Source organism: Leucobacter sp. UT-8R-CII-1-4 (assembly GCF_030010235.1).
In the GTDB taxonomy this organism is placed as follows: Bacteria; Actinomycetota; Actinomycetes; order Actinomycetales; family Microbacteriaceae; genus Leucobacter.
On sequence record NZ_JASCRS010000002.1, the window covers coordinates 1 to 461,373 of the forward strand.

The window sequence follows — 461,373 nt, forward strand, 5'->3', positions numbered from 1 at the left end:
CCCCCGACACAAACCGTACATCGGCCTGACGTGTCACCACCACCGGAGCCAAACACGACGCCTCAAGTTTCGACTTCACAAGGTTCGCGAGGGCCACGTTATACGTCAACTCAGACGCCGGGCCGGGAGTTTCTGCCCAGCCATAATCATCATCTGGATCGAGCACGATACGCGGCCCAGGAGGCGGCACATATTTGATACCAATCACAATGAACTCAGAGAGGTGGTCTGATTCGGCACGCACCTTGCCGGTTGCTTCGTCGTAGTACGAGGGCAGCTCGACCCAGTCTTCTGCCGAGGACTCCCGGGTATACAGCTTCAGCGAAGTGAGTTCGATACCCGCGGCCGTCACTTCGTCTTCGTCGACGGCGAAACCGAGCGTGATACCCGGCGTCACCGAGGCCGCCTTTTCGACACCGTGTGGGTCTTTCTCGGTGACCACCTCGGCGGGGAATGCCGTCACTTCATTGCCGTCGGATGCCTGCGCGTCGATACTTATCGCGTCGCTGAAGGCGATGCCGTCAAGCTGAGCCTCGGCAGATACCGCAGCGTCAGGTGTCGCTTCGCTCAACGTCAGCTGCAACTCGTCGCTGATCTTGTAGCCAGAGAACTCGGCACTGACGCCAACACTTCCGGCCTCGATCTGGCCCCCGGTCACTGGCGTCAGTGTGGCTTCGGCAAACGTTTCAGGGGTGTCTGGCTGCTCGGTCTCACGCGCGTGTTCAGCAAGGGCACGCCCCTGGCCGTTTGCCAACGCCAAGACGAGCGACCGCGTTGACCGTCGCGCCGATGCCGTGTGCTGGCGCTGTTCCACCCGCCTCGGTTTCGCAGCGGCCTGCCTCGCCTCACGCACCACCCTCGCGGAACGACTCTGCGATGTTGCCTCCTGCAACGCCTGAGCATTCGGCGGGGCTGCCGTCACTGCCACAGCCGTCACAATGAGCAGGGTGAGCACTCTTGCGGCACACCCTGTAGCCACGACCGTACGCGACCTCACGAGACCGGCGTCGCAGACGTTGCGGTGGTCGCTTGCGGTGCTACCTGTTCGGGTGTTCCCGCCGCTGCTTCAGTTGCTGGGCTTGCTGCGGCAAGCTCAGAGATCCCGCGTCGCCACAACAACCAGCCACCCGTGCCAAGACCCGCTAACCCGAGCAGCAGCATGAGCCAAAACCACGGCTGACCCGTGAGTGCAAGCAGCGACGGATCAATCCGTTTCACACACGCCGCGAGCTGCGCCGCATCAGAAACCCCGCCACCGTCATAATCTTCAAACCCCGTCGCACAGCTACGCGTGCCACAGACCACAAACTCGACCCAATCAGCGACACCGTCACCATCAGCGTCTTCAAGACTGTTCGAACAAGCATCCGTGCCACACACCAGACGCTCGGCATAATCGGGAATCCCGTCACCATCACGGTCCTTTGTCGCGCTCGCACAACTGCGACTGCCACAAGACAGAATCTCAACCCAGTCGGCGATGCCATCGTTGTCGGCATCTTCAAGCCCCGTCGCGCAGGTCTTGCTACCGCAGATCGCAAGCTCAACGTCGTCGGGAATAGCATCGCCATCGGCGTCGGTAATATTGCCCGCTTGAGATGGTGAAGCAAGCGGCAGCAGTGCAGCTGGTGCCGCAGAGACAACCGAAATATTGTTCATAGGAACAACTTCGGCCTCAGATGCAGCAGAAGCAGAAGGAACAGCAATCAACGCCGCACCGCAGAACACTGCAACACAAAGCAGCACACCAAGCAGCATTTGGGCGCGCGCGGGCACAGCGAATCGACGTTGATACACGTGTCTGGTTCCTCGGTGGTGATGTGCATGGACGTGAAGACGTCCCCTTGCACTTCACAAAGCCAGATCCCACTGCGCTTCTATGCCGCCATCAGAAGCGACTGTAAACACTGCCCCAGACAAATTCAAAGCGCCGGAAACCAGACGTTATTTAGCTGTTACAAAGCGCAACTTTTTCAACCAATTAACCACTTCTGAACAGGAGTTTTATTCACCGCAAACACGCCAATTATGAGCCACTTCACCCACAGAAAACCAAAACATTTTGGATTCGCACAACAGTAAGCAAAAGCCATCCTTGGCAAAGCCCACGACCAGCCAACACGAACCGCGCACCAAACAAAACCGCACTCCGAACCAGGCCATTTGATCCAGCGTAAAAACAAAAGAGGGGCGGTGCATTCGCACCACCCCTCCTTTACGCGAGAACAGTATTACTGCGCAGCACGCTCGAGCACGAGCTCGCGCACGCGGGCGGCATCAGCCTGTCCGCGCATGGCCTTCATCACGGCACCGATCACCGCGCCGGCTGCTTGCACCTTACCGTCGCGAATCTTCTCAAGCACGTCTGGCTGCTGCGCGAGCGCAGCGTCAATCGCCTCGATCAGCGGGCCGTCGTCTGAAACGATCGCAAGGCCGCGGGCCTCAACAATCTCAGCGGCAGTACCCTCACCATCGATGACGCCCTGGAGCACCTGACGCGCGAGCTTGTCGTTCAGCGTGCCAGCGTCGACCAGCTCAACCACAGAGAGAATCTGCGCGGGAGTGATCAGCTCAGCAGGAACCGCATCGCGCTCGTTAGCGATACGGGCGATTTCACCGGTCCACCACTTACGGGCAGCCTGCGGCGCTACGCCAGCGGCAACGGTGGTCTCGATCTCGTTCACGAGACCAGCGTTCACCACGTCGCGGAACTCAAGCGGCGAGAAGCCCCACTCGCTCATCAGGCGACGACGACGAAGCGTAGGGTGCTCTGGCAGACCAGCGCGCAGCTCTTCAACCAGTTCACGCGAAGGTGTGAGCGGAGCCAAATCTGGCTCTGGGAAGTAACGGTAATCGTCAGCGTCGCTCTTCGGACGGCCCGGTGAAGTCTCACCGGTGTCTTCGTGCCAGTGACGAGTCTCCTGAGTAATCGAGCCGCCCTCAGCCAAGATCGCAGCCTGACGCTGAATCTCGAAACGAACCGCACGCTCAATAGAACGCAGCGAGTTCACGTTCTTCGTCTCAGTACGAGTGCCGAGCACGCTCATGCCGGCATCTTCGTTGCCGCGTGGGCGCAGCGAAACGTTCGCGTCACAGCGCAGGTTACCGCGCTCCATGCGTGCGTCAGAGATACCGAGCGCGGTGACAATCTCACGAATCGTCGCAACGTATGCCGCAGCGATTTCAGGAGTGTCGGCCTCGCCACCAAAGATTGGTCGGGTCACGATTTCAACGAGTGGCACACCCGCACGGTTGTAATCAACAAGCGAGTATTCAGCACCCTGAATACGACCAGTCGAGCCACCAACGTGGTTCAGCTTGCCAGCGTCTTCTTCCATGTGCGCGCGCTCGATTGGCACGTGCACCACACGACCTGACTCGAGCTCAATCTCGACCGATCCATCGTGCGCGATCGGATCATCAAACTGTGAGATCTGGTAGTTCTTCGCCATGTCTGGGTAGAAGTAGTTCTTGCGCGCGAAGCCAGAAACCTCTGCGATTTCGCAACCCAGCGCGAGACCAAGGCGAATCGAGTAACGCACTGCCTGATCGTTTACGACCGGAAGCGCTCCGGGCAACCCGAGGCAAACCGGAGTGAGGTTCGTGTTTGGCTCGCTACCGAACACGTTCGGCGCTGAGCTGAACATCTTGGTTTTGGTGTTGAGTTCAACGTGCACCTCAAGACCGATCACCGGTTCAAAAAGTTCGAGTGCTTTCTCAAACGACATCAACTTGGTTTTCGCCATTAGTTCGCCGCCTTTCGTGCGAGAGCATCTGCAAAGGAGGGCACCTGCGACCAGAACGGCTTGCCGTCACGCTCGGTGATCAGCTGTTCAATAGCTGCGCCAGCCTGGTAGAGGCGTGCGTCCTCGTATGCAGGCGCGAGCAGCTGCAAGCCAACTGGCAGGCCGTCTTCTGCTGCGGTGCCGATTGGCAAGCTGAGGCCAGGAATACCAGCGAGGTTCGCCGGAATTGTGGTGGCATCGTTCAGATAGTCCTGCATCGGGTCACTGCCATGAGTGCCGAGCTGCCAGGCCGTGGTTGGCGCGGTTGGCGAAGCGATCACGTCAACTTGAGCAAACGCTGCCGAGAAGTCACGCTGGATCAGCGTACGCACCTTCTGCGCGCTGCCGTAGTAGGCGTCATAGTAGCCAGCCGAAAGAGCGTAAGTGCCGAGAATAATACGACGCTTTACTTCTGCACCAAAACCAACCTCACGGGTCTGGCTCATCACGTTCTCGACCGTGCCGTTACCCTCTGGGGTGACACGCAGGCCGAAACGCACCGAGTCATATTTTGCGAGGTTACTCGATGCTTCTGCAGGCAGAATCAGGTAGTAAGCAGCAACAGCGTACTCAAAGTGCGGTGCGTCGATCTCAACGATTTCGGCGCCCTGCGCGGTAAGCAGCGCGAGCGACTCTTCGAAGCGGGCCTTGACCCCTGGCTGCACACCCTCAAGCATGAGCTGTTTCACGACGCCAACGCGCAGACCTTTGAGGCTGCCACCGGCAGCACCCGCACGGGCAGCAGCGGCCATTGACGGCCACTCGTGGCGCAGAGAGGTGGAGTCGTGATGGTCGTGACCTGCGATGACATCGTGCAGCAGCGCGGTATCGAGCACGGTACGAGCGACGGGGCCGACTTGGTCGAGCGAAGATGCGAGCGCAATCGCACCGTAGCGGCTCACACCACCGTACGTGGGCTTTGCACCGACGGTGCCGGTGAGGGCTGCTGGCTGTCGGATCGAGCCGCCGGTGTCGCTGCCGAGCGCGAGTGGCGCTTCGAATGCGGCCACAGCGGTTGCCGAGCCACCGCCCGAACCGCCCGGCACACGGTCGAGCGCCCAGGGGTTCAGGGTTGGGCCGTAGGCCGAATTCTCGGTCGAAGAGCCCATTGCGAACTCATCCATATTGGTCTTGCCAATGTTTACGAGTCCGGCTGCGCGCGCCTTGGCAACTACTGTCGCATCAAACGGCGACATGTAGCCCTCAAGAATCTTCGAACCCGAAGTCGACGGCATGTCGGTGGTAACCAGCACGTCTTTGACGGCGAGCGGCACACCGGCGAGCTCGCCGAGGTTCTCACCAGCCGCACGACGCTCGTCAATCTTGCGTGCTGCGTCGAGTGAGGCTTCAGCGTTTGTTACGAGGAAGGCGTTCAGTTCGCCGTCGACCTCGCTGATGCGATCAAGCTGGGCCTTGGCGGCGTCAACAGCCGAAACTTCGCCTGAGATGAGGGCCGCCGAGAGTTCGGCGGCGGTGAGCGTAATCAAGTCGTTGTTCGCGGTCATTACTGCTCCTCTCCAAGGATCGAAGAAACACGGAACATACCGTCGGCTACCTCTGGCGCGTTTTCAAGCGCCTGATCGAGGGTGAGCACGTCGGCAATCTCGTCGGGACGAGTGACGTTGTTGATCGGAAGGGGGTGGCTAGTGGCCGGGACGTCGTCGCTTGCCACCTCGCTGACCTTCGCAATATTGTGCAGGATCGAGTCGAGGTCACGACTCAGGGTCGTAATCTCGTCTGCGGTGAGGGCAATTCGGGCCAGATCGGCAAGATGTTCTACGGTTTCAACCGTGATCTCGCCGTTCGCTCCACTGGTTTCAGACATGCTGCTCCATCAAGAGTGATCGGATGAACCTGTCCATCTTATCGGGGCTGGCTCTGCCGCAGCTCCGCATTCACTGGTGCGAGCGGCCAAGCAACCCGGCAACACCAGCCCGCGCAGCGACCGAGACGCGCTCCCCTTCGTCAGTGCGCTCACCGTTTGCCTGCCAAAGCCCAGAGCAGGCACGGCGGTGGCTGCTGACAAGATGCACATCGGCGATACCAATGGCGGTCATCAGCGCGTAGGCAGTGGTCGGCCCCACAAAGGCGAAACCCTGTTTCTTCAGCGCTTTTGCGAGGGCAATTGATTCTGCCGAAGTCGCTGGAACCTCACCGTCGTGTGTGGGCGACGGCGAATGTTCAGGCATATACGACCAGACCAGATCGGCCACGTTGAAGCCGCGCTTGTGAAGATTCAAGATTGCATTCGCGTTGTTGATGGTTGCGATGATCTTCGCCCGATTTCGAATAATTCCTGCATCCGCGAGCAACCGTGCCACATCACTCTCGTCAAACGCTGCAACAGCGGCGATGTCAAAACCGGCGAAGGCCACTCGAAAGTTTTCTCGCTTACGCAGGATCGTGAGCCAAGACAAACCCGATTGAAAGGCTTCAAGGCTGAGCCTCTCAAAGACGCCGTTTTCGTCAAAAACCGGCATGCCCCACTCAGTGTCGTAGTAGTGCTTCAGATCGTCATGATCATTCGCCCAGTTTGAGCGAACCAGTTCGGCCTCGCTCATAGCGCGTCGGGGCCCTCGGTCACGAGCACGGCAAACTGGGCGGCGTCGAGCACAGGAATCCCGAGCTCTTCAGCCTTTGCGAGTTTTGACCCGGCACCAGGCCCAGCCGCCACAAAGTCGGTCTTTTTTGAGACGCTTGAGGCTGCCTTGCCACCTGCCTGAATAATCGCTTCTTTCGCACCGTCACGGGTAAACCCGTCAAGCGCGCCAGTAGCGACAATCGTGAGCCCCTCAAGCACGCCCCCCTCGACTGCAGCGGCCCCGGGGCCCGCGTGACCAGGAGTGGACCACTGCACACCAGCTGCGGCCCAGCGCTCAACAATTTCAAGGTGCCAATCAACCTCGAACCACTCGCTCAGCGCGCTCGCGATGGTAGGCCCAACGCCCTCAACAGCAGCGAGTTCTTCGGCGCTTGCCGCTCGAATGGCGTCGAGCGAACCGAACCAGTCGGCGAGCGCTCGGGCGGCAACGGGGCCAACATGGCGAATGTTTAGCGACACCAGCAGACGCCACAGCGGTTTCGTTTTCGCCTTCTCGAGTTCAGCGAGCAGCGTCTCGGCGTCTTTCGACGGTGACAACACCGGAACTTTGCTTATCTTCGCTTTGCGACGCTCGGCAGGGGTCATGCCTTCGGCCTCTGCCGGGTAGACGTGATCAATCTTCTGGAAGGGCGCACGGCGCACCAGCTCACCGGTGACCTGGTCAGTTTTTTGCTCGCCAGTCTCGGCGTCTCGCACAATCACCTTGATCGGCACGAGCTGTTCGAGGCTCAGTTCAAAGAGCCCAGCTTCGGTAGTCAGCGGTGGTTCTGCGGGATGTTCTGGCTGCGTTAGCGCAGCGGCCGTAATCTCGCCGAGGGCTTCCACGTCAAGGGCTCCGCGCGAGCCAATGTGTTCAACGCGGCCGCGAAGCTGAGCCGGGCATGAGCGCGCATTTGGGCAACGCAGATCAATGTCGCCCTCTTTCATCGAGCGCAGGATCGAGCCGCACTCTGGGCAGGCCTCAGGCATCTGCCATTCGTATTCGCTGCCGTCGCGCATCTCTGCGACTGCGCCCAGCACCTCGGGAATCACATCGCCAGCTTTTCGCAGCACGACAGTATCGCCGATCAGTACGCCCTTTGCCTTCACTACCTGCTGGTTGTGAAGTGTTGCCTGGCTCACTGTCGAACCAGCCACCTTGACCGGCTCCATAACCGCATAGGGAGTTGCCCGGCCAGTGCGGCCAATGCCGATACGAATATCGATCAGCTTGGTGTGTACTTCTTCTGGCGGGTACTTATAGGCGATCGCCCAGCGAGGGGCACGGCTAGTCTCACCCAGTTCGGCATGCAGATCGAGCTCGTCAATCTTGATCACAATGCCGTCGATTTCGTGTTCAAAGCTGTGTCGCTTTTCGCCGCTCTTCTGCACAAACTGCGCGACCTCTTCAGGAGTGTCGAGCACTCGCGCGTGCGGCGAAACAGGCAATCCCCACTCGCCAAGCAGGCTATAGGCATCACTCTGGTTCGTAAATGCCGGATGCTGCCAGGCGCCGATGCCATGCACATACACAGCGAGACGGCCGAGTCGCTCTGACATGAGTTCAAGCTCACGCTCGTTCTTTTTGTCTGCACGCTGCCTGAGGCTGCCTGCAGCGGTGTTTCGAGCATTCGCGAACTCTGGATAGCGCACAGTGATCTTGTCTGCGGCAATACCCTTTGCCAACTGTTCTGCTTCGTATTCGCGCTGCAGTTCGTGCTGGCGTTCGTTCAGCCAGGCAAAGTCCTCGCCGCCTAAGAAGACTTCTCCCCTGGCCTCAAAGAATTCAGGGATGCCCTCGCCGCTTAGTGTGCGCGGAATCGCGGGAATGAAGCGCAGATTCTCAGTGATATCTTCGCCAACGCGACCGTCGCCACGAGTAGTAGCGGTTTCAAGCACGCCGTTGCGATACGCAAGGCTAATCGCAAGACCATCAATTTTCAGTTCACTCAGCCAGTGCACTTCACGGCCAGCAGCGGCACGAGTTTTTGCCATCCACTCGTCAAGCTCTTCGAGGCTGAACACGTTGTCGAGGCTGAGCATACGTTCAGCGTGCTCGTGCTCTGGGAAACCAGCCGACACCACGGCAGCGCCAACCTCACGGGTTGGGCTATCTTGACCCGCAAGTTCTGGATACTCTCGCTCAATAGCTTCGAGGCGTCGAAAACGTTCGTCGTACTCAGCGTCAGAGACCAGGCTTACGCCCTCGGAGTGATAGGCCAGGCGAAATCGCTCGATTTCTTCGGCAAGGCGAGCCGCCTCGGCGCGGGCCGCGTCGAAATCATGAGTGGTGTGCGTCTCGTTTTCGTTCACACCACTGATTCTAGAACTTCACCACCGACATTCACGGAGGCGTCGCCTGAAAACGGCACAGCACGATCAATTGTGAACTGGCCAAGCACACGAGTTCCGATGTAGAGTACGGCGCTTTGCCCCGGCGCCACACCGATCAATGGCTCGGCGTGTTCAAGATCAATGTCAACCACAATCTCATGGGTAGCCTCTGCGCGGTGCAGCTCGGTGCGTTCTTCATCAAGAATTGGTCGCAACGTCGCGGTTGCCGGCACTGGATCAGCGTGCGCGCGGATCTGCACTTCACAGGCAAAGGTCTCAGCAAGATCAAATCCTGGCTCACCGGTCAGGCTGTAACGGCCACCTGCGATGCGTGAAATGGCCAGTTGATCCTTCGGACCAACAACTACCTGGTTCGAGACAGGACGAATCGAGAGCACGTAACGTGGCTTTCCGTCATCTGCCGGGTGGCCAATAGCAAGGCCGCGGCGCTGCCCAACAGTGTAGCCAAGCGCACCATCATGCTCGCCGAGCACCTTACCCGATTCGTCGACAATCTCGCCCGGCACCCGGTCGAGGCGCTCGTCGAGCCAGCCACGGGTATCGCCGTCAGGAATAAAGCAGATGTCATGGCTGTCGGGCTTCTGCGCGACCTGAATACCGCGCTCCGCTGCCTCGGCGCGAATCAGATCTTTCGACGGAGTATCGCCAAGCGGGAAGTAGCAGTGAGCCAGCTGCTCCGCGGTGAGCACACCGAGCACATATGACTGATCTTTTGCCCAAGCGCTTGCGCGATGCATCTCGCGCCCGTTTGGTCCGTCCACAACGGTGGCGTAGTGCCCGGTTGCGACGGCATCAAAACCAAGCGCAATCGCTTTATCAAGCAGGGCCGCAAATTTGATCTTCTCGTTGCATCGCAAGCACGGGTTGGGCGTGCGACCAGCCGCGTACTCGGAGATGAAGTCATCGACCACATCTTCTTTAAACCGCTCGCTGAAATCCCAAACGTAAAACGGAATATCCAGCAAACCGGCAACTCGGCGGGCGTCCATCGAATCTTCAATCGTGCAGCATCCGCGCGATCCAGTGCGAAGCGTGCCCGGCATGCGACTCAGCGCGAGGTGCACACCGACAACTTCGTGTCCAGCTTCGACGGCACGCGCTGCAGCCACGGCGCTATCCACGCCTCCGCTCATCGCGGCCAAAATCTTCATCCCGGTAGTCTACGACAGTCCGGCTGCACGAGCACGGTGTACCGCATCAGGAAGAGTTTCGAGCAGCGCATCAATCTCTGACTCATCAGTGTCTGCCGAAAGCGTGAACCTCAGCGAACCAATCGCTTCATCTTCGGGCACACCCATCGCGAGCAATACGTGCGAGACTTCCGCGACACCGGCTCGGCAGGCAGAGCCTACTGAGGCAGAGACCCCGGCAGCATCAAGCAAAAAGACCAATGAGTCGCCCTGGCAACCCGGAAAAGTGAAGTGTGCACTCCCGGCGAGTCGTGGGTCTTCATCAGCGATGCCGGGCTCGGCACCCCGCAACACGGCTTCGGGCACGCTGGATCGCACACCCGCAATAAGTTTGTCGCGCAGCGCGCGAAGCCGCGTGATCCTTCGCTGAAACTCTTCTGTCGAATCGCCATATGCGTGCCGCAAAGCCGCAGCAAAAGCGACCGCACCGGCAACATTCTGCGTGCCCGAACGTGAGCGCTGCTGACTTCCACCGTGCAAAATCGGGTCGATGGTGGCATTGCGCGCGATGAGCAATGCCCCTACGCCAACAGGCCCGCCAATTTTGTGGGCAGAGACCGAGAGCGCGGCGACACCGAGTTCACGAAAGTCGATCGACAATTGGCCAAGCGACGAGACCGCATCGATGTGCACGGGAACCCCCGCGGCTTTTGCGATGGCGGCCAGTTCGCGAGCGGGCTGCACCGAGCCAACCTCATTGTTTGCCAGCAAGAATGAGAGCAGCGCGATGTTCTCGGGCCCGAATTCTTCGAGAGCTTCGCTCAAGGTCGACGGTTGCAGCACCCCCTCGTGGTCGAGGGGCAACACCTGCAATTGGGCGCCCTGCGCGTCACGCAGCCATTCGGCCGCTTCGATCGTGGCGTGATGCTCCCCCGCAGCAATCAGCACTACTGGCTTTGGCACCGAGAGGCCAGAGCTGCCAGAGTTACCAGCACCGGCAGCCGATTTGGCAGCACGCTGAGCCGCCCAAAACAGGCCTTTGAGCGCCAGGTTGATCGACTCGGTGCCACCACCGGTCAGCGTCACCATTGCCGGGTCAGCGCCGAGAACCGCACCAATCGACTGGCGGGCAGCTTCTAGTTGCTCACTTGCTATCTGCCCATGAGCGTGCGTCGAAGCGGGGTTGCCAAGCTGCCGAAGCGCTTCGGTGTACGCCGAAAGCACGGCCTCCGGCATGGGTGAGGTCGCTGCGTGATCGAGGTAGGCTCTTGGCACGTGCTTTTTGCGTTGGATCGACTCAGTAGAGCATATTCGCGAGACGGGTGCGGGCAGCCGCCACCCGTGGATCGCTCTGGCCGACAACTTCGAAGAGCTCAAGTAGGCGCTCACGAATTTGGGTGCGATCTTCATCAATATCGCTTGCCGCGAAAAGCTCAAGCAGCCGCAAGAAAGCGTCTTCGATGTGACCGCCAGAGACGTCAAGGTCGGCAACCAGCATCTGCTCCGCAACACCCTGCGGTGCTGCCGCTGCCGCATCGCGAATCTCGCCAGCGCTCACGCCCTGCAATCGTTCAAGCAAACGCACCTGCACCAGAGCGGCGCGAGCTTCGTGATCGGCTGGGGCTTTCACCAGCACCTGCTCGTACGCCTGCACTGCTGCGCTGAAATCACCACGGTCAAGGGCTTCAAGAGCCTCTGCGTGTGCCGGATTCACCGGTGGCTCGACTGGGCCTTCGCTCACTGCACCAAGGTCTGGAGCGCTCACGCGACCGCTCACACCCTGCTGCTCTGCGAGCTGCAAAAGCTGCACAAAAAGCTCACGAATCTGCTCGTCGGCGGCTGGGCCTTGGAACAGTGGCACGGGACGCCCGCCAACAAGCGCAACAACGGTGGGCACGGCTTGGGCCTGGAACGCCTGCGCGAGACCCGGGTTGGCCGATACGTCGACAAAACCGAGCACCACTTTTCCGTCAAGACCGCGCACAGCGTTTTCAAGCACCGGTGCCAGCGCGTCACACGCGGCGTCTCCGTCGATGCGCAGCATCAGCACCACAGGTACTACGCCAGAGAGCTGGGCTGCCTGCTCGAAACTCTGATCGGTGACGTCAAAGACCGCAGCCGGCACATCGACAGTCTGACCGCCTGCCTGCGCGCCCGGCTGACCTACGGCTGTGTGACCTGCGGCCGACCCGCCTGCCTGCTGGGTACCGCGAGCGGCAAGGTGGCTGAGGTCTACGGCGCCGCCGCCCAAACGTGGAGGAATCTGTTGTGACATATTGGGCTCTCCCCTTAGCTATTGCTTGCGCTCACCAGGTCGCTCGTGTATCCGAGCAACTGAATCTTTTCACCCGAGCTTGCGGTTGGCACGAAGAACAACAGCTGATGGGCGACAACGCTCACAAGCTTGTCCTGCTGTCCTTCAAGACCACTCAGCGCCGTGAGGCTCTTCGGCACGGTTGGCCGCCAGCGGGTTCCCTCTGGTGGCGCTTCGACGCGGGTCTCAAGTACCGAAGTTGTCACGAGCGCGCCGCCGGTGCCGGTTGAGAGGCTGAGGATCGATCCCTCCTGCTGGGCTGCTGAGACAGAATAGTTGATCTGTTCACCGTTTGCTGCGGCCTTTTCAGCTGACTGTGCAGCCCAGGAGGCTCCGCTTCGCTCGATCAGGCTGTCACCCTCAAGGTTGAACTTTTCTGCCTCAGCCACACCGGCACCGCCAGCGAGCACTGCCGAATAGTCGACGCCCGTCTGTGCAGGGGTCAGTGCGAGGGTTGCGAGGTCATCTGCAAGCAGCGCGGCACCCTCTTCAGCAGGTGCGGCTTCTGGCATGGTGATTCCGCCGCGAAGAGCGATGGTGCGCGAAACAAGGAAGTTCTCATATTGATTCTCTTGAGTCATCACCAGTGCAAGTGACGGTGATTCTTTGCTCTCCGCGTCATTCTTTGCATCGTCGGTTGCAGCATCGTCCGCAGCCGCTTCGTCACCGCTAGTCGCAGTCTCAGAAGCAACCACTACGAAAATGGTGCGAGGCCAGCCCTCTGTACTCTGCACGATCTGGTAGCCAAGCTCCTGATCGGTGATACGTGGCACTACAACTTCGTAGTCAGGCACGGCCTTACGAATCGTGTAGTTGGCTTCACGCTCAGTTAGCGCCTCATCAGTAAATCGAGCCTCGAGCGGGCCAGCATCAAGGCTGTCATCGGCTTCGCCCGAAAGCGCTGCAATGTCTCCGAGGATCCGCGTGATCTGTGTCTGCGAAACAGGCACCGGCGCGCGCATTGACTTTGCGTCAGATTCAACCGGCGCATCAGCGACCTCTTCGCTTGCCGAGAAGTCTGGCCAGTAGTTCGCTGTACAACCGCTCAAGCCGAGCGCCGCAGTGACCACCAGAGCCGGAACTGCAAATGCGCGCTTCACGATTTTGCCCTTCTTTGGTGCCGCTACCCGCTTCATCGTGTTCTCGTCAGTTGCGGAGCCACTCTTAGGCTCACCGTGCTCGGTTGCACCCTCGGCAGAGGTTGCGCCCGCGTCAGGGGCGACTGCTTCGTCGCTCTCTGACGATTCAATACCCTTTGGCGTCGCATCGCCCTTCGAAGGCTTCACGTTCTTCGCTGCCGGCTGCTCGCCAGCCTTACTACCCGACTTTGAGAACACATTTCGAATGCCCTGCAACGGCCCCTTGCGGCCACGACGCGGGCCAAGCCCACGGCGGTCGTGATCCACCGCAAGCAGGTAAAGCACTGCGCCGAGCAGCGCAAACACGCCACCACCGACAAGCAGCGGACCAGCCCAAGGGGTGCGGCGATCCTGCACCCATTCAATCGAAACCTTTGGAGACTTTGAAGTTTCGGCAACCGAAACAATCACTGCCTGATCCGGGTCAAGCGACACCGGCATACGCACGGTCTGGGTCTTTGACTCAGAGTTCTCAGACTGCGAACCACGCTGATCCAGCCACAGGTCACTACCGAACGGCGAAGGAACCTCGATCTTCTCTTGGTCGTCGGCCTTGCTCAGCTCAGCGAATTCTGCGGCAGCCTCTGAGTTCGCAGGAATCTTCGTTGACTCAAGCGACTTCGACTTCGCGTTTGCGGTGACCTCAGCGTGTGGGAACGCTGCCGTCCAAGCTTCAATGTCACGCACATGGCCGGTCGCGACGAAAGGTTCGTCTCCCTCAACCACAACGTTTGCCTGACCCGTCAAAGTATCGAACTGATCCGCGTTAAACACGGCCAATCCATTCGGCGCATCAAACGTAGTTGAATAGGTCACCTTGTGAGGCCCAGCCAAAAAAGTGACCTGACCAATACCTAATACGAGCATGATGCCCGAAAGCACAAGCGCCGAAAATGCAAGCACAAACCGCACGGCAGCTTCCCCTCTGCTTTCAAAGTTTCAGCAGCCTCAAGAGATAAGACTGCACATTTCAGACCTCAACGCTACCGGAGCGCGCCGAACTTCGCCTGAAAAACCCGGATCAACTAGGATTACAACATCGGGAATCGTATTCAGCCCGCAGCTTTAAGAGCTGGGCTCGAAACCTACCAGGAGCATCGGTGTCAGAAGCAAATTCGCAGTTCTCACAAGCCATTCGTGGCTACAACCGTGCAGAAGTTGACGCTCGCGTGGCGGCACTGAGCGGCCACATTGATTCGCTACAAGCGCACATTCAGTCATTGCAGTCGGCGCATCAAACCGCCGTTGGCGATGTTGATTCCCAGCGCGCCCTCATCGAAGACCTGCAAGCACAGGTCGCTGAACTCGGTGCAAGTGGCTACACCGGCCTGGGTTTGCGTGTCGAAAAGAGCCTGCACCAAGCCGAACAAACAGCACAGACATTGATGGCGCAGGCAGATCTCGACGCCGAGAAGCTTCGCCGCAACACCGAAGCTGAAGCAGAACGACTACTCCGCCAGGCTCAAACTCGTGCAGATGAGCTGGTCACATCAGCCACCGAACAGGCAGAGACACTCGTCACTGAGGCACGAAACGAAGCCGAAACGCGCGAAGCTCACGCAAAAGAGCAGGTAGAACTACTCACCACCGAAGCACAGCAGCGCGCCGCTTCGCTCACCGCCGACAGCGAACTCGACGCTAGCTCCGCCATTGAGACTGCCAAGGCTGAGGCCAGGGCGATCCTCGCTGAAGCAAAGGGCGAAGCAGAACGACTCGGCAATGCTGCGCGAGCAGAGGCCGGAACGCTTCGCGAAGAAACCGAACGCGCCGCTGAAGAGTTTGCGCGCCTTCGCGAAAGCCACGAGCGCGAAGCAGAGCTCGAGCGAAGCCGACTCACCACCGAAGGTGAACGCGCCCGCGCAGAATTCGCCGAGCGTATTCAACGCGAAGAAGCAGATCTCGCCGCACGATTCGCCGAGCGTGAGAAAACACTCAGCTTCGAGATGAACGCGCTCCGTCTCACACTCACCGACGAGATCGAGACGCTTCGCAATAAGATCGCTCAGGAACGCGCCGAGCACGAACAGAGCATCGCGGCAGAGCTTTCGACCCATCAGGCACGCATCGAGGCAGAGTCGCAAAGCCACAGCGAGAAGCTGGCCGCCGCTCAGTCCGAGCACGAAGCCACCCAAGAGCGCAACACTGCCGCGCAAGCAGCCCAACTCGCCTCGCTCGCAGCTCAGGCAGAGCGAGAGCGCGAGCGCGCGAAAGAGGTTGCCGAAGCTGAACTCAGCGAAGCAGCGTCGGCGCAGGCAACAGCCCTTGCCGAAGAGCTTGAGCAGCACGACTTCACGCTGACCGCAGAGATCACCGAGCACGAAGCTGCCCTCGCCAAAGAGCGCAGCGCGCACGAGTCAGAAATCGAGCGCGGGCGCGAAGAGCTGCGCAGCGCAATCACCGCGACCGAAGCAAAAATCGCGAAGGATCGCTCTACGCACCAAGCGAGCCTCGAAAAAGAGCGCACGCTGCACCTTGAGCGCATCGCCACCGAGCGTATTGAGCATGACAACACGCTTGCCGACGAGCGCGAAGCGCACGACGCCGCAATCGCAGAAGAGCGCGAAGCCCACGAGAGCTCAATCGCTGAAGAACGCGAGAACCACGAGGCCACTCTGGCAAACGAGCGAGAGAACCACGACGAAACTCTGGCAACAGAACGTGAAGCGCACGACCAGCAGCTCGCCCAAGAACGCGAAGAACAAGAAGCTCACCTATTGAGCGAGCGCGCAGCACACGACAAGAAGATCGCAAAAGAACGCGCAGCTCATGAGAAGAGCATTGCCAAAGAGCTCGCCGCGCATCAGGCTTCACTCAGCGACACCCAGACCATGCACGAAGAGCGTATTGCTTCTGAAAGCACAGCGCACAGCGAAGAACTCGCCGCTCTTGCAGCGAGTACCGCAGAGGCGCTGCGGATCCAACGCGAAGAAGCGGCAACCGCACTCGGCATTGACCGCGAGCAGTTCGAGCTTCAAGCAGATCGCGACCGAGTAAGCCTGGCCGACGACATTGCACGCGAACGCGCCGATCATGAGCGTCGTGTGACAGCAGAGTATGCAGCACACCAAGAACAGCTGCGCAGCGAACGAGCCGATGCCATCGCCGCGACCGAACGTGACGTGGAAAGCATGCGCACCAAGGTCACCGCGGAGCTTGACACCCTGCGAGCAAACACGGTCGAAGAGTTGGCAGAGTACCGCTCAACGATTGAGACCGAGCTGGCTACAGCCAAAGCTTCGACGGAAGACTTCGTGCGTGATGAGCGACAGCGCATCACCACCGAAGCCGAAGAATTTGCACAGACCGCAGCCGAGCGCCGAGAGACCCTTGAGCGTGAGGTCTCAGATCGTCAGGCTGAGGCCGCGGCCACCGCAAGCGAACAGCTCACGGCAGCACGCGCTTCACTTGCCGAAATTCAAGAACAGCTGGCAACCGCTCGTGGCGAGTACGAGCGTGTGCTTGGCGGTGCAGCAGCAGATGCCCGCGAAACCCGCCTCGCGGCAGAACGCCAAGCTGCAGAAATCGTGCAAGAAGCTGAGCAGCGCGCAAACCACACATTCACTGAGGCTGAGAACCGCGCACAAAAGGTGCTCGCAGCCGCCGAAGATCGTATGGTTCAGCTCAAGGTAGAACGAGTGGCCGTTGCGCGCTACTTCGAAAGCCTCGGCGAAGTTGTCTTGAACGCGAAAAAGCTTGAAGAAAGCGTAAAGCCTTCTACTGAGGCTGAGATTACGAGCGAGAACAACGCCGACGTGTCTACCTCTGCAGACGACGCATGACCATCACAGCAGCAGCCGACGGATCGGCACTAGGGAACCCCGGTCCGGCCGGTTGGGCTTGGTACATTGACGACGCTCAGTGGCGTGCCGGCGGTTGGCCGCGCGCCACCAATAACCAGGGCGAACTCATGGCAGTGATCGACCTCCTGCACGCCACCGCTCATCGCGCCGACGAGCAGCTTCACGTGCTCTGCGACAGCCAATACGTAATCAACTCGGTCACCCAGTGGATGCCAGGCTGGAAACGCCGCGGCTGGCGCAAAGCCGACGGCAAACCAGTGCTTAACCGCGAGCTACTTGAAACACTTGACCAAGCAATGCAGGGTCGACAGGTTCGATTCGAGTGGGTGAAGGGGCACGCCGGCCACCCACTCAACGAGGCAGCAGACGACAAAGCGCGAGCGGCGGCCACTGCCTACCAGCGCGGACAAGAACCCGAAGCAGGCCCAGGTATTGCTGCCGCGGCGCCGAGCCCAAAAGTTCCGCTAGCTGCTCCCCCGCAACAAGACACACTTTTTTAGAGCGCTGGATCGCCGATCCCCCAAGCGAGTAATTGTTTAGGGCAGTCGCCAGCAGTGCGAATGATAGTGACGGCGCTGTTGCACAGCAGCGGCGTCGCCAAATAGGTGTTCGGCGCTCCACGCGACGATGTGTGCCTGACCTGCGGGCACATCGGTACCGCAGTCGGGGCAACGGTACGCCTTCTCAGCGCGATGCGCAGGGATTTCGCGCACGAACCATTCGGTTCCGCGACGGTACTGCTTCTGCGCTCCCCCGTAGGCAAGCCGAGTCACATCACGCGGTGGATCTTGTGCGGCTCGCTGATACTTGCTGGGGCCGCGTCTACGCGCCATGAGCGCGAACTCGTTCGATTACCACCAGCTATTTGAGACCCAGAAGTCATAGGCGCCAGCCCAGCTGCCGTAACGACCGACAGCGTAACCATTAGCCCAGCGCAGGTTATCTACTGGATCATAGCCATTGCCTGGCACCTTGCTGCAAGGCAATGCCTGAACAAGGCCGCAAGCGCCGCTACCTGAGTTAGTAGCATTCGGGTTCCAGCCACTTTCGCGACTCACAACGTAATCCACGTAGCCCCAGTCGCTTGGATCGATGCCAGCGGCAGCCATCCATTCAGCGGGCGCGCCGCCACCGGTGTAGAAGATCGGGCCGGAGCCGCCAGCAGAGCTCTTAGTTTCTGCGACAGGAGGTGGCTCGGGCGCCATTTCTTCAGCGGGAGCCGTTGCAAGTGGAATGATTGGTGCATCGACCAGGGTCGGCACAAACTCCTGATTGATCCGCTCATAAAATGCTTCGTCGGCAAGAGCCGGCTTCGACTGCGAGAGCGGTGCGATGATCGCGGTGCCGGCGATACCCGCGACCGCGAAGGCGGCGAGGTATCCCCGCAGGCGCTTCATGCGGTGAGGTGCGGTGGGGGTATTCGTAGCAAGAGTCACAATGTAACGATCTTATCTCAGTTTAATGGAGCGGTCGAGTCTGAGCTCTCAGCTCTCAGCGGGTGGCCAGCAAAAGCTCGATCACGGCGTCGAGCAGCGCGTCGACCTGATCCTCGTTATAGCCGCGCCATTCCGAATGAAACACGACACTGCGCACCTCTGCTGTAGAGAGCTGGGCTTCACCAGCAAAGAGCGCAGAAACGCGATCAAGAAAAGCATCGACCTGTGAGCGACGGTATCCACTTGCGAAGAAGCCACGGCGCGAAAAACGTTTGCCGCGAGGGCGATCAAGACGACCGCGCACATCGCGCAACAGCTGGCCAACCTCAGCCCACCAAGCCTCGTCACCAATCTCAGCCATGCGCGTGCGCCGCTCGCGCTCATAAAATACTTCTTCGAGCCGATCCATCGCAGCGTCGACAAATCGCGCCGAGTAGCCGCGACGCTTCAGCGGAAACGCAGCACGTCGAATCTCCGCCGAGGTGACCGGGTTCTTTGTCGGCTGATCCTGATCATAGGTCTGCCGCGCACGCTCAAGAAACGCATCTACCTGATCAAATTGGTAGCCAAGCTGGCTGCCCTCGGCCAACGGGAACGCACTGTGTTCTCGTGACGATGAATCTGTGGATTTTTTGCTCATGCAAATACTCCCAAGCTGAGCGCCACACCATAAACGGCAACAGCCGAAGGCAATAGCGAATCAAGTCGATCAAGGAACCCACCGTGTCCGGGGATCCAAGAACTCATGTCTTTCACACCGAGATTGCGCTTGATCAGCGACTCGGTCAAATCGCCGCCCGTCGCCGTAATCAGAACAACAACACCAAGCAATACGCCAACCCACCAAGGCTGTTCAAGTGCAAGCAACGAAATCGCAACACCCGCAGCAATAGCGGCGACAGCAGCCCCAGCAAAACCCTCCCAGGTCTTGTTCGGGCTGATCCTCGGTGTCATCTTGTGTTTGCCGAGCGTAACGCCCGCAGCGTATGCGCCAACATCGACCGACACCACAATCAACACGAGCGCAAACACCCACCACTCACCGCGATCCGGCGCCTGCACAAGCAGAATAGCCATCGACGCGAGAAACGGCACGTAGACAAGCGTGAACAAACCCGAAAAGACGTCGCGCAGCAGCGTTTTCGGCGGCACTTCCCAGGCAGGCACAAGTCCCTCAAGCAGTCGCCAGATCACCAGCAACGCTGAAGCGATGAACAGCCCAAAAAGTGCACCGCGCGCGCCATAGAAAGCAGTGCCGCCGACGATAATCAAACCGCCAATAGCTACGCCCAGACGGGGCACCCTTCGGCCTGAAACCCGAAAGGCCGCGGCAAGCTCAATCAGCGCAACGGTCACAATCGCTGCAACCAGCGCGATAAATGCCCACTGCACGGTGAACAGGGTCACCAAGAAAATGGCAGCAAAAATGAGCCCGCTCAGAATGGCAAGAAACAGATTCCTGCCAGCCTTCTCTTCGATTTTTGCGTTTGTAGCCTCGAACTGGGCTTTTGCGTCGCCAATTTGGGCGCGCAGCTCTTCCCGCAGTTCGTCTCGGCGATCCTGCCCGGACATGGTCGTTAGACCTCCAGCAGCTCTGCTTCTTTGTGCTTCAGCGACTCATCAATCTGATCGATGAACTGCTTGGTCACGGAGTCCAGCTCTTTCTCGGCCCGGTTGATCTCGTCTTCGCCAACTTCGCTCTTGAGCGCGTCAAGCGAATCCTTACCGTGACGACGTACGTTGCGAATAGCAACACGTGCGTCTTCAGCGCGGCCCTTAACGATCTTGACGAACTCCTTGCGACGCTCTTCGGTGAGCTCTGGAAGAGTCACGCGAATCACATTGCCGTCGTTTGATGGGTTCGCGCCAAGGTTTGGCATGTCGCGAATCGCCTGCTCGATGTCTTTCATCGCGCCCTTGTCGTAAGGGGTGATCAGGAGGCTGCGTGCGTCCTGGTTCGCGACCGATGCGAGCTGCGAGAGCGGAGTCGGGGTGCCGTAGTAGTCGACCTGTACATTCTGCAGGAGCGACGGGTTCGCACGGCCGGTACGCACAGTTGCGAATCCCTCACGTGCGGCTTCGACGGCTTTGGTCATACGTTCTTTGACGTCTACGAAGACCTCATCGATCACGGTAGCTCCTTCAGAGTGGGTTGAATGTTGAAAGTCTATCTGCGCGCACCCAGTGAGGTGCGCAAGCAAAGGGGGTGTTAGCTGTGCACCAGGGTGCCGAGGCGCTCGCCACGGATCGCGGCGGTGACGTTGCCCGATGGCTCCATACCAAAGACGCGCATTGGCATGCCGTTGTCCATACACAGGCTGAACGAGGTCGAATCAACAACCTTGAGGCCCTTCACTAGAGCATCGCTGTAAGTGATCTCATTGATCAGGGTGGCGGTTGGGTCCTTGTGCGGATCTGCGGTGTACACACCGTCTACACCGTTCTTCGCGACCAGCACTTCATCGGCTTCAATCTCAAGCGCGCGTTGCGCAGCAACGGTGTCTGTTGAGAAGTAGGGCAAGCCTGCGCCGGCACCAAAGATCACAACGCGACCCTTTTCCAGGTGACGAACCGCACGCAGCGGAATGTAGGTTTCAGCTACCTGGGTCATTGTGATTGCGGACTGAACGCGAGTTTCAACGCCGGCCTGCTCAAGGAAGTCCTGCAGAGCAAGCGAGTTCATGACAGTACCGAGCATGCCCATGTAGTCAGCGCGTGCGCGGTCCATGCCGCGCTGCGAAAGCTCCGCTCCCCGGAAGAAGTTGCCACCGCCAACCACAATCGCGACCTCGGCCGAGTCCATTGCCGCAGCAATCTCACGAGCGATCTGGCTCACAACATCAGGATTCACACCGAGGGTTCCCCCACCGAATGCCTCACCCGAGAGCTTGAGCAGTACGCGACGCTTGCGGGGTGTGGACATAAGATTTGCTCCTTCATACGAGGGTATTAAGATCCAGCCTAGCGCTGAGCGCGTAACGACTGCCAGTGGGGTGTGCCTTAACCTCGTGGCATCTGACCACGGGCAAGGAAAGAGCCCGGGTCAAACGCTGATGCGTGACCCGGGCTCTTTAGAGCGTGTTAGGCGCCAACCTTGCTACGAGCAAAGCCCTTAACGGTGATGCCAGCAGCCTCGGCTACCTTTGCAACCTCGCGCTTTTCAGCGTCGAGTGCGTGCACCTGCTCGTTCAGAACAACCTGCTTGAAGAATGCGTTGAGGCGACCCTCAACGATCTTTGGCAGTGCTGCCTCTGGCTTGCCCTCGTTGAGCGAGATTTCGGTAACGAGCGCGCGCTCCTTCTCGACATCTGCCTCAGGAACCTCTTCGCGAACCACGAACAGTGGATCAGCGAACGAGATGTGCTGAGCGATGCTGAGAGCAGCCTTGTCGTCTGCACCTTCGTAACCAACAACAACACCGATCTGCGGTGGCAGATCCTTCGAGGTGCGGTGCAGGTAAACAGCGGTTGCAGGTGCCTCGATGCGAGTTACCTTACGCAGCACGATGCGCTCGCCGATGATCGCCGACTCGTCGGTGATCAGATCGCCGACGGTCTTGCCATCAGCAGGAGCCGCGAGTGCAGCCTCTACATCAGCAGCGCCAGCGGCCGAGATTGCGTCGAGAACCTGCTCGCCGAGTGCAAGGAACTTCTCGTTCTTTGCAACAAAGTCGGTCTCGCAGACGAGCTCGATCATGGTTGCGGCGCCCTCGCTCTGACGAACGCCAACCATACCCTCGCTAGCCTCGCGGCCCTCGCGCTTTGCAACACCCTTCAGGCCCTTGAGACGCAGGATCTCAATCGCCTTCTCGATATCGCCTTCAGCTTCTACGAGAGCGTTCTTGCTGTCGAGCATGCCAGCACCGAGGCGCTCGCGAAGCTCCTTCACAGCGGCCATGCTTACTGCAGCCATGTGTGACTCCTTTTAGGAAAGTGTTGAAAGTTTATGAACCAGTTAGCCGAAATTACTCAGCTGCGGGTGCTTCAGCTGCAGCATCGGCAGCAGGTGCCTCAGCAGCAGGTGCCTCAGCGGCGTCAGCACCGAGGAGCTCGACCTCCCACTCAGCGAGCGGCTCTGCAGCAGCTTCGCTTTCGCCTTCAGCTGGCTTCTGGTGGCGCTCCATGAGGCCCTCAGCAGCAGCGTCAGCGATCACGCGGGTGAGCAGCGCAACCGAACGGATTGCGTCGTCGTTGCCCGGGATCGGGTAGGTGACCTCATCAGGGTCGCAGTTGGTGTCGAGGATGGCGATCACAGGGATGCCAAGCTTCTTCGCCTCGTCAATAGCGAGGTGCTCTTTCTTGGTGTCTACTACCCAGAGAGCCGAAGGGGTCTTCGTCATGTGGCGGATGCCGCCAAGCGACTTCTGCAGCTTCTCGAGCTCGCGCTTCTTGAGCAGCAGTTCCTTCTTGGTGAAGCCACTGGTGGTGCCTTCGAAGTCGAGCTGCTCGAGCTCCTTCATCTTCTCAAGACGACCGGTAACGGTGTTGAAGTTGGTCAGCAGACCACCCAGCCAGCGCTGGTTTACGTATGGCTGGTTCACGCGGTCAGCCTGCTCAGCGATTGCTTCCTGAGCCTGCTTCTTGGTGCCAACGAAGAGGATGTTGCCGCCACGTGCAACGGTGTTCTTCACGAACTCGTAAGCCTCATCGATGTAACCCAGCGACTGCTGCAGGTCAATGATGTAGATGCCCGAACGCTCGGTGAAGATGAAACGCTTCATCTTTGGGTTCCAGCGGCGGGTCTGGTGTCCGAAGTGAACACCGCTGTCGAGCAGCTGGCGAATGGTTACGACGGCCATGGCCGGTCTCCTATTCTGCACGCCAAAATGGCGCACTATTGCGGTTAATATTCGATACCGTCGGTATCAAATCCTGGTGCCCAGGAACCACCACTGATGTCAGCTCAGCTTTCACAGAGAAGAAACCAGACCGTTGGTGGCCAAACACAGAACTTAAAGCTCAGCGCGGGCACGCGAAGTCACCCCTTTCGAGGTGCTCGTCTAGCTTAGCATCTTCATTGTCATCAAGATGCGCGCTCCACGCCGATTTTCAGCTCACATCCCGTGTTTTTTCGTTTCGGCCCAGTCGGCTGTGCAAAGCCGAGTATTTTGCGGTGGATCGTGAGAGTGTCACCCCCATGAACCTCATAACACTCATCTCTGCTCTTGCGCTCATTCCCTTCGGCTCCGCGCACCTGCCCACCTCGCACACGCCACCGAACCTGTGGTTGCCACCAACCTCGGCTCCACTCACCGTGTCATCGTTCTACGATCTGCCGCACGGAAAATACCAGGCGGGCCATCGCGGAATTGATCTCCCCAGCAATCCCGGCACACTCGTACGAGCACCAACGGCGGGCATCGTGAGCTTTGTAGGCACCGTCGTAGACAGGCCAACCATCTCAATTCGAGTGGCAAGTAATACCGTCCTATCAATCGAACCCGTGCAAAGCGAACTGAAAGAGGGCGAAACAATCAGCAAAGGGCAAAGTCTTGGCACAGTTGCCGAAGGCGGCCACTGCTCCCTGAGCTGCACTCATCTGGGTGTCCGAGTGAACGACGAATACGTAAACCCGCTCAGATTCTTTCGAGGCAAAGCGGAGCTGATCGCTTGGTGAGCGCGAAAGGGCCGAAACGGTGCAGCGCTTCGACACAAGTGCGAGATTCAGCGGCGCTGCGAAAAGGCGGTCGTGTATAGGCACACGCTCGCAGCTGTGGCAAGATTCAGCGATTCGGCGCTGCCATAAATAGGCAGGCGCATGGCACGGTCGGCAAGCAAACGATCCTGCTCGGTGAGCCCTCGGGCTTCGTTTCCAAATACCCAGGCGGTCGGCGCCGCGAGGCGCTCGTCGTCGATGCCGAGTTCTTCGCCATTCACATCTGCTGCAATCACCTGTAAGCCAGCGGCCCGCGCGACGCCAATAGCCTCCTCAAGGCTGCCTGCGATTGCGACGGGAAGGTGAAAGAGCGAGCCCGTGGTTGAGCGTACAACCTTCGGGTTCCAGGGATCGATGCTCTCCCCCGCGAAGATCACCGCGTCGGCGCCCGCGGCGTCTGCCGCCCGCAACACAGTTCCCGCGTTACCGGGATCACGAACCTCGTGCAGCACAGCGACAAGCTTGGCGTCAGCGAGCGCTTCAACAAGCGATACCTCAACGATGCGAGCCACGGCAACAACACCCTGAGGCTGCACCGTCTGCGCCATCGCAGCGAGCACCTCATCAGTAACACGAACAATTTCAACATCCGCAGCATCGGCCAGTCGATCAATCTCAAACTGCCACGATTCGCCACCCATCGTGGCGTAGACGGTGACCGCGCGATCCGCCGCGTAAGTCAGAAGCTCCCGAACCGCAAGTGGACCCTCAACCAAAAACTGCCCCAGCGCGAGACGATCTTTTTTGCGGGCAAGTGCTGCAATACGACGGACTCGTGGTGCTTTTGGGTTCTCAATCACCTCACAAATCTACCAGCCACGAAGCATTTGCAAGTCGGTCGCATCCTGACGAACTGCCGCGCGCAGACTGCCAAGGAGACCCTACAAAAGCAGCCCACACACCACGCGCAAACCCGCTGCGAACCGCGCACGACCCGAACAAAACAAAAAGGATCGCCCACCGAAACGGTGAGCGATCCTTTTAAAAGAGTCAGAGACTTACGCTGCGGTCTTCGCTGCGTTGACGTCTTCTGGGAGAGCCTTCTTGGCAACCTCGACGAGTGCTGCGAACGATGCTGGCTCGTTGGTAGCAAGCTCGCTGAGCATACGACGGTCAACCTCAACGCCTGCAAGACCGAGGCCCTGGATGAAGCGGTTGTAGGTCAGGCCGTTAGCGCGTGCGCCAGCGTTGATGCGCTGGATCCAAAGGCGACGGAAGTCACCCTTCTTCTTGCGACGGTCGTTGTACGAGTAGACCAGCGAGTGGGTAACCTGCTCCTTGGCCTTACGGTACAGGCGTGAACGCTGTCCGCGGTAGCCCTCGGCGCGCTCAAGGATAACGCGACGCTTCTTGTGGGCGTTAACGGCCCGCTTTACTCTTGCCATTTCAGTTCTTCCTTAAAAATTCTCGTAAGCGATGGGGGTGCTTAGCGCACCAGCAGCTTCTTGGCCTGCTTGACGTCACCAGCCGAAAGCACCTGGTCTGCGTTCAGACGGCGCTTACGCTTTGAGGCCTTCACCTCGAGGTTGTGGCGCATGCCAGCCTGCTGCTTCATCAGCTTGCCGCTGCCGGTTACCTTGAACCGCTTCTTGGCCCCCGAGTGGGTCTTCTGCTTAGGCATCTCTATCTCCTTGTTCCTAAAACTAAAAGTCTGGGTCGAGTTCAGACTGAACCCGTGGCATCAAGCGCTGCAATTACTTCAGCGCGTGCGCCCTATTCGGCTGAATCGCCCGAGTCGGCTTCGTCTGCCGGCTTGTCAGCGCGGCGAGTTGCCTTTTCCTCGGCACGGCGAGCGTTCTGCTCAGCCTTTGCTTCGCTCTTGTTCTTGAGCGGCGCGATCACCATAACCATGTTGCGGCCGTCAATGCGCGGTGCGCTTTCAACAGTGCCGAACTCGGCAATGTCTTCTGCGAACTGCTGAAGCAAACGGACACCCATCTCTGGACGTGACTGCTCACGACCGCGGAAGAGGATCATTGCCTTGACCTTGTCGCCCTGGGTAAGGAACCCAATTGCGCGCTTAGCCTTGGTCTCATAATCGTGCTTATCGATCTTCAGACGGAAGCGGACCTCTTTGAGCACGGTGTTCGCCTGGTTTCGGCGAGCTTCCTTTGCCTTCTGAGCAGCTTCGTACTTGAACTTGCCGAAGTCCATGATCTTGGCCACGGGTGGCTTCGAGTTTGGGGCTACCTCGACCAGGTCGAGATCGGCATCCTGTGCGAGGCGCAGAGCGGTGTGGATCGGGACCACGCCGACCTGTTCGCCGCTGGGACCGACCAAACGCACTTCCTTGGCGTTGATTCGTTCGTTTGTACGGGGATCGCTGATCGCCGGCTCCTTAGATCTTGTGCTGCACACCCGAGGGCGTTGCTAGCTCAGTTCATTGCAAGCACAGATCCGAAACACCGCATGCGCTGTTCCACACCCTTCGTAAGCTGTTTCATTCGAAACGGGGTGTCAACTACCCGGTAGCCTGTATATCGGCGTCGGGTGGGAGGTTCTCCACTTGCAAGTTCTCGGCAGATGACCGTGAACCTTTAGAATCTTAGCAAGACTCAGACGAGCATGCAACATAACCAACACAAGGGGAATTACCGAATGAGTGACCAGCAGTTCTCAGAGCCGACAGACGCCCAGAACGCGGCGCGCGATATTGCGGAGGTACCCGCAGTTGAGATCATCACCGCTGCGGCAGTGAACCTCCTCAGCGCAGCGGCGATCAAGTGCGGCCTGTCTGATGACCCAGAGAACGAAACTGACCTCGATGAGGCACGCAAGCTGATCAATGCCCTGGCCGGTCTCATCACCGCTGGCGCACCCGAAATTAGTGACTCGCACGCTCGCCCACTGCGCGATGGCCTTCGCTCGGTACAGCTCGCTTTCCGCGAGGCTTCGGCGATTCCTGACGCTCCAGGCAAGGGACCAGGCGAGAAGTACACCGGTTCGGTGATCTAAACGACCTGGCTTCGGCTGCACTCGGAGCCAATTGCCCACATCGCGCTGCGCACTCTCCCCTAGCGGGAACTGCGCGGCGCGATGTGCGTTCCGGGCACAATGTCCTTCATCGCAAAGTGCGAACTTGCCGTACCGAGCCCCGGGATAGACATGATCTTTTGGGTGAGAAATACCTCATAGGCAACAAGATCCGCTACTGCCACTCGCAAGAAATAGTCGGGTCGACCAAAGAGCCGCTTAAACTCGACAACTTCATCAAGAGCTGCAACCGTAGCTTCGAAGGTCTGCACAATACGCGCGTCTTGGCTGGTGAGATCAACATCAATCAGCACCTCGAAGCCTCTACCTACCCGGCTCGGGTCGACCACCGCTCGGTAGCCGAGAATCACTCCATCGCTTTCAAGCCGCTGCACCCGACGCAGGCAAGGACCTGGGGTGAGCCCAATCCGAGCAGCCAGCTCCACGTTGCTCAACCGACCATCCGCTTGCAGTTCAGCAATAATTGCTCGATCTAGCGCATCCATGCACTGATCATTGCACGAATGTTACATTCAGGGGTCGTTTCGGCATGCACATTGCAGAAACTTTGCGGCATCATTGTGGGATGCCACGCAATACCACTGAGCCCGCAGCACACAACGCTGTAGCCGCCAGCAAAGCAGAACTTCGCAAGGGCGCGGTCGACTCACTCGGTGTCGGCATCGGCATTTTCCCACTCGGCCTCGCCCTCGGCGTGCTTGTTGTGCAAGCCGGGCTGCCCTGGTGGTTGGCGCCCGCGCTGTCCATAGGTATTTTCGCTGGATCAGTCGAACTCTTGCTGGTAAGCATGATCGCGGCTTCCACCCCACTGCTCACCATCGCTGCCACCGTGTTCGCCCTTAACTTTCGGCACGTGTTCTATCCACTCAGCTTTCCCATTCAAGCGGTGAAACCCGGCCTCGGTCGCGCCTACTCCGTCTACGCAATGATCGACGAGGCGTATGCGACGTATGTGCTGATGCCCGCCGAGAAGCTCAGCTCCGCTCGAATGCTCACCGGTCAGCTCCTCATGCAGCTGTACTGGGTGAGCGGAGGCCTTGCCGGGGTTCTACTTGCGAGCCTGATGCCAGAACCGCTTGAGGGGTTTGAATTCGCGCTCGTTGCGCTCTTCATTGTGATGGCCCTCGACGCTGTGCGATCCAAGCGTGAAATACCCTCTGTTGTGCTGGCAGGACTTTCAGTAGCGCTCGCGACAGTTACTTTCCCAGAAGCGCAATTGTTGGCAGCTCTCGGCATCTTCACGCTCACCCTCATTGCACGATATTTCTGGCCGAATAACCGCGGTGAGCAGGAGGCAAACAATGCCTAGCACCTGGTACATGATCTCGGTGGTGCTCGTCGCAGGTGGCATCACGCTGCTATTGCGAGCCCTGCCGTTTGCGATCTTGAAGCCCCTGCGCAAATCAAAATTTGTGCAGTCGCTTGGCCGCTGGATGCCAGCAGGAATTCTCGTAATTCTCGCTGTCGTCATGCTCGGAAATGAAATTGCGGCCAGGCCCGGCAAAATCTGGATCGTCGCTGTCGCTTCGGGTGCGACCGTGCTCACTCATCTGCTCGGAAGGCGGCGAGCGCTGCTCAGCATCTTCGTAGGCACCGCCGTCTACATTGTGCTGCTGAATATGTTCTAGCCAGGGGCAAGCAGCTTCAGCTACATCACGCGCAAGCGCAATGAGTCGACACCCGCGGCAATAACCGGGCTAGCAGCCCAGCGCTGCTGCACCAGCGCGATCACCTCAGCGAGCGAAGCCTGGTCAAGCCCCGATTGAAGAGTGAGCACCACGTCAAGTTCCGGTGCCAGCAACCGAGCCTGCGGATCAGCCGGGACCAGCGCGATCGAATCGACCCGAGGCTCCCCCGAGACGCTCTCCGCAAACGCTGCAAGGACCGCTTGATCGTGCCACGCGATTGGAGCCTCCTGCAGAAGCGCGACGGCCTCTAGCTGGGTGCGCCGCACTCCAAGCTCGGCCTCTGGCGTTCCCGGGTCAACGATGATCAAGTCAGTCTGCTCTTGGGCTGCTGCAACCGCAGCCTGTGGCATTGGCACGGGGATCGGCCGTGCCTCTGGATTCCAGGCACGCATGGTCTCAACCGAGCTGAAGACAGGCAACACTTTTCGTCCGTCGGGCCCGCCGATTGTCACAATCGACAATTCTTGAGTCTTTTCGACCACTTTCCCCTCGGGCGTGAGACCAAGATCACCCGCCTCGGCAAGAAGCGGAATCAGCACTCGCGATCCGCCGAGGGCCAGCAAAGCTGCCGTGTGCGCAGCGGCAAGCTCGTCCAGAGCCTCCTCGATCGAGCGTTCCCCACGGCCGAGAGATGCTGCCGTCTCACGAAGTTTTGCAACAGCAACTCGAAGCGCTTCGGGAGTCGCGCCGTCATCACCGGCAAAGGCCGTTTCGTGATGATCAAAGGTTCGCCCCGCCCACGGAAACCCCGCAGAATCGGCTGCGCCACCGGGTACCAGACTTGCTGGTACTCCGGTCGAGCGCGGCACGTCACCCGTTGAGGGAAGCTTTTCGATTGCCATTACGAATTACGCGGAGAACTATCGTCCGGCGACGTCGAGAGCAGCTGGCAGCGTGAACGCGTCTGCGTAGAGCGCCTTGCCAACAATGGCGCCCTCGACTCCGATCGAGACCAGTTCGCGCAGTGCGGCGATGTCATCAAGGTTTGAGACGCCACCCGAAGCCACCACCGGCCGATCGGTGCGCTCACACACCTGACGCAGCAGATCAACGTTTGGACCGCGCAGGGTGCCATCCTTCGTCACATCGGTGACGACGTAGCGTGGGCAACCGGCATCCTCAAGACGTTCAAGGACCTCCCAAAGGTTGCCGCCGTCTTTGGTCCAGCCGCGTGCGGCGAGGGTTTCGCCGCGAACGTCGAGTCCCACAGCGATCTGTTCGCCGTAGCGGGCGATCGCAGCGCGGGTCCACTCTGGATTCTCCAGGGCAGCGGTGCCGAGGTTCACACGGGTCGCACCCAACTCAAGTGCTGCTTCGAGGCTCGCGTCGTCGCGAATGCCGCCAGAGAGCTCAATCTTTACGTGCTTTGACTGCTTCACAACCTTGCGCAGCAGTGCAGCATTGTTCCCGCGACCGAACGCCGCGTCTAGGTCAACGAGATGAATCCACTCTGCGCCCTGCTCGATCCAGTCGAGGGCAGCATCAACTGGGCTGCCGTAGTTGGTCTCGGTGCCTGCTTCGCCCTGAGTCAGGCGAACAGCTTTTCCATCGGCAACGTCGACGGCGGGCAGCAGTTCAAGCTTTGGCTGAGTATTCAGTTCAGTCATCAGGCGATGTTTCCTTTAGTTTTCGTGTGGTGACTCAAAAATTTCGACGAGGATCGCTACTACAGCGACTCAACCCAGTTGCGAAGCAAACGAATGCCTGCCTCACCCGACTTCTCGGGATGAAACTGAGTTGCGGTGAGCGGTCCGTTCTCGACAGCAGCAATAAATCGCTCGCCGTGTTCGGCCCAAGTCACAAGCGGCTTAGTGCCGGCGGTGCGACCCTCAATGCTCCACTCTGTTGCCGCGTAGCTGTGCACGAAGTAAAAGCGCTCCTGCTCAATACCGTTGAAGAGCACCGAGCCCGGTGCCGCCTCAACCGTGTTCCAGCCCATATGCGGCAGGCGATCCGCTTCAAGCTGCCGAACAGTACCAGGCCACTGCCCGAGACCTTCAGCCTCAATGCCGTGCTCGATCCCACGCTCAAACATGACCTGTTCACCAACACAAATGCCAAGCACGGGCATTCCGCCAGCAAGACGGCGGTCGATCAATTCGTCACCGCGCACGGCGCGAAGCTGCTTCATCACTGCGTCAAAAGCACCGACTCCTGGCACGAGCAAGCCGTCAGCGCGCATCACAGTCTCGGCATCGCTAGTCAGCACTACCTTTGCACCAGCAACCTCAAGTGCTTTCACGACAGAATGCACATTGCCCGAGCCGTAGTCCAGTACGGCAACGAGCTTTTGTGTGGTCACAGTGTGCCCTTGGTGCTTGGCACACCGACGGTGAGCGGATCGTAAGCCTTTGCCTGGCGGAACGCACGAGCGAAAGCCTTAAACTCTGCCTCAGCGATGTGGTGCGGGTCGCGGCCCTCAACCAAACGCAGGTGCACAGTGAGGCGCGCGTTCAGCACGAGTGCCTCAAAGAAGTGACGGATCATGCTGCCAGTGAAGTGCCCACCGATCAGGTGAAACTCAAGACCAGCTGGCTCGCCGCTGTGCACGAGGTACGGACGGCCCGAGATATCGACGACGGCCTGAGCGAGCGCTTCGTCGAGTGGAACGAGGGCATCACCGTATCGGAAGATACCGCTCTTGTCGCCGAGCGCTTCAAGCAGGGCCTGGCCCAGCAGAATTCCGGTGTCTTCAACCGTGTGATGCACGTCGATGTGCACGTCTCCGGTTGCGCGAACAGTGAGATCGGTCAACGAGTGACGAGCAAAAGCGGTGAGCATGTGGTCGAAAAACGGAACACCGGTGGCAACATCTGCTTCACCGGTGCCGTCAAGGTTCACGCTGATGGAAATCTGTGACTCGCTCGTTGCTCGTTCGAGCGTGGCGATGCGGGGCGCTTGAGACATACTTTCATCCTAGTCGTTTGCAGGCGTCCGCTTTTTTCGAGTCAGCACAATCAGGGTGATCACCGCGGCAAGCACCAGAAGGCCCACGATGAAGACCCAATCGGGCACACCGGCAGTCCAGTTCATCACACTTGATTCAAGTCGAGCTTGGTCGGTAGCGCCAAGCACACCGCCAAGCGAGGTCGTGCCGTGCGTCACCAACAGCAACACACCGATCGCCACAGTGAGCGCACCGCCGATGATGTTTGTCCAGGTGTTGCGCCAGCGGCCAATAACAACCTCGCGTGGGCGCACAAGCTTTCGCACCGCCGGGAGGCGATCCCAAAGCAGGGCCAGCAAAAAGAGCGGCACCACCATTCCCGCTGCGAACACCATCAGCACCAAACCGCCAAAGAGCGGGCTTGCCCCAAACGCAGCGAAGGTGAGTGCAGCACCGAGCATGGGGCCAGCGCACACACCGGCCAAACCGTAGACAGTACCGAGCGCAAACACCGAGAGAATCGAGGCGCTCTTCGCGCCGCGCTGCCGAACAACACCGGGCAATTGCACACCAAGCATCATTATCGCGCCGAGCACAATCACGATAATTGCTGAGACGGTGACAAGTTCAAATCGATATCGGTTCACCCACGCACCGAGCGTGCCAGCGAGCACACCAAGCGGCACAAGAGTTACGCACAAACCTGCGAAAAACACTGCGGTCCGCGCAAAGAGCGCTCCTGGGCTGGTGAACGCGTAAGCGAAAAACGCCGGGAGCAGCATCACCGAACACGGGCTCAGCAGAGTAAGAATGCCGCCAAGAAACGCACCGAGCAGGCTAAGATCCACTAGCTTGCAAGCTCCAGCTGCTGATCAATGAACTGACGGAACGCCTCAATCGGCTGTGCGCCGCTGAGCGCCTGATCACCAATCGCAAAGAACGGCACACCGGTTACACCAAGTGACTGCGCCTGAGCGGTGCTCGCGTGCACGGCGTCAATGAGATCCTGTCGCTCCATATCAGCCTCAAACTTCTTAAGGTCTGGCACGCCGGCAACCTTCGCGAAGGCGATGAGCTCTTCGGTTGGCAATTCGGGGTGACCGCTCTCGGGAGCCGCGTCATAGACGGCCTTCACGAACTCGAAGTACCTGCCCTGCTCGCCTGCGGCACGCGCCGCAGTTGCCGCCCGCACAGATTCTTCACCGAAGAATGCGACGTCATGCATCTCAATGCGCACCTTGCCCGCATCAACGTATTCCTTCACTACCTGAGGCAGAGTGTCGCGTGACACCACTGCGCAGAACGGGCAACGGAAGTCGACCCACTCGCTCAGCACTACCGGCGCATCAATATCGCCGATCGCCATCGGATCGCCCTCGATCTGTCGAATATGCGAAACCGCTGCAGATCCAGCGTTATCGCCTGCCGCTGAGTCGCCAGTCGAGGCAGTGCCTGCAGCGCCGCTCTGCGCAGCATTCCACTGAATTCCGCCAAAGAGCAGACCACCAACCGCGACGACGCCGAGCACAATATTGAGCACACGTGAGCGGCGAAGCTTTCGTTCGAGTTCGAATCTAGGCATGGCTTCAGGAGGAAGTGTCATACCTCCCAGGGTATGTCACGGGCCAGGCGAGACTTTCCGCGTTCACTCAGGAATGACTGACATATGAAGTTCAAAAGGGTTGCCTCACCTTGCTTGTCACGGCAGCGATTGCGCGTGAAGATATGACCATGAGTGAAAAACAAGCGGATCTTGAGTCGGCGCTTGACCACCTGCATGCAGCCCACGACGAGGGTCGCATTGGTCAGCGGCTGAACTGGCTACGCGCCGGAGTGCTCGGCGCGAATGACGGCATTGTGTCGGTCGCGGGCGTGGTCGTCGGTGTCGCTGCGGCTACGCCGGGAAACACGGCAGCTATCGCCACTGCCGGCATTGCCGCGCTGGTGGCGGGTGCGTTCTCGATGGCCGGCGGTGAGTACGTCTCGGTAAGCACTCAGCGCGACACCGAAAAAGCATTGATCGCTCGCGAGATTCAAGAACTCGAAGAGCAGCCCGCCGCAGAATTGGCAGAACTCACAGGCCTCTATCGCAAGCGTGGGCTTTCTGCCGATCTCGCTAGACAGGTTGCCGAAGAGCTCACCAAACACGACGCACTCGCGGCTCACGCAGAGGTTGAGCTGGGCATTGATCCTGAAGAATTTACAAGCCCCTGGGCAGCCGCAGTTTCTTCATTTGTGGCATTCACCATTGGAGCGCTGATTCCGCTTCTGATGATTCTGCTCCCAATCGGCAACGCCACGATTGTCACGGCGGTTTCCGTGGTGGTCGGCTTGTTGCTGACCGGCTGGATCAGCGCTCGCCTGGGCAAGGCACCCGTATTACCAGCGATATTGCGAAATGTGCTGATGGGATCGGCGACCATGGCCGCCACCTACTTCATCGGCCTCGCCTTTGGTGTGGTGGTCGGTTAAACCCAAGCTGCACGAAGACGCGCGCAAACATTAATAGCGGGACCCGATGCAAGCTGTGCATTGGACCCCGCTATTAACGTTTGCGCGGAGCGACCATCGACCGAACAATCTCGGGCGGTGGAGCTTTGGCGCTAAGCTTTGGCGCCGCCTGGCCCAAGCGCGCGAATAGCTTCGATGAGCTGGGTTGTCTCGTCTGCAGTTCCTGCGGTCAAACGCAAATGGCCATCGATGCTGAGGTTACGAATCAGAATTCCCTCAGCTCGGAGCGCTTCAAAAGTGGCCTCAGGGCTTGCAAAGCCACCAACCAGAATGAAGTTGGCTCCCGAGGGATGCACGAGGTAGCCCATGCCTTCAAGCTCAGCAGCAAGACGATCGCGCTGCAAACGAATATCGTCGACCGCGCGAAGCATTTCTGCTGAGTGGCGCAGTGCCGCAGAGGCTGCAGCTTGTGTGAGTGCCGACAGATGGTAAGGCAAGCGAACGAGACGCAGCGCGTCTACAACGGCGGCATCTGCAGCGAGGTAACCCAGACGCACACCGGCGAACGCGAATGCCTTGCTCATGGTGCGTGACACCAGCAGACGAGGACGACCGGGCAACAAGGAAAGCGCACTCTCGTGGGAACTGTCGAACTCATGGTAGGCCTCATCAACCACGAGGATGCCGTCGAAGGCGTCGTAGGCAGCCTTCACGACATCAAGATCAAGCGAGGTGCCCGTGGGATTGTTTGGCCCACACAGGATCGCGATGCTCGGCTTGTGCTCTTCAAGCGCCTCGACCACAAGCTCAGCGGTGAGCGCGTAATCGTTCGGGCGCGCAACTGGAATCCACTCGGTATCAGTACCACCTGCGAGCAGTGGATACATCGAATAGGTGGGGGTAAAGCTCAAGAGGCTGCGTCCCGGGCCACCAAAAGCCTGAAGCACCTGCTGCAGCACCTCGTTTGAACCGTTTGCTGCCCAGAGCTGTTCAGCAGTCAGCCCGTGACCGAGATAGCGCGCCAGATCTTCGCGCAGACCCATGAACTCACGGTCCGGGTAACGATTCACACCACGCACTGCGTCTCCGAGCGAAGCGATGATGTCTTCAATGACATCTTCTGGCAACGGATGCGTGTTCTCGTTTACGTTCAGGCTTACGGGAACCGGATCTTGTGGAGCACCGTAGGGTTCTTTGCCAACAAGGTTTGCGCGGAGGGGCAGATCGCTGAGACTGGTCACAATTGCAAGTCTATGGCTTGCAGCACTACCCCGAACGCCAAGCTTATTAAATGCCAAGCTCGGAAGCGCTCGCGACACCGGGGGCCTCTGCATAACGCAGCGGAACAGCAATCGGCTGGCCGGCCTGCACACCCGAACCATCAAGCTTGTTCAACTGAACAATTTCGGCAACCAGGTCGCGTGGATCAACGTTTGGATCAAGCGCGCTTGCGACGCTCCACAGCGATTCACCGGGCAGTACGACAACATAACCAAAATCAGTGTTGCCGCTCTCGGCAGTAGCCACCGCTTGCGAACCACCAAACACCGCAGCAATCGCAAGCGCACCGATCACGAGCAGGGTGGCGAGGGCGCCGAAGACAGCACGGCCGCGACGGGTGAGACGCAAACGCGTACGAGCGGCCTGCGAAGCGAGCGGAGCGGCCTGAGCTGCAGCGTCAACAGCAGCGACTGCGCGTGCGATTGGGCTGGTCATCGGGCTGGAAATGGTGGCGATCGATGCGGTCATGATCTGTTCCTCCTCGGCTTGCGATGTTCGCACTTTCTAGTGCTATTCGAACATCTCTTTCGAATGTATCTTCGAATCAAAGAAACCGCAAGCTCTCATTCGAACATTTACGCGAAGAAATTCACGCGACACTCGAACAAACCTTTGCCTTCATTCGAACACAACAGCTAGGGTTTCGATTACGAGGCAACTGAACCACCAACCTCCGACATTCATGGTTTTGCCCTGAATATCCGCGAAATTACCTAGTTGCATCGACGCACAAGCGAAGGACAGAGACCATGACTGCAGACACCAGCAGCCGGCCCCCAAAGCCACTCACCGAGAAGCAGCAGGCGATCCTCGAATTTATTTCTCGGTCTGTTGAGAGCCGTGGTTACCCGCCAAGCATGCGCGAAATCGGCGACGCAGTTGGCCTTTCTTCCCTATCAAGCGTCACGCATCAGCTCAGTCGGCTAGAACTCGCCGGTCACATTCGCCGCGACCCCAACCGTCCGCGCGCGCTCGAGGTACTCACCGAGCTGGCAAGCACTGCTCAGTCAATCGCCGACTCCCCCTCAGTTCAGCCCGAAGAAACGGCATACGTGCCTCTCGTCGGCAGAATCGCGGCGGGTGTGCCGATCACAGCTGAGCAACAGGTTGAAGAACTCGTGCCGCTGCCCCGCCAACTCGTTGGCGACGGTCAGCTATTTATGCTCAAGGTGTACGGCGAATCCATGATTGACGCTGCCATCTGTGACGGCGACTTCGTTGTGGTGCGTCAACAGCGCGACGCAGAAAACGGCGACATCGTCGCCGCCATGCTCGACGGAGAAGCAACCGTGAAAGTGTTCCGCCGCCGCGACGGCCACACCTGGCTGCTCCCCCGAAACAGCGCCTTCGAGCCGATTCTTGGTGACCATGCCGAAGTTCTCGGCAAGGTAGTTGCAGTCTTCCGCTCGGTTTAGTTCGCTGATATCAGCTGCGCTGAATCAAGCAATTCAAGTTCGCGCAGCACGGCAAGCACCTGTTCATGCCTGTTAAAGGTGTAGAGGTGGATCGACGGCGCTCCACCTGCCAAAAGCTCCCGGCTCAGCTCAATCACATGCTCAACACCTAGCTCTGGCGCAAAGCCTCCAGACGCGTCCATAGCGCGCACAAGAGACTCCGGGGCTGGGCGGCCAGCGAGCGAAGCGACCTTACGCAATTGTGCGCTCGTCGAGACCGGCATCAGACCTGGCAACACCGGAATCGAGAGGCCACGTTCAGCAGCATCTGCGACAAATTGCAGATACTCATCGGCCTGAAAAAACAGCTGAGTGATCGCGAGCTGTGCCCCCGCCTCCTGCTTCGCCACCAACCAATCAATATCGGCATTTCGCGAACGGCTGAGCGCGTGTCCATTGGGATAGGCAGCAACGGCGAGGCGACCAACACTGGTGAACTGAGGGCGCTCTGCGCGGGCCTCGCCAATCAAACGCAGCAACTCAAGCGAGCTGAGCGATCCAGCGACCTCTGAATCGTTTTCACTGAGGCCCTTTGGCGGGTCTCCGCGAAGCGCCAGAAAGTCGTGCACACCACTATCCATCAATTTGTGGATCACAGCTTTCACTGCACCGCGATCCTCGCCCACCGTGGTGAGGTGGGCCAGAGGCAGCGCGTCGCTGTGATCACGCAAGTACCTCAAAAGATCGACCGAAGCGTCTCGATTCGAACCATTCGCACCATAGGTGACCGAAAGAAAGTCGGGTTGCACCGCAGCCAGGTGCTGCACCGCATTACCAAGCGCGAGGGCTGCAGCTCCACTGCGCGCAGGAAACACCTCGAACGAGAATCTTGCCTTAGTCGGCGCGCTCCCTCTCAGCAGAATCGCATTCATGCTGCCGCCCCGTTCAACTCAGCGGCAGCAAGCCGGGTGCCACGCACCCGCGCAGCGATCTTCGCGAAAGCAACGTCACGGGCAAAGTCAGGTGAACCATGCCGAGGCTTTTCGTCAATAAGGTACGGAGAGAAACCACAGTCATCAGTCGAACCAAGGAGTTCTGCGGGAATGAACCGTGCAGCCTTCACCAGTTGCTCACTCACCTGCTCTGCGGTCTCTAACTTTGGATTTGTTGGGTTTGTGACTCCGAGAAGCACCCGCGGAGCCCCGCCCGCCCTCGAGGCGCGCTTCGAAAGCTGGCGACCCACCAATTTCGCGACACGGTCAGGATCCTGCTCACCAGCGGCCTGCACCAAAAAATAGCCAGCTTCGATCTGAAATAGCTCGGGCAATAGTTCGGCATAGTCAACATCGGCGCTGTGATCAGAATCGTTATCGTTGCCCGGACAAGTGTGCACGCCCACCGCTGTGCGCAGTTCAGATGAAAGCTCACCCAGCACCCGATTAATGAGGTCGATAAACCCAGCTAGCGCTTCAGGCCCAGCCCAAGGAGCACGCAGATCGTCTCGCAACGCGAGCCTGCCCTCCGTAAAGTCGATAGTGACACGCGCTGCTCCGGCTGCGAAACATCGACGAATGTCCTCGGCGCAGCCGCTCACCACATCATCAAGAAAGTCTTCACGCGAGTAATCGCCAAGACCCTGCTGCGGCACCATCAGCGAGAGCATCGATGGTGAAATCACGGCCTGTTTGAGCGGCAGATCAGTCAATTCCCTTGCCGCCACAACATCGTCTGCCGCCCAGCCTCGATAGCGGAACGGACCTCGCGCAAGGCTCGGAATCACTCGGTGGTGGCCATCGGCAAAGACCGCAAAGACTGGACCCTCAGCGATGGATCCATCATTCAACGACGTGCCAAGCGGGTAGCTTGAAAAGCTCTGCCTGCGCTGCTCGCCGTCGCTCAATAGGGGCGATTCGGTTGCCGCGAAGCGATCCAGCGTATCTTCTACTGCGTGCTGCTGCGCAGCGGCAAGCTCTGCCTGCGTGATTAAGCCAGTTTCGGCGTCGAGCACTGCACGCTGCAGCGCGCTCGGCCGCGGCAGCGAGCCAACCGGTTCGGTCGGAAGCTCGCTGCCGCTCGGCCAGCGCTCGGTCATGCCTGCTCGGCGCGAACCGTTCGCGCGGCCTCAACGAGACCCCGAAGGCTCGCCACGGTCTCTTCGTAACCGCGAGTTTTCAGGCCGCAGTCCGGATTCACCCAGAGCTGTTCGCCCGGGATACTCGCGGCGGCAATACGAATCAGATCAGTCTGCTCCTCAGCGGAAGGCACACGAGTGGTGTGAATGTCGTACACGCCAGGGCCAATACCTCGTGAGTATCCGTGCTCACCAAGCGGCTGCACAACGTCCATGCGGCTTCGCGCTGCTTCGATGCTTGTCACATCGGCATCAAGTCCGTCAATCGCACCGATAATCTCGCCAAACTCTGAGTAACAGAGATGGGTGTGGATCTGCACCTCAGGTGCAACACCAGAGGTCGCAAGGCGGAACGAATCGACCGACCAGCCAAGATACGCCTCTTTACGATCCGCGTCGAGCGGCAGCAATTCGCGCAGTGCCGGCTCGTCAACCTGCACGATGTTGATGCCCGCAGCAACCAGATCGTCAATTTCGTCGCGCAGCGCGAGCGCGACCTGCTGCGCAGTGTCACCAAGCGGCTGATCATCACGCACAAACGACCACGCAAGAATCGTGACTGGGCCCGTCAGCATGCCCTTCACTGGGCGCTCGGTGAGCGACTGCGCAAATGCAGACCACGCCACAGTAATCGGCGCAGGTCGCGAAACATCGCCCCAAAGAATCGAGGGTCGAGTTGCACGAGTGCCGTAACTTTGCACCCAACCGTTCTCAGTCACCGCAAAACCATCAAGGTTCTCGGCGAAGTACTGCACCATATCGTTGCGCTCAGCCTCACCGTGCACAAGCACGTCAAGCCCAATCTCTTCTTGCAGTCGAATGACACTTTCGATTTCTGCTCGCAAAAACTGGTCGTAGGCGGCCTGATCGATTTCGCCTCGACCAAAAGCAGCACGGGCTTTTCGAATCTCGATCGTTTGCGGGAACGAACCGATTGTGGTCGTCGCAAACTTTGGAATGTTCAGCTGCTGCTGCGCGTCACGGCGCTCCTCTTCGGTTACGCGGTTCAGATCAGCCTCAGTGACATTATTCGCACGCGCCCGAATAGCCTCGATGTTCACACCAGGCGCGGTTGCGCGGTCTCGCAACGCAGTCTCGGTGTCGGCGAGCTCTGTTTCGATTGCCGCAGCTCCGTCTTCAAGTCCGCGGGCGAGGACCGCCACCTGCTCGACCTTTTGGTCTGCGAAGGCAAGCCAAGACTTCAGACGCTCGTCAAGTTTCGTTTCGTCATTCACGTCATGTGGCACGTGCTGCAGGCTGTTCGACGTGCCGATCACGACGTCAATGCCGGCGAGCTTCAGGTCTTGAGCGATCGCCGACGCAACACGAAGATCGGTGCGCCAAATGTTTCGACCGTCGACGAGACCGGCGACGAACTGCTTCTGGTAAAACGCACTGACCAACTCGCCAGAGCTGAACGCACCCGCTGGCAACGTGCCTCGCACGAGGTCGGCATGCACTGCTTCGATTGGCAGCGCGGCGAGGCGCAGGAGAGCGTACGAGGAGTCGCCGTACGGCGCCGTCAGCAACACCGCACCCCGGTTATTGGAATTTCCAATAACCGAGTAGGCGCGCTCAATCAGCTGGAGTACCTGCTCGCGCGGCAACGAAAGCGAATCAGAAACGAGAGCCGGCTCGTCAAGCTGCACCCAGTCTGCACCGGCCTGATCCAACTCGCTCAGCAACTCAAGGTAAGCCTCAAGCGCATCATCAAGGCGGTCGATTGGCGAGAACCCGTCGGCAGCAGTGTCGCTCGCCTTCGCGAGCAACAGGTATGTGACCGGGCCGACGATCACGGGGCGAGACTCGATGCCCTGAGTTTTCGCCTCAAGAATCTGTGCGACCAGAGCGCTTGCGTTTGCTTTGAACGGGGTGCGTTCGTCAATTTCTGGAACGCTGTAGTGGTAGTTGGTGTCGAACCACTTTGTCATTTCAAGCGGCTGCAGCTCGCTGGTTCCGCGGGCCAGCGCGAAGTAAAGGTCAATGTCGTTGTTCTGCTCGCGCGCCGCAAACTCGGCAAAACGCTCGGGCGTCGCGCCAAGCGCAAGCGTCGCATCGAGCACCTGATCGTAAAAGCTGAAGCTTTCGGGAATTGCTCCACCCTTGGCAGGCAGACCAAGCGAGACCAGACGCGCACGAGTGGCGGCGCGCAACTCTGCGGCGGTTTCACTCAGCTGTTCTTGAGTCAGATCGCCCTTCCAGTAGCTTTCGACCGCGCGCTTGAGCTCGCGGCGCGGTCCGATTCGTGGATATCCGAGGATCGTTGCGGATGGCAGGGTACGGCGGTGCGACATGGGTCTACTTTCGAAGGAGTCTCGGGGAACTCTTTCGACAGTAATGAGGCGAACCGGGTTCGCGCCCGTTAGTGTCGCGCAGTTACTTTTCGTTACGTTGCATGAAGTAATTGTTGAGAAAGTGCTTGCGTTCCGGCTATTCAGGGCGCTGGATCGAGCTCAGACCAAGTACGGCTCGATCTTTGCGAGCGTCTCGCCGCTCACAAAGGCGTGCACCCTCGTGCCAGTCTCAACGTATTCGGTGTCGAGCACGCGATTGCGCTCGTGCAGCTCAGCCACCAATTCACCGCGATCGTAAGGCACCACAGCGGTCACCTCGGTGTCGGGAACGGGCAGCGCAGCAGTGATTTTCTGCTGCAACTCGTCGATTCCCTCGCCAGTGCGAGCCGACACGAACACTGCGTCTGGCGCCATGCCATGCAGCACGAGACGCTGACTCTCGTCGATCAGGTCGCTCTTGTTGAAGGCAACAATCTCGGGCAGCCCAAGCGCGTCAACCTCGGCGATCACCTCACGAACCGTGCGCAGCTGTGCGGCAGGGTCTGGGTGCGAACCGTCCACAACGTGCACGATCACGTCAGCTTCGGCGACTTCTTCAAAAGTCGATCGGAATGCCTCAACCAATTGGTGTGGCAGGTTTCGCACGAAACCGACGGTGTCTACGTAGGTGAACTGGCGTCCGTCGTCTGTTTCTGCATGACGCACAGTGGTATCAAGCGTCGCAAAAAGCTGGTTCTGCACAAAAGCTTCGGCTCCGGTGAGCTGGTTCATCAGGCTCGACTTGCCCGCGTTCGTGTAGCCTGCGATCGCGACAGAGGGCACTTCGCCGCGTTTGCGGTTTGCGCGTTTTGCCTCGCGGGCAGGCGCGAATCCCTTGATCTGCTGGCGAAGTTTTGCCATGCGAGTGTTGATTCGGCGTCGATCGAGCTCAATCTTCGTCTCGCCTGGGCCACGCGAGCCCATGCCCGCTCCTGCCGCACCAACCTGACCACCGGCCTGACGCGACATCGAATCGCCCCAGCCGCGAAGTCGTGGCAGAAGGTACTGTAGTTGCGCCAGCTCGACCTGCGCCTTGCCCTCACGGCTCTTCGCGTGCTGGCTAAAGATGTCAAGGATCACCGCAGTGCGGTCGATCACCTTCACCTTCACCACGTCTTCGAGCGCGCGGCGCTGCGAAGGCGAAAGCTCACTGTCTGCCACCACCGTGTCGGCACCGACTGCTGCGACAAGTTCGGCCAGTTCTTGGGCCTTTCCCTTGCCAAAATAGGTTGCCGGGTCGGGATTGGCACGACGCTGCAATAGGCCGTCGAGCACCTCGGCGCCTGCGGTTTCGGCGAGGGCTGCGAGCTCTCGAAGTGAGTTCTCGGCCTCTTCGGTACCCTCGGCAGTGCTTTTCGAATAGACACCGATCAACACGGCTCGTTCGAGACGCAGCTGCCGGTATTCAACCTCGGTAACGTCTTCAAGCTCTGTTGACAGGCTGGCGACGCGCTTGAGCGAAGCACGTTCTTCGCGTTCCAAGCGGATCGCATCAAAATCATCGGCGACAAGTTCGTGGGCTTCGTCGCCGAGAGCTTGCGCACCACTCAGATCACGAATCACCGTCGCGGTGCCGGTTTTTTCGGCGCGTTGAAGTAGGCGATCAAAAGAATCGCTGTTGGAGCCTTCGCTCTCGCTTGGGTCGAAATCTTGCGTGGTTTCGTCGTTTTGCATAGTCATCTGTTGACTAGTCTAGGTCGCGCGAGCCGCGCAATAAAGCCTGTTCACTGCAGGCGCAGCATCAGATTTGGAGCGCTCAAGGCAAAAGCGAAGCTCAAGACTCACTCGCGAAACTTGAGGCCCCGCTCGCCTGCGATACTTGATAGGTGAGCGACCACTATTTCAGCGAAACCCCTTCAAGCGATTTCACTCCGCGAGAGATTGAGGCGATCCTTGCCGGCGATTCGTACAAACTGCTCACGGCGGGCGGGGTGTTTAGCCCCGAACACCTCGATCGCGGCACAGAGATTCTATTGCGCACACTCGAAGTTCGTGAGCCTGCTGAGAACGAGGCGGCCAAGCTCCCCGTGCTTGACCTTGGTTGCGGTTGGGGCCCGATCGCGCTCAGCGCCGCCCTTCACGAATCAGATCGCGAGGTCTGGGCCGTCGACGTGAATGCGCGTTCGCGCGAACTGACCGCTCTCAACGCTGAGCGACTTGGCCTTAAGAATGTGCGCGTTGGATCGCCCGAAGAAGTACCAAGCGATATTGTTTTTGGCGCAATTCACTCGAATCCACCGATTCGTGTGGGCAAGCAGGTGTTGCATGAGATGCTGCAGTTGTGGTTGCCGCGGCTTGCTCACGGCGGTGAGGCGCTTCTGGTTGTCGCCAAGCATCTCGGCGCAGATTCACTGCAAAAGTGGATCGACACTGAGTTTGCCGAGCTAGAAGTAAACCGTATCGCTCGCGACAAGGGTTTCCACGTGATTGAGGCGTACCGAGCCTAAGTACGGTTCGACCGAACGATGCGGCTCATACGAGCCACTCCTTGATCGTTTGAGGACCGTCTCAGTGCGGTCACAGGCCAATGTGGACTGGGCGATCCAACGCGTTAAAACCTCAGGATTACGCGAGTTCGACTGTGCCCGAGTAGACGAGCGCTGCGGGGCCGCTAAGCGACACATGCTCGCCTTCTTCGGTGGGGAACATACGTACACCGAGTCTGCCGCCTGGAACCTCGACGCTCCAACTATTTGGCATCTGGTCGCCGCCCCAGTGGCGAAACGCGAGCGCGGCCGCGGCCGCCCCGGTGCCGCATGAAAGAGTTTCGCCCGCTCCGCGCTCGTGCACACGCATCCGAATACGGGCAACGCCGTCTTTCAAAAGCGGTTCTTCTGGCACCACGAATTCGACGTTCGCGCCGTGTTCCGGAAGGGGGCCAAGTTCTGGTTCTTGGCTGAGGTCAAGCCCATCGAGTTTTGCGTCGCCTGAAAGCACGGTTACCACGTGCGGGTTTCCGAGGTTGATGCCCAGGCCTGGACGTGAGACTCGAAGCCCGCGTGCGTTCACCAGGTACTCGCCGCCGGGCCGCCAGCGGCCGAGGTCAACCGTGTAGCCAGAAACTCCGGGCAGCACATCTTTCACCCCAGCGCGTGTGCCGATTGGGATCGTGTCGCGCCGCTCCGGGGTGATGAAACCTTGCTCGATCAGATAGTGCACATACACCCGAATGCCGTTACCGCACATTTCAGACGGCGAACCATCGGCGTTCCAGTAATCCATGAACCACTCGGCGGCTGGCTCTTCAGCGAGGATCGCCGCGCCCTCGACGATTGATTTGGATCGCACGGCGCGAATCACACCGTCTGCGCCAACACCAAAATGCCGGTCGCAAAGCTGCCTGATCTGTGCTGGTGTCAGGTCGATCTGCCCGTCGGGGTCGCTGAACAGCACAAAATCGTTGCCGGTGCCGTGGCCCTTGGTGAAGCTAAGTGTGGTCACGAATTAAGTCTATTGTCGGTCGAGCCCGCGTGCCTGTGCATATGCGGATTGCTGCCCAATTAGTCGTCTTCGATCAATCGTTTACCGAGCACCAGCACATCATTCACTTCGTAACCTAATGCCTGATAAAAACCGACGGCTTGGGTGTTCGTGCCGCGCACCATGAGTTGAGCTTTAGGGCAGCCGAGCGATTCAAAGCGTCTTTCTGCCTCGGCGACGAGCGCCTTTGCGATCCCCTGCCCTCGCATCTTTGGGTGGCTTGCCAAGTAGTACATCCAGCCGCGGTGCCCGTCATATCCGAGCATCACGGTGCCAACTACCTCGGTCGCTGGGTGTTCTGGGCTGTCGCCGACTGCAGCTTCGGCAACAAGAGAGAGGCCCGGCTGCGCGGTAAGGTTTCGTTCGATATCGAGTAGCGGATCGTTCCACGGCCGGGTCAGATCACATTGCTGCCAAAGCGCGATCGCCTGCTCAGCGTCGGCCAGGGTAAAGTCACGGATCAACATGGTCGCCTCTGTTCGCTTGGCGGTATCTGAATCTCATCGATGTTTGGTGCGTCGAGCCACTGCGCATCGTGGTAGCGCTTGAACCAACTCACCTGTCGGCGCGCGTATCGCCTCGTGAGCATCTGCGTTTCGGCGATGGCTTCTTCTTCGCTGTATTCGCCTGCGAGCTGCGCGAGCGCCTGCTGGTAGCCGATTGCCCTGCTGGCGGTCTTGCCCTCAGCGATTCCGTGCGGAATCAATTCACGAACTTCTTCGAGGAGACCGTCCTGCCACATTCGTCGCACGCGTTCGTCGAGTCGAGCGACGAGGGTGGCGCGTTCGCAGGAAACAGCAATCACCTGCGTCTTGTCGCACCAGAGTTTCGGCGCCTGCGGCAGTGTGACTTGGGCGTCGCCACCGAGTAATGCGACTTCTAGTGCACGCACTACCCGCCTGGGGTTTCTAGCGTCGACCGCGTTCGCAGTCGACGGGTCGAGAGCCGACAATCGTTCGAGCAGTGGGGCTACACCAGCCCGTTCGAGCTCACGTTCGAGTTCTGCACGCAGCGCTTCGTCACGCGGTGGAAACTGGAAGTCGTAGATCACACTAGAAACGTAGAGGCCCGATCCACCGATCAAAATCGCGTCGTTTCCTCTGGCGTGGATTTTTTCGATGATTGCGCGCGCGGCTGGTTGGTACCAGGCAACCGTTGCCTCTTCGGTGACGTCTAGGTCGTGAAAAAGGTGGTGCGGCACTCCCCTGCGTTCAGCTTCGGGCAGTTTCGCGGTGCCAATGTTCATGCCGCGATAAAACTGCATGGCATCAGCGTTCACGATCTCCGCTGCGCGCCCGCTCTCGGCCAACCGCTCGGCAAGGTCAAGTGAAAGTGCGGTCTTGCCGGTGCCTGTGGCGCCGACAACTACCCAAAGCCTCGGCGTGGTCACAGCGTGCGAATTGTCGGCATGCCGAGGCCCACCGACTTTGGCGCACCGCTGGCGACTGCACCGGAAGGGGCAGGCACGCCGCAGCTTTCTGCCTGACGGCGATCCCAGGCGTCGCCGGCACGAGTGCGGCGCAACTGGTAAGCCTCAGTAGCATCGGCGACGATAAAGAATGGAGCGGCAGAGGTAACCTGCACGGTGACAACGTCGCCCGGGCGAGGCTCTTCGCCGCCTTCTGGGATCGCGAAGTGCACCAGACGGTTGTCTTCTGCGCGGCCACTGAGTCGCCTCGTTGCGGCGTCTTTACGACCCTCGCCCGAGACGAGTACCTGCACTGTGCGACCGATCTGAGCCTGGTTCTCTTCGAGTGAGATGCGCTCTTGAAGTTCCATCAAACGCTCGTAGCGTTTTTGCACCACGGCCTTTGGAATCTGGTCTTCCATCGTCGCGGCTGGTGTGCCTGGGCGAATCGAGTATTGGAAGGTAAACGCACTTTGAAAGCGAGACTGTTCAACCACGCGCATGGTGTCTTCAAAGTCTTCTTCGGTCTCACCTGGGAACCCAACAATTATGTCCGTCGTAATCGCAGCGTGCGGAATGCGCTCGCGAACCTGGTCAAGAATGCCGAGGTACTTCTTGCTTCGGTATGAGCGGCGCATTGCTTTCAGCACAGTGTCTGAGCCTGACTGCAGCGGCATGTGCAGGGTCGGCATTACGTTTGGTGTCTCAGCCATCGCGTCAATAACGTCCTGAGTGAAGGCTGCGGGGTGCGGGCTGGTGAAACGCACGCGTTCTAGCCCCTCAATCTCGCCCATTGCACGGAGCAGCTTGCCAAACGCAAGCTTGTCACCAAACTCGACACCATAGGTGTTGACGTTCTGACCGAGCAGTGTGACCTCTACCGCGCCGTCGTCAACGAGAGCTTGAACTTCGGCAAGCACATCACCTGGGCGGCGGTCTTTTTCTTTGCCACGCAACGAGGGAACGATGCAGAAGGTGCAGGTGTTGTTGCAGCCCACCGAGATCGAAACCCAACCACTGGCAGCAGAGTCGCGTTTGGTTGGCAGCGTCGAAGGGAATACCTCAAGCGATTCAAGAATCTCAACCTGAGCTTCTGCATTGTGCCTGGCCCGCTCAAGCAGCGTCGGCAAAGAACCCATGTTGTGCGTACCGAAAACTACGTCAACCCAAGGAGCTTTCTCAACGATTACACCCTGGTCTTTTTGAGCGAGACAACCGCCAACAGCAATCTGCATGCCCTCGTGCACGCGCTTCTTCGCGGCAAGAGCCCCGAGGTTACCGTAAAGCTTCTGAGCAGCATTCTCACGCACAGCGCAGGTGTTGATCACAACAACATCGGCTGCCTCCGGCGTCTCGGCAGCTACGTAGCCAGCAGCTTCGAGCGACCCTGAAAGTCGCTCAGAGTCGTGCACATTCATCTGGCATCCGAGGGTACGCACTGTGTAGCTGCGAGGTGTTCCATCAGCCCGGAGTGCGGCAGGTGACGGATCAATCAGTGTTGCTTCGGATGATGGCATGTTCAAATTCTACCGAGCTTCTGAGCGGCTTACTGAAAGCGCACGCTGCTGTTGCCAGACTTTGGCTTCGGCACCGCTGAAAGCGTGTTTGCACGACGTTCGCCAATCGACGAACCCGGACGCTGTTCGTTACGATCGAGAGCCTCGCGGGCGATTCTCACGGCCCGCTCACCTGACCAGCCCCGTCGAGCGAGGAACCCGATAAGTCGACGCTCGGCAGTCTGCCGATCAAGTCCGCCCATCTTACGAGCACGCTCAGAAGCGGCCTCACGAAGAATCTCGTTTTCTTCGTCTTGGTCAAGCTCACCGATTGCCTCTTCTATCACGCCGTCTGGCAGCAGTCGCTCCCGCAGCTTGATGCGAATTTGACTTCGGCTCGCCCGCTTTCGCGTGCGCAGATTTTCAGTAACCACTCGCGCAAGACCAAGATCATCTAGGTAGAGTCTGCTCTCGCACTCAAGCACAACCTCATCAACCTCTGCATGGTCGTGCCCCTTGGCTACAAGCTCACGCCGAAGTTCACCGCTCGAACGTGCACGGCGAGCGAGCATACGAACCGCGTCGTCCATCGCTGTTCGAGTGTTCTCGAGTTCGTGCACAAGTTCGTCAAGTCCACTCTCGCTGCGGTCGGTGACGGCGGTATCGCAGTCGCCGTTGAAGCCGCTTTCGCCAAACCCAGCTTCGATGGGTGCGCCCGCGGAACCCGCGTCAGCTGCCAGACGCAACTGACGCGGTTCACGTACGTTCTGTGCCTCACGAGAATCTGATGCTGATACATCTCGCAACTTGCTGCGAAACTCTATAACCTCGGCAAGGTTCTCACGATCAACACCTAGCTTTTCGCTTGACTCGTCGCTTGGTGGGGGAAGAAAACGAACAGCCACTTCGAGCCCCGCTATGCGCCGATTCGCGCAGCTTCGCCCGCTTCAGCTTCAGCTTCAGGCACTGCCGCGCCGTCTTTCACACCGAGCTTCACGAGAATCTTTTCTTCAATCTCAGCAGCGATGTCTGGATTGTTGATCAAGAAGCGGCGAGAATTCTCCATACCCTGGCCGAGCTGATCGCCCTCATAGGTGTACCAAGCGCCACTCTTCTTCACCAGACCGTGCTCGACACCAAAGTCGATCAACGAGCCCTCTCGTGAAATACCAACACCGTAAAGGATGTCGAACTCCGCCTGCTTGAACGGAGGTGCCATCTTATTCTTGACGACCTTCACTCGAGTGCGGTTGCCGACAGCGTCTGTGCCATCTTTCAAAGTCTGAATACGACGAATATCAAGGCGAACCGAAGCGTAGAACTTCAGAGCTTTACCACCCGAGGTCGTCTCTGGGCTACCGAAGAAGACACCAACCTTCTCGCGAAGCTGGTTGATGAAGATACAGGTGGTTTTGGTCTGGTTCAGACCACCAGTGATCTTACGCAGCGCCTGCGACATCAGTCGCGCCTGCAGACCAACATGGCTATCGCCCATGTCACCCTCGATTTCAGCACGAGGCACGAGGGCTGCGACCGAGTCGATAACAACCAGGTCAACCGAGCCGGAGCGGATGAGCATGTCGGCAATCTCAAGCGCCTGCTCACCGGTGTCGGGCTGCGAGACAAGCAGAGCGTCAATGTCGACGCCGAGCTTCTGTGCGTACTCGGGGTCAAGAGCGTGCTCCGCGTCGATGAATGCCGCGATGCCGCCCGAGCGCTGGGCGTTCGCAATAGCGTGCAGGGTCAGCGTGGTCTTACCCGATGACTCTGGACCGTAGATCTCGACGATACGACCGCGTGGCAGGCCGCCAATGCCAAGCGCGACATCAAGTGCGATCGAACCCGTTGGAATCACCTCGACCGGAGGACGCTCGGTGCTGCCAAGGCGCATGATTGCGCCCTTGCCAAACTGCTTATCGATATTCGCGAGCGCTGCTTCAAGTGCCTTCTCGCGATCCTTGCTAGCTGCCATCAGTGGCTCCTCTGTTCGGGCGATATTCGCCGGGTTGCTGGCCTACCTACTGTCGTGCCGGGGTTCCGTCGACAAGGCCGGGTGGCCGATGCTTCGAACTCTAGATTGCACCTCTGACATTTACCGCCTGAGGCACGAATCTGCGAGAAACTTCAGCTCGGATTCACCTGTGGACGACAATACGCCGATTCGAACACATCTTCGAACGACACGCCGAACGCCTCTGCGATTCAGCAGAACTAGCGCTAGTTATTTGGCAACGAAGTGAGCTTTTTTCGTCCGCGAGGGGCAGTCACTTCACCAGCCTCGACGAGCCAAGGTCACCAATACTCAAATACGCCCCAACCGCAGAGCGCCCAAAAAGTGATCTACTCGCGGGGATCGATCAAGCCGCGACCATGCCTGCGCGAAAGTGGTACCTGCAGGTCTTCACAGAGCGCATTCCACACGTCACGGGCAGGGACCCCGCGGTCGAGCGCGTCTTGTGCAGTGCCGCCGAGCACAGACAACCAGTGGTCGCGCACAAGTACGCCCGAGTACACGTCGCCAAACTCTTCGCGCATGGCCCGTCGAAACTCGCTAATTCTCACCGATTGCTCCCAAAATCACGGAAAGCGCCAGGCCAGTGGCCTAGCGCTTTCGTGAATACTATTTGATTTAGCCGCGCGCGAGCAGCTCTGGGCGATATCCCGAGACCAGATCGGCGGGAACCGTGTCTGGCACGTGACTGCCGAGCGGCACGCTCAGGCCTTCAACGATGGCGAGGCGATCGCTCACCTCACCCATAATCACCGACAGTGGAGTATCGAGGGCGTCAGCGACAGCGGCGAGAATTTCACTCGACGCCTCTTTCTGCCCACGCTCAACCTCACTGAGGTATCCGAGCGCAACGCTTGCCTCACCGGCTACCTGGCGCAGGGTGCGACCCTTTTGCAGCCGGAAGTCACGCAGCACGTCGCCGATCTCTTGACGAACCAGTACCATCGCGTCCTCCTTCTCTCACGCAACCGGGGTTGCGTTATGTTTAAGCCGCCTGTTGCAATCCAGACTACCTGGAATTATTCTGCTTGGCGTCACTGAGAATAACCGCCACTTTCGCCTGGTTATTCCTGAGCGTTTCCTGAAATTGAGCCGAGAAGACTCAACTTTACCAACTTTTCGCTATTTCTCGCCTAAGTTTCGCAGTTCTGCTGCAAATTCTTGTAGTGCAGCACGAACTGCCGCGGCCCGAATTTCTGCGCGATTCCCCGTAGCATTGAGCAATATTGCTCTCTCGCCAAGGGATGAGCTGACCCCTATCCAGACCGTACCGACTGCTTGACCCGTTGCCGGGTCGCGGTCGGGCCCGGCAACACCGGTAGTTGCGAGGCCAATGTCAGCGGGCACCAACTCGGCTTGCGACAAATGTGGCACCGCGCAGGCACGGCGCACGCCAAGTGCCATTTCTTTCGCGACCGTTGGATCGACGGGCCCATTCGCTTGCAACAGCCCCTGGTCCACGCCGAGCAGAGAATGCTTCAGCGCGGTGTCGTAGGCCACAACTCCACCAGAAAACACCCGCGAAGCGCCCGGCACAGAGACCACCGCGTCTGCCAGCAGGCCCCCAGTCAGCGACTCAGCGACCGCGAGACGCAGCCCTAGCGAGGCCGCACGGTCTAACTCCTCGCCAAAGGCAGAGACAGCAAGCACTGTTATGCAGATTTCTCGGTTGTATTGCCGCGCAACTTCATCACGTTGATCACGTAGTCAATGCCACTTGCAATGGTGAGCGCGACCGCAATCGACATGGTCACCACGTTTATCCAGTACATGATGTCGGCAAACACGGTGCCGCTAGCGAGCGAGGCGAACGGAAAAAGCGCCAGCGCAATCGCGACCGACTGCGCGACAGTCTTAAGCTTGCCCATCCAGGCGGCGGCAAGCACCACGGTACGGGCTTCAAAGAGACGGTGAACCGTAATACCGATCTCGCGAATCAGCACGACGATAGTTACCCACCAGGGCAGCTCACCAAGAATCGAGAGCCCGACAAGTGCTCCACCGGTCAAGAACTTGTCGGCGATCGGGTCGAGAAGTTTGCCAAGATCGGTGATCAGCCCTCGCGAGCGGGCGATATGGCCGTCCCATGCGTCTGTCGCAATCGCAACGACGAAGAAGACCGCGGCGACCCAACGAAGTGCCCCCATCTGCCCATGGTCGGCGAGCAACATCCAGATAAAAAACGGAGTCGCCACGATTCGGGCGCCGGTAATAATGTTCGGCGCATTCCAATTGCTTGGTTTCACTGGCGTCTCAGTCATGTGTGGCTAGTCCCGTCCGGTTAGTTGCCAAGCATCTTCGTCATCGTCGCCCTCGACCTCTTCAAGACCGGCTTGGTGCGCGGCGATCGGATCGTCGTAGCGTGAATCAAAAATATCGTCTTGTGAGCCAAGCGGATCAAGCACCGATGTCTCGGCAGATTCAAGGCCCTGCTGCGAGTTTTGCTCTTGCTGCGCTGCGTTTTGCGCTGCAACAATCGCAGCCACCGCCGCTGCAGTTGCAGGCGCGGCCGGCGCAGCAGGTGGCACAGCAGGTTCAGCCACTGGTAGTGCAGCGACCTGCATCGGGGCCGGAGCGGTTGGGGCCGCCGGAGCTGCCGGAGCTACGGGAACTGCAGGAGCCGCCGGGGCTGCAAAGCTTGGCTGCGGTGCGGGCGATCCCCCGCCCTGAATCGAGGCGATTACCTCAGCTAGCTGCTCTGGAGCCACCAAAACATCGCGCGCCTTTGACCCCTCTGAAGGGCCAACAATTTCGCGAGATTCCATGAGGTCCATCAGTCGGCCCGCCTTCGCGAATCCGACTCGGAGCTTACGCTGAAGCATCGAAGTTGACCCAAATTGCGAAGTGACCACAAGCTCAACGGCCTGCAGCAGCACGTCAAGATCGTCGCCGATATCAGCGTCAATCTCTTTCTTCTCAGCCACCTGGGCCACGTCTGCACGATACTCGGGCGTGGCCTGTTGCTTCACATGCGAAACCACACGCGCAATTTCGCTCTCGTTCACCCATGCACCCTGCACACGCATCGGCGAAGAATCACCGTTCACAAGTAGCAGGCCGTCACCCTGACCGATCAAACGCTCAGCGCCTACCTCGTCAAGAATGACTCGTGAATCGGTGCCGGAGGCAACCGCGAAGGCGTATCGGCTCGGCACATTCGACTTGATCACACCGGTAACAACGTTGACCGACGGGCGCTGCGTTGCGAGCACTAGGTGAATACCGGCCGCACGGGCGAGCTGAGTGATTCGCTGAATCGAATCTTCAACGTCGCGTGGGGCGACCAACATGAGGTCTGCCAACTCGTCTACGACGACAAGCAGGTATGGGTAGGGCTTCAGCTTTCGCTCGCTACCCGCCGGCAGCACGATTGTGCCCTGGCGAACAGCCTCATTGAAATCATCAATGTGCCTAAAGCCGAAACTCGCCAGGTCGTCGTATCGCATGTCCATCTCTTTCACGACCCACTGCAGCGCTTCGGCTGCCTTTTTCGGGTTCGTGATGATGGGCGTAATGAGGTGCGGTACACCCTGGTAGACCGTGAGCTCAACTCGCTTCGGGTCGACGAGCACCATTCGCACTTCGGCAGGTGTTGCGCGCATCAACACGCTCGTGATCATGGAGTTGATGAAGCTTGACTTACCGGAGCCTGTCGCACCAGCGACCAAGAGGTGAGGCATCTTGGCAAGGTTCGCAACAACAAAGTCGCCCTTGACGTCTTTGCCGATACCGATAGTCATCGGATGCTTGCTGCGCTGAGCCTTCGCCGAGCGAAGCACATCGCCGAGCGCGACGTTCTCGCGGTCTTTATTCGGAATCTCGATACCGATGGCACTCTTACCGGGAATCGGCGAGAGAATTCGTACCTCATTCGAAGCGACGGCATACGAGAGGTTTTTCTGCAGCGCGGTAACTCGCTCAACTCGCACGCCGGGGCCGACCTCAACCTCATACTGCGTGACCGTTGGGCCACGCGAGAAGCCAGTTACCTTCGCGTCAACGCCAAATTGCTTCAGCACGGCATCGATCGCGGCCATCGTCTCATCGTTAGCTTGGGTACGTGCCTTCGGTGGATCACCGGCAGAAAGCGCAGCTTGGTCAGGCAGGGTGTACGGTCGCACTGCCTCGGAATAAGCTGGCGCGACCTGGAACGGCACTGCCTCAACTGGCGCCTGTGGTTCTTCGAGCTCAAGATCGTCAAATGCCTGCGTGATCGAATCATCGCCGAGGCCAGAGCCACGGCTGGTGCCTGCAGCTGCGACCGCTGCTTCAGCCATGTCGAACTCGGCAAGCAGGTCGTCTTCAAATTTCTCGGTGACAGGCTCGGCTTGCAGCGCAGACTCGAAGCCGCGATCACTACCCTTTGCGCTGTCGCTCTCGTCGTCGCCCTTGAGCAATTCGGTCATGGCATCGTCATCGACCAGGAACGATGGATCTTGCTCTCGGCCAGACGAATTGCGACGCCACCACGGCAGCTCGCTGCGGCTCGCCTGCTCGACGAGGTCGCCTTCTTCGACGGGCTCTGTAGCTGTTTCAACGCGCTCAGCTTGCTCGCCGAAGAGGTAGCGGTAACCCTCGCGAATACGCGCGAAAATTCGACCCGGTGGGGTTTTTGTGGTGATCAAGATCGAGAAGGCCAAGAGCAGTGAAAGCACTGGCACGGCCACCCAGATCGTGAGGTACATCAGTGGCGCACCGATCAGCCATCCGAAAAGACCGCCAGCATCGGCCAGGTTGCCTGTTTTGTCCCACGGGTTTGGTTGACCGCCGTAGACGTGGGCAAGCCCCGATGCACTTAACAGCGCTAGGCTCAGGCCAATCGCGATTCGGCGGTTATCGTGCACACTCGATGGGTGATTAAACAGCCAGAGCGCGAAGCCCACCATCACAATCGGCAGACCGAAGGCGATTCGCCCAAAGAGGCCACCAAAACTGAAAGCGCTCACTCCCCCAGCGATTTCATTGCCGATCAAGAACCACTCAATCACTGCACCAACTATGGCGAGCAGCACAAGCAAAAACGGCACGCCGTCACGGCGATCCTCGGGAGCTACCGGCTCGGTGCGAAAGACGCGAGCCGCGCCACCAACCGCGTGGGCAATGCCCCGCCAGGCGCGCACGAAGCCATTCTCCGTCGGCACTGGCTCGAGCACTTTTGTTTTCGCGGTCGAGGCAGCGCGGGAGTTCTTCCCGGAACCCGCCGAATTTGAGCGGGCAGAAGTCTTGCTGGCCATAGGAAGAGCCTACGAACTGCCACCGACATTCTGCGTTTGGCTATCCGGCGCGCCTCAAAATCCGCTTAGACACGCCGATGTAGCTTCGCGCTTTCGGCAAACTAGCGGCGACGTACCCGCGCGATCACAGCAGAGAGTTCTGGGGTGCGCAGGATCAGCAACCCGCCAAGGTAGAAGATGGCCATAATGCCTGCGATCACAATCGACACCAAAATCGCATAAAGCGGGCTGAAATCCGGCTGCCACGAGCGTGCCAGCGAAGTGCAAATCAGGCCAACACCGAGCGCGAGCGCACCAGAAACCGTGTATCGGGCGAGGCTCAGGAGAATACGTTTACCGTCGATCGCACCGAGTTTTTTGCGCAGCAGCAAGGTTGCGAGCACAGTCTCTACGATTGCAGCAATTGAGATGATCAGTGCAACAGCGGTGCCGAGCAGCGCTTTTGGCACAAATGTAAGCGCGATCAGTGAGAGCGTGATCGACACCGCGATGCGCGCACAGGCATAGAAAAACGGAGTGCGTGTGTCTGAGGTCGCGTAGAACGCGCGTTGCACTACGAACAGGAAGCTGAAGGCCGGCAAACTCACGAGATAGGCTCGCAGCACGAGCGAGAACTGATCCACCTGGTCGATGCTTGCACCCAGGTTCACAACACGGCTCACGAACGGCGCTAGCGCGAAGACCACAACGGCTGCGAGCATCAGGATCAGCATGACTTGGCGAACAGCTGAAGAGAAGTCACGAATGAAGCCCTGCATGTCGCCGGCGTGGCTTGATTCTGAGAGTCTCGTGAAATAGGCGGTGGCGATCGAAATGGTGATCACCGAGTGCGGCATGATGTAGATGGTCCAGGCGGTGTCGAGGGCGATAGCCGCGGGGCCTTCACCTGATGCACCGTTGAGCACGTTCTGCGTCACGATCGCACCGAGGTTCGTTATGAGCAGTGCGCCTAGGGTCCAGCCCGCAATTTTGCCGGTGTCGGCGAGCCCCATGCCACGCCATTTGAAGTCTGGTTTGAAGTGGATGCCGGCTTTACGCCAAAACGCCAAGAGAATAAAGGCTTGGCTCGCGATACCGAGTGTGGCGCTACCTGCGAGCACCGCTATTGAGGTCGAGTTCCAGTCCCCGACACTTCGTTGGCCAAGCGGATCGGCCCCGAACATGAAGATGAACACACCAAAACCGGCGATCGCCACAATGTTGTTGAGCACGGGCGCCCAAGTTGAGGGCCCGAATACACTCTTTGCGTTGAGCACTTCGCCAAGCACTGCGTAGATGCCAAAGAACACAATCTGTGGCATACACCAGTATGCGAACGCAATTGCGAGCCCGCGTTGGTCTGCATCCCATTTCAGGGTGTAGAGCGTGACGAGCCACGGGGTGATCAGCATCACCACCACCGTGAGCGCGGTCAGCGAGACTGCGACAAAGGTGACCAGTTTATTGATGTAGCCGGCTCCGCCGTCGGCTTTTTTCGCTGCTTTAACAATTTGCGGCACGAGTACTGCGTTCAGCATTCCGCCGAGCAGCATTGTGTACAACAAATTCGGCAGCATGTTGCCGTTTGCGTAGGCATCACCAGAGACTGACCCAACCTGGCCGATTGCGTAGGCCAGAATGATGACTTTGATGATGCCGAGCAACCGTGAAACCACGGTGCCCGAAGCCATGATCGCGCTGGCGCGCGCGATCGCGGAGCCTGCCACCTTGGTTACACCACCACGACGACTGGCACGATCATTGCCTTGCGGCGCAGTTTCGTGCCTACCCAGCGGCCAATCGTGCGGCGCACAATCTGCTGCAGCTGGTGGTGATCGGTCACGCCGTCTTTCATCGCCTGTTCGAGTGCGTCGGCGATCTGTGGCTTGATCTTGTCAAATACGTGCGCGTCTTCTGCGACACCCTTTGCATGAATTTCTGGCCCTGAGACGATCTGGCCAAGGCTTGTTTCGACGACGGTGATCACCGAGATGAAACCTTCTTCTGCGAGCACGCGGCGGTCACGCAGGTCGTCGTCTGTCACGCGGCCTACCGATGAGCCGTCAACGTAGATGAAGTCGATTTCAAGCTGACCTACGGTGCGTGCCACGCCGTCGACGAGGTCTACGACGGTGCCATTTTCAGCGATGATTGTGCGGTTCTGTGGCACGCCGGTTTCGATTGCGAGCGCCGCGTTCGCCACCAGGTGACGGTATTCGCCGTGAATCGGCATGACGTTTTTTGGCCGCACAATGTTGTAGCAGTAGAGCAATTCGCCTGCTGCAGCGTGACCTGAAACGTGCACCTTGGCGTTGCCCTTGTGCACCACGTTTGCGCCGAGTTTCATCAGGCCGTTGATGACGCGGTAGACCGAGTTTTCGTTGCCTGGGATCAGGCTCGATGCGAGGATCACCGTGTCACCAGAGCCGATTTCGATCTGGTGTTCGCGATTCGCCATTCGGCTAAGCACTGCCATTGGCTCGCCCTGCGAACCGGTCGACATGTAGACGATGCGGTGGTCGGGAATATCGCCGCTCTTCTTCAGATCGACGAGTACACCCTCTGGCACGTCGAGATAGCCAAGGTCTGAGGCGATCTTCATGTTGCGCACCATTGAGCGACCAAGCAGCACGACGCGGCGGCCATTGGCCTGAGCCGCGTCAAGCACCTGCTGCACGCGGTGCACATGGCTTGAGAAGCTGGCAACCACAACCTTGCCGGTCGAGCTCGCGATTACGCGCTCAAGCACCGGCCCGATGTCTTTTTCCAGCGGCGTGAAGCCCGGCACATCGGCGTTCGTCGAGTCGGTCATGAAGAGGTCTACGCCCTCTTCGCCGAGCCGTGCGAACGCGCGAAGATCGGTGATGCGCCCGTCGAGGGGAAGCTGATCCATCTTGAAGTCGCCCGTGCCGATCACCATGCCCGCGTCGGTACGAATCGCGACCGCAAGCGCGTCAGGGATCGAGTGGTTCACGGCGACAAACTCGAGGTCGAATGGGCCGCGGTGAATTCGATCACCCTCGGCAACCTCTTGCAGCTCTGGGCGAATGCGGTGCTCCTTGAGCTTCGCCGAGACGAAAGCAAGAGTGAGCTTCGAGCCGATCAGTGGAATGTCGTTGCGACGCTTCAACAGGTACGGCACACCGCCGATGTGATCCTCGTGACCGTGGGTGAGCACGATACCGACGATGTCTTTGAGCCTGTCGTCGATCTTTGAGATGTCTGGCAGGATCAGGTCAACACCCGGCTGTGTCTCTTCGGGGAAGAGCACGCCACAGTCGACCACCAGCAGCTTGCCGTCGATTTCGTAGACGGTCATGTTTCGGCCAACTTCGCCCAGTCCGCCGAGCGGAATGATGCGAAGCGTGCCTGATTCAAGCTCCGGTGGTGCGTAGTGCGGTGTGGTCAAGAGGATGGACTCCTTGTTTTAGCGGGTAGTGCCGGCGATCTTGGGCAGCGCGCCACCTGCGGCTGCGTTTCGATCTGGGCGGAAGTTCGAGAAGTCGGCGCCTGCGATTTCGCTAACGAGAGCAATCTCGTCTTCAATCAGGGCTGCTTCCCACTCTTCTGGTCCGACAAGTGGCAGTCGAACTCGGGGGCTGTTGATTCGGCCAAGTCCGTGCAGCACGTACTTCGCTGCAACGGTGCCTGGCACGTGGGTCATAATGGCGCGCACGAGAGGTTCGAGGCGCTGGTGTTCTGCCTGCGCGGTGTGCAGATCGCCGCGGTTTACGGCGTCAACGATTGTGCGGTACGGCGCGGCAGTGATGTTTGCGGTGACACCAATCAGGCCGGTTGCTCCGATTGCGAGGTGCGGCAGCACGTTTGCGTCGTCGCCCGAGAAATACATCAGGTCGGTTTGGTTGAGCACTCGGCTCACCTCACTGAAGTCGCCCTTCGCGTCTTTAACGGCAAGCACGTTTGGGTGCTTCGCCAGGCGCAGGATCGTCTCGTACTTGATGGGTACACCCGTGCGACCGGGAATATCGTAAAGAATTACGGGCAGGTCGGTGGCGTCGGCAACCATGCGGAAGTGCGTGAGCAGCCCCGCCTGGGTTGGCTTGTTGTAGTAGGGAGTCACGATCATGACACCGTCTGCGCCGGCCTTCTCGCTGGCCTTGTAGAGTTCGATGGCGTGCGCGGTCTCGTTCGATCCGCCACCCGTGATGATCTTGGCACGGCCGGAAGAGACCGATTTCGCGACCTCAACCAGCTTGAGCTTCTCAGGGTCGGTGAGCGTCGAGGTTTCACCGGTGGTACCGGTCACCACGATGCCGTCAGCACCGCTCTGAATGCAGTTCTCGATGTGCTGCTCTGTCGCCGCCCAATCAACCTCACCATCTGCGTCGAAGGGGGTGATGAGCGCGACCAGCACCTGGCCAAATGGATTCTCTTGAGTGGTCACTTATCTAGGGTATCTGACTCGGCAGCGTCTCGGTTCACTTGAGCCAATAGATATCTGCCCATCACTTTGCTGAAACTGTCGAAGTGCGCTGAGGACACCACGGCTGACGGCTCAGTTGCACGGGTGGCGACACTCAGACCAAAGCAGTCGACGTCACAGTCGCCTATCTTGACTAAGCCAACAAATACATCACCGTCGCCAAAACTCATCTTTGGGTCTTCGGCAGCGCAGCGCACTGCCTCGTTCCCGAGCCCTAGCCAAATACCATTAAGCCCGGCGACGGTACCGCTCAAAACGATAGCCAAGGCCGTTCGCGGCAGTCAGCGGCTCCCCCGCATCAACGCACTGCCACTCAGCGCCAATCTCAGGCGCAAAAGTATCAGCACCATCAACGCCGGTATCAATGCGGGTCACAACCAACTCAGTCGCAAAGGACATGGCCTCGCGGTAGATCTGACCGCCACCAATAATGCTCACTCTGGCCTCGCCCGCAGCGCGACCCAGCGCGGCTTCAAGCGATCCAACGAGCGTCGCGCCCTCGGCCACAAACGCAGCATCTCGAGACACGACGATATTCTCGCGGCCAGGCAGCGGGCGAAATCGCTCAGGCAGCGACTGCCAGGTGCGACGCCCCATAATCACTGGCCCGCCAAGCGTCGCCTTCTTAAAATGAGCGAGGTCTTCAGGCAGATGCCAGGGCATCACACCGTCTTTACCAATGGCATGACCGTTTGCTTCGGCCCAGACCAGCACAATCTCCATGACTACACCGCTACCGGAGCTTTGATGCCCGGGTGGTATTGGTAATCGACAACCTCAAAGTCTTCAAACTCGTAATCAAAAAGACTGTCTCGTTTGTTGATTCTGATGCTCGGATACGGCAGCGCCTCACGCGAGAGCTGAGTTTGCACCTGCTCGACGTGGTTGTCATAGATGTGGCAATCGCCACCGGTCCAGATGAACTCACCAGGTTCAAGGCCAGTCTGCTGCGCCACCATCAAAGTGAGCAACGCATAGCTAGCGATATTGAACGGCACCCCGAGAAACATGTCAGCCGAGCGCTGATACAGCTGGCAGCTGAGCTTGCCATCAGCTACGTAGAACTGAAAAAACGCGTGGCAGGGCATCAACGCCATCTGATCAAGCTCTGCAACGTTCCACGCAGAAACGATGTGACGACGCGAATCAGGGTTCGACTTCAGCTGTTCGACGACCTCAGAGATCTGGTCGATATGACCACCGTCAGGTGTCGGCCACGAGCGCCACTGCACACCGTAGACCGGGCCAAGACTGCCATTCTCGTCTTCCCACTCGTCCCAGATAGAGACGCCATGCTCTTTCAGATAGGCGGTGTTGCCCTCACCCCGAAGAAACCAAAGCAACTCGTACGCGATTGACTTGAAGTGCACCCGCTTCGTGGTAATCAGCGGAAACGACTCAGCAAGATCAAAGCGGATCTGCTTGCCAAACAGGCTTCGCGTGCCGGTGCCGGTTCGATCGCCCTTCGGCGTGCCATGCTCGAACACCTCTCGCAGAAGATCCTCGTACGGGGTCGGAATCGGTGCGCTGCTCATGCGTGCAATCTTAGCCGAATGCAGATCACCCCGGCCTCGTGTCCATTTCGAAAAACTCGATGAACGTGAGACCGGGGTGATCTGTGCAGGCGGAGTCGAATCGAACGCGGAGCGCGTTCAAGACCCAGACAGCGCGAAAGGACGCTTCGCTATTTAACCTTTGATGCCATCATCAAAAAGCTCCATGTTCGAAGTATCGGTGGTTGCGTCAGCAACGCTCAGCACCTTGCCCTTAAAGAACGCAGGCGAGAAGCGCGACTGCACGAACATCAGCACAACGCCGAGGCCAAGTACAACCACACCAATAATGCCGACGAGGCCAACGCCGCCGATGCTGCTACCCGAACCAAAGTCTGGGTTCATGCTGTCGATAGTGGTCTGCACGAAAACAACCAGCAGCAGAACGCCACCAAGTCCCGGCAGAACCATCTTCGACATCACCGAACGGAAGCCCTCCTTCGGGGCAGCCTTGCGGAAGTACCAGGTGCTCGCAAGAGCGGTAATTCCGTAGTAGAAACACACCATCATGCCGAGGGCGGTAATGGTGTCCCAAAGCACATCTTCGCTCAAGAAGCGCATGATCGCGTAGAACACCGATGCCACGATCGACGACCACATCAGCGCCACGTAAGGCGACTTGTACTTAGGGTGGATCTTCTTAATTGGCTTTGGCAGCGCACCGTAGTGGGCCATAGCGAGCAGTGTGCGTGCTGGCGAAATAGCGGTCGAGTTAATCGACGCCATTGCCGAGACAAGGATCGCGAGCGAAAGCAGAATCGCGGCAGGCCCCATCACTGGGTGCGCGAGGGCTGCGAACACGTTCTCAGCGATCTTCGAGTTGCCAAGGCCGGTTGGTCCATCACCAATACCTGCGAACGCGACAGTCGCAGCTGCGGTGCCAACGTACATAACCACAAGCAGCACAACCAAAATCATGGCTGCCTTGCTTTCGGTCGACATACGACCCTTCGAAGGCTTGGTCTCTTCGCCCATCGTAAGCACAGTGTCCCAGCCCCAGTAGACAAAGATAGACACAGCGATACCAGCGGCGAACGCGCTGAAGCTTGACACCTCAAGCGGGTTGAACCAAGACAGCTCAGGCATGCGGCCCTCGGTGTTCGCTGAATCAGCTGCCCCGATGAACATCGCAATGATGAACCAGATGAGCACTGCGACCTGGAAGGTCACGGTAATGTACTGGAAAACCTTCGTCGAAGTCATACCGCGATACGAGATCACGGTTGCCATGGTCATAAAGCCTAGGCAGACCAAGATGTTGATAAAGCGGTTTCCGGCGATATCGGCAATCGATGGGTCATTCGCAATGATCGCAATCGACTGGAACAAGAACTCGACGGCAATACCGGCCAGGTTCGAAAGCACCAGCACGGTTGCAGCGATAAGGCCCCAACCTGCCATCCAGCCCACCCAAGGGCCGAAGGCACGTGAGGCCCAAGTGAATGAAGTACCAGAGTCGGGCATCGCCGAGTTCAGTGAACGGTAACCAATAGCGACAAGCAACATCGGCAGGAAGCCTGCAAGGAAGATTGCTGGAGTCTGGTAGCCGACTTCACTGGCTGCTGGTCCGACTGCCGAAGTAAGAGTGTATGCGGGTGCACACACCGAGAGACCGATCACAATGGCGCCTAGCACGCCTACGGTTCCCTGCGGCAGGCCCTTCCGACTAATACCTGTAACCGAATCAAGGGCCCGGGTAGGGGGGTCCGTCGTTGCTGCCATAGCATCTGCTCCGTTTCTCAGACTGTGTAACCTGCCCGATTGTAGTCGCGGAAGATGAAAACGTCTAATGAACGGAATATTACCTACGAATTTAGTCGCGTTTTAGCGAAATTGCTGACCGAATCGCCCTTCTAGCCCGCGAACGGTCGCCACATGCGTCGTAGACCAGACCGAGGCGTGCCCAGGCCCGCCAGCTCTCTGGATCTGCCTCAGTTTCGGCGCGATAGTGATCAAACACCGAGTCAGCAACCTCACGGTCTGGCTTGCCCGTTGGCCCCGCCAAACCAAGATCATCTGGCAGTAAACCTTCGGCATCAAGCTGATCAACAATCGCCGTAGAACGAAACCCGAACATCAGCTCGCGAGCAAGCGCCCACGCGCCAATGAGTGGCAGCACAATCAGCGCCACGCCCATCGCAATCGCGATCGGCGTGCCAGAGCCGAGCAGCGCAAATGCGCGCACGCCAGCAAACACAAAGTAGAGCACGAGCAGCACGCTCATGATCGATACGCCAATAATGGCCCGGGTTCTTGCACTCATGCGCGATCCACCGTCCCTAAACCAAGCACATGCTCAAGCCCAACCACGAGCCCCTCAAGAGTGCCAATAGCTTCAAGCGCAGCGCGAATACCCGCCTGATAGGAGTCTTTCGAATGGGTCACGTGCGTCACCACCAGCTCCTCGCCGGCTCCCCCAAAACGTACCTCTTGGCGAGCAATCACACCCTGCATGCGCAGGCTGTGCACCGGCACCCCTGCAACCAGCTGGCCGCGTGCCGCCTGATCAGCAAACGGAGCCTCAACACCAGCACCGCCCTTGGCAGCCGCAATCAGTTCAGCCGTGCGAACAGCCGTGCCGCTCGGCGAATCAATCTTGCCCGCGTGATGGGCTTCAATGATCTCAATACTGTCGAAGTGTTTCGCCGCGATAGTTGCAAGCATTGTGCCTAGCACCGAGCCAAGCGAGAAATTCGGCACAACGAGAGCAGCAGCTCCGGGCTTGGCCGCAACGAAGTCTTGCAGCTCGTCAAGCTTTTCAGCTGACCAGCCACTCGTTCCGACGATCACTCGCTGCCCACGATCGAGCGCGCGCCGCACAATCTCTGGCGACACCTGCGGGTGGGTAACGTCGAAAAGCACTTGTGCCTGAGCGCCCTCGTTCTCGCCAGAGGCGCTTGTCAGGCGAGCTACCAGCTGAAAGTCTGGGTGTGCCTCGATAACGTCACAGACGAAAGACCCGAGTCGGCCAGTTGCCCCGGTTACGGCAACCGTTGTAGGGCTTGTTGCGGTGTCACTCATGCGTTTAGCGTACCCCTGCCGTATTTGCGAAGGCGCTGCGCGAAACATCGCCAACAGCAACCACACTCTGCTCGCCAGCAGCCACGAACGCGGCGATCTTGCGAATATCGTCGCTCGTTACCGCGTCGAATCGGGCCAGTGAAGTATCAAGCGTGAACAGCTCGCCGTTACCGAGCTCTGCACGGGCAAGACGCCCCATACGGGTGTCACTGTCTTCAAGCGCAAGCGCCGATGATCCAGCGATCTGACCGAGGGCGCGGTCGCGCTCGTCTTCGGTAATGCCATCGGCGGCAACCTTCTGCAGTTCTTCGCGCGCCAGTTCGAGCACCTGCCCTGCCTTTTCAGGCATGGTGCCTGCGTAAATGCCGAAGACTCCCCCGTCGCTGTAGCTCGCGCCAAACGAATACGCCGTGTAGGCCAGCCCACGCTTCTCACGAATTTCTTGGAAGAGTCGGCTCGACATGCCGCCGCCAAGCACCGAGTTCATCATGCCAAACGCGAAACGTCGTGGATCGCCAGCGCGAAGCGCACTCGTGCCGACCATCAGATTGATCTGCTCGCTTTCGCGCTCGATGAGGTGAATTGAAGCCTGGTCAAAGGCGCTGCTGCTGCCGGCGCTGCTGTCGTCTACGCTGCTGCCTGCCGCACTGCCGTCAACTGTCGTTTCGTCGACCGACGCAACTGCCCTGCGCTTCGGTGCCCGGTTCTCGTTTGTGTTCCAACGACCCCCGGCCAGATTCAGGGCAGCGACAACCTGGTCTACGAGGCGGTCGTGATCCACCGCGCCCGCGGCAGCGATAACAAGCGTCGACGGGTCATACTGAGCGAAGTAGTGCGCCATCACATCGTCGCGGCGTGCCGCACGAATCGTGTCTGGGTTGCCGCCGATGGGTCGGCCCAGCGGGTGAGCGCCGAGTACTGCCTCAAAAAAGCGCTCGTTCGCAACATCGGAGAGGTCGTCAGCTGCCATTGCGAGCTCTTCGAGAATGACGCCGCGTTCGGTCTCGAACTCGCCCTCGTCGATCACCGAGTTGGTGACCATATCGGCGAGAGTTTCTACCGCACCATCAAGATCAACATCGCGTACCTTCGCGTAGTAGCACGTGTATTCTTTCGCGGTCAGCGCGTTATTTTCGGCGCCAATTCGATCGAAACTGGTCGCAATTTCGTAGGCGTTGCGCGTGGGAGTGCCCTTGAACAGTAGGTGCTCAAGAAAGTGGGTGCTGCCGAGACTGCCGGGCGCATCGCCGCGTTCAGCCTGCTCGTCGCGCGAGCCGATGCCCACCCAGAAACCAATCGTCGCCGAGCGCGAACCCGGCATGTGTTCGGTGAGCACACGAAGCCCGCTCGGGTGTACGGTGCGCCGCATCAGCGCTCCGCCAAGATCGGCTTCGAGTTCGGGCTGGTCAAGGGGAAGAATCAACGGTTCTGGCACGCCTCTACCCTACTGGCTCGCCCATGCGAGATACCTCCGTCGAGATCGCCTCCTCTCACCGAAACACACTGGTTTTTACGGGAAATAGGGGTGTATCTCGGTGAAAGCACGCGATCTCGGTGAAGCAGCGCGCGGTGGATCGCATCGCCAGAACAGAAAACACCCCCGCACGCGGCGTGGCGTGCAGGGGTGTTTTTCTTGCGAGAGTTACTCGGCGGCTGCCTCTTCGGCTGGTGCCTCAGTTGCCTCTGCAGCAGCCTCTTCGAGCACTGGCTCGAGCGAGAGCTTGCCACGATCGTCAACCTTCGTGATCTTCACGAGGATCTTCTGACCGATCGAGAGCACATCGTCAACCGACTCGATACGCTTGCCACCGGCGAGCTTACGAACCTCGCTGATGTGCAGCAGGCCGTCCTTGCCTGGAAGCAGCGACACGAATGCGCCAAACGCTGCGTTCTTCACAACCGTGCCAAGGTACTGCTCGCCAACCTCAGGGTTCTGTGGGTTTGCGATTGCGTTGACCTGTGCACGTGCAGCCTCAGCCGATGGGCCGTCGGTAGCGCCGATGTAGACGGTGCCGTCGTCATCGATCGAGATCTCTGCGCCGGTCTCGTCCTGAATACCGTTGATGGTCTTGCCCTTAGGACCGATCAGCTCACCGATCTTGTCAACAGGAATGTTGACGGTGATCACGCGAGGAGCGGTTGGAGCCATCTCATCTGGGGTATCAATAGCGCGAGCCATGAAGTCGAGGATCTCGGTACGAGCCTGCTTCGCCTGTGCGAGTGCACCGGTCAGCACGTCTGAAGGGATGCCGTCGAGCTTGGTGTCGAGCTGCAGTGCAGTCACAAACTCCGAGGTACCAGCGACCTTGAAGTCCATGTCGCCGAGCGCGTCCTCAGCACCGAGGATATCGGTGAGAGCCTTGTAGCGACGCTCGCCGTTGACCTCGTCAGAAACGAGACCCATTGCGATACCGGCAACTGCGGCACGCAGTGGCACACCAGCGTTCAGCAGCGACAGAGTCGAAGCACAAACCGAACCCATCGAGGTCGAGCCGTTCGAACCCAGAGCCTCACTGACCTGGCGGATAGCGTATGGGAACTCCTCGCGGCTTGGCAGCACTGGCACGAGTGCACGCTCTGCCAAGAAGCCGTGGCCGATTTCGCGACGCTTCGGGCTACCAACACGGCCGGTCTCACCGGTCGAGTATGGCGGGAAGTTGTAGTGGTGCATGTAGCGCTTGCTGGTCGTTGGCGACAGCGAGTCGATCTGCTGCTCCATCTTCAGCATGTTCAGCGTGGTGACACCCATGATCTGGGTCTCGCCGCGCTGGAAGATAGCCGAGCCGTGCACGCGAGGAATAACCTGAACCTCTGCGTCGAGCGCGCGAACCTTGTCGAGCGGACGACCGTCGATACGTGCACCCTCGGTCAGTACGCGACCGCGCACAACCTTTTTGGTCACCGACTTGTATGCAGCCGAAACCTGGTCGCCGGCTTCAGCAGGCAGTTCGCCAGCCTCGACCTTTGCAGCGATAGCTTCCTTGACGCGAGCCTTGAGTGCATCGTCTGCATCCTGGCGCTCGATCTTGTCAGCGATCTGGTAGATGATGCCAAGCTCGGTCTCTGCAAGAGCCTCAACTGCTGCGTAAACCTCATCGGTGTAAGGCATGAAGACTGGGTAGTCTGCAATTTCCTTAGCCGACTGAGCAGCGAGCTGCTCCTGAGCCTTGACCAGCTGCGAGATGAAAGGCTTCGAAGCTTCGAGGCCCTGAGCCACAACAGCCTCGTCAGGCTTCGTAGCGCCAGCCTTGATCAGGTTCCAAGAACCCTCGGTAGCTTCAGCCTCAACCATCATGATTGCGACATCTTCGCTGCCGTCAGCGTTCTTCACAACGCGGCCAGCAACCATCAGGTCGAAGACAGCTTCGCCAACCTGCTCAACGTTCGGGAATGCAACCCACTGGTCCGCAGCGCCTGCGATACCAGGGATCAGCGCGAGGCGAACGCCTGCGATTGGGCCCGAGAATGGCAGACCCGAGATCTGAGTCGAAGCCGAAGCCGCGTTGATTGCAAGAGCGTCGTAGTACTCGCCTGGTGCGATCGAGAGCACGGTGACAACGATCTGCACCTCGTTGCGGAGGCCATCAACGAACGACGGGCGCAGTGGGCGGTCGATCAGACGGCAAACCAGGATCGCCTCGGTCGATGGGCGACCTTCGCGACGGAAGAACGAACCGGGAATCTTGCCGGCAGCGTATGAGCGCTCTTCAACGTCAACGGTCAGTGGGAAGAAGTCGAAGTGCTCCTTCGGCTGCTTCGAGGCGCTGGTAGCGCTAAGCAGCATGGTTTCTTCGTCGAGGTATGCAGCAACAGCACCCTGTGCCTGCTGTGCAAGACGGCCAGTTTCGAAGCGAACGGTGCGCTTTCCGTACTTACCGTTGTCGAGGACAGCCTCGGCGAACTTGATTTCAGGACCCTCCACGGGATCTCCTTTACTCACGTGAGCACTCGGCAGTCCCGACCGCGAAGCGAATGCTGCGCTCGGTCGTGGATGCTGATGTTCAGTAGAAGACTGCTCTGCGTGCGTCACAATTGCGGCTCAGAGAAACCCACCACCGAAGACCAGCCCGCCAGCGTGCTCGGTTCATCGTTGATGCAGACACGGCTGCAAAAGCACACGTCCACACCACAAGGCTACCAGTCCAGGCCCAGAAACGCCCGTGTCTTTGTGTCACCGCGCGGCACGTACACTCGAATCATGCGCCGTCTCTCCCCCGCACTCGGCAACGTCGCGACAATCGCCTTGATCGCTTTGCCTATTGCGCTCGCCGCGGTACTCAATCAAACACTTCGTCCGTACCTCGCTGAGCGTCTCGGTGGAACCCCGCACGCATCTGGTGGCTGGAGTCGCGGCAGTTACCTGGCTTCAAATCGGTGGTGGGAGTTCGACGCTGCAACGCAGCTCAAACACCCGCTACTCACCACCTATCTTGAGCAGTGGGATGGCCTTTACCTCGCTGCTGGTGGGATTCTTTCGGTAATCATCGCCAGCATTGTCTTTTATCTGGCAGCACGCACAAAAACCAAACGATCCGAGTGAGGCAACATTGCGCCTCACTCGGATCGTTAGATTGAGTTCGTTCAATCAGAACTTATAGCTCTACGACGTCTACTGTGCGCAGCACGTCAGCACCGATTGCTGCACCAAGCTGCTCGATCACGTCTGCTGGTACAGCAGAGTCAACCGAGAGCACTGAGAGCGCAGTGCCCTTCTTAGCGTCACGAGCGATCTGCAGACCGGCGATGTTCACACCGGCGTCACCAAGCAGCCCACCGTAGGCGGCGACGATGCCTGGGCGATCCTCGTAGCTGAAGATAACGAGGTGCTCGCTGATTGGCAGCTCAAGGTCGTAACCGTTGATCTCGATAATCTTTTCAACCTGCTTTGGCCCGGTCAGAGTGCCCGACACCGAAAGCTGGTGGCCCTCTGCAGTGGTGCCGCGCAGCGTGATCACGTTGCGGTAGCTCTCTGAAGCGGCGTCGACGCTGAAACGAACCTCAACCCCGCGCTGCTCTGCGATAAGCGGAGCGTTCACGTACGAAACCGGCTCGCTAACAACCTGCGAGAACAGGCCCTTGAGCGCAGCTAGACGCAATACCTGCACATTGTGCTCGCTCAGTTCGCCGTGCACCTCAACGTCGAGTGAAGTGATTGGGCCAGCAGCGAGACCCGCAAAAATCTGGCCGAGCTTTTCGGTGAGCGGCAGGCCGGGCTTCACGTACTCGTTGATGGTGCCACCGGCAACGTTCACGGCATCTGGCACCAGCTCGCCCGCGAGCGCGAGGCGAACCGACTTTGCAACCGAGATACCGGCCTTCTCCTGAGCTTCTTCGGTCGAAGCGCCAAGGTGCGGTGTGACGTTAATCTTCGGGTGCGCGGTGAGCACAGTGTCTTTCGGCGGCTCCTGCACGAACACGTCGAGTGCAGCGCCAGCAATCTCACCAGCGTCAAGAGCAGCAACCAGGGCTTCTTCGTCAATCAGACCGCCGCGGGCAACGTTCACCACGTATGCGGTTGGCTTCATCGCCTTGAGCTGAGCTTCACCGATCATGCCGAGCGTCTCCGGGGTGCGTGGCATGTGAATGGTGAGGAAGTCGGCGCGTGCAACCAGCTCGTCGAGTTCGACCAGCTCGGCACCGAGCTGTGCGGCACGAGCGGCCGGAATGTATGGGTCGTACGCGATGATGTCAACGCCGAAGCCGCGCAGACGCTCCGCGACAAGGGCACCGATGCGGCCGAGTCCGACGATACCGATCGTCTTTTCGTACAGCTCGGTTCCGGTGAACGAGGATCGCTTCCACTCACCCGCGCTGAGCGAGCCGTGGGCACGCTGCAAGTGACGGGCGAGGCCAAGGATGTGCGAGACAGTAAGCTCTGCCGCACTGATGATGTTCGAGGTTGGTGCGTTAACGACCATGACACCGGCCTGCGTTGCAGCCTTGATGTCAACGTTGTCAAGGCCCACTCCAGCGCGGGCGATGACCTTGAGCTGAGGAGCCCAGCTCAGCGCTTCTTCGTCAATCTGAGTTGCCGAGCGCACGAGCACAGCATCGGCGTTGGCAAGCGCGTCACGGAGCGCCGCACGATCCGTGCCATCGACGTTGCGCACGTCGAAGTCCGGGCCAAGAGCGGCGATCGTAGCGGGTGAAAGTTCTTCTGCGAGTAGCACGACCGGCGCGGGCATTAGGAAATATTCCTCCGAGAACGAGTGGTGGGGTGCACGGATTCGCGCACCCCACCACTCTACTAGTGCTCGCTTACTGCAAGCCTCACATGAAGAACGAAGTCGGCGGAATGATCAGCGAGACTTCAAGCTGAATCGCTGCGACAACAGAGAGACCGGTTGCAAGCAACAGCAGTCTTGCGCTGCCCTTGCGTTTGATGCCCGCAAGCAGCGCGACCAAGAAACCTACGGGAGGTAGGCACACACCAAACCACAGCCAGAACCAGCCAGCGGGATTCAGTTCAAGTCCGAGCTGGCTCGCCATTTCTGGCAGCTGCGTCATATTTCCGATTGCGGCGATCACCATAAAAACGTAGAGTCCGGTGATCACGGCAAACAGCACCCATCCGGTGATTGTTTTCGCCATTAGAACATTCCCCCGAACATCGGCAGCGGTACCAGCAGCACGAGGCCGATCAGCAGCCAGATCAGCATGCGCGAGACCTTGGCGCCACGGCACAGCACAAGAACCGTAATAAACCAGAAAGCTGGCGCAAATGGAGCGAGGTAGTAAATAACTTGCTGCAACGCGCCGCCAAGCGAGCCACTGGTGTCAACAACTGCCGCGTTGGTCGCGGCAACCGCGCCTGCCCAGCTAAACCAAACGTACATGAACAGCAGATAGAGACCGCCAAGCAGCCCGAGCAGCACGAGCGCCACATTCGACAGCTGCGCGCGCCCCTCACCTGCTACGGCCTCACCGTTTGCGGCATCAACCGCATCGCCTACAGAATCTTCAACGGGAACGGCAGAGGCTTTGGCCGCTTCGGCCTGCCCTTCGACCGTCCAACCACTCGCTATCGAGCTTTCGCGAGCGGATTGCTCGTTGTCTTTGACCATAAGTACAAGACTATTCCAGCCTGCCTGAGACGACGATCCGAGCTACACTTACCAACAGAATTTCCGACACTTATGCGCCATAGAAGGAGCACCATGTCTGACGATGCAACACCCAAGAAGAAAGTCGTCAGGGTCGAGCCTGCTGCCTCGCAGCCAGACGGATCCCCCGATACCCCTGTCTGGAAACCCAACGAAGAAGCCAAAGGCCAGGCGAACAAACTGCGCATCTTCGCTTGGATCGGCTGGCTGCTAGCGATCGCAACAGAAGCGGTGCTCATTTTCTGGGTACTGCGTCAGTGGGCTGAGCGCAGTGACACTGCCAATATGTGGCTACTTATCGGCGGCATCGTACTCACCGGTATTTTCGCGAGCGTAGGCTCCGTGTTCTGGAAGAAAGCAAACCGTCTCGATCCAGCGTCGAAAAAAGACACTGTTCGATTTTTCGTGCAGAACCAACTCGGCGCAATCATGTCAGTCGTAGCGTTTTTGCCATTGATCATTCTGATCTTCATGAACAAAGACATGGACGGCAAGCAGAAAGCTATTGCCGGATCAATCGGCGTAGTGGTTGCCGCTATCGCAGTATTCGCGTTCGGCGCAGACTACAGCCCACCGTCGCAAGAGCAGTACGCCGAAGAAGAAAACATCATGGTGCAGCTCACCGGCAAAGATGAAGTTGTCTGGGTCAAGGGCGGCAAGGTGTTTCACGTCTGCGATGCTGTGCCAGACGTGAACAAGGAGTCGAAAGACGGCCAAATCTACGTTGGCACTGTCGCTGACGCGCACGCTGCAGGTAAAGACCGACTCACTCAGCGCTGGGAAAGCGAAGCAGTGAAATACTGCGGTTACACCCAGGAGCAGGTTGACGCGGTAAACCTCGGTCTCACTCAGCCAGTCAACGAAGAGACCGAAGCAACGACAAGCGAAGAGAACGAAACCGAAGCCGAAACCGCCGAGTAATAGCTCATGCGTCATTGTGTGGCGCCCGGGCAAAACCGGCGCCACACAATCTCAGAAACTATTCGACCCGCTGCACTCGCTCGCGATACGAACTGACGTTGTTGCCATCGATCTTCTTGCGCTTGGTGCCGTGCACCTCGTCAACTTTGTTGTCGTTCCCGGTGACCGGTTGCGACTCAATCACGGTCTCGCGCTCGAAATTGTGCGACTTATCGGTATTGCGGTAATACCGAAACAGCATTCCGTAGAGCGCAACACCAGCGGCGGGGCCGGCAAGCAGCAGCCAACCTCCACCGTCTTCATCTTGCGCGTTCGATTCGGCCAGAAATGTGTTCACCAGCGTCACCGCTTGCATTAGCCAGATCATGCTCACGCCGTCACCACCAAAAATGCAATCACAATCGCCTCAATAATCGTGCCCGTGGTCAGTGCAGCAGCCAAGAGTCGTGCACGCGAAACCGGCACACTGCCCATGGTTTCACCGGTGCGACCATTCACCGCGATGTAGTGGACCATGCCTTTGCCGCCTTCTTCGTGATAGTACGAATACAGCCACACGGGGAGATACATTGAGACCCATCGGGTGCCGTGAACCTCAAGCTTCTCGTAGTCCCAGCGCACGCCTCGGTCATATCCCGCCACCGACTTATGCACTTCTGACCGCGCAATCGAGAGCATCTGACTCTCGAGTTCTGGGCGCACGGTCTCCACATTCTGATCGCGTTTTTCAGAGGTGAAACCCGTGAGATAGCTCGCATTGAACTCAACCGCATTTTTCGTATCAAACGGCAGAATCGCGTTAATCACGTTATTCGTGTTCACGAACACGTCCATGTTCGCACGCTCGGCAGAAGACTCGATTGTCAGGTCGTCAACCGTGAAATCAACGTGCCTGCTCACCTGATAAACATCGGCGTTGTAGAACGTCTCTTGGTCGTTGCCACTGCCCCGCGTATAACTGCCAGTTTGCACCTCGCCGTGCCCCCAAACATCGGCGCTTGCGTTGCCGTCAACCACGAGGTACGGCAGATACACACCCACCACGTTTTCAGGACTGAACTCGCGCACGAACCTGCGGTGGGCGAAGGTCTTGCGTTTGCCTGCGAAGGCGCGAATCGCTTCGACAGCCTGCTCGTGGGTAAGCGAGAAAGGCAAGACTGCGTCTGGTACCGCACCGTTTGGCACCTGATTGTTTACGGTCAGCAGATTGCGGCACCAGTGGCAGCGCGCAGACATCGCACTTGCGATGTTCAGTACTACTTCTGAACCGCAAGCTCCACACTTGAGTGTGAGCAGATCACCCAGGTCGGCATTGATCTGCGACGCACCGCTGCCGACTGTCGTGCCGCGCAGCTCAGAAAGCGGGGTCTCGTCAAAGATCTTGCCCTCAACGGTCTGCTCAGACCATTCGTAGCGGCAAAACAGACAGATCAGCATGCCGGTCGAAGGGCGAAGCTGAATCTCAGTCGAACCGCACCTTGGGCAGCGGTTAATGCCGTCTCCAAGTCGCTGGTTTTGGGTACGAACCTCGCCGTTCTCGTCATTTAGCGTTGGATCGCCCAGCGTCGCGGCAGAACCGTCCGGTTCCGCTGGCTGCGCATGCGCCGCAGTGGGTGCTGCACCGTCAGCGGGTGCTGTCCCCTGCGAGGGAGCCGCAGGCGTTGCGGATGCTGCCGCGGTGGCTGCGGTCTCGGCAGAGTCCGCAACCACCGGCTCGTGCTGCCCTTCGGGGCCACCAAACGGCGGTTGCGCGCTCATCGTTGCACGCTCATCTCCGTGTGCCCTCTCGGTTACAGGCCAAGTGCCTTAGCTTTAGCCGCGTCGTAGTCTTCCTGTGTGATCAGGCCCGCATCAAGCATTTCCTTGAACTTGGCAAGCTTTGCCAGTGGGTCTTCTGCGGCAGGCTCAGCAGGCGCTGCCGGAGCGGCAGGAGCCGCCGGGGTGCCCTGCGCGCCCACACCGGGCACCGGCTGCTGCAATCCACCGAGTCCGGTCGAGTTCGCAGCCATGCCCATTCCGAAGAGCCCACCTGCACCGGCGTTGTCGCCAGCTGCCTCAAAACCTGCCGCCACAGAAGCCTGCAGGTTCGAGTTGCCACGAGCACCCGAGAGTGCATCGGCACGCTGCACGTTCTTCAGCAGTTCGCGGGTTGGCTCATCGTATTCGATGGCCATAATCGCGGTGCTAACAATGCTCAGGCCACGGTTTGTTGACCACTGGTAGTTCTGCTCAACTGCAGCCGAAAGGCTCTGCGCAAAACCGACGGAGTCCTGCTGAATCTTGGTGATTCGGTTGCCCTTCGCAGGATCGTTTGTGTAGAGCGAGAACGCGGGCGCGAGCGATCCAACGACCTCGTTGAACAGCTGTGATGCAGCATCATTTTCAATATCAGTGAAATCAAACACACGGCCCGGCTCAAGATACGCCGCTGGCAGGTAGTTCTTCACAAACAGAATCGGATCAATGATCTTGAGCGTGTAGGTGCCTCGGGTTACCGCGCCAACCTGGGCGTTCATGTAGGCGTCGTCCCAGTAGATTTCTGACTGGGTGCCGAAACGGTTGTTTGGCAGCTCCTTGAGCGTCACGAAGTAGGCGCGCTGCTGCGAGCTTGGGCGCCCGCCAAACTTGAAACGCTCCCACGAAGTGGTGATCAACGGGCTCACAAAACCATTGCCCGCGAAGATTGACTGCGAATCCTGCGCCTCAGAGTTCCACTCGTAGGCACCGGCTTCTGCCGCAAAACCGGTGACTGCACCGTCCTGCAACAGAATCAGTCCATAGCCCTCAGGCACCAGGATCTTGCTGCCGTTCGAGATTACGCCGTCTGATCCGCGCGTATTCGAACCTCGACCGGCGTTCTGCCCCTGCTGCACTGCCGCAAACACGGCAGCCGTAGGTGCAAGACCGCTCGGCACGGTGTAAAAGTCTTTCCACTGATCCGCAAGCGTGCCGCCGAGAGCGCCGATTGCTGCCTGAATGAGTCCCATGTGTGCATCCTCACAGAATTGCCGAATGGCAGGTGATCAAAATGTTGCTCTCAGCCTAGCGAGCAGAAACGCTGCAAACTAGGGATTTTGCCGAGGAAAAGCTGCCAGTCAGTATTTCGGCCGCGTGATTCACGTACTTATACAGAATTCGCTTCAGGGCAACGCTGGATCCCCCAGCCAACAACAAACCCCCGAGGCGCTGCCCCGGGGGTTTGTAAATACGCTAGTGCGCGGAACGAGCCTTAGCGTGCTGCCGAACCGTCAACGTAGTCAGCATCTTCCTGCTTCCATGCGAAAAGCTGGCGCAGCTCGCGACCGGTGGTCTCGATTGGGTGCTGCTCGGCCTTTGCACGGAGCTCCAGGAACTCCTTGCCGCCATTGTCCTGATCGTCGATGAAGCGCTTTGCGAATGCACCGGTCTGAATGTCAGACAGCACAGCCTGCATGTTCTCCTTGACACTCGGATCGATAACGCGTGGGCCCGAAACGTAGTCGCCGTACTCAGCGGTGTCCGAAACGCTCCAACGCTGCTTGGCGATGCCGCCCTCCCACATCAGGTCAACAATGAGCTTCAGCTCGTGCAGAACCTCGAAGTAAGCGATCTCTGGCTGGTAGCCAGCTTCAGTCAGGGTCTCGAAACCGTACTGAACGAGCTGAGCGGTGCCGCCACAAAGAACTGCCTGCTCGCCGAAGAGGTCGGTCTCGGTCTCTTCGGTGAAGGTGGTCTTGATAACGCCAGCGCGGGTGCCGCCGATTGCCTTTGCGTACGACTTTGCGGTGTCCCAAGCGGTGCCCGAAGCATCAACCTCAACAGCAATGATGTCAGGAATACCGCGGCCAGCAACAAACTCGCGACGCACAGTGTGGCCTGGAGCCTTTGGAGCAACGAGGATCACGTCAACGCCCTCTGGCGCCTCAATGTAGCCGAAGCGAATGTTGAAGCCGTGAGCGAAAGCAAGGGTCTTACCTGGCTTCATGTGCTGCTTGATCTGGTCGTTGTAGATGCTGCGCTGGTGCTGATCCGGAGCGAGGATCATGATCAGGTCGGCCCACTCAGCAGCTGCGTCAACGGTGAGCACCTTGAAGCCGGCCTCTTCAGCCTTTGCAGCCGACTTCGAGCCCTCCTTGAGCGCGATGACAACCTCAACGCCCGAATCGCGAAGGTTCATCGCGTGTGCGTGACCCTGCGAGCCGTAGCCAACAACGGCTACCTTCTTGCCCTGAATGATCGACAGATCTGCGTCAGCGTCGTAGTACATCTCAGCCACGGGTGGCCTCCTTAGTAATTATTTCTTGGTTTGTGTAAATCTTTGATCTGGTTGTCGCACTTGCGGCGAGAAACCGACCACCGTATTCAGTATGGCGCTGAATTTGGCTATTCAGTTGTTGATCCTGCGACTCGCTGCGCTCGCGCAGGAGGACGGGTGTAGCGGGTCGCAGGCGACGGGTTTCGCCCGTCAGTTCTTGTAAACGCGTTCGGTCATGCTCTTCGAGCCACGACCAACCGCGATCAGACCAGACTGAGCAATTTCCTTAATGCCGTACTGCTCAAGCACGCGCAGGAACGCCTGAATCTTGCCGGAGTCACCGGTGACCTCGATAACGAGCGCATCAGTAACCACGTCAACAACGCGGGCACGGAACAGATTCACTGCCTCGAGCACGTGAGAACGGGTCTGGTGATCCACGCGAACCTTGATCAGCATGTGCTCGCGCTGCACCGACTGAGCTTCTTCAAGCTCAACAATCTTGATGACGTTCACGAGCTTGTTGAGCTGCTTGGTAACCTGCTCGATCTGCACATCATCTTCGTCAACGACGACGGTGATGCGAGAAAGGCCCGCAACCTCGGTTGGACCCACCGCGAGCGATTCAATATTGAAACCGCGGCGAGCGAACAGGCCCGCAACGCGGGTGAGCAGGCCTGGCTTGTCTTCTACTAGCAGACTGAGAACGTGACGGCTCATGGCTTACTCCTCCTCCCACTGTGGGGCGTGTTCGAGTGCGTACTGAATATCGCTGTTGCTGGTGCCCTGGCGAACCATCGGCCACACCATCGAGTCCGAGCTCACGACGAACTCGATCACCACTGGGCGATCGTTGGTCTCAAGCGCGAGCTTGATCGCATCGTCGATCTGGTCTTCGCGCTCAACACGAATCGAGAGGCAACCGTAGGCTTCGCCGAGCTTCACAAAATCGGGAATACGCGCGGTGCCATGACCGGTGTTCAGCTCTGAGTTCGAGTAGCGACCATCGTAGATCAGGGTCTGCCACTGGCGAATCATGCCGAGCGACGAGTTGTTGATCACAGCAACCTTGATCGGAATGTTGTTCACCGTGCAGGTGGCAAGCTCCTGATTGGTCATCTGGAAGCAACCGTCACCGTCGATAGCCCAAACCACACGGTCCGGCTCGGCAACCTTCGCACCCATGGCAGCCGGAACCGCGTAGCCCATGGTGCCCGCACCGCCCGAGTTCAACCAAGAGTTGGGCCGCTCGTACTTAATGAACTGCGCAGCCCACATCTGGTGCTGGCCAACACCTGCAACATAGATGCCTTCAGGCCCGGTAAGTTCACCAATACGCTGGATCACCTGCTGTGGTGCAAGCAGTCCATCGCTCGTAGGCGCGTAGCCGAGCGGGAACTTCTCCTGCAGATCATGCAGGTGCTCCCACCATGCACTGATGTCGGCAAAATCACGGCCAATCTTCGAGGTGGAGATAGCAGCGATCAGGTCGCTGATTACCTCGCCCGCGTCGCCAACAATTGGCACATCTGCCGCACGAATCTTGCCGATCTCTGCGGGATCAATGTCGGCATGGATTACCTTGGCGTCGGGCGCAAAGAGTGCAGCCTTGCCGGTCACGCGGTCATCGAAACGAGCACCGATTGTGATCAGCAGATCAGACTCCTGCAGGGCGAGAACTGCAGGCACGGTGCCGTGCATTCCTGGCATGCCGAGATGTTGAGGATGCGAGTCGGGGAAGACACCGCGAGCCATCAGCGTCGTCACCACAGGGGCACCAACGAGTTCTGCCAGTTGCAACATCTCTTCTGACGCACCGGCGCGGCCAACGCCACCACCGATGTAGAAGACCGGGCGTTCAGACTCAGCAATCAGTTCGGCTGCTGCCTGAATCTGCTTGCTATTTGCCTTGGTGATCGGGCGGTAGCCGGAAAGCTCTACGCGTGGATCCCAAACAAAGTCGAACTCTGCCTCTTGCGCGTCCTTCGTGATGTCAACAAGCACTGGGCCTGGGCGGCCAGTGTTTGCGATCTCGTAGGCTGCAGCAATTGCCTTTGGAATATCTTCAGCCTTCTTCACCAAGAACGAGTGCTTGGTGATTGGCATGGTGATGCCAACAATGTCGACCTCTTGGAAAGCGTCAGACCCCATCAAATGCGAGAACACCTGGCCGGTGATCGCAAGCAGCGGCACAGAGTCCATGTAAGCGTCGCCAATGGCGGTGACCAGGTTGGTGGCGCCAGGGCCTGAGGTAGCGATGCAGACACCAACCTTGCCGCTTGCCGCGGCAAAGCCCTCGGCGGCATGGCCGCCGCCCTGCTCGTGACGCACCAAGATGTGTCGCAGGTCATTGTCTTCGTTCAGCGCATCGTACAGCGGAAGCACGGCTCCGCCGGGAAGTCCAAAGACATCACTGACACCGAGCAATTCAAGGCTGCGCAGAACAGCCTGTGCTCCTGTCATACGATCGCTTCGAGGTTTGTCTTGGTACCCAGTACTCGTATCCGAGTTCATTTCATACTTTCTGTGCTGGATTTCTGGAACGCGTAGCTATCAGGCGTGGCGTAAATGATTCCCGCATCGCGGGTAAAACGAAACGCGCACCTATCCGGTGATTGCGCCTTCAGAGGCGCTGCGAACGAGTTTGGCGTACTTAGCCAGTACACCACGCGTGTAGCGAGGAGGAAGCGGAGCCCATGCTGCTCGGCGGGCTTCAAGCTCGGCGGGATCAACCAGAATGTCGAGCGTCTTCGCGGCGATATCGACCCGAATCAGGTCACCGTCGCGCACCAGAGCAATCGGACCTCCGTCTGAAGCCTCTGGTGCAATGTGTCCGATACACAGTCCGGTTGTGCCGCCTGAGAATCGTCCGTCGGTCAATAGTAGTACATCTTTGCCGAGCCCCGCGCCTTTAATCGCCGCAGTGATCGCAAGCATCTCACGCATACCGGGGCCACCCTTAGGGCCCTCGTAGCGAATGACGACAATATCGCCCTTGCCGATCTTGCCCTCGGTGAGCGCATCCATTGCGGCCCGCTCCCGGTCAAACACCCGCGCAGGGCCCTCAAACAGCTCAGCGTCAAAGCCAGCAGTCTTCACCACTGCGCCTTCAACGGCGAGGCTACCGTGCAGAATCGTGAGGCCGCCGTTTGCGTGCAGCGGATCATCAAGCTTACGAATCACCTTGCCATCGAGCGGAGTGTCGACATCGGCGAGGTTCTCAGCAACTGTCTTGCCAGTCACAGTGAGCGCGTCACCATGCAGCAAACCAGCATCGAGCATGGCCTTCATGATCACGGGCATGCCACCGACGCGATCAAAGTCCTGGGCGACGTACTGGCCGAATGGCTTCATGTCTGCCAGGTGCGGGGTTTTTGCACCGATTCGCGTGAAGTCGTCAAGCGTCAACTCGACCTCTGCTTCGCGAGCGATTGCGAGCAGGTGAAGCACGGCGTTCGTGGATCCACCGAGCACCATAGCCACAGCAATCGCGTTTTCGAATGCCTTGCGGGTCAGAATGTCGCGAGCGGTGATGCCGAGACGCAGCATGTTCACTACCGCCTCGCCCGAACGGTGCGCAAAATAGTCGCGTCGACGGTCGGCACTTGGTGGGGCCGCCGATCCCGGCAGGCTCATGCCGAGCGCTTCTGCAACACAGGCCATCGTGTTTGCGGTGTACATGCCACCGCAAGCGCCCTCGCCTGGCGCGATAGCGCACTCGACCCGCTTCAGGTCTTCTTCGCTCATTGTGCCGGCCTTGCACGCACCGACCGCTTCAAAAGCGTCGATGATGGTGACCTGCTTCTCAGTGCCGTCGCTGAGCTTCACCCAGCCGGGCGCGATGGATCCAGCGTAGAGAAATACCGAGGCAAGATCGAGACGAGCTGCCGCCATCAACATGCCAGGCAGTGACTTATCGCAACCGGCGAGCACCACCGTGCCGTCGAGCCGCTCTGCCATGACCACTGTTTCGACGGAGTCTGCAATGACCTCGCGTGAGACCAGCGAGTAATGCATACCCTCGTGGCCCATTGAAATGCCATCGCTGACCGAAATCGTGCCAAATTGCAGCGGGTATCCCCCGCCTGCGTGCACGCCCTCTTTGGCCCCCTGGGCAAGCCGGTCAAGGCTCAGGTTGCAGGGAGTGATTTCGTTCCATGAGCTGGCAATACCGATCTGGGGTTTATCCCAGTCCTCATCACCCATGCCGACTGCACGCAGCATGCCGCGTGCTGCGGCCTTTTCGATGCCGTCCGTGACGTCGCGACTGCGAGGCTTCATATCAATCTCTGACATGAGGATTAGTCTAGCCTCGTCACACATTCTGATGGCGTATACCGCTTACAGCTGCGCTAGGCGCGGATCGCAGCGGCGCAATCGGCCGCTGCGATCCGCGAACAAGCCTTAGCCGTTACCCCGGGCCTTGCGACGCGCGTTGCCTGCGACTATCGAGGCACCCAGCAGTGCGAGAAGTGCCCCTGTTCCAGCGAGCCAGGCAAGATCTGGGCCGCCAGTATTTGACAGATTGTCTCGCCCGTCCTGATTGGTTTCGTTTCCGTCTCCGCTCGCCACGGTCACCGTAAACAACTGTGAAACAGTGATGGCATTTGCGTCGGTCCAGCTCACGGTGAACTGATAGGTGCCTGCTCCAAGACCGGTGCTGTCAAAAATGATGCCGCTTGGAGTCACAGTGACAGCTGATTCGATCCCGTCGGGTGAAGTCACCACCGGCTCATCTGTAATTTCGGCATCGCCTTCGGTTACCGTGACTGCGAAGGTATGGCTTTCACCTGGTGCGATTGTGACCTCAGTTGCGCCACCGATGGTGATCTGCGGGCCTTCAGGAGGCACATCAGTGTACAAAAACCCATTCTGATAGGTCACGGGTGTCATCGCGAACCCGTTGAGGGTCCAACCAACGGAGACATCAACCTGCCCAGCCACATGCGCTGGTGTGACCGCCGTAAACCGTCCAGGAACGGTGTTTGTTACTGAAGTTGCTGCGACGCCATCAAAATCTGCCGAGACCGCAGCATGTTGCAAAAGCACTTTTGTAGGCGCACGCAACAGAAAATAATCTCCAGTTCCGATGCCTGCTTGGCCATTGATATTGAGACCCCAGCTGTAGAGCAGCCCATCTGAACCGAGCGCGTAGGCGGTGAAACCGCCACCAATCACTTGAATGAAGTCAACACCGTTCGGCGTCGGCACCAGGCCCGGAACACTGCGGTTCGTACCACTTTGGTCGAGCTGAAAATACTGGTTGAATCCCCAGGAGTACCACTGCAAGTCGTCGCCGAGCACATACACCGATGCGACCGAAGTTGAGATTGCGCTGTAGGAGTTGACCCCAGGCGGCAAGAGTGTGGCTTGCGGAGTACTCACCGTGGTCGTCTGAGAAGCATCTGATTGCCCACCAGTACCGAGGGCACCAGCCGCGTCCGAGCCCCATGAATACAGCACACCCTGCTCGTCAAGCGCGAATCCGTTGTTGTAGGCGGCCGCAATCTTCGAAACCACAGTACCGCCTGGTAACGCGACTGGAACGGGCGTTGTCACTAAAAGTTGCGCATCATACGTCGTGCCAGCGCCAAGTTGATGGGAAGTGTTCAGTCCCCAGGAATACAGCACACCATCGTCGCCAAGGGCATAGGCTGTACTTCCACCAGCGGCAAACTGCGTAAAAGCGGTCACGCCTAGCGGCAAGGTAACAGCGACCGGGGCACCCCTGTTGGTGGTGCTGCCGTCACCAAGCTGGCCTCCGAGGTTTTTCCCCCAGCTGTATAGCGCACCGTCATCGCCCATAGCGAGCACGAAACTATCGCCAAGCGAGAACTCGGTGAACCCGGTCACGCCGGGTGGCATCTGCACTGTAGTGAGCGTCTGCGCCGCGAAAGTTCCGTCACCAAGCTCCCCGAATGTGCCCTGACCAGTGGCATAAATGTTTCCGTCGTCGCCAAGCACCATTGCAAAGCTGCCGCTGCTGCCGTAGTGGATAACATTCACGCCGACCGGTTCGCTCATCGGCATCGGGGACTCGATATCTACGGACGAGTTGAGCTGCGAGACGCTCGCACCCCAGCTGAACGCTTCACCGGTACTTGCTCTAAAAAAGGCACCCGAGGAGCCAGCTTCAAAGGTGTCAACTACTACCTGCGGCGTCACAATAGTGACACTGCTACCGCCTGCGGTCGGCCCAAAACTCGGAGTCACGGGCGCGACCGCTTGTGCTGGCCCGGCAAGGGTGAGTGTGAACGAAAGCGCGACCGCGAGTCCAGCTGCACTGATCCACCGTGTACGAGAAGTGAAAGTTGCTGTCATGCTCACCAAGTTACGAAGGCACGCTCAACCTCCACAATGGAACCACGCAAACATAAGTAGTGCCACTCAAAAATTGAGTGGCACTACAAAAAGTTGTTCGATTATCGCCTCAGACTTGCAAGCAAAACGCTCACGTCAGAGAGATTCGCGAAAGTTACTTGCCGATCGCTGGCAGCCAAGCAAATGGCAGCATCAGACCAACAAACATCGCAGCGAGGCCGCCGCTGAAGAACCAAAGGTCAGCCGCCTCCGCTTCGAAGGCGCAACCCAGCAGGTACATGCCACCGAAGACCAGAATGGCCGAGACAACAAATACCAGCGCTGTAACCGCGCTGACCGAGCCCTGTGAGCTCTCTTCAAACAGTGCTTCGTTCTGCTTCGCCATTGCTGACCTTTCTTGACACCCAAAAGTTTTGCGGGCTTTCGCCCAAAACATCCTCAAGCAGCCTACCTCACATTACGGGCGTTGAAGAGCTAGGCTGAATTCATGTCTATCGGCAAGTACCTCACGAACATGGGCGTCATCGGTGCACTGATCGGTGCGATTGGTACCGCACGCCAAACACAACAGATGCCCAAAGACTGGCGCCGCTACATTGTCTGGGTTATCTGGGCAGCCGGATTGGCACTCGCAATCGCTGGGGTGGCGAAGCAGGCCGACGACGAGCGCCACGAAGAAGAGCTTCAAGAGTTGGATCGTCAGCAGCGCGAGGCAGCAAAGGCGTTGAAGGCGCAACGCAAGGGTTAAGCCGCAGCACCGGCACTTAAGGCTTGAGGCTTGACATCAGCACTTCAGCGCGTTTGTTGGGACGCAGGCGTTAAACGTACTGCACCAAACTTCGCTCGACTCACGGCCGAATGCAGGCGAAATACCTTGAGAAATTCGGCCGACGCGCCGGTGAACACCTGCCGATTTTTCACCGCCGCAAAAGTCGTGCTAAGTTATAACCCGTTGCCAAGCACGGCAGCAGGCGCCTTTAGCTCAGTTGGTAGAGCAGCTGACTCTTAATCAGCGGGTCCACGGTTCGAGCCCGTGAGGGCGCACAGATTGCCCCGGAATCATTGATTCCGGGGTTTTTGCTGTTTCCGGGGCCCTCCTCACTCTCGCAATCTTCCCGGTATGCCCGGAGCTATGCCGGAAATGCTCACCCCCGACTCATCTGTCTTCGCCGAAATCGCCTGACTTTACCGGGATCGCCCGGTATTTACTGGGAGAAGGAGTCGATTTCGGTAAATCCAGGCGATCTCAGCGTTGTGCGGGTGGGCTGGCGAGCGGGCACAGTTCGAGCGGGCACAGTTCGAGCGAGCACAGAACACTGTTCGGGCGAGAGCGGACGGGCGGGTTTGCACGAGCGATAGGATTCGATAGTCGGGCGCGAGACTGGCATTGCGCCCCGCAGACAGCCATGAAAGGCAAACGATGACCTCCGAGGCCACCTCCTTCTCCCCCGATCTTGCATTCGCGCTTGAGCTTGCAGATCTCGCTGACTCAATCTCGCTGCCGAGATTCCGTTCGGCAGACCTGCGCATCGACACCAAGCCCGATCGCAGCTACGTCACCGACGCCGATCTTGCAGTAGAACGGGCCCTGCGCGAGCAAATCGAAGCTCAGCGCCCAGGCGATGGTTTCTTTGGCGAAGAGTCAGGGCGGGCCGAAGGCGGCGAAAGACGCTGGATCCTCGACCCGATCGATGGCACCTCAAACTTTTTGCGTGGAGTGCCCAACTGGGCAACCCTCATCGCACTTGAAGTGAGTGGTGTGCCCACAATTGGCGTGGTTTCGGCACCAGCATTTGGAATGCGCTGGTATGCAGAACTCGGAAGCGGCGCTTGGCGCCTCGACCAGGGTGCCGCCCCGCGGCAGATGCGAGTCTCTGGCGTACAAGATCTTGAGCACGCTTCGCTCAGTTTTCAGAGTATTGAGCAGTGGCGACTGGCCGGTTATCTGGATTCACTTCTCGAACTTGAGAAGCAGACTTGGCGCGATCGCGCCTACGGCGATATGTGGTCATACATGTTGCTCGCCGAGGGCCTTATCGACATTGTGGCAGAGTTCGACGTGAAGCCTTACGACCTCGCCGCCCTTGCGCCGATTGTGCGCGAGGCAGGTGGGCGTTTTAGCGATATCGATGGCAATGACACCGTTTGGGGTGGCAGTTCACTCGCAAGCAATGGTCTGGTGCACGAGGCCAGCCTCAAGGTTATTCACTCGGTTCGCTAGCGAACGCCTACCGGCACGGCAAGAGCGCGCAGCAAGCTCAGAGCAAGCTTCGTGGGCTCAATCTTTGTCGATGATCTGTTCGGGCGCGGCAAGGCAACTGCCGTTTGGCGCTGCAAGGTTGCCGGGATCTAGCTGTGCGAGCACGCGCCCCAGCGCCTCAGACATAGCTGCGACCTGGGCCGGCTCAAGCACGTCGAACACCTGTTTGCGTACCTCTTCAACGTGAGCTGGGGCTTGTTTCGCAAGGTGGGCAAGTCCCGCCTCGGTGAGCACGGCATTGGTTGCGCGCCCATCATTCGGGCAGGCTTCACGGCGCACCCAGCCCTGCTTTTCAAGGCGGGTGACTACGTGGGAGAGGCGCGAGAGTGAGGAGTTTGACCAGCGCGCCAGGTCACTCATGAGGCGCGTGTGGTTATCAGCTTCAGAAAGCATCGCGAGTACGTGGTACTCAAAGAACGAGAGACCCGCGTCGCGCTTGAGTTGAGATTCGAGTACGCCGGGCATCAAGAAGGTGACACCAACGAGTCGCATCCACATTTCGCGCTCTTGCTGACTCAGCCAACGTGGCTCTTCGTTCGCGCTCATCTCAAACCTCAAATTCCAAGAATTACTTTACGCTTCAACTATACATCGCTCTACGCGTCCAATACAGCACAATAGACTCGTGACCACAAGTTCGAACGATCAGCCACGCGTTGCTGGCTCACAAACCCTCGATCGCGGCCTACGCGCCCTCGAGCTTCTCTCCGAAGCAGCAGAGCCGCTCTCAATTGCCAGCCTCGCGCAACAGCTCGGCGTGCACCGATCCAGCGCATACCGGGTGCTACGCACCCTCGAAGAGCACCGTTTCGTGGTGCGCGACGAAGCCGGCATGATCAGACTTGGCCCCCGTCTCGCCGCACTCGGCCGAGGCGCAGCAGAGTCGTTGCAGCAGGCCGCCCTGCCAGAACTCAGCGAAATCGCAAACGCGTTCGGCTTCACAAGTTTCATCGCCATGCTCGATCACGATGAGGCAGTCACGCTACTCAGTGTCGAACCAACCCACGGCCACGCCACCGTCGCTCAACGCCCCGGCGTAAAACACCCGCTCACCCGCGGCGCACCAGGCTATGCCATTGAATCTTCACTAAACCCCGCCGAACACCGCACAGTCTTCGCAGGCGAACCACTCAGCGAAGCCGCCGCACAGGTTCGCGGCCGCGGGTTTGCAATCAGTCAAGACGAGGTGATTCCGGGCCTCACCTCGGTTGCGGTGCCCTTGCGAGTCATCAACGAGCCGCCATCGGCACTCGCCATCGTTTGCATCGGCCTGCCCGACAATATTGAGTCACTGGCGAGTGCGCTGCGCGAGGCGGCGCTGCGCATCGAACGCGCAGCGCACTAAACAGAAAGCACCCCGAGCGCTGGGCGATCCAACGCGAAAAGCGCACACGATCGCGAGCTGCAATTTTTGACCCCGAACGAGTGATAAGCTGCTTCCGTCCAGCGTGGTGCACCTCCAGGTGGCCGCTCAAGGCGCTCGAAAAAGGGGTGCTGCTGCCGGGTCACGGCGAGACATATACGGTTCCCCCAATTCGTATATTTCACCGCAAGGATCGTTATGACCACGCTCGCTGAAGCTGTTGCTTCAATTCTCGTTCGCCACGCAGACCACGCTTTTGGCCTGATGGGCAACGGAAACGCGCATCTCATGGACGCACTCACTAAGCGCGGCATGCCCATAAGCGTGGTGCGCCACGAGGTTGCTACGGTTGCCTCGGCCGACGCATACGGCCGCGTCACTGGCAAGCTGGCCATCGCCACCGCAACCTATGGCGCTGGCTATACCAATACCATGACCGGTCTTGCTGAGGCCGCGCAGGCACGCACTCCACTCTTGCTCGTGGTTGGCGACGCGCCACAGGCAGGTCTTCGCCCGTGGGATATTGACCAGGAAATGGCTGCGGCTGCCGTCGGCGTGCGCACCTATATTGTGCAGCCGGACAGCGTTGCCGAAACCGTGGAGCGCGCAGTTGCGGCAGCGATTCGCCGTCGCAGCCCGGTAGTGATCGCACTCCCCTACGATCTGGTGAGCACTGTGGTCGACCAGACACCTGCCGAGGCAGCAGCCCCGACGGGTATCGACCTTAATGATCCGAGCACTATGCAATCGCTCGCCGCAGCAACACTGCCGAGCGCAAACGCGAACACAGAAGCGAACGCAAACGCCGTAAGCGATGCCGGTTCAAGCGGCCACTCGCGCTACCTCTTCCCCACCGCAGCTTCAAGCGCAGAGATTGACAGCGCGGTAGCAACACTTGCCGCCGCTGCACGTCCCGTGGTTCTCGCCGGTCACGGAGCCTGGGTTGCTGGTGCCGATGCAGAGCTTGATTTGATTGCCGACCGCCTCGGTGCGCTCACCGCCTCGACGGCGCTCGGCCAAGGTATTTTCGCGAAGCCCGAGTTTCACCTTGGCATTACCGGCGGCTTTGGCCAAGAAGCGGCCATGCAGGTGATCGAAGAGGCAGATGTTGTGCTTGTTGTCGGCGCGAGCCTGAACCAGTTCACCATGCGTTTTGGTGATCTTTTTGGTGCCGGGACCAAGGTGATCCGAATCGACCGTGACCCAGTAAACGCCCCGAAGACTGCGCACGAAATCGAACACTTGCTGCTGCGTGGTGATGCTCGCGAACTGCTGGGATCGCTGCTCTCACGACTGGGTGCCGCTCCCGCGGGTCAGCCGGGTTGGCGCGGCAGCATCACCGGCCTCGAGTCAGGTGGCGCATTGCGTGTGCGCGATCGCGGCGAGAGCGGTGCCGATGGGCTGTGTGCCGATGGTCGCCTCGATCCGCGGGCGGTCGCTGCGCGCCTGGCCGAATTGCTCCCGGAAGACCGTCACGTCACCTCAGATGGCGGCCACTTCATCGGCTGGGCGAACATGTTCTGGCCAGTCGCATCGCCTGAGCGCATGATCATGGTGGGCACCGCTTTCCAGAGCATTGGCCTCGGCTTTTCAACGGTCGCTGGCGTGGCAGCTGCTGCGCCCGAGAGCACCGTTGTCGTGACCACCGGCGACGGCGGCGGTCTCATGGCAATTGCCGATCTCGAAACCACCATTCGCACCACAAAGAGCTGTGCCATCGTGGTCTGGAACGACGGAGCCTATGGTGCCGAAATTCACCTCTATGGGGCGATGGGTCTCGATGAGACTCCGATGCGAATTCCTGGCGTTAACTTCGCGGGCATGGCTGCCGCGCTCGGCGCGACCGGAGTCTCAGTGAACACGCTCTCAGATCTTGACGCATTGAGTGATTGGCGCGAAGCGGGGGCGACGGGCACTATTCTGCTCGACTGCCGTGTTTCGAGCACCGTGGTTGCGCCCTACCAGCGCGAGATTCAAAAGGTCAACGGCCTCGACGTCGAGTAAAAAGTGAAGTTTTGTGTGCGTTGGATCGCATTCGCGCCAGCGCACACAACACTCCGAGGGCGTCTAGTAGTCGATGCGTTCGGTGTTTTGTTGCCACGCTTGGAACGGGTGCAGACGCGCGTCGCTCGCGAGGTGATGGTATTCGAACGGCGTGCTTTCGCTGCGAATGTGTTCGTAGAATGCACGGTCGTCGAAGCCTGCCTCGGCGGCTTCTTCGGCGCTCGCCGCGTAGACCAGACGGTCGACTCTGGCCCACATGCTCGCGCTCAGGCACATCGGGCATGGCTCGCATGATGAGTACAGGGTTGCACCGGTGAGGTCATGCGTGCCGAGCGCTTGGCCGGCGTTGCGCAGTGCCATCACTTCAGCGTGGGCGCTTGGGTCGTGGTTGAGGGTTACCGCGTTGGTGCCCTCGAAGATTTGCCCGTCTGCGGTGACCAGCACTGCTCCGAATGGGCCGCCGCCGCTCACGGCACTTTTGGCTGCGATTTCGATGGCACGCTGAAGGTACTCGGTCATTGCACTCCCTCTGAGCAGTATTTGCTCCGACTGAGTGTAATGTCATCTGCTCGAAATATACCGAGTATGCGGCACCATTCGCGCCTAACGCGCAGATTCATTGCCACCCTGATTTGGCCTCGCATCAGCTTCTCCCTTACGTGGCCAATACGACAGCGCGCGCTCAGCCATTGCCGTAATTGTGAGTGAGGGGTTCACACCCGGATTTGCCGGCACCGCGGCACCATCAACGACGTGCAAACCCGGGTAATTCCATACCCGGTGGTACTCGTCAACAACTCCCTGCTCGACAGAAGCCGAAACCACTGCCCCACCGAGAAAGTGTGCAGTGAGCGGAATACCGAACACCTCTGGCCAAGAACCACGAGCTTCGGCGCGCACCCCCGAAGCCTGCTGCAGGCGGGCTGCAATCGCCTTCACTGCCGTATGCGCGCCGGGAAGATAGCTCGGGTTTGGCTCGCCCTCGCCCTGAGCGCTCGTAAGGCCAGGCTTGATCAGCCCGCCGAGACGTCGTTTCAGCGAAAGCGTCAAAGAGTTGTCGGCGTTCTGCATCACGAGCGCAATCACACCACGCTCGCTCCAACGCCTGAGCGAAGACAACCGCAACGCAGTGAGCGGAGCTCGCACAAGCTGCCGCACAAGCGACCCCAGCCGTGCAGCAAGACCGCGGTCACCGGGCACCAGCACAGTAGCAAGCATGCCCATAAGATTCGAGCCAGGCCCATAGCGCACGTTTTCAACGTGAGTGCGTTCATCAATATGAAACGAAGTGGTGATCGCCACGCCACTGGCAAGCCCCATCGTTTCGGGCACATCAACCGCCACTGCACCGTCGAGGGCCTCAGAATTTGTTCGGGTAAGCGAGCCTAGAGTCGAGGACAGTTTCGGCAGCGCTCCCGAGCCCTTCATGCGGTGCAACAATTGCTGCGTACCCCAAGTGCCTCCGGCAAAGATCACCTGCTCCGCGCTCACCCGCTTCACCCGCCTATTGACGAGCGAACCGCTCTGCGCAGTAGTCACGTTAAAGCCGCCACCGCGTCTTGGCACAACCTCGGTCACAGTCCGCAGGGGCTCAATTGTCACCCCCCGCCGCTCCGCGAGCGCCAAGTAATTCTTCATAAGCGTATTCTTCGCCCCCACACGACAACCCACCATGCAGTTGCCGCAGAACGTGCAGCCAGTACGATCTGGGCCGTCACCGCCAAAAAACGGATCTGGCACGCTCACCCCAGGCGCACCATAAAACACTCCGGTTGGCGCGAGACGAAACGAGGCTTCAACACCAAGATCTTCGGCAGCACCACGCATCATCTCTTCTACCGGGCCAGCTGCCGGGTACTTATCGACAACGCCGAGCATGCGAGACGCAGTGCGGTAGTGCGGCGCAAGCTCAGCTTGCCAGTCGCCCGAAGGCCACTGTCGATCCGCAAAAAATTCACTGCCCGGCTGGTACAGCGTGTTCGCATAGTTAAGCGATCCACCGCCAACCCCAGCACCGGCCAAAATCATGACGTGCGGCAGCCGATGAATTCTCTGCACCCCAAAACAGCCGAGATTTGGTGCCCAGAGATAGCGCCGAACATCCCAGTTCGTTTTCGCAAAATCGTTGTCCTCAAAACGACGGCCAGCCTCATACACATGCACTCGGTAACCCTTTTCAGCCAGCCGCAACGCTGCGACCGAACCGCCAAACCCCGACCCGACAATTACCACATCGTGATCAAAACTCATTGCTGCTCCCTTGCCGCCATTACCGCGAGTGCACCCGGCACCGCCTCGACTAGAACTGTTTCGGTACCGATGCGCTCGCCGTCAGCGTAGACGATCAGACCGGGAGCACTGATTTCGACCCGCTCACAGCGAGCAGTGAACACCTCCGGCCGCTTGGTGTGTGTGCCCGCAAGCAGCATCGGGAAAAAGCGCAGCAAACGCAAGCGTCCGATCGCAGCAACGTGACTGAGGTCAAGTTTTCCGTCTTGGGGGTCAGCGTCTGGGCAGATCGGCATGCCGCCGCCATAGCTGCGCGTGTTCCCAACGGCCAGCAGAATTCCGGGGCGTTGGATCGCCGGGCCCCCATCGATTGACACCGTGAAACGCAACGACTGAAGCCGCAACAGTTCAATCACGAGCGCGAGGTAATAGCGGGCCGCTCCACGCGGCCAACGCAATTGGTTGGTGCGCTCACTCACTCGAGCATCGAACCCAAGCGCGGCGACAGTGAGTACGTGGGTGCTGCGTTCAGGGCAGTGCACCTTTGCCACATCGATACGCGCTGGCGTGCCGCGTAGGGCAAGTTCTGCGGCCTGAGCCGCTGCTGCTGGGCTGCCGTAAGGAATACCGAGCGCACGCACAAAGTCATTGCCAGTACCAGCCGGCACCATCACCACCGGCACGCTCGAATGCACGAGCTCATCAAGCACAGCAGTCAGTGTGCCGTCGCCGCCAACCACCACAAGCGCCGCCGGCCCTTCGGCGAGCGCTTCAGCGGCCAGGCGTCGTGATTCTTCGGCAGAGCTCCCGCTGCGCACGCTCACGTCTGCACCGAGTTCACGCAATCGTGTCTCTGCTGCGCGGGCAGCCGCCCCACCACGGCCTTTACCTGAGGTGGGGTTCACCAGCATGATTAGCCGCGGGGCGGCCTGGTCAGCCAATCACGGCTCCCGGGTTCATAATGCCGCTCGGGTCAAGTTCAGCCTTCACTGCCCGCAGAATTCGCACCCCAGCCTCACCGATTTCCTGTTTGATCCACGGCGCATGATCACGACCGACTCCGTGGTGGTGGCTGAGTGTGCCGCCATTGGCAACAATAGTGTCGTTCACGCTGGCTTTCACCTTTGCCCACACTTCGAGGTCATCGCCCGGAATACCCGCCGCAATTGTGAAGTAGAGCGCAGCACCGCTCGGGTAAATGTGCGAAACGTGGCAGAGCACCATCGCTTTTGCGCCGTGTTCGGCGAAGCCGTCCTGCAATGCAGCGGTCACTCGTTCTTTTAGGGTGTGCAGGCCCGTCCAGGTGGTGGCGGTTTCGAGTGTCTCGCAGAAGACGCCGTGGTCGAGCAGTGAATCACGAAGGTACGGTGCGCCAAAGCGCCCGTTGATCCATGATTCAGCTGGCGCCGAGCCTTCAGAGCTTGCGCCGACCCGCTTCAGAATCTCAGCCGTTGCAGCGTGCCTTGCCGCAACGTCAGCCGGATCCCCCTCGAATACCGTTACGGCGCTGCATCCCTTGCTGAGGGCTTTACCGATTTTGCCGTGCTGCGCGAGGCTCACGCTCGTCTCGGCTTCATCTGAGAGGCGAATCACGGTGGGCCTCGTGCGCAACTGAGCTACCTGGCGCAGTGCTTCAGCACCGGTCTCAAAGTCGGGGAAGCTCCAGGCCTCGAAACTGCGGGTCGCGGGCTGTGGGTGCACTCGCAAGACCAATTCGGTGATGATGCCGAAGATGCCCTCTGACCCGAGGAAGAGTTTTGTGAGGTCGGGCCCAACTGAGCTGCCGGGTGAGACGCCAAAGGTAAATTCACCGCTTGGCGTAGCGACGCGCATTCCGAGCACCATGTCGTCGAAGCGGCCGTTGCCTGACGAGTTTTGGCCTGATGAGCGTGCGGCAGCGAACCCGCCGAGGGTTGCGTACAGGAAGCTTTGCGGAAAATGCCCCAGTTCGTATCCGTGTTGGCCAAGCAGCCGTTCAGCCTCTGGGCCAGTGGTTCCAGCGAACATTCGCGCTTGGCCACTTACCTCGTCGAGTGAGATGAGCCCGCTCATTCGTGTCAGGTCGATTGCGACCACTGCACGGTGCGAACCGCGTTCTGGGTCGAGCGCGCCTACAACGCTCGTGCCGCCGCCAAACGGGATCACCGCGATATCGCGTTCGGCCGCTGCCCTGAGGAGTGCGAGCACTTCTTCGTGTGTTGCTGGGGACAGCACACCATCTGGGGTGTCTTGCGCTGAGGCGCGCTTGCGCAACAGGTCTGGGGTCGAGCGTCCGCCAGCGTGCCGCAGCCGAGATTCGTTGTCGACACCGAGGTGAGTTTCGCCGATGACCGTCGCAAATGCTGCCCGGTCTTCGGCGCTGAGTGCGCTCGCCGCAACGGCAACTTTGTCGATCGCTGTCGCTGGTGCGGGCTTTTGAATTCGGCCGAGTTTTAGCGGCAGCAGTGTGCGCAGGGCAAGTGGTAGCTGCTTTGCAAGCGCTGGATCGCCCCACCCATTCCATCGAAGTGGTGCCGTGGGCGGCTGGTTAATTGGCGCTCCGACCGTGTTCGCGGTCGCGGTTGAATCTTTCGATGCATCTTTGGCACTCATGCGTTACAGTGTGACACATTATGGAAAACCGTCAAGCAGCAATTCTTGCAGAGCCCACTGAAACGTCGGCACTTGAGCTACCCGCCGGCTTCGCACCTCCTGCCTGGGACGAGATCGAACTGCACGTTCTCGAAACCACGGCAGCCATGATTGCTGCCCGGGGCATTGACGGCGTCACCCTCACCGCGCTCTCGCGAGAGTCAAAAGTGAGTCGCCCCACCATCTACCGCCGCTGGAGCGGAATCGATGAAATTGTTCGCGCCGCACTCCTGCGCACCACAATCACCATCTTCGAACGCCTCGGCAAGCTCCCAGGCAACCGCCAAGAACTCAGTGACGCCGTAGTGCGCTACTCAATGCTCTTCCGCGAAGACCCGCTCTTTAGTCGACTACTCGAACGCGAACCAGAAGTCTTCACCAGATACAGCCTGCAACGCATCGGCTCAAGTCAGCGCTACATGCTGCGCTGGATCGAGGCCGCAGTTGCCGCCGGTCAAGCTGACGGCTCGGTTCGCCCAGGTAGCGCCGCCGACATCGCCGTAATGCTGCTGCTCATTGCGCAATCAGCAACACTCTCGCATCGCACCGTTGCCCCGCTGATTGGCGAGGCAGATCTTGATAGGCAGCTCGGTGCTGCCGTGGACGGATACCTCAGGCCATGACTCACCCGGCAGCCCCAAGCCCCCAGCACTCCTCACTCCTCAACGCACAGCGGCGATCCAGCGAGTTACATGAACTCGCCAGCGGCGAGCGCGAAGTAGACATGCTCGTGATCGGCGGTGGAGTCACAGGTGCGGGAGTTGCCCTTGATGCTGCGAGCCGAGGATTCAGTGTGGTGCTCGCCGAAGCCCACGATCTAGCCTTCGGTACAAGTCGCTGGAGTTCAAAGCTGGTGCACGGCGGGCTGCGCTATCTCGCTTCGGGTGATGTCGCGGTAGCGCGTGAAAGCGCCCGAGAGCGTCACCTACTCATGACAAAGATCGCGCCTCATCTCAGTCACGCGCTCCCCCAGTTACTGCCCCACCTGCCAGGAGTAACTCCCACTCAACGCGCGCTCACACGGGTCGGTTTCATGCTTGGCGACGGGTTGCGGCGCTGGGCAGGCACACCTTCGACACTGCTTCCAGGACCCAAACGGGTTACCGCGGCCGAGGCGCTTCGTTTGGCTCCTGCATTGCGCCAAGAAGGCCTCCGCGGTGGTGTCGTCAGCGCAGACGGCCAGCTTGAAGACGACGCCAAGCTCGTAACCGCAATCGCGCGCACGGCCGCGAGCTATGGCGCACACATTCTCACCGGCATGTCAGCGAGCGACGCAACTGGCGCTGGCGCTCTCCTCACCGACCAGCAGAGCGGTGAGTCATTTCGACTGCGAGCGCGCTCGGTAGTGAATGCGACCGGAGTTTGGGCCGCCGAAATTGACCCAGATATTCAACTTCGCCCGAGTCGCGGCACCCATCTGGTGGTTTCTGCCGAGAGCCTCGGCAACCCGAGCGCAGCGCTCACGGTGCCGCATCCCGGTTCTGTGAGCCGATTTGTCTTTGCCCTACCGCAGCGACTTGGCAGGGTATTTATCGGCCTGACCGACGAAGATGCGCCCGGCCCAGTGCCCGACGTGCCCACAGCGAGCGAGACTGAGATCGACTTTCTGCTCAGCACCGTCTCAACAGTGCTTGAACGGCCGCTGGGCCGAGCTGACGTACTCGGCACATTTGCTGGCCTTCGGCCGCTCATCTCTACCGGTGCAAGCGAGTCAACCGCCGACATCTCACGCCGCCACCACGTAGCCGTCTCGTCACGGGGTGTAGTCAATGTGTTGGGCGGCAAGCTCACCACCTACCGGGCAATGGCAGAAGACGCGGTAGATCTTGCCTGCCGCACGGCGGGCCTGAGTGACCCCGGATGTGTCACCACCCAGATTGCACTGGTCGGCGCACCCGGATCATCCCTGCCACCAGCCGAAGAACGAGCGCTTCTGGCCAAGGCCTGCACTCGCCCCGAAGAACAGATTGCTCCGGGCATCGCGGTAACACGCGCAGAAATCGCATACGCGGTGCGTGCAGAGGGCGCGCTCACTGCGGCAGATGTGCTTGATCGGCGCACCAGAATCGGGCTCGTCGCAGCCGACCGCGAAGCCGCGTTTGCCGAAGCTTCTGAGCTTGTCGCAGAGTCGCTTCGCTAACTCATACACGCGCCTTCGCCCACACCGCCGCTGCGCACAGAAAGCTGATCGAGCGTCGAACTTTTCGGCATACCATTTTCTTCACGATCTGATAGCTTGGGCGCAGTCATGTTTGCTGAGCCTCTAGGAATCGGCTAGCATGCCTGACATAACCGAACAATTGTTCAGTTAGCCGCTCAACGAAGCCCGGCCTTGCCACGAGGTGATAATCATGCAGCACTCGCTCGACGTTGCGCCAAGTGTGACGCACGCTGAAAGTCTTGATTCGTTCAGGTCAGCAGTGAACTCTTCGTTCGTGCCGCTCCAGGTTGAAAGCGAAGCGGGCGGCCCGTTTCAGGCAACCCTCTCGGCAGCTGGCGCTGACGGCGTGGTGTTCACCGAAGTACGCGCGAAGCCGCAGCTAGTACGACGCACCGAAGAGACGATTGAGAGTGGTGGTAGTGGCTACTACAAGGTGAGCCTGCTACTTTCCGGCTCGGGCATCCTGATCCAAGATGGTCGCGAAATCATCATGAATCCGGGCGATATGTCCTTCTACGACACGTCACGGCCCTACTCGCTACTGTTCAACGAGACCTTTCGAAACCTCATCATGATGTTCCCGAAGGATCGCCTGGAGTTTCCAACGATCCTCACCGATTCGCTGACCGCTGTCTCCCTCGGTGAACAGCACCACCTTGCAAAGGTGATTGCGCCCTTCATCGCGCAAGCCTCACCGCAACTGCCTATGCTGCCCTCGCTCGCAAGAACAAAACTCGCACACACCAGTCTTGATCTCATCAACACCATGCTGTCTGCGATTCTCGACGTCGAAAACAGCCCCCGCAGCCCACACGAAGTACTGCTGCAAAAGATTTACGGTCACATCAACACAAATCTCGGTTCGCCAACACTCTCACCCGGCAGCATCGCCGCAGCACACTACATCTCAGTGCGACACCTGCACGCACTGTTTGCCGAACACGACACCACCGTCTCAACCGTCATCAAACAGCGTCGCCTCGAGCACGCACGGGCAGACCTCACCGACCCAGCATTCTCAACAAAAACCGTGGCAGCCATTGCCGCACGCTGGGGATTCGTTGACGCCGCACACTTTAGCCGGGTCTTCAAACAGCACTATGGCGTGTCGCCGAGCGAGCTGCGTGCGCTCTAAGGCAATTTCGCCCGCACGATAGGCGATCCAACGCCCTGAATCTGCTGCGCCCCAGGCGCACACTTGTGCGCCAAAACGCGGCAAAACAGGCTCGACCGGGCCGCCAGCGCCCGACCCTTGTCTACGCGTGCACGACCGGTCACGGAATCCCCCGCAGCGAACCCCGCTCCGAAATACTGGAGTCACTGGCAGCCCCAGTTTCGCTAAGTGAGGAATTCAATGACGCATACTCCCGACACCACGCATACCCGCGGAAAGCGCGTGAGCACCCCGCTCGAAGCGCAGCATCCGCTCGACCCGCTGAACGCAGGCGAAATCGCAACCGTGCGCAAGACACTCGAGGCCGCCGGCCTGATGACCGAGCACGTGCGCATGGCAATGCTGCTCGCGGTCGACCCAAGCAAGGCGACACTTGCCAAATGGAAGCCAGGAAAGGCGTTCGAACGCCGCGCCCTCGCCACCCTGCTCGATCGCTCAGACGCCACACACACCGAGGTACTGGTATCGATCACCAAGCAGAGCGTTGTATCGCAGAAAGTACTGCCGAACACCCCTGAGCGTGGCCAAGCCGCCGTGCTCATGGAAGAGTTCTTCGAGGTTGGCGACATCGTCAAGGCAAACCCCGAATGGCGTGCCTCAATGGAACGCCGCGGTTACGGCGAATACATCGACACCGCGTTCTGCTCACCGCTCGCCCCCGGCTACTTCGAAGAAGAGACCGAAGATGCGGGCCGCCGCTACCTGCGCTCACTCACCTACCTGATTCCGAACGAGGGCGACAGCCCGTGGGCCCACCCAGTCGAAGGCCTGATCGTGAAGGTCGACATGACCGAACGCAAGGTGTTCAAGGTCTACGACGACCCGAACGCCGCCGCCACCCCAATGGCACACGGCAACTACGACATCGAAACCCAGGGCCCAGCACGCACAAGCCTCAAGCCGATCGACATCACCATGCCTGAGGGGCCAAGCTTCTCAGTCGACGGCAACAATGTGCAGTGGGAAAACTGGAAGATGCACATCGGCTTCAACTCACGTGAAGGCCTCGTGCTCAACAACGTGTCCTGGCGCGATGGCGACGAGGATCGCCCAGTGCTCACCCGCGCCAGCGTGCCAGAGATGGTGGTGCCCTACGGCGATGTTGACGAAACCCGCTACTGGGTCAGTTACTTCGACGCTGGCGAATACCTGCTCGGCCGCAACGCAAACCCGCTATCGCTGGGTTGCGATTGCCTCGGCGTGATCCACTACTTCGATGGATTCGTGAACGACGATCACGGCAACCCGGTCAAGCTCGACCAGGTCATCTGCATGCACGAGGAAGACTACGGCATTCAGTGGAAGCACACCGATCTTGACGGAAAACCCGACACCCGTCGAAGCCGCCGCCTCGTGGTGAGCTACTTCGCGACCGTTGGCAACTACGACTACGGATTCTTCTGGTACTTCTACCTCGATGGTTCGATCCAGGTCGAAGCCAAGGCAACCGGCGTGGTCTTCGCCGGCTCGGGCATTCCCGGAGCCGCGAACGCGCACAACACTGAGATGGCACCCGGCCTGCTCGCCCCCGTGCACCAGCACATCTTCTCGGCACGTCTTGACGTTGCCATCGACGGCGAAGACAACACCCTGCACGAAATCGAGGCAGTGCCGATCCCGCGTGGCCCACTGAACCCACGCGGAAACGCCTTCACCTGGTCAAACACCCAGCTGAAAGACGAGCAATCAGCGCAGCGCATGGCGAACGGGCTTGCCAGCCGTGTTTGGGAGGTGCGCAGCGCGCATCGCACCAACCACACCGGAAAGCCGACCGCATACTGGCTCATTCCAGAAGGCAAGTCGGTGCTGCTCGCACAGCCAGATTCATCGGTATACGCCCGCGCGAACTTCGCTACGAAGCACCTCTGGGGTACCCAATACCATGCCGAAGAACTCTACCCAGCAGGCACCTTCCCGAGCCAAAGCTCGGGCTGGCAGGGGCTCCCAACCTGGACCAAAAAGAATCGCAGCCTCGACGGTGAAGACATCGTGCTCTGGCACCAGTTCGGGCCAACACACTTCCCGCGCACCGAAGACTGGCCGGTAATGCCGGTTGACTACTCGGGCTTCTGGTTCAAACCACACGGTTTCCTCGACCACAACCCGACGATGGATCTGCCCCTCGACGCACGCTCATCATGCGAAATGACCGAATCAGGCTGCTGCTCTAGCGGTGGTTGCGGTTGCTGCGCAGACGACTGCAAGTGCGGTGGCAACCCCTGCGGCTGCGGCAAGTAACGCTGATTTCACTTTTCACAAATTCATCTCTTTAAGGAGAACCCAGATGTACACCTACGAAACCCTGCTCGCTGCCATCACTGTTGAGGGCGGCCGCGAAGTACACAACCCAGCGACCGGCGAACTGATTGGCCGCGTGCCAACACACACCGCTGCCGACGTAGACGCAGCAATCGACCGTGCCGAAGCCGCTCAGCCTGCCTGGGCTGCCCTCAGCGACGAAGAACGCGTTGGATACATGAACAAGATCGCCGACGCGATTGAGGCAAACGCCGAAGCTCTCGCCGAGCTGCTCTCGCGTGAGCAGGGCAAACCGCTCAACGGCCCGAACGCTCGCTTCGAGGTCGGCGGCTGTGTTGCGTGGACCCGTGTGCCAGCAGGCACCCCGCTGCCGGTTGAGGTCGTCGTCGACGATGGCGAGACCTATGCAGAAATGCACTACCGCCCGCTCGGAGTTGTCGGCGCAATCACCCCGTGGAACTGGCCGATGATGATCGCCATCTGGCAGATCATTCCATCGTTGCGCATGGGCAACACCGTGGTATCGAAGCCTTCCGAGTACACCACCCTCTCGGGCCTCGCACTCAACCACATTCTCAACACTGTGCTGCCTGCTGGCGTGCTCGAGACCGTGGCCGGTGCCGGCGACCTTGGCGCGCGCCTCGTCGAAAGCGACAAGATCGCAAAGATCATGTTCACCGGTTCGACCCGTACCGGCAAGAAGATCATCGAAGCAAGCTCGGGCAATGTGAAGCGACTCACCCTCGAACTCGGTGGCAACGATGCCGGTATCGTGCTCGACGATGTCGATCCGAAGGCAATTGCTGAGGGCCTTTTCTGGGGTGCATTCATCAACACCGGCCAGACCTGCGCGGCGCTCAAGCGTCTCTACGTGCCAGACTCGATCTACGACGAAGTGGTGAACGAGCTCGCTGCCTTCGCTGCACAGATGCCAATGGGCCAGGGCCTCGACGAGCAGAACGTGCTCGGACCGCTGCAGAACGAAATGCAGTTCAATGTGGTGGATCGCCTGGTCGAGTCTGCAAAGGCGTCTGGCGCTCGCGTCGTCATGGGCGGCAACCCCGACCGCGATGCAACGGGCTACTTCTACCCAACGACGCTGATCGCGGACATCGATCCAGCGAACGAACTCGTCACCGAAGAGCAGTTCGGCCCAGCTCTGCCAATTATTCGCTACAGCGATCTCGACGAAGCGATTCGTATGGCAAACGAGCTCGAGGTTGGCCTCGGCGGTTCAGTATGGTCGTCGGATCGCGACCGCGCTCGCGCAGTCGCAGCTCGTGTGCAGGCCGGCACTGTGTGGATCAACTCACACGGCACCATCAACCCGTTCGTGCCATTTGGTGGCGCGAAGCAGTCGGGCTATGGTCAGGAGTTCGGCGTCGCCGGTCTCAAGGCCGTCGCACAGCCGCAGGTGATCCAGGGCTAACCCATACCGCCGAGTCGCCCCGTTCGCCAAGCTTGACTTGGTGGGCGGGGCGCTCTGCTATCTACGACCGCTGCCAGCCGTCTTGGGTTCGCAGTTTTACACCCGTCCTCCCGGCGCTGCAGACTGACGTGGGCACAACAAAAGCACCCGCCCCTCGAAGTGAGTGGCGGGTGCTTTTAAGTTAGTTCGACCGGCTAGTTACCAGCGCGGCTTACGCTTGCCATCGGCGCGGTTCGATCCACCGTCGCGACGATCGTAGCCACCGTCACGGCCGCCCCGATCGTTGCGGTCGTAACCACCACGGTCTCCGCCGTAGCCGCCACGGTCACCGCCACGATCATTGCGACCGTAACCACCGTCACGACCGCCACCGTAGCCACCACGGTCGCCGCCGCGATCGTTGCGGCCATAGCCACCATCACGACCACCGCGGTCGCCACCGTATCCACCGCGATCTCCACGGTCGCCACGGTCGCGGCCGTAACCACCGCGATCGCCGCCACGATCATTGCGACCGTAACCACCGTCGCGTCCACCACGGTCGTAGCCTCCACGGTCACCGCCGCGACCGCCGCGATCGCCACCGCGGTCGTAACCGCCCTTTGGTCCACGATCTTCCTTGAGGCCGATCAGCTGGCCACTGATGCGCACATCAGCAAGGCGTTCCTTAGCTTCAGCGCTCAGGTTCTTTGGCAGCTCGACAAGCGAGAAGTCATCACGAATCTGAATACGACCGAAATCGTCACGCGAAAGGCCACCCTCGTTAGCAATTGCGCCAACAATCTGACCCGGCTTCACACGCTGACGGTGGCCCACATCGATGCGGTACATCTGCAGGTCGTCGCGACGCTCACGAGGCTCACGGTCTTCGCGATCACGACGCTCGAAACGGTCGCCACGATCACGGCCGCCACGACCGTCTTCGTCGTCCAGGAAGCGCTTTGCCTGGGCGCGGTCACGAGCAAACTTCTCGTCGTCAGCTTCGTTGAGCAGCAGCGGGGTCTTGCCCTGCGCAACCACAGCAAGCGCCGAAGCAACATCAGTTTCAGGCACATCATGGTGACGCACATAGTGCGCGATGATGTCGCGGAACGCTTCGATACGGCTCGTCTCATCAAGTGCTGCAGTGATCGCATCGTCAAAGCGTGACAGACGTGTCGCGTTCACCTCGGCAACGCCTGGCAGCTGCATCTGAGTGAGTGGCTGCTTGGTGGCCTTCTCAATCGACTTCAGCATGCGGCGCTCGCGTGGGGTGACGAAGCTGATCGCGTCGCCGGTACGGCCAGCGCGGCCGGTACGGCCAATACGGTGCACGTAGCTTTCGGTGTCGATCGGCAGGTCGTAGTTGATGACGTGGCTGATCCGCTCAACATCGAGACCGCGAGCGGCGACGTCGGTTGCTACCAGCACGTCGAGTTTGCCGTCCTTGAGTGACTGCACGGTGCGTTCACGCACATTCTGCGGAATGTCACCGTTGATGGCTGCTGCCGAGTAGCCGCGGGCACGCAGCTTCTCAGCCACTTGCTCGCTGTCACCACGGGTACGGGTGAACACGATCAGGCCGTCGAAGTCTTCGACCTCGAGTACGCGGGTGAGCGCATCAAGCTTCTGCATGTACGAGACCACGATGTAGCGCTGGGTAATGTTTGCGCTGGTCTGGGTCTTGCCTGCGATCTTCACTTCTTGAGGATCGTTCAGGTACTGCTGCGAGATGCGACGGATCTGCGCTGGCATGGTTGCAGAGAAGAGCGCGACCTGCTTGCTGTCTGGGGTGTCAGCAAGGATTGTCTCTACGTCTTCGGCGAAGCCCATCTTGAGCATCTCGTCGGCCTCGTCAAGCACGAGGTACTTGATCTGAGTGAGGTCGAGCGAACCACGCTTGAGGTGGTCCATGATGCGGCCTGGCGTGCCGACGACGATATCAACGCCGCGGCGCAGCGCGCTCAGCTGCTGGCCGTATGCCTGGCCACCGTAGACGGGCAGCAGGTGCACGTTTGGCAGCTGGGTGGCGTAGCTCTCGAATGCTTCGCACACCTGGAGCGCGAGCTCACGGGTTGGCGCAAGCACGAGTGCCTGCGGCACTCCCTGGCCTGGCTCGATACGGCTCAGAATCGGCAGCGCGAACGCTGCGGTCTTGCCGGTACCGGTCTGGGCGAGGCCGACAACGTCGCGGCCCTGCAGCAGCACAGGAATAGTTGCTTCCTGGATTGCCGATGGGGTCTCGTAACCGACCTTCTTGATTGCGCTCAGCACGCGCTCGTCAAGGCCGAGCTTATCGAAGCCGTTGCGAGGCGCTTCTTCAGCTGCCGGCTCAGCAGCTTCTTCGGCAGCTTCTGGGGCCTCTTCTGCAGCGGCAGCGATCTGCTCAGCTGCGGCTTCTGGTTCAGCGGCCGATTCAGTTTCAGCTGCTTCTGGAGTCTTAGTCGTGGTCGTGGGTTCCGCGTCGCTATCGGTGTGTACCGGCGCCTGCGAAAGCTCCGCTTCCGAAATATCGGAGTGGTTCTGGTCAGCCGCGCGGTCGTCGCCTGCGGCGGCTTCGTTATTCTGCATCATTCGATTCTACTCCCTTATAAGAAACACCGGTTGACCGCCAGCTTTCTTCACAGTTTCAGCCGCGCATTTTGGCAGGGAGGTCCCCCGCGACACCCATAGCCACGACACCCTAAATCGTATACGATCGTGTCAGAACGCCGATATCCAATGGAGGCCACGTGCTCGATCAGACGACAAGAGAAACCATCGCCGAAGAGCTCGTGCGTGCAGACCGGGAACGAGCTGTGCTCCCCCGACTGACCGCACGCTACCCCGAGATGCAAATCGAGGATTCTTACGCGATTCAAAAGATCTGGAGCGATCGACGCATCGCCGCAGGCGCTCGCCTAGTAGGCCACAAGATTGGCCTCACCTCAAAAGTGATGCAGGTTGCAACCGGCATCACCGAGCCAGACTACGGCGTCATTCACGACGATATGGTCTTCGAATCTGGTTCGGTACTTGAATTCGATCGCTTCTCGAATGTGCGCATCGAGGTCGAACTCGCTTTTGTCCTCTCAAAGCCGCTCTCTGGCCCAAACACCACCATTTTTGATGTGCTCGACGCCACCGCCTATGTTGTGCCAGCGCTTGAGGTACTGAATTCACACCTCGAACTTGAGGGCCGCACCATTGTCGACACCATCAGTGACAATGCCGCGATGGGCGCGATGGTGATCGGCGGGCGACCTGTGAAGGTCGACGAAACTGATCTTCGCTGGGTTTCTTCGCTGCTCTACCGCAACGAAACCATTGAAGATTCGGGTGTCGCGGGCGCGATTCTTGGTCACCCAGCGATGGGTGTCGCCTGGCTCGCGAACAAGTTGGCACAGCATGGTCAGTCACTTGATGCTGGCGAAATCATTCTCGCTGGATCATTCACCAAGCCAATGTGGGTGGAACGTGGCGACACCGTGCACGCCGAGTACAGCGGTCTGGGGTCGGTGACATGCCGATTCGTCTAGAGCTCCCACCGACATTTGTTCAACGTATGGCCACGGTGGATCGCCCACTGATTGGCCTGTGGGCCTGTGCGGGCAGCGCCGTCACTGCCGAGATCGTGGCCGGCAGTGGCTGCGACTGGGTGCTGATTGACGCCGAGCACTCACCAAACACACTCGAGACGCTGCTTGCTCAGCTGCATGCAGTTTCGGCTTACCCGGTCGCTCCGCTCGTGCGGGTGCCATTCGGGGAGACAGTGATCATTAAGCAGGTGCTTGACCTTGGCGCACAGAACTTGCTGGTGCCGATGGTTGACACCCCTGAGCACGCGGCCGAGGTCGTGCGCGCGGTGCACTACCCCGGACGTGGAGTGCGCGGGGTAGGTTCAGCGCTGGCCCGCTCGTCGCGATGGAACCGGGTAGAGCAGTATCTCGCCCGGGCAAGCGAGACCATCAGTCTCACTGTGCAGATCGAATCGGCAGAGGCGGTCGCGAATGTTGAGGCGATTGCTGCCACCGAGGGTGTTGACGCGCTTTTTGTCGGCCCGTCAGACTTGGCCGCTTCAATGGGCTATCTCGGGCAGCAGAGCCATCCGGAGGTGATTGACGCCGTGTTGCGCTCGATTGCCGCCGGTGTCGCTGCAGGAAAGCCGGTTGGCGTGAATGCCTTTGTGTCTGCCGACGCCGATCGCTATATCGCTGCCGGTGCGTCGTTTGTTGCCGTTGGCGCGGATGTGGCGATCCTCGCCCGCCAAAGCGAAGCGCTCGTTGATCGCTTCGCCGTGGACGCAACCGCCTCTGGCGCCACCCCAAGCGCCACCCAAACTCCACCGCGAGCTTCGTACTGATGCCGCCGAGACGCACTGGTTTTGCCGAGATCGCCTTGTATTTGCGGTAAAAACCAGTGTGTTTCGGTACAACCAGTGCGTTTCGACGCAATAGGGCGGCCCGCCCACAGCAGTGCAGCAGCACACCCTTCACAAAGCCAGACAGATCGTATATCATTTCAGATATAACGACGAAGTAGATGAGAGCGCATAGGCAAAACATGAGCAATCAGCAGAGCAACCTGGGTATCAACACCCCCGGCAAGATCATCGCCGTGCACCTGAATTACCCCTCGCGCATCGCACAGCGCGGTCGCACCCCCGAGTTTCCGAGCTACTTCTTCAAACCAGCCAGCTCACTCGCAGCCACAGGCGGCACCGTCGAACGGCCACTCGGCACCGAACTTCTCGCATTCGAGGGTGAAGTCGCACTCGTAATTGGCAAACCAGCGCGCTGGGTCTCCCCCGAAGACGGTTGGCAGCATGTGGCGCAGATCACCGCGGCCAACGACCTCGGCCTCTACGATCTGCGCGCAGCAGACAAAGGCTCAAACGTGCGCAACAAGGGCGGCGACGGCTACACACCGATCGGGCCAGTAGCGTTGAGCACAGACGGCATCGGCCAAGATCAGTGGCGCGTGCGCACCTGGGTCAACGGTGAACTCGTGCAGAACGACACGAGCGACACCCTCAAATTCTCATTCGGGCAGCTCGTTGCCGACCTCTCACAGCACATGACGCTCGAGACCGGCGACGTCATTCTCACCGGCACTCCAGCCGGCAGCTCGGTGCTCGTACCAGGCGATGTCGTCGAAGTTGAGGTTGACGCACCAACAGCGCCCGGCGCGCCAAGCACCGGCCGCCTCGTCACAACCGTCACCCAGGGCACACACGCTTTCGGCGACTTCGGCAACACACCAAAGGTTGATGATCTACAGCGCATCGAAGCCTGGGGTTCCGAAGCAGAGCACACGGCAGCGGTTGCAGCCGGCCGCGCCACCCCGCTCGAAAGCGCCGCAGACAGCACAAGCAACCCCGCAAGCAGCCCGCTCACCACAGAGATTCGTGAGCTACTCAGCGGCGTCGCAGTTGCCACGGTCTCGGCAGCACTGCGCAAGCGCGGCTACGTCGACATCTTCATTGATGGCGTGCACCCAAACCACGAGGGCGATCAGATCCTTGGCACCGCAAAGACCCTGCGTTTCATTCCGTTCCGCCCAGACCTGTTTAAGGCACACGGCGGCGGATTCAATGCCCAAAAGCGCGCCTTCGACACGGTAAACGAGGGTGAAGTGCTCGTTGTTGAAGCTCGCGGTGAACGCGGCACCGGCACCGTAGGTGACGTGCTCGCACTGCGCGCTCAGGTGCGCGGCGCAGCAGGCATCGTCACCGACGGCGGCGTGCGCGACTACGCAGCCGTACAAGAATTCGACATTCCTGTCTTCTCACAGGGCGCACACCCGAGCGTGCTCGGTCGACGCCACGTGCCGTGGGAGACCGACGTCACAATCGCATGCGGCGGCGCAGCCGTGCAGCCGGGCGACATCATCATGGGTGACCGCGACGGTGTCATTGTGATCCCTCCGTTCCTACTCGACGAGGTAGCTCGCGAATCAGCCGCGCAAGAAACAGCAGATGCTTGGGTAGCGGAACAGGTAGCCAAGGGCGCAGCAGTCGACGGCCTCTTTCCAATGAACGCCGAGTGGAAGGCCCGCTACGAGGCCGAAACCGGCAAAGCCTAGGCGAGAGATAGAGCACAAGGCACAGCACATGAGCAGCGAATCAAAAAGTGAGCAGGCATACCGCCTGGTACGCAGCCGCATCGATAGCGGCCAGTACGTACCAGGCTACCGCCTGGTGCTCGCGCCCATCGCCGCGGAGCTTGGCATGTCAGTGGTACCGGTACGCGAAGCGATCCGGCGCCTCGAGGCCGAGCAACTGGTGACGTTCGAGCGCAACGTCGGCGCGCAAGTCTCGCTCGTGAAAGAGACCGAGTATCTGCACACCATGCAGACCCTCGCACTCGTGGAAGGGGCCGCCACCGCGCTCGCGGCGCCCAACATCTCGGCAGATCAGATCCGCAGAGCTCGCGCCATCAACAACACGATGATCGAGTCGCTCAGTGCGTTTGATCCAGCGCGATTTACCGAACTGAACCTCGAATTTCACAGTGTGCTCTTCGAAAGCTGCCCGAACCCGCACATTCTTGACCTCGTGCATCGCGGCTGGAACCGCATGAAGGTGCTGCGAAATTCTTCGTTCAGCTTCGTGCCCGGCCGCGCGCAGCAGTCAGTTGAAGAACATGAGCGGATCTTGCAACTGATCGAGCAGCGGGCTGACCCCGCTGAAATCGAAGCGGTAGCACGCGCGCACCGCACCGCGACCCTCGACGCAGTACTCGCTTACTCGGACGAGCAGCACCGAGCAAACGAACGCGTGCCGGCGAGCGCCTAATTCTGCACCACCAACACTTTTCTAAAACGTAATTCATCCAACTATCTGACTGGAGAAATAATGACCCACATTAAGCCCACCGGGCTCCCCGAGAAGATCCAGCACTTTATCGACGGCAAGTTCGTTGATTCAATCGGTGGCGAGGAGTTTGACGTAATCGAACCCGTCACCAACGAGGTCTACATCAAGTCGGCATCGGCTCAGCCCGCCGATGTAGAGCTCGCTGTCGCCGCAGCGAAGCGCGCGTTCAAAGAGGGTCCATGGCCGACCATGCTGCCACGCGAGCGCTCGCGCATTCTGCACAAGATCGCCGACATTATCGAGACCCGCGACGACCAGCTCGCACTCATCGAAAGCTGGGACTCAGGCCTGCCAATCACTCAGGCAAAGGGCCAGGCGCGACGCGCTGCTGAGAACTTCCGTTTCTTTGCAGACCTCATCGTTTCGCAGCACGACAACGTCACGAAGGTTCCCGGCCGCCAGATCAACTACGTAAACCGCAAGCCAATCGGCGTCGCCGGCTTGATCACCCCCTGGAACGTTCCGTTCATGCAGGAGTCGTGGAAGCTCGCGCCCGCGATTGCAACCGGCAACACTGTTGTGCTCAAACCAGCAAGCTACACCCCACTTTCGGCAGCACTCTGGCCAGAGATCTTCCGCGAGGCCGGTCTGCCAGACGGTGTCTTCAACCTGATCCTTGGCTCGGGTGGCGTCGCCGGCGACGCGCTCGTGAAGCACCCAGATGTGCCACTGATCTCCTTCACAGGTGACAGCTCAACTGGTGCGATGCTCTCGACCAACGCGGCTCCTTTCCTGAAGGGTCTCTCACTCGAACTTGGCGGCAAGAGCCCCTCGATCGTGTTCGCAGACGCAGACCTCGAAGAGGCACTCGACGCCACCGTGTTCAGCGTGTTCAGCCTGAACGGTGAGCGCTGCACCGCAGGTTCGCGCGTGCTCGTTGAGCGCTCGATCTACGACGATTTCGTGGCACGCTACGCAGAGCGTGCGAAGAACATTGTGGTCGGCTTGCCTTCTGATCCAGCGACCGAAGTTGGTGCACTTGTACACCCAAGCCACTTCGAAAAGGTGATGAGCTACGTCGAGATCGGCAAGTCCGAGGGCCGCCTTGTTGCCGGTGGCGGTCGCCCAGAGGGCTTCCCCGAGGGCAACTACGTGGCGCCAACGGTGTTCGCTGATGTGGCGCCAGACGCACGTATCTTCCAGGAAGAAATCTTCGGCCCGGTCGTCGCGATCACCCCGTTCGACACCGACGAAGAAGCTCTTGAGCTCGCAAACGACACCAAGTACGGCCTCGCAGCCTACGTCTGGACCTCGAACCTGAAGCGCGCACACAACTTTGCGCACGGCATCGAGTCGGGCATGGTGTGGCTGAACTCGAACAACGTTCGCGACCTGCGCACCCCGTTCGGCGGCGTGAAGGCATCGGGCCTTGGCCGTGAGGGCGGCTACCGCTCGATCGACTTCTACACCACGCAGCAGTCGATTCAGGTCACCCTGAATGAGGCGCACTCGCCTCGCTTCGGCGCGGGCGGCAAGTAAGCCCTAGCGGGCCCGGCAAGGAGCCGGCGGCAGCCGTGTCCAAATTCCATCGCGATCTTTCGGTTTCGGGATGTGCACAATCGCATATCCCGAAACCGCGAGAACACAGGATCTGAACACCGGCACCACCTCCGCACACAGACATCCACACGATTTACACACCATTACGCAAGGAAGCAGATCATGGCAAAGCTCAATCAGAGTGACAAAACCTCATCGGGTTTCTGGGTCACCAAAGAGGCACCCATTGAAACCAACAACCCAGTAGCGACCCCTACTTCGCCAGCACCAGATATTCTGCGCTGCGCCTACATGGAGCTCGTGGTCACTGACCTCGCCGCTTCGCGCCACTTCTACGTCGACGTGCTCGGCCTGTATGTGACCGAAGAGGACGATGAGACCATCTACCTTCGCTCGACCGAAGAGTTCATTCACCACAACCTCGTGCTGCGCAAGGGCCCAGTCGCGGCAGTAGCAGTGTTCTCGTACCGCGTGCGTTCGGCCGAAGATCTCGACAAGGCAGTCGCGTTCTATACTGAGCTCGGTTGCGATGTACGCCGCAAGACCGAGGGCTTCGTCAAGGGAATCGGCGATTCGGTTCGTGTCGTTGATCCGCTCGGTTTCCCGTACGAGTTCTTCTTCCAGACCGAGCACGTTGAGCGCCTGTCGTGGCGTTACGATCTGCACACTCCGGGTGAGCTTGTGCGTCTTGACCACTTCAACCAGGTTACCCCTGACGTGCCTCGCGCCGTGCGCCACTACCAGGATCTCGGCTTCCGCGTTACCGAGGACATTCAGGACGAAGAGGGCACCGTCTACGCGGCTTGGCTTCGCCGCAAGCCAACCGTGCACGACACCGCTGCCACCGGTGGCGACGGTCCGCGAATGCACCACGTTGCGTTCGCGACCCACGAGAAGCACAACATTCTCGCAATCTGCGACAAGCTTGGCGCACTGCGTATGTCTGACCGTATCGAACGCGGCCCAGGCCGCCACGGCGTCTCGAACGCGTTCTACCTGTACATCCTCGATCCAGACGGTCACCGCGTCGAGATCTACACCCAGGATTACTACACCGGCGACCCGGACAACCCTGTTGTCACCTGGGATGTGCATGACAACCAGCGTCGCGACTGGTGGGGCAACCCGGTTGTTCCTTCGTGGTACACCGAGGCTTCGCTTGTGCTCGACCTCGACGGCAAGCCACAGCCAGTGATCGCCCGTACCGACAACAGCGAAATGGCTGTCACCATCGGCGCCGACGGTTTCTCGTACACCCGTGAGGGCGACGAGGTGAAGGGCTTCAAGCTCGGCGAAACGCTCTAGGCAATCACCGAATTTGGCCGGGTGTGCTGTTCCCCCACGGAGCGGTGCACCCGGCTTTTGCGTTGGATCGCCGGGCCCGGCTGCGTGACGCAGAGTCTAGTGCGACATCAGCAACATGGCGATGAGCATGGCAGCCATCGCACCCATCTCGACCGCCATGAGACGCTGACGACCGGCAATAGCGCGCACAAGAAACCAGAGCAATACCGCGCTCAAGAGCCAGGCCAACACAATCGGCACCGCGAGAAAAGCGGATCCACCGTGCCCAGTGTGCCCTGAAGCCGCGGCGTTCGTTCCCGAGTGCCCGAGCACGAGCCAGCCCATCACAGGGTAGGCCAGGGCTGCCGCGATCATGGCACCCGAGGCGCTGTGCCGCGCCGAGGCTGCCGGCGGTGCGGCCTCGAGCTTGGCGAGCTGGCGTGGCTCAAGTCTCATTTGCAGCCCGATCAGCATGCCACTCACCATGAGCGCGATTGCCCAAAGCATTGGCGGCACAAGTGACAGTGCGGCCAGGTCGATCATTGCGATGAGCATGAGTGCTGCCGCAGAAATGGCGATCCACCGCCGAGAATATAGGGCACCACCGAGACACGCGGCACCCGACGCTACCATTACGGCGCTCGCGAGAGGAATCATGGTGGTACCTCCCCCTCGCGGCCCCGCGGTGCATCGTTGCCGAGCACACGCGCGCTCGTTGTTTTCTATCTTGGCGTGAGAACTGCTGCGGCAGCGTGGTTCTCGCTTGGCGTGCGCGCTGAGCACAGCACTGCGCCCGCTTGGTCAAGTGGTCATGCGGTCAAGAGGCCGAGCGGTCGGGCGGTCGGGCGGTCAAGCGACCGGGTGGTCAAGCTCCAGCCGAACCGCGGGTCGCGCTAGTGCGTGGCGTCTGCACCAGGCCAACGCACCCCTAGCGCGAGTTCGGCGTAGCTGCGCACCGCAGCTCGGCACTCTTCGCGCGGGGTCGGATCGCCAGCGAGCGGGTAAAGGTCGTAGGCATCTTCGAGCGCAACAAGATTTCGCGCGATCATGCCCGCCGGTGAGGCAAGGGTGAACTCGCCTGTGCCCGCACCAATCTCGATCAATGCACGGTAGAGCATTATCTGCCGTTCGGTGAGCGCACGGTGCACTGGTCGATACTCGGGATACTCACCGAGCAATGCGACACTCTCATAGACCTGGCGCAACTCATCACTGATCTGGTCAGGTACACCCGCCTCAATCATTGCGAACACGCGCTCAGTGGCGCTTACTGGGCGGTCGAGAATGGCTTGCCGTTGCTCGGCGAACTGATTCATCGCGCCGGCGATTGCCGTCATCTGCAATTCGTTCAGCGTCGCAAAGTAGTGCAGCACATTTGCGGGACTCATCTCAGCTTCTGCCGCGACTGCTCGTACATTGATCGCACGGCGAGGATTCGCTCGAGCGACGCGCCAGAACGCCTGGATGATTTCATCCCGGCGTTCTAGGCGTCTGCGCGCTGTTGCGTTCACGGCACCAGCTTATTCGTTTGCTTCGGCTGCTTGCACTGTGACGCTCTCGGTGAGTCCGGCGTAGTAGTTGGGCTTGCGCTTTTTCAGCACGAGGCCAACCACGATGCCGCCGATAAACAGGATTGGAGTTGGCAAAAGCAGCACCTGGTTGATTGGCCCCTCAAGGCCGGTCACAATTTCGAAGTTTGTCACGATCAGGAAGTAACCGATAATCAAGCCGATGGCTCCAATTGCGGGGGCGATGGTGACTCGCCAAACGCTGTGTCCGCGGCGATCCTTAATGAAGTACCAGAACACTGCAACCGCAGCACAGGCTTGCGCAAAGACAAGCCCCTGTACGCCCGTCGCGTAGGTCCATAGCGCGAGTCCGAGAAAAGGATCAGCGTTGAGCGCGATAGCAATGACAACTGCGACTAGCGAGATTGCGGAGAGGGTGAGACTTGAAACGGCTGGGGCGCCGGTGCGCGGTGAGGTGCGGCTGAGGGCGCGTGGGAGCAGTCCTTCACGTCCGAGCGAGAAGAAGTAGCGAGTGCAGGCGTTGTGGAAGGAAAGCACGCAGGCGAAAAAGCTGGTCACGATCAGAATTTTCATCACGAATGCTGCCCAGGCTCCTGCGAGGTCACCGGTACCGGCAATCACCATGGTTTCGAACGCGTCACTGCGTGCGAGTTCGACCACGCCGTCGGCTCCGAAGGCGACGGTGAGAATCCAGAAGGTGAAGGCGTAGAAAAGCGCTAGAAACGCGACTGCGATGATCGTGGCCCGTGGCACCGTGCGCTCGGGGCGTTTTGCTTCTTCAGCGTAGATCGCGGTGCTCTCAAAGCCGAGGTATGCACCAAAGCCCATCACAAACAGAGCTCCTGCACCGGTTGCGAAGAAGACATTCTGCGGGTCGAATGAGGCAAAGCTCCATTGCTCTGGGCCACCGTTTGCGAGCGCTGCGAAGGCGAGCACGAGCAAGATGCCCACTTCGAGGGTGAGCAGCACCGCGAGCACTTTCGCGCCTACATCGATTTTGTTGTAGCCAAGAATGGCGACGATGATGACCGCCGCAATCGAGTAGAAGCCCCAGGGCAGGTCGAGGCCGAAGAGCTCTAAGAATGTGAACTGCGCGAAGAATCCGATAAAGCCGTAGAAGCAGATCACCAATGCGATGTAGGCGAAAACGGTCACCGATGAAACGGCTAGGCCAACCGGTTTGCCGAGCCCTTTAGAAACATAGGCGTAAAAAGCGCCAGCATTTCGAACGCTTTTTGACATGGCGGTAAAGCCCAGCGCGAAGCAAATGAGCACTGCTCCGGCGAACAGAATCGCTCCTGGAGCCCCGATGCCACCCATACGAAACGAGGTCACCGCGCCGCTTACTACGACGGTGAGTGGAGCTGCCGCCGAGATCACAAAAAAGACGATGTCCCAGGTGCCTAGCCGGTTTTTTGCGAGGGTTGCGTTTGGCGATCCCCCGCCCGGCTCCGTTGAAATTGTGGTGGCGTTCATGTCAGACTCCTTTGTCTCCCCTTAGCCTCTTATCATTAGAACAATGTTCAGAAGCTTTCATTTTTGTACAGGCCTGGCATAGTCTAAACACAAGATCTAATATTAAACAACGTTCAATCTTTTTGAATTTGCTAAGAGAACTCGAGAGGTCAATGACAGATCCAGCAGCACCCTCACCACTGCGCGCGCGCGATTTCAATATCCCCTTCGACGGCGAACCGGGCAAACACAATGCAATCACCGACGTGCCGGGACTGGAGGTAGGCTTCTGCACACTCGTTTCAGATGACCCGGTCGTCGCAAGAACGGGAGTCACAGCCATTCTGCCGAGAGGTAAAGAACGCGCTGGATCACCCTGCGCTGCAGGTATTGCAGTCTTGAACGGCAATGGCGAACTCACCGGCCGCAGCTGGATCGAAGAATCTGGCCAGCTGCAGGCACCCATCGCCATCACCAACTCGCACGCGGTCGGCGCGGTCCACAGCGGCATCGACCGCTGGATGGCAGAGCACCACCCACACACTGCTGCGGCCTGGATGCTGCCCGTTGTTGGTGAAACCTGGGACGGCTACCTCAACTCAATCAATGCCGAAACAGTGCAAGCAGAACATGCCGCCGCGGCGCTCAATGCAGCCGCAATCGGCCCAGTCGCCGAGGGAAACGTAGGCGGAGGCACCGGGATGAACTGCTACGGCTTTAAGGGCGGTACCGGAACAGCCTCACGAATCGTGCACGGCCTCGACCGCGACTACACCGTTGGCGTGCTACTGCAAGCAAACTTTGGTTCACGCAACGAGCTCAAAGTTGCCGGTCGACCACTTGGCCGAGAATCTGCCGCACCAAATCCCATGGATCAGGGTGATTGGTTTGCGCGCGAGGCAGGCTTCGGAGAAGCCACACCTGGTGCCGGCAGCATAATTGTCGTCGTTGCAACCGACGCCCCCCTGCTGCCAGACCAGTGCCGAGCTCTGGCACGCAGAGTGCCGCTCGGACTTGCCCGCACCGGCACCACCGCGAGTCATTTTTCAGGCGACATTTTTCTTGCATTTTCTACCGCCAACGAGGGATCACTCACCTCACGCATGGGCACGAAGACCGGCAGCATCGAACATCTAGAGGTGCTGAGCTGGGGCGGTATCGATCCGCTGTATGCCGCAACCGTCGAAGCCGTCGAAGAAGCTGTGGTCAACGCACTCATCGCAGCGCGCGACACCGTCGGGCGCGACGGCCACGCAAGCTACGCACTGCCGCATGATGAGATTCGAGCCGCTTTTCAGTAGTAGCGGCAAGATTGACTTGCCCGTAAGAACTCGGGGCGGCGCCCGCGACGCATCTTCGCTCACGCGACAGAACGAGAGACCGATAGCTCGCCGTCACGAAAGCGAGATTGGGCGATTCGGCCCGCTTTTGACCACACTTCTGGTGCCCGCGAACAGATGCACAACACAGAGTCCCTGGCAGAATTGATCTATTGGTCAAAAGCGAAAGAGAACTCAATGATGAACGAGCTGCACAGTCGCGCCATCGTCGCCGACACCCACAACGACCTGCTGATGGGCGTCGCTGCAAGACACCCGCGCGACTGGGCCAAGTTCTTTCGTGCTCGCTGGCTGCCACAGCTACAAGCTGGCGGCGTGAAACTTCAAGTATTGCCGGTGTTCATCGACGAGGTCTATCGCTTCGAGGGTGCGCTCAGACAGACTATGCGAATGGTGGAAGCCGCGCACGTGCTCGCAGAAGGCAACGCCGACACCGTGAGCCTCTGCACCAACGGAGCAGAAATTGATGCTGCACTCGCCGCAGACAAGATCGCGCTTGTGCTCGCCCTCGAAAGCGCGCCCGGCGTTGGCGAAGACATTCACTTACTCGACACGCTTTCGCGCCTAGGCGTGCGAGTTGCCTCGCTCGCGCACTTCGGCCGCACACCCCTCGCCGACGGCAGCGCGGAAGACGCTGCGGGCAGCGCACTCACGGGGCTCGGCGTAGAGGCGGTCGCTGAGATGAATCGGCTCGGAATGATCTTTGACGTGAGTCACCTCGGCAAGCGAGGCGTGGACCACGTACTCGAGCTGAGCAAGCGCCCGATCATGGCCACCCATTCCTCTGCACGCGCGCTCTATGATCACCACCGCAACCTCAGCGACGTGCACCTGCGCGCTATCGCCGATGGCAATGGGATTGTCTGCGTGAACTTCTTTGCACCGTATTTGCATGCCACAGACCGCACTGTTGACCCGATCATTGACCATATTGAGCACATCGTTGGGGTCGCTGGGATTGAGCGGGTTGGTCTTGGCCCAGACTTTGTGAAAGAAGTGATCGAGGAAACAACTCCCCCATGCTGCGAGCCGGACTCGCCCTCCGCAGATAGTTTTGTGCCCGGGCTCGAGGGTCCGTCTGGGTTACCGATGGTCACCGCAAGAATGCAAGAGCGAGGCTGGCAAGAGGCAGACATCCGCGCCGTATTGGGCGAGAACGTGCATCGCTTTTTTCAGCGAGAACTTGGCGTAACTTCGGCCAACTATCGCTCAAGCGGCGCCACTCTCAGCTAATTCGCGGCGCGCACGTCAGGTTCTTTCGCGCAGTGTGGTTGACTGGCTTCAGTTAGCCGACATTCACCGTTCGAAAGTGCAAATCTTGACAAAACAAGCTCTGGGCCTGCGTGAACGAAATCGAATTCGCACACGCGAAGAGATTCTGACTGCGATGTCACTTTTGCTTGGCGATCAGCCATTTGAGTCGATCACCGTCGATGAGGTTGCGCAGCAAGCTGGTGTGTCCAGGGGCACGATCTACACGTATTTTCCAGACGGCAGGGATCAGCTGGTTCGCGATGCCTATCAGCGCATTGCCGAGCAGGTGACCGCTGAGGGCGCTGAGCGCCGGACGACACACCAGGACACCACCGAACGAATTGTTGCGTTGGCTAGCGCGCTTGCCGAGATCTCGGCGACGCCAGAGGGCCGGTTTTATGGGTTAATCGGTTCTGCACTTTTTGGGCCGCTTGGCGGCGTGACCGGAGCTGCGTCAGGAAGCTTTCGCAACCATCTCAGCGAAGATCTGGCCGCGGCCGATGCCGAAGGCCGGCTTGCTCCAGGCCTCGCGGTTGACGAGACCGTGGTGCTGTTTTCTGGCGCACTGCGCGAGCTTGGCCAGACGGCCGCTCGTGAGCCCGATCGCGTGCCAGCGTTGCTAGATGGGCTTCGGGCACTCTGCCGGGCGATCCTCGCCCCCGCTGACTAAGAGTTCAGCGAAGCTTCAAGCTCTGCCGCGAGCCGCACCACAAGCGGCACGATTTCTTCGATCAGGAAGGCCGCGGTCTCGGTTTCTGGCCTGGTCGCAGCCCATCCGAGGTAGGTGTATCCCCTGGCGACCAAGAACAGGTCGAGCAGCGCCTCTTCTTCAGCGCTCAGCTCGCGCTCGGCACGGTAGCCCGCGAGCAATCCCGCGCGATAGGCCGAAAACTCTGGGTGATCGTAGAAGAAGAACAGCGGCGTGGCGAGGTCAAACAGGTACCAACCGTCACCAAAATCATCGAAATCGATAACGACAAGTTCTTCGCCACTGACAAGCACATTTTCGGGCGTGAAGTCGGCGTGAATTGTGCCGTAGCGCGAAGCGTCTGTTCCGTATTTTGCAAGCGCTCGAATCATTATTTCTCGTGTGCGCTGCAATTGTGCGTGCGCTGCAGCATCAAGGCCTGGAACGCTCAGCGCATCACCCCAAAGCGCTTTTTTGCCGACCAGGCCCTCTGCGTCCCACGGTGCGCGCGGAAAACTACGCGCGCCAGCCAGTTCATGGGCAACATGATGCATTCGCGCCGCGATGCCACCCATGACATAGAAATGACTGGCTTGAAGCTGATCGTTGTGCGCTTCGTTCTCTGTGCTTCCGAGTTCGCGGGATCCTTCAAGCCAGCGCTGGGCGTCGACCACAACCTCGGTTTCACCGTCGCTCACCAGCGCCGTGAACTCGCCTGCCGCAGTCGGCACAAGTCGAACTACCGGAAAACCTCGCTCGGCAAGCAACTCAATGAATTCGGATTCCGCGGCAATCTCGTGCTGTGCGCGATAACCGGGTCGGTGCAGTCGAAGTGCAATCGGGCCCTCTGGTGTATCGGCACGAAACACCGTGTTCTCTCGCATTTTGATGAAAGTAAGCGGCACGGTTTCGGCGTTAAAACCAAACTCCGTGAGCGCGAGACGGGCAAGAACTAGCGAGTTCGCTTCGTTGAGAGCCATGTTCACCTTTCGACATTGAGAGCGTGAGTTCTCGCGAAGAAGTGCAAGGTTTGCAGCTTCGCTTCAGCACTTGATACAGAATCTCTATCTGCGAGAGTAGTGCCCCGAAAAATATTTGTAAACACCTTGTTCATTTTTTGCGCTCTGAATATAGTTATTGCATGTCGCATGTACGGCGCCGCAATCGCAGCACCCAACAATGCGACACAACGGCCCATGCGAACGGAGCATCGAATGACAGAGAACCGCGAAATCAATACAGCATCGCTGCTTGAACGCCGCAAGCGCACACTCGGCTCTCACACGCCACTCTTCTACGACACCCCGCTCCAATTAGTAAGCGGCGAAGGCGTATGGCTGCGGGCAATCGATGGTTCCAGTTATCTCGACGCGTACAACAATGTCCCACACGTGGGCCACGCGCATCCAGCAATCGCAGATGCCGTGTCTCAGCAAATGCGCAAACTCGCATTGAACACTCGCTACCTCAACAATCGAGTCGTTGACTATTCAGAAGCGCTCCTCGACACCTTCGGGCCGACACTCAATAGAGTCTCCTTCGGCAACAGCGGCTCTGAAGCAAACGAATTGGCCATCAGAATGGCGCGCTTTCAAAGCGGCAACACTGGCCTCATCATGAGCGACTACAGCTACCACGGCACCACCATCACGCTCGCCCAGGCCACAACTGGCCTGCAAACCAGCGAACCCATGGGAGAAAACGTCGGCCTGATCCGCATTCCCGACGCAACCGGACTCGACGAAGCCGCCACAGCGAAACTGCTCGAAAGCGCACTCGCCGAGGTAGACACCGTGATTGCGTCACTGCAAAGCTCAGGCTTTGGCGTGGCCGCGGTACTTTTTGATCCGCTCTTCTCAACCGAAGGTCTGGTCAAAGTACCAGCCGGATACGTTGAGGGACTGGTGCAGCGCGTGCACGCTGCAGGTGGTCTCTACATTGCCGACGAGGTGCAATCCGGCTTCGGCAGAATCGGGCGCCTCATGTGGGGGCACGAGTTGTTTGACGCGACACCAGACATTGTCACCATGGGCAAACCAATGGGCAATGGTCACCCCCTCGGCGCAACAGTCATGGGGGCACAACTACTCGAAGACTTCGGCTCCGAAAACATGTTCTTCAACACATTCGCGGGCAACCCAGTGTCTTCTGCAGCAGGCCACGCCGTGCTCAACGTGATGGCGGACGAAGGCCTGATGCCCCGCGCGGCAGCGAACGGCGCGCTCCTCAAACGCGAACTCAGCCGCGAACTGACTGGCAACCCACGCATCGACGAGGTTCGCGGCGACGGCCTATTCGCCGGCATGCGGTTCACAGATCCACTCAGCGGCGCCGCAGATCCAGCGACCGCGAAACGTGTCGTCGAAGACATGTACCGCGACGGCGTGCTGATTAGCAGGGTCGGTCGCAACGATGAAGTACTGAAAATTCGCCCGCCACTGGCCTTTGAAGAGTCAGACGCTGAGCTGTTGGTGAACAAACTCAGCCGCATCATCGGCGAGCTCTAAACCCCCAAATGATTGCCTCAGAGTGCGGGGACTAGCCTCTGTGCGCAACACTGCACACAGAGTATAGACACGGCGTCAACCGTCGTGATTCACTTTCGTCGACTCAATGGCTGAGTTGATACTCCAACGAAGGAGACTTCTATGGCAGAAGCAAATACCGATCTCGCCCGAAATAAACTCGGCGTCGGTTCAATCGTTTTCTTGGTGCTTGCCGCTGTCGCTCCGGTCACGGTGCTGATTGTCGTGCTGCCCCTCGCAATTTCCCTCGGTAATGGCGGCGGTGTACCAATCTCTATCCTTCTGGTTGCAGCAGCGCTGCTGCTCTTCGCCGTCGGATACGCTCAGATCACCAAAGAACTCACCAACGCTGGCGGGTTCTATGCGATCGCAGTGAAGGGTCTTGGCAAAACTGCCGGACTGATCACCGGACTTATCGCCACTATTGGTTACAACGCGTTCGTCGCGGGCGCACTCGGCACCATCGGCTTTTTCGCCGGCATGGTGGTCGTGCCAGAACTCACCGGTGGCGCCGTCACCCTTGACTGGTTCTGGACAGGACTCGTGCTCTTCGTGGTCGTGTTCCTGCTGGCCCGCTCTGGCATTCACGTGAGCGCAATCGTGCTGGGCGTCGCGCTCGTGCTCGAAATTTTGCTCGTGTTTGCGTTCGGGCTCGCCGTGCTGTTCCGCACCGGTTTCGACCTCGCAATTTTCACCCCTGAAATCATTACCGGCGGTTCACTCTGGATCGGTTTGCTGCTTGCAGCAACCGCGTTCATCGGCTTCGAGGCAACGGCGCTCTTCGGCGAAGAAGCGAAAGAACCACGAAAGACCATTCCGCGTGCGACCTTCGTCGCAATCATCGTGATTGGTCTCATGCACGCCTTCGCGGCTTGGGCAATTGTGAGCGCGCTCGGCCTCAAAGAAGCTCAGGGTGTTGCCCTTGAGCACATGGAAGCCGGCGACCTGACCCAGACCATTATCGCTGAGTACCTTGGCGAGTTTGGCGTGATCGTCGCCCTGATCCTTGTGGTCATCAGTCTCTTTGCTGCACAGCTTGCGTTCCACAACTCGGCAGGCCGTTACCTGTTCTCGCTCGGTCGTGCACATGTGCTGCCGTCGTGGCTCGCAAAAACCAATTCAAAGGGCTCGCCAGAACGCGCACTCATTACGAACTTCGTGTTCGCAGTAATCATCGCCGCGATCTTCCGCTACACCTTCCCAGAACTGCCGTCGATCCTGACGCTGGTACCGGTTGGCCTCGGCTTCGCAACCCTCTCCATCATGATCGTTCAGGCGATCGCAGCGCTTTCGGTCGTCGCATACTTCCGCAAGCGCCGCGATCCTCGTATTCTCAGCACTCTGATTGCACCAGGGCTCGGTTTTATCGCCCTCGCAATCTTCAGTGTGATGGCAATCGTGAATTTCGCGACCGTTGCTGGCTCTGACGAGCCATACGTTCTGGTACTGCCGTGGATCCTGGTCGCTGCCGTGATCGGTGGCATCGCCTATGGCGCATACCTGAAGTCGAAAAAGCCAGCAATCTACGCCGGACTCTCAGACGACCTTGAGAAGTTCGACGAAGAGCTCGCCGAAGCTACCGCAGAGCAACAGGACTAACGATCACTATGACTGACACGCACGAGCGTGTCACGCTGGGCCTCCCCCGACGCGTCGCCATCACCGGCGGCGCGTCGGGGATCGGCCTTGCGTGCGCAGAGCTCTTTATTGGCACGGGTGCAGACGTTGCGCTGATTGGCCGTTCACAGGAGAAGTTGGATCACGCCGCCACCAAACTCGCCGCGCTAGCGACAGGTGATGCCAAAGTTCTGGCGATTTCAGCGAGTGTCTCTGACGAAGCTGCCATGAACGCTGCACTGCACACGGTGGCTGAAGCGTTCGGCGGGCTGGACGCCCTCGTTGTCTCCGCGGGAGTCGCTCTAGAAACCGGCAACCTCGTGCCAGAAGCCTCAGTGCGAGCTTTTCGCGAGACGCTTGAGGTGAATGTGCTCGGCGCATTTATCGCGGCGAAAGCGGCGCTGCCCCACTTTGGCACTGCCGAACAACCAAGCATCACGATTGTCGGCTCAGATTCTGGCTTTGTTGCCGTGCCAGGCATGGTGGCCTACAACGCATCAAAGGGCGCGGTCGTGCAGCTGACGCGCGCTCTCGCGGTTGAACTCTATGAGACTCACGGGGTGCGCGTAAACAGTGTTGCGCCCTCTATCGTTGACACTCCAATGGCCCGTCACGACCTAGGCGACGAGGCACTCGACCAAGCAAGTTTTCCGCTACAGCGAGCAGAAGATGTGGCCTGGTCGATTGCGTATCTCGCCAGTAAACGTGCCCGCGCAATCAACGGCCACACCATGCTCTCCGATTTCGGATACACCGGAATGTCGTCGTTCCCGGCCTAAGCGAGGTTCCAGTTCACCACTTCGGCCCCCTGCGCCACGAGCGCATCATTTGCCCGGCTAAACGGTTTCGAACCAAAAAAGCCACGCGAAGCAGAGAGCGGTGAGGGGTGTGCGCTTTCGATCAGGGGCAGCCCCGGCAGCATTGGCGCGAGCTTTCGCGCGTCGTTGCCCCACAGAATAGCTACCAGCGGGCCACCACGCTCAGCAAGCGCACGAATCGCGCAATCTGTCACGGCTTCCCAGCCTCTGCGCCGGTGTGATCCAGCGTCGCCCGCCCGAACCGTGAGCACCCGGTTCAGCAGCAACACACCGTGCTCCGTCCACTGTGTGAGGTCACCGTGCTGTGCCGGCGCAATACCCAGATCGTCGTGCAGTTCACGATACATATTCGAAAGGCTGCGTGGGATCGGGCGCACTTCAGGCGCCGTTGCGAAAGAAAGACCGATCGGGTGCCCTGGGGTTGGGTACGGGTCTTGCCCAACAATCAACACGCGCACACTGGCAAGTGGCTGCGCAAACGCAGCAAGAATTCGATCGCGCGCCGGCAACACCGTATGCCCTGCGGCGCGATCCTCGTCTAAAAAGCTGCTCAATTCATTGAGCTGCTGCTGAACCGGAGCCAGTGCTTCTGCCCAGTCGGCAGCGATCGTTCCGCTGGCTGCGAGATCTCGCAGGTTCATTTCGCCGGACACACCCTCGCTCATGCTTTTGCTTCGAGCGGCCCGCGATGCGTATGAAACACGCTCGACTGCGCGACAGGACGCAACACGATCAGGTCTTGGTTCACGTGGCGCGGCTGTTCAACGGCGCCCGTGAGCACCTGCGCGACGTCTTCGGCGGTGAGTGGCGTGACGTTTTCGTAAGGCTTTTGCGCGGCAGACGCATCGCCGCGCAAACGGTTCAGCGTGAACTCTTCGGTGTGCACGAGACCCGGCGCTACCTCAATCACGCGGATCGGTTCACCTGCGAGTTCAAGGCGCAGCACATTGGTGACGGCGTGAGCCGCAAACTTTGCAGCGTTGTATCCGCCGCCGCCCGGGTACGCATCGTGTCCTGCGGTAGAGGTGAGATTGACAATCGAGGCCCAATTCTCGCCGTCTGATGCTCGCACTGCGTTGCGCAGCACCGGCAGAATCGCCGCGGTCACATTGCGCAGACCAATCACATTGACCTCAAACATCTGCCGCCAATCGTCATTTGAAGAGTGCTCAACTGACTCGGTACCGAGTGCGCCACCGGCGTTGTTTACGAGGGCGATTGCGCCTCCGGTAGCGGCGACCTCATTCGCCAATGCTATTACCTGAGCCTCGTCGGTCACATCACAAACGATCGTGTGCGCTCCGGTCTCCGCGGCGAGCGCGGCGAGGCGATCCGCTCGTCGAGCAACCGCGACGGTTTGCCAACCAAGCTCAGCGAATCTACGTACCGTCGCCGCCCCGATTCCCGAACTTGCGCCCGTGACAACTACTCGCTTCAGCATGATGGCTCCTCACCGCGACCCTCATGGTCGCGCTTTTACACCTGCCAATACTACTGAGCGCAGACACGATTTACCGCGTTATTGCCCGCGCAAAGCCGCAAAAGATTTGCTAGCTAGTTGTCGTTTATGACACCCTGTGTCGGCCCTGTTTGCTGAATCTATTGACTACTCCATACGCTTGAACCACGCAGCAATTGCGCCCCCGATTTTTTGTATTTTTCACCACTTAGCACTCAGCGCATTCACTAGGAGAATCTCATGAGCGATCAGACCAGCTGGAACTTTGAAACCAAGCAGATCCATGCAGGCCAGCAGCCAGACCCAGTGACGGGTTCACGCGCACTGCCAATCCACCAGACCACCGCATATGTGTTCGAGAACACCGACCAGGCCGCGAACCGCTTCGCACTCGCCGAACTCGGCCCGATCTACACCCGCATCACCAACCCAACCCAAGATGTCGCCGAGCAGCGCATTGCCGCGCTCGAAGGCGGCACCGCGGCACTTCTGCTTTCGAGTGGCCAGGCTGCCTCGACCTACGCGGTACTGAATATCGCGCAGGCAGGCGACCACTTCGTTTCGTCATCTTCGATCTACGGCGGCACCTACAACCTCTTCAAGTACACCCTCGCAAAGCTCGGCATCGAGGTCACTTTCGTTGAGGACCAGGACGATCCAGCTGCTTGGCAGCGCGCAGTTCGCCCAAACACCAAGCTCTTCTTTGCTGAGTCGATCGCAAACCCACGCTCAAACGTGCTCGACATTCAGGCAGTAGCCGATGTGGCACACGAAAACGGCGTGCCGCTGATCATCGATAACACCGTCGCGAGCCCCTACCTGGTGCGCCCGCTCGAGCACGGCGCTGACATCGTGCTGCATTCGGCAACCAAGTTCCTCGGCGGCCACGGCACCACCCTTGGCGGCGTGATCGTTGACGGCGGCAAGTTCCCATGGTCGCAGCACGCAGAGCGCTTCCCTGGTCTGAACACCCCAGACGCTTCATACAATGGCGTGGTGTACACGCAGGCCGTTGGTGACCCGATCGCGTTCATCATCAAGGCGCGCGTGCAACTGCTGCGCGACCTCGGCTCGGCCATCGCACCGCAGAGCGCTTGGCAGCTGCTGCAGGGTATTGAAACCCTCTCACTGCGTATCGAGCGCCACGTACAGAATGCACAGAATGTTGCGGAGTGGCTCGATGAGCACGCAGATGTGGCAACCACCTGGTACTCAGGACTGCCAACCTCACCGTGGTACGCCACCGCCAACAAGTACGCGCCAAAGGGTGTTGGTGCGGTGCTCTCGTTTGAGCTGAAGGGCGGCGTTGACGCTGGTAAGGCGTTCGTGAACAACCTGGCACTCTTCAGCCACGTTGCAAATATTGGCGATGTGCGTTCGCTTGTGATTCACCCGGCTTCGACCACTCACTCACAGCTCACACCTGAGCAGCAGCTGACTGCTGGCGTTACCCCGGGCCTGATCCGCCTATCGATCGGCCTTGAGCACATCGACGACATCAAGGCTGATCTTGAGGTCGGTTTTGCTGCGGCACGCGAGGTAGTTGCGAAGGCACGCGCTCAGGCGTAAGTCTCGCTGTCACAAACGGGACCGCTCCACGTCGATTTGATCGATTGTGGGGCGGTTTTGTGTGTATTCGGGGTGTGCCCCGTAATAATTGCGCGCTGATCAGCTTTCTCGACCAGAATAGTGAGCTATGGACTGGCAGACGCCCGAGGACTCGTTCCCGACGGATTTCATTACCGACGCACAGCTTCGAGCACTCATCGGACGCCCGCCAATCAGTGGCGCATGGCGAGACGGCGATCCCATTGGCGACCGCAAGTTCGCCCAGATTGGGTCGCTCAGCACTGAAGCCGGCGAAACAATTCCGCATGTGCGTATGTCGTACGAGAGCTTCGGTGAGCTGAATGCTGCCGGCGACAATGCGATTCTCGTTTTTCACGCGCTCACCGGCGATAGTCATTTGGTGGGCCGCGCGGCTCCCGGGCACCCCACTGATGGCTGGTGGGCTGAGATAGTCGGGCCAGGCAAGGTGCTCGACACTGACAAGTACTTTATCGTCGCACCGAATGTGCTTGGTGGCTGCCAGGGTTCTACGGGACCGGCGAGCCTCGATCCGGAGGGTCGAGAGTGGGGCGGGCGTTTTCCGTACTTGACCATTCGTGATCAGGTACAGGCAACCGCTGCATTCGTTGACACCATTGGCATCAAGAAGTTCGCGGCCGTCATTGGCGGATCGATGGGCGGCATGCACGCGCTCGAATGGGAGTTGATGTTCCCGGGCCGAACCGAAAAGCTCGCGGTGATTGCAGCTCCCCCGGTAACCACCGCCGATCAGATCGGCCTCAACCTGGTGCAGCTTGAGGCGATCCGTTCTGACCCGGCCTGGCGCGGCGGCAATTACTACGACGCCCCCGACGGTATTGGCCCGCACCATGGCTTAGCTACTGCTCGCCGGCTCGCCCTACTCAACTACCGCAGCAATACTGAGCTTGACGAACGTTTTGGTCGAGCCTGGCAGTCGGCGGTGAGCCCGCTCGGTGGCGGCGGACGATTCGCTGTCGAGAGCTATCTTGATTTCCACGGCAACAAGTTCACTCGACGTTTCGACGCGAATAGCTATTTGACGCTTGTGCAAGCCATGAACTCACACGATGTTGGCCGAGGCCGCGGCGGGGTCGAAGCTGCGCTTTCGAAGATCACCTTGCCTACCCTGGTGATGGGCATTCCAAGCGACCGTCTTTTCACTCTCGACGGGCAAGACGTTATCGCGGAGCATTCACCGGGCAATCTTGACGGCGAACTGGCGACGCGTCTCGACAGCCCCTTTGGTCATGACGCCTTCTTGATCGAGTTCGAGCGGGTCGGCGAGGAGCTGTCTCGCCTGCTCGCCCTCTAAGCTGCGGGGCTGCGACATCAACTTCACCAACTATGCTTTGCCGCACGAAGGAGAAATCAACCCAATAGTGCCTACCGCCCGATCCTGCCACCGGCACCTGAATTTCGAACTCGATACCGAGTCTGGCGAGCTGCAATCGGCTCACACTCTCCGCCACAGAATCAGCACGAGGATCGCCCAGCGCAATCACTGACTGTGCTCTACGCGCTCCTCGTTCTCCCGGCATATTGCTCAACAGCCCAGCCTGCGCGAGTTTCCATTCGAGAGCTTGCGGCTCGATGCAATCACGTTGTGTTCCGAATGGCACTCGTAAACCCGCGTCGAGCGCCCCGATCGCCGCTTCGACATTTGCAAACCGCGCAAGGTCGACCATTGTCTTTGACAAGGTCGTCACAAAAAGACCGCCAATTTCGACGACATCGCTCTCCCCTATCGAGCGAGAGCTGTGCCGCATTATTTGTGACGTGCTGCGACCGCAGCGGCCATCAGGAATGCGTAGGTGCACCCGTTCATCTCGCAACCCGAACAGGGGTAGCCCCCAGATCGCAGCTGCAGCGGTGTGGCAGAACACAGGCCGTTGGGAATGCGACTGCGCCGAAACCGCGAGCACCCGCATGAGCAGGCGATCCTCGGCGAACAACTTTTGCCAATACTCGCCCAAGACATAGTTTCCCGGAACTACTCGTACGAGCGCTTGCGCATTCAGCTGCTCTGAGAGTTGCCGTCTGCTCGTGCCGCTTGCGAGCAGCCATTCCCGGGCAAGTAACTGTGCGCGCAATTGCTCGATGCGTTGTTCTCTTGGCTGTAGCTGCATGCCAGCAATCTTGTGGCTGCGCGCACCACAAAAGCTGCGATTCCCCGCAATTTAGCGCTTTCCAAGCAATTCTCACCCTCGCCTCGAACTGTGAGCTACAAACAGCGAAATCGCCTGGTTTTACCGAAACGCACTCTCTTTTGCAGTCAATAAGAGGCGATCTCGGCAAACCCAGGCGATCTCAGTGATGAAGGCTAGCTACTCGTAACGCTGGCGCTTCGTGGCGTCGTGCACCTCGCCAACGAGTTCCTCAATCGCGTCCTCGAGAAACAGCACACCGGTCTCAACACCCTCAGCGTCAACCACGCGCGCCAGATGCACGCCGCGGTTTTGCAGACGCGAGAGCACATCTTCGAGGTCGGTGTCCTCCCGAATGCTCACCATTTCGCGAACCCGCTTGGGCGGAATCGGCTGCATAATGCGGTCGTCGCCGAGTCGCAGCAGATCCTTAATGTGCACATAACCAACAAGCTCGTCGCCTTCGCCGCGCATTGGGTAACGCGAGAAGCCGTGCTTGGTCACCGCCATCTCGATGTCGTTCGGTGTTGATCCGATCGGCATCGTGACGAGGCGGTCGGTCGGCACGAGAATGTCCTGCGCACGCTTCGCCGTGAACTCGAATGCGGCGCTCAACGCACCGCTGCGATCCTCAAGCAGCCCCTCACGAGTCGAGTGGCTGACAATGCCAGCAACCTCTTCAAGCGTGTAGGTACTGTTTGCTTCGTTCTTTGGTTCGATACCGAATAGACGCAGGATCGCATTTGCGATGGCGTTGAGTCCAGCGATGATGTAGCGGAACACTCGCGAGATCCACACCAGTGGAGGGGCAAGCAGCAGCACTGCCTGATCTGGCATCGAGAAGGCCGCGTTCTTTGGCATCATTTCACCAAACACAACGTGCAGGTACGAAACCAAGAGCAGCGTGATCACAAACGCCGAAATCGACACCACCTGCGCCGAAAGTCCGGTCCAGGCGAGCGGACCCTCAAGCAGATGGTGAATCGCGGGCTCAGAAACGTTCAGAATCAAGAGCGAGCACACGGTGATACCGAGCTGGCTGGTTGCCAACATCAGCGTCGCGTGTTCCATTGCCCAAAGAGCGGTTTTTGCGCGCTTTGAACCAGCTTCTGCAAGCGGCTCAATCTGCGAGCGTCGTGCCGAGATCACTGCGAACTCGGCGCCGACGAAGAAGGCATTCACGACGAGCAGCACAACTAGCCAAACAATTCCTGCCCAGTCACTCACAGTGCACCTCCCTTCGTCGAAGGCTCATCTCTTGGTGTACGCGCTGGATCGCCATACTCCCGCTCAAACGATTCGGGCATGGGCGGACCAAAGTACTTCAGTCTCGAGATGCGCCTGCCGTCCATTCGCTCCACTCGCAAGCGAGCGCCGTCCACGAGCGGCACCTCGTCGCCAAGCTCCGGAATACGGCCGAGTTCGCGCAGCACAAAGCCCGCGATGGTGTCGTAGTCATCGCTCTCTGGAATCTCAATACCTGTCTGGTCAAGCACCTCGTCTGGGCGCAGGTCAGCGGGCAGGGTCATTTCCGAGGCGTTGCCGATCACACCAGCATGCGCTCGGTCGTGTTCGTCGGCAACTTCACCGACCAGTTCTTCAACAAGGTCTTCGAGGGTGACGAGGCCGGCGGTTCCGCCGTATTCGTCAACCACAATCGCAAGCTGAAAACCGGTGCCGCGCAATTCTGCGAGCAACTGGTCAAGGCGCATGGTTTCTGGCACGCGCACTGCGTCTTCAACGAGTGCTGCCACCGGAACGTCGGCGCGCTTTGCGCGCGGCACGGCAACAGCTTGCTTCACATGCACCACACCGACGACGTCATCACGATCCTCGTCGATAACAGGGAAGCGTGAGAAGCCGCTGCGGCCTGCCAGTTCGAGCACGGCCTGTGCCGAGTCAAGACGGTGGATGCTCTCGATTCGGGTGCGCGGCGTCATCACGTCTGCGGCGGTGTGCTCCGAGAAGCGCAGCGTTCGATCGAGCAGGGTCGCGGTGTCAGCTTCAAGCAGTCCCGCGTTTGCCGAGTGGCGAACGAGCGAGCTCAGCTCTTCTGCGGTGCGGGCACCCGAAAGCTCTTCTTTCGGTTCAATGCCAATTGCACGCAGCATGCCGTTCGCGCTGCCGTTCAGCACCAGAATTGCTGGTTTGAACACGGTAGTGAAGGCCGCCTGTAGCGGCATCACTGTTTTCGCGGCCTGAAGCGGGCGAGCGAGTGCAAAGTTTTTCGGCACCAGCTCACCGATCACCATTGAGATGATCGTCGCGATCACGATGGCAATTGGTGCGCTAATTGCACGCCGAATGCCCTCTGGCACACCCACTGCCGCAAATAGCGGGTCAAGCATGCGACTAAATGCGGGTTCGAGCGTATATCCAGCGAGCAACGTGGTGAGCGTAATGCCCAGCTGCGCACTCGAAAGATGCGTCGAGGTGATTCGCAATCCACGAATCACACGGTCAAGGCCTCGCTCGCCTTGCTCACGACGCCGCTCAAGATCTTGTCGGTCAAGCGCAACCAGAGAAAACTCTGAAGCGACAAATACGCCTGTACCGACTGTTAATAGCACTCCGATTGCAAGCAGTAACCACTCGTTCACGGGCGCCCCCCTCCGAGATGCCGCGACTTAGCGCGGCTCGTACTCGGGGGGTCGTTGGGTCTTCGACTAGATCCGTCCATAAGAATTAATACTTTACCTGGGATCGCCGGTATTTTGCCGAGAATTTTGTACGATCGCAACACAAATACAGGTGCTTCTCACCTCACACTCAGTGCAATTTCACTCTCTACCGCATTGGAATTTTACTGTCTGATGAATTCCCAGGAACGTGCGCCAAGAACTCAGAGATAGGCGTAGGGTAGATAGCAGTGTGCGCGATGGCTGCGCAAGTGCTCATGGGAGCAGCCCATGGGTTCGTCACGATGAGAGGACTCGCCTTGGCTGAGCGGATGAATGTCACCGGTAACGGAGACTCCGCAGAAGATTTCGGTGCTAACGCCTGGTTGGTCGATGAGATGTACAAACAGTACCTCGTCGACAAAAACTCGGTGGATCAAGCTTGGTGGCCGGTGCTTGAGCGCTATGCCACTACTGGGGGTTCGAATACGACAAGCGCTCCAACCCCGAGCACCAATGCACCTACCTCTACGGCGCCCGAAGCTGCACCAACGCAGCCGACCTCGCGAACAACGAATGCCGCGCCGCGTACCGCGCCGATCCCGGCAGACGCTCCACGCAGCTCGCCGGTAAAGTCCGCTCCCGAGAGCAGCAGCGGCGAAGACGTTGTCACTCCCCTGCGCGGCATGCCCAAAACTCTCGCCAAGAACATGGACGAGAGCCTTTCGGTGCCCACCGCGACCAGCGTTCGCACGATCCCCGCGAAGCTCCTGATTGACAACCGTTTGGTGATCAACAGCAATCTGCGTCGTAGCCGTGGTGGCAAGGTGTCATTCACGCACCTGATCGCCTGGGCGCTGATTCAGGCACTCAAGGAATTCCCAAGCCAGAACGTTGCCTACGGTGAGGTTGATGGCAAGCCATCACTTATCGTGCCTGCTCACGTCGGTCTCGGCATCGCTATCGATGTGCCAAAGCCCGATGGATCGCGCTCACTTCTGGTGCCTGCGATTAAGCGCGCTGACACTCTCGATTTCAACGAGTTCCTCGCAGCTTACGAAGATCTTGTGAAGCGTGCCCGCGATAATAAGCTCACTCCCGGTGATTTCCAGGGCGCGACAATCTCGCTGACAAACCCAGGCGGTATCGGCACTGTTCACTCCGTGCCACGTCTGATGCGCGGTCAGGGCTCAATCATTGGCGCCGGTGCGCTTGAGTACCCAGCAGAGTTCCAGGGCGCTGCTCCTGAAATGCTCAACAAACTTGGTATTTCCAAGACCATCACGCTTACTAGCACCTACGATCACCGCGTTATTCAGGGCGCCGGTTCCGGCGAATTCCTGAAGAAGGTGCACGAGCGCCTCATCGGCGGTCACGGCTTCTACGAAGAGGTCTTCGCCGCGCTGCGTATTCCGTACAAGCCGATCCAATGGGCAAACGATATTCACGTTGATATCACTGGCCAGGTCGACAAGTCGGCTCGCGTGCAGGAACTGATCAACGCGTTCCGCGTTCGCGGCCACCTGATGGCTGACATTGATCCGCTTGAGTACGTGCAACGCACGCACCCAGACCTTGAGATTGAGAACCACGGCCTCACTTTCTGGGATCTTGATCGCGAATTTGTTACCGGTGGTATCGGTGGCCAGCGCTCCATGAAGCTGCGCGACATTCTAGGTGTGCTGCGTGATTCGTACTGCCGCAAGATCGGCATCGAGTACATGCACATTCAAGACCCCGAGCAGCGCACTTGGTTGCGTCAGCAGCTTGAGGTGCCTTACGCGAAGCCGGGGCACGACGCACAGATGCGTATCCTTGAGAAGCTCAATGAGGCAGAAGCCTTCGAGACCTTCTTGCAGACCAAGTACGTCGGCCAGAAGCGTTTCAGCCTTGAGGGTGGCGAGTCGGTGATTCCGCTGCTCGACGCGATGCTGATTGATGCAGCAGAAGACGGCGTCGACAGCGTAGACATCGGTATGGCGCACCGCGGCCGTCTGAATGTGCTCTCGAATATTGCTGGCAAGACCTACGGGCAGATCTTCCGTGAGTTTGAAGGCACTGCCACAAAGACTGGCTCGGGAGATGTGAAGTACCACCTCGGTACCACTGGCCTCTTCACCGCACCAAACGGCACACAGGTGCCGATCCACCTCGCAGCTAACCCGTCACACCTTGAAACGGTTGATGGTGTGCTTGAGGGTATTGTGCGTGCGAAGCAGGATCTCAAGCCGATTGGCTCGTTCACCACGCTGCCTATTCTGATTCACGGCGATGCCGCTATGGCTGGCCAGGGTGTTGTGTACGAGACACTGCAGATGTCTCAGCTGCGCGGTTACCGCACCGGCGGCACGATTCACATCGTGATCAACAACCAGGTTGGTTTCACCACGCTGCCACAGGATTCACGCACCTCGGTCTACTCGACCGACATTGGCAAGGTTGTGCAGACGCCAATCTTCCACGTAAACGGTGACGATCCTGAATCGGTGGTCCGGGTAGCTCAGCTCGCCTACGAATTCCGCCAGAAGTTCCACCGCGATGTGATCATCGATCTTGTTTGCTACCGCCGTCGCGGTCACAATGAGGGTGACGATCCGGCGATGACTCAGCCGCTGATGTACGACCTGATCGAAGCAAAGCGTTCAACCCGTACCCTCTACACCGACGCTCTCGTCGGTCGCGGTGATATCACCTCTGACGAGTACGACAAGGCGAAGCAGGACTTCCAGAGCCGCCTTGAGCAGGCGTTCATGGAAACCCATGCAGCGCAGACCGGCGCGATCCCCGTGATCGATCAGAGCGGTATTGGCGAGACCATCACCGCACCGATCCCGTCGGTATCGACTGTGCCGACTGCGGTTGATCGCTCGGTCGTTGAGCGTATCGGTGAAGCGCACGGTAATACGCCAGCAAACTTCACGGTGCACCCGAAGCTGCAGCAGCTACTCAATAAGCGTCTCGAAATGAGCAAGAGTGGCGAAATCGACTGGGGCTTTGGCGAGCTTCTCGCGCTCGGTTCGCTGCTGATGGAAGGCACTGCGGTTCGCTTCGCAGGTCAGGACGCCCGCCGTGGCACCTTCGCGCAGCGCCACGCGGTCTTCCACGATCGCAAGAACGGTCAGGAGTGGCTGCCCCTTCTGAACCTTTCTGAGGATCAGGCACGATTCTGGATCTACGACTCGCTGCTCTCCGAGTACGCAGCTCTTGCTTTCGAGTACGGCTATTCGCTGCAGCGCGAAGACGCACTTGTTGTCTGGGAGGCGCAGTTTGGTGACTTCGCTAATGGCGCTCAGAGCGTCGTTGACGAATACATCGCAGCCGCTGAGCAGAAGTGGGGCCAGCAGTCTTCTGTGGTTATGCTGCTGCCACACGGCTACGAAGGTCAGGGACCTGACCACTCTTCGGCACGTATCGAGCGTTACCTGCAGCTTTGCGCTGAGAACAACATGACGGTTGCTCGCCCGTCGACCCCGGCGAACTACTTCCACTTGCTGCGTCGCCAGGCATACCAGCGCCCACGCAAGCCACTCGTGGTGTTCACCCCGAAGTCGATGCTTCGTCTACGCGGTGCATCTTCGGCTGTCGAGGACTTCACCGAGGGAACTTTCCAGCCGGTGATCGACGACGCTCAGGCCGAGGCTACTCAGGTCACACGCGTCTTGCTCACCTCGGGCAAGATCTACTACGACCTGCGTGCTGCACTCGATAAGCAGCCTGACCCACGCATTGCAATCGTGCGTGTTGAGCAGTACTACCCGATGCCTGCCACCGAGCTTGCTCGCGTGCTTGCACGCTACGGTAATGCTGAACTCGTCTGGGTACAGGATGAGCCAGAGAACCAGGGAGCTTGGCCATTCATCTCACTGGCTCTCGCAAAGCACCTCGCGAATGACCGTGTTCAATCGGTCACCCGCAAGGCGTCTGCTGCACCGTCAACTGGCTCCGCTAAGGTACACGCAGTTGAGCAGGAGCACCTGATCCGCAAGGCTCTCAGCTTCGATAGCTGAGCCTTCCCCGTTTAAGAAAGCGAGCACGACGTCGTGACAACTTGGCAGATGCCTATTGAAGGACACCGGCAAGATCGTCTTTGGCTAGCGTGGCCCACTACAGGGTACACACTGGGCGAGACTGAAGCCGAGGCCGAGGAGGCCCGCACTACGTGGGCCTCAGTCGCGAACGCCGCAAGCGAGTTTCAGCCAGTGACAGTTGTGGTGAATCCGGGCGATGAAGCGGTAGCGAAACGCTACCTCTCTGGCTCGATCACCCTACTTTCAGCACCGCTGAACGATGCTTGGATGCGCGATATCGGCCCGAGCTTTGTCATTGGCGACGATGGCAAGCTCGGCGCCGTGAACTTTGTGTTTAACGGCTGGGGCGGGCAAGACTGGGCTGAGTGGGATAAAGACCAACACATTGGCCGCATTGTTGCCGAAGCTGCGGGTGCTGTTCGGATCGACAGCGATATGACCAACGAGGGCGGCGGCATTCAGGTTGATGGCACCGGCCGCGTGGTGCTCACCGAAACTGTGCAGCTTGACCCGGGTCGCAACCCCGGATACACCAAAGCTCAGGTTGAAGCAGAGCTTCTGCGCACTATTGGTGCAACTTCAGCTCTTTGGCTCCCCCGCGGCCTCACCCGCGACCACGACCTGTATGGCACTCGCGGTCACGCAGACATTCTGGCGGCCTTCACTACCCCGGACATGCTGCTGATGCACCGCCAAGATTCGGCTTCGCACCCTGACCATGTGATCGCCAAAAACAATCGCGAAGTAGCCGAGCGATACCGTGATGACACCTCTGCCGGCTTTGAAATTATCGATTTGCCTGCGCCAGAAACGCTCCGTGATGACGAGGGTTTCGTCGATTACAGCTACATTAATCATGTGGTGATCAATGACGCCGTGCTCGCATGCGCGTTCAACGATCCCGCTGATGATCGGGCGCTTGGCGTGCTGCGCGAGGCATATCCCGGTCGCGAAGTGATTGGCCTTGACGCGAGACCTCTCTTCGCACGTGGCGGCGGCATTCACTGCATCACCCAGCAGCAGCCAGCCGTTTAGCTTTACTGCTTCACCCCATCTGTATTAACTCAAGGAATTTGTGATGCCTGAAACCAAGCTCTCCCCCGAGCTCGAAGCTGTTGTTGCTGCGGCATCTGCCGCAGCACCCGCTTTCGCTGCCACCGAGCCCGCGCACCGAGCCCGCGCGATTGTGGCGGTCGCCGACGCTCTTGAAGCAGCCAAGCCGCGCCTCGTCGAGATCGCGATGCGCGAGACTGGCCTCACCGAGCCTCGTCTCAACGGTGAAGTCACCCGTACCGCAGTCCAGCTGCGCCTCTTCGCCGAGACTATCGTTGCCGGCGGTTACCTTGACGCGCGCATCGACTATGCCGATCCAGCGTTCGTGCTCGGACCTCGCCCCGATGTTCGCCGCACCCTGCTGCCACTTGGGCCGGTAATCAACTTCTCTGCGTCGAACTTTCCGTTTGCCTTCTCGGTGCTCGGTGGTGACTCTGCCTCAATTCTGGCCGCGGGATGCCCGCTCATCGTCAAGGCTCACTCGGGCCACCCGGAGCTTTCAAACGCGACCGCAGAAATTGCAAGCACGGCGTTGCGCGAAGCTGGCATGCCTGAGGGCATTTTTCATCTGATTCACGGCCGCGAGGCAGGTGTACAGGTGCTGAAGGATCCGCGCATCAAGGCTGGATCGTTTACGGGTTCGATCAATGTTGGCCGCCTGCTCGCTGATATCGCAGCGAACCGCCCCGCACCGATTCCGTTCTTTGGCGAGTTGGGCAGCGTGAATCCCGTGTTCATCACCGCCGACGCTATCGCTGAGCGCGCAGACGAGATCGCGAGTGGTTTGCTCACCAGTGTTTCGGGTTCTGCCGGACAGCTTTGCACCAAGCCCGGCTTCATTTTTGTGCCGGAGGGTGCAGATTTTGAGGCAGCCGTTGTGCGCAGCGAGACACCACTGCCTGAGCACCGTTTGCTCGATCCGCGAATTGCGCAGAGCTTCAATGAGCGCCGTGACGCGATTCTTGGGGCTGCCGGTGTTCGCGCAGTCGTTGCAGGTGGCGTTCGCTTTGACGAGCAGGGGCAGGGCTGGGCGAAGCCGACCATCGTCGCTGTCTCGCTCGACGATTTCCGCGCTAGCCACGACGCACTTGTGCATGAGGCGTTTGGTCCGCTCACCATTCTGGTTGAGACACCAGCGGGCACCGATCTTGCCGCACTGATGCCAGAGTTTTACGAGGGCAATCTCACTGGCACCGTGCACCTAAGTGAGGCTGAAGCAAGCGGCAGCACCGAGAACTTTGGCGAGCTGCGCGCACTCGTTGCCGCTCTCGCAAAGCAGGTTGGGCGTGTGCTGTTCAATGGCTGGTCGACCGGTGTCGCGGTCACCCCGGCGCAGCAGCACGGCGGACCGTGGCCGGCCACCAGCAACGACTCAAGCACCTCGGTTGGTACCGCGGCGATTACTCGTTTCTTGCGTCCGGTGGCGTTCCAGAACGCTCCTGCCGCATTCTTGCCAGTAGCGTTGCGCGACGACAACCCGCTCGGCGTGCCGCAGGCGATTTCGCCCGCAGGCGAGTCACAAAACTGGGGCAGCCTGGTCTAAGTTTCCAAAAAAAGAGGGGGTGAGCGCTGCTCGCCCCCTCTTTTGCGTTGGATCACCCGACCTTTGGCTAAGGCCTCGCCCATAGGGGCCGGGCTACAGAGTTGAATCAACACATACGCCAGCGTGGTATACCATTACGGTATCTACACGGATGCCTGCACAGAGAAGGTGCCACAGATTTGTGACCCCTCTGCGAAAGGCGATCCAGCGTGGATTATTTAGACTCACCTCAGGCCGTTGACTCTCTCATGAGCTTTTTAGCTTTGATTGGCTTTGTGCTGTGCATCGCAATTGTTTGCTACATTTTGAACGGCATTTTTCAAATGCGTGCGCTGCGTGCTGCGGGCTATCAGCATCCAGAGGCAGCCTGGATTCCAGGGTGGAACACCGTGGCTCTGTACGAACTTGGCGGCATTCGAGGCGCCTGGGCTTGGGCTGCTTTGTTTTGGTCGGCTCTCATTGTTGGCAACCTGATTCCAGTCGCCAGTTCGACCGTGAGCGTCATTGTTGGGGTCGCAATGATTGCGATGCAGGCCTGGTGCGCGAAGACGGTACAAGAAGCTTCGGGGCTGCGCAGCCCAGCGGGAATTGTGCTTGGCGCGCTCGTGCCACTCGCCTGGATGATTTGGATGGGCATTCGCCTACCCAAATCCGGGTTTGATGCAAAACACGCGCTTTCCGCTGGCACGACTTTCCCTATCCCGCTATTTCGAAAGTTGAGTGATCCGAGCGATCGATTTGAGGCGCAGGACTAGGTCGCTTGGCGAATGTGGGCGGCGAGAATATCTGGCCGCTGCAGGGGTATCCCGTGCCCGCATCCTGCGACCACCTCAGCTTCGCCTGACGGCAGCAGCCCGGCGAGGATAGCCGCCGAATCTCGCATTAAGCTTCGCTCGTTTTCGCCAACGAGCACGCGCGTCTTGCCGGGAAATTTCGCCCATGCCGCAGGCGGCATAAAGCGAATGTTTTCGCCAACACTGTTCAGCAGTGTTGCTTTCGAGATACTTCGCGAGGTGCGCAAATAGTCGTCGAATAGGTCTGCACCGATGAACAGTTCTTTTGCCTGAGCCTTGGCAAACCACTCAAACTTAGCGAGCGGCGCGGCAAGACTGAGCATCGCTCTGGTTGCTGAGGGCAAGGGCAGTGGTTTTGCTTGCGCACTCACAACGATTGCGCGATGCACCAGGTCGGCGCGTGCTGCTGCAAGCCCAACCGCCAATTGCGCACCGAGCGAAAAACCAAGCACGGTGACGTCTTTGGCCGCTCTGTTTGGTAGCGACTGAAGGAACGACTCAAGTTGGTTTTCGATCAGTGGCAGAGTTCTGGCATGTGATTGGTAGTCGACACTGGCGCTGCGGTCGTGGCCCGGGAGATCGGGCAGTAGATAGTTGAATTCAGTGCCGAGTTCGGCCAGCAGCGGCTGCCACATCCAACTGGCAACACCACCGCCGTGCAGCAAGAGCAGCGTTCGATCGGCGGTATTGTCGACTCGGGTCGCAAACAACCGATGTTCGTGCTGTTCGTCAAGCATTTGCCGCTCCCCCGTTTGCCTTCCTTCAAGGCTAGCAATCGGCGAGGGTTTCCGAGTTGGTGCGGCTCGCAATAGTCTTTAGGAATGAACGCAGCTGCCCAGAATCGTTACAGCTCCCTAGCTTCGCGCGTCTATCATCTTGACAAGCCAACCGGTCATTCTTTCGGCGATATCGAGCTATATGGCGCGCTCCTCGACGGTGAAGCGGGTGAGATTTTTGAGCCTGCGGTTGGCACAGGCCGAGTGCTCATTCCATTATTGGAGCTCGGCTTACGAGTGAGCGGTTCTGATCCCTCGTCAGAAATGATGGATTTTTGTGTGACCGAGTGCGAGCGCCGAGGCTTGTCTCCACAACTCACAAGTGGAACCTTCGACACGATTCCACAGGGTCGTGATTTTGCCGCCGTGATTATTCCCGCTGGATCGATTCAGCTTGTACAAGATCCTGCAGCGGCTCAGTCCATCTTTGCTGGAGTGTGTAGTGCACTCAAGCCCGGCGGCAGATTCATTTTTGATCTTGATCCCCTGTCTTCTCTCACCTCGGCAGACGCTGGGCTGCCAAGCGCCCGAAGCTGGTTTGACGGCGAAGACACACTCACGCTCACGTCGATCCCTGAAACAAGAGACATCTCCCGTCAGCTCAGCGTGAACCAGCTTCGATATGAGCTCTGGCGCCATGGATCACTTGTGCAATCTGAGCTTGATCGCTTTGCCCTGCGATTCTGGGGCAACTACGAAATTGAACTTGCCCTGCGGCTTGCCGGCTTCGATCAGGTGGAGCTCATCGCAGACTACACAGCCGGAGCCAGCGTGTCGGAGGAGAGCAGTATGGTGACCGTAGTCGCCACCAAATCACGCTAGTCAAGGAACCGAGACATGCCTGAGATTGAATACCTCATCTTTGATGATGCTCTGCAGCGCCCAGAGTGCAGACCGATCTTTGACCGCGGAGTGCATGGTGTGCTCGACGGCAGTCTCACCGCGAAAAAGCTGAGCCGAGCTCCAGGTTTTGTAGTCGATGGCCAGCCAATCCTTGGCACGGCACTGCTCGAGTACGCTATCGGGCTCGTACCGGCGAGTGAGTTCGAGTTCGAACGTGCACGGTCGATTGCAGAGCGCATGCGCGTATTGCTTGGTTGGCACGAAATCTCATACACGCTCAGGCTCTGGGTTGAGAAACGTCTCTGCAAGCCGTACTTCAAGAACGTTGGCAGCGAGTGGAACCAAGACTGGCAACTGGTAAGCGAGGGCGATGCGAGCCACCTTCCCGATCCATTTTACCAGTTTGCCTGTTACGTGGCCATCGGCGAGCTCAAGTATGGGCCAAGCTATGCCTCGGTGAGTGCGGAGCGCATCTTTGACTGGGTGGCAAAACTCGGTAGCGATTTGCCTGCCAAACTCAGGAAACACGGCACTGGAGACTTGCCAAGCGATCTTGCCTCGTTCCGAGGTAAAGATGCTGCCCTTGGAGTTACCGCGAAGGCAAATGATGCGCTCGCGACGATCCGCATCGCGGTGAAAACTGAGAATGAAGCAAGTTATGCCGCAGTGCTTGACTATCTCATACGATTACTCGAAACCACCGACTTTCCGCGCTCCTATGCAATCGAGTTTCGCGGCCCCAGCAAACAGTATTTGCCAATCAAAGGTCTGCCGAAGAAGGGAGTTCATCAACTCTTTGCTTGCGCTGCCGAGTACCCGGCGCTCTCGCCGCTGATTGAGCGCTATGCGCGCTCGGCCACCAGCGAGTACGAGTGGTACATAAATCTTGATGACGTAAACTGTGCCATGCCTGGCACCTTTGCAGTGTTTGCCTTGGGAATCACCGAGGGGTCTCACAGTACAGCTGAGACGGCGGCCCTAGTGCGGCACTATTTGCACGAGGTAGATGGTGAACATCAGTCACTGCAGCAGCACTTTGTTGAAGCGTATCTTGATCGATTCGGCTTTGACGAACGCGGCGTCAGTTATCTTCTGGCCTGCGCCGGCAATATTCAGCACATGCGCCACCGCAAGACGCACCCAGAGATGATCGCAAACGCGCAGAGTCTTGCTGCCCTGATTGCCTTGCGCCCGGGCAGGGACTCTGTTTCTGCAGCAGTGTCTGCAGAACAAACTAGCGTTTCTGGTATCGCGGCACTCGGCGCGAACATGCTTGGCCAACCGGTCGAAGACTATGCCTGGCGGCACGCGCTCTTTGCGATCTGGGGTGCGTCCGCTGAGCGCCGAGATTCGAGCGGTCAGCTCGGCGCAAAGGTGATCGCGGCAGCACCGATTGAGTTGCAACCGCTCTATCGCGCCGTCTTTGAGTGAGCCTTCGCGATCCAGCGTCCGGTTGTAAAGGTCAGAGCGCGCTGGATCGCGGAATTTCTTGGGCACTTGTATCTTAAAAGCCCGCGCGGTTCAGAATTGTGGTGATTCGCACGAGCAACAGCCCAATCGAGGTGAGCAACTGCAGGTAACTCAGCACCAGACCAATAATTGCGACCCAAATCAGTGGGCCACGATGTTTCAATGCTCGGTGTCCAATGATGATCGCGATCACTCCGACTGCCCCGGCCATCAAGTAGCCTAGAGGCCCGTTTGCCAGCAAAAAGAAGGCGGTCAGCGCGAGCACTCCGGCAAGTCCTGCGACAAGATGAATCTTGTTCTTATCTGGGGTCATAAAACCAGCCTAGCTAGCTTCGCCAATCATGATGCCCGATACTTGCGTATCTCCCTGATGCCGCGCTCAACAACCCAAATCGAGCCGACGAGTGTGATCAAGAGCATCGCCCAGGGAATGAAGCGAATCGTTTGCTCAGAATTGGCGAGGCCAAAACCTGCGAGCGCAAGTGAGGCGACCATGATTGCGAGCGGAAGCAACGAAGATTTTCGCATCACTCGCACTGCCTTCTGATCAAGTTTGCCGTCTTGGTACACGACCGGGAGCAAGCGCATAAACCAGATCAGACACAACAAAATCCCGAGGGCTGTGGCCCATGACAGTGGATTGTTCACCGACGAGCCTCTCGGAAATGCACAACTTCATGTTGGCGACGCATGAACTTCACCAATCTTGGCGAAACGCGAATCGTCCGTCGATAAACACATCGATGTAGTGCGCGCCTCCGTCAACGAGTTGCTGCGCGATACAGCGCACAGACACCATGTGTCGCTCGTGCACACCAACTTCAAGGTCGAACACGTTTGGCATCACAATTCCGAGGTTACCGCCGCTGTCGATGATGAGTATGTCGTCGACTTTGATCGTCACGCGATTGCGAATTCCGGCAATCTTTACTGCAACTTGATGCTGCTCCTGCGTCCCAACGCTGAATGTGAATTCTGTTGCCATGGTTCAACTCAACCACAAAGTGTTCCCAAAATTGACATTTTGTACACTTGATTAAATATCTCTCGCTGCTTAACCTTGACGCAGGAACAGGGCGTCCTCACCGCCCTAGGCGAAAGGAGCGCGCAGTGGCACGGACTGCACAACGGCCCGCCACTGTCACACTTCTGCTCTATTGCACAATGATCGGTCTCTCCGGCTGCGCAAGCGGGCCAGCCGTCGCCTCTGTGACTACTGACGACGCAACGAACGCATCGGCAGAACTCGGCGTCGCGCAGGCTTGCCAGCTCGCCTCAGAGCTGCTTTCAAGCCACCTCACCGCGACGGGCCTGAGCTCGCGTGGCCAAGCGACTGACGCGCAGCTAGCGCAAGCCGAAGAAGCTCTCGTCGAAGGCTGGCGTAAGGCTGCGGCGGAAGGCAACAGCGAAGTCGCACCCTACTTCGACAGGCTTGTTGAAGCCGCCGGAGATGGCCGCCTCAACGTAAAAACCGACCCGGAGATGAGCGCAGCACTCGGCAGTATGACATCGCTTTGCGAAGACGCTGGATCGCCAATCGTGCTCCGCGTCGAAGTCGGCGGCTAAAAGTCCCATATAAGAAATGATGCGACGCCTCGCCGAAGCTCTGTGCCGTGGTCGCGAGGAGACCCCGAATGCCACTAAGCTAGAAAAGCTCGCGCGAGTGGCGGAATTGGCAGACGCGCTGGATTTAGGTTCCAGTGTCTTCGGACGTGGGGGTTCAAGTCCCCCTTCGCGCACCATATGTAAATAAAGGGATCGCACCCCGTCAGCAGTTTTTCATGCTGACGGGGTGCACCTTATTTTGCGCCCAAAGCGGCTCAGTTGCCTTGGACATTCAACGAGGGCCAGAAATGTCGCCTTTTGAGAGGTTCATCCACCACTGGTAAAGAGCACCCTCTTCAAGTTGAATCTCTCGGTAGAGTTCCCTCGCTCGACGGTCTGCGGAGAGAGTCAGGTACTGTTCGTCGCGCATAATCTCAGCGACCCCAGTTTTCACTGTCAGATAGTAGTCCTGGTCCTCGGCCTGAGTGCGGGAGCGCATGTCTGCCAGATACCCTTCGAGAACCATAAGATATGCCCCGCCAGCAAGCCGGGCCTGCGACTTCTGTTTGCTGCGCCCAAGAAACTCTTTCATCTCACTTGTGAGACGGTCAGCAAATCGGATTGCTTCAGAGCCATCTCCTTGAGACGAAGCGCCGAAGGCAAGCGCGAACTCCTCGCATAACCGCTCCGGCAAGTTTGTGAAGCGACGGAGCTCGCTACTCGGGCTTCGCCCAATACTCACTCTGAAGGCCTCGCCAAGCTCTGGGAAGGCACCCTGCCGAATGTATGACGGCTGGGCTTCCCCGCACTCACCCGCGGCCCAGCGCTGAATCACATTCGAGACGGCGGCAGAATCGTCGACGCGCAACATTTCCAAGTCGAGGTTTGTGTTCCAGCCCGACATAAGTTCGAGGGCGACCCGCCCGTCGTGCAGCATGTGCACTTGAATTCGTTCAGGAATGGTCTTTTGCTCATCGCGCATATATCAAGCCTAGTTTCTGGTTCCTAGCTTTCACACAGAAGCCGGTAAGCCACGCAGCCGGAGCTTAATCGCCCCGCTGAGACGCACCGATCCCGCCGAGAACGAGCAATAGCTTCCGCCGATAACTGGCGTTCTCGACGGTTCGGTTTTTCGCGTGGGATCGCCTCTACCAGCCTTCGGTGAGCACTCGGTCGAGCTGAGCAACCACGAAGTCGGCGCTCTCTGCTGTGAGGCAGAGCGGCGGCTTCACCTTCAACACATTTGAGCGCTCCGAAGTGGTGAGCACCACAACACCGAGTTCCCGTAGGCGCTCGCAGATGGCCGCAGCTTCCTGCTTTGCCGGTTCCATGGTCTCGCGGTCGCTGACCAGTTCAACGCCGAGGTAGAGGCCTTCGCCGTGAATCGGCCCGATCAGCTGATGCTTTGCGGCGAGCTCAGTGAAGCCAGCGATCAGACGGTCGCCAACGACGCGAGCGTTCTCCTGCAGCCCTTCCTGCTCCATAGCGTCCAGGACAGCGATTCCCACGCGGCAGGACAGCGGGTTGCCTCCTGCTGACGAGAAGAATTGTCCCTGAGTTGCGAGTGCATCGGCAATCTTCTTGGTCGTAATCACGCCACCGATTGGGAATCCATTGCCCATTGGCTTCGCAATCGCAATAATGTCTGGCGTGACGCCCGACTGCTCGAAACCCCAGAAGCTTGAGCCCATCCGGCCAAAGCCCACCTGGACTTCGTCGGCGATACACAAGCCACCGGCCTCACGTACGAGCCGGTACGCCTCAGCAAGATATCCCTCTGGCAGCATCACACCACCAGCGTTGCCGAGCACTGACTCGCAAATGAATCCACCAACCGCGCGGTCATCAGCGGCAAGCGCACGCAGATCCGCGGCAAGGTCGTCCGCGTATTTCATACCAACGTTGATGTCTTCGGCAGCACCGCGATACGTGCCCCGGAACCGGTTTGGCACGTCTGCGACGTGCACCCAGTCTGGTCGGTTTTCAAGAGCGAAGGGGTTGTCATACGCGCTCGTCGTCACAGCGTCACTGGCCATGGTCCACCCGTGATAGGCCTCACGAAGGCCAACGATGGTTTTGCGTCCAGACGCCGCTTGAGCCAGGCGCAGGGCAAGATCCACCGCTTCTGAACCCGAATTCACCAGCAAGACGGTGTCAAGGCCAGTACCGGCAGGGAGCTTCGCGAGCAAACGCTCGCTGTATTCAGCGAGCTCGCGGTAGAGGAACCGCGAGTTAGTATTCAGCACACGAATCTGACGGTTCACGGCGTCGGCGACGCCCGGGTGGCCGTGGCCAAGTCCGGTCACATTGTTGACCATGTCAACGTATGAGCGCCCGGTTGTGTCGATCAGGTGATGGCGCCACCCGCGTTCGATCTGCATCGGCTCTTCGTAGTAGCGCTCTTGCGCGCTCGCGAAGATTTGGCCGCGGCGAGCAAGCTCGTCGGCGGCTTCATCATGCTGGCTCAAGGTGTGAAGGCCGAGGATCGCGGCTGGGTCTTGGCTAAATCGCCGCCAGGCCGGGACCCGCTCGGGGGCCACCATCTGCGACTCTGAGAACGAACTCTCGGCGTGGAGCACCTCCGCACCAGGCAGATCATTGCGACGCAGGCCAACCACAATCTGTTGGGGAGCTTCTGCAACAGATAGCGAACCAATCTCGGCACCTGCCGCGAGCACTGCACCGACTTCGGCGGTCACTGCAAACCCGCTGAGTTTCAGCTGCCAGCCGTTGCCAAGATCGAGTGTGAGCTGGCGGTCCGACACGGCGCTGACGGTAGCGGCGAGCGGCGCGTGCACTGATCCAGCGAGCGAAGATGCCAAGTGCAGCTCGGTTTCGACCGGCCAAGTAGCGGCTCCGTCGACGCTGTTTACCGCGGTGCCGGTCAGACGGTACACGCCATACGGCAGTACAGCCGCTGCCGCACCAGAGGTGAATGCGGCACTCACAAGTTGTGCGTTTGCGTCGGCCGCAAGCCAGCGACCTGAATCTAGCGATGCACTTTCTACGCCTGGATCAACAATCGCGACCTCGCCCGTGAACCAGGGCAGCAGCGCGCGCAACGGCGCTGCAGTACCGCTCAGCTCGATTTCAAGTGCCGCAACAGGCGACTCGAATCCGAGGATCGCAAGCACCTGCTCGGTCATTTCAGCGAGCGGGTAGAGTGTCGCAGCGTCAAAGATTCGCTGCTCGCCGGCGATGCGATCCCGCGCGTACTCATTGTCGCCATCAATCTGAAGCTGACGCCAGCCACTCGCAATGAGGAGGGCGGCCCGGAGCGATACCAGTGGCCAAAGCGCCCGGGCTTCGGCCTCACTGAGCTCTGCAGACTCGTTGAAGGCCACGACCGCACGCAGCGTGCTGAGCGGGCGGTCAGCTTCGTGGTGCAGGAGCGAGCTGAGGGTGACCGCAAGTTCGGCAACCCGCCAGCCGTAACCGAGGTCACCGAGGTCAAGCACGGTCTCAGGGTGCAATCTGGTGTCTTCGCCGCGCACGCCCATCACGTTGTCGTCGGTGAGGTCACCGTGAATGGCCTGCACGGGGAGCGTGTCACCGAGCAGCACGATCTCCGCCCATGCCGCTTCGGCGGCATTGAGCACTTGCGCACGCAGCGCTTCGTCGGTGATTGACGGGGCGAGCCGCACGGTTTCGGCGTAGGCGAGCCGCATATCCCAGATATTTGGCGCATCGAGGCCGGGGTGTTTCATGCTCGCGAGGGCAGTTACTGAGGCAGCTGCGAGGGCGCCAAATTCTCGCATTACCACTGGCGCAAGGTATCCGCTTTCCAGCATCGATTCTCCCGGCGCAAACTCGCTGCGCCGCACGGCGAAACCGTTCCAACGCTGGGTGAGCTCGCCGTCGAGTCCTGGTAGCACCGAGGCAACGGCGACTCCGGCCGCTCGATAGGCGTCGAGGGCGAGGTGCTGTGCTTCGCGTCCCGCGTCGCCGAATACGGGATTGTCTACCCGCAGCACACTTTTCGCGCCGCTCGCCTCGGTGAGCAGAAAGTTGCGGTCCTGGTTGCTCCCGAGTTCAGTGGCGACCACTTCGATTCCATAGTGTTCAAAGGCGATCCTTGCGGCCTCGGCTTCGCTCACTTCTGGTCGCACCAAGCCACCCTGTACTTCGACGCTCATGCGTTTCCCTTTCGACTGCGCATATCGACACCCTGGAGACGATATGCAGGCGTTCTCAGTACATTCTCTCTGAAAATGCCCCGTTTTTCGAATAATGGTGAACAATCTCTGAGCAAGCTTCAAGTTAGATCACCGAAAAACTAGTAAAGAGCAACAAATTGTGTCACAAAATCGTTCACCAAAATGCGTTGGATCGCCCCGCCCCCAGGCCCGCAATTCAGCAGATGCAAACAACTGTGCCCCGGCCAGAAGGTTTCCCTCCTTTTAGGCCGGGGCACAGTTTGTGCACGTCAGCGATCGCCGCAACTATTCGCTTAGTCGGGCAAGCATTTCGTTTGCGAGCGCGGTGAACGCCCGTCGACGGTGAGACATGGCATCTTTTTCGGCCACCGTAAGCTCTGCCGCAGACTTGGCAAGGCCGTCAGGTTGAAAGATGGGATCGTATCCAAAGCCACCCTCGCCAGCAGGCGCACGCAAAACCGAACCTGGCCATGCCTCAAGCACGGCAACCTCCTCACCATCGGCATCGCCGATCGCCGGCAACGCAAGCGCGGCCGAACACATGAACGAAGCCGCGCGATGCTCATCAGCAAGGTCTGAAAGCTGCCACAGCAGCAGATCAACATTTGCGGTGTCGCTTCGCGCTGGACCTCCCCAGCGTGCAGAGAAGATACCGGGGCTGCCACCCAGCACATCAATGGCGATTCCCGAATCATCAGCGATGGCCGGAAGACCCGTGTGCGCTGCCGCTGCGCGCGCCTTAATCAGTGCGTTCTCTTGAAAAGTGACACCGTTTTCCACTGGCTCAGGCCCGTCGTACCCAATGAGTTCGATACCGGGCACAAGCGGTTCCAGGATCCGTCGCAGCTCTTCAAGCTTGTGTGCATTGTGCGAAGCGAGTACTACTTGCTTGGTCATAACGCCCCTCCCTACGCTTCGAGCGCGGCGAGCTGCAATTCGCGCAGTTCAGCGGTTGAACCGAGCGCTAGGTCGAGCAGGCTGTCGAGTTCTGCGCGGGAGAAGGGTGCGCCCTCAGCGGTGCCCTGCACCTCGACAAACCCGCCTTTCCCGGTCACAACAACATTCATGTCGGTCTCGGCCTTCGAATCCTCAACGTAGGCGAGGTCTGACATTGGCACACCGTTCACGATGCCAACCGAAACCGCTGCGACGCTATCGGTGAGCGGCACTGACTTTTTGCCAATGTGCCCCTCGCCACGGGCCCACTCGATTGCTTCGGCGAGAGCGACATAGGCACCGGTGATTGAAGCGGTTCGGGTGCCACCGTCGGCCTGCAACACATCGCAGTCAATCACGATGGTGTTTTCACCGAGCGCCTTCATATCGACGATTGCGCGCAAGCTGCGGCCAATCAGTCGTGAAATTTCGTGGGTACGTCCACCGATTTTGCCCTTCACTGCTTCGCGAGCCATACGCTCATTGGTTGAGCGCGGCAGCATCGAGTACTCTGCAGTCACCCAACCGGTGCCCTGACCACGCAACCAAGGCGGCACACCGGGGGTGAACGAAGCAGTGCAGAGCACCTTCGTCTTGCCGAAGCTGATTAGCGCGCTGCCCTCTGCCTGCGCGCTCCAACCGCGCTCGATGGTCACCTCACGCATTTCGTGCGTGGCTCGCCCATCGACGCGCACAATTGCGTTCTGAGTGCTGTCGCTCATGTCGCTCCTTGATGTTATTTGTCTGAAAGATTTGGAAGATTGATCGCGCCGGTTGGCAAGTGATCTACGGCATCGATGCCCATGCCGATCATTTTGCGAGCCAGCTCAACAAACGCGGCAGTGTCATTGCCGGTCGCCTCGTAGCGAATGCTTGGCTCCCCCGCCTCAGGGTCACGCAGCAGACCTCGATCGGTCAAGACCCGGTATACCTCAGCGGCGGTCTCGACATCACTCGAAACGAGTGCAACATTGCGCCCGACGATCTGGCTGATCGCGCCTCGCAAAAATGGGTAGTGTGTGCAGCCGAGCACAAGCGTGTCAATGTCTTGTTCGACAAGAGGCGCTAGATATTCTTCGGCTACGCGAAGCACCTCTGGTCCGCTGGTTTGCCCGGCCTCTACCAGCTCAACAAAACGCGGGCAGGCCTGAGCGCTCAAGGTAATGTCTGGACGCATGCTGAAGAGGTCGTCGTAGACACGGGACTGTATGGTGCCCTGCGTGCCGATCAAACCAACTCGATTGTTGCGGGTGATCGAAATTGCGCTTCGCACGGTGGGCCCGATGACCTCAATCACCGGCACATCGTATCGCTCGTGCGCATCGCGCAGCATGGCAGCGCTCGCGGTGTTGCAGGCGATTACGAGCATCTTCACGCCCTGCTCGACCATTCCGTCAAGAATCTCGAGCGCGAATTGCCGCACTTCGGCGATAGGTCGCGGGCCATACGGGGTGCGAGCGGTATCGCCAACGTAAATCATTGACTCGTTCGGCAGCAGGTCGCGGATCGCACGAGCCACGGTCAGCCCGCCAACACCCGAATCGAACACGCCGATTGGTTGATCGTTTTCGCTCTGCAAAGTCACCCGTTTAGCCTACCGCGCCGGCCCGGGAGTCGCCGCGAGCTTGCCCGCTACTTGATCCAGCTTTTGCGATGCAGTTCGCTCAGTCCGTGCGAAGCGATGCCTTCATAGTGTGCCTTCGCCCCGTAGCCCTTGTTTGACGCCCAGGCGTAATGCGGTTCGAGGTCGTGCGCCGCGCGCATCACTGCGTCTCGGTCGACTTTGGCCCCGACAGAGGCAGCCGCGACGCTTGCGCAGGCCCGGTCACCGCCAATCATGGTCTGAACGTTGAGCGGAGAGCGTAGTGCCGGCGAAAGCCAGTCATGTTTTCCATCAACGAGGATCATGGCCTTCGTGACAGGCAGACCCATCTCATGTAACAGAAGCAGCCCTCTGCGACCGGCTTCGCCGAGCGCCCAGGTGATCCCGCGCTCATCAATTTCGGCGGCAGAAACATAACCGATCGCCCCGTGGCCCCACTCGGATACGAGCGGAGCAAGTGTTTCGCGCTTCTTCTCACTGAGCAGTTTCGAGTCACGTAGGCCCACCGGAAAAGCTTCAACCGAGGGGTCTACGGCGTGCACACCGACTGCCACTGGGCCGGCGATTGCGCCACGCCCAACCTCGTCGATACCGATCACTAACTCAGCACCCGCTGCGAAACAAGAGTGTTCGAATTCGAGAGTCGGGTCTTTCGACTCACTCACCTTCGGTCGCAGCTTCTGTTGCAGGTGCTTCGTCTCGCGCTTCCTGAACACCCGTGAAGGTGTTGGGGTAGTTATCGAGCCAGGTGAAACGCGAGAACGGCCAGTTCAGCACAAATGCACGACCAACAATCTCTTTCTCGGAGACAAAGCCGCGGCCTGGTTCATCTTGGTGATAGCGCGAGTCCATGCTTGAGTAGCGGTTGTCGCCCATCACCCAAACCGAGCCTTCCGGCGCTGTGACGTCGAAGTCAATGTCTGAGACCCGCGTCTTGCCCTGCGGAACAACCGCGTAGGGCTCGTTGAGTGGCACACCGTTTACAGTCACACGCCCGTTTGCATCGCAGCAGGCCACACGGTCGCCACCAACACCAATTACTCGCTTCACGACGTAGTCGGTGCTGGTATCGGCAGCGAGGCCGAGCACCTGCAGGGTGTGCTCCAATGGTGTGGGCGTCGGGGTGCGCGCGCTCTGCGGCAAGCTCAGCCAGCCGCCGGGATCTTTGAACACCACGATGTCACCGCGCTGCACATCGATCACATCAGGCACCAACTGGTTTACCAGAATGCGGTCGTTCACCTCCAGTGTGCGCTCCATTGACCCTGAGGGAATGTAGAAGCTGCGCACCAAGAAAGTCTTCAAGAAGAACGAGACGGTGAACGCGACGACCAAGATGATCAGAAGGTCTCGTAAGAACCTGAGCAGACTGCTGCCGGCGCCTCTTGGACGGGCTGCTGCATTGTGGCTCATCTGACTCCGTTACTCGGTTGAATTGGGTGAATGCGCGGTCATTCAATTATGGACCCACAGAACACTTCAGACTCTCACTTTGAGCCGGAGAGAAGCTGTGAGCACGGGGAAATCCGAAGAAGTGATCTGGCTTGCAGAAAAGCAACCCGCGAAACCGCGAGTTTTCACAGCTGCATCCCCTGATTCTCACAGCCGTACGCGATGTTGGCCAACCTAGGCTGACTATATGAAATGCCCTACAGATGGTGCCACCCTGTTAATGAGCGAGCGACAAGGCGTCGAGATCGACTATTGCCCCGAGTGTCGAGGCATTTGGCTTGATCGCGGCGAACTTGACAAAATTCTTGAGCAAGTTGCCGAGGCGACCAACGAGACTGCTGCCGCACCATCTAATCGAGACGATCGTCGCGATGATCGCTACGACGGCCGAGGCGACAAACACTACAACGATCGCTACGACAACGGCCACAGCAGCAAAGATCGTCGCTACGATGACCGCGACTACCGCAGTGATGGTCGGCGCCGCAAGAAGCGCGAGAACCCATTTGAGCTGCTCGGGGACATCTTCGGCGGGTAATTTCTGTCGCGTGCCCCGGCACAGCGCAAACTCAACCAAACAAAAAGACCGCCTGGAAACACCCAGGCGGTCTTTTACGAAGTACGAGACTTAGAAGTCGCGCTTCTCCTTGACCTTAGCCTTCTTACCGGTCAGACCGCGCAGGTAGTACAGCTTCGCACGGCGAACGTCACCGCGGCTGACAACCTCGATCTTGTCGATGGCTGGCGAGTGCACTGGGAACTTACGCTCCACACCCACCTGGAAGCTGATCTTACGAACAGTGAAGGTCTCACGGACGCCGTCACCGTGGCGCGAAATAACGATGCCCTGGAACACCTGAACACGTGAGCGGTTGCCCTCGATAATGTTCACGTGCACCTTAACGGTGTCGCCTGCGCGGAACTCGGGAATGTCGCTCTTGAGCGACGCTGCGTCGACGTGGTCGAGCTTCTGCATGATTGTCTCTCTCTGCGCCCGCCGCAAGTCGGTTCGCAAATGTCACTGTATGAAAAGAATTTGGCGCTCACGGTATGTGCGGACCCTCGCGGCAGTGCCGCACCGTGGCACAAAGATCTATTATGCCATAGTTTCTGCGCTAGGCCCGAATAGCTTGCGCATTCACTCGTTATTCTGCGAGCAAATCGGGCCGCACCCTGCGGGTACGCTCGATGGACTGCTCCTTGCGCCACTTCGCAATTGCCGCGTGATTGCCGCTGAGCAAAACTGGCGGAACCTCGCGGCCACGCCAAACCGCAGGCTTAGTGTAGCTCGGGTATTCGAGCAGACCGTCTTCGTGCGATTCTTCAACGAGGCTTTCGGGGTTCCCGACCATTCCAGGCAGCAACCGGGCAATCGCCTCGATCATTGCAAGGCTTGCCACCTCGCCACCGTTGAGCACATAGTCACCGAGACTCACTAGCTTGAGCCGGCCGCGCTCCACATACTCATCAAAGATGCGCTGGTCCGGACCCTCGTAGCGGCCGCAACCAAAAATCAGCTGCTGCTCCCCCGAAAGCTCACGAGCCATCTTCTGATTAAAAACTTCGCCAGCTGGAGACGGGAAGATAATCAGCGGATCATCACTCGAATCCGGAGCTTCGAGAATCTCGTCGAGCATTGTGCCCCACGGTTCCGGCTTCATCACCATCCCAGCGCCACCGCCAGTCGGCGTGTCATCGACAGTGCGATGTTTGTCGTGAGCCGCATCGCGCAAATCATGCACTCGAAGGTCGAGGAGTCCGCGATCCTTCGCTTTACCGAGCAGTGAAATTTCTAGGGTGTCAAAGTAAGCCGGAAAAATACTTACGATGTCAATTCGCATCGTTTGCCTCAGCAATGTCAGATGCGCCAGTATTTTCCTGAAGCTCAGCATCGGGTGTAGCCGATCCAGCGTCTTCTTCGTCAGCGATCTCTTCAAAGAGTCCGGCCGGCGGAGTAATCGTGACTACCCCAGCTTCGAGATCAACCTGCGGCACGATTGCTTCAACGAACGGCACAAGCACGATTCCGTTAGAAGTTTTTACCGATAGCAGATCTTGTGCCGGAAAATGCTGCACTTCGCTGACGGTACCAACGAGTGCGCCATCGCGACGCACTTCAAGGCCGATCAACTGGTGGTCGTACCAAGCGTTTTCTTCGACGCTCTGCTCGACAGTCGCTTCGTCAATCCAGAGGATCGCTCGCACGATGCTCTCAGAATCATTGCGATCGGCTACCTCTTCGAAGAAGCAGACAGGCACACCGTTGAACCAACGCAGTTCACGCACAGTAAGTGTGCGCCCAAACCACGGTGAGTCTTCAGGTACCTGCAGGTGGAAAAGCGCTCCGGCAACAAAACGCTCGTCCGGGTTATCGGTGTAGAGCTCGACTTTCAGTCCGCCCTTGAGTCCGTGTGGTTTCGTGAGTCGCCCAACGCGCAGGCTCCCCTTACCCAGATCGGGAAGGGGAGCCTTGACGCGGGATGGCTGCTGGGCCACTAGCCCTCGCCCTCAGAGTCGGTATCGACAACATCGATACGAACTCGACGACCATCGCTCAGGGCACCAACCACAGTGCGCAACGACTGAGCCGTACGACCACCGCGGCCGATTACGCGGCCAAGGTCGATCGGATCAACGTGCACCTCGAGTAGCTCGCCCCTCGCGGTCTCACGGCTTGCAACGCGCACCTCATCTGGCAGGGTCGCAATGCCCTTCACCAGGTGCGCAAGCACCTCCGCAAGTGAGACGGCCATGCTTAGCCCTCAGCCTCGGTTGCAGCCTCTTCAGCTACCTCTGCCGGAGCCTCTTCAGCGGGTGCCTCTTCAGCGGCAGGTGCCTCAGCTGGCTTCTCAGCCTTTGGACGCAGCACTGGCTTCTTCTTGGCGTCAGCCTCAAAAGCTACCTTTGCCTCAGGAGCCTGAACGCGTGACTCGGTCTCGCCCTCGCCCTTGAACTTGCCCCAGTCGCCGGTCAGCTTGAGGATTGCAGCAACCTGCTCGGTAGGCTGTGCGCCTACGCTGAGCCAGTACTGTGCACGGTCGCTGTCAACCTCGATGAACGAAGGGTTCTCGGTTGGGTGGTACTTGCCGATCTCCTCGATCACGCGGCCGTCGCGCTTGGTGCGCGAATCAGCTACGACGATGCGGTAGTAAGGCGCCCGGATCTTACCGAGACGCTTCAGGCGGATCTTGACTGCCATGATGCTCCTAATGTTGATGTGACGCCGCACTTCAAAGTGCGGAAGCCTGACGCGCTCTTGCGCGAACCGATCTATTTTCGCACGATTTATAGCCTCAATGCAAACTTTGTCACGATCAGGGGTTTTACCTGAACCTCAGGCGTGCAACGTATGATTCACCTACGCATTAGCAGCGTTTGCGAGAGGCTTTCACCCATGTCGATTCAGTTCGCCCCCTCCCCTCGCTCTACGCTCGGCCTCGAGTGGGAGCTGGCACTTGTTGATCGCGAATCAAGAGAGCTTTCAAATATTGCTTCGCTTATTTTGCCCGAACTGCAAGCGAATTTTCCCACCTCACGGTTCCCGCACTTCACCGGGGAACTGCTGCAAAACACCGTTGAACTGGTGAGCGCACCGTACCGCAGAGTGTCCGAAGCCACAGCTGATCTGCGCGAGCTCGCCCTTGTTGCCCGCGAGCAGGCTCGCTCGCACGGAGCCGAGCTCATTGGCTCTGGCAGCCACCCTTTCAGCCGCTGGGATCAACAATTGGTCACCGAGAATGAGCGATACGACCGGTTTATGGAAAAGTACCGCTGGTGGGGCCGCAACATGCTGATTTGGGGTGTACACATTCATATTGGCGTGGATCGCGAAGACCGCGTCGTGCCACTCATGCATGCGCTCCTCTCACATCTTCCACACCTCCTGGCGCTCTCGGCGTCGAGCCCTTTTTGGGCTGGTGAGTCAACCGGCTATTCCTCGAATCGCACCCTTCGTTTTCAGCAGCTGCCGACCGCTGGCCTGCCATGGGAGGTCGACAACTGGACAGATGTTGAACGTGTGCTCGAAGACCTTGCTCTCACCGGAGTGATCGCCGAACCAACAGAGGCTCGCTGGGATATTCGCCCGGCGCCTCGCTGGGGCACCCTTGAAGTGCGCTTCTGCGATGGCGCGTCAACGCTCACCACGATCGGGGCGATTGCCGCGCTCACTCAGTGTCTTGCCGAGTACTACCAGCAGCAGGCCGACCAAGGCGAGACGCTCCCCCGCCTGCGGCCCTGGTTTTTGCGCGAGAATAAGTGGCGCGCGGCACGCTATGGCCTCGACGCGCACATCATCGTTGACAACAGCGGCGCTCAAGTGCCCCTTCGTGATGACCTGACCGCGCTGCTCGCAAGACTCTCACCAATCGCAACCGAGCTCGGTTGCGAAAGCGAACTCGCGCAGGTGGGTGATTTGCTCAGCGATGGCACCAGCGCCGAACGACAACTGCGCAACTACGAACAGTTTGGTGGCGTCGCCGCGGGCAAGCAGTCTCTGGTAGCCGTTGTCGATAGCCTCACGGCAGAATTTGACAGCGGACTCAACTAACAATTGTTGAGCGCTCGCGCTGCCGGCTTCGCTAAAAGTTGTCGAGAAACCAGCCCAGCACGTGCGGAAATGCCAGTAGCCCCGCCACAATCGCGAACAGAATAAGCGTCGACCAACCGGCAGTGCGTTTAGAAAGCCTGCGCCCCTGCTTGGCAATTTGCGAGCGCGGCCGGGCCGAGCGCGGATCTGTATAGGTTTTTACCTGGTGACCAAGTTCGCCCGCAATTACCTCAGCAAAATGCAGCAGAGCGGGCACTTCGTTCGAGTCAGACCAGCCATACGGCTTACTTGAGGCAACGATCAGACGGTCTTCAACAACCTCAATATCCCAAGATTTACCGTAGTCGAGCAGGCAAACCATCACGTCTGGGGTGAGCAATTCAAGCGCGTCTCGCTGGTAGCCAGCCGGGGCGTAGACAGCAAAGTGACGATCGAAATCACCCTCGAAAGTCATCTTTTCCGAGCCTGGCAGCACCGCGTTCATCCGGCCGTTGTGCAGCGAGTCGATCATCAAGTGCGGCAGGTCGCGCGCGAGCGGCATGGTCATGTATCGAAACACATTTCGTGGCCCAGCAATATCGCTCTTACTGCCCTGAAAACTCGCAATCGCAATTTGAAGTTCGGGTTCGAAGGCGGCGTCACCGCGCCACAGCGTGAACTCCGAGCGATACAACGACTTGTGCGCTGGATCTTCCTGCTGCCAGGCCGGCTTGCCGCCGAAGGTGCGCAAGCGTTTGGGCAGTGGCGCTGCGGTGCCCTCAGCAAAAAGAATGCCGAGCCTCGGCGGCGCAAAGCCAAAACGCATAAAGCTCAGCCCGTGCGCATCACCGAATTGTTTCACCGCTATGGCGCGGCGGGCATCGCTCGGCATGAGCACCATGATGATGCCGCCGATCCACAAGATGATTCCGCCCCACAGCGAAGCAATGTAGAGCAGCGGGCTCACCCACTTGATCCAATCGGGAAGCGAATCGGCCAGGTCTGAACTCAGAAACAGCCAGAGCACTGTTGCAAGCACAGCCGCTCCGAGCAGCCAGACGCCGCGAGCAGCCATGCGAAACGCTTCTGGGTCGTCGGCACGCACCGCATCCCAACTGACGTAACGCGGCCATTCAGCTCGAAGTCTGGCTAGACGCTCGTCAGCGTGATACTCGGAAGGTTCGTTCATGCGCTGACTATGGCGCGCCGCAATATGCGACTAGCCGCGACCGCCGAGCATCTGCTGCAGCTTTTCAAGATCAGCATCGTTTGGCTGGGTGCCGGCAGCGGCTGTACCTGCACCGAGGCCGAAGCCTGATCCGCTTGTTGCCGGTGTAGCTGGCTTGCCAGAAATCTCGGCTGCGCGCTTTGCCGGGTTGCCCGAGCGCTTTGCTCCCTTGCCCTTGGCCTGCTGCTTCTTCTTGCCTGCGTAGCCGCCAGCCATGCCTGGCATTGGACCCATGCCTGGAATCTGAGGCATGCCACCCTTGGCGACGGTCTTCATCATCTTTGCAGCCTGCTCAAAACGCTGCACCAGCGAGTTGACTTCGGTCACGGTGGTACCCGAACCCTTGGCAATACGCAGACGACGTGAACCGTTCAAAATCTTCGGGTTGGTACGCTCAGCCTTGGTCATCGACTGGATGATGGCTTCGGTTCGAACGATCTCGCGCTCGTCGAAGTTCTCGAGCTGATCTTTCATCTTGCCCATGCCAGGCAGCATGCCCATCATCTTCTTGATCGAGCCAGCGCCGCGAAGCTGCTGCATCTGCTTCAAGAAGTCGTCAAGGGTGAACGATTCGGTTGCGATCTTCTCGGCAACCTTCATCGCCTCTTCTTCGTCAAACGCCTGCTGCGCCTGCTCGATCAGAGTGAGAATATCGCCGAGGTCAAGAATGCGGCTCGCCATACGGTCTGGGTAGAACGGCTCAAAGTCGCCGAGCCCCTCACCGGTAGAAGCAAAGAGGATCGGGCGGCCAGTGGTGCCACGAATCGATAGGGCCGCACCACCGCGCTGATCGCCATCAAGCTTGGTGAGCACAACACCGGTGAAGTCGACACCCTCTTGGAAGGCCTTCGCGGTAGCGACCGCGTCCTGACCGATCAGCGAGTCAATGACGAAAAGTACCTCGTCAGGGTTTGTGGCCTTGCGAATATCGCTTGCCTGCTTCATCATCTCAGCGTCAACACCGAGACGACCTGCGGTATCGATGATCACAAAGTCGTGCTGCTTCGCCTTCGCCTCGGCAACACCTGCCTTCGCAACCTTGACCGGATCGCCAACACCATTGCCTGGCTCTGGAGCGAAGAACGCAGCGCCGGCCTGTTCAGCCACGACACCGAGCTGAGTAACCGCGTTTGGACGCTGCAGGTCACACGCGACGAGCAGTGGGGTGTGCCCCTGATCTTTCAGCCACTTCGCCAGCTTGCCTGCGAGGGTGGTCTTACCGGCACCCTGCAAACCCGCGAGCATGATGACTGTTGGCGGCTGCTTCGCGAATTGCAGGCGACGCTGGTCGCCACCAAGAATCTCAACGAGTTCTTCGTTGACGATCTGTACAACCTGCTGGGCTGGGTTCAGCGCCTTGTTGACCTCGTCACCGAGCGCGCGTTCGCGTACTTTTGCGGTGAAATCTTTCACCACATCAAGCGAAACGTCGGCCTCAAGCAGGGCGCGACGAATCTCGCGTACCGTACCGTCGACGTCAGCAGCAGAGAGCTTGCCCTTTGACCGCAGGTTCTTGAACGTGTCGGTGAGCCGCTGGGAGAGGTTTCCGAAAGTAGCCATAGTGAATACAGCCTACCGCGCGAAACAGACCGCCAGGCACGAATGCGCTGACGGTCTGTTGCACGAAGCACTTGCGAGCTGCCCGTTGCAGCTTACGCAAGCTAGTTATAGGTGTAGAAGCCTCGGCCCGATCCCTTTCCGAGGTAGCCTTTGTCGATGTAGTCGCGTTTAATAATCTCCGCGAACTCGCGTTGCGTGGGATCAGCACTGTCCTTGCTGAGGTTGTAGGGCGTCATCATGCCAACAACGTCGTAGATCTGGAATGGACCTGACGGTGCGCCAGTCGCGATCCGCCAGGTGTTGTCGATGTCTTCTGGCGAGGCGACGCCTTTCACGAAAAGCGCCGAAGCTGCGTTCAAGAGTGGCACGAGCAGTGAGTTCAGCACGTAGCCTGGCTGTTCTTTGTGCACACGAATCGGAACCATGCCGATTTCGGCAGCAAAGTCTGCGACTTGCTCAAAGATTTCTGGGTCGGTGCCTTCGTGCCCCATCACCTCGCCGGTGTTGAACTTCCACACCTCATTGGCGAAGTGCAATGCCAAGAACTTCTCTGGGCGCCCCGTGAACGGTGCGATATCGCTCGGGAGCAGGGTGGATGAGTTGGTGCAGAAAATGGTTTTTGCTGGGGCGAGTTCACCGACGCGCTCCCAGGTCTGCTGCTTGATGTCGAGGCGCTCAGGCACTGCTTCGATCACAATGTCGGCGTCGCTCAGCGCATCGGCAAGGTCTGAGGTGGCTCGGATCCGCGAAACTGCTTCGTCAAGCTTCTGCTCGGTTGCATCGGCGAGGTCGCTCCGGTACGCCGCTTTCAGGTATTCCCAACGTTCCGGAAGCTTCGAAAGAATCTCGTCGTTGATGTCGTAGGCAACAACGTTTTTGCCGGAATATGCGGACTGGAAGATGATCTGCGAACCGAGAACTCCGGTTCCCAACACGGTGAGGTTCTGCAATGCACTGCCTTTCTCGAATGCTGCCCTGATCTGGGCGAAATTCGGCTCGGCGGTCGCGCTCGTGGCTCGGCCGTCTGGCCTTACCTCAGGTCTACTCCCCTTCTATGAACGCTGTCCAAAATTTCGCGGTTAGCGATAGTTCTCACAGCGGTTCCGAAGAATATTTGGCGTGGATCGCCAGAACCTCAACTATTCGCAGATTACGCGGCGAAGCAAAGGCGAAAGCCGTCCCGGCTTCGGTAAGCGCACAGAACCAGTAAGTCCGCCTACCCTACAAGTTGCTGGGCAAACACGTGCGCGCTAGAGCCAAAAGTAGCGGCCATTTCTGGCCGCTACCGCGACGCCAACGCCGAAGCCTTCCCGGCTTCGGTAAGCGTACAGAACCAGTAAGTCCGCCTACCCTACAAGTTGCTGAGCAAACACGTGAGGTGTGAAACCAGTCAAGTCACCAATGCCCTCACCCTGGCCAACGAGTTTGATTGGTAGGCCGGTCTTTTGCTGCACGGCGAGCACAAAGCCACCTTTGGCAGAACCGTCTAGTTTGGTGAGTACGAGCCCGGTCACACCGGCGTGCTCGATGAATGCTTCGGCCTGCGCCAGTCCGTTTTGACCGGTGGTTGCGTCGAGTACGAGCAGCACCTCGGCGATTGGCGACTGTTTTTCAATGACGCGGCGGACTTTGGTGAGCTCATCCATCAGCCCGCCCTTGGTCTGTAGCCGCCCCGCGGTGTCGATGATGGCGACGTCGTAGTTTTCGTTTTTTGCGCGCTCAACCGCTTGGAACGCAACCGATGCTGGGTCTTGGCCCTGCTGCTGGGGTCGTACGATATCTGCGCCTGAGCGCTCGGCCCAGGTAGCAAGCTGCTCTACGGCGGCGGCACGGAAGGTATCTGCTGCCCCGACGAGCACGCGCTTGTCGAAGCTACGAAGGTAGTTCGAGAATTTTCCAATAGTCGTGGTTTTGCCTACACCGTTTACGCCCACCACGAGAATCACTGCTGGTCGATCCGAGAGTTTCAGAGTTGGATCGAAGGCCGCGAGGCGCTCTTCGATGAGTTCACGAAGCATTCGCCGAAGTTCTTTCACTTCGGTGACTCGGTGCCGTTCGACATCTGCTCGTAGTTGATCGAGGATCGAGTCGGTGATGTCTGGCCCGAAGTCTGCGCTGAGCAGCGCAGTTTCGAGGTCGTCCCAGGTCTCGTCAGAGATGGGTTCACCACCGCCAAAGACATTTCGGAACACGTTTGAAAACGACCAGGAGCGCTCAGCCATGCCTCCAAGTTTAGGGGTATGACTGGAATCAAGCGCACTCAAGCATAAATAAGTTTTGTGCACCTATTGGGAACCTCAAGAAACTTTCAGACTAAGGTCACGAAGCGGTGACACTACGAAATTTGCAGTCTGAAATCCGCTTGCGCTCAGCTACTATCAAGGGGTTCAAGCGCCGGGGCAACGAGGCCCCGGGGCGATACCCTTGGAGGTACCGTGACCCGTACAACGGCCATATCGGTAAGCACCAGACGCCCACGCAGCGTTGCTTTACTACTCGGTTTGTTGTTGGCTCTACTCATTGTTGGCGGGATTGTTCCCGTTCCAGGAGCCAACGCAGCAGAATGCGCCCCCGATGCAAGCACTGGCTGCTTGCAGGGCGTTATTAAAACGAGCGACGGCGAACCCGCCGCCGGCGTAGTCATGCAACTCAGCGGCAATGGTGAAGATCAAACTGTAGAAACTGGATCCGACGGCAAGTGGGCATTCGCTGTCACCAAGAGCGGATCATTCACCGTCACCGTAGACAAAAACTCCCTGCCTGAGGGCCAGTTTCTGAAATTGGTTGAGAGCCGCGACATTAGTGTCGAGCTCGGCAACGCAGCGGGCGGGCTCTTCCCACTCACTGCAAATGCTGACGAAGCAAATAGTGGCAGCAGCGGAGGCGGCGACAACGCCGAGAGTGGAGCAACCACCCAAGCAAAGTCTTCGTTCTCATGGCCACGCTTCTGGCAGCAATTCGCTTCAGGGCTTCGCCTTGGCCTGCTTATCGCCCTCGCTTCGCTCGGCCTCTCGCTGATCTTCGGCACCACTGGCCTGTCGAACTTCGCACACGGCGAGATGGTGTCGCTTGGCGGTTTGCTCGCGGCCACGTTTATGGGCATCACCGGCAATCTGCTGCTCGCAGCTCTGATCTCAGTTGCAGCGATGGCACTGTTCGGCTGGGCCCAAGACAAACTGCTCTGGAAGCCGCTGCGCAAGCGCAGGCTCAGCCTGATGCAGCTGATGATCGTATCGATTGGTCTCTCGATCACGATGCAATACCTGTTCCAATACTTCTGGGGCTCAGGCATCATTCGTATTGATAGCCGCAACCCGGCAACCGCGACCATCTTTGGCATCACCATGACGATTCAGTCCTACGTCGCTATGGGCATCTCGCTCGTCGCGATCATCCTGGTGGGCGCCGGACTCATGTTCACTCGTTTTGGTCGTGCTACCCGTGCCATTAGCGACAACCCAGCGCTGGCTGAGGCTTCTGGCATCAACGTTGACCGTGTGATCAGCGTCGTGTGGATCGTTGGTGGCGGTCTTGCCGGCTTGTCTGGCGTGTTCCTTGGCCTAATCTTCAACGGCATCAACTGGTTCACCGGCGGGCAGATGCTGTTGCTTTTCTTCGCCGCAGTGACTCTCGGTGGCCTCGGCACCGCATTTGGCGCGTTCATCGGCTCAATGATCATCGGCATGGTGGTCGAGCTCACCAATATTTGGCTGCCGGGCGACCTGAAGTTCGCTACCGCCCTGCTGATCCTGATTTTGATTCTGCTGGTTCGACCGCAAGGCATCTTCGGTCGCAAAGAGCGGATCGGATAGGAGGACATCATGAATTTCTGGATCGATCTACTTACCAGCATGCTGCAAACGGCAATCTCGCCAACAACCGCAGCATTTGTCCTCGCCGCAATTGGCCTGAACATCCACTTCGGCTTCACCGGGCTTATGAACATCGGCCAGGCGGGCTTTATGCTCGTCGGCGCCTACGGTTTCGGCGTCTCGGTCTCATACTTTGGCCTCAATTTCTGGGCGGCAATTCTTGTCGCAGTGCTCTGCGCGGTCGTGTTCGCGTTGATCCTCGGTATTCCTACGCTGAAGCTACGCGGCGACTATCTTGCGATTGTCACGATTGCTGCCGCCGAAATTCTGCGCATGATCGTCCGTATGGCGAGCTTGCAGAGCGTCACCGGTGGCCCAACCGGGCTCAGCGGTTCAGAGTATCGCTCAGGCTTTAGCGAGTTGTCATTCCTGCCAGAGGGCCGCACAACCATTCTGGGCATCACGTACGCCAACACTGGCGCCGATGACTGGTGGACCAGAATCGTAGCTTGGGGCTTGGTCGCACTCTTTATTCTCGTGACTTGGTTGCTGATTCGCAGCCCCTGGGGCCGTGTGCTCAAGGGAATCCGTGAAGACGAAGATGCCGTACGCTCACTCGGCAAGAACTCATTCTCGTACAAGATTCAGGCACTGATTCTTGGCGGCGTAATGGGCGCATTTGGCGGCATCGTGATGGCAATGCCCTCGGCGATGCAGCCGGACTCGATGGGCCGCCCAATGACATTCAACCTCTGGATGATCATGCTGCTTGGTGGCGCGGCCACCATCTTCGGCCCGCTGCTTGGCACACTGATCTTCTTCATCGTCCGTATCGCGCTGACGGGTCTCGCGAGCCAGTTCATTCCGAACTCGGTGCTGAATGTGCAGCAGACCGAGCAGCTTGCTTGGGTACTGATTGGTGTCTCGCTCATGCTGCTCGTGATTTTCAGGCCGCAGGGCATTCTCGGTAATAAGAAGGAGTTGTCGTTCAATGTCTAGTTCACGCAAAAACGATACTGCCCTGATCGACGGCTATCCTTACGACCGCGAAGCGCTTCGCGCAGAGCTACGAAAACTCGATCAGGTTCCCGGTGTGGCGAAGCCAGATTCGATTCTTACGGTGGATCGAATTGAGCGTCGATTCGGCGGTATGACTGCGGTCAACGTCGAACGCCTTGAGGTACAGCGTGGAGCAATTACCGCGCTTATTGGCCCCAACGGCGCCGGCAAAACCACGTTCTTCAATCTGATCACAGGTTTTGACCAACCTTCGAATGCGCAGAAGCTCATTGGCGGCGGTGACGCAAAGTGGTCGTTTAACGGCAAAGATCTTCGCCGCACCGGCGCCTCACAAGCCGCACGTTCTGGCATGGTTCGCACTTTTCAGCTCACCAAAGCGCTCTCGCGAATGACGGTGATGCAGAACATGCTGATCGGCGCGAATAACCAGCCGGGCGAGAACATCTTTGTCGGTTTGATTCCTCCGCTCTGGCAGGCTCGCGAACGCGAGAACATCGCTCGAGCCGAAGAGCTCCTCACCAGGTTCAAACTAGACGCGAAGAAAGATGACATGGCCGGCGATCTCTCCGGTGGCCAGAAAAAGCTGCTTGAGATGGCGCGAGCGCTTATGTCGAACCCCGCGATGATCATGCTTGATGAGCCAATGGCAGGTGTGAACCCCGCGCTTACGCAGAGCCTGCTTGATCACATTCAGGCGCTTCGAGACGAGGGCACCACTGTGCTTTTTGTTGAGCATGACATGCACATGGTGCGCCACATCAGCGACTGGGTCGTGGTCATGGCTCAGGGTGAGGTGATCGCTGAGGGCCTGCCTGAAGAGGTCATGACAAGCGAAGCGGTAGTTGATGCGTATCTTGGCGCGCACCACGACAAGGATCTGGGTGACGATTCCGAAATCAACACCGGATTCATGCGAGCGATCGCGACAGAAATTGCTGAAGAGGTAGAGGAGACCCGATGAACGACTCAAGACTTGTAGTTCAGGCTGACAATCTCACTGCGGGCTACCTCCCCGGAATCAATATTCTGAATGGCTGCACGCTCGAGGCCTATCGCGGCGAGCTGATCGGCATTATCGGCCCTAACGGTGCTGGTAAGTCGACGCTACTGAAGGCACTGTTCGGACTTGTGAATATTCGAGACGGGGCTGTGCGGCTTGAGGGCGAAGACGTCACCGGTCTTTCAACCAATCAGTTGGTAAGCAAGGGAGTTGGTTTTGTTCCGCAAACCAACAACGTCTTCCAGTCGCTGACTATTGAGGAGAACCTGCAAATGGGTCTCTTCTTGCGTCCGAAAGAGTTCTCCACTCGTATTGCAGAGATGTGGGACCTCTTCCCGATGTTGGCTGATCGCCGCAAGCAGCGAGCTGGTTCACTCTCCGGCGGCGAGCGCCAGTCGGTGGCGATGGCTCGTGCACTGATGATGGATCCCAAGGTGCTCTTGCTTGATGAGCCATCAGCGGGCCTCTCCCCCGTGCGTCAGGACGAGACTTTCATTCGGACGCGGCAGATCAATAAGACTGGTGTGACGATCATCATGGTCGAGCAGAACGCCCGTCGTTGTCTGCAGATCTGCGATCGTGCCTATGTGCTCGATCAGGGTCGCAACGCTTACGAGGGGCCTGGCCGCGAGTTGGCGAACGATCCAAAGGTGATTGAGCTCTACCTCGGTACCCTGGCCGCAGATGTCGAGGCGGCGGCCTCGGACACGGAAGACAAAGCCTAACCGCACACAGCAGCCCCGTTCATCGAAGTTGTCACGATGAACGGGGCTGCTGCGTTCCCACCACTCTGCGTTCCCTCAACCCTAGGCTCCCCCTCTACCCCTCGTTCTCACCCACCGCCTCCTGCCTTCGCGAAGCGAATTACAAAATGACGCGGGAAGCCAAAAAGCAGGAAGATCTGCCCACATCGACTAGCACTAGCGCAAGGCAGAGCGATCCAGCGCCCGCAAGCGCAAAAAAGAACCCCCGGGAACGAGCCCGGGGGTTCTCTCTCGAAGCGGGGTGTTACTTCACCTCGCCCTTCACTGCGTCTTGGAAGATCGGAGTGTTGCTCTCGTCGTACTTGTAAATACCGATGTAAGCGGTCGATGGGTCATTGTTCTCGTTCAATGGACCAGTGCCAGCCTTGCCCATGTAGTGAATGTCCTTGCCATCAGCGATCAGCGCCTTGCAGTCCTTGAAGGTATCGCACTCTTCACCGCCGTTTGCACCGGTCACAGCTGCGAGCTGTGCCTGCACTGAGACAGCGTCGGTTGCGCCGGCCTTCTCAGCTGCCAGAGCGATGATCATCACCAGGTCGTATGCCTCAGGACCATAGGTGAAGCTCTCGAGCTTGCCGCCGAATTCGGCGTTGTAGATCGTGTCAAGCTGCTTCTTGAAATCTTCATTCGCCTGAGCGCCTGGGATGGATCCCTGCATGCCTACCACGCTGCCGAGGTCAACAACATCAGCGAAGCTGTTTGCGTTGCCGTCAACAAGGTAAACGGTCGATGGGTCGACTCCCTGCGCCAGCAGCTCTGGCAGAATCGCGTTGATCTGGTCGAAGGTCACTACAACGATCGCGTCTGGGTTCGCTGCCTTTGCAGCGGTGACGTCAGCCGAGAAGGTGGTCTGGTCGACCGGGAACTCGTTGCCGTCGCCCTTGCCGCCGTACACGGTGGTTGCGCCGCCCGCTTCGGTGACCTGCTGAATAGTGTCGCGCAGACCGATGCCGTAATCGTCGTTGAATGTCAGGTAGGCAATGCTGCCCTTGCCGTCAGCCAGAATCTGGTTGGCAAGCGCGCTACCCTGCACCGAGTCAGGTGGAGCGGTACGGAAGTAGTTTGGGCTAATGCCGCTGAGCGCGGTAGCGGTGTTGGAAGGCGAAGCCATCAGGATGCCCTCGCCCGTGATCTTTTCAACCACGTGCAGGGTACGCGAGGAGCTCATTGCTCCGAGCACGAAGGCTGCACCGCTGGCGATAACCTCGTCTGCGCCCTTTTCAACCACGGTGATGTCGCTGCCGTCGCCCTCATTGGCGTCTGCAACAATTTCAATTGGCTGACCGAGCACGCCGCCGGCTTCTTCAATCTCAGACATGGCCTGTGCCATACCAGCCTGCACTGGTGGCATCAGGAAGCCGAGTGAGCCGGTGTGTGGCAGAAGGGTTGCAATCTTTAGACCGTCACCACTGCTCTTTGGCTCTTCTGTCGTGCCACCGGAGCAGCTCGAGAGAAGCAGAGCCGCACTGGCTGCGATGGCCAGTGCTCCTGTGGTGCGCTTGGAAATCATCTTCATGGATGACACCTTTCATATTGGTGAACCGCGTCATTGCGGAACTCCCCATGAGAATAAGCAGAACAGGGCCCTGCTGTCAGCGTTCTGCACGCATTGAAACCGAGTTGTTAGCGACTCGTGACATAGCAGTGATTTCTTTGACACCTCAGCAGCAGATCAATGACTGCTGCACAAAATTTGAGGTTCTTTGCGTTGGCCCACCGAGCGCTAGCGCAGACCAACCTCATAGGCACAAATCACCGCGTGCACACGATCGCGCAGCTCAAGCTTTGAGAGCACTCGGCCAACATGAGTCTTCACAGTCGACTCGGAAAGAAAAAGCTTCTCGCCGATTTCGGCGTTGCTGAGACCCTCGGCAATCAGGGTGAACACCTCAAGCTCACGCTCGGTCAATTGGGCAAGCGCCTCTTGCGATCGCCCCTGCTTCGGAGAAGCCTCAGGCGCTTCAACGCTCGCAGGCTCACGCAGCCGGGTGATCAGGCGGCGGGTCACGCTCGGAGCCATGACAGAATCACCATCAGCTACAGCACGAACAGCACCAATAAGTTCCGGTGCACGCGCGTCTTTCAGCAAGAACCCGCTAGCACCGGCCTCAATAGCTGAAAGCGCGTACTCGTCAAGATCAAAAGTGGTGAGCACAAGCACACGAACGGCCGGGTATCGAGCGACAATCGCGGCGGTTGCCTCAATGCCATCCATGCCCGGCATACGCACATCCATCAACACCACGTTTGGCGCTGTACCCTCAGCGGTCAAACGTTCGATCATCTCAAGCGCCTGGCCGCCATCGCCCGCCTCACCAACCACCGATAGATCAGGCTGCGTGCCAAGAATCAGCGCAAAACCGGTGCGAATCAGTTCCTGATCGTCAACCAGCAGAATGTTCAGCGCCGCGTCGCTCATGGTGTCTCCGTGTTCAAAGGGTGAGTGTGTTTAGTGTATCGATCGGATGTTAAGCCGCCGCTGCGCCAGTTGGCACAGTGGCGAACACCCGCCACCCGTTGCCGTGCGATCCAGCGCTGAGCGTGCCGCCAAACATGCGAGCACGTTCACCTGCTCCGGTGAGTCCACGACCGCTACCGGGAATCGTGTTTGGTTTCACCTCAGCCTCAGTGCTCGTCACACGACCGGCATCAGTGATTTCGACCGTGCTCTCGCTCGCCGTATGCACCAGCACCACGCGAGCTTCAGCGCCACGGCCCGCATAACGCAGAGTGTTGGTGAGCGCTTCCTGCACGATACGGTACACCGCAAGCTGCTGAGTGGCATCGCCAGCGGGCACGCCCGATTCGGTCACGCCAACACGCAGCCCGGCCTGCCGAAAACCGTCAACGAGTTCATGCAACTGCGCCATTCCCGGCTGCGGTGCACGCGGCGCCGGAATACTGCCGGTCGCGGGCGCTGAACCGGGCACTACCGAACCCGAGTCTTCACTTTCACTGAGCACTCCGAGCAAGCGGCGCATCTCCATCAACGCACTGCGCCCGGTTTCAGCTGCGCGCTCCATGGCGCTCGCGGCGGCCTCGGGCTTAGTCGCGACCGACACCGAGGCTGCCTCGCTCAGCGTGACAACAACCGAGAGCGAATGCGCCACGATATCGTGCATCTCACGCGCAATACGTGATCGTTCTGCGGCAGCGGCAAGTTGTGCACGCTGCTCACGCTCAGTCGCGAGCTGGTGCGCACGGTCAATCAGCGCCTCAACGTAGCGCCGGCGATTGCCGAGGTTAATTGCGGTCAGCAACACTGCCAACAGCCACACAGCGTTCAACACCGCGAGCGTGATCGAGGTGCGCAGATCAGCCTCAGGATTCACATTGAAGCCGTTGGGCCCAATTACGCTCACTGCCGAGCCGCCGGCCAAGAGAGCGATCGTGGTATCCATGATGACAACAAGCACGAGGCCAACCCAGCCAGCAGTCACACTGCGGTAGACCGGCACTGCGTAAAGCATAAACACGAGCGCGACCGCGTTTGGCGCGAGCACGAGCCCCTGCTCAAAAAACATCAGAACAGAGACGAGGATCAGCCCCGCCAGCGGGAAGCGCCGCCGATACGCAAGCGCCAACGCGATCAGCATGACACACGCGATGCTGACCAGAATCCAAGGCCAGGTGAGGTGAGCCGACTGGTAGGGGGCGTCAACACCCTGAACGTCGAGGTCTTCGTAGACCGTACTTGAAATGCCGCTCAACAGTTCAAGTGCCACCATCATCAGACAGCCGAAAAGGTAGGTAACGACAATGGTGCCGTCTACCAATTTGGGGTGTGCGGCGAGCCACCGCCGAAACACTCCCGGGGGTCGCGGAAGGCGCAGCTCCGAAGCGAAATCGTTCGGAGCTGCGCCTGCAGCAGATGCGCCTGGTGTCGCATCAGAAGTGTGTCTGGTCACACAGCGTCTCTCGTCTTAAACAGCACTGCGGCTGGCACAAGTGCCGCAACAGCCCAGGCAGCCAAGCCACCCAATGCGCCCCAGTATGACACGCTGCCCGCGACAGCAGCTGACTGCAGCGCCGTACTTGAGAGAGTCGAGCCAAGGTTTGCTGGCAGCCAATTGGCGACCACTGGCACCCATTCCCAACCGGTCATTGAGAGGACCTGGAACACGATTGGAGCGATGAAAAGCAGGCCGACCACGGCAGAGATTGCGCCGGCGCTCGAACGCAGCATCGTGCCAATACCAAGGGCGAGCAGTGCCGCGAGGGTCAGGTAGAGCGCGTTTCCAAGGAGCGACACAACCACTGCTGGGTCTACAAGCGCCTGAAGCGCACCGTCACCAAGCACGAGGCCAGAGAGCAGCGCACCGCCGAAGGTGCTGAGCGAGCCAACCAGAAATGCGAGCGCGGCGACCACGAGGGCCTTCGCAAGCAGCAGCGGCGTGCGCGACGGCACCGCGGTAAGCGATGAGAGGATCATGCCGCTGGCATACTCACTCGTCACGGCGAGCACACCCAGCACACCCATGATCAGCACCGTAAACATGCTGCCGAAGGTGGCTGCCTGCCCGACAACCGAAGAGAGCGTTTCAGGCGTCACAAATTCGCTGCCCGCCATACCGAGTGAGAGCATTGCCGCGCCGCCCCAGCTGAGCACGAGCATCACCAATACCGACCAGCGGATCGAGCGGAGCGAGAGGAGCTTGATCCACTCCCCCTTCAGAATTCCATCAAATGAAAGCCGGGCGTTCACTGGCGCTGCTGCTTGAGATTGCTGCAGCGCATTCTGAGGAGCACCAGGCTTCGTGCCCTGCGGTGCAGCCGGAACCGGATTGTCGTTCATCGTAAGCGTAGTCATTTCAATGCTCCTTAGGCTGCTGCGTATTCGAGTTCGCCGCGGGTGAGTTCAAGATAGGCCTCCTCGAGTGAAGCGGCATCGGTCGACAGTGCGTGCAACACTATGCCGTTGGCCGCGGCAACCTCGCCGACCTCGGCTGCGGTGATACCGTCGAGCAGTAGTTCATCGCAGTCGCTCTGTTGAGTGCTTCGAGCGCCGCGGGCACGCAGCAATTCTCCGAGCTTGATGGATTGCGGCGACACAACACGCACGGTTCGCTGACCGCCACCGGCGGCAATCAACTGCGCAATCGGCGCATCGGCGATCAGCGCCCCCCGGCCAAGCACGAGCACGTGGTCTGCGGTTTGCGCCATCTCGCTCATCAGGTGGCTTGAGAGCAGCACTGTGCGCCCCTCAGCGGCAAAGGCACGCACAAATTCGCGCACCCAAAGCACTCCGTCAGGGTCGAGTCCGTTCACCGGCTCGTCGAGTACCAGTACCTGCGGATCGCCGAGCAGCGCTGTGGCAATGCCCAGTCGCTGCCCCATCCCGAGCGAGAACCCGCCGATCCGCTTGTGCGCGACCGATTCAAGTCCCGTGAGTTCGAGCACCTTATTGACTCGAGTATCACTGATGCTGTGAGTCGCCGCGAGCGCACGAAGGTGGCTGCGGGCGCTGCGACCGGGGTGCACACCCTTCGCGTCAAGCAGCGCTCCCGCAACACTGAGCGGATTACGATGCTCAGCATATGGTTTGCCCATCACGGTGATGCTGCCAGAAGTTGGCCGGTCGAGACCCATCAGCATGCGCATGGTCGTAGATTTGCCCGCACCATTTGGGCCAAGAAAACCGATCACCTGACCGGGCTGCAGCGAAAAACTAATGTCGTTCACTGCAGTCTTGGCGCCATAACGTTTTGTCAGGTTTGTTGCCTCGATCATGGTGATCCCTTTCTCAATGGGTCAATTTGACCCGCTGAGACCACGTTATGTTTTGAGGCGCGGCTGACGCGTCGCCCTCAGGTACCGCAGCTATCGTCCCTTTGGATGATCCTGCTCGTCTAGACATTGCACCAAAGGCGCGAAACCGCTTAAACCTCTGGGCCGATCCGCTGCCCCACAACAGCAGAGATGCCGTCTTGACGCATTGAAACGCCATAGAGTGCGTCGGCGATTTCCATGGTGCGCTTTTGGTGGGTGATCACGATCAGCTGCGAGTTCTCGCGGAGCGTTTCAAAGACCTGCAACAGCCGGCCAAGGTTGGCGTCATCAAGCGCGGCCTCAACCTCATCCATGATGTAGAACGGGCTTGGCCGGGCGTGGAAGATTGCGATCAGCCAAGCAACCGCTGCGAGCGAACGCTCACCGCCGCTGAGCAGCGACAGCCGCTCAACTTTCTTACCTGCCGGCTTCACAGCCATCTCAATACCGGTGTTCAACAGGTCATCTGGGTTTGACAGCTCGATGTGGCCAGAACCACCGGGGAACAGGATCGGGAAGACCTCAGCAAAGGCGGCCTGAGTGTCAGTAAACGCCTCAGCGAAAATGCCTTGCATCTTCTCGTCAAGGTCGGCGATGATGGCGAGCAGGTCGGAGCGCGTTTTTGCAAGGTCTTGCAGCTGTTCGGCCAAGAAGCTGTGCCGCTGTTCAAGTGCCGCAAACTCTTCGAGTGCGAGCGGGTTGATCCGGCCGAGTTCCGCAAGGCGCTTCTCGGCTTTCGCGAGGCGGGCCTGCTGCTCGGCGCGGGTGAGCGTTGAGGGATCAAACTCTGGTTTCTCGGGCGCCTGAGGGGTCTTTGCTGACGCGGGTGCGGCTTGAATGCCAAGTTCTGCGGCGAGTTGCGCTTCAAGCTCACTCGCGAATTCTTGCGGTTCTGCGGGGGTCTCGGCAGCAGATTCATTAGCGGCAGCTGCGGCTGCACTGGTGGCGGCCGATGATTCAGACGGTGCTGTGCGAGCGTGGGTGCGTGGCCCGTACTCGTCGATGAGCACATCTTCGACCAGGCCGAGCTCGTTGCCTGCACGTTCGAGCAGCGCTGACAATTGCAGCTTGCGTTCGTAACTCTTCAGTTCTGCCCCGTGCACCCGGTCGGTGAGCGATTGCAGTCGGCCACGCAACTCAGATTCTTCTGAGCGAAGCAAGGTCAGCTCTTGGCTGTGTTTTGCGCGTTCCTGTTCGGCAACTTGCTGGGCTACCCTCGCTTCTGAAAGCGAACGATCACATGATTCGAGGATCGCAGGCAGTTGTTCCGCCACTCGCTCGGCGCGAGCGACCTGTCGCGCACGCAACACTGCACGTCGCGCTGCCTCTTCGGCAGCGCGGTGCTCGGCTGCCAACTGTTCGGCGAGCATGCGATGAGTTGCTTCTGCCGCGCGAGCACGCTCACGAGCGGTTTCAAGTTCAAGCCGACGCTCAATTTCAGCGGCACGGGCCCGCTCAAGCTCAGCGAACAGCTCGTCTCGCTGGCTGGCGTCGAGAATTGGGCGTGGGCGTGCCTCTGCTTCGGCAAAAGTCCGAGCGGCTCGGTCTGCTTCGGTGGCGGCTTCGCTTTCGCTGCCAGCCACTTCGGTGTGGGCTTGGCGTGCACGTTCTGCCTCACCCTGACCTGCCTCGGCACGCACAGTCAGGCGGTTGCGCTGCTCAGCGACCTCTGCGATACGAGCGTCGGCGGCACGTAATTCAGCGAAAGAACGCTCCGCAGCAAGTTTTGCGCGCGCCGCTTTTTCACGCAGCTCAGCGAGTGCGGCTTCGGCCTCGGCAATCTCAACGCTGAGGTTCTCAAGGCGCTGGCTTGCCTGGTCAAGTTCAGCACCAAGCTCAATACGCGACGGAGCAAGTCCCGAGCCGCCAGTGAGGGTGTGCTGCGTCAGCACGTCGCCGGAGTTTGTGACAATCGTGAAACTCTCGGCTGGCCACTGTTCGCGCAACTTTGAGGCGCCCGCGACAGCTTCGGCAACGTCAGCGGCAAGATAGCTTCGCGAGAGCAGACCGTACACACCGTCTGGGGCTTCTAGCAGCACCTCGGTGGCGAGCGTAAGCCCAGTGATCTTTGGCGCATCACTTGCGGCGTGCGCCGACCTCGCAATCACTGTGCGCAGCTGACCAAGGTCACGCTCACGCGCCGAACGCACAATTTCACCGGCGTCGCCTGCCGTCTCAGCGAGTAGCGCATCGCCGAATACTCCGAGCGCCGCACCGATCGCCGCTTCGTAGCCCTCGACTACGCGAACGTGATCAGCAACTCTGCCGCGAATACCGGCGGGTTCTTCTGCAAGTAAAGCACCTGAGGCGTCGCGCTGGTCAAGCATTCGCGCGAGGGCGCTCACTCGGGCGTCGAGACCGGCCCGCTCCTGCTCCATGCTGTGCAGCGCGTCGCGCAGATCGTCACGTGCCTTTTCGGCTTCGCTCTGGGTATCTTGCGCGGCCCGGTATGCGTCATCAAGGCCTGTTTCTGGGGATTCGCTGTCTTCGAGCGCAGTTAAGAACTCATCGAGGTCGCGTTGTGCAACGGCGGCGCGCTCCTCTGCCTGTTCGGCGGCGACGCTACGGCGTTCTACCTCTTGGCTGACGGCGAGGCGTTTCTGATCGGCAGCTTGCGCCTGACCTCGCAGCTTCGAAAGCTCAAGATCGTGTTTTGACACGAGTGCACTTTGCGCAGCAATGTGCTCGTCGATCGCGTCAAGCGACTGCTGGGCACGGCGGGTGGCGTCCCCGGCTTCTTGCCATGAAACTTCAATCGCGGGGATCAGCTCGGTGAGCCGTTCAGCTTCTGCCTTGGCCTCTTCTACTGACGATTTGCTCAACCGGTTGAGTTGCTCTGGCGCTTCTGCCTGGGTTGCCAAAAAGGTGAGGCGCTGCTGCGTTTGTGACAGCAGGCCCCGCAAGCGTCCTTGCGATGATTCGAGCGCGACGGTGACCCGCCTTGCGCCATCAAGTTCGTCACTTTGCTGTTCTTGTTCAAGGCGACCTATGCGCAGTTGTTTTTGCTCAAGTTGCTCTTGCAGCACGATGCGTTCGCTATGTCGCTCGGCTTCGTCTTTCGCAAGTTCGTCTAGCTCTGAACGCAGCCGGGCGACGTCGTCAGCCAGCAGTCGGGCCTTCGCGTCACGCACTTCTGCGGCAATCCCTTGGGCCTGTTTCGCTACCTCAGCCTGGCGCCCGAGCGGCTTCAATTGACGACGAATTTCGCCTGCCAGGTCGTTGAGCCTGGTGAGGTTGGTCTCCATGGCGTCAAGTTTGCGCAGCGTGCGCTCTTTGCGGCGACGGTGTTTCAGAATGCCAGCTGCCTCTTCAATGAAGCCGCGACGATCTTCGGGGGTGGCTCGCAACACGGCGTCGAGCTGCCCCTGGCCAACAATGACGTGCATTTCGCGGCCGAGGCCAGAGTCGCTCAGTAGCTCCTGAACATCAAGCAGGCGGCAATTTTCGCCATTGATCGCGTACTCGCTTGAGCCGTTGCGAAAAAGTGTTCGGCTGATCGTGACTTCGGCGTATTCGATGGGAAGCGCGCCGTCACTATTATCGATGGTCAGCTTTACTTCGGCGCGGCCAAGCGGACCGCGGGTGCTGGTGCCAGCGAAGATGACGTCTTCCATCTTGCCGCCGCGCAGAGTTTTTGCACCCTGCTCACCCATCACCCAAGCGAGGGCATCGAGCACATTTGATTTGCCTGAGCCGTTCGGGCCCACGATCGCGGTGACGCCGGGTTCGAACTGAAAAGTGGTTGGCTGAGCGAAGCTCTTGAACCCTTTCAGCGTCAGGCTTTTGAGGTGCACTCTGCCTCCTTAGCCGCTACCCGATGAACCTAAGTGTTCACTTTACCGGTTTCACGCCAAGCTGCGCGGTATTCAGATGATGCGGCCAGGCGCGCCTGCGAGTTCGAGAACCGAGGCTGGCACTGGGATGCCCTCACGCAGATCGGGTGTGGCGGCAATGGTCGCGCTTGGCGGACCAAAGGTCACGACCCCGCCCCAGCTATCACCAGCAATGTCTTCGTCACCGTCTTCGGCCCAACCCTCAGACACCCGAAGCGACCACTGTTCAATCGGCATTGCGAGCACCGTGGTTGCCGCGAGTTCTTTCTTTAATGATGGGCGTACCTCGCTGCTTCTGCGTGGGATCAAGCGGTCTGAGAGTGCATCAAGCAGTGCCGATTTTTCGTCGTTTGCCACCGCGTTAAAGCGCCCGAACAGCATCGCGCTTCGGTAGTTCACTGACGATTCGAAGGTACTTCTCGCTATGACAATTGCGTCAAGCTTTGTGATCTCGACTGTGACTTCTTGCCCTTCGATGGCGCGCATCCACTGAGAGCCGGTTGAACCGTGAATCACGAGGCGATTGTTGATCACCGCGTAGGCCGTTGGAAACACAACGGGTCGGTCGTGCACGATCAGAGCAATATGCGCGAGCACGCTCGATGCGAAAAGTTCGTCTAGAGCTGCGCGTTCTTCGCTCATCTTTTCGGGCATACGCTGCGATGTCAGTGGGAACATCTGATCCTCTTTTCGTGCATGTTGTCAATGTGACATTCTGCGCGAGAAAGCGGTCCTAGCTAGATACCAGTTTCTGGAGAAACTGAAGTACCACTTAGATCCGCAGGTTGCACCTAGGTGAAACGAACGCTCGCTTTCCGAAGCGTTCAACGCTGGATCAGCAAGCACGCCACTCTGCAAACGATGAGACATAGCCCAGGAAGCCCTGATATCGTGTAGCCGTGATTTCTTAAGTATCGACTCGTCACCGTGTCTGAGGTATTGACCCCGCGGCGTTTTTTCGATCTGCAGGATACTTATGCACAATCATTCTTTTTCACTCCCCCAAACTCATCTTCGAGTTGACGCAATCTCTGTGGTGTTTCCAGACCGCAGAGTGCTCACCGATGTCTCGTTTGTAGTTTCTGCGGGCCAACGCATTGGCCTCATAGGCGAAAACGGCTCGGGCAAATCAACCCTGTTGCGAGTTGCAGCAGGGCTCCTCGAAGCCGATAGCGGCAGTGTGCGCGTTGCTGGCAGCGCTGGAAATTCACCCGCCACCGTCGGCCTCTTGCACCAAGAGACCCCGTTTCGACCGACCGACTCAGTGCATCAGGCCCTCGAAACTGCAGTAGCCGAACAGCGCCTCGCACTGCACCGCCTAGATCGAGCAGCCGAAGCTCTCTCAAGTAACCCTGAAAGCCCTGAAGTCGCAGAAGCGTACGCCGAGGCCCTCGCTGAGGCCGAACGCCTCGACTCATGGAACACCGATGCCAGGCTAGCAAGCATGCTGGCCGGGCTGGGCCTCAACAGTCTTGACACTGGCCGCCGTACCGACGAGCTCTCCGGCGGGCAACGGGCAAGGCTCGGGCTGGCTTGGTTGCTATTGCGCAGCCCCGATGTGCTGCTACTCGATGAACCAACGAACCACCTCGACGACGCGGCAATCGAGCATCTCAGACGCGAACTCCATGCTTGGCGCGGCCCAGTGATGTTTGCCAGCCACGACCGAAGTTTTCTCGACGAAAACGCGACCGGACTCATCGACCTCGACCCAGCCGCACGGCTTCTCACTCAGATTGATGACGAAGCTGACGAACCAGGGTCGGGGTACGGAGTCACCGTACACACTGGTAATTACAGCGAGTATTTGGCGGCACGACAAGCGACACGGCTGCGTTGGGAACGGCGATATAACGACGAACAGGCAGAGCTGCGCCGCTTGCGGGCCTCGGTTGGGAACAGCCAGATCGTTGGCCACGAAGAGTGGAAACCGCGTTCTGAAACGCGCATGGCTCAGAAATTCTATGCCGATCGCAATGCCAAGGTTGTTGCGCGGCGAGTGAACGATGCACGATCACGCCTTGCCGAACTCGAAGCGACACAGATTCGCCGGCCGCCGCAGGAGCTTCGTTTTGCAGGCATTCAGATTGATGCGGCCGACATTGCTGGTGTGGCAGCAGCGGATGTCGATCCAACGCAACAAGAGGATCTGATCACGGCAGGTGGACTGAGCATCGCCGGCCGACTTCGCCCCGTCTCGCTGCAACTACAGCAGGATCAAAAGCTGCTCATCACCGGCGCAAACGGAGTCGGCAAATCGACACTGTTAAGCATCATCGCTGGCGTGCTCACGGCAGACGAAGGTTCGCTGAGGGTGCAACCGGGCACCAGAGTCGGCATGCTTGGTCAAGATGTGCAGCTTGCTGACCCGTATCGGCGAGGATCGGCCCGAACCGTCATCGAATGCTATCGAGATGCGCTCGGCGAAAGTCGCGCTCAATTGCAGCCGCTTGCGGGCCTTGGCCTCATTGCCGAGCGTGATTTTGAACGTCCGGTTGCGAGGTTGAGCCTCGGTCAGCAGCGCAGACTCGAGCTTGCGATCTTGCTCGCGGATCCACCCCAGTTGTTGCTGCTTGACGAGCCGAGCAATCATCTTTCGCTCACTCTCGTCACCGAGCTTGAGCATGCGATCAGCCAGTACCCGGGCGCCGTTATCGTTGCCTCTCACGATCGGTGGTTGCGCACACACTGGCAGCACAGCCAGCTCCACCTCGCCTAATATGCGGTCCTAGCTATCACCCAGATTGAGCAAGAATAGAGATACCACTTCTCGATTGGACACCCATGCCTCTCACTTCCGTCTGGTTGCAACTCAGTCGCACGAACGAGGTGTCACTCGCGCAGCAGATCGTGCAGCAATTGCGCGGACATGTGCTCTCGGGGCAGCTAGCCGCGGGCGACACGCTGCCCTCCTCTCGAGCGCTCGCACACGAACTCGGTGTTTCGCGCTCTGTGGTGGTGCGGGCCTACGAACAATTAAACGGCGAAGGCTACCTCGAAGCATCAGCCGGCTCGGCCACCAGAATCGCAACTGGTGTGCTCCCACTGCTCTCGCACACCGCGCAGCCCCGAGAGCAAGACGACACGAGCACAAACTATGGCAGAAATGACCCACGCACCCTGCGTCGCACTGCGACCAGGCCCGCCATCGACCTCGGCACAGGCAACCCCGTAGCAGGTCTCACCGTGCCAGAAGAGTGGCGCAAAGAAATGCAGCACGCAGCGCGTGCACCGCTCAGTTCATATGCTCCGCTTGCGCAGGGCGATCCAGCGCTTCGCGAACAAATCGCGACACACGCGAGACGCGCACGCGGGCTCAACTGCAGCGCAGAAGATGTGATCGTGACCTCAGGCACAGTCGACGCCCTGCTCCTGATCACCCTGGCGCTCGGTCAACAAGCAAAATGGGGCATGGAAGATCCCGGGTACCAAGAAGCCGCCAGAGTGCTGCGACTTGGCGGGGCGTTCGTCCAGCCGATCCCACTGCATGCGCAATCGCTCACTCTCGCAGATCTTGATCGGCTAGCAGTTGCATCGCCCTTCGAAACACCAAGCGACCTCAACGCACTTTTGGTCACGCCAAGCCACCAGTTTCCGCTTGGCGGAGTCATGCCCGCCGCCGAACGCGCAGCACTGCTCGACTGGGCACGAAACAATCGGGTGCTACTCGTCGAAGACGACTACGACAGCGAATTTAGATACGTTGGATCGGCCCTACCCGCGATCGCCGCCCTCGATCCCGGTGGAGTCGTCGCGCACATCGGCAGCCTCAACAAGTCATTCTCACCATCGCTGCGCTGCGGTTACGTAATCACCACCGCCGGCAGTGAAATCTGGCAGAAGCTGATGGCCGCCAAACGCACAGTGGGCCAGGCTGTGCCACAGTTCGTGCAAACGGCGACCGCCAGCTTTTTCGAAAGCGGAAGCTTCAGGCGGTATGTGGCCAAAGCGCGCAGAGAGTACCGGCATCGTCGGGAGTGTTTGATTCGCGAGCTCGCCTCGGCGGGGCTCGCTTCGCACCTGAGCGGCACCGAAGGCGGGCTGCACGCGATGTTGCAATTGCCACCCGGAGTACAAGCATCAAACGTTGCGAAACGTCTCGCCGAACACGGTGTACTGGTTGACACCTTGAGCGATTTCACCCAAATAGGCGAGGCCGCGGAATCAATCGCAATTGGTTATGGCGCAGAACCCACCACACGCCTCGCGGCAGGAGTGCAGGCGCTCATCTCAGTAATTTCTGCCGAAACCAATGCCCAGCTACATCGCGCGTGAACGGCGCAACCGGCTTTCAGACATCAAGGTGAGTGCACCAAGAATCACACAAAGCACGATCACCGCCGGAAGCGGGGCGAACCCATAGAGCGCAAAAAGAACGGCGCCACTCAGTGCGGCGAGAACAAGCGCGTCGGCGCCCCAGAGCATTATGTTGATGCCCGCGGCGTCGCCAACCGGTGTCGGCACTGGAGCGAGTAGCCGTTCTGGCAGAGGCCCCTTGAGTGAGCCGTGCAAACGCAAAACGAGCGCCACCAACGAGATTCCCGAAGCAGCCAGCACTGCTTTCAACACTCCCACCTGCTCAGTGAGTTGCAATTGAGTGAGCGCTTGAGCGCCAGAAGCTTGATCCAGCAAGGTACTTGCAACGAGCACCCCGATAGAACTCACCAAAAGCGCGCAACCCCCTGGCATGATCAGATGACGCAGCAGAAGACCTCTTGTGGAGAACGGCAAGAGCGGTGGCGCGCCAGCTCCCTCAGCCGCCGTGCGTAACCCACGCACCCAAGGTTGCATCGAGGCGTAGGCCAGCAATTGCGCTGCCATGCCAAGCGTCGCCGCAACACTGAGTTCTTTGGCCGAAAGCGCGACCACCGCGAGACTGGCGGCAAGAATCGTGCCCACTAGCCCCATACTGCTGCGCAAAGGCGTACGAGCGACACCCATCAGATCACGGCAAACAAACAGCCAAACGCTAGATTTTTGAGCTTTGCCAATGCGCAGCCGCCAATTTCTGCCGAGCGTCACCGGATCGCCGATTCGAGCAGAAGCACTCGCGAAATCACCGGTCAAGACAAGACTGCTCACCAGGTCAACTCGCTCGGCTTGAGCTCGCAGTTGCTGCCAGGCAATGCCACGACTGAGTTGCACGAGCAACATGAGTCCGACACCGAGCAAGCCGATGATCAGGCCACCCAAAGCTGCAGGCCAGATCATCGGCAACACGTCAAAGCCCTGCATGAGCCGCGCTACCAGCAACGTTGAAGCGAGCAGCCAGGCCACGATGATCCCCGCAGCAAAAAACCGAAGCACTCTGCTCGAAAGCAAGCGCCAGCGCGAAAGCGGGCTAGTAAAAAGCAGGTCAAGTTCAGGCAACGAAATACGAATCGGTACGGCATACCAGGCGATCACGGGAAGCACGCAGGCCGTGACAACTGTCACCGTGACTGCTGCCCATGCCAGCAGCGGATCGCCCGGCATTGGCAACGCCTCTGCCAGCCACAGCAGCACTCCACGAACAATTGGAGCGGCCACAATAACAAAAAGCATGACTGCGAAATACACTCGACTGGCGAATTCACCGGCACTGGGAAACGTCTTGCTGTGCAGCGCTCGGCGCACATTCTTGACAGCTGCAGCCTCGGCTCGGGCGGACACAGACCGACGCTGCCGCAGCCCCTGCGGCGCCCCCTGCGGCTGCACCGGTTGTGGTGAGGGAGTCACGCTGCAGTCTCGCCGATGGTGACCCGGAGCCCAGCCACCCGCTCAACCAAGTGCGCATCGTGCGAGGCAAACACGATCGAAACACCGCGATGATTTGCTGCCAGCATTGCGTTCGCAACCCGCTCGCGACGGTCTGGATCGAGCCGCTGTTCTGGTTCGTCAAGGATCAGCACGCTTGCCGGTCTCGCGAAAGTCACAGCGAGCGAAATCAATTGGCGTTGACCACTTGAAAGCTCGTTCGGAAATCGGGTCGCAAGCTCCCCGATACCAAACACCTCTAGCGAGTCGCTACCAAGCCCGGCAATCTGAGCCGGCCGCGCAGACCAAGCAGCCGCAATCACCTCAAGGTTTTCGCGAATCGTGAGATCGGGGTAAAGGGTCGGCGGATCGATCAGGGCCGCAATCTCTGCGCGCACCTCACGATGCCGCTCATTGACCGGAGCACCATTCAGCAACACTTTGCCGGTAGTTGCCCTGATGCGCCCAGCAAGTGTGCGCAACAGCGTAGTCTTACCGGCGCCGTTGGAACCGAGCACCGCGACGCTTTCGGCTGTCGGCAAACTCAGTGACGTCGGCGGCAGCAACACGGCGTGGTCAAGGCTCACCCCGACCGCGTCAGCGCGCAGAATTTCAGCTGACACTAGCTACTTCGATCGGCCGAGAGTCTTTTCGGCGGCCTTTCGCTTCAGTCGCTTGTCCACGAAGAATCGTATAAAGAGCCAGCCGCCAATGGCTGTGATCAGCCAAATAACAAGAGGCGCTGCGATCCAGGCCATGAAACTGCGCATCTCGATACCGCCCTGAAAGAGCGAAGCAATCCAGAGCGCAAGCAGCGTCGAGATGAGGCCGACTCCCCCGGTGAGTGATGCCGCATAGCGTTCGGCAAGCTTCATCACGATGGGCGAAAAGATTGCCTGTGCCAAAGTAAACACTGCAAGCGCGGTGAAAAACCCAGCCAGGTGCAGTTTGAAGTCGGCGATCGTGAAGTGTGCCACGACCAGACCGATCGCTCCAAGAACCACCTGAGAAAGAATTTGATACACCAGTCGCATAGTGTCAGAGTAGCGCAGGGACGCATCCGGTGGGCGAGATTGCTCCGGTGCCCTCACACCGGAGCAAAAAACGACACAGGCTAGGCGGGATTCGCAGAGATCCAGACAGTGATCGCCTCACGAATCAGCTCGGCGTTCTGCTGGCCACCGTAGGTTGCCGCAAAGCGAGCATCTGCGACGTACATCTCGGCGAGATTCGAGTAAATCTCTGCGTTCGGCAAAGAGCCACCCCACTGCTTGGCGATCCAGCGATAATGCTCGGAAACCAATGCTTGAAACTCCGCGCTTTCCGGATCAAGTCTGCGATCTGCCGCGTCACGCAGGGCCGCGTTCACATCAAGACTGTGCTCGTCTTCGGCCTTACGCTCCTCGTCGCTCATCGCAGCCCGTCGTTTTGCGCTCTGCTCCCAGGCACTATCGCCCCAACGTTCGCGAACCTCAGACTCGTACTGAGAGTTGTCAAAATTAGCAAAGATCTCTGTAATGCTCATGGTTTGGCCCTTCGTTACCGCTTCAAGCGTTTGACGCACTGCGGTGATTTGTTGATTCATCTGAGCGCTGCGTTCTTCAAGCAGCGCTAGGTGGGCGGTCATCGCTTCGGCGAGAGTTTGATCGTCATCGAGTACCGCCTGAATGCTTGCGAGCGGCAATTCAAGCGCTCGAAGCGAAAGGATTTGATACAGTCGCGCAAGCTCTGCCTCGCCATAAAAGCGGTAGCCGTTGTGCGCAACTCTGGCGGGCAGAAGTAGCCCGATGTGTTCGTAGTGCCGCAGTGCGCGGCTCGTGATGCCAGTGGCTTTTGCCACCTCTTTGATTGGCCATTCAGTCATCGCGCACCCTCGCGGGTTTCAGTGCATTGTGTGTCATAACAACCACTCTGTCGCTTGACGTTACGGCAGAGTCAAGCGTCTTGTTTTGCAGCGATCGTTTCATTTGCGTTGGATCGCCCGGCTCTCGACGGCTACGCCTGAATCGGCTTCGCCAGATCCTCGATCACTTCAACGCCCGGTAACGCGGCAAGCACCGATCCGGGCAGCGAAATCTTGGCGCCCCGAATACCCGCACCAATAATGGCCGCCGCTACCCCAATGACTCTGGAATCGACCAAAACGCGCCACTCACCAGGCAGGCCAATCGGGGTGATGCCGCCATACTCCATGCCGCTGAGCGCTGTTGCCTCGTCCATCGGCGCGAAGCTCACCTTGCGCACACCGAGCAGCTTGCGCACGGCACCGTTCACATCGGCCCGTGTCGTCGCGAGTACCACGCAGGCAGCGTATGTCACGTCATCACCGCGCCTGCCAGCAACAACAATGCAATTCGCCGAGTCTTCAAGCCTGATGCCGTAAGCCTCGCAAAACGCGGCAGTGTCTGCGAGTGAAGCATCGATTGAGGCAACACTGATCTGCGAAGCCAGCACAGGGTCAAGTTCTGCGAGCGCACTCACAACAGGGGTCGCAAGTAACTCTGGCGAATCGATTGCGTTTCGAAGGTCGAGTGACACTGTGCTGCTTTCTAGTCAGATGGGTGTTTGCGCGCCCACTTTGCCGGCAGATTTGGGCCGTCCCAGACCTGGATCACGCCCCAGAGCACTGCAGCAATCGGCACCGCGAGCACCGCGCCAAGAATGCCGGAGAGCACGGTACCGATAGTCAGCGCAAGCAGAATTACGAGCGCATGCAATTTCAGTGCTCGACCCATCAGCACCGGCTGCAAGAAGTTACCCTCAAGCTGATTCACCAGCACAACCACACCAACTACAAGCACGGCACTGAGCGGGCCGTTTGCAACCAGAGCAACCAGCGCGCCAAGAATGCCAGCGACGGTTGCACCAACGAGTGGAATAAACGAAAGCAAGAAGACCAGCACCGCTAGCGGCAGCGCAAGCGGAACCTGCAAAAACATCAGGCCGATACCGATACCGACCGCGTCTACGAGTGCAACGCTTGCGGTGCCGCGCACATACGAGCCGAGTGTGCCGACGACTTTGTCACCGATCCGCAGCGCACGCTCACGCTGTTCACCGTGGAATGGGCGAAGCAAGAAGCGCCAGATAACTGGCCCATCTTTCAGGAAGAAGAACAGCACGACGATCATCAGCACGAGGCCAGTCAAGAAGCTTGCAACCGCGCCGACACCGGCGATCGCACCAGCACCAACATTTGCAGTGCTCACCCAGTCAAGCAGCTGGTCTCGCCACTCAAGCAATTGGTTTTGGTCGATCGAGAAAGGCAGGGTGTGCGTCCACTCGATGAGCTGTTCAAAGCCGCCGTGGGCTTTTTCGCTGAGTTCATCCCACTCATCGCGCACCGCCCAGGTAACAAGCCACCCGATGCCGGTGAGCAAAAGCAGAATACCGACGAGCTCGATCGCCGCTGCAAGCGCTGCGGGCACGTTCTTCGCGCGCAGCCACTTAGTGACTGGCCAGAATGTGCTCGCGAAGATCAGCGCAAGAATGATCGGAATAAAGACCGTGCTGAGCGTGCGCAGCCCCCAGACGATCGCGGCAAGGAGTACCAACACAATGAGTGTTTGTAACGCCCGGGTCGCGAGCTTGCCAATATTGTCTTGCCACAGGCCGACGGCACTTGCTTCGTTGTGTGCTGCCCGAGCAACACCAGCGGTATTCGCATTTGCCGCATTTTCGGCAGACCGCGCGGGCGCGGCAAGCTCGTGTTGCTGAGTTACCCTGCGCCGCGCGCGCTTGCCGAACCACATGGTTAGCTCACCGCACGCGCTGCCACGAATGCGCGCAACTCTGCCGCATCGTTTGGCATCTCGGTTACAAACTGTTCAAGTTCGAGCAGACCGGCGAGATGTTCTGGCAACTCGGCGGCCTTACCAATCGCTTCAACAACGATCTCAGGGAATTTCTCGGGCTTCGCGGTCTCAAGCACATACATTTGCTCGCCATCACGAATCAGCGACGACGCGACCTTCACACCGTCTGCGGTGTGCGGGTCGATCACAATGCCGGTGCGCTCGTGCACCTCGCGGATCGTGTTTACGCGATCCGCGTGAGTGCTGGTGCCACTGACCAAACCAAACTCTGCCTCGAAACGAGGCAGCTCTGCTGAAAGATCGAGTTCACCGGACTCATCGAGCGTGCGCCAAGCCTCAGCGAGGCGATCAGCGTCGCGACCAAGCAGATCAAAAATGAACCGCTCCAGGTTCGATGCCTTCGAGATATCCATCGAAGGGCTTGAGGTGAGGTACGTGTTTGCTGCGCTGCGCGGACGGTAAATACCAGTGCGGAAGAACTCATCCAGCACATTGTTTTCGTTCGCGGCGAGCACGAGGCGATCAATCGGCAGACCCATCAGTCGGGCGTAGTGGCCCGAAAGAATATTGCCGAAGTTACCCGACGGCACAGTGAATGAAATACGGTGCTCAGCACGCCCTTCAGCATTCAACGAATCAGAAGAGCGCAACCACGCCCAGAAGTAGTACACAACCTGGGCGCTAATGCGGCCGAGGTTAATCGAGTTCACGGTACCGAGATGGTGCTCACGCTTAAATTCAAGGTCACCGGAGAGTGCCTTCAACAGATTCTGGCAGTCATCAAAGACACCATCAATTGCGATGTTGTGAATGTTGTCGTCGGTCAGCGAGTACATCTGCGCGCGCTGGAAATCGCTCATACGACCCTGTGGCGAGAGCATGAAAACTGAAATGCCTTCTTTGCCGCGCAACGCGTACTCCGCGGCCGAACCGGTGTCTCCCGAGGTAGCGCCAACAATGTTGAGCACCGAGCCCTGCTTGCGTAGTGCGTACTCCATCGACTGGCCAAGGTACTGCATCGCCATATCTTTGAAAGCGAGTGTCGGTCCCTCGCTCAACCCGACGAGTGAGATGTTGTCTACCAGCGCGGTGACCGGAACAATCTCTTCGGCCACAAAATTTGCTGAACTGTAGGCAGCATTGCACATACGCTCAAGGTCGGCACCAGGAATATCGGTAGCGAAAAGACTGAGGACCTCGACTGCGAGCTCCGGGTAGGAAAGCGCCCGCCATTTTTCGATCTGCTCGAGCGAAACCGCTGGCATTGCTTCCGGCACGGCAAGGCCGCCGTCGGGCGCGAGTCCCTCAAGCAAAGCTTCGCTATACGAGATTGGCTCCATGCCGCCACGGGTCGAGATGTACTTCAACGGGTGCTCCTTGTTTGATACCACTACGACTCTATCGACTTCGGTATGCCGTTGGAGCCGTGTTGCTGGGTCAAAGATCAGCAATCACCAACTTCTTCATTTGCAGCATTCGTTCAAAGGCACCGGGATGCTCCATCAATTCGCCCATGTTCTCAGGCACAATTTGCCAGCTCACCCCAAACTCATCGGCAAGCCAGCCGCATTGCTCGGCCTCCGGCACAGCACTCAGCCCCTCCCAAAGATGATCTATTTCGGGCTGACCGTTGCACTGCACTTCAAGAGACACACCGCAGCTAAAACCATGGTCAACGCCAGAGCCATTGTCATTGCAGACAAACCACTGCTCGCCAAGCCGAAACTCACCAAAGGCGAGCGCCTCAGCGCTGGCCTTGCCGCTTGGCTGACCGTATGGAAAACGGTTGCCGACCGCAGTGCCGCCGGTCTCGGCGAACATCGGCGCAAAGAGCTCAACGTAGCGGTCTGCGGCCTCGGCAGCACGGTTCTGAGCGATACCATCGCACATCAGCGAAGGCATGATGAACGGCCGCGGATCCCCCGCCGGGTCGGTCAAAATGAGCTGCCAACTGACACCGAAGCGGTCCTCGACCCAGCCATAGTGAGCGCTAAATGGATACTCACCGAGCGGCATCAGCGCGCGACCACCGTCAAGCAACTTCTCCCAGAGTCGATTCAGGCTGGTTTTTGCTTGCTCGGCATCATTATCGAAAAGCAGCGGATCAAAATTCAGCATGAACGAAATCGATGGGTTAGGTGAGAACTCGTTGCCGGCATTAATCAGAGTGAAGCGATACCCGCTAATGAGTAGACCAACGGTGAGTGCTTTCCCAGCGAGCGGCTGCTGAAAGTCGAGCAGACCCGTCTCTGGATATCTCGACTCGACCTCAAAACTGCTGTTTTCAAAAGCTGCGGCGTAGAACGCGCCAGCTTCTTCTGCGGTGCCCTGGCACCAAATATTGGGAACAATTCTCTGCTGAGACATCACCGGCTCCTCTGCGTTGCAGTGCTGATCTCAGAATAAATCCAGCATTCGAACGAATCAAGGTGTTGCGGCTGAACATTCGCTGGCCGCTGCGAGTGTTCACCGTGGTCAAAATAGACGCGCAAATGGCAAGAGGGCACCTGCGAATTCGCAGGCACCCTCTTGTCTGAACTACAGGCTCAACACACTAGTCACGCAGTTTTGCACCGAAAGCAATCTCTGCGGCGCGCACGCCGGCCAGCTTCGCCTCGCTGGCCTCTTCGGCCTTGAGCGTGCGATCCTCGGCCCTGAAACGAAGTGCGAAGGTCAGCGCACGCTGACCCTCTGGCACTCCCGTGCCGCGGTAGTCGTCGACCATCGCAGCGTGCTCAAGAAGATCACCCGCACCAGCAACCACGGCCGCGCGCACTGCTTCGGCTGGGATAGCAAGGTCAACCAACAGGGTGAGATCCTGGGTTGCAGCAGGATAAGTCGAGAGGTTTGAAGTCTGAGGCGCTTCAGGTGCGAGCTCGATCAGGCGGCCCAGATCAATCTCAAATGCCGAGACACGACCGTGCAGGTGTGAGTTCTGCACCAGCTCAGGCAGCAACTCACCAGCAACACCAACAAGTTCAAGCTCACCCTCAACACTCACGAGAAGCTCAGCCGTGCGACCAGGGTGGAACGCGCGATGCGTGCCCTGACGCACCACGAGCTCTGCAAAGACAGCACCAGCTGCGGTCTTCGCTGCTTCAAGCGCATCAGCCCAGTCGTACTCACGAGCAGACTCCCCTGGCTGCTTCGCAACAGCATCACCGAGCAACAGACCCGCAAGTCGCAGAGGCTGCGCAGGAATCGATGCGTTCAGCTCAGCAAGCTTCTCAGCACTTGGGCGCTCAGCCAGTGGCGGCACCGAATCAGTACCCAGCTGCTCTCCCTCGGGCTGAGGCACAAACACTGAGCCGAGCTCAACCAGAGCCAAGTCAGTGAGACCGCGCGAAGCATTGCGCTGAGCGGTACCGATGAGACCGGCAATCAGCGAACGACGCAAGAACGGTGTTTCACCGTCGAGAGGGTTCGCCAGGCGCACAGCACGCACCTCTTCGCCCGCTTCATCAGCTGCACCAACACCGCACGCGTCGAGTTGCGCGCGTGAAACGAATGGGTAGTTCTGCACCTCGTCAAAGCCGAAGGCTGTGATGAGGTCAGCGGCGCGACGACGCAAACGCTGAGCGCGAGTACGCCCACGACCAGCAGGAGCTACAGGCAACACCGAAGGGATTCGGTCATAGCCGACAATACGCGCGACTTCCTCAACCAGGTCAGCCGGGCGAAGCAGATCGCTGCGCCAGCTCGGCGGAGTGACGTTAAGCGTCGTCTTGCCCGCGGCATCGGTCGAAGATTCGACCGTGCAACCAATCAATTCGATTGCGCCCTGAGCCTCAGCATCACTGTAATCGGTGCCAAGCAGACCGTTCACGCGGGCCAGTGGCAGCGTGATCGAAACTGGCTCAAACGGCGCAACAATGTTTGCGCCGAGAGTGTCAATCGTGCCACCACCGAGCTCAACCAGCAGATCTGCCATTCGCTGTGCAGCAGCCGAAGCAACAAGCGGATCGACGCCACGCTCGTAACGCTTTGATGCTTCACTTGGCAGCTTGTGTCGGCGCAGCGTGCGCGCAATCGAGATCGGGTCGAAACTTGCAGCTTCAATCAGCACGTCGGTGGTGCTGTCGTCAGTCTTCGTCGATTCGCCACCCATCACACCGGCCAGACCAATTGGTCCAGATTCATCGGTGATCAGCAGGTCTTCGACATGCAGCTTGCGCTCATTGCCGTCAAGAGTCACGAGAGTTTCGCCAGGCTGCGCACGGCGAACGGTGATGCCGCCCCGCAACTTATTCATGTCATAGGCGTGCAATGGCTGGCCAAACTCAAGCATGACGTAATTCGAAATGTCTACTTCGAGGCCGAGTGAGCGAATACCGGCAAGGGTGAGGCGTGCAACCATCCACGGTGGGGTTGGCCGGCTGGGGTCAACCCCACGCACTACCCGAGCGATGAAGCCCGTGCAGCCCTTGCGCCCACGAATCGGCGCCTGGTCGTCAAGCACAACCTCAAAGCCAGATCCTGTGCCAATCTCAAGCGCGAACGCTGGATCAACAAACTCTGCGCCGGTTGAGTGCGAGTACTCCCGGGCCACACCGCGCATTGAGAACGCATACCCACGGTCTGGGGTCACGTTAATTTCTACCGCGCTGTCATGCATGCCGAGCAGTTCGAGTGCGTCTTCACCAACCTCTGGATCGAGCCCAAGACGCGAGAGCACAATAATGCCGTCGTGATCCTCGCCCAATGCAAGCTCGCGAGCCGAAGCGATCATGCCGTCGCTTACGTGACCGTAGGTCTTTCGTGCAGCGATCTTGAAGTCACCAGGCAGCACGGCACCCGGCAGTGTCACTACGACCTTGTCGCCAACACTGAAGTTGTGCGCGCCACAAACAATGCCGCGAACGTCTTCGCCGCCATCGGCTGCCTTTTCACCGGGCGCGGCAACGCGCACCTGGCACCAGTTAATGGTCTTGCCGTTTGACTGCTCTTCTGGTTCAAGCGAAAGCACCTCGCCGACCACAATTGGGCCGGTCGACTCGAAACGATCGATTGACTCTTCTTCAAAGCCAACGCGCACCAAATCGGCGTGCACCTGCTCTGGCGTAATGTCGGCTGGCAGCGATACATGCTGGCCCAGCCAGCTGAGTGGGATACGCATTAGACGAGCCCTCCGAACTGCTTGTTGAAACGAACATCGCCCTCGACCATGTCACGCATGTCGTTCAGGTCGTGGCGGAATTGCAAGGTGCGCTCAATGCCCATACCGAATGCAAAACCCTGATATTCATCGGGGTCAATGCCTGCCGCGAGCAGCACATTTGGGTCGACCATGCCGCAGCCGCCCCACTCGACCCAGCGAGCTCCACCCTTGGCGTGTGGCTGCCACACATCCATTTCGGCGCTTGGTTCGGTGAATGGGAAGAAGTTGGGGCGCAGGCGAATCTTCGCCTCTTCGCCAAACATCTGGCGGGCAAAGTGCTCAAGCGTGCCGCGCAGGTGTGCCATGGTGAGGCCGCGATCAATTGCGAGTCCCTCGACCTGACTGAACACAGGGGTGTGCGTCGCATCGAGCTCGTCGGTGCGGAAGGTGCGCCCAGGGCACACCACGTAAACGGGCAGGTCGCGGTCGAGTAGTGAACGCACCTGCACCGGTGAGGTATGTGTGCGCATCAGCAGGTGACGCTCTGGCGGGTCGACAAAGAAGGTGTCCTGCATGGCACGCGCCGGATGATCCGGGTCGAAACCAAGCGCGTCAAAGTTGAACCACTCGTGCTCGAGCTCGGGGCCGTCTGCAATTTCCCAGCCCATACCGATGAACACGTCACCGATCTCGTCTTGCAGCTGGGTCAGCGGGTGGCGGCTGCCTGGAATACGGCGAATGGGTGCCTCGGTGACATCGACGGTCTCTTCGAGCAGACGCGCGGCGGCTTCGGCTTCGGCAAGTTCAGCTTCGCGCTGCTTGTAGGAGCCTTCGATCCGGCCACGTGCCTGGCCCATAAACTTGCCGGTTTCGGCTTTCTGTTCCTTTGGCACCTGACGCATAAGTGCGTTCAGGCGGGCAAACGCGCTGCCCTCGCCAGAGTGTTCACCGCGAGCCAGCTTCAGCTCGGCAACGGTGGTCGCTGCGGCAAAGGCGGCAAGTGCTGCTGCTACCGCAACATCGGCTGCTTCCTGCGTGATCGGGTTCGGCTCGCCCGAAGAATTCGTTTCATTCATTGACACGAGGATCAATCCTACCGTGCCCTGCTTAACGCGCGGGGTTGCCACCCCCGCCACCCCAACCCCGCCGCCGCTCCAACCCCGCCGCTCCCGCCGCCCCGCTCCAACCGCCGCCCCAACCCGCCGCCGCTCTACAGCGAGTGGATACGTTGTTGCCGAGTGGATACGTTGTCGGCTGTCCCCACGTATCCACTCGGCAACAACGTATCCACTCGGCGCAAGAAGGCAGGGCATCCTGTCAGATTGCCGCGCCCGAGACGCGTAGGATGGGGGCGTGAGCGAACAGCGTGCTATGAGCCGTGCGGTACGAACCGCACGCGGCGCATTTGGCGCGCTTGCCGCGACACTGCTCGCTGCGGTATCCCACGCACTAGCAGGTGGCCTCACGACGGCATTCGCCGTAGTTGCCACCGCTCTCTTTGCCTTGCCGCTCTGCGTCTTGCTCGCTGGCAAGATTGGTTCACTCTGGCGACTCGCCATTGCCGTCTCGGTGGCACAGTTTGTGTATCACTGGTCGTTCGCCGGAATCGGCGCATCGCAGCTCGGCGCAGGCGCCGATGGATCCAGCGCAGAAGCCATTTCACCTCACGCCGCACACCTTGGCCTGCTCGCCTCGAGCCCCTTCGTGCCGACCGCGTCTACCGCCGCCATCACCGCAAACGCCGAAACCCTGATGTGGGCCGCACACGCACTTGCTGCCGCGTTGACAGTTGCGCTGATGCACAGCGGCGAACGCGCTTTCTTGCACGTGGTGCGGCTGCTGCGCAGCGCAGTGCCAGTGCGCGTGCCAAGCGCGATTCGTTTGCCTGCGCGCCCAGCGATCCTCGAAGTTTTTTACGCTGCACCATCTCGTGTTGCGCCCGTTTTTCTTTCTGCGATAAGCCACCGCGGGCCACCTCTGCTGCCCGCGACCGCAAATTCACACTAGCTGTCGGGCCTTTTCTCTCGACGGCACCAACCGTCTTTTCGGCTACCCCGAAATGAGAGAAAGAACACACATGAAAGAGCAGACTCGCGCACCACACGGTGCGGTTCGTCGAATCGCGTCACTCGGTGCCGCAGTTCTCGCAGCAATCGGGCTCACCCTTGGCGTAGCCGCTCCGGCCCTCGCCCACGATGAGCTCACCGGCCGCACCTTCACCAGCAACACCGATGGCCAAAGCGACGGTGTTGTGCTGAGCTTCAGCAACGAGATCATGGCCGTTGGCACTGAGATCGTGGTTGCTGATTCTGCTGGCACAAGCATTGTTGATGGTGCGCCCGAGATTGTTGGTCGTGATGTGACTCAGGCCATTGTCACCCCGCTCAACACCGGTGAAAACTACCGCGTGATCTGGCGCGTTGTATCGAGTGATGGTCACCCAATTCAGGGTGAGTACTACTTCGAGGTCGACGCAAACGGTGTCGCCGCAGTATCGGCGACTACAGAACCAGACCCACGTACTGAGGGTGAAGAAGACGCTCAAGAGCAAGTTGAAGATGAGGTCGCAACCACAGATTCGGCATCTGCCGAACAATCATCTTTCCCTGTTGGTGGCTGGATCGCCATCGGCGCAGTCGTTGTGCTTGGCGCAGCAGCCGCAGTGCTGTTTGCCGCCAAGAAGCGCAAGACCGCCGAGTCTCCAGCGAAAACCAACGATGTCGAGGAGACAAACTAAAAATGCGTAAATTCAACACTGTTCTGGCCGCTGCATTCATCGTTGCACCGCTCACTCTGCTCACCGCCTGCGCCCCAGCAAGCACTCCAGTTGAGAACACCAAGACCGAGCAGAGCACCGAGCAGACCTCGAACGAGCACCTTGTGATGCTGAACGAAGGTTGGGCCAAGGCTGGCGAGACCGGCGGCATGACCGGCGTTTTCGGCACGCTAGAAAACATGGGCGACACCGATCTGACCATCACCGGTGTCAAGAGTGACGACGCTGGCATGATTGAGCTGCACGAAGTGACTGCTGATGGCGTCATGCAGGAGATCCAAGAAGATGTGGTGATTCCTGCGAAGGGCAGCTTCGAGCTGGCTCCCGGAGCTAACCACATCATGCTGATGGATCTCAAGAAGGATCTGCTCGCCGGTTCAGAGGTCGCGTTTACTCTCGAGCTGAAGGGTACCGACGGCAAGACCGTATCAATTCCGTTCACCGTGCTCGTTAAGGATTACGCGGGTGCGAACGAGAACTACGGTGGCGACGAGTCACATGCAGGACACTAATTCTGTCGATTCCGACATCGACCCCGCTGAAGTAGGCGACACCAAGAGTGCTCGCCGCTTCGACCGCCGCGCCCTGTTCACGGGCGGGGCGGTCGGGGTCGGCCTCGGCGGTGTGCTCGGCGCCTTTGGCGCCGGCCCTCTGTTCGGCGGCAGCTCTGGCAGCTCGGGCAACGGCATTTTCGCTGGATCCGGAGTCTCTGTCGACGACGCCGTACCGTTTGGCGAAGAGCTGCTGTCGTGCCACGGCGTTCACCAGGCAGGCGTGGTCACTCCCCCAACCTCGAATATTCGTTACGCGGCATATCAGCTTCGACCAGAGGTTGATGCTGCCGCTCTGCAGCGAATGTTCCGTGTGCTCACGGATGACATTGAGGGCTTAACCTCTGGGGACAGCCCACTGGCTGACCCAGAGCCAGAGCTCGCAGCACGCCCGGCGAGGCTTACCATCACGCTCGCGGTGGGGCCGGGTCTGGTTGACCGTGTTGATCCAGCGAAACGACCTGAGTGGTTGGCAGCTCTACCGGCCTTCGATCGTGATCAGTTGAGCGGCAAGTTCGACGGTGGCGATCTGCTGGTGATCGTGCAGGCCGATGACACGCTACCGATGGCGCACGCACAGCGCATGCTGCACCGCGACATCAACGGCTTTGCCGAGCAGATCTGGGTGCAACAGGGTTTCCGACAGGCCAGAGGCTCTGACGAAAGCGGCGCAACCATGCGCAATCTCATGGGCCAGGTTGACGGCACCGTGAACCCCTCACCAGAAGATGAGGATTTTGCGTCGCTCGTTTGGTTTGGTGCGGGGGCAGGCTGGCTCAAGGGCGGTAGCGCGCTTGTGCTTCGCAGGATCCGGATGGAGCTCGACACCTGGGATCAGGTAGACCGGCCCGGCCGCGAGGCCAGCATGGGCCGACGACTCGTTGATGGTTCACCGCTCAGCGTGCCTGAGGGCGAAGGCGATGAGTTCACCCCGGCCGATTTCGAGGCAAAGGATTCGCTCGGTTTCTCGGCGATTCCGGTCGCCTCGCATATTCGCCGAGCGCACTCAACCGATTCGGGTGAGCGTATTTTCAGGCGGGCAGCGAACTACGATGATGGCCAGGAAGCCGGCCTGTTGTTTGCTTGCTACCAGCAGGATCCACTGAGCCAGTTCGTGCCGATTCAACAGCGGCTCGATGAGGCGGACGTGCTCAACGAGTGGATCACCCACGTCGGCTCTGGCGTGTACGCCGTGCTGCCAGGCTTCAGGTCTGGCGAGATGCTCGGTAGCACTCTATTTGCCTAACCTTGCGCGATTGAGTGCAGACGTGTGCGGGGTGAGTGGCGACTTGTCACACACCCCGCACACGTTTTATGCCCTCGGATGCGCCTGACGATAGGTTTGCGCGAGCCGCTCACCTGAAACATGCGTATAGATCTGGGTGCTGCCAAGGCTTGCATGGCCGAGCATTTCTTGCACCACGCGCAGATCAGCTCCGCCGTTTAGCAGATGCGTCGCCGCGCTGTGACGCAGCGTGTGTGGCCCTCGTGGGCCGCCACCGGGCTCTTGTTCAAGCTCACGCGAAACCAGGCGATAGACGCTGCTCGGGGTCAGCCCGGCGCCATGACTGTTCAGAAACAAAGTGCCCGGATCCGCGCTGTCCGCCTGCTCTCGAAGCGCCGGGCGCGCGCTCCGCAAGTAGGCTTCGATAGCTCGTGCGGCCGGACCCCCGAGCGGCACTACCCGTTGTTTATTTCCCTTGCCAGTTACTCGCACAGTGCGTTCAGCAAGGCTCAACCCGGCAAGCGGCAGGGTGCACAACTCTGAGACCCGTAGGGCGGTTGCGTAGAGCAGTTCGAGCATTGCGAGGTCTCGCACAGCTACCGGGTCACCGCCATCTGCTCGGTGTGCTGCACGTTCAAGAATGCGATCAAGCTGCTGCTCACTCAACACTCTCGGCAGTGTTTTTGCCGACTTCGGCGCCTGCAGCCGCGAAGCTGGGCTGCCGGGCAACACACGACGCTCTTCGAGCCAGGTGCCAAAAGATTTCACGGTCGCAACACGACGAGCCAGGGTTTTGGCGGCGAACCCGCGCTGCTGTTGATCCCAAAGCCAAGAGCGCAGCAGTTCAAGATCGATTACAGATACATCAACCTGCGCTGAGTCGCTGTCTGGTTGATCCGCTTCGACAAAACCGACAAGGGCGGCAAGATCGGTGCGATAGGCCTTGATCGTATGTGGCGAATAGCCGTACTCGAATTCAACGGTTCGCAAGAACCCATCGATTGCCTCGCCTATTCGCATGGCACCATTCTGCCCCACGCTCACCTATGCCGACACCCGTATACGAAGTGTTGCTATGCTGAGGTTTCCAGTACAAATCCGCTGGGGGTGCCCGATTGGGCTGAGATTCACCGATCAAGGTGGAGTACCCCAGGAACCTGATCTCGTTAGCGCGAGCGGAGGGAAGCGGTCACTATGTTGATCCATGTCCATGTTGCCCCGAAACCGATGGGTGACGAAAACGGTCAATACACCTGCGTCGAAGGCGCAATTCGTGTGATTGAGCAAAGCGGCCTCGAATATGAGGTTGGCGCACTCGGCACCACCATTCAGGGCCCGGCCGATCGAATCTGGCCGCTCATGCGCGAACTGCACGATGCTTGCTTCACTGCCGGTGCCGATTCGGTGATGACTCACTTCAGAATTCTTGAGTCAAAAGACGATGTCATCGAGTCTTCCATGTCAGATTTGACTGCGCTCATCACGCACTAGATCACCGTGCGTCTGCTGACACGGCAGATTCTTCCGGTGCTGCTCACCATTGTTGGTGCGGTGGTGCTTTGGGGTCTGCTGGTGCAAGTTACTGATACACCCGATTACCTGATCCCCTCACCGATTGCGGTGTGGGAAGCGAGTTGGGCAAACCGCGCGCTACTCACCGAGCATCTGCTCGCCACGCTACAGATTGCTCTCATTGGTTTCTGTTGCGGGGCGGTGTGCGGCGTCGCAATCGCGATCGTGCTTGGTCTGTCTGGCACCCTACGCCGGGCGACCGAGCCGATCTTGATTGCGAGCCAGGCGATACCTCCGGTGGTGCTCGCACCGATTCTGATCTCAGTGATGGGCTTTGGCGCGCTGCCAAAGATCTTGGTCGTCACTCTCGGCGCGTTCTTTCCAATCGTGGTGAGCGCAAGCGCTGCGATGCGCGACGCCGATCAGAACCTGATTGATCTGCTCGCGGCAATGGGGGCCTCTCGCCTCACCGTGCTGCGCCGGGTGCGTCTGCCTGGCGCTGTGCCAGGCATTGTGGCAGGTGCCAAGGTCGCTGCGAGCTATGTCATGTTCAGCGCGATTGTTGCCGAGTGGATGGGTTCGTCTGTCGGCCTCGGCGTGTATTTGCAACGGTCGCAGGCGAGCTATCGCATGGACCAGTTATTTGGCGCGGTGATTCTGATCGCCGCCCTCGGCGTGCTGCTGTTTTGGCTCGCCTCGTTTCTTGGGGATCTCGTGCTCGCGCGATCCCGCGTTTCTCTCTATCGAAAGGTCACCGCATCGTGACACAGCAAAGTTTTTCCGCACGCGCAACCAAGCTGGGCACAGTCGCCCTAGCCGCTACCCTGCTATTTACTGCTTGCTCTGGTGGCAGTAACAGCGCAAATGACGGCAGCGGATCCGCTGACTCAGACGTTCAGCCCGTCACGCTGATGCTCAACTGGACTCCAAATGCGCACCATGCCGGTATTTATTACGCACAAGAGCACGGCTTCTACGAAGAGGTGGGGCTTGACCTCACAATCATGGAACCGAGCGCCGAGGTCGGGTCACAGGCCGCCGTGGCACAGGGCAAAGTCGAGTTCGGTATTTCGCAGGCAGAATCGGTGCTGCCGGGTCGTGCCGCTGGCATGAGTGTTGAAGCCATCGCAACACTTTTGCCGGTAAACGACTCCGTGCTGATGGGCCTCAAAGGCTCGGGGTTCAGCAACAATCCGGGCTCGCTTGCTGGGCTTAGTTACGGCGGTTACGGCGGAGCACTCGAAACTGAAATCATGTCTCAGCTCACAAGCTGTGGCGGTGGCGATCCAGCGAGTGTTGAGTTCATCGAAATCGGCAACGTCGACTATCTCGCGGGTCTCGCACAAGATCGTTTTGATGTGACTTGGGTGTTCGGCGGCTGGGACGCACTGCGCGCGCAAGCAGAGCGCGACGATGTGGTGTTGCTGCCGATGGCCGAATACCAAGATTGCATTCCCAATTGGTACACCCCGGTGATCATTGGAAACGCTACAGAAATGGCTAAGCAGCCAGAACTCGCCAAAGCATTCCTTGAAGCAACCAGTCGCGGCTACGAGGCAGTTGCCGCGGATCCTGCCGCTGGCGCAGCGGCAATGCTCTCGGCTGTGCCAGAGCTAGACAGCACTCTGGTCACCGATGCGGTCGCCTACTACGCGCCGCGCTACACCGAACAGGGTCAGTTCGGCACAATGGAGGCTGAAGTTTGGCAGCGATTCACTGAGTTCCTGGTGCGCTCTGGCATGCTCGAGAATGAGTCAGCGCTCGACGGTGCCTGGACCAACGAATACCTACCGGCAGAGTAACAATGTCGCCGCAGGCTTCGAGCAGCATGAGGAGCGTTGGATCCCCCGAGCTCACGGTACGCCACTGTTCGCACGAGTTCGAGGCGCCATCTGGCGGGGTGTTTTCTGCTCGTCGTCGCCAGCCGGTGCTGAGCGATGTGTCGTTCACCGTGCCGGCGGGCACGCTCACCGCGCTGCTCGGGCCGAGCGGCTGCGGTAAATCAACGCTGCTGCGGGCACTCGCCGGTCTGCTTGTTCCTTCGCGGGGCGAAGCCCAAGTTGCAGACCGGGAACTAATCGGAAATCCCGGTGGAGTCGCTTATCACCCGCAGCAAGACTCGCTGTTACCGTGGCTGCGGGTGATCGACAATGCGATGCTCGGAGCCGAGGTGAGCAGCGTGCGCGGTACGTCGAGCGAGACAAAATCAGCGGTGCGCGACCGCGCAATGGGCTTGCTTGATCGTTTTGGGCTTGGCGGTTTGCATCATGCTTGGCCTGACGAGCTCTCCGGTGGAATGCGGCAGAGAGTTGCGCTCTTGCGAACATTCTTGATGCCTCAACCTGCGCTCGCGCTCGATGAGCCGTTCGGCGCCCTCGACGCCATCACTCGCAGAAAACTGCAGCACTGGCTTCTCGAAATCATTGCGAACGAGCAACGGCCAACGCTCCTTGTGACACACGATATTGATGAGGCACTGCTGCTGGCAGATCAGATTCTTGTGTTTAGTGGGCGACCCGGCAGCATTATTCATGTCGAGGATCGCCCTGCTGCTGAACTTCGAAAGCTTGAGCGAGTCAGCGGCGCTGATCGTGCTGCCAGCATGCGCCTGCTCGCCGCACTTGGCGTCTCACACTGATCGGGGTAGCTACGGTGGAACGATCGCCGCTGGCGCGCTCTTTTCTGGCGCGCTCTTCGATAGTGCACGCATCGCTGGCGCACGCATCGCTGGTACATTCTTCGCTGGTGTGACACCTTCGAACACGCCCGTGATAAAACCAGGTGAGGCATCCTTATCTTCCGGGCCTGACCAATCATTTGACGAGTGCCCACTCTTGCTTCTCACCTTCGACGCCTTCTCGGCTGCGCACCTGACCAAGCAATTCAAGCTCTGCAAGAGTGTCGCGCACCTGACGCATGTTGAGCCCAGAAAACTGTGCGATACCCGCAAGCGTTCGAAACCCGCGCAACGGGATCGCGTCAACCACGCGTCTTGCCCATGACCCCTGACGGCTCACCGCACCCGCACCGTCACTCGATGTTTCAACGTCGTCTGCACTCTCTGAATCACCAAAAAGTGTGCGTCCTCGATCCACCGCCAACAACTCATACAATTCGTTAACACTCGTAATCAGCGTCGCGTCGTAGTCGCGCACCATGCGATGACAACCGGCAGATGCCGCCGAGGTGATCGGGCCGGGCACAGCTCCTATTGGTCGAGACAATTGCGAAGCGTGCCCAGCCGTGTTCAAACTACCTGAACGAACCCCGGCCTCAGTCACCAGCACAGCGGCTGAAAGCGCCGCTATAAGTCGATTACGCTGCAAAAATCTCCAACGCGTTGGCGCCGACCCCGGAACCATCTCTGAGCACACCGCGCCTGAGTCTTTAATGTCTCGAAGCAATGTGTCGTGTGCTTTCGGATAGGAGCGGTCAACTCCCCCGGCCAACACCGCCACGGTCGCACCGCCTGCGGCGAGCGCGGTGCGATGAGCGACCGCGTCTATCCCGTAGGCGGCACCAGAGACAATGACGATCCCGGCAGCACAGGCTCCGTCTACGAGTTCTGCGGTGACATGGCTACCGTAGCCTGTGGCGGCACGAGCCCCAACCACCCCGAGAGAGGGTGCGCTCAATGCGCGCCAATCACCTCTCACCCACAGCATCGTGGGAGCGTTCACGCCAAGATCGTTGAGGCTCACCGGCCAGTGCTCGTCATCTGGAAACACCACTTGAATACCCAACGCAGCGGCTCGCTCAATATCGCGCACTGTTTCGGCGCGGTCGACTCTGCTGCGCCACCGCTCCAAGGCACCCCGCATGGTGTGTTCAGCTACCACGCTGCCACTGTGCTCACGCATATTTTCGAGGGCCTGAGCGAGCCGAGTAGTGTCGGCTCGCTGAAGCACCAGATCGAGGGCGTCTTCTGCGCCCAGGGCCTCAATCAATGCTCCAGCATGGCCGTCACCAGGCTCGGTAATTCTGGCCCAAGCTATTCGGGCAAGCATCATGTTCGCTCGCGTCTGAGTCGTCTCTTCGGTGTTTACCTGGATTCGTTTGAAGGCTTTGATCAGGCTGGCGTCGGCATGCACAAGCGAGGTTGTCATAGGGCGGCTCCCCCGCGTAGAGCGAGCGCGTGTCGCAACTCGGCGCGGTCTGGTGCCGTCTTTTCGGCGAGGTCAGCAAGCGTCCAGGCGAGACGTAGCACCCGGTCGTAGCCGCGCACCGTGAGCGAACCTCTCGCAAGTGCCGCATCGATCACTGCTGTGGCGGCGCGCGGCAAACGGTTCGCGGGCGCCCGCAACCACTCACCACGGACTTCACCGTTCACGCGCCAAGGAGTTCCGTTCAGGCGCGCACTCGCTCGCTTTCTTGCGTGCAGCACTCGCTTTCGAGCCTCTTCGCTTGTGATCGTCGGCACTACGTCGCCATCAAGCAGCACGCTCGATACCCGACGTATGTTGATCCGCAAGTCGATCCGATCGGTGAGCGGCCCGCTCAGCCGACCGAGGTAACGCACGCGCTGCGAGGGTGTACAGCGGCAGGGGTCTTCTGCGTTCACCGTGCCTGCGTTGCCGCACGGGCAGGGGTTTGCGGCCAGCACCAATTGAGCGTGTGCCGGCAGAGTGGTTCGCACTTTGGCCCGATGAATTTCAACGGTGCCCGTCTCTAAGGGTTGCCGCAGCGCATCAAGCACGCCTCGCGGAAATTCTGGAGCCTCATCAAGAAACAGTACTCCGTGGCAGGCCTTCGTCACTGCTCCGGGTCGTACTCCACTTGAGTCGCCTCCGCCGATAATCGAAACAGCAGAGGCGGTGTGATGCGGGCTCTCAAACGGGGGTCTTCGCACCAACTCGGTCAGTGTTGATCCTCCGAGTGAAGCAATACTTGAGGCGGTGATCGACTCTTCATCGCTGAGGTCGGGAAGAATACTGGCAAGCCTGGTGGCGAGCAGTGTTTTGCCTGCTCCGGGTGGCCCAATCATTGAAAGGTGATGCCGCCCTGCGGCTGCGATGATGAGTGCTTCGACAGCCTCTGGCTGCCCAATCACCTCGGCGATATCTGGATCAGCGAAGCTTTGTTTTGTGGTCGCTGCATCCGTTTCTGTGCCTTCTTTGGCAGAGCCTGGTTGTGCGATATGCCAGTTGCCTACCACCCCGCGGTACCAGTCAACAGCGTCGCGAAGTGTCTCAGCGGCGACAACGGTGATGTTAGGCACGAGAGCCGCTTCTTGCGCGCACACTGCTGGCACCATGACTGTCGAGAATCCGTGTCGCCGAGCGGCAAGCACCGCGCTTAACAGTCCCGGCGGGCGACGTAACCCACCGTCAAGGCCGAGTTCGCCGATGTGAGCTACTGAGGTTAACCGATCTGACGGCATCTGTTTTGATGCCGCGAGCGAAGCAAGGGCGATGGCAAGATCAAACCCAGAACCGTGTTTCGGCAGTGCCGCTGGGCTGAGATTCACCACCAAGAATCGATCCGTAAGTGCCAAGCCAACCTGCTGTGCGGCTTGCCGCACCCGCAATTTCGCTTCGGTTAACGATGCGTCTGGCAGGCCGATGATCGCCATTCCTGGCAGTTGGTTTGAGGCAGCTGCTTCGACCTGCACGACTGTGCCGTCGAGCCCGGTGAGCGCGATCGCTGATGCTCGGCACGCCATGTCGCTCATGAGATGCCCCTGAGATGCGTGATCTGGGGAGGCTGCCCCTCACTTAGGGTCACCGCAATCGCGTCAATGCGAAGTTTTCCAGAGACCGGCCGGTGGGCTCGCACCCAGCTCAGCAGCAGTTCGCGCAATCGCGCGGTTTTACGTGCAGTGATTGCTTCGAGTGGGCTGCCGTAGCCAGTACCGCTTCTGGTTTTCACTTCAACGGCTACAAGCACACCGCGCTCGCGCACAACCAGGTCGAGTTCGCCGGTTCTTCCCGACCGCCAATTGCGCGAGAGGATCTCGCAGCCAATACCGAGCAGGTATTCTGCTGCGATCTGCTCGCCGCGAGCACCAAGTTCAAGGTTGTGCGAGCGTCTTCTGCTGGCACCGCCTTGCGGATTTTTAGAGATAGCTGTGTCGGTCATGCAGCAAGCATGCGGCGCGGGCGAACGTAAAAAGTTGCCTATTGCGCGATCCGTGGACAACTCACGAAGTTTTCACCTGTGAGCTACAACTGAAAAACACGCGAAAGACGCCAAGAAGCTCGAAGAAACGAAAACGCGAAGAAACGCGAAAAGCACAAAAAAGCGAAAGCACAAAAGCGAAGAAAACGCGAAAAACGCGAAAAGCACAAAGAAGTGCAGAAGAGCGCGAAAGATACGAAGAAAGCGCGAGAACACTCGCGCGGCTACTTCGTTTTAGCGGTCTTCGATCGAAAGATCCTGCGGCAGCTTAAATTCACGAGCCGAAAGCTCTTCGACGTTCACGTCCTTGAACGTAAGCACTCGAACAGACTTCACAAAACGATCTGAGCGGTAAACATCCCACACCCAGACATCGCTCATGGTCAGCTCGAAATAGAAGTCGGTGCCAGCATCGCGGCGCTGCAGATCGACCTCATTTGCGAGGTAAAAACGGCGCTCGGTTTCAACGACATAGCGGAATTGCTGCGCAATATCCCGGTATTCGCGAAACAGCGAGAGCTCTGCGTCACGCTCGTAATCGTCAAGGTCGTCTTCATTCATCCTTCCCATCCTAGGGCACGTTGCAGACACCTGAGCATGCTTCAGATATATGCTCCACACAGTTTGACTTATTCGAAAGTTTGTTCGAATATAACTTCATGAATCAACTCGCCACGGTCCGCTCGCTGCAGCAGCGCATCTCAACGATGCAGCCTGCGCGACTTGCCGATGGCCTGCCCACTCCGCAATCGCTAAAACCGCTTTTGCCCGGCGGGGCCGTGCGCAAGGGGGCCGCAATTTCAGTGCAGGGGTCGCTGCACCTTGCACTCTCGTTTATGCACGAAATCTCTCAAAGTGGTGCTTGGTGTGGGGTTATTGGGGTGCCAAATCTGAGCGTCGAGGCCGCAGCCCAAACCGGGTTGAACCTCGAACGACTCGTGCTGGTGCCAACTCCAGGCAAGCACCTGATTGGCGTCGCCGGCATGCTCAGTGAGGTGCTTACCGCGCTAGTGCTCGCACCTGCCACAGCTCCCGCGCCCGGCGAGATTGAGCGACTCAACGCCCGTTTGCGCGATCACGGCACAGCTTTGGTGATCCTCGGTAATTGGCCGCGCAGCGACACCAGTTTGCAGGTCATCGATTCGCGCTGGAGCGGCCTCGAATCTGGGTTTGGCATGCTGCGCACCCACGAACTCTCAGTGCGTTCAACGGATCGTCGTGGCGGGCGCACCCACACCGTGCGTTTTTGCGACGGGCGTTTAACATGACGGTGGATCAGCCAGCCCGCGTGATCGTGCTCGTTGTGCCTTCTTGCATCCCTGAGCACCTTCCCGTCGAACAGCGTGCCGCCGCCGAACGACTGTGGCAAGACATTCTCGCCGCAGTGCAGCGCACAGTGCCAGATGCCACCACGCTGAGCCAGGGCAGTTGCGCCATGCGTGCGCGCGGCCCCACACGCTACTACGGCAGTGAGGCAGCAGCAGCCTCAGCTCTGGTTGACGGTCTGGGCGACCTTCTCAGCGATGAGCTGCGCGAAGAACTCGCGATTGGCATTGCTAACGGTCGGTTTGCCGCCGAACAAGCAGCCTCTGCCAGCGGTCAGGCCCACGGGTTGCACCTGGTGACCCCGCAGATCCGAATTGTTGACCCCGCGCAAAGCAGCGAGTTTTTGCATGGTCTGCCGGTGGAACGAGCGGCAGACGAAGCACTGGCTCCGGTGCTCGTGAGTCTCGGCATTCGTACTCTCGGTCAATTTGCTGAGCTGCCGGAGCAAGCGGTGCTTGACCGTTTTGGTAAGACCGCGAGGATCGCGCATCGCAGAGCTCGTGGCTTGGGTGAGGCACACGGTGCCGAACTCGCTGCCAGTATTCCGCAGCATGATCTGACGGTTCGTTTCGAGTTCGAGCCGCCACTTGAGGGCGTTGATCAATTGGCATTCGCCAGCTCCGGCTACGCCGAAACTTTTGTGCAAAAGCTCACCATGCAGGGCCTGGTCTGCACAAAGTTATGTATTGAGCTGAGCGATGACTCAAATGTCTCGCACGAAAGCACTTGGTCGCACCCCAGTAATTTCACCGCAGCAGACGTGGTGAACCGCATCAGGTGGCAGGCGGCAGAGCTTCCGCGCGCCGTCGAGCGTGGCGGTGCAGGCATTGCCTCGGTGCGTATTTCGCCCGAACAAACCGCGGCGGCTGCGGCGCACGAACCCGGGCTATGGAGCAACGCTCCCGATGAGAAGGTGCATCACCAACTCACCCGGGTACAAAGCCTGATCGGGCATGAGGGGGTGAGCACAGGCATGATCGTTGGCGGCCGTCTCAATAATGACCGGCAGCGATTTGTACCGTGGGGTTCGGAGCGCGCTTCAACTACTGGGGTGGGGCCCTGGCCTGGGCAGCTCACTGGCGCACTACCTAATCTGGTGTTCTCGAACGAGTTCAGGGTTGCACTTCTCGATCACAGTGGTCTGCCAATTGAGATTGATGACGATGAGCTATTAAACGAGGATCCGGCATACCTGAAGTTGCCTTCGCGCGAGGCGCAGGCGGTGCACGGCTGGTCTGCGCCTTGGCCGCTGCTTGAGGGCTGGTGGCGTCAGCCGTCATCACTGAAACTACCAGCAGAGCAGAACACACACAGAACACAAAAAACGCACAGAGCGCAAGAAGCGCAAGATCCACAAGATCTGCAAAAGCCGCAAGCAACCGAACAGCCGCTTTATCGAATGCAGGTAGCACTGGCCGATGGCTCAGCCTGGCTCCTGAGCTTCGACGCGACTCACGGATGGCACGCACTCGGGAGCTACCACTAATGGGCTGGAACAATCCGCCACGCTCCTGGCAGGAAATGGAGCGAATCCTTTCTGGCAGGTCCGCGGAAGGCGAGCCTCCAGATAGCGTGGAAAGCGCCTCAGAGCACAGTGCTCACACAGCGGGCGATCCAACGCTGCGCTACCTAGCCCCACCGAGCGAGCTCAGCGACCGCAACGACAGTAGCGACGCCACTCACAGGACAGTCGTACCCTACGCGGAACTGCACGCACACTCGCACTACAGCTTTCTTGATGGCGCCAGCTCGCCCGAAGCCCTTGTCGCCGAGGCTGCTCGGCTCGGCCACACCGGCATTGCGATCACAGATCACGATGGCTTTCCCGGCGCGCCAAGATTCGCCGAGGCAGCGGGTGATCATGCGGGCCTCGACACGGTGTACGGCTCGGAGCTTTCTCTCGGTCTGCAGGCACCCCAGCTTGGAGTTGCCGACCCATCGGGCACTCATCTGTTAGTGCTTGCGCAAGGTGTGAGCGGATATCACCGGCTCTCTGCGGCAATCACCGAGGCGCAATTGGCAGGTATGCAAAAAGGTCGGCCGCTCTATGACATTGAGGCGCTTGCTGAGGCAGCAAATGGAGAGTGGGTTGTGCTGACCGGCTGCCGCAAGGGTGCAGTGCGGCAGGCTTTGGCGCGAGCCGAGAATACGGCCGATGCAGAGCGTGCCGCCGAGCTCGAACTTGAACAGCTCACGCGACTATTTGGGCAAGAGCAAGTATTTGTGGAGCTCACTGATCACGGCCACCCGGGTGACGACGTGCGCAATGCACAGCTCGCCGAGCTGGCTGGGCGATCCTCGTTGCCCACTCTTGTCACCGGGGGTGTGCATGCGGCAACCCGGGCCGACACTCAGCTCGCCGAAGCGCTGGCCGCGATCCGCTCTCGCCGAAGCCTCGACGAACTTGACCCGTTTTTACCGGCCTCGGGCGGCGCCCGTTTGCGTTCCGGTCAGGCCATGCTGCGCCGTTTCGGCAGACACAAAGACGCCGTGTTGCGCACAGCGACACTCGCAAAAGAACTTTCGTTCTCGCTGCGCGCCGCCACACCGAAACTGCCAAGACTTGATGTGCCAGCGGGTTTCACTCAGATGACCTGGTTGCGAGATTTGGTACGCCAAGGGGCGGCAGAACGGTACGGCACCCCGAACGCAGAAATCTCTGCGCGGTTAGAAAAAGAGCTGCAGGTGATTGAGCAGCAAGATTTTCCCGGCTATTTTCTGGTCGTGCACGACATCGTGCAGTTCGCGCGCGGGCGTGGCATTCTGTGTCAGGGACGAGGATCTGCAGCAAATTCTGCCATTTGTTACGTGCTTGGCATTACCGAGGTCGACTCGATCTACTATGAGCTGCCCTTCGAACGCTTTCTGAGCAGCATGCGCGAAGAAGAGCCAGACATTGATGTCGATTTTGACAGTGGCCGGCGCGAAGAAGTCATTCAGTATGTGTACCAAAAGTACGGCAGACGTAATGCGGCCCAGGTCGCGAATGTGATTAGTTACCGCCCGAAGAACGCAGTGCGAGACGCGGCAAAAGCGCTCGGCTTTGATGCTGCTGCTCAGCGCACCTTCTCGAAAGGGCTGGAACGACACGGCAAGATTCCGGCAGATGGCGATTCCCCTGTGCCGCAGCAGGTACGTGATCTGGCTAACCGCCTCCTTGATGCTCCGAGACATCTTGGTATTCATTCGGGTGGCATGGTGCTCACTGAACGGCCGGTTGGTGAGGTCTGCCCCATCGAGCACGCACGCATGCCAGGTCGCACGGTGCTGCAATGGGACAAAGACGATTGCGCGGCCATGGGCCTCGTAAAGTTTGATCTGCTCGGACTTGGCATGTTGAGCGCACTGCAGCTCACCATGGATCTTGCGGAAGAAGCAACCGGTGAGCGCTGGACTCTTGCCACATTGCCGCGCGATGAACCCGGCGTATACGACATGCTCTGTCGAGCCGATGCGATTGGCGTGTTCCAGCTCGAGAGCAGAGCGCAGCTCAACACTTTACCCCGGCTGCGACCTCGACGCTTCTACGATCTGGTCATTGAAATCGCGCTGATTCGGCCTGGGCCGCTGCAGGGTGGGGCGATCCACCCGTACCTTCGAAGACGCAATCGTGAAGAGAGCATCTCTTACCCGCATCCGCTGCTCGAATCGGTGCTTGAGCGCACACTTGGGGTTCCGCTCTTCCAGGAGCAACTTATGCAAATGGCGCAGGCGGTGGGAGACTGCACTGCCGAAGACGCTGATTTGTTGCGGCGTGCGATGGGTTCAAAACGTGGGATCGCGCGTATCGAGACGCTTGAGGCAAAACTCTTTGCCGGCATGAAGCGTAACGGCATCGACGACGAGACGGCACGGGGCGTCTATGCGCAAATTCAAGCGTTTGCGAGTTTTGGTTTCGCTGAAAGCCACTCAATCAGTTTCGCTTTGCTGGTTTATGCCAGCGCCTGGTTTAAGTTGCACTATCCGGCAGCCTTTTTGATCGGCCTATTGCGCTCGCAACCCATGGGTTTTTACGCACCGCGCACACTGGTTGAAGATGCCCGCAGACACGGCGTGCATGTGGTCGCCGCCGATGTGCAGCACCCGCGAGTGCACGCTTCGCTTGAGTCGCTTGACTCACTCGACTCGCTTCGCCGTGCCGCGGGGGCTACTGACACCGCGAGTGCCGCCACCGGCCTCGCTACTTGTCTACCGCGAGAGCAGCCGCACCCGGGAGAATTCGATCCTAAACATTCCGATGATTCCGCAGCCCACCGACGCGACGGCAACTATGCCGTGCGGCTCGGTCTGGCTGAGGTGCGCGGAGTCGAGCAACCAGCCGCCGAGCGCATTGTTGCCGCCCGCGCCGATGGACCGTTTCTGAGCCTCGCCGATCTCGCGCGTAGGGCAGACCTTGATCGGGCAACAATTGAGGCGCTTGCTACCGCCGGCGCCTGCACAGGACTTGAGATGACTCGCCGCGAAGCGCTCTGGGACGCCGCCCCCGCTTCAGATAACCGCGAACGATTTTTGCCGGGCATTGCGGTGCACGTGCAGCCACCGCTTTTGCCGATACTGAGTGAGGCTGAGCAGACCGCTCTGGATCTGTGGAGCACCGGCATTGTCTCTGGCAAGCACCCCCTCGCCTTACTGCGTGCAGAGCTCGACCAGCGCGAGGTGACCCGCTCTGACATGCTCACACACGTACGGCACAATTCTTTTGTGCGAGTTGCTGGGTTGGTTACGCATCGGCAGCGTCCGCGCACAGCCGGAGGGGTTACTTTTTTGACGCTCGAAGACGAATCTGGCACCGCGAATATTGTGGTGTGGAGTTCGGTTTGGCAACGTTTTCAACATATTGCGCGAGGATCGCCAGCCCTTGTTGTCGCTGGCACACTTGAGCGCAGCGCAGACGGTTTGCCCAACATTATTGCGGGCGCGTTTGAGCCGCTGGCCGCACCTGACTCGGTTTCGTCACGAGACTTTCGCTGAACCTCGGGCAGGCTTTCGCTGAACCGCAGGCATGCTTTCTCCTAACCGCGGGAATGCTTTCGCCGAACCACGAGCAGGTTTTCGCCATTAGCTGATGGATTCTCGCGTGCGAAACCGGCAGATAGAACGCACTCGCAGTAGGCTTGCGGCGTGCACACATCGACTGCGTTTCTGACAGACCGCTACGAACTGACCATGGTTGACGCGGCGCTTGCCGCGGGCACCGCGCATCGGCAGAGCGTCTTTGAATTGTTCGCCCGCAGGCTCTCTGGCGCGCGCCGCTACGGGGTAGTCGCTGGCACCGGTCGTCTGCTTGAAGCCATCGCTAATTTTCGATTCGGCGATGAAGAACTTGAGTGGCTTCGCTCTGAAGAGTTCTTGCAGCCAGAAACCCTCGATTGGCTCGCAAACTTTAAGTTCTCGGGCAATATTTGGGGGTACCCCGAAGGCGAAGTCTTTTTCCCAGGTTCACCACTGCTCACGGTTGAATCGACGTTTGCCGAGGGCGTGCTGCTTGAGACCCTCGCACTCAGCATTTTGAACGCCGACTCGGCGGTGGCGACGGCTGCAAGCCGCATGGTGCAGGCCGCCAACGGTCGCCCGCTCGCAGAGATGGGTTCGCGCCGCACCGCAGAATACAGCGCCGTGACTGCCGCTCGTGCCGCCTACATTGCGGGCTTTGCTGCGACCAGCAACCTTGAGGCTGGACGCAGTTTTGGCGTGCCGACCATGGGCACCGCCGCACACTCGTTCACGCTGTTGCACGATAGCGAGCGCGAGGCGTTCAAGGCTCAGGTGGCAACACTTGGTGTTGGCACCACGCTGTTGATCGATACCTATGACATTGAGCAGGGTGTGCGGACCGCGGTAGAGGTGGCTGGCACCGAACTCGGGGCGGTCCGTATTGACTCGGGCGATCTGCCAGTGGTGGTTGCTCGGGTGCGCGAGTTGCTTGATGAGCTTGGCGCGACAAACACTCGCATCACAGTCACCAACGACCTCGACGAGTACACTGTTGCCGCGCTTTCGGCTTCACCGGTTGACAGCTTTGGTGTTGGCACCTCTGTTGTTGTCGGCAGCGGATCGCCCACTATGGGCATGGTGTACAAACTTGTCGCGCGTACCGGCGTAGATGGCGAGTGGGTGGCTGTCGCGAAGAAGTCTGCAGATAAGGCCTCGGTTGGCGGGCGCAAGAGCGTACGGCGCATTTTTGATGCGCGCGGTAAGGCACGCACGGAGATGATTTTCTTGGGTGATGGCCCTAGCGGCGCTGTCGAGGGTACTGATCTGAACGAGCCGAATCGTGAGGTACTTGTGCCGATGATGCTGGGTGGTGAGCTGCAGCCGGGCTTCACGGGGCGTGATGGTATCGAGCTTGCGCGCGAGCGGCATCAGCGTGTGGTGGCTGAACTGCCCCATGTGGCGATGAGCCTCACGCGGGGTGATCCAGCGCTCGATACCGAGTATCACTGAACCTGCTCTGCCGTGAGCCAGAGAAATCTTCTGCGTCGAAGCCGCTTATGGCAGGTCTCTGGCCGAAGGTCGGTAAGAACCTGCGATCCGCCGCGTGACCTCAAGATGAAGATGATGACAATGTGGCCGCGGGAAAACGCTTTTGGTGTGCATAGTCTCGGGATATCGGCATACCGTCACATAAAAAGGCTCAGAGAATTTCTCTGAGCCTTTTTAAAAAAAACGAACTACTTCTTCATCCGTTCGTAGACCTTTTTGCAGTCTGGGCAGACCGGAAACTTCTCTGGGTCACGTGACGGCGTCCATTTCTTACCGCAGAGTGCACGCACAGGCTTTCCGCTCAGCGCCGACTCAAGAATCTTGTCTTTTGGCACGTAGTGCGAAAAACGCTCGTGGTCGCCGTCTTCAAGCTGATCCTGATTGAGCAGCTCTTCGAGCTCGCGGTCGAGTACATCGACTCCCCCGCCAGTGTCTGACTTATCGCGCGTGAAGATACCCATGTATTGATTCTACGCGAGAGAAGCTGAAGCGTTTAGTCAAAAGTCTGAGTAACAGCGATCAGCTCTGGAGCTGCTCGGTCGAAGATTCGGCCGCCGATCGTGATACCCAACGCCAAGAACACAGCGCCCCAGACCAAACCGAAGCCAAGAGCCACAATATTCAACCCAAGTGACGGGTCAAAGATTGCAAACACTGACACCACAACGGGTGGCACCGAGAAGATCAGCGCAAAGAGCATTGAGAAAGTCTGCGCCAGCCCAGCACCCGAACCCTGCACAGCAGGCTGCGCAAATGGGCTATCGCCGGGCCTGGTTGCCGGGTACGGCATGAGTGCCGAGAAAATGCTCGATGAAGCGGCAGAAACCAGCAGTACGGCGATGTTCATTCCGATCACAGCCGGCAGCAACCGCCAGTCACCGCTCACCGTCACTGTCACACTCGAACCGATAATCGCCAGCGGCAGACCAATCAACATAATCGGCGCAAGACGACCAGCTCGGTCGTGTGTGCCCTTTGTTCCACTGGCAACATGCATCCAGATAGCGGTCGAATCGAGCGCAACATCGTTGTGCACCGACCAGCCGAACAGCAACAAGATCACAGGCAACGGCAACAGCGCAAGGGTGTGCGCGTCCATGCCGGCGATCCAGAGCGCCACAATCATGATGACCGGGGCCACCGGAATTGCAAGCAGCGCAATACGGTAGCGAGGATCACGACGCCAATAGGTCAGCGTGCGAGCCGCAATCACCTCACGAGGTCGTGCAGGGAAGCGGTCAAAAATTTCGAGCCCCTCACGGCTGAGCCCGTCTGGAGCTGGCCGCTCGATGCTCGTCACAGAACGCGCGACGATCCAGAACCACAGCACAAGCAGCACCACCAAGGCGGCGCCTGCTGCAGCGAAGCGCATCAGCGCGCCCTGGGCGTCACCCAATTCGGCAAGCGCGAGACCAGCGGCAGGTGCACCGAGAGGCGTCCAGCCGAAGACGCTCGCGGCATCTTGAATCGCTTGACTACGCGGTGAACGGAACGCATCAGCCAGCAGGAAGACCACAACCGGTAGCGCGGCAAGCAACAAGAGCATGCCGATCCAACGCAGCACAGCAGTTGCACGCGCAGGCACAATCAGTCGCACCAGCGCCGAACTCACACGGGCAAAGGCCATTGCCAGAAGCAGCGTGAGCACAACCGCAATCGCGGCTAGCCCGGGCTGAGTCAGTCGCTCGGGTCGCAGTACAAGCCCAGCGGCCAACCACAGCACCAGCCAAATTGTTGGCCAGGTGATCAGACTTGATGTGTAAAGACTCGTTGAGATGCTCGCGGGCGATACCGGATACACCGCAAACTGGCGAGGCTCAATGCTGCCGAGGTTTGCGAAAAACGGCACGAACGCAATCAGGGCGAACAAAATGGAAGCCAGGAAAACGTCGATGGACGCACGAGCTTCAGCATCGCCAGAAAGCAGTTGTGGCAGCCAAGCATAGCCAACAGCGAGCGCAATTGAGACAAGCCCAAAAAGCACCGTTCGCGTGACGCGTCGTGCATCCCCTCGGAACACCGAGAGCAGCAGGGCTACTCGGAGTCTGAAGAGCCGCGCAACCACTCGAGCCCCTCCCCTTCATTCTTGGGGTTGGTGAGGTGCTTGAAGCGTTCTTCAAGGCTCACACCATCGCGAACCTCATCGACGGTGCCCTTAGCTACAACCGATCCATCAACGATTACGACTACGTGGTCGCAAATACGCTGAATCAAATCGAGGCTGTGGCTCGACATAATCACGCTGCCGCCACCTGCGACATACTTCTCAAGAATCTCAGTCACGTTCGAAGCCGAAACCGGATCGATCGTTTCGTATGGCTCATCAAGCACCAATACTTCTGGTGCGTGAATCGTTGAGCACGCCAGGCCGATCTTCTTCTGCATACCTGCCGAGTAGTCAGAGACTGGGCGATCCAGCGCAGATTCAAGACCGAATGCCGTAGCGAGTTCGGCCGCGCGCTTTGCGACGGTTGCTTGGTCGAGGCCGTGCAGCACACCCGCGTAATAAAGCAGCTGACCGCCGGTAAGTCGGTCGAAGAGGCGAAGACGGTCGGGCAGGCTGCCGATCACGCGTTTAGCTTCTGGGCCGTTGCGCCAAACATCGATGTCACGAACCGAAATACGACCAGAGGTTGGGCGGTTGAGGCCGGTGATCATTGAGAGCACGGTGGTCTTGCCTGCACCGTTCGGGCCGACGACGCCGGTGAGCGATCCAGCGCGCACTTCAAAAGATACGTCTGCTGCTGCGAGTACCTGACCGTAAGACTTCGTCAGCGATTCTGCCTGCAGAATTACCGGATTCTTGGCCGCAATTTCGGCGCGTTCACGGGCGCGCACCACAGAGGGCACTGGAATTTCGATGCGCCCGGTGCGCTGGGAAACCGGCGGTGCAGTTTCGTTGGTCTCGGCCTGTGCTGTGCCCGCTGCTTCAGACACGGCTTCGGCTAAGGCTGAATCAGTAGCCGAATTAGCCGAAGCAGTCGTTGCGCTTTCGCCGACAGCTCCCGCAACAACTTCAGGCGCATTCTCAGCTTCAGTCGCTGTCGCTGCCTCTGCCACGGTCTCTGGGGCTGCTTCTGCGGCTGCCGCAGACTTCACCATGGTACGGGGAATCCTTCGGTTGACGGTGCGTGGAGCCGCAGGAGTCTGGCTTTTTGCCGTCGACTCAGCATTACTCACGTCTTCGGAGGACTCTTCGCTGGGCGGGATTGCAGGCACGACTACAAACCTATCAAACGTATGCGACCTACGATGCGCGCCAGCGCGTGCGCGCACGTTCTCATAGAAAACAGGCAGAATGTTCTTGTGACGAGCTTTACTGATCAGCCGCGCTCAAAGCGCGCGACAGCCCTGAGATCGTTGCGCCTGCTCACCTTGCGTGATCTCAAGGTGCGATATTCAACCTCTCTACTTGGCTATCTTTGGTCGATTCTCGACCCTCTTGCCATGAGTTTGATCTACTGGTTCATCTTCACTCAGATGATGCAGCGCAGTATCGGAGAGACTCCGTACATAGTCTTTTTGCTCTGCGCGATGCTGCCATGGATGTGGTTCAACGGCGCAGTGAGCGATTCCAGTCGGGCGTTTTTGCGTGATGTGAAGCTCGTGCGCTCGGTTGCACTACCGCGCTGGATTTGGGTCGCTCGAATTGTCTGCTCAAAGGGCATCGAGTTTTTGTTGAGCCTGCCAGTGCTCGCGCTATTCGCGATCTTTAATGGCGCAGAGGTGAACTGGCGCCTTGCGCTGTACCCGCTTGCCATCGTGATGATGGCTGCACTTGTGCTCGGCGTTGGCTTGATTCTGGCGCCACTTGTAGTGTTTTTCCGCGACCTTGAGCGCGCGACAAAGCTGATTTTGCGCGTGCTGTTTTATGCGTCACCTGTGATTTATGGCATCGGGGATTTGCCTGACGCTGTGGCGCCTTTCGCCTGGGCCAACCCGCTCTCGGGCATTTTCGCGCTGTTCCGTGCTGGGTTCTTCCCCGACCAATTGAATTGGACACTTGTTGGCACTTCGGCTGCGATCACCACTGCCATCTTGCTGGTTGGCATGTTGGTGTTCCGCCGTTCAGTTGGCGGAGTTTTGAAGGAACTATGAGCGCGCAACACGAGACCTCAGCCATTATTACCGCCAACGATCTTGGTGTGCGTTTTCGGCGCAACCGCGGATCACGACGCAGTTTCAAAGACTTGTTTTCGTCTAAGCGACGTAAAAGCCAGAGCGGTGAATTCTGGGCCCTGCGCGACGTGTCATTTTCAGTGCAGCCGGGCGAAGCGATCGGCGTGGTCGGACGCAATGGTCAAGGCAAGTCGACACTGTTGAAGCTAGTAGCTGGAGTACTGCTCCCCGACGAGGGCAAAGTGAAGGTGCACGGTGGCGTGGCACCGCTAATTGAGCTCACTGGTGGCTTCGCTGGCGATCTCACCGTACGTGACAATATTCACCTGACGGCTGGCCTACACGGTCTTACCCGCAAAGAGATCGCTGACCGTTTTGACGCGATTGTCGACTTTGCTGAGTCTGCCGATGTGCTTGACACTCCGTTCAAACACCTCTCAAGCGGCATGAAAGTACGCGTTGCCTTCGCTGTGGTGTCACAGCTCGATGAACCAGTGTTGCTGGTCGATGAGGTTCTCGCGGTCGGCGACAAAGCCTTTAGGAACAAGTGCTACCGCCGCATCGATGAACTACTGGCCGAGGGCCGCACACTGTTTTTGGTGTCGCACAATGAGCGCGATCTGCGTCGATTCTGCACCAGAGGCCTCTACCTCGATGGTGGCCAGCTGAAGTTTGACGGGCCGGTTGAAGAGGCGCTGGATCGCTACAACACCGATCACAACAGCTGATTGCGGGCTGGCTTCATTGTCAGCGTGTTGACTCCGTGCGTATAGGCGCTAGTTCCTCGCTTCGTCGCGCTCATCATCAGCCAAGAGCGCAAGTAGTCCCTTGACGAGCGCTTGTGTGGAGAACTCAAAGAACTCTTCATCGCGCCGAAATTGTGTTTCGCGGGCAGCCGCAGAGAGCGCTGGCAGATCAGCGCGTTCGAGCATTCGATCTACATCACGCACCCGCCCTCCGTGGCTGTGCACGACATCAGTGACCGCAAGAGCGTGCTCGGCGACGGCGGCAATCAGCAGTGAAGAGTGCGCGAGTTTGAGCTGGTATGCGGCTGCGACGCTCTGCTGATGGGCGTCCATAGCACGCTGCACTTCTGGCGATGTTTCGTGCGAGTTGCGAACGAGGAAGCCGGCGATTCCCGGGTTCTCAATGGCGAGTTTTCGGAGCGAAAGCGCAATTTCCAGGAGGTGAACCTCGAGTGGAGCTTCCCCCGGCACGGGTGCTTCCCAGCTCGCAAAAATGGCTTCGGCCGTAATGACCTGAATATCATTAATCCCATTTGTGTGCTTGTAGAGGGCGCGCACACCGACGCCTAGTTCCTCAGCGACACCCGCGACGGTTGCCCTGGGCAGGGTGAGCCGTCGTCCGGCAGTTGCAATAGCATCGCGCGTGATCTTTTTGGGACGTCCGGGCTTTCGCGGCTCGGAACTCATGTGCTCTCCTGTGGTCGACGCTGCGGGGCGGTGAGTTACCGCCCCGCAGCACAGTGCTAGGAGTCGAGTGCGGGCACAATCTGGCCCGCAATGACCTTCTCGATAACGTAGCTGATTGAGAGCGGTGATGGGTTACGAAGCGCGGTGCTCGCTGAGAGATCCATGGCGATGTATCCGTTCTGCTGCACAGCGTTCAGCTCCTTGAACAGTGTCGAAGATTCCCAACGGCTTTGCGTATCGGCCCCGAAGTATCCGATCATCACGATATCTGCGTCGAGTGCGGCAATGTTCTCTTCAGAGACGCCTGCCGAGCCTGAACCATCCGCGAGGCTTGGCAAGGCTGCAGCGGTCTTGCTGAAGCTTAGGCCGAATGCTTCAAGTACTTCAACGCTCGCGTCATTTGGGTCGTTCATCACTTTGAACTGGTCTGGGGTGCCGAGCGAAAGTGTGTAGTCGTGGCCCGCAGTCTGTGGATACTGCTTCACTGCTGCGGCAAGCTCTGCCTCGGTTTCTGCGATGAGGGTTTGTGCTTCGGTGGTCTTGCCGAGGGCCGATGCGATTGCGAGCGCCTGGTCACGCCACGGAAGTTGCAGGTAGTTCTTGTCGCTTGGGCCAAGCACGGGCGCGATTTGAGAGAGCTGGTCGTAGTACTGACCGAGTTGCGTGTAGGTGTTCGCGATGATGAGGTCGGGCTGCATGGCTGCGATTGCTTCGACATCGAGCTCAGCGCCGTTTGCACCCTGCGTTGTTGTGTCAATGATCGTAGGCACTTCGTCGAGCGCGGGCGCAAGCCACGGTGCAACTCCGTCGGGGGTCGCAAAGAACTTCGCCATCGCGATCGGCGTGACGTCGAGGTCAACGGCGATATCTGTTTCGAGTAGGCCGAGTGTGACGACCTTTTCTGGAGCAGCGTCGAGTTCGAGTGTGCCGTAGGCATGTTCCACAACGATTGCGTTTTCGCCTGGGCTGACGTCGCTATCGCCGCTGGGTGATCCAGCGCTACAGGAGGCTAGACCGAGGGCGAGTGCAGAAAGTAGTGCGGCTGAAACGACGCGGCGAACAGGGGTGACGTGCATGGTGCTCCTTGAATGGAAAGGATGAAATCAAACATCTCATGTTTGTAAGGGCAACCTTAATGCCTTAATGTTGATCGAGGCAACACACCAAACTCAGAGCGAAGGAATCAGGCGTGAGTGAAAAAACAAAACCTCTCTACGGAGGCAGGCACAGCGCGGTACTCGAACACCCTGACCATGTGCGCGGGATCAACCACGGAACGATGACCATTACCGCAATTGCCGAACTCGCACCCTCGGTGACGCGGCTTACCGCGACACTGAACCACGAGGGCGACCCCGAACGCTGGTTCGTCACCAACCCAGCGATTCGACTCGAACTCCCCGACCACGAGAGCGAAGACACCGTTTCACGGGTCTACACCGTGCGTGCGGTACGGCAAAACAAGCATGCGATCGAAATCGACGTAGACGTGGTTCGACACCCAGGCCAAAGCGTTGTCATGAGTTGGCTAAAAACACTCGAAATCGGTGACAGCACAAGAATCCTCGGCCCCCGAGCGCACTTCACGCCCTACAACGAACAGCAACTTCCGCTCGGCATCTTCGCCGACGAAACCGCAATCCCCGCTGTCGCGACGATCATTCGAGATATGCCAACAACCCGAAAAGCAGAAATCTGGGTCGAAACACCCGACAGTGCCGTGGTGACAGATCTCCCGCAGCACCCCGGTGTCACCCTGCACTGGCTACAACGCTCCATCAGCGAAGCACCCGCAAGCACCGGGCGACTCGTAGACGCCGCAACCGAGTTCTCCGAGAAAACCGAGGGGCAGCTTTCGGTGTGGGCCTGCGGCGAACACGGCGAAATGAAACGAATTCGCGACCACTTCCGAAAAGACAGAGGCCTGCCTCGGGAGCAGGTAGTTGTCTTCGGATACTGGCGCAAACTCGTGACCAGCTCCGAAATCGACGAACAGCGGCTACAAAGGTACGAGAAGGAACTCGCCGTGAACCCAAGCATGACCGTCCTCGACGAATTTGAGGAAAGTGAATAGCCCAAAGCGGCTCTCGCGGCGGCACCGCACCCTCATCGCATTCCTAGCGACAGGCACGATTCTGGCTCTCGCACTTGTGCTGGGGATCTGTATCGGCGGTCAGTTCACGCCACCTGAGACAGTGCTCGCGGCCCTCCAAGGCCAAAGCGATCGCAGCGCGCTCGCGATTATCTGGGAAATTCGGATCCCGCGCACACTCGCCGCTGCCGTCGCAGGCCTTGGGCTCGGTCTCGCCGCTTCCCTCCTCCAAACTCTGACTCGAAACCCGGTTGCAGATGCCGGCCTGCTCGGTTCAAACGCTGGTGCGACCGTTGTCGTGGCCGTTGGCATGGCCACCGGCGCGGCCGGAGGGTTCATCGCACAAAGCGCATTTGCGTTTCTCGGCGCACTCATTGCCACAGCGTTTGTCTGTGCAGTCGGGCTCAGCGGCAGAGTTCATTCGGTCACACGACTTGTGCTGCTCGGAGTGGCCCTCAGCGCAGTACTCATCGGTATGACCAACGGAATCATGCTCGCTGTTCCACAAGCTTTCGAAGGCATGCGCCACTGGTTGGCGGGATCGACAGTGGGGGTGCCGCTTTCTGCGACAACCATCGGAGCGATCACTGTGCTCAGCGCGCTGCTACTTGCGGCCCTCGTTTCACGCAGCCTCGAACTCACACGCCTCGGCGAAGACTCAGCGCGAGCCCTTGGCGCCAGACTCGGGCTCACACGCACGGGCACAGTGGTGAGTGTCGCACTCGCGAGTTCTGCCGCAACCGCGCTGGTAGGACCGGTCGCGTTTGTCGGACTCATCGCGGCTCACGCCGCCGCCCGGCTCTCCGAGCTGGCTGGGCTCGACGCATACGCACGGCACTCGCTCTCGGCAATCGGAGGCGCGATTTTGCTGCTGTGCGCAGACATTATTGGTCGCGTCGCGCTTTGGCCAGGCGAACTTCCTGCTGGCATCGTGATCGCTGTCATTGGAGCCCCCGCTCTGCTTTGGATTGTGCGTAAGGCGAGGAGCCTCACATGAAATACACCAAGGGTTCGCCCCGGTTACAGCATCGGAATCGGCAGAGCCAGCGACCGCTCAGAACGGTAATTGTCTGGAGCTCGCTCACCATCATTGCGCTCACAACGATTGTGCTTGGGGTGTCACTCGGCAGTTATCTACTCAGCGCAGACCAACTTTTCGCCGTGCTCACCGGCCAAGAACAGGGTTTCGAACGCACAGTAGTTTTGGAGTGGCGACTCCCCCGAGCACTCACAGCGCTCGGCGTGGGCGCCTGTCTCGGCCTCAGCGGGGCGCTGCTGCAGACCGTGACTCGCAATCCGCTCGCTTCACCCGATCTCATCGGCATCTCAGGCGGTGCTTTTACAGCGGTGCTCTTACTCGTCGTTGTACTCGGTTCGGAATGGGCAGTGGTTGGCCCCGCCGCTCTCGCCGGCGGACTCGTGACCGCCGCACTTGTTTTTTCGCTCTCGGGCGGGAGCGCTCGACACGGCAAAAGCCGCTTCCTTCTGGTCGGCGTGGCTGTTGCCGCGCTCCTCAGCGGGGTAAACAGTTGGGTCGTCATGTCAGCATCACTCGAATCTGCGATGGCGGCAGCGGCATGGGGCGCTGGATCACTCGCCGCGTCGACTTGGCAAAGCACGGGGGTCGCTATCGGAGTGCTCGTGATCTGCGGCGTACTCTGCGCGTTCACCGCCAGGCGGATCCGCGTGCATCAGCTCGGCGATGACCTCTCCCAGGCGCTGGGCGCCGCTCCCGCCCGGCTTCGCATCGAATTGCTGGTGATTTCTGTCATTCTCGTTTCGGCAGCGACGGCGCTCTGCGGCCCGATCGGCTTGCTTCCGCTCGTCGCAACACCAATCGCTCGAGCAATCGTACGATCCGGGAACGCGCCGCTCGCCGGCTCAGCTGCGGTCGGTGCCGCTCTGCTCGCCATCGCCGATCTTCTCGCTCAGCACGTGGTGCCCGGATCACCCCCGGCAGGGCTTGTCACCACGGTAATCGGTGGCGCCTATCTGCTCGTCTTGATTCTTGCGGGAAGAAAATCGGGCGTCGCATGAGCCCGCGTTTCCTGCCGTCATCCTGGGGCCGAGCAGCAGCTCGCAGGATGACGGCAGCCAATCAGTTCTATGGGATCCTGTGAGTTGCCGCGCTCACGCAGGATGACGGTACGGGCGGATGTTAGCTCTGCTGGCTCCGCTTGCGATCTTCGGCGCGGGCAATCAGGGTCTCGATCGCCGCAGTGAAACGCTTGGTCGGCTCACCCTGCGTGGTGTCACCGAAGTAGTGCTTCGACCACTGGCCGAGTCGCTCCTTGGCGGCCTCATCACTAATGACACCATCAAGCACCTCAACAATGTTCTCGGTCTGCTTCTTCGATAGCCACTCGCAAACGCTCAGGTATCCACCCTCGTCGACCTCAGCTTCTGCCGCTGCAGGCCGGGTCACCATGAGAGGTTTGCCGGTTGCGAGCCGGTCGTACACCATCGCCGAGATGTCGCAGATTGCAACATCTGGCAGGCTCAGCTGCCAGCCGAGCGCGGGAGCAGTGTCGTAGATGTGCTGTGCGGTTGGATCTTGTCGATTCGCCTCAGCGATCGCCGCGATAATTCGCTCGTTTGCGGCACCAAATTTTGCGTCGACGACACCGCTGCGCGGGTGTGGCCGGTAAACAACACGGTGCCGACCGGTTGCCAGCAGTTGCTTCACCAGAGTTTCACCGTGGCTGGCCACCGAACCATAGAGCGCGGCCGGGCGGTCACCTTCCCAGGTCGGTGCATAGAAGACCACGGTGCGGTCGTCAGGAACGAAAGGCGGTTCACCACTCAAATGGTCGGTCTGTGGGCGACCGATTGCAAAGGTGCGGCTGTCAAGGTCGTAGTCCCAAAGCACGCGGTTCAATCGCTCACGAGCAGCATCACCAGCGATGAAGGCGTAGTCGTAGCTCTTGTACTGGTTGCTCACCATGTACATCTTGTCGCTCTCACCGTGATTGATAAACACGTGCCAGCGACGGCCGTAGCGCATCATCTGGAAGTTCCTGGTGTTCTGGTTCACGTAGAGCACCACCTCAAGCGGTTGAGTCTCAAGGAACTCTTCAATGTCGGTGACCTTCTGCACAAAGGCAACCTCAAGGCCGCTCTCTTCCATCAGCAGCTTCGCGCCAGCAGGATTTCGCGCGAGCACCACAACCGGGTGCGTCTTCGAAAGCTCACGAAGGGGCGCATACCACTGCCGCATTTGGTAGATGTTTACGTCGCTATCGGCGAAGTACACGCCGACACGAAAGTGCTGCGTTGGCAGTGGGCCACGCTGCTCGACGAGCGCACGCGCACCAAAAAGCGCCTTGCGCCCGGCGTACACCTTCTTCGCAAGTTTCTTGGCACGCCTAAAATCTGTTGCAATCTGCATAGCTCAAGCCTAATTCAGTAGCGCATGCCAGAATAATTGAGTGGATCTCAAACCTTTGCCGGAATTGCCCGGCGTGAGCTATGTGATGCCTGTGCTCAACGAGGAAGGTTACCTCGAGAGCGCAGTGCGTACGATTCTTGATCAGGATTACCAGGGCGACAAGCAAATCGTGCTCGCCCTTGGTCCGTCGAGTGACCGAACCAACGAAATCGCCGAGTCTTTGGCGGCCGAGGATCCCCGAGTCAGTCTCGTACCAAACCCGCAGCGGGATATTCCGATCGGATTGAATCTCGCAATTGGCGCGAGCGTGCACCCCGTGATTGTGCGGGTTGATGCGCACAGTGAGCTCACTCCTGACTACACCCGGCGTGGCATTGAAGCGCTGCGACGCGAGGGTGCAGCAAATGTTGGTGGCGTGATGCGTGCAGCCGGAGCAACCCCGGTTCAACGCGCTATTGCAGCCGGATACAACAGCCCCTATGGCCTTGGCGGTGGCGCCTATCATCTTGACGGTACGCCAGGTCCGGCCGAGAGCGCGTATCTTGGCATTTTTCGGGCCGAGGCAGTTGCCGCAGTTGGTGGCTACGACCCATACATTCGCCGAGGCGAAGACTGGGAACTGAATCTTCGCATCCGCAATGCGGGTGGCTTGGTCTGGTTTGAACCTGCCCTCGGGGTGACCTATTGGCCTCGCGCAAGTTTTGGCAATCTTGCTAAACAGTTTTTTGCTACCGGTGCATGGCGCGCGGTGATCACCGCCCGTCACCCGAAAGAGACACCGCTGCGTTTTTATCTGCCTGGCATGCTGGTACTCGGTCTTGCGCTGAGTGTCATGGTGTTGCTGCTACAAATCATCGGCGCGCTGCCGTGGCAGTGGTGGTCAATTGTGCACTTCACTCCCGTGGCGTACCTTGCAGCGGTGCTCTTCGCGTGCACACGGTTGCCGGGTCTTCGCGGATCTGAGCGTGTGCTCGGTCTGTGGGCCCTGATCACCATGCATTTATGCTGGGGCACTGGCTTTTTGTGGGGTTTGATCGGCGGAGCTGGGCGTACCGTCGACAAATCGCGAATGTAAGTATTGATGTCGTTGCTGCGCGCCGATGGCACAGCGCAGCAACGACGTAGTGCAGCGCTACTAGCTCGCGGTGAGATACCCGCGCTGAATAAGCGCATCAACTACGCGCTCTGCCGCCTGGCCATCATCGTGCGGAACATAGCGTTCACACCAGGCCTCGTATGATGCGCCGCGAGCAATTCCGGACTGCAACGCCGCGATCAACTCGGCGCGGTCGCGTAGCAGCGGACCGGGAGCGGTCGCTTCAAAATCGAAAGTGAATCCCCGCTCGCGATCACGATATGAGGCAAGATCTGGCACAAAGAATGCCAGAGGTACTCGCGCGACAGCAGCGTCAAACATCACCGAAGAGTAGTCGGTAACGAGCACATCGGCAGCCAAAATAACGTCGTTCACATCGGGATGCGCTGACGCATCAATCACCCGGTGTTGCACGCCGAGATACGTGCCCGTGCTGCGAGTGTGTCCGCGCGCAACGATTGTCCAATCATCGCCAAGCTCGGCTGCGAGTGCTTGCACATCGAGTGTGTCGACGTTTCCGCCGCCATCACGCCAGGTGGGCACATACGCAAGCACATGTTTGGCATCTGCGATTCCAAGCTCTCGCTTCGCAGCTTGCACCACAAACTTGATACGTTCTCCGTGCACCACTGCGGCTGCGAGACGGTCGTCACGAGGATAACCAGTTTCAAGCACTTCGCCGCGGAACGCATAGTTGCTCACAAATTGCTCGGTCGAGTGCGGGTTCTGCGAAAGCATCAGGTTCCAGCGACGGCTTTCACGGTGGATCGCAAGACGTGTGCGTAGTGACACGTTCGGGCGCCCGAGAGCTAGGTGTTTCAGCATGGTGCCGTGCCACGTCTGCAAAACGCGCTGATTGCGGCCGCGTTTAAAGCCATAGCGCAACCAATCGTTTACGATCAGCAGCGTCGCCCTGCGACGCACCGCAAACCATTCAGGTGAACCGACCAGCACCGCAGTGGCTCCTGTAGGAACCTCTGTTGATTCTGATGTCACGCTCCAATAGCGCGGAACATCTGGGAATCTGCGGGCAATCTCACGGTCTAGCGCGAGCGGATTGCAGCTCACCTGTTTGCCGTAGAAACTCTCGAAAAAGACTGCTCCATCTGGCACGATCTCTTTGTCGCTGCGATCGAGTTCTGCAATTACGGCGAGCACTCTGCGCGCCGCTCCGCCCTCGGGGAACGCGTGAAAACGTTCGGCAAGAGCCCGAGAGTCGGCCTCGGTCGCTCTGCGCGCAGCAGATTCGGGCACCACTGCGGCCAGGCGATCCAGCGTTGCGAACCAGCTGTATTGCACCCGACCAGCGGCAGTAACTTCGAGCGGTTCATACAAACCGCGGCTCAGCGCATACTCGCTCAGGTCTGGGGCAAACCACACGATAGGGCGGCGCAGCAATGAGAAGTCGATCGCGATCGAGGAGTAGTCGGTGATCAGCGTGTCAAAGGCGCCGAGCAACGGCGTAATGTCGCGGGCGAGGTCTGCACCGAAAAGCGAGACCCGGTCGCCGAGCAGGTCTTGATAAGCTCCGACTCCGAGCGGATGCGAACGAATCAAAAGGCGCGCGCCGAGAGTGTCAAGCGTCGCATGAATCTGCTCGATTTCTTCGGCGGTTGGGATCGCTGGATCCGCCTTCCCGTCACGCCAAGTTGGTGCGTAAAGCAAAAACGGCTCAGATTCATGCGCTGGATCGAGGCCAAGTAGCTCACGCACCCGAGCTTTTGCGGCTCGTGCAGCGCCTGCATCGTTCGCCTGCACGCAAAGCTGATCATCGCGTGGATCGCCAAGCACCCGTACCCGACCCGGATCAACCCGGTACGCAGATCGCAACCGCTCGGCCGAGGTCACCGAAGCAGCCACGAACATGGTGAACCGTTTGGTACCGGCAAGATACATGCGACGCAGAATTGCGCGCAGCGGTGCGGGGCCGCCAAACGACAAGGTCACTGGCGAATCAAGATGCAGCTTCTTCAGCGGCGCACCGTGAATGAGATTGATAATGCGGCCACCAAAAATGCCGAAACGATTCACATCGCCCAGGCCGTGAGTCACCACAATCTGGCCGGCGCGCAGCGTCGCCCAAAAACCAGCCCAACCGTGTTTGGTCACGGCTGTAAAACCTTCTGCCCGCGCCAGCTCTGCCTCGCGCTCAGTGCTCACCAGCCACCCGATAGATACGTCAGGGCAGTCTTCGTGAAGTGCGCGGGCAACCTCAAGCGCGCCTTCGCCCACACCGATACCGCTGCCAAAGACCCAATTGCTGCGGCTCCGGGGCACAAACAGCGCAAACAAGGCCGAGAGCACATACTTCGGCGCTGCGAGCAGCTTCTGCAGATTGCCACTCGCGAATTCAAAGCGCCCAGTACTCACCTGGCCACTCTATTCGTTCAGCTCTCGCTGCGCGAAGTTGTGGGCCCCGCACCAGAAAAGGTACGGGGCCCACAGCGTGCGAGTCATCGCGTTTTCAACACCCAGTGACTACCATTCGAGCGTGCCGAGTGTCACCTCAGCCTCGCCCGGCTTGCCGCCACGAACGTAAGAGATCGTGACTTTGTCGCCGCCCGCGTGCATGCGCACCAGCGCGGAAACGGTAGTGCCAGAGTCGGCCGGAACACCGTCAACGGCGGTGATCACATCGCCTACCTTCAGGCCGGCATTTGCAGCAGGACCACCAGCGACTAGCTCGCTGATCAGTCCACCTGCAAAGTTTCGATCCTCATCGGTGTCTGCCGATGAATCATTGACACCGATACCAAGCAGGCCGTGTGAAGGCTGTTCGCCAGCGATCAGGGCATCTGCCACGCGAGTCACCATGTTCGATGGGATCGCGAAGCCAAGGCCGTCACTGCCGGCGGTGCTTGAGTCTGCGCCGTTCGAAGCGATAGCCACATTGATGCCGATCAGTTCGGCATTGGCGTTCAGGAGCGCACCGCCCGAGTTGCCAGGGTTGATAGAAGCATCAGTCTGGATCACCGGCAACGTCACTCGAGTGGTGGTTTGCTGTTGGGGCTGCTGTGGCTGCTGACCTTGGCTGTCCGGAGTGCCGAATCGGTACCAAGGCAGTTCTTCCTCACCGTTCGGATCTGGCTGATCCTGCTGCTCATTGGGCTGATCGGGAATGATCGAGCTGCCAACAGCGATACCTCGGTTGAGCGCGCTCACCACACCGCTAGTGACAGTGTTTGAAAGGTTCAGCGGGGCACCGATGGCTACAGTGAGGTCGCCAACGTTAATCTCTGACGAGTCTGCCACCTCAACCGGTACGAGGTTGTCGGCTTTTACCTTGACGACTGCAAGGTCAGCGAAGGGATCAACACCCACAATCTCACCGTCGAGCACTCGACCATCACTCAGCGAGACACGAATCTCTGGGTTCGAGCCAGCCTTGCCATCAAGCGTCACAACGTGAGCGTTGGTAATGATGTATCCGTCTTCACTGTAGATAACGCCCGAGCCTGAACCGCCAGCGCTTTCACCGCTTACCGAGAGCGTGACCACGCTCGGGGTTGCGGCGAGCGCAACTGCCGACACGTTGGTTGAGGTGTCGGCGTTGTTGAAGGTGACCCGGCCGGTGGCTGGTGCCTGCGCGAATGAACTGGATCCCTGATTTGCCGCAACAAGTGCGCCTGCGCCACCGCCGACTACACCGGCTACAACTGCGCCGATGGCAATACCCGCAAAGAAAACTCCTGCACGAGACTTTTTCGGTGTCTCTGCTGGTGCCTGGGTTGCCTGCGCTGTTGCGCCCGACGCTGTAAATTCGGCCGTGCCTGACGCCTCTGGAACCGGCACACCCTGATCGGCAAGGTGGCTTGGGTGCGGCGCGTAGTAGGCGTTCTGCTGGGGCTGGTGCAGTTGCTGGTGCTGCTCATACTGCGATTGCGGTTGAGCGGCCGGCTGCACAGGCTGGGCTGGCTGTTGCGCCTGCGGTGCCTGTGGCATCTGCGGTGCAGGCTGGGCAGCAGCAGGCTGGGCATCTGCCGGCTGACCCTGAGCCATATCAGGCAGCGGGGTGGTCTGCTGGGCAAACTCACCCTGCTGCTGAACTGGCTGCTGCGGGGTCTGCTCGGGCTGCTGTGGAGTCTCGGGCTCAGGGGTAGTGGTCACAGTCGGGCCGCCTTTCTTCTGATCCCAGAATGCCGAGCATTCCTATGAATCTGATTAGCGCGAACTGTGTGGCTGCTGCGTGAGGAGCATCTTGAGCTCGCCGAGCTGGTTTCGGTAAGCCTCAACGTTTCGCAATTTCACATCTTCGTAGCCGCGGATCATGTCGGGCAAACCGGCGATCTGCTCGGAAACGACCAGGCGATCCACCGTCAAATCAGCTGTCAGCTCGCGCACAGTGCTTTCATACTCTGCAATCAATTCGCGCTCAAGCTTGCGCATCTTGTCGTAGCCGAAGATATCGAACGCAGTGCCGCGAAGCCCACGCAGCGAGCGCAGCGTGACGAAGGCTGGGCGGAACCACGCACCGAGGCGAATCTTGTTCTTGAGTCCCATCGCTTTGAGGGTAGGTGGGTGCAAACGCCACTGTACCTTCGCGCCGCGACCAAACTGCTGTGCAATCTCCTCGTCCATCTGCGGGTCAAGTGCGAGGCGCGCAACTTCGTACTCGTCTTTGTACGCCATCAGCTTGAAGAGGTAGTTCGCGACGGTCTCGGTCAGGCGAAGCTCACCGCCAAGCGCAGCCTCAGCCTTGCGAGTTTCTTCGACGAAATTTTCGTAGCGGCGTGCATAAGCCTCGCTTTGGTACGCCACCAGCTCGGCGCGACGGTTGGCCACAATCCGTTCAAGTTCTGAATCTGCCGGAGCCTGCACGATGCTGCTAGGCACCAGGACAGCCGGAGCCTGCTCGACGAGCAGCGCACTTAGGGCAACATCAAGCGCTGCCTTGTCTGCGACGTATTGGCGACCACGGCGGAATGCCTGAATGTTGCGCGGAACAGCCACCCCGTTCAGCCCGATCGCCTCTTCTACCGCCTCTGGCAGCAGGCTGAGAGCCCCCAGCTGCACAGCGACACCGAGCAAGAACATGTTGCCCATCTGCTCAACACCAAACAGCCCTTCAGCGTAGTGACGGAGGTCGAGCGAAACACATTCACCCTCGGGGAGTTCCTGGATCACACGATCCAGCGTTGCGCCAACCTCAGGGAAGGTAACCTTCACATCGCTCACCATCGCACCCGTTGGCACGATCGAGGTCGATACGATCGCGGTCGCATTTGGCGCGAGAGCTACCGTGTTTTTCTGATCTGCCGCAACCAGTAGGTCGTAACCAAGGTACAGATCGCAGCTGCCATCGCCAATCGCGTTGCCCGCCTCGAATGGAGCACCCTCGATCACGAGGTCGGAAATAACGGCGCCACCCTTCTGCGCGAGACCGGTGCGGTCGAGCGTGCGAACGTAGCGGCCAGAAAGCACAGCAGCGGTAGCCAGAAGTTGCGAGGTGGTCACGACTCCGGTGCCGCCGATACCCATCAGGCGAATACGATGCGAAACGGTCTGCAGTTCAGGGGGTGCTGGTAGCTCGCCAAGGTCAAGATCCACGAGGCCGGCAACGCGTGACTCCTTGGTGCCCGGTCGCACTGTCACGAACGCTGGGCAGTCTCCATCGAGGCAGCTCTTGTCAACGTTGCATGAGCTCTGGTGAATGCGGGTCTTACGACCGTATTCGGTGTCGACGGGCTGTACCGAGAGACAGTTCGACTTCTCACCGCAATCGCCGCAACCCTCACAGATTCGCTCATTAATCATGATGAACTCTTCGGGCTTCTTCGCGAGGCCGCGCTTACGCTTGCGGCGAAGCTCGGTGGCACACTCTTGCTCGTGCACGAGCACAGTGGTGCCCTCGATTTTCGAAAGAACTTCCTGCGCTTCGGCTAGCCGATCTCGGTGCCACACTTCAATGCCACCGGGCATTCGCTGCGCTTTGAGCGCCTTTGGTTCGTCGCTTGTCACGATCACCTTGGCGACACCCTCAGCGAGCATTTCGCTCACCATCTCCGGAATGGTCATCTGGCCGACCGCGTCCTGTCCGCCGGTCATTGCGACGGTTGAGTTGTACAGAATCCGGTAGGTAATGTTTGTCTTCGCAGCGATCGAGGCGCGAATCGCGAGGCTACCGGAGTGGTGGAAGGTGCCGTCGCCGAGGTTCTGCACAAAGTGTCCGTTTTGCACGAATGGGGCCATGCCGATCCACTGGGTGCCCTCGCCACCCATCTGCGTGAGACCGACCACATCGCCGACCTGTTTTGGATCCATCAGCAGCACCATTGCGTGGCAGCCGATACCTGCACCAAACGCCGAATCAGTCTGTGGTTTGGTCGAGCTGTTGTGTGGGCAACCCGAGCAGAAATATGGTGTGCGCTGTGCGAGCGGCAAGTAGATACGCTCGCTCAGGCTGCCGGCTCGTTGGTCGAGCCAGCGGGTCACGCCCGGAACAGATGGCAGACCGGCAAGCTCAGTAGCTAGCGCTTTGGTGACCGAGTCTGCAGTGAGCTCACCGTGCATCGGGAAGAGTTCTTTGCCATTTGATCCGCGCTTGCCGAGCACTTTTGGCCGCGATGGCGCGTCGTATAGCAGTTCTCGCAGTTGCGCTTCGATGAAGGCTCGTTTTTCTTCGACGACAATGATGGTGTCGAGGCCCTCGGCAAACTCGAGCATCTGGCTCGGCGAAAGCGGCCAAACCACGCCTAGCTTCATCAGCCTGACTGATGACTCATTTTCAGCGCCGTTTGCATCTTTACCGGTGCCAAAACCGAGCGTCGCCAGCGCCTCCATGGTGTCGAGGTAGCCTGTGCCAGCGGTGATGATGCCGATTCGGTCGGCTGCGCTGCTGCGCACAGTGCGGTTCAGCGGGTTCAGCTCAATATATTCGCGCACGATACGCATGCGAGTTGAAAGCATGTCTCGTTCAAGCGGGCCAAGGGTGGGCTGCAGCAGTCGCGAGGTGGGTTCGTGCAAACCAGCACCAAAAGGCAGCACCGGAGTAAAGCCGTTGCCCGCCTCAAGATCGACCGTCGTTGAACCGTCGGCTACTGAGGTCACGATCTTCATTGACGACCACAGGCCACTGGCACGCGAGAGTGCGACCGCGTGGCGGCCATAGTCAAGTACTTCTGCCGCATCACAGGGATAGAGGATCGGCATCATGAGGTCGGCAAGTGCGCTCTCTGATGCGCACGGCACACTCGAAGATTTCGCGGCCGGATCGTCACCGACAAAAGCGACTGCTCCCCCGCTCGGGTGGGTGCCCATCAGGTTTGCATGGCGGAAGGCGTCGGTTGCGCGGTCGAGGCCCGGGGCTTTGCCATACCAGTACCCGACCACACCGTCGACGGTTGGGCTGAGTTCGTGGATCAGCTGACTGCCTTGCACTGCCATCGCGGCGGCTTCTTCGTTCAGGCCGGGTTCAAACCGCACATTGTGCTGGTCGAGCAGCTTCTTTTGCCGAATAAGTTCAAGGTCGTAGCCACCGAGAGGCGATCCCTCGTAGCCACTAATGAATGACGCATTCTGTTTGCCGTCAGCGGCGTCGAGGCGTGCACGATCAAGTGGCACGCGTGCGAGGGCTTGTACGCCTGTCATCAACACGCGGCAGCTTTCATCCGCGTAACGAGCATCAAGTGAGCTCAGGACCATTTCGTTGTTCCGCATTGCTCCACCGCCTTTGGTAGTAACGCGAGGATCCTCGCTCATCAATATGTTCAATAGAATCGCATTAAGCTATCGAGGCAATCAACTCAACCCCGAACAACTCATCAAAATGCTAAGCTGACACTCGAACAAGGGGGCACTTTTGAGCAATATGCTGAGAATTGATCGACTCGACGGTGAAATGATCGCGCTACTAGAACGCGATGCCAGGCTCGGCATCGGTGACCTGGCAGATCGGCTCGGCGTCTCGCGCAACACCGTGCAGTCTCGTTTGCGCCGCCTGAGCGAAGCAGGCCTACTACGCGGATTCACCCCGCGGCTGAACCTGGTCGAAGTAGGCATCACAGTCGAAGCATTCGCCGCGCTCGCCCTCGATCAGGGCAAACTCGACGAGGTCATTGAACTGCTCGCGGGCATTCCAGAGGTACTTGAGGTGCACGCAACCTCCGGCCGCGAAGATCTCCTGGTGCGACTAGGCACCACCTCGCACGCCGAGTTGCAAGATTTAATTCAGCGAATCGTTGCCCTGCCAGGTGTTGGCCACTCAAACACAACGCTCGCGCTCACAACGCCACTGCCCTACCGTGTCGCGCCGCTGCTCACTAAGGCAACCAGAAACGCCGGATGGGGCCGCTCAACGGCCCTTCCCGAATCGAACGCTACCCGATCCGAGGCGCACACAGCCGCGTCATCAACAGCTCGGTAAATCTGGCCTCGTCAACACCCAACAGCGCCACCAACCCCCGCACAGTCGTACGCGATCGCGCCCTGGCATACTCGCCGCGATCACTACCGCTTCGCGCACTCCACACTGCGAGGTTCACTGCGAGGCGCCCAATGGAGGCTGCAAGCAGCACCGCTACCTCTTCGGCAGTCAGCGGCATCACAGTACCCCAGCCCTCGGCGACACTCAGATACGCCTGCGCCGGCTCAGCCGCGCCACGGCAAGCGTACGCCGCAATCACAGCGATTTCGGCAATACGCGGCGCCCAGACCATGTCACCAAAGTCGAGCACACCATTGACCCGATCGCGCCGCTCGTTCACGAGCAGGTTCGAGTCGTGCAGATCGTGATGCACGACCGTGTGTGGCAGTTCGTGCAGCACAGGCTGAACAACCTTTTCAAACCTCTCCACCGCCTGCTGCAACAAGCTGACCGTCTGCTGATCTTCAATCGCCACCAGCGATTCCCGGATAGATTCGAGCGTGCGGCTCAATGCCCAAGGGTGGTCACGCTGGATCGCAGGGCGCGAGACTTCGCTTAGCGCGAGGGCAATCTGTGCACCGCTCACGCCAACCGAATGCATCAACTCAGGGGTGGTCTGCACCGCTTCAAGCGGGGTGCCGTCGAGCCACTCACCGATGTGGGCGATCACCTGGCCCTCTTCGGTTTCTGCGAGGGCGAGCAGTTCACCCTCTTCGGTGCGGATCGTTGCGGGAGCAGGAAGACCGCGCTCGTTTAGGCGCTCCATTGCTGAGGTTTGCCAGGCGGTAAGCACCGCGTCTTCTTGCCTGTATCGAATGGCTTTAAAGGCAACGGTGCGGCCGCTATGAAGCTCTACCCGGTAGACCGCAGAAAGTTCACTCTGTAAGGCAATGAAACGGGTTGCTCGCAGGCGATAGTGCGCTTCAAGAATCTGAGTCACTTGCTCAGGAGTGAGGCTCAACGAATCAGGGGCGATCGTGTCAGCTGCCACCAAGCGCCTCGCTTTCGTTTGAGATACTCACGAATGGTAGCGCAAAATTGGTCACCAATCGAAGCTATTGCGAATTGCTCTTGAGAAGCGTCAGCAAAAAGCGCTCATTAAACTCGATGTGCGCAAGAATCACCCGCTGAGCTTCAAAAGAGTCTCGAGCCATGAGTGCCGCATGAATGGTGCGGTGATCACCGATAATCTGCTCGGCGCTCCAGCCGTCAGACTGTTCACCATCACGAATAACAGAAAGCGCCATCTCCATCTCCGGGCTAATCAATTCGTAAAACGAATTAAGCCTGGGGCTCTCAGCCAGACCGACAACGGCTCCGTGAAAGGCAAGGTCACTGCGCACCATTTGTACCGAGTCATCACCGAAGGCCGCATCTTGCAAACGCTGGTAGGCGTCGTCAAGGCGATCCCTGCTTTCGGCAGAGGCAAATGGCGCGTTTCGCGCCCCCTGAAGCTCAAGAGTGCGTCGAACTTTGTAGAGATCGAGCACATCATCGTCACCCAGCACTCGCACCGTCGCGCCCCGGTTGCGCTCATGCACCACGAGCCCCTGGGCTGCCAGCTTAAACAATGCCTCACGAATGGTTCGCCGAGAAACCCCGAGCTCCTCGGCAAGTGACACCTCCCGAAGCGGGGCTCCCTGCGCAATCTTTTCAGTGAAGATGTGGTTGCGAATTTCGGCAGCTACGCGTTCGGCGGCTGACGCCACCTCAACCCCGCCAGCTGCCATCCTTTCGTTTTTCTCGCTCGCATCACTCATGCGTCTCCCCCACCGTTCAATTTCGTCTGCACTTTAGCCTACGTCTTCGTGTCACAATCACGCAGATTACTGGGGCTCAACGCAGACAAGCGAGCCCCAACGGGTCAATATCTGCACATTCCCTCCATAATTGGTGATCAATCATGCGAGAATGAGCGTGGGATCGGCGCCGCTGGCGCGAACAAAGCGTGAGGAGCAATTCAATGACGCGAGCACAAACGGACAGTGGCCAACCCTTCGCCGCAGGCGTACACATGGCAAACGGTTTCGATCCAGCGCGCGGAACCCCGTTAGACCCGACAACAGCCCAATTGATCGCACGGCGCGAGCGGGTGCTCGGCCCGTCGTATCGACTGTTTTACCAAGAACCGCTTGTCGTTGAAAGCGCGAACAGTGTCTGGCTGCGAGGTGCTGATGGCAAAGACTATCTTGATGCCTACAACAATGTGCCAGCGATCGGGCACAGCCACCCTGCCGTCACAGCGGCAGTGACCGCACAGCTCAGCACACTCAATACCCACACCCGCTACCTCACCGAATCGATACTTGCGTACTCAGAGCGCCTGCTCGCAAAGTTTCCCGAAAGCCTCAGCCAAATCACGTATGCCTGCACCGGCAGCGAAGCGGTCGACCTTGCAATACGCACGGCACGCACCCACACCGGAAACACCGGATTGATCATCTCTGAGCATGCCTACCACGGCACCACGGTAGCCGCAGCGGGCATTTCACCCTCGCTCGGCCCCAATAATGTGCTCGGCAGTGACGTGGTGACAATCCCATCAATTGACTCGGCGCGAATGCCGACGCATGAGATTGCGGCGTCGCTGCTCGCCTCAGTGGAGAACGCGATTGCGCAACTCAACGAACGTGGATCGGGAGTAGCCGCGATCATCTTTGACTCGATATTTTCAAGCGACGGCGTACAACCCGACCCGGCAGGATTCTTGCAGCCCATTGTCGAAGCAGTGCATCGCGCCGGCGGCCTGTACATTGCAGATGAAGTGCAACCGGGCTTTGGTCGCACGGACGGCTGGTGGGGCTTCGAGCGCCACAGCATTGTGCCCGACCTAGTCGTGCTCGGAAAACCCATGGGCAATGGACTTCCCATATCGGCGCTGGTGGGCAAACCTTCGGTGCTGGGATCTTTCGGGAGCCAGGTACGATATTTCAACACCTTCGGCGGAAACCCGGTGAGCATTGCCGCGGCAACCGCAGTGCTTGACGTGATCGAAGAAGATGAGCTGATCACGCGGGCAAGCGCCGTGGGCAGCGCGCTGCTGAAAGGTTTACAGCGGATCGCAAACGCCCACGACCGGGTACTTGATGCGCGCGGCGCCGGCCTATTTTTGGCGATGGAGTTCGCCTCCCCCGATTCCGACCAGACCCCCGACGCTGACCTCGCCGACAGAGTGGTGAATGGCATGCGCGCCGAAGGAGTGCTGCTGAGCACCTCCGGGCCGCACGCCGCAGCGTTGAAAATTCGGCCACCGCTCCCCTTCAATGAGGAGCACGCCACGTTACTACTCGAAAAACTTGAACGCGTGCTCGCCAACGAGACACGAAACTAATCTGCGACGCTGCGCTAGTTCGCACGTTCCGCGCGCTAGCGCAGCAAAACCAACACATTATGGCCTTAAACCCCAGCATTCACTTCATGCCTGAGGTATGCAGTGTGGATCGCCTGCTCGAGAGGTCTGGCCAGATGGCCAGGATCAACGCGATGCCAACATGAATCTGCAGAATACGCCCAGAGTCAACGGTGAACCCGCGCCGCGGTGGGAAATCAGCGCGTTTAACACGACCGAAACTCTCACGGAACGCCGATCCACCATCACCCTCGTCTGGCTGCAAAGCCAAGCCCCAACGTGGCTGCTTGAGGGCCGAAAACAGATCCCACACCCCTGAGGCAGAGCTCTGCTCGAATTTAGAGAGCACCAGAACGTCGCCCCGACGTGGTGCGTTTGGCCCGAATTCGGGAACCACGGTAACTTACCAGCCAGATTGCATCCCAGACACACCCACAAAGGCTGCGGGGTCAAGTAGTTACTCACCGCGTCCGTCACCCGCGTTGCCGGGCAGGGTAATGTGGCCGCGGCACAGCGAGATGAACTCTTCAAGGTTTGACCCGGCGAAAAGAACCGTTCGCATCAGCGAATGCGCAACATCACCGATCGTCGTGGTGACATCGCAGGAGATCTCAACGTCACGGTTACCTCCACCGGTAGCACTCACACCAAGTTTCAGTTTCGTACGTCTCCAGCTCCTCTAAAACCCTACTGCTGTGTGAGGGCGTTCCAATCAGGAAAAACATCGAAGTCGCCAGGCAGTGATTCTTCCCTGCCACTTTCAGCATCAGGAATCCGATCAGCAATCGCGTGCAGCAAGCCTCTCGTATCACCCCAGAATGCGTCGCTCACAACGTCAAGGTTGTACTGCCCATTTGGCTGCACTTGGTAGCTCATGCGGTAGCCGTCGCTGGTCACAGCCATGGCGGTCCATCCCCGCTCGACGTCACCGCTCACTTCGACCTCACCGCCTTGCTTCTCAAAGAATCCGATGACCGGGTCAAGGTCTGCTTTTTCTCCGGTAGCACCTGGCAAATGGATCGCCCGGACCGCCTGCATGAAGTAACTGTTTTCAGCAGTTGCTCCTTCAAGCGGGGTCGGCGCGTAGATACCCTGGCTTGGCGCGATGCCTGAAGAAATCCAGATCCACGGAGTGTTCGCGTCGGTGACTTGCAGTTGTGCTTCTTTCAACAGCTCTTGCATCCGCTCATAGCGATCCGCCATGGTGTTGAACTGCTCTTCAAGTGACTGCTGCTCGACTTGCGTCTGTGTCATTCCCGAAGCATCCATCTCAGGGCCTTTCGTAGTGCATGAGCTTGCGCCGACGATAATTCCTACTGACAGCGCTGCGGCAGCGGCTGCCTTCATCAGCTTGTGTGTGTTCACGGGGTTCCTCCTCCAAGGATGCGTCCCATAGATTCGACCGAGCTGGTGCCTTTGGTGAGGTAGCCTACCTTGCCGCCCCAGTTGAAGAAGCTTCCGCTCTTGTCTTCTGTGAACATGTCGTGTGCGGTAACTCGAACACGATCACCACGGTCTTCTGACTCAAATTTTTCGATACCGGGGATATTCACTGGATTGTCTCGGCCGCTACCGCTCAGGCCCATCCATGCAACGTTATCGCCCTTCGCACCCGTTGCATAGAAATGGTTAGCGTGCATCTCCTCAACAGTGGTGCCCTTTTCAAGTCCAGCCGAACCGTAGGTAACAAAGGTGTCCACCTCAGTCTGCGTAATTTTGAGGGCTTCTGCTGCGGTTGTCGACCCATAGGAGTGGCCAAATACCACGAAGTTGCTCATCTTTTGGCCGCTGGCTGAACGCACCGCGTTGATTCCATCGATGAAGTTCGCAAGTGGTTTTGCGCCAGCTGCGGCGCGGTCTCCGTGGGTGACTTCAAGGCTCGGAGGCATCGCTGGCGAGTGGTAACCAATCCAGGCCACAATTGCCGGACTTGCTCCGGAGTTGTATCGGCGCGCCTCGAGGTAGAGCTGCTCTGCACCACCGAGACCGTTCGCAAGGCCATTGACATCTGAACCCATACCCGAGACATTGACGCCAACATGTTTGGCCGTATCGAGGTTACCCAACGAGATCGCTGCGGTCAGCACACCATCGTGGCTGCCAAAACCAAAGAGTTGCACAGTTGGCTTGCCACTCATCAATTTGGCATTCGCCACAGCGTCGTTGTAAGTCTGGCGAATGTTTTTAACCTGTTCGGTAAAGTCCTTTACCGACATGTCTCCGCTGAGCCCCATCATGCGAATCGAAGCATCTGGATTCGCGATCGCGTAATCGAGCGCGGCGTTGGCCGCGATGTCTTGTACTGCGAAGGGCACGCCATCGGCCTTCCCCAGTGCGAAAAGCACTTCAATTGGCAACTTCTTAACATCTTCGTTAGAAAGACCAAGCGCCTTCCACTTATCGGCGACTTCCTGCGGAGTAAAGCTTCCGCTGAGAATATCTTGCAGTAGCGGGTCTGAAAGATACCGAGAACGGTGCACCGATGTGCCGGTGTAGTGGCGGGTGATGCCGGCCCGGGTGTTGCCACCGTTGTAGCTCAACAGCGGCCCGAGGTCGGTGCTCTTCAGCTTCGAGGTGAGCCGTGACTCGCTCTCTTTGCGCTCTATGATGAGCTTGTTCCAGCGGGTCTGCTGCTCAGAGATCCGGTCAGCGGCCCAGCCCCATGACATTGCTTGCGCGGTCCAGGTGCCGGTAGCCCAAGCCTTGGCGACAAGGTTGCTCTCCTCGCCTTCGGCGGATGCACTCGGCGCCGGAGGAAAGAGCGAGGGCCGCCGATTCCATTCGGTGGGGACGTGCACAGACGGTTGAACTTGCAGCGTGCGCGCTGCCTGCTCGAGTTCTCTTGCACACCCACGAATCTGCGACAGGAGATCCTCGACGGTCGAGATCGTCTCACGTGCCGATGCGTGAATACGATTAATGTCGTCCGCGTACGCCGCAAACGCTGACGAGGCAGTTGAAAGGTCGAGCGAGAGTTGAGTCGCTCCCTGCATGAAGCCGGTATCGATCTGAGTCTTCAGCTTCGTCACTGACTTACCGGAGAGGGTACGCAGCAGAGAAACCGATTGCAGAGCCTTTGAGTTTCCACTGTCAATTTCGTCGACCATGCGCGCAAGCGTGCGCGAGGCGGCGTCAGCTTCGGTAGATGTCCCCACAATTGGAGATTTTCCAACGAGCACGCCGCCCTCTGCTGCAACTAGCAAAGACAAAGAGGAACCTCTTAATTCGTAAAGCCCGGCCCGAGCGCTTGACTGATTTCGTTCTCAATCATGGTCGAGGCAGACATGACTCCAGCAACGGACGCTGCACCTTCTCCTGCCGCATCAGAAAGTGCCTCAGCAGCAATACCGGCAGCCCGCATAAAGCTCCCGACAGTTCCACCGATCCCAGTGTAGCTATCAGCGTTGAGCATTGGCATGGATCGGTTGCTTTGGATCTCGGAAGCCGCATCGGTCAACAGCCGGGCAGCACTGCCGAGGTATGCGTCCTGAAATTCAAGATCAGCCATAGCTGCAGTACCTCAGGATAGTTCTGTATCAATTAGTTGATCCGTGAAGCGATCTGCGCATCCATGTCGCGCATAGCGTTTGCGGTCTGCGTCAGGAAGCTCTGGATTTCGTTGAGCTTTGCTACAACGGTGTTCGCACTCGTCGTGTAGTCGTTGTAGGCGGCATTGAACTTCACCGAAGCCTGGTCGGTCACAAAACCCGACGAGACGAGGTTCTGGATCTGCTGCTGCAGCGACTGAAGTTTTGCGGTGATCTCTTCGCGGCCCTGGCCCAGCTGTGCGGCCGACTGCTCGATCTCGGCATAGGAAACCTTGATGTTCGACATGTGAAACTCCATCTCTTTACCCGTGTAGCGCACTTGTTCAGCGCGGCATGACTGCGCGTACAGCACCTGACGCACTACACAACGCTATCGAAACGAGCTTATCGGCCAAAAGGGGTCTAATGCACCTGTATGCAATATTTGAGCTGGTTTGCCCGACTGGCGAGTCGGGCAGGATGGCATCGTGCCCAAGCCCTCCTAGCGGTGATGACAGGAACCCATCACCCAGAGCAAAGGTGGTCAAGGAGTATCACGACGAGATCGCACTGACGCAGTCTTCGGGTTACAGGACAAAACGTGTGGATGGAACCCTGTTCTAGCCGCATGATCACGCGGTAAAACAGGAATCACTATGCTCCGGCACCCTTAACTGTGCCAAAAACGTCAAACGCCACCCAATGTCCGCTCTGCGACACCAAACTCGTGAAGAACGGGATCACCGCTGCCGGCACACAACACTGCAAATGCCCAAGCTGTGGCGCTTCAAGCACACGCAGTCGCGAGGACATCACCCGAAAGCACCAGCTCGCAAGATTCCTCACCTGGCTCTGCGGAAAGCATGCTCAAGCCGATTTTGGTGGGCCAAGCGCGGCCTGCCAGTCGGGTGCAACGCTGAATCTTCCACGTGCGCATGAACCTGAGAAGGCACCTGACGCTGAACCCCAGGACCGAAGCCGGCTGACACCTCCTCCAGATCGGCCGAGCACTCTCCAAAGTCGTAACCGTTGAAGACGCGATCAAGTGGCAGAAACTGCTCAACGTGTGGTGACAGGCGTACGGACACCTCACCAAGGAACGCACCCGATACCGCAACGGCACCACCGGGTCCACCCACGACCGGCTCCGCAAAGCATGGAATCTGCTCCACGCGCTGAACCGCAAGAATGTGCTCTTCACCTATCTTGAGCACGGCAACGCCAGAACCACATCACCCCTCGAAGGCGGCATCAATAATGGCATCAGGAGCATGCTCATAAACCATCGCGGAATGAGCGAAACACACATGAAACGAGCAGCAGAGTGGTTCCTCGCCCCGCGCGAAACCCTGCTCGAACGAGCACACGACCTCATCATCAACCACACGCCAACCAACACAGTGATCGGGACCAGAGAAAAACCCGTAGAGCCTGTGCTCTACGACACTGCGCCCAGCGCCGACGAAGGGCTCTGGCTGAGCACAGGCTGGGCTGGGCGAGGGCGAGGATAAACACACCTAACGCCATTCACACGTATTGTCCTATAACCCGTGCTTCTCGCCGAAAAGGCGAAAGGCCCCTGACCAGGATTTCTCCTTGTCAGGGGCCTTTCTCATCGTTGCGGGGGCAGGATTTGAACCTACGACCTCCGGGTTATGAGCCCGGCGAGCTACCGAACTGCTCCACCCCGCGGCACAAGAATTAACTTTAGCATGGGCCGCGGGGCGGTACAAATCCTGGGCAGCAGTTCGGCGTGTCCTACTGCGCTTGCAGGGCGTTCGTGAGGGCTTCCTTCAGGCGCGCATCGGCTTCGCCGTACGCGGTCCAGTCGCCCGCCTTCATTGCTTCATCACGGTCGGCGATAGCCTGCTTCATCTCGCGCAGGGCTTTTTGCAGCTCTGGCGAAGAAGGCTTCTCGGTTGAGGTGCCCGTGTCTGGGGTTTCAGCTCCCGGGTCAACCACATCCGTGCCTTCGCCCTCAATTGGCACATCACCGTCACCGGCGGAAGCGCCGGAGTTGCCGCCGAAGAGCTCGTCGAGCGCACCGTCAAGGGTGTCCTCGAACGCGATCTGGTCGCCGAACGACGCAAGGACCTTCTGCAGAATCGGGAAGCTGGTTCCCGAAGACGCCTGCACATACACCGGCTGCACGTAGAGCAGACCGCCACCAACCGGCAGAGTGAGCAGGTTACCGCTCGTCACCTTACTGCCACCCTGACTCAGGATGTTCAGCAGCCTGGAGACCTCAGAGTCGGTCGTGAAGCTGTTCTGCACCTGACCTGGGCCAGGAACCGAATTGCCCTTTGGCAGCGTGAGCAGCTTGAGCGTGCCGTAATCCTCCGATACCTTGCCGTCCACGTTTCCGGCGTTCGAATTCGCTGCCAGATATCCGGTCAGAATATTTCGAGCGTCTTTACCACGCGCTGCAGGAATATAGGTCGAGTAGATCGAGAAGTTTGGATCTGCATCCTTACCAGCGGCCATCGTCAAGTAGTACGCCGGCTGCCTAGGCGCTTCACCGTTGTCACCCGAAGACACGGTTGAGACCGGGTCGCTCGGCGTACGCCATGCGTCTTCTTCTGAGTAGAAAGCGCCAGCGTCTGTGACGTGATAGGTCGAGAGCATCTCACGCTGTGCCTTGAACAGATCGCTCGGGTAACGGACGTGGCTGAGCAAGTCACCGCTCATCTTATCGACCGACTGGAGCGTGTCCGGGTAGATCTTGCTCCATGCCTGCAGCAGTGGATCTTCGGTGTCCCACGCGTACAGTTTCACACTGCCGTCGTAGGCGCTCACGGTTGCCTTCACCGAGTTGCGAATGTAGTTCACTGGCTTCACGCCCGCGCCAGCTGCACGCGGGTTGTCGGCATCAACAATCAGTGAGTTGAAGTCCTGCATCTCCGAGTACGGGTACTGATCAGAGGTGGTGTAGCCATCAATGATCCAGACGACTTCGCCGTCGACTACCGAGGCGTACGGCGCCGAATCTACTGTCAGGTATGGCGCAACCTTCTTCACACGATCAACCGGGTTGCGGTCATAAAGAATCTGCGAACCATCAACGACAGCGCCCGAAAGCACGATCTCCATCGACTGGAACTTCAGCGCGTACAGCAACTTCGTAAAGACGTTGCTCAGTACGGGTCCACCGTCACCGGCAAAGATAGTCAGGTTCTGACGCCCACCTTCGCTCTCAGAGACAGTTGCCTCTTGGTCTGCTTCGGTGTCGTTGGTCGCCGGCGCTTCGGCGTTCTCAGCAGTACCGTCTGCGCCCTCAGCTGGAGTTTCAGTGGGGGCCTCGGCTGGAGCCTCAGCGGGTGACGCACTCTCGTCGTCAGCCGGGTAGTCAACCTCGATTGGCTTCGCACGGTCGCCACCAACGATTGAGTAATTCGGTGAAGTCATACCGAAGTAAACGCGCGGTTCAAACTCGCCGAGGCGCCCGCTGGTTGGGATCCCGCTCTCCAGGAAGACAGGCTCACCGCTAGCTGAGCGCTGGTTGCCGTATGCTGCCACCAAGCCGTAGCCATGGGTATAGACCAGCGTCTGGTTGTACCAGCCATTCTGGCCCGAGACGTCGATATCGCGCACCGCGGTAACAGTGTCTTCGATCTTGCCGTCAATCTCGTAGCGGTCGACGCTCAGCGATTCTGGGAACTTGTAGTACTGGCGGCTCTGTTCAAGCTGAGCAAAGGTTGGCGAGACGACAGCAGGGTCGATAATTCGAATGTTTGCAGTGGTCTCAGCATCGCCACGCAGCTGACCTGGCTCCGCATCGGTTGCAGCGTCATAGCGTTCAACCTTGACGTCATCGATACCGTACGCGGCTCGAGTTGCCTCAATATTCCGAGCAAGGTATTCACTTTCCAGGCTCTTCTCGTCTGGGCGCACACGAAGCTCCTGCACGACCCATGGGTAACCGACGCCAACAACGAGGGCGGAAACCAGAAGCAAGGCAGTACCAATCACGGGCAGGCGCCATTTACCGGTAACTGCGGTGATCAGGAACAGCAGTGCAACGATTACGGCGATACCAGCAAGAATCTGCTTACCCGGAATTGTGGCGTGCACTCCCGTGTAGGTGGCACCGGTGAACCGGCCCTGGAAGTCAGTGAGCGCCGCGTAGCGGTCAAACCACAGGCTGACACCCTGCAGCGCAAGGTACACAAATGCCAGCACGGCGGCCTGAATACGGGTGGCCTTCGAAACACGCACATCGCGACCAGCAAACGAGATGCCACCGTAAAGGTAGCTGGTTGCTACACCGAGAATCAGGCTGATCAGCACGACTGCCGATGCGTAGCTCAGTACACCCTGCCAGAACGGCAGCGAGAAGAGGTAGAACGAAGTGTCAAGACCGAACTCAGGGTCTTTTGTGCCAGAGGGTGACGAGTTCCACCAGAGCAGCACGCGCTGCCAAGATGAGGCCGCAGCAAATCCACCAAATAGCCCAAAGAGCGCAGGCAAGAGCCACTTGATCAACCGGCGCAGCGGTTCAACGAGCTCTTGATATCGATCCAGCTGTGCCGTCAAACGCGCGTAAACCGGGCGCTTGCGGTAGGCAATGTCGATCGAAAAGAATACGGGAACTGCCATCGCCAGGAAACCAACAACGAACATCGCTGCCGCTGCTACCCACTGGGTGAGCAGAACTGGCAGGTATCCGAGTTGGTCAAACCAAAGCACCTCGGTAAAGACAGAGGCAGCTGCAAGAAGGCCAAGAACCAGCAGCACAACCAGAACCACGGTCACCGCAATCGGTGAGACGCGGCGCTTAGTTCCCTGCGGAGCGGCGTTGGTCGGGTCAGTCACGTCGAAACTCTCTGTTAAATGATGGATTCTGGCGTGCCCCCAGCCTATCGACCGCCCCCGACAAGATGCCTGGAATTCGCAGTTCGCTTGAACGCATTGGTCACTGTTCGCAGTGAGCGCAACGCAAATGCCCCAGATTTCCCGCTCTCACGGCCGAATTTCACCCCTGTGCCGTAACTTGGAATCCATGAACGATCGCGAGCACAACGGCAGCCCAGAAGAGTCGGGCGACGACGCCATGCGCGAGTTGCAGCGCATGCTGAACGACATGCTTTCGGGCAAGACTCCAAATGGAGATTTCGATTTTTCCGCTCTCTCAAAGGCCGCGGGACTACCAGCGGATCCGGCTGCGCTGCAAGGGCTTTTTGCTTCTATGCAGCAAGCGATGCAGAACCCTACAAACGAAATCGATTGGTCCGTTGCCAGGCGCATCGCTATCGATGTTGCTTCGCAGGGTGGAGCACCTGCAGACCCTGCCGCTGCACAGCGAGCCTTTCCGGTCGCCGCGCTTTGGCTAGACGAGGCGACCGCAGTCGGTGCTACCGCCGACGCACCTCGCACACTGACCAGAGTCGAATGGGTCCAGCAGTCAATCGACACCTGGATCGGCCTCGCTGAGCCGGTGGCAGACTCTATTGCTCGTGCGCTCACCGATGCGCTTAGCAGCCAGCTGCCCGAACAGTTCAGCAGCCAGTTTGAGGGCTTCGCACCTATGCTGCGAAGCGTGGGCGGTGCCCTCTTTGCTACGCAGCTCGGCCAGGTAATTGGCAAGCTTTCAAGTGAGGTCGCCGCTGGTGGCGACGTTGGTATGCCTCTCTTTGAAGGTCAGGGACGCGAGGGTGGCGCACTGATTCCAAGCGGCGTCGCTGAGTTCGCAGACGGTCTCGATCAAGACGCTGAGGCCGTCACCCTGTACCTTGCTGTGCGCGAGTTGGCACATGCTCGTTTGTTCCGGCACACCCGCTGGCTGCGCCTGCACCTCGTATCGGCCATCACGGATTATGCCCGCGGCATGAGCATTGACACCATGCGCATTGAAGAGTTGGCCGGTGAGCTCGATCCTTCAGACACCGAGGCAATGCAACGCCTGGTGTCTAGCGGCGCGCTCATTCCACCTCGCACCCCCGAGCAAGAATCTGCGCTTGAGCGTCTCGAAACTATGCTCGCCCTTATTGAGGGCTGGGTTGATGCGGTAACCGAGTCTGCTGTTTCACGCTTGCCTGGTAGCGAGGGCATTGCTGAAATGGTTCGCCGCCGCCGTGCGGTTGGCGGTCCAGCGGAACACGCTTTTGGGACCTTGGTCGGCCTTGAGCTTCGCCCTCGCCGCCTACGCGAGGCAGCGGCACTGTGGCGAACCCTCGGCGAGCGAGGCGGTATTGAACGCCGCGATGCGCTCTGGGCTCACCCTGATCTGCTACCAAGTTCAGAAGAAATTGATCACCCGGCTCGCCTTCTTGAGCGTCTTGGACTTGCCGGTGCTGAGCCAGAAGCTGCTCCGAGCGATGATTTCGATCGCGCGCTCGCCGATTTGCTTGATGGCAAGCTTGAGCGAAACGATGATAAGAATTCCGACGAGGATCCGCTACAGCCGCCTCCGGTGTAATGCTTTTGCGAGCTAAGTCATCCCAGTGACTCAGCTGAACGAGCCGAGACCTTCATAGCTCACATCGAGTGATTGCGGTCTCGGCTTTTTCTTTTCTGTGGATAACCGATCGAACGCGTCGATTCAGGCGAAAGATGGGTTAATGCACTCAGAACGTCTTAGCCTGAACCCCAAAATTCCGCTCAGCTGGGAAGAACCAGAAATCCTGCGTTTTGGTTTTGAACACGTTATCGCGAGGCTAATCGAGCCGACGCCCGGTTTGCAGCGCCTACTCTCTCGACTTCGAGAGGGAATAGCCCGTGATCAGCTCGAATCGCTCGCCACGAACTATGGGGTCTCAGCAGCTCAACTTGGGCAGTTGCTCAGCGATCTCGGGCCGGCGCTTCAAAGAACACCCCAGGTGGAGCAACGAAACGAGTCCCAACCGGCCACACAGCAAGGCATTTCAGTAATCGGGCGCAATACTGCAGCCGAACAATTTCGCGAGCATTGCGAGCGCGCCGGTTTTCGACCTCCGAAGCCCGGCGAAAAACCAAAACTCGCCATTCTCGTCGATCACTTTTGGGTGGCGACGGCTCACTCGCAGGCACTGTTACGAGAGCAGGTTCCGCACCTCAGCGTGCGCTTCACTGATCGAGCCGTCTATGTCGGGCCAATGCTGACTCCAGAGGGCGATCTTTGCCAGAACTGTATTGAGCTGCACGCTCTCGAACTCGACCCGCAATTGCGGCTGGTAGCGGCACAACTCGCGGCAAACACACCGGCCGCACTCAACGCCGACACCATACGTCACGCAACAACGTTGGCATTCACCGTACTGCGCCATTGGCAACAGGGCACCAAACATTTGCTCAGGCACCGCCTACGCATACCGGTCGCCCGAGGAGTTCCGGCGCTCAGACCAACACGTGAGCGAGTTAAAGCACACAAAAAATGCCCCTGTATTGAGCTGGCTCGCGCCCAACTCCCGATCACATCAGGCGCCGAACTTGAGACCGGCTTCTTCGATAAAACGGGAGGGCATGCGCTGTGAACGGGCAGATCCAGCAGTGCCAGAAATACGCAACTCGTTTCGAGCGCGGGTGAACGCGACGTAGGCCAGCCTGCGCTCTTCATCGATGCCAGACTCATCGACCGCATACGCATTCGGGAACAAGCCCTCATTCATGCCGATGAGATGAACAAGACCCCATTCGAGGCCCTTCGCCGAGTGCACCGCACTCAGCGTGACAGCTTCAACAGTAGGTTCATGATGCGCCTGAGAACGGGCAAGCAGCTCTTCACTAAACGACTGCATAGTTGTTCCCGGTGGTTGCTCGTCCAGCAGCGTGAGTATCGCGTTCAGCGCATCCCAACGCTCACGCGCAGCCCCACCCTCTGGTGGGCTCGCAGTCCACCCGCAGGCCCGAAGCACGTCACTGACCACTTGGAAGAGCGGACGAGGATCAGCGACCTTCGCCTGGCCACGCATCAACATGACTGCTTGCCGCACCTCTGCCCGATCAAAAAAGCGCTGCGCGCCAACGACCCGAGCAGAGACACCGAGCTGCTGCAGAGCTGACTCAATGATCGCCGATTGCGCGTTCGCACGGTACAGCACAGCAATCTCACTCGCTGGCGTGCCTGCAGCGATGCTCACCCGGATCGATGCCGCAACAGCCTGCGCCTCATCGTGCTCGTTTACAAACCACTCTGCCGACACTGGCGCCCCCGGCTCTGCCCGTTCGGCTCGCAGCGTCAGCGCGCCAGGGCGCCCCTTCATCAGCTTGTTAGAAACCTGCACGATCTGATTCGACGAACGATAGTTTCGTTCGAGCCTGAACTCTCGAGCATTCGGATGCTCAGCGCCAAAGCGCAAAAGGTACGAACTCGATGCGCCAGCAAAGCTATAAATAGTCTGGCTCGCGTCACCCACAACGCACAGCTCGTCGCGATCGCCTAGCCACACCTGCAAGAGAGCGTGTTGAAGCGGCGAAACGTCCTGATACTCGTCGACCGTGAAAAACCGGTACCGCTCACGAACTTGAATAGCGGCTCTCGGCTCAGTCTCAAGCATGCCGGTGGTGAGCACCAGCACATCCTCAAAATCGATCTGCCGACGCTCGCTGAGAACCGCCGCATATTTCTCATGAATATCGAGCAACTGTTCGGCCGAAATACCTGACGGCACAGGGCGAGGATCACGTGCCGACACCAAACGTGCCGCGTAACTCTCCATGTCGAGCATGGAGACTTTTCGCCACTCAATCTCCGCTGCGATATCGCGCAGCGTCTCACCTGGCAGCCGCAACCCAAGCGATTCCACCGCCTGAGAAATCACAGGAATCTTGCCACCGACAACCTGTGGCGCCGCTCCCCCAACCAGCTGCGGCCAAAAGAAGCCGAGCTGCGCGAGAGCCGCACCGTGAAAAGTTTGCGCGCGCACACCAACCGCGCCGAGCCCGCGAAGCCGCGACTGCATTTCACCGGCAGCCTTACGAGTGAACGTCACCGCCAGCACACGTTCGGGAGCATAAGCACCAACCCGAACACCGTGCGCAATTCGGTGTGTCAACGTTCTCGTCTTGCCGGTGCCCGCGCCTGCAAGAACCATCACCGGCCCCCGCAGATGCTCGGCGATCTGGCGCTGATCCGGGTCTAAACCGTCGAGAAGATCGCTACTCACGATCGCCCTCAGCGATCCAGAGTTCGATCAGCCAGCGTGCGATTGAAAGCTTCTGCGGCAGGCGAATGTCGGGGCTTGGGTTCGCCAGCTCGGCGCGCGTAAACCAGCGAAGCTCAGAGATTTCGTTCGGATCTGGGTTCAGCTGCGCTGGATCAGCACCCACCGTCAGCTTCGCCCGGAAGCCGAGCATCAATGATCGGGGAAACGGCCACGGCTGAGACGCGATGTACTGCACTCCGTCGACTGCTACACCAGATTCTTCAAACACCTCACGAACAACTGCCTGTTCCGCGCTTTCGCCTGCCTCAACAAAACCGGCGAGCAGCGAGAAACGGCCTGCCTCCCAAAGAGCGTTTGAGCCGAGCAGCAGGCGATCCTCGTGCTCTACAAGCACGATCACTGCTGGATCAGTGCGCGGAAAATGCTCGCCACCAAGCGAATCATGGCGGGCCCAGCCTCCTTGCACCGGCACCGTTTCGGAGCCATCGCGCGGCGAAAACGGCATTGCCAGGTGCCAGTTCACAATGGCAGAGGCCACCGACAGCAACTCAAGACCGAGCGGATCAAGATCCGTGGCGAAACTGAAGGGGTGCGCCCAACCGTTTGCCGGCTCTGCGTAGCCATCGACGTGAGTGGCAATCATCGCAAATACTGGTGCGCCATTCGCCTTGCCGAGATAAGAATGCGCCTCACTTCGATCGCCTAATGGCTCAAGCAAATCAAGCTCGCACCGACCGTCAATCTCACGGACCGGAAACTTTGAGCCGGGCTGCACACGCAACACGCGAGTCGCTGGATCACGCCAGGCTTCATCGAGCGCAAGCTCATCAAGACGGGCCGACGCGTCACGATCTAGTCCCCCGCTAACGAGCGGAAGCGGATCAATGAGCGTCATTTATTCTCCTGATATAGATGCGATTGAATGCGCGTGGCACACCGAACATGGAGCAAACGCTGCCTACGCTGGGGACATGTCGACCACCCCATTCACTCTAGCCGCCCTCGCAACCTCAGCGGTGCCTGGTCTCGCTGTCACCGGAGCTCGACCACACAGCGCTGGCAGTTCAGGCGCATTTTTATCTGCGGTGCTGTCGACCGAGAGCGGCGATGTGATTGTTCGCGTGCCAACGACGCCCGCCGCAGAGGTGCAACAATCGGCAGAACTGCTTGCTATTGCGGCCCTCGCAGATGGCGCTCGCGCGCATTTGCCGTTCAGCATTCCAAGCACGCTTGGCATCACGAGGGCGCGTGATACGAGGGCAGTCGTGAGCACCTATTTGCCTGGCATTGCCGCGCTGATGGAAGAGATTGAGGGAGATAGCGACCTCACTCAGCAGGTTGCCGAGATCCTTGATGCGGTGCACAGCCTGCCCTCTGGCATTGTTCGTTCGGGCGGGCTGCCAGTGCGCGACGCCGACGCTGTGCGCAGCGAGGCCGAACGGCTTGTTCAGCGAGCTGCCGACACCGGCATGCTTCCCTCGACGGTGCGCGCACGTTGGAACGACGTGCTCGACGCCGACGCAGTCTGGAGTTTTGAACCGACGGTGGTGCATGGTGCCCTCGCGCCCGAGGTTTTGCTCACCGAACAAAATCACGTCACGGGCGTACTTGCCTGGCATGAGCTTTCGCTTGGCGATCCAGCGTCAGACTTGAATTGGCTTCTGCTCGGTGATCCAGAGACCTTTGAGTCAGTTCTTGCCAGATACACGGTGCTTCGCGGAGTCTCAGGTCAGCAGGAACTCAGCGTACGAGCTCGTTTTTATCACGAGCTTGAGGTCGCAAAGTGGCTGCTACACGGTTTTGAAGCGCACGATCAAGAGGTTGTTGATGATGCGGTGACCATGCTGGATCGGCTGGTCGACCGATTGAGTCTGCTCGGCGCCCCGCTGCCGAAGCAGCGAGTACTCTCCGAATCAGAAGTCGAAGAAATGCTTGATCACACTCCTCATTCGTCGCTGTCTAATCGTTCAGATAGTGCTGAGGATGAGTCACTCGACGAGGACCGTGCCTTTTTGATCGAGAGCGACTTCGCAGAGCGGGCCGCGGAACTTGGCGATAAGCAAAGCCCTACGGATGCGGGCGGCTCAGATGCGGGCGGCCCCTACGCTGGCCGCTCAGACTCTACGCAGACAGACGCCTCGGAGGCTAGCACTTCAGAAGAAATCGACGGCCCGACGGCGGCCTCTTCGACCGGTTCTGCCTCTGACTCGGCAGAACAGATCACTCAAGTGATCGAAGATGAGGTCAGCCAAGCTGTGAAGCGCAGCCTGAAATCACCGCGCGACAAATCTTAGCTTCGCTGCTCAGCGAGCGACCGCCAGCTCTTTTGGATGCTATCTGGTTCGTGTGCTCCCTTCCTAGATCACTGATTTTTGCGCGCTAGCAGCGCTTATCCAGAGCTCTTCAAGTTCTTCAAAGCTGCGGTTGTGAGCTGATTGAAGCTCTTGACCTTCTGCCACGTAGAACAGTGTGACGTCGATCTGATCTGGCGAGACTCCAGACCAGCGCGCATAGGCATGCCGGTAAAGATCAAGCTGCAAAAAACGAACGGCACGTTCAGCGTCGTTCTTTGGCGGTCTACCCGACTTCCAGTCCACAATTTCATAGCGAGGAAGATCGCCGCTTTCATCGCAATAGATCGCATCGAGTTTGCAGACGAGGGTTTGACCGGCAAACGGCAGGGTGATTTCGAGCTCTACCGCGACCGGCTGCAGACCTGCCCATCGTGACTGCTCAAATTGCTCGATGAGCGCTTGTAGATCATTCTCAAGCGGTGCCTCATTTGCGTTGAAATCATCGTTTGAGTCAAAGTCGATACCGCTGAGCGTGAGTGAGGTGCCCAATTGAGTGCTCGCCCGACGTTCAACCCACTCGTGGAAAAGATTTCCTGTGCGGGTTCGTCGGTATGGCTGCATCGGCATTGGCCGTAGTTTTCGCCGTTGCGCATCAACAGGGTCCGTAATGAATTCGTGAAAGGTCGAAGCAGTGATTCTTGCGGAAGAAACAGATTCTCTTTCTGCAGTTGACTGGGTCAGTTGTTTCGTGCGCTCTGCTGCTCGTTCGGCGAGTAGCAGCTCAACAACTGGATGTAATTGCTCGCCGGGTTCAGGCTGATCGACAGCGCGCTGCAAGACTTCAGCGGCCGTACGCACCGCCGCTGCTCGACGGCCGAGCGGGTCAAGCGGCCATTCAAGCGTGCGCTCATTCCCGACAGCTGGGTCAGTCTCGAAGTCACTGTGTTCAGGCAGAGAAGCTATCAGCCCAGTATCTGCCAGCTCTTGCAGATAGACCGCTGGCACGCGGGCAGCTTTTTGCCCTCCCCAGAAAGACGAGGTGAGAAGCAACCGTGACGCCGCACGGGTAAACGCGACGTAGGCGAGCCGGCGTTCTTCGGCTGCGTGCCTATCTTTCAGGGCGTCTTGGTAGCGGACGAGAGCATCGGTGACGGCCTTTTGTGTGTCGGCAAGTTCAAACTCCAACCGCGGTCGCGCATGCGCATCACCGCGAAGCGAGTCTGGCAACTGACCGGCTCGCAACCAGCCCATACCTTCTCGTGGCGCACCAGGGAACTCGCCTTCGACAAGCCTTGGTACAACTACGAGATCCCATTCAAGTCCTTTTGATCCATGCACTGTAATGAGTTGCACCGTGCCTGGTTCCGGCTCGGGCACATGCTCGGCGGCCTCATCATCTTCGGTTGCTCTTTCGAGCCAGTTCAAAACCGAATCGAGTGTGCCGTGCTCATCGTTCGCCAAAAAGCTCTCGACGAGTTCAGCGAAGGCATCAAGATTTGCGCGAGCAACTGCAGATCCGTCATATCCAGTGTGCTCGCCAGCATCAAGCTCAATATCGAGCCGAAGCGCTGCGGTGACTGAGCGCAGCAGGCTTGGAATATCGCCACCTACCTCTTGACGCAAATGTCTCAACATTTGACCGGCTTCACGCAGTCGCTCACGACCAACCTCGCTCACGTTTTTGAGCGCATTGTGATCAAGCTTTGCCATCGAGGCGATTTCATCGAGAGTATCCAGCAGAGTGAAGCTGCGCTCTGGATCAGAGAACTGCGGTGTTGCAGCAAGTTCGGCCTCATTTATTTTTTGCTTCGTGTGATCTCGTTCGGAGAACCAAGTAGCGGCTTGGCGTAACCCCCGAAGATCTGCGACTCCGATCCTGAATCGTGGACCAGCGAGCAGGCGCAAAAGCTCGCTACCCGCATCGGCGAACCATACACAACGAAGTGTGCTTACAAGGTCGGTCACCTCGGGAGTCTTGAGAAGACCACCAAGCCCCACGATCCGGTTTGGAACACCCGCCTCCCAGAGAGCCTCTGACACCGCAGGCATATGCTTTCGACTGCGAAACACAACTGCTGCAGTTGCCTGCTCACCGGTTTGTACCAGGTGTTCTCCTTTGGCTTCACGAAGCCAAGTTGCAAGCCCTGCAAATTCCTCGGTCAGAGTCTCCGTCATGAAATGCTCAAGCTGTTGCCCGTTGGCGCTCTCGACTTTGCCGAGGTACTGAGCGCGCGAGGTAAGTGGTTTCACGCCAATTCCAGAGGCTTCTGCCTCGAGCGCTCGGGCAAGTGGTGCGCTGATCGCATTGGCTGCCGCGAGCACGGCGGAAGGGTTTCGCCAGCTGGTAGACAGACTCAGCGTGGTTGCGCTTCCGTGTGCCTCTCCGGGAGCCGCAAAATCTTGGTGGAACGTTTGCAGGTTGCTTGCCGATGCCCCGCGGAAGCCATAAATGGACTGGTGCGGATCACCTACGGCCATCACTGCGTTGCCTTGAAATAGGGTCGCCAGCAGTGTGGTTTGCCCGACTGAGGTGTCTTGAACCTCGTCGAGCAGCACAATTGGGGTGCGTGCACGCAACGCGCGAACAGCGTCAACAGAACGTCTGGTGGTTTCAACTGCCAGTGCGAGCTGATCTGAGAACTCGATCAAGCCCCGTCGCTGCTTTTCTTCGGCGAAACGCCTGGCAAGCCGGACAGCGAGACGAGTTGCTTGCATGTTCTCAAGGATCTCGTCGATCTTTTTGTACCTGCCGGCACTCTTTTTGTCGTTATAGGGCAGTTCAGCAAGTGCCTCAGTCTCGACGATTCGCTCTTCGATCGCGTCGAAATTCGTGAGGTTATCTGCAACCGCATGATCGAGAGTAAGAATTTGTCTCACCATGACGGAAATAGAGTCGTTGCCCTCAGCAAGTGCGGCTTCGTCACTGTTGCACACTACATCGCGTGCTATTCCCCACGCGACCGAGTGATCAATCACGGTTGCGCCAGCGGCTACCCCCGCATACGCGCCGAATTCTTGCACAATTGAAGAAGCGAATGCGTTGTATGTACTCACCTCAGGCAGATCAAGCCCTTCGGCCATCAGCTCGATCACGTCTTCGGCACGGCGCGTTTCAGCGGGGCTCAGCATACCCAGCTGTTTGGCTTGAGCAAGACGTTCTGCGAAATGCACCAACCGGCCTGCAACTCGCTCGCCTAGTTCACCCGCAGCTTTTCGTGTGAAGGTCAATCCGAGAATCTGCGATGGTGTTGCCAGACCGTTCGCCACGAGCCACACCACTCGATTTGCCATGGTTTCAGTTTTGCCGCTGCCCGCACCAGCAACCACAAGCACGCTGCCCTGAATCGGCTGCTCAATCACTGCGGTTTGTTCTGGCGTAGGCAGAATCGCATTCTCTGGGTGCTCTGCCGTTAGTTGGGCGATCCGCTGCGCCGAAAATACCGCTTGCAAGGTCGTCTTTGCCTGTGTTGGTGATGATGATGTGCTCATGAGTGACTCACCGCCGGAATAATGTGCAAACTGCATGCACGGCTCGGGCCGAACTGATTTGTGCAATGGTGTTCGAGCTGAGCGGTAAACGATGCCGCCGCCATTGTGCGCGCCACACTCAATACCCGTTCTTCTAGTTCGTGCTGTTGCGCTGGCGAAAGTTCATCTTGGCGAATCTCTGTGAACAGTTCACCCCGGCTCTGTTGGGTTTTGGTAACGGTATCTGGGTGTACGTAGAGAAGCTTTGCACCACCGGATGACTCTGCCCGGATGGGCTCACCATTGCCATCGACAAATGCCCCGCGCAGCACCCCGAGTTGGTACGACTGCAATTGCGCGTGCTGTTCAAGTTCTGATGCCGTGGGCTTGCGCCGCCCTGTTTTCAGGTCCACAACGGTGATTTCAAAGCCACCATCTGGCACTGCTCTCGCCTCGATACGGTCAGCATCGCCGCGCAGTCTCGCGAATTCAATGGGCAGCATAAATGATGCCTCGTGCGCAAGTAGAGTTTGGCCGCTGCGTTCGAAGTCTCTGAGATAGCTCGCTAACGATTCAGCCATGTGAACGGTGTCTCGTTTGGCCCGGTCAGCCTGCCACTCTGCCTCGAATTTCAGGCTCTTCCAGTGTTTTTCGACCTCGCCAAGTAAGTCTTCTGCCGTGGCGTTCTGCCCTGAGGTGTCGAGCGCCTGGTGCAGAAGGGTTCCGATATTTGCTCGATAGTCGGATTCACCACCGGCTAGTCGGCTGACGATCCAGTCAAGCGGGCACTCTTCTGCGCGCTCCATTTGTGATGGACTCACCGAGATCGTAGCTTCGGGGTCATTTTCGATATCGGCTATCGGTTTTACGCTGCTTGGCGGAAGAATTCCGTACCACTCGTTCGGCGAGGCCCCGGGTACGCCATCTTGCGCAAGCGCAACAAGCGCATCGCGGGCCTCAGTATCTGTGGGATCAACGACGAGACGACGGCGCATTTCTGCGACCATTCCGCGCAGTGTCAGTCGACTGCTTGGCAAACTCCGCTCAACTCGATGCTGCTCTCCGAGTGTAAAAAACACGCTCGGATGCAGATCTTCACTCGCCACTGCCACCACAAGCGCTTCCTGTCGCGCACGCGCAACGGCGTGCAGAAAGAGCCGTAGCTCGTCATGCACAGTATCGCGACGGGAGGGTCGTGCGGCTTCTTCGCCTCGTAGCCAGCGCTCAAGAGCAGTCACCCCAAGCATTGATCCTCGAGCGCGAAGGTTGGGCCAATTGCCGTCTTGCACTCCAAGCACGCAGACCACGTCAAATTCCCGCCCGATAACCCCCTGCGGGGTTGCAATCGTCACCACGTCGCGTTCGCTTCGTGCCGCGAGGGAATCTTCGGGAACATTGCTTACGAGCAATTCTTCGAGTACTAGCTCAATTGGACGGTCGCTGTCTTGTTCTTCGTGCCGTTGCAGCGCAAAAAACAGGCCGACAACAGCGTCAAGAGCACGGTGCGCTTCATCAGAGCGAGCGCCGTGAGTGTCAAGTGCCTGTTGCTGCAACTCGTCGGCAAGCCCGCTGCCCTGCCAGATCTGCCAAAGCACCTCACGAGGAGTGCCCCCGGAGTTGTGTACCGTTTCTGCGGCGGCAGCCAGCTTGCCCAGCCGGTGCAGCCGACGGGCACCACGCAGATCTAGAGCCGGCTCTTGGCCCGGGTGCATAAAAAATTCTAGGATCAATTCGTCAGCTACCGTGCTGTGACGGTCTTCTTGCTGAGCCGCACGAACCTCTTGCAGACGCAGTGCACCTTTTAAGCGACGCAGAGAAATAGGATCGAGTCCGCCGATTGTGCCGCCGAGCAGTTCAAGCACGTCGCGAGTGGAGCAAGGCAAGATACCTAACGCGTGCTGAGTGAGACGAATAAGCTCACGTACCAGTTGGTGCTCACGCAACACAATGCCTCCGGCAGCTACGCTGCTTGGCACTTGGTGACCGGCAAGTACCCGAGCGACACGTTTCACCTCACTTCGGCTGCGGCAAATCACTGCCATTTCTGACCACGGCGTTGGAGAGTGACCGGCGAGACCGAGATGAGCTGCCCTGAGACGATGCGCGATAACACCAAGCTGTTCAGGCACTGTGCTGACCGAAGCAAAACGAACGGCTTCGGTGCCGAGACGGTCAGGCCCCGAAGCTGTGGCTTTTCGTTGTCGGCCCGCCCCCGCCGTGCCAACTCTTGAACTTAATGACCCCACGAAGCCACGAATGGTTTGGCCGTGGCGGTACACCGTTTCAAGAAGCACGCACTGCTCTTTGGCTTCTGCGCGGTTTGTATCTTGCTGTTTGCGAGTGAGCTCAGCGCTCAGATGTGACATCACTCGAGTTCGCTCGCCGTGGAACGCACCTGTGGCAATATCTGGATCACCAAACACCCAAATTTTGGTACCGCGTTCGGCAAGAGCAGCCAATAGTGCAAGACCGCCCTCACCAAGTTCGCCCGCATCGTCAACGAGCACGAGTCTTGGCACTTCGAGTTCGGCGTTTCCTCTTAATGCAACGCAGGCGAGCCGTTGCATCGCACTCGACGAGAGTTCATTTTGGCGTGTTCTTGCGAGTTCTTCTTGTACCGCGCTGAGCAGCAGCAGTGCCTCGATCCACTGAGCAGAAAACTCTTCGCTCACTCGCAAAGATGCGTCGCTGCGCTGCTGCAGCATTGTTATCAGCTCTGCGGGGCGCAGATTGAAGTCGTCAAGCACCCGACTCAATTCGCGGGTCTCGGCGCGAAATGCCTCATGAAGGAGCACTTCTGGAGCAATCGTGAGCTGCAAGTCGCTCGATGGTTGCTGAGAAAGCACTGCCTCGATGGCGCGTTCAACGGCCTCGTCGTGAGCCGTGCCGGTCAAGAGCCGTGGCGCATCTTCACCTCTCAAGGCTGCCTGACGCTGCAGTATTGCAAAAGCGAGCGATGGTGCGGTGCGGACGAATGTGCCACCCAATGCCCGGTCGAGCGCTCGTTCTATACGCGAGCGAAGAGCGGCTGCCACAATTCGGTTCGGTGCGAGCACCAGTACGTCTTCTTCGTTCCACCCCTCACGGGAGATGGCGCGCGTGAATACCTCAGCGAGCAGGCGGGTTTTGCCTGTTCCTGGTGCACCGAGCACCCGGGCGTGCTGTGCCGGGTCAAGCTCGAACACCTGCTGCTGCACGGTATCGAAATTGCTCATGTGATCAGCGTAGGGGCGACCTCTGACATTTTGCGATTCCGACGCGTAATAGCTGTTGAGACTGTAAATGTCCGAGGTGCATGACAGACTGAGGCTGTTCGAATTACCACTAGGAGAACCTGCAATGACGCAAGAACCCTCAACTACAGAAACCCCGACAAAGCAGAAAAAGCCGCATCGCTTTCTTCGTTTTCTGGGCTGGACTGTCGCTGTTCTTCTAGTGTTAGGCCTTGGCGCAGGCGGCTTTGGCTGGTTCACAGCCCAGCGCTCATTCCCACAAACCACCGGCACATTGACTGCTGCTGGGCTTGAAGACAAGGTCACGGTGCAGCGAGACTCGAGTGGTATTCCAACGATCACCGCGACAACGAGCCATGACCTCTTCTTTGCGCAAGGACTGGTGCACGCACAAGATCGTTTTTGGGAGATGGACTTCCGCCGCCATCTCACCTCAGGCAAGCTCAGTGAGCTCTTTGGCGAATCGCAGCTTGGCACTGACAAGTTTTTGCGCTCACTCGGTTGGCACAGCATCGCCGAAGAAGAGTTCACCGCACTCAGCCCAGAGGTCAAAGCTTTCTATGAAGCCTATTCGGCCGGAGTAAACGCCTACCTCGCCGAACGTCAGGGCGCATCGCTTTCGCTCGAGTACGCAGTACTCGGGCTACAGAACGCCGATTACGAGCCCGAGCCCTGGAGCCCAGCAGATTCGATTGCTTGGTTTAAGGCTATGGCGTGGGATCTGCGCACCAATATCGAAGACGAAACCGAGCGCGCACTCGTCGCTCAAACGCTTGATCCTGAACTACTCAGCGAACTCTACCCCGGGTATCCCTTCGATGAGCACCCGGTCATCGTCGATAAAAACTGGGCACTTGAGTTGCCTGCCGCTAGCCTGCAGCGCGAGGGCAGCGACCTGGTTTCCCGCGTGCAAGATCGAGTTTCAGAGCTCCTCGACGGGGCTCTTTCTTCGGTCGACGAGCTGATTACCTCGCAAGGTGAAGGCGTCGGCTCAAACTCCTGGGTTGTCGCTGGATCACACACCGAAACAGGCAGCCCACTGCTAGCAAATGATCCGCACCTCGGTGCTTCGCTCCCCTCTGTATGGACGCAATTGCAATTGCGCTGTGAGACGCTCAGCGATGCCTGCCCCTTTGATGTTGCTGGCTTCAGTTTCTCCGGCCTTCCGGGCATTGTGATTGGACATAACCAAGACGTGGCGTGGGGGTTCACGAACCTCACCACTGATGTCGCTGATCTATACATTGAACGAGTCGACGGAGACAGCTACTGGCAAGACGGCAAGCAGTGGCCTCTGACGGTTCGAAACGAAACAATCAAGGTTGCTGGCGGCGAAGACGTGAAGCTTGAAGTACGCTCGACGCAGCACGGACCAATCGTCTCTGGCCTAACACCAGATTTCACTTCCATTGCAGAGACTCCGCGGATCGGTATTGGTTCTGGGGCACGTGAAACGGTGAATGACCCGTCTCAATCCGATGCGGAAGTTGCCGATCTCTCGGGTGAATTCGAGGTCAGTTTGCGTTGGACCGCGCTGGACCCGGGCAGCACCGGCGAGGCAATTTTCGCGCTAAACCAGGCGAAAAACTTCGAAGATTTTAGGGCCGCGGCAGCGCTCTTTGATGTTCCCGCCCAGAACCTCATCTATGCAGATGTATCAGGCAATATCGGCTATCAGGCACCTGGCCGTTTGCCGATTCGTGGCGCAGGTGACGGCTGGCTACCACAGCCAGGCTGGGACAGCGCCTACGATTGGCAAGGATTCATTCCGTTTGAAGATCAACCATCGTCATACAATCCTGAGTCCGGCTATATCGTGACGGCCAACAACGCCATCGTGAGCGACTCTTACCCGTATTTCCTCAGCCGCGACTGGGACTACGGCTACCGTGCAGCACGAATCGTTGAGCTTCTAGAGGAATCTTTTGAAGCAGGCCCCGTGAACGCCCAAACCATGGCAGATATTCAAATGGATAATCAGATGCCAGCGGCGACTTCGTTGCAGCAGGCGTTTAGTGAAATCACTCCGAACGAACAGGGCGCGGCTGAGGCACTCGCCGCGCTGCAATCCTGGAATGGTCAAAACGATATGGGCAGTTCCGAAGCGGCATACGCAAACGTACTCTGGGAACACGTGACCGAACTGATGGTGGGTGACCAGGCAGCGCGCATCACTCGTGACGATCAGAGTCGTTACGCGAAGTTCTTTGAGAATCAGCTCGCAGAGCCCAACTCTATTTGGTGGCAAAACGAGAAAGCCGACGTCTCAAATCGCGATGAACTACTCACGCTTGCCGCTGATCAGGCTTATACCGAATTGGTTGCAGCCCAGGGCAGCAACCAAGCGAAATGGGATTGGGGTAAATTGCACGCGATTCCTCTCGTGCACGGCACCTTTGGCACCAGCGGGATCGCACCGATTGAGTGGGTTTTCAATCGCGGCCCATACGAAGTGGGAGGAGGCTCAGGTGTTGTCAATGCCACTGGCTGGGGCCTTGGCGAGGGTTATGCCACCACCACTGTTCCGTCGATGCGAATGGTCATTGACCCAAGTAATTGGGATGCCTCAACTTGGATACATCTCACTGGTGCGAGCGGACACGCTTTCAACAAGCACTACACCGACCAAACTCAAGATTGGGCCAATGGTGTGCAACGCCCGTGGTCTTACTCTCAAGCCTCGGTAGACGACACCACGAAAGACACGCTCACGCTGATACCGGCAGACAGCTAGCCGCAGAGAGACAGAACAGAACAGAACAGAACAGAACAGAACAGAACAGAACAGAACAGAACAGAACAGAACGGCTAGGTCCGTAACAATCTTCGTGCCCCTGCCGAGTAAGGCTAGGTCCGTAACAATCTCCGTGCCCCTGCTGAGTAAGGCTCGGTCCGGTTGCGGGAGTGGAAAGTTATCCACTCCCGCAATTGCGTTACTGAGACTGCAGTACAGCCCAAGCGATCAGCGAGTCAAGACGGCGCACATCGACGCCCTTGGCAAGCTTCACTTTGATGTGACCTGCTCTCGTCCAGAGTTCTAGCTCGGAGTTCCAATCGAGCGTTCCGGCGTTTTCGCTCGACCACATATTGATTGAGCTATAAGGCAGCGAATAGACCTCAACCTTTTTGCCAGTGATCCCCTGAGCGTCACGCACGATCAATCTCTTTGTCGTGAAGATAGCCGAGTCTCGATAGGTCTGAAAAGCCGCAACGGCTTGCTCACCTTGCAACAGCATTGCGGCAACATCTGCGGGAATTGGAATTTCTCGCTGCAGTGTCCAGGCAAGAATAGGCGCTGTTTCCATGCGCAGTCCTTTCACGTTGAGCGGCACTACGAGCGCTGAGTTCAGCAAGCCGCAGTCGAACTATAAACGAAGCTGCGCTGTGGGCGAAATAGGCCAATGTTCTCACCTCTTCGGTGAGGCCTCGTTCTAGACTCGCAGTGAGACGTAGCCCATCAGGGCGCCACAATTCATCAGGAGGAACAGTGGAAGTTCGCATCGGCATCAAGCACTCCCCTCGAGAGCTCTCTTTCGAAATCGACGCGACCGCTGACGAGGTTCGTGCCCTGATCGAGAAGGCAGCGGCAGATGATTCTGAATTCCTCAGCCTCACTGATTCGAAGGGTCGCCAGTACCTCGTTGACACTGATTCGGTTTCGTACGTTGAGCTCGGTGCAGAGTCAGGCCGCAAGGTCGGCTTCATCAACTAGTTTTTGACGCAAAAGGGCTCGGTGATCCACCGGGCCCTTTTTTATGCTCGGGGTTAGCCGAGCACCCGGTACAGGCGCGAGGCTGCCTCAATCACGGCGGGGTGAGATTCGCTGAGTTGCTCAATGCCGACGAGTTTCAATCCGGGCGGCACGGCGCCATCAACGCCCCAGAGCATCACCGAGGTCTCTGCGGGCAGTTGCGAAGACCACCATGAGACACCGGAGTGCGTACCAGCGGTGTTCGCGTAAAACTCACGCGCAATGTTTTGCGTGGTGCCAATGTCTTGCACGACTATCTGGCTTGGGCGCACCTCAAGTTTGGTCAGCACGCGCGCATCATCGAGGTCGAGCAGCGTGCGGTCCTCGTCGAGTTCAAAGATGGCAAGCGCCCGTGGCTGACCGGCAGGCGTCAAAAACACTTCGGGGATCCAGCGTTGTTTGTTGTAAAAGCTTTCGGCGATTGCGCCTACTGCGCTGCGCGAAAGATACCAAGAGTCGTAGAGGTCTGCGTTGTCCCAGCGGCCGTGCAGTTGCGGTCGGGGCAAGAAACTCCAGTGACCGGGCTTGCCTCGTCGGGCTCCCGGCACCCGCGGATAGCAGCGGTAGAGTCGCATCGTTACGCGTACGCGCCTTCGTCTTCGGCGTCGAGCGCGCCAATGACCTCGGCGATTCGGCCGAGCCGAATGCACTCACGCGGGGTGGATCCGCGCAAAAACTGGTTGGGCGAATCGAGCCAAATTGGCACAACTTTTTCGTGCATCACCGATTCGGCTCTGGCCACGATGTAGGCGAAATCCATAATTGCACGCGCAGATTCTGCCGATGGAATCTGCACGCCCTGCTTCCATCTGGTCACCTGCGAGGGTCGCACACCAACCAGCTCAGCTAGCAGAGCACCATTGCCTGCGGCCTCAAGCAGCATACGAAAACCATCGCCAAAGGCGGAACCCGTTTGGAGTGGTGTCGTTGCGCTCATGCACACATTCTACGCGCAATCTGAGAATTGCGCAGCGGTGGATCGCCCGCGCTTACCCAAGTCAGAGCTTAGGCGCAGGGCTTAGGCGCGGCGTTGCAAAAGCACGGCGACTTCAAGGTGCGAAGTATGCGGGAACATATCGAAAACGCGCCCCTCGCGAACCACATAAGAAGGCATTACGGCCAGATCACGGGCAAGGCTTTCCGGATTGCAACTTGAGTACACCACGGTCGCGATCCCGCTGGTTTCGATCCAGCTCGCAAGTTCGGCGCCGATCCCCCGACGCGGCGGGTTCACTACAAGCATCTCTGGGAGCGAACCAGGCTGGGCCGAAAGCGCATATTCCGTGGCGTCGGCTGCAACAAATTTGGCATTCAGCCCCGCGTCACGGGCCGAACGTTTCGCAGAGTCAATTGCCGCCTCGCTCAACTCAACGCCGAGTACGCGCACCCCGTTAGCGCTCTTCTCCGAAGGCTGTGCGGCGAAAGCCTTGTCACTCATTGCCGCAGCGCAGTGCAGCGCGAATCCGCCGACACCGCAGTAGAGATCCCACAGGGAGCTCGGCTGAATGTCTGCGGCCCACGCTGAAACCTGCGAATACAGCTCGCGGGCTACCGCTGTGTTTGTCTGAAAGAAACTCTGCGGCATGAGGTGCAGCGTGAGCGGCTGAGATTCGAAGCCCAAGCGCATCGGCAGTGATGAGCCGAGCAGCATTTCTTCGCGCTCACCCTCAAGCACCGCCTTGTGCTCCGGCAATAGATTGACCGAGATCACGGCAGCGCTCGGCACGGCCGCACGCAAACGCGACAGCGCGGCACGGATCACGCCGAGTGCGTGCTCAGTGCGAACCACAAAACGCACCATGAGCGAGCTCACACCATCGACTTCTGGTGCCACCGTAATGTGCACGAATTTCAGTTCGCCGCGTCGGGCGGGTACGTCGTAGGGTTCGAGCCCAGTCGACTCAAGAAAATCAGCGATCGCGGGGATTACTTCAGCAATCTCGGGGGCCTGAATGGCACACTCACGGAGATCAATGCCCTGGCGATCTGGCCCCAGAATGCCGAGGGTCACTTCACTCGCCGATCCACCGACCACAAGCTTTACGCGGTTGCGAAAAGCGCGGTCGCCACCGGTGAAAGCAGGCAGCCATTTCGGCACCTGCGGCAGCAGCTCACGGCAATACTCGGTTTTGTCGTGCAACTGGGTCGAATATGGCGTTTCGATGAGCGTGCATGAGCGGCAGCGGTTTGCTTCGAAGTAGTGACAGCGCAAACGCGCCCCCACCCCGGGCAAATCCGCGCCAGCCGCAGGCACGACCGCGCCCGAGGAGCCAGAGCTTGGCAACGCCGCAGCAGACGCCGCACCGCCAAAGAGGGACGAATTTTCGCGAACAGCCATGTTGCGAACTACGCGGTAAGTCCGAGATCATCCATTCGGCGCGAATGATCAGCGATCAGCTCAGTGAAGATCGGCTCAACGTGGCTGGCGACAAACGTGCGCCCCTCGCTCAGCGACAGCACCTCGCGTGACACGAGCAGAGTGTCACCAACGAGCCTGCGCCCCCAGAGGGCGAGACGGTTAGCGAGCTGCGGATCCACCGCAATCTCGTTCGCAAGCAGCCTGTTCAGATCATCGCGACTCGAATTATCGACCAGAATCTCGATCGCTTCGGTTCGAAAGTTGTCGTCAATGCCGCGAGCAAGAGCAGCGAAGAAGCCGTCAAAGAGACCACCGACCAGGTAGATCGAAAGCACGTGCTGGTGCCAATCGGGCGTATCAATGCGCTCGATATAACGATCGATGACGGGAGTGTACGGTTCCATCACAAGATGTGGTTCGCGACCGCGACGACGCAGTTCCTCGCTTAAGCGCTGATGTTTTGCGAGTGTCACACCGGCAGAGCGGGCGAGAACCTCTTTTGATTCGAGATCTGGCGCCCCGGCCACGGCACGTGCAGCGGCTTCGTAGAGCGAAAGCTGCAGGTAGGTAGTGAGACCAAGAAATGGCATGATTCCGGGCGCAAACTCAGATAGTTGCAGGCGCACCGCATCTTCGCCCGCCTCGCGCGAACCGAGTTTGCGCGTGGGCATCTTCTCTTTGCGCAGCCGCTTGATCCACTCGAACACGTCGCCAGTGTACCCGCCTCGGGCCGCAACATCCGCATAGACTGTGTGGAGTGGCTAATCTATGAGCCGCAACACACCGTACATATACGTCGGAGCCAGTGGAGCGCCGGCGTGCTACGCCTGGGAGAGTCAGGGCGTAGTTACCCTCACTGACAGGATTCCCCGTGACAACGTTCACCGAACTCGGCGTCGACCAGGACATGGTTGATGCCCTCGCAGCTCAGGGCATCGTTGATGCCTTCCCCATTCAAGAGCAGACCATTCCGCTTGCGATTGATGGCCAAGACATTATTGGTCAAGCAAAAACTGGTACCGGTAAGACCTTCGGATTTGGCCTGCCGCTGCTGCAGCGCATCGGCTCAAATCCAGAGCCTGGCGTGCAGGCTCTCGTTGTGGTGCCGACTCGCGAGCTCGCTGTGCAGGTATTCGAAGATCTCGATCTTGCTGCCAGCGGCCGCGCCGTGCAGGTGACTGCCATCTACGGCGGCAAGGCCTACGAGGGCCAGATTGAGCAGCTGAAGGCCGGCGCTCAGGTGGTCGTTGGCACCCCTGGCCGTCTGCTCGACCTTGCAGGTCAGCGTCTGCTTGACCTCAAGAATGTGCGCGAAATGGTGCTCGACGAGGCCGACAAAATGCTTGATCTTGGCTTCCTTGCAGACATCGAGAAGCTGTTTGCACAGACCCCTGAGAAGCGCCACACCATGCTTTTCTCGGCAACGATGCCCGGCACCATTGTTGCGCTGGCTCGTCGCTTCATGCGCAACCCGATTCACATTCGCGCAACCGATCCCGACGAGGGCGCGATGCAGTCGAATATTGAGCACAATATTTACCGTGCTCACTCGCTCGACAAAGACGAGGTGATTGGCCGAATTTTGCAGGCTGAGGGTCGCGGCAAGACTGTGATCTTTATGCGCACCAAGCGTGCCGCTGCGAAGCTCCAGGAAGAGCTGACCGACCGCGGCTTTTCTGCTGCGAGCGTGCACGGCGATCTGAACCAGGATCAGCGTGAGCGCGCTATGGCGGCTTTCAAGTCGGGCAAGAAAGAGATTCTGATTGCCACCGACGTTGCTGCTCGCGGTATCGATGTTGACGATGTCACTCACGTCATCAACCACACAGTGCCAGACGACGAGAAGACTTATCTGCACCGCGTTGGCCGTACCGGGCGTGCAGGCCGCAGCGGCGTTGCAGTCACGTTTGTTGACTGGGAAGACATGCACAAGTGGGCGCTGATCAACAAAGCGCTTGAGTTTGGCATTCCCGAGCCGGTTGAGACGTACAGTTCGTCACCGCATCTTTACACTGACCTCAACATTCCAGAGGGCACCAAGGGTCGTCTGAAGGCGACTCCGGTAAAGGAGCGGGCACCTCGCGCAGAGGGCTCGCGCCGCAACAGCGAGGCGAAAGAGGGCGGCGAGGATCGCCCAGCGCGCACCCGCAACCGTCGCCGCACGCGCAGCGACAATCCGCAGGGTCGCGGTCGCCATGAGGCTCACGGCCACGAGAGCCACGGCCATGATGCTGAGGGCAAGAGCGAGCCGGGTACCTCTAACGAGGTAGCAGCCGACGGCGCGCCACGTCGCCGTCGCCGTCGCGGTGGTCGCGGCCGCGGTCAGGGCAGTACTTCGAGTGAACAGTCGAGTGCTGGCACCGAGAGTGCAGCAGGCAACGACTCGGCAAGCGCAACTTCAGCCGAGTAACACTTCTGTGTGAAAGCGTGTCTGTCCAGTTTGGGCAGACACGCTTTCTTTTTGTCGAGCGTTGGTGTTGGGTACGCGAAGAGCACAGCAGGTAGGACTGCCGGCTCGTTTACCAACTATTCAGTCGAGCTCGTCGAGGTAAAACCAGTGTCCGTTTTCACGTACAAATCGGCTTCGCTCGTACTGCTCGATGCGGCCTTCCGGGCTGCGCGCAATCGCGGTGAAGGTCACTCGCCCGGCGTCATCGAAGGGGCCACCGGCCTCGGTCGACTCGATGATTAGTCGCTGCCAGCGAATCTCTGGGTCTGTCTCAAAATCGTTTGGTCTGGTGCTTGGGTGCCAGCTGCGAAGCAGGTAATCATCGTTGCCGAGCGCGAAGGCGCTGTATCGCGAACGCATCAAGCGTTCAGCCGTCGGCGCTGGCTCGCCGGCATGCAGTGGGCCGCAGCATTCACCGTAGCTCACTCCCCTGCCGCACGGGCACGGCTGATCAGCAGCAAGCTCACTCATCGTGGCACCGCCACGAGTGAGCGTATTGTTTCCCAGGTTTCTTGGCTGCTCGTGCACTCACCCAGACGATTGGCTTTGCCCGCTCCGTGGTAGTCGCTCGCCCCGGTCACGTGCAGACCAAAACCTGTGGCGGCTTCGGCAAGGCCAGGCATCCATTCTGCTCGGTTTTCGGGGTGATTCAGCTCGATTCCCCAGAGCCCCGCCGAAACGAATGCTGCGAGCGCTGAGTGATCAACTGGCCTGGTCATTCGACCTGCTGCGGGATGGGCCAGCACGGCCACTCCCCCCGCGGCCCGCACCATTCGAATAGCGTCGACCGTCTCAATCGCGTAGGTGGGCACGTAGTAAGGCGATCGCGGGTGCAGTACCTCGGTAAACGCCTGTCCTCGATCGGCGTAGTATCCGGCTTCGACGAGCGCATCGGCGATGTGGGGCCGCCCGAGCGTGCGATCCTCGCCGCCAGAAATAATCGTCTGCCAGTCAATGTCGAAGTCTGCAGCAAGTCGCCTCACCATTTCGCGGGCGCGACCATGTCGCGACTCTCGCACGCGCTCAAGTGCCACGTTGAGCTCTCGTGAATCAGGCTCAATGCCGTATGCCAGCAGGTGCGTCGAACGGTAGTCGTGTTTTGTTGTCACTTCCATGCCTGGCAAGAACTCGATCCCGAGCTTGGCCGAAGTGCTGCGTGCCTCGTGCCATCCCTCGACGGTGTCGTGATCGGTGAGCGCGAATCCGGCAAGACCAATCGAGGCAGCCTCGATCGCAATCTCTGCGGGGGTCGTCGTGCCGTCGCTGCGCGTTGAGTGCGTGTGCAGGTCGTAGCGGGCTGTCATAGTGCCATGTTAGACCCGGGTAAGCTCCAAGACTCAGTCAGAGGTGCGAGAATGACTGTATGAGTGAGACGAAGACCCCTGATCACAGTGCCTCGGCAAGCCACGAGGCCGAAATCGACAACAGCAACCGCAGCACCACCCCGCAGACGGACAAGTTTTTGAACTACATCATGTCGGGCTGGGGCGAAGCCGATCAGAGCTTGCCTGCGGAACGAAAGGTTGCGAGTTTCGCCGCGCAGCGACGTCAGGCCCTCGGCGCACAGTTTGTGGGCCAGCGCCTCGTGATTCAGGCGGGTGCGATGAAGCAGCGCTCAAACGACACGTTCTATCAGTTCCGCGCGCACAGCGCGTTTTCGCACCTCACCGGTTGGGGCAGCGAAAGCGAGCCGGGCGCGATTCTGGTGCTTGACCCGGTTTCAGAGGGCGCTGGATCGGCGAGCACTCACGAGGCGACGATCTATTTCCGCGAGCGGGCCGGGCGCGACAGTGAAGAGTTTTTCGCCAACCCTGAGATTGGTGAGTTCTGGATCGGGCCGCGCCCTTCGCTCGCCCAGGTCGCTGCAGACCTTGGCGTGCGGACTGCGCACCTGGCAGACTTTGCACCGCAGGCCGACGATCTGACACTCGAAGACAGCGAGCTGGCTCGCGTGACTTCAGAGCTGCGTCTGGTGAAAGACAGCTACGAGCTTGAAGAGATGCAGGCGGCAGTTGATGCGACCGCGCGTGGCTTCGATGAAGTGCTGGCCGGTCTTGACCGCGCAGTTGCAGAGCCTCGCGGCGAGCGCGTGGTTGAGGGTGTCTTCAATATGCGGGCCCGCCTTGACGGCAACACGGTTGGCTATGAGACTATTGCGGCAGCGGGCCACCATGCGTGCACACTGCACTGGATCGAAAACAATGGTGTTGTGCGCGAGGGCGATCTCATGCTGCTTGATGCTGGCGTTGAGATGGACAGTCTGTACACGGCAGACATTACCCGCACTATTCCGATTAGTGGCAGTTTCTCCGAGGTACAGCGCCGGGTGTATGAGGCTGTGCTTGAGGCCGCCGACGCTGCTCGCGCGATTGTGCGCCCAGGTATTCGTTTCGGTGATGTGCACGATGCCGCGATGGTGGTTATTGAGCGTAAGACCCGCGAGTGGGGTTTGCTGCCTGAGGTTGATGGTGGCGACGATACGCCGTATCACCGCCGCTACATGGTGCACGGCACGAGTCACCATCTCGGCCTTGATGTGCATGATTGCGCGCAGGCTCGCCGGGAGCTGTATCTTGATGGCAAGCTCGAGGAGGGCATGGTGTTCACAATCGAGCCTGGTCTGTACTTCCAGCCTGACGATCTGACCGTGCCAGCTGAGTACCGTGGAATCGGTGTGCGCATTGAGGACGACATTGTCGTGACGGCCGATGGTTGTGTAAATCTTTCTGCTGACATTCCGCGTGATGCCGATGCCGTTGAGGCTTGGGTCAAGGAGATGCGCGGCCGCTAGTCGCTCTCCCGACGCATAATGCCCGCCCCGTAGTCGTGTACGGGGCGGGCATTCTTGTCTATAGGAGTTGATGCTTTAGTCGTCGCGAAGGTGGTCCTTGGCTTCGTTGCGTGCTTTTGTGGCGTCGCGCTCGGCCTCGGCTTTCTTCACGTTCGCTTCGGCCTTGACCTCTTCGACCTTGTCCTTTGCGCGATCTACCTGGTCTTCTACTGCTCGGCTCACTTTTTTCGCGGCTGCCTCAGCAGTTTCTTTCGCATCGTCGAGAATACCCATGGTTTCTCCTTTCATCGTGGGCCTACAGTTACCCACAGGTGTGCGAGCGAGGTCAAGGAATTTCACCAGCTGTTCAGAGAACTCTCACTAGTTTTCAAGCCAAGAGCAGCAGAAAGAAAAACGCCCCCGATGGCACTACTGCACAGTGCAATCGGGGGCGAATCGAGCAACCCGTGGGTTACCGGGGGCTACTCAGGCTGAGAAAGAATACGCCTTGCTTCATGAACAAGGGTCTCGTTTGTGATCAGGTCGTATCGCGCGGCCACAAACTGCATCACCGAAGAAAAATCACGACGCTGACGATTCATCGAGTAAGACAGCACACCGAAAAGCATGCCGAAGCCAGCACCGATCACGATTGCTGAAATAAACAGCCCCGCGATGCCCTCGTTCTCAGGCTGGAACAAAAACAGCAGCAGCCCCAAAAAGAGACCCAGGTACGCGCCAGAAAGCGCACCCATCAGAGCTACCCGGGCGTAGCTCAGCTTGCCAGTTACTCGTTCAACGCTGCGCATATCGTTGCCGAGGATCGACACAGCGCTCACCGGAAAGTTTGCTCTGGCGAGGCGATCCACCGCCTGCTTTGCATCAATGTAATGGTCGTAGGTCGAAATGACCTCGCCTTTTGGTAGCTCAGGCATCTGCGGCATGCGACGCGTTGGCATTGGGTTGCTGTTACTCATACATCGATTCTGCCACTCTTCCCGCTAATCTTGTGGTGTGAGTAGCTCTAGGGTGTTTGTAGGCCGCCTCGCTGGACGCGGGGTGTTCGACCCTGCGGGCGAGCGCATCGGAAAACTGCGTGACGTGCTGGTCGTCTACCGAGCGCAGACCGCCCCGCGCGTGGTCGGCCTCATCGTTGAGATTCCCGGTAAACGCCGCGTCTTCGTGCCGATTGGTCGAGTTACCTCGATGAGTTCTGGGCAGATCATTATGACTGGCCTGATCAATGTGCGCCGCTTCGAACAGCGCGGGGGCGAGACTCGAATTCTGGCTGAAATGATCGGCCAAGAAGTGCGCCTCACCGAGGGCGATGTGAAGGCTCGAATCGAAGACGCTGCCATTGACCGATTGAAGTCCGGCGAATGGGTAGTGAGCCAGCTTTTTGTGCGCTTGCCAAAACCGTCTGCACCTTTCGCCAAGGGCGACTCACGCACCGTTCGTTGGAGCGATGTGCAGCGGCAGTCTGACGGCACCGCTCCGCACTCAGCCGAGCTGCTCATTCAGACTCTTGTAGATCTCAAACCAGCGGATCTTGCCGAAGCCCTTCTCGAACTTCCCATTGGCCGAATGGGCACTGTGATTGCTGAGCTTGCCGATGACCGTGTGGCAGACGCGCTCGAAGAAATGACCGAGAGCGATCAACTTGCCTTGCTGGCGCTACTCCCCCGCGACCGTGCGGCAGACGTGCTCGATCACATGGAAGCAGACGACGCGGCCGACCTCATTTCGGCGCTACCCGCAGCCCAAGGTGAGCAACTCCTTGAGCTCATGGAGCCGGAAGAAGCCGAAGATGTGCGCCGCCTGCTCGAATATGACGCAGACACCGCTGGCGGCCTGATGAGCCCTAGCCCAATCGTGCTCTCAGCCGAATCCAGCGTCGCCGAGGGACTTGCCATGATTCGTCGCAGCGAGGTGCCAGTAGCAATGGCTTCGGCTGTCTACGTCACACACCCGCCCTACGAGACCCCAACCGGCGAGTACCTTGGCATGGCCCATTTTCAGCATATGCTGCGGGTGCCGCCACACGAGCGACTTTCAGCATTGCTAGATACCGAGGTTGAAGCAGTGCCGGTGCACGCGAGCACAGCTGAGGTTGCCCGCAGGCTTGCCAGCTATGACATGGTTGCACTGCCCGTGGTGGATCACAGCGGGCAGCTTGTTGGCGTTGTCACGGTCGACGATGTGCTCGACCATCTTCTGCCCGATGATTGGCGTCACGCCGATGACGAGTCAGGGAGTGCGCAATGAGTGTGTTTCGTCGAAATCAAGACTTCGATGCGCCACAGCAGAGCGCGAGCGGCCGACAACGCCTCAACCTGCGCATCGGCGAGGGCGGCAATGACTCGGGCAACGAGGTCTTCGGTCGATGGACCGAAGGTATCGCTCGAGGCATGGGCACCCCGTGGTTCTTGCTCGCGCTAACCCTGTTTTGTGTGGTGTGGCTTGCGTGGAACACGCTCGGGCCAAACGAATGGCGTTTTGACTCTGCGGCGCTTGGCTTTACAGCGCTGACGCTGATTTTGTCATTGCAGGCGTCGTATGCCGCACCAATGATTCTGCTTGCGCAGAACCGTCAAGACGACCGTGACCGAGTGCAGATTGAGCAGGACCGTCAGCGGGCAGAACGAAATCTTGCAGACACTGAGTTTCTCGCTCGCGAGGTGGTTGCGCTTCGCCTCGCTATGAAAGATCTGCCCGACCGCGAATTCGTGCGCGCCGAGCTTCGTGCCCTACTTACCGATCTGCTTGAGAACGATGCAGATGAGCATGCCGCGCAAGCCGAGCAGAACGCCACACCCATCACCGAGTCGCTCACCGTGATTCGCCCTGATCAACTAGATAAGCCTCAAACAGAAAAGTAACCAAACTACGTGTCGAAAGAGATCGAGCAGGCCGTCTGGCGCTCACTTGAGTCGGTTCGCGACCCCGAGATCATGCAGCCCATTACCGGACTCGGAATGGTGCGCAGAGTCGAGGTAGACGACGACGGGCAGGCACGGGTTGGCATTTCGCTCACGATCGCTGGCTGCCCCGCAGCGCGGCGCATCGAGGCAGAGACCCACGACGCGGTAGCGCAGACAGCTGGTGTGAGTTCAACAGAAATCACTGTCGACGTGATGAGCCCGAGCGAACGACAGGCTTTCATTGAACGGGTGCGTGGTTCCCGCGGCAATCGGGTGAGCCAATTTGGCCCCGAGTCCCTCACCCGTGTCATCGCCGTCACCAGTGGCAAGGGCGGTGTTGGCAAGTCGAGTATCACCACCAATCTCGCGGCAGCATTTGCCGCTCAGGGTTTAAGCGTTGGCATTATCGATGCCGATATTTTTGGGTTCTCGATCCCCGCGCTGATGGGTCTGGCTCACGACGGTCAGGTCGCCGCACCAACCCGCGTTGACGATCTCATGCTGCCTCCAGTGGCTCACGGCGTGAAGGTCATTTCGATCGGCATGTTCCTTGGCGACAAGGATCCTCGCACCACAGCAGTCTCTTGGCGTGGACCGATGCTGCATCGCACTATTGAGCAGTTCTTGCGCGATGTTTGGTTTGGCGACCTTGATGTTTTGCTGCTGGATTTACCACCCGGTACCGGCGATATCGCGATCAGCGTCGGCCAGCTACTGCCGCAGGCCGAGGTGGTTGTGGTGACCACCCCGCAGGCGGCCGCTGCAGATGTCGCCGTGCGCAGTGCTCTGGTTGCTCGGCAAACCGGTCAACGCGTGGTGGGTGTCATTGAGAACATGGCCGGGCTGATGCAGCCAGATGGCACCGTACTCGAACTCTTTGGTTCGGGCGGCGGCAAGATTGTGGCAGAGCGTCTCACCGAAGTTGAGAACCCTGACGGCACGAAGGTGCCCTTGCTTGGTTCCGTGCCGCTCAGCCCAGCGTTTCGTGAGAGTGGCGACGAGGGTAGACCTGCGGTGCTCGCTGCACCGCACGATCCCGCGTCGGCTGAAATCCTGAGGATTGCTCGTGCGCTGACAATTCGGCCCCGTGGTCTGGCTGGTACCGGCCTGCCTATTTCGCCAGCGTAAGACTAGGTAGCTTCGTCGTCGAAGTTCAGGCCGCTTGCTGCGGCCCGAGGCTCGGTGCCGAGCGCGGTTGCGGTCACACCAGCGGCCTCGCTCGCACTAGCGCCCTCGCTCCCACCGGCAGCGGCAGCACCCGCAGCACCCATAGCGGCGGCGCCGCCGAGCGCACCAGCCGCAACCTCATCGGCTCGCGCTTGCACCCGATCACGACGCGCCTGCGCAGCCTCCATGGCTTTTGCCTTGCGAGCTTCGACCTGGGCCTCGCGCTCGTCTTCAATCAGTGCATCACGAATAATCCGGCGAGGATCGTATTGCCTCGGATCGAGCTGCTTCCAGTCGACTTCGTCGAACTCGGGCCCCATTTCGTCACGCAAACGATCTTTGGCACCATTTGCCATTCGTTTGATCGAACGCACAAACTCGCCAAGCTTCTTCGCATAGAGGGGCAACTTATCTGGCCCGACCACGAAGAGCGCAATCAACAAGATAACAAATATCTTGTCAAGCGTGAGCCCACCGAATCCCATGCTGCCATCGTAGCGCCTAGAGCTGCGAAGCTCACACCGCGCGGCAACCCGAGAAATCACGGTATTGCTTGTACCCTAAACTCAGTCATCCCGCCAGAAACTCGGAGGAACCTTGAGTCGGCTCGAACGCAATTGGCAATATGCCGAACAGTACCCCAACGAAAGCGACGCTCAAGTGTCGGCTCGTCGGTACTCCATCGAGTTCGGTATCGAGCCCGTCAGCCGCGCAGTGGCAGCTCAGCTTTCCGGCATTGTCGCGGCAACCGCGGCAACCGCGATCTGCGAGCTCGGCACGGGCGTTGGCGTTAGCGGTCTCGCTCTCATGCGCTACGCACCAAACGCGACGCTCACCTCTATCGAAATCGATCCTGAGCACATGCGTCAGGCACGAGCCATCTTTGCTGAGGCTGGCGTGCCCGGCGCACAGCTGCGCCTGATCGAAGGCGATGCTTCGCAGGTAGTTTCCCGCCTGAATCTTGGCGCCTACGACACCGTGTTGATTGATGCCGATGCGAGCCGCCTACTCGAGTATGTCGAGCAGGCCCTGCAGATCGTGCGCCCAGGTGGCACGATTCTGGTGCCAAGTGCGTTCGCGCATGGCAAGGTCACCGATCCAGCGTCGCGTGATGAAATCACCCAGAACATGCGCGATCTTCTTGCGATGGTAGCTGATTCACCTGCGATCGCTCCTGTGCTCTCGCCTGCCGGCGATGGCCTGCTGATGCTCACCCGCCTCAAAGACTGAAGGAAGCCCCGACTCACGAATACTGATCGGCCCAGGTAATCGTTCCATCAGTCAGCTGATGGCGCACTCCAGCCGCAATGAATTCGGCGAATCTAGCTGATAGACACGAAAAGCCCCCGTCAACCTCGACGGGGGCTTTTCTCTTGGTATGTGGTTAACCGTCGAGAACGGCGTTCAGCACGTCTCTCAGTTCGGTCGCCTCTGCGTCGTTCACCGAGACGACCAGGCGGCCACCGCCCTCGAGCGGCACGCGAACCACGATCACGCGAGTCTCGCGCACCGCTTCCATTGGTCCATCGCCGGTCCGGGGTTTCATTGCAGCCATTGCTTCTCCTCTATGTGAGCCTACGTTTCTATTGTATCGGGCATCACCCGTACGCGAAAAACTAGATTGACTCAGATTTCAGCCAATGACGCAGCGCATCGGCGGTTTGTGTGATCTGCGAAACAGGAACTCGCTCGTCATCGGCATGTGCCAACGACGGATCTCCCGGCCCAAAATTCACCGCAGGCACCCCGAGCGCCGAGAACCGCGAAACATCAGTCCAGCCGACTTTCGCCCGCGGTTTCGCGCCAACTGCGGCCACAAATCCCTGCGCAAAAGGAGCGTCAAGGCCCGGCCGTGCACCCTCTGCCAGGTCAGTCACCTCAAACTCATCGACGTCTGCAAAAAATTCGCGCACAAATTGCACGGCCTCTTCGCCGCTCTGGTTCGGTGCAAAACGGTAATTCACATCAATATCGCAACGATCTGGAATCACATTGCCTGCGACACCTCCGCTCACTCGCACCGCATTCAAACCCTCGCGGTAGTCAAGTCCATCGACGTGCACAGTACGCGGTTCATAGTTTGCGAGACGCTCCAAAAGTTCACCAGCACGGTGGATCGCGTTCACACCCATCCACGCCCGCGCAGAGTGAGCCCGCTTGCCAAGCATCGACACCCGCACCCGGAGAGTTCCGTTGCAGCCGCCCTCAATGGCACCAGCAGTGGGTTCGCACAAGATCGCAAAATCTGCGTCAAAAAGCTCCGGGTGATTTCTAGTTGCCCGACCAAGACCGTTCAACTCACTTGCCACTTCTTCGTGGTCGTACCAAACCCAAGTCACGTCAACGTTTGGCTCAGAAAGTTCAAGCGCAAGCGAAAGCTGCACCGCAGCTCCAGCCTTCATATCGACAGTGCCACGCCCCCAGATCACTGGCTCGCCCTGCTCATCAAGCTCGTCGCGCACCGGCAAATTGTTATTGATCGGCACCGTGTCGATATGGCCCGCAATAATGACCCGTTTTGCGCGGCCAAGATTCGTGCGAGCAATCAGCGCATCACCATCACGCAGCACAGACAGATGCGGCGCCGTACGCAGCAGTGCCTCAATCGAGTCGGCGATCCCCCGCTCGTTACCTGAGACAGATTGAATATTGCAAAGCTGCCGCGTTAGCTCGACGGGATCGCTCGGATCTAGGACAGGTGTTTCGGCCAGATTGCTCACACTATTACTCTAGAGGTATGAGTAATTCTCGATTCGCGTGGGCCGAAGGCCTCGCCACAATTGCCGCTGACGGACTCCTGCTCGATGCTTGGTTTCCCTCACCGCAACTCGGTGAGCGCCCAGCAGATCATGCGCAATCACCAGAAATGCTCGCTGAACAGGGGCACGACGAAACCCGAAACGTCTCGATCCGCGCCATCGTCGTAAGCATCGACCTTGATGTGGCACCCGCCAGCACTGAAGATGCCTACCTTCGTCTGCACCTGCTTTCACACTGTCTGGCACAACCAAACTCGATCAACCTTGACGGGATCTTTGGCAAGCTGCCAAATGTTGCCTGGACTAACGCAGGCCCAATGGCACTCGCGGATTACAGCGCGCGGCTCCCGCTCCTCAAACGCAAAGGCATTACCGCGGTTGGCGTCGACAAGTTTCCGCGGCTCACAGATTACGTGTTGCCCGAAGGCGTGCGAATCGCCGACGCCTCACGAGTTCGCCTGGGCGCACACCTTGCACCCGGCACCACAGTAATGCACGAGGGATTCGTGAACTTTAATGCCGGCACCCTCGGCGCTTCTATGGTTGAAGGTCGCATCTCGCAAGGAGTTGTGGTCGGCGAAGGCAGCGACATTGGTGGCGGCGCATCGATCATGGGAACGCTCTCAGGCGGTGGCACACAGCGCATATCAATTGGTGAGCGGGCGCTGCTGGGTGCGAACGCCGGCATCGGTATCTCAATTGGCGATGACTGCGTAGTCGAAGCCGGGCTCTACGTGACAGCAGGTACCAAAGTGCTGCTGCCACAGGGACACTCTGGCAGCAGCGAACCGACCGAGATCAAAGCACTTGCACTCTCGGGCTTGCCCAGCCTGCTGTTTCGCCGCAACTCAACAAGCGGCGCAGTCGAGGTTATTCCGCGCAGCGGCAGCGGCATCGCGTTAAACGCCGCGCTGCACGCGTAGCCTCGCCTTCGGGTCACTCACCCGCTCGCTGCGCGTTACTCTGCGCAGAATGACGACGGGACAGCAAAGGCCCGCTCACTGTGACAAGCTCAGTGCGCGGGCCTTGTTGTAGTTTTAGCGGTTCAGATGGCGCTCTGGGCTGCCAATGTAGAGCTGCTGTGGGCGACCAATCTTGGTCTGCATGTCTTCGCGAGCTTCACGCCACTGCGCGATCCAACCGGGCAGACGACCGATCGCAAACAGCACGGTGAACATGCGGGTCGGGAAGCCCATTGCCTTGTAGATCACGCCGGTGTAGAAGTCGACGTTCGGGTAGAGCTTACGCTCCTTGAAGTAATCATCTTCAAGAGCGATCTGCTCAAGCTCCTGCGCCAACGCGAGCAGTGGATCGTTCACACCAAGCTCAGCAAGAACCTTGCCTGCGCTTTCGCGAACAATACGAGCGCGTGGATCATAGTTCTTGTAGACGCGGTGGCCAAAGCCCATCAGCTTGACACCCGCCTCCTTGTTCTTGACCTTCTCCACGAAGGCGCCAACGCCCTGGCCGCTCTCCTGAATCTGAGCGAGCATCGAAAGCACGGCTTCGTTTGCGCCACCGTGCAGCGGGCCCGAGAGCGCGTTGATACCGGCAGAGACCGACGAGAACATATTTGCTCCAGTCGACCCAACCAGACGAACGGTAGAAGTCGAAGCGTTCTGTTCGTGATCGGCGTGCAGAATGAGCAGTTTGTCGAGCGCGTCAACAAGAACCGGGTTCAGCACATACTCTTCAGCGCGGTTGCCGAAGTTCAGGCGCAAGAAGTTCTCAACAAAACTCAGGTTGTTGTCTGGGTACAGGAAGGCCTGCCCGATCGACTTCTTGTGAGCGTAAGCGGCAAGTACCGGCAGCTTTGCGAGCAGACGAATGGTGTTGACGTGCACGAACTCTTCGACCGAAGTGTCGAGCGAGTCTTCGTAGTAGGTCGACATTGTCTGCAGGCCACCCGAGAGCACCGCCATCGGGTGAGCCGTGTGCGGCACACCCTCAAAGTAGTAGCGCATGTCTTCGTGCAGCAGCGTGTGTCGACGAATCTCACCGTCGAAGGAAGCCAGTTGATCGGCAGTCGGCAATTCGCCGTAGATCAGCAGATAAGCAACCTCAAGAAAGCTCGACTTTGCAGCCAGCTCTTCGATTGGATAGCCACGGTAACGCAAAATGCCCTGGTCGCCATCGATAAAGGTGATAGCTGACTTTGTTGAGGCAGTGTTTACGAATCCATAGTCGAGCGCTGTATGGCCTGTTTGACGGGTCAGCGCGCTCACATCGATAGCGGGGTTTCCGTCTGTTGCAGTCAGCACAGGCAGCTCTGCCTCGCGCCCAGCAACGGTCAGCCTTGCGGTCTGGCCCTGCGTCGATTCGGTCACGTTGCCTCCTCGTGATTCGTTGCAGTGAACCGTCGCCCCTCTTGAAGGCGACGTGTTCCCAGCTTAGCCCGTTCACCAGGGCAAATTCGCCCTCCTACCCTTGATTCGATACCAAAAAATATCTCGATATCGAAACAAACGCAGTATTTCCGCCGAGGAACCCCTACAACTACAGCGTTCAGCTTCTGGGCGTGTCTACAACGCTCTCGAGCAGTCGTGCCGCTGATTCAGCAATGTCGGCATCGCTAGCGGTAAGTGCGAGACGCACATGCTGAGGCGAATGCTCTCCGTAGAAATATCCCGGTCCTGCAACAATGCCAAGTTCGGCCAGACGGTCGATACTTTGCCAAGCATCTTCACCCCTGGTAGCCCAGAGATACAGCCCGGCTTCACTGCCTTCAATCACAAATCCCGCGGCTTCAAGGGCCGGCTGCAATTGCGCACGACGACGACGGTAGCGGTCGCGCTGCTCAGTCACGTGCTGCTCATCTTGCAACGCAGCGATCATCGCCTGCTGCACGGGGCCAGGCACCATCAAACCCGCGTGTTTGCGCACCGTGAGCAGTTTGGCAACGAGCTCGCGATCCCCCGCCAAGAATGCTGCCCGGTAGCCCGCAAGATTGGATTGTTTACTCAGCGAGTAGATCGCGAGTACGCCGGAATGATCCTCGCCAACGACGCGTGGATCAAGCACCGACGGTATCGGCTCTTCGTGCCAGGGCGCGTTCCATCCGAACTCGGCGTAGCATTCATCACCGACGAGGATCGCCCCAAGCTCGCGCGCCCGCTGCACCGCTGCACGCAACTCGGCCACGTCAAGCACACGTCCGTCAGGGTTGCCCGGTGAGTTGAGCCACACCAAGCGAGTGTTTTCTGGCCACTCGGCTGGATCATCTGCGGCGACGGCTGTCGCACCAACAAGCGCCGCACCCATCGCATACGAGGGGTACGCGACCCGAGGAAACACAACGGCTTCGCCAGCTTCAAGGCCAAGCAGCATCGGCAAGAGCGCGACCAGCTCCTTTGAGCCAACCGTCGGCAACACGGCATCGGCGCTCACAGAGACGTTTCGGCGACGACGATACCAGTCGGCGATCGCCGCACGCAGTTGAGGAGTGCCCGCCGTAGTTGGATACGCGTGCGCGTCAGTCGCTTCGGCGAGCGCCTCACGAACCGGGGCCGGCGTGGGATCTACCGGCGAACCGATCGAAAGATTGATTGCCCCGTGCGGGTGTTCCGCCGCTTTCGCCGAGTAGGGCGCCATAGCGTCCCACGGGTAATCGGGCAGACTCCCCCGCATAACTATTCTCCGAGCTTCGGCAGAGCCGCAACTAGTGGGTGGTCAAAGTCATAGGCGCCAACCTTTGCTGCGCCGCCCGGCGAACCAATCTCGTCGAAGAACTCGACGTTGGCCTTGTAATAGTCGGCCCAAACATCCGGCAGATCATCTTCGTAGTAGATCGCTTCAACGGGGCAAACTGGTTCGCACGCACCGCAATCAACACACTCATCCGGGTGAATGTAAAGCATACGTTCACCCTCGTAGATGCAATCGACTGGGCACTCGTCAATACAAGCCCGGTCTTTTACGTCTACGCACGGAAGTGCGATTACATATGTCACGAACACGCCCCCTTTTGTCTGCGACTTCTCCAGCTATCCTACTCTCGCGAGCTGTGCGCTATGACCAAAGACTGAGGCCCATACCCAGCCAGCACGCCAAGATCAACACCGGCCCAAACGCCAATCTTTTTCGTTTTCGTACGACGCTCAGCGCCCCAGCTATGCCCGCAAGCCCGGCAATCGCCAGCGGCACCAAAAGCACTGCGGCAAGTGTTCCCGCCCAACCAGCCATCAAGCCGATGAGGGGCGCGAGTTTCACGTCACCCGCGCCGAGCGAACTTGGCGCGAGCAACCAAAGCAGCAAAAACACCGCACCGTAACAACAAGCCGCGATAAGACATCTGCGCAGGATCGCCCAGCCCTGCTCATTCCCAGCGAATAAGGCTGCGCCCGCCAAGAGCCCCGCGACTGCCAAACTCCCCCAGCCAACTATGACGTTGGGCAGACGATGCTCACGAAGATCAACCACGACAAGCCAAAGAGACACCACACCAAACACCACGAACGCAGCGATGGTGAGAGCGGTCGTCATCTTGCGCCCGACTATTGCCCGTCGAGGGCTGATCCTCGCCCAAACACTACGGAGTGACCTCGGTACCGATGCCGCGTGCCGTGAAGATCTCAAGCAGCACAGAGTGCGGCTCGCGACCATCAATAATGGCGGCCTTGTGCACCCCGCCGCGCACCGCGTCAAGGCAGGCCCGCATTTTTGGAATCATGCCTGACTCAAGCTCTGGAAGCAGCGCTTCAAGGTCGTCAGCAGTAATGCTCGAAACCAGCGAGTCACGGTCTGGCCAGTTTGAATACAGCCCTGCCACATCGGTGAGAATCACAAGTTTCTCGGCACCGAGTGCCGTAGCGAGGGCGCCAGCGGCCGCATCGGCATTGATATTGAGTGAAGCGCCAGCCTGGTCACCATCTGGGGCGATACCAGCGATTACAGGAATAAGTCCATCTTCGAGCATCGAAAGCACCGGTTCGACGCGCACATCGACCACGTCCCCCACCAGCCCAAGATCGATCATCTCGCCATCCACCTCGATCGGGTCACGACGGCGACCAACAAACAGGCCAGCATCTTCACCCGTGGTGCCCGCAGCAAATGGGCCGTGCGCATTGATCTGCTCGACCAGTTCAGGAGTCACCTTGCCGGTGAGCACCATACGCACCACATCCATAGCCTCAGGAGTAGTGACCCGGTAGCCGCCCTTAAACTCGCTCTGAATGTCGAGTCGTTTCAACATCTCGCTGATCTGTGGACCGCCACCGTGCACAACGACCGGGCGAATGCCGGCCAGGCGCAGGTAAACCACATCTTCCGCAAAGGCGCGCAACAGATCTTCGTTCACCATCGCATTGCCGCCGAACTTGATCACCATAATGGCGTCGCGAAACTTCTTCAGCCACGGCAGCGATTCGATCAGCACCTCAGTTTTCAGGGCTGCTTCTTCATGCGGAACAGTGCTTGTCGTTTGAGTCATCTGGGTTGCTCCTCAGGATGAGTACGCTGAGTTTTCGTGCACGTACTCGTTCGTGAGGTCGTTCGTGCGAATGGTAGCGGTGTGCTCGCCGGCGAACAGTTCGATCAGCACGTGAGTTTTGCGCGGAGTCAAATCGCACTCCTCGTTTGGGCGATCCGGGCCTCCAGCATGGCAGAGACGCACCCCGTTGAAGCTGACGTCAACCGCATACGGATCGAAAGCAGCCTCAGTCGTGCCGATTGCGGCGAGCACGCGACCCCAGTTTGGATCGTTACCGTAGATCGCCGTCTTAAACAGGTTGTTTCGCGCAACCGAGCGAGCCACCTCGACGGCATCTCGCTCGCTCACCGCGCCAGTGACCTCAATATCGATATTGTGGCTGGCACCCTCGGCATCGGCCTGCAACTGAGCCGCCAGGCTGTCGCTCACCTCAGCAATAGCGCGAACGAACTCAGCCTCATCGGGGGTCACCCCGCTCGCACCCGACGCAAGCAGCGTAACCTGGTCGTTGGTCGACATGCAGCCATCGCTGTCAAGCCGATCAAAAGTCGTGCCGGTTGCACCGCGCAGTGCACGGTCAAGACCCTCATTGCTCACAACAGCGTCGGTCGTAATCACTACGAGCATGGTGGCAAGACCCGGCGCAAGCATGCCAGCGCCCTTAGCCATTGCGCCGACAACCCAGCCGGCTTCGCTCTGATAACTGGCCGTCTTCTGCACCGAGTCAGTGGTCAAAATGGCGGCAGGAGCAGTCTCGTCGTTTTCGCTCAGCGCAGCAAAAAGTGCGGGAACATTGTCGACGATCTTATTACGGAACGTCTGATCACCAGTGCCGATCAGACCAGTGGAGCACACCAGAATCTGCTCTGCGTCTGAACCTTCGCCAAGCGCCCCTGCTACCGCTTCAGCGGTGAGCTTCGTCGTCTCATAGCCAAAATCACCGGTAAAGCAGTTTGCGCCGCCCGAGTTCAGAATGATCGCGTGAGCCGCGCCATTCTGCGCAACCTTCCGACTCCACAGAATTGGGTTTGCTTGCGCTCGATTGCTGGTAAACACCACCGCACTCGCTCGCTCCGGGCCGTCATTCACGACCAGAGCCAGGTCTGGCTTACCAGTGCTCTTAAGCCCTACAGCGATACCGGCCGAGCGGAATCCCTTTGCGAAGGTGACGGTCACGAGTTGCTCTCTTTCTGTTGAGCGTTCAAAGTAAAGTCTTGACGGAACAGTACGCAACAGCGCACTTACGCACGAGCTACGGTGCAACGCCGTTCACGCTGAGCCCAGTCTGCTCTGCAATGCCGAGCGCAATGTTCGCCGACTGAATCGCCGCGCCAGCGGTACCCTTGGCAAGATTGTCGAGTGCAGCGACCACAACGACCCGGCCTGCAGCCTCATCGATAGCGATACCCATTAGGCAAGTGTTTGCGCCGAGAGTATCAGCCGTGCGAGGAAACACGCCCTCAGGCAAGACGTGCACAAATGGCTCGTCTGCATAGGCCGCCACCCAAGCTTCACGAACCTCGGCAGCAGTCACACCAGTGGCAATACGAGCGGTTGAAGTCGCGAGAATCCCCCGGCTCATTGGCACAAGCACCGGGGTGAAGCTGAGGCGCGGTTCAGCCTTGCCATCGCGACCAGCACCGGCACCTCGCAACGCCTGCTGAATCTCAGGAATGTGACGGTGCGTGCCGCCAACGGCATAGGGATTAGCCGTGCCCATCAGCTCTGCGCCGAGAAGATGCGTTTTCGCGGCCTTGCCTGCACCACTTGGACCAACTGCGAGCACAGTCACAATGTCGTCAGCCTCGATCACACCGGCAGCAACACCCGGAGCGAGAGAAAGCGCAACAGTGCTGGCGTTGCAGCCCGGCGCTGCGATCCTCGTCGCGCCAAGCAGCGCTTCGCGCTGTTTCGAAAAGCTGCCGCCCTCGCCCTGCACCAGCAGCTCAGGCACACCGTAGCTCCACGCTTCGAAATGCTCGCCGCCGTAAAACTTCGCCCAGTCAGCGCTATCACGGAGACGATGATCGGCGCCAGCGTCAACCGCGAGACCAACATTCTTCAGCTGAGCAGTAAGCGCCCCTGAAGCACCGTGTGGCAGCGCAAAAAACACCACATCGTGGTTATCAAGAATCTCTGGGCTGGTCGCCTGCAGCGTGAGGTGCGCAAGCGATCGCAGATGCGGTTGATGCGCAATCAGTGGATCGCCGGCGCTGGAGTGACCCGTCACCGTGCGAATCTCGAACTCGGGATGCGCAGCCAAAAGGCGCAACAATTCTCCGCCCGCGTATCCAGAGGCACCTGCAACAGCAACGCTGTAAGTCATTAAGAAAACCACCCTTCAGGTACCAAGTTACCGGAGGCGGCATGCTGACGGAGCCGAATAACGTGCGAAGAGCGTGCTCGCTGAAGAAAACAGCAAACTTTTCACCGCGTCCCGCACGCTATTCTTTACCGCCCAATGAGCGCTGCCTGGCTCCCCCGGCTACGCGAACGCTCGGTCGTTTGCGCCAACAGGTGAAGGCAATACTGACGGTGCACCGCTCAGAAACGCATCAACCGAAGCCGCAACAGCACGGCCCTCGGCAATGGCCCAAACGATCAACGATTGACCGCGGCCCGCGTCACCGGCCACAAACACTCCAGACTCAGCGGTGGCAAAGTCAGCGGTACGAGCGAGTGCGCCACGCTTGGTCGTCTCGACCCCAAGACCGTTTTCTGCAATCGCCTCGGGGCCAGTAAAGCCCATAGCGATCAACACCAGATCCGCGTCAATCAGGTGTTCGGTACCGAGGATCGGCTCACGCCCCTGCTCCGTGAACCCAGTCTCGGCGACCATAAGACCGCGCAACTTGCCAAGCTCATCGGCAACGTACTCGACGGTTGAGGCAAGATAGCGCCGCTCGCCGCCTTCTTCATGCGAACTCGACACCTCAAAAAGTGTTGGATGCACGGGCCACGGTTGGCTTGTGCTGCGCACAGTCGGTGGGCGTTTGCCGATGGCGAGATTAGTCACTGATCGGGCACCCTGCCGATGCGCAGTACCCACACAATCGGCACCAGTATCGCCGCCGCCAATGACGACAACGTGCTTGCCGCGAGCGTGCAGCGCCCCACTCGGTTCAACACCGAGCGTTTCGGCCCGGTTCTGAGCGGTCAGGTAATCCATTGCATAGTGAATACCTGCCAGCTCACGCCCCGGCAGTTCAAGCGGCCTCGGCAGAGTTGCTCCCGTCGCAACAACCACGGCGTCATACCGGCGACGAAGCTCAGACCAGCTCATGTCTTTGCCGATTTCAATGCCGGTACGAAATCGTGTGCCCTCTTGTTTCATCTGGTCGACACGACGTTCAACCAATTGTTTTTCGAGTTTGAATGAGGGAATACCGAGCGAAAGAAGACCGCCGACCCGCTCGTCACGTTCGTAAACGGCAACCGTATGTCCGGCCCTCGTAAGTTGTTGCGCTGCGGCAAGTCCAGCCGGACCAGAGCCCACAATCGCGACAGTTTTTCCGCTCAAACGCTCTGGCAGAATCGGCACGACCCACCCCTCAGCAAAACCCTGGTCAATCAGTGAGTTCTCAATCTGTTTGATCGTCACAGGGTCTTGATTGATGCCAAGCACACAGGCAGATTCGCACGGCGCAGGGCAGGCCCGACCAGTGAACTCAGGGAAATTATTGGTCGCGTGCAGGCGGTCAAGCGCTTCTCGTTCGCGGCCCCTCCAGGTGAGGTCATTCCACTCAGGAATGAGATTGCCAAGCGGGCAACCCTGGTGGCAAAACGCCACTCCACAGTCCATACAGCGGGACGCTTGCCGGGCAACAACCTCAGGGTTCGCCGGATCGACCACCTCGCGCCAGTCCATGAGGCGAAGCGCAACCGGACGTTTTGCAGCAAGCTCGCGCTCTCGAATCTTCAAAAAACCACGCGGATCAGCCACGAGTCACCTCCAAAATTTGTGACCAAGCAAGCTCCCCGTCGGGGTCACGCCCCTCAGCACGAGCCTGCTCATGAATATCAAGCACTCGCGCGTAATCGCGAGGGATCAAGTGCGTAAAACGAGCCCAAAGCCGTTCCGGGTCAAGCGCTATGTCGGCCAGCAACTCGGCCGCCAACTGCGAACCCGTCTGCTCAAGGTGACGCTGCAATAGCCGCAATACCCGCTCTCGCCGAGGCTGATCGAGTGCCTGCAGCACAAGCGATCCGCTGAGCAGCTCTGCCGCGTTCACATTGAGCGGGTCAAGATCTAGCAGCACAGCTTCACCGCCAGACATACCGGCACCAATATTGCGGCCAGTCGCACCAAGAATCAGCGCGAAGCCGCCCGTGAAGTATTCGAGGGCATGATCGCCGGTGCCCTCAACCACCGCAGTCGCGCCCGAACCGCGCACCAAGAATCGCTCACCAACAGTGCCAGCGATCCAAAGCTCACCACTGGTTGCGCCGTAACCGATCACATTGCCTGCGATCACGTTGCCCGCCGCAGAGTGACCGGCGTTCGGGTGCGGACGCACCGTAATCTCACCACCAGACAGCCCCTTGCCGACATAGTCATTGGCGTCGCCAACGAGCCGCAGCGTGATGCCGGCCGGTAGAAAAGCTCCGAGTGATTGGCCGGCTGATCCGGTGAGCGTCACATCAATCGTGCCGCCCGGAAGCCCATCTGCCCCGAATCGTTTGGTGAGTTCGTGGCCGAGCATGGTGCCAACTGCCCGATCAATATTGCGAATAGAAAGCGCAATATGCTTCGGCTCACGATTCAACAGCGCAGCCTCGGCCGCAACGATCAGCTGGTGATCAAGGTGCGAGTCGAGGTCGTGCTGCTGCGCAACGCCGTGTTTACGTGGCTCATCTTCATCGAATATCGGACCGCGCAAGATGGGCGTGAGATCCAGGCCCTCGGCTTTCCAGTGCCGCACGGCTTCATCAAGGTCGAGTGCGGCCGTATCGCCGACCGCTTCGTCAAGCGTTCGGTACCCGAGAGCAGCAAGAATCTCACGCACCTCCTCAGCAATAAACGTGAAGAAGTTCACCACGTGTTGAGCCTGACCTGTATACCTGCTGCGCAGTTCAGGGTTTTGGGTGGCAACTCCCACCGGGCAGGTATCAAGGTGGCACACCCGCATCATGATGCAACCCGAAACAACCAAAGCTGAAGTCGCAAAGCCGAATTCTTCAGCCCCAAGGAGCGCAGCGATCACCACATCGCGACCAGTTTTCAACTGACCGTCAACCTGCACAATCACCCGTTCACGGAGCCCGTTAAGCATCAGCGTTTGTTGCACCTCAGCAAGACCCAACTCCCAGGGCGCACCCGCGTGTTTCAGCGAATTCATTGGGCTCGCACCGGTACCGCCATCGTGACCAGAGACCAGCACCACATCGCTCAACGCCTTCGCCACACCGGCCGCCACCGGGCCGATACCCGATTGCGACACAAGTTTCGTCGAAATGCGCGCGGCAGGGTTTGCTCGCTTCAGATCAAAAATCAGCTGCTTCAGGTCTTCAATCGAATAGATGTCGTGATGCGGCGGTGGCGAAATAAGGCCCACACCGGGCGTCGCATGCCGAGTTTTGGCGATCCACGGATACATCTTTTGCGGTGGAAGCTGCCCACCCTCACCCGGCTTCGCGCCCTGAGCCAACTTGATCTGAATTTCATCGGCATGAGTGAGATACATGCTGGTCACGCCGAAACGTCCAGAAGCGACCTGTTTGATAGCGCTTCGGCGCGCTGGATCCACCAGCCGCTCGTCGCTCTCACCGCCCTCGCCGGTATTCGACTTGCCACCGATCTGATTCATGGCGATGGCAAGCGTCTCATGAGCCTCAGGCGAAATAGAACCGTAGCTCATGGCACCGGTCGCGAATCGGCGCATAATGTTTTCGATCGGCTCAACCTCGCTCAACTCAACCGCGGGCCGTTGCGGCGCAAAGCGAAACAGGCCGCGCAACGTCATCAAACGCTCTTGTTGCTCGTTCACCCGGGCGGTGTATTCGGCAAAGATTTCTCGCTTGCCACTCTGTGTAGCGTGCTGCAATTTAAATATGGTTTGCGGATCAAAAAGGTGCGGTTCTTCGCCGCGACGCCAACGATACTCACCGCCGGTCGCGAGCCGCTGATGCGCAAACGCCGCCTGATTATCTGGGTATGCTCTGCGGTGCCGCGCAGCAACCTCAGCCGCCAACACATCAAGGCCAACACCACCGAGTTTTGAAGAGGTACCAGTGAAGTAGCGTTCAACAAGCTCTCTTGCGAGACCGACAGCTTCAAATGTTTGCGCCCCGCAATAGCTTGCCACTGTAGAGATACCCATTTTGCTCATCACTTTGAGCAGCCCCTTGCCGAGCGCCTTAATCAGGTGATGTACCGCTTCGTCAGCTTCAAGATGTTCAATCTCACCGGATCGCACCAGCGCTTCAACACTCTCCATCGCAAGATACGGGTTCACTGCCGCCGCCCCATAACCAATCAGCGCAGCAACGTGATGTACCTCGCGCACATCGCCCGCCTCAGCAACGAGAGCAACCCGCATACGCGTGCCCTCGCGAATGAGATGGTGATGCACAGCAGAAACCGCAAGAAGCGATGGGACCGGAGCCAAATCTTTGTCGCTATCGCGATCAGAAATGATCAAAAACTCGGCGCCAGCCTCGACCGCGGCACTCGCCTCACGGCACATCGCTTCGAGTCGATCCGCAAGCCCACGAGCATGGTAATCAACCGGGTAAAGACCCCGGATCGTGACCGTGCGCTCACGCACAGGGTCATCCCCGAAATGCTGAATTCTGGCGAGATCGTCATTGTCAATCACCGGGAAATCAAGCATCACCTGCCGAGCATGCTCAGGCCCCTGATCAAGCAGATTCGCCACCGGCCCCATGCTCGTGACCAGGCTAGTTACAAGCTCCTCGCGCAGAGCGTCAAGAGGCGGGTTCGTCACCTGAGCAAACTGCTGCACAAAGTAGTCAAAGAGCGACCTCGATCGGTCACTCAACACAGCAATCGGGGTGTCAGTGCCCATTGCGGCAAGGGGTTCCGCGCCCTCGCGTGCCATCGGAGTGAGCAGCACGCGCAACTCTTCCTCGGTGTATCCGAAGGTGCGCTGGCGCCGAACAATAGAAGCTGCCGGGTGCACCAAGTGTTCACGCTCAGGCACATCAGCGAGGCGAATCAAACCGGCCCGCAACCACTCCCCCCAAGGCGCAGACCCGGCAAGCTCACGCTTCACCTCGGCGTCTTCGCGAATCTGACCCGTACCAAGATCCACCGCGATCATGCGGCCAGGCTGAAGTCGACCACGACGCAACACACGCTCGGGCGCAAACTCCAGCACACCCGTCTCGCTCGCGATCACCAACAAACCATCATCAGTGATCTGATAGCGCCCCGGCCGCAAGCCATTGCGGTCAAGCAAAGCAACAAGCTCACGACCATCGGTCGCGATCATCGCCGCCGGACCATCCCAGGGTTCCATGACGAGCGAGTGATACTCAAGAAAATCACGAAGTTCCTGGCTCAGACCGTGCTCAAGCTCCCACGCTTCCGGAACCATCATGGCGAGCGCGTGCGGCAGACTCCGACCCGACTGAACCAGCAGTTCAAGCACCTCATCAAAACTTGCAGAATCGCTACCTCCGGGCGAACAGATAGGCAGCAATTGCGAAATATCGCCGAGCGCCGGTGAGGCTAACTGTGCTTGACGAGCACGCATCCAATTTCGGTTTCCGCGCACCGTATTGATTTCGCCGTTGTGCGCGACCATTCGCAGCGGCTGCGCCAGGTGCCACGACGGGAAGGTGTTCGTAGAGTAACGCGAGTGCACAATCGCGAACTTCGCCGCAAAACGCTCGTCACGAAGCTCCGGGTAAAACTCGGGCAATTGCAGGGTGGTCACCATGCCCTTGTAGACAATGGTGTGGCTACTCAGTGAAGGCGCATAGGCACCGGTTTCGTGCTGCAACCGCTTTCTCGTGCGAAAAGCTGCACGCTCAAGCTGGTCTTGGCCGGTTGCCGATCCAGCGTGTGCCACAAGAAAAATCTGTTCGATGCAGGGTGCCGCTTCTTTCGCAGCCGCACCAAGCACCTCAGCTCGCACATCAACGCTTCGCCAAGTGAGCACCTCCAGTCCCTCTTCGTCTGCAATCGCGGCGATACGGTACTTCACCGCACGACGTTCGGTACTCTGCTGAGGTAAAAAAATAAGGCCGGTCGCATAGCGGCCGGCCTGTGGGAGATGCACCTCGGGAGTGCGCTCCAGCAAGGTGGAGCGCAGAAAACGATCGGGAAGTTCGCAGAGCACACCTGCTCCGTCGCCGGTGCCTGCATCGCTTCCAACCGCACCGCGATGCTCAAGGTTTTCGAGCGCTTCAAGGGCAAGCTCAACAATGCGGTGGCTCGCCTCACCAGTCAGTGAGACCACACTTGCGAGACCGCAGGCGTCGTGTTCCTCTGCGGGGTCGTAGAGACCGGTGGGCGCGGGGCGGTGAAGCGAGGTAACGGAATCTTGCACCTTCGACATCCTCTCGTGCAGGGGAAAACACTGACACTGCAGAGGCCGCTTCTGCAGCCCTTGCAGTTTTTGGAGATTTGAGACTAACACAGCAAAAGTTGTGTTTTTGACGCAAGCGGCCTCGAAACAAACATGGTTTCGAACTGTTACTTTTCAGCAACAAACGGGCAAAAGCGTCGAAACAGACGCGAGTCAGACTGTGAACACCGGCATTGAGGCCGGCAACACACGAAAGGTGAAAACCATGGAACTGACTGCACCAGAAGTGTGGACACTCGCGAGCACAGCGCTTGTGCTCGTCATGACGCCGGGGCTTGCACTCTTTTACGGAGGCCTAGTTCGAGTGCGATCCGTAGTCAACATGATGCTCTTTAGCGTGAGCGCGATGGGCGTTGTCGGAGTGCTCTGGATTCTGTTCGGGTACAGCATGAACTACTTTGCCGAGGGAGAATCAGGTTTCGCAGGCAACCCGTTCAAAGACTTTGGGCTGCTGAACACCGCGCCAGAAAACTTCATCAGTGTCGGCTTCGGCGCAGCCTTCGCCATGATCACAGCCGCACTCATTTCAGGAGCGATTGCCGACCGAGTTGGCCTCGGCTCTTGGGTACTCTTTGTCGGTGTCTGGTCGAGCGTGGTGTACTTTCCAGTCGCCGCCTGGGTGTGGGGCGGCGGTTGGATTCAGAACCTGGGTGCAACGCTCGGTCTCCCCGAGGTCATTGACCTCGCCGGCGGCACGGTGATTCACATCAATGCCGGTGCCGCGGCGCTCGCGCTCGCGCTCGTTGCCGGCAAACGTTTGGGGTTTGCGCCTGGATCGCACCCACCGCACAGCGTGCCTCTCGTCACGATCGGCGCAGCGCTGCTCTGGTTTGGTTGGATCGGCTTTAACTCCGGCCTCGCCACCACTCCGGCAGAAGCGGGCCTGATCCTCGTGAACACCCTCGGTGCACCTGCCGCAGGCATCATCGGCTGGATCGTGGTTGACGTGATTCGCGGGAAGAAGCCCGGAGTGATCGGCGCCGCCTCTGGCGCGATTGCCGGCCTGGTCGCCATTACTCCTTCAGCCGCGAACCTCGCCCCGCTCTGGGCGCTCTTGCTCGGATTGATCGCCGGTATCGCCTGCGCCTACGCCATCGACTGGAAATACCGGCTCGGTTATGACGATTCGCTTGACGTGGTCGGCTTGCACCTCGTCGCCGGCGTTATCGGCTCGCTCTACCTCGGCTTCTTCGCCTTTGACGACGGGCTGCTGCTCGGCGGAGGTGCCGGCCTGCTGCTGGTGCAGACAATATCTGTCGTCGCCGTCGCCGCATATTCGTTTGTTGTTTCGCTCGCCATCGCTCTTGTGGTGAAGCGTCTCACCGGTTTGCGGGTGCCCGCCGAGGTGGAAGAGGGCGGCATCGACGAAATGGCGCACGGCGAGGCGGCGTACGCCTAGCCCCTCGCCCCGTCGGCCCCTCCGCCGGCGCCCTTCCTTGCACCGTCGCCCCCCTTGCCTCGGCGCCCCCTCCGCCGAGATCGCCACGTTTGCCGAAACACACTGGTTTTTCGCGTAAAAACGAGGCGATCTCGGCAAAACCAGGCGATCTCGGCGGAAGCGGGTGGGGCTATGGCTGAAGCGTGATCGCGTGTTCAGCAGATTTCGCGAGTGACGCCGCTTCGATTGCGAGGGTTTCACGCACCGCAAGCACCGCAGGTGACTCCGAGTTCGAAGAGCGAGCCGCAGTGAAGATTGATCGGTGCGGGTCACCGGGCAACTCAACCATTCGCAGCCGCGTCTCGGCCCGGACGAGTCCGGGCAGCAACGCAACCGCATTGCCTGATTCCACGAGTCGAACGTGTGCTTGAAGGTCTGCGGTTTCATAGCGCACATCCGGCTCGAAGCCTGCGGTGCGGCAAGCCTGCTCCGCCCAGTGACGCGAAGCTGCGCCGCGCGGCTCCATCACCCATGGCAATAACGCTGCATCTTCAAGACGCCCGACAAGATCGAAATCGGCGTCAGCCGCGCCTACCCGGGGCAGCGCAAGTTGAATGGTATCGAAGGTGAGCGGCGCATGATCGAGCCCGGCAAATTGTGCCGTCGCATGCCCCGGATACTGCTCGGCAACCACAAGGTCGAAGCCGCGCACACTTGTTTCGTGTAGCGCAGTCTCGGGTTCATGCTGCACCATCTCGACCCGCAAACTCGGATACTCGGTGCGGAGTCTTCTCAATGCCTGCGGCATGATCGCAAGCACCGCAGTCTGAAACACCGCGATTCGGATCGATCCCGCCACCTCGCCACGCACCCGATGGGCAGCGGTTTCTGCACGTTCGAGGCCAGCGAGCAAAGCTGCGGTTTCACTCACAAGCGCGTCGGCCGCTGCGGTGAGTTCGAGGGTGCGACCTACCCGCCGAAAGAGCGGGGTGCCCACCTCGCGTTCAAGTAATGCGAGTTGCTGCGATACCGCAGAGGGTGTGTAGTTCAATGCCTCGGCAACCTGCACCACCGTACCGCGTTCGGAGAGTTCCCAAAGCAAGCGCAAGCGTTTCATTTCGAGCATCGTCACCACTCCACAACAGTTAAGCCCTACTTAACATTATTGCTCAGAAAGGATCGCTTTACTTCAAGCTTTTCAAGATCCACACTTGGCTCATCGGGCAAGAGTCCTCGCAGCCGCGCGAAACTCGCACCCCGACAGGAAAGGAACACCGTTGTCTCAGGCAACCCCACGCCCCCAGGATCTCGCCGACGAGTCCGTCAAGCTCGCTCGCAAGTGGATTACCGAAGCTGCAAGCATCCCGGCCGACGCTTCAGCCGCGCGTCTTGCCGGTGTGCTGCGCGATCCAAACGGCCTCGATTTCACTGTCGGTTTTGTTGACGGGGTTGTTCGCCCAGAAGATCTTGATGTCGCCGCCAAAAAGCTCAAAGAGCTCGTGCCGCTAACACCTGGTTTCCTTCCCGGCCTGATGCGTGGCGCTATCGGCTTCGGAGGTGCACTCGCGAAACCAATGCCTGGCGTTGTGGTGCCAATCGCGCGCAAAGTGCTGCGTCAAATGGTGAGTCACCTCATCATCGATGCGACCGATTCGAAGCTTGGCCCGGCCATTGCGAAGATCAAGCGCGATGACCTTCGCCTCAATGTAAATCTTCTCGGCGAGGCGATTCTTGGCCAGGGTGAGGCAGAGCGTCGGCTCGCCGGCACCCACAAATTGCTCGACCGGCCAGACATTGACTACGTATCGATTAAAGTCTCGTCAACCGTCGCGCCGCACAATCACTGGGCATTCGATGAGGCAATCAATCACATTGAAGACCAACTGGTTCCACTATTCGAGCGTGCCGCAGCGGCCTCACCGCAAAAGTTCATCAACCTCGATATGGAAGAGTACAAAGACCTCAACCTCACGCTTGAAGTATTCACCAGGATCCTCGACCGTCCCGAGTTTCTGAACCTTGAAGCAGGCATCGTGTTGCAGGCCTACTTACCCGACGCACTCGGCGCAATGATGCGTTTACAAGACTGGTCTGCTGCCAGGGTCGCACGCGGTGGTGCCGCAATTAAGGTACGCCTGGTCAAGGGCGCAAACCTACCCATGGAACTCGTCGATGCCGCAATCCACGGCTGGCCAGCAGCCACATGGGGATCAAAGCAAGATTCAGATACCAGCTACAAAGCAGTTCTTGACTACGCCCTCACTCCAGAGCGCGTAAAACATGTGCGTCTCGGGGTCGCTGGTCACAACCTTTTTGACCTCGCGCTCGCCTGGTTGCTCGCTAAGGGCCGCGGCGCTGAATCAGACCTCGAAGTCGAAATGTTGCTAGGCATGGCAACCGGACAGGCCGAAGCAGTGCGACGTGATGTAGGCGGCCTCTTGCTCTACGTGCCAGTGGTGCATCCAGCAGAATTTGATGTCGCAATTTCTTATCTGATTCGCCGTCTTGAAGAGGGCGCAAGCCAGGAAAACTTTATGTCGGCCGTCTTCGAGCTGAACGACAATTCTCAGCTCTTCAAGCGCGAGAAAAACAGATTCCTTGCCTCGCTCGCAGCGCTTGAGCAGATCACCGCAGATGGCGATCCAGCGAATTTCTCGGTGCCACCGCCGAACCGTTTTCAGGATCGCAGGTTCTATGATCAGGCCGGTGCCGAAGCGCGCATAGCCGCACTCGTCGATCAGGGCCGAGTCGGTGACTTTGAAAACACCCCGGACAGCGATCCCGACCTTCCAGGCAACCACCTCTGGGGTCGCGATATTGCCGATCGGATGGTTGCTTCGCAGCTCGGCAACGACCTTGTTGCGAATGCCCTCGTTGACTCGGCAAACGCTCTTGAGGAGATCATTGCGCGCGGTGTCGCCGCGGCTGAGAGTTGGCAGGCGCTCGGGGCCGACGAGCGCGCTCGAATTCTTTATCGTGCTGGCGAGAAGCTCGAAGAACGGCGCGCACAATTGCTTGAGGTGATGGGTTCCGAATGCGGCAAGACACTCGATCAGGGTGACCCAGAGGTCTCTGAAGCAATCGACTTTGCCAATTACTATGCAATGCTCGGGCAAGTATTGGAGCAGGTCGACGGCGCTACGTACAAACCACAAAAGCTCACCGCGGTCATTCCACCCTGGAATTTTCCTGTGGCGATCCCAGCCGGTGGCGCGCTTGCGGCACTCGCTGCTGGCTCATCGGTCATCATCAAACCAGCTTCGAACTCTGCCCGCTCGGGTGCCGTCATGGTCGAAGCGTTGTGGGCGGCTGGAGTCCCGCGAGATGTCTTGCAATTTGTGCAATTCGCTGATCGTGGCCTCGGCTCACAGCTCGTCGCCGATCCGCGTATCGACCGGCTGATCTTGACCGGCGCATATGAGACAGCTGTCAAGTTCCGTGAGCTGCGCGCAGACCTGCCGATCCTCGCTGAGACCAGTGGCAAAAACGCAATGATCGTCACACCCAACGCAGATCTTGACCTCGCCGCAAAAGATGTTGTGCAATCAGCATTCGGGCATGCCGGCCAGAAATGCTCGGCGGCATCACTCGTGATCCTTGTCGGCTCAGTCGCTACCTCAAAACGTTTCCGCGGTCAGCTGATCGATGCGGCCAGCTCACTAAAAGTTGGCACCCCGGAAAACCTTGAAACCCAGATTGGTACCATCATCACCGCCCCCGACGGCAAGCTGCTGCGCGGCCTGACAACGCTGAGCGCAGGTGAAAAGTGGCTACTCGAGCCCCATCCGCTCGAAAGCGAAAGCCCCCTTGCTTATGACAAACAGGGCGGCAACAAGCTCTGGAGTCTAGGAGTGCGCGAGGGTGTGCAGCGGGGTTCGGAATACCACCTCACCGAATACTTTGGCCCGATCCTTGGCATTATGACCGCAGATACCCTCGACGAGGCTATCGACATGGTGAATGAGATTGACTACGGCCTGACAAGCGGCCTGCACTCCCTCGATCGCGAGGAAATTGCCCTGTGGTTGAATCGGGTTCAGACGGGCAACCTCTATGTGAACCGTGGCATCACCGGCGCAATCGTTCGACGCCAACCATTTGGCGGCTGGAAGAAATCGGCAATTGGCGTGGGTACAAAAGCTGGCGGCCCAAGCTATCTCTACGGCCTCGGCGAGTGGATCGACGCACCAGTCACTGCCGCTCTGACGGCACCGCTGCAGAGTGTGGCACCGATCCTGAGCGCTGCACAGCAGTCAGGAATAGCTAAAGCTGAGCTCGATTGGCTACGCGCGGCTCTCGGAACTGATGCCAGCGCTTGGAAGTCTGAGTTTGGGATCGCACGAGACGCCTCATGCGTTGGTATTGAACGCAATCTGCTCCGTTACTGTGTGGTGCCAGTCACGATTCGAGCGGCAGATGATGTGCCGTTCCACCAGCTTGTTCGTGCTGTTGCCGCCGGTGTCGCTGCGGGCAGCACTTCGACTGTGAGCACACCAAGCGCACTCCCTGAGCCGATCAGCACCGCGTTGAGGGCGGCGGGTGTTGAGCTTTTCCATGAAGACGATCAGGCCTGGGCCGCTCGCCTTGGCAGGATGGCCGCTCAGCACGGCCCCAGTGCGAGCGCGCGCGTACGTCTACTCGCTGGGGCGAGCAAGGCAAAGGCCCTGCAATTGATTACCGAAGCCACCGGCGGCAAACCCGACATTGCGGTGTACAGCAATGACGTTGTCTCTGCCGGACGGGTAGAGATGCTGCCGTTTCTGCACGAGCAGGCGATCTCAATCACGGCACACCGCTTTGGCACACCAAACAAGCTGACTGAAGGCATCCTCTAGAGCCTTCACTAGCGGGGTCGGGGAGCAAAAACTCCTCGGCCCTGAACGAAATACAACAGGGCAATAAAAAAGCCCCCGGCGCAAACCGGGGGCTTTTCTCACTGTGACCCCAGCGGGATTCGAACCCGCGTTACCGCCGTGAGAGGGCTGACGCAGCCTAATCTGAGGGCTCGATTCGGGCACGATTCCGCATAATTCCGGGGTTTTTGATGCTCGTCATGGTCGCTCAATTCCCCTCGTTTCAGATGCAACGTGTCCAAAATGTGTCCAAATTTCGATGAGTTCCTGACGGTGGCGGTTCGATCCGCTCGCGCCCCGACCATGATGAAGGCGACATCGAGAAAGGAACGAAAATGGACGATCTGATGAGCATCGACAAGGTCAGCGAAGAGTCCGGCTTCACCCGCCAGCGGCTCGCAAAGATGAGGTGGTTGGGCGGCGATGCGACTACGCCGTTCATCAAGTTGAGCCGCACCGATATTCGGTACAGTCGCGCCGACGTGGTCGAGTGGTTCGAGTCGCGGAAACTGACGAGCACCGCTGCCGCAATCTGACTAGCGACAGAGCATGATCGTGCAGATCGAAAAGGGTGCAACCCCCGCCTGCCAGGCTCGAAAGGATGCGAAAACATCACCTGGGGCGGGGGCTGCGGGTCAGGGCACCACCCCTGACCGTCTGGGTCAGCCGCAAGCGGCGCGTAGCGCTTCGTTCTCTTAGGCTGTCGGGGCGCGATAGTTATCCACGTAGAACCCCCAAGTCTTCATTGTGAAATACTGCGCGGTGATTTCGGTGTTCAACCCCGCACTCATGCAGTTGTCTGAGCGGTAGGTCACCGCGTGAGCGATCTCGTGACGAACGACCATGCGAGCACGCTCTCCGCCAGCATTGGCTACCACGTTTGCAATGCGGACGTGGTTGACACTGCCGTAGCTGATGTTGCCGTCGATGTAGGAGACGCCTACGCCCCACGCAGCAGCTTCGGACTCAATCCAGTGGCGGAAGGATCCGCCACCGGAGTAACCAGAGCCACCACCGTAGCTTGCGCGGGCAGCTTCCTCAGCGGCGACGCGCTCCGCTTCGATGCGGGCGTCTTCCGCATCCTGCCAGGCGGTGACCTCGTCAGTGATGACCTGGCTCGCACTTGCGATCTTCGGAGTAGCCGTGGCGATGCTCTGCTCGACGACCTCACGGAAGTCTGCGCCGGTTGCGGTGTGAGCGTCGGTCTTGACCGTGAACTCGTCGAGGATCTCCTGGAGCTTGTTCCGCGATTCCTGCGACGCCTTATCGGCTGACGATACGACGAGCGGTGCTGCGGTGCCGATCCGGTCTTCTCTACCTCCGAGTCGATCCACGTCACCGCAGAGGGTGAGTTCACCTCCGAGAGCTTCGTGCCCGAGGAGTTCGGCAAGTACCTCTGGATCGAGACGCTGACCACGATCCCTGCGGAAAGCGAGGAAGCCCTCGTCATCCACCGTGGTGAGTGCGGCATCGCCGAAGAGTCCAGCGTGATCGTGGACGTGACCACCAAGGCTCAGACCGACAATGGCGACCAGACAGTAGACCTTGGGGAGCAGACCTGGGACAAGGCGATCCTCAACGGCTACGTGCCGGAGGGAGCGACGGTCACCATCCGTGGATACCGCGCAGATGCGAGCGTGACGGTTGCCGAGGCGTGTACCGAATCGAACATGGCCTACGAGTGGACGAGCGAGAAGCTGCAGGGTGGCATGGTCGAGAACTTGGAGATCGACTCCGCCAAGTTCACCCCGGAGAAGATGACCTCTGACACGAAGTTGTACTTCGTCGAAACCACTCGCGATGCACTTGGGCGCACAGTGAGCACCGGTGAATGTGGCGATCCTGACGAGATACTTCACGTCGAAGGCGGAGACGGTGTGATCGCTTGGACTGGTGGTGATGCTTCACCCGCACTGTGGGTCGGTGGAGCAGCGCTCCTCGGACTCTTCGGAGCAGCAGCGGTCTACATGATCCGCCGCCGCGCAACTGCATAATCCACCACGAGGGCAGATTCGACCCCGACCCCGGTGCTACTCAGCGTCAGCGTCGGGGTCGAACTGTTCCATGCGTTCGGGCTCACTCATCCACAAGCACTCGATTTCGTCACAGCCCAGATACAAGCCCATCTCTGCTTCAAAGACGCGCGCCATCGCACCGCACTCTGGGCAGATCGCGGGAGAGACGGTCATGCCGCCGAAGATACTCGCACACGGCGGCGAGTAGTCGAACTCGACACGATTGCGCTCGGGCTCGCTATGAGACACCGCCACGGAGCCGCGCCAGATCATCGAAGATCTTGCGGCGCTCTGGATCGAGGGGATGCACCGGCTCATATCCGCGACGAGACCAGAACAGCCCTGCGGAGTCCCGGAAGGAAATCTCGGGGAGGAAGTGACTCTCGATCTCTGGAGTGGCGATACAAATGCGCGTTGTCTTCTCGCCCGGTCGAATGAACTCTGAGCCGATGGAACCCGGCACGATCGCCTGCTTCCGAAGGTCGTACAACTGCGTCTGAAAAGCACCGATCACTTCGGTGCTGCCGTTGATGATCTCGATGTCGATGATCTGCATGTCTTCGAGAGCGATGTACTCATGCGGACGATCAGGATCGCTACCGAGGACGTTCCCGCCGACCTGCGTCATCGAATACTCACCATCCCGGCGCGAGATCGGGTCACCCTTACGGTAGATCGCGCCTCCAAGAACGGACGCATAGACGAGCCGTGCCTGCGCTTCGTTCCGCGCTCTGACATCTTCGGCGTACACCGCCTGAGCGATCCGATTCGCCTCCGAGCTTGCCTCGTTTGCCTTGCGACTGAACCCGAGTGCGATTCCCGCGACGACGACCGCACCGAGCGTCACGACAACCATCGCCCAATCGGCTACCGAACCTGCCAACATCCACCCTCCTCCCTACGTCTCGTTCTAATGGTAGCCGCGCCGACCATGATGTCCGCAAGACGACCGGTTGACGGACGTTTGGGCAACCCGCGTAAATCCGCAGATATCAATGTCCGCAAACCCCGTCCGTCAATTCAAAACCACGGACACCTTTGGAGGACACCATGCTGATCGGATACGCACGAGTCTCAACGACCGAGCAGAACCTCGACCTCCAGACCGATGCGCTCCTCAGAGCGGGATGCGAGAAGGTATTCGTCGACCACGGCGTCAGTGGCACCAAGGCTCCGTTGAGCCGCCCGGAGTTCGCAGACCTCTGGAAGCAGCTGCGTGACGGGGATGTGCTTGTGATCTATCGTCTTGACCGCCTCGCGCGTAACGCTCGCTCTGCACTGGAGATTGTCGAAGGTCTCGACGAGAAGGGCGTCGCGCTGCGCTCGCTCAACGACGGCATCTCCACAGAAGGGGCGACCTCACGCTTGATCCTGACAATCATGGCAGCGGTGGCACAGCTTGAGGTCGAGATTCTGCGGGAGCGTACCCGTGACGGACTCGAAGCGGCTCGTGCACGCGGGCAGAAGCTCGGGCGGCGAGAAGCCCTGACAAACGAGCAGAAGGAGCACGCACGTTCGCTCCGCGCCGACGGCAAGTCGCTCCGCGAGATCGCGCGCCTCCTCGGTGTGGGGAAGACCACGATCGCGAAGGTCGTGGAACTACCGTGACCGCTATTCTGCGGGCGAAGGTTGCAGAAAGATCGGCTCCCCGCTGAACTCGATGCGGTCGCCGACGAACTGGAAACTGAGTGGATCAGGTTCCGGCAGATCGTCTGGGACGAACTTGGCGTCGTCAGGGTGGTGGTAAATCCATTCGCGGGCACCCCGCACTGTCATCTCATTGAAGAGCTTCTCGACGGCGGCGGTGCCCTGCATCGTCTGATCGAAATGACCAGCGCGTACACGCTCGACCGGAACAAGGTCTGCAAACACCATCGGGTCGGACATCAGGATGCCGACTTTTCGCGACAAAGGGAACGTGATGCCCCACGCCGTCATGAAACCAGTCCCACCCCACGGGTCATCGTCGTCATCGGGATGCGGGATGAGCCCGACTGGGGAGTCCGATACGATCAATGACCGTTGCTCGAACCGATGAACCGTCCAGGGTCGACCCGAGATGTACGGCAGAAGCTGCTCTGCCGTCATGACAATTTGCTTCACAAACTTGAGGTTCGTCATCGACACAAGGGTCGCCCCAGGCTCCATGACTCGATCCCAGAGTGCATCGACCTCCGCGTCTGTTGCCTCGCGTCCCTGACTCTCCGCGATTCTGCGACGCAACGCTGGTTTCCCACCCGCGCCGATCTGCATTCGTAGAGCTTCGCTCGCAACGTGCTCCATGCTCCGCTTCATTTCCGGACCACGCGCGGCTTGGAGCGCAATGAAAAACGCGAGCCCGTTACGATCCTCTTCGGTCAACCGCGTTCGCCCTTCGATCACTTGGCGAATGATCCGGCTCGCGTCGCCTTCCACCTCGCTCAGTATCTTTTCGAATGCGTCAGGCGCTTGTCCGACAGCATCTACGGAGTACAGGTGTTTCTTTGCCGCGACCGATTTCGTCGTTGCTGTGAAGGTTGTGTCGCCAGGCAGTCGGACAGCGCAAATCAAGTCTTTGTCGGTGGCGAACCCGCGCAGCAGCATCCTCGGCACAAAATGATGCCACTTTGCGGGGTTTTGCTCTGCGCTCACGGTGTGCGACCTAAGACCTGTGTAGAGGAAAGCGACGCCGCCGCCGAAGGTATGAATCTGGCATCATCCAGTCATCGAAGAACTCTGTGAATACCGGTAAGCCACGCCCATAGTCAAGGGTGCTGATTGTGTGCGACAGGAACCGGATGGGTCGGATCGCGAGGAGCATCCCCTCGACGCCGATCCGTTTGTCGTCCTGCAACTGCGTCGTCATCGCTTCGAAAGAACTCAACCGGTCGCCGCTAAGTGAGACGTGATCGATGATTGCCAGCGGCACGTTCTCATCCATGTATCGAGCAAACCCGCGATGCATGGCGTCTTGCCGTTGTTGACCAGGGTTCACGCGACGCTCCGGAACGTAAGTGCGAACGAGCGTCACCCACCGCGAGATCGGATCATCAATCGTTGCGCCGTCACCCTGCGTAAGACGGTTGAGGTTGTAGTAGCGATCCTTCTCAGCGAACTTGTTGAGAAAGCCGACGACCGCTTTCGACCCTGCATTTGCAGAAGGTGCGTCAACGAGGTCAACGCCATTTGCCGACGCAACTGCCTCAACATCGCGGACGAGGCGCGTCAGATTGTGACGGTAGTTCTCCACTTCACCCGGCGGTGGGAAGCGACCCGTCCGTTGATACTGATCGCAAACAAGGATTAGCTTGCTTAGTCGTTCAATACCCTGAGACAGCCCGAAGAACGCCTCATACATGCGCCCTGGATCACCGAAGAAGGAGTGTCGGATCGATGTCGTCCCTGCACCCAGTAGCGCCCGCGTCAAGTGCGCCTCCTGGATAATGGCACGCTGGATTGCTGTTTGGTCGGGGCGCGCTGAGGGCGTGGAGGGCGTCATCAACCCAAGACCTCCAGCGCAGGCAATCCCTTGACGATCTTGACGGTCTCGACGCTCACCGTGGTGATGCGCTTAATGAGGTCGAGGATGTAGCGGGGGTCGCCATGTTCGTCGCCCCACGCGTTCGGGTCGTTGATGATGCCGGACGCTTTGTCGGTCTTGACTTGGTAGCGCTCAACGATCCAGTCAAGCGCTGAGCGCGAGCCGAGCAGGTACTCGTGCGCCTCCTCCGGGATGCCAGTGATTGTGATGTCGTCGTTGTAGATGATGGTGGTCTTGTCATCCTTGCGACCATCCTTCGCGTAGCGCATCTTCGTCACGCGCAACGAGGCGTTGGGCTTCACGTTCTCCGTCAGCGCATACGGCTCCACGGTCTCGTAGTTGAGGTGGAGATCAGAGAGCGCACGACCCGCCGCAACGAACTCCTTGAACGCCTTCACCTTAGGGATGCGGGGCAGCATTTTCATGAGGTCAGCTTCGAAATCGGCGCGGTACTCCCGCGAATGGAGTAGCCCGTAGACATAGAAGAAGATGTCGTCCTTCGAAGTCTTCACACCGTATGCGTTTCGATAGTCGACCAGAATCTCATCTGTGATGTTGTCAATCCGTTCGAATGCTGGGCTATCACCTTCATCGAAGATGTCGAGCGCGCGCGAGTCCACGACGACGGGGCGGTAGCTGAAGCGCGGAAAGAACTGCCCCCCGCTCCCCGCTCCAGTCACATGCAAATCCGGGAGACAGTCGAGCATCAACACGGAGAACGGAACGGCAGACCCCGCGCCGACGTAATAGATTCCGATGTTCTCTGTATCTTGACTCGGAAACGCCTCGTTGAGCTTGTAGACCATGTCGTTGAGATCACGGTCGAAAACTACGTGCTGTTTCTGGAATGCTCGGTACATCGCAGTCCGCGAAGTAGACTGCCCGGTCGGTAGCTTTTCGCCCCGGTCTAGTCGTGTAGCATCAGCGCGATTCCAACTCATTTGCGTCGCATCTACGTTCCGTTTGAACGCTTGCCCCCGTCTAGCAGCGAGAGCCCGCCGATCGACTTCGCCGTTGAAGAACGCGACCATCGCGCTCACATTCTGCGACAGGTCTTTCTCGGAGAAGCTATAGACCCAAGAATCCCGAGCAGTCGCAAGTCCACGCCCGTAAGACTCAAATACCCGAGTCTCACGCGCCTTGGCTTTATCTTTCTCTCCGATCGGAGCGAACTTCGCGAAGTCATCGTTACGCTTGTTGATCCAGTCGCCTTCGGGAGTCGGATCGATTAGCTTCCAGGGAATGACACTCGCAGAGCCGAAGGCGCTGATCTTGCCGAGCTTCTGCGCCGTGTCGAGATAGTCGCCGATGTCATAGTAGTGAAGCTTGCCGGGGAGCTGTTGCTTCGGGTTCTTGACAAGTAGTGCAATCGCAATAGTCGCGCGAGACCCAGACCCAAAGACCTTTCCCCCTTCCTTGCGAGACTGCTCACCAGCCGTTCGCTGATTCCCTCGTAGGTTGAAGACGTAGACGCTCGTAAACTCGTCCATCAGGCTCAGACGAAGACCATCAGCGGTATTACCGTCGATGTACCCACCGTTGGAGACATATCCAACAATGCCGTTGTCCCCCACGCGATCGGAAGCCCAACGAATCGCACGTATGTAGGAGTCGTAGAGATTGTTCTTATTCGTCGCGGTCGAACGCGCTGCATAGGAATCACGGATGTGTGAGTCGAGCGTCGGATACGAGTTGTTCTGGTTGTCGTCGTTCCCCGAAGTCTGCCCCTTCGAGTATGGCGGATTCCCGATCACCACACGGATGTCGCGTTCCTTCTGCGCTACTACACGATCGTTGTTCGTCTTGAACACGCCCATGTCATCGAGTTCGTCATCGTCCTCAAACATTTGGAAGGTGTCGGTTAGGACGATGCCATCGAACGGCACGTAGTTGCCGCCCTGGAGTGAGTGGTAGGTCTCCTCGATGTTGATTGCAGCAACGTAATACGCGAGCAGCACGATCTCGTTCGCGTGAAGCTCATAGCGGTACTTCCGCGCGAGATCATGCGGCTTGATGAGCCCCGACTGGAGCAGGCGCACGATAAATGTCCCCGTCCCGGTGAACGGGTCGAGGATGTGCACACCTTCATCGGAGAGCGAGGTGTCGAACTCATCTTTCAGAATGTCGTTGACGCTATGGATGATGAAATCCACGATCTCGTTCGGGGTATAGACGATGCCGAGCTTTTCACTTGTGCGAGAAAACGCCGTCGAGAAGAACTTCTCGTAAAGTTCCTTCACGATCGTTTGCTTCGCGCCGGGGTCGTCGATACCGGCAGCACGGGTGCGCACGCTTTCATAGAACTTCTCGAGCTTTACCGTCTCGGTGTCGAGATTCGCTTCGTCAAGAACCTTGACCATCTGGTTCATCACCTGCGAGACAGGGTTGTTCTCTGAGAACTCGTACCCCTCGAACAGTGCGTCGAACACGGGCTGCGTGATGAGATGCTGCGAAAGCATCTGCACCGCGTCGTTGTGAGAAATGTCGGGGTTCAGGTTGAGACGCAGCCCCTCGGTGAACGCCTCGAACTCTTCTCGAATTAGCTTGTTCTCACCACCGATGAGCGCTTCGATGCGAGTGGTGTGAGCCTCAGCGATCGAGGCAACGTCCTTCGCCCAGTTCTCCCAATATCGTCGCTCGCCGACCTTCTGCACGATCTTGGAGAGAATCGCATCGCGCCACGCCTCGATCTTCGAGAAGTCGAGCTGGAGCGCGGTGTTGATCTTGTCCGCACCCTTGGTTGCGGTGTCTTCTTCGTCTTCGCTCTTGCCGCCGCCAGCGCCAATGACATCGACCATAAGCCGGTTGGTCTTCTTGGTGAGGTCGATCTTGTTGACCTCGGCGTCGAAACGCTCGTCGTGCGCGCGGAGCGCCTGGAGCACCTGCCAGACCACTCGGTACTTATCGTTGTTGTTCAGAGCTTGATCGGGTTCAACATCGCTTGGGACTGCGATCGGGAGAATGACGTACCCGAACTTCTTGCCCTTCATCTTCCGCATCACTCGACCAACGGACTGCACCACATCGACCACAGACTTACGCGGGTTCATGAACATCACCGCGTCAAGGGCGGGAACGTCCACACCCTCAGACAGGCACTTTGCGTTCGAGAGAATACGCACGGTATTCTCCGGTGATGGCTGTTTCAGCCAGTCGATCTTCTCGTTGCGCACGAGCATTGACTGGGTGCCATCGACGTGTTGCGACTCTGTGTGAAGCAGCTTCGAGGTGTCTTCACCGGACGCTTCGAGGCGTTGGATTTCGCCCTCGATGACGTGCTGGAACGCGTCGGAGAGCCTGCGCGACGTGGCGATGTCCTTCGCGAACATGACTGCGCGCTGCATCGGGATGGGGTCATCCGCGTACTCGTCTTTGCGCACTGATCGTTTCGAGAGACCGTTCCAGGTGCCGACGATCTTGGCGGTGTCTTCCATCGCCAGTTCGTAGCCGTCCTGAGACATGAGCGATTGGAACTCACGCGCCACGAAGTCTTCGTCCACGGCGAGCACGAGAACCTTGTAATCGGTGAGCCGTCCCATGCTGACGGCTTCACCGAACCCGAGGCGGTGGAACTCCGGACCGTAGACCGTCTCGTCGTCCATGTCGGCGAGCTTCGCGCCGATCTCGCCCGCCTTCTTGCGGGTGCCGTCCGAGAAGATGCGCGGGGTTGCCGTCATGTAGAGGCGCTTCGCGCCCTGCACGAAGGTCTGGTCGTGCACCTTCATGAAAGCGGATTCGTCTTCTTCCGCCATCGCCGCGCCGGTGGTTCTGTGCGCCTCGTCGCAGATGATGAGATCAAACTCCGGCAGCCCGAGACCCTGAGCCTTCGAGATGACCGCGAGCGACTGATAGGTCGAGAACACGACCGTCAGCTTGTTGGATGCGTCGCCCTGGTTGAACTGAGTGATGAGCGCGTTTGCGTTGGTCGTTGCCGGGAAGGCAAGGTCACGCACCGGGATGTCTTCTTCGGTTCGACGCTTACCGACCGACACGTCAGAACACACAGCGAACGAACGCAGCGGCACCTCAGCCTGGATCGTCCACTCTTTGAGCGTCTGCGACAAGAGAGCGATCGAGGGAACGAGGAACAGCACCGTTCCGCCGAGCGGGACGGTCTTCTCAGCGAGGCGTAGCGATGTGAATGTCTTGCCGGTGCCGCACGCCATGATGAGCTTGCCCCGGTCATGTTCACCGAAGCCCTCGACCACGTTGGAGATCGCGGTCTCCTGGTAGTCGAACGGCGTCTTGTGAGCTTTCTTCGAAAGGCTCCCCGGCTCGCCCCAGACGAATTGTGACCAGTCGATCGACGATTCATCCAAGTCCTGCACGCGCAGACGCTCTACTGGGATCGTCTGGTCGGTGATCGCATCTTCGGCGTTCTTGCCCCAGGTGTCGGAGGTGGAAACGACCAGGCGTGATGTGAACTCGGGAACGTAGTCCACGGTCATCTTTCCCGAGGCGGAAAGGAACGAGTCCAGCATCCCCTTAGTCACCGTCGTCTTCGGCGCGAAGAACTTGCACTGGATCGCCGTGAGTTCACCGGTGTCGCGGCTGCGAGCCACCAAGTCGATACCCGTGTCGGGGCGGTTGCCGCGCTCCGGGTACTCAGACCAGCGCCACACCTCGTCGTAGAGCGCTTCGTACTGCGGCTCCGTCTTGAGGAACGCCTGCATCAGGCGCTCGAAGTGAGAGCCCTTGTCATACTCGTCGAAGGCAACCTTGCGGTATTGCGCAAGCACGTCGTGGATACTGCTGACACTGACATCGTTGTTAGTCACGGATGCACTCGCTTCAATTAGGGACACACTCCTTCCCAATCTATCGAGTGCCACCGTTGAACATAGAGAGCACACGCACGCACCCGCCTCCGTGAGTCACACTTCGGTCAGAAGGGCTCCTCGTCCGCCGCGATCCCAAACGAATCGAAATCTTGTGTGCGCACGCGAGGTTCGTCGTCGTCCTCGGGAAACGACATCAGAGCCACATAGTGAGCCACCTTCTCGACCACCACATCAAAGGGTGGCTCCTCACCCCACGGCACCACAATGCGCTCCACACGATCTGCACGCATATGGTGAGGTGGTCGTCCCGAGTCGTCGTGGAGGAACCACAACTGCCGCGTCCACATCGCTTGCTCTGAGAGCGCAGCCGGGGTCGTCGTCTTGAGACCGATGTAATCGAGCCGCGATCGCACCTGGGATGCCCACTCGGAAAGCTGTCCGTCACCGAAGAGAAAAATCACCTCGGCGCTGCGCAGCCACTTCTTCACGTCCCAGTCGAACTGCGCACACGCATTCACGATCGTGTCGTCCTCGACCAGCGGTGACGCGATCGCGCTCGCATCGACCAACACCGTCCCCCGCGACCGTCGTACACTCATATCTTCCTCCGCGCGGGAGTCAAAAGCGGCTCCTCGATGTCTTCGATACTCGGTGGATCGACGCGCAGCCCCACCGCAAGCAACCGAACCGGCACCACCGCAGCGCGCAGGCGCTCCGCAGGCGCATCTAGCGCGAGAAGCCACCCCGACGCAGCACCGCGTGCTTTACGGACGTGGGAGTCGCGCGTAACCGCCCCTGCGGTAGCCGTGGGCGAGTGTGTCGCCGCTCCCACGATGTCGGTGACGCTCAACATCCCGATCCGTCGGCGCACCGTGCCGTCCATCAGCGGAGAGGTGATGATGATGACTTCGAGTGGATAGATCGCACGGATGCGCAGCAGCAGATCATCGAGGTCGGATACCCTCACGTCGGTCACAGCAGGAAGCCCGAGCACGCGGGCGTCCAAATAGAAGACGGCTGTCTTGGGCATTCGGGCTCCTGGTGAAGGTGAGAGGCGGCTGCGGCACTCAACTGCGCAGCCGCCCCCTGGATCGGACACGACTACATCATGGTCGGGCTCGTCGAGATTCCGTCTGGTTCCGTTTGGTCGCGTCCCGACCATGATGTAGCGGATTCGAAAAGGATGGTTAGACGTGGCAGCAAAAAACGGCATCGAGCCGTACGACACGAAAAAAGGCACGCGCTACAAAGCGCGGTACTGGAAACCCGATGGCAAGCAGGGGTCGAAGGGCAGTTTTGAGACCCGCGCGGCAGCGAAAGCGTTCCAGCTTGAGATGGAGGTCAAGCGTGCACAAGGCACGTTCGTTGACCCCGCTCACGGTCGGGTCACGGTCGCATCGGTTGCTGAGGAGTGGTTGGCTACGCGCGAGGCTGACCCCGCCACTAAGCGCTCCACGTATGCCCGCGTGCGCGGTATCGTCCGCACGCGCATCATCCCCGATCTCGGTGAGCACCGCATCGGTTCCGTCACGCGGGGAGATGTGAACGAGTGGATTCGCACCCTCACCGGAGAGGCGGAGACAGTGCGCAAGCAGGTGAGCGTTCTGCGGGGGATTTTCGAGTTCGCAATCGAGCACAACCGCATCCACACCAACCCTGCCAGCAAGGTCAAGCAGCCACGGGTTCCCAAAAAACAGAAACGCTACCTGACAGACGAGCAGATTGCGACGCTCTACGAAATCGTGGGTCGGACAAACAACGGCGAGGCGCACGGCTACGACCTCATCGTCGCTCTTCTCGCGTACACCGGGCTGCGCTGGAGCGAGCTTGCCGGACTCCGGATTGGGGATGTTGACCTCAAGACTCGACGGCTCTCCATCGCGCACACGGTCGTTCTCGTCGATGGGGTTCCCACTGAGGGTGTACCCAAGTCGTACTCCACGCGCTCGGTTCCGATTCCAGACATCATCGCTGCGCTCGTGCGCACCCATATCGTCCGCCGCCGGGAGGAGCTTGCGGTTGATGCGAAACGTCTCAAAGATCAGCTTGCGCTTCTTGACGCGAAAAGCGCCGAACTCGAACGTGTCCGTGCGCGAGGAGTGGTGCTTGCGGCTCGGCTCGACGAGGTGCGTGAACGGAATGCCACCCTGACCGCTCGTATCGCCGGACTTGAAGCCGACCGTGACGCGCGTGCGGTTGCCGGAATGCCGACTGAGCCCGTAGATGTCCGCATCGCCGCCGCCGCAAAAACATTGAGCAAGCTCCCTCGCATCGAGGGACTGGAGAAGAACGTCGCCCTCATCCCGGAGCGCATTGCCCGCCTAGAGAAACAGATCGCGAAAGCGCCGCGCCAGGCAGAGATTCTGCGTGATGCTCTGCGGGTGCTGGAACAAGAACCCCTGTTCGTCGGCGTGCGCACGCGGTCGTGGTTGCGCAACGCGAGTTTCCGCACGGGCTGGCTTACCCCGGCTGTCGCGGAGATGGACGCGCTCGCCGCTAAAGCCGCCACCGAGAACGATGACATCCCACCAAAGCCGCTGGGCGACGTAAAGCCGCACGAATTGCGGCACACCTATGCAAGCCTCGCAATCTCCGAGGGCGCGAACGTGAAGGCGCTCCAACGTGCGCTCGGACACGAGAAAGCCTCAGTCACATTGGACGTGTATGCCGACCTTTTTGAGGACGACCTGGACGACATAGCGATTCGTCTCGATGCCAGTATCCGCGCCATGTCGGAAGAATCCGACCTATCCACGGGAAATCCGATTCCCTACTACGACACCATCTGGGACGTGTGACGACTACACCGCTTAAGACTCGCGCTCGTCCGCTTAATCAGCGGGTTGGTTCTCCACGAACGTCTGCGTAGCCTCGGTTACTTCACTCCGTTGGACCGGCATCAGCAGTGCGTCTGCCCCATCACCGAATACGCGCTCGACAACCACCTCTGGGTCTTCGGTCAGTAGGTCAGGATGGGCTTCCAAGATCAGATCGACCTTCTCGTTAATCTGCTCGGGTGTGAGTTCGCGCAAAGCACTCGCAAGTGACTGAGTGCCTTCGTCGTTGAGTATGCGCGCACTGACCAAGGTCTCCCACTGCTCTACGCTAATCGCGGCGTGTGCTCGTCCCGCTGCACGATGCGCGAGCGATTCGAAGAACAGCGCGAACCACTGTTCTTTCGTAAGTTCGACCGCTGTGACGTCAACTTCATCTTCGACTTGACGCAACTCAGTAGAAGGAAGTGCGGTTGACACTTCGACCTCGGAAGCTGCCGCTTCCGCGATTTCACTCTCTTGCGTCTTCAACTTCTTGTCAGCCAAAAACTGTTTGATCTTGGGGACGCCTTTGACTACCAGTAGTGTGCCGCCGATACTAACACCCGCGACTACAGCCGCAAGGATAACTTTCTCTCGGGTGCCGCTACCACTGGACTTCTCGATGGCATTTGTCGCATACAGAACAACTTGCTCCCGGACTCCGCTCGCACCGTGCACAAGCGGGCTTAGTCCACCGGGGCTCTTAAGCGACGGAGACAGCGTGCTGCCCACGCTGCGCTCCACGACCATCAGTTCGCGGATGACCTCAGGAACTACTTCTCCACCACCGGCTGCCATAACTCCAACCATAGCGTCCTTAGCTCGTGCTAAACAGACCCACCCGGAGACCGCGCCATGTAGGTGATCCATGTCAAATCAGTTGGGGGAAACCTCCGCGCTCTGTGTCCAAATCTGGAGGACGTCCCGGTCGCTGACCTACGGTAGGCAAAAGAGAAAGCCCCCGATCCCTGTGTTTCAAAGGGATTCGGGGGCTTTTTCTCACTGTGACCCCAGCGGGATTCGAACCCGCGTTACCGCCGTGAGAGGGCGGCGTACTAGGCCGCTATACGATGGGGCCTTGTGCTTCGGACCATTTCGGTGCCGCGGCAACTCATTAAGTTTGCCACAGCAGTCAAGCTTGCGCAAAATCGCCCAAAGTTTGCGGCGTGTCACCGGCGCTCGCGACATAGCGAGCATGCTTGTTTACACTGAATCTATGCAGTGTTTTCGCCTCGCTCACGCCGGTCTTGTCATCGAAGATGAGGGCGCCTCGCTCTTCATCGATCCGGGCAATTTCTCAACCCAGCAAGACATCGTCTTGGCGCTCGCATCAACCGCACCCCCAGCGGCAATTGTGATCACGCACGAGCATGCCGACCACTGGGATGCCGCACACATCGCGAGTATTCTCGAAGTTGCGCCAGAGGCGAAAGTGCACACCACGGTCGCAACGAAGGCTGCGCTCCTCAAAGCGGGTATCGCAGACGCACGTGTTTCGACGGTGACCGAGGGCGATCGCGTCACGGCTGGCCCCTTCGCGCTCGACTTTTACGGTCGCCGCCATGAGGTGCTGCACTCAAGCATTCCGGTGATCGACAATATCGGCGTGCGTGTAAACGACACCGTAGCCTGGGGTGGAGACTCGTTGACCCGCGCTCCGCTTGAAACTCCCGTGCTTGGTGTGCCGATCGGCTCTCCTTGGTCGACCGTCGCGCAGGTGATGGATTTTGTGCTCAACTGCGCAGCACCACGCGTGTTTTTGACGCATGACGGCATGCTCAGCGATCGCGGCCTCGCGCTCTACACCGACCGTGTGGCTAGCTGTTTGGCAACGTACGGCGGCGAGCTGCTCACGCTTCCAAGACTCGACGAGGATCGCAGCGCCCGCCTCTCGCTCGGCTAAGCAGGCAGCGCCGCAAAAAGATCGATTGAGTTTCCGTCGGGGTCGAGCAGCGTCGCGTAGCGCTGTCCCCAATGGGCGTTCCAAGGCGCGACGTGCCCGGTGAATCCTGCTGCGGTCAGCTCAGCGTATGTCGCATCAACGGCGGCAGGTGTGCCCTTGTCAAAGGCGAGGGCAACTCGATGACTACCGACCGGCGCAGTGTAATTCGGGTCAAACGACTGAATCACTTCGAGGGTGTCCCAAGCGATGAGCACTCCGTCGTCGAGTCGAGCTTCGACGTGGGGTTCCGTCTCTGCGCCGGATTCGATGTGCACTCCGAGTGCACGGTAGAACGCGAGCGAGGCCCCCATATCGCTCACGACGATTCCGATAAAACCAAGTTTGAGACTCATAGTTCTCAGCGTAATTCTTCGTTCGCAGACACGCCCAGCGAGAATCTACCCAATTGCACTCGTGAGCTTGCACCAGTTTTTGAGTAGAGCGCGCCGACGTGGGTTTTCACGGTGGTAAGCCCAATATGCAGTCGTTCTGCAATCTCTTGATTGCTGAGCCCCTCGGCTAGGAGCATGAGAACTTCGCGCTCGCGTGCGGTGAGCTGAGCGACTTCAATCGGGTCAGCGGTCGGCGCCTGCGCCGAGAGTTCAGCTGCGGTCAGGCGTGCAATTACCCCGCCTGCGATCGCGGGGTCGAGCACGTGGCGATCCGCTGCGACATGATGTACCGCCTGAATCAGTTCGGCGCCCTTCACACTCTTCAGCAAGTATCCGTGCGCGCCTGCTGCGAGCGCGCTGGAAATCAGCTCGTCTGAGTCAAATGTCGTCAGAATGATCACTCTGGTTTTCGTCTCGTTGGTGATGCGTTCGGTTGCCCACACCCCATCGGTGCCAGGCATTCGAATGTCAACGAGTGCGACGTCGGGTGACTCGCTGATGCAGAGGGCGGCAGCGTCAATGCCGTTTTCAGCCTCGCCGACGATGCTGATGCCGGGGTCGGTGGAGAGGATCGCGCGCACGCCGCTGCGCACGGCTTCGTGGTCGTCAACCAGCACAACTCGAACCTGTGGTGTTGCGTTCTCACTCATGAGCGCTCCGTTTCTAGGGTCAGTTCGGCCAGCCAATTTTCGGCTTCGCTCGCTCGTGATTCAAGGCTCATTCCAGTGCCCTCAAGCAGCATGTCGGCCCCGTTAATGCCGATACCGCTCCCCCGTGTGTGCGAGGTACCAGGCGAATAGGCGTTTTTCACACTCACGCGATTTTTTTGAGCACTCAACTCGATGTCGCCAGAACCGTGTTTTACTGCGTTTGCGATGAGCTCTTGGATGACCCGCAAGGCAACTCGAGTGTTTGCCGCAGGCAACCTCGTCAGCAGTGCGTACAGCCCCGGCTTGCCCTCGTCAGCCCATCGCAGTTGGCGAGCGCCCGGCAGCTGGCGATCCAACTCGCCCAAAGTTTCGTTGATGAGTTGCTCGGTGGGCACTTCCGGTTGTTCGTTCAAATCGTCGACAGCTTTCAACACCTGGATCAGACGGCGTAATTGTGCATCGGCCTGAGCAGCTCCGAGCGCAGCTTGGTCAAGACTTTCCGATAGCGCGGGTACGCCGCTCGGCAACGATTCGGCAGCGGCAGCCAGTTGTAGTTTTGCGGCCTCGACGTGCAGGCCGGATACGGCGATCTGATTGGCGACGAGGTCATGCAGGTCGTGTGCGATGCGCTGCCGCATCTGTTGGGTCGACTGCGCGTGTTGTTCGGCAAGCGCGGCGCTGATGCGCAGGCGTTCGCTGCGCACGTTCCAGCCCCAGAGGGTGGCCACGAGCAGAAACAGTGTCCACTGAACTACGACAACGTATGCGACTGCTTCTGTGCGGAACCAAATCAGCACCGTGCCGAACATGGTCACGATGAAGCCGAAGATTAGCCAGAGCAGAATTCGAACGCCTCTCGCGCTGCCATATTTCACGGCGCAATAAAGGAGGTCGGTCAGAATCAAGATCGCGCCGAGGGTACCACCGAACAGTACATCGGCGAGGATCAGGGGCATGCCCAGCGCAAGCGCGAGAAACGGGCGTTGCGAGCGTTGCGTGGTGACGGCGGCGAGAGCAAGCAAAATAAGCAGAAAAGCGGTGCCGCTGGTATGGAACACGGCAAGCGGCGGCCACAGCGGGTACGCACCGAGCTGCAGCAGCGCCAAACCGGCGATCAACCAGAACACCGCGATCACGGTGTCGCGGCCACGCGGATTCGCGTTTAACCGCGAGATACTGCGCCTGATCATGCCCCCATTTTGCCGCAAGCTGTGCACGAAAGTCTCATTCGTTCGAATGAGACGGATCAGGCTGCTCGAAGGATCACAGCAACTGGTGCACGAACAAGACTGGCTGCATGAGCATTATTGTGATCGGCATTCTGGCCTGTGAGGTCAGCTTCTGGCTGGTGTTAGCGGCGGGGCTCGCCACGCGGTACTTTCTCGGCAAACAGAAACTCTCGACCGTGCTGTTGCTTTGCGTGCCGGTGCTCGACCTCCTTCTGCTCTCACTGATCTCGTGGGACATGCTGGTCAATGGCACTACCGCAGATTTCGCACACGGACTCGGCGCGATCTATCTCGGTTTCACCGTCGCGTTTGGGCACCAGATCATCACGAAAGCAGATGTCTGGTTTTCGCACCGATTCGCGGGCGGCCCGGCACCGGCGGCGCTGCCGAAGACGGGCCCTGCGAGAGTGAAGTACGAGTGGAATCAGTGGTTTCGAATGCTCGGCTGCGCGGTGATTGCGAGTGTGGTGCTTCTTGGAATCACGTTCTTGGTTGGCGATGCCACACGCACCGCTGAGCTCACTTCGTGGATCGGCAGGGTTTGGATCGTGACCGCGATCTGGTTTGTCGGGTGGCCCGTATGGCACTCGGTCGGCCTGGCGCTTGCAAAGCCGGGAGCGGCAACGCCACCTTCAACGGAACCGGGTTCTGGGCGGGAGTAGTTAGGCGTTTGCCGCCTCGCCTGTTGTGGTCTGTTGTACAGGCGTCTCGCGATCCGCCGTTTTGTTTTTCTTCTGCCATGGCCAGCGACCTGACATTTCCAGCTCAAGCGACCAGCTCAGGAAGGTACGAATAATCACGATGCCTGCGAGCACACCAATGCTCTCGAAGGTCGGAGTGACCGCAACCGTACGAATGATGTCGGCCGCGACCAGCAGTTCAAGGCCGAGCAGGATCGAACGGCCGAGCAAGCGACGAAAGCGGGTGTATACATCGCTGCGTTTCTGCGCCATATCTCGTAGCGCAGCCACGCCCGCGATCAAGGCGCCGATCACAATCGCACCGACACCAACGGCGTCGATCGCCTTGCCAATAATCTCGATGAACTCCTGAAATTCCATGCTCTAACCATGTCATCTCGGGCGCGCGGGGGCTAGATGCGCAGCATCTTCAGGTGAGCGCGAAGCTTTTTGCATGCCCAGTCGTAGTGACTTGAGGTGGCCGAGACGCAGTATGAGCCAAGGCTGGTGGTACCGGTCCACGAGAAATGCGCTTTCACAAACAACTCTTCGTCGCTGAACGTTTCTATGAGCTGTAGTACTTGTATGTGGCTCTGCTGCACGAGACGCCATGCATCGTCAGTCGAAGTCTTCTGGTGTGCATGCCAGAACTCGATATTCATCTCGCCGTAGTTTTTCCAGTTGTATGGCGATGGCAAGAACGGCTCTGCGCGGCCCTGTTCGTAGTTGGCTTCGACCCAATTGAGCAGCAAGCGATGCCATTCGTAAAGGTGAATCAGCACGTCACGCAGATTTTTGTCTCGCTCCCAGTGTGCCTCTTTCTGGGCGAAGCCCGCGCCGAAATCAAACGCCGCGTTGCGTTCTTCGACACTCATCGACTCAATGAGTTTGCTCAGCTTTGTGAATTGCGTTTGCGAAGCGCTTTGTAATTCATCTTTGTGTTGCGGCCTGGCCATATGCCGAATGTACCCCAGCGGGGTGTCAAACGCAGCGTAGTTTGTGCGAGGTGACTATTCAGCGTTCCACAGCTCTCGATAAAATCTGATGCGTTCTGGATCGGGCTCGATGCCGTATGCACGCCAAAATATCGATTCGTCATAGTCGCGATAGTTCCATTCAAATGACAGTGTCATTACCGCGAGGTCGGCCCACCGGTCGGCCACGCCGAGCCGCGCCAAATCAACGTGCGCGAGAAAGTTGCCGTCGTTTCCAAGCAAGGTATTTGGAACACAGGGATCGCCCTGACACAGCACAAGTTTGTCGATGGCAGGAGCGTGCTGGACGAGCGCTTCGGCTGCGGCGCTCTCGCTAGCTCGTTTCGTATTGCTCCACTCGAAGGGGCAGTCTTCGATCGCAACACTGTGCAGCTGGCGAAGCCCCGCGCCAAGGGCTGGAAGAGCTATTTCTGGGCGGGCTTTCCATCGCTCAGACACCGCAGATTCGCCGGGTAAGGCCCTCGAAACCATTATTTCTTCGTGCTCTGTCACGAGAAGCTCTACGACTTGAGGAGCGGGGTGCCGGCCTTCGATCCAGCGCAGACGATTCGCTTCTTCGCTGAGGGACTCGCCACTCGTTCGCGGATTCCACTTCACATAAAAATCGACCGCGCCACCTGGCCCAGCATGTGCGATTGAAAACGTCAAACCGCCCACACCGTTTCGCCAGACCGGATGCAGTTCCGCGTTTGCAAAGCCCCACCGCTCCATCGCTTCTTGCAGTGCTTCTGGCTGCGGAGTGTCTGCGGGTGGCGCCGAAGCGAGGTCAGAGGGATCACTCATGGCCCTCATTCTCTCGCGTCGTTTCGCAAGCCCACAAGCGCACCTTCACTAAGCCCACAATCGGGCCTTCGCTAAGCCCACAAGCAAACCTCCGCCAAGCCCACGAGCAGACCGCCGCTCAGCCGCAAGCAAGTAATATTTCAGAAATGCTCATTGACACCCCGCGCCTGCAACTTCGCGAAATGACTGCGAACGATCTGCCTGCTTTGCGTGCGATCTTGCAAGATGAGCAAACGATGACTGCTTACGAGGGCGCGTTTGATGAGCCGATGGTGCTGCAATGGCTGCAGCGAATGCTCGACCGCTATCGCGAAGATGGCTACGGGCTTTGGGCGGTTGAGCTGCGCGAGACTGGCACCATGATTGGCCAGTGTGGCCTCACCAAACAGCACATTCTCGATGCTGACGTTGTCGAGGTTGGCTATCTCTTTCAGCGGGCACACTGGGGCAATGGTTACGCCGTAGAGGCGGCGCGTGCTTGCCGAGACTATGCCTTTGAGTTTCTCGATACAGACCGAGTTTGGGCGCAAGTGCGCGATACCAACTTGGCGTCCATGAATGTGGCGATTCGCCTTGGTATGACGGTTCGCGGGCGGTTTGTGAAGCACTACCGTGGGGTCGAGATGCCTCACTTGGTGTTCGCGATCGACAAATTTGGCGCGCTGGATCGTCCCGCAGATCATTAATTTCACGCTTTTCGCGGCCACAAATCTCAAAGCTCAAGAATTCCCGAGTATTTCAGGCACCTGCAGCTTAAGTGGGTAGGGTCTTTGTGGCGTCACAGCCTTCGCTACCGCACGCCATTTTGTCAGCGAATACAGCCCAGAAGGAGCCTCAATGCCGCGCCTCGCGCAGATTTTTGCACGCCTCTCGGTTGGAACGCTCGTCGGCATCGCGGCAATCTTCAACATCACCGCATGTTCGGCACTCCCCTTTCCGAATATGGCCGCCAAACAGAATTGCCCAAAAGCTCACGACCTGAACGAAGCTTGGGCAAATCTGCTGATTGAAAGCGGCACCGGACTCACCCCCGAAGACTTCACCTCGCCTGATTCGAGCCCCTTTACACTCGGCGGACTGAATGATGTGAAAGTAAAAGAACTTCGAGAAGTAGTGAGCGAAGCATGCGTCTATGCGCTGCAACACGACGCCATTGGCTACGACGGGGCAAGCGGGGTACTGATCTATTCGACCAAGCCTGTCGATCGCAGCAAGGTTGACGCTGTGCTCAAGGCAAACGGATGGCGCAGCGAAACCACAGTGAAAAGCCCCAAACAAGACCAGAGCTGGAGTCACAGCCTCTGCGGCAGCGCCACTGAAATGACTCGAATTGTTCAGGGCCGACCCGAACTCATCGGTGGTTTTGTCGAGGTCTTTTCGAAGCAGCTCGAAGCCGCACTGCCGAACGCGCAGTTCGCGCTCGCCATGACTTTTCCGGCAAGCTGCGACTAGCCCAAGGTTACGGTTGGTACAACGAAGTTTGATTCCCTGAGTTCGTTCAGCACTGGGAGTTATCTTGGGCACATGTCGACCTATGTGAGGCCGAGTAGTGGGCCCGTGGTATTTCGTGATGCCGCCGGCAAGCTGATCAATTACGGCAGTCGCTGGCAAAATGGGCCGCCCGAAGATAGCTATTCGACGCTTGAAAATCTCGAACGGTTTCGCCCGCTGCACCGGGTTGCCGAAGCGCTCATTGAGCATTTGCTCGCGAACTACGAGGTCACCGTTGAATCAGGCTCTCAACTCACCGAAGGCCTCGAACACGCGCCTGCCGCGAACAAAATAACGCGGGCAGTACGCCTCACCCCGCATCGAAATGGCAGCTCGCCCCTGCTATTCGTGTTCACAAATTACCCGGGGGTTTGGCTCTATGCCGGAACGTTCTTCAGCGGCGCGTATCCGGTCTGCGGCTGCAACGCCTGTGACGAAATCTGGCAGACTCAGGCCGATAGTTTAGAACAAGATACCTTCGCAATTATCAGCGGCGGGCTAACAGAAAGCGTCAACGGTCCAGTCCCTCCCGAGGTCACAGAAGACCGCAATGGGCAGATCACGATCGGAATGAGCCTGAGCCTCGCCACTCGCATCATCTCGGCAGACGGCAGTTTTGAGGGCGGCAGCGAGTCGAACGCAGAAAACGTGCCGTTTACGACGCTCAGCCGTTATCGAGCAACGCTGGATCGCCTTGCCTTGGTGAGTAACGGCGGCAATTGGCTGCCCTGGCCCCGAGCGGTGCAGCCTCGCTAAGCGTCGTCGCCAACCTCATCGAGGTCTGCAAGCACCTCGACGCTCTCTGGTTTCTGGCCAATAAAGTTGACGCCAATGCCGTAGTCGCCGGCCAAGCTTTCGAAACCCGTTTCAGAGAAGCGCAGCATCCAACTGCCGTCTGACCACACCACTGCATCTGGCAGATCAAACGGTGCCGTCTCGGCTTCGAGCAGCGCAATTTCTGCCTCTGGCAGCGCAAATTCTTCGTCACGCAGTTCAGTGCGCAAGAAACCCGCAGCAGCCTCAGTGACCTCTGAAAAGTTCTCAATGATTTGCGCGAGCAACTCAATGATCTGCAGGCTTGGCGCTTCGGGTGGCTCGGCGATAAACGACACCTCGGCGTCAGAATTCACCGCAACCCAGCAGCTCAGATCTTCTGGCGAATCAACGGCGACAAAATCGGTGCCATTGACGGAAAACTTCTCGGGAATCTCTTGCTGCTCAACCATGCCGCAACTTTAGCAATGTCGCACGACAAAACTGGGTACAGAATGGAGGAATGAAAGCGCTGCCACCCGCAACACCAACCGTTGAGCACATCGATTTCGAGGCGCTCGAATCATTTCGATTCGCGGACGGTATCGGTTATCCGCAGAGCTACAAAGACTTTGTGACGAGCTACGGTTGGGCGCGCAGTTTCGGTTTGTGGCTGATCTTTCCCCCTGTGCTCACGGGATTCGCCGATGGTCGGGCGAGAGCACAGTATCTCAGCGAGCACTTTCGTGTCGTGTATCTTGACGGGCAAGAAGAAGGTTTTGACTGGATGGTCGAGCCCGATGGTGATTGGCCGCAGGCGACGCGACTTGAGGTGTTTGCTTGGAGTGAAAACGGTGATTTTCTACTCTGGGACACTTCAATTCGCGCCGCAAACGGCGAGTTTCCAATCTGGGAATCACGCGGCTTGAACTCGCTGCACCGAGTCGGCACCAGCCTCGACGAGGCATGTGCCGAGCTCAGCGAGCGATCCGGCCAGGCAACGGTCGATCCGCTGCAGGCACATAAAATCTAGGCCGCCGCTTTCGCCGTTGCAGGGTTACGAACCAAGAAGCTGCCCGCAACCGCGACAAGCGAAAGCACAGCGCCAATCAGGAACGCAAACGACACTCCCTGACCCTCGGCTGCAATTGCGTTTGCCCCGGCTGCTGCAGCCCGATTCGTGCCGACCGCGAGCATGGTGACGAGCAGCGCGGTGCCGATCGCGCCAGCGAGTTGCTGCACAGTTCCAATGATCGCCGACCCGTGCGAGTACAGCTTCGGGCTGAGGCCGCCAAGCGCTGAGGTGAGCAGCGGCGTCATCATAAATGAAATGCCGAGCGCGACGCCGGCCAGCCCAAGTGCCGCAATGATTGGTGACGTATGCTCGTCAACTCTGGTGAGAGCCCAAAGTGTTGCCGAAGCCACAATCGAACCGGGAATCACCAGCGGGCGCGGGCCATATTTGTCGAAGAGCCTGCCAACTACGGGTGCAAGCAAGCCCATGATGAGGCCTGCTGGCAACAGCAAGAAGCCTGTTGTTGCCGAATCGACCTGCAAAACATTCTGCAGATAGATCGGCAGCAAAATGATCGCTCCAAACATTGCAGCCATCATCACGATAACCAGCGACACGGCGAGCGCGAACGGGCCCGAAGCAAAGGCTCGCAGATCCAGCAGCGCACGATCTGACTTTTGCAGTGTCACCTGTCGCCAGATGAATAGAGCAAGGCTGAGCGCGCCTGCGCCAAGCGAGATGAGTCCCACCAGGTTGAGCGATCCACCGCCGCCAACCGTGGTGATGCCGTAAAGAATGCCGCCAAAGCCCAGTGCCGAAAGCGGCAGCGAGATGATGTCGAGCGGCGAATCAGTCTTTTGGCCAATGTTTTGCAGGCTGCGCACCCCGACCACAAACATAATGATTGCGACGGGAAGAATCGTCCAGAACAGGAAGTGCCACGATGCCACATTCAGAATGAAGCCCGAAAGCGCAGGGCCGAGCGCCGGAGCCATCGCCATCACAATGCTGATGCGTCCCATAAACCGACCGCGCTCCTGCGCCGGCACGACCGTCATTATGATCGTCATCAGCATGGGCATCATGAGTGCGGTGCCGCTGGCCTGAATCACTCGGGCAATCAGGAGCACCGTGAAGCTTGGGGCGATGGCCCCGATTAGGGTGCCGATTGTAAAGGCGCTCATCGCGAAGATGAACACCTGCCTCGTGGTGAAGCGCTGTAGCAGCCATCCGGTTGTCGGAATGATCACGGCCATGGTGAGCATAAACGCGGTGGTGGTCCACTGCGCGGTCGCGAGCGTGACGCCAAGATCGGTGACCAGGTGCGGAATCGCGACCCCCATCACCGTCTCGTTCAGCATGGTCACGAAGGCGGCGCCAAGCAAGAGCCAGATTACTCGCTGCTCTTTTTTGCGCTGGATCGCGGCTGCGCCTGCGGGTGCTGCCTGAGCTGGCGCGGCATCTACTGACTCGTTCATATGCCGGCCGCCCTGAGCGCTACGACCGCGATCGCCATCACTGCAAGCACAATGTTTTTCGAGAACGGTTCATTGTGTTTGCGGTGTGCTGGAATCGCAAGCAACTGGATGATCGCGATGCCGAGAGCTGCGAGCGGGGTCAAAAATTCGGCTATGCCGAGCAGCATCGGCAGAACCAGGCCGATCGCGCCGAGCAGTTCGGCTGTGCCGATCAGCCTTACCCCGGTTTTGGAGTAGTCGAGCAGCGTCAGCATTGGTTCTTTTCCGCCGTGCGGCTGAACCAGTTTGATCACACCCGCCATCACATTCATCAGGGCCAGTAGCCCGGAAAGTACCCAGGCGAGAATTGAGAGAGCGAGCACGGTGCAAGACCTTCCTTTAGTTACCGTTTGTAATCGAGGTACGATGAGTAAGTATGAAGGAGAGGGTGCCAGGTACAGCAACTATCCCGAGTTACATCCGGGTAACCAGTGCACGCTGAAATAACACCAAAACCAGGCCCACCTCACCCGCAACCGCGCTAAAGATTTGAAGGAGCGAACCGTGTCAGCTGAGCAACGTGTGAGCACGCAGCAGCCAAGCATGCACGATATGTGCGGCCACGCCCCCGAAGAGGCCGAGGTTTTTCGCTCGGTACTCTCCCGTATTGGCGACAAATGGAGCGTCATGCTCGTCGGAATGCTGAACGACGGCCCACTGCGCTTCACCGAACTCAAAAACCTAACGCCCGGCATCTCAGCCCGCATGCTCACGCACACCCTGCGTCAATTGGAGCGCGATGGCCTCGTTGAACGCACGGCATACCCAGAAATCCCGCCACGCGTCGAATACCGCTCAACCAAGCTCGGCAAGAGCCTCACCTCCCCCATACTTGCTGTCGCAGAGTGGGCCTCCACCCACCAGAACGAGATCACGGTAAACCGCGCAAGATACGACGAGGCGAACGACAACGAATAGGCTCGCATCGCTTGCTACCCGACGCTGGATCTGCACACTTGTAGGCTATGTTCATGGATCGTAAAAGCATCAACGCCGAGCTTCGCCAGCAGTTTTTCCCGCTCCTCACCGCCGCCGGATTCACCCGAAAAGGTGACGTGCTGTACCGCGAGCTGCCCGGCCCCATCGTGCATATTGCTGAGGTGCAGCATCGACCACGAAATGGCGTCTTCCAGATCAATCTGGGCGCACATCTGCCATCGCTCGACGACATCGCCAGCGGCCAGACCATCGCCCCTGCCGACATGCGCGACTACGAGTGCGCGTGGCGCGGCTCAATCATTTCAGGTTTTCGCACTAGCTCAGATGCAGAGTTCGCGTATGGCTCCACGGCGGAAGAAGCAGCCGAATCGGTTGCGTTCCTAGTATCAGAGTGGCCGAGACAAGCAGCCCAGTTTTTTGATCCACTCAGCAACTTTCCCGATGGGTTTCGCGAACGCTGCACTCAGGTCCTCAACGAAGATCTCCACCCGGCCCATCTGCTCACCTGGGCAAAAGTCGCACTACTCGTAAACGATCCAGAACTCGCAAAGCGGATCGCCACAGCCGCGCTACCGAGCGTTCCCGAGCGGGCAACCTCGCTGCGAGAGAATCTTGAAGCATTGCTCTGACACTGTTTGAAGCAACACTCATCACCGTTCCAGCACCTCAAGCCACGCCTGTAAAGGGAGCAAAAATGCAACTCGGACTGCACTTTCGCCTCAACGACGCCCAGATCGCACCAGTACTCGAAGCCGAAGGCGATGACGACCGCCTCTTTGAAATTCTCGCCGAGTACGAAGAAGATCCAGCGATTTACGAACTTACCTGCGAAACCGACAAAGCGTGGGATCCCATCGCCTGTGCGCTCTCGCCAGAGGGCGATGACGGGCCGTGGCCAGCACGCGGCGTGATTGGCGGTTCGAGGCAGTTGCAAGAAGACGAAGACGAATCGTGGTTCACGTATCTCGCACCCGCAGAAACAGCCGAAGTTGCCGATTTTCTCGCGACCCTTGACGACGCCACATTCTCACGGGCGTATGCCGAAATGCCAGCGGAACTGCGGAACCCCGAGTATGGCCCCGACGAAGAAGACTACGCCCTCGGAAACCTCACCGAGCTCAAGAGCTTTTTTGCGGCAGCAAAGGCCGAGGGCGCGCACGTTGTGTTCAATGTGATGCACTAGCGGACTGCACCGGCACTCCGGTCGAATTCAGTCAGAAAGCCGAAAGCACGAGTGTCGCGATACAGGCGAGCGCGGCCGCAAGGCTCGGAATGCCTAAGCCGAACAGTATTCCCACTGCGCTCGGCGATCCAACGCCACCGGGCAGAAGGCCAGAGAGCAGCGTGCCAGCTGGTCCCGCAAACGAGACCCCGCAGAAAGTTCGCCAGGCAATGGCGTCAACCCTGGTGCTGGCTGGCCTCAAGTACCGATTGAGACTGTCTTGAGCAAAGCTGTTCAGCGGCGTCTTGAAGCAATGGCACAGCGGCCGCGATCAGCTCGTCGGTCATCCGTGTAGAAGGCCCCGAAAGCGAAATTGAAAGGTAGGTATCAAATTCAGATCGTGCCGCCGCAGCCACTGAAACGGCACCGATTTCGCTTTCTTGACGATCAATCGCATACCCTCGTTCGGCGCACAAACGAACATCTGCCATTAAGACCGCGGGACTCACAATCGTTTGCGGAGTGATCTGTCGAAAATCCATGTTTTTCATCGTCAGCTCAACTTCTGTGGCAGGCATAAGGGCAAGCAAGGACTTGCCTACGCTACTCGAATAGAGCTCGACCCTTTCGCCGATTTCCACTGAGTGTCTTACGGCATGCGGGCTGAGCACCCGCGCCACATATTCGGCTTTATCGTTGATCAAGATTGCAAGACTTACCGATTCTTCAAGCTGAAGTACCAGATTGCGCAGCAAGCTCTCGACGTTAAGCCCGGCAAAGTTGTTCGCGGCACGACCCAATGGAATCATTCGAAAACCGAGGGCGTAGTGCTTGTCGGGGAGCTGACGAACGTAACCTCTATTGACCAACCCACGCAAAAACCGGTGTGCGGTAGGCATCGGCATACCCGCGGCCGCAGCAAGATCAACGATGGAGAGTCTGCCGCCGGCACTTGCCAGCGCCTCAAGAATGTCGAGCACCCTGTCTACTGATTTGACAGGTGAAGTCGTCGACTGCATTTGCTTTGACATGTTCCTTTTATAACAGGCAACCACGGTGGGAGCCTCGAATTACAAGAATTGCAGGTGGGAAGGGTGCCGGTAGTTACCGGCTCCCCCACACCACACACAGCGAATTAAGCTTCAGAAGCGAGGTAAAAGGCGCTCTCTGGCAACCAACTTGCAATCACCGGGTCACCAACACCAAATACTCGGTCCTGTTCATTCTGAGCGATTGCCATCACGGCTGTACCGTTTTGAGAACGCATCTCATACTGAATGACCGATCCTTGGAACACTACGCTGCTGACTGATCCGCTCAGCGAGATTGCGTCTGAGGCTGATGGCGTGGCCCCTGAGTCGAATGAACTCAGACGCACGCGCTCGGGTCGAACACCCATCACTCCTGTCGAAGCCGTCGAGTGAATTCGCTGCTTCGGCAGCTCGGTTTGCCTGTCGAGAACGGTGATCTGTGCGCCGTCTCCCCGCGTAGCAGGGAAAAGATTCGAGCTTCCTAGGAACTGGGCGACAAAGGTGCTGCGTGGTGAATCATAAAGTTCTCGCGGCGTGCCTAACTGTTCAATACGCCCATCTCGCATCACAGCGATACGGTCTGCCATCGACATTGCTTCTTCCTGATCATGGGTGACATGAACAAAAGTTAGGCCAAGTTGCGACTGCATTCGTTTCAGTTCGACCTGCATTTGATGTCGCAGTCGAAGGTCAAGCGCCCCAAGAGGCTCATCAAGCAGCAAAGCTCTAGGCTCGTTGATCAGAGCCCGCGCAACTGCAACTCTCTGCTTTTGACCACCAGAGAGCGCGGAAGGCATAGATTCGGCTCGCGACTCCAGTTGCACCAGCGCGAGCATCTCGTCAACCCGCTGATCGATATGTTCGGTCCGCGCCCGGCGCAGCCCAAACGCCACATTTTCGCGAACGCTCAGGTGTGGAAACAGTGCGTAGCTCTGAAATACGGTGTTCACCGGGCGCTTTGCGGGCGGGAGATGCGAGATTTCCTCGCCGTCCAAGCGAATACTTCCCGAACTTGGCTTTTCCAAGCCGGCCAGCATTCGCAGTGTGGTTGTTTTGCCACAACCAGAAGAACCCAGAAGTGCAAAAAACTCACCCGGTTCGATTGTGAGGTCGATACCCTTCACGATCTGAGCGTTACCGTAATTTTTGGTCAGTTCAATCAGGTCGAGACGTGCACCATTGCTCATAACTCATCCACCTTGCTTTCATTTGCCAAATCGGCATGTTTCACTGTTTTGTTCGTCCATTCGCCCGCGAACATCGTGGCGGTTACTGAAATCTCCGAAATAGCGTGTGGCGGCGCTCCATGGGGGTCGCTATCGAGCACCACAAGGTCCGCGCTCTTGCCAACCTCAAGCGAACCGCTCACCATCTCAAGCCCATTCGCGAACGCGGCACCACTGGTAAACGCACCAATCGCATCACGAACGGTAAGCGCCTCGCTGGGAGCCAGCGGTGCACTTTCTGGCTCATCGATGGGCACCCGTGTCACTGCCACCTGTATTTGGGCAAGCGGATCCGGTGTTGATACTCGCCAGTCGCTACCGGCAGCAAGCACTGCGCCCTGTTTCTTCAGCGATCTGAAGGGGTATTGCTGTTCGTATCTTGATTCGCCAAGCCCAGGCAAACAGAGTTCGAGCATTTGCGAGTCGCTGCAAGCCCACAGCATCTGCAGATTTGCGATGACGTTCAGCTTCGCGAAACGTGGCAGGTCGCTTGGGTGAACCGACTGCAAATGACAAATTTGATGCCGCATTCCATGCCCGACAAGCGCATTGTTTACTGTTTCACAAGCGTCTAGGGCAGCTGTCACAGCGCCATCACCTACGGCATGAAAATGCACACCAAACCCAGCGAGAGTGCAGGCATGCACGATCTGCTCAAGCTCAGCTGAGGTGTAGAGCGGATCACCAACGCCGGCGTGATCCGCGTATTCGTCGTTCATAAACGCCGTGCGGTTTTCAAGCACCCCGTCAACGAATAGCTTGACAAATGGTGCGGTGATGAGTCGTGAACTTCCCAGTAGCGCTCGCGATTCTTGAAGCTCGGTGATCTGTTCGATTCCGCGACTTCGGTCCCATGCAAGCGCGAGCACAACTCTGCTCTGCAACCGCCCTTGCTGTTCTGCTCGAAGGTAGCTTTGCAGCAGGTCTCGTTCAATTCTGGCGTCTTGCCATGCTGTGATCCCAAGGCTGTGCAGATAGCTCTGACCCAGGTCAAAAGCACGATCAAATTCTTCGTCACTCGTCTCAGGAACTATGCCAGCAAGTAATTTCATTGCGGTCTCGTGAAGAATTCCGGTCGGGCTACCGTCGACGAACCGCTCAATACGCCCACCTTCAGGATCGGGCGTTTCGCTAGTGATTCCGGCGAGTTCGAGCGTACGAGAAGAAACCCAAACACTATGCCCATCGCGCGCAGTCAAGTATGCGGGCCGTTCTCCACACACCGCATCGAGATCATGCCGAGTCACCGAACGACGTGAAAAGTCATCCATTGACCAACCGCCGCCTCGCACCCACGCATCCGCGGCAAGGGCTCTTGCGTATTCGGCGATCCTCGCAGTTATGGCCTCGCCTTCCAAACCGTGTAGGTCGCACCGAATGTCAAATAGAGAACCTTCTATGAGGTGAATATGGGCATCTTGAAAAGCCGGAAAAACGACCCCGGTCACTTCTTCTACAGAAGTGTCTGGGCCAATAAGGCCCTGAATTTCCACGCTGGATCCGAGGGCAATTATGTTCCCACCGACCAAAGCGAGAGCTTCGGTTTCTTTGGTTGATTCTGCGTTCGGCCGAATCCGCCCCTGCAGCACTCGATCTGCGAATACTTGACTCATCCGATTCGCTCCACATCAAGCGGGAGCTTCGACAGGCGTCTTGCCCCGCCTGTTTCAAACACCACAGTGTCGATCATCGGGTACAGCACAATGCTCTCGTAGTTTGTCACCAGCCCAGCTTCAAATACGTCTGGGCTGTCTTCTCCCACAGTGAAGGTCCACTCGCCTACCCAATCTGGCGGGAACGAGAGTCCCATCTCGTATCCCCCGTTCCAGTTGTGCAGGCCCCACACGCCGCAGTCTTCAAAATGCTGTTGAATGAGTCCCGTTACGGTATTCACTGCGACACCCTCAGCCGCATTTTCGCAAAGAATGTCAAATGCTTGCGCTTCGATCGCGGCAAGGTCTTTGAGTTCATCACTCGGCTCTTCGCCTACGACATACCAGCGCTCAACGTTGGCGTGATAACGCTTGTACACCCCGCTGGGGTCAGCGCAAAGCACATCTCCGCGAGCAAGAACTCTCTCTGAAGCGTAGGCGTGACCTAATTCGATGGGCCCCACGACAACACTTTCGTGGAGCGCAGCGGGCCCGCCTCCGGCCTCTGCCATTCCTCGCACGAGAGCACCCCAAGCTTGGCGCTCGGTCATTCCCACCCGCACTTCTTCTTGCATGGCGAGCAATCCAGCATCACAGATTTCCGCGGCTCGTTCGATTGCTTCAAGCTCAGCCGGCGACTTGATTCGTCGAGCATTTCTCACGAGCTGGGTAATGTCGCTTGCCTTTGCGCCCTTCGCGGTAAAAGCGGCAATCACAAGTTCTGAAACGGCAGGGTGTGGCACATGGCTCCCCTTTTCAAAACCGATGACGCCGTTCAACCAGCCTCGCCTCGACAGCTCTCCAGCGATCTCAGCCAATCGCTCGTCGCCATCGGAATCACTCAAAGAGACTTCTGAGACGACAGATCCAAGGCTCAAAAGATACCGATGGTGATACACGTCAAAGTGCACCATTTCTTCGGTGTCAGTCCTGACCACCGTCATTTGGAGGGGGTACCATTTTTCAGGACTTTGCGCTCTAAACCAACGCGATTCAAAACCGTGCAACCAACAAATGGCCTCGGGTGAGCTCAGCACCGCGGTTGTGATTCCCGCTTTGCGCATTGCTGCGCTGAGCCGGGAGAGACGATCCGCGTATTCCTCCCGCGAAAACGCAGGTGTGGGCTCGCGCTGGTCAAGGGCAGCATAGTCGCGACTCACCCGACCGGTGATTGCACGAATACGGTCTTCAGAAAGCTGAAACGACATTAGCGAGAGGCCTTCACTCGGGTCCAGGCCTGGTTCCAGGCTTGCAGTTGCGCATCCTTCAGTGGAGCGAGCCACACCTCAGGGTTCGAGTACATTTGCTCGTCGTAAGCCAAGAATGGGCTGTCTTGAACGAGGGTGTTGTAGTGCTCGATGCCGGTCGCAGTGCCTACTGGGTACCCAACGAACTCAACAATCTTCTTCATATTGTCGGGGCGAAGCAAGAAGTCGCTGAACAGGAGCGCGGTCCCTGGGTTTTTGGCTGAGGACGGGATTGCTAGGCAATCCGCATTGAAACCGAGCGTCTCTTTGCAGAATCCAAAGCCAATATCGTCGGCGAAAGAAGTGTTTCGAATGGCACTGAGAGTCGCTCCGCTGTAGTTCATCAGCAGCTGTGCCTCACCATTTTCGAGCTTTTCGCCAGCAGAGCTTCCGAACCCGCCGAGCGACTTGCGCAGCTCGATGAGGGCGTCGGCTGCCTTGCCGAGGTCGTCTGGCGAATCTGTTTCGGTAGAAAGCCCAAGTGAAGCAAGCGCCATGGTCATTGAGACAGTAACGTCATCAAAAATAAATGTGCGCTGATTCAGTTTTGGCGCGAGGTTCCAAAGATCGTTCCAACTGCCAGTGAGTGATTTCACTGAAGACTTTCGATAGGCCAGTCCGATCCCGCCCATGACGTACGGTCCTGCAAGGTGATCGGCGTTGGGGTCAAATGAAGGATTCTGGAACGTTGAATCAACCTCGCCCCAGTTCTCCATTTGACCGTGGTCAATAGGCAAGAGTAGGCCCGCTTCTACGGCACGCGGAAAGAAGTTCGACGGCATAAAGGTAATGTCAGCCGCCATTCCCGTACCGAGCTTTTGGATCATCTCGTCAACGGTTGAGAAGTAGCTTTGTTTTACAGAGACTCCGTACTCTTTTTCAAATGCGGCAATCACGTCATCGGGAACATATCCCGTTGGCGCGTAGTAGAGCAGATCGCCATCTACTTGAGCCTTTGGCGCTACTAGCGGTCGCGAGTTCTGCGCTGGCGAGCAACTTGCAAGTAGCAACGCAGCGGTTCCCATTCCAGCGAATGACAGCAGTGTCCTTCGATTAAATTCCGTTTTCATGATTTGCTCCCCTTCAACGAGGTTTTAGTCGATGTGTGAAGTTTTGTGAGTTATTGACGTTTGCCGTTGTTACGAGTGGCAAGCCAGACGCCGAGAATTCCGATCAGAACAGTCACCAGGGTCAGCGCAGAACCGATCGCGTTGATTTCGGGAGTGAGCCCGAATCGAAGCATCCCGTAGATTCGAACAGGCAACGGCGAGATTTCGCTTCCCGTCAAAAAGACCGAGGTTACAAAATCACCGAACGAAAGAACAAAGGCAAGCGCAGCCGCACTGAGCACCGCGGGCAAAATTGATGGCAGAATCACGAATCTGAAACAATCAAGGCCGCTCGCCCCAAGATCGTAGGCCGCCTCTTCAAGGGCGCGATCCATCGTTCGAATTCGGTTACCCATAATTACCGTTACGTACACGAGCGCGAAAGTGGTGTGACCGATCAAAACAGTGAGCCAAGAAAGCTCGATCTGAACCATAGCGAACAGAGTGAGCAGGCCAATCGCTGTTGCAAGTTCAGGTGTGATGAGCGTCGTGAGGGTAAGCCCTTCAACCGGGGTTGTGGCCTTTTTGTGTCCTCTCGCGAACGCCCAAGCGAGGCCGGTACCAATCAATACCGCGAGCGCCGTCGCGCCGGCTGCAATACCGAGGCTCATTCCCAAAGAAGCTACGACATCAGGATTGCCAAATGCGGTCTCATACCAACGCAGGCTGAAGCCCTCAAGTCTCGAGAGAGATTGACTGCTGTTGAAGGAGAACAAAATAATGACAATCAGCGGGAGAATCAGAAAGCCGAGCGTGAACAGCAGAATTGCGCCCAACCAAATAGGCATGCGGTTCGCTTTGTGTGTGCTCAGCGAGAGCGCGTTTGCATCAAGCATGAGCTTTCTCCTCCTTGGCTCCGCGCCGGGCCATCTTCTGTGCGATTCCTCGCGGGATAAGAACGAGCGTGCTTGCGAGAATCAATCCGACGAGCAAGGTCACGGTCAGGGCTGCGCCGAACGGTAGCGAACCTGCCGAAGCAAGTTGGTCTCGGATCAGGTTGCCGATCATGTATTGCGATCCGCCCATGAATTGTGCAACGGCAAAGTCACCGAGCGAGAGTAAGAATACGAGTTGGCAGCCCGAGATTATGCCGCCAGCTGTCAGCGGCAATGTCACTTTCAAGAATGATTGGAAGGGTGAGGCGTAGAGGTCACTCGCGGCCTCAAGCAAGGTGGTGTCTAGCTTTTCTACTGCAAGAAATATCGTGAGGATCATGAAAGGCAGGAAGCTGTAGACCAAGCCCATTAGCAGCGCACCGGGTGTACCGAGCAGAGTGCTATTTGCGTCTGCCATTCCTACAGAACGAAGGAACTGCAGCACTGGCCCTTCTTGTCCAAGAATCTGAACCCATGCATAAATACGTACCAAGTAGTCAGCGAGCCATGGAATCAGCACGAATAGCAGCAAAACAACTTTGCGCCTGCCCCCGTAACGCGAAATTGCGTAGGCGGTCGGATAAGCAATCAACAGCGCAAAAAACGTTGCTGCCAATGCGTAGCCGAAGGTGCGGAAGATAACCGGCAGATATGCGTCTTGAAAGACGAGCTGGTAGTTATTCAGCGTCCAACCGTATGTTGGCCTGCCGATCACATCCGGTGTCGCGAACGATGACGTCGCAATCACGAGCAGCGGAAGCAGGTAGAACAAGATCACCCACGCACCGCCGATGGCGAACGGCACTTTCCAGTGCTGACGCATATTGACCCTCCTTGGTCGATAACAGCATCTACATTAGCAAAAAAACTTTTCCATTTCTATCACTAAATAAATCAGATTTACAGAATTTCTGACTTCAAGATGGATATTAATCACAAAAACTGAAATAGTAATTCTAAATAACCAAACCAGCACGTATTGCTGCAACCTCATGCTGCTGCGCTCCTGCACCGACGCAAGGGGCCATGCACAGCGATCAGAGCCATCACTTCGCAGGAGACTTTCGATGCCATACAACGACACGCTTTCGCGTCTCGAACCAGCATTGCGCGCGTTCTTTCCACCGCAGGCAGAAGCTGCGATCCACCGAACAGACGACACAACCATGGCCCGCATACCGATACATACGGTGTATGTTCCCGCAGACAAACTTCAACAAGACACCCCAACGCAGTGGGGCAAGACTGCCACTGCAGCAATCACTGAAGTTGGGGGCTTCGAGCGTTTTGTTGAAATTGCTGGCGTACCCGAAAGTCAGATCCCTCGCTTGGCGACTCGTGTCGAGGCCCGACTCACAGAGATGCCAATCGAAGATTTACGCATCGATTTTGAAGACGGCTATTTACTGCGTGGCACTGCCGCCGAACCACAAGACGCGCGCAGGGCTGGTGCCTTGGCTGAAAAGCTCAGCATCAACCCCATGCAGATCGGCATCCGAATCTCACCGCTGAGCAGCCGCACGGCAGCGCAAGCTCTTGGCACCCTCGAAGAGTTCCTCAATGCCCTATGTTCAGTAGAGCAAAGCGAGCCAAAGCTTGTCGTCACCGTACCTAAGGTCAACTCAGCCCGAGAAGTTGAAGCAGCAAATCTGATTCTCGAAACCGCCGAACGATCATTTGCGCTACACCCAGGTGCAATCGCGCTTGAACTCCAGGCAGAAACCCCCGACCTGATCACCTTGCTACTTCAAGACTCTGGCTTTCTCGCCAGGATGCACGAACAATACCCAAGGATTTCTGGGATCCACTACGGCACCTATGATTACTCCGCCAGCCTCGGGATTGATCCAGCAGAACAGCGGCTGGATCACCCATCTGCCGACTTCGCGAAGCAAGTGCTTCAACTCGCAACTCGACGGGGTCGAGTTCGACTCAGCGACGGATCAACAAACATCGTGCCGAACCTCGCCTATGGAGTTTCTGCCTGGAAACATCATTTCGAACTTGTGAAGCGAAGCCTCAGGCTGGGCATTGATCAGGGTTGGGACATGCACCCTTTGCACCTGCCGAGCAGAATCCTCGCGATTGAAAGCTACTACCTCGCAGCTTCAGATTCTGCCGTCGAGCGGCTATTTGATTACCACGCTCGCACCAGCACCGGCGTAATGGACGAACCCGCGTCAGCACGTGCCCTTGCCTCGTTCTTGCGCAACGGCATTCGTCTTGGCGCACTAGACCTCTCAGAAGTCACTACGCGAACCGGACTCACTGAACTTCAACTTAACGCCTATGCGCGCACAGGATTCGCCACGGAAAGGACCAACGCATGAACTACTTTTCACCCACCGGGGGGCATCCCGAGCAGCAACAGCTATTGACAGGACGGGCCGTGGTCAAAGATGCCTACACGGTTATCCCGCAGGGCGTGATGCAGGACATCGTCACCAGTGTTCTGCCCGAATTCACCCGCACCCGCTCATGGATCCTCGCCCGACCAATCGCTGGTTTCACCTCAACTTTTGCCCAGCTCGCAGTCGAGATTTCTCCGGGCGGTGGATCCGACGCTCCCGAGCCTCAACCGAACGTACAGGGCGTCATCTTCGTTACCGCGGGAGCACCCTCGCTCAGCTTTCAAAACAAAACGCATCAGCTCAGCCCAGGTTCATACTTTTACTATGCGCCCGGAGAGAACTGGCAAATCAAAAACGAAACTGAACAACTCGTTTCGTTTCAGTGGATCCGCAAAGCCCATGAGCTATTGGAAGAACCGCCCTCATCTTTCCTCAGCCACGATAATGAGGTCACACCCCAAGCCATGCCGCACACTGACGGGAAGTGGTCAACCTCAAGGTTCGTAGATTCAGATGATCTGCGCCACGATATGCACGTCAATATTGTGACGTTCCAGCCGGGAGCAAGCATTCCCTTCGCAGAGACACATGTCATGGAACACGGCCTCTACGTGCTTCAAGGCAAAGCCGTATATCGACTCAATGACGATTGGGTCGAGGTCGAAGCCGGCGATTTCGTTTCGATGCGAGCATTCTGCCCTCAGGCGTGTTACGCGGGCGGGCCTCAGCCGTTTCGATATCTCCTGTACAAAGACGTGAACCGTCAAGTTCGCCTCTAGCCCGGCAACTCGAACTCACTCGCATGAAGGAGATCGCCACCTGGTAGGAAAACTTTTCGGCGGCAACATTCAGCTCAATACTCACCGCCGAAGTAGTGCAAGCAACTCGCCCGCATGCGTGAGTTGCGGGTGGTGTCCGGCGCCCTGAATCACTGAAAACTCGACGTTTGGTAGCGACGTCAGCCTCTCGATTGCAGCGCTTTCGAGAGGGTCGTCGCTCCCCCAGATAATCTGAATTGGCCCGCGAAATCGGCTGAGGGCCCCTCGCAGTTCGTCGCGCCACTCCGCTGAGCGGGCAGTTGCAAGGTGGGCGGCAACGCGCTTGGCAGTGCCACGTCGCAGATCGCTCACGCTAGATTCAAGCGCGTCAGCATTGGCCGTAGATTCCGTAAGTTGATGTGAAAGCCGCTGGGCAGTGGCACGACGCAGGTACGCGCTCACCAGCAGCCGTGAGCTTGCCACCCCAGCTGCTCGAGCCTGCAAGAAAAACGGAGCGACCAGGGTAAGCGATTTCACCCGCTCAGGGTGTTCTTCGGCGGCGAGCACAGCTGCCGCGGAGCCAACGGAATGCCCGATAAGGTCTGCGGGTTGCTCGCCAAGCACCGCGGGCAACCACTGGCGCCAATCGCCGATACCGTCCCCAGCGCTCAGACCAAGACCCGGTAAGTCAAGTGCTCGGCCCTGGATTCCGTCGGCAATGTCTGCCCAAGTGTCTGCGTTCACCGGCAGTCCGGGGAAAATAATGCGGGCAGAGTTGTGGTCGCCCAACTCAAAGGTGCGAATGTCCCCCGCATTGATAAACCGCCGATTGGGTTCTCCCGCTGCACCAAAACGGTGCGCAGCCAGGTAGTCTGCCCAACGCTCAAGCGACATTAAAGTGTCTGGTTGTTCCAGACCATGCCTCGCAGCGAGCTCATTTGCCGCTGCGGTTGGATACCGGTCGGTTGACATGAAGCTGAGCGTCTCGGGGTCTGCCTGGGTGATCCAACGCGGCAAACGCTGAATCACACGCACCGGAATCTTGAACTTCGGAACCACTGCGCCGAGATGTTCGCCGAGGTGCGTAAGCAGAGCCGGAAGTGCTGGAGTGTTGTCGTCGAGCACCCAATATGCGCGGCCAGCGGCCTCAGGATCGACCGCAGCGGCAGCCATAAAATTTGCAAAGTAGTCGACCGTGACAATGGGCAAAAACACCGCCTCGCCGCTTGGCAAAGCAGCCATTTCACGATTGTAGATCTGCTCGATCGTGCTGGCCAGGCCAATGAATTGCTCTGATTCACCGGTTGCGCTGTCGCCAATAACGCTCGACGGGTTGACGATGGTCAACGAAATTTCCGCCGATTGAGCTAAAGCCTGAATGATCGCGTCGGACTCAACTTTTGATGCCTCGTACGCGCCGAGTTTTTTGTAGAGAGCATCTCGATGTGCGTCATTCCAGGGCACCATTGCCGGGTCTTGCCCGCCAACTCGATAGCCAGAGATGTGCACGACACGTTGCAACATCGGCAGTTTTTTGGCGAAGCGGATCAACTTTTCGACAATGCCAACATTCGCGCTTCGCGCTTCTTTTGCGGTCATGCCAAAGCGGTAGAGGCCTGCACAATTGTGAATCTCGGTGACGCTGGCGCAGTCGTTCTGGCCGCCGTCGAGAATCTCTGGCGCATCGAAGTCGACGATCATCGTGCGAACGGGTTGTTTCGCGCCATGATTGTTGAGCCACTGCTGCACGCGCTCACCCGATTCGGCCGTACGCACCGCAGCGGTGACTTCGGCGCCAGCGTTTGCGAGGGCCAGCATGAGGTGTCGCCCGACGAGCCCCGAGGCCCCGAATACGAGCGCGTGTCTTGCGGCAGTGGAGTTGGTTTCTGCATGCATGTTATGTGTTGCGATCACTTTGTTGGGGTGTTGCTGGCGTTACCGCCGATGTTGTCGTCGTTACCGCCGGTGTTACTTGCGCCGCTGCTCGTACGCGAGTTGATGAGTTCGGCCACCACTTCGGCGGCGGACATCAGAGCTTGGGTGTTTCGCATGGCCCGAGAAACGATCACGGCTCCCTCGATGGTTGACACCACAACTGTTGCGAGTGAGCGGGCAGTTGCCTGCTCTAGACCCTCGGATTCAAGCAGGGCAGCAGTCGGTCCGATCCAGGATTCGAACGCACTTGCACACGCCGAGCGCAGTTTCTCGCTTTCTGCTCCCATTTCAAGGGTGACAACCGAAACTGGGCAACCAAGGCGGTAATCGCTTTCGCTTACGATCGCAGCAAGCGTCTCGATGACCACTTGTGCGGTGCCTGCGGCGCTGCCTTCAGTTGCGGCGGCTTGAACAATCAGCGCTTCAAACTGTTTCGAGGCGAGTTCAACCGCGGCGATGCCGAGCCCTTCTTTCCCATCTGGAAAGTGGAAATAGACCGAACCTTTCGGCGCTGTGGCATGTTCGGTGATTGCGTTCAGACCTGTGCCGCTGTAGCCGTTGCTCTGAATCAGTTCGAGCATTGATTCGGTGAGACGGGCTTTGGTGAGGTCTCCTTTTGATGGCATAGACAAAGAATAGACCGGTCTATATATTTTTTGCAAATCACCAGAGAAGCCAGAGATTTCGGCCAGATTCGCATAAAAAGCTCGAGACACGATACGGTTCTAGTGTGTACCGCCTGTCGTTTGGTTAACGGGCCTGCGTCTCATCCGCGCAGGGTTCCCCACGGAGGGTGTCTTTTCTGACCCCTCCTGACCCCCGTCAGACCAGCACGAGCACTCTTTCTCGCTCGGGGCACACATCTCAGGAGGCCTCGTGGCCACCCCCATCTTCTTGCGCTCTCGGCACCGCCAATTTGAGCCAACTCGCACCGCAGCATGCGCTCGCGACCCAACCACTCGATCGCGGGCTCCGGCGACCACGCGCTAGCGCGCAACCTCCCGCCTCGCAACGCGCCTCCAAATCTTGTTGACCCCTCACTCCCCCACATTGCGGGAAGAAAGCAATATTCAAATGTCCCACCTCGAACTCTCCGGGATCAGCTACACGCTGCCCGACGGGAGACCACTACTCAATGACGTCAGCTTTCGCGTTGGCGACGGCGCAAAGGTTGGCCTGATCGGCGCCAATGGAGCAGGCAAGACCACCCTGCTGCGTATCGTCACAGGAGACGTCACTCCAGAAGAAGGCGTCGTCTCGCGCAGCGGCACAGTCGGCGTCATGCGCCAGTTTTTCGCGTCTGGCACGGTGCACGAACTGCTGCTCTCATTCGCGCCCGCGACCGTGCAGGCCGCTGCGGCACGCGTGCAACACGCTGAAAACATGATGCTCGAAAACAGCGACCCAAGCCGCGAAGAGGCCGTGCAGATGAGCTACGCACGCGCACTCTCTGACTGGGGCGACGCAGGCGGCTATGACGCTGAAGTGCTCTGGGACGTCTGCACCATCGCTGCGCTCGGCGTTCCCTACGAGCGGTGCAGGGATCGCGCGCTCAGCACCCTCTCAGGAGGCGAGCAAAAGCGAATCGCGCTAGAAGCGCTACTGCGCGGTAGTGATGACGTGCTGATTCTCGACGAGCCGGACAACTACCTCGATGTACCGGGCAAACGCTGGCTCGAAGAGCGCCTGCGAACATCAGAGAAGAGCGTGCTGTTCATCAGCCACGATCGCGAACTGCTGGCGCGAAGCGCGACCGCAATCGTCTCCCTCGAATTGGGCGCGGCAGGCAACACCGCCTGGACTCACCCCGGCTCATTCGCAACGTACCACGCAGCACGAGCCGCCCGTTTCGAGCGACTTGACGAGTTACGCAGGCGATGGGACGAAGAGCGACAAAAACTCAAAAAACTGGTGCTGATGTACAAGGAAAAGGCGGCCTACAACGACGGCCTGGCAAGCCGATATCAAGCCGCGCAAACTCGTCTCGCGCGTTTTGAAGCTGCCGGACCGCCCGAAGAGCAGCCTCGCGAACAAGACCTTGCGATCCGCTTGACCGGGGGCCGAACCGGCAAAAAGGCAGTCGTCTGCAGCCAGCTCGAGCTCACCGGCCTCATGTTCCCCTTCGACCTCGAAGTTTGGTACGGGGATCGCGTGGCGATCCTCGGTTCAAACGGATCGGGCAAATCGCACCTGCTACGACTTTTCGCCACCGGCGGCACCGATCCTGAGGCCGAGAACCGGCCCGGCACCGATGTGGTGATCGAGCCCGTGCTACACGAGGGTGTCGCGAAACTTGGCGCGCGGGTTCGGCCTGGCTGGTTCGCCCAGACGCAGGGCAGGCCCGACCTGGTTGGCCGAACACTGCTCGATATTTTGCATCGGGGCGATGACCACAGACAGGGCTTGCCACGTGAGCAAGCGGCACGAGCACTTGCACGTTATGAGCTCGCTGGGGCTTCAGAACAAGCGTATGAAATGCTCTCGGGCGGCCAGCAGGCTCGTTTGCAGATCTTGCTGCTTGAGCTCGGCGGCGCGACGTTGCTTTTACTCGACGAGCCGACCGACAACCTCGATCTGGTCTCTGCCGAAGCCCTGCAGGAGGCGCTGCGCAGCTTCGAGGGCACCGTGCTCGCGGTGACGCACGACCGCTGGTTCGCGAGAGATTTCGACCGCTATCTAATCTTCGGCGAAGACGGAGAAGTGACCGAGTCAGACGTGCCAGTGTGGGATGAGGGGCGCGTGAAGCGGGCGCGGTAGGGCCGCGGCTTTAGGGCTGCTCGCTCTCGTCGATTTGCCGTGATTCCCGGTTGCTGCGCGGGGTGGTGTGTTGCCATCCCGCGCAGTCGGGTCATTGGTTTGCAAAATATTTAGTAAGCGCGCATACTATTTTCATGAGACTTATCACCACCCACACTGCCGCCACATCACACAGCGCTCAGTCAGTGTTCTCACTCTGGGCCGACCCTGCGGGGTGGCCAAGCTGGGACTCGGAAGTGAGCGAGGTCCACTTTGCGGGCATCGCCAAACTGGGTGCGCAGGGCCAGATGCGCCCAGCATCCGGACCCGCCACAACATTTTCGATCACGGCATACGAACAAGATCGGGTGTTTACAAACACGTCCTCCCTGCCCGGCGCAACACTGATTTTTGATCACAAAGTCGCACCCACAAACGACGGCGCCACACTCCAAGTTTCAATCGGTGTCGACGGCTTTCTTGCTCCACTCTGGCAACGTCTACTCCACAAAAGCATGAAAAGTGCGGCGCGATCCAGCGTGACCGGACTACTCGAACACTTGGACGCAGCGTGAGCCGCGGCTGGCTAGGTGTCGTCTCGGCCGCCCACGTGCGCCGCGGTGTTGAACTTGGCATCGCCCAAATCAACCACGGCAAACGCGCTCCGCTCGCGCGCATGCACACTGGCGATACCCTCATCTATTACTCACCAACAGAACAGCGCGGTGATCGGGACGCCTATCAACATTTCACCGCGATCGGTTCATTCCATGATGACGACATATGGCAAGCTGACGAGGGTAGCTTCAAACCGTTCCGTCGCCGGATCGACTACCTCCCGGTACACCCTGCACCTCTCGCCGAGTTGCGCCCAAGGCTTCAACTGACGCAAAAACCAAACTGGGGCTACCAGCTCCGCTACGGGCTTATACCGCTCGAGGAACACGACGTACAAACAATCATGGAGGCAATGCACACATGAACGGCGCACTCGAAACTTCCTATCCCAAGCCAAGTGCGAGCACCGGGCTCATGCTCTGGCAGGTGACAAACTCGTGGCAACGTGAGATTCGCGCCACGCTCGCGCCCTTCGACCTCACCCACGTCCAGTTTGTACTTCTCGCCGTGCTCACCACCATGGATAACGAAACCATAGTCACGCAACGCGACCTCTCCGAGCGGGCCGCAACCGATCCAATGATGACCTCGCAGGTACTCCGAGCGCTTGAAAAGAAAAAACTCGTCGAGCGACCTCCGCATCCAACAGACCGCAGAGCACGCACCCTCAAAGCAACTTCCGACGGCGTGGCCCTCGTCAACCAAGCCAATGCTGCCGTCGAAACCGCCGACCGCGTCTACTTTGCGACCCTCGGAGACAAGGTGCAGAGCTTCACCGACTGCCTCGCGGAGCTCAGCGCCGCCTCTGGCACCGCGGGCAAAAGTGCGACGACCGATTCATAAACGCCACGCGCCTAATCTCACCCTCGCACCGGGGGCACGCCTCTCCCCCGCGACCGTAGGCGTTGAGGGAGTGGGCGAAATACCCTGCTTCACCGTTCACGTTCACGTATTGCTCATCGAAGCTCGTGCCACCCTCGATCAGCGCCTGCGCGAATACCTCGCGCACCTGCGTCAACAGCTCGGCGGCTTTGCGCGCGCTCAGCCGCGCACCGGGAGTCTCGGGGTGCACCCTCGCACGCCATAGCGACTCGTCAGCGTAAATGTTTCCGACACCACTGATCAGTCCCTGGTCAAGCAGCGCGCGCTTTACCGCAGTGTTGCGCGTGCGCAGCGACGTAATAAATCGCAGGTCATCAAAAGCAGGGTCGAGCGGATCGCGCGCAATGTGCGCGGCTTGACTTGGTATGGCGGCAAGTGTGGTGCCGCGACCGGCCGCGAAGCCATCATCCGTCGGCACGAGCGTATCGATTGCGAGTGAGCCGAAGAGGCGTTGATCGGCGAAGTCGACCCGCATTTCGCCGTGCTCGGGATGTTCGATCCAAAGCCGCACACGCACGTGGCGGTCGTCTGCTGCTTCGTGCGCCCGCAAGAGCATCTGACCGCTCATGCCAAGGTGCGCAAGCAGCGCCTGCCGAGGCACAGAAGAGGCATCAGCGAGACCAACACCACCAGCACTAGCACCAGAAACACCGGCACCAGCAAGCGGCATCCACAAGAACTTGCCGCGGCGCACTGGCTCAAGCAGTCGCGCTCCAACAAGCCGTCGTTCAAAATCGGCGGCAGCAACAGCAAGGTCAGTAGACGCAGAGGCAGGCGGCTTGTGTCGTTTCAACGCCCGCGTATCGAGTACCTCGACTCCGGCGATACGCGCATCACGAACTGCTGGCGCCAGGCCAGCTCGAACCACCTCAACCTCGGGCAGCTCAGGCATGTTACTTGCTCTTGCGGTGCTTCAGCGCGCCAAGATCACGCAGTTTCAGCACGAGTTCGCGCGCGGCGGCAATCTCGGCAGCTTTTTTGCTAATGCCCGATCCCTCGCCAACAACACCGTCCAGTTTGACGGTCGCATGAAAACGACGGTCATGGTCTGGGCCCGAGCCGACAATGTCGTAACCCGGTCGCGTGACACCGCGCGCGTCAGCTTCTTCTTGCACAGTGGTTTTCGGATCAAGTGAGATCGAGAAACGTTCTGGGTCGGCAATCAGCGGCGCCACCAGGTCAAGCACGAAACGAGCGGCCGTCGCTGGATCGGTCGACAGATAGACCGCGCCAATAATTGCTTCAACCGCATCTGCGAGCAGTGATTCTTTCTCACGCCCGCCACTGCGCTCTTCACCAACGCCAAGCAGGAGCTGGTCACCGACGCCAATCGTGCGCGCGACCTCGGCCAACGCGACACTCGATACAAGTGCTGCCCTACGGCGTGAAAGTTCACCCTCAGAGAGGTCTGGGTACTCCGTGAACAGTTTGACTGTGACGGCCTGCCCCAGGATGGAATCGCCCAAGAACTCGAGACGTTCGTTGTGTGGCGATCCACCGTTTTCGTAGGCCCACGACCTGTGCGTCAACGCGAGACGCAGCAGGTCTGGGTCTACCGCCACCCCGAAGGGTGCAAGAAAGCCGCCGAGTTCACCCTGAGGTAAATTCGACGGCTTTCCCATAAGTTTTTGTTGCCCGTACGAGCTAGCAAACACTCACCAATTCGATAACGGCTTTCGCCGCCACGAATGGTTACGCGTCTGCTACCTTGCGGCCCTTGTACTCGAGGAACAGAGCGTTGCCCTGTGAATCCTCGACCACGCGTGCGCGGTGTGGCAGGCTGTAGACGGTGCGGCCACCCTCAACGGTCTTTACCAGCTTTGGCGCTTCGGCCTTCCACGCCGAACGGCGGTGGCGGGTGTTCGAACGCGACATCTTGCGCTTGGGAACAGCCATGATGCTCTCTTTCCTACTTGCTTTCTGAACCGGTGTCCCGGCTCACGTCAGATTCTTCGGCCAGCAATCCGGCCAGCGCAGCCCATCGCGGATCAACCACGGCGGACTCGGCTGCAGCCTCAGCATCGCGCACATCGCCGGTCTCGGGGTCGAGACCAGGGCAATCTGGGCGGCACACGGGCTGGAACGGAAGTGCAAGCACTACCGCGTCTCGGAGCGGGGGTTCAAGATTCACGTGATCACCGTGAACACCGTACTCTTCGGCCTCCGTAGGAGTATACGCGAAAAGCTCCTGAAATTCGACTTGGAACGGCGCGGTGAAATCCTTGAGGCATCTTCCGCACTCCGCGTGCATGGTGGTTCGAGCAGTTACCGAGGCCAAAATACCCTCGTGAACCGACTCCAAACGGACCTCAAGATCCATGTGTTCACCGGCAGGAACCGTGGCAAGTGCCTCGCCGAATGCCTCGGGTGTTGCGAAACCGCGTTTGCGTTCGCGCATTTCGCCGGGACGGTTGTGAATGTCCCGAATATTTTCTTCGTATATGCGCATGCTGGTCACTAATACAGATTACCCGATTCTTAGGAGTGTTTCCTGCGAGCGGGCGTGGCAAGATGATCCCAAGCAAGCACAAGCCCCTTCGGGCCCCAGGCAGGAGCACCCCCATGAACTTGACCAAGTCAGCGAAGACCAGATTTGTCGCTGTTGCGACCGCAGCTACCTTGCTTGTGCTCCCCCTGGCTGCGTGCTCATCTAACTCAAACTCGACTCCGCCGGGAACTGGTTTCGCGGATGCTTCAGGTCAAAGCGTTGACGGCGGTGGCGGATATTTCGCGCCCGGCCGCGAGGCAATGGCCGATCAGCTTTCAAATTTGAACGGTTCGTCTATCACGACAGGTTCGATCGGTATTGAGGCAGCGGATCCCATAAAAGTTGCTGATCGTGTGTCCGAGGTGGTGAAGAGCCTTGATGGAGCGGTTGAGTCGCGAAACAGTACGGAATTTGGCGATGGCAATTCAAGCACTGTGCTTTCAGTGTGGGTACCCGCAAAAAAGTACGATGAGGCGTTCGATCAATTAGGTGAGCTCGGCAGGGTACTGAGTGAGAATCGCGACAGTTTCGATGTTTCCGCACAGCAGGACGAACTTTCTGCCCGGATCGGTGCCCTCGAAGAAGCGGTGTCGCGCCTCACTGCCCTCGCTGAGAGCACCAGCGAGGTGAGTGACCTCATCGCTATTGAGGGCGAGCTTTCCATGCGTAATTCAGAGCTGGAGATGCTCAAGTCACAATATGAGGCAACTGCTGAGAGCATTGATCACTCACGTATTTTTGTGTCGCTGAGCACCCCAGTCGGTAACGGCGCAGGGCCAACGACGTTCTGGGATGGTGTTCTCACGGGGCTCGCGTCGATCGTTGCGGCTGGCGCCGGGCTTCTGGTGCTGCTGGGCATCTTGGTGCCGTGGATCGCCCTGATCGGCATCGTGGTGTTTGTGATTGTGCTCGCCCGTCGCTCGTCAAAAAAGCGCCGCGCGAAGAAAGCAGAGCGGCCAGAGCAGGCAGAACCCGCACAGGGCGCAGCGGGCGCAGCGGGCGCAGCGGGCGCAGCGCAACCAGCGAAAGACGCTGCACCATCAGCTGGCGCAGAAGCGGCCCCAGAAACAGCTGAGCTCCCGGAGTCAGAGACCCCGAGCGCTGAGCAGAAGTAACGACGCCTAGGCTGGTCGCGTCGAATCGAGGTACTTCGCGACCACCGGTGGTACGTAATCGCTGACGTCGCCGCCGAGCGAGGCGACCTGGCGCACCAGCGAACTTGAGACGTGCGCGTGGCCCGGCTCGGGCAACAAGAACACAGTCTCGACACCGGCGAGGCTGCGGTTCATCAGTACCATCGGGGTCTCGTACGCGACGTCGATCTGCGAGCGCAGACCCTTGACGAGTACGGTTGCGCCGACCTCGGTGCAGTAGTCGACGAGCAGCCCGACCGACCACGACGCAACAATCACGTTCGATGGAATCTCTGGGTCTTCGTCGATGGCCTGCTGCAGCAGGTTCATCCGCTCACTGATGGGAAGCATTGCATTCTTGCCAGGGTTGTGAACGACAAGAACATGCACTTGGTCAAAGATCGCCGCTGCACGGCGAATCACGTCGAGATGCCCAAGGGTGACGGGATCAAACGAACCAGGAACGACGGCGATACTGCTCATACCTCACAGCCTAGAGGCAAGCACACACCTCTCGCGCATGATTCACGAGAGATTCGTTACTTCTCAGAGATTCCACGGCAGTTGTCGGGCATCTCCGCAGATTCTTCGATACCTTTTGCCAGCAGCGCGTCTGCTCGTAGTCAGTTCAGTAGCGAAAGCCGACAACCTCTGCAGCATCCGTTGGGGTTAGGACTTCGCGAGGTTGTCGAGGTTGCGCTGTTTTGCTTCTTCTGCAAGCTGCTCCGCCAATAGCGGCGCGCTCGCGAGTTCGGGGTCACGCGCAAGCAGTGCAGCAGCAAGCTCGCGGGATCGCTCAATCAATTCTCCGTGTTCGGTCACCCGCAAGAGGCGAAGTGTCGACCGGCCACCCGATTGTGCCGTGCCCAAGATGTCGCCCTCGCGGCGCAGCTCGAGGTCACGTTCCGCAAGGTCAAACCCGTCTACGGTGTCTGCAACCGCTTCAATTCTTTCGCGTGCGACGGTGCCTGGCTCTGCGTTTGTGAGTAAGAGGCAAAGCCCCGGGTGCTCCCCTCGCCCCACACGACCGCGCAGCTGATGCAACTGCGAGACGCCGAAACGTTCAGCATCGCGCACGATCATCATCGAGGCATTCGGCACGTTCACGCCGACCTCGATCACGGTGGTCGCCACCAGCACGTCAATTTCGCCCGATGCAAACGCCCGCATCACACGGTCTTTTTCGTCGGCCTTCATCGCACCCGTGAGCGCTGCTACTCGAATTGAAGCGTAGTCGGGCCTGGTCTGCAGCTCGGCCAGCGTCTGTTCAACGCTTGCGAGCGGAGGCGCGCTTCTGCCTTCGCTCGCGGCATCTTCGAGCGTCGGATCGCCCGCTTCGTCTCCGTCTTCGCGCGTGCTGGCAGAAATGGCCGGGCAGACAACATAAACCTGTCGCCCCGCAGCGATTTCTTCGAGTGCGCGAAGCCACGCTCGTTCTGCCCATTTCGGGCGTTCGTGCACCGGCACGGTGAACGAACTAATGCCTTGACGTCCGGGCGGCACCCGCCGAATAAAGCTGGTCTCTAGGTCGCCAAAAGCCGTGAGAGCCACGGTACGAGGAATCGGTGTCGCTGTCATAGCGAGCACGTGCGGGTTTGTGCCCTTAAGTCGCAGCGCTTCGCGCTGCTCAACACCGAAGCGGTGCTGCTCGTCGACGACAATCAGTCCGAGGTCGAAGAAGGTGACGCCCTCACTCAGCAGCGCATGTGTGCCCACTGCGATGCGTGCCCGGCCACTCGCGAGCGCAAGCAGTGCTTTGCGTCGCTCTGCGACCGGCATCTTGCTGGTGAGCAAGACCGGGTGCAGTTCGCTCGTCAGCGCATCACCGAGCGTCTCAAGCACGCTTCGGTAGTGCTGAGCCGCAAGCACTTCGGTCGGCGCGAGCATTGCGCTCTGCCCACCGGCTTCTGCCACTTGCAGCATCGCGCGAAGCGCCACAACTGTTTTACCCGAACCGACTTCCCCCTGAAGCAGTCGGTGCATGGGCTGTGGCTGCGCGAGTTCTGCTGCTATGGTCTCGCCAGCGTCAAATTGCTCGTCGGTGAGGGTGAACGGTAAGCCCGAGTCGAAAGCGTCGAGCAGACCACCGCTCTGCCTTGCTCTCGCGGTGCCCGGCAAGCTCCCCGCCCGACGCCTGCGGTCGAGCAAGGCAAGCTGCAATTCAAAGGCTTCTCTGAAGCGCAGGCTGTCGCGCGCCCTCCGCCAATCAGAGCGTGCAGCCGGACGGTGCACCAGTTCTAGCGCCTCACCGAGTTCAAGCAGCCCCTCGCTTGAGCGCAACTCAAAGGGCAATGGATCTTCAATCGAGCCCGCGACCGCGTCGAGGGCAAGGCCGATCGCTCGTTCGATCGTCCAACTCGGTAGCTTTGCGGTCGCCGGATAGATCGGCACTGGCTTTTCGGAGTAGGCAAGCGCTGCCGCTTCATCAAGCTGACGCGAACGCTCTGGGGTGAGTTCTGCCTTTGCCTCGGCTACTGCGCCTTGCGCCCCCGCCGCACCAGTATCAGTACCGGCACCGGACGAAGCAGCCCGATTGCCGCCATTAAACAACTCATAGTCGGGGTGCTGCAATTGCAGTTGCCCCCGATACTCGCTCACCTTGCCCGCGAAGATGCCACGAGCCCCGGCAAAGAGCTCGCTGGCACGCCAAGCTTGGTTGAAGAAGGTCAGCTGCAGGCTGCCAACTCCATCGGTAATTTTTACTTCAAGCAGCTTGCCACCGCGCTGCATCTGCCTGCTGCGCACATCGAGCACCTGCGCGAGCACGGTGACGTGCTCGCCAACAGGTAAGCCAGAAAGCGGTGTTAGCTCACCGCGCTCTGAATAGCGCCTCGGCAGGTGCCACAGCAGCTCGCGCACCGTGGCCATGCCAAAAGATTTTTCGAGCACACTCGCGGTGCGCCCGCCAACAACAGCGTCGAGACGAGTATCGAGCGATGCCGTGGCCATGCCATAAGCGTAGCCGCACCCTCTGACATTCAAGACACGCGCGAGAGGGGCGCGCCAGCAAGCTAGGCTATTTTCGTGACTCGAATTATTGCCGGAACCGCTGGATCGCTGCGGCTTGAAGTGCCAAAAGCAGGCACCAGACCCACCAGCGACCGCGTACGCGAGGCAATTTTCTCAGCACTCGAATCGTGGAATTTACTCGCCGGCTCACGCATCCTCGATCTTTACGCTGGATCCGGTGCTCTTGGCCTCGAAGCGGCAAGCCGCGGCGCAAACCGCATTGTGCTCGTCGAAAAGCACCCACAGGCGGCACAGGTCGCCGTGCGCAACGCAAAGACCGTCGCGCAGGCTTTTCATGGCGCCAAAGTGCCGAGCATCGACGTATCGCGATCCAGCGTGCAGCACTATCTTGATGCCGCAGCAGGCGAGCAATTCGACGTGATTATGCTCGACCCGCCCTACGATTTGGGCGAGCAAGAGCTGAAAGCAAATCTCACAGCCGTCGTGCCACTTATCTCAGCAGACGGCGCAGTGCTGGTTGAGCGCTCAAGCCGCTCCCCAGAGCCAAGCTGGCCTGAGGGCCTCAGCCGCTTCCGCGAGAAACGCTACGGTGAAACCGTGCTCTGGTGGGCTGAAGCCACGCAGGATGATGCATCGCAAGGCGAGGACTGATCCCACGCTTTTTCCGTAATGTGCGTTGACCACACAACGCGAAAAACGGCCCCATTCCCTCGAGCAGCAAGGGAGTGGGGCCGTTAGTCTTGGGCGGCCGAAACCGCCCAAGTCATTAACCGCGCGGGATCAGGGTGTACTTGGTCGAGAGGAACTCGTGGATTCCCTCGAAGCCGCCCTCACGGCCGATACCCGACTGCTTCAGACCACCGAATGGTGCGGCAGCGTTCGACACGATGCCCGTGTTCAGGCCCATCATGCCGGTCTCGAGCTTCTCGATCATGCGCTGACCGCGAGCAATGTTCTCGGTGAACACGTAGCTCACGAGGCCGTACTCGGTGTTGTTCGCAATCTCGACAGCCTCTTCCTCAGTTGAGAAGCGGATGATACCGAGTACGGGTCCGAAGATCTCCTCGCGCATGATCGCCGACTGTGGGCTGAGCTTGTCGATAACGGTTGGCTGGAAGAAGTAGCCTGGGCCCTCAACAGCCTCGCCACCGGTGATGATGGTGGCACCGGTCTCAACAGCGTCTGCAACGAGGCGAGCAGTGTTGGTCACTGCCTTCTCCTCGACGAGTGCGCCGATGTCGTTGCCCTCTTCAGCACCACGACCGATGGTCATAGCAGAGACACGCTCGCCAACGCGACGAGCGAACTCGTCAGCAACCGACTCATGCACGATGATGCGGTTTGCAGCGGTGCATGCCTGGCCGATGTTGCGGAACTTCGCAAGCAGCACACCCTCGACGGCCTTATCAAGGTCAGCGTCTTCGAAGACAACGAATGGTGCGTTGCCGCCGAGCTCCATTGAGGTGCGCAGAACGTTCTGGGCAGCAGCCTGCAGCAGAGTCACGCCAACTGGGGTCGAGCCGGTGAACGAGAGCTTGCGCAGACGAGTGTCCGAGAGGAGAGCGCTCGACTGAGCACTCGACTTCGAAGTTGCCACAACGTTTACCACGCCAGCTGGCACGCCAGCCTCTTCGAGCAGCTGCGCGAAGAAGATGGTGGTCAGTGGGGTGAGCGCCGCTGGCTTGATCACAACGGTGCAACCTGCGGCGAGCGCCGGAGCGATCTTGCGGGTTGCCATTGCCAGTGGGAAGTTCCACGGGGTGATGAAGTAGCAAGGACCAACTGGGATGTGCGAGACAACCATGTTGCCGGTGCCCTCTGGGTTCGGGCGGAAGTCGCCGCGAACACGCACTGCTTCTTCCGAGAACCAGCGGAGGAATTCGCCACCGTAGTTGACCTCACCGCGAGCCTCGGCGATGGGCTTACCCATCTCCATCGACATGAGCAGCGCGAAGTCTTCCTTGCGCTCCATCAGGAGGTCGAATGCGCGGCGCAGAATGTTCGAACGCTCGCGAGTTGGCGTTGCCGCCCACGCGTCCTGTGCAGCTACTGCCGCATCAAGTGCGCGCACTGCGTCTTCAACGGTTGCGTCAGCGATCTGCTTGATGACCTCACCGGTCGCTGGATCGTGTACGTCGAGCGTTGCACCGGTGGTCGATGGCTGCCAGGTGCCGCCAATGCCGAGACCCGATTCAACGCGGTCGAGCAGTTCCTGTTCGTTTGGCTTCAATGCCATGAGATTCTCCTTTTCGGGGCTTCGTGGAAAACCGAAATTAGTTCGCCTTGATTGCGTCGACGACGACCTGCAGGCCCTCGCGAAGCAGCTCGTCGCTGATGGTCAGCGCTGGCAGGAAGCGGATCACGTTGCCGAAGGTGCCACAGATCAGAGCGATAACGCCCTGCTCGCCTGCGATCTTTGCAACAGCGCCGGTGAGTGCTGCGTTCGGGGTCTTGCTTCCCGACTCAACCAGCTCAACAGCCATCATTGCGCCGCGGCCACGGATGTCGCCGATGCGGTCATCGGTCTTAGCGAGCTCACCGAAGACCTCTTCGATGATTGCCTGAATCTGCTGAGCGCGCTCAAGCAGGTTCTCTTCCTTGTAGGTCTCGATCGTTGCGAGAGCTGCTGCACATGCGATTGGGCTACCGGTGTAGGTGCCGCCCAGTCCGCCGGCGTGTGCCGAATCCATGATCTCGGCGCGGCCGGTCACACCTGAGAGTGGCAGGCCACCTGCGATGCCCTTAGCAACGGTCACCATGTCAGGCACGACGCCCTCGAACTCAGCGGCGAACATCTGGCCGGTGCGTGCGAAACCGGTCTGCACCTCGTCGAGGATGAAGACAACACCGTTCTCGGTTGCCCACTCCTGCAGTGCTGGCAGGAAGCCTGCTGCTGGAGCGATGAAGCCACCTTCGCCCTGGATTGGCTCGATGATGATGGCGGCAACGTTCTTCGAGCCAACCTGCTTCTCGATCTGGGTCAGTGCGACCTCAGCTGCCTCGATGCCGGTCAGGCCATCGCGGTATGGGTATGAGGTTGGTACGCGGTAGACCTCAGGAGCGAATGGACCGAAGCCATCCTTGTATGGCATGTTCTTTGCGGTCATGCCCATGGTGAGGTTGGTGCGGCCGTGGTACGCGTGGTCGAAGACGACGACCGCGTTGCGCTTGGTGTAGTGACGTGCAATCTTGATTGCGTTCTCTACTGCCTCAGCACCCGAGTTGAACAGCGCCGAACGCTTCTCGAAGTCGCCTGGGGTCAGCTCGTTGAGCTTCTCTGCTACTGCAATGTAGCCCTCGTATGGAGTTACGGTGAAGCAAGTGTGGGTGAACTGAGCAACCTGCTGCTGCACTGCCTCTACGACGCGAGGTGCCGAGTTACCAACGCCGGTAACTGCGATGCCCGAGCCGAGGTCGATCAGCGAGTTGCCGTCTGCATCGAGCAGAACGCCGTCGCCACCGGCAACGATTGAAACGCCGAGTGCGTGGCCTACGCCTGAAGCAACAGCAGCCTTCTTGCGTGCCATGATGGCTTCTGACTTTGGACCTGGGATCGCGGTAACGAGGTTGCGAACCTGTGGCAGTGCCTTGCCGCCCTGGATGTTCTCCGACATGGTTACTCCTTCTTGAAACGTAAGCGTTGAAGTCTTGAAAAATACACCTGACTGACGTCGGGTATTTCTAGCACCAGCCTAGGACTCGCACCTGGCAATTCAGAGTGACATAATGGCGAACAATGGAAAACAATTTCGCCAACCTGGCAATGCCCAGCACGATCGAGCTCAACGATCTTCTGCACGACTATTTGCTCGGTCTAGTACTCATCGCCGGCGGCGGTCGCCCCGGAGACCAGCACCCCGTGCAGTGGGTGCACGTCAGCGACCTTTCCGACCCGTCACCCTTCCTCACGCCACGCACCGTAATCCTCACCACAGGCGGCCAATTCAGCACCCCGCTTGAACAAGAAGAAGCCGATGCATATGTGCGCAGACTGGTAGAAGTTGGCACCACAGCCCTTGGCGTTGGCGTTGGTTTGCAGTGGGATCGCATTCCCCCTTCTCTCATCGAGGCCTGCGAACAGGCACAACTGCCGCTCTTTCGTGTGCCTTATGACACCCCCTTCATCGCGGTGGTGCGCACGGCAGCCCGTCTCATTGACGCACAACTGCGCAGCGACACCTCGTGGGGCCGCGAGCAATTTGGCTCGTTCAGCAGCCTGGCAAGGCGTCGAAACCTTGGTGAAGCAGAACAGGCCGTGCGCAGCGTCGTACTCAAACTCCTCCTCGAGGGTCAACGCGATCTGGCAGAGCAGGTCGCTTCGAAGATGCTGCCAACGCTGCCGCGCGGCCAAGTGGCCGTAGTGATCGCGCCAACACCAATTGCATCGCCAGCGCTCAAAGAGCTCACTCCCCTACTCGCCGAGCAGCCTGGCGTGTTTTCTTCAGAGGATCGGCAGCAATTCACGGTGATCGCTGAGCACAGTCAGCTCGCCACGCTGCGGCGCGTGCTCAACAAACATGCCATCAGCTGCGGCATCTCAGAGCGCGGCTCAGCTTCAGATATTCGTGAGCTTCTTGAGCAAGCAGAACGTGCTGCTGAGCTTGCAAGGCAGTCGCCCGAAGAGGGGCCCGTACTTTACCGCCCTGAGATGCACGCTGGGGTGTTGCAACTTCTGCAACAGCGCCCCGAAGCGGTCAGGCGCGCAAACGGACTGCTCGCGCCGCTGCGCCTGCACGACGAACGTCACAAAGACGAACTTCGCCTGAGCCTTGAGGTTTGGCTTGCACATCATGGCCAAACGAGTGCCGCGGCGACCGAACTCGGAGTGCACCGGCACACACTGCGCGCCAGAGTGAGCACCGCGGCAAGCCTGCTGCAACGAGATCTCGACGACCCCGACACTCGGGCGGAACTTTGGGCCGCCATGCGTATTTTGCGCGGTGGATCGGCAAATTCAAGCAGCTAGGCAACGCGATTAGGCGAAGCTCATTCTGCTTTCGCGCCCGGTGGCAACTCACCATAGGGATCCCAGCCGCGAGGCTGAAAAGGCGCACCGTCGAGCAGCACGCGCACACCGTCGGAGCGAGGATCGCCCACCGCACCAATCTCGAGAAACCCTGCGGGCAGCACCGTTCCCGCGGCGAAGGTCGCAAGCAGGCCGTGGTCTTCTCCACCGGTGAGCATAGACAGTACCGAAACCTGTTGGCCACGTTGCACGCCGAACCCGCGTTCAAGCAACTCTGAGTCAAAACGCATCGACACATCACTTGCTTCGCCGAGCCGTTCCGCGTCAAGCGAGAGTCCATCCGAAACATCCATCATGGCGCTCGCACCAGCTACGGCCGCCGCAGCACCCATTGCGATCGGCGCGACCGGCGCCAATTGCGCCGCGAGCGCGGCAGGATGCTGGTCGCGAAGACGCGCCATCGCATCGCTTGTAGCGATCCCGTGAGCGTCTGCGCTCTCCCGAAAAAGCAGCGCGAGCCCGATCCCGGCAAGCCCAAGATCGCCGGCATAGGCAATGGTGTCACCGGGCTTCGCGCCTGAGCGCAGCACGGGGGTTCGGCCCTGCATATCGCCGAGCGCGGTCACCGCCGCGAAAAGCACGGGCGAAGTCCCAAGGTCTCCCCCGACAACTCCGCAACCGGGCGCGAGCTCATGGCAGGCAGCATCAAGCCCTCTCGCGATACCTTCGAGCAGAGCAACGTCGGCGTCTTGCGGGCAAGCGAGTGAGACTGTCAACCCAATCGGTCGCGCCCCCATGGCGGCAACATCAGAAAGATTGGTCGCAGCGAGCTTCCATCCCAGGTCAAAGCCGGCGCCGGCCTCGGCTGCGCCGTGCCAGGCCATTCGAAAGTCGGGGCCCTCAACCATGGTGTCGCTCGTAACCACCACGTCTCCATTCGCGGCGAGGATCGCGCAATCATCACCCGGTCCGAGCAGTGCGGCATCGGCTGGCCGCAATTGCGCGAGCACGCGCTTCAGCACCTGTTTTTCGCCGGCATCGCCCACACTTACCACCCGTCCAAGGTATCCCACCTCGGCACTCGGCTGACACCCGACTTTCACAGAGCTTGCGGGGGTAGGCTGGCCTCGTGCTCATGAAGGTAACCAAGACTCGCAAAATCGCCGCATTTGCTGCCGCAGCCATCACCATGAGCCTGGCGCTCTCAGGCTGCGCCTCAGCGGTTCCAATGGAACCGGCAGAAGACGCAAACAACCCGGCATGCGCTGATGTGATCGTACGGCTGCCTAAGACAGTAGCCGATCTGCCAAAGCGCGCCACCAACGCTCAGGCCACCGGCGCGTGGGGCGATCCAGTGGGGGTCGAATTGCGCTGCGGCGTGCCAACGAGCGGACCAACCACTGACATGTGTGTGTCAGTGAAGGGTGTCGACTGGATCATCGACGATTCCGAAGCCCCCATCTACCGCTTTGAAGCGTACGGCCGCGAGCCGGGTCTTGAAGTGTTCGTAAACAGCGAGCTTGCCAGTGGCACGATGGTTGCGACCGACCTCACCAATGTGGCGCAGATGCTGCCGCAGGTTCGTCAGTGCACCAGCTACGACGATTCCCGTCGCATCGACAAATAACCGGGTCACCTCCGCACTTGCGAGTGCTCCTCAACTTGCGCTCATAGCCGCTCAAGAGCGCTGATGCCCGCATTGTTTCAGACTTGGGTTCCGTAAGCCAAAAGGTTGAGAAATGATCCGCCACCGTCCACGTTCAACGCGGCAAGCAGGCGGAGTCGCTCGCACAAACGAGGTTTGCGCTAAAGCCTAAGCCTGGCGCTCAAGTGCGAGCTCAATCAGCTCGGTAATCAAATCTTTGTAGGCAAGCCCCGACTCTTCCCAGAGGCGCGGATACATCGAGACCGGAGTGAAGCCAGGCAGCGTGTTGATTTCATTCAGCACCGGGCCCTGCTCGGTCAAGAAGAAATCAATGCGTGAAAGACCAGCGAGCTGTGCCGCTTCGAAAGATCGCACTGCGGCATCGCGGATCGACTCGAACTCTGCATCGGTCACTGGCGCAGGCAGCACGAGTTCGACGCCCGAAGCACCAAGATACTTGGCTTCGAAGTCGTAGAACTCACGACCGCTAAACGCAATCTCGCCAATCACAGAACTGGTGCGAGGGGCGCTACCGTTGCGCCCCTGCAGCACAGCAATTTCAACCTCGCGACCAACGACGCCAGATTCAATCAACACAATTGAATCCTCAGCGAAGGCGACTTCGAGCGCAGCAGGCAGTTCATCGGCAACCTTCACCTTGCTCACACCGACGCTTGATCCAGCGCGTGCCGGCTTCACAAAGAGCGGGTAGCTCAGTCCCTCGTCGAGACGCGCAACCACACTCGGATCGCGGTCAAACTCGTGACGGGTGATGGTGCGCCACGGTGCCACCGCGATACCCGCATCAGCGAGCACCGTTTTTGCGACGTGCTTGTCCATCGCGAGCGCTGATCCGAGCACACCCGAGCCAACGTATGGCAGGTCAACCAGATCTAGCAGGCCCTGCAGAGTGCCGTCTTCGCCGAAGGGACCGTGCAATGTCGGCAGCACCACGTCAACGTGCCCGAGCGAAGCGATCGTACCGTCCTCGCGAATCAGGCTGAGTGCGCGGGTATCGATCGAAGCAGGCCACAACACACGAGTCCCGTTTTCGACAACTTCGGGCAGACCACCAGGCACTAACTTGTAGTCGGCAAGATCTGCCTCGCTCAACAGTACGGTTGCACCACGCTTCGTAATACCAACCGGGATCACTTCAAACTTGCTGCGGTCGATAGCGTTCAGCACACCCGCTGCTGTAACGCAGCTGATTCCGTGCTCGCTTGAGCGACCTCCGAAGAGCAGCACCACCCGGCGCTTCGCGCCTTCCTCAGTGGTGTTCTGACTTCCAGCGTTCACGTCGGTGCTCATGCGTCACTTTCCCTTCAGTTTTTGCCAGAACTGCTGCAAGCGGCTTGGCTCTTGCGAGTTCAGGCGAAGCTCTGGTTTTGGCACATCATCTTCAGTAGCAAGGTGTGGGCCAAGATTTTGCGGACGCATAGTTCCGTCAAGCACCATCTGCACCTGCTCAACGATCGGCATCACAATGCCACGGGCACGAGCCAATTCGAGCACAGACTGCACCGAACTAATTCCCTCGGCGGTCTGCTGCATCTGCTGTTTCGTCTCTTCAAGAGAAAACCCCTGGCCGATCAACCGGCCAGCAGTGTTGTTGCGCGAAAGCGGCGACTGGCAGGTGGCGATCAGGTCACCGAGCCCGGCCAGACCAGAAAGAGTCACAGGGTCTGCACCAGAAGCCACCGAGAACTCAGTCATCTCGGCAAGCCCTCTAGTGATGATCGCTGCCTTCGTATTTTCACCGTAGCCGACACCATCAACGATGCCGATAGCCAAAGCAATAAGGTTCTTCAGCACACCACCGAGCTCGGTGCCCACCACGTCGGTGTTCACATAGCTTCGAAAGTATGGCGCAGAACAGGCCGTTGCGATCCGCTTCGCCACTTCAAGATCAATACAAGACGCCACCGCACCGGTCGGCTGTTCTTTAGCAATTTCAAGCGCAATATTTGGGCCAGAGACGACGCCCACACGACTCGGATCAAGATCAAGCGTGTCGATAATCACCTCGCTCATGCGCATGGTGCTGCTCTTCTCGACCCCCTTGACGAGGCTCACGAGCACGGCCCGAGGGCCAAGGTAAGGCTCTAGCGCGAGCAGATTTTCACGAAGCGACTGACTGGGTACCGCAAGAAACACCAGCTCTGCACCGCGCAAAGCGACCGCTGGATCACTCGTCGCCTGCAGAGTTTTTGGCAGGTTGATGCCTGGCAGGTATTGGGTGTTTCGTTTGGCGACCTGAATTTCGTTCGCCTGTTCTGGCCTGCGCGCCAAGATCGTCACATCGCAGCCGGCATCGCTGAGCACCTTCGCGAAGGTAGTGCCCCAGCTACCGGCACCGATCATTGCTACCTTGCGACCTCGGTTACGTTTTTGCCCAGCCGCTTGGACCGCGATCGATCCAGTTCCGTCACTCAAAAGCGTCCCGTTTCAGTCTGCTTGTGCTTCGCTGGATCCCACAACTCGCTCGGCGGGGTCTCACCACGAAGCCCGGCCAAAAGGCGGGTGATCTCATTCATCAGCATCACGGTTGCCTCATTGACAACCTTTTGATCAACGTCACGACCCTCGAACTTCGACAGATCGAGCGGTTCGCCGACAGCAACCTCAATGGTTTTGCGAGGGAATGGGTGAATGCCCTTTCCGTAGCGAGGCATCAGATTCTGCGTACCCCAGTGAGCGGCAGGAATCAGCGGAATTCCCGTCTCGAGCGCAAGTCGAACAGCGCCGCTCTTGCCGCGCATAGGCCAAAGGTCGGGGTCACGAGTGAGTGTGCCTTCTGGATACACAATCACCGCAGCCTCGCGACGAATCAGTTCTTCAGCAGCGCCCATGGGGTTGCCGTTTGCGCGCACCGCGCCCTCACGACGAACGGGAATTTGTCCGGTAGCTTTCAACAGCCAGCCGAACACGGGCACCTTGAACAGGCTCTCTTTTGCCATGAACCGGGGCAAGCGACCAAGATGCCAAATTGCAGCGCCCATCGCAATGGGGTCAATCTCGCTGTAGTGGTTCGGCGACATGATGAATGGCCCGGTGTTTGGCAGCTTCGAGTCTGGGGTGAATCGATAGCGAACCATGCACGACCAAAGCGGCAAGATCAGCGAAGCGAGCACCCAGAAGAGGCTCGGTCGCCGCTTCTCAGCGGAGGGCCGACTGCGCATCTTCACTGTCTCTGTCATGCCTAAAACGTTACCCCTCGAAAACGAAGTCTGCACCGAGCTGGCGGAGCTTCTCAATAAAGTTTTCGTAGCCGCGCGAAATGATGCCGAGGTTCGTGACCTTGGTCTGACCGTTTGCGGTCAATCCAGCGATCAGGTAGCTGAAGCCACCTCGCAGATCGGGCACCTCGATATCGGCACCGTGCAGCGTAGACGGGCCCGTAATTACAGCTGCCTGCTCGAACTCACGGCGCATGACGCGACGGCGTTCATCAGCAAGCCCGTCTTCGTAGACTTTAATGTCAGCACCCATTTTGTTGAGCGCGTCCGTGAAGCCAAAGCGGTTCTCGTAGACAGTCTCGTGAATCGTTGAGACGCCCTTTGCCTGGGTCAGTGCGACCACGAGTGGCTGCTGCCAATCGGTCATGAAGCCAGGGTGCACATCGGTTTCGATCGTTACTGGTTTCAGGTCGCCGCCCGGGTGGAAGAACCGAATGCCATCGTCGTGCACCTCGAAGTCGCCGCCAACCTTACGGAAGACGTTGAGGAAGGTCATCATTTCTTCCTGGCGTGCACCGCCGACAAACACATCGCCGCGGGTTGCAAGCGCGGCTGACGCCCAGCTAGCTGCCTCGTTGCGGTCAAAGAGCGCGCGGTGGTCATAGCCGCGAAGTTCCTTGACGCCCTCAATGAAGATCACACGATTCGGCTCAACAGTAATGATCGCGCCCATCTTCTGCAGAATGCAGATGAGGTCGGTGATCTCTGGCTCGATTGCCGCGTTGCGCAGTTCGGTCTCGCCCTCAGCGAGTACAGCGGTGAGCAGCACCTGCTCGGTAGCGCCAACCGATGGGTACGGCAGTTCAATGCTCGCACCGTGCAGACCGTCTGGTGCGGTCAGGCTAATGCCACTTGGCAGCTTCTCCACAACCGCACCAAACTTACGCAGCGCGTCAAGGTGGAAGTCGATTGGCCGGTCGCCGATACGGCAACCCCCGAGGTCAGGAATGAACGCCTCACCGAGACGGTGCAGCAGTGGGCCACAGAACAGAATCGGAATACGCGATGATCCAGCGTGCGCGTCAATATCGGCGTGGTGCGCGATTTCAACGTTCGACGGGTCGAGACGCCATTCCCCTGGTTCTTCGCCGCGGGTGATCAGCACGCCGTGAAGTGCCAGCAAACCGGCAACCACACGAATGTCCGACACGTTTGGCACGTTGCGAAGCACACTGCTGGTCTGACCGAGCAGCGCGGCAACCATGGCCTTTGGCGCAAGATTTTTTGCGCCACGGACCTCAATACGTCCCTGCAGCGGACGACCACCATTGATGATGATCTCGTCACTGGTCAGGCCTACGCGTGCGCCAGCTTTCTGCGCATCAAGCTTCAGCCCCTCATCAACACTGTCCGTTGTCGGTTCTGTTGCAGACGATGCTGCGGCCGAGTCGTTCATGCCTCTCCTCAGGGGGTTCACTTACCGGGTGGGCGAATGTTCCAATCTACCGCGGTAACGCTGAGAAATGAATTAGCGTCGCGGCAGTGTCGTTGGCATCCAAGCTGGGCGGGTCTTTTCGAACTCCGAAATCGCCTGTTCGTTCTGCAGAGTCAATGAAATATCGTCAAGACCTTCGAGCAGACGCCAGCGGGTGTAGTCGTCAATCTGGAACGGAACAACCAGGTCACCAGCAGCGACTGTGCGATCTTCGAGGCTTACGGTGAGTTGGGTTCCGGGAGCGGATTCGATAGCCGCCCAAAGCTTCTCAACGTCTGCTTCTTCGACCTGCGCTGCGAGCAGCCCCTGTTTGCCAGAGTTACCGCGGAAAATATCGGCAAATCGAGGCGAAATTACAACTTTGAAACCAAAGTCACGCAGCGCCCAAACCGCGTGCTCACGCGAAGACCCGGTGCCAAAATCAGGACCAGCGACCAGGATCTCAGCTCCCTGATACCGCGGCTGGTTGAGCACGAAGTCTTCGTCTTGACGCCAGTGATAAAACAGTGCGTCATCGAAGCCAGTCTTGGTTACACGCTTCAAAAAGTTCGCCGGGATGATCTGGTCAGTATCGACATTTGAGCGCTTCAGCGGGGCGGCCAGGCTCGTCAGTGTATTGAACTTTTCCATGGTTACGCTGCCTGCACCTTCTCAGCGCCTGCTGCTGCGCCATCTGCGTCATGAGTAATACCCTGTTCTGCGTCTTGCTGCAGATCCCACGGGCTTGAGAGTGTGCCGCGAATCGCGGTCGCAGCGGCAACAAGTGGCGACACCAGGTGGGTGCGACCGCCCTTGCCCTGGCGACCCTCAAAGTTACGGTTCGAGGTCGAGGCGCAGCGCTCGCCTGGGGCAAGCTGATCCGGGTTCATACCGAGGCACATAGAGCAGCCAGCGAAACGCCACTCGCCACCAAAAGCCTCAACAATCTTGTCGATGCCCTCAGCCTCAGCCTCAAGACGCACGCGGGCAGAGCCGGGCACCACCATCAAACGAACACCGTCAGCCTTACGCTTGCCCTTGATGATGCCTGCAAAATCACGCAGATCGTCGAGGCGCGCGTTGGTGCAAGAACCCATGAAGACTGCGTCTACCGGGATCTCCTTCATTGGCTTACCGGCTTCAAGATCCATGTATTCGATCGCACGCTCTGCTGCAGCACGCTCGTTTGGATCAGTAATGTCAGCCGGATTTGGCACGTTGTCGCTCAGCAGAACGCCCTGACCAGGGTTGGTGCCCCAGGTTACGAATGGCTCAAGCGCGTTTGCGTCGATGAAGATTTCTTCGTCGAACACTGCACCCTCGTCGCTTGGCAGTGTCTTCCAGTAGTCAACAGCGGCATCCCAATCGGCGCCCTGTGGAGCGTGATCGCGGCCCTTCACATACTCGAAGGTTGTCTCATCTGGCGCAACCATACCGGCGCGTGCGCCAGCCTCAATCGACATATTGCAGATGGTCATACGTCCATCCATCGAAAGGTTGCGAATCGCCGACCCGCGGTACTCGAGCACATAGCCCTGACCGCCACCGGTGCCGATCTTCGCGATTACAGCAAGAATGATGTCTTTCGCGGTCACGCCTGGGCGCAGTTCGCCATCAACGTTGATCGCCATTGTCTTGAATGGCTTCAGCGGCAGTGTCTGGGTTGCCATGACATGCTCGACTTCACTGGTGCCGATGCCGAATGCGAGCGCACCAAAAGCACCGTGCGTCGAGGTGTGGCTATCGCCGCACACTACGGTAATTCCCGGCATGCTCAGGCCAAGCTGCGGACCAACGACGTGCACGATTCCCTGCTCTTTGTCACCGAGCGGGTGCGCGCGCACACCAAACTCTGCGACATTCTTGCGCAGCGTCTCGATCTGCAGACGGCTCGTTGGATCCTCAATCTGCTTCGTGATGTTCAGTGTTGGGGTGTTGTGATCTTCGGTCGCGATCATCAGGTCAACCCGTCGTAGCGGGCGGTCTGCCGTACGAAGACCGTCAAAGGCCTGAGGGCTGGTGACCTCGTGGATGAGGTGGAGATCGATGTAAATCAGGTCAGGATCACCGTTTTCACCCTTGACTACGGTGTGTGCATCCCAGAGTTTCTCGGCCAGAGTCCGAGGTCGTACGCTTTGCTCAGTCATTATTCAGTGCTTCTCTTCTTTGATCGGTGCGCTTACGCACATGCATTTCGGCCGTACCTAAACTCCGCGACGGGAGCGGTCGAACTGATTACATCCCGTCGCGGCAAGCAAGAAGCAGAAGCCAACGACGCATAGGGCGATTCTAGCAGTTGCCGCATACCGCTTGACTTCGTGCGAGCAGCGCTGAATTCCAACCCGACTTTGTGCGCTCGCACGAAGGTTTTCGCAGTGTTCAAGCAAGCAAGGAGCGAAACCATTCAATCTCCCTTCCAACTCACCGCGACTGAGACGCAAAGAAGCGCCCGTTCGACAGACACGAACGGACGCTTCTTGCCACTCCAAGTAACTCTGTCCAAACACCAAAACGTGCCCCGACAGAGTTGCCTAGCGCGTTAGGCTCGCTTGCGTTTGGTTCCGGCGAGCGCACAGGCACCAGCGACGAGCATGAGCGCGGCAATCGCGCCAATGCCCATCACCGATTCGCCACCGGTTGCGGCGAGCGGCTTCGGTTTCTGCTCAGTAATCGCCTTCGAGGTGACGGTAATCGGGGCGCTCGCCAGCACCGTGTCTGGCGCTGAGGCAGCTGCGACCGTGATGGTGTGCTTGCCTGCCGCAGCGTTCTGCGGAATCTTGGCGTCAAAGGTCAGCTTGCCCGATGCGTCCGTGCTTGCTCCGCCGAGGGTGGTTGGAGTCGAGTTCATCACAAACACGTATTCGGTGTCTGCGGCGAGCCCTGTCGCGCTGATTGTTAGTGTGCCACCGGCTGGCACGCTTGCGGCTCCAAGCACAATTGTTGGGGTTCCGGGCACCTCGGGATCAACCTGATCAAGCCCAAGGTCACAGTTCACGGTGCCTGACCAGAGCGAGTGCCCGCCGTTGTTGCCGTCATCTGCTCGGATCACTTCTTTGACTCCGTTTACACAGGTGCTATCCGGAGTGATCGCGAACCCCTCAAGGTTGAGGTTCGCAAGTTCGCTTGGCCGGTTGTAGACGCGGTCAATCGCAAATTTCCCACTGGCATCCAGCTTCATCAGGGTTGCCGAGCCGCCAACGCTGTCGTCGCCCACTGCCCACATGCGGTTGTTGTCAAAATCCCACTGCGCCTCAGCGATGAGTGGCATGCCGGTATCGATTGTCGCAATGCGCTGAAAACCGCCGTCGATGTTGTTCAGGGTGTAGGCGTAAAGGTGTCCGTTCTTTTCTAGCGCCAGGAAAAACACGCCAGTACCGTGTCCCGGGTAGCGCGCTGGATCATAGGCCTCGCCAGTGTTCTCATCGATGAATCCGCCGTCGGTGAGAAACTCGTCAGGCACCCAGGTAATTCCTTCAAACCCGAGATTCGAGTCTGGGCCAGGTGCGGTACTCAGGACGCCGTCAAAGTCGGCCGTCAGATCCCACTGGTTGGTGGGGTGCAGAACGGTGCTCGCCTCGTTTGGGTCGTATCGCAGCACGCTATCGAGGACGACCTTCTTGTTGGTGTTGTCGCGCTCCGTCGTGATGTACAGGTAGCCGTCAGGGCCAACCGTGATGCCCTCTGAGTCTGGCTGTCCACCGCCGTTTGGAAAGACGATCTGCTTGCCTTCAGCCCAACCGCCCGACGGGTCTTTGATCCAGCGATCGTTTTCTTTGACCAGGCGGTAAAGGTGGCTCTTATTCTTCACTGCCCACATCACGTCTGGTGCGCTTGGATCAATATCGAGCCCGGACACGTCCTGACCAGAAACAGCCGAATCAAACTGGCACTGGTTATCTGAGGTGTACCACTTCTGGCTTCCCGGCCAAGAAATTCCGCCAGCAATTTCCTCGGCAAGGTCTGAGGGTGGCTGGGTCTGGCAGGGCACTGTGCTGCCCTCGCTGCTGTCGATAATGCGTCCACTGCAAGCAGAGGCGTTTGATTCGCCCCAGCTATCGCTCTCGGTGTGCAGCCAGCGGCCGGTACCGTCGCCACAGCTCGACCACGAACCCGGTTCGGCATCTTGCTTGCCGTAGGTCACCGAGTCAACCAGCGTGGTGCCGTCGGCAAGGTAAAGATTTACCGAGTCTCCGCCTGCGGAAAGCCCCTGGTTCGAACGCAAGACCAAGAAGCCTCCTGCTGGCACCACGGTGCCTGCAGGCACCGCACTCTGATCAGCCAGGGTCAGCGCTGCCGGAGCGTGTCCGTTGTCTGACTGCAGCCAAGCCGAAATGTCGATGTCGGTGTCACCACTGTTGTAAAGCTCGTAGGCATCGGTGTAAGGCTCAATATTGGCCGAAGTCACCTCATTGATTTTGATGTTTTGCCACGGCTGCGTTTCTGGCTCGGTCGTGGTCGAGTTAGGGTTTGCCGCCCCTGGGGTCTTGCTGCTCAGCTGAACAAAGTCACCGGTGCCATTTGGTAGACGACCCCAACTACTCAGGTGCTGATCGCCCCACTCATAGGCATCAAGCTGGGTGACTCCATCTGCTGCGAGCAACGTCAGCTTGTCGCTTTTCTTCAGTTTGAACGAAGCATCATTCACTACGTAAAAACCACCTGGATCAAGCACCGTCGTCGCTGGCACCGTGTAGGTAACCACGTTCTGGCGGCCATTTAGCGTGACACCCGAAATATCGAGCGGGGTGTCGCCACTATTCATCAGCTCAACCCAGTCTGGTGAGCCGTCAGTTTCAATCTCGTTGATCACGAGTTGCGGGGTTTCTGGGGCAGCAATCGCAAGTGGTGCACCCAGCAGAGTGAAGGCAGCGACGCCGAGCACCCCCGCGAGTGTCTTGGTCAGTGTGTGTCGAGGCACTGGTGTTCCTTTTAGCTCAGGACAAGTTTGTCCCTGCTATCCGAACAGCCGCAGATTTCCGTCAACTGACTCCAAGGTTTCTTTGCGGTGAACGCTCGGCGCCGTGGCAGGGGCTGGGTGATCCAGCGCCCCCAAAAACTGCCTAGTGGTTGTCACCCTCTGGTGCGCCAAGGTGCAGCTTCTCGCCGCTTGCCTTCGCATCGCGGCGCATCTTCACGAGGCTCGCAATCGTAGCGATCGCCATCGAGGCAACAATCACGCCAAGCGACATCCAAGTGCTGATGTCAGGAACCGGAACTGGATTGCCACCGTTGATAAACGGCAATTCGTTTTCGTGCAGCGCATGCAGGATCAGCTTCACGCCGATAAAGGCGAGGATCGCGGCGATACCGTATTTCAGGTACACCAGCTTGTCGAGCAGACCTCCCAAGAGGAAATACAGCTGACGCAGACCCATCAAGGCAAACACGTTCGCGGTAAACACGATGAACGGGCTCTGGGTAATACCAAAGATCGCGGGAATCGAATCGAGCGCAAACAACAGGTCGGTGGTGCCGAGCGAAATAAAGACGAGCATGAACGGGGTCCACATACGCTTGCCGTCGACCGTGGTGCGCAGCTTGCCGCCGTCATACTCTTCGCTAATCGGCACAAATTTCTTCACCTGGCGGATCAGCCAGCTATCGCCCTGGTCCGCGTTTTCATCGTGGCGAATCTGCTGCCAAGCGGTCCAGATCAACCAGGCACCGAAGATGAAGAAGACCGCGATGAAGCGCTCAATAATCGCAGCACCGGCCAAGATGAAGAGGCCACGGAAGATCAACGCGAGCACAATACCCACCATGAGTGCGCGCTGCTGGTAAGCCTTCGGTACGTTAAATCCGGCGAGGATCAGCACGAACACGAAGAGATTGTCGATCGAGAGGCTGTACTCGGTAAGCCAGCCCGCCAAAAACTCGCTGCCATGCTGAGCGTCTCCGATAAGGAAAAGCACGCCCGCAAAAATGAGGGCCAACAATACGTAAAACCCGACCCAGAGACTCGCCTCACGCATCGAAGGAACGTGCGGGCGCTTCACGATGAGCAGCAGGTCAACGATCAGGATGGTGAGCAAAATCACCATCGATCCGATTTCGAACCAAAGTGGAAGTTGGGTGGTCATATAGCTCTTTCGGCCGGTTCACACCTATTTTAGGGTGTGGTTATCGCCGAAAGTCTCTTCCCATCACTTCGAAAATCACGGTGATGCGCCCGAACCGGCGAGGCGTCGAAGCCCCGCGTATTGACGGCACAGGCGAAACGGAATACTCCCCTTCGTGCTTTTTAGTCTAGCTGACTCGCGAGGTTCAATCTGACAGCACAGCTTTCCCTATAGGTATCTCTTCAGACAACTGCCCATTACGATTTACTAGACGCCCACGCGAAAGGACCCCCCAGTGAACGCGCGCTCAACCAATTCAATCGAACGAAGCTCCGTCAAGGGCCCCGGTGCGGCTTCGCGCACGCTCGCTGGGTTCATCTTCGCCAGCCGTTGGCTGCAGGCTCCCCTGTACCTGGGCCTCATCATTGCGCAGGCAATCTACGTCGCACTGTTTTTTGTTGAGCTCTGGCACCTTCTCGAAAAGGTGATCACCACCGGCCAAATCAACGAAACCGACGTCATGCTGAGCGTGCTGGCGCTGATCGACATTGTGATGATCGCGAACCTCCTGATCATGGTGATCATAGGAGGCTACGAGACCTTCGTCTCGAAGATTCGGGTGAATGGGCACCATGACGAACCAGACTGGCTCTCACATGTAAACGCCAACCTCCTCAAGGTGAAGCTCGCGATTTCGATTATCTCGATCTCGTCGATTCACCTGTTGAAGACCTTCATCGAGGTCGGCCGCATGGAGAACGGCCTGGTTTATGACGCTTCTGGCAAGGTCATCTACTCAAGCGATGGCGTGATGTGGGAGGTTATCATTCACCTCGCGTTTATCGTTTCTGCATTGGCTCTCGCTTGGATCGACCGCATGAGTCATCATGACTCTGTACACACGAAGCCTGCCGCTGAGGCACCGGTCGTTCACAGCGCACCAGCTGAGCCAACTCCCCAAGCATCTTCCACCGCTGAGCAGGATGGATACGTCACCGTGCGCTTGCCTGCCGGGTCTGCGCTTCCCGATGGCGCCGAGGTAGTCACCGGAAAGTAACGTGTAGCGCGAGAGTTCGCGTGACACGAGTCGCCGGCGGCACTCGGCGACTATCGGTGTCGCAAAAACGCCCAGGCAACGCTGAAACAGGACGGCGCAAGGGAATGTTCATCTGCGCTGCGTTTGTCGCGCAGGGAACGGTTCCAGCAGGTTAACCCAGCCCCAGCGTCTCGACCGCCACATCAGCGCGATCAGTAATAATCCCGTCAACTCCAAGCTCGACGAGCGCACGCATCTCGGCTGGGTCGTTAATGGTCCAGACATGCACTTCGACACCCGAGCGATGCGCCGCAGCAATCAGCTTCGGCGTCACCACCCGAACTGGTCCCTGTTTCACTGGAATCTGCAGGGCGTCGAAACCAGCAAGCGCTTTGGCTTGCGCTCGTTTTCCACCAAATTTAGTGGCCAGCACAATGCGCAATATACCGCCGTACCCGGGTGATGAAGCCGGCCTGTGGACAGGCTGTTGCGATGAGCCCGACAGAGCTGTTTTGGAGTTTGACCGGAGCTCACGCGCCACACGAGCAGCGGCTTCAAGCGCTTCTTGCCGCCGCGCGTCCGAAAAACTGGTGATCAGCACTCTGTCGCAAAACTCCCCCGCAATTTCACCGGCAGGGGTCGCAGCTGAAGCAGACTTAATATCGACGTTGAAGTGCATCTCAGGAAAAGCCTCAAGCGCATCGCGCAAGGAAATGAGCCCTCCGCGATCCGCAAGGAGTTCCTTGAACTCGGCAAAGCTCAGATCCGCTACGAGCCGTGGATCCCCCGCTATGCGCTGAAGATCATCGTCATGGCAGATCACCACTACCCCATCACGAGTGAGATGCACGTCAATTTCGAGGTAGCGCACCCCGATTGCTTGCGCCGCCGCAATCGACATTCTGGAGTTATCAGCCATCTCGTTGCCGTTGGGCATTCGCCCAACAAGCCCGCGGTGAGCAAATACCCGAGGCAACCCGCCGCGAGTCAGAAACGGGTGAGTCATGTATGCGCCGTTCATGTTGAGATTGTTGGCTCAAGTGTATGCCGTCAGGTGATTAACTTCTCGGCTATTTACGGCAGCTAGAATCCTGCCCATGCACAGCCAGCCGCGACGTGGCCCGAGAGGGCGAGAGGTATTTCGAGTGTTTCTGAAACTCGGCCTCACGTCGTTTGGTGGCCCGGTCGCGCACCTTGGCTTCTTTCGCGAAGAATTTGTTGCGAAAAGACGCTGGATCGGCGAACGTCAATTCGCCGAGCTTCTTGCCCTCTGCCAGTTTTTGCCTGGCCCAACTTCGAGCCAACTCGGTTTCGCGATTGGCCTCAGACGCGCTGGATACCTTGGCGCAGTACTGGCTTGGCTCGCGTTCACACTGCCGTCAGCGCTCCTGCTCATGCTTTTTGCCGCAAGCACCAGTTTTTTCTCCGGGCCAGTTGGTACCGGAGTCCTTGCGGGGTTGCATGCTGTCGCGGTCGCCGTTGTAGCGCACGCGATCTGGGGTATGGCGCGCACGCTTACGCCCGACATTCGACGCATGGTGATAGCCGTGACTGCCGCCGTATTGGCGTTGCTCATACCGAGCGCAATCGGGCAAGTTTCTGCGATCCTGGTCGGACTTGTTGCCGGTCTTGTCTGCTGCCAAACCACGCTCGCAGACAAAGCGGAGCACCCGACTAGCTTTTTTGAGGTGAGTAGAGCCGTGGCGTTGAGCTGCGTTGCTGCGTTGATCGGCTTGCTCACACTATTGCCCGTTTTGGCGTCGCTCACGGGCAACCCGATCATACAAATGGCCGATGCTACGTCTCGCTCTGGCGCACTTGTCTTCGGCGGCGGCCACGTCATGCTCCCGTTGCTGCAGGCAGAACCTGCCATTGCCGCATCAGTGTCGACAGAACAATTCTTCGCCGGCTACAGCGCAGCGCAAGCAGTGCCCGGCCCACTATTCACATTTGCCGCCTATCTGGGAGAGGTGGCGCAACCTGGCGGTGGACCGGGGATGGCGATTGTCGCCTTGATCGCAGTGTTTTTGCCCGGCATGCTGCTTCTCCTTGCTGTCTTGCCGTTCTGGGCGAGCTTGCGCCAAATGCCCGGCGCAGCTGCCGCGCTCAGCGGTGCAAACGCTGCCGTTGTTGGCCTACTGATCGCGGCCCTTTGTGATCCGCTCATCTCGACCGGAATAACGAGCGTGTTTACGCTGCTCCTAGCTCTCGCCTGCCTTGCGGCACTGTTTTTTCGAGTGCCAGCTTGGGGTGTGGTGGCTGCGGGCGGTGTGGCCGGCGCCGCATATTCACTACTTCAATGACTTTGTGGGCGCCCGTTTTCGGGGTGACCCATTTGTTCAGCACCCGTTGGCTAGCCGATCGGCGGTCGAGCTCCAAGATGCGGGCCCTGACTCACTACCTCGCGGCAGGTGATGCGGATGGTGTCTTCCGAAGCGTCATACACATGCCTGGCAGCAAGTCTGCCCGCAGCCAACACTCCGGCCAGCCACGTAAAGGTAGTCGCGTCGAGAGGCGGTTCACCGGCTACCGCGCGCATTAATTGCAGCATCAGCATTTCACTGAGCCCAACGTGCGGGCCATTCGCAAAACTCAAACCCAGCAGAGGCGGTGCCGCTGCCGCAGGAATGAGACGCAGAGTCCAGGTTACTGTTTGCCGGGTGCTCTCGTTTGCCGTGTCGACCAGCCGAATCGTTGGCGGTGCTGGTTGCTGCACTGAGTCAAGCAGCTCAAATTCTTTCGAGGCTTCGTCGGAGATGAGCAAGCTCGGTTTACCCAGGCGAGCATAGGCGTTCACCCAGCGCTGTTCGCCAAGCCCGTGGGGTGCCACCACCGGTACGAGCGTGGGATCCTCGACTATTGCGTCCGCCAACCCTTCCAAGTCAACACCGGCCGCCTCGAATGATTCAATTTCTGGCACGTCGAGGCCAAGCAGAGCGGCTGCGGCGCGGGCCTTGGCGAACGCGGTATCAAATCGTGCGGCAATTGCGGCATCGTCAACGACCAGCGTGGCTGCTCCTGGTAAGACTCGTGCGGCTTGCCGATCAAGCCAGTGGTCAAGTTTGACGTCTTCGCGCTCGCCTGCGAACTGGCTGTAGGCAGCGTCGACGTTTTTTGCGATCCCTGGGAACAGGGCGCGCATCAGCGCGACTCGATCAGTTTGTTCTGACACGATGCACTCCGTTTCTTGTTGCGATGACGCTCTCTGATGCACTTTCACGCTACCGGACGGCGTTGAGATGCTCAGCGAGAAGTTGTTCGAGGAGCCTTGGCAGCTCGCGTGGGTCGTTCAGAGCGATACCATCTGGCTCGTAGCGTTTTGCGAGATCGTCCGTGCCGATTCCGATGCCGTACATGCCGACGCCAGCGCTGCGTAATCGCTGCAATTCTCGATGCGCAGCAGCCGTGTCGTTGGTTCCGCCGTCACTCACCAAAATCGCGATTCGAGTGCGTACCGCTTCCCGGTTATTGGAATTTCCAATAACCGGGGAAGAAGCCGAGGTAGCGACACCGGAACGTGAGATTCCCAATTGCTCAGCCGCTGCTGAGAGGGCCGCAGCGTCGTTTGTCGATCCACCGGGCTCGCGTGCTTCGGCGTGGATCAGCCGCCGAGCCTCATCGTCCAGCCCGCGTGAAAGAGGCTTCAGCACAGTTGCCTCAGCATCAAACACAATCAGGCTGCTTCGAATATCCAGTTCGAGACTGATCCCGGCGTTCAGCTCCGCAAAAACGATATCTCGCTCAACCGCGGCAAGCCCTTCAAGCAAAATGATCATTGCGTCGGCGGCGGCCTGTGAAGCCGGGCCGGTCATAGAGGCCGAAGCATCAACCATCAACACATAGTCGGTGCTACCTACGTCACTCGCAAGTTTCGGAGTGAGTACCCTGCGTCGAAACGCATGAGGCGCGCGTACTCCCGATACCGCTTCGGCAATGATCGAGGCAAACATATCGGTTGCCAGCTCATCACCATCGGCAAAGGCTCGCCGGCTCTGGCTGCGACGCTGCGTGACTCGCTCGCCAATAATTCGAGCAAAAAGCGCCCGAATCCTGTCAATCTCGGGCGCAAGTTGAGCGCTTCGTTCCCGATAGTCGGCGAGCACCGTCGCCGCCGCATTGCCGTTTGCTGCCGCCCCGGCGTCCATGGGCTCTGCCCGGTCACTTTCGGCCGCAGCGTCCAGTTCTGAAGCTGCCGCCACCACCGAATTCGCGTCTGGAATCGGCGTGGCTAGGACCTGCTGCACAAAATCCTCATTTGCTGAGGCGGTGAGCTGGTCAAGGTCTGGGCTGCTTGGGGTCTGGTCAGCTTCGTCAGAATTGTCAGCCGGGTCGGCACTCTGATCCTCGTCGCCCAGCGCAAAATCGTCAGACCCGAGCGGCGTCTCTGCCTCGACGCTCAGCTCAGCACGGTCGCTACCGCCAAGCACCGTAGGCGCGCCTGCCGCATCGAGTCGGCTCAGACGTTCGTAACCGGGTAGTAAAACGGCAAGCGCGCGCTCGAATCTGCGCAGCGGCACAATCGTTGGATCGGGCATCAACACACGGCGAAGCACATCAATTTCAGCGGTGCCAAGCTGAAGCATGTGTTGCCATTCACGAGCGACATCGGGGTCATCAATGCTGAGTTGATCAGCCAACGGTGTGAGCTGGGCGAGCACAAGCGTGGCCCATTGCAGGTGTCGCGCTTGGGTACTGAGTTCGCTCGGCAGCGTGCGATACACGGCGGCCTGCAGTGGCGTGCGCAGCCCAGGCATCGCCCGCAACAACTCGAACGCAGCCTGCGTACGGCGGAGCGCTCCGAGCAGTGGTGCAAGATCGGGCCGGGCACGCTCAAGTCCGCGCGCACGCCTGGCCCGTTCGGGGGCGATCAACAATTCACGCGGGCCTTCCCAAAGGTGCAGCGCAGCCAGGGCGAGGGCTTCATGCTGACCGTGGCCGCGTGCCGCATACCAGCCGAGACCAACACGCAAGCCCTGGTCGTCAAGCTGCCACTCATCAAGGTCGCTTGTCACGATTCTGATGCCGAGCATGGCACCGACAGAGTGCAAGGCAGCGGCGAGCTCGGCATTTGCCGCATCGCTCATTCCAGCTCCTTCGACCATGACCTCACCCTAACCGACACCGTGTTGCGCTTTCTTGTGGCAGCTGCGCTCTGAAACGTACTCGTCTCGACGGGTGCGAGCGATCCAACGTGCCAAATTGGCACATTTTGCCGGGATCACCATTTTTCAAGAAGCGCAGGATCGCCGAGCCATTGAGCACGCATCCCTCAACCGCAAAAACAACCCCTTTAGAACGCTTGATTTCGTTGATAATCTCACAAATTCCACTGAAAGCGAAGCGTTCTTTAGGAAATGCAATCAATATCGCCACTCTAACGAATTTCGTACGGGCGTGGTAGCGTGACCAGCATGCTGCCTTACGACGCCGACCCAGTGCTCCTTCAGGCCAGCGATCTCGCTCGCGAGATTCGCCAGGTGCGCAGAGCCGCGCGCGCGGCCGAAACTTTCGCCAAGGCCACAGGCCGAGAAACAGATCTGAGCGCCGCAGCGGTACTGCAACAAGATCTCACCGCGCTACAAACGAGCCTTGAACTCTTACTCACAGAACCAGGCAACCTCGCCATTGTGCACACAGCACTTGACGAACGAGCAACCGTGCTTCGAGCCGCAGTGCAGGCCCGCCGCGCAGAACTCGCACAGCGCGACAGACTCAACAAAGCAGAGCGAATTGTCACTGCGGCGGCGCGCGACTCTCGTTCTCTCACTTCGGCAGAGCGCGAACGTGTGCGTGAGCTACGCGCACCGCTGCTGCAGGAGACAGCCGAGGAAACCGAGACGGCGCTAGCGGGAACACACTGGCAGCAGCACATCAACACCGCCGCCAGGCGCGATGCCACAATCGAAGCACTCGGCACCATGCGCCTACGCGAAGCACGCGCGCAATTGCGCGACGGGCTGCTCATGACAGAACAGATGCGCGGCATCATTGCCGAAGCGCTCCCCTCACTTACTCGAGGCGAACCGGTGCTCCTCGTTGGTGAAACCGGTGGCGCGAAGACCGCTCTCGCAGAGCACCTCGCCCTGCGCGCGAGCGGCAGCGAACCCGAGCTCATTTCGGGCTACGGAGACATTACCAGCGCGCAAGTAATCGGAAGCCACGAACTTCGTGCCGAGAACGGTGCCACCGTGAGCGTGTTTGTGCCGGGACCGCTGCTCCGCGCGATGGCCGAGGGGCGTCCGGTAATCCTCGACGAGGTGAACGCGATGCCCGCAGAATTTTTGAAACGCCTCAACCGTATTCTGCAGCTCCGGCCCGGTGACCGTCTCGGGGTACAAGAAAACGCCGGCCGCGAAGTACTCGTAGCCCAGGGTTTCGCGATCCTCGCTACCGCCAACGAGCAAACCCCGCACCGATACCGGGGTATCGACCGTTTGAGCTCGGAACTGGTGAACCGATTTGGAGCCAATGGCTACCGCGTGCACTATCCCGATGCAAACACCCGATACGACGAGATACCAAGCGAGAACGGTTTGCTCGCCTTTGCCGCAGTGGTCAACGAACGAGGCGAACTACCAATCGAGCTGAACGCAGATGAGGTGCTGCGAGCAGCGCGTGCAGCCTTCATCAGCCAGCAAGTGTTCTCTGGGCAAAACGGCAAGGGATTCGCGGATTTTGTCAGCACCGAACGCGAAATAGATGGCAGGCCTGGTCTCGACGAAGCCGTGCTCGCGCCGCGCACCCTCGTCGCGGTGCTGCAAAAAGTTGCCGGCAGCGCTGGTGCCGTATCACTAGATCACGCCCTCACGCGTTTTGTTGAGAGCGTGATGCATCGCGAGGATCGCCGAGTGCTGGCCCTCATTCTTGAGGGGCAAGGTTTTCAACTCGGTTGATCCTTGCGTATTGCCGGTTTCGAATGCCGAGCAGAATCGACGCAAGCACCGCCGCACAGACGGAAGCCGTAAGCACCGCGACCTTCGCATAATCGTGCTCGGCCAGCTCCGAGTCGAAGCTCAGTTCTGCAACGAGCAATGAGACTGTGAAGCCGATACCGGCAAGAATGCCGACACCGAGCAAATCGATCCAGCGATACGAGGGATCAAGCTTGGTGCGCGTAAGACGGGTGGTGAGCCACGTAGTCGCAACGATGCCGATTGGTTTGCCAAGCAAGAGAGCCGCGATGATGGCGATCGTCGCGGGGCTCGCGAAGGCCGATTGAATTCCCTCGGCGCCACCAAGCGAAACTCCCGCCGCGAAAAACGCGAAGATCGGCACGGCGATACCCGCCGAGAGAGGCCGGAAGCGGTGCTCAAACTGTTCAGCAAGACCTGGACCAAGATCGGGTTCTGCGTGCTCAGCTGAAGCTGCTGATTTGCGATGCAATACCGGAATAGTGAACGCAAGCAGCACGCCGGCGATGGTCGCGTGAATACCCGACGCATGCATAAACGCCCACGCAATAACCCCAATCGGCAACAGAATGAGCCAGGCTGCAAACGGCCGCCCGCCAAAGAAGTCACGCCATTTCTGCGCGATAAAACCATAAATAGCGATTGTGACTAGCGCGGCAATCAGCGGCACCACTTCAATCGCACCCGAGTAGAAGATCGCGATGATAGCGATTGCGATGAGATCGTCCACTACTGCGAGGGTGAGCAAAAAGATGCGCAGGGCACTCGGCAGGCGCGATCCGATGATTGCGAGCACGGCAACGGCGAACGCGATGTCGGTCGCGGTAGGAATCGCCCAGCCGTGCGCTAACACCGAATCTCCACGCACAATCACCGAGTAGATTACCGCCGGCACGATGACACCACCTGCCGCGGCAGCGACAGGCACAATCGCTGTCTTCGGGTTTCGAAGGTCACCAGACACGAACTCTCGCTTGAGTTCGAGCCCCACCAAAAAGAAGAAGATTGCGAGCAGCCCGTCTGCCGCCCACGTGCTGAGAGAAAGCTTTAGGTGCCAGGGTTCGTACCCGAATTCCAGGTCGCGCAGAGCGAAGTAGCCTTCGGCGGCAGGCGAATTTGCGAGCAGCACTGCCGCAGTGGCAGCAACAACGAGCAGCACACCGCCCACGGTCTCTTTGCGGAGGATCTCGCCGATACGATTGCGTTCTTTCAGCGACGAGAGCCTGGGAAATACGGCAGCACCGTCTGCGCCCTTACGGAGTTTTGACATGGTCAACTTTCAGGTGGGTCAACGTTAGAAACTTGCCGACCAGACTTCCCGGCACACCATGTCTGTTCGCACGCAAACAAACGGAAATTCCAAGCGTGTGAGCTGAAACCGGGCGCTCAATACAAGGTACTGAGACTCCCGTGTGTGGAGCCGAGGGGAATTGAACCCCTGTCCACTTCGATGATTCCGCGCCTTCTACGGGTGTAGTTCGTTAAGGCGTTCTACTCGGCCCCGTTCTTTGTCACGAACACCTAGAACGACAGGCCCAGTCTCAGTAAAAGTCCCGATGTGCCCTGAGACGCGACACACCAGCAAGCCCTCTAAATGACGCCAGGAACCGGGGCGAAGGCAAACCCGGCCTGACGGACTCGGTCTCGTGCTTAGGCAGCGAGAGCGAAGTCGGTGCGCTTAGCGTTTGCACCTATGTTTTGCGAAGAGCGTTAACGAGATAACTTCGCATCCTCGACCCGCTTCTCACAGTCTCAAATCGACGTGTCGAAACCGATCGGCCCCTAAATCGCGCAAACATCAACAATTATCGACGCCCGCGCAGGCTTTCAACTCACACACTATGGAATTACCAATCCTGACCAAGGTCAGGCCTTACAGACTAACATTTCTGCCGCACAGCTTCAACGCGCCCCACAACAAAAAGCAGCAGGCTGGATCGCCCGCTCCGGGCAAACAGCACCACAGGGGCGGGCGATCCAACGCCAAAACCAGCGGAAGCGCTAGGTCGACTAGGCCAGACGCTCGCTTGTTGCCGCGTCAAACAGGTGTGCGTGCGTCATATCGGGCACGAGAGTGACGGTCTCGCCCGCAGACGGGTGATTGCGGCCGTCAACGCGAACCACAATCTCGCGACGTTCGCCGTTGTCTTCGAGGTGCGCATAGAGGTAACCATCGGCGCCGAGCTCTTCGACCAGGTCAATTTCAGCCACAATTCCGGCCTCACCGGTCGAGGCAATACGCAGGTCTTCAGGGCGAATACCGAACACGATATCTGCGCCACCAGCAGCGCCACCGGAGACTACAGCGAATTCTTGGCCCGCGAAATGTACACGTCCGTCGACGAGTTTCGCTGGCATCAGGTTCATTGCTGGCGAGCCGATGAATCCGGCCACAAACACGTTCTTCGGTGTGGCAAAGAGCTCACGCGGGGTGCCTACCTGCTGCAGTTTGCCGTCCTTGAGTACCGCGATGCGGTCGCCCATCGTGAGCGCCTCGGTCTGGTCGTGCGTGACGTATACGGTGGTCACGCCGAGCCGGCGCTGCAGCGAGGCAATCTGGGTGCGGGTCTGCACACGCAGCTTCGCGTCAAGGTTAGAGAGCGGCTCGTCCATCAGGAACACCTGAGGTTCACGCACGATCGCACGTCCCATTGCCACACGCTGACGCTGACCACCCGAAAGCGCCTTCGGTTTGCGGTCAAGGTACTGTTCAAGATCAAGAAGTCTGGCAACTTCTTCGACACGGGCAGCGCGGGTCGCTTTATCGACACCCGCGATTTTGAGTGCAAAGCCCATGTTTTCCGCCACAGTCATATGCGGGTACAGCGCGTAGTTCTGAAACACCATCGCGATATCGCGATCCTTCGGCGGCACATTGGTGACGTCACGGTCGCCGATAAGCACTCGACCGCCATCGATCTCTTCGAGACCAGCGAGCATTCGAAGAGTGGTCGATTTGCCACAACCGCTGGGGCCAACAAGAACCAAGAATTCGCCGTCTGCAATCTCAAGATTGAGAGAGTCGACCGAGGGCTTTGGGTTGCCCGGGTATACGCGAGATACCGCTTCAAACGTGACTGATGCCATGATATTTCCTCCACCGGCAGGTACGTGCCGGACGATCCGTAGTGAAAGTCGACGGTCTGCGCAACCGCCGCGGCTCTTCGTTAAGCCACGATCAGACTAGCAGCAGATCAGGCTGTGAGCATCGCAAGAGTTTCAGCGGCGCGATTCGAAAAGCCCCACTCGTTGTCGTACCAAGACGACACTTTCACGTGCCTGCCTGCTACTCGAACAAGACCCGAGTCGAAAATCGACGAAGCCGGATCACCGACAATGTCGCTCGACACCAGCGGATCCTCAGAGAACTCGAGCACTCCCGCCAGTTCACCCTCGGATGCTGCTCGGTATGCGGCGAGCAGTTCGTCAGCGCTCACCTCGCGTGAGAGGAACGCGTTGATTTCGACAATGGAACCGACCGGTACGGGCACACGAATTGCGTCACCGCTCAGTTTGCCTTCAAGCTCTGGCAGCACCTTGCCGATTGCTTTTGCGGCTCCGGTTGAGGTTGGCACAATGTTCAGCCCTGCTGCACGGGCGCGGCGAGGATCTGAGTGCGGGGCATCTACGAGATTCTGATCTTGCGTGTAGGCGTGCACCGTGGTCATAAAGCCCTGCTTAATACCGGCAAGGTCGTTGAGCACCTTTGCTAGTGGCGCAAGAGCGTTTGTGGTGCACGAACCATTCGAGATTACGAAGTGTTGGTTGGGATCGTAACTGTTCCAGTTCACCCCTTTCACAAGCGTGGCGTCTGCGCCTGAGGAGGGCGCGCTCACGAGCACTCGCTTGGCGCCAGCATCAAGGTGCACCCTGGCCTTCGCGGCTTCGGCAAAACGACCGGTTGCTTCAAGCACCGCTTCGACCTGGAGTTCTCGCCAAGGCAATTTGCTTGGGTCTGGCTGAGCCAGTAGCTTGATGCGGCGTTCGCCAATGACAAGCTCATCCCCCTCAAGACTTGCACGCTGAGCGGCACGGCCGTAGACCGAGTCGAAGTTAAAAAGCTGCACGAGTTTTGTGCCGTCGGTGAGGTCGTTAATGGCGACCACTTCAAGGTCAAGCCCCTGCTCAAGAATGGCGCGAAGCACTCCGCGCCCGATACGACCAAATCCGTTGATTGCGATACGCCCAGTCATGATGCGCCTTGCTCTTTTCTGTACTGACTTATTCCTTCTGGCTCAATTGTGACTGGACAGCGCAAAGAACAATAGTGGCAAGAATGCCGATATCCGCAAGAAAACTGCCAGGCTGCATGCATGCGACGCAAGCAGCCGAGCAGTGCACCCGAAAGCGCTACTCCCCCTTGGTAAAAGTGCGTCGATACTCGCTTGGGGTCGTGCCCAGCACCGCCCTGAAATGCAAACGCAGATTCGTGCCAGTGCCGAGACCAACCTGATCGGCAATCTCATCAATGCTCAGCGTCGAGTTTTCGAGCAGCTCCCGGGCAAGATCAAGCCGAGCACGCATCACCCAGCGCATAGGCGTATACCCGGTTTCATCAAGAAAAGCGCGCGAGAACGTTCGCGGCGAAACCACGGCGTGCGCAGCCAACTGCGAAATGGTGAGCGGCTCATGCAGATTCGCGAGCGCCCACTCCCTCGTCGCAGAAAATCGTTCGCCACTCGGCGCAGGCACACTGCGGGGCACGTATTGCGCCTGACCACCACTTCGATACGGCGCAGCAACGAGCCGTCTGGCCGCATGATTCGCCGCAGCAAGACCACGTTCATCACGCAAGATATGCAGGCAAAGATCGATTCCCGAAGCAGCGCCCGCAGAAGTAAGCACCTGCCCCTCGTCAACAAAAAGCACACCCTCGTTCAACTGCACCTCGGGAAAACGTTCCGAAAACGCAGCCGTGTAGTGCCAGTGCGTTGTGGCCCGTTTCCCGTTCAGCAAACCAGTAGCGGCGAGCGCAAACGCACCCGTCGAGATCGCTGCGAGCTTGGCACCCCTCGCGTGTGCCGCTCGAAGCGCATCAAGAAGTTCTGGCGCGGGAGATTGCTCGTCTGGGTTCAGATAGCCGGGAATGAAGACGATATCGGCTGATTCAAGCGCCTCAAGACCCTGTTCAACATAGTAAGAAAGGCCGTCTGCCCCCGAAACCAAGCCGGCACGCACCCCGCACACCTGCACCGAGTAAGGCATACTCGCTCGGGTCGTAAACACCTGCGCAGGAATGCCGACATCGAGGGGTTTTGCCCCCTCAAGCACCACTACAGCTACCCGCCTCACGTCGCCAACACTACTCGTATGACGGGAGGGAATGGCAAGATTCGCGCTCTTTTGTGACGCACGAGAGTATTCTGTTCGCGTGACCCTGAGACACCTTCGTACGCAGACCAAGCTCGGAAACATGCTGCTGGTTGCCCGCGACGATGCCCTGATCGGTGCGTATTTCGACAACCAGCGATACTTGCCAGAAAATGCCGCCTTTGGCGAGCAGGTTTTGGGTAAAGAAGATCAGCTGTTGCACGTCTCTGCCGCACAGATGAACGAATACCTCGAGGGAACTCGCAAGCACTTTGCATTGCCCCTAGCACCAGAGGGTGACGAGTTCTCGCAGCGGGTGTGGCAGATCCTCCTTACCATTCCCTACGGCGAGACCACCAGCTACGGTGCAATCGCACGAGAGCTCGGCAACGCGGCGTTTGCTCAACGAGTCGGTCAATCAGTTGGACACAATCCGCTCAGCGTAATTGTGCCGTGCCACAGGGTTATGGGCAGCGATGGATCGCTCACCGGCTATGCCGGTGGCCTCGACCGCAAACGGGCGCTACTCACACTCGAAGAGCCAGCTGCAGCCGAGGCGAATAGGCTGTTCTAATTCGGTTCAAACGTTTCACGATTCGACCAACTTCGAACATGCATCGCAATGAAGAGAGGCAAACAATTGAGCACAGAAGCGGTACGTCAGCATCTACTCGCACGCGGTTGGAGCGGTGAGATTCTTGAGTTCGAAGAGTCAAGCGCAACGGTCGAGCTTGCCGCAGAAAAAGTAGGCACCGAACCCGCAAGAATCGCAAAAACTCTCGGATTCTACTCCCCGAACGATGACGGCACAGCGGTGCTCATTGTCGCTGCGGGCGACGCAAAAGTAAACGGAGGCGCGTTCAAACGTGCCTTTGGTGGCAAACCGAGAATGCTGCGCGCTGAAGATGTACTCGAACTCACCGGGCACCCAGTCGGCGGCGTCTGCCCGTTCGTGAACCCCGAGAGCGCTCAGGTATACCTAGACGAGTCACTGCGCCGCTTCGAGACGGTCTATCCGGCAGCAGGCACCAGCAAATCAGCAGTCGAGCTTGAGGTAAGCGAGCTTGCTGAGCTGAGTGAAGCGCTCGACTGGGTCGACGTTGCAACCGGCTGGCGCGAAGACACCTAAACTGACATCCCAGGGCTTCCCATTGCGCTAGCGGTCTTCGGCACCTCAGCTTCGCGGCCGCAATCTGGTAAGCGGCAGAACCGGAGCCGGGATCGGCGCTCGCTGCCCCTCAGGAAACTCACCATACAGCGGTAGTTTGCCGGAGTCTTCGTGATCCACCGCCTCAAAACCGAGTTCGGCCTGGTACCGGCGACGAAACTCGACGATCTCTTCGTGGGTTCTGCCGATGAAGTTCCACCACATGATGATTTCTTCACCAAAGGGCACCCCACCGAGCAGGATCACGCGACCGCCGTGTTCGCCGGCGCTCAACACAATCGTGTCGGAGCCAGTCGGCACGAAACCCAATGAACGGTGTTCAATCGCGGTACCGTTCAGAGTGAGGCCGTGGGATTCGGCAAGCACTCCGTGCTCAAAGTCCCGACGAACGGGGATGCTCACGGTTGCCCCCGGTTCAAGAATTAGCTCAGCACCGAGCATCGCGGTAGTTTTTGTCTCAACCGGCGAAACCGAACCGAGTAGCTCGCCGATAAACACACTCGCACTCATACCCGGCACTGTGACCGGCTCAGGCACATAGTGTTCGAAGCCATTGTCATCAAACCTGGTGGCATCGGGCAGCGCATACCAAAGCTGCACACCGTGCAGCACATCGGTGTCTGGGGTGCTGATTTCCTGGTGAGTAATTCCGCGCCCAGCCAGCATCAGGTTCAACTCACCCGGACGCACCTGGGCCGCGACACCACCCGAATCAAGATGATCGATACCCCCTGCGAAAAGCCACGAAACGGTTGCAAGACCTGTGTGCGGGTGCCGGGCGACTTTCATGCCGCCAGTATCAGAAACGTCGTCCGGGCCATAGTGGTCCAAGAAGCACCAGGCGCCAACGAACGAGCGGCCACGCTGCGGCAGGGTGCGGTACACGGTCATTGCGCGCAAACCGCCAAGTGGCACAAGCCTCGGGTCGAGTACCTCCACCGATTCGCAGGGCATGCCCTCGGCAAGTACGGTTTCGATCGGCTGCGAATCAAGATTGCTCATTTGCCCATTCCCCCTGCTCTCGCACACACGCGAGTAAGAAGTTGATGAGGCCACGATACCGCGCCCGCCGAGAGGCGCACTCAGCTACGTGTCAGGCGAGGACGGGGGCCTCCCAGGGCGGGAACCGAGGTAGCCCTGGGCGGGAGCCAGGGGTTCCGCCCAAACCGCCGCCCAGTTACGAGACAGCTATGGTTCAAAACGCGCACGGCGATAGGATCATGCCATGCATCGCCTTTCGCCATTTTCGCTGCTACGCACAAGTTTTCGAACAGTGCGGCACGCCTGGCTTCCGCTTGTCACAGTCATGTTGGCGTTCCAACTGGCCATGCTTATGCTGGTCAGTCCGCTCCTCGCGTGGATCTTCCGCGAGGCGCTGCGCGCAAACGGCATGCTCGCCCTAGACTTCAGCGCACTCCATTTCAACGGCACAATCGGCATCACACTCGCGCTGATTGTGGTGATCATGCTGCTCGCCTTCTGGATCGCCTCGCTGCAATTCATTGTGCTGATGCTTATGCTTCGTCGCGCATACAACGCCGAAGCAGTAACGGCGCGGACGATCCTTGCCGATGTGAAAACCACCATGCGAAAGCTGATTCGCCCGTCTTCGCTGCCGCTGTTCTTTTACCTCTTTTTCATTTTGCCGCTGAGCGGGTTCGGCTTCGCTTCAACGCTTTCACAGGGCATCGCCGTACCGAGTTTCATTTCTGGCGAGCTCATGAAAAGCCCAACCAGCGCAGCCATTTGGACGGGCTTCCTGGTGCTGCTCGCACTGCTCAACCTGCGCTACGCACTCAGCCTGCCAATTTTTGTGCTGAGCCGGGCGACAGGGGGCAAAGCTATGCGCCAGAGCTGGCGCCTCACCAGAGGTTGGGCAGCACTGCGGCTCGCCCTTGCCACACTGATCGTGCTGTTTATTGCGGGCACGGCGACTCTCGCGCTCACCGTGATCGCGATACTGCCGACGGCACTCAGCGATGAAGTCCTGCCAGCTGCCTCGCCAGCGATTGCAGCATTTAGCCTTGGCGTAGCGCAACTGGCTGGCCTGCTACTCACCGGCTTTGTGGTTTCTTGGCTCGGTGCAGTGCTACTGGTGCTAGTTTTTCAGCGCGAGGATCAGCTGGCCCCCGAACTACGACCACTCAACGGCTCTGCGGCCATCAACGAAACCGCCCCGCTCAAGCCAGCCGCACCGATCGGCCACCGCCGTCGCATTGCCGGCCTATTCGCTGGCGCTGCCGTGCTGGCAATGGGATTAGGCTTCTTCCACCTCGGCACCATGCAGCAACTATCGCAGCACCCGAACACTCTTGTGCTTGGACACCGAGGCTTTAGCGACGGCGGTGCAGAGAACACTCTTTCAGGGCTTGAAGCGGCCGTCGCCGCGAACGCAGACCTCGTCGAGATAGACGTGATGCAAACCGCCGACAAGAAGTTTGTGGTCATGCATGATGCCTCGCTAAGCCGGCTGGCCGGCCGCGATGTGAAAGTGAAAGACCTCACTCTCGACGAACTCACCGCCATTACTGTGCGAGACCAATTCGGTCACACCGACAAAATCCCGAGCCTTGAGCAGTACATCGCCCGCGCGCAAGAACTCGAAATGCCGCTTCTCATTGAAGTAAAATCGGGCGGCCTCGATACACCAGATCGAGTAGCGCTTCTCGTCGACGAGCTTGAAACGCTCGACGCCATGCAGCAGAACATCTTTCACACACTAGACAAGCCCGTAGTACAAGAGCTGAAGACGCTGCGCCCAGATGCCACCGTTGGCTACATTCTCGCCTTTGCCGGCGTAGATATTCCACAGACCGACGCCGATTTTGTTGTCGTCGAGCAGTGGTCCGCAACGCAGGCGATGCAAGACGCCGCCTACCACTCGGGCTACGCCTTCTTCAGCTGGACAGTAAACGACGACGCCGGGATTCGTGAACTGCTGCGTCGTGACGCCGACGGCATCATTACTGACCATCCCGACACCGCCGTCGATGCGCGAGAAGAGATGCAGCAAGAAACCGGCCTCGCTGGCACACTCGTAGATGCGATGACCCGATTCGTCGTGGTTTTCTAAGACACTGTAGACACAAAAGAGGGGCCGTATCCTTTGGACACGGCCCCTCTTTTGTTCGGGTTCTGAATTAGTGCCAGAACACCGCGAGGATCACGTTGAGCACTGCGAGGCCGCCAATGGAGCCGAGCACCGCTGGGCTGACACTCTGCTTCTTCTTGTTCACGAGAGCGAGCACGAGCATCACAATGAGCACCAGCGTCTTCACGCCGATCTTCATGTTGTTTGGCTCAAGATCGCGGGCGTACATCATGCCAACCAGGCCAAGGCCGGTTACCAGCATGAGCAACGAACTGTGCAGAATTGCGCCGTTAATCTTTGCGGCGCCCTCCTTCACCTTTGGCATCTGCATCATGACACCGGCCAAGATTCCCGCGAAGCCGATAATGTGCAGCACCACGAGTACATTCCTCAGAATTTCCATGCTCACAGCCTATCTTCAGTCCCTCAAAATCTGCCGCTAGCTGTCCAGAACCGGCGTTGCACTTTGCAAAGCCTGCTGCTACCGCGACCCAACTCACTCATTCCTAGTGGAAGAAGTGACGCTCACCGGTGAAGTACATAGTCACACCAGCGGCCTCAGCCGCCGCAATGACCTCTTCGTCGCGAACCGAGCCACCGGGCTGCACTACCGCGCGAACACCCGCATCGAGCAGCACCTGCAGACCATCCGCAAATGGGAAGAATGCGTCTGAGGCTGCCACAGCACCCTTTGCGCGATCCCCCGCACGAGAAACCGCGAGGCGGCACGAGTCGACACGGTTCACCTGACCCATGCCGACGCCAACCGAAGCACCCTCGGAAGTAAGCAGAATGCCGTTCGACTTCACCGCGCGGCACGAACGCCATGCAAACTCAAGCTCGGCAAGAGTCTCAGCGTCGGCAGCCTGGCCCGCAGCGAGAGTCCACTCAGACACTGGGGCGAATGAGCGATCGGCATCCTGTAGCAAGAAACCTCCCGACACCTGACGCAGCTCAACCGGGTTCTGCGTGAAATCAGCTGGCAGCACGAGCAGTCGCACGTTCTTTTTCTTCGTGAGGATCTCAACCGCCTCGGGCGCGAAGCTAGGCGCCACGATAACCTCTGTGAAAATCTCTGCAACCGTCGCCGCCATCGCAGCGGTAATCTCGCGGTTGGCCGCGATCACGCCGCCGAAAGCCGAAACTGGGTCGCAAGCGTGTGCCAGCTCGTGGGCGGCAGCGATTGGATCGGCTGCACCCTCAGGCGCAACAGCGATACCGCAGGGGTTCGCGTGCTTGATGATTGCGACCGCTGGGCGCTCGTGATCGAATGCGGCGCGCACTGCTGCGTCGGCGTCAACATAGTTGTTGTACGACATTTCTTTGCCATGCAACTGGGTTGCCTGCGCAATGCCTGCGCCCTCGTTCTCGGTGAAAAGCGCTGCGCGCTGGTGGCTATTCTCGCCATAGCGCAGCACCGACTCGCGCAGACCGAAGATTTCATACCCAACGTACGCCTCGGCTTTTTCGAAAATGGCGTCTACCGACTCTTCGGCCTCGATATCGGCGTCAACCGGAGCGGCACCCCACTCGATGTCCTCCTGATCGAGGAACCAGTTCGCAACTGCAGCATCGTACTGAGCGGTGTGCACAAAGGCTTCGGTTGCCAGTGACCGGCGCAGAGCGAGCGTGGTACCGCCCGCGTTTACTGCTTCAATAACCTCAGCGTAGCGAGCTGGCGACACCACAATCGCTGCGTTTGCATGGTTCTTCGCTGTTGCGCGAACCATCGCCGGGCCACCGATGTCAACATTTTCGATCACGTCGGCTACTGGCTTGCCAGCTGCAACGGTCTGCTCGAATGGGTACAGGTTCACGACTACAAGCTCAAACGGAGCGAAACCGAGCTCGTCCAACTGCTTGCGGTGATCGGCAAGGCGCAGGTCGGCGAGCAGGCCCGAGTGCACTGCTGGGTGCAGCGTCTTTACGCGACCGTCGAGCGCCTCGGCGAATCCGGTGACCTCAGCGACGTCGGTGACCTGGTGGCCTGCGTCACGAATAGTCGCTGCGGTTGAACCGGTCGATACGATTTCAACGCCAGCAGCGTCGAGAGCTGCGGCGAGGTCGAGCAGGCCGCTCTTGTCACTCACCGAAATCAGGGCGCGGCGCACCTGAATGGTGTCGCGATGCTCATACATGCTGGGATCGTGGCTTTGGACTGACATGTGTGGGGGCTCCTAGTGAGTCGTTTCAGGTTGTCCGGTGGCACGCAGCACTAATCGGCTGCGGGGCTTGTACCAAGCTGCAGATCACCGGTCGCAATATCGCGAACGGTATCTACCAGCAGCGGTCGTTCGATCTGCTTGATTCGTTCATGCAGGTCTTCTTCGCTCTCGCCATCGAGAATCGTAAGGCTGCGGTTACGCAGCACAGGGCCGGTGTCAACGCCCTCGTCAATAATGTGCACCGTGACGCCTGTCTCAGTGGCGCCTGCTGCGAGCGCGTCACGTACGGCGTGCGCTCCAGGGTACAGCGGCAAAAGAGCAGGATGCGTGTTGATCAGGCGCGGAGAGAATTCGCGAACGAAGTCGGCCGGCAGCACCCGCATGAGACCTGCGCTCACGACGAGGTCTGGCTCATACTCGCGAATGCCCGCAGCAAACGCTTCACCCCAGGCGGCACGGTCTTCGTAGTCGCGCGGGCGCACAATAAAGGCAGGGATGCCTGCTTCGCGGGCGTATTCGAGACCGCTTGCGTCGGTGTCACTCCCCACGGCAACTATCTGCGCCGGGTAGGCGGAGTCGGCGGCGGCATCGAGCAACGCTTTGAGGTTGCTTCCTCCGCCAGAGATCAAGACCACGACCTTTAGCACCCGAACAGTCTACCTGCTCGGGCACCGAGGTCTGCGCCAATTGTCTAGCATTGGGGCGCCCGTAATAGCTGGGCGCCCCAGGATGGTTAGGCGTTCCGCTCGCGGCGGCGAGCCGCGTAGATCAGCGCACCGGCTGCGAGCAGCAGGGCTCCCGCACCGAGGACAATGGGCAGCGGGCTGGCCCCACCCGTGTTGCTGAGCCCGTTCGGTTTGCCTCCACTGCCTGAGTCACCGTTTACAGAGATGGTCACTTGCACGGTGGCCGACGCTTTCAGCATGCCCTGCGACTCCGGCACAAATTGCACGTCAATTTCATGCTTGCCCTTTGCCAGTGCGGGCAGGGTCACCTCGGCTGCACCGTTCTCAACCATGACGGGGTCGCCGAGAGGTTCTCCGCCGACAAACGCCTGCACATACCCGTCGACAGGTGCTCCGGCGGGCACATTTGGCGATTGCGCCGAACGTTCCGCTAGCGGGGCGATGTTCTGTCCGGCGACTGTTTGAGCTGTCAGGCTGAAGCTCACTTGCTCGTTTGCTTTGCCGTCAAGTTCGGTCGCCGATGGTGTCAACACTGTTTCGATGCCACGAACTGTGAGCTCGGTTTCGTCACTTGAAGAGGTGGCAAAACCCGGAGCTGGCACGAATCGTGCCGACACCTGGTGCACGCCGAGGGTAAGGTCGCTGAGTTCGATCAGATACTGTGCCTCACCGTTTTCAGTGTCTTCGTCGCCGTCCATTCCGGCAGGTACCGAATCGATCACTTCACCGTCAAAGAGAATCTCGATCGCTCCGCGCGGATCCGGCGCAAATTCGCCGCCCTGCTTTTTCACGGTCGCTGTCATCAGCACCGGCTCGTCTGCGCGTACTTCGGAATCAACGACCTCAAGCGAGGTGACTGTCGGCACGTCAACGATTGAAATTGGGAAGTCGTCCGAGAGTGAGGCTTCATAATTACCTGAGTTGCCACCGTGATACGCAATGCTGAGCGCGCTTGTTCCGATTGGCACAGTAACGTCTGCGAATGAGACTGCGCCGGCCCCGATACTGCTGCTTGCAATTGTTTCACCGTCGGCTAGCAGGACGGCTTCACCACCTGGGGATTCGCTCGAGGTGCTCGACACAGTGCCATTGACTGTGACCGGCGCGTACGCCTCAATCATTTGTGGTTCTGCGCCTTTACCTGCACCGTTCACCAGCACGATCTCGGTACTCGTTGTTGCCTTTGCAATGTTCACAATGAGTGGTTCACTTTGCGAGGGCAATGCGCTCGCCTGCTGCGGATCCGCGGAGCGGATGCCTGGGAATTTCGCCACGATACTGTGCTCGCCTGCTGAGAGTGTTGACGTATGGGGCCACAATGTGACGAGCTCGTCTGTACCGGACCAAAGCAGCGGGTAGTCGCCGTATACCGCTTCGCCGTCAATTTCAAAGTTCACTCGCGGTGCCGCAAGCGCGACTGGTCCGTCAAGTCGAACCTTCGCACCAAACATCGCGAGGTCGCCATAGGCTATCGGTGAGTTTTCCAGGTGAATTGTGGTTTCGGTGGTCACGTCGCTCGGGTCCACGGGTTGTGGTTCTGGCGCTGGATCAACCACAGTCACCTGAACCGTTGCCGAAGAGTGGGTTGAAGTTTCTTTGTAGTAATACTGTTCGTGTACGGGTCTGAAGTCTGCCCGATAGGTGAATGTGCCGGCTGTCGTTGCTGGCACATTGAAGGTGTAGTCGCCACTCGTTGCGTGGTAGTCGATGCGCTGTTTCGCACCGTCGAGGTAGAGGTCAATCATGCCGTCGAGCATTTTTTGGCCCGGACGGTTGTCATTGGTCCGCACTCGCACCGGAATATTTTGCCCGACTTCAACCTGGGTTGGCGCAGTTGCCGTCGTCGAACTCGTGAGTGGAATAAAGATCTTGGCACTGTTTCGCTCGGCGAGTGGCCCCTGATACACGTGAATGTCTTCTGGCCAGTACGCTTCGCTGTCGTAGGAGACGCCGGGAACTGTTGTGGTGATCCAGCTCATGCCTGCCCCGCCACCGGAGCCAGCAGAGAAGTGTGCGAATTTCCGTCCGGCTCCGCCACCGGTGCCGCTCGCTGGCCAGCCGCCACCACCGGCACCGCCGCCGCCACCGACGGTTCCCGTGCCAGCGCTGCCACCATTGGTACCTGGTTTATGAAAGGTGACCATCTTGGGGTCGTTTACACCGTTTTTCCCAACAGCGCCCGGGGTGGACCCGCCGCCAGCGGTGGGGTGGCTTTTGTACGACTCTGGAACTCCACGTGAGTTGCCGCCGCTCGTGCCGCCCGGAATGTATTTGAAGGTGCTATCGCCTCTGCGAGCACTGTTGTAACCACCAGCAGCTTCGAATGCGGTCACGAGGGTCCATAGTGCGCCCTTGATTGTCGGTGACGAGGTTGCCCCGCCACCGCCGCCACCGCCGCCGGCGACTGCGATCAATTCGCCATTCAGCTTTACCGCGCCGGCACCTCCGCCGCCGCCGCCGTGCTGTCCGATCAGGCTGCCTTTTCCGCCGTCGCCGCCCTTCATGAAGCCGGCACCGCCTTCACGACTATCGACTTTGCCGTGCGCGTTTTGGCCTGCGTAGACGGTCAGCACGTCTCCGCCTTTGACCTGCACGTTCACAGCGAAGTTCGCACCCGCGCTGCCGGTCCGAATGTCCCCGTCTCCGCCATCACCGCCGCGAATGCCTACGCTCACTTCGGTTATGCCTTCTGGCACTACCCAATCGGTGCCGTTTGGGCTGGTAAAAACGTAGCTTTGCTGGTCGGGTCGGGCCGCGTTCGCGGGTGCGGTTCCGGAGACCAGACCTATTCCGCTAAGCGCAATCGCCGCCGCGGCGAGTATTCCGATTGGGCGGCCAAAACTGCGCCGTGGCACCGCGGGAGTACCGTTGGCGCGCGAAAGAGTTGTTTCCATCCGCCCATAGTATTTTTCAGAGAGGCGAAGTAAACCTGAAAAATGGGGGCTCTGCGCGGATTGCGCCCGCTGTGCGCAAAGTGCACAAACCAAGCAGAATCACGCAGATATTTTGCACACTTGATCTGCAAATTCCCAAGGCTTGTGTGCCGCGAAATGAGCGAGCTCTTGCGCCGCCCACTCATCCCAATGCGGAGCAAAAATATCGCCGTCTCGGGCCAGCGCTCGCTCTCGTCGCAACCGATCGTCACACTCAAGCCAGAGCGTCTTCACCACCGCTTCAACCGTCGCACTTGGTCGACCTGCAGCCGACCACACCTTCGCCTGCCGTTCCGCGACTCGCTGCGCCCAACGGAGCGCCGCCGCTTGATTCGCAACGGTAAGCGCGCCACAGCCCTCAACGATCAGCGGTGTTGTCAGATCGAGCTCGGTCCACTCATCTTCAAATGCCCCAGCCGCCCAGTCATATCGCTGATAGCGACCCAAATCGAGCGCGCTCACCACAGATTCCGAACCTTCAGCCAAGCCACCCCAACCCGGGTACAGCAGGTCAAGGTGCAAAAGTTGAGCACCAGATTCAGCCAATTGCTTCGCCAAATATGTTTTCCCAGAGCCGCTTCTCCCGTCGATGAGCAACACGGCCAGCCCCTCGGTCAGGCTTCTCAGTTCGTTCACGAGGCAAGCGTTCCCATGCTCATGGCAATAACCCGGTCGGCGATTGTGTCGGCTTCATCGTGGTCATGAGTGACGAGGATCGCGGTAGTGCCGGTCTCGCGAAGCATACGGGCAAGATCAGACGCGAGGCGTTCCCGAAGACTTCGGTCAAGCGCCGAGAGCGGTTCGTCGAGCAACAACAAGCGCGGCCTCGGCGCCAGAGAACGAGCAAGAGCCACCCGCTGACGCTCACCTCCAGAAAGCTCGGTGACTGCCCTCGAACCATAGCCAGGAAGACCTACCAGCCGCAGCAACTCGTCAACACGCTGCGACTTCTCCTCCTTCGAAACGCGCTGAGCGCTCAGGCCATAGGCGACATTTTTCGCCACGCTCATATGAGAAAAGAGCTGCCCATCTTGAAACATCAATCCAAAGCCTCGGCGATGCGGTGCAACCGCTGCGAGACTCTCCCCCGCCCAGTAGATCGCTCCCGACGACAGCGGCTCAAGCCCCGAGATAGCTCGCAGCATGGTTGATTTACCGCAACCGCTCGGCCCAATCAGCGCAACGATCTCACCCTCGGCAACATCAAACGATACGTCGCGCACAGCAGCAGGGACAGACTCGCTCGAACGTTTTGCGAGACCAGCTCGATAATGCACAGTAGCGTTGCGCACAGAAAGTCCATCTCTCGCGGGTTCATTCATGACACCGGCCATTTGATCCTCGCTCATATCTCTGAAGCTACCTCTCCGCGCCAGCGCTCCGCCAGCAACATCACCGCCGCCGTCAATGCGCCCAGCAATACTGCTGCAGCCAATGCCATTCCATAGTTTTCAGCACCCTGCTTCGAAATAAGCTGTGAGACCATGACAGGAAGGGTCTGCGCGCCGGGACGCACCAAGAACGCAGTCGCGCCGAACTCACCAAGCGATGCAGCGAAAGCGAAACCAATGGCAAGCCCAAGCGGTCGGGCCATCACTTTCAGGTCAATCGTGCCCAGCACACGTAGCGGGCCAGCACCGAGCATTGCAGCTGCATCGCGCTGGCGCCCGTCGATCCCCCGCAGCACCGGAAGCAGTGTGCGCACCACGAGTGGCATCGCCACGATCGCCTGCGCTATCGGAATCAGCACAATCGAAGTGCGCAGATCAATACCGATACCAAAGGGCTGATGCATCGTGATCAGCAAACCAAAACCAACCGTCACAGCGGATACGCCAAGCGGCAGCATCACAAAACCGTCAAACGCATCAATCGCTCGGCGAGCGGATCGAGCTCTCGGTTTGCGTGAGGCGACCAGGGCGACACAGACGCCGAGCACAATCGCGATAGTGGTTGCGATGAGGGCAATACCGATGGAGAGCATGGCCGCATCAATCACAGAGCCAGAAAGTTTCGAGCCTGCTGGGGGCGCAAAAAGATTTTTGTAGTTCTGCAGGGTGAATCTGCCGCTACCGTCGCGCAGGGAACGCAGTACCAACGCAAAAATTGGCAGCATGTGAAGCAGCACGGTAGTCGCCGCAAACACCAGCACCGCCGGTAAGTGCACGCGAGAAAACCGCACGGGCTGAGAAGTATCAAAACGCAGTTCATTCGCGCGCTCAAGACCTCGCCGCAACCGGCCAGAAACAACAAGCACCGCAGCAACGATCACAAACTGCACAATCGACAGCGCTGCCGCCGAGTTGAGATCGAGATACTGCACCGTAAGTCGGTAAATCTCTGTCTCAACGTTTGAGAAGCTTCGCCCACCAAGCACCAGCACCACACCAAACGAAGTGGCACAAAACAAAAAGACCAAAGCAGCAGAAGACGCCAGCGCCGGAGCCAAGCGTGGCAGAGTCACCGTGCTGAACACTCGAGCCGGCGAAGCACCAAGCATGCGCGCCGCCTGCTCCACACGACCATCGAGGTTCGCCCAGAATCCACCAACCGTGCGTGCAACCACCGTCACATTGAAAAAACTCAGCGCCAGCACGATGATCAAAAAGCTCTGATCAAGGCCAAGCCAAGCTAGCGGTGCACCCGGGCCAAGCAATGCGGTGAAGGCAACGCCAACCACGACAGTCGGCAGCACAAACGGCACTGTCGCAAGTCCACGGAGCAGATTTCGACCTCGAAACTCAAGGCGGTACAGCACAAACGCTGCAGGTACGCCAAGCACCACGGAAAGGGCTGTGCCGCACACTGCCTGAGCAAAAGTTTGACTGACAACCCGCAGAGTTCGAGGCTCGCTAAAGATCGCCGCGAATTGCGCAAACCCCGACGAGGCTGCGGTGCTGCTCGTGCCACCGATTTCGCCAAAACCTAGGCCTACGGCCATGAGCGAAGCGACCGGCCACAGAAAAAAGATAAGCAAAAAGCAGAGCGGAACGGCCGCCGCGAGACTCCACCAGATTGCGGGCTGCGAGAAGTTCCTTCTTCTCCTACCCCCGGTGTGTACTCGCAGCGCCGCTTCGCCCTGCTTTTCTTGATGCGTCATACGCTCAAGCGATCCTTTGTTCTCGCTACACCAGCGTTACCAACCGGTCGCTGCGCTCCAGTTTTTCAGCCAGGTGTCGCGCCCCTTACCGATTTCAGCGGGGCTGAGGTCATTTGGTGCGCTCGGCATTGGTGCGAATTCAGACCACTCCTCTGGCACAGCAGCCTCGGTGTTTGTCGGGTAGACATACATCGTGTCTGCGATGGTGTTTTGGAACTCGGTCGAAAGCAGGTAGTCAACAACTGCCTGAGCGCCCGCTTGGTTCGAAGCGTTTTGCAGCACGCCCGCATACTCAATCTGCGATGAACAGGTGTCAAGCAACGCCTTGGTGCTGCTTGAAGTGCCATCTTCACTGAGGGTCCAGGCCGGTGATGAACTGTACGAAAGCACAATCGGGAAGGTGCCATCGCCGCCGCCCTGAGTGAACTGGCCGTTGTATGCCTCAGTCCAACCCTGCTCAATTCGCGCGTCATTCGCGGCAAGTTTCGACCAGTAGTCGGCAAAACCAGACTCGCCGAACTTCGCAACGGTACCGATCAAAAACGATGCACCGGTGCTTGAGGTTGAAGGGTCCAGCAGCACCGTGAGGCCGCGATACTTCTCATCTGCCAAATCTTCGTAGCTGCTCGGCTCAGCGATCCCCTTCGCAGCGAACCAGGCCGGGTCGATGTTGATGCAGGTTGCGCTCTGCGTGACAGCCTTCGCACCGGCTTCGCCGCCCTCAATTACGTCTGCGTCAAAAAGGCGCGAGACATACACGTTGTCGACACCGAAGAAGGCGTCTGCCAGAGGTGCGTTCTGAGTGAGCACCAGTTGGCTGGCAAGTTCGCCGCCGTCACCGGCCGCGACGACCTCGACGTTGTATCCGGTTGCAGCGCTTGCGGCAGCCGCGAACTCATCATTTGGGAACGAGTTGTGCACGATCAGGGTGACCGTTTCGCCACCCTTGGTTTCGCCCTCTGGGCTTGGCCCGGCTGTGCAACCGGTGAGTGCGAGCCCGGCGGCTGCGACGAGCGCAATACCGGAAATGAGTGTGCGGGCATGCGTTGACATAGAGTTCCTTCCTCCGCTGGCATGATCCAGATCAGGTGAACGGTCGAAGCTCGCGAGCTTCCTCTCAGCCCGCCGCGCGCGGGCTCCCGTGGATTGCAACGCCAACCATAGCAGTTGCGCTCACGCCTTCGCGAATGAGCGGCTAGTTGCAGCGGCTTTTGGGGTCGAGAGGGCTAGTCACGACCAAGTTTTGAGCGCATGCGTGAGCGCCAATCTGGCTTCTGTCCTGGTTCTTCGGCTTCGTTCGGTGCTGCGTCCCATGAGAAGGCTTGCAGCAGCGGGTCGACCGCGTCTGTCGGCGCTGGGGCCGGCTCAGGCTCGGGTGCTACGTCGGGCTCGGGTGCTACGTCAGGTTCAGGTTCTGGCGCGGGCTCGGGCTCGGGCTCAGCTACCGGCGCTGGATCAGCGACCGCAGTCTCGGCAGCCGATTCCAGGGCCGCCGCATAGTCAGCTTCGAGCGGCTCAATTTCAATCGTCACCTGTTCGTCCGCCGGCTGTTCAGCATTGGTTTCAGGCGAGTGGGGCTCAGCTAGCCCCGGTGCTACCACTCGATCGATCTTGGTCGCAAACAGGTCGCGTAGATTCCATGATCGTTTGCGAGTCGCAGGTTCTGAGGCAATTTCACTGGAATCAATTCTTGGCAGGTAGCTGTGTTCGTCACTATCCAGCGGATCAACTGGCATGGTCTCGGTATAGTCTGCTGGCTCAGCATCAGAGGCCTGCGCGGTTGGGATAGCACGCCAAGCGCTGTTGACCGGGGCGTCGAACTCATGCTGCTGAACCGTCGTGCCCTGCTCGGCAGGTGCCGCTTGCTCTGCGCTTCGTGGTTGGCCACCGAGAGTCACAAGCGCCGACTCGCGCATTTCAGCAACATCAATTCTTCGAGTGAAGACGCCAAGGCTCATGCCGAACGCTAATTCAAGTGCAACCAATCCCCCGGTGAGCCACGGGTGCGCACCCGTCGTTTCCAATCGGCCTGGGCCGATAGCGCCGCTTGCGAGCACACTAAAGAGCGCAACGACGAGGCCCGCCATGATCGAAGCACACACAGGTAGCAGCACCGCAACGAGTGCAGATGCTCGACGGAAGAGTGATCCACCGCCCGCAAACCCGCCAATCACTGTGCCAATCGCCACGATAAGCACCGGGGCGAGAGCGCCGAGCCAGCCCCAGCTATTTGGGATCGCACCCAGCAGTGGAAGGGCTGGCAGCGGGCCAAGCAAGGTATCAAACGGGGTAACGGAGGTGGCTGCGCCAACCGCGAACCCTGCGCCCGAGAACCAGGCGAGGCTCCACACCCAAGCAATAGGCAAAAATGCCAGCTGCGCCAAAAACAGCATGAGTGCGCCAAAAACATCGAGCTGCAGGCTCTGACTGAGCGAAATAATATCGACGTAGCCGACCACAATCGAGATGGTAAAACCGATCGTCGCGAGCACCACTAGCCCGGCAAGAGCAGCCGCGCACAATCGAAATACCTCGGCAGCACGCTCAGGAAACGCAGCAGCACCGTTCGGCGCGACCTTGGCCATCACGCCCTGCATCTCGCGCACAAAGGCAAGCCACCACTCGTCTGAGTCGCGAGCAGCCCTGAGCACAAATGCAAACAGTGCTGGCACTGCAAACACAGCCGCGGGCACCACGACGCGTGCCCACATTGGCCACGCAGACGAACCGCCCGCGAGCATGCCGATCAGAGCAGCAGAGCCAGCAAACCCGAGCACACCGCCAAACACCGTGACAATGCCGATACCCCCGCGACCAGCGGCCCGTTTACCTGAGCGGTATGCGAGCACCGCGGTCAGCAGGGTGAGTGCGAGCGGAGCCAAAGACACAGTGAACGACAGCGCCTCAGGCACAAGCCCAAGCCCGAGTGCCTGCTGCGCTGAAACACTCAGCTGCATCGGCACCAAATGCGTCATTTGCCACAGAGCCGCAACCGTCGCGGCGAGGTGGCTTGGCTCTGCGGCGAGCGCAAAGTCGATCCACCAGATGAGCACCGCTGGCACGCCAATAATGGCGAAAACCGCCAGCGCAATGGCGGCCGCCTCGATAGCGGCAATCACCGCGGACAGAAGTGCTCTCATTGAATTGAAGTCTACCGGTGGCATCCGACATAGGCTTGAAGCATGACGACGCGTTCCCCGTATGAGGCGATGCTTGGTGAGCGTATCGACGAGTTGCACCCCTCACTTCGCCGCTATTTCTCAGCGATCCCTGAGGGGTACATCGGTGTTGGCGAGGGTGTGTTCGCGGAATTTGGCACACCTCGTCGTTGGCTGTGGCCGATCCTGCGCGTGTTGCAATCGCGCGGAGTGCTCTACGCGGGTTTCGCGCGGTCCGCGCGATTTCGAGTCATAAACCGAACCGTAGCAATCGCGGGTAGTGAGTTCGGCGCGGCCGAGGCAAGGCGCGAAATCGACGTGCCCGGAGGAAACTGGACAATGGTTGATTCAGTTATCGTCACGGGCGGCACCGAGTCTGCACCGCCGGGCGTCGTCGACCGACTCGGTGATCCGCACACGGTTTCAGCCCAATTCACCGCAGAGGTCAAAGACGGTGCACTCTCAATGACCAGCATCAAGGCAGGTCTGCGTTGGGGCGGCCTTCGTATTCGATTGCCGCGCTGGTGCGCTCCTGTAGTGCATCTCACTGAGGCCTATGACCCGGTGAGTGGGCTGCAACGGATCACGCTCAGCCTCACCGCACCTATCGTCGGAAAAATCTATGAGTACCGCGGCCACTTCGCGTACGGAATCGTAAAGGAGCACCCCAATGCAGCACAGCAATGAGTTCGGTGAACGCACTGGCAGGGTCGTGATTGGCGGCGCCGGTGGTTTCATGGGTGGCTACTTTGTCGACCGATATCGCTCGCAAGGCCGCGAGGTCGTCACCATTGGCCGCAGTGGTGCCGATCTGCGCTGGGGCGACACTGCTGGCATTGCGGCCGCGGTTGATGGCGCAGAGTTCGTACTGGGTCTCGCAGGTAAGAGTGTGAACTGCCGCTACAGCGAGGCGAATCGCGCCGAAATCTTCAGATCTCGAACAGACACCACGGGTCAGCTCTCGGCAGCAATCGAGTCAGCTGAACGCCCGCCTGCACTGTGGGTGAATTCATCAACAGCGACAATTTATCGACACGCGGTGGATCGCCCAATGACTGAGTCAAGCGGCGAGATTGGCGCGGGGTTCTCTGTTGAGGTGGCGAAAGTTTGGGAACAGGCACTCTTTCGTGATGATCTGCCTAAGACCCGGCGCGTCGCACTGCGCACCGCAATTGTGCTCGGTGACGGCGGCGTGCTCGGGCCGCTAAGAACACTCGCAAAACTCGGTCTTGGCGGCGCACAATACGACGGCAAATGGCCGGTATCCCGAGCGCGAGTTGCCGCCGGAACGGCTCACTACCCCGGAGCGCTAAAGGGTACCCAGCGGTTCAGTTGGGTACACATCGAAGATGTTGCGAGGGTGCTCGACTTTCTCGAAGCCCACCCTGAGCTTTCTGGCGCGATCAATGTCAGTTCACCCAATCCATCAGATAGCAACGGCTTTATGGGCGATGTTCGTCGCGTGCTCGGGGTGCCTTTTGGTCCCCCGATGCCACGGTGGATGCTTGAACTCGGTGCCATTGGTATCCGTACCGAAACTGAACTGGTCTTGAAGAGCCGCTGGGTGCTGCCCGAGCGCCTTGAGCAGGCAGGTTTTGAGTTTGCGCACCCCGAGCTTGAGGCTACGCTGCGCTCGATTTGGTCGTAGCGTTATACCGCCTGCTTCGCCGAGACATTTTCAGCGACGACTCTGCGCAGCTCAAGCACACCAGAGTGGTCATCTCCGCTTCGAGTGCAGAGGTCAACCGTGCACGGTTCTATCCCAAGAATCGGCACATATGAGATGGCTTCGTTCGAGTGGTAGTCGGCGATTGAGGCCGCTGTAATCGCGATGCCAAGACCGGCAGCGACTGTTTGAATCTGCTCGTCCATGTTGTGCACAAGCGGACCCCAACGCACGGGGCGCCCGCTTGGCCGCGGATCCACCGCCCAGTACGAGATCCACTCTGGCGCGGCGCGATCGGTCGACACATGAGTTTCATCGTCGAGCTCATCAATGGTGACGCTCTCACGCTGCGCAAAACGGTGCCCTCGATGCAGCATCACCACTCGCGGTTCAATTGTCACCCGTTCCAGGGTGAGGCCGTCGATGAGCGGCATTGGTGGTCTCACAAACGCAGCATCAACTTCACCCGAAGCGACGGCTGCCAATTGCTCTTGCCAGGAGAGCTGCACAAGCTCAAGCGGAGACTGCAACTTTGATAGCAGAGTTGTTGTAAGGCTGTTTGGTCCACCGTTGATAAACCCGAGTCGCAATACCCGATCTTGACGGCGGCTAAACCGGGCAAGATCAATTGCTGTGTCTTGCGCTTCACGCAATATTCGGTGGGCGTGTGGAAGCAGCGTTTCGCCAGCCCCAGTTGGTCGAACAGGGTGCGCTTCACGGTCGATGAGCCGCATACCCAGCTGCTGTTCAAGACGTCTGATTTGCTGGCTGAGGGCCGGGGCGGTGACGAAGAGGCGCATGGCGGCACGGCCAAAATGCCCCTCATCAATCACGGTGACGAAAGCGTACAGCGCACGAATGCTGAGATCCATTCGAACCGCATCTTCGTAGCTCATGCGTTCCCCCTCATGGCGCGGGCTCCCCTGCCCGATTCCGACCAGCCTATGCCGCTCTTCCCGCTATTGCATCCTGGCGCGTTAAGCATTCCGTTCGCCCGGCAACGATTTCGGACATGTACAGCCAGTTACCTTGCAGCCCAGACTGGCTCTGACATCGCACACCACTGTTCAAGGAGGAACAAATGGCACAGAAACTGGCAATCGTGACCGGTGCCGCAGGGGGCCTTGGCCCCGCGATTGCGACACGTATCGCGGCAGACTTTGACGTAGTTCTGCTGACCGATGTGCACGAGGATCGCCTGCACGAGATCGCATCGAACATTGAGAGCAGCACCAGCGCGAAGGCGTTGGTCGCGGCTTGCGATGTGTCCGACCCAGAGCAGGTAGCCGATCTTTATCGCACTGCCGCAGACGCCGGCAGCCTTCGCGGGCTTGTGAACGCGGCGGGCATCGGCATGTTCACCCCGATGGATGAGATCACTCCCGAACTTTGGGATCGCGTGTTTGCGGTGAACACCCGCGGCGCTTTTCTGATGTCGCAGGAGTTTATGCGCCTTGCAGAAGCACCGGCGGCGATTGTGCACATCTCATCGATTGGCGCACGGGCAGGCAATGACATGCTCGCGCACTACGGCGCGTCGAAAGCAGCTGTGATCGAACTCAGTCATGCCATCGCGCGCGGTTGCGCCCGCACCGGAATCCGCTCAAACACGGTGATGCCGGGTTTCATTTATACCGATATGTGGCGTCACACCGTGGCATATCTGCAAGAAAACGACGAGGCGCTTGCCGGGCTCACCGCCGACCAAGTGTTTGCCGGAATTGTTGATCAGTCGATCCCAATGGGCCGCCCGCAGGAGCCCGAGGATATCGCCGAGGCTGTCGCGTTCTTCCTCAGCGATCGAGCGAAGAACATCACCGGTCAGACGCTGGCCGTTGATGGCGGCGCAATTCTCACCTGATCACAAACTCACCCACACCTGTTCGGCGACCACCCGGCCGCATCACATCGAAAGACTCACACCATGACACTCCCTACCCGCTATCTCGTCATCGGCGCTGGCCCCTCCGGTCTCATCGCCGCGCGAGCGTTCAAGCGCTACGGCATTGATGTTGACATTGTTGAACGTCACACCGGGGCCGGTGGCCTCTGGGACATCAATAACCCGGGCACCCCAATGTACGAAACCTGCAGCATGATTTCCTCACGCACCGCAGGCGGTTTTGTCGGCTACCCGATGTCACCGAATCTGCCGATGTATCCGAGCTGGTCTGATCTGTACCAGTACATCAACGAGTTCGCGCACGCCTACGGGCTCGACGACCTCTGCGAGTTTGGCATCTCGGTCGAGCAGGCCGCCCCGGTCGATAGCGAGGAGGGCCGTTACTGGCAGGTCACTCTCTCAAATGGTGAGACCCGTGAGTACCGCGGTATCTACTCGGCGATCGGCACGCAGTGGCTACCGCAGATGCCAGAGATTGCAGGCCTCGAAAGCTTCACGGGCCGAGCGATTCATGCGAAAGATTACAAGTCGCCAGATGAGTTCCGTGGCAAGCGGGTGCTTGTCGTCGGTGCCGGCAATAGCGGCGTCGATATCGCCTCAGATGCTGCCTTCCATGCGAGCACGGCCTATCTATCGACGAGGCGACCCTACTATTTCTTCCCGAAGCAGATCTTTGGCGTGGCGCTGCCAGATTTTCTTGATGGTCGCGCCCAGATTGAGCAGCGTCCCTGGATGGAAGGGCTTGCGCCCGAGGCATTCATGGACGTGATTCTCTCGACTGTCGGTGATCTTTCGGCGTTTGGCTTGCCAAAACCCGAAGGTCCGATCGGCGAAACGCATCCCGTGGTCAGCAACACAATTCTGCATGCCCTCTCACACGGTTTGATCACCCGGCACCCGAATATCTCGCGTATTGAGGGTGAGACGGTGCACTTTGACAATGGGGCTTCGGTTGAGGTCGACACAATTGTGTTCGCGACCGGGTATCAATTGCACTACGACTTTTTGCCCGAGGGCACGGTCGAGTACCGCAGGGGTCACCCGAAACTGCATCTTGAGACCTTCTTCCCCGGTCAGCCGGGCCTATACAGCGGTGGCACAATTCATGCCGCAATCGGCGCTGGCTGGACGGTCTACGACTACTTTGCGAACTTTGCAGCGGCCGACGCGCACGCAACACTCACCGGCGAGAACGCTGAAAACATGCGCCGATTTGTTGAGGAGTACCGGCCCGACATGAAAGCTGGTTTCCCGTTTGTTGACACCCCTCGCAACGAGAACCAATATGACGCTGGCATGCTGCTCGTGACGATTCCACAGACCGCGCGCGAGGAGTACGGTATCGAACTGCCGAGTGGCTTTGACGATGCCGAGTTCTATGCGGCGCTCCCCCGACGCTAGGCGATCCACTGCTCTGAAGCGCACCGATCCCGTCGAGAACGATAGATAATTACCGGAGGTTTTATCGTTCCCGGCGGGATCGGTGCGTTTGTGCGCAGTGATGACTTGGGCGCGGTTGGGCGTTGATGGTCGGGCCGCAAGTTGTCATCTTTTGGTTATGCGATGGATCGCAAAATGACACTACGATTATTCAGGCACTTGTCTTGCAGTAATGGGTTGAATCTTCACCCCACGAGGCAGGCCGCACTTTCCCCCTTACCCAGAGGAGTCCCCCGTGAAGACCCGCAAGCTTTCAATCTTCTTCGTCACCGCAATTGCAGCCGTAAGCCTCGCAGCTTGCTCGGCAGGCCCAAGCGAAGACAAAGCACCAGCTGACGCCAACACCTCAGCGCCAGCAAGCGAAACCACCGTCAAGCAGGCCTGCCTTGACATGACCGGCCCACTGAACGAGGCCAGCCAGGGCATGACCGAAGCTGCGTCAGCATCGGCAACCAACCCACAGGCTGCGGTTGACGCCTACACCACCCTCGCCGACTCGTTCGCCTCGATCTCGGCATCAAGCGGCAACGCTGAGGTAGCCGACGCTGCAGCTGCAGTTGCTGGCGACTTCACCGCTGCACGCGACGCACTTCAGAAGGTAGTCGATGGCGACCTGAGCGCTGTCAGCGAGGTCACCGAAGCACTCACCCCACTGCAGGCTTCGTACAACGATCTGATGACTCTCTGCACGCAGTAATGCGCGACAGCACAAACTGATTGTGCAACAGAAACGGGGTGGGTGCCATTGGCACCCACCCCGTTTTGCGATCCAACGCTAAAACTTCGAGAGCGTTGTACTGCCGCAGTAACGGCAGTACGGGTTCGCTTGTAAACGCGCTGCGATTACAGCTGTGCGAACACCGTGCGCAGCAGTTCAGCGGTCTCGGTTGGCGTCTTGCCAACCTTCACGCCTGCAGCCTCGAGAGCTTCCTTCTTCGCCTGAGCAGTACCAGCCGAGCCCGAGACGATGGCGCCGGCGTGGCCCATGGTCTTGCCCTCTGGTGCGGTGAAGCCAGCAACGTAGCCGACAACCGGCTTGGTCACGTTTGCCTTGATGAACTCAGCAGCACGCTCCTCAGCGTCACCACCAATCTCACCAATCATGACGATTGCCTTGGTTTCAGGATCAGCTTCGAACGCAGCAAGTGCGTCAATGTGAGTGGTGCCAATAACTGGGTCGCCACCAATACCGATTGCGGTCGAGAAACCAAGATCGCGCAGCTCAAACATCATCTGGTAGGTCAGGGTGCCCGACTTTGACACGAGACCAATTGGTCCCTTGCCAGTGATGGTCGCAGGGGTGATACCTGCGAGCGCCTCACCAGGGGTGATGATGCCTGGGCAGTTCGGCCCGATGATGCGGGTCTTGTTGCCGGTTGCCTTGGCGTGCGCCCAGAGCTCAGCCGAGTCCTTCACTGGCACGCCCTCGGTGATGATCACGAGCAGGCCGATGCCTGCGTCGATCGCTTCAACCGCTGCGTCCTTGGTGAAAGCAGGTGGCACGAACGCAACCGACACGTCAGCGCCAGTAGCAGCCATGGCCTCGCCAACCGATGCGAACACTGGCAGTTCAACGGTCTCGCCAGCGGCGTTCACGTGTGAAACGGTGGTGCCAGCCTTGCGCGCATTCACGCCGCCAACAACCTGGGTACCAGCCGCAAGCATACGAGCGGTGTGCTTGGTGCCCTCGCCGCCGGTGATGCCCTGGACGATGACCTTCGAATCCTTATTCAGGAAGATAGACATTTCTTGTATTCCTTCGAGTTCTTCGCTTAGGCAGCTGCGTGTGCGAGTTCGGCAGCCTTGTCGGCGCCCTCATCCATGGTTGCGGCCTGAATGACCAGCGGGTGTGCCGCCTCGTTCAGGATGCGACGGCCCTCTTCAACGTTGTTGCCGTCAAGGCGCACAACGAGAGGCTTGTTTGCTGCGTCACCAAGCTTGGCGAGTGCACCAACAATGCCGTTTGCGACTGCGTCACACGCGGTGATGCCACCGAAGACGTTCACGAAGACCGACTTGACCTGTGGATCGCCAAGGATCACGTCAAGGCCAGCGGCCATAACCTCAGCCGAAGCACCGCCACCGATGTCGAGGAAGTTTGCTGGCTTCACGTTGCCGTGGTTCTCGCCGGCGTATGCCACAACGTCGAGCGTCGACATGACGAGACCCGCACCGTTACCGATGACACCAACCTCGCCGTCAAGCTTTACGTAGTTGAGGTCCTGCGCCTTAGCCTTTGCCTCGAGTGGGTCTTCAGCTGACTTGTCGGCAAGCGCGTCGTGCTCAGGCTGACGGAACTCAGCGTTCTCATCGAGCGATACCTTGCCGTCGAGAGCAACAATTTCGCCCTCGCCGGTCAGCACGAGTGGGTTTACCTCAACGAGAGTTGCGTCCTCGCCGGTGTACACCTCGTAGAGCTTCTGGAAGACAGGAACAACCTTGCCGATGAGCTCTTCTGGGAAGCGGGCCGCGCGAGCGATCTCCTCTGCCTTGGCTGCGTCGATACCGGTGATGGGATCCACCTCGATACGAGCTAGCGCCTCTGGCTTCTCAACCGCGAGCTGCTCAATTTCCATGCCGCCCTCAACGCTGCACAGCGAGAGGTACGAACGGTTTGCACGGTCAAGCAGCACCGAGAAGTAGAACTCCTCTTTGATGTCTGCGCCGGCAGCAACCATTACACGCTTTACAACGTGACCCTTAATATCAAGGCCGAGGATCGACTGAGCCGCCTCGAATGCCTCGTCTGGGGTCTTAGCGACCTTCACGCCGCCGGCCTTGCCGCGGCCACCGACCTTTACCTGTGCCTTGACGACGACAACGCCGCCAATCTTTTCGGCTGCCGCGCGAACCTCTTCAGGAGTGTCCGCGATGATGCCAGCAAGCACCGGCACCCCATAACGCTCAAAAAGATCTCGTGCCTGGTACTCGTACAGATCCACGTACTGTCCTTTGCTGTTGGTCAGATTGATCCGAGGCAGTAAAAATGTCTCGACGTCGAGAAAAAGTCGACCAATTTCTGAGTCTATCACTGCAATTTTACTGATCCGAACCACTGCACAGGGAGCGAAAGCACCCCACCGCACAAGCCAGCGAATCGGGTCTGGATGAAAGTGGCTGAGCGACAGAGAATGCCGACAATTCTTCACGTTCTCTACAAGATTTGTTGCCTTCGTCTGAGCATCCTGAGACAGATGGCTCGCACCAGGAGACAACACTCTTCGCAAACTCGCAGGGAACCTTGAGCGTTGCACAGGCGTGCGCTCACGATTTTGACGGAGCGCACTTCACTGTTGAGTTAATCGACGTTCGATTCGTCGTCTGCCTCAATCTTCTGAATCGGTGAAAGCTTAATCAGCAGCTTGCGATCACCAACAGAGTCAAACACGGCGTGCGCAATTCGTTTTGAGCCGGCCCCGGTGACTGCCGTTACGCGGCCTTCGCCATAGTCATCGTGACGAATACGGTCGCCCGGGGCAAGTTCGAGATCGCCATTGTCGCGCACACTTGCACCCACCATGTTCGGGAACCCAGTGCCCGAACGCTGCGCTTCTTTCGCGAGGCGCTTGCGCTCGCGCCACTGCTCAAGCGCCGATTGCATACCGCCGCTGGCTGGTTCGCTGACCGCCGCGCTGCCAGAAGACCGGCCGCCCGCGCCAAAAACAACGTTCGAGTCAACCGTTCGCCTAGAGGCGCCTCCACGAGAACCACCGTAGCCGCTGCCACTGTAACCGCCGCCACCGCGTGGCGCGTTCAGCGCTCGCGATTCAGTGCCTCCCCGACCGGTGACCTCGCCAGGCGATTGACGCCAATCAACGAGCGCCTCTGGAATCTCCTGCAGGAAGCGTGAGGGCATAGCGACATTGACATCACCGAAGGTGGATCGGGTGCTCGCGAGCGTCAGGTACAGGCGTTCGCGGGCGCGAGTAATACCGACGTACATCAAACGTCGTTCTTCGCTAATGCCGCCAACCTCATCGACCGACATTTGGTGTGGGATCAGTCCCTCCTCAACACCAGTCAAAAATACGGTGTTGAATTCGAGGCCCTTCGCCGTGTGCAACGTCATGAGCGAGACGGTGCCGCTCTGATCGTCAAGATCGTCTGCGGCTGCAACCAGGCTCACCTCTGTCAAAAACTCGAGCAGGCCGGCCCCAGGATTACGAATGTCGAATTCGCGTGCCACCGAGACGAGCTCTTCAAGGTTCTCAGCTCGAGCCTCGTCTTGTGGATCGCGCTTTGCACGAAGCTTTTCGATCATCTGAGTTTCATCGAGAATCAGCTTCAATACGTCAGCTACCGGAGCTGGTTTTTTCTGAGCGTCTTCTTCTCCCGCGCCTTCGGCGATCGGGTCGGCCCCGCCACCGGCAGCCATCGTTGCAGCTCGCATCAGCAGCTCGCCGAGCTCTCTGACGGTGTCGCGCACCTTTGGCCCGAAGGGAACTTCGTCGGCCCGCACCATTGCGCCGTGGAAAGAAAGCCCATTGCTCTCTTGAAAATGAGCAAGCTGGGCTTCGGCCATTGGCCCAATGCCTCGCTTTGGCACACCAATCAGGCGTGACCACGCGATGGGGTCGTAAGGGTTTGCGAGGCTTGTGAGATAGGCCATCGCATCTTTGATTTCGGCGCGCTCATAAAACTTGGTGCCGCCGAGCACACGATAAGGAATCGCGCCACGGATCAGCAGCTCTTCAAGCGCACGGGTCTGCGAGTTTGTGCGGTAGAACACCGCGATATCACCGTAGGCTGTTCCACCTTGGTGCAGATCTTCAATCTCTTCGGCAACAAAACGAGCTTCATCGTGCTGCGAATACCCGGTAAAACCGATGAGTTTCTCGCCGTCGCCTGAGGTCGTGAAAAGGTTCTTTTCTTGACGGTCAAAGTTGTTGCCGATCACCGCGTTTGCCGCGCTCAGAATGTTTTGAGTCGAGCGATAGTTCTGCTCAAGCTTTACCACCTCAGCACCGTGAAAATCGCGCTCAAATTCGACAATGTTTCGGATGTCTGCGCCACGGAACGCATAAATTGATTGGTCGCTATCACCGACAACCGTCAGCGATGCACCAGGGATTCGGCCGCTCGCATCAAGCTCGCGCTCACGAATGGGAGGCACCAAACGCTCGACCTCTTCGGGTTCAACTCCGCGAGTGAGCTCTCGAATCAACGAGTATTGAGCATGGTTTGTGTCTTGGTACTCATCAACCAGAATGTGCCTAAAGCGGCGCTGGTAGATCGCAGCCACATCAGGGTGCGACCGGAAAAGGTGCACCGTCTGGCCAATCAGGTCGTCAAAGTCAAAGGCATTTGCGCGACGAAGCTGCTGCTCGTACTCATGGAAAATCTCGATGAAGATGCGCTCGCGAGGGTCGCTCTCGTTCGCTGTCGCACGGTAGCTCATCGAGTCTTGCAATTCATTCTTGAGCCGCGAGATCTTTGAGCTGGTGTTTGCCGGGGTGAAACCGTAACTATCAGCCTCGGTGTCTTTAATGATGCGCTTGAGCAGTGCGCGCGAATCGGCTGAGTCGTAAATGGTGAAACCCGAGACATAGCCAAAACGCTCTGATTCCCGACGCAAAATACGCACGCAAGCCGAGTGAAAGGTAGAGATCCACATACCGCTTGCGACATCGCCACCGAGAAGATCTTCGACGCGCTCGCGCATCTCAGCAGCAGCCTTGTTGGTAAAGGTGATCGCAAGGATCTGGCTCGGCCAGGCCTCTTTGTTTCGAATGAGCTGCGCGATACGGTGTGTGAGCACGCGTGTCTTACCAGAACCAGCACCTGCCACAATGAGCAGCGCATCACCGCGCGCCTCGACGGCTCGCTTCTGCTGCGGATTCAGACCAGCCACCAGCGGATCTTCTGCGCTGGCACCTTCACCCTGTCGACCGGCAGCAAAGCCACCGGGCCCGCCAAGCGAGGTCCCGTCAGGAGCAAAAAGTTCGTACTCGTTCATCGCATCCAAGTCTAGGCGTTTGCACTGACACTGATGCCTGCTGCGTTTGGCTCGCACTCAGCGCTTACACCCACTTCCAACACCGAGCGCACACACCGAGCCCATCGGCGCCTTTCGATCCTCGTCGTCAAACAAGACAGAATAGGTTCATGCGTTTGCCAAGCTCAGCCAAGCACGAAGCCCGAACCGAGGCAAAAAACAAAGCCGCCAAGCAGTCCACCCCATCAGGGCCGCGACCCACGGTGCTGATTTTTGCGACCGGCGGCACAATCGGTATGCGCAGCACTGACAAGGGCCTCGCCCCCGACCCAGATTTTGAACATGCTCTCGAAGAGATGGTGCGAAGCATTTGCGAACCGCTCGGCATTGAGTACTGGATCAATCACCTGAGCCCTGCCATCGACAGTGCAAATGCTGACGCCGAAACGGGATCGCGTGTTGCTCGCGCCGTGCGCGCCCGGGTACGCACCAAACGCCCCGACGGCGTGATCATTACGCACGGCACCGACACGCTCGCCTATACCGGCGCGCGCATCGCCTTCGAACTTGACGGCCTCGGTGTGCCAGTTGTTCTCACTGGCAGCCAGCTCGCACACGGTGCACCACAGAGTGACGCCCCGGCGAACCTTTCGCTCGCAATTCGCGCTGCCGTGCGCGCGTCGAACGATGCGCCAGCCTGCATCGCATTTGGCGGCAAGCTGATGCCCGCGATCAGGGCGACAAAGGCGCAAGCAGAGGCGATGCAGGCGTTCCGCGCCGAACGTGAGCTCGGCAAGAACCGTACCGGGGTGCCATCGCACATCACGAAAGGTGCCGGCCGGCTCACGCCCGCCCGTACCGTGCTCTTTCGTTTTGTGCCCGGCGTAATCGCAGAGGATCTGCGGGCCGCGGCGAGCACGAACCCAGATGGCATTGTGCTTGAGTGCTACGGCAGCGGCAATGCTCCTATGGCACGGCATGGCATGGCGCAGGCCCTACGCGATATTTGTGCGCAGATTCCGGTGGTCGCTATTACCCAGTGCGCAACCGGCAGTGTCGAACCCGGACGTTATGCGGTCGGCAGTGAACTCGCGGCAACCGGTGTCATTGCCGGTGCCGATATGACGGTTGAAGCGGCGCTCGCGAAACTCGCCTTCGGTATTGATTCGCGACTTGAGGGTGCGTCGCTACGCGAATTCATGCTGCATAACATCGTTGGCGAGCTCTCCCCCGAAGCCGCCTAACAACTGCCGATTACTTCGGCAGCACCTCGGCAAGAAGATCGGGGTGGTCTAAGAACACTCCGTCGACCCCGGTTTCGAGGATCATCTCCCACTCGCCCTGCCAGTCGCCCTCTTGCTCGCGGCTTGAACCCAATTTGAACCCTGGCGTGAGGTAGGCGTTCTCTGGGCGAAGCGTCCAGGTAAACACCAGCAGATCGCGATCGTGCGCCCGATCAACCACGTCGTTCGGGCCCGTCGCCCAGCCGTCTTCATCAAACTCAAGCAGGTCGCGCTTGGCCAGGCTGATTCCGTCTACCCGCTCAGTCAGTGAGTCGAGGCCCTCGTTCGTGCGGTACCAGGCATACGGTGTTGCAGCGTCGCCGAGCTCCGCAACTTGATCTGGTGGGCAACCTTTGCTCTCCATCAAGAACACCAGTTGCGCCTGTACGTCGAGTTCGCGAAGCCGATCCAGCGGGGAAAGTTCAAAACACTCGATGGTGAGCAGATCTGGCCGATCGTCGTACCCGGCCAAAGCGAGGTCGCGCAACAGCAAAGCCACCAGGTCGTGACCGATTGCAGCTAAATAGGCGACGTGCTTGAGCTCAATCACCAAAGCGACATTTGCTTCGTGCGTGCGATTCCAATCGTCGACCAGCTCGATCAGATCACTCAAACGAAGCAGTGGCTCCTCGAAGTCGAACTGAGTGTTTTCGCCGCGCAGCTCCGGAATTCGTTCTTTGCAGCGAAGGGAGCTGAGCTCTGCCCAGCTGAAGTCTTCGGTGAACCAACCCTCAAGTGTGATGCCGTCAACAACTTTCGTCGTGCGCCTATCTGCGAACTCTGGGTGGTCTGCCACGTTTGTTGTGCCGGAAATTTCGTTTTCGTGTCGAATCACGATGACGCCGTCTTGCGTCACGACAAGGTCAGGTTCAACGGCTTGAACCCCCTGCGCAAAGGCCAGCAAGTAGGAAGAAGCCGTGTGCTCTGGCCGGTACCCGGGGGCTCCCCGATGGCCAATGAGCATCGGCTTGTTTGGCTGCGTTGACGTCATTTGGCCACTCTAGGTCAGAAGTATGAATCATCGGTAAATCATTTTTGACCGGTCATCAGCGCTTCCGGTCTTTCGTGTTCGCGCAGCCAAAGCGTTCGCCCCCTGAGAAAGCGCCAAAAAGTCTCAGCAAACTGAGACGGGTGCTCGATAGTCTTGTACTACACACTCGACCCTTGAAGGATCCCGTGACCCATGAGTAATCCAGCGCTTTCCAAGAACCCAGCGCTCAACGGCAAAACTATGACCGCTGAGGAGCTGCACCGAATCTACGATCAGCCTGCCGCAAACACCCAGCGCCCCGGCGTTGACGGTGCCGCAGCAGCTGCAGCAACTGTCGGCGCAGCCGCACACCAGGGACAGGGCGCACAGCTGCCTCCTGTCACCGGTAGCGACCAGCCGATGACCTTCGAGAACACCATCAGCAAGACGGTGTTCCTCTTTATCCTCGTTATTGCTGGCGCAGCCGCCGGTTGGTGGGCAATGTCGGTGTTCCCGGCTATTGTTTTCATCGGCGCAATCGCCGGTTTGGTCCTCGGCCTCGTCAACTCCTTCAAGAAGGAGCCCAGCGTTCCGCTGATCGTTGCCTACGCCATCTCGCAGGGACTGTTCCTCGGCGGCATCTCGATGATCTTTGATGCTCGCTACAACGGTATTGTCATGCAGGCGATCCTTGGCACGCTCAGCGTATTCGCGGTCACCCTGCTGCTATTCCGTAGCGGCAAGGTTCGCACCAGCCCGAAAATGACCAAGATCGTCATGGTCGCGATGGGCGGCTACCTGCTCTTCTCGCTGCTCAACTTCGGCTTGATGATGTTCGGCGTTGTCACCAACCCATTCGGCCTGCGTTCGGGCTGGATCGGCGTCGCAATCGGTGTCGTGGCTGTGCTGCTCGCCGCTTACTCACTCGTCATGGACTTCGAGCTGATCAAGAACGGCGTACAGAACCGCGTGCCTGAGAAGTGGGGCTGGTCAGCGGCCTTCGGCCTCATGGTCACCCTGATCTGGCTCTACGTGGAGATTCTGCGTATCCTCGCCATCTTGCGCGGCGACTAATTATTTAGCGTTGGATCGCCTAGCGATCCCAAGCCAAACTCCTGGCGCATACGACTGAGGGCTGGTACCAATTTGGTACCAGCCCTCAGTCGTGTGTGATCACTACGCTGCTGCGTGACGATCCATCCACAAACGCGTAGCAATTACTAGCGCTTCAACACCCCGCTCAAGCGTGGGATCAATCTCTGGGGCATAGAAGGGTGAGTGATTCGAGGGAATATCCTCGTGCACAGTTCCCTTCGCATCCGCCGCCCAGTACTCGGCGGTGTCGTGCCCGCCAAGCATCCAGTACACCAGCGGCACATTGGCCGCCGTAGCGAGCACCCCGACGTCCTCACTGCCCGTGATTGCTCCCGGCGCAAAGTAAACGTCTTGTCCAAAACGCTCAATAAAAGCAGCGTTCAGGTCTTCAGTGAGTACCGGCTCGTTGTAGGTGAGCGGGTAGCTCTGATCAAATTGCACCTTCGGCTCTCGTGGCGCATTCGAAGCCATTGCTTCGGCAGCGATGATGCGCTGAATACCCTCAAGCAGGCGATCACGAACACCGTTGTCGAAACTTCGCACACTGATACCGAGCGACGCTTTGTCGGCGATGATGTTGTGCTGACTTCCAGCCTCAAGTTTGCCAACTGTTACCACAGATGTGTCGTGCGGGCTGATTTCACGCGAGACGACTGTCTGCAACCGAAGCACGGTAGCCGCCGCCATGACGACCGGATCGACGGTGGTCTCAGGCTCTGAGCCGTGGCCGCCGCGACCATACATTTCAACTGAGAGCGTGTCAGCTGCGGCCATGGCACCGCCGGGATGCCCGCCGAGGGTACCAGCCGGGTAGGGGCTCACGTGCTGACCGAACACCACATCAGGCTTCGGGATCTTGCTGTAAAGACCGTCTGCGATCATCGCTTCGGCGCCGCCACCGCCCTCTTCCGCTGGCTGGAAGAGCGCAATGACGGTGCCACTCCACTCATCGCGGGTCTGCACCAAGCGTTCGGCTGCACCGATCAGGCAGGCGACGTGCACATCATGACCGCAGGCGTGCATCAGCGGCACGTCTTCTCCGGCAGCGTTGACGCCTCGGGCAACACTCGCATAGTCGAGACCGGTCTGCTCGAACACCGGTAGGCCATCCATATCGGCGCGCAACAGCACTGTCGGCCCTTCGCCATTCCGCAGCACGCCGACCACACCGGTGACTGCGATCCCGGTCTGCACTTCGAACCCGAGCGCGTTCAGGTGGTCAGCGGCGATCGCCGAGGTACGCACCTCCGCAAACCCGAGTTCGGGGTGCGCGTGCAGATCTTTGTAGAGCGAAACCAGGTCAAACGGTTGCGCTGGCGTTGGCGTCTCAACACTCATTACCTTCTCCTTTACGACGTGCGTCTGCTGTGAAAACCGCCGGGTGATCCAGCGTTATCGAACCGAAGACAGGAACGCACGAGTACGCTCATGTTTCGGGTTCGCGATGACCTCGGCCGCTGGGCCAAGTTCTACAATGACACCCTCGTGCATGAACGCGATGCGATCAGCCACGTCGCGGGCAAAGTTCATTTCGTGGGTCACCACAACCATAGTCATGCCGGTCGCGGCGAGATCCTTCATCGCATTGAGCACGTCCCCCACCAGCTCAGGGTCGAGAGCCGAGGTCGGCTCGTCGAAGAGCATCAGCTTGGGTTCCATGCACAGTGCACGGGCAATTGCCACGCGCTGCTGCTGACCGCCAGAAAGCTGACGAGGGTAAGCATTTGCTTTGTCAGCTAGGCCAACCTGCTCGAGCAGCTTCAGAGCGAGTGGTTTCACCTCTTCGGTCTTTTTCTTCAGCACCACGCGAGGCGCTTCCAATAGGTTCTCGAGCACGGTCATGTGCGGGAACAGATTGAACTGCTGAAACACCATGCCGATTTCTGAGCGAGTTTTGCAGACTTCACTTTCGCTCTGCTCATGCAGCTTGTTGCCCTTGCGGTTGTATCCAACCAGTTCCCCGTCGACTGCCAGCTGGCCGCCGTCAATTGTTTCGAGGTGGTTGATGCAGCGCAAGAAGGTACTTTTTCCTGAACCTGAAGCACCGATGAGGCAAACAACCTCACCGGGCTGCACATCAAGATCAATACCCTTGAGTACGGCGTTTGAGCCATAACTTTTTACGACTCCGGTGGCGCGGACCATTGGCGTCTGTGATGCGGCGTCGCTCATAGTTTTGTTCCGTTCACCTCGGTTGCGTGCATTCTGAATGCGCGGCGAAGATGCTCGCCAATCGTCTTCTGAGTCGGGTGGCCCGATCCGCGAGCGAAGCGTCGCTCAAGGAAGCTCTGACCGATACCCAAAATCGAAGTGATGATGATGTACCAGAGGCTCGCAACGATCAGCAGAGGAATGATCTGCAAGTTCTTTGAGTAGATAATCTGCGATGAGTACAGTAGCTCTGGCACGGCGATCACGCTGACGAGCGAGGTTGCCTTCAGCATGCCAATGACTTCATTGCCGGTTGGCGGAATGATCACACGCATGGCTTGCGGCAGAATGATTCGGCGCATCGTTTGAATACGATTCATGCCGAGGCCGCTCGCCGCGTCTGATTGCCCCTTGTCGACCGAGAGAATTCCCGCGCGAACAATCTCAGACATGTATGCCGATTCGTTGAGGCCCAGGCCAAGAATCGCGGCAGTCATCGGGGTAATGATGTCGTTTGCGTTCAGTTCGACTCCCGGAATTCCGAAGGAAATCGAGGGGTAGAGTGCGGCCAGGTTAAACCAGAACAGCAGTTGCACCAGCACGGGAGTGCCACGGAAGAAGAGCTGGTACAGACTCGCTGCACCGCTAATTATTGGGTTGTGCGATACCCGCATCACCGCAACGATGATGCCGAGCACGATACCGATCAGCATCGACACTACGGTCAAAAAGAGTGTGACCCCAATGCCGTTGAAGATTGCGGTATCGCGAAAGAAGAGCCCGACGGTCTCCCAACCGAAACGGGGGTTGGTGAAGACCGAACGGAGCACCATCACGGCGAGGACCGCGATCACAATGATCGCGATCCATCGCCCGAAGTGCTTCGAACGAACAACTACCAGGTCTGCGGTGTGGTCATTCGACACTGTGTTGATCTTTCTCGCAGCGAGCCTGTTGCTCGGCAGTTTTACTCGTTTACCTGCTCGGCAGTAACCATCGTGGTGTCAGGGATGCCCCACTTTGCGTTCATCTGTGGGTAGACGTCTGACTCGATGATCTTGAGCACGGCAGCACGGATCGCGGGGGTCAGCGGCGAATCCTTCGAGGTGGTGATACCGGTGGTGATTGGCGCGAAGTCTTCGCCTGGTGCCAGCTCCCAAGCATCGCCAGCGAGCTTGCCCTGGTACGACACGGTGAAGCTGTCTGCCATGTATCCGTCGATACGGTTCGAGCGCAGCGCCAGGAAGCCATCGTTCTGCGATGGGAAGAGCTGAATGTCGATTTCCTTCTCACCTGCGGCAACACACTCTTCTGAGAGGCCCGGCAGCACTGTGAGACCCTGGATGGTGCCCTTGCCTGCAGCAATCTTGAGGCCGCACAGTGCCGCGTAGTCGTTGCTGATGTTCTTTGGGTTTCCTGGCAGCACGCCGATGCCGCTGCCCGCCTGAGCGAAGACGACGAAGTCGTTGCTGAGTTTGCGCTCTTCGGTGACGGCGATACCGGAGTTGCTCAGGTCGTATTTTCCGCTGGAGAGCCCTGGAATGATCGCGTCAAATGAGGCGGCTTCGGTTTTGATTTCGAGGCCGAGCACCTGGCCGACGGCCTGAATGTAGTCGACGTCGAAGCCGATGATGGTCGAGTTGTCTTTGTCGTAGTACTCAAAAGGAGCAAACGTTGGTGAGTATGCTGCATTGAGGTAGCCACGCTCTGCAATATCTGCGGGCAGCAGCGCAGCTGCGGCCTCATCAAATGGCATCTCTGGCAGTACGGCGGTGCCGAGTTCAACCGAGTTTTCGTCGGTTGGAGCGGCTTCGATTTCAGCTGATGCTGAGGTGCACGAAGTCAGTGCGAGAGTACCTACTGCGAGTAGGGAAAGAATTGGTAGAGTGCGGAGCTTCATCGCGAGGCCTCTTTCGGGGGTTCCCGCTTCAACAGCAAAGCGGGGCTTATGGAGTCGAGGCCGAAACCTCATTGCTTGTGGAATGCCACCATACCCAGAGATAAACCTAATATGCAAATTCTGTTGCCTACTAGATAAATTCACACTCCTCTGTGTCAACTTTTTACACAAACCGAGCGCTACGATGATCTGACAGCTGCCTGAACACTTGCGAACAATGAAGCCGCAACTCTGGCACACTCAAGCATCCACGCGAACGAACGGTACACATCAATGCGCTCAATTCCGGTCGAGCCCAGCAACGAGCGGGCCGCAATTGGTAAACGACTGCGCGCTGCGCGCCTCGCTCAACGAATCACCCTCGAAGAAGCTTCAGAGGCAACCGGCCTTTCGAAAGGTTTCATCTCGCGGGTCGAACGCGACCTCACCTCAATCAGCGTCGCCTCTCTGGTTTCATACTGCGAGGTGCTCTCGCTGCCAATCGGCTCGCTCTTTGAGTCAACCGAAACACATCTTGTGCGCGCTGGATCGGGCCCGCACATTAACCTCGGCGGCACTGGCGCAGACGAGCGCCTACTCAGCCCGCGCACCGAGAGCCGCGTGCAGATGGTTCGCTCGGTGTATCGGCCAGGCGGCGATGGTGGACCAGAGCTTTACACGCTGAACTCAGAAATTGAGATTGTGCATATTCTCACCGGCAGCATCGCTTTGCGTTTCTCAGATCGAGAAGTTGAACTTGAGGCAGGCGATACACTCACGTTCAATGCAAACGAACCGCACAGCTGGCACGCGCACGAGGTCACTGGCGCAGAAGTTCTCTGGGTTATTGCCCCATCAGCGTGGAGCGGTACCTCCTAGCCAGCATTCGTCTTGGCTCGCAGCGCGAATCTCTAGGCGCACCATGCGAGGTCCATTACAGCTCAAGCGGCAGCACCCTCAGGTGTTGCCGCTTTTTGCTTGAGATCGCACTCCGAAGTTTGCGGTGAACGCCTCTGCTCTGTATCGTCTGAGACAAAGAATGTTTCTAAATACGAATACTTTCGTATCTGGCTCAAGGAGGACCAGGATGACTACTGGACCAGTCGGACCAACCGATTCATCGCTCACCCCGCGATTTGCAGGAGCCGCAACATTCGCCCTCCTGCCCCGCATCGACCAGGTGCCAAGCGCAGACATCAAAATCATCGGCGTACCATTCGATACCGGCGTATCGTTCCGCCCAGGCGCCCGATTCGGTCCAGCCCACGTGCGCGAATCCTCGCGCCTGCTGCGGCCATACAACCCAGCGCTCGACGTCTCACCCTTCAAAAACCTCCAGATGGTAGACGCTGGCGACGTCAGCGTGAACCCCTTCAACATTGACGAAGCCATCGAAACCCTGCAGGCAGCGGCACTAGAACTCACCGAAGACGGAGCCCGACTGCTCACCATCGGCGGCGACCACACAATCGCGCTTCCGCTCTTACGCGCCGCCGCCGAGCGCCACGGACCAGTCGCCCTCCTACACTTCGACGCGCACCTCGACACCTGGGACACCTACTTCGGCGCCGAGTACACACACGGCACCCCATTCCGTCGCGCATCAGAAGAAGGAATTCTTGACCTGGACGCCGTCAGCCACGTCGGCACCCGCGGCCCGCTCTACGGCAAAGAAGATCTCGACGAAGATCAGCGACTCGGATTCGGAATCGTCACCTCCAGCGACGTGCACTACCGAGGCGTGCGAGAGGTCGTACAGATTCTGAAGGAACGCATCGGCGACCGCCCGCTCTACATCTCAATCGATATCGATGTGCTCGATCCAGCGCACGCACCCGGCACCGGCACCCCAGAAGCTGGCGGCCTCACCAGCCGCGAACTACTCGAGATACTCCGCGGCCTCGCCGGCGCAAACTTGATCGGCGCAGACGTCGTTGAAGTCTCCCCCGCATACGACCACGCACAGCTCACCGGCATCGCCGCCTCACATGTCGCCTACGAACTGCTTTCGATGTTTGCCCTGCGCAAGCAAAATAAAACACAAGCGAACACCGCAAGCGCATCAGGCAGCACGGAGGACACACACGAATGAGCACTCGTAACGGCGGCGACCTCGTCGTAGAAACCCTCGCGGGACTCGGAGCACGCAAAGTCTTCGGCATTCCCGGCCAGCACGCGCTCGGCCTCTTCGACGCGCTAAGCCGCAGCCCACTCGAGTTTGTGAGCGCGCGCATTGAAAACAACGCCGCATTCTCAGCAGACGGCTTCGCGCGCGCAACCGGCGAAGTCGGCGTGCTATTCCTGTCAACCGGCCCCGGCGCACTCACCGCACTGGCAGGCCTACAGGAGGCCCTGGCCACCGCCGTGCCAATGCTCGTCGTATCAAGCCAGATCCCGAAAGCCGGCCTCGGCGGCGCACACAAAGGCATGCTGCACCAACTCGACAACCAACAAGCAGCCGCCGCAAACGTTGCAAAGCGCACCTGGGTAGTGCAATCAGCGAGCCAGATTCCATCAATTATTGAAGAAGCCTGGGGCCTCGCCCAGAGCGCTCCAGCAGGCCCCGTGTGGATCGAAATTCCACAAGACATTCTGCTTGGTCCAGCCTCGCTCGCACCCGTACAAAACCCAAAGGCGACCGTTCACGAACGACCACTGCGGGCAGAACTCGCAACAGAAGCCGCCGACCTACTCACCGCCTCACACTCGCCAGTGATTCTCGCCGGTGGCGGAGCACGACGCTCCGGAGCGCACCAAGAATTGCTTGAACTCGCAGAAAAGCTCGACGCTCCGGTCATCTCAACCCCCGGCGGCAAGGGCGTCTTTCCATGGGAACACCCGCTCTCGCTACAGAGCTGGATCGAAGACCGGGCAGTCACCGACCTTATGGCGAACGCCGATCTACTACTCGTACTCGGCAGCTCACTCGGCGAAGTCACCAGCAACTACTTCACACTGCAACCAAACGGCAAGATCATTCAGGTCGACGCCGAAGTGCGTGTGCTCGAATCAAACCACGCAGCGCTCGGCATTCACTCTGACGTGAAGGTCGCGCTACGACAGATACTCGAAAAAATTCCCGCTTCGAGCGATCGCAGTGGCACTCAGCGCACCACAGATACCCTCGCCGAAGTTTCCACCCGCCTTGACGCGCAACCACTTGAGCACGAACGCAAAGTGCTCGACGCAATTCGCGAAGCGACGCCGGCAACGGCGCACACTTTCTGGGACATGACTATCGCCGGATACTGGGCATGGTCAGCGTGGGATCCCCGCGACGGCGAGTTTCACAGCGCCCAAGGGGCCGGCGGCCTCGGCTTCGGCTTCCCGGCAGCAATCGGAGCGGCTCTCGGACGCAATGAGCGCGTGCTCGCGGTTTCTGGCGACGGCGGATCAATGTACTCAATCTCAGAGCTAGCCACCGCCAAACAGCACAATGCACCAGTTACCTGGCTCATTATTGATGACGGCGGCTACGGCATTCTGCGCGAATACATGACCGCAGCATTCGGCAAGCCGACAGCTACAGAACTTGCACGACCAGATTTTGTTGCACTAGCAGCAGCGTTTGGTGTTGAATCCCGCCACACCACTCCCGAGACTCTCGCCGAAGCAATTGCAGAAAGCTGGCAGGCCGAAGGCCCGCAAGTTATTGTGCTGAATACGCATCTAGCAATGTTTGAGCTGAGCTAATGACCGCGCCACATAAAGTTTTGCTGCTTGACCCATTTGGCAGCGCCGAACTTCTAACCGAGCTACTCGGCGACGAGCAGGAACACTTTGAAATTGTCGCCACCGACACACTCGCCGGGCACGAAGACGCCTACGCGATACTGGCCGGACCCGAAAACGAAGTGCTGCCAGCCGACATTGCAGCGTGCAAGAGTCTTCGCCTCGTAACGGCAACATCAACAGGCCACAACCACCTGCCCGTGGCAGAAATCACCGCGCAGGGAGCCTGGGTCACCAGCACCGCAGGATACTGCACCGCCGAGGTAGCTGAGCACGCCTTCACGCTGCTGCTCAGCGGCCTACGCGCCCTGCCAGCACTTGATGCGCAGGTACGAGCTGGATCCTGGGCTGTCGAAGAAATCTCACCACGCAGGATCGCCGGATCAACCGTGGCGATCATCGGTTTCGGCCGAATCGCCCAAGCCCTCGCCGCGCACCTTCGACAGATCGGCGTCATAGTGCGCGCCTACGATCCGCTCGTGCCAGACCACGTGTTCGCCGCCGCAGATGTCGAACGAGCGGCCACCGTACTTGACGCGGCAAGTGGCGCCGACGCCTTGAGCGTACACGTCCCTCTGCTCCCCGAAACCGAGGGCATTATCCGCGCCGAAGTAATCGCAGCAATGGCGCCCAGCAGCTACCTAGTGAATGTCGCCAGGGGCGGACTGATCGACGAGCAGGCCATGATCGCAGCCCTCCGCAGCGGCCAGCTTTCGGGAGCAGCGCTCGACGTGTTCGAAATTGAACCGCTGCCGCTCAACGCCGAAATCCGCTCGGTGCCCGGAGTGCTATTCGGGCCGCATGGGGCCTGGTACTCCCCCAACGCGAAACGACAACTCTTTGAGATTGCAGTTCGCTCACTACTTGATGTGTATCGAGGCAATGAACCGTACGGTTTGATTGCGAAACCCACGGCATAGGCGCTGCACACACCCCAACTACCATCCCGAGACGCCCTACCGGTCGCGCGGGAAGATAATTAAAAAAAAGGGGAGGCACACGGCCTCCCCTTTTTTACTCCCACCCGGCCGCGACACGGTCAACGTGTCACAACCGGGTGCCACACAGTGCCCATTGCTCGCGGAAGCCAAAAAAGGGGAGGCACACGGCCTCCCCTTTTTTACTCCCACTCGATAGTCCCCGGCGGCTTCGATGTTACGTCAAGCACGACTCGGTTTACTTCGGGCACCTGGTTGGTGATCTGGTTCGAGATGCGGGCAAGCACCTCGTAAGGAACACGAGTCCAGTCAGCGGTCATCGCGTCTTCGGACGAGACCGGACGCAGCACGATAGGGTGGCCGTAGGTGCGGCCGTCGCCCTGCACACCCACCGAACGAACGTCGGCAAGTAGCACGACTGGGCACTGCCAGATCGAGTTGTCGAGACCAGCAGCAGTGAGCTCAGCACGCGCAATAGCGTCAGCCTCGCGCAGAATGTCGAGACGCTCGCGAGTTACCTCACCAACGATACGAATACCAAGACCCGGGCCAGGGAATGGCTGACGGCCAACGATTGCTTCTGGAATGCCCAGTTCGCGACCGATTGCACGAACCTCGTCCTTGAACAGCGCACGCAGCGGCTCAATCAGTTCGAAGTCGAGATCTTCTGGCAGGCCGCCCACATTGTGGTGGCTCTTAATGTTTGCGGTGCCCGATCCGCCACCCGACTCAACTACATCTGGGTAGAGAGTTCCCTGAACCAGGAACTTCACCGATTCACCCGAAGCAGCAGCCTCAGCGACCAGGTCACGCTGCACCTGCTCGAAGGAGCGAATGAACTCGCGACCAATGATCTTGCGCTTCTCTTCAGGGTCGGTAACACCTGCCAGGTGTCCGAGGAAGGTATCAGCGGCATCAACGGTAATCAGGCGCACACCGGTTGAAGCAACGTAATCGCGCTCAACCTGTTCGCGTTCGCCCTTGCGCAGCAGACCGTGATCAACAAACACGGCGGTGAGCTGATCGCCAATCGCCTTGTGCACGAGCGCGGTCGACACAGCCGAGTCGACGCCGCCCGAGAGCGCCGAAATAACGCGAGCGTTGCCGACCTGGGCACGAATGGCCTCGATCTGCTCTGCGATGACGTTGCCCGCGGTCCAGTCAGCTGGGATACCAGCAACATTGTGCAAGAAGTTTTCGAGTACACGCTGACCGTGGTCAGAGTGCTTTACCTCTGGGTGCCACTGCACACCGTAGAGTCCACGTTCGGCTGAGCCGAATGCGGCAACCGGAGTCACGCTAGTGCTTGCGTACACTTCAAAACCCTCTGGTGCCTGCTGCACGGCATCACCGTGGCTCATCCAGACGTTCTGTGATGCAGGCTGGCCCAAAAGAATTGCGCCACCGTCACCAACAAGTGTTGCCTCAACCCCGCCGTACTCACGATCACCGGTGTTGCCTACGGTGCCGCCCAGCGAGTGAGCCATGACCTGGAAGCCGTAGCAAATGCCGAGCATTGGCACGCCGAGCTCGAAGACGTCCGCGTCAAACTGTGGAGCGCCCTCTTCATATACCGAAGATGGTCCACCCGACATCACGATTGCGAGTGGGTTCATTTCCTTCACCTCTGCAGCGGTGATGGTGTGTGGAACCAGCTCTGAGTAGACACCGGCCTCGCGCACGCGGCGCGCAATCAGCTGTGCATATTGTGCGCCGAAATCGACGACGAGCACCGGGCGGTGCATGGGGGTGGCGTTCATACGCTGCCTTCCGTGGGGGTTCGAATGAAAAAGTTATGCGTTGGATCCCTGAGGCTCTGCCTCAGGCTGATCAACATCGTGCTTCTCGAGGAAGGCGGTGACCTCGCGGGCGACCTGCACCTCCATGAAGAACGAGAGCAGTGGCACAACGCCGCCGAGCGCCAGCTTCAGGAAGCGGCTAAATGGCCAGCGCATTGGGCTCCAGACCATAAAACATGCGACGAGGTACACCACGTAGAACCAGCCGTGAATCATCAGAATCAGCAGCGAAAGGTTCGTACCGGTGCCGGTGCTCGACATTTCACAGACCTCTTGGAACGGGTTGAACAGTGAGTACCACTGGCAACCCTCGCCCACTACAACCGGCGCAAAACTCAGACCGCCATCAGCGAAAAGCTCGATGTGCGTTGGCGAGTACTTCAGAATCATTTCGGCGAGCAGCAAAAGCAGCATGACACCGGTAATGATCGAAGCGATCTTATAGAAGCTCAGCGCTTTACGAATGCGCGGGTAATCGGCAGGCCGGGGCTGTAAAACCATGGTTCAATCTTAGCCCCGCACGCTGAGTGAAACTGCACGCCAGCGGAGTAACCCAGTGAGGAATTGCTGATACGGCTATTGAGCGTCGGTCGGTTCGAGCGTCTGCTCGGTGTCGCCCTCGGCCGCTTCAAGCAGCTGCAGCTCGTGGATCTTTTCCCAGTCATCTCGGGCGAGACGGTACCAGAAGAAGATCGCAAAGCCTGCGAACACGACCCACTCGGCCGCATAGAACACGTTCAACCAGTTCACCGTCTGCACTGGCAGCGGCGGAACCGAATCAATCACGTCAAGGCCCGCGTCGCTGAGCGTATCGGCAGTAAGCGAGTTCGCCTTATCTACCGGGCCCGGGTGCATCACCATAAATCCGGCGTAGGCACGACCGTCAAAAGGCTGCCAAAGATTTACCAGCTGAGCCGATGACATACTCAAGATCCTGTCTGGATCTTGGTCTGGGCGCGGCACAACCGGAGCATCGCCCGGCATGTATCGACCCTCAATGTCAAATGTCTGGCCAGCGGCCATAGCTTCAAACTTGGTAAGTGCCTGAGCTGCCGCAGCGGTATCTTCGGCCCAGCCGATAGCGAGGGCGAGATGCCCGCCGGGCGATCCAGCGACCTCGAAATGACCGACGAGCCAGGTGCCATCTTGGCCACCGTTACGTCGCTGCTCGACGATGTCGTAGTCACCCTCAGCAAAGCTGCCCGATGCTGAAAGCACGGTGCCGCCACTATCGTCGGTGACCGAATCGCCGGCCTGCGTCACTGAGGTCAGCGGGCGCGACACTTCTCCGTCGATCGCGTCTTCAGCGGTGATTGTAATGGCGTGACCGAGCTGCCACTGACCGAGCCAGGCGAAGCCGCCGGCAACCAGAAGCGCAAGCAAAAATGCACCGATCCACTTGGGCATGACCATCACTCTTGCAAGTGTTGGCGCACCCTCGTAGTGTGGCCGCTTTGGCCGGGCAGCTGTGTCGTTCACGCCGAGCGCTTACCGTTCTGCGTAGACGACACCGACGCGCTGGAACTCCTTGAGTTCGCTGTAGCCGGTGGTTGCCATGGCGCGACGCAGCGCACCAATGTAGTTCGCACTGCCGTCAGCCGAGTGCGCTGGACCCGAGATGATCTCTTCGAGCGGTGCAACACTGCCGACCTGCATACGCTTACCGCGTGGCAGTTCGTCGTGGTAGGCCTCTTGCCCCCAGTGCCATCCCTGACCTGGCGCGTCGGTTGCACGCGCGAGAGCCGCTCCGAGCATCACTGCGTCAGCGCCACAAGCAACTGCCTTAATCATGTCTCCAGAAGAACCGAGACCACCGTCGGCGATCACGTGCACATAGCGGCCACCCGACTCATCGAGATAGTCGGTACGCGCTCCAGCGACATCGGCAATAGCACTTGCCATCGGTGCGCGAATGCCGAGAGTGACGCGGGTGCTTGACGAAGCTCCCCCGCCGAATCCTACGAGTACACCCGCAGCACCCGTACGCATCAGGTGCAGCGCCGACTGGTAGGTAGCTGCGCCGCCGACAATGACAGGTACATCAAGTTCATAGATGAACTGCTTCAGGTTTAGCGGCTCACGGCCAGCAACAGAAACGTGTTCAGCAGATACGGTATTGCCGCGGATCACAAAGAGATCTACGCCGGCACCGATCACGGTTTCGCTGAACTCTGCGGTGTGGTGTGGCGAGAGTGCGCCAGCCACGGTGACACCCGCATCGCGAATCTCGCCGAGACGATCACGGATCAGTTCTGGCTTGATTGGCGCCGAGTACAGCTCACGCATACGCTTCACTGCCGCAGCATCATCACCCAGACGTGCGAGCTCGTCGAGCACTGGCTGTGGGTCTTCATAGCGAGTCCAGAGCCCTTCAAGGTTGAGTACACCGAGACCACCGAGCTTGCCAAGAGCAATCGCGGTTGCTGGTGACATAACCGAGTCCATTGGTGCGCCAAGTACTGGGATGTCGAACTGGAACGCGTCAATCGTCCAGTTGGTTGACACCAGTTCTGGATCGCGAGTGCGCCGGGTAGGCACAATTCCAATCTCGTCGAAAGTGTAGACACGCCTTGCGCGCTTGCCGCGGCCGATCTCGATCTCGTTGCTCACCCGAACAGTCTATCGACTTCATCCTGTGCGCTACCCCATCGGCATGTCTCACCCTTCACCACTCCCTCCCTTAGCCCGCGTTCTTGCGGCGAAGCACAAGACGACAGAGGGAAATACGCGAGACGATGGGTACGACGAAGCCCCGCACATCTCGACACGCAAGATGGACGGGGCTTCGGACTGCTTGTTAGCGGCGGTAGTTAGGAGCTTCTACGACCATCTGCACATCGTGAGGGTGCGATTCCTTCAGACCGGCAGCGGTAATACGCACAAACTCGCCACGAGCCTTGAGCTCATCGATCGTGTGCGCGCCAACGTACATCATCGATTGACGCAGACCGCCCACCAGCTGATGCGCAACCGACCGCAGTGGGCCACGGTAGGCAATCTGCCCCTCGATGCCCTCTGGAATCAGCTTCTCATCGCTCGAAGCATCAGCCTGGAAGTAACGGTCCTTCGAGTAAGAAGTGCGCTCACCACGGGTCTGCAGCGCGCCAAGCGAGCCCATACCGCGGTAGTTCTTGAACTGCTTGCCACCCATGAAAACCAGATCCCCTGGGCTTTCATCAGTACCTGCGAAAAGCGAACCGATCATCACCGAAGAAGCACCGGCAACGAGCGCCTTAGCGATATCGCCCGAGTGCTGCAAACCACCATCGGCGATCACTGGCACACCGGCAGGGGTTGCCGCACGAGCCGCCTCATACACAGCAGTAACCTGTGGCACACCAACACCAGCGATGACGCGGGTGGTGCAAATCGAGCCTGGGCCAACGCCAACCTTCACAGCGTCAACGCCAGCATCAACCAGCGCCTTTGCGCCAGCGAACGTCGCAACGTTTCCACCGATCACGTCGATACCGGCAAATGCCGGATCGCTCTTGAGCTGGCGGATAATGTCGAGCACGCCCTTACTGTCACCGTTTGCAGTGTCAACAACGAGCACATCAACACCGGCGTCGACAAGCGCCCCAGCGCGATCCATCGCGTCACCAAAGAAACCCATAGCCGCGCCAACTCGAAGGCGACCAGCCTCATCCTTGGCAGCGTTTGGATACTCTTCTTCTTTGTCGAAGTCCTTCACAGTGATCAAACCGGTCAGCTTGCCATTGCCGTCAACAAGTGGCAGCTTCTCAATGCGGTGCTCTTTGAAGAGTTCAGCAGCGGCAGCGCGGGTGATTCCAGGGAAACCAGTGATCAGTGGCATCGGCTTCATGGCGTCGGCCACGCGCATGGTCTTGCGATCCTCGTGCGAAATAAATCGCATATCGCGGTTTGTGATGATACCGACGAGCACACCTGCATCGTCAACCACAGGCAGACCGCTCACACGGTACTCGCCGCAAATCGCGTCTACCTCGGCAACCGTAGCGTTCACGGTCGTAGTCACTGGGTTCGTGATCATGCCAGCTTCGCTGCGCTTCACACGATCAACCATCTCGGCCTGATCGGTAATAGAGAGGTTGCGGTGCAGAATGCCGATGCCGCCATTGCGGGCCATAGCGATAGCCATACGGGTCTCAGTCACGGTATCCATCGCAGCAGAGATCAGTGGCATGCCAAGGCGGATCCGGCGAGTGAACTGGGTCGCAGTATCAGCTTCGCTTGGGATCACATCAGTGTGTGCTGGCAGCAGCAGCACATCGTCGTAGGTCAAACCGGTGAAAGCGAACGGATCGCGCTGTTCCATATTTGCGCCTCTTCTGAAGGTCGGGGGTGGTGATTCGGTCAAAGCGAATAACTCCGCTTACGACCGCGCAGTCTGTGTATCTAAGTGTAATCGTCGCGGAGGCGAGAATATTCCGATCACTCAGAAGCTCACGGCTATCCGCCAGATTGCACGGCAATTGTGTCGGTATTTGTCATTGGTTCGGTAATTGTGCGTGATTGCTTGCGCATTCTGTACAGAATGTCTGTCACGAGCACCACGAGTGCGACCCAAACAGCGACAAAGCCGATCCAACGCGCGAGTGACATCTCCTCATTCAGCAAGAAGTAGCCGGTGAGGAAGGTCAGAATAGGCGTAATGAACTGGATGAAGCCCATAGTCGATAGCGGCAGACGTTTTGTGCCAGCTGCAAAAAGCAACAGCGGAATAGCCGTCACGGTACCGCTCAGCAGCAGCACAATCGTGGTCTGTGCGCCAAAGGTGAACGCGGAGAGCGACCCCACGACAACGCTGATCACGATCAGCTGAACCACAGCAAGTACGGTGCCGAACATCGTCTCAACCGTGAGCGCGGTCAGCGCGCTGTACCCAGCGCTCAAGTGTTTGCGAACCGCACCATACAGACCAAAGGTGAGCGCCAGGCCGAGCGCGATAAACGGAAACTTACCGTACGCAATTGCGCTCACAGTAACTCCGATAGCGGCGATACCCACCGCAACCCACTGCGCGTTGGTGAGCCGCTCTTTGCGGAACACCACACCAATCAAGATGGTGACAAGCGGGTTAATGAAATAGCCGAGCGCGGTCTCGACGACGTGACCGGTGGTAATACCGATCACATAAATCTGCCAGTTGGCGTAAAGAAGCACCGAGCTCAGCGCGAACCAGCCGAGCGTCCTTCCGGATCGGAAGATCTGCCCGACTGGCCCCCACTGACGCAAGAGCGAAACTGCGATGAGGCAGAACGCGAGTGCTGAAAGCACTCTCCAGGGCACAACCTCAAACGGGTTGGGCCCGGAGAGCATGATGAAGTAGAGCGGGAACGCGCCCCAGCAGAGATAGGCGGCGAAGCCGTATACGTATCCGAGGCGTTGTTGCACTACTCCAGCTTAAGCGGCGTTGACGCTCTCAGGAATCCACTGTGCTGCACCGGCGCGCACACCAATTGCGGCGCTTCCAACAGGAATCTGCGCGGCGTGACCTGGAGCAATCACACGGATGTGCTTGCCAGCGAAGTCCACTACGTAGACAACATCAGCACCGCGGTACACCTTGGTGAGAATCTCAACAGCAATCGGAGTCTCAGCGCCGGTTTCGGCAGCGATCAACAGATCTTCCTGACGAACCATCACGTTGCCCGCACCATCAGCTGCATCCGACTGTACTGCGAGCGCGTGCGCACCGGTCTCGGTGACAACGGTCTGACCCTGCTTCTTGGCAGGCAGCAGGTTCGCTGCACCAATAAAGTCAGCCGCAAACGCGGTCCTCGGGGTCGAGTAGATCTCGTCTGGAGTGCCGACCTGCTCGACAACGCCGCCGTTCATCAGCACGATGCGGTCGGAGAGGCTAAGCGCTTCTTCCTGGTCGTGAGTCACGAACACGGTGGTGACGCCAAGTGAGCGGTGCAGCTCCTTCAGCTCAATCTGCATGTCTTCGCGAAGACGCGCATCCAGGTTCGAGAGTGGCTCATCAAGCAGCAGCAGGCTCGGGGTGTTCGCAATTGCGCGGGCGAGAGCCACACGCTGCTGCTGTCCACCCGAAAGCTGAGTTGGCATACGATCGGCGAGGTGGCCCATCTGCACGCGCTCGAGCGCATTGGTTGCGATTTCGAGCTGCTCCTTCTTTGACTGCTTGCCTTCCATGCGCAAACCAAAGCGAACGTTCTCACGCACACTCATGTGTGGGAACAGCGCATAGCTCTGGAACATCATGCCAAGGTGACGCTTCTCTGGCGGCAGGTTGGTGACATCCTGCTCACCAATCAGCACACGACCAGAGGTAACCGACTCCAAGCCAGCGATGCAACGCAGCAGCGTGGTTTTACCACAGCCCGATGGTCCGAGCAGTGAGATGAACTCACCAGACGCGACCTCAAGGTCGACGCCCTTGAGCACCTCGGTCGCTTTGAAGCTCTTCTTTACGTGATCAATCGTCAAGGTGCTCATGAGACAAACATCTTTCCTAGGCCAATAAGTTTTTCAAGAATCAGGATCAGCACAACGGTCAACAACACCATCATGGTTGAGACGGCTGCAACTGTAGGTGAGGTGCTGTATTCAAGCTGTCCGTAGATCGCAATGGGAAGGGTTTCCAGTTGCGGAGTGCGCAGGAACAGCGCGATGACAGCGTCATCGAAGGAGATATTGAAGGCGAAGAACGCACCAGCAGCAATACCGGGACGAGCCACTGGAAGCACCACCAAGCGGTAGCGGTTCCAGGCGCTTGCGCCGAGAGTTCTAGCGGCTTCCTCAATAAATGGATCGCGTCGCGCCATCACACCGGTCACCGTACGCATCACATACGGAATGGTGATCACTGTGTGAATCACGATCAGCACCCAAATGTTTGGCGATCCGATTGTCATCGAAGCAACCGAGAGTGCGCCAATGGCAAGGATGATCGTTGGCAGGGTAAGCGGCGACATCAGGAACGCCTGGATCGCGCCCGATCCTGGAATGTTGAAGCGGGTGAGCGCGAGCGCGGCGGCTGTGCCGAGTGTTGCCGAGCAAATTGCGGTCACCACGCCGACCAGCAGGCTGAGTCGGAACGGAGCCAGGTAGGTGTCGGTGGTGAGCGCTTCGATGTACCACTCAGCTGAGAAGCCAGAAGGCGGGAACGTCAGGAATCGGCTGGTGCCGATCGATGCTCCGGCCACCACGATCAGTGGCATAAGCATGTAAACGGTGACCGCAATGACGAGCAGAACTGCCGCGATCTTTGCGAGGAGTGGGATGGATTTGACCATTGTTTAGCCCTTCGTGCGCCCGAGTCTGGCGGTAGCGATCAACACGAGCATGACACCGGCGAAGAGCATCACTGCCTGTGCAGCAGCGAATGGCCAATCGAGGTTCGTGGTGGCATCAACGTAGATGGTCTGCGCGAATACGGGAATCTGAGCGCCACCAATAAATCGTGGCGTAATGAACGAGCTCACGGAGAGCACGAAGACAAGTGAGGCACCGGCGACGATTCCCGGCAGAGTAAGCGGGAAGACGACGTGCCAGAGTGAGCGCCAGTAACCGGCGCCAAGGGTGCGTGCTGCTTCTTCAAGCTGAGGCTTGATGCCTGAAATAACACCAAGGATGGAAAGCACGGCGAACGGCAGAAGCACTTGGACCATCGCGATGGTGACACCGACCTCGGTTCCGAGGAAGCCCTGAGTGCCCTTGACGAGCATTTCAGCGCCTGGCACCTTCATCATCAGACCGTTGGGTCCCATCAGAACAACCCAGCCGAAGGTGCGGACCACGACGCTGGTCATCAGCGGCAGGATCACAACAATCAGCAAGAACGACCGGAGCTTCGAAGAAGCACGTGACATCAGGTATGAAAGCGGAAGCGCGATCATAATCGTCACAAGGGTTTGTACAACACCGAGTCGAAGCGAACGCCATGCCGCTTGCAGGTTGTACTGCGACTCAAAGAGCCGCTGGAAGTTCTCGAGAGTGAACCCGCCTGCCGGCGACTGAACGCTCATCAGAAGCATGGCAGTGACCGGGGTCACAAATCCGAGCAGCAGCAGTACCGCCGCCGGCAGGAGCAGGAGCAATGGCTCCTTACGGGTTCTCTCGTTCATATGCAGACCTTAGTTGGTAATTGCGGTGTTCCAGGCGTCCACCCAGCTCTGGCGCTTTGGTGCCAGGGTGCCAGGTGCGTAGGTGACGAGCGAATCGAGTTCGTCACCGGTCAGAACCTCTTTCGCGAGGTCGCCTGAGATTTCAGCCTTCAGGTTTACTGGTGAGTAGCGCATCTTCTCTGCGAAGACCTGCTGTGCCTTCGGGCTCAGCTCGAAGTCAACGAAGAGCTTTGCGAGCTCGGTGGTGTCGCGACCCGAAACCACGTTAGCGGTAATCAGTGACGCGCCAGCGCCTTCCTTCGGGGTGATGAATTCAACTGGAAGACCAGCATCCTTCAGGGTACCCGCGTAATCCATCGAGTAAGGCGCGAGCCAGGTGTCACGCTGAGCGAAAGCGCTCTGCAGGTCTGGCGAGGTTGGTACAACAATGGCATCACCCTTCGATACGAGCGCACCAAGCTTGTCGATCGTTGGAGCTGCGTTATCGATTCCGCCACCCTCAACGTCCGAGAGGCGCAGCATCGAAAGCAGACCATAGGTGTTCGACAGGTCGGTCAGTGCGAGGTGACCCGCGTACTGAGGATCGAACACGTCGAGCCATGAATCTGGGCGGTCTGCGCCAGATTCGGTGTTGTAGACCAGGCCGATGGGAGCCAGCTGGATTGCTGGGCCCTCACCGTGCTCGAGGCCTGCGGTTGCAACATCAGCGAGATCATCGAAATTCTTCAGATCAGCAGGCTCGATCTTTTCGATCAGGCCGTCAGTTGCAGCGTTGAACTCCTGGCCACCCGAGAAGTGCACAACGTCGAGCTGTGGGCTTGCCTTCTGTGCAGTCAGCTGAGCAAGTGCGTCAGCGCTGTACAGGGTAACCAGCTCAACCTTTGCACCGGTCTCTTCGGTGAAGGGGTCGACAACTGCCTCGACGAAAGCCTTCTCCCAGTCGCCACCGAAGGTGGTGACAACCAGTTTCTGGCCAGCGTATGGCTTGTTGCTGTCATCGCTACCGGCATCTGTACCGGAAGCTGAACAAGCAGCAAGCGCAAGTGCGCCGATGGCAGCTACGCCACTGAATAGGACTCTTTTGAATTTCACGATGTTCTCCTTTGAATGTGTGATGTTACTCGTATGAAATATCTAAATGTTGAGTGTGGGTTACTCGGAGAGACGACCGATGGTCAGCTGCTTTGCTCCGTCGAAGCGAATAGCAGCTGATTCCTTAGCGAACTCAGCGAGACCCTCGGTGATGGTCGCCCAGATGTTCACTGGGGTGAAGCCGAGTGGGCCGAAGGTACGTGCGCCGCGGTCGTAGAAGACACCAATCTCCCACCACTCGAACGGCAGGCCGCCCATCTGCATTGGACGCTGCCAGTACCACTGCAGGTCGCCCGGAGCTGGGATAACCTGCTGGTTTTCAGCTGGCACTGCAGCTGCGTCGAATACCTGAGCTTCCTCTGGCAGGCCAACCATGACCTCTGGGCCTGCGTACATTGCGTGCAGGGCTTCCATGGTCACTGGGTTCTCGAGCGCCTGCCACATAACCTTGCAGGTCTCTGGTGCGTCTTCTTCGAGGAGAGTTGCGATCGCGCGAGTACCGTTTGCGTACTCGAGGAAAATCTTCTTCGCCATGATGTGTTGTTTCCTTTCGACTTTTGTAAGAGTCGTATGTGTTGAGGGGGTAGTTAAGCCGGTGACTGTTCGAGCGACGCCTTCACGGTCTGCAAGAACGAGTTGAAGAGCAGCTGCTCTTCCTGAACCTCGTTTGGCTCAGAGAGCTTCTCTGGGTGCCATTGAACGGCAAGCAATGGCCAGCCGTCGGTAGCTTCAATTGCTTCGATCACACCGTCGTTTGCGTGTGCGGTAGCAACAAAGCCCTCGGCGACACGGTCAACTGCCTGGTGGTGAATCGTGTTTACGGTGCGCTCTTGCGTACCGTATGCCTTTGCAAGCATGCTTTCTGGAGCAAAACGAACCGCGTGGCGACGGTGCAGCTGCTCTACACCGTCGACCACGGTCTCGTGCACATCGGTTGCAGGAAGATCAACGACCAACGAGCCGCCAAAGGCGACGTTGGTTACCTGCAGGCCGCGGCAAATCGCGAGGGTTGGCAGATTGCGCTCACGTGCGAGACGCGCGAGCTGGCTCTCGAACTCATCGCGATCTGCCGAGTAGCTCTTGCCCGCTTCTGGCTCAGCGCCGTAGAGCGAGGGGTCTGCGTCTTCGCCGCCCGAGAGCAGCAGGCCGTCGAGACGGTCAATGATTGCCGCTGGATCGGTTGAGGGCGGCAGTAGTACTGGCACTCCCCCGGCTTCGATGATCGCATCGGCATATTCAACACCGATGGTGTGTGACGGGCGTCCCTGACCGAGCTGAGTTGGGATCGGACGGCGCCAGGTGGTGATTCCAATAATTGGTGCGGGCATTAGAGCTGAATCCAAGTCGTCTTGAGGTCGGTGAACTTTTCAATCGCGTGCAGGCTCTTATCTCGGCCAAAGCCTGAACCCTTCACTCCGCCGAAGGGAATGGTCATGTCGCCTTCTTCGAAGCAGTTGACCCAGACCACGCCAGAGCGCAGCTTGCGGCTAAGCTCATGTGCCTTGGTCAGGTTCTGCGTCCAGAGCACGGACGCGAGTCCGTATTCGGTGCCGTTTGCAATTTCGAGTGCTTCTTCTTCGCTGCGGTAAGGGATCACCGCGAGCACTGGTCCGAAGACCTCATTCTGTGCAAGCTCGTGCGTTGGATCAACGACCGCGACAACCGGCGCGAAGTATGATCCGTCTGCGGCAAGCTCACTTGAGAGCTCGGCTTCATAGATACGTGTGCCCGATGCTTTCGCCCGATCAACGAAGCCGCGAACGCGCTCAAGGTGAGTTGCGCTGACCAGCGAGCCGTTGGCCGAAGCAAGATCCATCGGATCGCTTGGGCTCATTGATTTTGCAACCTCGGTAGCGATTTCGACAGCCTGCTCAAGCAGGTGCTCTGGCACCAGGAGGCGCGAGGCCGCGGTGCACATCTGACCCATGTTGTAGAAGCAACCCTGCGCGCTCGAGGTAACTGCCTGCACGAAGTCTGCATCTTCGAGCACCACGCTCGGGGTTTTGCCACCAAGTTCAAGCCAAACGCGCTTGCCGTTCGACTGCGCCGAATACTCAAGCAGTGCACGGCCAACGCCGGTTGAACCGGTGAAGGTCAAGACGTCGACGTCGTGGTGCTCAGCGAGGGCTCGGCCAGCGACGCGACCGTATCCCGGGACTACGTTCAGCACGCCAGCTGGAATGCCTGCGTCAAAGGCGAGTTTGCCGAGCATCAGGGCCGAAGCGCTGGTGTGCTCGTCTGGCTTCAGCACGACGCTGTTGCCGGCAACAAGTGACGGGCCAAGCTTCCATGCGGTCATGGTGAGCGGGAAGTTCCATGGCACGATCGCTGCAACCACGCCGGCTGCTTCACGCGTCACGAGTGCGAGTGATCCAGGAGCCGTAACTGGCACCTCGTCAACGATCTTGTCTGCGGCTTCGCCGTACCAGCGAAGGCAGTTCACGACGGCGCGAAGCTCGGTCTGCAGGGCCTCGCTCACCGGCTTACCCATCTCAAGCGAGATCATCAGCGCGAGCTCTTCGGCGTGATCGTGCACGTTCTGTGCAAAAGCCATCATGATCTGACCGCGTTCGCGTGGTGCGAGGCCCGACCAGATACGTGATTCAAATGCTTCGCGTGCCGATTGAACCGCAAGGTCAACGTCAGCTACCGAAGCGGTCTCGATGGTTGCGAGGTTTTCGCCGTTGCGGGGGCTCACCAGGGTGAGTGCGTCTCCGCTGCCCTGAACCCAGCTTCCGTTCACAAATAGACGAGTTGGGAATTCAACCTGGTCACGAATGTCGTTCCAGGGAACTCGAGTTGCGTCGAACACGGAAGCCTCCTTGCTAATTTTCCCGAGACGCTGCTCGGATTAACTCAGTACGCCAAACATAACACACATTTGATGCACTTCCGCCACTTTGGGTTTGCTGATGATTAATCTCAGCCACATTAGGCAAATTGTTCACCAACTCGACCACGCCGCAAACCACCGGCCTGGTATACCGTTCCCCTCTGGAACGGCGGTTTTACAGGTGACCACCCCCAAATCGGAATCTCGCCAAACTTCCGCCCGCACGGCAAATGCGGGCACAAAACCAAAAACCCTGCACCCAAAATCGGGTGCAGGGTTTTGAAAAACGGTGAGCTAGAGGCCTTGCCCCTGATCCACAAAGAGCGACCCGCGAAGCACAGGAGTCAGCACGACAAGTGAATCGTGCACTTCAAGCCCCTCATGCTTCGTAATCGTGTCGCCGGTAAGGAAGTTATAAAAAGCTTCTTCGTCGGTGACCAAAATATTGGCAAGCAACTGCGAGACCCCGGTGGTTGCCACGATGAATTTCACCTCAACCGCACGAGCCAGATCCTCGCCAATTTCTTCAAGATGCTTCATCGGAGCTTTGAACCAGACCAGTGCCTCAAGGCCCAAGCCAAAGACCCGAGGCACCACCTCGGTGCGCGGATACATCAGACCGCGCTGGGTGAGAGAATCCATGCGGCGTCGCGCCGTAGCAACACTTACCCCGAGCTCCTTTGCGAGCCGAGACACCGGCATACGCCCGTCCTCAAGCAAGAACTCAATCATTTGATTTTCTTCAGGCGAGATCGCATCATCCGGATCCACCGGAAGTTCACCGGGCACCAGGTGCTGATCGAGTGCGTCATGCTGAGCGCCACTCAGAATTCCTGGCGACCAGTCATGCCCGGAACGGTAAAACTTCAGCACAGTTGAGGCATTCAACGAGGTGATGCCAGGCATCTGCGGAATCACACGCTGCAAGAGGTCACGCAGTTCAGACTCGTCACGCGGCAAAAACATGCCAGCAATATCGTTGCTGCCCTCAAGCACCGAGACAGAAGAAGCAAACGGAATACGCGCGAGAAGTCTTGCAACAGACCAGAGTTCGCCCGATTGTGTGGTGATGCGCAAAAGCACGGCACGCACGTGCAGCACACGCTTCACATCAACGTAGGTCGACACCCGAATGAATCCGCGGTCAAAAAGATTCTGACCGCGACGAGCGACCGTGCGCTCTGGCAATTGCAGGGCACGCGCAATCTCACCCCATGAGGCCCGACCGTTCGTTTGCAGCGCAGCCGCAATCTGCTGATCAGTCGCATCGAAGGTAATGTCTTCAAACTCCTGCATTGGCGCCTTTCCTGAGTGAGACAGTACCAGCAAGAAGCACAGACAAAAAAAGATCAGGGCCGACGCGCGGCGTCAACCCTGATCTTTTGAAAAACTATGCGTTAGCGCACAACCACTGCGAGCACGTCGCGAGCCGAGAGCACGAGCATCTCTTCGCCGCCGTACTTCACCTCGGTGCCGCCGTACTTCGAGTAGATCACGAGATCGCCAACAGCGATGTCGAGAGGCACGCGGTTGCCGTTGTCGTCGATACGACCCGGGCCAACTGCCACGACCTCGCCCTCCTGGGGCTTCTCCTTGGCGCTATCGGGAATGACAAGACCCGAAGCAGTGGTCTGCTCAGCTTCGACCTGCTTGATGACAATACGATCTTCAAGCGGCTTGATGCTCACCGACACGGTTGACCTCTTTCTAAAGGTGACTACGAGTTTGGTGCCCCTTCAGGCACCCTAGAAATGAGTCTAGGGCGACTATTGGCACTCATGCAAGGCGAGTGCCAATGATTCAGCGAAGGATCGCGAACAGCGAACACACCAACCTTCTTGGCGCGTTCGACCCTGCCAAGGGACTCACAGCGGCAATCCCTGTTCAAGCCTGAAAAAACGTGAAATAATCAACGGTCCAGGGCGCACAACAGCATATACACGACCACCGAATCACAGGAGCGATGATGTCGAACCCAGAAGTCCCGAACTTCCAGCAGCCACAGGCTGAGACCGTGCCACAGCCGACCGCGCCAGTTGCGTCTGCAGCACCCGCCGCAGCACCGGCAGCACCGGCAGCACCGGTCTATCAGCAGTACCAGGCAGCTCCCGTGCCACAGCAGCCCGCACAGCAGGTACCGCAGGTTCAACAGGCCACCACTGTCGGCCAGACCAACACCTATGCACTGGTCTCAATTCTCACCGTGATGCTCTCACCAATTTTTGGCATCATCTTTGGCCACCTCGCACTCAGCCAGATTAAGCGCAATGGTGATGCAGGCCGCGGCCTCGCACTCACCGGTGTAATTCTTGGCTACGCCTCGATCGCTCTCATCTTGATTTTCATGCTTACCTACGTGAGCATCATCGGCTTTTTCTTCGCTTCGATGGGATCAATGATGAACGGCTATTACTACTAAACCCAAGCGACAGCAACAAAATCTCGGTGCTTTTCTAGGCCATGTGAAATAATTGAGTTGCTGACATCAGCGGGCGATTCTCGCCCAACTACAACCCAGGAGTGAGCATGTCGAACCCTCAAGATCCGAGCTTCCAGCAGCAGCCTGAGGCTCCGGTGCAGGAGCCGACTGCACCACCCGCTTACGCGGCACCAGCGGCACCTGCAGCACCTGTTTACCAGGCCGCTCCTGCTGCCCCAGCAGCCAGCGCACCAACCAACACCCTCGCGGTCATTTCGATGATCTCGTCGATCGTCGGCTGGTTCTCATTCGGCGTGCTGTGCATCGTTGGCGTGGTGCTTGGCCACATGAGCCTCAAGCAGCTGAAGACCAGTGGCGAAGGTGGCCGCGGCATGGCCATGACCGGCCTGATCGTTGGCTACATCGGCCTCGCTGGCTGGATCATTGGCCTGATCATCTTCGTCATTGTGATCGGCGTGCTGGGCGCAGCCGCAGTCTCAAGCGGCGCAGGCTACTAATTAACGCTTCACTCTCGGCCGCATCCAACTCGGGTGCGGCCGAGCCCATTTCAGCGGCAGCGCCTCCCGGCTGGGAGGCGCTGTTCGCGTCAGATGCGCTGGATCGCCTCAAACAGCTTGAGAGTGATTTGCAGCAGGGCGCGACATCGCTTGCGCTCGGCACACGACTGCGCGCCGACGGTGTAGCTGGCGACGAAGTTGCGGCACTACTGTCGCAGGTCGATCTGCGTCGCAAAGCTCGCCTCAAATTTGGTGGTGCAGCAGCAAACATGCTGTTCACTCAGGCCGGACTTGAACAGGCAAGCCGCATTGCAGTCTCGAATCTGCACGCCGAGCGTTTCGCCAGGGCCGAATGCAATGTCGTCGCTGACCTTGGCTGCGGTATCGGCAGCGAATCGATGGCCTTTGCCCGCGCGGGCCTTGGCGTTCGCGCGGTGGAGCTTGATCCGTTTACCGCTCGCGTCGCTGCCCATAACCTTGGCCCCGCCGCGCTGGGCGAAGCCGCCAGCCAGACTGAGGTGCTCGTAGGCGACGCACAGCAGACCTCGCTTCTCGGCGTTGGCGGCGCGTTTCTCGACCCTGCCCGGCGCACTTCGGGGCATCGCAACACCAAACGCCTCGCAAACCCGGACGACTACTCCCCCTCGCTCACGTTCGCTTTTGGCCTTGCCGAACAGCTCCCCACCGGAGTGAAGCTCGGGCCTGGCCTTGACCGTGAGTTGCTGCCGCCGGAGGCTGAAGCCCAGTGGGTATCAATTGATGGCCAGTTGGTTGAGACCGGGGTGTGGTTTGGTCCGCTAGCTCGGCCCGGGGTGACCAGGTCGGCGCTGGTGTTACGCGGCGCAGACGCACACGAACTTCACGCTTCGGCCGATGCCGACGACGTTGATGTGCGTGGCCTTGGCGAATACCTGCACGAACCAGATGGCTCGGTGATTCGTGCCCGCCTCATCGGTCTGCTTGCCGAGCAACTGAGTGCCGGCATGCTGAGTGATGGAATCGCATATCTGACAAGTGATTCAGCAGTGTCGACACCGTTCGCGCAGACTTTTCGCATTACTGAACAGTTGCCAAGCTCTGAGAAACAGCTCAAACGGGCTCTCGCCGAGCGCGGCATTGGCACGCTTGAAATCAAGAAACGCGGCGCTGACGTAGACCCTGCCGAACTGCGCAAACGTTTGCGGCTTCGCGGCCCAAACTCGGCCACACTTTTCCTTACTAGAGTCGCAGGGAAGCATACGGCGCTTCTCGCCGAGCGCCTCTAGCCCGCTCGCGCACGGTACACAGTGCTGCACAGCACTGTGCTGTGCTACTGGCCCGGCCGATCCAGCGCCCCATCGAGATCGCCTAGGGCAACCGTACTGGGCGATGCCCCTAGCGGGGCTCGACGGCGACCGGATCGCCGAGAAACACCAACTGCACCTGCTCATCTGAGGCAAACTGCTCACTTGCGCTGTGCTGCACCGTGATCATCTCGCCAGAATTCGCGCGAACCACAGTGCGGCGGTGCGCGCCGAAAAAGCCGCTCGACACCACAGCGGCAGGCATGCCGCCGGCGGCACCCTGCACCCCAGCAACACCTGCTGGCGCCAACCGCAATTGTTCGGGGCGCACAAAGGCAGTAACCGACACCTCACCGGCAAGCCCCGGCCCGGTCAAGCCGGTGAGTGATCCCACGCTGCCAGGCAATACCGGCAGCACCGCACCAGCAATCGTCACGTTTTCACCGCTCAGCACACCGGGCAAACGGTTTGATTCGCCGATAAAACTTGCTACGAACGGAGTTGCCGGGCGGCGGTACAGATCTTCTGGTGCGCCGAGCTGCTCGATGACCCCATCGCGCATCACTGCCACCCGGTCCGCCACCGCGAGAGCTTCTTCCTGGTCATGCGTCACAAAGATCGTGGTGATCCCAAGTTCCATCTGAATCGCCTTGATCTCGTCGCGCAACCGCACGCGCACTTTTGCGTCAAGCGCAGAAAGCGGCTCATCGAGCAGCAACGCGCGCGGGCGAGTAACGAGCGCACGAGCAAGTGCCACACGCTGCTGCTGTCCACCAGATAGTTGGTGCGCGAATCGATCCGCGGTGTGCCCGAGCCCGACAAGTTCAAGCGCTTCACCGACACGAGTCGCACGCTCCGCTTTCGAAACCTTGCGCATCTCAAGACCAAAACCAACATTTTGCGCAACCGTCATATGCGGAAACAGCGAGTAGGCCTGAAACACCACAGACATGTCGCGCTTGTTGACGGGCACCGGAGAAATGTCTTCCCCAGCAAGCAGAATTCGCCCGCTCGTCGGCTGTTCAAGACCCGCAAGGCAGCGCAGCATGGTGGTTTTGCCGCAGCCGGAGGGCCCCAGCAACGCAATGAACTCCCCCGGCGCGATGTCAAGATCGATGCCGTGCAACACAGTGGTGTCGCCATACGCCTTGGTCACGCCCTCAAATCGAATTGGGGTGCCTGTCGTGTCAGCCATTCGCGCTGACCTCCTTTGATTCGTTAGTCGTTGCAGCGGGCCCAGTCGCAGCAGTCACATCTTTTTTCGCGTTGGATCGACCGGCTCTGCGAGCACGCTGCCCCTTGGGGCGAATCGAAGCGAAAACGAACAGCAACACAAACACAGCAGTCAGCGAAAGCAATGAGGTGATGACGGCCGCATAGGGGTCGCTTTTTGATACCTCGACGAGTGCGACCTGCAGAGTCACCCTGTTCAGCAGCGAAGACAGCGTGAACTCGCCGAGCACTACGGCTGCGGTGATCAGGGTTGCGCTGGTCAGGCCGTGACGCACTCCAGGCACGATCACGCGCCAGAGCACGGTGATCCAGTTGGCGCCGAGCGATCGGGCCGCTTCGACGAGAGTCTTCGCGCCCATTCCTTGCAGTTCAGAGACGATTGCACGGTAAGCAAAAGGCAGCACGAGAATGCCATAGGCGAGCGCGAGGGTCCAAATATCGCCACCGAAGATCTGCACAATCACTCGGTAGAGCGGCGCCAGACCGACGACGAGCACAATCGCAGGAATAGCGATCGGCAAGATAGTGAGCATTTCAAATGCTCGGGCCAACCTCGGAAACTGCAGGTGCACCAGCACAATAGTGGGCAAGAACAGCACCCACACGATGGCGATCGTGATCGCAGCGAGCAACAGCGAATTGCCGATGCCCTTCACGAGGTTTCGATACATTCGCGCGTTCTCGGGATCGAAGAGTGCGGCCCAGTGTTGCACGCCGTACCCGCCGTCTTGCTGGCGCAGAGTGAACTCAAACATTGCGATCAGCGGCACCACGAAGACGCCACAGATCACAATCAGGATGGTGCGACGTAGCCAGGCTGGCGGCTGACCTGAGACAGCGGCGGCAATCGGTTTTGTGTGTTTCATCGCTGCCACCTCGCGGCCCTACGCTGCAGCGCCGAATAGCCGATCATCACAATGAGCATCACGAGGAGCATGCCGAGCGCGAGCGCACCGGCAGTGTTGGCGCGTGAAGCCCCGGTTTCTGAAATCAGTGCCGAACGGATCTGTAGCGGCACAATTTGCGCGCCCTGACTGATCAGTGCAGCTGCCGTTGCGTATGACGAAAACGCGTTGGCGAAAAGCAGTAGCAGCGAGCCTAAGAACGAGGGCGCGAGAATTGGCCCCGCGATCCTCGTCCAATAGGTAAATGAGTTGCCGCCGAGGGTTGCTGAGGCTTCTGCCCATTCCCTGCGTAACCCCTCCATCGCAGGCAAAAACACAATCACCATGAGTGGCACTTGAAAGTACAGATACGGCAAAATCAGGCCGGGTAGCTGATACAGCCACACGCCTTCGGCGAAGATGTCGATACCGAACCATTCGCGCAGCGAGACCGTCACTAGGCCCTGAATGCCAATGGTCGCGATAAAAGCGAATGCGAGCATTACGCCGCCAAATTGTGCGAGCACGCTTGCCGCCGAGTCAATCGCACGGCGCAGCGCACTGGTCGCTGGGGCGCCGGTAAGAGCGAAAGCGAGTAGGCCACCGAGCAGGGCGCCAATGCCCGCCGTGAGTGCACTAATCCAGATCGTTGCCCAGAAGGAACCGAGCACGATGGGGTCGGTGAGTTTTGCAAAATTGTCGAGGGTGAGCGAACCGTCTGCCGCAAAAAATCCGGTGCCAATCGCGAGTACCGCTGGCACCGCAAGAAAGATCAGCACGTACAGCGCGAACGGCGTGAGGCCAAGCCACTTCTTCATTCGTTCTCTCATCGTTAGTGGTTAGAACGCCGTACCGACTATTGCTGCCGATCTGGCGTCAATAGTCGGTACGGAGGTGTTCTCTAGGCGGAGGCTCTCATGTCGCCGCCTGGCGAACGAAATTAGCCGATGATCTTTGGCCATTCAGTTGCGAGCAGTGCGTTCGCTGCATCGATCTGCTCAGGACTTGCAGTCTCCTGCTCGTCTGGCAGACCGCCAGCGGCTTCGAGAGCTTTCTTGTCTACGGTGCCGGCCTTGTCCATCGCAGCAAGTCGCACTGGGAATGCGCCAGCTTCAAGGTAGAGGTTCTGCACGGTGTCGCTGTAGATCCATTCCTGCCACAGCCGAGCTGCCGCTGGGTTTGGTGCGTCCTTGTTGATTGCCTCGTTGTAGAACGAAACGTACGCGGTGCCTGGCAGCACTGCGTTCTCCCAGTTCGGGGTATCGGCCTGCTGGCCAATGTTGTTGAACGACCAGTCGATAACAACCGGGGTTTCACCCGACGCGATAGTGGCTGGGGTTGGGTCAACTGGCAGGAAGTTACCTGCTGCGTTGAGCTTCGAGAAGAAATCAACACCGGTCTGGAAGTTGTCGAGTTCGCCGCCACCCTGCAGGGTTGCCATGCCAACGCCAGCGAAAGCTGCGCCGGCCTGAGTCGGGTCACCGTTCAGAGCAACTGAACCCTTGTACTTTGCGTCGAGCAGATCATCGAGCGAGGTCGGTGCGTCAAACTTCGACGAGTCGTAGCCGATCGACATGACACCGGTGTAGTTGTTTACCCAGAGGCCGCTAGCCTCTTTGTTCTCTGCCGGAATGTCTTCCCAAGCCTGCACCTGGTAAGGCGCAAAGTAGTCGGTGCTCGAGAGCGCAACGGCTGCGCCGAGGTCGAACACATCTGGGGCGGTGTCTTGGCCACGCAGGTTGTCAGCTGCCTGAATTTCCTCGGCGCTTGATGCGTCTGGTGAGGCCGAGTTCACGGTGATGCCGTACTCGTCTTCAAAACCCTTGATGATCTTGCCGTAGTTTGCCCAGGTCTCTGGCAGAGCTACAACGTTAAGCTCGCCCTCTTCCTGCGCTGCTTTGACGAGCGCGTCAAAGCCACCGAAGTCTTCGGCGCTGGTTGCGGTTGCCGCGTCAAAGCCTTCTGGACTGGTCGAGGTGCCAGAGCTGCAAGCCGAGAGGCCGAGCATTGCGATGGTTGCCACGGCACCTGCCGCGACGAGTGAACGACGATTCACAACATTCCCCTTTACGGACCCACCCGTTCGCCTTGTATGCGAACCGGAAAGTGGGCTTCGAAAAGGAAAGTAGCACCGCAAAAAGACGAAACGTCACCTCCGAGTGAACGGATGGTGACGCTTCGTTTTCGGCCTCATGAACAGGTTTTCATGAGTTCTCGATGTTATGGCGAGTTTGTGCTGGTTTTCGCGCTGGATCACTCAGCAGATTCAGCAGCACGATCATTTGCGCGTAGCTGCTCCGCGTCTGCTTGATACCCCTCGATGTGACGTTCATCGACACCGTTGTAGAGCGAGAGTGGGCGAATCAGAGCGTTTGATGCGCTCTGTTCCATCACGTGCGCTGTCCAACCGGTAACACGCGATGCAATAAACAGTGGGGTGAAGGTGAGTGTGTCAAACCCAATCAGGTTGTAGGCCGGACCTGATGGGTAATCAAGGTTCGGGTAGATACCCTTGCGCGACACAAATTCTTCTTCGAGCTTGGCGTAAAGCTCGGCCACATCGGGGCGCTGGTAGTGCTCAATCAGGGTGTCAAGCGCGCTTTTCATGGTTGGCACGCGAGAGTCACCCCGTTTGTATACTCGGTGCCCGAAGCCCATAATCTTGCGCTTCTCGGCCAGAGCTTTGTCGAGCCACGGCACCACGTTCTCGGCCGAACCAATGTCGTTGAAGATATGCAGAACTGCTTCGTTTGCACCGCCGTGCAGCGGCCCCTTCAGCGCACCAATTGCGCCAACCACTGACGAGTACAGATCGCTCAGAGTTGAGGCGATAACGCGCGCGGTGAAGGTCGAGGCATTAAATGAGTGCTCTGCGTAGAGAATCATTGAGCGGTTGAACGCGTCAATCACAATCTCGTCTGATTCTTCGCCAAAAGTCATCCATAGGAAGTTGGCTGCGTAGTCAAGGTCATCGCGCGGTGGCACGATCTCTTGACCTCGTCTGCGGCGCTGACCGTAGGCGACGATCGCCGGCAGCGCCGCGTAGAGGCGAATGCTGCGACGGAGATTCTCTTCGGGACTGCCAGCGGCGTCAAACACCGACCCAGCGCCTTGCACGTCTGAAGCGCCGATGACACTCACCGCGGTACGCGCTTCATCCATCGGATGTGCGCTGAGCGGCAGGAGGTCGATGGCCTGCTTCACATTTGCGGCGAGCGCGCGATGCTCGCGCTCCTCGGCCCGCAACTGTGCCAACTGCTCCGGGTTCGGCAGCTCACCGTGCCAAAGCAGATAGGCGACCGCTTCAAACGGCTGAGTGGCCGCGAGTTCCTGCACTGGAAAGCCCCGGTACAGGAGTGAGTTGGTCTCTGGGTTCACTTTCGAGATAGCAGTCTCATCGACTACTACCCCAGCGAGCCCCTTATAGATCTCGGTCATTGCACACGCTACCTTTCGACGTTGAAGGTGTAGATGTTCGAGTCGAACCCAGCGTAATCTTCGTAGCTGATCAGTTCATAGAGTTCTGCACGATGCTGCATATTGCCCAGCTGGCTGGTCAGTGTGCCGTGCTCGTTCAGAGCGTCAAGTGCCCGCTCAGCTGCGCCCATTGCGATCCGCAAAAGCGAAACTGGCCAGATCACCATGTTGATGCCTACGCTCTCAAGCTGCGAGGTGGTAAATAGCTCGCTCTTGCCGAACTCTGTCATGTTTGCGAGTACTGGTACGTCGACAGCTGAGCGAATTGCTTCGAACTCTTCGAGCGTCCGCATTGCCTCAGGGAAGATTGCGTCAGCTCCCGCGTCGACGAGTGCCTTTGCGCGATCTTTCGCAGCTTCAAGCCCCTCGACCGCACGCACATCGGTGCGCGCCATGATCAAGAAGTTGGGGTCGCGACGGCCCTCAACTGCCGCACGAATTCGACGCACAGCAATGTCGAGACCAACCACCTCTTTGCCGTCGAGGTGTCCGCAGCGTTTCGGGTTGATCTGGTCTTCAATGTGCAGACCCGAGATGCCAGCGTTTTCCATCTCTTGCACGGTGCGTGCGGCGTTCATCGGCTCACCGAAACCGGTGTCAGCGTCGATCAGCGTCGGAAGCTCGGTGGTGCGCGCAATCTGTGCGCCCCTATTCGCAACCTCGGTGAGGGTGGTGAGGCCGATATCTGGCAGGCCGAGGTCAGCTGAGAGCACCGCGCCAGAGATGTAGACGCCGTCAAAGCCTTTGCGTTCGATCAGGCGGGCCGAGAGTGGGTTGAAAGCGCCAGGCATGCGAAGCAGTCGTCCGCTTTCGAGTTCTTCACGAAAACGTAGACGCTTCTGTTCGGCGCTGGTTGATGAGTACAACATGATTAGAACAGTCCCTTCGGTGCTGCGGCGAGGTCGATAACGCCAGGTGCTGCGACGATGTTGAGCTCGCGCACTTCTTCTACGGTGAGTTCTGGCAGGCGCTGCACGAGGTCGAGGAAGCGCTCAATCTCGGCTGCCTCGAGCACGGGTTCGGCGAGCATGCGGAACTTACGAATGTAATCAGCACGCGCGAACGGGCGGGCACCGAGTGGGTGCGCGTCGGCGACTGCGATCTGATCAACAATCTTGCTGCCGTCGGTCAGTTCAATTTCAACGCGACCGCCGAAGGCCTTCTCGTCTGGGTCTTCTGAATGGTAACGGCGGGTCCATTCTGCGTCTTCTGCTGTCGTGATCTTGTGCCAAAGCGCGACAGTGTCGGCTCGGCCGGCACGCTCTGGAGTGTATGAATCAACGTGGTGCCAGCCGCCGTCTTGCAGGGCGACAGCGAAGATGTACGGAATCGAGTGGTCGAGTGTCTCGCGCGAAGCTTTTGGATCGTACTTCTGCGGATCGTTTGCGCCCGAGCCGATGACGTAGTGGGTGTGGTGGCTCGTGTGCAGCACGATCGCTTGAACGTTCGCGGGATCAACTAGCTCTGGGTGTTCGCCGTTGAGCTTGCGTGCGAGGTCGATCCATGCCTGCGCCTGGTATTCGGCGGAGTGTTCCTTGGTGTAGGAGTCGAGGATCGCGCGCTTTGGCTCGCCCGGAGCTGGCAGCGGCACCTGGTAGCTGGCATCTGGGCCGTCGAGCATCCAAGCGATCACACCGTCTTCACCCTCATAGATTGGGCTAGGCGACGTCTGACCGCGCATTGCACGGTCGACCGCTTCAACGGCCATCTTTCCGGCGAATGCTGGCGCGTGCGCCTTCCAGGTTGAAATCTCACCCTTGCGTGACTGACGGGTCGCGGTGGTGGTGTGCAGTCCCTGGCTCACTGCCTGGTAGATGGTCTCGATGTCGAGGCCGAGCAGAGTTCCGATGCCTGCCGCTGCAGATGGGCCGATGTGCGCTACGTGGTCAATCTTGTGCTTGTGTAGGCAGATTGAGCGTACGAGGTCCATCTGAATTTCGTAGCCGGTGGCGATGCCGCGCAGCAGGGCGAGGCCATCTTTGCCGGCGTGCTGTGCAACGGCGAGGATCGGTGGAATGTTGTCGCCGGGGTGCGAATACTCTGCGGCGAGGAAGGTGTCGTGGTAGTCGAGTTCGCGAACCGCGACTCCGTTTGCCCACGCTGCCCACTCTGGGCTTGTCTTTTCAGCGTCAAGGCCGAAAATTGCAGAGCCAGCACCACCTGTTGACACCGGGTGCGAGAGCGCCTGGGCGCGAGCTGCAACGATGGGGCCGCGGTTGAGCGAGGCTGCTGCGACCGAGGCGTTGTCAATGATTCGGTTGATGATCATGTCGGTGACGTCGGCGTCGATACCCACCGAGTCGTGGGCAACTTCAGCAATTTTCCAGGCAAGCTGCTGCTCGCGTGGCAAGTCCTCTTCGCTCTTATAGACACGTACGTGATGCTTGATGGTCATTATTGTCCCTTCGCGGTGGAATCGGCATTGATGGAATCGAGAATTGAAGTCAGCGCGTGGTGCAGGTGCACATGGGTCGCGTGTGCGGCGAGTTCGGCGTCGCGCTCAGCGATAGCGTTCGCGATGAGAGCGTGCTCTGAGACAGAAGCGAGCAGTCGCCCGTGGTTGTCACGAGCGAGTTTTCGTGCTCTGGCGAGATGGGTACGCACGGTTCGTAGGGCTTGCACCAGATAGGGGTTGTCGACGGCTTCGTCGACGGCCCGATCGAAACGCGCGATCAAGGTGTAGTACGCGTCGGCTTCAAGCTCTCCCTGTTCGGGGTGTGCTTGGCGAAATGCGGCAGCGAGTTCAGCAAAAGTTGATCGGTCACCGCGCTGCGCGGCCAAGCGTGCTGCGGTTTCTTCGAAGGATCGCCTGGCCTCAAAGAGTCTGCGAATTTCGTCTGCATCAAATCCCGAGACAACGATGACTCTGGCTGATTGTTGGCGCAGCAGGCCCTCTGCGACCAAGCGGCCGATTGCTTCGCGCATGGGAGTTCGGCTAACGCCGAGACGGGCGGCTTGTTCAACTTCGCCAATCACAGCTCCCGGCGCGAGCACACCGCTTTGAATCTCGCCAAGTAGCGAGGCGTAGCTTCTATCACTCGCGCGCATTCGAGCCTCCATTCATTCGCTAGCGTATACACAAAGCGGGTAAGAAGCAAGGGTTTTGGCGCATCATTCGCATAAACGTATACATTCGCCCGAGCCATTCGGATCCAGCGCAAACAAACTCTGCCCCCAAAACATGAGGGTTTGATTTCACTCAGATGCACGTAACGAAAATTCCGAGCGAAACCCCCGCGATGCACTGCGCAAATGCAATAATGACGCTGAACAGCAGCAAAGGAGCAGCTCGTGTCTCGTCTATTTCCCGAAGACCCACTCGTACGCACACTCGTAGAGCAGGCCAAAACAGCCAGCCTCTCTCGGCGCGGCCTCTTGCGCAGCCTAGGCTTAGGCGGCGCGGCACTCGGTCTCGGCTCACTTGCCGGCTGCGCAACCAACAGCGGGCCTGGCGATGGATCCGCCGGCACAATTCGCTGGGCAAACTGGACCTACTACCTTGACTACGACGAAGAAACCGGCAGCTACCCCACACTCGACGCCTTCCAAGAATCAACAAACATTCGTGTCGAATACTTCGAAGACATCGACGACAACAAAGTCTTCATCGCCAAGATCAAAGACCAATTGAAGCTGGGCCAAGACACCGGCTACGACACTTTCTGCCTCACCGACTCATCGCTCGTACGGCTACTTGAGCAAGACCAACTCACCGCCTTCGACCGCGCGCAACTACCAAACGTTGCCGAGCAGATGATTCCAATGGTCCAGAAAGCATCGTTTGACCCCGACCGCGAGTGGTCGATCCCCTATCAGGCAGGCATGACCGGGCTCGTCTACAACTCAAAGCTCTACCCAAAGGGCGTGCGCCACGTCTCAGATCTTTGGGCGCCAGATCTCAAGGGCAAAGTGACGTTGCTCAGCGAGCAAGATGACACCGTGAGCCTAGTAATGCTTGAGCAGGGTGTCGACATTGAGGGCGACTGGGGTGATACAGAATTTTTCGCAGCGCTCGATGAGGTCGAAAAGCAGATCAAATCAGGTCAGGTCTTTAACGTGAAGGGCAACTCCTACACACAAGACCTGCAGACTGAGGCCGCTTGGGCAGGCATGGCCTGGTCGGGCGACGTCGCCATGCTGAACGATGAGGCCGGCGAGGAAATCTGGAAATTTGTCGTACCAGAAGAGGGCGCAACCCTCTTCATCGACTCGTTCTGCATGCCAACAAGCACCGCAGCATTCGACCAAGTACACAAGCTGATTGATTACTACTACGAACCAGAAATTGCCGCGCAGGTTGCCGCTTACGTGCAATATGTGACACCCGTGGCCGGTGCTCGTGAAGCGATGGATCAGATCGACCCAGAACTCGCCGCAAACACTCTGATCTTCCCCGACGAAGAAATGTCAGCCCGAGTGTTCGACATGCGTTCGCTCACCTCCGAGGAGGACAATCGCTACTCACAGGCCTACCAGAAAGTGCTTGGCAACTAAGCCCGCTGAAAACAAACATCGCGGTGGTGTTCGGAACAGTATCCGAACACCACCGCGATGTTGTATTGCGGCGACTACGCGTTACGCGCCAAGCAGCGCCTCAAGCGGTCCACGACCGAAGTAGATCACGAAGCCAGCAGCGACAACCCAAAGCAGCCAGTGAATCTCACGAGCCTTGCCCGAGAATGCACGAACGAGCACCCAAGCAATAAAGCCAGCGCCGATACCGTTTGCGATCGAGTAGGTGAATGGCATCACGGTGACGGTGAGGAACACCGGCAGCGCAACATCAAAGCGAGACATGTCGATGCCCTTGATCTGGGTCATCATCATCGCACCCACAACTACCAGCGCTGCAGCAGCAACCTCGGTCGGCACAATCTCGGCGACCGGGGTGAGGAACATAGCAAGCAGGAACAGCGCGCCAGTGACGAGGTTAGCGAAACCGGTGCGTGCACCCTCACCAATGCCCGAGCCCGACTCAATGAACACAGTGTTCGACGATGACGAAGTGAAACCACCGGCGACGGCGCCAAGGCCCTCAACCACAAGTGCCGACTTCACACGTGGGAAGTTGCCATCCTTGTCAGCGAGACCAGCTTCACGCGAGAGACCGGTGAAGGTACCCATTGCGTCAAAGAAGTTCATGAAGAGCAGGCTGAATACCAGCATCACAACGCTGATCATGCCGACCTTGCCGAAGTCGAAGCTCACAGCACCAACGAGACTGAAGTCTGGCATGCTCACTGGCGAACCGGTGAACGCAGGAATGGTGAGACCCCAACCGCCTGGGTTATCAACCTTTGAGCCGAGGTGCCAGATAGCTTCTGCGATCACAGCGAGCACGGTACCGGCAACAAGACCGATCAGCAGACCGCCACGAACCTTGCGCGCAACGAGCACACCGGTGATGATCAGGGTCACAATGAAGATAAGGGTTGGCACGGTTGCAACCGAACCAAAGACACCAAGACCAACAGGTGGGCTTTCGCTTGAGGTCACAAAGCCCGAGTTCACGAAGCCGATGAAGGCGATGAAGAGACCGATACCAACGGTGATCGCGATCTTCAGCTCCATTGGAACCGCAGCGAAGATCATGCGGCGCAGACCGGTAGCTGCCAGCAGCACGATCAGCACACCGTTGATCAGCACAAGCGCCATAGCCTCTGGCCAAGTCACGTGGCCGACAACTGTGAAGGCAAGGAAGGCGTTGATGCCGAGGCCAGCAGCAAACGCGAATGGCAGGCGGCTAATCAGACCAAAAAGAATGGTCATAACACCAGCGGTCAGCGCGGTGACGGCGCCTACCTGACCAAAGTCGAGGCTGTTGCCTGCAACGTCGGTGGTGGTGGTCAGAATGATCGGGTTCAGCACCACGATGTAAGCCATCGTGACGAAGGTCACAATGCCGCCGCGAACCTCTCGACCAAGAGTCGATCCACGTTCGGTAATTTCAAAGTAACGATCGATGGCGCTGCGCGGCTGCCCCGATCCTGAATTCGTCTCAGCCTGCTGCTGCGTTTCTGCCACCAACGTCTCCTTATAACTGTGGTGAGGGCGTTCAACATAAAAATCTATCACTCAGCAAGCTTTCAGGAAGCATAAAGCCCGCCCCCAGCGTTCTGGGGACGGGCTTTAGTACCTTATGCGGCGAAAACCGAGCCGTGCTCAGCCTGCCGCACGCAGCAGATTTCGAGCTAGCTCACACCGAGTAGATCGATGACGAAGATCAGGGTCTTGCCACCGAGCGGGTGCATGCCAGCTGGGCCGTAGGCCTGCGCGGGTGGCACGATCAGCTTGCGACGGCCGCCAACCTTCATACCAGGAATACCGGCCTGCCAACCCTGAATCAGTGAGCGCAGTGGGAAATTGATCGACTCACCGCGACCCCACGAGCTGTCAAACTCTTCGCCCGACTCAAAGTCGACACCGAGGTAGTGAACGTCAACAGTTGAGCTTGCCTGCGCTTCATCGCCGCTACCCTCAATCACATCAATGATCTGGAGCTCGGTTGGCGCTGGGCCCTCCGGGAACTCGATTTCTGGTTTCGTCAGCGGTGTTTCACTCATAACTACATTCTTGTCGTAATAACCAGAGCAAAACCGGTGAGTTCGCTAACAGAGTAGATTCACACACTTACCGCACAGACATTGATTTTGTGGGGAACCAATCACGTTTTTGCCATTTGGTAGTCACTTAGCGACGAGCAGGAGGGTCAAGTTCTCGGTAGCCTAGAGTTGTGAAGTTTGCACATATGACCAGGGCAGAGAGTCAGCACCCAGAGCTTGTGGCAGTTCGAGGTGACGTTGCGATCCCGCTCAATGGGTTTGGCGAGCACTTCTCGACGCTGCAGGAACTCATTGAAGCCGGACCCGACACGCTCACGCGAGTGCGCGCGTTTGTCGACGAGCAGCCAGACGAGGCCGGCCTTCAGCTCGCAGAGCTGAACTACAAGTCGGCGATCCTCGACCCCCCGATCGTACTCGCGGTCGGCCTGAACTATGACGAGCACGCGAGCGAGCTGAATCTTGACAACGATTCCGGCCCCGTACTTTTCTCGCTTTTCCCGAACTCCCTCAATGGCCACGGCGAAGAAGTTCCACTGCCGGTGCACCTGAGCGAAGAAGTTGACTACGAGGGTGAGCTTGGCGTGGTTATCGGCCGTGCAGCCAAAAACGTCACCCCGGAAGAAGCCCTTGACTACGTGTTTGGCTACACCGTGGTCAACGACATCACCGCGCGCAACATTCAGTTCGCCGAACCACAGTGGTCACGTTGCAAGTCATTTGACGGTTTCACTCCTGTTGGCCCTGTTGTGGTCACCGCTGATGAGATCCCGGATCCCCAGGCCCTCGGCCTGACCACCGATGTCGACGGGCTGCGCGTGCAGGACTCAACCACCGAATTCATGATTCGCACGGTAGCGCAGCTGATTTCGTCAATCTCACAGTCGCTGACGCTGCTGCCCGGCACACTCATCTCAACCGGTTCGCCCGGCGGTGCGGGCCGTTCACGCAAACCACCTCTGTACTTGCACCCAGCCACTGAGGTGACGGTCACAATCGAGGGCATCGGATCGATCACAAACATTTGCACCAAAGCAGACGAGGCCTAAGCCTCTCAGCTAGCGGGCAAAAAGAAGAGGGGCACCCAGCCGTTTGGCTGGGTGCCCCTCTTCTATTTGCGGCAAGTGACGGAGCTCAATGAGCTCCGTCACATTGGCAGATTAGTCGTCGCTCAGACCGGCAAGCTTTGCAGGCTGCAGAATGTCTGCAAGCTGCTCTTCGTCAAGCAGTCCAGCCGCGATTACGAGGTCAGAGACCTTCTCGTTCGTTGCAAGCGCTTCCTTGGCAAGCTTCGCAGCCGCCGCATAGCCGATCACTGGAGCGAGTGCGGTGATCACGGTCACCGAACGTGACACCATGTCGTCAAGGCGCTCTTCGTTTGCGGTGATGCCGTCAACGCAGTTAACTCGCAGAGTTGCACAGGCACGCTCAAGCCAGGTGATCGACTGGAACAGCGAGTGCGCAATGATCGGCTCGAAAGCGTTCAGCTGCAGCTGACCAGCTTCAACAGCCATCGAGACGGTAACGTCTGCACCGGCCACCGAGTAGGCAACCTGCGAAACAGCCTCAGGGATCACTGGGTTGACCTTGCCCGGCATAATCGACGAGCCTGCCTGACGTGCTGGCAGATTGATTTCGCCGAAACCAGCCTGTGGGCCCGAAGAAAGCAGGCGAAGGTCGTTCGAGATCTTCGAAAGCTTGAGCGCGCTGCGCTTGAGTGCACCAGAGAAGGTGATGAACACACCGGTGTCGCTAGTCGACTCAATCAGGTCGCCTGCGCTAACCAGGTTCAGGTCGGTGATCTCGCGAAGGTGGCGAACCACTGACTCACGGTAACCCTTAGGTGCGTTGATACCGGTGCCGATTGCGGTGGCACCCATGTTGACCTCACCGAGCAGGGCAACCGACTCGCGCAGACGGTCGATGTCCTCACGAAGGGTCACTGCGAATGCGTTGAACTCCTGGCCGAGGGTCATTGGAACGGCGTCCTGCAGCTGAGTGCGGCCAACCTTGATGATGTGCGAGAACTCGCGAGCCTTCGCCTCAAACGCATCTGCCAGCAGAGCCAGCTCTTCAAGCAAGCTCTGTACGCCGAAGGCGAGAGCAATCTTGATCGCGGTTGGGTAGGTGTCGTTGGTCGACTGGCTGTGGTTGGTGTGATCGTTCGGGTTGATGAACGAGTAGTCACCCTTCTGGTGACCCGCCAGCTCAAGCGCGCGGTTGGTGATGACCTCGTTCGCGTTCATGTTGGTCGAGGTGCCAGCACCGCCTTGCACAACGCCGACCACGAACTGGTCAAGCAGCATGCCGGTCTTGATCTCTTCGCAAGCGCGATCGATCAGAGTGGCGCGCTGCTCGTCGAGCGCACCAATCTCAAGGTTTGCGCGCGCTGCGGCCTGCTTTACGCAAGCGAATGCTCGTACGAAGTCTGGATAGACCGAGATTGGCCGGCGTGCAATAGGAAAGTTCTCGTGCGCCCTGGCGGTGTGCACCCCCCAGTAGGCAGCTGCCGGGATCTCGAGGCTACCGATTGAATCGGTCTCGGTGCGGGTCTGGGCGGACAGGAAATCACTCACTGTGTATCGGGCTCCGTGTTCGAAGATGAGCAGCGGATCCCCGCTGCGGTACCGCACACAAGCTTACCTCTCTTCGTCACCTTTTTTGGGCATGTTCGTGTCTTCGCCTGGGTCGCTCTCAGTCTCATCTCTCAGGATGCTGATTGGACCGGTGAGTCCCTCACTCAGCGCGCCGCTTTGCGGTGCAGAATTTGGCTCAGAAAGGATCACCGGGCCGCGCTTGAGCACCGACAACGGGGCGGTCAGCGTCTCAGCCTGCGGCTGTGGCGCAGCATCAACATCGGGGCGCCCGGCATGAGTGAAGGTGAGCTTGCCGCGGTCTCCAATATGCACTCGCAATTGCCGCTCTACGATCAACCAGCCAAGTCCGATCGCGAAGGCGATAAACCCAGAAAGCGCGGCAACGCCAAGGCCCCATCGCGCACCAAACGCGTCAGAGATAGCGCCGACGATTGGCGCACCGAGCGGAGTGCCGCCCATCAGAATTGCAAAGTACAGCGAAAGCACGCGACCGCGCACCATTGGGTCGGTAGTGGTTTGCACAAATGCATTCGCCGTTGAGAGGAGCGTTGCTGTACAGAAGCCAAGCAAAACCAGGGTGACAGCGAAGCTCCAGAACGTTGGCATGAGCGCACTAATGAGGCTGGCCATTCCAAACCCACCGGCAGCAATCACCACAGTTCTCAGGCGCGCAGCTGGGCGTTTTGCCACCAATAGCGCTCCGGTGAGTGAACCGATTGCGAGAATCGACGAAAGCACGCCGTACTCCCCCGCGCCTCGCCCGAACTCAACCGCCATGGTTGACGAGAAGACCGGGAAGTTCATGCCGAAGGCGCCGATCACAAACACAATCAAGAAGATCACGACGAGGTCGTGCCTGCGCACCACATACTTAAATCCGGCGACAAGCTGGTTGCCCTGCGATTCGCGGCCACTCACCTGCCTTGGTGCGCGCGGCACCTTAATCAGCATGAGTGCGATGAGCATGGCGATAAACGAGGCAGAGTTCAGAATGAAGACCCAGCCCGACCCCATGATGGCAATCAGTACACCGGCGACTGCTGGGCCGATCAGGCGAGCCGAGTTGAACGAAGCCGAGTTCAGGGCGACTGCGTTAGAGAGCTGCTCGTTGCCAACCAGGTCAGATACGAAAGCTTGTCGCGCCGGAGTGTCAAAAGCATTCACGATGCCAAGTGCCAGCGCAAAGGCGTAAAGGTGCCAGAGTTCAGCGACACCGGAGACCAGCAGCACACCGAGGCCGCAGGCCAGCAGCATGAGCAGAGATTGAGTGATCATCAACACTCGGCGACGATCAAAGCGGTCGGCTACCGCACCACTAAACGGCACCAACAAGAGTTGCGGGCCAAATTGCAAGGCCATGGTGACCCCAACCGCAATGGCATTGGTGTCACTCAGTTCGGTGAGGACCACCCAGTTTTGAGCGGTTGCCTGCATCCAGGCTCCAACGTTTGATACCAGCGCTCCGATAAACCAAATGCGGTAATTTTTTACACTCAGGGATCGGAACATCGATGACACGTTAGGGGCAGCCTCCTCGACTCAGTGTCTCTACCCTACGCCTATTGGCGAGCTGACGCTGGGTGATCCAACGCAAATTCGCCACCGGCACAACCGTAGCCGTCGCCAGTCCCCGCTACTTGCCGAGCCCGCAGCACCGTACGAGATGAGCTTAAAACTTGTCGCCCATGTCGAGCAGGCGCCGAATACGCTCTGGAATCGGCGGGTGGGTCGCGAATAGGCGCTGCATCATGCCGGGCTTGAGCGGATCAGCGATCCAGAGATGCGCCATGCTGCTCTGCTGCTTTTGCATTGGGCGGCCATACTCTTGCAATTTGTGTAGCGCACTCGCTAGCGCTTCAGGGTAGCGAGTGGTGAGCGCACCGGTTGCGTCGGCGAGATACTCACGCTGCCGAGATACGGCAAGTTGCACCAGTGAGGCAACGAGTGGCGCGACGAGCATTGCGACCAGTCCGAAGACGAGCACAACCGGGTTGTTATTGTTGCGGCCGAAAAAAGCCATGCGCACGAGCACATCGCTGAGCATGCCCACGGCGACTACCAATCCGTAGACGATCATCGACACACGAATGTCGTAGTTTCGCACGTGACCGAGTTCGTGCGCCATGACGCCCTCAAGTTCTGCGTCGGTCATGATGTCGAGCAGTCCGGTAGTTGCTGCGACCATTGCGTGTTCTGGGTCACGCCCCGTCGCGAAGGCATTGGGCGCTGGATCATTCACGATGTAGACCTCAGGCATTGGTGTGCCTGTGGTGAGCGCCAGGTTCTCGATGATTCGGTACAGCCTCGGGTTATCGCTCTCGCTGATGCGTTGAGCTCCGCTCATGGTGATGGCCTGCTTGCCAGCAGCAAAGTATTGGAACAGTGCATAGCCCCCGGCGAAAAGCACAACCCAAATCACAATGGCCCAGGAGTTGTAAATGTACGAGGCGAGCACACCAAGGCCAGCAATAATGCCGAGGAACAACAAGATGATCAGCGCACTGTTGATCTTGTTGCGCCGAATCGCGCGATACACGATGAAACCTGTCTTAAGAAGTCGGCGACAAGGCCGCCAGGGTTAGAACTGAATACGAGGTGGCTCTGAAATTGCCGCGAGGTTTTCTACCTCAAAGAACTCGCGAGCGCTGAAGCCAAACATCTTCGAGAAAATGTTGTTTGGGAAGATCTGCAGCTTTGTGTTGAACTCGCGAACGCCACCGTTATAGAAACGGCGTGATGCCTGGATCTTGTTTTCTGTGTCAACGAGCTCTGACTGGAGCTGCAAAAAGTTTTGGCTTGCCTGCAACTGCGGGTAGGCCTCGGCCACTGCAAAGATGCTCTTCAGGGCAGACTGCATGTGCCCCTCAGCGACCGCAGCTTCACCAGGCGATGAGGCCGAAATCGTTTCGGCGCGGGCCTGAGTGACCGAGTCGAAGACGCCCTTCTCGTGAGAGGCGTAACCCTTCACTGCTTCAACGATGTTCGGGATCAAATCGGCGCGGCGTTTCAACTGCACCGAGATGTCGCTCCATGCCTCGTCTACGCGCACACGCAGCGTCACGAGGGAGTTGTAAGTCGCCCACACATAGAGCGCGAGCACCACAACGATACCGAGAATAATGAGGGTGGTAACCAGGCCGGACATGCTCGAATTCTATCCATGCTGGTATCGAGAACGCTGAGAGTCAGGGTGACTCAAAGACAAGCAATTGCCTGGCCAGCACAGCAATGCTTGTGCTCTGGGAGCGGGTCGTAAGTTTTCTCTCAGTTATTTGCTAATAACTGAGAGAAAACTGGCCAGCTATTTGCCGAGCACCCGTTCAAGGTAGGGGTTTGCGAAGACCCGATCGGGGTCAAGCCGGTCGCGGATCGCGAGAAATTCATCGAATTTGGGGTAGGTCTCACGGAGCGAATCGGCGTCTCTGGTATGCATCTTGCCCCAGTGTGGGCGACCGTCATGAGCTTTCAACACAGCTTCTGCCTCACGGAAGTAGTCGTGGTCAGAGTCACGCCAGTAGCGGTGCACGGCAATGTAACCACTCTCTCGGCCGTGCGCTGTCGACAAGAGCAGATTGTCTGCGGCCGCTGTACGCACCTCTACCGGAAACGAAATCCGGTATTTCTTTCGCTCAATCAATTCACGCAACTCTCGAATCGCGGTTGGTACCGCTTCAAACGGCAGCGCATACTCCATCTCGCGAAAACGGACTCGACGCCTGGTGATAAACACTCGATGTGATTCGTCACAGTAATCCCGACTGCTCGAAATTGTCTCGATTGCGCGGTTAATCTTTGGTGTCGTGCTCGGCGCTAGACGTTCAAAGCCGACCACGGCACCGAGCATGACGTTATTGACGACTTCTTCATCTACAAAACGAGAAACCGTGCCGAGTGGGCGTGCTCCCGCATCAATCGGCAGACGAGTGTTTGTTTTTGTTCGTGTGCTTTCGGTGTGCGGGAACCAGTAGAACTCGAAGTGGTCGGCGCCCCGATTCAGTTCCTCGAATTGATCAAGCACTCGTTCAAGCGGAGCTGGCGCTTCGACCGCGTTCAGCAAAAACCTCGGCACGCACTGAATGGTGACCGTAACCAGCACTCCGAGCGCGCCAAGCCCCAATGCCACAGCGGGCAAAAGTTCGACGTTATGTTCATCGTCAATTTCAATCAGTTCACCGCTGCCGGTAATCAGCGATGCCCCAACAACCTGGGTCGAGAGCCCACCGAGCGCAAGGCCAGTGCCGTGCGTGCCGGTTGAAATAGCGCCAGAGATTGTCTGCCTATCAATGTCGCCCATGTTGGCAAGGGCAAGTCCGAGTGGCTGCAGAATCGAAGGTAGTTCCCAGAGGTGGGTGCCGGCCCATAGTTTTACTCGCCCGCGTTCCAGGTCAACATCGACCAGACCGCGCATGCTCTCCATACTTACACGAATGCCATCAGTTGCGCCGATTGCGGTGAAGCTGTGCGAGGCCCCAATTGCTTTGACTGTGTGACCGGTTTCGCGCGCACGCTCGACGGCGAGGGTGATCTGTTCGATGCTGCGAGGAGCCACCTCGACAGCTGGTTTCGAACGTTCGGTGCGAGCCCAGTTGCGCCAGGTTGCGGTCATAGGAAACATTTCCCTTCGCCTCGATAGGTCGGCATTGCTTCGAGCGCGCTGGATCGCCCATCGCCGTCGCCCAGCACCCGTAATGGCACAACCTCGTTTGTGTGTTCCATCGGTTCACCAGACTTTGTGTGGCGCAGCCAGACCCGACTGCCAACACTGAGTTGGCGTGCAGCTTTGCCGATCAATGGCGATTGCACCTCACCGGCGCCCTCGCGTGGCGCATACGAGAGACCGGCGGGGTAAACAACCTGCGGCAGGCGGTCTGCGCCAGCTACGCCCGATGCGATCCAGCCGCCGCCGAGCATGGTGGCGGTGTCGCGGTTTGGTCTGCGCACGACGTCGAGCGCGAACGCGACCGCGGGAGCCGGGGTGAATGAGCGGTAGTTGTCAAAGAGGTGTGGGCCGAAGAGCCCGCTGCCCACCGCAACTTCGGTAATTGCTTCTTCTGCCACGGTGCCCTCGATTGATCCGGTGCCACCACCATTCACAAACTCAAGTGGCTTCAGCGCTTGCACCGAGCCAATGGCTTCAGCGCGCCGCTCGGTCAATTCGGCGGCACTCTTGCGCTGAATCGTACGCATCAGCGCCCCCTTTGCTGGGTTGCCGATGGGCTGGTCACCGACGCCCGCTATCTGGGCTTCGTACGACATGATGCCAACGAGCTCAAACCCTGGCCGTTGCAGCACACGCTCAGCGAGGCGACGCAATTGGGCTGGCTCGTGCACTGGCGACCGTAGCGCCCCGATGCTACCGAGCAGAGGGGTGTTCCAGGAAGCGTCGAAGTCGAGGCAGACACGAATTGTCGCTCGCTCGCTCGCTTTCGTGATGCTATCGATGAGGTCAAGCTGGTCAACGCTGTCGATCATCACTGCAATTCGGCTGGCCGCGCGCTCGTCTGCGGCAAGCGCAGCGTAAGCAGCACGATCGGCACTCGGGTACGCGACCACGATGTCGTCGATGCTTTCACTCAGCCAAAGCGCTTCAGCAAGTGTGTAGGCCAGCACTCCCTGGTAGCCGGGCAACGCGAGCACCGCATCAAGCACACCGCGCACTCGAATCGACTTTGAAGCGACTCGCACCGGTTTTCCCTTGGCCCGCCGCAACACATCATGCGCGTTGTGCGCGAGCGCTTCAACTCCGAGCGCAACCACCGGCGCACTGAACTCTGCTGTTGCTTCGCTCAGCCGCGGCCAGTACTCATTCGGACGCAGCCAGGGCCGGGATTGCGCGGAGTTCAACAGCTCCGTTGCCGCGAGGTCAAGGGTCATATTCGCAGTCTAGACGGCAGCACTGACTTTCTCAGTTTTGCTGTGCAAAGTCACCGAGATTTTTGTGCGCCCTGTTCAGTAGCCCAAACCTGGTACCGTTGCGGCATGAGCGATAGCGAACTTGCGATCCTGTTTTGGGCAATCTTTGCTGTCTGCGGTGTAGTTGTCGCGTGGGCCGTTTGGAAGAAGCGCAAGGACCGTCGCTAACTTCGTTTTTGGTATTACGCGCGGGATCAGTCGGCCATCTACACTCGCCGGTAATCGCGGCTAGGCCCTGCGATACTCGGCTCGAATCGGGCAATCGAATGGATCGCGCGAGGCAAGCCCAACTCGGTTCAAGTACTCGATCACAATGGCGTACGAGCGCAGCAACGAGGTCTCGGTGTATGGCACACCGAGCGACTCGCAATACTCTTTGACGATCACGCGAGTTTTTGCGAGGTAGGGGCGCGCCATACTCGGGAATAGGTGGTGTTCTACCTGGTAGTTCAAACCACCCATCATGATGGTTGCCCACCAGCCACCGCGAATGTTGCGTGAAGTACGCACCTGCTTGCTGAAGAAGTCGAGCTTTGCGTCGTGTGCGATCACCGGCATTCCCTTGTGGTTCGGGGCGAACGAGGCTCCCATGTACACACCGAACACCGCGAATTGCACACCCAAAAACGCAAACGCCATGCCCAACGGGAGCATCATGAAGACTGGCACGAGCAATACAACAAAGCGGGCGGCGATAATGGCGAGTTCGATCCAACGCCCCCGAATTGTTTCGCGACGGAAGAGATACCGGAAGCTATGCAGGTGCAGGTTTAGGCCCTCGAGCGTGAGTAGCGGAAAAAACAACCAGCCCTGCCGCTTGGTGATGAATCGGCGCAGGCCGCGAGCTTCGACCGCGTCCTCTTCGAGGAATGAAATCGTATCAACCTCAATATCGGGGTCTTTGCCGACACGGTTGGGATTCGCGTGGTGGCGTGAATGTTTTGAATCCCACCAGGAGTAACTCATGCCGATGAGCCCGGCAAGGACGCGCGCTAGGCGATCGTTCGCGGGCCCCGTAGCAAGAATCTGTCGATGCGCAGCTTCGTGAGCGAGAAACGCTGTCTGGGTGAAGATAAGGCCGAGCGCTCCAGCGATGAGTAGCTGAAACCAACTATTGCCGAGAAGTATGAAGCCGGTGACTGCGCCGCCAAATGCAAGTAGCACGAGGGCACCGGTGAGTGTGTAGAACCAGGTTGCGCGACGCATGAGACCCGCTTCGCGCACGACCTCTGAGACGTTCGAATACGAACGCGCAATTGGCGGAAAATCGGTAGCCCTGGCTCGGGTGGGAAGAACCGGTCCAAGACCGCTCAGCGTATGCGTGATTGCCACGTTGCGCACCTGTTTCTTTTGTGAAGCCACAGGCAGATGCCAATCGCTACTCGAAACTTATCGAAGTTCACATACCGAAATTTGCATGCAGTCTTTTTTTCGAGTTCAAAACCCGAAGCTTTACTTTTGACACACTTGACCGTAATGATTGTGAGTATGACAACGTTGACATCCCCAATAAAGAAGACCAGCACCCTGCGCAAGAGCGGTGCAGCTGGACTCGCTGCCGGCCTACTACTCACCGTTGGTGGAGCAAACATGGCAGTCGCAGCCCCCGGCGACAACGTTGATTTTGGCAACCAGGCCGATCTCAAAGTCTGCATCGTCGACGAGCTCGGCTTTGCCCCCGGCAGCGAGGTCACCGAGGCAGACATGGCGGGGCTCGAAGCACTTGACTGCAGCGGCGGCTCAATTACAGACATTTCAGTGCTCACGCTTGCACCAGCTCTGAACTACCTGGAACTCAGCAACGTTGGTCTTGCAGATATCACACCCCTCGCTGGGCTCACCGATCTGATTCAGCTTTTCCTGAGCGGTAACAACATTTCAGACCTGACTCCACTATCAAGTCTCACCTCGATGATCGAGCTCGATCTGCGAGAAAATCAGATCCTTGATATCTCGCCACTGCTACCGCTCACCGAGCTAGACGGCCTTTCTCTCACGGATCAAGAAATTACGGGCTACCTTGCAGAACCAGGGGTCACCTACCCATCACCAGTCATTGGGCTCGACGGCGAACGCCTGCCGCTAGTTGTCACCGAAGGTGACGGTACAGTCGCTGGCACCAACATCACCTGGAACACTGAAGGCCTGGGCGAAGTGTCTTGGCACGGCCCGTACACCGTGGGCAACACCACCACTCAATTCCAAGGATTCTTGGAGTACACCGTGCGTGAGCATCACGAGATTGAACTCTCAGGCACCCCCACCGAGGGCACCGTTGGCAAACCATACAACTACGCACTCACCCTCGTCGGCACCCCAAGCGAACCAACCGTGTCAGTGACCAGTGGCGCACTACCAGCAGGACTCGCCCTCTCCCCCGAGGGCATCATCTCGGGCACCCCGACCACAGCAGGCACCTTCACCTTCACAATCACCGCAAGCAACGGAGTCGCCGACGACGTGCTGAAAGAATTCACCATCGCAGTGAAGGACGCAGCCGTCACCCCACCAAGCGACAACAAAGAAAAGCTTGCAAACACCGGCGCCGGATCACCACTCTGGACAATCGGTGCAGCAACACTCGCACTACTCGCTGGAACAGCCGCCGCCCTCGCAGCCCGCCGCAAGAACAGCTGATCCACTCCCACTAAAAAACTCGAAGGCCGCCACACCCTGGCGGCCTTCATGCTTTTCTGAACACATAAATGTCAGTGGCCGCACGTATCTTTCATACAGAGGATCAAAGGGGAAGGTTCTGACAGATGCACGATTCAGCCGAGCGCGACCGAATGCCATACATTCAAGTTGACGCGGACACGTGGGTCGTTATGCGCGAAGACAAATACCGCCCCCGCGCCGTAATCAAACGAGTCACCGCCTATGACGGCGTCGAACAGTACTTCCTGCTCACCTGGCAGATGGATCCGACACAGCGAAAACTGGTGCGTATCCACGAGTCGCTTGAAGCAGCAAATCAGTCAGTGAAGTGGCGAGAACAATCAAACAAGATTCCGGGCAGGCCAGAACCTCACAATCAGCGGGCTGCGAGCTAAGAATGGCCGCAGACGTCTAGGTGCGCGAACGGCTCAGCCAGGTGTCTGCGACTCGGTAACAGGCGCCGACCGCAAGCAGCAGAAGCATAATTCCGAGCCCATTCAGCGCTGCCCGAGCAAATCCGAGCACCTCAACATTCACAAATGGATACGGGTAAAACCCGGTAACCATACCCTGCACAATGGTGAGCAACACAAAAGCAAGCGGCCAGAGCATTGCAAAAAATAGTGCCCGCCAAGTGACCAAACCGCGCGGACCAAAAAGCAGCCAGCCAAGAATCGCAAGCGCTGGCACAACGTAGTGCAGACCAATGTTCGAAGCCGCAGCAACTCCTGTGAAGTTTGCAAGATCCGAAAGCAATAGTTGGTACACGACAAGAGTGACCGTGATGCCAAACAATCCCGCGATACGCAGCACCCGAAAACCGGCACCGTCACGATCGGGCTTCACTGACAACATGATCGTGGCAACTGCAACCAAAAGGTTCGACTGAATCGTGAAGTAGCTAAAGAACTCGAACAAGCGCTGCCCAAGCGGTGCACTCGACTCACCAAAACCGATATTGATATTTCCGACAACCAGCGACAGCTGCGCTCCGATAGAGAGCATCGCGAGCAAAGCTGTAAGCAGATGCCAGATCCGGGCAACACTGCGGTTGGGAACAAAACCGATCACGTTGTCAGCTTAGTAAGTGCGCTGGATCCCGCGCACCCCAAGAGCAACACATTTTGATCCCGCTTGAAAAGTGATCCAGTTGAACCGGCAACACAAAAAGCTGTGCCCTCGTCCATTTCAGCGGACGAGGGCACAGCGACGGTTAACAGAAAACTAGTTCGCTCTCTTCTGTCTACGTCCAACGAACGCCATCGTGCCGCCAGCAACAGCCGCGGCCGAGGCAAACCCAAGCAGCAGGGAATACTCGCCGGAGCCCGTGTTGGCGAGAGGTTCCCGTTCGGCTGGTCGAGTAGTGCCTGGTTCCGGCTTAGGTTCTGGCTTCAGTTCTGGTTTCGTTTCAGGCACCGGTTCAATACTGACAGTGCACCCGGGGAACGCCGAAGAGTGGGGCTGGTCTGGCTCCCACACTCCATCAAGCGCGGAAATCTTTGAACTCGTGAAATCAATGCTCATACCATCAAACAACGACACTTCGCCATCGACATCATCTGGCACCGTGACAGTAAACTCAAGCACACCAGCGGCGTCATCAAAACCAAGCCCAGCAAACGGGTAATCGCTCGGGAGAACCATGACGCCATTCTCGTCAGAGCGGGCATCCATATCCTGGGCCCAAACAATCTCGTCGCCGTTCAAGCTAACGCTCTCCCACGGGGCCGGGCTCAACCGGTTATATGCCTCGATTTGGGCACCAGTGAAATCCTCATTCGGGCCCGTCTGTACTGACTGAGAAATAGCAATGTGAGAAACAGTGAGCGCCGGGTTCAGCTTGACCACATTGTGGCTCATCCGAAGATCCACCGGCGTCAACGGAAGAGGAATATAGCTATCGCTATGAGACGACTCAGAAGCGAGGTTCTTGAAGTCAGCAATAGTTACGGAGTAAGTGCGTTCTGCAATCTCCTGGACCGCCACGTTATAGGTATCACCCTGATGCCATACAGAGCAGGCTTCAACAGGCTCAGCGGCAACTGCCGCGGTTGACACAAATGCCGTTCCAGCGAGGGCCAAAAGCGAACCAGTGGCGATGATGGTGGCAGATTTCTTCAACATTAACTTTCCTAGAGGCGCAGCTGACCGGCGCTTCGAGACAAGATAGCTGCGCAATTCAACGGCGCACGGCATTCAACAACCTATCCCAGTTCGTGAAGGCCGAAGGGCTACCTTTTGGGCTACTAAATACGCCTGCTACGGTCCGAGCTGAGACTGCCTCGCCCACGACAGCACGCAGTCGCGGCAGATACGGCGCACAGTTGCGCTAAATTACCCAGAAATGGGCAACACCCCCTGAAAAGCGATCCCGAGACGGGATCGCGGGGACGTGAAAACACACAGAAATGGGCGGCACCCCCTGAAAAGCGATCCCGAGACGGGATCGCGGGGACGTGAAAACGCCCAGAAATGGGCGGCACCCCCTGAAAAGCGATCCCGAGACGGGATCGCGGGGACGTGAAAACGCCCAGAAATGGGCGGCATCCCCTGCGAAACGATCCCGAGACGGGATCGCGGGGACGTGAAAACGCCCAGAAATGGGCGTTTTCTATACGTCCCCCTACTGGGATTCGAACCCAGACTGTACCGATTTTAAGTCGGTTGCCTCTGCCGGTTGGGCTATAGGGGGACAAAGGCGTTCAAAGCGAAGCATAGCTCCGCGCGCCCTCTTCCCGAGCGCGCCTCACGCTCGGACAACAATCAGCTTACGGCACAGACCGAGCTATAAAGAATGCGGTAAATTAGTGAGCCCCGAGCGGGGCAGCGCTCGGGGCTCACAGTCTTAGTCAGCGTTCAGGGGTTCGCCCTATGCGCTCAGTCGCGCACGGAGTTCGCTGAGCTCGGTCTGCAGCGCGGCTGGCACTCGGTCACCGAACTGCGCGAAGAACTCTTCGGTCAGATCGCACTCAGCCAGCCACGAAGCTGGATCGATAGCGAATAGCTCATCAAGCTCAGACTCGACCGACTCGATGCCACTCAGGTTCAGCTCGCCGGCGGCTGGCAGGGTGCCGATCGCAGTGCGACGACCCTCATGCTCGCCCTCAACGCTGCGGATGACCCAGTCAATCACACGTGAGTTGTCGCCGAATCCTGGCCACAGGAAGCGACCATCAGCGCCCTTACGGAACCAGTTGACCTGGAAGATCTTTGGCGCCTTGTCACCGAGCTTCTCGCCGACCTCGAGCCAGTGGCCCCAGTAGTCAGCCATGTTGTACCCACAGAACGGCAGCATTGCGAAGGGATCGCGACGCAGTTCGCCGACGGTGCCCTCCTGTGCGGCGGTCTTCTCAGATGAGATCGTTGCACCCACAAACACACCGTGCTGCCACGAGAGCGACTGTGCAACGAGTGGAATGTTGGTCGCGCGGCGTCCGCCGAAGAGGATCGCATCAAGTGGCACACCATCCTGCTCAAACCAGTCGTCAGCGAGGGTTGGTGTCTGCTGAATCGGCGCGGTGAAGCGCGAGTTCGGGTGCGCAGCTGGACGACCTGATTCGGGAGTCCATGACTCCCCCAGCCAATCGGTGAGGTGAGCTGGGACCTCATCGGTCTTGCCCTCCCACCAAACATCGCCGTCGTCGGTCAGCGCAACGTTGGTGTAGATGGTGTTGCCCCACAGGGTCTCCATCGCAACCGGGTTGGTTGACTCGCCGGTTCCCGGTGCGACACCGAAGAAGCCCGCTTCTGGGTTGATGGCGTAGAGGCGTCCGTCACGGCCAGGGCGCAGCCAAGCGATGTCGTCACCAATGGTCTCTACCTTCCAACCAGAAATGGTTGGCTGCAGCATTGCGAGGTTGGTCTTTCCGCAGGCTGATGGGAAGGCAGCCGAGAGGTGGTAAGCCTTTCCGGTCTCGGTGTTGGTGAGCTTCAGCAGCAGCATGTGCTCTGCGAGCCAGCCTTCGCTACGGCCCATCACTGAGGCGATTCGAAGTGCGAAGCACTTCTTCGAGAGCAAGGCGTTTCCGCCGTAGCCCGACCCGTATGACCAAACTTCAAGAGTCTCTGGGAAGTGCGTGATGTACTTCGTGTCGTTGCATGGCCAAGCGACATCTTCAGCACCCTCAAGCAGTGGCGCGCCAACCGAGTGCACGGTGCGCACCCATTCGCTGCCTGGCGTGATGCCGTCGAGCGCTGCCTGACCCATGCGGGTCATGATGCGCATGTTCAGCACTGCGTATGGCGAATCTGTGAGCTCGATACCAAGCTGACTGATGGCGCCGCCGACTGGGCCCATCGAGAATGGCACCACGTACATCGTGCGGCCGGTCATGCTGCCGTCGAACAGTGGCATGAGTTCAGCCTTCATGTCGGCTGGGGCCCGCCAGTTATTGGTTGGGCCGGCATCTGCTTCGTTCTCGCTGCAGATGAAGGTGCGATCCTCGACACGTGCAACGTCAGCAGGATGCGAGCGAGCCAGGTAGCTGCCTGGTCGGAGATCTTTGTTGAGTGGGATCAACGAGCCCGTTTCAACCATCTCTGCGGTGATTTGGTTCCATTCATCTTGCGAACCATCGCACCACACCACAGCCGAAGGTTTTGTCAGTTCGGCTACCTCGGTAACCCACTGCAGAACCTCAGGGTTCGTTGTTGTTGCGCCTTCGCGCACCATATCCGCAATTGTTGCCGGAGTTTCAAGAGTCGATGCACTGCCCATGCCGTCGCCGCTCCTTTGGTAAAAACTGGATTACTTCTATTCTGGGCGAACAGCAGGTGTCCAAACCGTGAATTCACACTGTAAAGAATTCGGATTCTTGCCGTATAGTCAAGATATGAGCCCTGATTCGCGTCAATTCACCTCAGAAGATTCTCTCCACAAGATGTTGCTGGGAAAACGCATCCGTCATTTTAGGGTGCGCGCTGGCCTCACCCTTGATGCCTTGGGTGAGCGAGTTGGCGTTGTCGGCAGCCAGCTCTCCCTCATAGAAAACGGCAAGCGAGAACCGCGTTTGTCGTTGCTGCAAGCGATTGCTCGGCAGCTCGATGTCGATCCAGCGATCTTGCTACTTCAAGAGGCGCCCGACGCTCGAACCGCGCTTGAGCTAGAACTTGAGCGAGCGCAAATGGCCCCGAATTACCAGCAGCTCAAGCTGCCACACGTTCGCACCCCGCGCAGTTTGAGTGATGAGGCTCTTGAGTCACTTGTCGGGCTGCACCGGGAGTTGGCCCGGCGCTCACGCGCTGCTGCTGCTACTCCGGAAGAAGCACGCCGAGCAAACACCGAGATTCGACTGAAGATGCGCGCCCAGGGCAACTATCTGCAAGACATCGAGCGGATCGCAGAAGATCTTATGCTCAGTGTCGGGCACGTCACTACGAGCGCGGTCACCCACCGCGATGTTGCAGTGCTCGCCGAACGACTCGGTTTCACACTGATCTTTGTGAACGACCTGCCACCAAATACCCGAAGCGTGACCGACATTGAAAACGGTCGCATCTATCTGCCACCCGCTTCGATTCCCGGCGGGCACGGGCTTCGTTCGCTGGCATTACAGGCGATGGCTCACCGCGTGCTTGGCCATGAGCGGCCTGTAAGTTACGCAGATTTCCTAGAGCAACGCCTACAGATCAACTATTTTGCAGCAGCCTGCTTGTTGCCCGAGTCACGTGCGGTTGAGTTTTTGAGTCAGGCTAAAAAAGAACGAAATCTTGCAATCGAGGATCTGCGAGACGCGTTCGGCGTGACCCATGAGGCAGCCGCTCACCGCTTCACAAACCTCGCGACAAGGCACCTCGATCTCAATGTGCATCACTACCGTCTAGATGCGGCAGGCGTGGTGGTGCGCGGCTATGAAAACGACGGGCTACCGTTGCCAACAGACGAAACCGATGGCATCGAAGGGCAAGTTATTTGCCGCAAGTGGGCCGGCCGCACTGCTTTTGACCAGACCAACCGCACGAGCGAGTTTTACCAATACACCGACACACCCGAGGGTACTTTTTGGTCAAGCGCACAGATCGGTGACATCGCCGAGGGCGCCTTCTCCATCACCTGTGGTGTTCCGTTTGATGATGCGAAGTGGTTCCGCGGTCGCGACGCAACGGCGCGCACACACTCAACCTGCCCCGACCCCAGCTGCTGCAAAGCACCAGACGGCGACCTACTTGAGCGTTGGCAAGGCAAAGCTTGGGCGAGCGCACGTATGCACGCACACGTGCTCGCACCGCTACCAACAGGCACATTCCCGGGGGTTGAAGACGCCGAGATGTATCGATTCCTCTCGATGCACGCACCGGCAGAAGAAGCCTAAACCTCACATTAGGCAGCTAATACGCTCGCAAAAACGCCGAATGCGGCCGAAATACCTCAGTATTTTCGGCCGCATTCGGCGTTTGATACCCGGCCATTTCGTCAAGCCCGATGAGCAGTTGACGAAACAAACCGAGACGAAAGCTAGTTTGCGGTGATTCGCTCGAGGATCAGTGGACCACCGGTGTCAGCTACACCGTCGGCCTCAATCGTCCAGGCGCCCTCAACAGCTTCGAGCGCACGATCAAAACGGGCAGCATCATCAGCAGAAAGAGTAAAGAGCGGATCGCCCGCCTGAACCGTATCGCCAGGCTTTGCGTGCAAGTCGATACCAGCGGCAAACACAATCTTGTCCTCCGCGCGAGCGCGTCCCGCTCCGAGACGCCAAGCGCCAATACCAAACGGCAGTGCTTCCATACGGGTGACAACGCCCGAGCTCGCAGCAACAACCGTGTGCGTTTCACGAGCTACCGGCAGCGCGGCATCGGGGTCACCGTCTTGCGCCTGAATCATCTTGCGCCATGAATCCATGGCTTTGCCGTTGTCGAGCGCAGCCTCAACGTCGGCATCGGGCTGCCCTGCGAGCGCAAGCATTTCACGAGCAAGCTCGACAGTCAGTTCACGCACGTCAGCTGGTCCACCGCCAGCAAGAATCTCAACAGACTCACGAACCTCATTTGCGTTGCCAATGGCAAAGCCGAGTGGCACATTCATGTTGGTGAGCAACGCGGTCGTCGCAACACCAGAGTCATTGCCGAGCGCAACCATGGTGCGGGCAAGCTCGCGTGCGTCTTCAACATCACGCATGAACGCGCCTGAACCGAACTTCACGTCAAGCACCAGCGCATCGGTGCCTTCTGCGATCTTCTTCGACATAATGCTCGAAGCAATCAGCGGGATCGTGTCAACTGTGCCGGTGACATCGCGCAGCGCATAAAGCTTCTTGTCGGCCGGCGCCAGCCCGGTGCCAGCAGCACAAATAACCGCACCAACTTCTCCAGCGAGCTGCGCCATGATCTCTTCATTGGAGAGTGCAGCACGCCAACCGGGAATCGCCTCAAGCTTGTCGAGGGTGCCGCCAGTGTGCCCAAGACCACGGCCCGAAAGCTGCGGCACAGCAACACCAAATGCTGCGACAAGCGGCGCGAGCGGCAGTGTGATCTTGTCGCCAACGCCACCGGTGGAGTGCTTGTCGACAGTGGGCTTGCCGAGCGAGGCGAACGACATCCGCTCGCCCGAGGCGATCATGGCGTCGGTCATCACACGGATCTCGTCGCGCTGCATGCCACGCTGAAAAATCGCCATCGCGAACGAGGCCATTTGCGCGTCGCTCACATAACCACGGGTGTAGGCGTCGATCATCCAGCGCAGAGCTGGCTCTGGCACTGTGCCACCGTCACGCTTCGCTCGAATTACATCAACTGCATCAAATGGTTCTACGCTCATCGTTCGTCCTTTCGGGGGGAGGCAACTGCCTCAAGGTCTCGGGGTCCGAATGCGTCAGGCAACACCTGATCGATTGTGCGCAATCCAGAAACGGTATCGAGGATCATGCCCTCTGCCGAGTGTTCGTAAAGCAATTGGCGGCACCGGCCACACGGCATAATCGTCTCGGCGTCTTTGTTCACGCAGACGAAGGCGACAAGTTTGCCACCGCCACCCATGTGCAGATCACCGACCATTGCGCACTCGGCACAGAGGGTGACTCCGTATGATGCGTTCTCAATGTTGCAGCCGCTTACAATTCTGCCGTCATCAGTCAGTGCCGCAGCCCCGACCGGGTAGTTCGAGTACGGCACGTAGGCGTGATCGAGCGCGGCAATCGCAGCCTGCCTGATCGCCACCCAATCGATCAGTTGGTCCGACACGGGTTCCTCCGTCTATGACTTCTTATATGGTTTGCCAGCTGCGGCAGGTCCGCGTGAACGACCCACCAGACCTGCTACAGCAAAGATTGTCACCAGGTATGGCAGCATCAGCATGAACTGGCTTGGCACCGGTGAACCAATCACCGAGAGCACACCCTGCAGGTTTGTTGCGAAACCGAAAAGCAGCGCAGCAAGTGTCGCCTTAATCGGATCCCACTTACCGAAGATCACCGCAGCGAGGGCGATAAAGCCTGCACCAGCGGTCATCTCACGGTTGAACGATGGCACCGAGGCGAGCGTGAAGAACGCGCCACCCATACCCGCAATTGCGCCGGCAAGCATCAGGTTCAGGTAGCGGGTACGAGCCACCTTGATACCGACGGTGTCGGCAGCCTGAGGGTGCTCGCCAACCGCGCGCAGACGAAGACCCCAGCGAGTGCGGTACATCGCAAACCACACGCCAAACACGATGATGTACATCAGGTAGACGATCACAGTCTGTCTGAAGAAGACCGGACCGATCACCGGAATCTCACTCAAGCCTGGAATCGCAAAAGCTTTGAACGGCTCGGGCGAGTTCAGCGCAGCAGAGTTTGGAGCGAGCACTTTGCTGAAGAGGAAGGTGGTCACACCAACGACCAGCACGTTCAGCACCACACCGACGATGACCTGGTCTACGAAGTAGGTGATCGCAAATACTCCGAGTACCAGCGAGACAAGCATGCCCGCGACCATTGCCGCGACAAGACCAGCCCAGGCGCTATTGGTAATCGAAGCAACCACTGCGGCGCTAAACGCACCGGCGAGCAGCTGCGCTTCAATCGCGATATTCACGACGCCAACACGCTCACCAATAACGCCGCCAAGGGCGCCGTACACCAGTGGAGTTGCGAGCGCGAGAGCGCCTCCGAGCAGACCAATCATTGGGATGGTGCCGCCCGCGGCAGCCCACGACAAGAAGCCAACAAGAAGTGCAACCACGTAAACGATGGTGAGCCAAAGTGGTGAGCCCTTGCCAGACTTTGCGAGCAGAGCAGAGAACGCGGCGCAAAGCAGGAGCACAATGGCAGCACCCCATGCAGTTGCCGTAGCAGGCACCACAAGATTGGGAAGCGCGAAAAGCTCATGGCCTGCAGCTAGCCGGAAGGTAGTAACACCCTCACGCGGGCCAAGTAATGGCAGCAGCGTGAAAAGCACCGCGAAAATACCGAAGATAATCGGCGCTTTCCAAGAGGTGACCGTGACACGTCGGAGGTCTTCACTCACTGGTCCCTCTGAGGGAACAATTGCGGTCGCGCTCATGCCGACACCTCCTTCTTCTGGCGGCGAAGCTTTCGCGCTTTGCGCTCTGGGTCAGGCAATCCGAACATGGCACGAA

At 58.9% G+C, this 461,373-nt stretch carries 409 protein-coding genes, 5 tRNA genes, 1 other RNA gene, 2 pseudogenes and 2 riboswitches (1 of these 419 only partly in view); of the genes and pseudogenes, 134 read left to right on the forward strand and 283 right to left on the reverse strand.

Annotated elements, in window-relative coordinates:
• The 11 genes and pseudogenes from QBL02_RS04990 to QBL02_RS05040 form a co-directional block, all read right to left on the reverse strand.
• Positions 1–979 (reverse strand): annotated as a pseudogene (locus QBL02_RS04990) (hypothetical protein); the annotation flags it as partial.
• 14 nt (positions 980–993) lie between these two features.
• Positions 994–1,797 carry a hypothetical protein gene (locus tag QBL02_RS04995; RefSeq protein ID WP_282725288.1) on the reverse strand — a complete coding sequence of 268 codons (804 nt, stop codon included), beginning with the start codon at positions 1,795–1,797 and terminating at the stop codon, positions 994–996.
• Positions 1,798–2,231: 434 nt separating this feature from the next.
• Positions 2,232–3,746, reverse strand: a complete 1,515-nt coding sequence (gatB, locus tag QBL02_RS05000; RefSeq protein ID WP_282725289.1) for an Asp-tRNA(Asn)/Glu-tRNA(Gln) amidotransferase subunit GatB — start codon at positions 3,744–3,746, stop codon at positions 2,232–2,234.
• Entirely contained in the window at positions 3,746–5,290 is a 1,545-nt protein-coding gene (gene gatA, locus QBL02_RS05005; protein WP_282725290.1) for an Asp-tRNA(Asn)/Glu-tRNA(Gln) amidotransferase subunit GatA, read from the reverse strand. The genes gatB and gatA overlap by 1 nt, the downstream gene beginning before the upstream one ends.
• The gene (gene gatC, locus QBL02_RS05010) at positions 5,290–5,610 is read right to left on the reverse strand and encodes an Asp-tRNA(Asn)/Glu-tRNA(Gln) amidotransferase subunit GatC (RefSeq protein WP_282725291.1); all 321 of its coding nucleotides are present in this window, start codon (positions 5,608–5,610) and stop codon (positions 5,290–5,292) included. The genes gatA and gatC overlap by 1 nt, the downstream gene beginning before the upstream one ends.
• A 70-nt stretch (positions 5,611–5,680) precedes the next feature.
• Complete coding sequence (locus QBL02_RS05015) at positions 5,681–6,346, reverse strand: DNA-3-methyladenine glycosylase I (protein WP_282725292.1); 666 nt, start codon at positions 6,344–6,346, stop codon at positions 5,681–5,683.
• Positions 6,343–8,679, reverse strand: coding sequence for an NAD-dependent DNA ligase LigA (ligA, locus tag QBL02_RS05020; RefSeq protein ID WP_282725293.1), 2,337 nt, complete (start codon positions 8,677–8,679; stop codon positions 6,343–6,345). The genes QBL02_RS05015 and ligA overlap by 4 nt, the downstream gene beginning before the upstream one ends.
• On the reverse strand, positions 8,676–9,872 hold the full coding sequence (gene mnmA / locus QBL02_RS05025; RefSeq protein WP_282725294.1) for a tRNA 2-thiouridine(34) synthase MnmA: 1,197 nt from the start codon (positions 9,870–9,872) through the stop codon (positions 8,676–8,678). The genes ligA and mnmA overlap by 4 nt, the downstream gene beginning before the upstream one ends.
• Positions 9,873–9,881: 9 nt before the next feature.
• On the reverse strand, positions 9,882–11,126 hold the full coding sequence (locus QBL02_RS05030; protein WP_282725295.1) for a cysteine desulfurase family protein: 1,245 nt from the start codon (positions 11,124–11,126) through the stop codon (positions 9,882–9,884).
• A gap of 22 nt (positions 11,127–11,148) precedes the next feature.
• The gene (locus tag QBL02_RS05035; RefSeq protein ID WP_282725296.1) at positions 11,149–12,126 is read right to left on the reverse strand and encodes a tetratricopeptide repeat protein; all 978 of its coding nucleotides are present in this window, start codon (positions 12,124–12,126) and stop codon (positions 11,149–11,151) included.
• Positions 12,127–12,140: 14 nt separating this feature from the next.
• Positions 12,141–14,216, reverse strand: a complete 2,076-nt coding sequence (locus tag QBL02_RS05040) for a glycosyltransferase (protein WP_282725297.1) — start codon at positions 14,214–14,216, stop codon at positions 12,141–12,143.
• 188 nt (positions 14,217–14,404) lie between these two features.
• On the opposite strand from QBL02_RS05040, the gene QBL02_RS05045 reads away from it, so the two are divergent.
• Both QBL02_RS05045 and QBL02_RS05050 read left to right on the forward strand, forming a co-directional pair.
• Positions 14,405–17,083, forward strand: a complete 2,679-nt coding sequence (locus tag QBL02_RS05045; protein WP_282725298.1) for a hypothetical protein — start codon at positions 14,405–14,407, stop codon at positions 17,081–17,083.
• Positions 17,080–17,535 (forward strand): annotated as a pseudogene (locus QBL02_RS05050) (ribonuclease H); the annotation flags it as partial. The gene QBL02_RS05045 and the pseudogene QBL02_RS05050, both read left to right, overlap by 4 nt.
• A gap of 105 nt (positions 17,536–17,640) precedes the next feature.
• Here the strand turns inward: QBL02_RS05050 and QBL02_RS05055 are convergent.
• The 8 genes from QBL02_RS05055 to rpsB form a co-directional block, all read right to left on the reverse strand.
• Positions 17,641–17,937 (reverse strand): ATP/GTP-binding protein, encoded by a 297-nt coding sequence (locus QBL02_RS05055; protein ID WP_282725299.1) that lies wholly within the window; start codon positions 17,935–17,937, stop codon positions 17,641–17,643.
• Positions 17,938–17,955: 18 nt separating this feature from the next.
• Entirely contained in the window at positions 17,956–18,540 is a 585-nt protein-coding gene (locus tag QBL02_RS05060; protein ID WP_282725300.1) for a transglycosylase SLT domain-containing protein, read from the reverse strand.
• A 55-nt stretch (positions 18,541–18,595) separates the two neighbouring features.
• A complete protein-coding gene (locus QBL02_RS05065) occupies positions 18,596–19,180 on the reverse strand; it encodes a DivIVA domain-containing protein (RefSeq protein ID WP_282725301.1) in 585 nt (194 codons plus the stop codon).
• Positions 19,177–20,112: a phosphatidate cytidylyltransferase gene (locus tag QBL02_RS05070; protein ID WP_282725302.1), complete on the reverse strand. Its 936-nt coding sequence runs from the start codon at positions 20,110–20,112 to the stop codon at positions 19,177–19,179. Before QBL02_RS05070 ends, QBL02_RS05065 begins: the two co-directional genes overlap by 4 nt.
• A 5-nt stretch (positions 20,113–20,117) precedes the next feature.
• The gene (gene frr, locus QBL02_RS05075) at positions 20,118–20,672 is read right to left on the reverse strand and encodes a ribosome recycling factor (protein ID WP_282725303.1); all 555 of its coding nucleotides are present in this window, start codon (positions 20,670–20,672) and stop codon (positions 20,118–20,120) included.
• A 77-nt stretch (positions 20,673–20,749) separates the two neighbouring features.
• Entirely contained in the window at positions 20,750–21,463 is a 714-nt protein-coding gene (gene pyrH / locus QBL02_RS05080) for a UMP kinase (RefSeq protein WP_282725304.1), read from the reverse strand.
• Positions 21,464–21,621: 158 nt separating this feature from the next.
• Positions 21,622–22,452: a translation elongation factor Ts gene (gene tsf, locus QBL02_RS05085; protein ID WP_282725305.1), complete on the reverse strand. Its 831-nt coding sequence runs from the start codon at positions 22,450–22,452 to the stop codon at positions 21,622–21,624.
• 52 nt (positions 22,453–22,504) lie between these two features.
• A complete protein-coding gene (gene rpsB / locus QBL02_RS05090; RefSeq protein ID WP_282725306.1) occupies positions 22,505–23,338 on the reverse strand; it encodes a 30S ribosomal protein S2 in 834 nt (277 codons plus the stop codon).
• Between the two features lie 338 nt (positions 23,339–23,676).
• On the opposite strand from rpsB, the gene QBL02_RS05095 reads away from it, so the two are divergent.
• A complete protein-coding gene (locus QBL02_RS05095; protein ID WP_282725307.1) occupies positions 23,677–24,156 on the forward strand; it encodes a M23 family metallopeptidase in 480 nt (159 codons plus the stop codon).
• Positions 24,157–24,203: 47 nt separating this feature from the next.
• Here the strand turns inward: QBL02_RS05095 and QBL02_RS05100 are convergent, their stop codons facing one another.
• The 4 genes from QBL02_RS05100 to infC all read right to left on the reverse strand — a co-directional run bounded on the left by QBL02_RS05100 (position 24,204) and on the right by infC (position 26,553).
• Positions 24,204–24,995 (reverse strand): RNA methyltransferase, encoded by a 792-nt coding sequence (locus tag QBL02_RS05100; protein WP_282725308.1) that lies wholly within the window; start codon positions 24,993–24,995, stop codon positions 24,204–24,206.
• Between the two features lie 198 nt (positions 24,996–25,193).
• On the reverse strand, positions 25,194–25,580 hold the full coding sequence (rplT, locus tag QBL02_RS05105; protein WP_282725309.1) for a 50S ribosomal protein L20: 387 nt from the start codon (positions 25,578–25,580) through the stop codon (positions 25,194–25,196).
• A gap of 41 nt (positions 25,581–25,621) precedes the next feature.
• On the reverse strand, positions 25,622–25,816 hold the full coding sequence (rpmI, locus tag QBL02_RS05110; protein ID WP_282725310.1) for a 50S ribosomal protein L35: 195 nt from the start codon (positions 25,814–25,816) through the stop codon (positions 25,622–25,624).
• A 92-nt stretch (positions 25,817–25,908) separates the two neighbouring features.
• Complete coding sequence (gene infC / locus QBL02_RS05115; RefSeq protein WP_282725311.1) at positions 25,909–26,553, reverse strand: translation initiation factor IF-3; 645 nt, start codon at positions 26,551–26,553, stop codon at positions 25,909–25,911.
• Between the two features lie 240 nt (positions 26,554–26,793).
• Here infC and QBL02_RS05120 point away from each other — a divergent pair, with 240 nt between their 5' ends.
• A complete protein-coding gene (locus tag QBL02_RS05120) occupies positions 26,794–27,150 on the forward strand; it encodes a DUF1844 domain-containing protein (RefSeq protein WP_282725312.1) in 357 nt (118 codons plus the stop codon).
• Positions 27,151–27,209: 59 nt separating this feature from the next.
• Here the strand turns inward: QBL02_RS05120 and QBL02_RS05125 are convergent, their stop codons facing one another.
• Positions 27,210–27,674 carry an Lrp/AsnC family transcriptional regulator gene (locus tag QBL02_RS05125; protein WP_282725313.1) on the reverse strand — a complete coding sequence of 155 codons (465 nt, stop codon included), beginning with the start codon at positions 27,672–27,674 and terminating at the stop codon, positions 27,210–27,212.
• A gap of 80 nt (positions 27,675–27,754) precedes the next feature.
• Here QBL02_RS05125 and QBL02_RS05130 point away from each other — a divergent pair, with 80 nt between their 5' ends.
• Together QBL02_RS05130 and QBL02_RS05135 are read left to right on the forward strand one after the other, a co-directional pair.
• Complete coding sequence (locus QBL02_RS05130; RefSeq protein WP_282725314.1) at positions 27,755–28,498, forward strand: AzlC family ABC transporter permease; 744 nt, start codon at positions 27,755–27,757, stop codon at positions 28,496–28,498.
• Positions 28,491–28,817 (forward strand): AzlD domain-containing protein, encoded by a 327-nt coding sequence (locus tag QBL02_RS05135; RefSeq protein ID WP_282725315.1) that lies wholly within the window; start codon positions 28,491–28,493, stop codon positions 28,815–28,817. The genes QBL02_RS05130 and QBL02_RS05135 overlap by 8 nt, the downstream gene beginning before the upstream one ends.
• Positions 28,818–28,837: 20 nt before the next feature.
• Here the strand turns inward: QBL02_RS05135 and QBL02_RS05140 are convergent, their stop codons facing one another.
• From QBL02_RS05140 to QBL02_RS05165, 6 genes are read right to left on the reverse strand one after another with little or no spacing between them, the layout of a single operon-like run.
• Entirely contained in the window at positions 28,838–29,719 is an 882-nt protein-coding gene (locus QBL02_RS05140) for an SseB family protein (protein WP_282725316.1), read from the reverse strand.
• Between the two features lie 18 nt (positions 29,720–29,737).
• On the reverse strand, positions 29,738–30,484 hold the full coding sequence (priA, locus tag QBL02_RS05145) for a bifunctional 1-(5-phosphoribosyl)-5-((5-phosphoribosylamino)methylideneamino)imidazole-4-carboxamide isomerase/phosphoribosylanthranilate isomerase PriA (protein WP_282725317.1): 747 nt from the start codon (positions 30,482–30,484) through the stop codon (positions 29,738–29,740).
• Between the two features lie 59 nt (positions 30,485–30,543).
• Positions 30,544–31,179: an imidazole glycerol phosphate synthase subunit HisH gene (gene hisH, locus QBL02_RS05150; RefSeq protein WP_282725318.1), complete on the reverse strand. Its 636-nt coding sequence runs from the start codon at positions 31,177–31,179 to the stop codon at positions 30,544–30,546.
• Positions 31,176–31,784: an imidazoleglycerol-phosphate dehydratase HisB gene (gene hisB, locus QBL02_RS05155; protein ID WP_282725319.1), complete on the reverse strand. Its 609-nt coding sequence runs from the start codon at positions 31,782–31,784 to the stop codon at positions 31,176–31,178. The genes hisH and hisB overlap by 4 nt, the downstream gene beginning before the upstream one ends.
• 9 nt (positions 31,785–31,793) lie before the next feature.
• On the reverse strand, positions 31,794–32,612 hold the full coding sequence (locus QBL02_RS05160; protein WP_282725320.1) for a cytochrome c biogenesis CcdA family protein: 819 nt from the start codon (positions 32,610–32,612) through the stop codon (positions 31,794–31,796).
• Positions 32,612–33,367, reverse strand: coding sequence for a thioredoxin domain-containing protein (locus QBL02_RS05165; RefSeq protein WP_282725321.1), 756 nt, complete (start codon positions 33,365–33,367; stop codon positions 32,612–32,614). The genes QBL02_RS05160 and QBL02_RS05165 overlap by 1 nt, the downstream gene beginning before the upstream one ends.
• A gap of 128 nt (positions 33,368–33,495) precedes the next feature.
• On the opposite strand from QBL02_RS05165, the gene QBL02_RS05170 reads away from it, so the two are divergent.
• A complete protein-coding gene (locus QBL02_RS05170; RefSeq protein ID WP_282725322.1) occupies positions 33,496–34,236 on the forward strand; it encodes a VIT family protein in 741 nt (246 codons plus the stop codon).
• A 131-nt stretch (positions 34,237–34,367) separates the two neighbouring features.
• Here the strand turns inward: QBL02_RS05170 and QBL02_RS05175 are convergent, their stop codons facing one another.
• Positions 34,368–35,456, reverse strand: coding sequence for a histidinol-phosphate transaminase (locus tag QBL02_RS05175; protein WP_282725323.1), 1,089 nt, complete (start codon positions 35,454–35,456; stop codon positions 34,368–34,370).
• Between the two features lie 46 nt (positions 35,457–35,502).
• Positions 35,503–35,964 (reverse strand): LysM peptidoglycan-binding domain-containing protein, encoded by a 462-nt coding sequence (locus QBL02_RS05180; protein WP_282725324.1) that lies wholly within the window; start codon positions 35,962–35,964, stop codon positions 35,503–35,505.
• A 281-nt stretch (positions 35,965–36,245) separates the two neighbouring features.
• On the opposite strand from QBL02_RS05180, the gene lexA reads away from it, so the two are divergent.
• Positions 36,246–36,911, forward strand: coding sequence for a transcriptional repressor LexA (lexA, locus tag QBL02_RS05185; protein WP_282725325.1), 666 nt, complete (start codon positions 36,246–36,248; stop codon positions 36,909–36,911).
• Here the strand turns inward: lexA and QBL02_RS05190 are convergent.
• The 4 genes from QBL02_RS05190 to hflX all read right to left on the reverse strand — a co-directional run bounded on the left by QBL02_RS05190 (position 36,908) and on the right by hflX (position 43,028).
• Positions 36,908–37,822, reverse strand: a complete 915-nt coding sequence (locus QBL02_RS05190) for a methylenetetrahydrofolate reductase (protein WP_282725326.1) — start codon at positions 37,820–37,822, stop codon at positions 36,908–36,910. The genes lexA and QBL02_RS05190 overlap by 4 nt on opposite strands.
• The gene (locus QBL02_RS05195) at positions 37,819–38,982 is read right to left on the reverse strand and encodes a hypothetical protein (protein WP_282725327.1); all 1,164 of its coding nucleotides are present in this window, start codon (positions 38,980–38,982) and stop codon (positions 37,819–37,821) included. Before QBL02_RS05195 ends, QBL02_RS05190 begins: the two co-directional genes overlap by 4 nt.
• Positions 38,979–41,315 carry a 5-methyltetrahydropteroyltriglutamate--homocysteine S-methyltransferase gene (metE, locus tag QBL02_RS05200; protein WP_282725328.1) on the reverse strand — a complete coding sequence of 779 codons (2,337 nt, stop codon included), beginning with the start codon at positions 41,313–41,315 and terminating at the stop codon, positions 38,979–38,981. Before metE ends, QBL02_RS05195 begins: the two co-directional genes overlap by 4 nt.
• Before the next feature lie 159 nt (positions 41,316–41,474).
• Positions 41,475–43,028 carry a GTPase HflX gene (hflX, locus tag QBL02_RS05205; protein WP_282725736.1) on the reverse strand — a complete coding sequence of 518 codons (1,554 nt, stop codon included), beginning with the start codon at positions 43,026–43,028 and terminating at the stop codon, positions 41,475–41,477.
• Positions 43,029–43,180: 152 nt separating this feature from the next.
• Here hflX and QBL02_RS05210 point away from each other — a divergent pair, with 152 nt between their 5' ends.
• The gene (locus tag QBL02_RS05210) at positions 43,181–43,801 is read left to right on the forward strand and encodes a methyltransferase (RefSeq protein ID WP_282725329.1); all 621 of its coding nucleotides are present in this window, start codon (positions 43,181–43,183) and stop codon (positions 43,799–43,801) included.
• A gap of 118 nt (positions 43,802–43,919) precedes the next feature.
• Here the strand turns inward: QBL02_RS05210 and dapF are convergent, their stop codons facing one another.
• From dapF to QBL02_RS05320, 22 genes are all read right to left on the reverse strand, one after another.
• Positions 43,920–44,795 carry a diaminopimelate epimerase gene (dapF, locus tag QBL02_RS05215; RefSeq protein WP_282725331.1) on the reverse strand — a complete coding sequence of 292 codons (876 nt, stop codon included), beginning with the start codon at positions 44,793–44,795 and terminating at the stop codon, positions 43,920–43,922.
• 59 nt (positions 44,796–44,854) lie between these two features.
• The gene (locus QBL02_RS05220; protein ID WP_282725332.1) at positions 44,855–45,301 is read right to left on the reverse strand and encodes a GNAT family acetyltransferase; all 447 of its coding nucleotides are present in this window, start codon (positions 45,299–45,301) and stop codon (positions 44,855–44,857) included.
• A complete protein-coding gene (miaA, locus tag QBL02_RS05225) occupies positions 45,295–46,224 on the reverse strand; it encodes a tRNA (adenosine(37)-N6)-dimethylallyltransferase MiaA (RefSeq protein WP_282725333.1) in 930 nt (309 codons plus the stop codon). Before miaA ends, QBL02_RS05220 begins: the two co-directional genes overlap by 7 nt.
• Complete coding sequence (miaB, locus tag QBL02_RS05230; protein ID WP_282725334.1) at positions 46,221–47,759, reverse strand: tRNA (N6-isopentenyl adenosine(37)-C2)-methylthiotransferase MiaB; 1,539 nt, start codon at positions 47,757–47,759, stop codon at positions 46,221–46,223. The genes miaA and miaB overlap by 4 nt, the downstream gene beginning before the upstream one ends.
• A gap of 29 nt (positions 47,760–47,788) precedes the next feature.
• The gene (locus tag QBL02_RS05235; RefSeq protein WP_282725335.1) at positions 47,789–48,643 is read right to left on the reverse strand and encodes a regulatory protein RecX; all 855 of its coding nucleotides are present in this window, start codon (positions 48,641–48,643) and stop codon (positions 47,789–47,791) included.
• A gap of 11 nt (positions 48,644–48,654) precedes the next feature.
• Positions 48,655–49,710, reverse strand: a complete 1,056-nt coding sequence (gene recA, locus QBL02_RS05240; RefSeq protein ID WP_282725336.1) for a recombinase RecA — start codon at positions 49,708–49,710, stop codon at positions 48,655–48,657.
• A 368-nt stretch (positions 49,711–50,078) separates the two neighbouring features.
• Positions 50,079–50,300, reverse strand: a complete 222-nt coding sequence (locus tag QBL02_RS05245) for a DUF3046 domain-containing protein (RefSeq protein WP_282725337.1) — start codon at positions 50,298–50,300, stop codon at positions 50,079–50,081.
• A 67-nt stretch (positions 50,301–50,367) separates the two neighbouring features.
• A complete protein-coding gene (locus tag QBL02_RS05250; protein WP_282725338.1) occupies positions 50,368–50,694 on the reverse strand; it encodes a helix-turn-helix transcriptional regulator in 327 nt (108 codons plus the stop codon).
• A 177-nt stretch (positions 50,695–50,871) separates the two neighbouring features.
• Entirely contained in the window at positions 50,872–51,399 is a 528-nt protein-coding gene (locus QBL02_RS05255) for a CinA family protein (protein ID WP_282725339.1), read from the reverse strand.
• 2 nt (positions 51,400–51,401) lie between these two features.
• Positions 51,402–52,010, reverse strand: a complete 609-nt coding sequence (gene pgsA / locus QBL02_RS05260) for a CDP-diacylglycerol--glycerol-3-phosphate 3-phosphatidyltransferase (RefSeq protein ID WP_282725340.1) — start codon at positions 52,008–52,010, stop codon at positions 51,402–51,404.
• A gap of 6 nt (positions 52,011–52,016) precedes the next feature.
• Positions 52,017–54,983, reverse strand: a complete 2,967-nt coding sequence (locus QBL02_RS05265) for a DNA translocase FtsK (protein WP_282725341.1) — start codon at positions 54,981–54,983, stop codon at positions 52,017–52,019.
• A gap of 101 nt (positions 54,984–55,084) precedes the next feature.
• On the reverse strand, positions 55,085–56,689 hold the full coding sequence (murJ, locus tag QBL02_RS05270) for a murein biosynthesis integral membrane protein MurJ (protein ID WP_282725342.1): 1,605 nt from the start codon (positions 56,687–56,689) through the stop codon (positions 55,085–55,087).
• Between the two features lie 5 nt (positions 56,690–56,694).
• Complete coding sequence (locus QBL02_RS05275) at positions 56,695–58,371, reverse strand: ribonuclease J (protein ID WP_282725343.1); 1,677 nt, start codon at positions 58,369–58,371, stop codon at positions 56,695–56,697.
• 18 nt (positions 58,372–58,389) lie between these two features.
• Positions 58,390–59,367: a 4-hydroxy-tetrahydrodipicolinate synthase gene (gene dapA, locus QBL02_RS05280; protein WP_282725344.1), complete on the reverse strand. Its 978-nt coding sequence runs from the start codon at positions 59,365–59,367 to the stop codon at positions 58,390–58,392.
• Entirely contained in the window at positions 59,364–59,660 is a 297-nt protein-coding gene (locus QBL02_RS05285; RefSeq protein WP_282725345.1) for a hypothetical protein, read from the reverse strand. The genes dapA and QBL02_RS05285 overlap by 4 nt, the downstream gene beginning before the upstream one ends.
• A complete protein-coding gene (locus QBL02_RS05290; protein ID WP_282725346.1) occupies positions 59,635–60,129 on the reverse strand; it encodes a dihydrofolate reductase in 495 nt (164 codons plus the stop codon). Before QBL02_RS05290 ends, QBL02_RS05285 begins: the two co-directional genes overlap by 26 nt.
• A 2-nt stretch (positions 60,130–60,131) precedes the next feature.
• Complete coding sequence (locus tag QBL02_RS05295) at positions 60,132–60,941, reverse strand: thymidylate synthase (RefSeq protein WP_282725347.1); 810 nt, start codon at positions 60,939–60,941, stop codon at positions 60,132–60,134.
• Positions 60,942–61,094: 153 nt separating this feature from the next.
• Positions 61,095–62,681, reverse strand: coding sequence for an APC family permease (locus QBL02_RS05300; protein ID WP_282725348.1), 1,587 nt, complete (start codon positions 62,679–62,681; stop codon positions 61,095–61,097).
• Positions 62,682–62,772: 91 nt separating this feature from the next.
• A complete protein-coding gene (locus tag QBL02_RS05305) occupies positions 62,773–63,222 on the reverse strand; it encodes a hypothetical protein (protein ID WP_282725349.1) in 450 nt (149 codons plus the stop codon).
• On the reverse strand, positions 63,219–63,980 hold the full coding sequence (dapB, locus tag QBL02_RS05310; protein ID WP_282725350.1) for a 4-hydroxy-tetrahydrodipicolinate reductase: 762 nt from the start codon (positions 63,978–63,980) through the stop codon (positions 63,219–63,221). The genes QBL02_RS05305 and dapB overlap by 4 nt, the downstream gene beginning before the upstream one ends.
• A 4-nt stretch (positions 63,981–63,984) precedes the next feature.
• The gene (locus QBL02_RS05315; protein ID WP_282725351.1) at positions 63,985–65,415 is read right to left on the reverse strand and encodes a pitrilysin family protein; all 1,431 of its coding nucleotides are present in this window, start codon (positions 65,413–65,415) and stop codon (positions 63,985–63,987) included.
• Positions 65,416–65,622: 207 nt separating this feature from the next.
• Entirely contained in the window at positions 65,623–67,902 is a 2,280-nt protein-coding gene (locus tag QBL02_RS05320) for a polyribonucleotide nucleotidyltransferase (protein ID WP_282725352.1), read from the reverse strand.
• A gap of 276 nt (positions 67,903–68,178) precedes the next feature.
• Between QBL02_RS05320 and QBL02_RS05325 the strand changes: the two genes are divergently transcribed.
• The gene (locus tag QBL02_RS05325) at positions 68,179–68,520 is read left to right on the forward strand and encodes a hypothetical protein (protein ID WP_282725353.1); all 342 of its coding nucleotides are present in this window, start codon (positions 68,179–68,181) and stop codon (positions 68,518–68,520) included.
• 52 nt (positions 68,521–68,572) lie between these two features.
• Here the strand turns inward: QBL02_RS05325 and serA are convergent, their stop codons facing one another.
• The 3 genes from serA to QBL02_RS05340 form a co-directional block, all read right to left on the reverse strand.
• Positions 68,573–70,165 carry a phosphoglycerate dehydrogenase gene (gene serA / locus QBL02_RS05330; protein WP_282725354.1) on the reverse strand — a complete coding sequence of 531 codons (1,593 nt, stop codon included), beginning with the start codon at positions 70,163–70,165 and terminating at the stop codon, positions 68,573–68,575.
• Between the two features lie 85 nt (positions 70,166–70,250).
• Positions 70,251–70,571 (reverse strand): hypothetical protein, encoded by a 321-nt coding sequence (locus tag QBL02_RS05335; RefSeq protein WP_282725355.1) that lies wholly within the window; start codon positions 70,569–70,571, stop codon positions 70,251–70,253.
• Positions 70,571–71,044, reverse strand: a complete 474-nt coding sequence (locus QBL02_RS05340) for a hypothetical protein (RefSeq protein WP_282725356.1) — start codon at positions 71,042–71,044, stop codon at positions 70,571–70,573. Before QBL02_RS05340 ends, QBL02_RS05335 begins: the two co-directional genes overlap by 1 nt.
• 93 nt (positions 71,045–71,137) lie before the next feature.
• On the opposite strand from QBL02_RS05340, the gene QBL02_RS05345 reads away from it, so the two are divergent.
• Positions 71,138–72,004 (forward strand): hypothetical protein, encoded by an 867-nt coding sequence (locus QBL02_RS05345; protein ID WP_282725357.1) that lies wholly within the window; start codon positions 71,138–71,140, stop codon positions 72,002–72,004.
• Positions 72,005–72,062: 58 nt separating this feature from the next.
• Here QBL02_RS05345 and QBL02_RS05350 read toward each other — a convergent pair whose 3' ends face one another.
• The 9 genes from QBL02_RS05350 to QBL02_RS05390 all read right to left on the reverse strand — a co-directional run bounded on the left by QBL02_RS05350 (position 72,063) and on the right by QBL02_RS05390 (position 82,944).
• Positions 72,063–72,371, reverse strand: coding sequence for a hypothetical protein (locus tag QBL02_RS05350; RefSeq protein ID WP_282725358.1), 309 nt, complete (start codon positions 72,369–72,371; stop codon positions 72,063–72,065).
• A gap of 2 nt (positions 72,372–72,373) precedes the next feature.
• Complete coding sequence (locus QBL02_RS05355) at positions 72,374–73,762, reverse strand: TFIIB-type zinc ribbon-containing protein (RefSeq protein ID WP_282725359.1); 1,389 nt, start codon at positions 73,760–73,762, stop codon at positions 72,374–72,376.
• Between the two features lie 32 nt (positions 73,763–73,794).
• Complete coding sequence (locus tag QBL02_RS05360; protein WP_282725360.1) at positions 73,795–74,991, reverse strand: SPFH domain-containing protein; 1,197 nt, start codon at positions 74,989–74,991, stop codon at positions 73,795–73,797.
• Between the two features lie 242 nt (positions 74,992–75,233).
• A complete protein-coding gene (ilvC, locus tag QBL02_RS05365; protein ID WP_282725361.1) occupies positions 75,234–76,259 on the reverse strand; it encodes a ketol-acid reductoisomerase in 1,026 nt (341 codons plus the stop codon).
• Positions 76,260–76,448: 189 nt separating this feature from the next.
• Positions 76,449–76,958 carry an acetolactate synthase small subunit gene (gene ilvN / locus QBL02_RS05370; protein ID WP_282725362.1) on the reverse strand — a complete coding sequence of 170 codons (510 nt, stop codon included), beginning with the start codon at positions 76,956–76,958 and terminating at the stop codon, positions 76,449–76,451.
• 3 nt (positions 76,959–76,961) lie between these two features.
• Positions 76,962–78,752, reverse strand: coding sequence for an acetolactate synthase large subunit (locus QBL02_RS05375; protein ID WP_282725363.1), 1,791 nt, complete (start codon positions 78,750–78,752; stop codon positions 76,962–76,964).
• A 90-nt stretch (positions 78,753–78,842) separates the two neighbouring features.
• Positions 78,843–80,534, reverse strand: a complete 1,692-nt coding sequence (gene ilvD / locus QBL02_RS05380; protein ID WP_282725365.1) for a dihydroxy-acid dehydratase — start codon at positions 80,532–80,534, stop codon at positions 78,843–78,845.
• 108 nt (positions 80,535–80,642) lie between these two features.
• Positions 80,643–82,559: a hypothetical protein gene (locus tag QBL02_RS05385; RefSeq protein ID WP_282725366.1), complete on the reverse strand. Its 1,917-nt coding sequence runs from the start codon at positions 82,557–82,559 to the stop codon at positions 80,643–80,645.
• A 154-nt stretch (positions 82,560–82,713) separates the two neighbouring features.
• The gene (locus QBL02_RS05390) at positions 82,714–82,944 is read right to left on the reverse strand and encodes a hypothetical protein (RefSeq protein ID WP_282725367.1); all 231 of its coding nucleotides are present in this window, start codon (positions 82,942–82,944) and stop codon (positions 82,714–82,716) included.
• 102 nt (positions 82,945–83,046) lie between these two features.
• Between QBL02_RS05390 and QBL02_RS05395 the strand changes: the two genes are divergently transcribed.
• The 3 genes from QBL02_RS05395 (at position 83,047) to QBL02_RS05405 (ending at position 84,780) form a co-directional block, all read left to right on the forward strand.
• On the forward strand, positions 83,047–83,307 hold the full coding sequence (locus tag QBL02_RS05395; protein ID WP_282725368.1) for a hypothetical protein: 261 nt from the start codon (positions 83,047–83,049) through the stop codon (positions 83,305–83,307).
• Positions 83,308–83,530: 223 nt separating this feature from the next.
• Positions 83,531–83,603: transfer RNA gene (locus QBL02_RS05400), tRNA-Lys, on the forward strand.
• Positions 83,604–83,979: 376 nt separating this feature from the next.
• Positions 83,980–84,780 (forward strand): inositol monophosphatase family protein, encoded by an 801-nt coding sequence (locus tag QBL02_RS05405; RefSeq protein WP_282725369.1) that lies wholly within the window; start codon positions 83,980–83,982, stop codon positions 84,778–84,780.
• A gap of 57 nt (positions 84,781–84,837) precedes the next feature.
• Here the strand turns inward: QBL02_RS05405 and QBL02_RS05410 are convergent, their stop codons facing one another.
• The gene (locus QBL02_RS05410) at positions 84,838–85,365 is read right to left on the reverse strand and encodes a MarR family transcriptional regulator (RefSeq protein ID WP_282725370.1); all 528 of its coding nucleotides are present in this window, start codon (positions 85,363–85,365) and stop codon (positions 84,838–84,840) included.
• 79 nt (positions 85,366–85,444) lie between these two features.
• Between QBL02_RS05410 and QBL02_RS05415 the strand changes: the two genes are divergently transcribed.
• Both QBL02_RS05415 and QBL02_RS05420 read left to right on the forward strand, forming a co-directional pair.
• Positions 85,445–86,164, forward strand: coding sequence for an IclR family transcriptional regulator (locus QBL02_RS05415; protein ID WP_282725371.1), 720 nt, complete (start codon positions 85,445–85,447; stop codon positions 86,162–86,164).
• Between the two features lie 216 nt (positions 86,165–86,380).
• Positions 86,381–88,186: a thiamine pyrophosphate-binding protein gene (locus tag QBL02_RS05420; protein ID WP_282725372.1), complete on the forward strand. Its 1,806-nt coding sequence runs from the start codon at positions 86,381–86,383 to the stop codon at positions 88,184–88,186.
• 63 nt (positions 88,187–88,249) lie between these two features.
• Here QBL02_RS05420 and QBL02_RS05425 read toward each other — a convergent pair whose 3' ends face one another.
• From QBL02_RS05425 to QBL02_RS05440, 4 genes are all read right to left on the reverse strand, one after another.
• Positions 88,250–88,705, reverse strand: a complete 456-nt coding sequence (locus tag QBL02_RS05425) for a nucleoside deaminase (protein WP_282725373.1) — start codon at positions 88,703–88,705, stop codon at positions 88,250–88,252.
• An 84-nt stretch (positions 88,706–88,789) separates the two neighbouring features.
• Positions 88,790–90,436: a GMC family oxidoreductase gene (locus QBL02_RS05430; protein ID WP_282725374.1), complete on the reverse strand. Its 1,647-nt coding sequence runs from the start codon at positions 90,434–90,436 to the stop codon at positions 88,790–88,792.
• Entirely contained in the window at positions 90,433–91,356 is a 924-nt protein-coding gene (locus tag QBL02_RS05435; protein ID WP_282725375.1) for a YegS/Rv2252/BmrU family lipid kinase, read from the reverse strand. The genes QBL02_RS05430 and QBL02_RS05435 overlap by 4 nt, the downstream gene beginning before the upstream one ends.
• The gene (locus QBL02_RS05440) at positions 91,349–93,007 is read right to left on the reverse strand and encodes an FAD-binding oxidoreductase (protein ID WP_282725376.1); all 1,659 of its coding nucleotides are present in this window, start codon (positions 93,005–93,007) and stop codon (positions 91,349–91,351) included. Before QBL02_RS05440 ends, QBL02_RS05435 begins: the two co-directional genes overlap by 8 nt.
• Positions 93,008–93,027: 20 nt before the next feature.
• Between QBL02_RS05440 and QBL02_RS05445 the strand changes: the two genes are divergently transcribed.
• The 5 genes from QBL02_RS05445 to QBL02_RS05465 all read left to right on the forward strand — a co-directional run bounded on the left by QBL02_RS05445 (position 93,028) and on the right by QBL02_RS05465 (position 100,069).
• Complete coding sequence (locus QBL02_RS05445) at positions 93,028–93,669, forward strand: TetR/AcrR family transcriptional regulator (protein WP_282725377.1); 642 nt, start codon at positions 93,028–93,030, stop codon at positions 93,667–93,669.
• Positions 93,666–95,186: a glycerol-3-phosphate dehydrogenase/oxidase gene (locus QBL02_RS05450; RefSeq protein ID WP_282725378.1), complete on the forward strand. Its 1,521-nt coding sequence runs from the start codon at positions 93,666–93,668 to the stop codon at positions 95,184–95,186. The genes QBL02_RS05445 and QBL02_RS05450 overlap by 4 nt, the downstream gene beginning before the upstream one ends.
• A gap of 211 nt (positions 95,187–95,397) precedes the next feature.
• A complete protein-coding gene (locus QBL02_RS05455) occupies positions 95,398–96,342 on the forward strand; it encodes a helix-turn-helix domain-containing protein (RefSeq protein ID WP_282725379.1) in 945 nt (314 codons plus the stop codon).
• Positions 96,343–96,561: 219 nt separating this feature from the next.
• Positions 96,562–98,619, forward strand: coding sequence for a primary-amine oxidase (locus QBL02_RS05460; RefSeq protein WP_282725380.1), 2,058 nt, complete (start codon positions 96,562–96,564; stop codon positions 98,617–98,619).
• A gap of 46 nt (positions 98,620–98,665) precedes the next feature.
• Positions 98,666–100,069, forward strand: a complete 1,404-nt coding sequence (locus QBL02_RS05465; RefSeq protein ID WP_282725381.1) for an aldehyde dehydrogenase family protein — start codon at positions 98,666–98,668, stop codon at positions 100,067–100,069.
• Positions 100,070–100,267: 198 nt separating this feature from the next.
• On the opposite strand, the gene QBL02_RS05470 is transcribed toward QBL02_RS05465, so the two are convergent.
• Positions 100,268–102,619 carry a DEAD/DEAH box helicase gene (locus QBL02_RS05470; protein WP_282725382.1) on the reverse strand — a complete coding sequence of 784 codons (2,352 nt, stop codon included), beginning with the start codon at positions 102,617–102,619 and terminating at the stop codon, positions 100,268–100,270.
• A 161-nt stretch (positions 102,620–102,780) separates the two neighbouring features.
• Here QBL02_RS05470 and QBL02_RS05475 point away from each other — a divergent pair, with 161 nt between their 5' ends.
• The 6 genes from QBL02_RS05475 (at position 102,781) to hpaD (ending at position 109,709) form a co-directional block, all read left to right on the forward strand.
• Positions 102,781–103,566, forward strand: a complete 786-nt coding sequence (locus tag QBL02_RS05475) for a fumarylacetoacetate hydrolase family protein (RefSeq protein ID WP_282725383.1) — start codon at positions 102,781–102,783, stop codon at positions 103,564–103,566.
• Positions 103,551–104,390 (forward strand): HpcH/HpaI aldolase/citrate lyase family protein, encoded by an 840-nt coding sequence (locus QBL02_RS05480; protein ID WP_282725384.1) that lies wholly within the window; start codon positions 103,551–103,553, stop codon positions 104,388–104,390. The genes QBL02_RS05475 and QBL02_RS05480 overlap by 16 nt, the downstream gene beginning before the upstream one ends.
• Before the next feature lie 200 nt (positions 104,391–104,590).
• On the forward strand, positions 104,591–106,111 hold the full coding sequence (locus QBL02_RS05485) for a fumarylacetoacetate hydrolase family protein (protein WP_282725385.1): 1,521 nt from the start codon (positions 104,591–104,593) through the stop codon (positions 106,109–106,111).
• A 28-nt stretch (positions 106,112–106,139) separates the two neighbouring features.
• Entirely contained in the window at positions 106,140–106,823 is a 684-nt protein-coding gene (locus QBL02_RS05490) for a GntR family transcriptional regulator (RefSeq protein ID WP_282725386.1), read from the forward strand.
• 60 nt (positions 106,824–106,883) lie between these two features.
• Positions 106,884–108,383 carry a 5-carboxymethyl-2-hydroxymuconate semialdehyde dehydrogenase gene (hpaE, locus tag QBL02_RS05495; protein WP_282725387.1) on the forward strand — a complete coding sequence of 500 codons (1,500 nt, stop codon included), beginning with the start codon at positions 106,884–106,886 and terminating at the stop codon, positions 108,381–108,383.
• A 183-nt stretch (positions 108,384–108,566) separates the two neighbouring features.
• A complete protein-coding gene (hpaD, locus tag QBL02_RS05500) occupies positions 108,567–109,709 on the forward strand; it encodes a 3,4-dihydroxyphenylacetate 2,3-dioxygenase (RefSeq protein WP_282725388.1) in 1,143 nt (380 codons plus the stop codon).
• Positions 109,710–109,805: 96 nt separating this feature from the next.
• Here the strand turns inward: hpaD and QBL02_RS05505 are convergent, their stop codons facing one another.
• The 3 genes from QBL02_RS05505 to QBL02_RS05515 all read right to left on the reverse strand — a co-directional run bounded on the left by QBL02_RS05505 (position 109,806) and on the right by QBL02_RS05515 (position 112,693).
• Positions 109,806–110,345, reverse strand: a complete 540-nt coding sequence (locus QBL02_RS05505) for a hypothetical protein (RefSeq protein WP_282725389.1) — start codon at positions 110,343–110,345, stop codon at positions 109,806–109,808.
• A 236-nt stretch (positions 110,346–110,581) separates the two neighbouring features.
• Positions 110,582–111,199, reverse strand: coding sequence for a hypothetical protein (locus QBL02_RS05510; RefSeq protein ID WP_282725391.1), 618 nt, complete (start codon positions 111,197–111,199; stop codon positions 110,582–110,584).
• Between the two features lie 9 nt (positions 111,200–111,208).
• Positions 111,209–112,693 carry an APC family permease gene (locus QBL02_RS05515; protein ID WP_282725392.1) on the reverse strand — a complete coding sequence of 495 codons (1,485 nt, stop codon included), beginning with the start codon at positions 112,691–112,693 and terminating at the stop codon, positions 111,209–111,211.
• 152 nt (positions 112,694–112,845) lie between these two features.
• Here QBL02_RS05515 and QBL02_RS05520 point away from each other — a divergent pair, with 152 nt between their 5' ends.
• The 3 genes from QBL02_RS05520 to QBL02_RS05530 all read left to right on the forward strand — a co-directional run bounded on the left by QBL02_RS05520 (position 112,846) and on the right by QBL02_RS05530 (position 115,936).
• Positions 112,846–113,973: a P1 family peptidase gene (locus tag QBL02_RS05520; protein WP_282725393.1), complete on the forward strand. Its 1,128-nt coding sequence runs from the start codon at positions 112,846–112,848 to the stop codon at positions 113,971–113,973.
• Positions 113,974–114,189: 216 nt separating this feature from the next.
• Entirely contained in the window at positions 114,190–115,245 is a 1,056-nt protein-coding gene (locus tag QBL02_RS05525) for a dipeptidase (protein WP_282725394.1), read from the forward strand.
• A gap of 85 nt (positions 115,246–115,330) precedes the next feature.
• Positions 115,331–115,936 (forward strand): TetR/AcrR family transcriptional regulator, encoded by a 606-nt coding sequence (locus QBL02_RS05530; protein WP_282725395.1) that lies wholly within the window; start codon positions 115,331–115,333, stop codon positions 115,934–115,936.
• Here QBL02_RS05530 and QBL02_RS05535 read toward each other — a convergent pair.
• The gene (locus tag QBL02_RS05535) at positions 115,933–116,934 is read right to left on the reverse strand and encodes a phosphotransferase (RefSeq protein ID WP_282725396.1); all 1,002 of its coding nucleotides are present in this window, start codon (positions 116,932–116,934) and stop codon (positions 115,933–115,935) included. The two genes, QBL02_RS05530 and QBL02_RS05535, sit on opposite strands and share 4 nt — an antisense overlap.
• 234 nt (positions 116,935–117,168) lie before the next feature.
• Here QBL02_RS05535 and QBL02_RS05540 point away from each other — a divergent pair, with 234 nt between their 5' ends.
• The 3 genes from QBL02_RS05540 to QBL02_RS05550 all read left to right on the forward strand — a co-directional run bounded on the left by QBL02_RS05540 (position 117,169) and on the right by QBL02_RS05550 (position 120,875).
• Positions 117,169–118,461 (forward strand): aminotransferase class III-fold pyridoxal phosphate-dependent enzyme, encoded by a 1,293-nt coding sequence (locus tag QBL02_RS05540; RefSeq protein WP_282725397.1) that lies wholly within the window; start codon positions 117,169–117,171, stop codon positions 118,459–118,461.
• Positions 118,462–118,602: 141 nt separating this feature from the next.
• Positions 118,603–120,078: an APC family permease gene (locus tag QBL02_RS05545; RefSeq protein ID WP_282725398.1), complete on the forward strand. Its 1,476-nt coding sequence runs from the start codon at positions 118,603–118,605 to the stop codon at positions 120,076–120,078.
• Between the two features lie 8 nt (positions 120,079–120,086).
• Positions 120,087–120,875 (forward strand): SDR family oxidoreductase, encoded by a 789-nt coding sequence (locus QBL02_RS05550; RefSeq protein ID WP_282725399.1) that lies wholly within the window; start codon positions 120,087–120,089, stop codon positions 120,873–120,875.
• Here QBL02_RS05550 and QBL02_RS05555 read toward each other — a convergent pair.
• Entirely contained in the window at positions 120,872–121,579 is a 708-nt protein-coding gene (locus QBL02_RS05555) for a uracil-DNA glycosylase (protein ID WP_282725400.1), read from the reverse strand. The genes QBL02_RS05550 and QBL02_RS05555 overlap by 4 nt on opposite strands.
• Positions 121,576–122,355 carry an SDR family NAD(P)-dependent oxidoreductase gene (locus tag QBL02_RS05560; protein ID WP_282725401.1) on the reverse strand — a complete coding sequence of 260 codons (780 nt, stop codon included), beginning with the start codon at positions 122,353–122,355 and terminating at the stop codon, positions 121,576–121,578. The genes QBL02_RS05555 and QBL02_RS05560 overlap by 4 nt, the downstream gene beginning before the upstream one ends.
• Before the next feature lie 258 nt (positions 122,356–122,613).
• Here QBL02_RS05560 and QBL02_RS05565 point away from each other — a divergent pair, with 258 nt between their 5' ends.
• Both QBL02_RS05565 and QBL02_RS05570 read left to right on the forward strand, forming a co-directional pair.
• A complete protein-coding gene (locus tag QBL02_RS05565) occupies positions 122,614–123,942 on the forward strand; it encodes a bifunctional o-acetylhomoserine/o-acetylserine sulfhydrylase (RefSeq protein WP_282725402.1) in 1,329 nt (442 codons plus the stop codon).
• 127 nt (positions 123,943–124,069) lie between these two features.
• Positions 124,070–125,275 carry a homoserine O-acetyltransferase gene (locus QBL02_RS05570; protein ID WP_282725403.1) on the forward strand — a complete coding sequence of 402 codons (1,206 nt, stop codon included), beginning with the start codon at positions 124,070–124,072 and terminating at the stop codon, positions 125,273–125,275.
• Positions 125,276–126,287: 1,012 nt separating this feature from the next.
• Here QBL02_RS05570 and QBL02_RS05575 read toward each other — a convergent pair.
• Together QBL02_RS05575 and QBL02_RS05580 are read right to left on the reverse strand one after the other, a co-directional pair.
• Positions 126,288–127,334 (reverse strand): hemolysin family protein, encoded by a 1,047-nt coding sequence (locus QBL02_RS05575; RefSeq protein ID WP_282725404.1) that lies wholly within the window; start codon positions 127,332–127,334, stop codon positions 126,288–126,290.
• Positions 127,331–128,707 carry a hemolysin family protein gene (locus QBL02_RS05580; RefSeq protein WP_282725405.1) on the reverse strand — a complete coding sequence of 459 codons (1,377 nt, stop codon included), beginning with the start codon at positions 128,705–128,707 and terminating at the stop codon, positions 127,331–127,333. Before QBL02_RS05580 ends, QBL02_RS05575 begins: the two co-directional genes overlap by 4 nt.
• A 350-nt stretch (positions 128,708–129,057) precedes the next feature.
• Here QBL02_RS05580 and QBL02_RS05585 point away from each other — a divergent pair, with 350 nt between their 5' ends.
• The 4 genes from QBL02_RS05585 to QBL02_RS05600 all read left to right on the forward strand — a co-directional run bounded on the left by QBL02_RS05585 (position 129,058) and on the right by QBL02_RS05600 (position 136,104).
• Complete coding sequence (locus QBL02_RS05585) at positions 129,058–132,732, forward strand: multifunctional oxoglutarate decarboxylase/oxoglutarate dehydrogenase thiamine pyrophosphate-binding subunit/dihydrolipoyllysine-residue succinyltransferase subunit (protein ID WP_282725737.1); 3,675 nt, start codon at positions 129,058–129,060, stop codon at positions 132,730–132,732.
• A gap of 48 nt (positions 132,733–132,780) precedes the next feature.
• On the forward strand, positions 132,781–133,788 hold the full coding sequence (locus tag QBL02_RS05590; RefSeq protein ID WP_282725406.1) for an agmatine deiminase family protein: 1,008 nt from the start codon (positions 132,781–132,783) through the stop codon (positions 133,786–133,788).
• A gap of 43 nt (positions 133,789–133,831) precedes the next feature.
• Positions 133,832–135,349, forward strand: coding sequence for an aldehyde dehydrogenase (NADP(+)) (locus QBL02_RS05595; protein ID WP_282725407.1), 1,518 nt, complete (start codon positions 133,832–133,834; stop codon positions 135,347–135,349).
• Between the two features lie 209 nt (positions 135,350–135,558).
• Positions 135,559–136,104, forward strand: coding sequence for a hypothetical protein (locus QBL02_RS05600; RefSeq protein ID WP_282725408.1), 546 nt, complete (start codon positions 135,559–135,561; stop codon positions 136,102–136,104).
• On the opposite strand, the gene QBL02_RS05605 is transcribed toward QBL02_RS05600, so the two are convergent.
• On the reverse strand, positions 136,101–136,880 hold the full coding sequence (locus QBL02_RS05605; RefSeq protein ID WP_282725409.1) for an alpha/beta hydrolase: 780 nt from the start codon (positions 136,878–136,880) through the stop codon (positions 136,101–136,103). The two genes, QBL02_RS05600 and QBL02_RS05605, sit on opposite strands and share 4 nt — an antisense overlap.
• 84 nt (positions 136,881–136,964) lie before the next feature.
• Between QBL02_RS05605 and QBL02_RS05610 the strand changes: the two genes are divergently transcribed.
• Both QBL02_RS05610 and QBL02_RS05615 read left to right on the forward strand, forming a co-directional pair.
• A complete protein-coding gene (locus QBL02_RS05610; protein WP_282725410.1) occupies positions 136,965–137,741 on the forward strand; it encodes a class I SAM-dependent methyltransferase in 777 nt (258 codons plus the stop codon).
• A gap of 15 nt (positions 137,742–137,756) precedes the next feature.
• Positions 137,757–139,193 carry a DUF6138 family protein gene (locus QBL02_RS05615; protein WP_282725411.1) on the forward strand — a complete coding sequence of 479 codons (1,437 nt, stop codon included), beginning with the start codon at positions 137,757–137,759 and terminating at the stop codon, positions 139,191–139,193.
• 73 nt (positions 139,194–139,266) lie between these two features.
• Here QBL02_RS05615 and QBL02_RS05620 read toward each other — a convergent pair whose 3' ends face one another.
• The 3 genes from QBL02_RS05620 to QBL02_RS05630 are packed head-to-tail and all read right to left on the reverse strand — an operon-like array spanning position 139,267 to position 140,217.
• Positions 139,267–139,545, reverse strand: coding sequence for a hypothetical protein (locus tag QBL02_RS05620; RefSeq protein WP_282725412.1), 279 nt, complete (start codon positions 139,543–139,545; stop codon positions 139,267–139,269).
• Positions 139,546–139,571: 26 nt separating this feature from the next.
• Positions 139,572–139,880: a hypothetical protein gene (locus QBL02_RS05625; protein WP_282725413.1), complete on the reverse strand. Its 309-nt coding sequence runs from the start codon at positions 139,878–139,880 to the stop codon at positions 139,572–139,574.
• A gap of 49 nt (positions 139,881–139,929) precedes the next feature.
• Positions 139,930–140,217: a hypothetical protein gene (locus tag QBL02_RS05630; RefSeq protein ID WP_282725414.1), complete on the reverse strand. Its 288-nt coding sequence runs from the start codon at positions 140,215–140,217 to the stop codon at positions 139,930–139,932.
• 125 nt (positions 140,218–140,342) lie between these two features.
• Here QBL02_RS05630 and QBL02_RS05635 point away from each other — a divergent pair, with 125 nt between their 5' ends.
• Together QBL02_RS05635 and QBL02_RS05640 are read left to right on the forward strand one after the other, a co-directional pair.
• A complete protein-coding gene (locus QBL02_RS05635; RefSeq protein ID WP_282725415.1) occupies positions 140,343–140,798 on the forward strand; it encodes a hypothetical protein in 456 nt (151 codons plus the stop codon).
• A gap of 91 nt (positions 140,799–140,889) precedes the next feature.
• A tRNA-Leu gene (locus QBL02_RS05640) sits at positions 140,890–140,974 on the forward strand.
• A 95-nt stretch (positions 140,975–141,069) separates the two neighbouring features.
• Here the strand turns inward: QBL02_RS05640 and QBL02_RS05645 are convergent.
• The 7 genes from QBL02_RS05645 to lepB all read right to left on the reverse strand — a co-directional run bounded on the left by QBL02_RS05645 (position 141,070) and on the right by lepB (position 148,886).
• Entirely contained in the window at positions 141,070–141,759 is a 690-nt protein-coding gene (locus tag QBL02_RS05645; RefSeq protein ID WP_282725416.1) for a hypothetical protein, read from the reverse strand.
• 166 nt (positions 141,760–141,925) lie between these two features.
• Entirely contained in the window at positions 141,926–144,913 is a 2,988-nt protein-coding gene (locus QBL02_RS05650) for an aminotransferase (RefSeq protein WP_282725417.1), read from the reverse strand.
• A gap of 306 nt (positions 144,914–145,219) precedes the next feature.
• Positions 145,220–145,831 (reverse strand): non-canonical purine NTP pyrophosphatase, encoded by a 612-nt coding sequence (locus tag QBL02_RS05655; RefSeq protein ID WP_282725418.1) that lies wholly within the window; start codon positions 145,829–145,831, stop codon positions 145,220–145,222.
• 11 nt (positions 145,832–145,842) lie between these two features.
• Complete coding sequence (rph, locus tag QBL02_RS05660) at positions 145,843–146,592, reverse strand: ribonuclease PH (RefSeq protein ID WP_282725419.1); 750 nt, start codon at positions 146,590–146,592, stop codon at positions 145,843–145,845.
• Between the two features lie 14 nt (positions 146,593–146,606).
• A complete protein-coding gene (murI, locus tag QBL02_RS05665; protein ID WP_282725420.1) occupies positions 146,607–147,455 on the reverse strand; it encodes a glutamate racemase in 849 nt (282 codons plus the stop codon).
• Positions 147,456–147,502: 47 nt separating this feature from the next.
• Complete coding sequence (locus tag QBL02_RS05670; protein WP_282725421.1) at positions 147,503–148,138, reverse strand: ribonuclease HII; 636 nt, start codon at positions 148,136–148,138, stop codon at positions 147,503–147,505.
• Entirely contained in the window at positions 148,131–148,886 is a 756-nt protein-coding gene (gene lepB, locus QBL02_RS05675) for a signal peptidase I (RefSeq protein ID WP_282725422.1), read from the reverse strand. Before lepB ends, QBL02_RS05670 begins: the two co-directional genes overlap by 8 nt.
• A gap of 226 nt (positions 148,887–149,112) precedes the next feature.
• Here lepB and QBL02_RS05680 point away from each other — a divergent pair, with 226 nt between their 5' ends.
• The gene (locus QBL02_RS05680; RefSeq protein WP_282725423.1) at positions 149,113–149,463 is read left to right on the forward strand and encodes a zf-TFIIB domain-containing protein; all 351 of its coding nucleotides are present in this window, start codon (positions 149,113–149,115) and stop codon (positions 149,461–149,463) included.
• Between the two features lie 90 nt (positions 149,464–149,553).
• Here the strand turns inward: QBL02_RS05680 and rplS are convergent, their stop codons facing one another.
• The 5 genes from rplS to rpsP form a co-directional block, all read right to left on the reverse strand.
• A complete protein-coding gene (rplS, locus tag QBL02_RS05685; RefSeq protein WP_282725424.1) occupies positions 149,554–149,901 on the reverse strand; it encodes a 50S ribosomal protein L19 in 348 nt (115 codons plus the stop codon).
• A gap of 169 nt (positions 149,902–150,070) precedes the next feature.
• Positions 150,071–150,766, reverse strand: a complete 696-nt coding sequence (trmD, locus tag QBL02_RS05690) for a tRNA (guanosine(37)-N1)-methyltransferase TrmD (RefSeq protein ID WP_282725425.1) — start codon at positions 150,764–150,766, stop codon at positions 150,071–150,073.
• Positions 150,756–151,421 carry a ribosome maturation factor RimM gene (rimM, locus tag QBL02_RS05695; protein ID WP_282725426.1) on the reverse strand — a complete coding sequence of 222 codons (666 nt, stop codon included), beginning with the start codon at positions 151,419–151,421 and terminating at the stop codon, positions 150,756–150,758. The genes trmD and rimM overlap by 11 nt, the downstream gene beginning before the upstream one ends.
• Complete coding sequence (locus tag QBL02_RS05700; RefSeq protein ID WP_282725427.1) at positions 151,421–151,678, reverse strand: RNA-binding protein; 258 nt, start codon at positions 151,676–151,678, stop codon at positions 151,421–151,423. The genes rimM and QBL02_RS05700 overlap by 1 nt, the downstream gene beginning before the upstream one ends.
• Before the next feature lie 2 nt (positions 151,679–151,680).
• Entirely contained in the window at positions 151,681–152,124 is a 444-nt protein-coding gene (rpsP, locus tag QBL02_RS05705; protein ID WP_282725428.1) for a 30S ribosomal protein S16, read from the reverse strand.
• 195 nt (positions 152,125–152,319) lie between these two features.
• Here rpsP and QBL02_RS05710 point away from each other — a divergent pair, with 195 nt between their 5' ends.
• The gene (locus tag QBL02_RS05710) at positions 152,320–153,474 is read left to right on the forward strand and encodes a glutamate--cysteine ligase (protein WP_282725429.1); all 1,155 of its coding nucleotides are present in this window, start codon (positions 152,320–152,322) and stop codon (positions 153,472–153,474) included.
• A 31-nt stretch (positions 153,475–153,505) separates the two neighbouring features.
• Here the strand turns inward: QBL02_RS05710 and QBL02_RS05715 are convergent, their stop codons facing one another.
• The 4 genes from QBL02_RS05715 to ftsY form a co-directional block, all read right to left on the reverse strand.
• Positions 153,506–154,642: a hypothetical protein gene (locus QBL02_RS05715; RefSeq protein WP_282725430.1), complete on the reverse strand. Its 1,137-nt coding sequence runs from the start codon at positions 154,640–154,642 to the stop codon at positions 153,506–153,508.
• Between the two features lie 30 nt (positions 154,643–154,672).
• Positions 154,673–156,241, reverse strand: a complete 1,569-nt coding sequence (ffh, locus tag QBL02_RS05720) for a signal recognition particle protein (RefSeq protein WP_282725431.1) — start codon at positions 156,239–156,241, stop codon at positions 154,673–154,675.
• Positions 156,242–156,342: 101 nt separating this feature from the next.
• A complete protein-coding gene (locus tag QBL02_RS05725; protein ID WP_282725432.1) occupies positions 156,343–157,191 on the reverse strand; it encodes a 3-hydroxyacyl-CoA dehydrogenase in 849 nt (282 codons plus the stop codon).
• Between the two features lie 396 nt (positions 157,192–157,587).
• Positions 157,588–158,463, reverse strand: coding sequence for a signal recognition particle-docking protein FtsY (gene ftsY, locus QBL02_RS05730; RefSeq protein ID WP_282725433.1), 876 nt, complete (start codon positions 158,461–158,463; stop codon positions 157,588–157,590).
• A gap of 213 nt (positions 158,464–158,676) precedes the next feature.
• Between ftsY and QBL02_RS05735 the strand changes: the two genes are divergently transcribed.
• Genes QBL02_RS05735 through QBL02_RS05750 form a run of 4 tightly spaced genes read left to right on the forward strand, consistent with a single transcriptional unit; the run spans position 158,677 to position 162,798 of the window.
• On the forward strand, positions 158,677–160,053 hold the full coding sequence (locus tag QBL02_RS05735) for a branched-chain amino acid ABC transporter permease (protein ID WP_282725434.1): 1,377 nt from the start codon (positions 158,677–158,679) through the stop codon (positions 160,051–160,053).
• 9 nt (positions 160,054–160,062) lie between these two features.
• Positions 160,063–161,052 carry a branched-chain amino acid ABC transporter permease gene (locus QBL02_RS05740; RefSeq protein ID WP_282725435.1) on the forward strand — a complete coding sequence of 330 codons (990 nt, stop codon included), beginning with the start codon at positions 160,063–160,065 and terminating at the stop codon, positions 161,050–161,052.
• On the forward strand, positions 161,045–162,034 hold the full coding sequence (locus tag QBL02_RS05745; RefSeq protein ID WP_282725436.1) for an ABC transporter ATP-binding protein: 990 nt from the start codon (positions 161,045–161,047) through the stop codon (positions 162,032–162,034). The genes QBL02_RS05740 and QBL02_RS05745 overlap by 8 nt, the downstream gene beginning before the upstream one ends.
• Positions 162,031–162,798, forward strand: a complete 768-nt coding sequence (locus QBL02_RS05750; RefSeq protein ID WP_282725437.1) for an ABC transporter ATP-binding protein — start codon at positions 162,031–162,033, stop codon at positions 162,796–162,798. The genes QBL02_RS05745 and QBL02_RS05750 overlap by 4 nt, the downstream gene beginning before the upstream one ends.
• A 283-nt stretch (positions 162,799–163,081) precedes the next feature.
• Here QBL02_RS05750 and QBL02_RS05755 read toward each other — a convergent pair whose 3' ends face one another.
• The 7 genes from QBL02_RS05755 to QBL02_RS05785 all read right to left on the reverse strand — a co-directional run bounded on the left by QBL02_RS05755 (position 163,082) and on the right by QBL02_RS05785 (position 173,117).
• Complete coding sequence (locus tag QBL02_RS05755; RefSeq protein ID WP_282725438.1) at positions 163,082–164,353, reverse strand: ABC transporter substrate-binding protein; 1,272 nt, start codon at positions 164,351–164,353, stop codon at positions 163,082–163,084.
• 207 nt (positions 164,354–164,560) lie between these two features.
• The gene (locus QBL02_RS05760) at positions 164,561–165,256 is read right to left on the reverse strand and encodes a response regulator transcription factor (RefSeq protein WP_282725439.1); all 696 of its coding nucleotides are present in this window, start codon (positions 165,254–165,256) and stop codon (positions 164,561–164,563) included.
• 49 nt (positions 165,257–165,305) lie between these two features.
• Positions 165,306–166,745: a histidine kinase gene (locus tag QBL02_RS05765; protein ID WP_282725440.1), complete on the reverse strand. Its 1,440-nt coding sequence runs from the start codon at positions 166,743–166,745 to the stop codon at positions 165,306–165,308.
• Entirely contained in the window at positions 166,742–167,647 is a 906-nt protein-coding gene (locus tag QBL02_RS05770; protein ID WP_282725441.1) for an ABC transporter permease, read from the reverse strand. Before QBL02_RS05770 ends, QBL02_RS05765 begins: the two co-directional genes overlap by 4 nt.
• 11 nt (positions 167,648–167,658) lie before the next feature.
• Positions 167,659–168,567: an ABC transporter ATP-binding protein gene (locus tag QBL02_RS05775; protein WP_282725442.1), complete on the reverse strand. Its 909-nt coding sequence runs from the start codon at positions 168,565–168,567 to the stop codon at positions 167,659–167,661.
• A 149-nt stretch (positions 168,568–168,716) separates the two neighbouring features.
• Positions 168,717–172,400, reverse strand: coding sequence for a chromosome segregation protein SMC (smc, locus tag QBL02_RS05780; protein ID WP_282725443.1), 3,684 nt, complete (start codon positions 172,398–172,400; stop codon positions 168,717–168,719).
• Between the two features lie 72 nt (positions 172,401–172,472).
• The gene (locus QBL02_RS05785; RefSeq protein ID WP_282725444.1) at positions 172,473–173,117 is read right to left on the reverse strand and encodes a pyridoxamine 5'-phosphate oxidase family protein; all 645 of its coding nucleotides are present in this window, start codon (positions 173,115–173,117) and stop codon (positions 172,473–172,475) included.
• 298 nt (positions 173,118–173,415) lie between these two features.
• Here QBL02_RS05785 and QBL02_RS05790 point away from each other — a divergent pair, with 298 nt between their 5' ends.
• A complete protein-coding gene (locus QBL02_RS05790) occupies positions 173,416–175,158 on the forward strand; it encodes an ABC-F family ATP-binding cassette domain-containing protein (protein ID WP_282725445.1) in 1,743 nt (580 codons plus the stop codon).
• A 65-nt stretch (positions 175,159–175,223) separates the two neighbouring features.
• Complete coding sequence (locus QBL02_RS05795; protein ID WP_282725446.1) at positions 175,224–176,714, forward strand: PLP-dependent aminotransferase family protein; 1,491 nt, start codon at positions 175,224–175,226, stop codon at positions 176,712–176,714.
• Here the strand turns inward: QBL02_RS05795 and QBL02_RS05800 are convergent.
• From QBL02_RS05800 to pheS, 10 genes are all read right to left on the reverse strand, one after another.
• Positions 176,700–178,091: a hypothetical protein gene (locus QBL02_RS05800; protein ID WP_282725447.1), complete on the reverse strand. Its 1,392-nt coding sequence runs from the start codon at positions 178,089–178,091 to the stop codon at positions 176,700–176,702. The genes QBL02_RS05795 and QBL02_RS05800 overlap by 15 nt on opposite strands.
• Positions 178,092–178,153: 62 nt before the next feature.
• Entirely contained in the window at positions 178,154–178,798 is a 645-nt protein-coding gene (locus QBL02_RS05805) for an ABC transporter ATP-binding protein (protein WP_282725448.1), read from the reverse strand.
• Between the two features lie 3 nt (positions 178,799–178,801).
• The gene (locus tag QBL02_RS05810; RefSeq protein ID WP_282725449.1) at positions 178,802–179,209 is read right to left on the reverse strand and encodes a phage holin family protein; all 408 of its coding nucleotides are present in this window, start codon (positions 179,207–179,209) and stop codon (positions 178,802–178,804) included.
• An 80-nt stretch (positions 179,210–179,289) separates the two neighbouring features.
• Positions 179,290–180,039: a MerR family transcriptional regulator gene (locus tag QBL02_RS05815; protein ID WP_282725450.1), complete on the reverse strand. Its 750-nt coding sequence runs from the start codon at positions 180,037–180,039 to the stop codon at positions 179,290–179,292.
• 131 nt (positions 180,040–180,170) lie between these two features.
• Entirely contained in the window at positions 180,171–180,713 is a 543-nt protein-coding gene (locus QBL02_RS05820) for a YbaK/EbsC family protein (protein ID WP_282725451.1), read from the reverse strand.
• Between the two features lie 11 nt (positions 180,714–180,724).
• Positions 180,725–181,927: an AI-2E family transporter gene (locus tag QBL02_RS05825; RefSeq protein ID WP_282725452.1), complete on the reverse strand. Its 1,203-nt coding sequence runs from the start codon at positions 181,925–181,927 to the stop codon at positions 180,725–180,727.
• 2 nt (positions 181,928–181,929) lie between these two features.
• Complete coding sequence (gene thrC / locus QBL02_RS05830; RefSeq protein WP_282725738.1) at positions 181,930–183,357, reverse strand: threonine synthase; 1,428 nt, start codon at positions 183,355–183,357, stop codon at positions 181,930–181,932.
• A gap of 70 nt (positions 183,358–183,427) precedes the next feature.
• On the reverse strand, positions 183,428–184,357 hold the full coding sequence (locus QBL02_RS05835; protein WP_282725453.1) for a VOC family protein: 930 nt from the start codon (positions 184,355–184,357) through the stop codon (positions 183,428–183,430).
• A gap of 187 nt (positions 184,358–184,544) precedes the next feature.
• Positions 184,545–187,106 carry a phenylalanine--tRNA ligase subunit beta gene (gene pheT / locus QBL02_RS05840; protein WP_282725454.1) on the reverse strand — a complete coding sequence of 854 codons (2,562 nt, stop codon included), beginning with the start codon at positions 187,104–187,106 and terminating at the stop codon, positions 184,545–184,547.
• Positions 187,106–188,164, reverse strand: a complete 1,059-nt coding sequence (pheS, locus tag QBL02_RS05845; RefSeq protein WP_282725739.1) for a phenylalanine--tRNA ligase subunit alpha — start codon at positions 188,162–188,164, stop codon at positions 187,106–187,108. Before pheS ends, pheT begins: the two co-directional genes overlap by 1 nt.
• 277 nt (positions 188,165–188,441) lie before the next feature.
• Between pheS and QBL02_RS05850 the strand changes: the two genes are divergently transcribed.
• From QBL02_RS05850 to QBL02_RS05865, 4 genes are all read left to right on the forward strand, one after another.
• The gene (locus tag QBL02_RS05850; RefSeq protein WP_282725455.1) at positions 188,442–189,095 is read left to right on the forward strand and encodes a hypothetical protein; all 654 of its coding nucleotides are present in this window, start codon (positions 188,442–188,444) and stop codon (positions 189,093–189,095) included.
• A 70-nt stretch (positions 189,096–189,165) separates the two neighbouring features.
• Entirely contained in the window at positions 189,166–189,825 is a 660-nt protein-coding gene (locus QBL02_RS05855) for a copper resistance protein CopC (RefSeq protein ID WP_282725456.1), read from the forward strand.
• A 2-nt stretch (positions 189,826–189,827) separates the two neighbouring features.
• Complete coding sequence (locus QBL02_RS05860; protein WP_282725457.1) at positions 189,828–190,376, forward strand: copper chaperone PCu(A)C; 549 nt, start codon at positions 189,828–189,830, stop codon at positions 190,374–190,376.
• Positions 190,363–191,661: a Dyp-type peroxidase gene (locus QBL02_RS05865; RefSeq protein WP_282725458.1), complete on the forward strand. Its 1,299-nt coding sequence runs from the start codon at positions 190,363–190,365 to the stop codon at positions 191,659–191,661. Before QBL02_RS05860 ends, QBL02_RS05865 begins: the two co-directional genes overlap by 14 nt.
• 66 nt (positions 191,662–191,727) lie before the next feature.
• Here QBL02_RS05865 and QBL02_RS05870 read toward each other — a convergent pair whose 3' ends face one another.
• Positions 191,728–192,660 (reverse strand): tyrosine recombinase, encoded by a 933-nt coding sequence (locus tag QBL02_RS05870; RefSeq protein ID WP_282725459.1) that lies wholly within the window; start codon positions 192,658–192,660, stop codon positions 191,728–191,730.
• A 73-nt stretch (positions 192,661–192,733) separates the two neighbouring features.
• Positions 192,734–192,841, forward strand: a riboswitch (TPP riboswitch).
• Between QBL02_RS05870 and QBL02_RS05875 the strand changes: the two genes are divergently transcribed.
• The 4 genes from QBL02_RS05875 to QBL02_RS05890 all read left to right on the forward strand — a co-directional run bounded on the left by QBL02_RS05875 (position 192,835) and on the right by QBL02_RS05890 (position 195,790).
• The gene (locus tag QBL02_RS05875; RefSeq protein WP_282725460.1) at positions 192,835–193,131 is read left to right on the forward strand and encodes a thiamine-binding protein; all 297 of its coding nucleotides are present in this window, start codon (positions 192,835–192,837) and stop codon (positions 193,129–193,131) included. (Overlaps the previous riboswitch by 7 nt.)
• A 6-nt stretch (positions 193,132–193,137) precedes the next feature.
• The gene (locus QBL02_RS05880; protein WP_282725461.1) at positions 193,138–193,917 is read left to right on the forward strand and encodes an ABC transporter permease; all 780 of its coding nucleotides are present in this window, start codon (positions 193,138–193,140) and stop codon (positions 193,915–193,917) included.
• Entirely contained in the window at positions 193,914–194,954 is a 1,041-nt protein-coding gene (locus QBL02_RS05885) for an ABC transporter substrate-binding protein (protein ID WP_282725462.1), read from the forward strand. Before QBL02_RS05880 ends, QBL02_RS05885 begins: the two co-directional genes overlap by 4 nt.
• A gap of 26 nt (positions 194,955–194,980) precedes the next feature.
• Positions 194,981–195,790, forward strand: a complete 810-nt coding sequence (locus tag QBL02_RS05890) for an ATP-binding cassette domain-containing protein (RefSeq protein ID WP_282725463.1) — start codon at positions 194,981–194,983, stop codon at positions 195,788–195,790.
• Positions 195,791–195,965: 175 nt separating this feature from the next.
• Here the strand turns inward: QBL02_RS05890 and dprA are convergent, their stop codons facing one another.
• The 4 genes from dprA to QBL02_RS05910 all read right to left on the reverse strand — a co-directional run bounded on the left by dprA (position 195,966) and on the right by QBL02_RS05910 (position 199,830).
• Positions 195,966–197,258, reverse strand: a complete 1,293-nt coding sequence (gene dprA, locus QBL02_RS05895) for a DNA-processing protein DprA (RefSeq protein WP_282725464.1) — start codon at positions 197,256–197,258, stop codon at positions 195,966–195,968.
• Positions 197,255–198,823 carry a YifB family Mg chelatase-like AAA ATPase gene (locus QBL02_RS05900; RefSeq protein WP_349238632.1) on the reverse strand — a complete coding sequence of 523 codons (1,569 nt, stop codon included), beginning with the start codon at positions 198,821–198,823 and terminating at the stop codon, positions 197,255–197,257. Before QBL02_RS05900 ends, dprA begins: the two co-directional genes overlap by 4 nt.
• Positions 198,820–199,230: a YraN family protein gene (locus tag QBL02_RS05905; protein WP_282725465.1), complete on the reverse strand. Its 411-nt coding sequence runs from the start codon at positions 199,228–199,230 to the stop codon at positions 198,820–198,822. The genes QBL02_RS05900 and QBL02_RS05905 overlap by 4 nt, the downstream gene beginning before the upstream one ends.
• A gap of 273 nt (positions 199,231–199,503) precedes the next feature.
• A complete protein-coding gene (locus QBL02_RS05910) occupies positions 199,504–199,830 on the reverse strand; it encodes a DUF2469 domain-containing protein (RefSeq protein WP_282725466.1) in 327 nt (108 codons plus the stop codon).
• A gap of 98 nt (positions 199,831–199,928) precedes the next feature.
• On the opposite strand from QBL02_RS05910, the gene QBL02_RS05915 reads away from it, so the two are divergent.
• The 4 genes from QBL02_RS05915 (at position 199,929) to QBL02_RS05930 (ending at position 207,039) form a co-directional block, all read left to right on the forward strand.
• Complete coding sequence (locus QBL02_RS05915) at positions 199,929–200,537, forward strand: hypothetical protein (protein WP_282725467.1); 609 nt, start codon at positions 199,929–199,931, stop codon at positions 200,535–200,537.
• Positions 200,534–202,081 carry a DNA polymerase Y family protein gene (locus tag QBL02_RS05920; protein ID WP_282725468.1) on the forward strand — a complete coding sequence of 516 codons (1,548 nt, stop codon included), beginning with the start codon at positions 200,534–200,536 and terminating at the stop codon, positions 202,079–202,081. Before QBL02_RS05915 ends, QBL02_RS05920 begins: the two co-directional genes overlap by 4 nt.
• Positions 202,081–205,566: an error-prone DNA polymerase gene (locus QBL02_RS05925; RefSeq protein ID WP_282725741.1), complete on the forward strand. Its 3,486-nt coding sequence runs from the start codon at positions 202,081–202,083 to the stop codon at positions 205,564–205,566. Before QBL02_RS05920 ends, QBL02_RS05925 begins: the two co-directional genes overlap by 1 nt.
• Positions 205,567–205,716: 150 nt before the next feature.
• Positions 205,717–207,039 carry a nicotinate phosphoribosyltransferase gene (locus QBL02_RS05930; protein ID WP_282725469.1) on the forward strand — a complete coding sequence of 441 codons (1,323 nt, stop codon included), beginning with the start codon at positions 205,717–205,719 and terminating at the stop codon, positions 207,037–207,039.
• Between the two features lie 227 nt (positions 207,040–207,266).
• Here the strand turns inward: QBL02_RS05930 and QBL02_RS05935 are convergent, their stop codons facing one another.
• The 3 genes from QBL02_RS05935 to QBL02_RS05945 are packed head-to-tail and all read right to left on the reverse strand — an operon-like array spanning position 207,267 to position 210,297.
• Positions 207,267–207,539, reverse strand: coding sequence for a DUF3039 domain-containing protein (locus QBL02_RS05935; protein WP_282725470.1), 273 nt, complete (start codon positions 207,537–207,539; stop codon positions 207,267–207,269).
• Positions 207,540–207,571: 32 nt separating this feature from the next.
• The gene (locus QBL02_RS05940) at positions 207,572–209,143 is read right to left on the reverse strand and encodes a hypothetical protein (protein ID WP_282725471.1); all 1,572 of its coding nucleotides are present in this window, start codon (positions 209,141–209,143) and stop codon (positions 207,572–207,574) included.
• A complete protein-coding gene (locus QBL02_RS05945; protein ID WP_349238633.1) occupies positions 209,113–210,297 on the reverse strand; it encodes an ABC transporter ATP-binding protein in 1,185 nt (394 codons plus the stop codon). Before QBL02_RS05945 ends, QBL02_RS05940 begins: the two co-directional genes overlap by 31 nt.
• Positions 210,298–210,384: 87 nt before the next feature.
• Here QBL02_RS05945 and QBL02_RS05950 point away from each other — a divergent pair, with 87 nt between their 5' ends.
• Together QBL02_RS05950 and QBL02_RS05955 are read left to right on the forward strand one after the other, a co-directional pair.
• The gene (locus QBL02_RS05950) at positions 210,385–211,176 is read left to right on the forward strand and encodes an ABC transporter permease (RefSeq protein WP_282725472.1); all 792 of its coding nucleotides are present in this window, start codon (positions 210,385–210,387) and stop codon (positions 211,174–211,176) included.
• The gene (locus tag QBL02_RS05955; RefSeq protein ID WP_282725473.1) at positions 211,173–211,925 is read left to right on the forward strand and encodes an ABC transporter ATP-binding protein; all 753 of its coding nucleotides are present in this window, start codon (positions 211,173–211,175) and stop codon (positions 211,923–211,925) included. Before QBL02_RS05950 ends, QBL02_RS05955 begins: the two co-directional genes overlap by 4 nt.
• 48 nt (positions 211,926–211,973) lie before the next feature.
• Here the strand turns inward: QBL02_RS05955 and QBL02_RS05960 are convergent, their stop codons facing one another.
• Complete coding sequence (locus tag QBL02_RS05960) at positions 211,974–212,630, reverse strand: hypothetical protein (protein ID WP_282725474.1); 657 nt, start codon at positions 212,628–212,630, stop codon at positions 211,974–211,976.
• 56 nt (positions 212,631–212,686) lie between these two features.
• Entirely contained in the window at positions 212,687–213,706 is a 1,020-nt protein-coding gene (locus tag QBL02_RS05965) for an ABC transporter substrate-binding protein (RefSeq protein WP_282725475.1), read from the reverse strand.
• A 113-nt stretch (positions 213,707–213,819) separates the two neighbouring features.
• Between QBL02_RS05965 and QBL02_RS05970 the strand changes: the two genes are divergently transcribed.
• Genes QBL02_RS05970 through QBL02_RS05980 form a run of 3 tightly spaced genes read left to right on the forward strand, consistent with a single transcriptional unit; the run spans position 213,820 to position 216,759 of the window.
• Positions 213,820–214,704: a siderophore-interacting protein gene (locus QBL02_RS05970; RefSeq protein WP_282725477.1), complete on the forward strand. Its 885-nt coding sequence runs from the start codon at positions 213,820–213,822 to the stop codon at positions 214,702–214,704.
• Positions 214,697–215,719: an iron ABC transporter permease gene (locus QBL02_RS05975; protein WP_282725478.1), complete on the forward strand. Its 1,023-nt coding sequence runs from the start codon at positions 214,697–214,699 to the stop codon at positions 215,717–215,719. The genes QBL02_RS05970 and QBL02_RS05975 overlap by 8 nt, the downstream gene beginning before the upstream one ends.
• The gene (locus tag QBL02_RS05980; protein WP_282725479.1) at positions 215,716–216,759 is read left to right on the forward strand and encodes an iron chelate uptake ABC transporter family permease subunit; all 1,044 of its coding nucleotides are present in this window, start codon (positions 215,716–215,718) and stop codon (positions 216,757–216,759) included. The genes QBL02_RS05975 and QBL02_RS05980 overlap by 4 nt, the downstream gene beginning before the upstream one ends.
• 121 nt (positions 216,760–216,880) lie before the next feature.
• On the opposite strand, the gene QBL02_RS05985 is transcribed toward QBL02_RS05980, so the two are convergent.
• The gene (locus QBL02_RS05985; protein WP_282725480.1) at positions 216,881–218,110 is read right to left on the reverse strand and encodes a CDP-glycerol glycerophosphotransferase family protein; all 1,230 of its coding nucleotides are present in this window, start codon (positions 218,108–218,110) and stop codon (positions 216,881–216,883) included.
• Positions 218,111–218,150: 40 nt separating this feature from the next.
• On the opposite strand from QBL02_RS05985, the gene QBL02_RS05990 reads away from it, so the two are divergent.
• Positions 218,151–219,185, forward strand: coding sequence for a glycosyltransferase family 2 protein (locus QBL02_RS05990; protein ID WP_282725481.1), 1,035 nt, complete (start codon positions 218,151–218,153; stop codon positions 219,183–219,185).
• Positions 219,186–219,245: 60 nt separating this feature from the next.
• Here the strand turns inward: QBL02_RS05990 and QBL02_RS05995 are convergent, their stop codons facing one another.
• From QBL02_RS05995 to QBL02_RS06005, 3 genes are all read right to left on the reverse strand, one after another.
• On the reverse strand, positions 219,246–221,576 hold the full coding sequence (locus QBL02_RS05995; RefSeq protein ID WP_282725482.1) for a CDP-glycerol glycerophosphotransferase family protein: 2,331 nt from the start codon (positions 221,574–221,576) through the stop codon (positions 219,246–219,248).
• A gap of 108 nt (positions 221,577–221,684) precedes the next feature.
• On the reverse strand, positions 221,685–223,313 hold the full coding sequence (locus tag QBL02_RS06000; RefSeq protein ID WP_282725483.1) for a trypsin-like peptidase domain-containing protein: 1,629 nt from the start codon (positions 223,311–223,313) through the stop codon (positions 221,685–221,687).
• 54 nt (positions 223,314–223,367) lie between these two features.
• Positions 223,368–226,862 (reverse strand): indolepyruvate ferredoxin oxidoreductase family protein, encoded by a 3,495-nt coding sequence (locus tag QBL02_RS06005; protein WP_282725484.1) that lies wholly within the window; start codon positions 226,860–226,862, stop codon positions 223,368–223,370.
• A gap of 151 nt (positions 226,863–227,013) precedes the next feature.
• Between QBL02_RS06005 and QBL02_RS06010 the strand changes: the two genes are divergently transcribed.
• Complete coding sequence (locus QBL02_RS06010) at positions 227,014–227,568, forward strand: Lrp/AsnC family transcriptional regulator (RefSeq protein ID WP_282725743.1); 555 nt, start codon at positions 227,014–227,016, stop codon at positions 227,566–227,568.
• Here the strand turns inward: QBL02_RS06010 and QBL02_RS06015 are convergent.
• Both QBL02_RS06015 and QBL02_RS06020 read right to left on the reverse strand, forming a co-directional pair.
• Positions 227,522–228,559 (reverse strand): phosphotransferase, encoded by a 1,038-nt coding sequence (locus tag QBL02_RS06015; protein ID WP_282725485.1) that lies wholly within the window; start codon positions 228,557–228,559, stop codon positions 227,522–227,524. The two genes, QBL02_RS06010 and QBL02_RS06015, sit on opposite strands and share 47 nt — an antisense overlap.
• Positions 228,560–228,623: 64 nt before the next feature.
• The gene (locus tag QBL02_RS06020; protein WP_282725486.1) at positions 228,624–229,328 is read right to left on the reverse strand and encodes a GntR family transcriptional regulator; all 705 of its coding nucleotides are present in this window, start codon (positions 229,326–229,328) and stop codon (positions 228,624–228,626) included.
• Between the two features lie 203 nt (positions 229,329–229,531).
• Here QBL02_RS06020 and QBL02_RS06025 point away from each other — a divergent pair, with 203 nt between their 5' ends.
• A complete protein-coding gene (locus tag QBL02_RS06025) occupies positions 229,532–230,899 on the forward strand; it encodes an aspartate aminotransferase family protein (RefSeq protein WP_282725487.1) in 1,368 nt (455 codons plus the stop codon).
• Positions 230,900–230,978: 79 nt separating this feature from the next.
• On the opposite strand, the gene QBL02_RS06030 is transcribed toward QBL02_RS06025, so the two are convergent.
• The 6 genes from QBL02_RS06030 to QBL02_RS06055 form a co-directional block, all read right to left on the reverse strand.
• Positions 230,979–231,266, reverse strand: coding sequence for a hypothetical protein (locus QBL02_RS06030; protein ID WP_282725488.1), 288 nt, complete (start codon positions 231,264–231,266; stop codon positions 230,979–230,981).
• Between the two features lie 108 nt (positions 231,267–231,374).
• Positions 231,375–231,563 carry a hypothetical protein gene (locus tag QBL02_RS06035; protein WP_282725489.1) on the reverse strand — a complete coding sequence of 63 codons (189 nt, stop codon included), beginning with the start codon at positions 231,561–231,563 and terminating at the stop codon, positions 231,375–231,377.
• A 41-nt stretch (positions 231,564–231,604) separates the two neighbouring features.
• A complete protein-coding gene (locus QBL02_RS06040; protein WP_282725490.1) occupies positions 231,605–232,282 on the reverse strand; it encodes a hypothetical protein in 678 nt (225 codons plus the stop codon).
• Positions 232,279–234,126 carry an alpha/beta hydrolase gene (locus QBL02_RS06045; protein WP_282725491.1) on the reverse strand — a complete coding sequence of 616 codons (1,848 nt, stop codon included), beginning with the start codon at positions 234,124–234,126 and terminating at the stop codon, positions 232,279–232,281. The genes QBL02_RS06040 and QBL02_RS06045 overlap by 4 nt, the downstream gene beginning before the upstream one ends.
• Before the next feature lie 11 nt (positions 234,127–234,137).
• On the reverse strand, positions 234,138–234,425 hold the full coding sequence (locus QBL02_RS06050; RefSeq protein WP_282725492.1) for a hypothetical protein: 288 nt from the start codon (positions 234,423–234,425) through the stop codon (positions 234,138–234,140).
• A gap of 32 nt (positions 234,426–234,457) precedes the next feature.
• A complete protein-coding gene (locus QBL02_RS06055; protein WP_282725493.1) occupies positions 234,458–234,751 on the reverse strand; it encodes a WXG100 family type VII secretion target in 294 nt (97 codons plus the stop codon).
• A 985-nt stretch (positions 234,752–235,736) separates the two neighbouring features.
• Between QBL02_RS06055 and QBL02_RS06060 the strand changes: the two genes are divergently transcribed.
• A complete protein-coding gene (locus tag QBL02_RS06060; protein WP_282725494.1) occupies positions 235,737–235,955 on the forward strand; it encodes a hypothetical protein in 219 nt (72 codons plus the stop codon).
• Between the two features lie 107 nt (positions 235,956–236,062).
• Here QBL02_RS06060 and QBL02_RS06065 read toward each other — a convergent pair.
• Both QBL02_RS06065 and QBL02_RS06070 read right to left on the reverse strand, forming a co-directional pair.
• Positions 236,063–236,136, reverse strand: a tRNA-Met gene (locus QBL02_RS06065).
• A gap of 66 nt (positions 236,137–236,202) precedes the next feature.
• Positions 236,203–239,256, reverse strand: coding sequence for a UPF0182 family protein (locus QBL02_RS06070; RefSeq protein ID WP_282725495.1), 3,054 nt, complete (start codon positions 239,254–239,256; stop codon positions 236,203–236,205).
• 187 nt (positions 239,257–239,443) lie between these two features.
• Between QBL02_RS06070 and QBL02_RS06075 the strand changes: the two genes are divergently transcribed.
• Positions 239,444–240,859: a zinc-dependent metalloprotease gene (locus tag QBL02_RS06075; protein WP_282725496.1), complete on the forward strand. Its 1,416-nt coding sequence runs from the start codon at positions 239,444–239,446 to the stop codon at positions 240,857–240,859.
• Positions 240,860–241,001: 142 nt separating this feature from the next.
• Positions 241,002–241,892, forward strand: a complete 891-nt coding sequence (locus QBL02_RS06080; RefSeq protein WP_282725497.1) for a hypothetical protein — start codon at positions 241,002–241,004, stop codon at positions 241,890–241,892.
• Here the strand turns inward: QBL02_RS06080 and QBL02_RS06085 are convergent.
• Positions 241,836–243,524 carry an ATP-dependent helicase gene (locus QBL02_RS06085; RefSeq protein WP_282725498.1) on the reverse strand — a complete coding sequence of 563 codons (1,689 nt, stop codon included), beginning with the start codon at positions 243,522–243,524 and terminating at the stop codon, positions 241,836–241,838. The genes QBL02_RS06080 and QBL02_RS06085 overlap by 57 nt on opposite strands.
• On the reverse strand, positions 243,517–244,419 hold the full coding sequence (gene nudC, locus QBL02_RS06090; protein WP_282725499.1) for an NAD(+) diphosphatase: 903 nt from the start codon (positions 244,417–244,419) through the stop codon (positions 243,517–243,519). The genes QBL02_RS06085 and nudC overlap by 8 nt, the downstream gene beginning before the upstream one ends.
• Before the next feature lie 76 nt (positions 244,420–244,495).
• Between nudC and QBL02_RS06095 the strand changes: the two genes are divergently transcribed.
• Positions 244,496–245,818 carry a phosphotransferase gene (locus QBL02_RS06095; protein WP_282725500.1) on the forward strand — a complete coding sequence of 441 codons (1,323 nt, stop codon included), beginning with the start codon at positions 244,496–244,498 and terminating at the stop codon, positions 245,816–245,818.
• 63 nt (positions 245,819–245,881) lie between these two features.
• Here QBL02_RS06095 and QBL02_RS06100 read toward each other — a convergent pair whose 3' ends face one another.
• Positions 245,882–249,307, reverse strand: coding sequence for an ATP-dependent DNA helicase (locus tag QBL02_RS06100; RefSeq protein ID WP_282725501.1), 3,426 nt, complete (start codon positions 249,305–249,307; stop codon positions 245,882–245,884).
• On the reverse strand, positions 249,304–252,501 hold the full coding sequence (locus QBL02_RS06105; RefSeq protein WP_282725502.1) for a UrvD/REP family ATP-dependent DNA helicase: 3,198 nt from the start codon (positions 252,499–252,501) through the stop codon (positions 249,304–249,306). The genes QBL02_RS06100 and QBL02_RS06105 overlap by 4 nt, the downstream gene beginning before the upstream one ends.
• Before the next feature lie 124 nt (positions 252,502–252,625).
• On the opposite strand from QBL02_RS06105, the gene QBL02_RS06110 reads away from it, so the two are divergent.
• Positions 252,626–255,253 carry a penicillin acylase family protein gene (locus QBL02_RS06110; protein ID WP_282725503.1) on the forward strand — a complete coding sequence of 876 codons (2,628 nt, stop codon included), beginning with the start codon at positions 252,626–252,628 and terminating at the stop codon, positions 255,251–255,253.
• 199 nt (positions 255,254–255,452) lie between these two features.
• Here QBL02_RS06110 and QBL02_RS06115 read toward each other — a convergent pair whose 3' ends face one another.
• Positions 255,453–255,824 carry a PH domain-containing protein gene (locus tag QBL02_RS06115; protein WP_282725504.1) on the reverse strand — a complete coding sequence of 124 codons (372 nt, stop codon included), beginning with the start codon at positions 255,822–255,824 and terminating at the stop codon, positions 255,453–255,455.
• 182 nt (positions 255,825–256,006) lie between these two features.
• On the opposite strand from QBL02_RS06115, the gene QBL02_RS06120 reads away from it, so the two are divergent.
• On the forward strand, positions 256,007–256,231 hold the full coding sequence (locus QBL02_RS06120) for a DUF3107 domain-containing protein (RefSeq protein ID WP_282725505.1): 225 nt from the start codon (positions 256,007–256,009) through the stop codon (positions 256,229–256,231).
• Between the two features lie 53 nt (positions 256,232–256,284).
• Here QBL02_RS06120 and QBL02_RS06125 read toward each other — a convergent pair whose 3' ends face one another.
• From QBL02_RS06125 to QBL02_RS06140, 4 genes are all read right to left on the reverse strand, one after another.
• Positions 256,285–256,776 carry an RES family NAD+ phosphorylase gene (locus tag QBL02_RS06125; protein ID WP_282725506.1) on the reverse strand — a complete coding sequence of 164 codons (492 nt, stop codon included), beginning with the start codon at positions 256,774–256,776 and terminating at the stop codon, positions 256,285–256,287.
• Positions 256,777–256,847: 71 nt separating this feature from the next.
• The gene (locus QBL02_RS06130) at positions 256,848–257,207 is read right to left on the reverse strand and encodes a helix-turn-helix transcriptional regulator (RefSeq protein ID WP_282725507.1); all 360 of its coding nucleotides are present in this window, start codon (positions 257,205–257,207) and stop codon (positions 256,848–256,850) included.
• 81 nt (positions 257,208–257,288) lie between these two features.
• Positions 257,289–258,482, reverse strand: a complete 1,194-nt coding sequence (locus tag QBL02_RS06135) for a methyltransferase domain-containing protein (RefSeq protein WP_282725744.1) — start codon at positions 258,480–258,482, stop codon at positions 257,289–257,291.
• A 134-nt stretch (positions 258,483–258,616) separates the two neighbouring features.
• Complete coding sequence (locus tag QBL02_RS06140) at positions 258,617–259,336, reverse strand: ferritin-like fold-containing protein (RefSeq protein WP_282725508.1); 720 nt, start codon at positions 259,334–259,336, stop codon at positions 258,617–258,619.
• A gap of 200 nt (positions 259,337–259,536) precedes the next feature.
• Here QBL02_RS06140 and QBL02_RS06145 point away from each other — a divergent pair, with 200 nt between their 5' ends.
• Complete coding sequence (locus QBL02_RS06145; RefSeq protein WP_282725745.1) at positions 259,537–261,039, forward strand: DEAD/DEAH box helicase; 1,503 nt, start codon at positions 259,537–259,539, stop codon at positions 261,037–261,039.
• 120 nt (positions 261,040–261,159) lie between these two features.
• Here the strand turns inward: QBL02_RS06145 and QBL02_RS06150 are convergent, their stop codons facing one another.
• Together QBL02_RS06150 and QBL02_RS06155 are read right to left on the reverse strand one after the other, a co-directional pair.
• Complete coding sequence (locus QBL02_RS06150) at positions 261,160–261,549, reverse strand: YchJ family protein (protein ID WP_282725509.1); 390 nt, start codon at positions 261,547–261,549, stop codon at positions 261,160–261,162.
• On the reverse strand, positions 261,546–262,382 hold the full coding sequence (locus QBL02_RS06155; protein WP_282725510.1) for a PHP domain-containing protein: 837 nt from the start codon (positions 262,380–262,382) through the stop codon (positions 261,546–261,548). Before QBL02_RS06155 ends, QBL02_RS06150 begins: the two co-directional genes overlap by 4 nt.
• A gap of 59 nt (positions 262,383–262,441) precedes the next feature.
• On the opposite strand from QBL02_RS06155, the gene QBL02_RS06160 reads away from it, so the two are divergent.
• A complete protein-coding gene (locus tag QBL02_RS06160) occupies positions 262,442–263,869 on the forward strand; it encodes an aminopeptidase P family protein (RefSeq protein ID WP_282725511.1) in 1,428 nt (475 codons plus the stop codon).
• 75 nt (positions 263,870–263,944) lie between these two features.
• On the opposite strand, the gene QBL02_RS06165 is transcribed toward QBL02_RS06160, so the two are convergent.
• A complete protein-coding gene (locus tag QBL02_RS06165; RefSeq protein ID WP_282725512.1) occupies positions 263,945–264,142 on the reverse strand; it encodes a hypothetical protein in 198 nt (65 codons plus the stop codon).
• Between the two features lie 188 nt (positions 264,143–264,330).
• A complete protein-coding gene (locus QBL02_RS06170; protein WP_282725513.1) occupies positions 264,331–264,825 on the reverse strand; it encodes a general stress protein in 495 nt (164 codons plus the stop codon).
• 37 nt (positions 264,826–264,862) lie between these two features.
• Between QBL02_RS06170 and QBL02_RS06175 the strand changes: the two genes are divergently transcribed.
• Genes QBL02_RS06175 through QBL02_RS06185 form a run of 3 tightly spaced genes read left to right on the forward strand, consistent with a single transcriptional unit; the run spans position 264,863 to position 267,897 of the window.
• A complete protein-coding gene (locus QBL02_RS06175) occupies positions 264,863–266,113 on the forward strand; it encodes a CBS domain-containing protein (protein ID WP_282725514.1) in 1,251 nt (416 codons plus the stop codon).
• Positions 266,110–266,727, forward strand: coding sequence for a DUF1003 domain-containing protein (locus tag QBL02_RS06180; RefSeq protein WP_282725515.1), 618 nt, complete (start codon positions 266,110–266,112; stop codon positions 266,725–266,727). Before QBL02_RS06175 ends, QBL02_RS06180 begins: the two co-directional genes overlap by 4 nt.
• Positions 266,728–266,736: 9 nt before the next feature.
• Entirely contained in the window at positions 266,737–267,897 is a 1,161-nt protein-coding gene (locus QBL02_RS06185) for a P-loop NTPase (RefSeq protein WP_282725516.1), read from the forward strand.
• A gap of 2 nt (positions 267,898–267,899) precedes the next feature.
• On the opposite strand, the gene QBL02_RS13795 is transcribed toward QBL02_RS06185, so the two are convergent.
• On the reverse strand, positions 267,900–268,421 hold the full coding sequence (locus tag QBL02_RS13795; RefSeq protein ID WP_349238634.1) for a twin-arginine translocase TatA/TatE family subunit: 522 nt from the start codon (positions 268,419–268,421) through the stop codon (positions 267,900–267,902).
• 112 nt (positions 268,422–268,533) lie between these two features.
• Between QBL02_RS13795 and QBL02_RS06195 the strand changes: the two genes are divergently transcribed.
• Entirely contained in the window at positions 268,534–269,166 is a 633-nt protein-coding gene (locus QBL02_RS06195; RefSeq protein ID WP_282725517.1) for a class I SAM-dependent methyltransferase, read from the forward strand.
• Positions 269,167–269,320: 154 nt separating this feature from the next.
• On the opposite strand, the gene QBL02_RS06200 is transcribed toward QBL02_RS06195, so the two are convergent.
• Entirely contained in the window at positions 269,321–269,491 is a 171-nt protein-coding gene (locus QBL02_RS06200; RefSeq protein WP_282725518.1) for a DUF3117 domain-containing protein, read from the reverse strand.
• 61 nt (positions 269,492–269,552) lie between these two features.
• Positions 269,553–270,656, reverse strand: coding sequence for a succinyl-diaminopimelate desuccinylase (dapE, locus tag QBL02_RS06205; RefSeq protein WP_282725519.1), 1,104 nt, complete (start codon positions 270,654–270,656; stop codon positions 269,553–269,555).
• Positions 270,657–270,673: 17 nt separating this feature from the next.
• Between dapE and dapD the strand changes: the two genes are divergently transcribed.
• Positions 270,674–271,618: a 2,3,4,5-tetrahydropyridine-2,6-dicarboxylate N-succinyltransferase gene (gene dapD, locus QBL02_RS06210; protein WP_282725520.1), complete on the forward strand. Its 945-nt coding sequence runs from the start codon at positions 270,674–270,676 to the stop codon at positions 271,616–271,618.
• A gap of 114 nt (positions 271,619–271,732) precedes the next feature.
• Here dapD and QBL02_RS06215 read toward each other — a convergent pair whose 3' ends face one another.
• From QBL02_RS06215 to gltB, 9 genes are all read right to left on the reverse strand, one after another.
• On the reverse strand, positions 271,733–273,022 hold the full coding sequence (locus QBL02_RS06215; protein ID WP_282725521.1) for a citrate synthase: 1,290 nt from the start codon (positions 273,020–273,022) through the stop codon (positions 271,733–271,735).
• A 178-nt stretch (positions 273,023–273,200) separates the two neighbouring features.
• Complete coding sequence (gene dapC / locus QBL02_RS06220; RefSeq protein WP_282725522.1) at positions 273,201–274,322, reverse strand: succinyldiaminopimelate transaminase; 1,122 nt, start codon at positions 274,320–274,322, stop codon at positions 273,201–273,203.
• A gap of 2 nt (positions 274,323–274,324) precedes the next feature.
• On the reverse strand, positions 274,325–274,645 hold the full coding sequence (gene fdxA, locus QBL02_RS06225; protein ID WP_282725523.1) for a ferredoxin: 321 nt from the start codon (positions 274,643–274,645) through the stop codon (positions 274,325–274,327).
• A 58-nt stretch (positions 274,646–274,703) separates the two neighbouring features.
• Positions 274,704–275,177 (reverse strand): prepilin peptidase, encoded by a 474-nt coding sequence (locus tag QBL02_RS06230; RefSeq protein WP_282725524.1) that lies wholly within the window; start codon positions 275,175–275,177, stop codon positions 274,704–274,706.
• A 46-nt stretch (positions 275,178–275,223) separates the two neighbouring features.
• The gene (gene argB, locus QBL02_RS06235; protein WP_282725525.1) at positions 275,224–276,126 is read right to left on the reverse strand and encodes an acetylglutamate kinase; all 903 of its coding nucleotides are present in this window, start codon (positions 276,124–276,126) and stop codon (positions 275,224–275,226) included.
• Positions 276,127–276,138: 12 nt separating this feature from the next.
• A complete protein-coding gene (argJ, locus tag QBL02_RS06240; protein WP_282725526.1) occupies positions 276,139–277,302 on the reverse strand; it encodes a bifunctional glutamate N-acetyltransferase/amino-acid acetyltransferase ArgJ in 1,164 nt (387 codons plus the stop codon).
• 76 nt (positions 277,303–277,378) lie between these two features.
• A complete protein-coding gene (gene argC / locus QBL02_RS06245; RefSeq protein ID WP_282725527.1) occupies positions 277,379–278,452 on the reverse strand; it encodes an N-acetyl-gamma-glutamyl-phosphate reductase in 1,074 nt (357 codons plus the stop codon).
• A gap of 159 nt (positions 278,453–278,611) precedes the next feature.
• A complete protein-coding gene (locus tag QBL02_RS06250) occupies positions 278,612–280,069 on the reverse strand; it encodes a glutamate synthase subunit beta (protein ID WP_282725528.1) in 1,458 nt (485 codons plus the stop codon).
• Positions 280,062–284,642, reverse strand: coding sequence for a glutamate synthase large subunit (gene gltB, locus QBL02_RS06255; protein WP_282725529.1), 4,581 nt, complete (start codon positions 284,640–284,642; stop codon positions 280,062–280,064). Before gltB ends, QBL02_RS06250 begins: the two co-directional genes overlap by 8 nt.
• 244 nt (positions 284,643–284,886) lie before the next feature.
• Here gltB and QBL02_RS06260 point away from each other — a divergent pair, with 244 nt between their 5' ends.
• Positions 284,887–286,080, forward strand: coding sequence for an ammonium transporter (locus tag QBL02_RS06260; RefSeq protein WP_282725530.1), 1,194 nt, complete (start codon positions 284,887–284,889; stop codon positions 286,078–286,080).
• A 169-nt stretch (positions 286,081–286,249) separates the two neighbouring features.
• Here QBL02_RS06260 and QBL02_RS06265 read toward each other — a convergent pair whose 3' ends face one another.
• Positions 286,250–287,185, reverse strand: coding sequence for a LysR family transcriptional regulator (locus tag QBL02_RS06265; protein WP_282725531.1), 936 nt, complete (start codon positions 287,183–287,185; stop codon positions 286,250–286,252).
• Between the two features lie 151 nt (positions 287,186–287,336).
• On the opposite strand from QBL02_RS06265, the gene QBL02_RS06270 reads away from it, so the two are divergent.
• Both QBL02_RS06270 and QBL02_RS06275 read left to right on the forward strand, forming a co-directional pair.
• Positions 287,337–290,894, forward strand: a complete 3,558-nt coding sequence (locus QBL02_RS06270; protein WP_282725532.1) for a bifunctional proline dehydrogenase/L-glutamate gamma-semialdehyde dehydrogenase — start codon at positions 287,337–287,339, stop codon at positions 290,892–290,894.
• A 353-nt stretch (positions 290,895–291,247) separates the two neighbouring features.
• Positions 291,248–291,448 (forward strand): hypothetical protein, encoded by a 201-nt coding sequence (locus QBL02_RS06275; RefSeq protein ID WP_282725533.1) that lies wholly within the window; start codon positions 291,248–291,250, stop codon positions 291,446–291,448.
• A 159-nt stretch (positions 291,449–291,607) separates the two neighbouring features.
• Here QBL02_RS06275 and QBL02_RS06280 read toward each other — a convergent pair whose 3' ends face one another.
• Positions 291,608–292,366 (reverse strand): hypothetical protein, encoded by a 759-nt coding sequence (locus tag QBL02_RS06280; RefSeq protein ID WP_282725534.1) that lies wholly within the window; start codon positions 292,364–292,366, stop codon positions 291,608–291,610.
• Positions 292,367–292,399: 33 nt separating this feature from the next.
• Here QBL02_RS06280 and QBL02_RS06285 point away from each other — a divergent pair, with 33 nt between their 5' ends.
• Positions 292,400–292,906, forward strand: coding sequence for a hypothetical protein (locus tag QBL02_RS06285; protein WP_282725535.1), 507 nt, complete (start codon positions 292,400–292,402; stop codon positions 292,904–292,906).
• Positions 292,907–292,942: 36 nt separating this feature from the next.
• On the opposite strand, the gene QBL02_RS06290 is transcribed toward QBL02_RS06285, so the two are convergent.
• Together QBL02_RS06290 and QBL02_RS06295 are read right to left on the reverse strand one after the other, a co-directional pair.
• Complete coding sequence (locus tag QBL02_RS06290; protein WP_282725536.1) at positions 292,943–293,101, reverse strand: hypothetical protein; 159 nt, start codon at positions 293,099–293,101, stop codon at positions 292,943–292,945.
• 64 nt (positions 293,102–293,165) lie between these two features.
• On the reverse strand, positions 293,166–293,813 hold the full coding sequence (locus QBL02_RS06295) for a hypothetical protein (protein ID WP_282725537.1): 648 nt from the start codon (positions 293,811–293,813) through the stop codon (positions 293,166–293,168).
• A gap of 164 nt (positions 293,814–293,977) precedes the next feature.
• Here QBL02_RS06295 and QBL02_RS06300 point away from each other — a divergent pair, with 164 nt between their 5' ends.
• A complete protein-coding gene (locus tag QBL02_RS06300; protein ID WP_282725538.1) occupies positions 293,978–294,535 on the forward strand; it encodes a recombinase family protein in 558 nt (185 codons plus the stop codon).
• A gap of 3 nt (positions 294,536–294,538) precedes the next feature.
• Here the strand turns inward: QBL02_RS06300 and QBL02_RS06305 are convergent, their stop codons facing one another.
• The 5 genes from QBL02_RS06305 to QBL02_RS06325 form a co-directional block, all read right to left on the reverse strand.
• Positions 294,539–295,558, reverse strand: coding sequence for a DUF4238 domain-containing protein (locus QBL02_RS06305; protein WP_349238635.1), 1,020 nt, complete (start codon positions 295,556–295,558; stop codon positions 294,539–294,541).
• Positions 295,559–295,568: 10 nt separating this feature from the next.
• On the reverse strand, positions 295,569–296,333 hold the full coding sequence (locus QBL02_RS06310) for a hypothetical protein (protein ID WP_282725540.1): 765 nt from the start codon (positions 296,331–296,333) through the stop codon (positions 295,569–295,571).
• Between the two features lie 71 nt (positions 296,334–296,404).
• Positions 296,405–301,225 (reverse strand): type ISP restriction/modification enzyme, encoded by a 4,821-nt coding sequence (locus QBL02_RS06315; protein WP_282725541.1) that lies wholly within the window; start codon positions 301,223–301,225, stop codon positions 296,405–296,407.
• A 107-nt stretch (positions 301,226–301,332) separates the two neighbouring features.
• A complete protein-coding gene (locus QBL02_RS06320; protein ID WP_282725542.1) occupies positions 301,333–301,797 on the reverse strand; it encodes a hypothetical protein in 465 nt (154 codons plus the stop codon).
• Between the two features lie 26 nt (positions 301,798–301,823).
• Positions 301,824–302,258, reverse strand: coding sequence for a hypothetical protein (locus QBL02_RS06325; protein ID WP_282725543.1), 435 nt, complete (start codon positions 302,256–302,258; stop codon positions 301,824–301,826).
• 163 nt (positions 302,259–302,421) lie between these two features.
• Here QBL02_RS06325 and QBL02_RS06330 point away from each other — a divergent pair, with 163 nt between their 5' ends.
• Entirely contained in the window at positions 302,422–304,026 is a 1,605-nt protein-coding gene (locus QBL02_RS06330; protein WP_282725544.1) for a tyrosine-type recombinase/integrase, read from the forward strand.
• A 33-nt stretch (positions 304,027–304,059) separates the two neighbouring features.
• On the opposite strand, the gene QBL02_RS06335 is transcribed toward QBL02_RS06330, so the two are convergent.
• Together QBL02_RS06335 and QBL02_RS06340 are read right to left on the reverse strand one after the other, a co-directional pair.
• Positions 304,060–304,842, reverse strand: coding sequence for a hypothetical protein (locus QBL02_RS06335; RefSeq protein ID WP_282725545.1), 783 nt, complete (start codon positions 304,840–304,842; stop codon positions 304,060–304,062).
• 207 nt (positions 304,843–305,049) lie between these two features.
• Positions 305,050–305,122, reverse strand: a tRNA-Glu gene (locus tag QBL02_RS06340).
• Between the two features lie 138 nt (positions 305,123–305,260).
• Here QBL02_RS06340 and QBL02_RS06345 point away from each other — a divergent pair.
• Positions 305,261–305,947: an MBL fold metallo-hydrolase gene (locus tag QBL02_RS06345; protein ID WP_282725546.1), complete on the forward strand. Its 687-nt coding sequence runs from the start codon at positions 305,261–305,263 to the stop codon at positions 305,945–305,947.
• Here the strand turns inward: QBL02_RS06345 and QBL02_RS06350 are convergent.
• Genes QBL02_RS06350 through QBL02_RS06360 form a run of 3 tightly spaced genes read right to left on the reverse strand, consistent with a single transcriptional unit; the run spans position 305,944 to position 308,218 of the window.
• Positions 305,944–306,339, reverse strand: a complete 396-nt coding sequence (locus QBL02_RS06350; RefSeq protein WP_282725547.1) for a VOC family protein — start codon at positions 306,337–306,339, stop codon at positions 305,944–305,946. The two genes, QBL02_RS06345 and QBL02_RS06350, sit on opposite strands and share 4 nt — an antisense overlap.
• Before the next feature lie 5 nt (positions 306,340–306,344).
• Positions 306,345–307,028: a response regulator transcription factor gene (locus QBL02_RS06355; RefSeq protein WP_282725548.1), complete on the reverse strand. Its 684-nt coding sequence runs from the start codon at positions 307,026–307,028 to the stop codon at positions 306,345–306,347.
• Complete coding sequence (locus QBL02_RS06360; RefSeq protein WP_282725549.1) at positions 307,025–308,218, reverse strand: histidine kinase; 1,194 nt, start codon at positions 308,216–308,218, stop codon at positions 307,025–307,027. The genes QBL02_RS06355 and QBL02_RS06360 overlap by 4 nt, the downstream gene beginning before the upstream one ends.
• Positions 308,219–308,325: 107 nt before the next feature.
• On the opposite strand from QBL02_RS06360, the gene QBL02_RS06365 reads away from it, so the two are divergent.
• On the forward strand, positions 308,326–308,919 hold the full coding sequence (locus QBL02_RS06365; protein ID WP_282725550.1) for a hypothetical protein: 594 nt from the start codon (positions 308,326–308,328) through the stop codon (positions 308,917–308,919).
• Here the strand turns inward: QBL02_RS06365 and QBL02_RS06370 are convergent, their stop codons facing one another.
• Genes QBL02_RS06370 through QBL02_RS06380 form a run of 3 tightly spaced genes read right to left on the reverse strand, consistent with a single transcriptional unit; the run spans position 308,920 to position 310,715 of the window.
• Positions 308,920–309,318, reverse strand: coding sequence for a DUF1622 domain-containing protein (locus tag QBL02_RS06370; protein WP_282725551.1), 399 nt, complete (start codon positions 309,316–309,318; stop codon positions 308,920–308,922).
• Between the two features lie 32 nt (positions 309,319–309,350).
• Positions 309,351–309,893, reverse strand: coding sequence for a ClbS/DfsB family four-helix bundle protein (locus tag QBL02_RS06375; RefSeq protein WP_282725552.1), 543 nt, complete (start codon positions 309,891–309,893; stop codon positions 309,351–309,353).
• A gap of 54 nt (positions 309,894–309,947) precedes the next feature.
• The gene (locus tag QBL02_RS06380) at positions 309,948–310,715 is read right to left on the reverse strand and encodes an aminoglycoside 3'-phosphotransferase (protein ID WP_282725553.1); all 768 of its coding nucleotides are present in this window, start codon (positions 310,713–310,715) and stop codon (positions 309,948–309,950) included.
• 146 nt (positions 310,716–310,861) lie between these two features.
• On the opposite strand from QBL02_RS06380, the gene QBL02_RS06385 reads away from it, so the two are divergent.
• The 3 genes from QBL02_RS06385 (at position 310,862) to QBL02_RS06395 (ending at position 312,962) form a co-directional block, all read left to right on the forward strand.
• Positions 310,862–311,401, forward strand: coding sequence for a GNAT family N-acetyltransferase (locus tag QBL02_RS06385; protein WP_282725554.1), 540 nt, complete (start codon positions 310,862–310,864; stop codon positions 311,399–311,401).
• A 151-nt stretch (positions 311,402–311,552) separates the two neighbouring features.
• The gene (locus tag QBL02_RS06390) at positions 311,553–312,167 is read left to right on the forward strand and encodes a hypothetical protein (protein ID WP_282725555.1); all 615 of its coding nucleotides are present in this window, start codon (positions 311,553–311,555) and stop codon (positions 312,165–312,167) included.
• Positions 312,168–312,239: 72 nt separating this feature from the next.
• Positions 312,240–312,962 carry a DUF6226 family protein gene (locus QBL02_RS06395; protein ID WP_282725556.1) on the forward strand — a complete coding sequence of 241 codons (723 nt, stop codon included), beginning with the start codon at positions 312,240–312,242 and terminating at the stop codon, positions 312,960–312,962.
• On the opposite strand, the gene QBL02_RS06400 is transcribed toward QBL02_RS06395, so the two are convergent.
• Complete coding sequence (locus QBL02_RS06400) at positions 312,959–313,432, reverse strand: hypothetical protein (protein WP_282725557.1); 474 nt, start codon at positions 313,430–313,432, stop codon at positions 312,959–312,961. The two genes, QBL02_RS06395 and QBL02_RS06400, sit on opposite strands and share 4 nt — an antisense overlap.
• A gap of 50 nt (positions 313,433–313,482) precedes the next feature.
• Between QBL02_RS06400 and QBL02_RS06405 the strand changes: the two genes are divergently transcribed.
• Positions 313,483–313,992, forward strand: coding sequence for a hypothetical protein (locus QBL02_RS06405; protein ID WP_282725558.1), 510 nt, complete (start codon positions 313,483–313,485; stop codon positions 313,990–313,992).
• Here QBL02_RS06405 and QBL02_RS06410 read toward each other — a convergent pair.
• Together QBL02_RS06410 and QBL02_RS06415 are read right to left on the reverse strand one after the other, a co-directional pair.
• Positions 313,989–315,452: an MDR family MFS transporter gene (locus QBL02_RS06410; RefSeq protein ID WP_282725559.1), complete on the reverse strand. Its 1,464-nt coding sequence runs from the start codon at positions 315,450–315,452 to the stop codon at positions 313,989–313,991. The two genes, QBL02_RS06405 and QBL02_RS06410, sit on opposite strands and share 4 nt — an antisense overlap.
• Positions 315,449–315,814, reverse strand: coding sequence for a DoxX family protein (locus QBL02_RS06415; protein ID WP_282725560.1), 366 nt, complete (start codon positions 315,812–315,814; stop codon positions 315,449–315,451). The genes QBL02_RS06410 and QBL02_RS06415 overlap by 4 nt, the downstream gene beginning before the upstream one ends.
• Before the next feature lie 181 nt (positions 315,815–315,995).
• On the opposite strand from QBL02_RS06415, the gene QBL02_RS06420 reads away from it, so the two are divergent.
• From QBL02_RS06420 to QBL02_RS06430, 3 genes are all read left to right on the forward strand, one after another.
• The gene (locus QBL02_RS06420) at positions 315,996–316,409 is read left to right on the forward strand and encodes a helix-turn-helix domain-containing protein (RefSeq protein ID WP_282725561.1); all 414 of its coding nucleotides are present in this window, start codon (positions 315,996–315,998) and stop codon (positions 316,407–316,409) included.
• A 53-nt stretch (positions 316,410–316,462) separates the two neighbouring features.
• Positions 316,463–317,059 carry a DUF4304 domain-containing protein gene (locus tag QBL02_RS06425; RefSeq protein WP_282725562.1) on the forward strand — a complete coding sequence of 199 codons (597 nt, stop codon included), beginning with the start codon at positions 316,463–316,465 and terminating at the stop codon, positions 317,057–317,059.
• Positions 317,060–317,124: 65 nt separating this feature from the next.
• Entirely contained in the window at positions 317,125–317,613 is a 489-nt protein-coding gene (locus QBL02_RS06430; protein WP_282725563.1) for a DUF1877 family protein, read from the forward strand.
• A 215-nt stretch (positions 317,614–317,828) separates the two neighbouring features.
• Here the strand turns inward: QBL02_RS06430 and QBL02_RS06435 are convergent, their stop codons facing one another.
• The 7 genes from QBL02_RS06435 to QBL02_RS06465 form a co-directional block, all read right to left on the reverse strand.
• Positions 317,829–318,623: an IclR family transcriptional regulator gene (locus QBL02_RS06435; RefSeq protein ID WP_282725564.1), complete on the reverse strand. Its 795-nt coding sequence runs from the start codon at positions 318,621–318,623 to the stop codon at positions 317,829–317,831.
• Positions 318,624–318,727: 104 nt separating this feature from the next.
• Positions 318,728–319,810, reverse strand: coding sequence for an ABC transporter ATP-binding protein (locus QBL02_RS06440; RefSeq protein WP_282725565.1), 1,083 nt, complete (start codon positions 319,808–319,810; stop codon positions 318,728–318,730).
• A complete protein-coding gene (locus QBL02_RS06445) occupies positions 319,807–321,462 on the reverse strand; it encodes an amidohydrolase (RefSeq protein ID WP_282725566.1) in 1,656 nt (551 codons plus the stop codon). Before QBL02_RS06445 ends, QBL02_RS06440 begins: the two co-directional genes overlap by 4 nt.
• Entirely contained in the window at positions 321,459–322,709 is a 1,251-nt protein-coding gene (locus tag QBL02_RS06450; RefSeq protein WP_282725567.1) for a Xaa-Pro peptidase family protein, read from the reverse strand. Before QBL02_RS06450 ends, QBL02_RS06445 begins: the two co-directional genes overlap by 4 nt.
• On the reverse strand, positions 322,709–323,818 hold the full coding sequence (locus QBL02_RS06455; RefSeq protein WP_282725568.1) for a spermidine/putrescine ABC transporter substrate-binding protein: 1,110 nt from the start codon (positions 323,816–323,818) through the stop codon (positions 322,709–322,711). Before QBL02_RS06455 ends, QBL02_RS06450 begins: the two co-directional genes overlap by 1 nt.
• A 50-nt stretch (positions 323,819–323,868) precedes the next feature.
• Positions 323,869–324,693: an ABC transporter permease gene (locus QBL02_RS06460; RefSeq protein ID WP_282725569.1), complete on the reverse strand. Its 825-nt coding sequence runs from the start codon at positions 324,691–324,693 to the stop codon at positions 323,869–323,871.
• Positions 324,686–325,555, reverse strand: coding sequence for an ABC transporter permease (locus QBL02_RS06465; protein WP_282725570.1), 870 nt, complete (start codon positions 325,553–325,555; stop codon positions 324,686–324,688). Before QBL02_RS06465 ends, QBL02_RS06460 begins: the two co-directional genes overlap by 8 nt.
• Positions 325,556–325,799: 244 nt before the next feature.
• Between QBL02_RS06465 and QBL02_RS06470 the strand changes: the two genes are divergently transcribed.
• Both QBL02_RS06470 and QBL02_RS06475 read left to right on the forward strand, forming a co-directional pair.
• Entirely contained in the window at positions 325,800–327,062 is a 1,263-nt protein-coding gene (locus QBL02_RS06470) for an aldolase (RefSeq protein ID WP_282725571.1), read from the forward strand.
• Entirely contained in the window at positions 327,059–327,862 is an 804-nt protein-coding gene (locus tag QBL02_RS06475) for a bifunctional allantoicase/(S)-ureidoglycine aminohydrolase (protein WP_282725572.1), read from the forward strand. Before QBL02_RS06470 ends, QBL02_RS06475 begins: the two co-directional genes overlap by 4 nt.
• An 81-nt stretch (positions 327,863–327,943) precedes the next feature.
• On the opposite strand, the gene QBL02_RS06480 is transcribed toward QBL02_RS06475, so the two are convergent.
• A complete protein-coding gene (locus QBL02_RS06480) occupies positions 327,944–329,737 on the reverse strand; it encodes an alpha/beta fold hydrolase (protein WP_282725573.1) in 1,794 nt (597 codons plus the stop codon).
• A 14-nt stretch (positions 329,738–329,751) separates the two neighbouring features.
• The gene (locus QBL02_RS06485; protein WP_282725574.1) at positions 329,752–330,402 is read right to left on the reverse strand and encodes a TetR/AcrR family transcriptional regulator; all 651 of its coding nucleotides are present in this window, start codon (positions 330,400–330,402) and stop codon (positions 329,752–329,754) included.
• Positions 330,403–330,850: 448 nt separating this feature from the next.
• Here QBL02_RS06485 and QBL02_RS06490 point away from each other — a divergent pair, with 448 nt between their 5' ends.
• From QBL02_RS06490 to QBL02_RS06505, 4 genes are all read left to right on the forward strand, one after another.
• A complete protein-coding gene (locus QBL02_RS06490) occupies positions 330,851–332,533 on the forward strand; it encodes an ATP-binding cassette domain-containing protein (protein WP_282725575.1) in 1,683 nt (560 codons plus the stop codon).
• Positions 332,534–332,667: 134 nt separating this feature from the next.
• A complete protein-coding gene (locus QBL02_RS06495; RefSeq protein ID WP_282725576.1) occupies positions 332,668–333,087 on the forward strand; it encodes an SRPBCC family protein in 420 nt (139 codons plus the stop codon).
• Complete coding sequence (locus tag QBL02_RS06500) at positions 333,084–333,494, forward strand: EVE domain-containing protein (protein ID WP_282725577.1); 411 nt, start codon at positions 333,084–333,086, stop codon at positions 333,492–333,494. The genes QBL02_RS06495 and QBL02_RS06500 overlap by 4 nt, the downstream gene beginning before the upstream one ends.
• Entirely contained in the window at positions 333,491–333,973 is a 483-nt protein-coding gene (locus QBL02_RS06505) for a MarR family transcriptional regulator (RefSeq protein WP_282725578.1), read from the forward strand. Before QBL02_RS06500 ends, QBL02_RS06505 begins: the two co-directional genes overlap by 4 nt.
• Here QBL02_RS06505 and mutM read toward each other — a convergent pair.
• The 4 genes from mutM to QBL02_RS06525 form a co-directional block, all read right to left on the reverse strand.
• A complete protein-coding gene (gene mutM, locus QBL02_RS06510) occupies positions 333,924–334,904 on the reverse strand; it encodes a bifunctional DNA-formamidopyrimidine glycosylase/DNA-(apurinic or apyrimidinic site) lyase (protein WP_282725579.1) in 981 nt (326 codons plus the stop codon). The genes QBL02_RS06505 and mutM overlap by 50 nt on opposite strands.
• A gap of 1 nt (position 334,905) precedes the next feature.
• Positions 334,906–335,634, reverse strand: coding sequence for a ribonuclease III (rnc, locus tag QBL02_RS06515; protein WP_282725580.1), 729 nt, complete (start codon positions 335,632–335,634; stop codon positions 334,906–334,908).
• 70 nt (positions 335,635–335,704) lie between these two features.
• Entirely contained in the window at positions 335,705–335,908 is a 204-nt protein-coding gene (rpmF, locus tag QBL02_RS06520; RefSeq protein ID WP_282725581.1) for a 50S ribosomal protein L32, read from the reverse strand.
• Positions 335,909–335,921: 13 nt separating this feature from the next.
• Positions 335,922–336,461, reverse strand: coding sequence for a DUF177 domain-containing protein (locus QBL02_RS06525; RefSeq protein ID WP_282725746.1), 540 nt, complete (start codon positions 336,459–336,461; stop codon positions 335,922–335,924).
• Between the two features lie 113 nt (positions 336,462–336,574).
• Here QBL02_RS06525 and QBL02_RS06530 point away from each other — a divergent pair, with 113 nt between their 5' ends.
• Entirely contained in the window at positions 336,575–337,615 is a 1,041-nt protein-coding gene (locus QBL02_RS06530) for a DUF4349 domain-containing protein (RefSeq protein WP_282725582.1), read from the forward strand.
• Positions 337,616–337,621: 6 nt separating this feature from the next.
• Here QBL02_RS06530 and coaD read toward each other — a convergent pair whose 3' ends face one another.
• Both coaD and QBL02_RS06540 read right to left on the reverse strand, forming a co-directional pair.
• Positions 337,622–338,116 (reverse strand): pantetheine-phosphate adenylyltransferase, encoded by a 495-nt coding sequence (coaD, locus tag QBL02_RS06535; protein ID WP_282725583.1) that lies wholly within the window; start codon positions 338,114–338,116, stop codon positions 337,622–337,624.
• Between the two features lie 186 nt (positions 338,117–338,302).
• Positions 338,303–340,582: an ATP-dependent DNA helicase RecG gene (locus QBL02_RS06540; protein WP_282725584.1), complete on the reverse strand. Its 2,280-nt coding sequence runs from the start codon at positions 340,580–340,582 to the stop codon at positions 338,303–338,305.
• A gap of 75 nt (positions 340,583–340,657) precedes the next feature.
• On the opposite strand from QBL02_RS06540, the gene rsmD reads away from it, so the two are divergent.
• Positions 340,658–341,254 carry a 16S rRNA (guanine(966)-N(2))-methyltransferase RsmD gene (gene rsmD, locus QBL02_RS06545; protein ID WP_282725585.1) on the forward strand — a complete coding sequence of 199 codons (597 nt, stop codon included), beginning with the start codon at positions 340,658–340,660 and terminating at the stop codon, positions 341,252–341,254.
• A gap of 115 nt (positions 341,255–341,369) precedes the next feature.
• Here rsmD and QBL02_RS06550 read toward each other — a convergent pair whose 3' ends face one another.
• Together QBL02_RS06550 and gabT are read right to left on the reverse strand one after the other, a co-directional pair.
• Positions 341,370–342,839, reverse strand: coding sequence for an NAD-dependent succinate-semialdehyde dehydrogenase (locus QBL02_RS06550; protein WP_282725586.1), 1,470 nt, complete (start codon positions 342,837–342,839; stop codon positions 341,370–341,372).
• 37 nt (positions 342,840–342,876) lie between these two features.
• Complete coding sequence (gene gabT / locus QBL02_RS06555) at positions 342,877–344,217, reverse strand: 4-aminobutyrate--2-oxoglutarate transaminase (protein WP_282725587.1); 1,341 nt, start codon at positions 344,215–344,217, stop codon at positions 342,877–342,879.
• A gap of 122 nt (positions 344,218–344,339) precedes the next feature.
• On the opposite strand from gabT, the gene QBL02_RS06560 reads away from it, so the two are divergent.
• Positions 344,340–345,569, forward strand: a complete 1,230-nt coding sequence (locus tag QBL02_RS06560; protein WP_282725588.1) for a PucR family transcriptional regulator — start codon at positions 344,340–344,342, stop codon at positions 345,567–345,569.
• 20 nt (positions 345,570–345,589) lie between these two features.
• Here the strand turns inward: QBL02_RS06560 and thiL are convergent, their stop codons facing one another.
• On the reverse strand, positions 345,590–346,624 hold the full coding sequence (gene thiL / locus QBL02_RS06565; RefSeq protein ID WP_282725589.1) for a thiamine-phosphate kinase: 1,035 nt from the start codon (positions 346,622–346,624) through the stop codon (positions 345,590–345,592).
• Between the two features lie 80 nt (positions 346,625–346,704).
• Between thiL and QBL02_RS06570 the strand changes: the two genes are divergently transcribed.
• Positions 346,705–347,196: a DUF3515 family protein gene (locus tag QBL02_RS06570; protein WP_282725747.1), complete on the forward strand. Its 492-nt coding sequence runs from the start codon at positions 346,705–346,707 to the stop codon at positions 347,194–347,196.
• 186 nt (positions 347,197–347,382) lie between these two features.
• Here the strand turns inward: QBL02_RS06570 and QBL02_RS06575 are convergent, their stop codons facing one another.
• From QBL02_RS06575 to QBL02_RS06610, 8 genes are all read right to left on the reverse strand, one after another.
• The gene (locus QBL02_RS06575) at positions 347,383–348,525 is read right to left on the reverse strand and encodes a D-alanine--D-alanine ligase family protein (RefSeq protein WP_282725590.1); all 1,143 of its coding nucleotides are present in this window, start codon (positions 348,523–348,525) and stop codon (positions 347,383–347,385) included.
• A gap of 3 nt (positions 348,526–348,528) precedes the next feature.
• The gene (locus QBL02_RS06580) at positions 348,529–349,629 is read right to left on the reverse strand and encodes an NAD(P)H-dependent glycerol-3-phosphate dehydrogenase (protein WP_282725748.1); all 1,101 of its coding nucleotides are present in this window, start codon (positions 349,627–349,629) and stop codon (positions 348,529–348,531) included.
• 17 nt (positions 349,630–349,646) lie between these two features.
• Positions 349,647–350,414, reverse strand: coding sequence for a lysophospholipid acyltransferase family protein (locus QBL02_RS06585; RefSeq protein ID WP_282725591.1), 768 nt, complete (start codon positions 350,412–350,414; stop codon positions 349,647–349,649).
• A gap of 10 nt (positions 350,415–350,424) precedes the next feature.
• The gene (gene murA, locus QBL02_RS06590; protein WP_282725592.1) at positions 350,425–351,849 is read right to left on the reverse strand and encodes a UDP-N-acetylglucosamine 1-carboxyvinyltransferase; all 1,425 of its coding nucleotides are present in this window, start codon (positions 351,847–351,849) and stop codon (positions 350,425–350,427) included.
• A gap of 72 nt (positions 351,850–351,921) precedes the next feature.
• Positions 351,922–352,518 (reverse strand): 3-isopropylmalate dehydratase small subunit, encoded by a 597-nt coding sequence (gene leuD, locus QBL02_RS06595; protein WP_282725593.1) that lies wholly within the window; start codon positions 352,516–352,518, stop codon positions 351,922–351,924.
• 2 nt (positions 352,519–352,520) lie between these two features.
• Positions 352,521–354,014 carry a 3-isopropylmalate dehydratase large subunit gene (gene leuC / locus QBL02_RS06600; RefSeq protein ID WP_282725594.1) on the reverse strand — a complete coding sequence of 498 codons (1,494 nt, stop codon included), beginning with the start codon at positions 354,012–354,014 and terminating at the stop codon, positions 352,521–352,523.
• 392 nt (positions 354,015–354,406) lie between these two features.
• Positions 354,407–356,785, reverse strand: a complete 2,379-nt coding sequence (locus QBL02_RS06605) for a lamin tail domain-containing protein (RefSeq protein ID WP_282725595.1) — start codon at positions 356,783–356,785, stop codon at positions 354,407–354,409.
• Positions 356,786–356,927: 142 nt separating this feature from the next.
• Positions 356,928–357,947: a TerC family protein gene (locus QBL02_RS06610; RefSeq protein WP_282725596.1), complete on the reverse strand. Its 1,020-nt coding sequence runs from the start codon at positions 357,945–357,947 to the stop codon at positions 356,928–356,930.
• 274 nt (positions 357,948–358,221) lie between these two features.
• Here QBL02_RS06610 and QBL02_RS06615 point away from each other — a divergent pair, with 274 nt between their 5' ends.
• Complete coding sequence (locus tag QBL02_RS06615; RefSeq protein WP_282725597.1) at positions 358,222–358,983, forward strand: TIGR00645 family protein; 762 nt, start codon at positions 358,222–358,224, stop codon at positions 358,981–358,983.
• 151 nt (positions 358,984–359,134) lie between these two features.
• Here the strand turns inward: QBL02_RS06615 and QBL02_RS06620 are convergent, their stop codons facing one another.
• A complete protein-coding gene (locus tag QBL02_RS06620) occupies positions 359,135–359,983 on the reverse strand; it encodes a glycerophosphodiester phosphodiesterase family protein (RefSeq protein ID WP_282725598.1) in 849 nt (282 codons plus the stop codon).
• Positions 359,984–360,059: 76 nt separating this feature from the next.
• On the opposite strand from QBL02_RS06620, the gene chrA reads away from it, so the two are divergent.
• The gene (gene chrA, locus QBL02_RS06625) at positions 360,060–361,265 is read left to right on the forward strand and encodes a chromate efflux transporter (protein ID WP_282725599.1); all 1,206 of its coding nucleotides are present in this window, start codon (positions 360,060–360,062) and stop codon (positions 361,263–361,265) included.
• Between the two features lie 50 nt (positions 361,266–361,315).
• On the opposite strand, the gene QBL02_RS06630 is transcribed toward chrA, so the two are convergent.
• Together QBL02_RS06630 and QBL02_RS06635 are read right to left on the reverse strand one after the other, a co-directional pair.
• Entirely contained in the window at positions 361,316–362,134 is an 819-nt protein-coding gene (locus tag QBL02_RS06630; RefSeq protein ID WP_282725600.1) for a hypothetical protein, read from the reverse strand.
• Between the two features lie 49 nt (positions 362,135–362,183).
• Positions 362,184–364,046 carry a vWA domain-containing protein gene (locus QBL02_RS06635; RefSeq protein WP_282725601.1) on the reverse strand — a complete coding sequence of 621 codons (1,863 nt, stop codon included), beginning with the start codon at positions 364,044–364,046 and terminating at the stop codon, positions 362,184–362,186.
• Positions 364,047–364,373: 327 nt separating this feature from the next.
• Here QBL02_RS06635 and QBL02_RS06640 point away from each other — a divergent pair, with 327 nt between their 5' ends.
• Positions 364,374–365,855 (forward strand): AAA family ATPase, encoded by a 1,482-nt coding sequence (locus QBL02_RS06640; protein WP_282725749.1) that lies wholly within the window; start codon positions 364,374–364,376, stop codon positions 365,853–365,855.
• Here QBL02_RS06640 and nhaA read toward each other — a convergent pair.
• From nhaA to QBL02_RS06665, 5 genes are all read right to left on the reverse strand, one after another.
• A complete protein-coding gene (nhaA, locus tag QBL02_RS06645; protein WP_282725602.1) occupies positions 365,821–367,143 on the reverse strand; it encodes a Na+/H+ antiporter NhaA in 1,323 nt (440 codons plus the stop codon). The two genes, QBL02_RS06640 and nhaA, sit on opposite strands and share 35 nt — an antisense overlap.
• 142 nt (positions 367,144–367,285) lie before the next feature.
• Positions 367,286–367,656, reverse strand: a transfer-messenger RNA (tmRNA) gene (gene ssrA, locus QBL02_RS06650).
• 227 nt (positions 367,657–367,883) lie between these two features.
• Positions 367,884–368,960 (reverse strand): sn-glycerol-3-phosphate ABC transporter ATP-binding protein UgpC, encoded by a 1,077-nt coding sequence (ugpC, locus tag QBL02_RS06655; RefSeq protein ID WP_282725603.1) that lies wholly within the window; start codon positions 368,958–368,960, stop codon positions 367,884–367,886.
• A 107-nt stretch (positions 368,961–369,067) separates the two neighbouring features.
• Positions 369,068–370,066: a type I glyceraldehyde-3-phosphate dehydrogenase gene (gap, locus tag QBL02_RS06660; RefSeq protein WP_282725604.1), complete on the reverse strand. Its 999-nt coding sequence runs from the start codon at positions 370,064–370,066 to the stop codon at positions 369,068–369,070.
• Positions 370,067–370,223: 157 nt separating this feature from the next.
• Positions 370,224–371,165 carry a helix-turn-helix domain-containing protein gene (locus tag QBL02_RS06665; RefSeq protein ID WP_282725605.1) on the reverse strand — a complete coding sequence of 314 codons (942 nt, stop codon included), beginning with the start codon at positions 371,163–371,165 and terminating at the stop codon, positions 370,224–370,226.
• 79 nt (positions 371,166–371,244) lie between these two features.
• Here QBL02_RS06665 and QBL02_RS06670 point away from each other — a divergent pair, with 79 nt between their 5' ends.
• Positions 371,245–371,757, forward strand: coding sequence for a methylated-DNA--[protein]-cysteine S-methyltransferase (locus QBL02_RS06670; RefSeq protein WP_282725606.1), 513 nt, complete (start codon positions 371,245–371,247; stop codon positions 371,755–371,757).
• A gap of 66 nt (positions 371,758–371,823) precedes the next feature.
• Positions 371,824–372,312 (forward strand): YbaK/EbsC family protein, encoded by a 489-nt coding sequence (locus QBL02_RS06675; protein ID WP_282725607.1) that lies wholly within the window; start codon positions 371,824–371,826, stop codon positions 372,310–372,312.
• 45 nt (positions 372,313–372,357) lie between these two features.
• On the opposite strand, the gene QBL02_RS06680 is transcribed toward QBL02_RS06675, so the two are convergent.
• Complete coding sequence (locus QBL02_RS06680) at positions 372,358–373,353, reverse strand: pirin family protein (protein ID WP_282725608.1); 996 nt, start codon at positions 373,351–373,353, stop codon at positions 372,358–372,360.
• 223 nt (positions 373,354–373,576) lie between these two features.
• On the opposite strand from QBL02_RS06680, the gene QBL02_RS06685 reads away from it, so the two are divergent.
• A complete protein-coding gene (locus tag QBL02_RS06685; RefSeq protein WP_282725609.1) occupies positions 373,577–375,424 on the forward strand; it encodes a glycerophosphodiester phosphodiesterase in 1,848 nt (615 codons plus the stop codon).
• 67 nt (positions 375,425–375,491) lie between these two features.
• Here QBL02_RS06685 and QBL02_RS06690 read toward each other — a convergent pair whose 3' ends face one another.
• The 9 genes from QBL02_RS06690 to QBL02_RS06730 form a co-directional block, all read right to left on the reverse strand.
• Entirely contained in the window at positions 375,492–375,845 is a 354-nt protein-coding gene (locus QBL02_RS06690) for a hypothetical protein (RefSeq protein WP_282725610.1), read from the reverse strand.
• A 103-nt stretch (positions 375,846–375,948) separates the two neighbouring features.
• Positions 375,949–377,607, reverse strand: coding sequence for a bifunctional phosphoribosylaminoimidazolecarboxamide formyltransferase/IMP cyclohydrolase (gene purH / locus QBL02_RS06695; protein WP_282725611.1), 1,659 nt, complete (start codon positions 377,605–377,607; stop codon positions 375,949–375,951).
• A gap of 50 nt (positions 377,608–377,657) precedes the next feature.
• Positions 377,658–378,254 carry a phosphoribosylglycinamide formyltransferase gene (gene purN, locus QBL02_RS06700; RefSeq protein WP_282725612.1) on the reverse strand — a complete coding sequence of 199 codons (597 nt, stop codon included), beginning with the start codon at positions 378,252–378,254 and terminating at the stop codon, positions 377,658–377,660.
• A gap of 86 nt (positions 378,255–378,340) precedes the next feature.
• On the reverse strand, positions 378,341–381,187 hold the full coding sequence (locus tag QBL02_RS06705; RefSeq protein WP_282725613.1) for a hypothetical protein: 2,847 nt from the start codon (positions 381,185–381,187) through the stop codon (positions 378,341–378,343).
• A 99-nt stretch (positions 381,188–381,286) separates the two neighbouring features.
• A complete protein-coding gene (locus QBL02_RS06710; protein WP_282725614.1) occupies positions 381,287–381,862 on the reverse strand; it encodes a hypothetical protein in 576 nt (191 codons plus the stop codon).
• Positions 381,859–382,575, reverse strand: a complete 717-nt coding sequence (locus QBL02_RS06715) for an ABC transporter ATP-binding protein (protein WP_349238636.1) — start codon at positions 382,573–382,575, stop codon at positions 381,859–381,861. Before QBL02_RS06715 ends, QBL02_RS06710 begins: the two co-directional genes overlap by 4 nt.
• Positions 382,572–384,326: an iron ABC transporter permease gene (locus tag QBL02_RS06720; RefSeq protein WP_282725615.1), complete on the reverse strand. Its 1,755-nt coding sequence runs from the start codon at positions 384,324–384,326 to the stop codon at positions 382,572–382,574. Before QBL02_RS06720 ends, QBL02_RS06715 begins: the two co-directional genes overlap by 4 nt.
• Positions 384,327–384,362: 36 nt before the next feature.
• Positions 384,363–385,379 (reverse strand): thiamine ABC transporter substrate-binding protein, encoded by a 1,017-nt coding sequence (locus QBL02_RS06725; RefSeq protein ID WP_282725616.1) that lies wholly within the window; start codon positions 385,377–385,379, stop codon positions 384,363–384,365.
• Positions 385,371–385,479: riboswitch (TPP riboswitch) on the reverse strand. It overlaps the preceding gene by 9 nt.
• 73 nt (positions 385,480–385,552) lie before the next feature.
• Positions 385,553–387,466 carry a DUF6350 family protein gene (locus QBL02_RS06730; RefSeq protein WP_282725617.1) on the reverse strand — a complete coding sequence of 638 codons (1,914 nt, stop codon included), beginning with the start codon at positions 387,464–387,466 and terminating at the stop codon, positions 385,553–385,555.
• 42 nt (positions 387,467–387,508) lie between these two features.
• On the opposite strand from QBL02_RS06730, the gene QBL02_RS06735 reads away from it, so the two are divergent.
• Positions 387,509–388,171, forward strand: a complete 663-nt coding sequence (locus QBL02_RS06735) for a DUF4166 domain-containing protein (protein WP_282725618.1) — start codon at positions 387,509–387,511, stop codon at positions 388,169–388,171.
• Positions 388,155–389,132, forward strand: coding sequence for a DUF1731 domain-containing protein (locus QBL02_RS06740; protein WP_282725619.1), 978 nt, complete (start codon positions 388,155–388,157; stop codon positions 389,130–389,132). The genes QBL02_RS06735 and QBL02_RS06740 overlap by 17 nt, the downstream gene beginning before the upstream one ends.
• Positions 389,133–389,134: 2 nt before the next feature.
• On the opposite strand, the gene QBL02_RS06745 is transcribed toward QBL02_RS06740, so the two are convergent.
• On the reverse strand, positions 389,135–390,046 hold the full coding sequence (locus tag QBL02_RS06745; RefSeq protein WP_282725620.1) for a LysR family transcriptional regulator: 912 nt from the start codon (positions 390,044–390,046) through the stop codon (positions 389,135–389,137).
• Between the two features lie 185 nt (positions 390,047–390,231).
• Between QBL02_RS06745 and QBL02_RS06750 the strand changes: the two genes are divergently transcribed.
• The 3 genes from QBL02_RS06750 to QBL02_RS06760 all read left to right on the forward strand — a co-directional run bounded on the left by QBL02_RS06750 (position 390,232) and on the right by QBL02_RS06760 (position 393,190).
• Positions 390,232–391,011: an SDR family NAD(P)-dependent oxidoreductase gene (locus QBL02_RS06750; protein WP_282725621.1), complete on the forward strand. Its 780-nt coding sequence runs from the start codon at positions 390,232–390,234 to the stop codon at positions 391,009–391,011.
• Between the two features lie 63 nt (positions 391,012–391,074).
• The gene (locus tag QBL02_RS06755; RefSeq protein WP_282725622.1) at positions 391,075–392,454 is read left to right on the forward strand and encodes an NAD(P)/FAD-dependent oxidoreductase; all 1,380 of its coding nucleotides are present in this window, start codon (positions 391,075–391,077) and stop codon (positions 392,452–392,454) included.
• Between the two features lie 274 nt (positions 392,455–392,728).
• On the forward strand, positions 392,729–393,190 hold the full coding sequence (locus QBL02_RS06760) for a hypothetical protein (RefSeq protein ID WP_282725623.1): 462 nt from the start codon (positions 392,729–392,731) through the stop codon (positions 393,188–393,190).
• A 146-nt stretch (positions 393,191–393,336) separates the two neighbouring features.
• Here QBL02_RS06760 and sucD read toward each other — a convergent pair whose 3' ends face one another.
• The 3 genes from sucD to QBL02_RS06775 all read right to left on the reverse strand — a co-directional run bounded on the left by sucD (position 393,337) and on the right by QBL02_RS06775 (position 398,449).
• On the reverse strand, positions 393,337–394,239 hold the full coding sequence (gene sucD / locus QBL02_RS06765) for a succinate--CoA ligase subunit alpha (protein WP_282725624.1): 903 nt from the start codon (positions 394,237–394,239) through the stop codon (positions 393,337–393,339).
• 26 nt (positions 394,240–394,265) lie between these two features.
• The gene (sucC, locus tag QBL02_RS06770; protein WP_282725750.1) at positions 394,266–395,435 is read right to left on the reverse strand and encodes an ADP-forming succinate--CoA ligase subunit beta; all 1,170 of its coding nucleotides are present in this window, start codon (positions 395,433–395,435) and stop codon (positions 394,266–394,268) included.
• Between the two features lie 356 nt (positions 395,436–395,791).
• Complete coding sequence (locus QBL02_RS06775) at positions 395,792–398,449, reverse strand: UvrD-helicase domain-containing protein (RefSeq protein WP_282725625.1); 2,658 nt, start codon at positions 398,447–398,449, stop codon at positions 395,792–395,794.
• 149 nt (positions 398,450–398,598) lie between these two features.
• Here QBL02_RS06775 and QBL02_RS06780 point away from each other — a divergent pair, with 149 nt between their 5' ends.
• Positions 398,599–399,672, forward strand: a complete 1,074-nt coding sequence (locus QBL02_RS06780; protein WP_282725626.1) for an asparaginase domain-containing protein — start codon at positions 398,599–398,601, stop codon at positions 399,670–399,672.
• 10 nt (positions 399,673–399,682) lie between these two features.
• Here QBL02_RS06780 and QBL02_RS06785 read toward each other — a convergent pair whose 3' ends face one another.
• Positions 399,683–400,702, reverse strand: a complete 1,020-nt coding sequence (locus QBL02_RS06785) for a glycerophosphodiester phosphodiesterase family protein (protein ID WP_282725627.1) — start codon at positions 400,700–400,702, stop codon at positions 399,683–399,685.
• Between the two features lie 192 nt (positions 400,703–400,894).
• On the opposite strand from QBL02_RS06785, the gene QBL02_RS06790 reads away from it, so the two are divergent.
• Positions 400,895–401,755: a Bax inhibitor-1/YccA family protein gene (locus tag QBL02_RS06790; RefSeq protein ID WP_282725628.1), complete on the forward strand. Its 861-nt coding sequence runs from the start codon at positions 400,895–400,897 to the stop codon at positions 401,753–401,755.
• A 102-nt stretch (positions 401,756–401,857) separates the two neighbouring features.
• On the opposite strand, the gene QBL02_RS06795 is transcribed toward QBL02_RS06790, so the two are convergent.
• The 4 genes from QBL02_RS06795 to QBL02_RS06810 are packed head-to-tail and all read right to left on the reverse strand — an operon-like array spanning position 401,858 to position 405,827.
• Entirely contained in the window at positions 401,858–403,114 is a 1,257-nt protein-coding gene (locus tag QBL02_RS06795; protein WP_282725629.1) for an amidohydrolase, read from the reverse strand.
• Between the two features lie 54 nt (positions 403,115–403,168).
• Positions 403,169–403,948 (reverse strand): amino acid ABC transporter ATP-binding protein, encoded by a 780-nt coding sequence (locus tag QBL02_RS06800; RefSeq protein WP_282725631.1) that lies wholly within the window; start codon positions 403,946–403,948, stop codon positions 403,169–403,171.
• Positions 403,945–404,853 carry an amino acid ABC transporter permease gene (locus QBL02_RS06805; protein ID WP_282725632.1) on the reverse strand — a complete coding sequence of 303 codons (909 nt, stop codon included), beginning with the start codon at positions 404,851–404,853 and terminating at the stop codon, positions 403,945–403,947. The genes QBL02_RS06800 and QBL02_RS06805 overlap by 4 nt, the downstream gene beginning before the upstream one ends.
• Before the next feature lie 41 nt (positions 404,854–404,894).
• The gene (locus tag QBL02_RS06810) at positions 404,895–405,827 is read right to left on the reverse strand and encodes an ABC transporter substrate-binding protein (RefSeq protein WP_282725633.1); all 933 of its coding nucleotides are present in this window, start codon (positions 405,825–405,827) and stop codon (positions 404,895–404,897) included.
• A 273-nt stretch (positions 405,828–406,100) separates the two neighbouring features.
• On the opposite strand from QBL02_RS06810, the gene QBL02_RS06815 reads away from it, so the two are divergent.
• The 4 genes from QBL02_RS06815 to QBL02_RS06830 all read left to right on the forward strand — a co-directional run bounded on the left by QBL02_RS06815 (position 406,101) and on the right by QBL02_RS06830 (position 410,458).
• Complete coding sequence (locus tag QBL02_RS06815) at positions 406,101–406,685, forward strand: cupin domain-containing protein (RefSeq protein WP_282725634.1); 585 nt, start codon at positions 406,101–406,103, stop codon at positions 406,683–406,685.
• Positions 406,686–406,893: 208 nt separating this feature from the next.
• Positions 406,894–407,898, forward strand: a complete 1,005-nt coding sequence (speB, locus tag QBL02_RS06820; protein WP_282725635.1) for an agmatinase — start codon at positions 406,894–406,896, stop codon at positions 407,896–407,898.
• On the forward strand, positions 407,895–409,499 hold the full coding sequence (locus QBL02_RS06825; protein WP_282725636.1) for a thiamine pyrophosphate-binding protein: 1,605 nt from the start codon (positions 407,895–407,897) through the stop codon (positions 409,497–409,499). The genes speB and QBL02_RS06825 overlap by 4 nt, the downstream gene beginning before the upstream one ends.
• Positions 409,499–410,458 (forward strand): NAD(P)-dependent oxidoreductase, encoded by a 960-nt coding sequence (locus QBL02_RS06830; protein WP_282725637.1) that lies wholly within the window; start codon positions 409,499–409,501, stop codon positions 410,456–410,458. The genes QBL02_RS06825 and QBL02_RS06830 overlap by 1 nt, the downstream gene beginning before the upstream one ends.
• 200 nt (positions 410,459–410,658) lie before the next feature.
• On the opposite strand, the gene guaA is transcribed toward QBL02_RS06830, so the two are convergent.
• The 15 genes from guaA to groES form a co-directional block, all read right to left on the reverse strand.
• Positions 410,659–412,236, reverse strand: coding sequence for a glutamine-hydrolyzing GMP synthase (gene guaA, locus QBL02_RS06835; protein WP_282725638.1), 1,578 nt, complete (start codon positions 412,234–412,236; stop codon positions 410,659–410,661).
• Positions 412,237–412,269: 33 nt separating this feature from the next.
• Positions 412,270–412,776 (reverse strand): DUF3817 domain-containing protein, encoded by a 507-nt coding sequence (locus QBL02_RS06840; protein WP_282725639.1) that lies wholly within the window; start codon positions 412,774–412,776, stop codon positions 412,270–412,272.
• Positions 412,777–412,851: 75 nt separating this feature from the next.
• The gene (locus QBL02_RS06845; RefSeq protein WP_282725640.1) at positions 412,852–413,754 is read right to left on the reverse strand and encodes an SURF1 family cytochrome oxidase biogenesis protein; all 903 of its coding nucleotides are present in this window, start codon (positions 413,752–413,754) and stop codon (positions 412,852–412,854) included.
• A 9-nt stretch (positions 413,755–413,763) separates the two neighbouring features.
• Positions 413,764–414,885, reverse strand: coding sequence for a GuaB3 family IMP dehydrogenase-related protein (locus tag QBL02_RS06850; RefSeq protein WP_282725641.1), 1,122 nt, complete (start codon positions 414,883–414,885; stop codon positions 413,764–413,766).
• A gap of 187 nt (positions 414,886–415,072) precedes the next feature.
• Complete coding sequence (gene guaB, locus QBL02_RS06855) at positions 415,073–416,575, reverse strand: IMP dehydrogenase (protein WP_282725642.1); 1,503 nt, start codon at positions 416,573–416,575, stop codon at positions 415,073–415,075.
• A gap of 134 nt (positions 416,576–416,709) precedes the next feature.
• Complete coding sequence (gene rarD, locus QBL02_RS06860; protein WP_282725643.1) at positions 416,710–417,654, reverse strand: EamA family transporter RarD; 945 nt, start codon at positions 417,652–417,654, stop codon at positions 416,710–416,712.
• A 9-nt stretch (positions 417,655–417,663) separates the two neighbouring features.
• Complete coding sequence (locus QBL02_RS06865; protein WP_282725644.1) at positions 417,664–418,719, reverse strand: ABC transporter ATP-binding protein; 1,056 nt, start codon at positions 418,717–418,719, stop codon at positions 417,664–417,666.
• Complete coding sequence (locus tag QBL02_RS06870) at positions 418,716–419,519, reverse strand: ABC transporter permease (protein WP_282725645.1); 804 nt, start codon at positions 419,517–419,519, stop codon at positions 418,716–418,718. The genes QBL02_RS06865 and QBL02_RS06870 overlap by 4 nt, the downstream gene beginning before the upstream one ends.
• Positions 419,520–419,522: 3 nt before the next feature.
• On the reverse strand, positions 419,523–420,350 hold the full coding sequence (locus QBL02_RS06875; protein ID WP_282725646.1) for an ABC transporter permease: 828 nt from the start codon (positions 420,348–420,350) through the stop codon (positions 419,523–419,525).
• Positions 420,351–420,359: 9 nt separating this feature from the next.
• On the reverse strand, positions 420,360–421,442 hold the full coding sequence (locus QBL02_RS06880; RefSeq protein WP_282725647.1) for an ABC transporter substrate-binding protein: 1,083 nt from the start codon (positions 421,440–421,442) through the stop codon (positions 420,360–420,362).
• 60 nt (positions 421,443–421,502) lie between these two features.
• Positions 421,503–421,976: a DUF3830 family protein gene (locus QBL02_RS06885; RefSeq protein WP_282725648.1), complete on the reverse strand. Its 474-nt coding sequence runs from the start codon at positions 421,974–421,976 to the stop codon at positions 421,503–421,505.
• A gap of 53 nt (positions 421,977–422,029) precedes the next feature.
• A complete protein-coding gene (locus QBL02_RS06890; RefSeq protein WP_282725649.1) occupies positions 422,030–422,770 on the reverse strand; it encodes a gamma-glutamyl-gamma-aminobutyrate hydrolase family protein in 741 nt (246 codons plus the stop codon).
• On the reverse strand, positions 422,770–424,254 hold the full coding sequence (locus tag QBL02_RS06895) for an aldehyde dehydrogenase family protein (protein WP_282725650.1): 1,485 nt from the start codon (positions 424,252–424,254) through the stop codon (positions 422,770–422,772). Before QBL02_RS06895 ends, QBL02_RS06890 begins: the two co-directional genes overlap by 1 nt.
• A 315-nt stretch (positions 424,255–424,569) precedes the next feature.
• Entirely contained in the window at positions 424,570–425,571 is a 1,002-nt protein-coding gene (locus QBL02_RS06900; protein ID WP_282725651.1) for an Lrp/AsnC family transcriptional regulator, read from the reverse strand.
• 101 nt (positions 425,572–425,672) lie between these two features.
• The gene (gene groES / locus QBL02_RS06905; protein WP_282725652.1) at positions 425,673–425,969 is read right to left on the reverse strand and encodes a co-chaperone GroES; all 297 of its coding nucleotides are present in this window, start codon (positions 425,967–425,969) and stop codon (positions 425,673–425,675) included.
• Positions 425,970–426,241: 272 nt separating this feature from the next.
• On the opposite strand from groES, the gene QBL02_RS06910 reads away from it, so the two are divergent.
• The 3 genes from QBL02_RS06910 (at position 426,242) to QBL02_RS06920 (ending at position 428,477) form a co-directional block, all read left to right on the forward strand.
• A complete protein-coding gene (locus QBL02_RS06910) occupies positions 426,242–426,694 on the forward strand; it encodes a DUF4190 domain-containing protein (protein ID WP_282725653.1) in 453 nt (150 codons plus the stop codon).
• 107 nt (positions 426,695–426,801) lie between these two features.
• Positions 426,802–427,212: a DUF4190 domain-containing protein gene (locus tag QBL02_RS06915; protein WP_282725654.1), complete on the forward strand. Its 411-nt coding sequence runs from the start codon at positions 426,802–426,804 to the stop codon at positions 427,210–427,212.
• Between the two features lie 128 nt (positions 427,213–427,340).
• Positions 427,341–428,477, forward strand: a complete 1,137-nt coding sequence (locus QBL02_RS06920; protein ID WP_282725655.1) for a class I SAM-dependent methyltransferase — start codon at positions 427,341–427,343, stop codon at positions 428,475–428,477.
• 109 nt (positions 428,478–428,586) lie between these two features.
• On the opposite strand, the gene QBL02_RS06925 is transcribed toward QBL02_RS06920, so the two are convergent.
• From QBL02_RS06925 to QBL02_RS06960, 8 genes are all read right to left on the reverse strand, one after another.
• Positions 428,587–429,690, reverse strand: coding sequence for an ABC transporter ATP-binding protein (locus tag QBL02_RS06925; protein ID WP_282725656.1), 1,104 nt, complete (start codon positions 429,688–429,690; stop codon positions 428,587–428,589).
• Complete coding sequence (locus QBL02_RS06930) at positions 429,683–430,594, reverse strand: ABC transporter permease subunit (protein ID WP_282725657.1); 912 nt, start codon at positions 430,592–430,594, stop codon at positions 429,683–429,685. The genes QBL02_RS06925 and QBL02_RS06930 overlap by 8 nt, the downstream gene beginning before the upstream one ends.
• Positions 430,591–431,430: an ABC transporter permease gene (locus tag QBL02_RS06935; RefSeq protein WP_349238637.1), complete on the reverse strand. Its 840-nt coding sequence runs from the start codon at positions 431,428–431,430 to the stop codon at positions 430,591–430,593. The genes QBL02_RS06930 and QBL02_RS06935 overlap by 4 nt, the downstream gene beginning before the upstream one ends.
• A 122-nt stretch (positions 431,431–431,552) precedes the next feature.
• Positions 431,553–432,668, reverse strand: a complete 1,116-nt coding sequence (locus QBL02_RS06940; protein ID WP_282725659.1) for an ABC transporter substrate-binding protein — start codon at positions 432,666–432,668, stop codon at positions 431,553–431,555.
• Positions 432,669–432,865: 197 nt separating this feature from the next.
• Complete coding sequence (locus QBL02_RS06945) at positions 432,866–434,050, reverse strand: bifunctional 2-methylcitrate synthase/citrate synthase (RefSeq protein WP_282725660.1); 1,185 nt, start codon at positions 434,048–434,050, stop codon at positions 432,866–432,868.
• Positions 434,051–434,058: 8 nt separating this feature from the next.
• Positions 434,059–434,958: a methylisocitrate lyase gene (prpB, locus tag QBL02_RS06950; RefSeq protein WP_282725661.1), complete on the reverse strand. Its 900-nt coding sequence runs from the start codon at positions 434,956–434,958 to the stop codon at positions 434,059–434,061.
• Between the two features lie 2 nt (positions 434,959–434,960).
• Complete coding sequence (locus QBL02_RS06955; protein WP_282725662.1) at positions 434,961–436,484, reverse strand: MmgE/PrpD family protein; 1,524 nt, start codon at positions 436,482–436,484, stop codon at positions 434,961–434,963.
• Positions 436,484–437,137 carry a GntR family transcriptional regulator gene (locus QBL02_RS06960; RefSeq protein ID WP_282725663.1) on the reverse strand — a complete coding sequence of 218 codons (654 nt, stop codon included), beginning with the start codon at positions 437,135–437,137 and terminating at the stop codon, positions 436,484–436,486. Before QBL02_RS06960 ends, QBL02_RS06955 begins: the two co-directional genes overlap by 1 nt.
• A gap of 243 nt (positions 437,138–437,380) precedes the next feature.
• On the opposite strand from QBL02_RS06960, the gene QBL02_RS06965 reads away from it, so the two are divergent.
• Positions 437,381–438,583, forward strand: a complete 1,203-nt coding sequence (locus QBL02_RS06965; protein WP_282725664.1) for a spermidine/putrescine ABC transporter substrate-binding protein — start codon at positions 437,381–437,383, stop codon at positions 438,581–438,583.
• Between the two features lie 81 nt (positions 438,584–438,664).
• On the opposite strand, the gene QBL02_RS06970 is transcribed toward QBL02_RS06965, so the two are convergent.
• Together QBL02_RS06970 and QBL02_RS06975 are read right to left on the reverse strand one after the other, a co-directional pair.
• On the reverse strand, positions 438,665–440,113 hold the full coding sequence (locus QBL02_RS06970) for an NCS2 family permease (protein ID WP_282725665.1): 1,449 nt from the start codon (positions 440,111–440,113) through the stop codon (positions 438,665–438,667).
• 167 nt (positions 440,114–440,280) lie between these two features.
• Entirely contained in the window at positions 440,281–440,652 is a 372-nt protein-coding gene (locus QBL02_RS06975; protein WP_282725666.1) for an FKBP-type peptidyl-prolyl cis-trans isomerase, read from the reverse strand.
• Positions 440,653–440,822: 170 nt separating this feature from the next.
• Between QBL02_RS06975 and QBL02_RS06980 the strand changes: the two genes are divergently transcribed.
• Positions 440,823–441,698, forward strand: coding sequence for a fumarylacetoacetate hydrolase family protein (locus QBL02_RS06980; RefSeq protein ID WP_282725667.1), 876 nt, complete (start codon positions 440,823–440,825; stop codon positions 441,696–441,698).
• A gap of 111 nt (positions 441,699–441,809) precedes the next feature.
• Here the strand turns inward: QBL02_RS06980 and QBL02_RS06985 are convergent, their stop codons facing one another.
• From QBL02_RS06985 to QBL02_RS07015, 7 genes are all read right to left on the reverse strand, one after another.
• On the reverse strand, positions 441,810–443,225 hold the full coding sequence (locus tag QBL02_RS06985) for an aspartate ammonia-lyase (protein WP_282725668.1): 1,416 nt from the start codon (positions 443,223–443,225) through the stop codon (positions 441,810–441,812).
• 63 nt (positions 443,226–443,288) lie between these two features.
• Complete coding sequence (locus tag QBL02_RS06990) at positions 443,289–444,755, reverse strand: MFS transporter (RefSeq protein ID WP_282725669.1); 1,467 nt, start codon at positions 444,753–444,755, stop codon at positions 443,289–443,291.
• A gap of 160 nt (positions 444,756–444,915) precedes the next feature.
• Entirely contained in the window at positions 444,916–445,782 is an 867-nt protein-coding gene (locus QBL02_RS06995) for a M48 family metalloprotease (RefSeq protein ID WP_282725670.1), read from the reverse strand.
• 42 nt (positions 445,783–445,824) lie between these two features.
• A complete protein-coding gene (locus QBL02_RS07000; protein ID WP_282725671.1) occupies positions 445,825–446,391 on the reverse strand; it encodes a LemA family protein in 567 nt (188 codons plus the stop codon).
• A gap of 156 nt (positions 446,392–446,547) precedes the next feature.
• Positions 446,548–447,852, reverse strand: a complete 1,305-nt coding sequence (locus QBL02_RS07005; RefSeq protein WP_282725672.1) for a D-arabinono-1,4-lactone oxidase — start codon at positions 447,850–447,852, stop codon at positions 446,548–446,550.
• Entirely contained in the window at positions 447,849–449,120 is a 1,272-nt protein-coding gene (locus tag QBL02_RS07010) for an alanine racemase (RefSeq protein WP_282725673.1), read from the reverse strand. Before QBL02_RS07010 ends, QBL02_RS07005 begins: the two co-directional genes overlap by 4 nt.
• Positions 449,121–449,387: 267 nt before the next feature.
• On the reverse strand, positions 449,388–450,485 hold the full coding sequence (locus QBL02_RS07015) for an acyl-CoA desaturase (protein ID WP_282725751.1): 1,098 nt from the start codon (positions 450,483–450,485) through the stop codon (positions 449,388–449,390).
• Between the two features lie 171 nt (positions 450,486–450,656).
• Here QBL02_RS07015 and QBL02_RS07020 point away from each other — a divergent pair, with 171 nt between their 5' ends.
• Both QBL02_RS07020 and QBL02_RS07025 read left to right on the forward strand, forming a co-directional pair.
• Positions 450,657–451,796 carry a leucine-rich repeat domain-containing protein gene (locus QBL02_RS07020; protein ID WP_282725674.1) on the forward strand — a complete coding sequence of 380 codons (1,140 nt, stop codon included), beginning with the start codon at positions 450,657–450,659 and terminating at the stop codon, positions 451,794–451,796.
• Between the two features lie 125 nt (positions 451,797–451,921).
• Entirely contained in the window at positions 451,922–452,212 is a 291-nt protein-coding gene (locus QBL02_RS07025; RefSeq protein WP_282725675.1) for a hypothetical protein, read from the forward strand.
• 16 nt (positions 452,213–452,228) lie between these two features.
• On the opposite strand, the gene QBL02_RS07030 is transcribed toward QBL02_RS07025, so the two are convergent.
• The 4 genes from QBL02_RS07030 to QBL02_RS07045 form a co-directional block, all read right to left on the reverse strand.
• Entirely contained in the window at positions 452,229–452,888 is a 660-nt protein-coding gene (locus QBL02_RS07030) for a Pr6Pr family membrane protein (protein WP_282725676.1), read from the reverse strand.
• A 153-nt stretch (positions 452,889–453,041) separates the two neighbouring features.
• A complete protein-coding gene (locus QBL02_RS07035; protein ID WP_282725677.1) occupies positions 453,042–453,941 on the reverse strand; it encodes a hypothetical protein in 900 nt (299 codons plus the stop codon).
• Between the two features lie 494 nt (positions 453,942–454,435).
• Positions 454,436–454,509: transfer RNA gene (locus QBL02_RS07040), tRNA-Leu, on the reverse strand.
• 177 nt (positions 454,510–454,686) lie between these two features.
• Positions 454,687–456,489: a phosphoenolpyruvate carboxykinase (GTP) gene (locus tag QBL02_RS07045; protein ID WP_282725752.1), complete on the reverse strand. Its 1,803-nt coding sequence runs from the start codon at positions 456,487–456,489 to the stop codon at positions 454,687–454,689.
• A gap of 160 nt (positions 456,490–456,649) precedes the next feature.
• Here QBL02_RS07045 and QBL02_RS07050 point away from each other — a divergent pair, with 160 nt between their 5' ends.
• Positions 456,650–458,128 (forward strand): helix-turn-helix transcriptional regulator, encoded by a 1,479-nt coding sequence (locus QBL02_RS07050; protein ID WP_282725678.1) that lies wholly within the window; start codon positions 456,650–456,652, stop codon positions 458,126–458,128.
• Positions 458,129–458,271: 143 nt separating this feature from the next.
• On the opposite strand, the gene QBL02_RS07055 is transcribed toward QBL02_RS07050, so the two are convergent.
• The 4 genes in view from QBL02_RS07055 to QBL02_RS07070 are tightly spaced (at most 12 nt apart) and all read right to left on the reverse strand, a layout consistent with a single transcriptional unit that may run on beyond the window.
• Complete coding sequence (locus QBL02_RS07055) at positions 458,272–459,573, reverse strand: thymidine phosphorylase (RefSeq protein ID WP_282725679.1); 1,302 nt, start codon at positions 459,571–459,573, stop codon at positions 458,272–458,274.
• On the reverse strand, positions 459,570–459,995 hold the full coding sequence (locus tag QBL02_RS07060) for a cytidine deaminase (RefSeq protein WP_282725680.1): 426 nt from the start codon (positions 459,993–459,995) through the stop codon (positions 459,570–459,572). The genes QBL02_RS07055 and QBL02_RS07060 overlap by 4 nt, the downstream gene beginning before the upstream one ends.
• A 12-nt stretch (positions 459,996–460,007) precedes the next feature.
• The gene (locus QBL02_RS07065) at positions 460,008–461,297 is read right to left on the reverse strand and encodes an ABC transporter permease (protein ID WP_282725681.1); all 1,290 of its coding nucleotides are present in this window, start codon (positions 461,295–461,297) and stop codon (positions 460,008–460,010) included.
• Positions 461,294–461,373, reverse strand: partial view of an ABC transporter permease gene (locus QBL02_RS07070; protein ID WP_282725682.1) — the 3' portion only. It continues 1,177 nt past the right edge of the window; only the last 80 of its 1,257 coding nucleotides appear in the window; the start codon falls outside the window, past its right edge; it ends in the stop codon at positions 461,294–461,296. The genes QBL02_RS07065 and QBL02_RS07070 overlap by 4 nt, the downstream gene beginning before the upstream one ends.

What these genes read in the sequence shown, in the direction of transcription:
- gatB (WP_282725289.1), bottom strand. Translation starts at nt 3,746, where the DNA reads ATGGCGAAAACCAAGTTGATGTCGTTTGAGAAAGCACTCGAACTTTTT.
- gatA (WP_282725290.1), bottom strand. Translation starts at nt 5,290, where the DNA reads ATGACCGCGAACAACGACTTGATTACGCTCACCGCCGCCGAACTCTCG.
- gatC (WP_282725291.1), bottom strand. Translation starts at nt 5,610, where the DNA reads ATGTCTGAAACCAGTGGAGCGAACGGCGAGATCACGGTTGAAACCGTA.
- QBL02_RS05015 (WP_282725292.1), bottom strand. Translation starts at nt 6,346, where the DNA reads ATGAGCGAGGCCGAACTGGTTCGCTCAAACTGGGCGAATGATCATGAC.
- mnmA (WP_282725294.1), bottom strand. Translation starts at nt 9,872, where the DNA reads ATGAAGATTTTGGCCGCGATGAGCGGAGGCGTGGATAGCGCCGTGGCT.
- QBL02_RS05035 (WP_282725296.1), bottom strand. Translation starts at nt 12,126, where the DNA reads ATGTCACAACAGATTCCTCCACGTTTGGGCGGCGGCGCCGTAGACCTC.
- QBL02_RS05055 (WP_282725299.1), bottom strand. Translation starts at nt 17,937, where the DNA reads ATGGCGCGTAGACGCGGCCCCAGCAAGTATCAGCGAGCCGCACAAGAT.
- QBL02_RS05065 (WP_282725301.1), bottom strand. Translation starts at nt 19,180, where the DNA reads ATGAGCAAAAAATCCACAGATTCATCGTCACGAGAACACAGTGCGTTC.
- QBL02_RS05070 (WP_282725302.1), bottom strand. Translation starts at nt 20,112, where the DNA reads ATGTCCGGGCAGGATCGCCGAGACGAACTGCGGGAAGAGCTGCGCGCC.
- pyrH (WP_282725304.1), bottom strand. Translation starts at nt 21,463, where the DNA reads ATGTCCACACCCCGCAAGCGTCGCGTACTGCTCAAGCTCTCGGGTGAG.
- tsf (WP_282725305.1), bottom strand. Translation starts at nt 22,452, where the DNA reads ATGGCTGCAGTAAGCATGGCCGCTGTGAAGGAGCTTCGCGAGCGCCTC.
- rpsB (WP_282725306.1), bottom strand. Translation starts at nt 23,338, where the DNA reads ATGGCCGTCGTAACCATTCGCCAGCTGCTCGACAGCGGTGTTCACTTC.
- QBL02_RS05095 (WP_282725307.1), top strand. Translation starts at nt 23,677, where the DNA reads ATGAACCTCATAACACTCATCTCTGCTCTTGCGCTCATTCCCTTCGGC.
- rplT (WP_282725309.1), bottom strand. Translation starts at nt 25,580, where the DNA reads ATGGCAAGAGTAAAGCGGGCCGTTAACGCCCACAAGAAGCGTCGCGTT.
- rpmI (WP_282725310.1), bottom strand. Translation starts at nt 25,816, where the DNA reads ATGCCTAAGCAGAAGACCCACTCGGGGGCCAAGAAGCGGTTCAAGGTA.
- QBL02_RS05120 (WP_282725312.1), top strand. Translation starts at nt 26,794, where the DNA reads ATGAGTGACCAGCAGTTCTCAGAGCCGACAGACGCCCAGAACGCGGCG.
- QBL02_RS05125 (WP_282725313.1), bottom strand. Translation starts at nt 27,674, where the DNA reads ATGGATGCGCTAGATCGAGCAATTATTGCTGAACTGCAAGCGGATGGT.
- QBL02_RS05130 (WP_282725314.1), top strand. Translation starts at nt 27,755, where the DNA reads ATGCCACGCAATACCACTGAGCCCGCAGCACACAACGCTGTAGCCGCC.
- QBL02_RS05135 (WP_282725315.1), top strand. Translation starts at nt 28,491, where the DNA reads ATGCCTAGCACCTGGTACATGATCTCGGTGGTGCTCGTCGCAGGTGGC.
- QBL02_RS05140 (WP_282725316.1), bottom strand. Translation starts at nt 29,719, where the DNA reads ATGGCAATCGAAAAGCTTCCCTCAACGGGTGACGTGCCGCGCTCGACC.
- priA (WP_282725317.1), bottom strand. Translation starts at nt 30,484, where the DNA reads ATGACTGAACTGAATACTCAGCCAAAGCTTGAACTGCTGCCCGCCGTC.
- hisB (WP_282725319.1), bottom strand. Translation starts at nt 31,784, where the DNA reads ATGTCTCAAGCGCCCCGCATCGCCACGCTCGAACGAGCAACGAGCGAG.
- QBL02_RS05165 (WP_282725321.1), bottom strand. Translation starts at nt 33,367, where the DNA reads ATGACACTTCCTCCTGAAGCCATGCCTAGATTCGAACTCGAACGAAAG.
- QBL02_RS05170 (WP_282725322.1), top strand. Translation starts at nt 33,496, where the DNA reads ATGAGTGAAAAACAAGCGGATCTTGAGTCGGCGCTTGACCACCTGCAT.
- QBL02_RS05180 (WP_282725324.1), bottom strand. Translation starts at nt 35,964, where the DNA reads ATGACCGCATCGATCGCCACCATTTCCAGCCCGATGACCAGCCCAATC.
- lexA (WP_282725325.1), top strand. Translation starts at nt 36,246, where the DNA reads ATGACTGCAGACACCAGCAGCCGGCCCCCAAAGCCACTCACCGAGAAG.
- QBL02_RS05190 (WP_282725326.1), bottom strand. Translation starts at nt 37,822, where the DNA reads ATGAATGCGATTCTGCTGAGAGGGAGCGCGCCGACTAAGGCAAGATTC.
- QBL02_RS05195 (WP_282725327.1), bottom strand. Translation starts at nt 38,982, where the DNA reads ATGACCGAGCGCTGGCCGAGCGGCAGCGAGCTTCCGACCGAACCGGTT.
- metE (WP_282725328.1), bottom strand. Translation starts at nt 41,315, where the DNA reads ATGTCGCACCGCCGTACCCTGCCATCCGCAACGATCCTCGGATATCCA.
- hflX (WP_282725736.1), bottom strand. Translation starts at nt 43,028, where the DNA reads ATGCAAAACGACGAAACCACGCAAGATTTCGACCCAAGCGAGAGCGAA.
- QBL02_RS05220 (WP_282725332.1), bottom strand. Translation starts at nt 45,301, where the DNA reads ATGTTGATCCGTGACTTTACCCTGGCCGACGCTGAGCAGGCGATCGCG.
- miaB (WP_282725334.1), bottom strand. Translation starts at nt 47,759, where the DNA reads ATGCCATCATCCGAAGCAACACTGATTGATCCGTCACCTGCCGCACTC.
- recA (WP_282725336.1), bottom strand. Translation starts at nt 49,710, where the DNA reads ATGGCAGCTAGCAAGGATCGCGAGAAGGCACTTGAAGCAGCGCTCGCG.
- QBL02_RS05250 (WP_282725338.1), bottom strand. Translation starts at nt 50,694, where the DNA reads ATGGTACTGGTTCGTCAAGAGATCGGCGACGTGCTGCGTGACTTCCGG.
- pgsA (WP_282725340.1), bottom strand. Translation starts at nt 52,010, where the DNA reads ATGACTGAGACGCCAGTGAAACCAAGCAATTGGAATGCGCCGAACATT.
- QBL02_RS05265 (WP_282725341.1), bottom strand. Translation starts at nt 54,983, where the DNA reads ATGGCCAGCAAGACTTCTGCCCGCTCAAATTCGGCGGGTTCCGGGAAG.
- QBL02_RS05290 (WP_282725346.1), bottom strand. Translation starts at nt 60,129, where the DNA reads ATGGAGATTGTGCTGGTCTGGGCCGAAGCAAACGGTCATGCCATTGGT.
- QBL02_RS05295 (WP_282725347.1), bottom strand. Translation starts at nt 60,941, where the DNA reads ATGAGCAGCGCACCGATTCCGACCCCGTACGAGGATCTTCTGCGAGAG.
- QBL02_RS05300 (WP_282725348.1), bottom strand. Translation starts at nt 62,681, where the DNA reads ATGGCAGCAACGACGGACCCCCCTACCCGGGCCCTTGATTCGGTTACA.
- QBL02_RS05305 (WP_282725349.1), bottom strand. Translation starts at nt 63,222, where the DNA reads ATGAGTGCAAGAACCCGGGCCATTATTGGCGTATCGATCATGAGCGTG.
- dapB (WP_282725350.1), bottom strand. Translation starts at nt 63,980, where the DNA reads ATGAGTGACACCGCAACAAGCCCTACAACGGTTGCCGTAACCGGGGCA.
- QBL02_RS05325 (WP_282725353.1), top strand. Translation starts at nt 68,179, where the DNA reads ATGCGCCGTCTCTCCCCCGCACTCGGCAACGTCGCGACAATCGCCTTG.
- serA (WP_282725354.1), bottom strand. Translation starts at nt 70,165, where the DNA reads ATGCCCGCGCCGGTCGTGCTACTCGCAGAAGAACTTTCACCCGCTACG.
- QBL02_RS05335 (WP_282725355.1), bottom strand. Translation starts at nt 70,571, where the DNA reads ATGGCGAAAACAATCACCGGATGGGTGCTGTTTGCCGTGATCACCGGA.
- QBL02_RS05340 (WP_282725356.1), bottom strand. Translation starts at nt 71,044, where the DNA reads ATGGTCAAAGACAACGAGCAATCCGCTCGCGAAAGCTCGATAGCGAGT.
- QBL02_RS05345 (WP_282725357.1), top strand. Translation starts at nt 71,138, where the DNA reads ATGTCTGACGATGCAACACCCAAGAAGAAAGTCGTCAGGGTCGAGCCT.
- QBL02_RS05350 (WP_282725358.1), bottom strand. Translation starts at nt 72,371, where the DNA reads ATGATCTGGCTAATGCAAGCGGTGACGCTGGTGAACACATTTCTGGCC.
- QBL02_RS05355 (WP_282725359.1), bottom strand. Translation starts at nt 73,762, where the DNA reads ATGAGCGCGCAACCGCCGTTTGGTGGCCCCGAAGGGCAGCACGAGCCG.
- QBL02_RS05360 (WP_282725360.1), bottom strand. Translation starts at nt 74,991, where the DNA reads ATGGGACTCATTCAGGCAGCAATCGGCGCTCTCGGCGGCACGCTTGCG.
- ilvN (WP_282725362.1), bottom strand. Translation starts at nt 76,958, where the DNA reads ATGAGCCGTCACGTTCTCAGTCTGCTAGTAGAAGACAAGCCAGGCCTG.
- QBL02_RS05375 (WP_282725363.1), bottom strand. Translation starts at nt 78,752, where the DNA reads ATGAACTCGGATACGAGTACTGGGTACCAAGACAAACCTCGAAGCGAT.
- ilvD (WP_282725365.1), bottom strand. Translation starts at nt 80,534, where the DNA reads ATGTCAGAGATTGATATGAAGCCTCGCAGTCGCGACGTCACGGACGGC.
- QBL02_RS05385 (WP_282725366.1), bottom strand. Translation starts at nt 82,559, where the DNA reads ATGACAGCAACTTTCACTTCTCGTACACGGTGGATCAGTGCAGCTGGA.
- QBL02_RS05390 (WP_282725367.1), bottom strand. Translation starts at nt 82,944, where the DNA reads ATGGCGAAGCAGAACGAAGCACTGTTTGAAGAGAGCTCACAGGGCTCG.
- QBL02_RS05395 (WP_282725368.1), top strand. Translation starts at nt 83,047, where the DNA reads ATGTCTATCGGCAAGTACCTCACGAACATGGGCGTCATCGGTGCACTG.
- QBL02_RS05405 (WP_282725369.1), top strand. Translation starts at nt 83,980, where the DNA reads ATGACCTCCGAGGCCACCTCCTTCTCCCCCGATCTTGCATTCGCGCTT.
- QBL02_RS05410 (WP_282725370.1), bottom strand. Translation starts at nt 85,365, where the DNA reads ATGAGCGCGAACGAAGAGCCACGTTGGCTGAGTCAGCAAGAGCGCGAA.
- QBL02_RS05420 (WP_282725372.1), top strand. Translation starts at nt 86,381, where the DNA reads ATGACCACGCTCGCTGAAGCTGTTGCTTCAATTCTCGTTCGCCACGCA.
- QBL02_RS05425 (WP_282725373.1), bottom strand. Translation starts at nt 88,705, where the DNA reads ATGACCGAGTACCTTCAGCGTGCCATCGAAATCGCAGCCAAAAGTGCC.
- QBL02_RS05430 (WP_282725374.1), bottom strand. Translation starts at nt 90,436, where the DNA reads ATGAGTTTTGATCACGATGTGGTAATTGTCGGGTCGGGGTTTGGCGGT.
- QBL02_RS05440 (WP_282725376.1), bottom strand. Translation starts at nt 93,007, where the DNA reads ATGAGTGCCAAAGATGCATCGAAAGATTCAACCGCGACCGCGAACACG.
- QBL02_RS05445 (WP_282725377.1), top strand. Translation starts at nt 93,028, where the DNA reads ATGGAAAACCGTCAAGCAGCAATTCTTGCAGAGCCCACTGAAACGTCG.
- QBL02_RS05450 (WP_282725378.1), top strand. Translation starts at nt 93,666, where the DNA reads ATGACTCACCCGGCAGCCCCAAGCCCCCAGCACTCCTCACTCCTCAAC.
- QBL02_RS05455 (WP_282725379.1), top strand. Translation starts at nt 95,398, where the DNA reads ATGCAGCACTCGCTCGACGTTGCGCCAAGTGTGACGCACGCTGAAAGT.
- QBL02_RS05460 (WP_282725380.1), top strand. Translation starts at nt 96,562, where the DNA reads ATGACGCATACTCCCGACACCACGCATACCCGCGGAAAGCGCGTGAGC.
- QBL02_RS05465 (WP_282725381.1), top strand. Translation starts at nt 98,666, where the DNA reads ATGTACACCTACGAAACCCTGCTCGCTGCCATCACTGTTGAGGGCGGC.
- QBL02_RS05470 (WP_282725382.1), bottom strand. Translation starts at nt 102,619, where the DNA reads ATGCAGAATAACGAAGCCGCCGCAGGCGACGACCGCGCGGCTGACCAG.
- QBL02_RS05480 (WP_282725384.1), top strand. Translation starts at nt 103,551, where the DNA reads ATGCCGATTCGTCTAGAGCTCCCACCGACATTTGTTCAACGTATGGCC.
- QBL02_RS05485 (WP_282725385.1), top strand. Translation starts at nt 104,591, where the DNA reads ATGAGCAATCAGCAGAGCAACCTGGGTATCAACACCCCCGGCAAGATC.
- QBL02_RS05490 (WP_282725386.1), top strand. Translation starts at nt 106,140, where the DNA reads ATGAGCAGCGAATCAAAAAGTGAGCAGGCATACCGCCTGGTACGCAGC.
- hpaE (WP_282725387.1), top strand. Translation starts at nt 106,884, where the DNA reads ATGACCCACATTAAGCCCACCGGGCTCCCCGAGAAGATCCAGCACTTT.
- hpaD (WP_282725388.1), top strand. Translation starts at nt 108,567, where the DNA reads ATGGCAAAGCTCAATCAGAGTGACAAAACCTCATCGGGTTTCTGGGTC.
- QBL02_RS05505 (WP_282725389.1), bottom strand. Translation starts at nt 110,345, where the DNA reads ATGATTCCTCTCGCGAGCGCCGTAATGGTAGCGTCGGGTGCCGCGTGT.
- QBL02_RS05515 (WP_282725392.1), bottom strand. Translation starts at nt 112,693, where the DNA reads ATGAACGCCACCACAATTTCAACGGAGCCGGGCGGGGGATCGCCAAAC.
- QBL02_RS05520 (WP_282725393.1), top strand. Translation starts at nt 112,846, where the DNA reads ATGACAGATCCAGCAGCACCCTCACCACTGCGCGCGCGCGATTTCAAT.
- QBL02_RS05525 (WP_282725394.1), top strand. Translation starts at nt 114,190, where the DNA reads ATGATGAACGAGCTGCACAGTCGCGCCATCGTCGCCGACACCCACAAC.
- QBL02_RS05535 (WP_282725396.1), bottom strand. Translation starts at nt 116,934, where the DNA reads ATGGCTCTCAACGAAGCGAACTCGCTAGTTCTTGCCCGTCTCGCGCTC.
- QBL02_RS05540 (WP_282725397.1), top strand. Translation starts at nt 117,169, where the DNA reads ATGACAGAGAACCGCGAAATCAATACAGCATCGCTGCTTGAACGCCGC.
- QBL02_RS05545 (WP_282725398.1), top strand. Translation starts at nt 118,603, where the DNA reads ATGGCAGAAGCAAATACCGATCTCGCCCGAAATAAACTCGGCGTCGGT.
- QBL02_RS05550 (WP_282725399.1), top strand. Translation starts at nt 120,087, where the DNA reads ATGACTGACACGCACGAGCGTGTCACGCTGGGCCTCCCCCGACGCGTC.
- QBL02_RS05555 (WP_282725400.1), bottom strand. Translation starts at nt 121,579, where the DNA reads ATGAGCGAGGGTGTGTCCGGCGAAATGAACCTGCGAGATCTCGCAGCC.
- QBL02_RS05560 (WP_282725401.1), bottom strand. Translation starts at nt 122,355, where the DNA reads ATGCTGAAGCGAGTAGTTGTCACGGGCGCAAGTTCGGGAATCGGGGCG.
- QBL02_RS05565 (WP_282725402.1), top strand. Translation starts at nt 122,614, where the DNA reads ATGAGCGATCAGACCAGCTGGAACTTTGAAACCAAGCAGATCCATGCA.
- QBL02_RS05570 (WP_282725403.1), top strand. Translation starts at nt 124,070, where the DNA reads ATGGACTGGCAGACGCCCGAGGACTCGTTCCCGACGGATTTCATTACC.
- QBL02_RS05585 (WP_282725737.1), top strand. Translation starts at nt 129,058, where the DNA reads ATGAATGTCACCGGTAACGGAGACTCCGCAGAAGATTTCGGTGCTAAC.
- QBL02_RS05590 (WP_282725406.1), top strand. Translation starts at nt 132,781, where the DNA reads ATGCCTATTGAAGGACACCGGCAAGATCGTCTTTGGCTAGCGTGGCCC.
- QBL02_RS05595 (WP_282725407.1), top strand. Translation starts at nt 133,832, where the DNA reads ATGCCTGAAACCAAGCTCTCCCCCGAGCTCGAAGCTGTTGTTGCTGCG.
- QBL02_RS05605 (WP_282725409.1), bottom strand. Translation starts at nt 136,880, where the DNA reads ATGCTTGACGAACAGCACGAACATCGGTTGTTTGCGACCCGAGTCGAC.
- QBL02_RS05610 (WP_282725410.1), top strand. Translation starts at nt 136,965, where the DNA reads ATGAACGCAGCTGCCCAGAATCGTTACAGCTCCCTAGCTTCGCGCGTC.
- QBL02_RS05615 (WP_282725411.1), top strand. Translation starts at nt 137,757, where the DNA reads ATGCCTGAGATTGAATACCTCATCTTTGATGATGCTCTGCAGCGCCCA.
- QBL02_RS05620 (WP_282725412.1), bottom strand. Translation starts at nt 139,545, where the DNA reads ATGACCCCAGATAAGAACAAGATTCATCTTGTCGCAGGACTTGCCGGA.
- QBL02_RS05630 (WP_282725414.1), bottom strand. Translation starts at nt 140,217, where the DNA reads ATGGCAACAGAATTCACATTCAGCGTTGGGACGCAGGAGCAGCATCAA.
- QBL02_RS05645 (WP_282725416.1), bottom strand. Translation starts at nt 141,759, where the DNA reads ATGCGCGATGAGCAAAAGACCATTCCTGAACGAATTCAAGTGCACATG.
- QBL02_RS05650 (WP_282725417.1), bottom strand. Translation starts at nt 144,913, where the DNA reads ATGAGCGTCGAAGTACAGGGTGGCTTGGTGCGACCAGAAGTGAGCGAA.
- QBL02_RS05655 (WP_282725418.1), bottom strand. Translation starts at nt 145,831, where the DNA reads ATGACCAAGCAAGTAGTACTCGCTTCGCACAATGCACACAAGCTTGAA.
- rph (WP_282725419.1), bottom strand. Translation starts at nt 146,592, where the DNA reads ATGAGCGACAGCACTCAGAACGCAATTGTGCGCGTCGATGGGCGAGCC.
- lepB (WP_282725422.1), bottom strand. Translation starts at nt 148,886, where the DNA reads ATGAGCCACAATGCAGCAGCCCGTCCAAGAGGCGCCGGCAGCAGTCTG.
- QBL02_RS05680 (WP_282725423.1), top strand. Translation starts at nt 149,113, where the DNA reads ATGAAATGCCCTACAGATGGTGCCACCCTGTTAATGAGCGAGCGACAA.
- rplS (WP_282725424.1), bottom strand. Translation starts at nt 149,901, where the DNA reads ATGCAGAAGCTCGACCACGTCGACGCAGCGTCGCTCAAGAGCGACATT.
- trmD (WP_282725425.1), bottom strand. Translation starts at nt 150,766, where the DNA reads ATGCGAATTGACATCGTAAGTATTTTTCCGGCTTACTTTGACACCCTA.
- QBL02_RS05700 (WP_282725427.1), bottom strand. Translation starts at nt 151,678, where the DNA reads ATGGCCGTCTCACTTGCGGAGGTGCTTGCGCACCTGGTGAAGGGCATT.
- rpsP (WP_282725428.1), bottom strand. Translation starts at nt 152,124, where the DNA reads ATGGCAGTCAAGATCCGCCTGAAGCGTCTCGGTAAGATCCGGGCGCCT.
- QBL02_RS05710 (WP_282725429.1), top strand. Translation starts at nt 152,320, where the DNA reads ATGTCGATTCAGTTCGCCCCCTCCCCTCGCTCTACGCTCGGCCTCGAG.
- QBL02_RS05715 (WP_282725430.1), bottom strand. Translation starts at nt 154,642, where the DNA reads ATGAACGAACCTTCCGAGTATCACGCTGACGAGCGTCTAGCCAGACTT.
- ffh (WP_282725431.1), bottom strand. Translation starts at nt 156,241, where the DNA reads ATGGCTACTTTCGGAAACCTCTCCCAGCGGCTCACCGACACGTTCAAG.
- ftsY (WP_282725433.1), bottom strand. Translation starts at nt 158,463, where the DNA reads ATGGCTGAGCGCTCCTGGTCGTTTTCAAACGTGTTCCGAAATGTCTTT.
- QBL02_RS05740 (WP_282725435.1), top strand. Translation starts at nt 160,063, where the DNA reads ATGAATTTCTGGATCGATCTACTTACCAGCATGCTGCAAACGGCAATC.
- QBL02_RS05745 (WP_282725436.1), top strand. Translation starts at nt 161,045, where the DNA reads ATGTCTAGTTCACGCAAAAACGATACTGCCCTGATCGACGGCTATCCT.
- QBL02_RS05750 (WP_282725437.1), top strand. Translation starts at nt 162,031, where the DNA reads ATGAACGACTCAAGACTTGTAGTTCAGGCTGACAATCTCACTGCGGGC.
- QBL02_RS05755 (WP_282725438.1), bottom strand. Translation starts at nt 164,353, where the DNA reads ATGAAGATGATTTCCAAGCGCACCACAGGAGCACTGGCCATCGCAGCC.
- QBL02_RS05760 (WP_282725439.1), bottom strand. Translation starts at nt 165,256, where the DNA reads ATGAGCGACGCGGCGCTGAACATTCTGCTGGTTGACGATCAGGAACTG.
- QBL02_RS05770 (WP_282725441.1), bottom strand. Translation starts at nt 167,647, where the DNA reads ATGACTACGCTTACGATGAACGACAATCCGGTTCCGGCTGCACCGCAG.
- QBL02_RS05775 (WP_282725442.1), bottom strand. Translation starts at nt 168,567, where the DNA reads ATGATCGAGGCAACAAACCTGACAAAACGTTATGGCGCCAAGACTGCA.
- QBL02_RS05785 (WP_282725444.1), bottom strand. Translation starts at nt 173,117, where the DNA reads ATGTTCCCACTGACATCGCAGCGTATGCCCGAAAAGATGAGCGAAGAA.
- QBL02_RS05790 (WP_282725445.1), top strand. Translation starts at nt 173,416, where the DNA reads ATGCACAATCATTCTTTTTCACTCCCCCAAACTCATCTTCGAGTTGAC.
- QBL02_RS05795 (WP_282725446.1), top strand. Translation starts at nt 175,224, where the DNA reads ATGCCTCTCACTTCCGTCTGGTTGCAACTCAGTCGCACGAACGAGGTG.
- QBL02_RS05810 (WP_282725449.1), bottom strand. Translation starts at nt 179,209, where the DNA reads ATGCGACTGGTGTATCAAATTCTTTCTCAGGTGGTTCTTGGAGCGATC.
- QBL02_RS05815 (WP_282725450.1), bottom strand. Translation starts at nt 180,039, where the DNA reads ATGACTGAATGGCCAATCAAAGAGGTGGCAAAAGCCACTGGCATCACG.
- QBL02_RS05825 (WP_282725452.1), bottom strand. Translation starts at nt 181,927, where the DNA reads ATGTGGTTCGGCAAGCGCGCGCGGCGCAGGGTAACTCAGCAACACGAG.
- QBL02_RS05835 (WP_282725453.1), bottom strand. Translation starts at nt 184,357, where the DNA reads ATGTCTCAGCAGAGAATTGTTCCCAATATTTGGTGCCAGGGCACCGCA.
- pheT (WP_282725454.1), bottom strand. Translation starts at nt 187,106, where the DNA reads ATGCGTATCCCACTCAGCTGGCTGGGCCAGCATGTATCGCTGCCAGCC.
- pheS (WP_282725739.1), bottom strand. Translation starts at nt 188,164, where the DNA reads ATGAATGAAACGAATTCTTCGGGCGAGCCGAACCCGATCACGCAGGAA.
- QBL02_RS05855 (WP_282725456.1), top strand. Translation starts at nt 189,166, where the DNA reads ATGAAAGAGCAGACTCGCGCACCACACGGTGCGGTTCGTCGAATCGCG.
- QBL02_RS05860 (WP_282725457.1), top strand. Translation starts at nt 189,828, where the DNA reads ATGCGTAAATTCAACACTGTTCTGGCCGCTGCATTCATCGTTGCACCG.
- QBL02_RS05865 (WP_282725458.1), top strand. Translation starts at nt 190,363, where the DNA reads ATGCAGGACACTAATTCTGTCGATTCCGACATCGACCCCGCTGAAGTA.
- QBL02_RS05870 (WP_282725459.1), bottom strand. Translation starts at nt 192,660, where the DNA reads ATGCGAATAGGCGAGGCAATCGATGGGTTCTTGCGAACCGTTGAATTC.
- QBL02_RS05875 (WP_282725460.1), top strand. Translation starts at nt 192,835, where the DNA reads ATGTTGATCCATGTCCATGTTGCCCCGAAACCGATGGGTGACGAAAAC.
- QBL02_RS05890 (WP_282725463.1), top strand. Translation starts at nt 194,981, where the DNA reads ATGAGGAGCGTTGGATCCCCCGAGCTCACGGTACGCCACTGTTCGCAC.
- dprA (WP_282725464.1), bottom strand. Translation starts at nt 197,258, where the DNA reads ATGACAACCTCGCTTGTGCATGCCGACGCCAGCCTGATCAAAGCCTTC.
- QBL02_RS05900 (WP_349238632.1), bottom strand. Translation starts at nt 198,823, where the DNA reads ATGAGCGACATGGCGTGCCGAGCATCAGCGATCGCGCTCACCGGGCTC.
- QBL02_RS05905 (WP_282725465.1), bottom strand. Translation starts at nt 199,230, where the DNA reads ATGACCGACACAGCTATCTCTAAAAATCCGCAAGGCGGTGCCAGCAGA.
- QBL02_RS05910 (WP_282725466.1), bottom strand. Translation starts at nt 199,830, where the DNA reads ATGAATGAAGACGACCTTGACGATTACGAGCGTGACGCAGAGCTCTCG.
- QBL02_RS05915 (WP_282725467.1), top strand. Translation starts at nt 199,929, where the DNA reads ATGAATCAACTCGCCACGGTCCGCTCGCTGCAGCAGCGCATCTCAACG.
- QBL02_RS05920 (WP_282725468.1), top strand. Translation starts at nt 200,534, where the DNA reads ATGACGGTGGATCAGCCAGCCCGCGTGATCGTGCTCGTTGTGCCTTCT.
- QBL02_RS05925 (WP_282725741.1), top strand. Translation starts at nt 202,081, where the DNA reads ATGGGCTGGAACAATCCGCCACGCTCCTGGCAGGAAATGGAGCGAATC.
- QBL02_RS05935 (WP_282725470.1), bottom strand. Translation starts at nt 207,539, where the DNA reads ATGGGTATCTTCACGCGCGATAAGTCAGACACTGGCGGGGGAGTCGAT.
- QBL02_RS05955 (WP_282725473.1), top strand. Translation starts at nt 211,173, where the DNA reads ATGAGCGCGCAACACGAGACCTCAGCCATTATTACCGCCAACGATCTT.
- QBL02_RS05960 (WP_282725474.1), bottom strand. Translation starts at nt 212,630, where the DNA reads ATGAGTTCCGAGCCGCGAAAGCCCGGACGTCCCAAAAAGATCACGCGC.
- QBL02_RS05965 (WP_282725475.1), bottom strand. Translation starts at nt 213,706, where the DNA reads ATGCACGTCACCCCTGTTCGCCGCGTCGTTTCAGCCGCACTACTTTCT.
- QBL02_RS05980 (WP_282725479.1), top strand. Translation starts at nt 215,716, where the DNA reads ATGAAATACACCAAGGGTTCGCCCCGGTTACAGCATCGGAATCGGCAG.
- QBL02_RS05985 (WP_282725480.1), bottom strand. Translation starts at nt 218,110, where the DNA reads ATGCAGATTGCAACAGATTTTAGGCGTGCCAAGAAACTTGCGAAGAAG.
- QBL02_RS06005 (WP_282725484.1), bottom strand. Translation starts at nt 226,862, where the DNA reads ATGCGGAACAACGAAATGGTCCTGAGCTCACTTGATGCTCGTTACGCG.
- QBL02_RS06010 (WP_282725743.1), top strand. Translation starts at nt 227,014, where the DNA reads ATGCTGAGAATTGATCGACTCGACGGTGAAATGATCGCGCTACTAGAA.
- QBL02_RS06020 (WP_282725486.1), bottom strand. Translation starts at nt 229,328, where the DNA reads ATGAGTGATGCGAGCGAGAAAAACGAAAGGATGGCAGCTGGCGGGGTT.
- QBL02_RS06025 (WP_282725487.1), top strand. Translation starts at nt 229,532, where the DNA reads ATGACGCGAGCACAAACGGACAGTGGCCAACCCTTCGCCGCAGGCGTA.
- QBL02_RS06050 (WP_282725492.1), bottom strand. Translation starts at nt 234,425, where the DNA reads ATGGCTGATCTTGAATTTCAGGACGCATACCTCGGCAGTGCTGCCCGG.
- QBL02_RS06055 (WP_282725493.1), bottom strand. Translation starts at nt 234,751, where the DNA reads ATGTCGAACATCAAGGTTTCCTATGCCGAGATCGAGCAGTCGGCCGCA.
- QBL02_RS06060 (WP_282725494.1), top strand. Translation starts at nt 235,737, where the DNA reads ATGAGCGAAACACACATGAAACGAGCAGCAGAGTGGTTCCTCGCCCCG.
- QBL02_RS06075 (WP_282725496.1), top strand. Translation starts at nt 239,444, where the DNA reads ATGAACGATCGCGAGCACAACGGCAGCCCAGAAGAGTCGGGCGACGAC.
- QBL02_RS06080 (WP_282725497.1), top strand. Translation starts at nt 241,002, where the DNA reads ATGCACTCAGAACGTCTTAGCCTGAACCCCAAAATTCCGCTCAGCTGG.
- nudC (WP_282725499.1), bottom strand. Translation starts at nt 244,419, where the DNA reads ATGACGCTCATTGATCCGCTTCCGCTCGTTAGCGGGGGACTAGATCGT.
- QBL02_RS06095 (WP_282725500.1), top strand. Translation starts at nt 244,496, where the DNA reads ATGTCGACCACCCCATTCACTCTAGCCGCCCTCGCAACCTCAGCGGTG.
- QBL02_RS06100 (WP_282725501.1), bottom strand. Translation starts at nt 249,307, where the DNA reads ATGAGCACATCATCATCACCAACACAGGCAAAGACGACCTTGCAAGCG.
- QBL02_RS06105 (WP_282725502.1), bottom strand. Translation starts at nt 252,501, where the DNA reads ATGAGCAATTTCGATACCGTGCAGCAGCAGGTGTTCGAGCTTGACCCG.
- QBL02_RS06110 (WP_282725503.1), top strand. Translation starts at nt 252,626, where the DNA reads ATGACGCAAGAACCCTCAACTACAGAAACCCCGACAAAGCAGAAAAAG.
- QBL02_RS06115 (WP_282725504.1), bottom strand. Translation starts at nt 255,824, where the DNA reads ATGGAAACAGCGCCTATTCTTGCCTGGACACTGCAGCGAGAAATTCCA.
- QBL02_RS06130 (WP_282725507.1), bottom strand. Translation starts at nt 257,207, where the DNA reads ATGAGCGCAACGACACCACTCCAAACGGGTTCCGCCTTTGGCGATGGT.
- QBL02_RS06145 (WP_282725745.1), top strand. Translation starts at nt 259,537, where the DNA reads ATGGTTGATGCCCTCGCAGCTCAGGGCATCGTTGATGCCTTCCCCATT.
- QBL02_RS06150 (WP_282725509.1), bottom strand. Translation starts at nt 261,549, where the DNA reads ATGAGTGAGCTTGCTGCTGATCAGCCGTGCCCGTGCGGCAGGGGAGTG.
- QBL02_RS06155 (WP_282725510.1), bottom strand. Translation starts at nt 262,382, where the DNA reads ATGACAGCCCGCTACGACCTGCACACGCACTCAACGCGCAGCGACGGC.
- QBL02_RS06160 (WP_282725511.1), top strand. Translation starts at nt 262,442, where the DNA reads ATGAGTGAGACGAAGACCCCTGATCACAGTGCCTCGGCAAGCCACGAG.
- QBL02_RS06165 (WP_282725512.1), bottom strand. Translation starts at nt 264,142, where the DNA reads ATGGGTATTCTCGACGATGCGAAAGAAACTGCTGAGGCAGCCGCGAAA.
- QBL02_RS06170 (WP_282725513.1), bottom strand. Translation starts at nt 264,825, where the DNA reads ATGAGTAACAGCAACCCAATGCCAACGCGTCGCATGCCGCAGATGCCT.
- QBL02_RS06180 (WP_282725515.1), top strand. Translation starts at nt 266,110, where the DNA reads ATGAGTGTGTTTCGTCGAAATCAAGACTTCGATGCGCCACAGCAGAGC.
- QBL02_RS13795 (WP_349238634.1), bottom strand. Translation starts at nt 268,421, where the DNA reads ATGGGATTCGGTGGGCTCACGCTTGACAAGATATTTGTTATCTTGTTG.
- QBL02_RS06200 (WP_282725518.1), bottom strand. Translation starts at nt 269,491, where the DNA reads ATGGCTGCAATGAAACCCCGGACCGGCGATGGACCAATGGAAGCGGTG.
- dapD (WP_282725520.1), top strand. Translation starts at nt 270,674, where the DNA reads ATGAGTAATTCTCGATTCGCGTGGGCCGAAGGCCTCGCCACAATTGCC.
- dapC (WP_282725522.1), bottom strand. Translation starts at nt 274,322, where the DNA reads ATGCGGGGGAGTCTGCCCGATTACCCGTGGGACGCTATGGCGCCCTAC.
- QBL02_RS06230 (WP_282725524.1), bottom strand. Translation starts at nt 275,177, where the DNA reads ATGACGACCGCTCTCACCATCGCTGCGTTCGTGGTGTTTGGTGTGGTG.
- argB (WP_282725525.1), bottom strand. Translation starts at nt 276,126, where the DNA reads ATGACTCAAACGACAAGCACTGTTCCGCATGAAGAAGCAGCCCTGAAA.
- argC (WP_282725527.1), bottom strand. Translation starts at nt 278,452, where the DNA reads ATGACTTACAGCGTTGCTGTTGCAGGTGCCTCTGGATACGCGGGCGGA.
- QBL02_RS06260 (WP_282725530.1), top strand. Translation starts at nt 284,887, where the DNA reads ATGGAACTGACTGCACCAGAAGTGTGGACACTCGCGAGCACAGCGCTT.
- QBL02_RS06265 (WP_282725531.1), bottom strand. Translation starts at nt 287,185, where the DNA reads ATGCTCGAAATGAAACGCTTGCGCTTGCTTTGGGAACTCTCCGAACGC.
- QBL02_RS06275 (WP_282725533.1), top strand. Translation starts at nt 291,248, where the DNA reads ATGGACGATCTGATGAGCATCGACAAGGTCAGCGAAGAGTCCGGCTTC.
- QBL02_RS06290 (WP_282725536.1), bottom strand. Translation starts at nt 293,101, where the DNA reads ATGACCGTCTCTCCCGCGATCTGCCCAGAGTGCGGTGCGATGGCGCGC.
- QBL02_RS06295 (WP_282725537.1), bottom strand. Translation starts at nt 293,813, where the DNA reads ATGTTGGCAGGTTCGGTAGCCGATTGGGCGATGGTTGTCGTGACGCTC.
- QBL02_RS06300 (WP_282725538.1), top strand. Translation starts at nt 293,978, where the DNA reads ATGCTGATCGGATACGCACGAGTCTCAACGACCGAGCAGAACCTCGAC.
- QBL02_RS06325 (WP_282725543.1), bottom strand. Translation starts at nt 302,258, where the DNA reads ATGCCCAAGACAGCCGTCTTCTATTTGGACGCCCGCGTGCTCGGGCTT.
- QBL02_RS06335 (WP_282725545.1), bottom strand. Translation starts at nt 304,842, where the DNA reads ATGGCAGCCGGTGGTGGAGAAGTAGTTCCTGAGGTCATCCGCGAACTG.
- QBL02_RS06345 (WP_282725546.1), top strand. Translation starts at nt 305,261, where the DNA reads ATGCAGTGTTTTCGCCTCGCTCACGCCGGTCTTGTCATCGAAGATGAG.
- QBL02_RS06350 (WP_282725547.1), bottom strand. Translation starts at nt 306,339, where the DNA reads ATGAGTCTCAAACTTGGTTTTATCGGAATCGTCGTGAGCGATATGGGG.
- QBL02_RS06355 (WP_282725548.1), bottom strand. Translation starts at nt 307,028, where the DNA reads ATGAGTGAGAACGCAACACCACAGGTTCGAGTTGTGCTGGTTGACGAC.
- QBL02_RS06360 (WP_282725549.1), bottom strand. Translation starts at nt 308,218, where the DNA reads ATGATCAGGCGCAGTATCTCGCGGTTAAACGCGAATCCGCGTGGCCGC.
- QBL02_RS06365 (WP_282725550.1), top strand. Translation starts at nt 308,326, where the DNA reads ATGAGCATTATTGTGATCGGCATTCTGGCCTGTGAGGTCAGCTTCTGG.
- QBL02_RS06370 (WP_282725551.1), bottom strand. Translation starts at nt 309,318, where the DNA reads ATGGAATTTCAGGAGTTCATCGAGATTATTGGCAAGGCGATCGACGCC.
- QBL02_RS06375 (WP_282725552.1), bottom strand. Translation starts at nt 309,893, where the DNA reads ATGGCCAGGCCGCAACACAAAGATGAATTACAAAGCGCTTCGCAAACG.
- QBL02_RS06380 (WP_282725553.1), bottom strand. Translation starts at nt 310,715, where the DNA reads ATGAGTGATCCCTCTGACCTCGCTTCGGCGCCACCCGCAGACACTCCG.
- QBL02_RS06385 (WP_282725554.1), top strand. Translation starts at nt 310,862, where the DNA reads ATGCTCATTGACACCCCGCGCCTGCAACTTCGCGAAATGACTGCGAAC.
- QBL02_RS06390 (WP_282725555.1), top strand. Translation starts at nt 311,553, where the DNA reads ATGCCGCGCCTCGCGCAGATTTTTGCACGCCTCTCGGTTGGAACGCTC.
- QBL02_RS06395 (WP_282725556.1), top strand. Translation starts at nt 312,240, where the DNA reads ATGTCGACCTATGTGAGGCCGAGTAGTGGGCCCGTGGTATTTCGTGAT.
- QBL02_RS06400 (WP_282725557.1), bottom strand. Translation starts at nt 313,432, where the DNA reads ATGGTTGAGCAGCAAGAGATTCCCGAGAAGTTTTCCGTCAATGGCACC.
- QBL02_RS06405 (WP_282725558.1), top strand. Translation starts at nt 313,483, where the DNA reads ATGAAAGCGCTGCCACCCGCAACACCAACCGTTGAGCACATCGATTTC.
- QBL02_RS06410 (WP_282725559.1), bottom strand. Translation starts at nt 315,452, where the DNA reads ATGAACGAGTCAGTAGATGCCGCGCCAGCTCAGGCAGCACCCGCAGGC.
- QBL02_RS06425 (WP_282725562.1), top strand. Translation starts at nt 316,463, where the DNA reads ATGGATCGTAAAAGCATCAACGCCGAGCTTCGCCAGCAGTTTTTCCCG.
- QBL02_RS06430 (WP_282725563.1), top strand. Translation starts at nt 317,125, where the DNA reads ATGCAACTCGGACTGCACTTTCGCCTCAACGACGCCCAGATCGCACCA.
- QBL02_RS06435 (WP_282725564.1), bottom strand. Translation starts at nt 318,623, where the DNA reads ATGTCAAAGCAAATGCAGTCGACGACTTCACCTGTCAAATCAGTAGAC.
- QBL02_RS06440 (WP_282725565.1), bottom strand. Translation starts at nt 319,810, where the DNA reads ATGAGCAATGGTGCACGTCTCGACCTGATTGAACTGACCAAAAATTAC.
- QBL02_RS06445 (WP_282725566.1), bottom strand. Translation starts at nt 321,462, where the DNA reads ATGAGTCAAGTATTCGCAGATCGAGTGCTGCAGGGGCGGATTCGGCCG.
- QBL02_RS06450 (WP_282725567.1), bottom strand. Translation starts at nt 322,709, where the DNA reads ATGTCGTTTCAGCTTTCTGAAGACCGTATTCGTGCAATCACCGGTCGG.
- QBL02_RS06455 (WP_282725568.1), bottom strand. Translation starts at nt 323,818, where the DNA reads ATGAAAACGGAATTTAATCGAAGGACACTGCTGTCATTCGCTGGAATG.
- QBL02_RS06460 (WP_282725569.1), bottom strand. Translation starts at nt 324,693, where the DNA reads ATGCTTGATGCAAACGCGCTCTCGCTGAGCACACACAAAGCGAACCGC.
- QBL02_RS06465 (WP_282725570.1), bottom strand. Translation starts at nt 325,555, where the DNA reads ATGCGTCAGCACTGGAAAGTGCCGTTCGCCATCGGCGGTGCGTGGGTG.
- QBL02_RS06470 (WP_282725571.1), top strand. Translation starts at nt 325,800, where the DNA reads ATGCCATACAACGACACGCTTTCGCGTCTCGAACCAGCATTGCGCGCG.
- QBL02_RS06475 (WP_282725572.1), top strand. Translation starts at nt 327,059, where the DNA reads ATGAACTACTTTTCACCCACCGGGGGGCATCCCGAGCAGCAACAGCTA.
- QBL02_RS06480 (WP_282725573.1), bottom strand. Translation starts at nt 329,737, where the DNA reads ATGCATGCAGAAACCAACTCCACTGCCGCAAGACACGCGCTCGTATTC.
- QBL02_RS06485 (WP_282725574.1), bottom strand. Translation starts at nt 330,402, where the DNA reads ATGCCATCAAAAGGAGACCTCACCAAAGCCCGTCTCACCGAATCAATG.
- QBL02_RS06490 (WP_282725575.1), top strand. Translation starts at nt 330,851, where the DNA reads ATGTCCCACCTCGAACTCTCCGGGATCAGCTACACGCTGCCCGACGGG.
- QBL02_RS06495 (WP_282725576.1), top strand. Translation starts at nt 332,668, where the DNA reads ATGAGACTTATCACCACCCACACTGCCGCCACATCACACAGCGCTCAG.
- QBL02_RS06505 (WP_282725578.1), top strand. Translation starts at nt 333,491, where the DNA reads ATGAACGGCGCACTCGAAACTTCCTATCCCAAGCCAAGTGCGAGCACC.
- mutM (WP_282725579.1), bottom strand. Translation starts at nt 334,904, where the DNA reads ATGCCTGAGCTGCCCGAGGTTGAGGTGGTTCGAGCTGGCCTGGCGCCA.
- rnc (WP_282725580.1), bottom strand. Translation starts at nt 335,634, where the DNA reads ATGGGAAAGCCGTCGAATTTACCTCAGGGTGAACTCGGCGGCTTTCTT.
- rpmF (WP_282725581.1), bottom strand. Translation starts at nt 335,908, where the DNA reads ATGGCTGTTCCCAAGCGCAAGATGTCGCGTTCGAACACCCGCCACCGC.
- QBL02_RS06525 (WP_282725746.1), bottom strand. Translation starts at nt 336,461, where the DNA reads ATGCGCATATACGAAGAAAATATTCGGGACATTCACAACCGTCCCGGC.
- QBL02_RS06530 (WP_282725582.1), top strand. Translation starts at nt 336,575, where the DNA reads ATGAACTTGACCAAGTCAGCGAAGACCAGATTTGTCGCTGTTGCGACC.
- coaD (WP_282725583.1), bottom strand. Translation starts at nt 338,116, where the DNA reads ATGAGCAGTATCGCCGTCGTTCCTGGTTCGTTTGATCCCGTCACCCTT.
- QBL02_RS06540 (WP_282725584.1), bottom strand. Translation starts at nt 340,582, where the DNA reads ATGGCCACGGCATCGCTCGATACTCGTCTCGACGCTGTTGTTGGCGGG.
- QBL02_RS06550 (WP_282725586.1), bottom strand. Translation starts at nt 342,839, where the DNA reads ATGGCATTGAAGCCAAACGAACAGGAACTGCTCGACCGCGTTGAATCG.
- gabT (WP_282725587.1), bottom strand. Translation starts at nt 344,217, where the DNA reads ATGTCGGAGAACATCCAGGGCGGCAAGGCACTGCCACAGGTTCGCAAC.
- QBL02_RS06560 (WP_282725588.1), top strand. Translation starts at nt 344,340, where the DNA reads ATGGAAAACAATTTCGCCAACCTGGCAATGCCCAGCACGATCGAGCTC.
- QBL02_RS06570 (WP_282725747.1), top strand. Translation starts at nt 346,705, where the DNA reads ATGAAGGTAACCAAGACTCGCAAAATCGCCGCATTTGCTGCCGCAGCC.
- QBL02_RS06575 (WP_282725590.1), bottom strand. Translation starts at nt 348,525, where the DNA reads ATGAGCACCGACGTGAACGCTGGAAGTCAGAACACCACTGAGGAAGGC.
- QBL02_RS06585 (WP_282725591.1), bottom strand. Translation starts at nt 350,414, where the DNA reads ATGACAGAGACAGTGAAGATGCGCAGTCGGCCCTCCGCTGAGAAGCGG.
- murA (WP_282725592.1), bottom strand. Translation starts at nt 351,849, where the DNA reads ATGAACGACTCGGCCGCAGCATCGTCTGCAACAGAACCGACAACGGAC.
- leuD (WP_282725593.1), bottom strand. Translation starts at nt 352,518, where the DNA reads ATGGAAAAGTTCAATACACTGACGAGCCTGGCCGCCCCGCTGAAGCGC.
- leuC (WP_282725594.1), bottom strand. Translation starts at nt 354,014, where the DNA reads ATGACTGAGCAAAGCGTACGACCTCGGACTCTGGCCGAGAAACTCTGG.
- QBL02_RS06610 (WP_282725596.1), bottom strand. Translation starts at nt 357,947, where the DNA reads ATGACCACCCAACTTCCACTTTGGTTCGAAATCGGATCGATGGTGATT.
- QBL02_RS06620 (WP_282725598.1), bottom strand. Translation starts at nt 359,983, where the DNA reads ATGAACGGCGCATACATGACTCACCCGTTTCTGACTCGCGGCGGGTTG.
- chrA (WP_282725599.1), top strand. Translation starts at nt 360,060, where the DNA reads ATGCACAGCCAGCCGCGACGTGGCCCGAGAGGGCGAGAGGTATTTCGA.
- QBL02_RS06635 (WP_282725601.1), bottom strand. Translation starts at nt 364,046, where the DNA reads ATGAGCGATGCGGCAAATGCCGAGCTCGCCGCTGCCTTGCACTCTGTC.
- QBL02_RS06640 (WP_282725749.1), top strand. Translation starts at nt 364,374, where the DNA reads ATGCTGCCTTACGACGCCGACCCAGTGCTCCTTCAGGCCAGCGATCTC.
- nhaA (WP_282725602.1), bottom strand. Translation starts at nt 367,143, where the DNA reads ATGTCAAAACTCCGTAAGGGCGCAGACGGTGCTGCCGTATTTCCCAGG.
- ugpC (WP_282725603.1), bottom strand. Translation starts at nt 368,960, where the DNA reads ATGGCATCAGTCACGTTTGAAGCGGTATCTCGCGTATACCCGGGCAAC.
- gap (WP_282725604.1), bottom strand. Translation starts at nt 370,066, where the DNA reads ATGACTGGGCGTATCGCAATCAACGGATTTGGTCGTATCGGGCGCGGA.
- QBL02_RS06680 (WP_282725608.1), bottom strand. Translation starts at nt 373,353, where the DNA reads ATGAGCAATCTTGATTCGCAGCCGATCGAAACCGTACTTGCCGAGGGC.
- QBL02_RS06685 (WP_282725609.1), top strand. Translation starts at nt 373,577, where the DNA reads ATGCATCGCCTTTCGCCATTTTCGCTGCTACGCACAAGTTTTCGAACA.
- QBL02_RS06690 (WP_282725610.1), bottom strand. Translation starts at nt 375,845, where the DNA reads ATGGAAATTCTGAGGAATGTACTCGTGGTGCTGCACATTATCGGCTTC.
- purH (WP_282725611.1), bottom strand. Translation starts at nt 377,607, where the DNA reads ATGTCAGTCCAAAGCCACGATCCCAGCATGTATGAGCATCGCGACACC.
- QBL02_RS06705 (WP_282725613.1), bottom strand. Translation starts at nt 381,187, where the DNA reads ATGGAAACAACTCTTTCGCGCGCCAACGGTACTCCCGCGGTGCCACGG.
- QBL02_RS06715 (WP_349238636.1), bottom strand. Translation starts at nt 382,575, where the DNA reads ATGAGCGAGGATCAAATGGCCGGTGTCATGAATGAACCCGCGAGAGAT.
- QBL02_RS06720 (WP_282725615.1), bottom strand. Translation starts at nt 384,326, where the DNA reads ATGACGCATCAAGAAAAGCAGGGCGAAGCGGCGCTGCGAGTACACACC.
- QBL02_RS06725 (WP_282725616.1), bottom strand. Translation starts at nt 385,379, where the DNA reads ATGTCAACGCATGCCCGCACACTCATTTCCGGTATTGCGCTCGTCGCA.
- QBL02_RS06730 (WP_282725617.1), bottom strand. Translation starts at nt 387,466, where the DNA reads ATGAGAGCACTTCTGTCCGCGGTGATTGCCGCTATCGAGGCGGCCGCC.
- QBL02_RS06735 (WP_282725618.1), top strand. Translation starts at nt 387,509, where the DNA reads ATGACGACGCGTTCCCCGTATGAGGCGATGCTTGGTGAGCGTATCGAC.
- QBL02_RS06740 (WP_282725619.1), top strand. Translation starts at nt 388,155, where the DNA reads ATGCAGCACAGCAATGAGTTCGGTGAACGCACTGGCAGGGTCGTGATT.
- QBL02_RS06745 (WP_282725620.1), bottom strand. Translation starts at nt 390,046, where the DNA reads ATGAGCTACGAAGATGCGGTTCGAATGGATCTCAGCATTCGTGCGCTG.
- QBL02_RS06750 (WP_282725621.1), top strand. Translation starts at nt 390,232, where the DNA reads ATGGCACAGAAACTGGCAATCGTGACCGGTGCCGCAGGGGGCCTTGGC.
- QBL02_RS06755 (WP_282725622.1), top strand. Translation starts at nt 391,075, where the DNA reads ATGACACTCCCTACCCGCTATCTCGTCATCGGCGCTGGCCCCTCCGGT.
- sucD (WP_282725624.1), bottom strand. Translation starts at nt 394,239, where the DNA reads ATGTCTATCTTCCTGAATAAGGATTCGAAGGTCATCGTCCAGGGCATC.
- QBL02_RS06775 (WP_282725625.1), bottom strand. Translation starts at nt 398,449, where the DNA reads ATGAACGAGTACGAACTTTTTGCTCCTGACGGGACCTCGCTTGGCGGG.
- QBL02_RS06780 (WP_282725626.1), top strand. Translation starts at nt 398,599, where the DNA reads ATGCGTTTGCCAAGCTCAGCCAAGCACGAAGCCCGAACCGAGGCAAAA.
- QBL02_RS06785 (WP_282725627.1), bottom strand. Translation starts at nt 400,702, where the DNA reads ATGACGTCAACGCAGCCAAACAAGCCGATGCTCATTGGCCATCGGGGA.
- QBL02_RS06790 (WP_282725628.1), top strand. Translation starts at nt 400,895, where the DNA reads ATGAGTAATCCAGCGCTTTCCAAGAACCCAGCGCTCAACGGCAAAACT.
- QBL02_RS06795 (WP_282725629.1), bottom strand. Translation starts at nt 403,114, where the DNA reads ATGAGTGTTGAGACGCCAACGCCAGCGCAACCGTTTGACCTGGTTTCG.
- QBL02_RS06800 (WP_282725631.1), bottom strand. Translation starts at nt 403,948, where the DNA reads ATGAGCGACGCCGCATCACAGACGCCAATGGTCCGCGCCACCGGAGTC.
- QBL02_RS06810 (WP_282725633.1), bottom strand. Translation starts at nt 405,827, where the DNA reads ATGAAGCTCCGCACTCTACCAATTCTTTCCCTACTCGCAGTAGGTACT.
- QBL02_RS06815 (WP_282725634.1), top strand. Translation starts at nt 406,101, where the DNA reads ATGCGCTCAATTCCGGTCGAGCCCAGCAACGAGCGGGCCGCAATTGGT.
- speB (WP_282725635.1), top strand. Translation starts at nt 406,894, where the DNA reads ATGACTACTGGACCAGTCGGACCAACCGATTCATCGCTCACCCCGCGA.
- QBL02_RS06825 (WP_282725636.1), top strand. Translation starts at nt 407,895, where the DNA reads ATGAGCACTCGTAACGGCGGCGACCTCGTCGTAGAAACCCTCGCGGGA.
- QBL02_RS06830 (WP_282725637.1), top strand. Translation starts at nt 409,499, where the DNA reads ATGACCGCGCCACATAAAGTTTTGCTGCTTGACCCATTTGGCAGCGCC.
- guaA (WP_282725638.1), bottom strand. Translation starts at nt 412,236, where the DNA reads ATGAACGCCACCCCCATGCACCGCCCGGTGCTCGTCGTCGATTTCGGC.
- QBL02_RS06840 (WP_282725639.1), bottom strand. Translation starts at nt 412,776, where the DNA reads ATGGTTTTACAGCCCCGGCCTGCCGATTACCCGCGCATTCGTAAAGCG.
- guaB (WP_282725642.1), bottom strand. Translation starts at nt 416,575, where the DNA reads ATGGAACAGCGCGATCCGTTCGCTTTCACCGGTTTGACCTACGACGAT.
- QBL02_RS06865 (WP_282725644.1), bottom strand. Translation starts at nt 418,719, where the DNA reads ATGAGCACCTTGACGATTGATCACGTAAAGAAGAGCTTCAAAGCGACC.
- QBL02_RS06870 (WP_282725645.1), bottom strand. Translation starts at nt 419,519, where the DNA reads ATGGTCAAATCCATCCCACTCCTCGCAAAGATCGCGGCAGTTCTGCTC.
- QBL02_RS06875 (WP_282725646.1), bottom strand. Translation starts at nt 420,350, where the DNA reads ATGAACGAGAGAACCCGTAAGGAGCCATTGCTCCTGCTCCTGCCGGCG.
- QBL02_RS06885 (WP_282725648.1), bottom strand. Translation starts at nt 421,976, where the DNA reads ATGGCGAAGAAGATTTTCCTCGAGTACGCAAACGGTACTCGCGCGATC.
- QBL02_RS06890 (WP_282725649.1), bottom strand. Translation starts at nt 422,770, where the DNA reads ATGCCCGCACCAATTATTGGAATCACCACCTGGCGCCGTCCGATCCCA.
- QBL02_RS06900 (WP_282725651.1), bottom strand. Translation starts at nt 425,571, where the DNA reads ATGCAGGAGTTTGAAGACATTACCTTCGATGCGACTGATCAGCAGATT.
- QBL02_RS06910 (WP_282725653.1), top strand. Translation starts at nt 426,242, where the DNA reads ATGTCGAACCCAGAAGTCCCGAACTTCCAGCAGCCACAGGCTGAGACC.
- QBL02_RS06915 (WP_282725654.1), top strand. Translation starts at nt 426,802, where the DNA reads ATGTCGAACCCTCAAGATCCGAGCTTCCAGCAGCAGCCTGAGGCTCCG.
- QBL02_RS06925 (WP_282725656.1), bottom strand. Translation starts at nt 429,690, where the DNA reads ATGGCTGACACGACAGGCACCCCAATTCGATTTGAGGGCGTGACCAAG.
- QBL02_RS06930 (WP_282725657.1), bottom strand. Translation starts at nt 430,594, where the DNA reads ATGAAACACACAAAACCGATTGCCGCCGCTGTCTCAGGTCAGCCGCCA.
- QBL02_RS06935 (WP_349238637.1), bottom strand. Translation starts at nt 431,430, where the DNA reads ATGAAGAAGTGGCTTGGCCTCACGCCGTTCGCGCTGTACGTGCTGATC.
- QBL02_RS06945 (WP_282725660.1), bottom strand. Translation starts at nt 434,050, where the DNA reads ATGACCGAGATCTATAAGGGGCTCGCTGGGGTAGTAGTCGATGAGACT.
- prpB (WP_282725661.1), bottom strand. Translation starts at nt 434,958, where the DNA reads ATGTTGTACTCATCAACCAGCGCCGAACAGAAGCGTCTACGTTTTCGT.
- QBL02_RS06955 (WP_282725662.1), bottom strand. Translation starts at nt 436,484, where the DNA reads ATGACCATCAAGCATCACGTACGTGTCTATAAGAGCGAAGAGGACTTG.
- QBL02_RS06960 (WP_282725663.1), bottom strand. Translation starts at nt 437,137, where the DNA reads ATGCGCGCGAGTGATAGAAGCTACGCCTCGCTACTTGGCGAGATTCAA.
- QBL02_RS06975 (WP_282725666.1), bottom strand. Translation starts at nt 440,652, where the DNA reads ATGAGTGAAACACCGCTGACGAAACCAGAAATCGAGTTCCCGGAGGGC.
- QBL02_RS06990 (WP_282725669.1), bottom strand. Translation starts at nt 444,755, where the DNA reads ATGTTCCGATCCCTGAGTGTAAAAAATTACCGCATTTGGTTTATCGGA.
- QBL02_RS07000 (WP_282725671.1), bottom strand. Translation starts at nt 446,391, where the DNA reads ATGTCCGGCCTGGTTACCACCCTCATTATTCTCGGTATCGTTGTGGTG.
- QBL02_RS07005 (WP_282725672.1), bottom strand. Translation starts at nt 447,852, where the DNA reads ATGACCGCAACCTGGCGCAACTGGGCTCGCACCGAACGTTCGAAACCA.
- QBL02_RS07010 (WP_282725673.1), bottom strand. Translation starts at nt 449,120, where the DNA reads ATGACCCTTGACCTCGCGGCAACGGAGCTGTTGAACTCCGCGCAATCC.
- QBL02_RS07025 (WP_282725675.1), top strand. Translation starts at nt 451,922, where the DNA reads ATGCACGATTCAGCCGAGCGCGACCGAATGCCATACATTCAAGTTGAC.
- QBL02_RS07035 (WP_282725677.1), bottom strand. Translation starts at nt 453,941, where the DNA reads ATGTTGAAGAAATCTGCCACCATCATCGCCACTGGTTCGCTTTTGGCC.
- QBL02_RS07045 (WP_282725752.1), bottom strand. Translation starts at nt 456,489, where the DNA reads ATGGTGCGCGAAGGCGCAACAACAACGAACCCTGAGGTTCTGCAGTGG.
- QBL02_RS07050 (WP_282725678.1), top strand. Translation starts at nt 456,650, where the DNA reads ATGAGCCCTGATTCGCGTCAATTCACCTCAGAAGATTCTCTCCACAAG.
- QBL02_RS07055 (WP_282725679.1), bottom strand. Translation starts at nt 459,573, where the DNA reads ATGAGCGTAGAACCATTTGATGCAGTTGATGTAATTCGAGCGAAGCGT.
- QBL02_RS07065 (WP_282725681.1), bottom strand. Translation starts at nt 461,297, where the DNA reads ATGAGCGCGACCGCAATTGTTCCCTCAGAGGGACCAGTGAGTGAAGAC.